At 65.9% G+C, this 461,373-nt stretch carries 407 protein-coding genes, 4 tRNA genes and 2 pseudogenes (2 of these 413 cut by a window edge); 180 read left to right on the top strand and 233 right to left on the bottom strand.

The features are described 5' to 3' along the window. From AC59GX_RS02860 to rplL, 7 genes are all read left to right on the top strand, one after another. Positions 1–416, top strand: partial view of an EAL domain-containing protein gene (locus tag AC59GX_RS02860; protein ID WP_497300772.1) — the end only. Its footprint begins 826 nt before the window's first position; only the last 416 of its 1,242 coding nucleotides appear in the window; its start codon lies beyond the left edge, outside the window; its stop codon occupies positions 414–416. Further along, positions 409–690, top strand: a complete 282-nt coding sequence (locus tag AC59GX_RS02855; protein WP_497300771.1) for a hypothetical protein — start codon at positions 409–411, stop codon at positions 688–690. The genes AC59GX_RS02860 and AC59GX_RS02855 overlap by 8 nt, the downstream gene beginning before the upstream one ends. A gap of 164 nt (positions 691–854) precedes the next feature. Continuing rightward, positions 855–1,286, top strand: coding sequence for a 50S ribosomal protein L11 (gene rplK / locus AC59GX_RS02850; RefSeq protein ID WP_056047586.1), 432 nt, complete (start codon positions 855–857; stop codon positions 1,284–1,286). 4 nt (positions 1,287–1,290) lie between these two features. Next, the gene (gene rplA / locus AC59GX_RS02845) at positions 1,291–1,983 is read left to right on the top strand and encodes a 50S ribosomal protein L1 (RefSeq protein WP_056047582.1); all 693 of its coding nucleotides are present in this window, start codon (positions 1,291–1,293) and stop codon (positions 1,981–1,983) included. A 331-nt stretch (positions 1,984–2,314) separates the two neighbouring features. After that, the gene (locus AC59GX_RS02840) at positions 2,315–2,671 is read left to right on the top strand and encodes a GFA family protein (RefSeq protein WP_426281056.1); all 357 of its coding nucleotides are present in this window, start codon (positions 2,315–2,317) and stop codon (positions 2,669–2,671) included. 278 nt (positions 2,672–2,949) lie between these two features. After that, positions 2,950–3,465, top strand: a complete 516-nt coding sequence (gene rplJ, locus AC59GX_RS02835) for a 50S ribosomal protein L10 (RefSeq protein WP_055879768.1) — start codon at positions 2,950–2,952, stop codon at positions 3,463–3,465. Positions 3,466–3,529: 64 nt separating this feature from the next. Beyond that, positions 3,530–3,904 carry a 50S ribosomal protein L7/L12 gene (rplL, locus tag AC59GX_RS02830; protein WP_056047577.1) on the top strand — a complete coding sequence of 125 codons (375 nt, stop codon included), beginning with the start codon at positions 3,530–3,532 and terminating at the stop codon, positions 3,902–3,904. A gap of 272 nt (positions 3,905–4,176) precedes the next feature. On the opposite strand, the gene AC59GX_RS02825 is transcribed toward rplL, so the two are convergent. The 5 genes from AC59GX_RS02825 to AC59GX_RS02805 all read right to left on the bottom strand — a co-directional run bounded on the left by AC59GX_RS02825 (position 4,177) and on the right by AC59GX_RS02805 (position 8,813). After that, positions 4,177–4,995: a hypothetical protein gene (locus tag AC59GX_RS02825; RefSeq protein ID WP_426281057.1), complete on the bottom strand. Its 819-nt coding sequence runs from the start codon at positions 4,993–4,995 to the stop codon at positions 4,177–4,179. Positions 4,996–5,024: 29 nt separating this feature from the next. After that, on the bottom strand, positions 5,025–5,243 hold the full coding sequence (locus AC59GX_RS02820) for a helix-turn-helix domain-containing protein (RefSeq protein ID WP_426281058.1): 219 nt from the start codon (positions 5,241–5,243) through the stop codon (positions 5,025–5,027). Continuing rightward, positions 5,243–5,758, bottom strand: coding sequence for a DUF2975 domain-containing protein (locus tag AC59GX_RS02815; RefSeq protein ID WP_426281059.1), 516 nt, complete (start codon positions 5,756–5,758; stop codon positions 5,243–5,245). The genes AC59GX_RS02820 and AC59GX_RS02815 overlap by 1 nt, the downstream gene beginning before the upstream one ends. A 95-nt stretch (positions 5,759–5,853) precedes the next feature. Beyond that, the gene (locus tag AC59GX_RS02810) at positions 5,854–7,257 is read right to left on the bottom strand and encodes a hypothetical protein (protein WP_497300769.1); all 1,404 of its coding nucleotides are present in this window, start codon (positions 7,255–7,257) and stop codon (positions 5,854–5,856) included. Between the two features lie 284 nt (positions 7,258–7,541). Next, entirely contained in the window at positions 7,542–8,813 is a 1,272-nt protein-coding gene (locus tag AC59GX_RS02805; protein WP_497300768.1) for a Xaa-Pro dipeptidase, read from the bottom strand. 132 nt (positions 8,814–8,945) lie between these two features. Here AC59GX_RS02805 and AC59GX_RS02800 point away from each other — a divergent pair, with 132 nt between their 5' ends. From AC59GX_RS02800 to AC59GX_RS02790, 3 genes are all read left to right on the top strand, one after another. Next, positions 8,946–11,327 (top strand): hypothetical protein, encoded by a 2,382-nt coding sequence (locus AC59GX_RS02800; RefSeq protein WP_497300767.1) that lies wholly within the window; start codon positions 8,946–8,948, stop codon positions 11,325–11,327. 88 nt (positions 11,328–11,415) lie between these two features. Continuing rightward, positions 11,416–11,646, top strand: a complete 231-nt coding sequence (locus tag AC59GX_RS02795; protein WP_426281063.1) for a hypothetical protein — start codon at positions 11,416–11,418, stop codon at positions 11,644–11,646. Positions 11,647–11,674: 28 nt separating this feature from the next. Next, entirely contained in the window at positions 11,675–11,962 is a 288-nt protein-coding gene (locus tag AC59GX_RS02790) for a hypothetical protein (protein ID WP_056047554.1), read from the top strand. Positions 11,963–12,079: 117 nt separating this feature from the next. Here AC59GX_RS02790 and zwf read toward each other — a convergent pair whose 3' ends face one another. The 4 genes from zwf to AC59GX_RS02770 form a co-directional block, all read right to left on the bottom strand. Next, complete coding sequence (gene zwf, locus AC59GX_RS02785; RefSeq protein ID WP_426281065.1) at positions 12,080–13,579, bottom strand: glucose-6-phosphate dehydrogenase; 1,500 nt, start codon at positions 13,577–13,579, stop codon at positions 12,080–12,082. Between the two features lie 83 nt (positions 13,580–13,662). Beyond that, positions 13,663–15,210 carry a cation:proton antiporter gene (locus AC59GX_RS02780; RefSeq protein ID WP_426281066.1) on the bottom strand — a complete coding sequence of 516 codons (1,548 nt, stop codon included), beginning with the start codon at positions 15,208–15,210 and terminating at the stop codon, positions 13,663–13,665. Positions 15,211–15,454: 244 nt separating this feature from the next. Further along, a complete protein-coding gene (locus tag AC59GX_RS02775; RefSeq protein ID WP_056047545.1) occupies positions 15,455–16,240 on the bottom strand; it encodes a SapC family protein in 786 nt (261 codons plus the stop codon). A 62-nt stretch (positions 16,241–16,302) separates the two neighbouring features. Next, the gene (locus AC59GX_RS02770; RefSeq protein ID WP_426281068.1) at positions 16,303–17,775 is read right to left on the bottom strand and encodes an FAD-binding oxidoreductase; all 1,473 of its coding nucleotides are present in this window, start codon (positions 17,773–17,775) and stop codon (positions 16,303–16,305) included. A gap of 76 nt (positions 17,776–17,851) precedes the next feature. On the opposite strand from AC59GX_RS02770, the gene AC59GX_RS02765 reads away from it, so the two are divergent. The 3 genes from AC59GX_RS02765 to AC59GX_RS02755 all read left to right on the top strand — a co-directional run bounded on the left by AC59GX_RS02765 (position 17,852) and on the right by AC59GX_RS02755 (position 20,865). Continuing rightward, positions 17,852–18,322 (top strand): hypothetical protein, encoded by a 471-nt coding sequence (locus AC59GX_RS02765; RefSeq protein ID WP_426281069.1) that lies wholly within the window; start codon positions 17,852–17,854, stop codon positions 18,320–18,322. Positions 18,323–18,670: 348 nt separating this feature from the next. Further along, entirely contained in the window at positions 18,671–20,341 is a 1,671-nt protein-coding gene (locus AC59GX_RS02760; RefSeq protein ID WP_497300764.1) for a DEAD/DEAH box helicase, read from the top strand. A gap of 5 nt (positions 20,342–20,346) precedes the next feature. Then, positions 20,347–20,865, top strand: coding sequence for a thioredoxin family protein (locus AC59GX_RS02755; RefSeq protein ID WP_426281118.1), 519 nt, complete (start codon positions 20,347–20,349; stop codon positions 20,863–20,865). A 621-nt stretch (positions 20,866–21,486) separates the two neighbouring features. Here the strand turns inward: AC59GX_RS02755 and AC59GX_RS02750 are convergent. The 7 genes from AC59GX_RS02750 to AC59GX_RS02720 all read right to left on the bottom strand — a co-directional run bounded on the left by AC59GX_RS02750 (position 21,487) and on the right by AC59GX_RS02720 (position 28,872). Beyond that, on the bottom strand, positions 21,487–22,101 hold the full coding sequence (locus tag AC59GX_RS02750) for a glutathione S-transferase family protein (RefSeq protein ID WP_426281071.1): 615 nt from the start codon (positions 22,099–22,101) through the stop codon (positions 21,487–21,489). 187 nt (positions 22,102–22,288) lie between these two features. Next, positions 22,289–23,158, bottom strand: coding sequence for a dienelactone hydrolase family protein (locus AC59GX_RS02745; protein WP_426281072.1), 870 nt, complete (start codon positions 23,156–23,158; stop codon positions 22,289–22,291). Between the two features lie 34 nt (positions 23,159–23,192). Beyond that, positions 23,193–24,257, bottom strand: a complete 1,065-nt coding sequence (locus AC59GX_RS02740; protein ID WP_497300762.1) for an MBL fold metallo-hydrolase — start codon at positions 24,255–24,257, stop codon at positions 23,193–23,195. Positions 24,258–24,706: 449 nt separating this feature from the next. After that, complete coding sequence (locus AC59GX_RS02735; protein WP_055873545.1) at positions 24,707–25,384, bottom strand: DUF1013 domain-containing protein; 678 nt, start codon at positions 25,382–25,384, stop codon at positions 24,707–24,709. 99 nt (positions 25,385–25,483) lie between these two features. Then, on the bottom strand, positions 25,484–26,506 hold the full coding sequence (locus AC59GX_RS02730; RefSeq protein WP_426281074.1) for a glycosyltransferase family 4 protein: 1,023 nt from the start codon (positions 26,504–26,506) through the stop codon (positions 25,484–25,486). Between the two features lie 160 nt (positions 26,507–26,666). Then, the gene (locus AC59GX_RS02725; RefSeq protein WP_497300760.1) at positions 26,667–27,551 is read right to left on the bottom strand and encodes a UDP-2,3-diacylglucosamine diphosphatase; all 885 of its coding nucleotides are present in this window, start codon (positions 27,549–27,551) and stop codon (positions 26,667–26,669) included. A gap of 340 nt (positions 27,552–27,891) precedes the next feature. After that, a complete protein-coding gene (locus tag AC59GX_RS02720) occupies positions 27,892–28,872 on the bottom strand; it encodes an NAD(P)H-quinone oxidoreductase (protein WP_136191384.1) in 981 nt (326 codons plus the stop codon). A 123-nt stretch (positions 28,873–28,995) separates the two neighbouring features. Here AC59GX_RS02720 and AC59GX_RS02715 point away from each other — a divergent pair, with 123 nt between their 5' ends. From AC59GX_RS02715 to AC59GX_RS02650, 14 genes are all read left to right on the top strand, one after another. Then, positions 28,996–29,190: a DUF1192 domain-containing protein gene (locus AC59GX_RS02715; RefSeq protein WP_056060574.1), complete on the top strand. Its 195-nt coding sequence runs from the start codon at positions 28,996–28,998 to the stop codon at positions 29,188–29,190. Between the two features lie 143 nt (positions 29,191–29,333). After that, on the top strand, positions 29,334–31,652 hold the full coding sequence (gene clpA, locus AC59GX_RS02710; RefSeq protein ID WP_426281077.1) for an ATP-dependent Clp protease ATP-binding subunit ClpA: 2,319 nt from the start codon (positions 29,334–29,336) through the stop codon (positions 31,650–31,652). A 284-nt stretch (positions 31,653–31,936) separates the two neighbouring features. Next, positions 31,937–33,622: a GGDEF domain-containing protein gene (locus AC59GX_RS02705; RefSeq protein WP_426281078.1), complete on the top strand. Its 1,686-nt coding sequence runs from the start codon at positions 31,937–31,939 to the stop codon at positions 33,620–33,622. 61 nt (positions 33,623–33,683) lie between these two features. Next, a complete protein-coding gene (locus tag AC59GX_RS02700) occupies positions 33,684–33,881 on the top strand; it encodes a hypothetical protein (RefSeq protein WP_253071912.1) in 198 nt (65 codons plus the stop codon). Positions 33,882–33,954: 73 nt separating this feature from the next. Further along, positions 33,955–34,194 (top strand): exodeoxyribonuclease VII small subunit, encoded by a 240-nt coding sequence (locus AC59GX_RS02695; RefSeq protein WP_056060585.1) that lies wholly within the window; start codon positions 33,955–33,957, stop codon positions 34,192–34,194. A gap of 13 nt (positions 34,195–34,207) precedes the next feature. Next, positions 34,208–35,098, top strand: a complete 891-nt coding sequence (locus AC59GX_RS02690) for a polyprenyl synthetase family protein (RefSeq protein ID WP_426281079.1) — start codon at positions 34,208–34,210, stop codon at positions 35,096–35,098. Between the two features lie 22 nt (positions 35,099–35,120). Then, positions 35,121–35,627 carry a pantetheine-phosphate adenylyltransferase gene (coaD, locus tag AC59GX_RS02685; protein WP_056060588.1) on the top strand — a complete coding sequence of 169 codons (507 nt, stop codon included), beginning with the start codon at positions 35,121–35,123 and terminating at the stop codon, positions 35,625–35,627. Positions 35,628–35,839: 212 nt separating this feature from the next. After that, positions 35,840–36,568, top strand: a complete 729-nt coding sequence (locus AC59GX_RS02680; RefSeq protein ID WP_056060592.1) for a peptidylprolyl isomerase — start codon at positions 35,840–35,842, stop codon at positions 36,566–36,568. 7 nt (positions 36,569–36,575) lie between these two features. After that, on the top strand, positions 36,576–37,601 hold the full coding sequence (gene queA / locus AC59GX_RS02675; RefSeq protein WP_426281081.1) for a tRNA preQ1(34) S-adenosylmethionine ribosyltransferase-isomerase QueA: 1,026 nt from the start codon (positions 36,576–36,578) through the stop codon (positions 37,599–37,601). An 8-nt stretch (positions 37,602–37,609) separates the two neighbouring features. After that, entirely contained in the window at positions 37,610–38,065 is a 456-nt protein-coding gene (locus tag AC59GX_RS02670) for an EF-hand domain-containing protein (RefSeq protein WP_426281082.1), read from the top strand. A 1-nt stretch (position 38,066) separates the two neighbouring features. Continuing rightward, positions 38,067–39,215, top strand: coding sequence for a tRNA guanosine(34) transglycosylase Tgt (tgt, locus tag AC59GX_RS02665; RefSeq protein WP_426281083.1), 1,149 nt, complete (start codon positions 38,067–38,069; stop codon positions 39,213–39,215). Then, positions 39,212–39,409 carry a hypothetical protein gene (locus AC59GX_RS02660; RefSeq protein WP_426281084.1) on the top strand — a complete coding sequence of 66 codons (198 nt, stop codon included), beginning with the start codon at positions 39,212–39,214 and terminating at the stop codon, positions 39,407–39,409. Before tgt ends, AC59GX_RS02660 begins: the two co-directional genes overlap by 4 nt. 8 nt (positions 39,410–39,417) lie before the next feature. Then, entirely contained in the window at positions 39,418–42,249 is a 2,832-nt protein-coding gene (locus AC59GX_RS02655) for a M16 family metallopeptidase (protein WP_497300755.1), read from the top strand. Between the two features lie 144 nt (positions 42,250–42,393). Continuing rightward, on the top strand, positions 42,394–43,368 hold the full coding sequence (locus tag AC59GX_RS02650) for a cell wall hydrolase (protein WP_426281087.1): 975 nt from the start codon (positions 42,394–42,396) through the stop codon (positions 43,366–43,368). A gap of 142 nt (positions 43,369–43,510) precedes the next feature. On the opposite strand, the gene AC59GX_RS02645 is transcribed toward AC59GX_RS02650, so the two are convergent. The 7 genes from AC59GX_RS02645 to AC59GX_RS02615 form a co-directional block, all read right to left on the bottom strand. Then, entirely contained in the window at positions 43,511–43,741 is a 231-nt protein-coding gene (locus tag AC59GX_RS02645) for a hypothetical protein (protein WP_056060610.1), read from the bottom strand. Positions 43,742–43,846: 105 nt separating this feature from the next. Next, positions 43,847–44,059, bottom strand: a complete 213-nt coding sequence (locus AC59GX_RS02640) for a cold-shock protein (protein ID WP_031394996.1) — start codon at positions 44,057–44,059, stop codon at positions 43,847–43,849. Positions 44,060–44,337: 278 nt separating this feature from the next. Then, on the bottom strand, positions 44,338–44,751 hold the full coding sequence (locus tag AC59GX_RS02635) for a glycine zipper 2TM domain-containing protein (RefSeq protein WP_156362209.1): 414 nt from the start codon (positions 44,749–44,751) through the stop codon (positions 44,338–44,340). A 95-nt stretch (positions 44,752–44,846) separates the two neighbouring features. After that, on the bottom strand, positions 44,847–45,293 hold the full coding sequence (locus AC59GX_RS02630; RefSeq protein ID WP_136189371.1) for a DUF3597 domain-containing protein: 447 nt from the start codon (positions 45,291–45,293) through the stop codon (positions 44,847–44,849). After that, positions 45,290–46,630 (bottom strand): hypothetical protein, encoded by a 1,341-nt coding sequence (locus AC59GX_RS02625; protein ID WP_426281088.1) that lies wholly within the window; start codon positions 46,628–46,630, stop codon positions 45,290–45,292. The genes AC59GX_RS02630 and AC59GX_RS02625 overlap by 4 nt, the downstream gene beginning before the upstream one ends. Beyond that, positions 46,627–46,869, bottom strand: coding sequence for a hypothetical protein (locus AC59GX_RS02620; RefSeq protein ID WP_426281089.1), 243 nt, complete (start codon positions 46,867–46,869; stop codon positions 46,627–46,629). Before AC59GX_RS02620 ends, AC59GX_RS02625 begins: the two co-directional genes overlap by 4 nt. A 546-nt stretch (positions 46,870–47,415) precedes the next feature. Next, positions 47,416–47,745, bottom strand: coding sequence for a hypothetical protein (locus AC59GX_RS02615; protein WP_107952071.1), 330 nt, complete (start codon positions 47,743–47,745; stop codon positions 47,416–47,418). Positions 47,746–47,998: 253 nt separating this feature from the next. On the opposite strand from AC59GX_RS02615, the gene AC59GX_RS02610 reads away from it, so the two are divergent. Then, positions 47,999–49,885: an NACHT domain-containing protein gene (locus tag AC59GX_RS02610; RefSeq protein WP_497300752.1), complete on the top strand. Its 1,887-nt coding sequence runs from the start codon at positions 47,999–48,001 to the stop codon at positions 49,883–49,885. Positions 49,886–49,894: 9 nt separating this feature from the next. On the opposite strand, the gene uvrA is transcribed toward AC59GX_RS02610, so the two are convergent. After that, complete coding sequence (gene uvrA / locus AC59GX_RS02605; RefSeq protein WP_426281091.1) at positions 49,895–52,789, bottom strand: excinuclease ABC subunit UvrA; 2,895 nt, start codon at positions 52,787–52,789, stop codon at positions 49,895–49,897. 224 nt (positions 52,790–53,013) lie between these two features. On the opposite strand from uvrA, the gene AC59GX_RS02600 reads away from it, so the two are divergent. Further along, entirely contained in the window at positions 53,014–53,823 is an 810-nt protein-coding gene (locus tag AC59GX_RS02600; protein WP_497300751.1) for an energy transducer TonB, read from the top strand. 103 nt (positions 53,824–53,926) lie between these two features. Beyond that, positions 53,927–54,505, top strand: coding sequence for a hypothetical protein (locus AC59GX_RS02595; RefSeq protein ID WP_426281093.1), 579 nt, complete (start codon positions 53,927–53,929; stop codon positions 54,503–54,505). Positions 54,506–54,570: 65 nt separating this feature from the next. Here the strand turns inward: AC59GX_RS02595 and AC59GX_RS02590 are convergent, their stop codons facing one another. From AC59GX_RS02590 to AC59GX_RS02535, 12 genes are all read right to left on the bottom strand, one after another. Further along, positions 54,571–55,722: a GGDEF domain-containing protein gene (locus tag AC59GX_RS02590; RefSeq protein ID WP_426281094.1), complete on the bottom strand. Its 1,152-nt coding sequence runs from the start codon at positions 55,720–55,722 to the stop codon at positions 54,571–54,573. 1,403 nt (positions 55,723–57,125) lie between these two features. Continuing rightward, positions 57,126–58,532: a dihydrolipoyl dehydrogenase gene (gene lpdA / locus AC59GX_RS02585; protein WP_426282458.1), complete on the bottom strand. Its 1,407-nt coding sequence runs from the start codon at positions 58,530–58,532 to the stop codon at positions 57,126–57,128. 21 nt (positions 58,533–58,553) lie between these two features. Next, positions 58,554–59,048, bottom strand: coding sequence for a DUF1877 family protein (locus tag AC59GX_RS02580; RefSeq protein ID WP_426282459.1), 495 nt, complete (start codon positions 59,046–59,048; stop codon positions 58,554–58,556). Between the two features lie 14 nt (positions 59,049–59,062). Next, the gene (gene odhB / locus AC59GX_RS02575) at positions 59,063–60,325 is read right to left on the bottom strand and encodes a 2-oxoglutarate dehydrogenase complex dihydrolipoyllysine-residue succinyltransferase (RefSeq protein WP_056060656.1); all 1,263 of its coding nucleotides are present in this window, start codon (positions 60,323–60,325) and stop codon (positions 59,063–59,065) included. A gap of 126 nt (positions 60,326–60,451) precedes the next feature. Beyond that, on the bottom strand, positions 60,452–63,388 hold the full coding sequence (locus AC59GX_RS02570) for a 2-oxoglutarate dehydrogenase E1 component (RefSeq protein WP_426282460.1): 2,937 nt from the start codon (positions 63,386–63,388) through the stop codon (positions 60,452–60,454). Between the two features lie 160 nt (positions 63,389–63,548). Further along, positions 63,549–64,433, bottom strand: coding sequence for a succinate--CoA ligase subunit alpha (gene sucD, locus AC59GX_RS02565; protein WP_132896083.1), 885 nt, complete (start codon positions 64,431–64,433; stop codon positions 63,549–63,551). A gap of 55 nt (positions 64,434–64,488) precedes the next feature. After that, the gene (locus AC59GX_RS02560) at positions 64,489–64,785 is read right to left on the bottom strand and encodes a GIY-YIG nuclease family protein (RefSeq protein ID WP_426282461.1); all 297 of its coding nucleotides are present in this window, start codon (positions 64,783–64,785) and stop codon (positions 64,489–64,491) included. A 75-nt stretch (positions 64,786–64,860) separates the two neighbouring features. After that, positions 64,861–65,823: a malate dehydrogenase gene (gene mdh, locus AC59GX_RS02555; protein ID WP_056047455.1), complete on the bottom strand. Its 963-nt coding sequence runs from the start codon at positions 65,821–65,823 to the stop codon at positions 64,861–64,863. A gap of 127 nt (positions 65,824–65,950) precedes the next feature. Further along, the gene (zapE, locus tag AC59GX_RS02550; RefSeq protein ID WP_426282462.1) at positions 65,951–67,042 is read right to left on the bottom strand and encodes a cell division protein ZapE; all 1,092 of its coding nucleotides are present in this window, start codon (positions 67,040–67,042) and stop codon (positions 65,951–65,953) included. 122 nt (positions 67,043–67,164) lie between these two features. Then, entirely contained in the window at positions 67,165–67,644 is a 480-nt protein-coding gene (locus AC59GX_RS02545) for a PaaI family thioesterase (RefSeq protein WP_426282463.1), read from the bottom strand. Positions 67,645–67,833: 189 nt separating this feature from the next. Further along, positions 67,834–68,616 carry a succinate dehydrogenase iron-sulfur subunit gene (locus AC59GX_RS02540; RefSeq protein WP_426282464.1) on the bottom strand — a complete coding sequence of 261 codons (783 nt, stop codon included), beginning with the start codon at positions 68,614–68,616 and terminating at the stop codon, positions 67,834–67,836. A 133-nt stretch (positions 68,617–68,749) separates the two neighbouring features. Continuing rightward, positions 68,750–69,331, bottom strand: a complete 582-nt coding sequence (locus tag AC59GX_RS02535; protein WP_426282465.1) for a ClpP family protease — start codon at positions 69,329–69,331, stop codon at positions 68,750–68,752. A gap of 99 nt (positions 69,332–69,430) precedes the next feature. Here AC59GX_RS02535 and AC59GX_RS02530 point away from each other — a divergent pair, with 99 nt between their 5' ends. Together AC59GX_RS02530 and AC59GX_RS02525 are read left to right on the top strand one after the other, a co-directional pair. Continuing rightward, the gene (locus tag AC59GX_RS02530; protein ID WP_156348804.1) at positions 69,431–69,679 is read left to right on the top strand and encodes a type II toxin-antitoxin system Phd/YefM family antitoxin; all 249 of its coding nucleotides are present in this window, start codon (positions 69,431–69,433) and stop codon (positions 69,677–69,679) included. After that, complete coding sequence (locus AC59GX_RS02525; RefSeq protein WP_107964064.1) at positions 69,666–69,956, top strand: type II toxin-antitoxin system RelE family toxin; 291 nt, start codon at positions 69,666–69,668, stop codon at positions 69,954–69,956. The genes AC59GX_RS02530 and AC59GX_RS02525 overlap by 14 nt, the downstream gene beginning before the upstream one ends. 88 nt (positions 69,957–70,044) lie before the next feature. Here AC59GX_RS02525 and AC59GX_RS02520 read toward each other — a convergent pair whose 3' ends face one another. From AC59GX_RS02520 to sdhC, 4 genes are read right to left on the bottom strand one after another with little or no spacing between them, the layout of a single operon-like run. Further along, on the bottom strand, positions 70,045–70,317 hold the full coding sequence (locus AC59GX_RS02520) for a hypothetical protein (protein WP_426282466.1): 273 nt from the start codon (positions 70,315–70,317) through the stop codon (positions 70,045–70,047). Next, entirely contained in the window at positions 70,317–72,119 is a 1,803-nt protein-coding gene (sdhA, locus tag AC59GX_RS02515) for a succinate dehydrogenase flavoprotein subunit (protein ID WP_056047438.1), read from the bottom strand. Before sdhA ends, AC59GX_RS02520 begins: the two co-directional genes overlap by 1 nt. Beyond that, positions 72,119–72,505, bottom strand: a complete 387-nt coding sequence (sdhD, locus tag AC59GX_RS02510; RefSeq protein ID WP_056060687.1) for a succinate dehydrogenase, hydrophobic membrane anchor protein — start codon at positions 72,503–72,505, stop codon at positions 72,119–72,121. Before sdhD ends, sdhA begins: the two co-directional genes overlap by 1 nt. Next, positions 72,505–72,915 (bottom strand): succinate dehydrogenase, cytochrome b556 subunit, encoded by a 411-nt coding sequence (gene sdhC, locus AC59GX_RS02505; protein ID WP_426282467.1) that lies wholly within the window; start codon positions 72,913–72,915, stop codon positions 72,505–72,507. Before sdhC ends, sdhD begins: the two co-directional genes overlap by 1 nt. A gap of 267 nt (positions 72,916–73,182) precedes the next feature. On the opposite strand from sdhC, the gene AC59GX_RS02500 reads away from it, so the two are divergent. The 3 genes from AC59GX_RS02500 (at position 73,183) to AC59GX_RS02490 (ending at position 76,210) form a co-directional block, all read left to right on the top strand. After that, the gene (locus tag AC59GX_RS02500; protein WP_056061736.1) at positions 73,183–74,526 is read left to right on the top strand and encodes a methyl-accepting chemotaxis protein; all 1,344 of its coding nucleotides are present in this window, start codon (positions 73,183–73,185) and stop codon (positions 74,524–74,526) included. A 69-nt stretch (positions 74,527–74,595) separates the two neighbouring features. Beyond that, on the top strand, positions 74,596–75,285 hold the full coding sequence (locus tag AC59GX_RS02495) for an SDR family NAD(P)-dependent oxidoreductase (protein WP_426282468.1): 690 nt from the start codon (positions 74,596–74,598) through the stop codon (positions 75,283–75,285). Next, entirely contained in the window at positions 75,275–76,210 is a 936-nt protein-coding gene (locus AC59GX_RS02490; protein ID WP_426282469.1) for a 50S ribosomal protein L11 methyltransferase, read from the top strand. The genes AC59GX_RS02495 and AC59GX_RS02490 overlap by 11 nt, the downstream gene beginning before the upstream one ends. Before the next feature lie 226 nt (positions 76,211–76,436). On the opposite strand, the gene phhA is transcribed toward AC59GX_RS02490, so the two are convergent. Continuing rightward, on the bottom strand, positions 76,437–77,315 hold the full coding sequence (phhA, locus tag AC59GX_RS02485) for a phenylalanine 4-monooxygenase (protein ID WP_426282470.1): 879 nt from the start codon (positions 77,313–77,315) through the stop codon (positions 76,437–76,439). A 22-nt stretch (positions 77,316–77,337) separates the two neighbouring features. Here phhA and AC59GX_RS02480 point away from each other — a divergent pair, with 22 nt between their 5' ends. After that, complete coding sequence (locus AC59GX_RS02480; RefSeq protein ID WP_426282471.1) at positions 77,338–78,003, top strand: TIGR02117 family protein; 666 nt, start codon at positions 77,338–77,340, stop codon at positions 78,001–78,003. A gap of 218 nt (positions 78,004–78,221) precedes the next feature. On the opposite strand, the gene AC59GX_RS02475 is transcribed toward AC59GX_RS02480, so the two are convergent. Both AC59GX_RS02475 and AC59GX_RS02470 read right to left on the bottom strand, forming a co-directional pair. Beyond that, the gene (locus tag AC59GX_RS02475; protein ID WP_056060708.1) at positions 78,222–78,500 is read right to left on the bottom strand and encodes a hypothetical protein; all 279 of its coding nucleotides are present in this window, start codon (positions 78,498–78,500) and stop codon (positions 78,222–78,224) included. After that, the gene (locus tag AC59GX_RS02470; protein ID WP_426282898.1) at positions 78,501–79,517 is read right to left on the bottom strand and encodes a glycerophosphodiester phosphodiesterase; all 1,017 of its coding nucleotides are present in this window, start codon (positions 79,515–79,517) and stop codon (positions 78,501–78,503) included. A 141-nt stretch (positions 79,518–79,658) separates the two neighbouring features. On the opposite strand from AC59GX_RS02470, the gene AC59GX_RS02465 reads away from it, so the two are divergent. The 6 genes from AC59GX_RS02465 to AC59GX_RS02440 all read left to right on the top strand — a co-directional run bounded on the left by AC59GX_RS02465 (position 79,659) and on the right by AC59GX_RS02440 (position 87,481). Then, positions 79,659–80,222, top strand: coding sequence for a 2Fe-2S iron-sulfur cluster-binding protein (locus tag AC59GX_RS02465; protein WP_082441359.1), 564 nt, complete (start codon positions 79,659–79,661; stop codon positions 80,220–80,222). Continuing rightward, complete coding sequence (locus tag AC59GX_RS02460; RefSeq protein ID WP_426282472.1) at positions 80,219–81,199, top strand: FAD binding domain-containing protein; 981 nt, start codon at positions 80,219–80,221, stop codon at positions 81,197–81,199. Before AC59GX_RS02465 ends, AC59GX_RS02460 begins: the two co-directional genes overlap by 4 nt. Positions 81,200–81,201: 2 nt before the next feature. Continuing rightward, positions 81,202–83,433, top strand: coding sequence for a xanthine dehydrogenase family protein molybdopterin-binding subunit (locus AC59GX_RS02455; RefSeq protein WP_497300742.1), 2,232 nt, complete (start codon positions 81,202–81,204; stop codon positions 83,431–83,433). 217 nt (positions 83,434–83,650) lie between these two features. Beyond that, positions 83,651–85,855, top strand: coding sequence for a molybdopterin cofactor-binding domain-containing protein (locus tag AC59GX_RS02450; protein ID WP_426282474.1), 2,205 nt, complete (start codon positions 83,651–83,653; stop codon positions 85,853–85,855). A 98-nt stretch (positions 85,856–85,953) separates the two neighbouring features. Continuing rightward, a complete protein-coding gene (locus AC59GX_RS02445) occupies positions 85,954–86,877 on the top strand; it encodes an XdhC family protein (RefSeq protein WP_426282475.1) in 924 nt (307 codons plus the stop codon). Next, positions 86,864–87,481: a nucleotidyltransferase family protein gene (locus tag AC59GX_RS02440; protein WP_133031643.1), complete on the top strand. Its 618-nt coding sequence runs from the start codon at positions 86,864–86,866 to the stop codon at positions 87,479–87,481. Before AC59GX_RS02445 ends, AC59GX_RS02440 begins: the two co-directional genes overlap by 14 nt. Here the strand turns inward: AC59GX_RS02440 and AC59GX_RS02435 are convergent. From AC59GX_RS02435 to AC59GX_RS02420, 4 genes are all read right to left on the bottom strand, one after another. Continuing rightward, a complete protein-coding gene (locus tag AC59GX_RS02435; protein WP_056060727.1) occupies positions 87,456–88,664 on the bottom strand; it encodes an ABC transporter permease in 1,209 nt (402 codons plus the stop codon). The genes AC59GX_RS02440 and AC59GX_RS02435 overlap by 26 nt on opposite strands. Positions 88,665–88,827: 163 nt before the next feature. Beyond that, positions 88,828–89,484, bottom strand: coding sequence for an ABC transporter ATP-binding protein (locus tag AC59GX_RS02430; RefSeq protein ID WP_426282899.1), 657 nt, complete (start codon positions 89,482–89,484; stop codon positions 88,828–88,830). A 70-nt stretch (positions 89,485–89,554) separates the two neighbouring features. Next, on the bottom strand, positions 89,555–90,937 hold the full coding sequence (locus AC59GX_RS02425) for an efflux RND transporter periplasmic adaptor subunit (protein ID WP_332754303.1): 1,383 nt from the start codon (positions 90,935–90,937) through the stop codon (positions 89,555–89,557). After that, entirely contained in the window at positions 90,937–92,409 is a 1,473-nt protein-coding gene (locus AC59GX_RS02420) for an efflux transporter outer membrane subunit (protein WP_426282476.1), read from the bottom strand. The genes AC59GX_RS02425 and AC59GX_RS02420 overlap by 1 nt, the downstream gene beginning before the upstream one ends. Before the next feature lie 500 nt (positions 92,410–92,909). Between AC59GX_RS02420 and otsB the strand changes: the two genes are divergently transcribed. From otsB to AC59GX_RS02405, 3 genes are read left to right on the top strand one after another with little or no spacing between them, the layout of a single operon-like run. After that, positions 92,910–93,686, top strand: coding sequence for a trehalose-phosphatase (otsB, locus tag AC59GX_RS02415; protein ID WP_497300740.1), 777 nt, complete (start codon positions 92,910–92,912; stop codon positions 93,684–93,686). Then, positions 93,683–95,479: a glycoside hydrolase family 15 protein gene (locus AC59GX_RS02410; protein WP_056060739.1), complete on the top strand. Its 1,797-nt coding sequence runs from the start codon at positions 93,683–93,685 to the stop codon at positions 95,477–95,479. The genes otsB and AC59GX_RS02410 overlap by 4 nt, the downstream gene beginning before the upstream one ends. Continuing rightward, the gene (locus AC59GX_RS02405) at positions 95,476–96,864 is read left to right on the top strand and encodes an alpha,alpha-trehalose-phosphate synthase (UDP-forming) (RefSeq protein WP_056060743.1); all 1,389 of its coding nucleotides are present in this window, start codon (positions 95,476–95,478) and stop codon (positions 96,862–96,864) included. The genes AC59GX_RS02410 and AC59GX_RS02405 overlap by 4 nt, the downstream gene beginning before the upstream one ends. Before the next feature lie 131 nt (positions 96,865–96,995). Here the strand turns inward: AC59GX_RS02405 and AC59GX_RS02400 are convergent, their stop codons facing one another. Continuing rightward, entirely contained in the window at positions 96,996–98,069 is a 1,074-nt protein-coding gene (locus tag AC59GX_RS02400; protein ID WP_426282478.1) for a mechanosensitive ion channel family protein, read from the bottom strand. A gap of 112 nt (positions 98,070–98,181) precedes the next feature. On the opposite strand from AC59GX_RS02400, the gene AC59GX_RS02395 reads away from it, so the two are divergent. The 3 genes from AC59GX_RS02395 to AC59GX_RS02385 all read left to right on the top strand — a co-directional run bounded on the left by AC59GX_RS02395 (position 98,182) and on the right by AC59GX_RS02385 (position 101,309). After that, positions 98,182–98,922, top strand: a complete 741-nt coding sequence (locus tag AC59GX_RS02395) for a phosphocholine cytidylyltransferase family protein (RefSeq protein ID WP_497300738.1) — start codon at positions 98,182–98,184, stop codon at positions 98,920–98,922. Then, positions 98,919–100,031 (top strand): CDP-glycerol glycerophosphotransferase family protein, encoded by a 1,113-nt coding sequence (locus AC59GX_RS02390; protein ID WP_426282480.1) that lies wholly within the window; start codon positions 98,919–98,921, stop codon positions 100,029–100,031. Before AC59GX_RS02395 ends, AC59GX_RS02390 begins: the two co-directional genes overlap by 4 nt. 153 nt (positions 100,032–100,184) lie before the next feature. Further along, positions 100,185–101,309 carry a CDP-alcohol phosphatidyltransferase family protein gene (locus tag AC59GX_RS02385; RefSeq protein WP_426282481.1) on the top strand — a complete coding sequence of 375 codons (1,125 nt, stop codon included), beginning with the start codon at positions 100,185–100,187 and terminating at the stop codon, positions 101,307–101,309. Between the two features lie 179 nt (positions 101,310–101,488). Here the strand turns inward: AC59GX_RS02385 and asnB are convergent, their stop codons facing one another. Further along, complete coding sequence (asnB, locus tag AC59GX_RS02380; RefSeq protein ID WP_426282482.1) at positions 101,489–103,435, bottom strand: asparagine synthase (glutamine-hydrolyzing); 1,947 nt, start codon at positions 103,433–103,435, stop codon at positions 101,489–101,491. A gap of 114 nt (positions 103,436–103,549) precedes the next feature. Between asnB and AC59GX_RS02375 the strand changes: the two genes are divergently transcribed. The 8 genes from AC59GX_RS02375 (at position 103,550) to AC59GX_RS02340 (ending at position 109,991) form a co-directional block, all read left to right on the top strand. Continuing rightward, positions 103,550–104,902, top strand: coding sequence for a lipopolysaccharide biosynthesis protein (locus tag AC59GX_RS02375; protein WP_426282483.1), 1,353 nt, complete (start codon positions 103,550–103,552; stop codon positions 104,900–104,902). Between the two features lie 86 nt (positions 104,903–104,988). Then, positions 104,989–105,450: a DUF2141 domain-containing protein gene (locus tag AC59GX_RS02370; protein WP_426282484.1), complete on the top strand. Its 462-nt coding sequence runs from the start codon at positions 104,989–104,991 to the stop codon at positions 105,448–105,450. Positions 105,451–105,535: 85 nt separating this feature from the next. Beyond that, positions 105,536–106,627: a diacylglycerol/lipid kinase family protein gene (locus tag AC59GX_RS02365; protein WP_426282485.1), complete on the top strand. Its 1,092-nt coding sequence runs from the start codon at positions 105,536–105,538 to the stop codon at positions 106,625–106,627. Next, on the top strand, positions 106,624–107,532 hold the full coding sequence (locus tag AC59GX_RS02360; RefSeq protein WP_426282486.1) for a hypothetical protein: 909 nt from the start codon (positions 106,624–106,626) through the stop codon (positions 107,530–107,532). Before AC59GX_RS02365 ends, AC59GX_RS02360 begins: the two co-directional genes overlap by 4 nt. Continuing rightward, complete coding sequence (locus tag AC59GX_RS02355) at positions 107,529–108,293, top strand: nucleotidyltransferase family protein (RefSeq protein WP_426282487.1); 765 nt, start codon at positions 107,529–107,531, stop codon at positions 108,291–108,293. Before AC59GX_RS02360 ends, AC59GX_RS02355 begins: the two co-directional genes overlap by 4 nt. A gap of 93 nt (positions 108,294–108,386) precedes the next feature. Next, the gene (dapB, locus tag AC59GX_RS02350) at positions 108,387–109,157 is read left to right on the top strand and encodes a 4-hydroxy-tetrahydrodipicolinate reductase (protein WP_426282488.1); all 771 of its coding nucleotides are present in this window, start codon (positions 108,387–108,389) and stop codon (positions 109,155–109,157) included. A gap of 4 nt (positions 109,158–109,161) precedes the next feature. After that, entirely contained in the window at positions 109,162–109,863 is a 702-nt protein-coding gene (gene nth / locus AC59GX_RS02345; RefSeq protein WP_426282489.1) for an endonuclease III, read from the top strand. Between the two features lie 51 nt (positions 109,864–109,914). Next, positions 109,915–109,991 (top strand) — tRNA-Arg (locus AC59GX_RS02340). 182 nt (positions 109,992–110,173) lie between these two features. Here the strand turns inward: AC59GX_RS02340 and AC59GX_RS02335 are convergent. From AC59GX_RS02335 to rpiA, 13 genes are all read right to left on the bottom strand, one after another. Then, a complete protein-coding gene (locus AC59GX_RS02335) occupies positions 110,174–111,385 on the bottom strand; it encodes an acyltransferase family protein (RefSeq protein ID WP_497300735.1) in 1,212 nt (403 codons plus the stop codon). Positions 111,386–111,733: 348 nt separating this feature from the next. Further along, positions 111,734–112,120 (bottom strand): lysozyme inhibitor LprI family protein, encoded by a 387-nt coding sequence (locus AC59GX_RS02330; RefSeq protein ID WP_497300734.1) that lies wholly within the window; start codon positions 112,118–112,120, stop codon positions 111,734–111,736. A gap of 71 nt (positions 112,121–112,191) precedes the next feature. After that, positions 112,192–112,662, bottom strand: coding sequence for a YaiI/YqxD family protein (locus AC59GX_RS02325; RefSeq protein ID WP_426282492.1), 471 nt, complete (start codon positions 112,660–112,662; stop codon positions 112,192–112,194). 166 nt (positions 112,663–112,828) lie between these two features. After that, positions 112,829–114,598, bottom strand: a complete 1,770-nt coding sequence (locus AC59GX_RS02320; protein WP_056055171.1) for a DEAD/DEAH box helicase — start codon at positions 114,596–114,598, stop codon at positions 112,829–112,831. A gap of 56 nt (positions 114,599–114,654) precedes the next feature. Continuing rightward, entirely contained in the window at positions 114,655–115,779 is a 1,125-nt protein-coding gene (locus AC59GX_RS02315) for a BaiN/RdsA family NAD(P)/FAD-dependent oxidoreductase (protein ID WP_426282900.1), read from the bottom strand. Positions 115,780–116,280: 501 nt separating this feature from the next. Further along, a complete protein-coding gene (locus tag AC59GX_RS02310; RefSeq protein WP_055881387.1) occupies positions 116,281–116,463 on the bottom strand; it encodes a hypothetical protein in 183 nt (60 codons plus the stop codon). Beyond that, complete coding sequence (locus AC59GX_RS02305; RefSeq protein ID WP_093399817.1) at positions 116,463–116,930, bottom strand: GreA/GreB family elongation factor; 468 nt, start codon at positions 116,928–116,930, stop codon at positions 116,463–116,465. The genes AC59GX_RS02310 and AC59GX_RS02305 overlap by 1 nt, the downstream gene beginning before the upstream one ends. 4 nt (positions 116,931–116,934) lie before the next feature. After that, on the bottom strand, positions 116,935–117,678 hold the full coding sequence (locus tag AC59GX_RS02300; RefSeq protein WP_093399819.1) for an HAD-IIB family hydrolase: 744 nt from the start codon (positions 117,676–117,678) through the stop codon (positions 116,935–116,937). Then, the gene (locus AC59GX_RS02295; protein WP_426282493.1) at positions 117,675–118,490 is read right to left on the bottom strand and encodes a Cof-type HAD-IIB family hydrolase; all 816 of its coding nucleotides are present in this window, start codon (positions 118,488–118,490) and stop codon (positions 117,675–117,677) included. The genes AC59GX_RS02300 and AC59GX_RS02295 overlap by 4 nt, the downstream gene beginning before the upstream one ends. 8 nt (positions 118,491–118,498) lie before the next feature. Then, a complete protein-coding gene (gnd, locus tag AC59GX_RS02290; protein WP_497300730.1) occupies positions 118,499–119,482 on the bottom strand; it encodes a phosphogluconate dehydrogenase (NAD(+)-dependent, decarboxylating) in 984 nt (327 codons plus the stop codon). A 127-nt stretch (positions 119,483–119,609) separates the two neighbouring features. Next, entirely contained in the window at positions 119,610–120,734 is a 1,125-nt protein-coding gene (gene tal / locus AC59GX_RS02285; protein WP_426282495.1) for a transaldolase, read from the bottom strand. Next, the gene (gene tkt, locus AC59GX_RS02280; protein ID WP_497300728.1) at positions 120,734–122,824 is read right to left on the bottom strand and encodes a transketolase; all 2,091 of its coding nucleotides are present in this window, start codon (positions 122,822–122,824) and stop codon (positions 120,734–120,736) included. Before tkt ends, tal begins: the two co-directional genes overlap by 1 nt. Before the next feature lie 69 nt (positions 122,825–122,893). Next, on the bottom strand, positions 122,894–123,574 hold the full coding sequence (gene rpiA, locus AC59GX_RS02275; RefSeq protein WP_426282496.1) for a ribose-5-phosphate isomerase RpiA: 681 nt from the start codon (positions 123,572–123,574) through the stop codon (positions 122,894–122,896). 530 nt (positions 123,575–124,104) lie between these two features. On the opposite strand from rpiA, the gene AC59GX_RS02270 reads away from it, so the two are divergent. The 7 genes from AC59GX_RS02270 to AC59GX_RS02240 all read left to right on the top strand — a co-directional run bounded on the left by AC59GX_RS02270 (position 124,105) and on the right by AC59GX_RS02240 (position 138,820). Next, positions 124,105–125,286 carry an efflux RND transporter periplasmic adaptor subunit gene (locus tag AC59GX_RS02270; RefSeq protein ID WP_497300726.1) on the top strand — a complete coding sequence of 394 codons (1,182 nt, stop codon included), beginning with the start codon at positions 124,105–124,107 and terminating at the stop codon, positions 125,284–125,286. Between the two features lie 6 nt (positions 125,287–125,292). Continuing rightward, positions 125,293–128,586 carry a multidrug efflux RND transporter permease subunit gene (locus AC59GX_RS02265; protein WP_497300725.1) on the top strand — a complete coding sequence of 1,098 codons (3,294 nt, stop codon included), beginning with the start codon at positions 125,293–125,295 and terminating at the stop codon, positions 128,584–128,586. Next, positions 128,583–130,178: an efflux transporter outer membrane subunit gene (locus tag AC59GX_RS02260; RefSeq protein WP_426282498.1), complete on the top strand. Its 1,596-nt coding sequence runs from the start codon at positions 128,583–128,585 to the stop codon at positions 130,176–130,178. The genes AC59GX_RS02265 and AC59GX_RS02260 overlap by 4 nt, the downstream gene beginning before the upstream one ends. 133 nt (positions 130,179–130,311) lie before the next feature. Then, the gene (locus AC59GX_RS02255) at positions 130,312–132,966 is read left to right on the top strand and encodes an EAL domain-containing protein (protein ID WP_426282499.1); all 2,655 of its coding nucleotides are present in this window, start codon (positions 130,312–130,314) and stop codon (positions 132,964–132,966) included. A 281-nt stretch (positions 132,967–133,247) separates the two neighbouring features. Beyond that, positions 133,248–133,973, top strand: a complete 726-nt coding sequence (locus tag AC59GX_RS02250; protein WP_426282500.1) for a haloacid dehalogenase type II — start codon at positions 133,248–133,250, stop codon at positions 133,971–133,973. A gap of 105 nt (positions 133,974–134,078) precedes the next feature. Continuing rightward, the gene (locus AC59GX_RS02245) at positions 134,079–136,184 is read left to right on the top strand and encodes a hybrid sensor histidine kinase/response regulator (RefSeq protein WP_426282501.1); all 2,106 of its coding nucleotides are present in this window, start codon (positions 134,079–134,081) and stop codon (positions 136,182–136,184) included. Between the two features lie 749 nt (positions 136,185–136,933). Beyond that, positions 136,934–138,820, top strand: coding sequence for a ribonucleoside-diphosphate reductase subunit alpha (locus AC59GX_RS02240; RefSeq protein WP_425275435.1), 1,887 nt, complete (start codon positions 136,934–136,936; stop codon positions 138,818–138,820). A gap of 139 nt (positions 138,821–138,959) precedes the next feature. Here AC59GX_RS02240 and AC59GX_RS02235 read toward each other — a convergent pair whose 3' ends face one another. Beyond that, positions 138,960–139,220 carry a DUF2171 domain-containing protein gene (locus AC59GX_RS02235; RefSeq protein WP_056055125.1) on the bottom strand — a complete coding sequence of 87 codons (261 nt, stop codon included), beginning with the start codon at positions 139,218–139,220 and terminating at the stop codon, positions 138,960–138,962. A 56-nt stretch (positions 139,221–139,276) separates the two neighbouring features. On the opposite strand from AC59GX_RS02235, the gene AC59GX_RS02230 reads away from it, so the two are divergent. The 6 genes from AC59GX_RS02230 (at position 139,277) to AC59GX_RS02205 (ending at position 141,681) form a co-directional block, all read left to right on the top strand. After that, positions 139,277–139,480 (top strand): hypothetical protein, encoded by a 204-nt coding sequence (locus AC59GX_RS02230; protein WP_056484646.1) that lies wholly within the window; start codon positions 139,277–139,279, stop codon positions 139,478–139,480. Between the two features lie 62 nt (positions 139,481–139,542). Then, positions 139,543–140,595: a ribonucleotide-diphosphate reductase subunit beta gene (locus AC59GX_RS02225; protein WP_056484648.1), complete on the top strand. Its 1,053-nt coding sequence runs from the start codon at positions 139,543–139,545 to the stop codon at positions 140,593–140,595. Further along, positions 140,592–140,912 carry a hypothetical protein gene (locus AC59GX_RS02220; protein WP_426282502.1) on the top strand — a complete coding sequence of 107 codons (321 nt, stop codon included), beginning with the start codon at positions 140,592–140,594 and terminating at the stop codon, positions 140,910–140,912. The genes AC59GX_RS02225 and AC59GX_RS02220 overlap by 4 nt, the downstream gene beginning before the upstream one ends. Continuing rightward, on the top strand, positions 140,834–141,415 hold the full coding sequence (locus AC59GX_RS02215) for a haloacid dehalogenase-like hydrolase (RefSeq protein ID WP_497301321.1): 582 nt from the start codon (positions 140,834–140,836) through the stop codon (positions 141,413–141,415). Before AC59GX_RS02220 ends, AC59GX_RS02215 begins: the two co-directional genes overlap by 79 nt. After that, the gene (locus AC59GX_RS02210) at positions 141,416–141,538 is read left to right on the top strand and encodes a hypothetical protein (RefSeq protein WP_497300722.1); all 123 of its coding nucleotides are present in this window, start codon (positions 141,416–141,418) and stop codon (positions 141,536–141,538) included. 2 nt (positions 141,539–141,540) lie between these two features. Further along, the gene (locus tag AC59GX_RS02205; RefSeq protein WP_426282503.1) at positions 141,541–141,681 is read left to right on the top strand and encodes a hypothetical protein; all 141 of its coding nucleotides are present in this window, start codon (positions 141,541–141,543) and stop codon (positions 141,679–141,681) included. Between the two features lie 34 nt (positions 141,682–141,715). Here the strand turns inward: AC59GX_RS02205 and AC59GX_RS02200 are convergent, their stop codons facing one another. The 6 genes from AC59GX_RS02200 to AC59GX_RS02175 form a co-directional block, all read right to left on the bottom strand. Next, the gene (locus AC59GX_RS02200) at positions 141,716–141,862 is read right to left on the bottom strand and encodes a hypothetical protein (RefSeq protein ID WP_426282504.1); all 147 of its coding nucleotides are present in this window, start codon (positions 141,860–141,862) and stop codon (positions 141,716–141,718) included. Beyond that, positions 141,846–142,136 (bottom strand): type II toxin-antitoxin system RelE/ParE family toxin, encoded by a 291-nt coding sequence (locus AC59GX_RS02195; RefSeq protein WP_497300720.1) that lies wholly within the window; start codon positions 142,134–142,136, stop codon positions 141,846–141,848. Before AC59GX_RS02195 ends, AC59GX_RS02200 begins: the two co-directional genes overlap by 17 nt. After that, a complete protein-coding gene (locus tag AC59GX_RS02190; protein ID WP_497300718.1) occupies positions 142,137–142,313 on the bottom strand; it encodes a hypothetical protein in 177 nt (58 codons plus the stop codon). A 43-nt stretch (positions 142,314–142,356) separates the two neighbouring features. Then, entirely contained in the window at positions 142,357–142,614 is a 258-nt protein-coding gene (locus AC59GX_RS02185; RefSeq protein ID WP_497301319.1) for a thermonuclease family protein, read from the bottom strand. A 231-nt stretch (positions 142,615–142,845) separates the two neighbouring features. Further along, the gene (locus AC59GX_RS02180) at positions 142,846–143,859 is read right to left on the bottom strand and encodes a cupin-like domain-containing protein (protein WP_497300717.1); all 1,014 of its coding nucleotides are present in this window, start codon (positions 143,857–143,859) and stop codon (positions 142,846–142,848) included. Next, positions 143,859–144,542 (bottom strand): SapC family protein, encoded by a 684-nt coding sequence (locus AC59GX_RS02175; protein WP_426282507.1) that lies wholly within the window; start codon positions 144,540–144,542, stop codon positions 143,859–143,861. Before AC59GX_RS02175 ends, AC59GX_RS02180 begins: the two co-directional genes overlap by 1 nt. Positions 144,543–144,865: 323 nt before the next feature. Here AC59GX_RS02175 and AC59GX_RS02170 point away from each other — a divergent pair, with 323 nt between their 5' ends. The 5 genes from AC59GX_RS02170 (at position 144,866) to AC59GX_RS02150 (ending at position 156,047) form a co-directional block, all read left to right on the top strand. Next, positions 144,866–147,835 carry a TonB-dependent receptor gene (locus tag AC59GX_RS02170; protein ID WP_497301317.1) on the top strand — a complete coding sequence of 990 codons (2,970 nt, stop codon included), beginning with the start codon at positions 144,866–144,868 and terminating at the stop codon, positions 147,833–147,835. A gap of 63 nt (positions 147,836–147,898) precedes the next feature. Continuing rightward, positions 147,899–149,440, top strand: coding sequence for a tryptophan halogenase family protein (locus AC59GX_RS02165; RefSeq protein WP_426282508.1), 1,542 nt, complete (start codon positions 147,899–147,901; stop codon positions 149,438–149,440). Positions 149,441–149,456: 16 nt separating this feature from the next. Beyond that, positions 149,457–151,409: a sialate O-acetylesterase gene (locus tag AC59GX_RS02160; protein ID WP_426282509.1), complete on the top strand. Its 1,953-nt coding sequence runs from the start codon at positions 149,457–149,459 to the stop codon at positions 151,407–151,409. A 64-nt stretch (positions 151,410–151,473) separates the two neighbouring features. Continuing rightward, on the top strand, positions 151,474–154,146 hold the full coding sequence (locus tag AC59GX_RS02155) for a glycoside hydrolase family 3 C-terminal domain-containing protein (RefSeq protein WP_497300715.1): 2,673 nt from the start codon (positions 151,474–151,476) through the stop codon (positions 154,144–154,146). Beyond that, on the top strand, positions 154,143–156,047 hold the full coding sequence (locus tag AC59GX_RS02150) for an NPCBM/NEW2 domain-containing protein (protein WP_426282511.1): 1,905 nt from the start codon (positions 154,143–154,145) through the stop codon (positions 156,045–156,047). Before AC59GX_RS02155 ends, AC59GX_RS02150 begins: the two co-directional genes overlap by 4 nt. Positions 156,048–156,209: 162 nt before the next feature. Here the strand turns inward: AC59GX_RS02150 and AC59GX_RS02145 are convergent, their stop codons facing one another. The 8 genes from AC59GX_RS02145 to AC59GX_RS02110 all read right to left on the bottom strand — a co-directional run bounded on the left by AC59GX_RS02145 (position 156,210) and on the right by AC59GX_RS02110 (position 167,748). Then, positions 156,210–157,775, bottom strand: coding sequence for a glycoside hydrolase family 43 protein (locus AC59GX_RS02145; protein ID WP_426282512.1), 1,566 nt, complete (start codon positions 157,773–157,775; stop codon positions 156,210–156,212). After that, entirely contained in the window at positions 157,772–158,794 is a 1,023-nt protein-coding gene (locus AC59GX_RS02140) for an alpha/beta hydrolase (protein ID WP_426282905.1), read from the bottom strand. The genes AC59GX_RS02145 and AC59GX_RS02140 overlap by 4 nt, the downstream gene beginning before the upstream one ends. Before the next feature lie 55 nt (positions 158,795–158,849). Next, entirely contained in the window at positions 158,850–161,204 is a 2,355-nt protein-coding gene (locus AC59GX_RS02135; protein ID WP_497300713.1) for a glycoside hydrolase family 95 protein, read from the bottom strand. A gap of 7 nt (positions 161,205–161,211) precedes the next feature. Next, positions 161,212–162,750 (bottom strand): alpha-N-arabinofuranosidase, encoded by a 1,539-nt coding sequence (locus AC59GX_RS02130; RefSeq protein ID WP_426282907.1) that lies wholly within the window; start codon positions 162,748–162,750, stop codon positions 161,212–161,214. A 174-nt stretch (positions 162,751–162,924) separates the two neighbouring features. Beyond that, positions 162,925–164,376 carry a family 43 glycosylhydrolase gene (locus AC59GX_RS02125; protein WP_497300711.1) on the bottom strand — a complete coding sequence of 484 codons (1,452 nt, stop codon included), beginning with the start codon at positions 164,374–164,376 and terminating at the stop codon, positions 162,925–162,927. 13 nt (positions 164,377–164,389) lie between these two features. Then, positions 164,390–165,115 carry an acetylxylan esterase gene (locus tag AC59GX_RS02120; protein ID WP_426282515.1) on the bottom strand — a complete coding sequence of 242 codons (726 nt, stop codon included), beginning with the start codon at positions 165,113–165,115 and terminating at the stop codon, positions 164,390–164,392. 22 nt (positions 165,116–165,137) lie between these two features. Then, positions 165,138–166,058, bottom strand: a complete 921-nt coding sequence (locus tag AC59GX_RS02115; protein WP_426282516.1) for an alpha/beta hydrolase — start codon at positions 166,056–166,058, stop codon at positions 165,138–165,140. Between the two features lie 34 nt (positions 166,059–166,092). Further along, on the bottom strand, positions 166,093–167,748 hold the full coding sequence (locus tag AC59GX_RS02110) for a carboxylesterase/lipase family protein (protein ID WP_426282517.1): 1,656 nt from the start codon (positions 167,746–167,748) through the stop codon (positions 166,093–166,095). Positions 167,749–167,966: 218 nt separating this feature from the next. Here AC59GX_RS02110 and AC59GX_RS02105 point away from each other — a divergent pair, with 218 nt between their 5' ends. The 7 genes from AC59GX_RS02105 (at position 167,967) to AC59GX_RS02075 (ending at position 179,412) form a co-directional block, all read left to right on the top strand. After that, the gene (locus tag AC59GX_RS02105) at positions 167,967–170,528 is read left to right on the top strand and encodes a glycoside hydrolase family 9 protein (protein WP_426282518.1); all 2,562 of its coding nucleotides are present in this window, start codon (positions 167,967–167,969) and stop codon (positions 170,526–170,528) included. Between the two features lie 8 nt (positions 170,529–170,536). Next, complete coding sequence (locus AC59GX_RS02100) at positions 170,537–172,180, top strand: glycoside hydrolase family 43 protein (RefSeq protein WP_426282519.1); 1,644 nt, start codon at positions 170,537–170,539, stop codon at positions 172,178–172,180. A 150-nt stretch (positions 172,181–172,330) separates the two neighbouring features. Next, a complete protein-coding gene (locus tag AC59GX_RS02095; RefSeq protein WP_426282520.1) occupies positions 172,331–173,464 on the top strand; it encodes a glycoside hydrolase family 43 protein in 1,134 nt (377 codons plus the stop codon). Next, positions 173,464–174,909, top strand: coding sequence for a xylulokinase (gene xylB, locus AC59GX_RS02090; RefSeq protein ID WP_426282521.1), 1,446 nt, complete (start codon positions 173,464–173,466; stop codon positions 174,907–174,909). The genes AC59GX_RS02095 and xylB overlap by 1 nt, the downstream gene beginning before the upstream one ends. Before the next feature lie 6 nt (positions 174,910–174,915). Then, positions 174,916–176,226: a xylose isomerase gene (gene xylA, locus AC59GX_RS02085; protein WP_107951986.1), complete on the top strand. Its 1,311-nt coding sequence runs from the start codon at positions 174,916–174,918 to the stop codon at positions 176,224–176,226. A 113-nt stretch (positions 176,227–176,339) separates the two neighbouring features. Continuing rightward, on the top strand, positions 176,340–178,466 hold the full coding sequence (locus AC59GX_RS02080) for a right-handed parallel beta-helix repeat-containing protein (RefSeq protein ID WP_497300710.1): 2,127 nt from the start codon (positions 176,340–176,342) through the stop codon (positions 178,464–178,466). A gap of 145 nt (positions 178,467–178,611) precedes the next feature. Continuing rightward, complete coding sequence (locus AC59GX_RS02075; RefSeq protein WP_136189290.1) at positions 178,612–179,412, top strand: FadR/GntR family transcriptional regulator; 801 nt, start codon at positions 178,612–178,614, stop codon at positions 179,410–179,412. 33 nt (positions 179,413–179,445) lie between these two features. Here the strand turns inward: AC59GX_RS02075 and uxuA are convergent, their stop codons facing one another. The 5 genes from uxuA to AC59GX_RS02050 all read right to left on the bottom strand — a co-directional run bounded on the left by uxuA (position 179,446) and on the right by AC59GX_RS02050 (position 189,051). Next, a complete protein-coding gene (uxuA, locus tag AC59GX_RS02070; RefSeq protein ID WP_497300708.1) occupies positions 179,446–180,618 on the bottom strand; it encodes a mannonate dehydratase in 1,173 nt (390 codons plus the stop codon). Between the two features lie 108 nt (positions 180,619–180,726). Next, positions 180,727–181,524: a FadR/GntR family transcriptional regulator gene (locus tag AC59GX_RS02065; protein ID WP_426282524.1), complete on the bottom strand. Its 798-nt coding sequence runs from the start codon at positions 181,522–181,524 to the stop codon at positions 180,727–180,729. 105 nt (positions 181,525–181,629) lie between these two features. Further along, a complete protein-coding gene (locus AC59GX_RS02060) occupies positions 181,630–184,248 on the bottom strand; it encodes a glycosyl hydrolase 115 family protein (RefSeq protein ID WP_497300707.1) in 2,619 nt (872 codons plus the stop codon). 260 nt (positions 184,249–184,508) lie between these two features. Next, on the bottom strand, positions 184,509–187,706 hold the full coding sequence (locus AC59GX_RS02055; RefSeq protein WP_426282526.1) for a TonB-dependent receptor: 3,198 nt from the start codon (positions 187,704–187,706) through the stop codon (positions 184,509–184,511). 592 nt (positions 187,707–188,298) lie between these two features. Then, positions 188,299–189,051: a dienelactone hydrolase family protein gene (locus AC59GX_RS02050; protein WP_426282527.1), complete on the bottom strand. Its 753-nt coding sequence runs from the start codon at positions 189,049–189,051 to the stop codon at positions 188,299–188,301. A gap of 487 nt (positions 189,052–189,538) precedes the next feature. Between AC59GX_RS02050 and AC59GX_RS02045 the strand changes: the two genes are divergently transcribed. Further along, entirely contained in the window at positions 189,539–190,060 is a 522-nt protein-coding gene (locus AC59GX_RS02045) for a hypothetical protein (RefSeq protein ID WP_426282528.1), read from the top strand. A gap of 280 nt (positions 190,061–190,340) precedes the next feature. Next, positions 190,341–190,718 (top strand): very short patch repair endonuclease, encoded by a 378-nt coding sequence (locus AC59GX_RS02040; RefSeq protein WP_497301314.1) that lies wholly within the window; start codon positions 190,341–190,343, stop codon positions 190,716–190,718. Here AC59GX_RS02040 and AC59GX_RS02035 read toward each other — a convergent pair. The 9 genes and pseudogenes from AC59GX_RS02035 to AC59GX_RS01995 form a co-directional block, all read right to left on the bottom strand. Then, positions 190,715–191,323: an IS5 family transposase gene (locus AC59GX_RS02035; RefSeq protein ID WP_426282529.1), complete on the bottom strand. Its 609-nt coding sequence runs from the start codon at positions 191,321–191,323 to the stop codon at positions 190,715–190,717. The two genes, AC59GX_RS02040 and AC59GX_RS02035, sit on opposite strands and share 4 nt — an antisense overlap. Beyond that, a pseudogene (locus AC59GX_RS02030) lies at positions 191,275–191,394 on the bottom strand (transposase); the annotation flags it as partial. The gene AC59GX_RS02035 and the pseudogene AC59GX_RS02030, both read right to left, overlap by 49 nt. Positions 191,395–191,564: 170 nt before the next feature. Further along, complete coding sequence (locus AC59GX_RS02025; RefSeq protein WP_426282530.1) at positions 191,565–192,863, bottom strand: patatin-like phospholipase family protein; 1,299 nt, start codon at positions 192,861–192,863, stop codon at positions 191,565–191,567. A gap of 10 nt (positions 192,864–192,873) precedes the next feature. After that, complete coding sequence (locus tag AC59GX_RS02020) at positions 192,874–194,082, bottom strand: trypsin-like serine peptidase (RefSeq protein WP_426282531.1); 1,209 nt, start codon at positions 194,080–194,082, stop codon at positions 192,874–192,876. After that, positions 194,076–196,196 (bottom strand): S8 family serine peptidase, encoded by a 2,121-nt coding sequence (locus AC59GX_RS02015; RefSeq protein ID WP_426282532.1) that lies wholly within the window; start codon positions 196,194–196,196, stop codon positions 194,076–194,078. The genes AC59GX_RS02020 and AC59GX_RS02015 overlap by 7 nt, the downstream gene beginning before the upstream one ends. Beyond that, the gene (locus tag AC59GX_RS02010; RefSeq protein WP_497300703.1) at positions 196,193–196,996 is read right to left on the bottom strand and encodes a zinc metalloprotease; all 804 of its coding nucleotides are present in this window, start codon (positions 196,994–196,996) and stop codon (positions 196,193–196,195) included. The genes AC59GX_RS02015 and AC59GX_RS02010 overlap by 4 nt, the downstream gene beginning before the upstream one ends. After that, positions 196,983–198,917, bottom strand: coding sequence for a di-heme-cytochrome C peroxidase (locus AC59GX_RS02005; RefSeq protein WP_497300701.1), 1,935 nt, complete (start codon positions 198,915–198,917; stop codon positions 196,983–196,985). The genes AC59GX_RS02010 and AC59GX_RS02005 overlap by 14 nt, the downstream gene beginning before the upstream one ends. A gap of 735 nt (positions 198,918–199,652) precedes the next feature. Next, positions 199,653–200,228, bottom strand: coding sequence for a Pycsar system effector family protein (locus tag AC59GX_RS02000; RefSeq protein ID WP_426282536.1), 576 nt, complete (start codon positions 200,226–200,228; stop codon positions 199,653–199,655). 40 nt (positions 200,229–200,268) lie between these two features. Further along, entirely contained in the window at positions 200,269–201,360 is a 1,092-nt protein-coding gene (locus AC59GX_RS01995) for a hypothetical protein (protein WP_497300699.1), read from the bottom strand. A gap of 315 nt (positions 201,361–201,675) precedes the next feature. Between AC59GX_RS01995 and AC59GX_RS01990 the strand changes: the two genes are divergently transcribed. Then, complete coding sequence (locus tag AC59GX_RS01990; RefSeq protein ID WP_426282538.1) at positions 201,676–202,059, top strand: hypothetical protein; 384 nt, start codon at positions 201,676–201,678, stop codon at positions 202,057–202,059. Positions 202,060–202,199: 140 nt separating this feature from the next. Here the strand turns inward: AC59GX_RS01990 and AC59GX_RS01985 are convergent. Then, positions 202,200–202,292: transfer RNA gene (locus tag AC59GX_RS01985), tRNA-Ser, on the bottom strand. Positions 202,293–202,577: 285 nt separating this feature from the next. On the opposite strand from AC59GX_RS01985, the gene AC59GX_RS01980 reads away from it, so the two are divergent. Next, a complete protein-coding gene (locus AC59GX_RS01980) occupies positions 202,578–203,360 on the top strand; it encodes a DUF1134 domain-containing protein (protein ID WP_426282539.1) in 783 nt (260 codons plus the stop codon). Between the two features lie 184 nt (positions 203,361–203,544). Continuing rightward, positions 203,545–203,892, top strand: a complete 348-nt coding sequence (locus AC59GX_RS01975; protein WP_426282540.1) for a hypothetical protein — start codon at positions 203,545–203,547, stop codon at positions 203,890–203,892. A 75-nt stretch (positions 203,893–203,967) separates the two neighbouring features. Here AC59GX_RS01975 and pyrC read toward each other — a convergent pair whose 3' ends face one another. Beyond that, complete coding sequence (gene pyrC, locus AC59GX_RS01970; protein ID WP_426282541.1) at positions 203,968–205,002, bottom strand: dihydroorotase; 1,035 nt, start codon at positions 205,000–205,002, stop codon at positions 203,968–203,970. A 133-nt stretch (positions 205,003–205,135) separates the two neighbouring features. On the opposite strand from pyrC, the gene ygfZ reads away from it, so the two are divergent. Further along, positions 205,136–205,873 carry a CAF17-like 4Fe-4S cluster assembly/insertion protein YgfZ gene (gene ygfZ / locus AC59GX_RS01965; protein ID WP_426282542.1) on the top strand — a complete coding sequence of 246 codons (738 nt, stop codon included), beginning with the start codon at positions 205,136–205,138 and terminating at the stop codon, positions 205,871–205,873. A gap of 5 nt (positions 205,874–205,878) precedes the next feature. Here the strand turns inward: ygfZ and AC59GX_RS01960 are convergent, their stop codons facing one another. The 20 genes from AC59GX_RS01960 to queG all read right to left on the bottom strand — a co-directional run bounded on the left by AC59GX_RS01960 (position 205,879) and on the right by queG (position 224,434). Next, the gene (locus tag AC59GX_RS01960) at positions 205,879–206,697 is read right to left on the bottom strand and encodes a shikimate 5-dehydrogenase (protein ID WP_426282910.1); all 819 of its coding nucleotides are present in this window, start codon (positions 206,695–206,697) and stop codon (positions 205,879–205,881) included. A 594-nt stretch (positions 206,698–207,291) separates the two neighbouring features. Further along, positions 207,292–208,413 (bottom strand): OmpA family protein, encoded by a 1,122-nt coding sequence (locus AC59GX_RS01955; protein WP_056060954.1) that lies wholly within the window; start codon positions 208,411–208,413, stop codon positions 207,292–207,294. A 119-nt stretch (positions 208,414–208,532) separates the two neighbouring features. Then, positions 208,533–209,036, bottom strand: coding sequence for a DUF2793 domain-containing protein (locus tag AC59GX_RS01950; RefSeq protein ID WP_426282544.1), 504 nt, complete (start codon positions 209,034–209,036; stop codon positions 208,533–208,535). Positions 209,037–209,058: 22 nt separating this feature from the next. Next, positions 209,059–211,221: a phage tail protein gene (locus tag AC59GX_RS01945; RefSeq protein ID WP_497300696.1), complete on the bottom strand. Its 2,163-nt coding sequence runs from the start codon at positions 211,219–211,221 to the stop codon at positions 209,059–209,061. 1 nt (position 211,222) lies between these two features. After that, positions 211,223–211,594: an NlpC/P60 family protein gene (locus tag AC59GX_RS01940; protein WP_426282546.1), complete on the bottom strand. Its 372-nt coding sequence runs from the start codon at positions 211,592–211,594 to the stop codon at positions 211,223–211,225. Beyond that, a complete protein-coding gene (locus AC59GX_RS01935) occupies positions 211,591–212,388 on the bottom strand; it encodes a phage/gene transfer agent baseplate hub protein (protein WP_426282547.1) in 798 nt (265 codons plus the stop codon). The genes AC59GX_RS01940 and AC59GX_RS01935 overlap by 4 nt, the downstream gene beginning before the upstream one ends. Before the next feature lie 166 nt (positions 212,389–212,554). Next, positions 212,555–214,831: a DUF2460 domain-containing protein gene (locus tag AC59GX_RS01930; RefSeq protein WP_497300694.1), complete on the bottom strand. Its 2,277-nt coding sequence runs from the start codon at positions 214,829–214,831 to the stop codon at positions 212,555–212,557. Positions 214,832–215,001: 170 nt separating this feature from the next. Beyond that, complete coding sequence (locus tag AC59GX_RS01925) at positions 215,002–215,550, bottom strand: tail tape measure protein (protein ID WP_497301311.1); 549 nt, start codon at positions 215,548–215,550, stop codon at positions 215,002–215,004. Beyond that, positions 215,540–215,731, bottom strand: a complete 192-nt coding sequence (locus AC59GX_RS01920) for a phage tail assembly chaperone (protein WP_497300692.1) — start codon at positions 215,729–215,731, stop codon at positions 215,540–215,542. The genes AC59GX_RS01925 and AC59GX_RS01920 overlap by 11 nt, the downstream gene beginning before the upstream one ends. Continuing rightward, positions 215,728–216,042 (bottom strand): gene transfer agent family protein, encoded by a 315-nt coding sequence (locus AC59GX_RS01915; RefSeq protein WP_497300691.1) that lies wholly within the window; start codon positions 216,040–216,042, stop codon positions 215,728–215,730. The genes AC59GX_RS01920 and AC59GX_RS01915 overlap by 4 nt, the downstream gene beginning before the upstream one ends. 171 nt (positions 216,043–216,213) lie before the next feature. After that, positions 216,214–216,621 (bottom strand): phage major tail protein, TP901-1 family, encoded by a 408-nt coding sequence (locus AC59GX_RS01910; protein WP_121886983.1) that lies wholly within the window; start codon positions 216,619–216,621, stop codon positions 216,214–216,216. 26 nt (positions 216,622–216,647) lie between these two features. Continuing rightward, positions 216,648–217,031 carry a DUF3168 domain-containing protein gene (locus AC59GX_RS01905; RefSeq protein WP_353465119.1) on the bottom strand — a complete coding sequence of 128 codons (384 nt, stop codon included), beginning with the start codon at positions 217,029–217,031 and terminating at the stop codon, positions 216,648–216,650. Next, positions 217,028–217,576, bottom strand: coding sequence for a head-tail connector protein (locus tag AC59GX_RS01900; protein WP_497300689.1), 549 nt, complete (start codon positions 217,574–217,576; stop codon positions 217,028–217,030). Before AC59GX_RS01900 ends, AC59GX_RS01905 begins: the two co-directional genes overlap by 4 nt. Before the next feature lie 174 nt (positions 217,577–217,750). Further along, complete coding sequence (locus tag AC59GX_RS01895; RefSeq protein ID WP_426282548.1) at positions 217,751–218,752, bottom strand: phage major capsid protein; 1,002 nt, start codon at positions 218,750–218,752, stop codon at positions 217,751–217,753. Between the two features lie 237 nt (positions 218,753–218,989). Next, a complete protein-coding gene (locus AC59GX_RS01890; RefSeq protein WP_426282911.1) occupies positions 218,990–219,361 on the bottom strand; it encodes an HK97 family phage prohead protease in 372 nt (123 codons plus the stop codon). Between the two features lie 59 nt (positions 219,362–219,420). Next, positions 219,421–219,726, bottom strand: coding sequence for a DUF6127 family protein (locus tag AC59GX_RS01885; protein WP_183129183.1), 306 nt, complete (start codon positions 219,724–219,726; stop codon positions 219,421–219,423). Beyond that, the gene (locus AC59GX_RS01880; protein WP_497300687.1) at positions 219,726–220,847 is read right to left on the bottom strand and encodes a phage portal protein; all 1,122 of its coding nucleotides are present in this window, start codon (positions 220,845–220,847) and stop codon (positions 219,726–219,728) included. Before AC59GX_RS01880 ends, AC59GX_RS01885 begins: the two co-directional genes overlap by 1 nt. Positions 220,848–221,007: 160 nt before the next feature. Then, positions 221,008–222,261: a DNA-packaging protein gene (locus AC59GX_RS01875; RefSeq protein WP_497301309.1), complete on the bottom strand. Its 1,254-nt coding sequence runs from the start codon at positions 222,259–222,261 to the stop codon at positions 221,008–221,010. A 119-nt stretch (positions 222,262–222,380) separates the two neighbouring features. Continuing rightward, positions 222,381–223,076 (bottom strand): hypothetical protein, encoded by a 696-nt coding sequence (locus AC59GX_RS01870; RefSeq protein ID WP_497300686.1) that lies wholly within the window; start codon positions 223,074–223,076, stop codon positions 222,381–222,383. Between the two features lie 179 nt (positions 223,077–223,255). Next, positions 223,256–224,434, bottom strand: coding sequence for a tRNA epoxyqueuosine(34) reductase QueG (queG, locus tag AC59GX_RS01865; RefSeq protein ID WP_426282549.1), 1,179 nt, complete (start codon positions 224,432–224,434; stop codon positions 223,256–223,258). A 44-nt stretch (positions 224,435–224,478) separates the two neighbouring features. On the opposite strand from queG, the gene AC59GX_RS01860 reads away from it, so the two are divergent. From AC59GX_RS01860 to msrB (AC59GX_RS01845), 4 genes are all read left to right on the top strand, one after another. Continuing rightward, positions 224,479–225,405, top strand: coding sequence for an ABC transporter ATP-binding protein (locus AC59GX_RS01860; protein ID WP_426282550.1), 927 nt, complete (start codon positions 224,479–224,481; stop codon positions 225,403–225,405). Continuing rightward, on the top strand, positions 225,402–226,637 hold the full coding sequence (locus AC59GX_RS01855; RefSeq protein WP_426282551.1) for an ABC transporter permease: 1,236 nt from the start codon (positions 225,402–225,404) through the stop codon (positions 226,635–226,637). The genes AC59GX_RS01860 and AC59GX_RS01855 overlap by 4 nt, the downstream gene beginning before the upstream one ends. A gap of 141 nt (positions 226,638–226,778) precedes the next feature. Then, positions 226,779–228,017 carry a cytochrome P450 gene (locus AC59GX_RS01850; RefSeq protein WP_497300683.1) on the top strand — a complete coding sequence of 413 codons (1,239 nt, stop codon included), beginning with the start codon at positions 226,779–226,781 and terminating at the stop codon, positions 228,015–228,017. A gap of 61 nt (positions 228,018–228,078) precedes the next feature. Then, a complete protein-coding gene (gene msrB, locus AC59GX_RS01845) occupies positions 228,079–228,567 on the top strand; it encodes a peptide-methionine (R)-S-oxide reductase MsrB (protein ID WP_497300682.1) in 489 nt (162 codons plus the stop codon). Positions 228,568–228,937: 370 nt separating this feature from the next. On the opposite strand, the gene AC59GX_RS01840 is transcribed toward msrB (AC59GX_RS01845), so the two are convergent. From AC59GX_RS01840 to AC59GX_RS01825, 4 genes are all read right to left on the bottom strand, one after another. Beyond that, positions 228,938–229,561 carry a CHAP domain-containing protein gene (locus AC59GX_RS01840; RefSeq protein ID WP_426282554.1) on the bottom strand — a complete coding sequence of 208 codons (624 nt, stop codon included), beginning with the start codon at positions 229,559–229,561 and terminating at the stop codon, positions 228,938–228,940. 137 nt (positions 229,562–229,698) lie between these two features. Beyond that, positions 229,699–231,576, bottom strand: a complete 1,878-nt coding sequence (locus AC59GX_RS01835) for a M1 family metallopeptidase (RefSeq protein ID WP_497300680.1) — start codon at positions 231,574–231,576, stop codon at positions 229,699–229,701. 208 nt (positions 231,577–231,784) lie between these two features. Then, complete coding sequence (locus AC59GX_RS01830; protein WP_426282556.1) at positions 231,785–233,233, bottom strand: MFS transporter; 1,449 nt, start codon at positions 233,231–233,233, stop codon at positions 231,785–231,787. Further along, a complete protein-coding gene (locus AC59GX_RS01825; RefSeq protein WP_192975104.1) occupies positions 233,230–234,057 on the bottom strand; it encodes a glucose 1-dehydrogenase in 828 nt (275 codons plus the stop codon). The genes AC59GX_RS01830 and AC59GX_RS01825 overlap by 4 nt, the downstream gene beginning before the upstream one ends. A gap of 130 nt (positions 234,058–234,187) precedes the next feature. Between AC59GX_RS01825 and AC59GX_RS01820 the strand changes: the two genes are divergently transcribed. Then, entirely contained in the window at positions 234,188–234,976 is a 789-nt protein-coding gene (locus AC59GX_RS01820; RefSeq protein ID WP_056484752.1) for an SDR family NAD(P)-dependent oxidoreductase, read from the top strand. 158 nt (positions 234,977–235,134) lie between these two features. Here the strand turns inward: AC59GX_RS01820 and AC59GX_RS01815 are convergent, their stop codons facing one another. Then, a complete protein-coding gene (locus tag AC59GX_RS01815) occupies positions 235,135–237,390 on the bottom strand; it encodes an NADP-dependent malic enzyme (RefSeq protein WP_192975106.1) in 2,256 nt (751 codons plus the stop codon). Positions 237,391–237,823: 433 nt separating this feature from the next. Between AC59GX_RS01815 and mutS the strand changes: the two genes are divergently transcribed. The 3 genes from mutS to AC59GX_RS01800 all read left to right on the top strand — a co-directional run bounded on the left by mutS (position 237,824) and on the right by AC59GX_RS01800 (position 242,269). After that, the gene (gene mutS, locus AC59GX_RS01810) at positions 237,824–240,403 is read left to right on the top strand and encodes a DNA mismatch repair protein MutS (RefSeq protein ID WP_426282912.1); all 2,580 of its coding nucleotides are present in this window, start codon (positions 237,824–237,826) and stop codon (positions 240,401–240,403) included. Positions 240,404–240,779: 376 nt separating this feature from the next. Continuing rightward, on the top strand, positions 240,780–241,745 hold the full coding sequence (locus AC59GX_RS01805; protein ID WP_426282557.1) for a cation diffusion facilitator family transporter: 966 nt from the start codon (positions 240,780–240,782) through the stop codon (positions 241,743–241,745). Positions 241,746–241,822: 77 nt separating this feature from the next. After that, a complete protein-coding gene (locus AC59GX_RS01800; RefSeq protein WP_093398655.1) occupies positions 241,823–242,269 on the top strand; it encodes a hypothetical protein in 447 nt (148 codons plus the stop codon). Between the two features lie 62 nt (positions 242,270–242,331). Here AC59GX_RS01800 and AC59GX_RS01795 read toward each other — a convergent pair whose 3' ends face one another. Next, positions 242,332–243,648 (bottom strand): Nramp family divalent metal transporter, encoded by a 1,317-nt coding sequence (locus AC59GX_RS01795; protein ID WP_426282558.1) that lies wholly within the window; start codon positions 243,646–243,648, stop codon positions 242,332–242,334. 318 nt (positions 243,649–243,966) lie between these two features. Continuing rightward, complete coding sequence (locus AC59GX_RS01790; RefSeq protein WP_497300676.1) at positions 243,967–244,590, bottom strand: DNA-3-methyladenine glycosylase family protein; 624 nt, start codon at positions 244,588–244,590, stop codon at positions 243,967–243,969. A gap of 60 nt (positions 244,591–244,650) precedes the next feature. On the opposite strand from AC59GX_RS01790, the gene AC59GX_RS01785 reads away from it, so the two are divergent. Beyond that, positions 244,651–244,968: a 2Fe-2S iron-sulfur cluster-binding family protein gene (locus AC59GX_RS01785; RefSeq protein ID WP_426282560.1), complete on the top strand. Its 318-nt coding sequence runs from the start codon at positions 244,651–244,653 to the stop codon at positions 244,966–244,968. A 165-nt stretch (positions 244,969–245,133) separates the two neighbouring features. Here AC59GX_RS01785 and rlmB read toward each other — a convergent pair whose 3' ends face one another. Next, the gene (rlmB, locus tag AC59GX_RS01780) at positions 245,134–245,877 is read right to left on the bottom strand and encodes a 23S rRNA (guanosine(2251)-2'-O)-methyltransferase RlmB (protein ID WP_056055070.1); all 744 of its coding nucleotides are present in this window, start codon (positions 245,875–245,877) and stop codon (positions 245,134–245,136) included. Positions 245,878–246,038: 161 nt separating this feature from the next. Between rlmB and AC59GX_RS01775 the strand changes: the two genes are divergently transcribed. The 7 genes from AC59GX_RS01775 to AC59GX_RS01745 all read left to right on the top strand — a co-directional run bounded on the left by AC59GX_RS01775 (position 246,039) and on the right by AC59GX_RS01745 (position 256,279). Further along, positions 246,039–246,125: transfer RNA gene (locus AC59GX_RS01775), tRNA-Tyr, on the top strand. A 184-nt stretch (positions 246,126–246,309) separates the two neighbouring features. Then, positions 246,310–248,706 (top strand): glycogen/starch/alpha-glucan phosphorylase, encoded by a 2,397-nt coding sequence (locus AC59GX_RS01770; RefSeq protein ID WP_497301307.1) that lies wholly within the window; start codon positions 246,310–246,312, stop codon positions 248,704–248,706. Next, the gene (gene glgB, locus AC59GX_RS01765; protein ID WP_497300673.1) at positions 248,703–250,865 is read left to right on the top strand and encodes a 1,4-alpha-glucan branching protein GlgB; all 2,163 of its coding nucleotides are present in this window, start codon (positions 248,703–248,705) and stop codon (positions 250,863–250,865) included. Before AC59GX_RS01770 ends, glgB begins: the two co-directional genes overlap by 4 nt. An 89-nt stretch (positions 250,866–250,954) precedes the next feature. Then, entirely contained in the window at positions 250,955–252,214 is a 1,260-nt protein-coding gene (gene glgC / locus AC59GX_RS01760) for a glucose-1-phosphate adenylyltransferase (protein ID WP_404969316.1), read from the top strand. A 148-nt stretch (positions 252,215–252,362) separates the two neighbouring features. After that, positions 252,363–253,808 (top strand): glycogen synthase GlgA, encoded by a 1,446-nt coding sequence (gene glgA / locus AC59GX_RS01755; RefSeq protein ID WP_497300672.1) that lies wholly within the window; start codon positions 252,363–252,365, stop codon positions 253,806–253,808. Beyond that, complete coding sequence (locus tag AC59GX_RS01750; protein ID WP_426282563.1) at positions 253,805–255,424, top strand: alpha-D-glucose phosphate-specific phosphoglucomutase; 1,620 nt, start codon at positions 253,805–253,807, stop codon at positions 255,422–255,424. Before glgA ends, AC59GX_RS01750 begins: the two co-directional genes overlap by 4 nt. 21 nt (positions 255,425–255,445) lie before the next feature. Next, positions 255,446–256,279 carry an HpcH/HpaI aldolase/citrate lyase family protein gene (locus AC59GX_RS01745; RefSeq protein WP_426282914.1) on the top strand — a complete coding sequence of 278 codons (834 nt, stop codon included), beginning with the start codon at positions 255,446–255,448 and terminating at the stop codon, positions 256,277–256,279. A 141-nt stretch (positions 256,280–256,420) separates the two neighbouring features. On the opposite strand, the gene AC59GX_RS01740 is transcribed toward AC59GX_RS01745, so the two are convergent. The 5 genes from AC59GX_RS01740 to AC59GX_RS01720 form a co-directional block, all read right to left on the bottom strand. Further along, positions 256,421–256,714, bottom strand: coding sequence for a plasmid stabilization protein (locus AC59GX_RS01740; protein WP_426282564.1), 294 nt, complete (start codon positions 256,712–256,714; stop codon positions 256,421–256,423). A 65-nt stretch (positions 256,715–256,779) separates the two neighbouring features. Further along, complete coding sequence (locus tag AC59GX_RS01735) at positions 256,780–257,361, bottom strand: ABC-type transport auxiliary lipoprotein family protein (protein ID WP_056061054.1); 582 nt, start codon at positions 257,359–257,361, stop codon at positions 256,780–256,782. A gap of 8 nt (positions 257,362–257,369) precedes the next feature. Beyond that, complete coding sequence (locus tag AC59GX_RS01730) at positions 257,370–258,335, bottom strand: MlaD family protein (RefSeq protein ID WP_056484780.1); 966 nt, start codon at positions 258,333–258,335, stop codon at positions 257,370–257,372. Next, positions 258,335–259,258, bottom strand: a complete 924-nt coding sequence (locus AC59GX_RS01725; RefSeq protein WP_426282565.1) for an ABC transporter ATP-binding protein — start codon at positions 259,256–259,258, stop codon at positions 258,335–258,337. Before AC59GX_RS01725 ends, AC59GX_RS01730 begins: the two co-directional genes overlap by 1 nt. Next, positions 259,258–260,367: an ABC transporter permease gene (locus AC59GX_RS01720; protein WP_056061063.1), complete on the bottom strand. Its 1,110-nt coding sequence runs from the start codon at positions 260,365–260,367 to the stop codon at positions 259,258–259,260. The genes AC59GX_RS01725 and AC59GX_RS01720 overlap by 1 nt, the downstream gene beginning before the upstream one ends. Before the next feature lie 71 nt (positions 260,368–260,438). On the opposite strand from AC59GX_RS01720, the gene AC59GX_RS01715 reads away from it, so the two are divergent. Continuing rightward, entirely contained in the window at positions 260,439–261,134 is a 696-nt protein-coding gene (locus AC59GX_RS01715; protein WP_497300670.1) for an HAD family hydrolase, read from the top strand. Positions 261,135–261,508: 374 nt separating this feature from the next. Then, positions 261,509–261,928 carry a hypothetical protein gene (locus tag AC59GX_RS01710; protein ID WP_426282567.1) on the top strand — a complete coding sequence of 140 codons (420 nt, stop codon included), beginning with the start codon at positions 261,509–261,511 and terminating at the stop codon, positions 261,926–261,928. A gap of 179 nt (positions 261,929–262,107) precedes the next feature. Here AC59GX_RS01710 and AC59GX_RS01705 read toward each other — a convergent pair whose 3' ends face one another. After that, positions 262,108–262,560 carry a DUF6869 domain-containing protein gene (locus tag AC59GX_RS01705; protein WP_426282568.1) on the bottom strand — a complete coding sequence of 151 codons (453 nt, stop codon included), beginning with the start codon at positions 262,558–262,560 and terminating at the stop codon, positions 262,108–262,110. Between the two features lie 569 nt (positions 262,561–263,129). Between AC59GX_RS01705 and AC59GX_RS01700 the strand changes: the two are divergent. Next, positions 263,130–263,207: pseudogene (locus AC59GX_RS01700) on the top strand. Positions 263,208–263,751: 544 nt separating this feature from the next. Here AC59GX_RS01700 and AC59GX_RS01695 read toward each other — a convergent pair. The 5 genes from AC59GX_RS01695 to AC59GX_RS01675 all read right to left on the bottom strand — a co-directional run bounded on the left by AC59GX_RS01695 (position 263,752) and on the right by AC59GX_RS01675 (position 270,495). After that, positions 263,752–264,060, bottom strand: coding sequence for a hypothetical protein (locus tag AC59GX_RS01695; RefSeq protein ID WP_497300668.1), 309 nt, complete (start codon positions 264,058–264,060; stop codon positions 263,752–263,754). A 248-nt stretch (positions 264,061–264,308) separates the two neighbouring features. Then, positions 264,309–265,577 carry a DUF445 domain-containing protein gene (locus AC59GX_RS01690; protein WP_244655486.1) on the bottom strand — a complete coding sequence of 423 codons (1,269 nt, stop codon included), beginning with the start codon at positions 265,575–265,577 and terminating at the stop codon, positions 264,309–264,311. Between the two features lie 102 nt (positions 265,578–265,679). Beyond that, positions 265,680–265,958, bottom strand: coding sequence for a hypothetical protein (locus tag AC59GX_RS01685; protein WP_426282571.1), 279 nt, complete (start codon positions 265,956–265,958; stop codon positions 265,680–265,682). A gap of 120 nt (positions 265,959–266,078) precedes the next feature. After that, complete coding sequence (locus tag AC59GX_RS01680; protein WP_056484794.1) at positions 266,079–269,300, bottom strand: efflux RND transporter permease subunit; 3,222 nt, start codon at positions 269,298–269,300, stop codon at positions 266,079–266,081. Between the two features lie 4 nt (positions 269,301–269,304). Then, a complete protein-coding gene (locus AC59GX_RS01675; RefSeq protein ID WP_426282915.1) occupies positions 269,305–270,495 on the bottom strand; it encodes an efflux RND transporter periplasmic adaptor subunit in 1,191 nt (396 codons plus the stop codon). A 227-nt stretch (positions 270,496–270,722) separates the two neighbouring features. On the opposite strand from AC59GX_RS01675, the gene AC59GX_RS01670 reads away from it, so the two are divergent. Next, on the top strand, positions 270,723–271,457 hold the full coding sequence (locus AC59GX_RS01670; RefSeq protein WP_426282572.1) for an SIMPL domain-containing protein: 735 nt from the start codon (positions 270,723–270,725) through the stop codon (positions 271,455–271,457). 239 nt (positions 271,458–271,696) lie between these two features. On the opposite strand, the gene AC59GX_RS01665 is transcribed toward AC59GX_RS01670, so the two are convergent. The 3 genes from AC59GX_RS01665 to AC59GX_RS01655 all read right to left on the bottom strand — a co-directional run bounded on the left by AC59GX_RS01665 (position 271,697) and on the right by AC59GX_RS01655 (position 272,678). Beyond that, on the bottom strand, positions 271,697–271,954 hold the full coding sequence (locus tag AC59GX_RS01665) for a GlsB/YeaQ/YmgE family stress response membrane protein (protein WP_056484797.1): 258 nt from the start codon (positions 271,952–271,954) through the stop codon (positions 271,697–271,699). A 93-nt stretch (positions 271,955–272,047) separates the two neighbouring features. Further along, positions 272,048–272,347, bottom strand: a complete 300-nt coding sequence (sciP, locus tag AC59GX_RS01660) for a CtrA inhibitor SciP (RefSeq protein WP_056061087.1) — start codon at positions 272,345–272,347, stop codon at positions 272,048–272,050. A gap of 103 nt (positions 272,348–272,450) precedes the next feature. After that, positions 272,451–272,678, bottom strand: coding sequence for a hypothetical protein (locus AC59GX_RS01655; RefSeq protein WP_056061089.1), 228 nt, complete (start codon positions 272,676–272,678; stop codon positions 272,451–272,453). Between the two features lie 195 nt (positions 272,679–272,873). On the opposite strand from AC59GX_RS01655, the gene mnmA reads away from it, so the two are divergent. Next, entirely contained in the window at positions 272,874–273,995 is a 1,122-nt protein-coding gene (gene mnmA, locus AC59GX_RS01650) for a tRNA 2-thiouridine(34) synthase MnmA (protein WP_497300665.1), read from the top strand. Positions 273,996–274,009: 14 nt separating this feature from the next. Continuing rightward, a complete protein-coding gene (locus tag AC59GX_RS01645; RefSeq protein ID WP_056061094.1) occupies positions 274,010–274,258 on the top strand; it encodes a UvrB/UvrC motif-containing protein in 249 nt (82 codons plus the stop codon). A gap of 140 nt (positions 274,259–274,398) precedes the next feature. On the opposite strand, the gene AC59GX_RS01640 is transcribed toward AC59GX_RS01645, so the two are convergent. The 3 genes from AC59GX_RS01640 to pdxH are packed head-to-tail and all read right to left on the bottom strand — an operon-like array spanning position 274,399 to position 276,751. Next, complete coding sequence (locus AC59GX_RS01640; RefSeq protein ID WP_426282574.1) at positions 274,399–275,190, bottom strand: PhzF family phenazine biosynthesis protein; 792 nt, start codon at positions 275,188–275,190, stop codon at positions 274,399–274,401. 38 nt (positions 275,191–275,228) lie between these two features. Next, positions 275,229–276,176, bottom strand: coding sequence for a cation diffusion facilitator family transporter (locus tag AC59GX_RS01635; protein WP_056484804.1), 948 nt, complete (start codon positions 276,174–276,176; stop codon positions 275,229–275,231). After that, on the bottom strand, positions 276,173–276,751 hold the full coding sequence (gene pdxH, locus AC59GX_RS01630) for a pyridoxamine 5'-phosphate oxidase (protein ID WP_426282575.1): 579 nt from the start codon (positions 276,749–276,751) through the stop codon (positions 276,173–276,175). Before pdxH ends, AC59GX_RS01635 begins: the two co-directional genes overlap by 4 nt. A gap of 110 nt (positions 276,752–276,861) precedes the next feature. Between pdxH and ku the strand changes: the two genes are divergently transcribed. The 4 genes from ku (at position 276,862) to AC59GX_RS01610 (ending at position 284,214) form a co-directional block, all read left to right on the top strand. Then, positions 276,862–277,743 (top strand): non-homologous end joining protein Ku, encoded by an 882-nt coding sequence (gene ku / locus AC59GX_RS01625; RefSeq protein WP_120299473.1) that lies wholly within the window; start codon positions 276,862–276,864, stop codon positions 277,741–277,743. A gap of 111 nt (positions 277,744–277,854) precedes the next feature. Further along, the gene (gene ligD, locus AC59GX_RS01620) at positions 277,855–280,371 is read left to right on the top strand and encodes a DNA ligase D (RefSeq protein WP_426282576.1); all 2,517 of its coding nucleotides are present in this window, start codon (positions 277,855–277,857) and stop codon (positions 280,369–280,371) included. Between the two features lie 362 nt (positions 280,372–280,733). Beyond that, positions 280,734–283,172, top strand: coding sequence for a circularly permuted type 2 ATP-grasp protein (locus AC59GX_RS01615; RefSeq protein WP_426282917.1), 2,439 nt, complete (start codon positions 280,734–280,736; stop codon positions 283,170–283,172). Between the two features lie 148 nt (positions 283,173–283,320). Then, a complete protein-coding gene (locus AC59GX_RS01610) occupies positions 283,321–284,214 on the top strand; it encodes a transglutaminase family protein (RefSeq protein ID WP_426282578.1) in 894 nt (297 codons plus the stop codon). Between the two features lie 120 nt (positions 284,215–284,334). Here the strand turns inward: AC59GX_RS01610 and AC59GX_RS01605 are convergent, their stop codons facing one another. Then, positions 284,335–284,478 (bottom strand): hypothetical protein, encoded by a 144-nt coding sequence (locus tag AC59GX_RS01605; RefSeq protein ID WP_426282579.1) that lies wholly within the window; start codon positions 284,476–284,478, stop codon positions 284,335–284,337. A gap of 94 nt (positions 284,479–284,572) precedes the next feature. Here AC59GX_RS01605 and AC59GX_RS01600 point away from each other — a divergent pair, with 94 nt between their 5' ends. The 6 genes from AC59GX_RS01600 (at position 284,573) to AC59GX_RS01575 (ending at position 289,372) form a co-directional block, all read left to right on the top strand. Beyond that, positions 284,573–285,508 carry a DnaJ C-terminal domain-containing protein gene (locus AC59GX_RS01600; RefSeq protein ID WP_426282580.1) on the top strand — a complete coding sequence of 312 codons (936 nt, stop codon included), beginning with the start codon at positions 284,573–284,575 and terminating at the stop codon, positions 285,506–285,508. A gap of 82 nt (positions 285,509–285,590) precedes the next feature. Further along, positions 285,591–286,466 (top strand): YihY/virulence factor BrkB family protein, encoded by an 876-nt coding sequence (locus AC59GX_RS01595; protein ID WP_244655510.1) that lies wholly within the window; start codon positions 285,591–285,593, stop codon positions 286,464–286,466. Positions 286,467–286,489: 23 nt separating this feature from the next. Beyond that, entirely contained in the window at positions 286,490–287,281 is a 792-nt protein-coding gene (gene fabI, locus AC59GX_RS01590) for an enoyl-ACP reductase FabI (RefSeq protein ID WP_426282919.1), read from the top strand. Between the two features lie 62 nt (positions 287,282–287,343). Further along, entirely contained in the window at positions 287,344–287,757 is a 414-nt protein-coding gene (locus AC59GX_RS01585) for an endonuclease domain-containing protein (protein ID WP_426282581.1), read from the top strand. Continuing rightward, positions 287,754–288,821, top strand: coding sequence for a chorismate synthase (aroC, locus tag AC59GX_RS01580; protein ID WP_426282582.1), 1,068 nt, complete (start codon positions 287,754–287,756; stop codon positions 288,819–288,821). The genes AC59GX_RS01585 and aroC overlap by 4 nt, the downstream gene beginning before the upstream one ends. A gap of 56 nt (positions 288,822–288,877) precedes the next feature. Continuing rightward, entirely contained in the window at positions 288,878–289,372 is a 495-nt protein-coding gene (locus AC59GX_RS01575; protein WP_426282583.1) for a hypothetical protein, read from the top strand. A 62-nt stretch (positions 289,373–289,434) separates the two neighbouring features. Here AC59GX_RS01575 and AC59GX_RS01570 read toward each other — a convergent pair whose 3' ends face one another. From AC59GX_RS01570 to AC59GX_RS01550, 5 genes are all read right to left on the bottom strand, one after another. Continuing rightward, complete coding sequence (locus tag AC59GX_RS01570; protein WP_121885604.1) at positions 289,435–290,724, bottom strand: adenylosuccinate synthase; 1,290 nt, start codon at positions 290,722–290,724, stop codon at positions 289,435–289,437. Between the two features lie 30 nt (positions 290,725–290,754). Continuing rightward, on the bottom strand, positions 290,755–291,855 hold the full coding sequence (locus tag AC59GX_RS01565) for an ATP phosphoribosyltransferase regulatory subunit (protein ID WP_426282585.1): 1,101 nt from the start codon (positions 291,853–291,855) through the stop codon (positions 290,755–290,757). Continuing rightward, positions 291,852–292,214, bottom strand: a complete 363-nt coding sequence (locus AC59GX_RS01560) for an endonuclease domain-containing protein (protein ID WP_426282586.1) — start codon at positions 292,212–292,214, stop codon at positions 291,852–291,854. Before AC59GX_RS01560 ends, AC59GX_RS01565 begins: the two co-directional genes overlap by 4 nt. Positions 292,215–292,324: 110 nt before the next feature. Continuing rightward, the gene (gene serA / locus AC59GX_RS01555) at positions 292,325–293,902 is read right to left on the bottom strand and encodes a phosphoglycerate dehydrogenase (RefSeq protein WP_093398618.1); all 1,578 of its coding nucleotides are present in this window, start codon (positions 293,900–293,902) and stop codon (positions 292,325–292,327) included. A 205-nt stretch (positions 293,903–294,107) separates the two neighbouring features. Beyond that, entirely contained in the window at positions 294,108–295,262 is a 1,155-nt protein-coding gene (locus AC59GX_RS01550) for a phosphoserine transaminase (protein WP_426282587.1), read from the bottom strand. Between the two features lie 258 nt (positions 295,263–295,520). Between AC59GX_RS01550 and AC59GX_RS01545 the strand changes: the two genes are divergently transcribed. Then, positions 295,521–296,174, top strand: a complete 654-nt coding sequence (locus AC59GX_RS01545) for an extensin family protein (protein WP_426282588.1) — start codon at positions 295,521–295,523, stop codon at positions 296,172–296,174. A 46-nt stretch (positions 296,175–296,220) separates the two neighbouring features. Next, the gene (locus tag AC59GX_RS01540) at positions 296,221–297,105 is read left to right on the top strand and encodes an LOG family protein (protein ID WP_056484830.1); all 885 of its coding nucleotides are present in this window, start codon (positions 296,221–296,223) and stop codon (positions 297,103–297,105) included. 137 nt (positions 297,106–297,242) lie between these two features. Here AC59GX_RS01540 and AC59GX_RS01535 read toward each other — a convergent pair whose 3' ends face one another. Then, the gene (locus tag AC59GX_RS01535) at positions 297,243–297,962 is read right to left on the bottom strand and encodes a c-type cytochrome (protein ID WP_426282589.1); all 720 of its coding nucleotides are present in this window, start codon (positions 297,960–297,962) and stop codon (positions 297,243–297,245) included. A gap of 146 nt (positions 297,963–298,108) precedes the next feature. Between AC59GX_RS01535 and AC59GX_RS01530 the strand changes: the two genes are divergently transcribed. Then, positions 298,109–299,011 (top strand): prephenate dehydratase, encoded by a 903-nt coding sequence (locus tag AC59GX_RS01530; RefSeq protein WP_426282590.1) that lies wholly within the window; start codon positions 298,109–298,111, stop codon positions 299,009–299,011. A gap of 119 nt (positions 299,012–299,130) precedes the next feature. On the opposite strand, the gene AC59GX_RS01525 is transcribed toward AC59GX_RS01530, so the two are convergent. The 3 genes from AC59GX_RS01525 to AC59GX_RS01515 all read right to left on the bottom strand — a co-directional run bounded on the left by AC59GX_RS01525 (position 299,131) and on the right by AC59GX_RS01515 (position 301,542). Further along, positions 299,131–300,441 (bottom strand): sensor histidine kinase, encoded by a 1,311-nt coding sequence (locus tag AC59GX_RS01525; protein ID WP_056485281.1) that lies wholly within the window; start codon positions 300,439–300,441, stop codon positions 299,131–299,133. A gap of 97 nt (positions 300,442–300,538) precedes the next feature. After that, entirely contained in the window at positions 300,539–301,204 is a 666-nt protein-coding gene (locus AC59GX_RS01520; RefSeq protein ID WP_056061146.1) for a response regulator transcription factor, read from the bottom strand. 23 nt (positions 301,205–301,227) lie between these two features. Beyond that, positions 301,228–301,542: a hypothetical protein gene (locus AC59GX_RS01515; RefSeq protein ID WP_056061812.1), complete on the bottom strand. Its 315-nt coding sequence runs from the start codon at positions 301,540–301,542 to the stop codon at positions 301,228–301,230. Positions 301,543–301,663: 121 nt separating this feature from the next. On the opposite strand from AC59GX_RS01515, the gene AC59GX_RS01510 reads away from it, so the two are divergent. Both AC59GX_RS01510 and AC59GX_RS01505 read left to right on the top strand, forming a co-directional pair. After that, complete coding sequence (locus tag AC59GX_RS01510) at positions 301,664–303,445, top strand: ABC-F family ATP-binding cassette domain-containing protein (RefSeq protein ID WP_136189230.1); 1,782 nt, start codon at positions 301,664–301,666, stop codon at positions 303,443–303,445. Between the two features lie 98 nt (positions 303,446–303,543). Further along, positions 303,544–303,786: a hypothetical protein gene (locus AC59GX_RS01505; protein WP_082452997.1), complete on the top strand. Its 243-nt coding sequence runs from the start codon at positions 303,544–303,546 to the stop codon at positions 303,784–303,786. 43 nt (positions 303,787–303,829) lie between these two features. On the opposite strand, the gene AC59GX_RS01500 is transcribed toward AC59GX_RS01505, so the two are convergent. The 5 genes from AC59GX_RS01500 to AC59GX_RS01480 all read right to left on the bottom strand — a co-directional run bounded on the left by AC59GX_RS01500 (position 303,830) and on the right by AC59GX_RS01480 (position 311,512). Further along, entirely contained in the window at positions 303,830–304,633 is an 804-nt protein-coding gene (locus AC59GX_RS01500) for a DUF815 domain-containing protein (RefSeq protein WP_426282591.1), read from the bottom strand. 62 nt (positions 304,634–304,695) lie between these two features. After that, a complete protein-coding gene (locus AC59GX_RS01495; RefSeq protein WP_497300660.1) occupies positions 304,696–306,606 on the bottom strand; it encodes a tetratricopeptide repeat protein in 1,911 nt (636 codons plus the stop codon). 103 nt (positions 306,607–306,709) lie between these two features. Beyond that, entirely contained in the window at positions 306,710–308,068 is a 1,359-nt protein-coding gene (gene prsR, locus AC59GX_RS01490; RefSeq protein WP_426282593.1) for a PEP-CTERM-box response regulator transcription factor, read from the bottom strand. Beyond that, a complete protein-coding gene (gene prsK / locus AC59GX_RS01485; RefSeq protein WP_426282594.1) occupies positions 308,065–310,104 on the bottom strand; it encodes an XrtA/PEP-CTERM system histidine kinase PrsK in 2,040 nt (679 codons plus the stop codon). Before prsK ends, prsR begins: the two co-directional genes overlap by 4 nt. Before the next feature lie 19 nt (positions 310,105–310,123). Further along, the gene (locus AC59GX_RS01480; protein WP_056484844.1) at positions 310,124–311,512 is read right to left on the bottom strand and encodes a TIGR03013 family XrtA/PEP-CTERM system glycosyltransferase; all 1,389 of its coding nucleotides are present in this window, start codon (positions 311,510–311,512) and stop codon (positions 310,124–310,126) included. A gap of 161 nt (positions 311,513–311,673) precedes the next feature. Here AC59GX_RS01480 and AC59GX_RS01475 point away from each other — a divergent pair, with 161 nt between their 5' ends. Both AC59GX_RS01475 and AC59GX_RS01470 read left to right on the top strand, forming a co-directional pair. Next, a complete protein-coding gene (locus AC59GX_RS01475) occupies positions 311,674–312,762 on the top strand; it encodes a mannose-1-phosphate guanylyltransferase/mannose-6-phosphate isomerase (RefSeq protein ID WP_426282595.1) in 1,089 nt (362 codons plus the stop codon). A 463-nt stretch (positions 312,763–313,225) separates the two neighbouring features. Beyond that, on the top strand, positions 313,226–315,040 hold the full coding sequence (locus AC59GX_RS01470; RefSeq protein WP_426282596.1) for a DUF885 domain-containing protein: 1,815 nt from the start codon (positions 313,226–313,228) through the stop codon (positions 315,038–315,040). Positions 315,041–315,504: 464 nt separating this feature from the next. Here the strand turns inward: AC59GX_RS01470 and AC59GX_RS01465 are convergent, their stop codons facing one another. The 8 genes from AC59GX_RS01465 to AC59GX_RS01430 all read right to left on the bottom strand — a co-directional run bounded on the left by AC59GX_RS01465 (position 315,505) and on the right by AC59GX_RS01430 (position 329,477). Beyond that, positions 315,505–317,808, bottom strand: a complete 2,304-nt coding sequence (locus AC59GX_RS01465; RefSeq protein WP_426282597.1) for a glycoside hydrolase family 3 C-terminal domain-containing protein — start codon at positions 317,806–317,808, stop codon at positions 315,505–315,507. A 271-nt stretch (positions 317,809–318,079) separates the two neighbouring features. After that, the gene (locus AC59GX_RS01460) at positions 318,080–321,619 is read right to left on the bottom strand and encodes a hydantoinase B/oxoprolinase family protein (protein ID WP_497300657.1); all 3,540 of its coding nucleotides are present in this window, start codon (positions 321,617–321,619) and stop codon (positions 318,080–318,082) included. A 7-nt stretch (positions 321,620–321,626) separates the two neighbouring features. Next, a complete protein-coding gene (locus AC59GX_RS01455; protein ID WP_426282599.1) occupies positions 321,627–322,688 on the bottom strand; it encodes a PLP-dependent cysteine synthase family protein in 1,062 nt (353 codons plus the stop codon). Further along, on the bottom strand, positions 322,685–324,721 hold the full coding sequence (locus AC59GX_RS01450; RefSeq protein ID WP_497300655.1) for a M3 family metallopeptidase: 2,037 nt from the start codon (positions 324,719–324,721) through the stop codon (positions 322,685–322,687). The genes AC59GX_RS01455 and AC59GX_RS01450 overlap by 4 nt, the downstream gene beginning before the upstream one ends. Positions 324,722–324,732: 11 nt before the next feature. After that, positions 324,733–326,139 carry an L-serine ammonia-lyase gene (locus tag AC59GX_RS01445; RefSeq protein WP_426282601.1) on the bottom strand — a complete coding sequence of 469 codons (1,407 nt, stop codon included), beginning with the start codon at positions 326,137–326,139 and terminating at the stop codon, positions 324,733–324,735. Positions 326,140–326,194: 55 nt separating this feature from the next. Continuing rightward, positions 326,195–327,073, bottom strand: a complete 879-nt coding sequence (nudC, locus tag AC59GX_RS01440) for an NAD(+) diphosphatase (protein ID WP_426282920.1) — start codon at positions 327,071–327,073, stop codon at positions 326,195–326,197. A 5-nt stretch (positions 327,074–327,078) separates the two neighbouring features. Next, entirely contained in the window at positions 327,079–328,431 is a 1,353-nt protein-coding gene (locus AC59GX_RS01435) for a serine hydrolase domain-containing protein (RefSeq protein WP_426282602.1), read from the bottom strand. After that, positions 328,428–329,477, bottom strand: a complete 1,050-nt coding sequence (locus AC59GX_RS01430; protein WP_426282603.1) for an A/G-specific adenine glycosylase — start codon at positions 329,475–329,477, stop codon at positions 328,428–328,430. Before AC59GX_RS01430 ends, AC59GX_RS01435 begins: the two co-directional genes overlap by 4 nt. A 26-nt stretch (positions 329,478–329,503) precedes the next feature. Between AC59GX_RS01430 and AC59GX_RS01425 the strand changes: the two genes are divergently transcribed. From AC59GX_RS01425 to AC59GX_RS01395, 7 genes are all read left to right on the top strand, one after another. After that, positions 329,504–330,067, top strand: a complete 564-nt coding sequence (locus tag AC59GX_RS01425) for a DUF721 domain-containing protein (protein ID WP_426282604.1) — start codon at positions 329,504–329,506, stop codon at positions 330,065–330,067. After that, on the top strand, positions 330,067–330,732 hold the full coding sequence (locus AC59GX_RS01420; RefSeq protein ID WP_497300653.1) for a thioredoxin domain-containing protein: 666 nt from the start codon (positions 330,067–330,069) through the stop codon (positions 330,730–330,732). Before AC59GX_RS01425 ends, AC59GX_RS01420 begins: the two co-directional genes overlap by 1 nt. A gap of 26 nt (positions 330,733–330,758) precedes the next feature. Further along, positions 330,759–331,499, top strand: a complete 741-nt coding sequence (locus AC59GX_RS01415) for a thioredoxin domain-containing protein (protein ID WP_056051660.1) — start codon at positions 330,759–330,761, stop codon at positions 331,497–331,499. Between the two features lie 275 nt (positions 331,500–331,774). Further along, a complete protein-coding gene (gene smc / locus AC59GX_RS01410) occupies positions 331,775–335,161 on the top strand; it encodes a chromosome segregation protein SMC (protein ID WP_426282606.1) in 3,387 nt (1,128 codons plus the stop codon). Positions 335,162–335,194: 33 nt separating this feature from the next. Further along, positions 335,195–335,371 carry a hypothetical protein gene (locus AC59GX_RS01405; protein ID WP_426282607.1) on the top strand — a complete coding sequence of 59 codons (177 nt, stop codon included), beginning with the start codon at positions 335,195–335,197 and terminating at the stop codon, positions 335,369–335,371. Between the two features lie 218 nt (positions 335,372–335,589). Then, on the top strand, positions 335,590–336,834 hold the full coding sequence (locus tag AC59GX_RS01400; protein WP_426282608.1) for a putative DNA modification/repair radical SAM protein: 1,245 nt from the start codon (positions 335,590–335,592) through the stop codon (positions 336,832–336,834). Positions 336,835–336,976: 142 nt separating this feature from the next. Next, positions 336,977–338,362: a UdgX family uracil-DNA binding protein gene (locus tag AC59GX_RS01395; RefSeq protein WP_497300650.1), complete on the top strand. Its 1,386-nt coding sequence runs from the start codon at positions 336,977–336,979 to the stop codon at positions 338,360–338,362. A 148-nt stretch (positions 338,363–338,510) separates the two neighbouring features. On the opposite strand, the gene AC59GX_RS01390 is transcribed toward AC59GX_RS01395, so the two are convergent. Further along, positions 338,511–339,308, bottom strand: a complete 798-nt coding sequence (locus tag AC59GX_RS01390) for an aldo/keto reductase (protein ID WP_426282611.1) — start codon at positions 339,306–339,308, stop codon at positions 338,511–338,513. Between the two features lie 79 nt (positions 339,309–339,387). On the opposite strand from AC59GX_RS01390, the gene AC59GX_RS01385 reads away from it, so the two are divergent. Beyond that, positions 339,388–340,020, top strand: a complete 633-nt coding sequence (locus AC59GX_RS01385; protein ID WP_426282613.1) for a DedA family protein — start codon at positions 339,388–339,390, stop codon at positions 340,018–340,020. Here AC59GX_RS01385 and AC59GX_RS01380 read toward each other — a convergent pair. From AC59GX_RS01380 to AC59GX_RS01325, 12 genes are all read right to left on the bottom strand, one after another. Further along, the gene (locus tag AC59GX_RS01380) at positions 340,011–340,703 is read right to left on the bottom strand and encodes a DJ-1/PfpI family protein (protein ID WP_426282615.1); all 693 of its coding nucleotides are present in this window, start codon (positions 340,701–340,703) and stop codon (positions 340,011–340,013) included. The genes AC59GX_RS01385 and AC59GX_RS01380 overlap by 10 nt on opposite strands. 536 nt (positions 340,704–341,239) lie before the next feature. Beyond that, complete coding sequence (locus tag AC59GX_RS01375; protein ID WP_426282617.1) at positions 341,240–341,758, bottom strand: hypothetical protein; 519 nt, start codon at positions 341,756–341,758, stop codon at positions 341,240–341,242. A gap of 62 nt (positions 341,759–341,820) precedes the next feature. Further along, positions 341,821–342,312 carry a demethoxyubiquinone hydroxylase family protein gene (locus AC59GX_RS01370; RefSeq protein WP_497300649.1) on the bottom strand — a complete coding sequence of 164 codons (492 nt, stop codon included), beginning with the start codon at positions 342,310–342,312 and terminating at the stop codon, positions 341,821–341,823. Between the two features lie 41 nt (positions 342,313–342,353). Beyond that, complete coding sequence (locus AC59GX_RS01365; RefSeq protein ID WP_426282619.1) at positions 342,354–342,836, bottom strand: disulfide bond formation protein B; 483 nt, start codon at positions 342,834–342,836, stop codon at positions 342,354–342,356. A gap of 20 nt (positions 342,837–342,856) precedes the next feature. Continuing rightward, positions 342,857–344,242: a S41 family peptidase gene (locus AC59GX_RS01360; protein ID WP_426282621.1), complete on the bottom strand. Its 1,386-nt coding sequence runs from the start codon at positions 344,240–344,242 to the stop codon at positions 342,857–342,859. A gap of 286 nt (positions 344,243–344,528) precedes the next feature. Then, a complete protein-coding gene (locus tag AC59GX_RS01355; RefSeq protein WP_426282623.1) occupies positions 344,529–345,701 on the bottom strand; it encodes a murein hydrolase activator EnvC family protein in 1,173 nt (390 codons plus the stop codon). A 3-nt stretch (positions 345,702–345,704) separates the two neighbouring features. Next, positions 345,705–346,127, bottom strand: a complete 423-nt coding sequence (locus AC59GX_RS01350; RefSeq protein WP_426282625.1) for a 23S rRNA (pseudouridine(1915)-N(3))-methyltransferase RlmH — start codon at positions 346,125–346,127, stop codon at positions 345,705–345,707. Positions 346,128–346,157: 30 nt separating this feature from the next. Then, positions 346,158–346,565, bottom strand: a complete 408-nt coding sequence (rsfS, locus tag AC59GX_RS01345; RefSeq protein WP_497300647.1) for a ribosome silencing factor — start codon at positions 346,563–346,565, stop codon at positions 346,158–346,160. 1 nt (position 346,566) lies between these two features. Then, the gene (locus tag AC59GX_RS01340) at positions 346,567–347,181 is read right to left on the bottom strand and encodes a nicotinate-nucleotide adenylyltransferase (RefSeq protein WP_426282626.1); all 615 of its coding nucleotides are present in this window, start codon (positions 347,179–347,181) and stop codon (positions 346,567–346,569) included. Then, positions 347,178–347,462 (bottom strand): type II toxin-antitoxin system RelE/ParE family toxin, encoded by a 285-nt coding sequence (locus AC59GX_RS01335; RefSeq protein ID WP_426282628.1) that lies wholly within the window; start codon positions 347,460–347,462, stop codon positions 347,178–347,180. The genes AC59GX_RS01340 and AC59GX_RS01335 overlap by 4 nt, the downstream gene beginning before the upstream one ends. Next, positions 347,459–347,713, bottom strand: coding sequence for a hypothetical protein (locus AC59GX_RS01330; protein WP_426282630.1), 255 nt, complete (start codon positions 347,711–347,713; stop codon positions 347,459–347,461). The genes AC59GX_RS01335 and AC59GX_RS01330 overlap by 4 nt, the downstream gene beginning before the upstream one ends. 31 nt (positions 347,714–347,744) lie before the next feature. Continuing rightward, complete coding sequence (locus tag AC59GX_RS01325) at positions 347,745–349,007, bottom strand: glutamate-5-semialdehyde dehydrogenase (RefSeq protein WP_426282632.1); 1,263 nt, start codon at positions 349,005–349,007, stop codon at positions 347,745–347,747. 77 nt (positions 349,008–349,084) lie between these two features. Here AC59GX_RS01325 and AC59GX_RS01320 point away from each other — a divergent pair, with 77 nt between their 5' ends. Beyond that, a complete protein-coding gene (locus AC59GX_RS01320) occupies positions 349,085–350,194 on the top strand; it encodes a DUF3667 domain-containing protein (RefSeq protein ID WP_426282634.1) in 1,110 nt (369 codons plus the stop codon). Positions 350,195–350,327: 133 nt separating this feature from the next. Here AC59GX_RS01320 and AC59GX_RS01315 read toward each other — a convergent pair whose 3' ends face one another. The 7 genes from AC59GX_RS01315 to ruvB all read right to left on the bottom strand — a co-directional run bounded on the left by AC59GX_RS01315 (position 350,328) and on the right by ruvB (position 359,646). Beyond that, positions 350,328–350,705, bottom strand: coding sequence for a hypothetical protein (locus AC59GX_RS01315; protein ID WP_235518258.1), 378 nt, complete (start codon positions 350,703–350,705; stop codon positions 350,328–350,330). Between the two features lie 63 nt (positions 350,706–350,768). Further along, entirely contained in the window at positions 350,769–352,757 is a 1,989-nt protein-coding gene (ftsH, locus tag AC59GX_RS01310; RefSeq protein ID WP_133018508.1) for an ATP-dependent zinc metalloprotease FtsH, read from the bottom strand. Between the two features lie 100 nt (positions 352,758–352,857). After that, the gene (gene tilS, locus AC59GX_RS01305; protein WP_497300644.1) at positions 352,858–353,823 is read right to left on the bottom strand and encodes a tRNA lysidine(34) synthetase TilS; all 966 of its coding nucleotides are present in this window, start codon (positions 353,821–353,823) and stop codon (positions 352,858–352,860) included. 178 nt (positions 353,824–354,001) lie between these two features. After that, positions 354,002–354,925, bottom strand: a complete 924-nt coding sequence (locus AC59GX_RS01300; protein ID WP_426282639.1) for a tetratricopeptide repeat protein — start codon at positions 354,923–354,925, stop codon at positions 354,002–354,004. A gap of 108 nt (positions 354,926–355,033) precedes the next feature. Then, positions 355,034–356,008: a helix-turn-helix domain-containing protein gene (locus tag AC59GX_RS01295; protein WP_426282640.1), complete on the bottom strand. Its 975-nt coding sequence runs from the start codon at positions 356,006–356,008 to the stop codon at positions 355,034–355,036. A gap of 108 nt (positions 356,009–356,116) precedes the next feature. Continuing rightward, complete coding sequence (gene ptsP, locus AC59GX_RS01290; protein ID WP_497300642.1) at positions 356,117–358,390, bottom strand: phosphoenolpyruvate--protein phosphotransferase; 2,274 nt, start codon at positions 358,388–358,390, stop codon at positions 356,117–356,119. 230 nt (positions 358,391–358,620) lie between these two features. Further along, a complete protein-coding gene (gene ruvB, locus AC59GX_RS01285; RefSeq protein WP_056061260.1) occupies positions 358,621–359,646 on the bottom strand; it encodes a Holliday junction branch migration DNA helicase RuvB in 1,026 nt (341 codons plus the stop codon). A gap of 53 nt (positions 359,647–359,699) precedes the next feature. Here ruvB and AC59GX_RS01280 point away from each other — a divergent pair, with 53 nt between their 5' ends. Further along, positions 359,700–360,608, top strand: a complete 909-nt coding sequence (locus AC59GX_RS01280; protein WP_426282644.1) for a 2-hydroxyacid dehydrogenase — start codon at positions 359,700–359,702, stop codon at positions 360,606–360,608. Between the two features lie 172 nt (positions 360,609–360,780). Here AC59GX_RS01280 and ruvA read toward each other — a convergent pair whose 3' ends face one another. The 5 genes from ruvA to AC59GX_RS01255 all read right to left on the bottom strand — a co-directional run bounded on the left by ruvA (position 360,781) and on the right by AC59GX_RS01255 (position 364,750). Further along, complete coding sequence (ruvA, locus tag AC59GX_RS01275) at positions 360,781–361,380, bottom strand: Holliday junction branch migration protein RuvA (protein WP_136189194.1); 600 nt, start codon at positions 361,378–361,380, stop codon at positions 360,781–360,783. An 82-nt stretch (positions 361,381–361,462) separates the two neighbouring features. Further along, complete coding sequence (locus tag AC59GX_RS01270; protein ID WP_497300640.1) at positions 361,463–362,377, bottom strand: hypothetical protein; 915 nt, start codon at positions 362,375–362,377, stop codon at positions 361,463–361,465. Between the two features lie 325 nt (positions 362,378–362,702). Continuing rightward, positions 362,703–363,209: a crossover junction endodeoxyribonuclease RuvC gene (gene ruvC, locus AC59GX_RS01265; RefSeq protein WP_056484899.1), complete on the bottom strand. Its 507-nt coding sequence runs from the start codon at positions 363,207–363,209 to the stop codon at positions 362,703–362,705. 198 nt (positions 363,210–363,407) lie between these two features. Further along, on the bottom strand, positions 363,408–364,151 hold the full coding sequence (locus tag AC59GX_RS01260; RefSeq protein WP_056477859.1) for a YebC/PmpR family DNA-binding transcriptional regulator: 744 nt from the start codon (positions 364,149–364,151) through the stop codon (positions 363,408–363,410). Between the two features lie 29 nt (positions 364,152–364,180). After that, the gene (locus AC59GX_RS01255; protein ID WP_426282650.1) at positions 364,181–364,750 is read right to left on the bottom strand and encodes a DUF1003 domain-containing protein; all 570 of its coding nucleotides are present in this window, start codon (positions 364,748–364,750) and stop codon (positions 364,181–364,183) included. A gap of 110 nt (positions 364,751–364,860) precedes the next feature. Between AC59GX_RS01255 and AC59GX_RS01250 the strand changes: the two genes are divergently transcribed. After that, positions 364,861–366,324, top strand: a complete 1,464-nt coding sequence (locus AC59GX_RS01250; protein ID WP_056061281.1) for a helicase HerA domain-containing protein — start codon at positions 364,861–364,863, stop codon at positions 366,322–366,324. A gap of 4 nt (positions 366,325–366,328) precedes the next feature. On the opposite strand, the gene AC59GX_RS01245 is transcribed toward AC59GX_RS01250, so the two are convergent. The 5 genes from AC59GX_RS01245 to AC59GX_RS01225 all read right to left on the bottom strand — a co-directional run bounded on the left by AC59GX_RS01245 (position 366,329) and on the right by AC59GX_RS01225 (position 368,422). Then, positions 366,329–366,772 (bottom strand): nuclear transport factor 2 family protein, encoded by a 444-nt coding sequence (locus AC59GX_RS01245; protein WP_480955567.1) that lies wholly within the window; start codon positions 366,770–366,772, stop codon positions 366,329–366,331. 79 nt (positions 366,773–366,851) lie between these two features. Continuing rightward, entirely contained in the window at positions 366,852–367,151 is a 300-nt protein-coding gene (locus tag AC59GX_RS01240) for a DUF1294 domain-containing protein (RefSeq protein WP_426282654.1), read from the bottom strand. Then, positions 367,148–367,576 (bottom strand): hypothetical protein, encoded by a 429-nt coding sequence (locus tag AC59GX_RS01235; protein WP_426282656.1) that lies wholly within the window; start codon positions 367,574–367,576, stop codon positions 367,148–367,150. Before AC59GX_RS01235 ends, AC59GX_RS01240 begins: the two co-directional genes overlap by 4 nt. Positions 367,577–367,662: 86 nt before the next feature. After that, positions 367,663–367,905, bottom strand: coding sequence for a DUF2312 domain-containing protein (locus tag AC59GX_RS01230; protein WP_197942503.1), 243 nt, complete (start codon positions 367,903–367,905; stop codon positions 367,663–367,665). 214 nt (positions 367,906–368,119) lie between these two features. Next, positions 368,120–368,422: a DUF1244 domain-containing protein gene (locus tag AC59GX_RS01225; RefSeq protein WP_056061291.1), complete on the bottom strand. Its 303-nt coding sequence runs from the start codon at positions 368,420–368,422 to the stop codon at positions 368,120–368,122. 92 nt (positions 368,423–368,514) lie between these two features. Here AC59GX_RS01225 and pyk point away from each other — a divergent pair, with 92 nt between their 5' ends. From pyk to AC59GX_RS01205, 4 genes are all read left to right on the top strand, one after another. Continuing rightward, positions 368,515–369,978 carry a pyruvate kinase gene (pyk, locus tag AC59GX_RS01220; RefSeq protein ID WP_426282658.1) on the top strand — a complete coding sequence of 488 codons (1,464 nt, stop codon included), beginning with the start codon at positions 368,515–368,517 and terminating at the stop codon, positions 369,976–369,978. A 646-nt stretch (positions 369,979–370,624) separates the two neighbouring features. Further along, positions 370,625–372,679, top strand: a complete 2,055-nt coding sequence (locus AC59GX_RS01215; protein ID WP_497300635.1) for a carbon starvation CstA family protein — start codon at positions 370,625–370,627, stop codon at positions 372,677–372,679. After that, positions 372,676–372,864, top strand: a complete 189-nt coding sequence (locus AC59GX_RS01210) for a YbdD/YjiX family protein (protein ID WP_426282661.1) — start codon at positions 372,676–372,678, stop codon at positions 372,862–372,864. Before AC59GX_RS01215 ends, AC59GX_RS01210 begins: the two co-directional genes overlap by 4 nt. Beyond that, positions 372,861–373,379: a biliverdin-producing heme oxygenase gene (locus tag AC59GX_RS01205; RefSeq protein ID WP_426282663.1), complete on the top strand. Its 519-nt coding sequence runs from the start codon at positions 372,861–372,863 to the stop codon at positions 373,377–373,379. The genes AC59GX_RS01210 and AC59GX_RS01205 overlap by 4 nt, the downstream gene beginning before the upstream one ends. Positions 373,380–373,381: 2 nt before the next feature. Here AC59GX_RS01205 and AC59GX_RS01200 read toward each other — a convergent pair whose 3' ends face one another. Together AC59GX_RS01200 and AC59GX_RS01195 are read right to left on the bottom strand one after the other, a co-directional pair. After that, positions 373,382–373,684, bottom strand: a complete 303-nt coding sequence (locus AC59GX_RS01200) for a polyhydroxyalkanoic acid system family protein (protein WP_136189183.1) — start codon at positions 373,682–373,684, stop codon at positions 373,382–373,384. A 9-nt stretch (positions 373,685–373,693) separates the two neighbouring features. Then, positions 373,694–374,113 (bottom strand): VOC family protein, encoded by a 420-nt coding sequence (locus AC59GX_RS01195; protein WP_426282665.1) that lies wholly within the window; start codon positions 374,111–374,113, stop codon positions 373,694–373,696. A 370-nt stretch (positions 374,114–374,483) separates the two neighbouring features. On the opposite strand from AC59GX_RS01195, the gene lnt reads away from it, so the two are divergent. Next, positions 374,484–376,016: an apolipoprotein N-acyltransferase gene (gene lnt, locus AC59GX_RS01190; protein ID WP_426282667.1), complete on the top strand. Its 1,533-nt coding sequence runs from the start codon at positions 374,484–374,486 to the stop codon at positions 376,014–376,016. 58 nt (positions 376,017–376,074) lie between these two features. Further along, positions 376,075–377,292, top strand: a complete 1,218-nt coding sequence (gene metK / locus AC59GX_RS01185) for a methionine adenosyltransferase (protein WP_136189180.1) — start codon at positions 376,075–376,077, stop codon at positions 377,290–377,292. A 292-nt stretch (positions 377,293–377,584) separates the two neighbouring features. Here metK and AC59GX_RS01180 read toward each other — a convergent pair whose 3' ends face one another. From AC59GX_RS01180 to AC59GX_RS01165, 4 genes are all read right to left on the bottom strand, one after another. Further along, complete coding sequence (locus tag AC59GX_RS01180; protein WP_426282669.1) at positions 377,585–378,661, bottom strand: AI-2E family transporter; 1,077 nt, start codon at positions 378,659–378,661, stop codon at positions 377,585–377,587. 119 nt (positions 378,662–378,780) lie between these two features. Next, positions 378,781–379,065 (bottom strand): lipoprotein, encoded by a 285-nt coding sequence (locus tag AC59GX_RS01175; protein ID WP_426282671.1) that lies wholly within the window; start codon positions 379,063–379,065, stop codon positions 378,781–378,783. A 142-nt stretch (positions 379,066–379,207) separates the two neighbouring features. Next, on the bottom strand, positions 379,208–379,837 hold the full coding sequence (locus tag AC59GX_RS01170) for a phosphatase PAP2 family protein (RefSeq protein WP_426282672.1): 630 nt from the start codon (positions 379,835–379,837) through the stop codon (positions 379,208–379,210). Beyond that, positions 379,837–380,661, bottom strand: coding sequence for a formate/nitrite transporter family protein (locus AC59GX_RS01165; protein ID WP_426282674.1), 825 nt, complete (start codon positions 380,659–380,661; stop codon positions 379,837–379,839). Before AC59GX_RS01165 ends, AC59GX_RS01170 begins: the two co-directional genes overlap by 1 nt. Before the next feature lie 65 nt (positions 380,662–380,726). Between AC59GX_RS01165 and trmB the strand changes: the two genes are divergently transcribed. Next, positions 380,727–381,407: a tRNA (guanosine(46)-N7)-methyltransferase TrmB gene (trmB, locus tag AC59GX_RS01160; RefSeq protein WP_133018484.1), complete on the top strand. Its 681-nt coding sequence runs from the start codon at positions 380,727–380,729 to the stop codon at positions 381,405–381,407. A gap of 22 nt (positions 381,408–381,429) precedes the next feature. Here the strand turns inward: trmB and AC59GX_RS01155 are convergent, their stop codons facing one another. From AC59GX_RS01155 to AC59GX_RS01140, 4 genes are all read right to left on the bottom strand, one after another. Then, positions 381,430–382,842, bottom strand: a complete 1,413-nt coding sequence (locus AC59GX_RS01155; protein WP_426282676.1) for an efflux transporter outer membrane subunit — start codon at positions 382,840–382,842, stop codon at positions 381,430–381,432. Next, positions 382,829–384,016, bottom strand: a complete 1,188-nt coding sequence (locus AC59GX_RS01150) for an efflux RND transporter periplasmic adaptor subunit (RefSeq protein ID WP_426282678.1) — start codon at positions 384,014–384,016, stop codon at positions 382,829–382,831. Before AC59GX_RS01150 ends, AC59GX_RS01155 begins: the two co-directional genes overlap by 14 nt. Then, complete coding sequence (locus AC59GX_RS01145; protein WP_426282680.1) at positions 384,009–387,212, bottom strand: efflux RND transporter permease subunit; 3,204 nt, start codon at positions 387,210–387,212, stop codon at positions 384,009–384,011. Before AC59GX_RS01145 ends, AC59GX_RS01150 begins: the two co-directional genes overlap by 8 nt. A 193-nt stretch (positions 387,213–387,405) precedes the next feature. Further along, positions 387,406–387,479 (bottom strand) — tRNA-Gly (locus AC59GX_RS01140). 232 nt (positions 387,480–387,711) lie between these two features. Between AC59GX_RS01140 and AC59GX_RS01135 the strand changes: the two genes are divergently transcribed. Continuing rightward, positions 387,712–390,996, top strand: coding sequence for a hybrid sensor histidine kinase/response regulator (locus AC59GX_RS01135; protein WP_497300632.1), 3,285 nt, complete (start codon positions 387,712–387,714; stop codon positions 390,994–390,996). 323 nt (positions 390,997–391,319) lie between these two features. Here AC59GX_RS01135 and AC59GX_RS01130 read toward each other — a convergent pair whose 3' ends face one another. Then, positions 391,320–391,943: a response regulator transcription factor gene (locus tag AC59GX_RS01130; protein ID WP_133029685.1), complete on the bottom strand. Its 624-nt coding sequence runs from the start codon at positions 391,941–391,943 to the stop codon at positions 391,320–391,322. Further along, on the bottom strand, positions 391,940–393,895 hold the full coding sequence (gene acs, locus AC59GX_RS01125) for an acetate--CoA ligase (RefSeq protein ID WP_497300630.1): 1,956 nt from the start codon (positions 393,893–393,895) through the stop codon (positions 391,940–391,942). Before acs ends, AC59GX_RS01130 begins: the two co-directional genes overlap by 4 nt. Positions 393,896–394,050: 155 nt before the next feature. Between acs and AC59GX_RS01120 the strand changes: the two genes are divergently transcribed. Both AC59GX_RS01120 and AC59GX_RS01115 read left to right on the top strand, forming a co-directional pair. Then, entirely contained in the window at positions 394,051–395,502 is a 1,452-nt protein-coding gene (locus AC59GX_RS01120; RefSeq protein WP_426282686.1) for a DcaP family trimeric outer membrane transporter, read from the top strand. Positions 395,503–395,730: 228 nt separating this feature from the next. Beyond that, on the top strand, positions 395,731–397,398 hold the full coding sequence (locus AC59GX_RS01115) for an MFS transporter (protein ID WP_136189170.1): 1,668 nt from the start codon (positions 395,731–395,733) through the stop codon (positions 397,396–397,398). A gap of 127 nt (positions 397,399–397,525) precedes the next feature. Here the strand turns inward: AC59GX_RS01115 and AC59GX_RS01110 are convergent, their stop codons facing one another. The 3 genes from AC59GX_RS01110 to AC59GX_RS01100 all read right to left on the bottom strand — a co-directional run bounded on the left by AC59GX_RS01110 (position 397,526) and on the right by AC59GX_RS01100 (position 398,858). Next, positions 397,526–398,167 carry a general stress protein gene (locus tag AC59GX_RS01110; protein ID WP_120299540.1) on the bottom strand — a complete coding sequence of 214 codons (642 nt, stop codon included), beginning with the start codon at positions 398,165–398,167 and terminating at the stop codon, positions 397,526–397,528. Between the two features lie 23 nt (positions 398,168–398,190). Then, on the bottom strand, positions 398,191–398,502 hold the full coding sequence (locus AC59GX_RS01105) for a hypothetical protein (protein WP_426282689.1): 312 nt from the start codon (positions 398,500–398,502) through the stop codon (positions 398,191–398,193). A gap of 86 nt (positions 398,503–398,588) precedes the next feature. Then, on the bottom strand, positions 398,589–398,858 hold the full coding sequence (locus AC59GX_RS01100) for a GlsB/YeaQ/YmgE family stress response membrane protein (protein WP_056061356.1): 270 nt from the start codon (positions 398,856–398,858) through the stop codon (positions 398,589–398,591). A gap of 185 nt (positions 398,859–399,043) precedes the next feature. Here AC59GX_RS01100 and AC59GX_RS01095 point away from each other — a divergent pair, with 185 nt between their 5' ends. After that, positions 399,044–400,519 carry a PAS domain S-box protein gene (locus tag AC59GX_RS01095; RefSeq protein ID WP_426282691.1) on the top strand — a complete coding sequence of 492 codons (1,476 nt, stop codon included), beginning with the start codon at positions 399,044–399,046 and terminating at the stop codon, positions 400,517–400,519. Between the two features lie 6 nt (positions 400,520–400,525). Here AC59GX_RS01095 and AC59GX_RS01090 read toward each other — a convergent pair whose 3' ends face one another. The 4 genes from AC59GX_RS01090 to AC59GX_RS01075 form a co-directional block, all read right to left on the bottom strand. After that, the gene (locus AC59GX_RS01090) at positions 400,526–401,722 is read right to left on the bottom strand and encodes a multidrug effflux MFS transporter (RefSeq protein ID WP_107952523.1); all 1,197 of its coding nucleotides are present in this window, start codon (positions 401,720–401,722) and stop codon (positions 400,526–400,528) included. Between the two features lie 151 nt (positions 401,723–401,873). Continuing rightward, on the bottom strand, positions 401,874–402,617 hold the full coding sequence (locus tag AC59GX_RS01085) for a class I SAM-dependent methyltransferase (RefSeq protein WP_497300629.1): 744 nt from the start codon (positions 402,615–402,617) through the stop codon (positions 401,874–401,876). 65 nt (positions 402,618–402,682) lie between these two features. Then, positions 402,683–402,955 (bottom strand): DUF1488 family protein, encoded by a 273-nt coding sequence (locus AC59GX_RS01080; RefSeq protein WP_056061362.1) that lies wholly within the window; start codon positions 402,953–402,955, stop codon positions 402,683–402,685. Positions 402,956–403,030: 75 nt separating this feature from the next. After that, a complete protein-coding gene (locus AC59GX_RS01075) occupies positions 403,031–406,237 on the bottom strand; it encodes an autotransporter outer membrane beta-barrel domain-containing protein (protein WP_426282696.1) in 3,207 nt (1,068 codons plus the stop codon). A 136-nt stretch (positions 406,238–406,373) separates the two neighbouring features. Here AC59GX_RS01075 and AC59GX_RS01070 point away from each other — a divergent pair, with 136 nt between their 5' ends. Then, the gene (locus AC59GX_RS01070; RefSeq protein WP_426282698.1) at positions 406,374–406,865 is read left to right on the top strand and encodes a hypothetical protein; all 492 of its coding nucleotides are present in this window, start codon (positions 406,374–406,376) and stop codon (positions 406,863–406,865) included. A 131-nt stretch (positions 406,866–406,996) separates the two neighbouring features. Here AC59GX_RS01070 and AC59GX_RS01065 read toward each other — a convergent pair whose 3' ends face one another. From AC59GX_RS01065 to AC59GX_RS01050, 4 genes are all read right to left on the bottom strand, one after another. Further along, complete coding sequence (locus tag AC59GX_RS01065; protein ID WP_426282700.1) at positions 406,997–409,411, bottom strand: TonB-dependent receptor; 2,415 nt, start codon at positions 409,409–409,411, stop codon at positions 406,997–406,999. A 2-nt stretch (positions 409,412–409,413) separates the two neighbouring features. Further along, complete coding sequence (locus AC59GX_RS01060; protein ID WP_497300626.1) at positions 409,414–410,346, bottom strand: FecR family protein; 933 nt, start codon at positions 410,344–410,346, stop codon at positions 409,414–409,416. A gap of 36 nt (positions 410,347–410,382) precedes the next feature. Then, positions 410,383–410,895 (bottom strand): RNA polymerase sigma factor, encoded by a 513-nt coding sequence (locus tag AC59GX_RS01055; protein WP_426282704.1) that lies wholly within the window; start codon positions 410,893–410,895, stop codon positions 410,383–410,385. Positions 410,896–411,002: 107 nt separating this feature from the next. Further along, positions 411,003–412,280: a chymotrypsin family serine protease gene (locus AC59GX_RS01050; RefSeq protein ID WP_426282706.1), complete on the bottom strand. Its 1,278-nt coding sequence runs from the start codon at positions 412,278–412,280 to the stop codon at positions 411,003–411,005. A 125-nt stretch (positions 412,281–412,405) separates the two neighbouring features. Between AC59GX_RS01050 and AC59GX_RS01045 the strand changes: the two genes are divergently transcribed. Beyond that, positions 412,406–414,439, top strand: a complete 2,034-nt coding sequence (locus AC59GX_RS01045; protein WP_497300624.1) for a S9 family peptidase — start codon at positions 412,406–412,408, stop codon at positions 414,437–414,439. Between the two features lie 246 nt (positions 414,440–414,685). Here AC59GX_RS01045 and AC59GX_RS01040 read toward each other — a convergent pair whose 3' ends face one another. Then, entirely contained in the window at positions 414,686–415,621 is a 936-nt protein-coding gene (locus AC59GX_RS01040; RefSeq protein WP_426282710.1) for a DUF808 domain-containing protein, read from the bottom strand. A 133-nt stretch (positions 415,622–415,754) separates the two neighbouring features. On the opposite strand from AC59GX_RS01040, the gene AC59GX_RS01035 reads away from it, so the two are divergent. From AC59GX_RS01035 to AC59GX_RS01025, 3 genes are all read left to right on the top strand, one after another. Further along, the gene (locus AC59GX_RS01035; RefSeq protein WP_426282712.1) at positions 415,755–416,777 is read left to right on the top strand and encodes an adenosine deaminase; all 1,023 of its coding nucleotides are present in this window, start codon (positions 415,755–415,757) and stop codon (positions 416,775–416,777) included. Continuing rightward, complete coding sequence (locus tag AC59GX_RS01030) at positions 416,774–417,754, top strand: bile acid:sodium symporter family protein (RefSeq protein ID WP_107951846.1); 981 nt, start codon at positions 416,774–416,776, stop codon at positions 417,752–417,754. The genes AC59GX_RS01035 and AC59GX_RS01030 overlap by 4 nt, the downstream gene beginning before the upstream one ends. A 79-nt stretch (positions 417,755–417,833) precedes the next feature. Continuing rightward, complete coding sequence (locus AC59GX_RS01025; RefSeq protein ID WP_497300621.1) at positions 417,834–419,990, top strand: histidine kinase dimerization/phosphoacceptor domain -containing protein; 2,157 nt, start codon at positions 417,834–417,836, stop codon at positions 419,988–419,990. On the opposite strand, the gene AC59GX_RS01020 is transcribed toward AC59GX_RS01025, so the two are convergent. After that, the gene (locus tag AC59GX_RS01020) at positions 419,991–422,285 is read right to left on the bottom strand and encodes a TonB-dependent siderophore receptor (RefSeq protein WP_426282715.1); all 2,295 of its coding nucleotides are present in this window, start codon (positions 422,283–422,285) and stop codon (positions 419,991–419,993) included. Between the two features lie 158 nt (positions 422,286–422,443). On the opposite strand from AC59GX_RS01020, the gene AC59GX_RS01015 reads away from it, so the two are divergent. The 6 genes from AC59GX_RS01015 (at position 422,444) to AC59GX_RS00990 (ending at position 427,809) form a co-directional block, all read left to right on the top strand. Next, positions 422,444–422,698 carry a hypothetical protein gene (locus AC59GX_RS01015; protein WP_426282716.1) on the top strand — a complete coding sequence of 85 codons (255 nt, stop codon included), beginning with the start codon at positions 422,444–422,446 and terminating at the stop codon, positions 422,696–422,698. Beyond that, positions 422,695–424,254 (top strand): PepSY-associated TM helix domain-containing protein, encoded by a 1,560-nt coding sequence (locus tag AC59GX_RS01010; RefSeq protein WP_426282717.1) that lies wholly within the window; start codon positions 422,695–422,697, stop codon positions 424,252–424,254. The genes AC59GX_RS01015 and AC59GX_RS01010 overlap by 4 nt, the downstream gene beginning before the upstream one ends. Then, the gene (locus AC59GX_RS01005; RefSeq protein WP_426282718.1) at positions 424,247–424,552 is read left to right on the top strand and encodes a hypothetical protein; all 306 of its coding nucleotides are present in this window, start codon (positions 424,247–424,249) and stop codon (positions 424,550–424,552) included. Before AC59GX_RS01010 ends, AC59GX_RS01005 begins: the two co-directional genes overlap by 8 nt. An 85-nt stretch (positions 424,553–424,637) precedes the next feature. After that, positions 424,638–425,984, top strand: coding sequence for an amidohydrolase family protein (locus tag AC59GX_RS01000; RefSeq protein ID WP_426282719.1), 1,347 nt, complete (start codon positions 424,638–424,640; stop codon positions 425,982–425,984). A 133-nt stretch (positions 425,985–426,117) separates the two neighbouring features. Then, a complete protein-coding gene (locus AC59GX_RS00995) occupies positions 426,118–427,248 on the top strand; it encodes an alpha/beta hydrolase (protein WP_426282720.1) in 1,131 nt (376 codons plus the stop codon). Positions 427,249–427,575: 327 nt separating this feature from the next. Further along, positions 427,576–427,809: a hypothetical protein gene (locus tag AC59GX_RS00990; RefSeq protein WP_136189153.1), complete on the top strand. Its 234-nt coding sequence runs from the start codon at positions 427,576–427,578 to the stop codon at positions 427,807–427,809. Positions 427,810–427,882: 73 nt separating this feature from the next. Here AC59GX_RS00990 and AC59GX_RS00985 read toward each other — a convergent pair whose 3' ends face one another. From AC59GX_RS00985 to rpmI, 7 genes are all read right to left on the bottom strand, one after another. Then, entirely contained in the window at positions 427,883–429,451 is a 1,569-nt protein-coding gene (locus tag AC59GX_RS00985; RefSeq protein WP_426282721.1) for a peptide chain release factor 3, read from the bottom strand. A gap of 365 nt (positions 429,452–429,816) precedes the next feature. After that, positions 429,817–430,698, bottom strand: coding sequence for an aldose 1-epimerase family protein (locus AC59GX_RS00980; protein ID WP_426282722.1), 882 nt, complete (start codon positions 430,696–430,698; stop codon positions 429,817–429,819). A gap of 121 nt (positions 430,699–430,819) precedes the next feature. After that, positions 430,820–433,234 (bottom strand): phenylalanine--tRNA ligase subunit beta, encoded by a 2,415-nt coding sequence (gene pheT / locus AC59GX_RS00975; protein ID WP_426282723.1) that lies wholly within the window; start codon positions 433,232–433,234, stop codon positions 430,820–430,822. After that, the gene (gene pheS, locus AC59GX_RS00970) at positions 433,231–434,355 is read right to left on the bottom strand and encodes a phenylalanine--tRNA ligase subunit alpha (protein ID WP_497301302.1); all 1,125 of its coding nucleotides are present in this window, start codon (positions 434,353–434,355) and stop codon (positions 433,231–433,233) included. Before pheS ends, pheT begins: the two co-directional genes overlap by 4 nt. Positions 434,356–434,377: 22 nt before the next feature. Next, entirely contained in the window at positions 434,378–434,707 is a 330-nt protein-coding gene (locus tag AC59GX_RS00965; protein WP_426282725.1) for a GIY-YIG nuclease family protein, read from the bottom strand. A 279-nt stretch (positions 434,708–434,986) separates the two neighbouring features. Continuing rightward, positions 434,987–435,352, bottom strand: a complete 366-nt coding sequence (gene rplT / locus AC59GX_RS00960; RefSeq protein ID WP_056054375.1) for a 50S ribosomal protein L20 — start codon at positions 435,350–435,352, stop codon at positions 434,987–434,989. Positions 435,353–435,371: 19 nt separating this feature from the next. Further along, positions 435,372–435,575 (bottom strand): 50S ribosomal protein L35, encoded by a 204-nt coding sequence (gene rpmI / locus AC59GX_RS00955; protein ID WP_031395289.1) that lies wholly within the window; start codon positions 435,573–435,575, stop codon positions 435,372–435,374. A gap of 168 nt (positions 435,576–435,743) precedes the next feature. Here rpmI and AC59GX_RS00950 point away from each other — a divergent pair, with 168 nt between their 5' ends. Next, positions 435,744–437,879: an AsmA family protein gene (locus AC59GX_RS00950; RefSeq protein ID WP_426282728.1), complete on the top strand. Its 2,136-nt coding sequence runs from the start codon at positions 435,744–435,746 to the stop codon at positions 437,877–437,879. 602 nt (positions 437,880–438,481) lie between these two features. On the opposite strand, the gene AC59GX_RS00945 is transcribed toward AC59GX_RS00950, so the two are convergent. Further along, a complete protein-coding gene (locus tag AC59GX_RS00945) occupies positions 438,482–439,321 on the bottom strand; it encodes an inositol monophosphatase family protein (RefSeq protein WP_426282729.1) in 840 nt (279 codons plus the stop codon). A 90-nt stretch (positions 439,322–439,411) separates the two neighbouring features. Between AC59GX_RS00945 and AC59GX_RS00940 the strand changes: the two genes are divergently transcribed. Continuing rightward, positions 439,412–439,951 carry a peroxiredoxin gene (locus AC59GX_RS00940; protein WP_056061405.1) on the top strand — a complete coding sequence of 180 codons (540 nt, stop codon included), beginning with the start codon at positions 439,412–439,414 and terminating at the stop codon, positions 439,949–439,951. Between the two features lie 94 nt (positions 439,952–440,045). Further along, the gene (locus tag AC59GX_RS00935; RefSeq protein WP_426282730.1) at positions 440,046–441,101 is read left to right on the top strand and encodes a GGDEF domain-containing protein; all 1,056 of its coding nucleotides are present in this window, start codon (positions 440,046–440,048) and stop codon (positions 441,099–441,101) included. A 413-nt stretch (positions 441,102–441,514) separates the two neighbouring features. Here AC59GX_RS00935 and AC59GX_RS00930 read toward each other — a convergent pair whose 3' ends face one another. Both AC59GX_RS00930 and AC59GX_RS00925 read right to left on the bottom strand, forming a co-directional pair. After that, positions 441,515–442,132, bottom strand: coding sequence for a YbhB/YbcL family Raf kinase inhibitor-like protein (locus tag AC59GX_RS00930; RefSeq protein ID WP_426282731.1), 618 nt, complete (start codon positions 442,130–442,132; stop codon positions 441,515–441,517). Between the two features lie 3 nt (positions 442,133–442,135). After that, positions 442,136–442,648: an Ivy family c-type lysozyme inhibitor gene (locus AC59GX_RS00925; protein WP_136189144.1), complete on the bottom strand. Its 513-nt coding sequence runs from the start codon at positions 442,646–442,648 to the stop codon at positions 442,136–442,138. 100 nt (positions 442,649–442,748) lie between these two features. Here AC59GX_RS00925 and AC59GX_RS00920 point away from each other — a divergent pair, with 100 nt between their 5' ends. Then, positions 442,749–443,177, top strand: coding sequence for a DUF1810 domain-containing protein (locus AC59GX_RS00920; RefSeq protein WP_426282732.1), 429 nt, complete (start codon positions 442,749–442,751; stop codon positions 443,175–443,177). Between the two features lie 66 nt (positions 443,178–443,243). Further along, positions 443,244–443,369: a hypothetical protein gene (locus AC59GX_RS00915; protein WP_259457500.1), complete on the top strand. Its 126-nt coding sequence runs from the start codon at positions 443,244–443,246 to the stop codon at positions 443,367–443,369. Positions 443,370–443,522: 153 nt separating this feature from the next. On the opposite strand, the gene AC59GX_RS00910 is transcribed toward AC59GX_RS00915, so the two are convergent. Next, a complete protein-coding gene (locus tag AC59GX_RS00910) occupies positions 443,523–444,170 on the bottom strand; it encodes a DsbA family oxidoreductase (RefSeq protein WP_426282733.1) in 648 nt (215 codons plus the stop codon). 103 nt (positions 444,171–444,273) lie between these two features. Between AC59GX_RS00910 and AC59GX_RS00905 the strand changes: the two genes are divergently transcribed. The 11 genes from AC59GX_RS00905 (at position 444,274) to AC59GX_RS00855 (ending at position 451,395) form a co-directional block, all read left to right on the top strand. Then, the gene (locus AC59GX_RS00905) at positions 444,274–444,861 is read left to right on the top strand and encodes an alpha-ketoglutarate-dependent dioxygenase AlkB (RefSeq protein ID WP_426282734.1); all 588 of its coding nucleotides are present in this window, start codon (positions 444,274–444,276) and stop codon (positions 444,859–444,861) included. A 127-nt stretch (positions 444,862–444,988) separates the two neighbouring features. Beyond that, positions 444,989–445,516, top strand: a complete 528-nt coding sequence (locus AC59GX_RS00900; RefSeq protein ID WP_497300612.1) for a MarR family winged helix-turn-helix transcriptional regulator — start codon at positions 444,989–444,991, stop codon at positions 445,514–445,516. Between the two features lie 250 nt (positions 445,517–445,766). Beyond that, positions 445,767–446,609: a LysR family transcriptional regulator gene (locus AC59GX_RS00895; protein ID WP_426282736.1), complete on the top strand. Its 843-nt coding sequence runs from the start codon at positions 445,767–445,769 to the stop codon at positions 446,607–446,609. Positions 446,610–446,758: 149 nt separating this feature from the next. Beyond that, a complete protein-coding gene (msrB, locus tag AC59GX_RS00890; RefSeq protein WP_497300609.1) occupies positions 446,759–447,202 on the top strand; it encodes a peptide-methionine (R)-S-oxide reductase MsrB in 444 nt (147 codons plus the stop codon). Position 447,203: 1 nt separating this feature from the next. Continuing rightward, positions 447,204–447,743 (top strand): peptide-methionine (S)-S-oxide reductase MsrA, encoded by a 540-nt coding sequence (msrA, locus tag AC59GX_RS00885; protein WP_426282738.1) that lies wholly within the window; start codon positions 447,204–447,206, stop codon positions 447,741–447,743. A 68-nt stretch (positions 447,744–447,811) separates the two neighbouring features. After that, on the top strand, positions 447,812–448,516 hold the full coding sequence (locus tag AC59GX_RS00880) for a glutathione S-transferase N-terminal domain-containing protein (RefSeq protein WP_426282739.1): 705 nt from the start codon (positions 447,812–447,814) through the stop codon (positions 448,514–448,516). Then, the gene (locus AC59GX_RS00875; protein WP_426282922.1) at positions 448,513–449,481 is read left to right on the top strand and encodes a magnesium and cobalt transport protein CorA; all 969 of its coding nucleotides are present in this window, start codon (positions 448,513–448,515) and stop codon (positions 449,479–449,481) included. The genes AC59GX_RS00880 and AC59GX_RS00875 overlap by 4 nt, the downstream gene beginning before the upstream one ends. Beyond that, the gene (locus tag AC59GX_RS00870; RefSeq protein ID WP_426282740.1) at positions 449,478–450,050 is read left to right on the top strand and encodes a hypothetical protein; all 573 of its coding nucleotides are present in this window, start codon (positions 449,478–449,480) and stop codon (positions 450,048–450,050) included. The genes AC59GX_RS00875 and AC59GX_RS00870 overlap by 4 nt, the downstream gene beginning before the upstream one ends. Positions 450,051–450,110: 60 nt before the next feature. Beyond that, a complete protein-coding gene (locus AC59GX_RS00865) occupies positions 450,111–450,560 on the top strand; it encodes a hypothetical protein (protein WP_426282741.1) in 450 nt (149 codons plus the stop codon). Between the two features lie 61 nt (positions 450,561–450,621). Next, a complete protein-coding gene (locus tag AC59GX_RS00860) occupies positions 450,622–451,023 on the top strand; it encodes a RidA family protein (RefSeq protein ID WP_426282742.1) in 402 nt (133 codons plus the stop codon). Between the two features lie 81 nt (positions 451,024–451,104). Continuing rightward, on the top strand, positions 451,105–451,395 hold the full coding sequence (locus AC59GX_RS00855) for a DUF2218 domain-containing protein (protein ID WP_426282743.1): 291 nt from the start codon (positions 451,105–451,107) through the stop codon (positions 451,393–451,395). Positions 451,396–451,458: 63 nt separating this feature from the next. Here AC59GX_RS00855 and AC59GX_RS00850 read toward each other — a convergent pair whose 3' ends face one another. Beyond that, complete coding sequence (locus AC59GX_RS00850) at positions 451,459–451,929, bottom strand: peroxiredoxin family protein (RefSeq protein ID WP_426282744.1); 471 nt, start codon at positions 451,927–451,929, stop codon at positions 451,459–451,461. Positions 451,930–451,971: 42 nt separating this feature from the next. Continuing rightward, a complete protein-coding gene (locus AC59GX_RS00845) occupies positions 451,972–452,403 on the bottom strand; it encodes a GlcG/HbpS family heme-binding protein (protein ID WP_426282745.1) in 432 nt (143 codons plus the stop codon). Between the two features lie 480 nt (positions 452,404–452,883). On the opposite strand from AC59GX_RS00845, the gene AC59GX_RS00840 reads away from it, so the two are divergent. From AC59GX_RS00840 to AC59GX_RS00825, 4 genes are all read left to right on the top strand, one after another. Beyond that, positions 452,884–453,489, top strand: coding sequence for a sulfite oxidase-like oxidoreductase (locus AC59GX_RS00840; RefSeq protein WP_426282746.1), 606 nt, complete (start codon positions 452,884–452,886; stop codon positions 453,487–453,489). Continuing rightward, a complete protein-coding gene (locus AC59GX_RS00835; protein ID WP_426282747.1) occupies positions 453,482–454,228 on the top strand; it encodes a ferredoxin reductase in 747 nt (248 codons plus the stop codon). The genes AC59GX_RS00840 and AC59GX_RS00835 overlap by 8 nt, the downstream gene beginning before the upstream one ends. 183 nt (positions 454,229–454,411) lie before the next feature. Then, on the top strand, positions 454,412–454,906 hold the full coding sequence (locus tag AC59GX_RS00830) for a Dps family protein (protein ID WP_426282748.1): 495 nt from the start codon (positions 454,412–454,414) through the stop codon (positions 454,904–454,906). A 238-nt stretch (positions 454,907–455,144) separates the two neighbouring features. Further along, on the top strand, positions 455,145–456,389 hold the full coding sequence (locus tag AC59GX_RS00825) for a DUF2254 domain-containing protein (protein WP_497300604.1): 1,245 nt from the start codon (positions 455,145–455,147) through the stop codon (positions 456,387–456,389). Here the strand turns inward: AC59GX_RS00825 and AC59GX_RS00820 are convergent. Next, entirely contained in the window at positions 456,365–456,685 is a 321-nt protein-coding gene (locus AC59GX_RS00820) for a Brp/Blh family beta-carotene 15,15'-dioxygenase (RefSeq protein WP_497301300.1), read from the bottom strand. The two genes, AC59GX_RS00825 and AC59GX_RS00820, sit on opposite strands and share 25 nt — an antisense overlap. A gap of 37 nt (positions 456,686–456,722) precedes the next feature. Then, complete coding sequence (locus tag AC59GX_RS00815) at positions 456,723–456,980, bottom strand: bacteriorhodopsin (RefSeq protein WP_426282750.1); 258 nt, start codon at positions 456,978–456,980, stop codon at positions 456,723–456,725. Positions 456,981–457,191: 211 nt separating this feature from the next. On the opposite strand from AC59GX_RS00815, the gene AC59GX_RS00810 reads away from it, so the two are divergent. Next, positions 457,192–458,073 (top strand): polysaccharide deacetylase family protein, encoded by an 882-nt coding sequence (locus AC59GX_RS00810; protein ID WP_497300602.1) that lies wholly within the window; start codon positions 457,192–457,194, stop codon positions 458,071–458,073. Positions 458,074–458,247: 174 nt separating this feature from the next. Here AC59GX_RS00810 and gyrB read toward each other — a convergent pair whose 3' ends face one another. Then, positions 458,248–460,779 (bottom strand): DNA topoisomerase (ATP-hydrolyzing) subunit B, encoded by a 2,532-nt coding sequence (gyrB, locus tag AC59GX_RS00805; protein WP_426282752.1) that lies wholly within the window; start codon positions 460,777–460,779, stop codon positions 458,248–458,250. Between the two features lie 557 nt (positions 460,780–461,336). Beyond that, positions 461,337–461,373 carry the 3' portion of an OmpA family protein gene (locus tag AC59GX_RS00800; RefSeq protein ID WP_426282753.1) on the bottom strand. It continues 779 nt past the right edge of the window, so only the last 37 of its 816 coding nucleotides appear in the window; its start codon lies off the right edge, out of view; the stop codon is at positions 461,337–461,339.

Here is a 461,373-nt window from a genome sequence, read left to right as displayed (position 1 = left end):
GCCATCATGTCGCCCCCGGCATGCTCGGGATCGAACTCACCGAGATCAGTTATTCAGGACTCGACGGTCGCCTGCTGGAAAACATGCGGGAGCTTGGAACGATGGGAATACCCATCTCGCTCGACGATTTCGGCAAGGGCGCGACCAACTTCGATCGCATTTCCGACCTCCCGGTGTCCGAGGTCAAGATCGACCGGAAGATCTTCCAGAAGTGCCGGAAGGGCGAGTTCCCGCCGTCGCTGCTGAAGGAAATCATCGATTATTGCCGAAGCCGGTCGATCGGAACGGTGATCGAGGGCATCGAGACCGCCGACGATCTCGTCCTGGCGAAATCGCTTGGTGCCGACTGCGGACAAGGCTTTTACTGGGGGAAACCCGTGCCGATTGAATCGATCGTACCCCATCATGGTGCCTGACAACAGGTTCGGCCGCTTTATAGGCCGGACGCTCGACGAGGCTGAGCCCGTCGCCACGAACCCGGTCGAAGGTGAGCGGCCCTCGATGCGGCTCGAACTCCGTGAGGTCGAGGGGCTCGACCTTTCGCCACCCCTCGTGCTTGCAGGTGCCTGGGCCTGGTTGTTGTTTCACGAGGCTGGCGGGCTGATCAGCTATTCCGATGGATACGCCACGCGGTCGGCCTGTTACGCCGCAGCCAAGCAGATCGCCTGGCCGGTCGACGTCTTCGAATAAACCGCGGTCGATCGCGCAGCCTCCGCGCGACGACGCGAACGCGCCGGTTGCCGCGCCCCGCGTTTTCGGCTATGCGCGCCGGCTTCCACCTTCATTGATGGAATTTGCGGGAGGCTGTCGCGAGACGGCCGCCATCACCGCTAGGCTCACATAAAGAGAGTGACATGGCTAAAAAGATTACCGGATACATCAAGCTGCAGGTGCCTGCAGGCGAGGCAAAGCCCGCGCCGCCGATCGGGCCTGCGCTGGGTCAGCGCGGCGTGAACATCATGGAGTTCTGCAAGGCGTTCAACGCCGGCACGAGCGAACTGAAGAAGGGCATGCCGATCCCGACCGTCATCACGGTCTATGCGGATCGCTCGTTCTCGTTCGAGACCAAGACCCCGCCAGCATCGTACCTGATCAAGGAGGCCGCTGGTCTCAAGTCGGGTTCGAAGGAGCCGGGCAAGGTCGTCGCCGGCACGATCAAGCGCAGCCAGCTGAGCGAGATCGCCACGACGAAGATGAAGGACCTCAACGCCAACGATATCGACGCTGCGACGAAGATCATCGAAGGCAGCGCCCGCGCAATGGGCCTCGAAGTGGTGGAGGGCTGAGATCATGGCTAAGCTGAGCAAGAAGCAGAAGGCCGTCACGGTCGACCTCGTCAAGCTGCACGGCATCGACGAGGCCATCGGTCTCGCACGGTCGGGCGCCACGTCGAAGTTCGACGAGACGATCGAAGTCGCGCTGAACCTGGGCGTCGATCCGCGTCACGCAGACCAGATGGTCCGCGGCGTGGTGACGCTGCCCAAGGGCACCGGCAAGACCGTCCGCGTCGGCGTGTTCGCCCGCGGCGCGAAGGCTGAAGAAGCTCTCGCAGCAGGCGCAGACGTGGTCGGCGCCGAAGACCTGATGGAAATCATCCAGGGTGGCACGATCGATTTCGATCGCTGCATCGCGACCCCGGACATGATGGGCATCGTCGGTCGCCTCGGTAAGGTGCTGGGTCCGAAGGGCCTGATGCCGAACCCGAAGCTCGGCACGGTGACGATGAACGTCGCCGCCGCCGTTCAGGCTGCCAAGGGTGGCCAGATCGAATACCGCGTCGAGAAGGCCGGCATCATCCATTCGGGCATCGGCAAGGCGTCGTTCCCGGCGGAAGACCTGCGCGCGAACTTCGACGCACTGGTCGACGCAGTGGTCAAGGCCAAGCCGACCGGCGCCAAGGGCAAGTACGTCCAGAAGGTCGCGATCTCGTCGACCATGGGTGCAGGCATCAAGGTCGACACGACCGAGGTTGCTGGCGCGTAAGCCCGAGCCGCACGGGATTAGCGCGAGCTAATCCCGAGACGGCGACAGGCCGGCCGGCGCGGTTACACCGCGACCGACGAGGACGGGATTTACTCCCGTCCCGCCGCTGATAGTTGAGAAGGGCCGGGAGCGATCCCGGCCCTTTTTGCGTGTTGACGATACCGGTCGTTCGGCGAAGATCATCCTACCCACGACTCCGTCATCCTGACGAAAGTCAGGATCCACGGTTACGGACGTCGCCCCTCTGGCTCTGGATCCTGACTTTCGTCAGGATGACGGAGTCGTGGGAAAATACGTGAACGGCGCGCCATTATGGTCCACGTCATGACGCATGATTGAAGCTTCCTGCTACTGTGGCGCGGTAACGCTGTCCGCCGACCTACCGCCTGAATGGGTAGCCGACTGCAACTGCTCGATCTGTCGGCGTTATGGAGTCCTGTGGGCTTATTACCGGGCCAGCGAAGTATGCGTGGCGGCATCCGTTCCGATCGACATCTACAGTTGGGGTGCCAAGACATTGCGCTTCCATCGGTGCGGCGAATGCGGATGCGTAACGCACTGGACGAAAGTCGACCCTGCGATCGACCGGATCGGCATCAACGCCCGCCTGATGCCGCCCGACATCCTCGCGGCGGCCCGCATACGCCGGCTCGATGGCGCGGATACCGGGCTATACCTCGACGCCTGACCCTCTCCGCGATTGACTCCCCCGCCAATTCCGCTAAGGCGCGGCTTCGTTCGGCGGGCTTGCTCGTCGAACTCCGTCCGAGACAGTGGGTGCAGCGGGTTTGCCGGTGCTTAATCTCCCACCTAGACGGGGAATGAGATTTTGTCGGCCCATCTGCGTGCCGCCCCTCTCCCATGCCCCATCGACGAGACACCCCGGAAGCGCGGGTTTGTCTGCGCCTCCGGTTAGTAACCGGGTCCACTGCGCAAGCGGTGAACTCGTAAAACGTGGAGAATGGCATGGATCGTGATCAAAAGACCGCGGCCGTAGCCGAGCTGAACCGCACCTTTTCCGAGGTCGGCGTCGTCGTTGTCACGCGCAACCTCGGCCTGACCGTCGCACAGTCCACTGTGCTGCGGAACAAGATGCGTGACGCCGGCGCGACCTACAAGGTCTCGAAGAACAAGCTTGCCAAGATCGCAATGGACGGCACCGACTACAGCTCGCTGGGCGATATGCTCACGGGTCCGGTCGGTCTGGCCAGCTCCATCGATCCCGTCGCGGCCGCCAAGGTGGTCGTGGAATTCGCGAAGACGAACGACAAGTTCGAAATCGTGGGTGGGGCGATGGGCGCGACGACCCTCGACGTCGACGGTGTGAAGGCGCTCGCAACGCTGCCCTCGCTGGACGAACTGCGTGCCAAGATCGTTGGCCTCATCGTGGCACCCGCCACGAAGCTGGCAACGATCACGCAGGCTCCGGCAGCGCAGCTCGCGCGCGTGCTTTCCGCCTACGCGGAGAAGGAAGCCGCCTGATCTTGCAGGCCTTTCGTTACCTTTTTGAACTGATGGGGCCGATGCCCCGAGATGGAGATTTATCATGGCAGACCTGAACGCGCTCGTTGAGAGCCTGAGCGAACTGACCGTTCTCGAAGCAGCTGAGCTTTCGAAGCTGCTCGAAGAGAAGTGGGGCGTTTCGGCCGCAGCAGCGGTTGCAGCACCGGCAGCAGGCGGCGGCGCCGCTGCTCCTGCAGCAGAAGAGCAGACCGAATTCGACGTCATCCTGACCGGCGACGGTGGCAAGAAGATCAACGTCATCAAGGAAGTCCGTGCGATCACCGCGCTCGGCCTGACCGAAGCCAAGACGCTGGTCGAGTCGGCTCCCAAGGCCGTCAAGGAAGGCGTGTCGAAGGACGAGGCAGCCAAGATCAAGGCTCAGCTCGAAGCAGCTGGCGCCACGGTTGAGGTTAAGTAAGCCGCAGCTGGAGAGACGATTTAGCGTAGCCTAAATCGCACTCCAGCAAGGCCGGCCGGCGGCATTTATGCCGACCGACGAGGCAGGGGCTTTGCCCCTGCCGGCCGCAGCTAAGAAAAAGGGCGGCCCCAGCAATGGGGTCGCCCTTTTTCGTTGTGCACCGCGAAGGTTCCACGTCCCCGGGAAGGCCGGAGCTACACTGGGAACGGCGCCCCTCACGACGGACGTTTCACTTGGGCCCCGGCCTCCGCCGGGGTGGGGAAAATCGGCGGTCAGGCAGGTTCGATTTTGAAGCGTCGTGCGTCGTCCGCCCGCTCCGCCCGCTCCACCGCCGCATCCAGATCGCGCGGATGCACGGTCCACCCCTTCCACGTCAGCCCGGTCTTCACCCCGACGAATACCGCCGATCCGACCAGCGCTGCGAACAGCCCGACCCACAGCGCATCGAACGCCATCAAAGCCCACACGATTGCCGATGGCTGCCCCATAGCGAGCTTGTGGTTGGCCATGTGCAACGCCTGAGCCGGACCGAACGCTGTCGCCGCCAATACGCTGAGGACAATTCCAGCGGGTAACAGCGACGTCATCGCCCGCCTCGGCGTCACCCCAGGATCCTCGATCAACGCGCCGACGACGTAAATCCAGAACCCGCCTTGGATGACCGTGGAAACGATCTGCAGCGGCACGTTGATCGCCGGCGATAGTCCTTGTTTGCCGAGCCACATGAACGGCCATGCAGCCGCCAATCCCACGATCATGCCCGCCACGACGCGAACAATGGTCATCGGCGGAACCTGCAGCGTCCGGCGGACGGACCCGACCGACCAGAACCGCGCGACCGCGAGAATCGCGATGACGAACCCCGCCACCTTCACATAGCCGAAGCCCCAGCGCAGCGGATCGTTGCCGAGTGCACGAAACTGTTCGATCGATACGAACATGCCGAGGTGAATCTCCGCGATATGCTGCAGGAATTCCGGCACCACCGCGATCGCCAGGACGAGCGGTACCGCCCTCACCGCGCGTCCACCGAGCCGATACGTCTCCACGACGGCGCGCGCCATGCCGGAGACAGCGTCGATGATCCGCATGCCCACTCCGCGTCTTTCCGTACGATCGCTCATGCCGTTTCCCCCTCTGACGTGAAACTCAGGATGTCGCCCGGCTGGCAGTCGAGCGCTGTGCAGATCGCCTCCAGCGTCGAGAAGCGGATCGCCTTGGCCTTGCCGGTCTTGAGGATCGACAGGTTCGCCATCGTGATGTCGACCGCCTGCGAAAGCTCGGTCAGCGTCATGCCGCGTGCCGCAAGCATGCCGTCGAGCGTGACGATGACGGGCATCAGACGGTCATCGCCAGATCGTCGCGCATGCGGGCGCCGACGCGGAACACCCGGGCGAGCACGAACAACATCACGACCCCGATCCAGCCGGTGAAGCCAGGCACCCATGTTGCGTGATCGACACCGAGCCGGTCGAGCGCGAGCACGACCCCGCCAAAAGCGAGATCGAGCAGCTGGATCGCGAACAGCGCCCAGCCGATCCGTTGGAGACGATCGGCGTTGGCGACGACGAACGGGTCGCCGGCCCGCACCGTCGCGAGGATTGCCAGCAAAGGGATGAACAGGTGATACACCGCTACGCACGCGAGGAGGCCGAGGACGCCTGTGAGCCGCAGCAACGCAATGGTCTCGCCGACATAGCGGCCGTGATATTTGGCGGCGATCTGGGCGGTGAGCGCGTCACTGAAGACGAACGAAGCGATGATCGCGATCATGAACCCAAACGCGACAATCCAGTTCAGCCAGTTCGCGAACCGTACCAGTCCGCTCGCGACGACGAGAACACGATCCTGCATGCCGACCTCCGTTTATCGATAAACAATATGTATCGTTTATCGATAAACGTCAATCGTGTCGCGTCAGCCCTTGCTCGGGTCGTGACGGCAACCGGTCAGCGTTCGAAGATCGCCGCGTGCGGCCGGGCCGCGACCGTGCTGTACATGCGGGCGGGGGCGTCGAGCCAGAACGGCGCGAGCTTGGGGGAGTCGACGCGTTCTACGCCTACCACCCACGCGCGAGCGAACTGCGCCTCGTCGTTAGCCGTCACGTACACGATGTTGGTCGCGACGACGGGCACGAACATCGGCCGGTTGGCCGCGGTCATCGTGCGGATCGCCTCTCGCGCGATCGCCGTCACGGTACGGATCGTCCGCGTTTCGCCCGGCGCCAGCGCGAACGGCGGGGCGACGGGCCGCACGACGGGCGCCGCGTTGAACTGCGCAAGGTCCTGATCCTGATCGGCGTTCGCGGTGAGCAACGCGACGCCGGTGCGGATCGCTTCGGCCGATGCGGTGCCCGTATTGGTCACGACGAGTTCGCACTCGACGGTGGCGCTGAGCAGGTTGAGACCGGCGCGCAACGGGCGCAGTTCGCAGGTCAGCCGGGCACGCGCGGCGACTGGCGGCGTAGGCGGCACCTTGCCCTTGGGCTCGAGGAATTTGGGCGCGGCCGTTGGGACGGCAGCCACCGGTGCGACCGCAGATGCCGTGGCAGGGGTGACGGCCGCTGGGCTTTCGGCCGGTTCGGAGACGACCGGCCTGAGGGCGACTGGCTGGGGGGCAATAGGCTGGGCGACAACCGGCTTCGCCGCAACGGGCGGCGGAGTCGGCTCGACATAGGCTTCGGGTTCGGCACTCTCGTGCCGGTGGCTGCGCGGCTTGCGGCGGAGCGCCCACAGCGCTCCGAGAACCACGACAATCGCCGTCAGCGAAAGCCACAGGGGCATCGCGCTGCCCTTTTCCGGCGTCGAGAGCGTGGATTCCGGGGTTGGGGCCGGCGTCGTTGCTGGCACCGACGCGGTGGGCTGCGGCACCACTTCGGTGGTCGGGGTCTGCGGTGGCGACGATTGGAGAGCGGGCTCGGGCGTGGGCGTGGCGACGGGCGCCGGTTCGACCGATGTCGACGGACGCGTCGGCTCGTCGTCCGAGGCGCGTGGTCGGGCCGTGGGCTCCGGCGCAGTCCGGGTGGTTGCGCGTTCGCGCGTGGGTGCATCGGTCGTCGTGCGCTCGACGCCTGCACGTTGCGTGGTCGCACGATCGGTGGCTGGCTTTGCCGCAGCGGTCGAGCGGGTAGTACGACGTGGAGCGGGCGTGGTGTTCGGCAGGACGATCGTCGGTGCGGCGGGCACCGGAATCGCGGTGGCGTCGGGGTTCGCCTGCGTGCCGGGGGTCTGGAGGCGCTCCAAGCCACGCACGGGTGCGGCCGGCTCGGTTTGCGCGGCCGCCGGGGTCGCTGTGGCGGCCAGGACGGTCATGGTGGCGAGCAGGGCGGCCAGCGCCCCGCGGTCGGTCGTCATCGTCGAAATCCCCTGCGCGCGGTCGTCGCGGCGTTGTGGGCGGGGGAGGCTGAACGTGACCCGACGGCAACCCGTGATGCGACGAGTTGCTTCTGGGTAGCGGTGAAACGTTGGTGGCGTATGAGCGGCTGGGCGTCGGTGGACTGCACTCCGCCTTGCCAGTGGAGAGTGTTGCCGCAGGTATCGGAAAGAGCGGACGCGGAGCAGGGCGCTTCCCTTACCTCCCCCTCCGTCTGGCAAGGGCCAGCCACCTCCCCCTTGCGGGGGAGGATCAGGAGGCTGGCTTACTTGGGTGCGACGACCACTGCGCCGCCCTTCATCACGAAGGCGGGGTGTTCCAACTGGCGGACGTCGGCGAGCGGATCGCCGTCGACCGCGACGAGATCGCCGAACCGGCCCGGCTGGATCGCACCGACGTCTGCCGTCCTCGCCAACGCGATCGCGGCGCTGGAGGTGGCGGCCTGGATCGCCTCCATCGGCGTCATGCCCCATTCGACCATCTTGGCGAACTGGAGCGCGTTGTTGCCGTTGGGGTAGACGCCGCCGTCGGTGCCGAACAGCATCTTCACCCCGGCGGCGTGCGCGGCGCGGAAGGTCTGGCGCTGCTTGAGGCCGACCTGGCGTTCCTTCTCCAGGCTCTCGGGGAAGACGCCGTTCTTGGCGCCCTCGGCAAGGATATAGTCGTCGTCGTAGATATCCATGTCGAACCACGCCCCGCTCGCCTTGGCCAACTTGAACGATTCGGCGTCGGCGAGGCTGGCGTGTTCGATCGTGTCGACGCCCGCGCGCAGTGCGTCGTTGATGCCTTCGCTGCCGTGCGCGTGGACCGCGACCTTCATGCCGAGCATATGCGCTTCCTCGACGATCGCCTTTATCTCGGCGAGGCTGATTTGCTGCGCGCCGACGGCGTCGGTCTTCGAGAGGACGCCGCCAGTCATGCAGACCTTGACCACCTCGGCACCGTATTTGCGGATCGTCCGCACCGCGCCGCGAAATTCGTCGGGCGTGTTGGCGATCTGTGGGTGCGGGACCTGGATCGAGGGCGGGAATTCGGTCGCGTCGCAGTGGCCGCCGGTTGCGCCGAGCGCGTAGGTAGCGGGGACGATGCGGGGGCCGGGGACATAGCCGCGCTCGATACCCTGCTTCAGCGCGACGTCGTCGTAATTGGCCGAACCGACGTTGCGGACGGTGGTGAAGCCCGCATCGAGCGTCTTCCGGGCGTTCGCCACGCCGACGACGGTCCAGAAATTGTCGGTGAACTCGAGCTGCCGATAGCCGCTGAGCGTCGGGTCGCTGGTCAGATGGACGTGCATGTCGATCAGGCCGGGGAGCAGCGTCCGCTCGCCCAGATCGACGCGTTCGGCACCGGCGGGCACGGCATCGCCTTTGCGTCCGACCGCGGCGATACGGCCGTCGACGATCGTCACCTGCGGATTGTCGACGCGCTTGCCGGCAAGGACGTCGATCATGTGCGCTGCGGTAACGACGACCGTCTTCGCATCGGCATTGGCGGCGGTCGTCGCGAGTAGCGTCGCGATGAGAATGCGCGCGATCATGTAGGTCCCCTTCCCCGTGTTACGCGCTGTGTGCGGTACCGCGGGCGATCGGGCAAGTGCCGCGTCTTGCCCTATTATCGACACCGGTACAGGCCATCTGTGATGCTTCCGACGACGAGATCGCCTGTGATGATGCTTCGATTTCTTCCGTTCTGCGCGCTGGCTGCTGCGCTGGTGCCCTTGGCTGCGGGCGCCGATCCGGCACCGTTCGACCTGACCGGGCCCAGCCTGCGCGTCGGCGTGACGCATGGGACGACGACGTTGCCGATCGCGCAGGTGCCGAGACTCGCAACCGGCGACCGCGTGTCGATCGCGGCGGACCTGGCCGTCGGCAAGAAGGACGACGGCGCGCGCTATCTGCTGGTTGCGGCATTCCTGCGCGATGCGACCGAGCCGCCACCGAAGTCGTGGTTCTTCAAGGCCGAGACGTGGAAGGCGAAGAAGAACACGCTGGCGTTGACGGTACCGGACGGCGCGCGGCAACTGGTGGTGTTCCTGGTGCCCGAAAGCGGCGGGTTCGATGCTGTCGTGTCGGCGGTGCGCAAGCAGCCCGGGGCGTTCGTGCGCGCGGTGCAGGATCTGGATCAGGCGTCGCTTGATCGGGCGCGGCTCGATGCGTTTCTGGATGGGATACATGCGCTGGAGCGGACGCGGCCGGAGCGGATCGAGGCGGTCTCGCCATTGTTGTCGCGGAGCCTGGCGATCAAGCTGAAGGCGGAATGCCTCGATCTCGCGGCGGACCTGCAAGCCTCCTGCCTGACGCAAAGCCGCGATTCGCTGGTGCTGGCGGATGGGCAGAGTTCGACGCTGGCGGATACTCTGGTGGGGGCGCCGACCGATCTGGCGCTGCAACTGAGCGCGACGCCCGAGGGCGGGCTTGGCTATTACAGCCCGTATATCGGCGTGGTCCGCGATCTGGCGAAGATCTTCGGCGCGTTCCAGACGACGCAGTTCCGGTATATTCCGGCACTGGCGCGGGCACACGACGATCGGCTGGCGCTGTTGCTGAATGCGGCGCCGTCGTTCGCCAGCCCCAAGTCGGTGATGGTCGTGGCGATGCCGGTGATCGAGACCGGTGCGCCGCAGACGCCGACGATGCGGCGCGCGGAGGCCGACCGGCTGGTGTGTGCCGCCAAGCCCGATCTGGTGCTGCCGGTCGAGGGGGCGCCGCTGATCTATGCCACCAAGTTCGCGCACGATATGAGCTTGCGGGTGACGACTCCGCAGGGGGGCGTGGTCGAGCTGCCGGTGCAGGCGGATGCGGAGCGTGGCGGCTATGTGCTCGACCAGGTCGGGATGCAGACCGCGGGGTTGAGCAGCGTGACCGATGCGACGTTGCATGGGCGCTGGGGCTTCACGCCGTTCGATGGACCGCGGTTTCGGTTGCAGGTGCCGCGCGCCGGTGGGTGGCAGATGGTCGATACCGATCCCGAGAGTCTCGTGGTCGGGCGTGACAATGCGGTCTCGCTGGCGGGGCCGACGCCAAGTTGCGTGGAGTCGGTGACATTGGTCGGTGCTGCGGGCGACGTGCCGCTCGCGTGGACGTCGACCGGCGAGCGCATCGGGCTGACCTTGCCGTTGGCCAAGGCCGCGCCGGGGAAATTGTCACTGCTCGTGAAGCAATACGGGATCGAGGCGCCGGACAAGATCGCGTTGACCGCGCTCGCAGAGGCAGGGCGGATCGATGGTCTGACGCTGTATGCCGGTGATGCGTCTGGGACGTTGAGTGGGACGCGGCTCGATCTGGTGGCGTCGATGACGATCGACGGGGTCGCGTTCAAGCCGGGTGACGTCGTGCGGGCGGACAAGGCGGATCGGCTGGCACTGGCGGCGGGTACGGTGCCGACGTTCGCTGCTGGCCAGGCGAAGACGGCGCTCGTGACACTGACCGATGGACGGAAGCGGTCGGTGAAGTTCACCGTCGCGGCAGCGCGGCCGAAGGGGACGCTGATCGCCAAGAGTCTGGTGACGCCCCCCTCCCCTGGCCTGCCGGTCGTGCTGGCCGGTGATACGGCGATCGCGCAGGATGCCCGCCTGACGTTCTCGCTGCGTGCGGAGGGCACACGATTTTCTGCGAGCGACAGTGTCGAGATCGCGACGGCGGATGGCGCGATGACGACCAGTGTCACGTCGGGGCGCGGGCTGACGGTGCAGGACGATCGGATCGCTGTAGTGTCGGTGGAGCCGGGCAAGGCGCTCGGGGTTTCCGCGCATGGGCCGCTCAAATGGCGACTGGTGCAAGGCGGCATTGCGGGGGATTGGGTGCCGCTCACGACGCTGGTGCGGACGCCGGCATTGGCTGAGGTCGCGTGCAAGGAGACCTGTACGCTGACCGGGACCGACCTGTTCCTGATCGAGTCGATCGCGGCGAATGCTGGGTTTGCCAACGCGGTTCGCGTGCCGGACGGGTTCACCGGGGCTTCGCTCGCGGTGCCGAAGCCGGTCGGCGGAACGCTGTTCCTGCGGCTGCGAGACGATCCGGGCGTGACGGCGTCGATCGCGGTCGGTTCGTAGCGTTCGCCGGTTGTCGCGCGCCCAGTCGTGACCATCGCTGGCCGGTTTGCGGTGGCGGCGGGCGGGCGATTGTCGCTATGGGGCGCGGATGACCGCATCGGATCTCCAGAGCCTGTTCGTCACCAACCTCGTCCGGTACAATAGCGGTGACCGGCGGCGGTGGCGGCTGATCGTCGGCGACGTGAAGGTCTACAGCCTCGCGACGCACGCGCATTGCAACTGGGCGGTGACCCCGTCGGGCAGCGCGAGCGAAGTCGACGCGGTCGAGCGGCTGGCGGACCGGCTGCGCGAGGATCACCCTATCATCACTGTCGGCTGACGGCCTTTCATCTACGCAGGAGCATCACATGGCGAAGCAATATTGGGCGCAGATCATCGAACTCGATGAAGAAATGACCGCCGCGACTATCCCCGGCGCAACCGATCACGAGGATGCGGCGGATTCGCTGGTCGCGGATTTCGTCGGCGCGATGGGCGGCGAGATCACGTCGGGCGCGGTGCGTGTCTGGGTGCAGGGCGGAGTCGAGAAGGTCTATGACTGGAAGGCGGACTTCACGATGCCCGACATGGACGAGATGGGCGACGAGGACGAGATGGAGGTCGAGGGCGAGATCGAGCTTACCGAGCGGGTTTGACCCCGCTCCCCTCCCTGAAAGGGAGGGGTTGGGGGTGGGTCGGCCTGTTGGCGGACGTCGTCTTTTCCAAGCAGCCGACCCACCCCCCTGCCCCTCCCTTTCAGGGAGGGGTGAAAGTCAGGGGACGGTTTGGCCTGCCGGCGCGAGTTCGTGCCACGTGTGGTCGTCGTGCGCGAGTAGCGCGTCCGCAGCCGCTGGGCCTAGCGTGCCCGCCTCGTACGGCTCGGGCATGCCGGCGTCATGCGCCCACAGGTCGAGGAACGGTTGCACCGCAGCCCAGCCCGCCTCGATCGCATCCGCCCGTTGGAACAGCGTCTGGTCACCGACGAACAGGTCGTAGATCAGCGACTCATACCCGGTCAGGTGACCGATATCGAATTCATCGGCATACCGGAAATCGAGCGCGATCGGCGCGGTCGCCACTTCAAGGCCGGGGCGTTTGATGTTGATGTCCATGCTCAGGCCCTCGTCGGGCTGGATCTGGATGATCAGGCGGTTGGGCGGCAGCATGTCGGCGGCGGCACCGGGGAACGACGCGAACGGGACCGGCTTAAAGGTGATCGCGATCTCGGTGTCGCGACACGTCATCGCCTTGCCGGTGCGCAGGTAGAACGGCACCCCCGCCCAGCGCCACGTGTCGACCATCAGCTTCAGCGCGACGTAGGTTTCGGTCCGGCTGTCCGGCGCGACGTCGGGCGAGGCGGTGTAGGCGGGGACATCCACCCCCTTCACTTTCCCCGCGGTGTACTGGCCGCGGACGCCGTTGCGCTTCGCCTTGCCGGGCGAATAGACGCGGACGGCTTTGAGCACCTTGCCCTTTTCGTTGCGGATCGCCTCGGCATCGAAGCTCGCGGGCGGCTCCATCGCGACCATCGCGAGCAGCTGGAACAGGTGGTTGGGGACCATATCGCGCAGCGCCCCGGTGCCGTCGTAGAATTTGCCGCGCGTGCCGACGTCGACCGTCTCGGCGGCGGTAATCTGGACGTGCGCAATGCAATCCGAATTCCAGACGCGCTCGATCATCATGTTCGCGAACCGCGCGGTCATGATGTTCTGGACGGTTTCCTTGCCGAGGAAATGGTCGATCCGGTAGATTTGCGCCTCGGACACGCGAGCCAGGATGCGTGCGTTGAGATCGCGGGCCGAGGCGAGGTCGTGGCCGAACGGCTTTTCGATCGCGATCCGGCGGAAGCCATGCGGCGTCTCTGCCATCAGGCCGTGGTCGGCGAGCTTGTCGACGATCGTGCCGAAGAACTTCGCCGGCACCGCGAAGTAGAACGCGACGTTGCCGTTCACCCGGGCCTTGAGTTGCTCGAAGACGTCATCCTTGGTGAAATCGCCCTGGAGATAGCCGACTCGGTCCTTGAGCCGCGCCCAGGCGTCGCCCTTCTCGCCATCGCCCTCGCCGCCCTTCGCATCGAAAGTGCCAAGCGCCTCGCGCAACGACTGGTCGTTTCCTTCGTCGATGCCGACGCCGAGCACATGGAAATCATTCCCGACCAGCCCGAGCCGGGTCATGTTGATCAATGCCGGCATCAGCAAGCGGCGGGTCAGGTCACCAAAGGCGCCGAAGATCACGAGCGTCGTCGGCGGTGCGGGCTTCACGGACTTGCTCACGAATTCGCCTCGGACATGCATCGACCCTTTCTGCGGTGGTTCCTTCAAACCGCATAGCGTGTGCCGATGTTCCCCGCACGCCCTCAGGTAGCGGTGAGGATGTTGTCCCCGAATGCGCGCGCGTCGACCTCCGCCCAATCGAGTTCCTCCTGCAAGCGGCGATACACGTCCTCGGCCACCTCGCCCTTATTACGCATCTCGTGGAGCACGACGCGCTGGCAGGCGATCATCTCGAGATGGAGTTCGTCGAATTCCGAGGTCGCCTGCGGATCATCCGCCTCCGCGGTGACCTTGCCCGCCGCGCCGTAGCGGAACCGCAACGCATCCGCCGCCGCGCCCTCGCGTGCTGGCAGTACCGCGAGGCCTGCGTCGATCAGTCGCTTGCGCGCGGGGGCGATCTCGTCGGCCAACCCGGTATCCTCGCCGAGATCGAGACGGCGGATTAAGGGGCCGAGCGTAAGCCCTTGCAGCACCAGCGTGCCGATCACGACGCCGAACGCGGCGAGAACGATCAGGTCGCGGCCCGGTACCGATCGTGGCAGCGCGAACGCGGTCGCGAGCGTCAGCAGGCCTCGCATACCTGACCAGGACAGGATGATCGACGCATTCCACGGGGGCGGCTTGGGCAGCCAGGACGGTGCGTAGCGATTGGCGATTACGCCCTCGACGAACCGTACGAAGAACACCCACGCGATACGGGTAACGAGCACGGTCGCCAGCACCGCGGCGGCGAACCCGATCGCAGGCCAGCGCTCGGCGGCGGGCAGGCCGACCAGCACGTCGCGCGACTGCAGCCCCATCAGCGCGAACGCGATGATGTTGAGGACGAGGACCGCCGCCGACCATACCGCCGCCCCCTGCAACCGATCGCGCGCGGGCTGGCCGATCGGGCGGCGCTGCGACACGATCATCCCAAATGTGACGACCGCGAGCACGGGCGAAATATGCAGCCGTTCGGCCAACAGCCATATCCCGAAGGTCACGGCGAAATCGGCAAGGCTGGCCCCCAGCGTGCCTGCGAACAAGGGCGCGACGCGGAGGTAAAGCCACGAGGCCATGGCGCCGAACACGATCCCACCGGGCACCCCGGCGGCGAGCGCGAGCGGCGTCACCGGCGTGTCGGAATGCGTCGCGAACGCCACCGCGAGCCCGAACAACAGCAACGCCGTGGCGTCGTTGAGCAGGCTCTCGCCCTGCAGCAACAACAGGCCGCGGCGCGGAATGCCGACTTCGCCCAACACCGCTTCCGAAGCGGCGGCATCGGGCGGTGCGACGATCGCGCCCAGCGCGAACGCGGCGGCAAGCGGCAGTCCGCCGAGCGTCACGCCGACCAATGCAACCGCCGCGGCGGTGACGAGTACGGCGAACACGGCGAGGCTCAGCAGTGGGAACCAGTGTCGCCGCAACGCGCGTGGGCTAGTGTGGTATGCGGCGTGGAGGAGCGCGGGTGCTATGAACAAGGCCAGCGCCAGATGCGGCTCGACCGTGATCTTCGGCGCGAACGGCAACGCGGCAAAGGCGATCCCGGCCACCGCCAGCAAAGTGGGGTACGGCACGTTCAACTTGCGCGCGAGGACCAGCAGGACCAGCGCGGCGAGCAGGATGACGTCGAGACTTTCGAATAATTCCACGGGCACGCAACGGGTGGGAGGAGAGGACGGGCCCGCCGCATCGCGCAGGCCAAAAAAAACCACCCCGTGCATGTCGCACGGAGTGGCCTAGGTTCAGGGAGGAGGGACGCTAGAAGCGTCCCGTACGGCGCCGTGAAAGGGGGGGACACGATGCCGTACAGGATCTAAATGGGTGAGCGCCGTTTTGGTTCAACCCCTGCTGCACCGCACCCCAAATAATTTTCGCGCCCTCCCGGTTTCGCTATCAGACGTTAAACTGCGCCGGGGCGGGCATCTGCTGCTGCGGGGTCATGCCGAGCTGGGCCTGGCGCGCGAAGATGTCGCGCATCAGCGAGAGCGAGAACAGGTGCGCATACAGCAGCGGGAGCATGCCCGACTTGCTCATCTTGCGCAGCGCATCGCCGCGCAGGTCGATCAGCTTTTCCTCGTTGATCATCTGGAAGCCGCGATAGACGAACGGCTGGTCCGCGCCGTCGGGCTGGATCGTGACTTCGCCGTCCATGAGCAGCTCGAGCTCGCGCAGCTCGTTCATGAAGTTCTGCGTGCGCGCGCCGGCCTGTTCGAACGACTCGTTGAAGCCGAGGATGTTCTTGGTCAGCTCGGTCGGCTGGCCGTTCTCGAACAGCGCGTCGCCGTCCTCGAAATCACCGATCGCCTGCGAGGTCGGATCGAAGCAGAGCGACAGCTCCTGCGCATCGGGGTGCAGCCGGGCGAGCATGTACGGGTAGCGGCGGACATACGCGGGCACGTAGAAGGTGTTCTCGGTCAGCTTGCCGTCTTCGCCGACGAACACGTTGACGCCCTCGTTCAGGCCCATCAGCGCGAGCGGGATCGCGTCGTCGCCGACCGAGAAGACGATCGGCATGTGGCGCTGGACCAGCGGAAACTCGTCGACGGTGATCGGGATCGCATGCTGGCCGACCAGGAACGGCGCGCTGTCCTGCGGGCGGACCTTGTAGTTCGCGTGCGTGTCGCTCGAAAGCGGCTCGAGGCCATTATAGAAAAGCGGAAGCTGGGCGGTGCTGGCCATGTTACTCTCCGGATCGGTCGGTCGAAATGCCGGTGGCTGATGCCACCGATTGGGGCGAGGCTCTATGGTGCGCCGGGCGGGCGTGCAAGTGTGACGAGCTTGCCGGGGTTGAGGATGCCGAGCGGATCGAGCGCGGACTTGATCGCGCGCAGAGCGGTCATCCGCGCCGGCGACGACAGGCGTTCGAGTTCGTCGCGCTTCATCTGGCCGATGCCGTGCTCCGCCGAGATCGAGCCACCGGCCGCCGTCACGAGATCGCCGACGAAGCGGGTGACGACCGGCGCGTCCTCGGCATACCAGTGCGCGGGGTCGGTGCCGGGGGCGGCGCGGACGTGGAAATGGACGTTGCCGTCGCCGAGATGGCCGAAGCCGCTCGCGTGCGTGCCGGGGAAACGCGCGTCGCACGCCGCCGCCGCCTCGATCATGAAGCGTGGCATCGTCTCGACCGGGATCGAGATGTCGTGCTGCGTTGCGGGGCCGAGCGCGCGTTCGGCGGCGGAGAGCGAGTCGCGGAGGAGCCAGAACGCGGTGGACTGGGCTTCGCTGGTGGCGATCGTCGCGTCTTCGATCGCGCCGTCCTCGAGCGCTTTGCCGAGCAGGCGTTCGAGCAGCGCGGACGGGGACTCGCCTTCGGTGGTGGCGGAGGTGGCCTCGATCAGGAGGTGCCAGGGGTGGCGGCCGGCGAGCGGAGCACGGGCGTTCGGAAGGTGCGCGATGGCGGCGTCGAGCGACTCGGCGGGGAGGATCTCGAAACTCTCGATCGCGTCGGTCTTCGCCTGCATCGTGCGCAGGAGTTTGAGTGCCGCCTGGGGCGAGCCGACGCCGACCCAGGCGGTGCCGCGCGCTGCGATTGCGGGGGCTAGGCGTAGCGTGGCGGTGGTGACGATCGCCAGCGTGCCTTCCGCGCCGATGAAGAGCTGGTCGAGGTCGTAGCCGCGATTGTCCTTCTTGAGTGCGGACAGGCCGTCGTAGATGCTGCCATCGGCGAGCACCGCCTCGACGCCTGCGACGAGGCCGCGCATGGTGCCGAACTTGAGCACCTGCGTGCCGCCGGCGTTCGTCGAGACGAGCCCGCCGATCGTCGCCGTCCCGCGCGCGCCGAGCGTCAGCGGGAAGCGCCAGCCCTCCCCGTGCGCGGCGCCGTCGAGGTCGGCGAGGATCACGCCCGCCTCGGCGATGGCGAGCCCGGCGTCGGTATCAATGCTGCGGATGCGGTTCAGGCGGCGCAGCGACAGGATCAGCGCGCTGCCGTCGGCGGGCGCGGTGGCGCCGCCGACCATCGAGGTGTTGCCGCCTTGCGCGACCAGCGGCACGCGGTGCTCGGCGGCGGCCGCGACGATCAGCGCGACCTCGGCGGTCGAAGTCGGCGCGAGCATTGCGGGCGCGGCGCCGTGGAAGCGGCCACGCCAATCGTGCAGCCACGGGTCAATGTCGGCGGGGTCGATAACGATCGCCTTCGCGTCGAGCCGCGAGGATAGGGATTCGAGCATTGCCGCCTGCGAAGGCGTCAGGATTGCTGACTGAATTTCGGCCATGTACGAGGCGCTAGACAAAATTCATCGCGCGTTCAACGATAGGCCCTAACGATTACGTCAGCATGATCCAGACACCATGATCCATCCCGCGATACCCGCCACCCTGCTCGCGCTTGCGGGTCCCTTTGCCATGGCGATGCGCGATGTCCCTTCGCCCAGACTCAGGCTCGATGGCCTGCAGATCGCGCAGGTCTCGATCCACGAACGCATCATCATCCGCGTGCCCCGGATGAGCCGGGCCCCCGTCCGCACCTACGCGCCGCCGACCGAGTGGAAGGAGCACAAGGGCCCCAAATGCATCGCGGTCGACGAGATCGCGGGTGCGATGCTCAACAAGGATGGCGCGGTCGACTTGGTGATGGACGACACGACGCGGCTGCGCGCGCGGCTCGACGGCGACTGCAAGCCGCTCGATTATTATTCGGGGTTCTATCTGCGGCCGGGCCCGGACGGGATGATCTGCAAGGACCGCGATGCGATCCGCATGCGATCGGGCGCGCGTTGCGAGATCGAGGGGTTCAAGAGCTTGCGGGCGAAGAAGAAATAGGGCGGGCAGGCCAAGTCGAGACTCCGCGAGCTCCATCTGCACCGCCCGATACACACTACCGATTGGCCGCCGAAACCGATCAAAGCATGTTTCCCCGCGAAGGCGGGGACCCAGACTGGGCTTCCGCCTTCGCGGGAGAACAATAGGGTGGTAGCCGTTTCGCAGCTCAAATCTTTCATGTCCGGGAAACCGTGAGCGGCGGAACGAGCTCGGCATGACTAAGAATCTGCCCCAAGACCCCCTCCCCACCCTCCATTCACCGCGTTTCCTTGACATTTGTCGCTAAATCGGCGAGCGCCGGAACGCTTGAGGGCAGTGCATTTCACCCTCTATTTACCGGACATTTGCATGAGTTTTGCCGATCTCGGCCTCTCCGACGAACTGCTGAAGGCAGTCACCGACTCCGGCTATACCGAGCCGACCCCGATCCAGGCCGGCGCGATCCCGTCCGTGCTGATGATGCGCGACATCATCGGCATCGCCCAGACGGGCACCGGCAAGACCGCGTCGTTCGTGCTGCCGATGATCGACATTCTCGCGCATGGCCGTAGCCGCGCGCGGATGCCGCGTTCCTTGATTCTCGAACCTACGCGCGAGCTTGCAGCGCAAGTGGCGGAGAATTTCGAGAAATACGGCGTCAACTCGAACCTCTCGATGGCGCTGCTGATCGGTGGCGTGTCGATGGGCGACCAGCTCGCCGCGCTCGAAAAGGGCGTCGACGTCCTGATCGCGACGCCGGGCCGGCTGATGGACCTGTTCGGACGCGGCAAGATCATGCTCAACGGCTGTTCGCTGCTGGTGATCGACGAGGCGGACCGGATGCTCGACATGGGCTTCATCCCCGACATCGAGGAAATCTGCACCAAGCTGCCGAAGCAGCGCCAGACGTTGCTGTTCTCGGCAACGATGCCGCCGCCGATCAAGAAGCTGGCGGACAAGTTCCTGACCAATCCCAAGACGATCGAGGTGTCGCGCCCGGCGTCGACCAACCTCAACATCAAGCAGTATCTGGTGCCGGTGCCGAGCCAGACCGCCAAGCGCGATACGCTGCGCCGCATCCTAGCGCAGGAAGAGGTGACCAACGCGATCATCTTCTGCAACCGCAAGACGACGGTGCGCGACCTGAACAAGGTGCTGAAGCAGGCGGGCTACAAGTCGGGCGAGATCCACGGCGACATGGAACAGCCGCAGCGGCTGGCTGAGCTCGAGCTGTTCAAGACTGGCGCGGTGACGATACTCGTGGCGTCGGACGTCGCGGCACGCGGGCTCGACATCAAGGGCGTGTCGACGGTGTTCAACTATGACGCGCCGTGGCATCCGGACGATTATGTTCACCGGATCGGCCGCACCGGGCGCGCCGGGGCGACGGGGACGGCGTACACGTTCGTCGCGCCGGACGATGCCGAGAACATCATCAATATCGAAAAGCTTACCGGGCAGACGATCGAACGGCTGAAGGTTGCCGAGCCCAAGGCGGCACCGGTTGCCGTCGAACCCGACGAGGAAGCTCCGCGTCGCGATCGGTCGCGGAACCGTCGTAGCGGGCGTTCGGAGGATGTCGCGCCGGTTGCTGCGGCGGACGCTGGCCGCGAGCGGTCGCGGACTCGCCGCGTACCGCGCGAGGACACGGTCGCGCCGGCGGTTGTCGCCGAAGTGCTGGCCGCGGTCGAGTCAGTGGTGGCGAAGCGGCCGCGCTGGGAGCGGACGCCGATCGACGAGCCCGTGCCGGCGGTCAAGCCGCGCGTTGCGGAGCCCACCCGGGTCGAACCCGTGTATGTCGAACCGGTTCGCACAGCGCCTGTTCGGTCTGAGCCGGTGCAGACGGAGCCGGCGCGGTCGGAACCGGTTCGCTCGCAAGCTGTTCGTTCGGAAGAGGCAAAGGTCGACCCGCCACGGACGGAGCGCATTCCTGCGGATCCAACTGGCGGTCGCCGTCAACCGGTCGCCGATACGCCGGCGGATGGCTGGAACGGACCATTCCCGAGCTTCCTGAATGCCGTGATCGGAGGATATGAATGATGTCGATGCGCCGTCTCGCCGCGCTTGCCTTGCTCGCGACTGCGGTAGCCGCGCCGGCAGCGCCCCGCGCGAAGGTGGCAGCGCCGCACGTCAACACCGCGAGCTTCGACAAGCTGCCCCAGCCCTTGCCGCTGCCGTATAATGAGTCGGCCAACGCCAATGTTCAGGTTGCGGCGGCACGTGCGCGCGCACTGAAGACGCACAAGCGGCTGCTGATCGACCTCGGTGGCAACTGGTGTCTCGATTGCCGTCTGCTGGCGGGAACGATCGACCTGCCGGAGATGAAGCGCTTCGTCGACAGCAAGTTCGTGGTGGTGACGGTCGACATCGGCCGTTTCGACAAGAACGGGCAGATTGCCGCGCGTTACGGGATCAAGGGCCGCCTGAAGGGCGTGCCGGCGGTACTGGTGGTCGATCCGCGGACCAACAAGCTGTTGAATGCAGGGCATGAGACCGAATTAGCGGATGCGCGATCGATGGGGCCTCAGGCCTTGGCCGACTGGCTGGCGAAGTGGGCGGCCTGATCGGAATTTGAGAGTCGGCGTGCGCTGATTGACGCCTGGCGACTGACGCCGAGATCCTTGGCTGATCTGGGTCGTGGTGGGCGTTGCCTCGCCGAGGCTGGCTCGGTTGGGTTTCGATCGACGATCGACGATCGGTGCCACGTCGTGGGGGAGTGGTTCCTGCCTGCCAGAACCGGGGTCGATAGACGGTATTAGCTGGCCGGTAGCCTTCTGGCCACTGCGGCGGTCACGCGGTCCGCGTTGCAAGCGTGTTTCCCCGCGAATGCGGGAACCCAGTCTGGGCTCCCGCCTTCGCGGGAGAACAAGGGGGCGGTAGCGATGCTTTCGGTCCGCAGGTACGGGGCCTGTCGAATCATGGCCGGCCAATCCCGGGTGGTGGAACGAGTTTGCAACCTTCCAACTCGCAATACGCAATACGCAATACGCAATACGCAATACGCAATACGCAATCGGTTCTGCCAGAAATCCAATTGCAACAGGCCCCACGCCGGCCCAATCCCCGCCGTCATCCTGACGAAAGTCAGGACCCAGGATACCGACAGCTAGCCTCCGTGGCTATGACCCCTGACTTTCATCAGGATGACGAGGTCGGTATGACCGGTCGCACACCGTCGATCGACCTCAGGCTGCAGCAGCGATCAGGGCGTCGTCCAAATCTCCAGCCCGCTTGTACGCCGGACGCTCGATCAAACGGGCGGCATAGTCGGTGAAGGTCGGGCGCTTGGGCAGCCAGCCGAACTGCATGCCCCAGATCACTTGCGATCCGACATAGACGTCGGCGGCGGTGACGCGGTCGCCGGCGATGTACGGGTGCGCGGCAACTGCCTGTTCGAGCACGTCGATGACGCGATCGAGGCTGCCATAGCCGATCATCCGCTGTTGCGCGGCGTCCGGCACTACACCGAGTGCGCGGTTACCGACGGCCGCTTCGACGGGGCCGGCTGCGTAGAACAGCCAGCGGTAATAATCGGCGCGTTCGTCATCGCGTGGCGCGAAGCCTGCTTCGGGGAATGCTTCGGCGAGATAGGCGCAGATCGCAGCGCATTCTGTGATGGTCTTGCCGTTGTGGACCAGCGCGGGGACCTTGGCCATCGGGTTGATCGCGCGATACGCCTCGGCCTTCATCGTCGTGTCGTAGCCGAGCACGACCGTCTCGTACTCGGCGCCGACCTCTTCGAGCATCCAGCGCGCGATGCGACCGCGCGACATCGGGTTGGTGTACAGGGTCAGGGTCACGCGACTCTCCTTGAGAACGGATCGTGAACGATGGTCTCATGGAGCAGGATCAGCGTCAAGCGCTCGCTTGCCGACGAACGCCGTTGCAAACCGGCGTCTTCCTGGGCTCGACCCAGGACCCAGAGCCATAAGCGTCAGCGCTGTTGGCTCTGGGTCCTGACTTTCGTCAGGATGACGGAAGGGGCGCTTACACCAGCGCCTTGTCGAACAACGCCAACATGCGGGCCCAGGCCTTGTCCGCCTGGACCGGATTGTAGACCTTCGAGTCGGGCGGGCACCAGCCGTGCATCGTGCCGGCGTACACCTCGATCTCGGCTGGGAGTTTCGCGGCGGCAAACGCGGTGCGGAGCGTGTCCTTCTCGGTCGGCGACCGCGCGTCATCGTTGGCGGCGATCGCGATGAGGTATTGCGCCTTCATCTGCGGGATCAGGAGGTGCGGGCTGTCGGGCTTGTCGGTGACGAAGCCGCCGCCGTGGAAGGTCGCGCCTGCGCGGATGCGGTTCGGCACGGCTGCAGCGGTGCGCATAACCATCGGGCCGCCCATGCAATAGCCGGTGGTGGCCAGCCCACGCTTGCGGTCGACCTGCGGTTGCGCGTCGAGGAAGGCGGTGAAGGCTTTCGCGTCGCGAACCGTCCCTTCGGACGTGAGGGCTTCCCGGAATGGGGCGATGCGGCTTTTGACTTCGGGTTGGTCGTAGGACTCGCCGGGCTTCAGGAACGGCGCCTTGGTCGAGCGGTAGAACTGGTTGACGACGAGCACCGCATAGCCGGATTGCGCGAGCCGGTCGGCCATCTGGCGGAAGGCGGGGCGCAGGCCCATGATGTCGGGCCAGACCAGCACGCCGGGGTGCTTGCCGGTGGCGGGCGCGACGAAATAGGCATCGGCCTTGCCGTCGGGCGTTGTGATCGACACGTCGCGGCCCTTGATGACCGCGGCGTTCGCGGGCGTCGGAAGCAGCATCGTCAGGCCCATCGCGCCGGTCATCACGCCGAACTGGCGGCGTGACACGCCGGCCAGATAGGCTTCGTTATCGTCTGCGGTATGCTCGTCGCACATGGGCCTATCCTCTTGAATTCGGCCGCATGCTAACTCAGGCGGCGCGCCACCACCATACGCCATCTTGGATGTCGCGGGTCGCTCGGCCTTCGACTTCGAGGCGGCGGAGATGTGCGAGCGCCTCGCCGGTCGCCATGCCGAGGACGTCGGGGCCGATCGCGCGGCGGAACAGGCGGCCGAAACAGTCGACCGCGCGGCGGGGTTCGGCGAGGAAGACCGCGAGTTCGTCGAGTCGCTCGCGGTGTTCGCGGTCCATCGCGTCGAGGCGGGTGTGGAAGCCGGTGAACGGGTCGCCGTGGCCTGGGAGGACGAGCAGGTCGGCGGGCAACGTCTTCAACTTGGCGATCGAGGCGAACCATTCGCCCAGCGGATCGGCGCCCGGTTCGGTGACGCCGAGCGAGACGTTGGGGCTGATGCGGGGAAGGACTTGGTCGCCGGCGATGAGGATGCCGCCCGCTTCGTCGTACAGGCACGCGTGTTCTGGGGAATGGCCGGAACCTGTGACGACGCGCCAGTCGCGCTTGCCGATGGTGAGCGTGTCGCCGTTCTCGATGCGGGTGTAGCTGAGCGGCAGCGGCGTTATGATCTTGCGGAAGCCGGCCCAGCCCTTGGCGGTGGCGTGGTCGATCTGTTCCGGGGCCCAGCCTGCGCCGCGCCAGAAGGCGAGCATTTCGTGCGGGACGGAGTCGCGGGCGTCGGCGGCGAGCATGCGCGCGGTCAGCCATTCGGCTCGGGTCATGATCAGGGGGGCGGCGTGGTGGTCGCACATCCAGCCGGCGAGGCCGATATGGTCTGGGTGGAAGTGGGTGCCGATCATTCGCGTGATGCGAACGTCCGCCTTGGGGCCTTTGAAGATGGCTTTCCAGGCGTCGCGCGCGGCCGCGGTGTTCATGCCGGTGTCGACCAGCGCTTCGCCGTCGGTGTCAGCGAGGAGCCAACAATTTACGTGGCGCAGCGGGCCGGGGATGTGGAGGCGGACCCAGTCTATCCCGGGAGCGACCTGGAACACGTCGCCTGCTTCGGGCTCTGCGCCGCCGAAGGGGTAGGTCAGGCCCTTGTGGCTGGTCGGCGCGAAATCGGTGTCGGGTACGGTTGCCATCCGTTGCGGTTAGCAACTGGATGTGGCGGGAGATAGTGCTGTAGGGCAGCTGACCTTCTCTCGATCCTCCCCCGCCAGGGGGAGGTGGCACCGCAGGTGACGGAGGGGGAGGACACAGAGCCGAGGTGGTCGCTTGCCTCTCCCTCCGTCTGGCCAGCGCCAGCCACCTCCCCCTGGCGGGGGAGGATCGCGTTGGACTACACAAATTCGCACGTGCTCGGTCATCCGACCGTGGACGGCACGTCTCAAATTCAGACGGAGGAAGCCTGTTTCCCCGCGAAGGCGGGGACCCAGACTGGGCTCCCGCCTTCGCGGGAGAACATGGAGGCGCGGACTGTTCGACATCACGGCCGCCGCCTTGTGCGTTGGCTAATCTCGCTAGCCGTATCGTATGAGGAGGGCGCGAGCCCACCCCCTGCCCCCTCCCGCTTGCGGGAGGGGAAGTAAGATCAGCGCTTGAAAGGGTCGTCGAAGAGCGGCTTGACGGGCAACACGCCGCCGTCTGCCACGAACTGCGCGTCCGCGGCCGCCTGGGTGCGCTCGGCGCGGAGCTGCTGGAGCAGCACTTCGCGGTCGCCTTCGAGGCGCGTGTCGGTCGGCGCTTCCATGCCGGCTGCCTTGGCCGCCTTCGCCACCGCGGCGTCAAGCTCGCGCTGCGAGGTCAGGCCGAGCGTGACCGGGTCCTTCGGCGTGATGTTGGCGATGTTCCAGTGGCTGCGATCGCGGATCGCGGCGATCGTCGTACGGGTGGTGCCGATCAGCAGCGAGATCGCGCCGTCGGTGATCTCGGGATGGTTGCGGATGATCCACGAGATGCCGTCGGGCTTGTCCTGGCGCTTCGAGACCGGCGTGTAGCGCGGGCCCTTGGTGCGGCGGACCTGCTCGGGGCCCTTGATCATCTTGAGCTGATAATCGGGATCGGCGGCACCCTTGTCGATCTCGTCCTGCGTCACTTCGTGTGCGCGGACGGGATCGCGGCCGGTGAGCTTGGTCGAGGTCGTGTCGTCGGCGATCGCCTGGATCTCGAGGATGTGCAGGCCGCAGAAGTCCGCGATCTGCTCGAAGCTGAGCGCGGTATTGTCGACCATCCAGGCGGCGGTCGCGTGGGGCATGAGCGGCTGGGCCACGGCGGAAACTCCGTAAAAATAGAAAGGGCCGCCCCTTTCGGAGCGGCCTGACATGAGAGAGACTTAGTGCGCGCGGCGCTATCAAGCAAGCGAACAAGCTCAGGCGGCCATGAGCTTTCCTTCGAGGGGGACGAGCGCGTGGAGGAACTGCCGTGCGCTGGCGGGCCAGCTGTAGCGCGCGGCATAGGCGGCGCAGGTGACGCTGTCCCGGGTCAGCGCGGTGGCGATCGCGGTGTCGAGGTCTTCGTGCATCGCGCCGACGCGGTTGTCGAGGACGTCGATCGGGCCGGTTACGGGGTAGGCTGCGACGGGGGTTCCGCAGGCGAGCGCTTCGATCATGACGAGGCCGAACGTGTCGGTGCGGCTTGGGAAGACGAGGACGTCGGCTGTGCGATAGGCGGCGGCGAGGTCGAGGCCGGAGCGCTGGCCGAGGAAGACGGCGTCGGGGAAGCGGCGGGCGAGCGTGGCGCGGGCGGGGCCGTCGCCGACGACGACCTTGGTCCCGGGATGTGCGGAGGACAGGAACGCCTCGATGTTCTTCTCGACCGCGACGCGCCCGACATAGAGCAGGATCGGGCTGGGCAGCGCTGCCATCTCGGGATCGCGCGCGCCATCGAGGCCGAACTGCGCGAAGTCGACGCCCCTGCCCCATTCTCGGACCTGATGCAGGCCTTGGGCTGCGAGCGTTGCCGCGACCGACGGCGTGGAGACCAGGATCGATTGCGCGGGGCGGTGGAACCAGCGGATGTAGCGCCAGATCCAGTCGGGGTTCGCGCCGGTGCGGGCAGCGATATAGTCGGGGAATTGGGTGTGATACGCGCTGGTGAACGGGAGCGCGCGGGCTAGGCACCAGTTACGGGCGGCGAGGCAGACCGGCCCTTCGGTAGCGAGATGGATCGCGTCGGCGCCGAACGCGGCGAGCATGCGGCCTACGGCGCCCGAGCGGGCGAAGGCGAGGCGGATCTCGGGGTAGGTCGGGCATGGCATCGAGGCGAAGCGTTCGGGGGAGACTACCAGGACCTCGTGGCCGACGGATTCGAGCTCGCGCTGGACCGACTGGAGAGTGCGGACGACGCCGTTGACTTGTGGGCTCCAGGCGTCCGTGACGATCGCGATACGCATCGTGTCTTCTCCGTTTTGCCCCTCTCCCATGGGGAGAGGGAGGGGCCCGACCGGCGCAGCCGGGTGGGAGGGTGAGGGCACGCTTCAACTGGCGTCGTGGACTTGCCCTCACCCGCGCCGCTGACGCGACTTGCCCTCTCCCCGTCGGGGAAAGGGTTAGTTAAGCGGCCAGGCTTATGACCTTGTCGCGTTCGCGGGCGGCGATTTCGTCGCCCCAGTGGAGAAGCTCCATGCGGCCGTCGAAATGCTCGACGAGGGCGGTGCAGCTTTCGACCCAGTCGCCATCGTTGTAATAGGCGATGCCGGCGATCTCGCGCATTTCGGCGGTATGGATGTGGCCGCAGACGACGCCTTCGACACCGCGGACGCCGGCGGCGTGCGCGACGACTTCCTCGAAGTGCGAGATGAAGGCGACGGCGTTCTTGACCTTGGCCTTGGCGTGCTTCGACAGCGACCAATAGGGCATGCCCATCCGCCGGCGCGCGCCGTTGACCCAGCGATTGAGGCCCATCAGCATCGTGTAGGCGGCGTCGCCGATGTGCGCGACCCAGCGGTGTGCGAGCGTGATCGCGTCGAACTCGTCGCCGTGGAGGACGAGCAGGCGGCGACCGTCCGCCGTCTCGTGGATCGCGTTGCGGCGGATCGAGATGCCCCCCAGGTCGAGGCCGGAATATTGGCGGAACACTTCGTCGTGGTTGCCGGGGATGTAGACGACGTGGGTGCCGCGCTTGGCGCGCTTGAGCAGGCGCCAGATCACGTCGTTGTGCGCGGCGGGCCAGTAAAATTTCTTCTTCAGCCGCCAGCCGTCGATCATGTCGCCGACGAGATACATCGTCTCGCTGTCGACGTGATCGAGGAAGTCGTTGAGCATCCCGGCGTTGCATCCGCGCGTGCCGAGATGGACGTCGGAGATCCAGATCGTGCGATACTGGCGGCGTTCGACGACCGGCTCGGGTACGGCGGGCCGGGAGTGAATGAAGTCGGCGATGTCGGTGATATCGGCGCCAACGAAGCTAGATGGCGAAAACGTCGTAATGGCGTTCATGAGCCTGCCCCCGCAAAACTATCCTTGTCGCGAGTATTAGGCGAGTATTGTTACACGGTGGTCGCAGTCCGGTGACTGTTCCAAGTCAGCGTATCTATCGTTTTTCAGCTGAACAAGTCAGCATGTTTCCCCGCGAAGGCGGGGATCCAGACTGGGCTCCCGCCTTCGCGGGAGAACAAGCTTTGGTCGGGTAACGCTTTGAGGCCCCAGCCCGGCGGAGGCCGGGGCCCAGTTGGAGAGGTGGCAATAACGAAGCGCGCCGCTCCCTTGCTTAGCGTCCCCAACTGGGCCCCGGCCTTCGCCGGGGTGGGGTAGTGTGGGTGTTGGCGTTTGCCCCCCCTTACTCCATCGTCAGCACGATCTTCCCGACGTGGTCGCCCGCTTCCATCCGGGTGTGTGCCGCCGGTGCGTCCGCGAAGGCGAAGGTGCGGTCGATCACTGGCTTCAGCTTGCCGGCCTCGACGTGCGGCCACACCGTCCGGGCGAGCTCGTCCGCGACCAGCGACTTGAACGCGGTGTCGCGCGGGCGGAGCGTGGAGCCGGTCAGCGTCAGGCGGCGGCGCATAATCTCGAACAGGGGGACGGTCGCCGTCGCGCCGCCCATGACCGCGATCGACACATGCCGGCCATCTTCCGCGAGGCATTGCAGGTTGCGCGGCACGTAGTCGCCACCAACCATGTCGAGCACTGCCGCGACGCCCTTGCCGCCGGTGATCTGCTTCACCCGCTCGACGAAATCCTCGGACTTGTAGTCGATCGCGTGGGTCGCGCCGAGGCTGAGCGCCGCCTCGCACTTCGCTTTCGAGCCGGCCGTCACGATGATGTCGATGCCGAAAACGTTGCACAGCCCGATCGCCATAGTGCCGATGCCGCTGGTGCCGCCGTGGACGAGAACCGTGTCGCCCTCCATCGCGTAGGCGCGCTCGAAGAGGTTGGTCCAGACGGTGAAGAGCGTCTCGGGCATCGCCGCCGCCTCGACCATCGTCAGTGCCTCGGGGACGGGCAAGCACTGGCCGAACGGTGCGACCGCGTATTCCGCATACGCACCGCCGGAGATCAGCGCGCAGACGAGCTGGCCGACCTGTTCATCGCCGACGCCGTCGCCGACCGCGACGATCGTGCCGGAGATCTCCATGCCGAGGATCGAGGGAGCACCCGGCGGCGGCGGATACTTGCCCTGGCGCTGCATGACCTCCGGGCGGTTGACCCCGGCGGCCGCCACCTTGACCAGCACCTCACCCTGCCCCGGCCGCGGCACGGGACGGTCGACGAGGACCAGCACTTCGGGACCGCCGGGCTGTTCCGGATCGATCGCCTTCATGACGTCAGGTACACCTAAGTTACTGGATTGGTTTTCGGGTATCGCGGTCATCGCTCGTCACGTCCCTTTAGATTTCCGCGCCTTATTGACATCACTCTGGTGCGGGTCAACGTTACAGAAACTATGGAACCGGACGACACCCCTTCCCGTCCCGACGATCTGCTCGACGCGCTCGTGCGACAGGACCTTGATCCGTTGTCGGTCGCGGAGCTCGATGCGCGGATCACCGTGCTGCAGGGCGAGATCGCGCGCTGCCAGCTGAAGAAGGATCGCGCGGTCAGTCACCGCGCCAGCGCCGACGACCTGTTCAGGCGGTGATCGCGCTGCTCGCCTCCACAAGCGTCGCATTTAGGCAGCGCAGGAACGGACGGGGCCGGGTTCAAGTGCTTGATGCGACCAATATCAGTTCCGACATAGTGGCAAAGGGCCTGCGTGTTCGCGGCCCGACAGGAGTATTGTAAATGCCATCATTTGCACCCGCCCTCGAGACCACGCTGCACAAGGCGCTCGAGGCGGCGTCGTCCCGGCGCCACGAATATGCGACGCTGGAGCATCTGCTGCTCGCGCTGATCGACGACGAACATGCGTCGAAGGTCATGACCGCGTGTAACGTCGAGATCGGCGAACTGAAGAATACCGTCGCGCACTACCTCGACAGCGAACTCGATGCGCTGAAGGTCGATGCGGCGACCGATCCCTCTCCCACCAGCGGATTCCAGCGCGTCGTCCAGCGCGCGATCCTTCACGTCCAGTCCTCGGGTCGCGACGAAGTGACGGGTGCCAACGTGCTCGTCGCGTTGTTCAGCGAGCGGGAGAGCTATGCCGTCTATTTCCTGCAACAGCAGGACATGAGCCGCCTCGATGCGGTCAGCTTCATCAGCCACGGTGTCGGCAAGGGCGGGCAGCAGGCGACCGAAGCATCCACGCCAAAGGGTGCGGACGACGAGAAGCCGGCTAAGGGACAGGAGAAGGGCAAGACGGAAAGCGCGCTCAAGCAATTCACGGTCGACCTCAACGAGAAGGCCCGCAACGGCAAGGTCGATCCCCTGATCGGGCGTGGTCCGGAGGTGGATCGGACGATCCAGATCCTGTGCCGCCGGTCGAAGAACAACCCGCTCTATGTCGGTGATCCCGGCGTCGGAAAGACCGCGATCGCGGAAGGCCTGGCGCGCAAGATCGTCGAGGGCGACGTGCCCGACGTGCTGTTGCCTGCCGTCATCTACTCGCTCGACATGGGCGCGTTGCTGGCGGGGACGCGGTATCGTGGTGACTTCGAGGAGCGCTTGAAGGCGGTCGTCAACGAGCTCGAGAAGCTGCCTGATGCCGTGCTGTTCATCGACGAGATCCACACCGTGATCGGTGCGGGTGCGACGAGTGGCGGTGCTATGGATGCCTCGAACCTGCTCAAGCCGGCGCTCAGCGGCGGCACGATCCGGTGCATCGGCTCGACGACGTACAAGGAGTTCCGCAATCACTTCGAGAAGGACCGCGCGCTGCTGCGGCGCTTCCAGAAGATCGACGTGAACGAGCCGACGATCGAGGATACCATCAAGATCCTCGCCGGCCTGCGCTCGGCGTTCGAGGATCACCACAACGTCAAGTACACGCCCGATGCGATCAAGTCGGCGGTCGAGCTGTCGGCGCGGTACATCAACGACCGCAAGCTGCCGGACAAGGCGATCGACGTGATCGACGAGGTCGGCGCGATGCAGATGCTGGTGCCGCCGAACAAGCGCAAGAAGACGATCACGCCGAAGGAGATCGAGCAGGTCATCGCGACGATGGCACGCATCCCGCCGAAGTCGGTCTCGACCGACGACAAGCTTGCGTTGGCCACGCTCGAGACCGACCTGAAGCGTGTGGTGTTCGGGCAGAATGCGGCGATCGAGAAGCTGTCGTCGGCGATCAAGCTGGCGCGGGCGGGTCTGCGCGAGCCGGAGAAGCCGATCGGCAACTATCTGTTCACCGGGCCTACCGGCGTCGGCAAGACCGAAGTCGCCAAGCAGCTGTCGACGATCCTTGGCATTCCACTCCAGCGTTTCGACATGTCGGAATATATGGAGCGGCATTCGGTCAGCCGTCTGATCGGTGCGCCGCCGGGCTATGTCGGGTTCGACCAGGGCGGTCTGCTGACCGATGCGATCGACCAGAACCCGCACTGCGTCCTGTTGCTCGACGAGATCGAGAAGGCTCATCCGGACCTGTTCAACATCCTGTTGCAGGTGATGGATAACGGGCGGCTGACCGACCAGCACGGCAAGTCGGTCGATTTCCGCAACGTCATCCTGATCATGACGACCAATGCGGGTGCCAGCGACATGGCGCGCGAGACGGTCGGCTTCGGCAACCTGTCGCGTGAAGGCGAGGACGAGGTGGCCGTGACGAAGATGTTCACGCCGGAATTCCGCAACCGTCTGGATGCAGTGGTGCCGTTCGGCTATCTGCCGACCGAAGTGGTGGCGCGGGTGGTGGATAAGTTCATCCTCCAGCTCGAACTCCAGTTGGCGGACCGCGGCGTGCACATCGTCCTCGACGACGAGTCGAAGGCGTGGCTCACGACCAAGGGCTATGACAAGCTGTACGGAGCACGACCGATGGGTCGCCTGATCCAGGAGAAGATCAAGCAGCCGCTCGCCGAGGAACTCCTGTTCGGCAAGCTGGTCCATGGCGGCGAGGTGACGGTGAAGATGAAGGACGGCGCGCTGTCGTTCGCGATCGAACCTGCCGCGCCGAAGAAGCCCAAGAAGAAGGGCAAGACGGAGACCGTCGACGCCAGCTGACGATTATCAACCTGGTTCAGCGAGAGCTGGACCAGGTTTGATTTGGAAAAGCTGGATGACAGCACTCCAAATTCTACCAATCCGCTTTCGGCTCGCGCCCGGTTCCGTCGTTGAGACACGATCGGCGGTAAGGACGAAGCGACTTCACGAAGCCGATAGCGTGGTTCGAATTGCGAGCCAAATCGGCATAAATCGATCCAGTATGGTCGATATCCGATTGATTACGCCGTCGTACGGGCGCCTCTTTACCATTAATTGGCGAAGGCGGCTTAGACGGTGTCTGCATGACGTTTGGGTTTCGTATCACTTGGCTCATCGGCATCGTTGCGACGGCGTTGGCGATGCTCGGTGCTGCGCCGGCCGAGGCACGGACCGGGCAACTGCTCGATGTCTGTATTATGCGGGCTACCCCAGGGCTTTCCGTACCTGCCTTGTTTCGAACGCCTTCACGGTTCGACTGCACCACGCCCCAGTCGGCCTATGGGTCCGGCGATTTCTGGGTTCTGTCGCAGGCTTTGCCGACGAACCTGACGCACATTCCTGATCTGCGTGCCCTGACCGCGAGCGTCTGGCAGGATCGCGTCACGCTCTTCGTCCTATACGCAGACGGCGCGATCCGCCGTACCGGGTTCACCAGTCGCACGTCCGGCCGCCATCTCATGATCGGCGCAACCCTGTCTCTGACGCTGCCGCCGCACGTTGCGCCCCCCGTCCGCCTGCTTTGGCACGTCGAGGGTTCGGCGAATTTGCGGGGCGTCGTACTCGGGCCGACACTCGCAACGGCCGCGGAAGCCGCAGAGAGCGAGATCATCCTGTCAGCGCTGTATGCAAGCTTCGGCGGCATGGCGATCGCGTTGATCGTCTACAATCTCGCGTTGTGGGGTGCGCTTCGACAGTCGTTCCAGCCGGTCTATTGCCTGCTGGTGCTATGCTTGCTCGGGTACGCCTTTTCGTCGTCGGCCGCGCTGGGCCAGCTTGTGCCGTCACTCGACAACAACGTCCGCTTGAAACTCAACGTATGTTTGCTGGCCATCTGTGCGGGGATGGTCCTGGTCTTCGCGCGCGCCTTTTTCGAGCGCGCGGTGTTCGATGGTTGGCCGCGCCCCGCCAGCAACGTGGCGCTCGCGACGCTCGCCACGGCCGGAATTGCGTTTGCGATCCTGGCGCCGTGGCAAATCTACTGGCTCGATCGGTTGCTGACGCTCAGTTACATCCCGCTGATCGCGCTAGTGCCGCCGGTGCTGTACCGAGCCTGGCGGGTTCGCAGCAGCTATCTCTGGATGTTCACGCTCGCCTGGGGCGCCCCCATCGTCTTCGCCAGCCTCCGGATCGCGGGTGCGCTGGGGCTGATGTCGTGGAGTTTCTGGATCGATAATTCGACGATGATCTCCATGATGCTGGAGGCGCTGCTGTCCAGCCTGGCGATCGCGTACCGGATTCGCCTGCTCAGCGTCGAACGCGACGACGCGCGTGAACAGGAGATCGCGGCGCGGTTGCTCGCGGATACCGAGCCGCTCACCGGGCTGCTCAATCGCCGTGCATTCCTGGATCGCGCGATCGGACGGTCGGGCGATCAGATGCTGCTGATCGCGGACGTCGATCACTTCAAGCACGTCAACGAAACCATCGGCCACGATGGCGGCGACGAAGTCCTGCGGGTCGTGGCGCGGGTATTGCGCAACGCGGTGCCGACCGACGCTCTGGTCGCGAGGATCGGCGGCGAGGAGTTCGCCATCCTCATCGACGCAACCACGCCGGTCCTGCCCGACACGATCCTTGAGCGATTGCGCAGCCAGCGCATGCCGTTCGACATGGCGATAACTGCCAGCATCGGCTGCTGTACGGGGCCGCTGCAGCGCGAATCAGACTGGAAGGCGCTGTATCGCAGCGCCGATCGCGCGCTGTTCGCGGCCAAGGGCGCCGGGCGCGATCGGTCGCGCGACGCAGGCATACTTCCGATTGCCGCTTAAAGCCGGTTCGCTTGCGAAACGGCAACGCGTGCGCCATGATCGCACGCCTGGGAGATCGACGATGCGGAACCGGAAACTTGTGTTGGCGGTGGCGGGGCTTGGCCTTGTAACGCTCGCCGTGCGCCATCCGACCGCAGACTTCCGGCTGATTACGCACGACAAGAGTGACCCTTCGCCACACCGGATGCAGGCCGTCGTCGATTTCGGACTGGTCGGTGTCTCCGTATTATACACCTGGACCGTCAACCGCCTGCGGTAGGTGCGTGCCGCATATCCGGCGCCCTCTCGCGCGTCCTTGACCCTCGTCGCGTGCCTGCGCCATAGCGACGGACATGGACACGCCGATCGAAGACCTCGCGTTCGAGGATGCACTGAAGGAACTCGAGCTTATCGTCGGGAAGCTGGAAAGTGGCGACACGCCGCTTCAGCAGGCGATCGAGCTGTACGAGCGCGGCAACAAGCTGCGCCAGCGTTGCGCCGACCGGCTCGATGCGGCGCAGGCGCGGATCGAGGCGATCCGGCTCGACGGCGACGGCAAGCCCGCGGGCGTCCGCCCGTTCGCGGCGGGCTGACGCGGTGAGCGGGATGCCCGTCACGCTTGATGCCGCGCTTGCCGAGGTCTCCGCGGAGATCGACCGGCAATTCGACCAGCTGCTGACCATTCCGGACGATCCGCGCGGCGACCTGTACCGCGCGATGCGGCATGCGGCGATCGGTGGGGGCAAGCGGCTGAGGCCGTTGCTGGTATTCGCGACCGCCAATCTATTCGACGTGGCACGCGAATGTTCGGCACGGGCGGCGACGGCGATCGAGGCGATCCACGTCTATTCGCTGATCCACGACGATCTGCCGTCGATGGACGACGACGACATGCGCCGCGGCAAGCCGACCGTGCACAAGGTGTTCGACGAGGCGACCGCGATCCTGGCGGGCGATTGCCTGCACGCGATGGCGTTCGAGATCCTGGCCGATCCGGCAACGCACGCCGATCCGTTCGTCCGCATCGAACTGGTCATGGACCTCGCGCGGGCGTCCGGGCCAAACGGCATGGCCGGTGGCCAGAAGATGGACATCGAGGCTGAGAATACGCGCTTCGACCTCAACACCGTGACCCGGTTGCAGCAGATGAAGACGGGCGCGCTGATCTCGGCGTCGGTTGAGGCCGGCGCGATTCTCGGGCGGCTGCCGCCGGAAGGTCGCGTGGGCCTGCGTGGCTACGCGCATGACCTGGGGCTGGCGTTCCAGATCGCCGACGACCTGCTCGATGCCGAGGGCGACGAGGCGGTCGTCGGCAAGTCGCTGCGCAAGGACGAGGTGGCGGGCAAGGAGACGTTCCTGTCGCTGCTCGGGCCCGAGCGCGCGCGAGAACAGGCGCGGATGCTCGTCGACCAGGCGGTCGCGCATCTGCACAGCTTTGGCAAGGAAGCCGACCTGTTGCGGGATATCGCCCGTTTTGTGCTCGAACGCGACCGCTAGAACTACAACCGGGGAGATCGGCATGACGGCACGGATTGGGGTTTACCCGGGGACCTTCGATCCCGTGACTCTGGGTCATATGGACATCATCCGGCGCGGCGCGAAGCTGGTCGACCGGCTGGTGATCGGCGTCACGACCAATCCGTCGAAGTCGCCGATGTTCACGATCGAGGAGCGAATGGCGACGGTGCGCCGCGAGGTCGCGGACGTCGACGGCGATATCGAGGTGGTGGCGTTCGATTCGCTGCTGATGGACTTTGCCGAGCGGCAGGGGGCGAAAGTGATCGTCCGGGGCCTGCGTGCGGTCGCCGATTTCGAGTACGAGTATCAGATGGCGGGGATGAACCAGCAGATCAATCCGCGCGTCGAGACGGTGTTCCTGATGGCCGACGTCGCGTTGCAGCCGATCGCGAGCCGGCTGGTAAAGGAGATCGCACTGTACGGCGGGAATATCGCCAAGTTCGTGCCGGAGTCGGTGCGCGAAGAAGTCGTAGCGCGAGTCGAGAAGATCGGCCGCAAGGGCAGCTGATCTCCTTCTCCCCTCCTCGGAAGGGAGGGGTTGGGGTGGGTCGGGTTCCGCTTGGTCGAACGTTTGAGGCTCAAGCGAGCCTACCCACCCCCGGCCCCTCCCTTCCAGGGAGGGAAGCAGTGATCCCCATCACGTTCAGATTGGCGCAAGCGGGGATTTGCTCTAAGTGGCGGCAGCCTGGTTGCGCCGGGCCTCTTTCGAGTGGGAATTTGATGCGCTTTTTCGTCGGAATGTTCGCGTTGCTCGGGTGCCTGGTCACGGTACCGGCTGGTGCAGCGCAGAAGAAGGAAGTCGTGGCGCCTGCCGTTCGCGCGACCCCACCCCTGACCACGGATACGCAGAACCTGCTGCTGCTCGATCTGTCGACCGGTGGGCGCGTCACGATTTGGCTTCGGCCCGACGTCGCGCCGCTGATGGTCGAGCGGATCAAGACGCTCACCCGCCAGCATTTCTATGACGGCCTCGCGTTCCACCGCGTGATCGACGGCTTCATGGCGCAGGGTGGCGATCCCAAGGGCGACGGCACCGGCGGCTCGACGCTCCCCGACGTGAAGGCGGAGTTCAACTACCTGCCGCACGTCCGCGGTGCCGTCTCGGCCGCACGCTCGGACAAGGAGGACAGCGCGAACAGCCAGTTCTTCATCGTCTTCCAGCCGCGCCTGAGCCTTGACAAGAAATACACCGTGTTCGGTCGCGTGCTTGACGGGATGCAGTATGTCGACGCGATCGAGCGTGGCGAGCCGCCGGCGAACCCGTCGCGGATCGTCCATGCGTATATCGCGGCGGACAATCCCCCGGCGTATATGGCTGGGCCGCCTGCCCCCGCGCTCGGTGCACCGGTGACGTTGCCGGGCACGGCTTCGGGGCCTGACGCTGCCAAGCCAAAGCTCGCGCCGGCCGCTCGCAAGGCGCCGGTAAAGAAGGCTCCTGCAAAGAAGTGACTTCACGTTGAACGTCGACCTTTTCGACTTCGACCTGCCGACCGACAACATCGCGCTCCGCCCCGCGGTGCCGCGCGATGCCGCGCGGATGCTGGTGCTCGAAGGTGATCGCACCACGGATGCAGGCGTATCCGACCTGCCGTCGCTGCTGCGGCGTGGCGACATGCTCGTGTTCAACGATACGCGCGTGATCCCGGCGCAGCTCGACGGGCGACGCGGCGATGCCAAGATCGGCGCGACCTTGCACAAACGCGAGGGGCCGCGACGGTGGCGCGCGTTCATTCGCAATGCGCGGCGGTTGCGCGACGGCGACGTGATCGAGTTCGGCAACGGCGTCAGCGCGGCGGCGGTCGATCGCGAGGACGATGGGAGCTACGCGCTGGTGTTCGCGGGCGACGAGCCGGTCGAACTGCTGCTCGAACGCGCGGGTCACATGCCCCTGCCCCCGTATATCGCCGGCAAGCGTCCTACCGACGAACGCGATGCGGACGATTACCAGACGATGTTCGCGTCCGAGCCGGGAGCGGTCGCAGCGCCGACGGCGGCGTTGCACTTCACGCCAGGATTGATGGCGGCGCTCGAGGCGGCGGGGATCGGTCATGCGACGCTGACGCTGCATGTCGGCGCGGGGACGTTCCTTCCCGTGAAGGCGACCGACACCACCGAGCACAAGATGCACGCCGAATGGGGCCGGATCGATGCCGCCACGGCCGATCGGCTCAACGCGGTCCGCGCGAACGGTGGTCGCGTGATCGCGGTCGGGACGACGTCGCTGCGGCTGATCGAAAGCGCGACCGGCGAGGACGACGTGATCCGCCCATTCGACGGCGACACCGCGATCTTCATCACGCCGGGCTACCGGTTCCGCGGCATCGACGGCTTGATGACCAATTTCCATCTGCCGCGCTCGACCTTGTTCATGCTCGTGTCGGCGCTGATGGGACGTGAGCGTATGCAGGCGGCGTATGCGCATGCGATCGCCGGGAAGTATCGCTTCTACAGCTATGGCGACGCCTCGCTTCTGCTGCCATGACGGGCGGCATGCTGCTCGTACTCGCTTTGCTCCAGGCCATAGTTGCCGCGCCGCCGCCCGCTGGCACGCCGCAACCGCCCGCGACGATTTTCGCCGAGCCCGCCGCGCTGTTCATCGCCGCGTGCGATGCGAACGGTGATGGCCGCGTGACGCAGGCCGAACTGACTGCGGGCATCGCGCGGAGCTATGCCACCGCTGAGGGGGCTGCCACTGGATCGATCGGGTACATTGCCTTTGCCGACTGGGCGCAGGCGTGGCTCGGCGATCGCAACGCGTTGCCGAGCCCGTTCGAGGTCGATCGCGATGGCGACAACCGGATCACGCTGGCCGAACTCCAGGCGCGGTTCGCGCAGTTCTTCACGCGGTTCGACCGCGACAAGGATGGCGTGCTGACCCGCGCCGAACTCATCACCATCCGCGGCGCGCCGGCCGGCGATCGCTACGGCATCCGCAAGAAACGTTGATATGACTCGTCCCCGCTTCGACTTCACCATCTCCGCCACCGACGGCAAGGCGCGCACCGGCGTCATCGCGATGCAGCGCGGCGACATCCGCACGCCTGCGTTCATGCCGGTCGGCACCGCGGCCACCGTCAAGGGGATGAAGCCCGCCGACGTTGTCGGTGCGGGCGCGGACATCATCCTCGGCAACACGTATCACCTGATGCTGCGGCCGGGGGCCGAGCGGGTTGCGCGGCTGGGTGGTCTGCACGCGTTCTCGGGCTGGTCGAAGCCGATCCTCACCGATTCCGGCGGCTATCAGGTTATGAGCCTCGCGGACCTGACCAAGCGCTCCGAAGAAGGCGTCTCGTTCAAGTCGCACCTCGACGGCACGCGGCACCTGCTCAGTCCCGAGCGGTCGATCGAGATCCAGCGGCTGCTCGGCTCGAACATCGTCATGGCGTTCGACGAACTGGTGCCGACGACGTCGACGCGAGAAGTGCAGGCCGCGGCGATGGAGCGATCGATGCGTTGGGCGAAGCGGTCGCGCGCCGCGTTCGATGCAGGCGAAGAGCATGCCGAGAACAATGCGATCTTCGGGATTCAGCAGGGCGCGTTGAACGAGGGCTTCCGCAAGTCGTCGGCGGATGCGCTGATCGATATCGGCTTCGACGGCTATGCGGTCGGGGGGCTCGCGGTCGGCGAGGGCCAGGAGGCGATGTTCGGCTGCCTCGACTTCGCGCCGGACCAGTTGCCGGTCGACAAGCCGCGCTACCTGATGGGCGTCGGCAAGCCCGACGACATCGTCGGCGCGGTCGAGCGCGGGATCGACATGTTCGATTGCGTGATGCCGACCAGGTCGGGCCGCACCGGCCAGGCCTTCACGCGCACCGGCCCGATCAACATCCGCAACGCGAAGTTCGCCGAGGATATGGGGCCGCTCGATCCCGCCTGTCCCTGCCCGGTCTGCGCGACCTGGGGCCGGGCGTATCTGCATCATCTCGTCCGGTCGGGCGAAATGCTTGGCGCTATGCTCATGACGGAGCATAACATCTGGTTCTACGAAACGCTGATGGCGGATCTGCGGGCGGCGATCGCCTCGGGGACGCTGACGCAGTTCGCGAATGATTTCCGTGGCGTGTATGCCCGGAAGAGTGAAGGAGAGCCCAAGTGACGATCAAGATCGACAGCGACACCCCGAACGAAATCCTTGTCGCCGCCAAGGAGGCGAAGCTGCAGGCCGAAGCCGCCGCGCATAACGCCGCGGAGAAGGCCAAGAGCTGGCCGCTCGCGAAGATCGGCCTGGGCGTCGGCATCGGCTCCGCGGCGATCGCGGGCGCGGTGCTGTTCGCGAACCGCAACAAGTAAGGATCCCGATGCGCCTCCTCCGCTCCGCTTTGCTGCTGACCGCAGCTTCTTTCCCGGCAGCGGTGGGGGCGCAGACCGCACCTGCCCCGACGCAGGTTTCGGTGAAGCCGCTCGCCTATACCGAGCGCACGCTGCCGAACGGCCTGCGGGTGTATGCGATCCGCGACACCGGCACGCCGAACGTGTCGGTGCAGGTCTGGTACGACGTCGGCTCCAAGGACGATCCCAAGGGCAAGTCCGGGTTCGCGCACATGTTCGAGCATCTGATGTTCAAGTCGACGCGCAACCTGGTGTCGGAGCAGATGGACCGGCTGACCGAGGATGTCGGCGGCTACAACAATGCGTCGACCAACGACGACTATACCAACTATTACGAAGTGATCCCGGCGAACCACCTCCAGCGGCTGCTGTTCGCGGAAGCCGACCGGATGGCGAGCCTCGTCGTCGAGCCCAAGAGCTTCGGCTCGGAGCGTGACGTCGTAAAGGAGGAGCTTCGCCAGAGCACGCTCTCGCGGCCGTACGGAAAGCTGTTCTCGCTCTATTATCCGGCGCTTGCCTATACGACGCATCCCTATGCGCGTGGGACGATCGGCAGCCTGGAAAATCTGGAAGCCGCCGGGATCGATGACGTCCGGGCGTTCCATGCGACCTATTATCGGCCGGACAATGCGATCCTAGTCGTGTCGGGCAACTTCGATCCGGCGCAGTTGAACAGCTGGGTCGACCAGTATTTCGCGGGGATAAAGAAGCCGAGCGCAGCAATCCCGCGCGTGACGGTTGCCGAGCCTGCGCGGACCAAGGCCGTGACGCGCACGGTGTACGAGCCGAACACGCCGCTGCCTGCGGTGTTGGTCAGCTATCATGTGCCGGCGGACCGCGATGCGGATATCGCGGCGTTAACGGTGCTGAAGGCGGTGCTGGCGACCGGCGAGAGTTCGCGGCTGTACGAGAGCGTCGTGTACCGCGACCAGCTCGCGCAGTCGGCCGAGGCGTTCCTCGATACCAAGCAGGCGACCGGCAACATGGTCGTCTACGCGATCCTCGCGGGCGGCAAGACGGTCGAGGCGGGTGAGGCTGCGTTGAAGCGGGAGGTCGCTCGGTTCCGCGATGCGCCGGTGACCGCGGCGGAACTCGCGGAGGCGAAGAACGAGATCCTGACCCAGTCGATCCAGTCGCGTGAGACCGCCGAGGGCAAGGCGAGCACGCTGGCGTCTGCGGTGCTGGTCGACGGCGATCCACAGGCGGCTGACAAGCAATTGGCGGCCATCGCGCGGGTAACGGCGGCGGATATCCAGCGGGTTGCGCGGAAATACCTCGGCGACAACCAGTCCGCGACAATCCGGTACATGCCACTCGCGGCCAAGCCTGCGGGCGGTGTCGCGGATGCGATCACGGTTGCACCGACGGTGCAGGTTGCCGACCTGAAGGCGCCGGCGAATATCGAGATCGTGACGCCTGCGCCAGAAGGGCAGCGGGTCCAGCCGCCGGCGCCAAGCGCACCGGTATCGCCGACGATCCCTCAGCCGGTCGAAACGCGTCTAGCGAACGGCATGCGGCTGGTGACGGTGGAGCGGCACGAACTGCCGATCGTCACCGCTTATCTCGTAACCGCGGGTGGCGCGGCGACCGATCCCGCGAACCGCGCTGGCGTCAGCAGCCTGTCGGCGGACCTGCTCACCAAGGGTACGAAGACGCGTTCGGCCACGCAGATCGCGCGTGCGATCGAGGGGCTTGGCGGTGCGATCGGCAGTTCGGCTGGCAGCGATGGCGCAGCGGTCGACGTGACGGTGAAGTCAGACCAGCTCGCGCCGGCGATGGCGATCCTCGCCGACGTCGCGATCAACCCGGCCTTTGCGCCCGAGGAGATCGAACGCGCGCGAACGCAGCAGGTCGACGCGGTGACGCTGGCGTTGAAGGATCCGGCGCAGGTCGCGGGTCTGGTTGCGGATCGTGCGGTGCTCGGGGCGTCGCCCTATGGTGCGCCTAACGGGGGCACGCCGCTGTCGCTGAAGGCAATCACGCGCACCGACATCACGGCAGCGTATGCGCGGAGCTTCCAGCCGGGCCAGGCAACGCTGATCATGGTCGGCGACGTCACCGCGGCGCGTGCCAAGGCTTTGGCGGAAGCGCAGTTCGGCGGTTGGAAATCAGGCGCCGCTCCGTCGGCCACCGCGCCGCAGGTGACGTACCCGAAGCCGCGTGTGATCGTCGTCGACATGCCCGAAGCGGGTCAGGCCGGCGTCGTGGTTGCGCGTCCTGCGATCGCGCGGTCGGATGCACGCTATTATCCGCTCGCGGTCGGCAATACCGTCCTGGGCGGCGGCTTCTCGTCGCGGTTGAACCAGGAAATTCGGATCAAGCGCGGGCTGGCCTATGGCGCGGGCAGCGGGCTCGATGCAGGGAAGACGCAAGGCACGGTCGCCGCGCGGACTCAGACGAAGAACCCGACCGCTGCCGAAGTCGTCACGCTGATAGCGGCCGAGATGACGCGGATGGGGACGTCCCCCGTGCCGGCCGCAGAACTCGACACGCGCAAGGCCGTGCTCGTCGGCAATTTCGGGCGCGGGATCGAGACGACGTCGGGCGTTGCAGGAATCCTGGGCGCCTATGTTCAGAATGGCGTGCCGCTCGGTGAACTCCAGCGCTACACCGGTGCGGTTGGCGCAGTCGATCCGGCGGCGGTACAGGCCGCGGCGGTCGCCTTGCTCGATCCGAAGGCGGCGAGCATTGTCGTGGTCGGTGACGCCAAGCAGTTCATCGAACCGCTGCGCAAAGCCTATCCAAACGTCGAGGTCATCCCCGAAGCCGCGCTGAAGCTGGACACCGCAACCTTACGGTAAGCGATTGCTGCTACGGATCCAGTCCGTCCCGCGGTGGGACGGGCTGAATCCGTGCGCGATCGGTCCGGCCAAATCGGCTATGCCCGGCACGACAGGCAAGTACGAGGAAAGCGATTGCGCGTTAGGTTGCAGACGGTTCGGTTGATGAAACGCATCTGGGCGACGATGGTCGTCACGTTGTTGATCATAGGTGCCGGAATCTCTGCCCACGCCGCGCTCCGGGCAATGTCGGCGCGTGAAGCGGCGAGCGACCGCGCGAGTGCCGCATCTTCGGTAAGGGTTTCAGCCCCTGCCCCTGCGCTGGCCGAGCAGGAAATCGCCGCCCCTGCGGCGGGTGTTACGGGGACCATCGACCTGCCCGATCTGCCGATCCCGGCCGGTGCGACGCTCGACGCGGGTATTGTGCCCGCACGGCCCTTCTCGATGGCACCCGCATCGGCACTGGACCGCGACCGTGCGCTGCAATGCCTCACCGCGGCGATCTATTACGAAGCCGCATCCGAGCCCGATGCCGGCCAGCAGGCGGTCGCGCAGGTCATCCTCAACCGCGCCCGGCATCCTGCCTTCCCGGGAACGGTATGCGGCGTGGTGTACCAGGGCTCGGAACATGCTGGCTGCCAGTTCAGCTTCGCCTGCGACGGCGCGATGACGCGCGTGCCGGCGCGTGGCGCGTGGGTCCGCGCTGCGCGCGCGGCAGGCATGGCGCTGGCCGGCTATGTCTACGCACCGGTCGGGTTGGCGACGCACTATCATACCTACGCCGTGACGCCTGCTTGGAACCGGAGCATGGTGATGACCGATGTCGTCGGTGCGCATTTTTTCCATCGGTGGAAGGGGTATTGGGGTACTTCAGCCGCGTTCAACCAGCGCTATGCTGGCGGCGAACCGGTGCCGGGGCCGCATATGTCCGTGCAACCGATTGCGCCGCCCACACCGCAGATGATTGCAGCCGCCACGGCCGGTGCTGTCTCCGTCCCGGTGCCGGCTACGGTGGTAGCGACTGTTGCGCAGGCCAAGCCCGTTACTCAGGCACCGGCAATACCGGCTGCTTCCGATATGCTACCGCCAGAGTCGCAGATTCTCGACCGGTGGAAGGATTCGGGTAAGCCACTGAAGTAAGTTGCGGCAACCTTCCACGGTGCTGCGTAAGCGGCCTCGGAATTGACGTTCCTCAGAAGTTGTTCACGCAGAGACACAAAGAAAAACCCGGGTGCATCGCTGCATCCGGGTTTCCGTAATCATCGAACCTCGAAGATCCGGCCTATTCGGCGGGGACCATCGACGGGGTGCCGATCATCATGCGTTCGCCACCGGGGGGGGCGGCTTCGCGAGCGGCGCGGAGGATCTGGGTGCGTTCGGCGCGTGAGGCCATGTCGTCCCATGCCTTTTCGGCACGGCGGCAGCGATCGCGCACGTTGTCGAGGAGGGCGGCATCGCCGTTGCGACGCTCTTCATCAGCGCGGGCCCGGTAAAATTCTGGATTATCGGCCATGCTGGTGCGCTCCTGCGGGAAATTTCAAAGGGGTGATGCGGCGACCATGATGGCCGCCGCATCGCAACCGAGATCAGGTTGGCGGACAATAATCCGCCAGCGAGATCAATCGGCTGGCTGGAGGTTCACGGCCGACTGCTTGCCACGCTTGTCGGGCTCGAGCTCGTAGGTGACGCGCTGGTTCTGGTTCAGCGTCGGCATGCCGGCGCGCTCAACCGCGGTGATGTGCACGAATGCATCGTTGCCGCCGCCATCCGGCGCGATGAAGCCATAGCCCTTGTCGGCGTTGAAAAACTTGACGGTTCCGGTGATAGCCATGAAGTGGCTCCTTCTTAGTAGAGAGTAACCCGACGTTCGGGCGACCCGTGCCGCGGAGCAGGGAAAGAAGGAGAAAGGTGCCGCAAAGCGCCAAGAACCGTCGATATGCGACTGTAGCTGAGCGCTATATGGGCCAAGACCGCCCGAATTGCAAATCTTGCCGGTAAACTGGGTCAAGAACTGCGTCGATTTACGCAGATTTTATTTTCGCGTGCGCCGCCATCGACGACGATAATTTAGATCGACCGGCGCCGATATTTCGACGCCGGTCGAGGGATTTAACGGCAGCGGGTGTCGTTGCTGGAGCGATCCACCGCACGCCCGGCAAGTGCGCCGCCGGCCGCACCGAGGACAGTGCCGAGCAGGCCCGAGCCACCGGGGGCAATGACGTTGCCGAGCACGCCGCCGGCGACTCCGCCGACAATCAGGCCAGTGGTGCCGTCGTTGCGGCGGCAATAGTAACGGCCGTCATTGCCGCGATAGACGCGGTCGTTGCGCGACAGGCGGCGCTCGCGATACCGTGCATCGTCGCGGTAATAGCGACCGGCATCGTAGCCGCCGTAGGCGGGATCGACGCGGTTATAGTCATAGGAACGATAGCGCGGGTCGACGCCGTAGCGGCTGCCCCCGTCGCCAACGCAACCGGCGACCATGGTGGAGGCGGCCAATAGGCCCAGCATCGCAACGCGCATTTCGTGTCCTTTCAGAGGGTTGATACTGAAGGCGTAATGATCAGCGCCGGCATTTGGTTGCCGGCGCCTGCGCTCCCTCTATTTCAGATTGGGGATCAATCCTTGAGGTTGGCGGGCACGGTGCCACCGTTCTTCTCCAGCTCGCGCATCACGGCCTTGATCAGCCACATGTTCATCTCGGCGCTGCCGTCCTTGGCACCGGTATAGCCCAGCTCGGTGGCGAGCTCCTTGCGGTTGTCGAGGCTCGAATCGAGATCGAGCAGCTTCATCAGGTCGACGATCGAGGTGCGCCAGTTGAGATCGGAGCCCTTCTTCGAGGCGATGCCCGAGAGGACGGCCTCGACGTCGACCGCCTGAGCGGGCGCGGCGGGCGCGGCCTGCGGAGTCGGGGCGGCGGGCGTCGGTGCAGGCTGGGCGGCCGTAGTCTGCGGCGCGGGCGCGGGCGCCGGTGCGGGCGCAGCCTTGGGCGTGCCGAAATGGCCGCTGCCGAGCGGGCCGTGCTCACCGAAGATGGCGGACTTGATCTTGCTGAAGATGCTCATGGGGGTACTCCGTTGACTATGCGTATGGCGGGAGAACGCCCGGTGGCGGATTTGGGTGCAGCGTCCGCAGGCGTCGGCGTCAGATTGGGTGCGGTGTGCGATTGGCCGGGCGATTGGCCGGGCGACCGGCCGGGCGACTGGCCGGGACCGGCGCCGGACGAAGCGCCGTTACCGGGTTCGGGGTCAGGCTTTCTCGGGCGATCCGGGTCGAAATTGCGGGCCAGCGCAGCGACGCGCGCGATATCGGTCGCGGCGACCGCGTCGACCTCTTCATCCTCGATGAGCCCGCAGCTCACCGCATAGCCGATGAACCAGCTGTCGCGGTCGGCGCCCTCGACGACGACGCGCTCGGCGGTCTCTCGGTCGTACGGCGCATCGAGGATGATCGCCTCCTCCCGGGAACATTCGCGGCTGTAACCGTCGTCGCCGAAAATGCCGCCATTGCCTTCGTCGAAGTCGCTCAGCGGCGGGAAGCGGGTGCGCCAGGCACTGGTGAACTCGTCCCACCAGACCGGGCATTCGCCGTCGGGTCCGCCCGGTTCGACGTCCGGAAGTGCAGAAAGTGCAGACGCTGGCGCAGGTTTGGCGGGCGCAGGTTTCGGGGGCACAGGCTTCTGAGCGGGTTCGGGTGCGAGACTGAGCAGCCCGGCGGCCTCCGCGCGCGCCCATTGCTCGGCGGTCCAGCCGGCGCGGGCGGCGGGATCGAGATCGGCGACGTCGATCTCCGACGCGAGGCCGGCGTTACTGCGAAGCCAGCGGTCGGCGCGGGCGAGCGCGACGATCGGCGCCAGCCCTTCCCCTATTTCGGTCGAGCGGACGCGTTCGCCGAGGAACAGGCCGGCGCGCGCCGGGCCGGCATCGCGCTCGACGAGGTCGAGGAACGCGTCGAACTCGGTCGCGATCAGGCGGGCGGCGGCGTTGGTGGTCTCGCTCTCCTCGGCATGGCGATCGAGCCGGGCGAGCAGCGACATGGCGAGGCGGTTGTCGAAGCGGTGGCGTTCGATCACGTCACCGTCGGGCTTCGTAAGACGCTCGATCTGGCCGACCATCGCGCGGCAGAACAGCGCCTCGGCGACGATCGGCCGCGCGACGAGCTTGGCGGCGTCCCAGCCGAGCGCGAACGCCGCACCCGATGCGCGGCGGCGCAGGCTGTACGCGGCGCGTGGCGACAGGCCGACGCTGGCGGTCGCCTCGTCGACGGTGGCGCCCTCGGCGATGCGTTCGAGAAAGCCGCGCTGGCGCTCGGGGGACCAGCCGTCGATGCGCTGGCGATGTTGCCGCGTGAAGGAGTCGATGGGCGGCGCGTTGACACCCTGGTCCTGGAGAGCGGCGGTCACTTGCGCATGGTCCGGGCGAGCGCGGTCCAGCGGTCTCGGTTGGCGGCGATCTCGGGCGAGACCGGCATGCGGGTGCCGATCCGGCCGGCGTCGACATGCGCTTGCCAAGCCATGACGTGGCGGACTGCGTCTGGGAGGTGGTCGGGGATCGGGGGTTCGTAGCGCGGCCTGGGGGCGGGGATGGCGCGCGTTGCGATGTAGCACGGGGGCGGGTCGGCCGAGGTGGGTGCGTTCGCCATGATTGATCCTCGTTGCGGAGAGGACCGATCAGGTATGCCGGATCGGGGTGTGTAGGACAGCGGTTTTATGGGGTGGCCTCGTCCTAAAGCCCTACCGTCATCCTGACGAAAGTCAGGACCCAGGGTTACGAGGTATGGCGCTTTTGGCTCTGGGTGCTGACTTCGTCAGGATGACGGAAGGGGGTTGAGGGCGTGGCGTGGGTGATGGAACCAGTGCTCATCGATCTCGAACACGCGTTAGCGCGATCCGACGCCCTCCTTGTTCTCCCGCGAAGGCGGGAGCCCAGTCTGGATCCCCGCCTTCGCGGGGAAACAGGCTTTCTTGCCCGAAAGAGTACCCGTCGAAACCAGTCCAGGTGACGGAGCGAAGGGGTGGCGTCGGGATAGACCTAGGCCGTCCGGCTCTCCTCATCCTCCCCCGCCAAGGGGAGGTGGCACCGCAGGTGACGGAGGGGGAGGACACGGAACCTGCGTCTTCGCCCCCTCCCCCTCCGTCTGACAAGCGCCAGCCACCTCCCCCTTGCGGGGGAGGATCAGGAAGGCGCCTCAGCCGAGCGTCGAGCCGCGATCCGCGGCGAACGACGGGGCCGGGCCGGTGGCGGGGCGGAGCGACTCGCGCTCGGCCTTGGTGGGGACGGCCGTAGGATCGGGGCGGAAGGCGTCCGGCGCGCGATCGGTCGCACCCGGGCGGGGCTTGTCGAGTGCGAGATCGGGCGCGGCATGCTCGGCGGGGTTGGCCTTCGAGCGCAGGAACACCGCCAGCAACGCACCCCCGAGACCGATCGCCGCGGCCCCGATCGACAGCGCGTTGATGCCGAACGTCTTGGCATTTGGCTTGGGGCTGGGGGCAGGCTTGTGCGGGTGAGGCTTGGTCATCGTTAGATCCATTATGTGGTTGCGCTCGATTTAACAAACTAGGCTGTCGGCGTGTTCCAGCGAAGGGCTTGACCACAACGCTTACGCCCCCCAACCTCCTGAGACTGGGCAAAATAACGCTATACCAAGGCAGAACATTTAAAATCCGCGCTGCCAAGCAGATTTAAAGAATATAACGCCCTAGCTTTTGTAACAAACTAACTCGACCATCGACATAGCTATAGGGGTCGCACGGCCCGATACTGGAGTTTTTATGGCCTCATCAGCAATAATGGCAGCAGCTGGCGCCCAAGCAATAAAAATGGCTGACTCCGCACTGGATAAGTCATCTGAAAAGATATTAGCGTACCTTACCGATAAAACTAAGGATGCCCGTGACCTTATAATCGCTGAATTTAGAATCGGATTTCAGGTTTTTATCCAGTCTTCGTATGAACGTTGCCGCACGTACAAGACTCTCCTGAACCCATACGTCCCACTTCCAGTTCTTGATAACTACATTCATGTCGATGTACTAATCGGCGACAAAAAATTTACCGACGATACTTTGATTGAGGGCATTAGGCCTAATGCGCGCGTTATCGTCACCGGCCTAGCAGGCGGCGGCAAGAGCATGCTTATGAAATATATGTCCCTCAAAATATCAGACACTAAGTCTGGGCTGTTACCTCTTTTTATCGAACTTCGGCGATTTAACGCTGAACCAGCGACAACATTAGAAGCCCTAATCATAGAGGCAATGCGCGTCGACGCCTCAAAAATCACCGCCGAACAATTCTCAATTGGTCTGAAAGCGGGAGCTTTTGCGGTAATATTGGACGGTTTTGATGAACTGAAAGATGATACAGCAAACTGGGTCGAGAAAGAGATATTAAGGTTTGAGGGCTTTCATCCAAAGACTGCCATCATAGTTTCTTCCCGACCGAGCCATCGATTCGAGTCTTGGGAGCGATTTTATCGTGCTAGCGTTCTGCCATTAACAAAGCCAATGGCAATTGATCTGATCAATTCTTTTAGATACGACAGTGGTGTAAAATCCCGGTTCCTTGATCGGGTAAAGGCCGATTTGTGGTCGACGCACGAGTCGTTCCTGTCGTCACCGCTACTCTGCACAATAATGATGCTCACCTTCGAAGAATTTGCAGAAATCCCGACAAAGATGCATGCATTCTATAGCCAAGCGTTTGACACTCTTTTTCAGCGACACGACGCCCTTAAATCTCAGTTCAACCGAGAAACAAAAACTGGTCTGACAAGGGATATTTTTCGGCGGTGCGTATCTTCGTTTTGTGTGACGTCGTACCTGGACGAAAAATATACGCTAACCGAAGATGTAGCGGTAAAACATTCAGATGCAGCAGTTCGCTTTGTACGCCAATCTACCGGACTGCAACTACGCGGTGTGACCGGAGAAAATTTGGTCAGCGACTTGGTGAATTGTGTAAATGTCCTTCAACCCGACGGGCTGGAATTAACTTTCGTCCATAGGTCATTTCAAGAATACTTTGCAGCACTATTTGCTGTAAACTATCATGATAGTCGCTTTCCAGCGCTTCTAGACAGTTTTTCATATCGATTTGGCGATTCATCGCTCTCTATGGCATTTGATATGGCAAGAGAAAAAGTTGAAACGGAATGGGTTCTCCCGAGGTTGACTTCCAAGCTTCAAGAAATAGCTGACCTCACGGAACTTTCCCACCAAGTAAGGACTGTCTACACCACGCTCTTTTTTGGCAAAGGCCCCCGTGGAAAGATTTACCTCTATTCCGATTTTCATAACAAAGACTTTGGCTTCATCTACGCATTATGCAAATTATATCCAAAACAATTAAGTAGTAGTATCTGGTTCAAACCAATCGATAAAATGATCGACCCGGCATTACTCCAGGGAATGCACATACCCGGCAATTCGACCAACGATGAAACATTCACTGCTTGGTTAGATACCGCGCATGATCGGGACGAGCCATCACGGTTTTTAGCAGACTTGTCTGCCGGCAGCGAATGGTTGGAAAAGCTGGGCCTTTCTGATTCCATAGCAACATTTCTTCGAGAGGGTCCAAAAATCATAAACGCCATACTTCAGCGGGAGAAGCGAAGAACTTCGGTAATGGACGCTTTCCTATCCAACTCAGGATAGCCGTAAGAGCTATCCATTAATTACCCGCTTCTCCAGCAACGGCGCCAGATACTTCCCCGTAAAGCTGCCCTTCGCCTTCGCGACCTTCTCCGGCGTGCCTTCGGCGACGATCTCGCCGCCCTTGACGCCGCCTTCCGGACCCAGGTCGAGGACCCAGTCGGCGGTCTTGATGACGTCGAGATTGTGTTCGATTACCACCACCGTATTGCCTTGCTCGACCAGCGCGTGGAGGACTTCCAGCAACTTCCGCACGTCCTCGAAGTGGAGCCCGGTGGTGGGTTCGTCGAGGATATACAACGTGTTGCCGGTGGCGCGGCGCGAGAGTTCCTTGGCGAGCTTGACGCGTTGCGCTTCGCCGCCCGAGAGCGTCGTCGCCTGCTGGCCGACCTTGACGTAGCCGAGGCCGACCTCGACCAGCATCGCCATCTTGTCGCGGATCGGGGGGACCGCCTTGAAGAACTCGGCGGCGTCCTCGACCGTCATGTCGAGCACGTCGGCGATCGAATGGCCCTTGAACTTCACCTCGAGCGTCTCGCGATTGTAGCGCGCGCCGTGGCAGACGTCGCAGGTGACGTAGACGTCGGGGAGGAAGTGCATCTCGATCTTGAGCACGCCGTCGCCCTGGCACGCCTCGCAGCGGCCGCCCTTGACGTTGAAGCTGAAGCGGCCGGGCTTGTAGCCGCGCGCCTGCGATTCCGGCAGGCCGGCGAACCAGTCGCGGATCTGCGTGAAGCTGCCGGTGTAGGTGGCGGGGTTGCTGCGCGGGGTGCGGCCGATCGGCGACTGATCGATGTCGATGACCTTGTCGAGATACTGGAGGCCGGTGATCTTGTCGTGCTTGCCCTGGACGATGCGCGCGCCGTTCAGCTCGCGCGCGGCGGCGGCGTAGAGCGTGTCGATCGTGAAGCTCGACTTGCCCGAGCCGGAAACGCCGGTGATGCAGGTGAAGGTGCCGAGCGGCAGGCTGGCGGTGACGCCGCGCAGGTTGTTGGCGACCGCGTTGTGGACGGTGAGCTTCTTGCCGTTGCCTTTCCGGCGCGTGGTTGGGACCGGCACCTCGCGCGTGCCGTTGAGATAGTCGGCGGTGATGCTGCCCTTCGACTTGAGGATCTGCTTCAGCGTGCCCTGCGCGACGACCTGGCCGCCGCGGACGCCGGCGCCGGGGCCCATGTCGATGATGTAGTCGGCGGTGCGGATCGCGTCCTCGTCATGCTCGACGACGAGCACGGTGTTGCCGAGATCGCGCAGACGGCGGAGTGTCTTGAGGAGCATGTCGTTGTCGCGCTGGTGCAGGCCGATCGAGGGCTCGTCGAGGACGTAGAGCACGCCGGAAAGGCCGCTACCGATCTGCGACGCGAGGCGGATGCGCTGGCTTTCGCCACCGCTGAGCGTGCCGCTGGTGCGGTCGAGGTTGAGGTAATCGAGGCCGACATTGTTGAGGAAGCCCAACCGCTCGACGATCTCCTTGAGGATGCGTTCAGCGATCGCGTTCTGCTGGTCGCCGAGATGCTGCGGCATGTCGGTGAAGAAGGCGAGAGCATCGACCACCGATAAGTGGGTTGCGTACGAAATGTCCTTCATCGCGATCTTGACCGCGAGCGCTTCGGGCTTCAGGCGCGCGCCGCCGCAGACTTCGCAGGGGGCGGCGGACTGGTACTTGCTCAGCTCCTCGCGCATCCAGGCGGAGTCGGTCTGGAGCATGCGGCGGTTGAGGTTGCCGATGACGCCCTCGAACGGCTTGGAGACGTCGTATTTCTTCTTGCCGTCGATGAAGGTGAGCGTGACGGGCTTGCCCTTCGAGCCGTGCAGGATGGTGCTCTGGACCTCCGGCGGGAGGTCGGACCAGGGCGTCTCGATGTCGAACTTGAATTCGCGCGCGAGGCTGCCGAGGACCTGCATGTAGTAGGGCGACGGCGGGTTGGATTTCGCCCAGGGGACGACCGCGCCCTTCTTGATGCTGAGCATGTGATTGGGGACGACGAGGTCTTCGTCGAACAGCAGCTTCTCGCCGAGACCGTCGCAGGCCGGACATGCGCCCTGGGGGGCGTTGAACGAGAACAGGCGCGGCTCGATCTCGGAGATCGTGAAGCCGCTGACCGGGCAGGCGAACTTCTCGCTGAAGACGATGCGGCCGTCGGGGGCGTTGTTGCCGAGGATTTCGGACTTTGGCGTATGCGGTTCTACCGGGTCGGCGGGGTCGACATAGGCAAGGCCGTCGGCGAGTTTCAGCGCGGTTTCGAAGCTTTCCGCGAGGCGCGTGGCGATCTCGCCGCCGACGACGAGGCGGTCGACGACGACTTCGATGTCGTGCTTGTACTTCTTGTCGAGCGCGGGGGCTTCGTCGATGTCGTGGATCGTGCCGTCGATCCGGACGCGCGCGAAGCCCGCCTTCTGCCACTCGGCGAGTTCCTTGCGGTACTCGCCCTTGCGGCCGCGGACGACGGGGGCGAGCAGATACAGGCGCGTGCCCTCGGGGAGCGCCATGACGCGGTCGACCATCTGGCTGACGGTCTGCGCGGCGATCGGTTCGCCGGTGGCGGGCGAGTACGGGATGCCGACGCGCGCCCAGAGCAGGCGCATGTAGTCGTAGATCTCGGTGACGGTGGCGACGGTCGAGCGCGGGTTGCGCGACGTCGTCTTCTGCTCGATCGAAATCGCGGGCGAGAGGCCCTCGATGTGGTCGACATCGGGCTTCTGCATCAGTTCGAGGAACTGGCGGGCGTAGGCGCTGAGGCTCTCGACGTAGCGTCGCTGGCCCTCGGCGTAGATCGTATCGAACGCGAGGCTCGACTTGCCCGATCCGGAGAGGCCGGTGATCACCGTGAGCGTGTCGCGGGGGATGTCGATGTCGACGTCCTTGAGGTTGTGCTCGCGCGCGCCGCGTACGGAAATCTTGGTCAGCATGAGGCTGGTTCTACTTCTGTTCTGATCGGGAGACTAGTGGGAGAGATAGGAATGCATGAGGCCGGGTGCCAGTTCATCCGGGACGATCGATTGCGCAGCCGATTGCGCGACGGGCGATCAAGGCGTCGACGCGGCTTGCAACCAGGTGGCGTATTTTGGAGAACCGGCGAACGTGACGGGGTGCAAGGGGATGATGCGATGACGAGTATTTCCGGATGCCGCTGATGCTGGCGCTGGCCGCCGCTGCGGCGCTGGCGGAGCCCACGGCCGCGCCGTTGACTCCGGCGAGCAAGTGGAACGTCGATTATGGCGCGACCGCCTGCATGCTCGGCCGCACCTATGGCACCGGCAAGGCGGAGACGATTCTCGCGCTTCGTCGGCTGCCGCTGGCGTCGACGCTCGAGCTGATGGTCTACACCAATGATCGTGGCGTAACGATGCGGCTGGGCCAGGCGAAGATCGGCATCGTCGGCGGGGGATCGGATGACAGCCGGTACGAGAGTTATCCGACCCAGGCTTCGGGCAAGCGGATGACGCGCATGCAGGTCGATGCCACGCTGTTCGAAACGCTGCCCGCCGATGCCGTGCTGCGCATCACCCCGGACAAGATGTCGGGCTGGGCGTTCGCGATGCCAAATGCGAAGGCGGCATTCGAGGCCCTGGCCAAATGCAATGATTCGACGGCCAAGCATTGGGGCATCGACCCGACCGAGCGCGCGAAGATCGCCCAGCCTGCCAAGGCGACGACACGGCCCGAATACTGGATCGGACCCGACGATTACCCGAGGACGATCGTCGGCAAGGGTGCGCAGGGGACGTCGACGGTCCTGTGGACGATCGGCCTCGACGGGCGGGTTGCCGATTGCCGGCCCGTGGTGACGAGCGGCGAGGTCGAACTCGACAAGGCGGCCTGCAGCGCGATCATGCGGCATGCGCGCTACACACCCGCGCTTGGCTTCGACGGCAAGCCGATGGTCAGCCACGCGACACAAAAAGTGACGTGGCGATTGCCTGGCACCTGGTCCGGCAACTGATCGACCGTCGCGGCTGGACGGGGCGAAGGCGCCGGGGTTGCACTCCGGTATCGGTGTATTATCTTGTTCGTACACACCGAAGCGGAATGGCACAGAGGACGACATGGGCAAGAAGAAGGACGAGCGAAAGCGGCGCGAGCGCGAGGCCGAGATGGCCGCGGCTCAGGGGCACTCGAGTGCTGGGCATGAGGGCCATGCGCATGACGGGCACAAGCATGACGCGCACAGGCATGAGGGCCGGAAGCACGAGGGTCGCAAGCATGAAGGCGGCGCGCCGTTCGCGGGGATCGCTGCGACAATCGCGCGACAGATGGGGACACCGGTCGGACGCCAGATGATCGCGGCGGGGCTGATGGCCGCGGCGACGGCGATCTCGAAGCATGACGCGAAGTCGAGCGCTCGGCCGACGCCTCCGACGCCCCCTGCCCCGCCTTCCCCTGCCTCGTCCTCGGCACAGGCTGAGCCGGCAGCGTCGAAGGTCGAGCCGGACGTGGCGACGGAGTCGACCAGGCCTCAGGGCAATGGTCCGTTCGCCGGGGAGACGCGGGAGCCGCCACGGAGCGAGACGAACGCGCTGCCGCCGGAGTTCGCGAAGGTGCTGGACTCGGTTACGGTGGGGTTGGAGCGATTGTTCGTCGGGTTCGGCAAGCCGACCGCGAAGAAGGACCCGCCTGCCGCTTGAGTGTGCAGGGCCGCGACGCCGCGCGTGGCGTTGCGGCCCTTTCGGGGCGATCCAAAACTCGCGGCTCAGGCTGCCTTTATGTAGATGGCCGGTTGGCGGCGGTCGCCCTTTGCGAGGTACATCGCGCGGTCTGCGCCGGCGATGAGGTCGACGATCGGCGTGTTGGGCTCGCCCTCGACGACGCCGATGCTGACCCCGAGCGTGCCATGCGTGGCCATGCGCGGTGCCATGGCCTGTGCGAACCGGGTGGCGATACGGTTGCCGATCATGGTCGCGTGCGCCGTCGGGATGTCCGGCAGCACGCAGACGAACTCGTCACCGCCCCAACGGATCAGGTGGCCTTGTCGGCCGACGGCGTCGTGGGCGATCTCTGCAAAGCTGCGGAGCGCGGCGTCGCCGGCGGCGTGGCCGAGCGTGTCGTTGAGCGTCTTGAAGCGATCGAGATCAAGCATCATCACCGTCAACGTGCGCGGCGCATGGCGGCCGGCGAAGGTCTGCGCGATGCGGTCCAGGCCGGCGCGGTTGAACGCGCCGGTGAGCCAGTCGCGCTCCATCTGATCGAGCAGCAGGTTCTGGCCGCGCTCGGCCTGGAGGATCAGGAGCGAGAAGGCGCGGAAGATGATGAAGGCGATCTGCCCCGCCGCGAGCCAGGCGCCGAGATCGTCGTGACGACCGGTCAACTGCGTGCCGATCCGGTCGCCGTAAGCCAGCCAGGCGCGACCGAGGAACATCGGTATGGTGACCGCGAACAGCGCGGCGACGATCCAGCCGGTCTGTAGCGAGTCACGGCGCGCGAGACGGATGGCGACGATCACCACGACGAGGTCGAACCCGGCGCGGATGACGCTGAGATAGGCGACGCGGAGGTGGAAATGCGCCGGGTCGTGCGTGAACCAGAGGGGCAGGCCAAGGACCGCGGCGGTCGCCAGCATCGACGTCAGGCGCGCGTCGGGGCGGCTGAACTTCACGACCGCGCCGGCGATCAGCGCATAGCCCATCACCACTGCGGGGTTGCCGATGCTGGGCGCCAAGGGGAGACCGATCCGATCGTTGAGCACCGCCATCAGTGCGCCGCACCCGGCGATCAGGTGGCCGGCGCCCCATAGCCCTGCCCAGGACCCGAACCGACCGGTCGCGAGGGGGATGAGGTGGATGAACCCGGCGACCAGCATGCCGAGGCCTGCGACGACGTAGAGAGTGGAGAGATCGAGCGCCACGGAGACCTGCTTGTTCGTTCGTTGCGCGGACTAATAGGTTGGCTTTGCTAAGGATTGGTTCCGGTTGGGGTGGGGAAGGAAATTTGCGTGTTTTGGTTTGGGTGGGTTGGGGGTTGTGCGCGGGTGGCGATGAGGGGCGGGGCGGTGCCCAGGCGATAGGCGATGCCGAGGGCGGATGCGGTGGGTGTGCCAAGAATGTTTCCCCGCGAAGGCGGGGACCCAGACTGGGCTCCCGCCTTCGCGGGAGAACAGGGAGGCGGGCGGTATCGTTTGGGGCGGAGTGGCTCTGGCTTGACCGACGTTGTCGGGCGTTTCGTGCACGCCACTCCAGATTGCGCCCAGTTGTTGCGCCCCCTCCCCCGTCATCCCGGCGAACGCCGGGACCCATGGTCGCGGACCGGGCGATGGTGGGGCGATATCGCTGGGTCCGCCGTAACCGTGGGTCCCGGCGTTCGCCGGGATGACGGAAGGGGGTGTAGGTGGGTGAGTTTGAAAGGATTCCGGAGCTTAGGGCTTGGTGTGGGTGATGCCGTCAAAGACCTCGCAGATCGTGAGCTTGCGGCGGTTCACGCTGCCACTTGATCGCGCCCCCGCCCCCCTAACCTCCTTCCCCTACCCCTCTTACCCCCCCGTCATCCCGGCGGACGCCGGGACCCATGGTCGCGGACCGGGTCATGATGGGGGATATCATTGGGTCCACCGCAACCGTGGATCCCGGCGTTCGCCAGGATGACGGAAGGGGTGTGGGTTGGTGAGTTTGAGAGGGGTGCGGAGCTTGCGGCTTTGGAATGGGTGATGCCGTCAAAGACCTTGCAGATCGTGAACTTGCGACGGTTCGCGCTGCCGGTTGATCGCGCCCTTGCCCCCTAACCTCCTTCCCCTACCCCTCCTACCATCCCGTCATCCCGGCGGACGCCGGGACCCATGGTCGCGGACCGGATAGTGATGGGGGGATATCATTTGGTCCACCGTAACCGTGGGTCCCGGCGTTCGCCGGGATGACGGAAGGGGGTGGGTTGGGCTTTGCGGGTGGACGGGGGTGTGGCGAACTGGTGAACTGGTGAACTGGTGAACTGGTGAACTGGTGAACTGGTGAACTGCGAACTGCGAACTGCGAACTGCGAACTGGCGAACTGGCGAACTGGCGAACTGCGGCAACATCCATCCCCCGATCGAACTCAACCGTCGCCCCCTCCTCCACGTTCACCGCCTCGCCTGCATCTTCAACTCTCGCGCTGCAACGCCGAGAGGGCGCCGGTGGATTGCCACCGACGCCCTCTCAATCTTACTTCACTCGGTGATGCGCAGCCCTGCTTGGCCGGACAGGGGCAAAGCCCCTGTCGTCGGACGGCGCTGGAGCGCCGCCGGCCGGGCACGCCCTTTGGATTCACATTTAGCTTTTGCTAAATGTGAATGGGCTTGCCCTGAACCGCCATCGCCGCTTCCTTGATCGCCTCGGCATGCGTCGGATGCGCATGGCACGTGTAGGCGATGTCTTCGCTGGTCGCGCCGAATTCCATCGCGATGGCGGCTTCGGCGATCAGCGTGCCGGCGAGGCTCGAGACGATCCAGACGCCGAGGACGCGGTCGGTTTTGGCGTCGGCGATGATCTTCACGAAGCCGTCGGTGTCGCGGTTGGTCTTGGCGCGGCTGTTCGCGGCGAACGGGAACTTGCCGACCTTGATGCCACCAGATTCGGCGGTCTTGTCGCGCGCGGCCTCTTCCGTGAGGCCGACGCCGGCGATCTCGGGCATCGTGTAGACGACGCTCGGGATGACGTCCTCGTTGACGATGCCGGTCTGGCCGGCGATGTTTTCCGCGACCGCGACGCCCTCGTCCTCGGCCTTGTGCGCGAGCATCAGGCCGGGGATGCAGTCGCCGATCGCCCAGACGCCGTCGACCTTGGTGCGGAAGCTGTGGTCGGTTTCGATCTGGCCGCGCTTGTTGAGCTCGAGGCCGATGGCTTCGAGGTTGAGGCCGTCAACGTTGGCCTTGCGCCCGATCGAGACGAGCACCGCGTCGGCGGTCAGCGTCTCGGACGCGCCACCCGCGGCGGGCTCGACGGTGACGGTCGCGACGCCGTCAGCGACGGTTACGCCGGTGACCTTGGTCGAGAGCTTCAGCTCCATGCCCTGCTTCTTGAAGAGCTTGGCGGTCTCGCGGCGGACTTCGCCGTCGAAGCCGGGGAGGATCTGGTCGACGAACTCGACGACCGTGACCTTCGCGCCGAGACGACGCCAGACGCTACCGAGTTCGAGGCCGATCACGCCGCCGCCGATGACGACCATGTGCTCGGGGACCTTGGGGATCTCGAGCGCGCCGGTGCTGTCGACGACGGTCTTCTGGTCGACTTCGACGCCGGGGAGCGGCATGACCGAGGAACCGGTGGCGATGACGATGTTCTTCGCGGTGACCTTCTGGCCGGCGATGTCGACGGTGTGCGCGTCCTGGAACGCGGCCTTGCCCTTGAGCCAGGTCACCTTGTTCTTCTTGAACAGGAATTCGACGCCGCCGGTCAGTTCCTTGACGGCCTTGGCCTTCTCGGCGTGCATCTGGTCGAGGTTCAGGGTGACGCCCTGGAAGTCGATGCCGAACTTGGTGAGGTGGCCGCCCTTGGCCTCCTCGTAGATCTCGGAGGCGTGGAGCAGCGCCTTCGACGGGATGCAGCCGACGTTGAGGCAGGTGCCGCCCAGCGTCTCGCGGGATTCGGCACAAGCGGTGCGCAGGCCGAGCTGCGCTGCACGGATCGCCGCGACGTAACCGCCGGGGCCCGCACCGATCACGAGGACGTCATAGTCGTAGTCAGCCATTGTCTCTAATCCCGTTCATCATCATGCGAGGACCCGAATGGCCCCACAGCCGGCATCCGCGCAGGATGCCGCAAATCGGCGCAGGGCAGGAACACCCTGCAAGATATATTCGAGCGCCTCTGGTCCTTCATTTAGGAAGGAATCCGCGAGATACACGTCCTGGGCTGCCATCGCCGCGGGATCGTACCGTTGCGCCAAACTACCGTCGTCCAGCGCTTTGAGCGCCGCATCGAATGTCACCATGCGCTCGGGCGGCACGATCGAATATTCGAGCGAGCCGATACCGTCGCTGCTTTGCATCGGCGTTTCCTCGGCGATGATCCCGAGCGCGTGCCCCATCCCATAGGCTTCGCCCGTCAGCATAAAGTGCAGCGCCTGCCACGCCTTATCGAACTCAACGAGATCCTGGTCCGGTGCGGCGTCATCGAAAACGAAATCCGGAACACCGCGCGGGTCGGCTTGAAGACGCGCAATATCAGCAATGCTGGCCCGACGGAGGTACATTACCATGCCCATCGGGCCAGTCTCCCTTAAAGGTCGATAAGAATCCGCGTCGGATCCTCGATAGCATTTTTCAGCGCCACCAGGAACGTCACGGCTTCGCGGCCGTCGATCAGGCGGTGGTCGTAGCTGAGCGCCAAATACATCATCGGGCGAATGACGATCTGGCCGTTGACGACGACCGGGCGCTCCTCGATGCGGTGGAGGCCCAGCACCGCCGACTGCGGCGGGTTGATGATCGGGGTCGACATCAGCGAGCCGAACACGCCGCCGTTCGAGATCGTGAAGGTGCCGCCCTTCATCTCGTCCATCTTGAGCGCGCCTTCCTTCGCGCGCTTGCCGAAGTCGCCGATCGTCTTCTCGATCGTCGCGACCGACATCTGGTCGGCATCGCGGATCACGGGGACGACGAGGCCGCCCGGCGACGAGACCGCGACCGAGATGTCGGCATAGTCGTGATAGACAATGTCGTCACCGTCGATCGACGCGTTGACCGACGGGATGTCGCGCAACGCCATCGTCGCGGCCTTCACGAAGAAGCCCATGAAGCCGAGGCGAACGCCGTGCTTCTTCTCGAACAGGTCCTTGTACTTGGCGCGTGCCTCGATCACCGCGGTCATGTCGACGTCGTTGAACGTCGTCAGCATCGCGGCGGTGTTCTGCGCTTCCTTGAGGCGCTTGGCGATCGTCTGGCGGAGGCGCGTCATGCGGACACGCTCTTCGCCGCGACCCGATGCGGCGGCGGGCGCTGCTGCCGGAGCGGGCGCTGCGGCGGGCGCAGGTGCTGGCTTGCTCGACGCGGCGGCGGTCACGTCTTCCTTGGTGATGCGACCGTCGCGGCCGGTGCCCTTGACCGTGCCGGGGTCGACGCCGTGCTCGAGGACCGCGCGGCGGACCGAGGGGGACAGAGCTGCGGGGGAGTCGCTGGTGCCGGCACCGGGCTGGTCGCCATAGCCTGCGCCGGACTCGTCCTTGGCGGGCGCGGACGGCGTCGCGGTCGCGGCGGGCTCGGGCGCCTTTGCGGTAGCGGGGGCCGGAGCAGCGGCGGCGCCGTCACCGGAGTCGATCGTGGCGAGCATCGCGCCGACCTGCACGGTGTCGCCGACGGCGACGGCGTGCTGTCCCATGACGCCGGCGACCGGCGACGGAACTTCGACCGAGACCTTGTCGGTCTCGAGGCTGGCGATCGGCTCGTCGACCGCGACGGGATCGCCGGGCTGCTTCAGCCACTCGCCGAGGGTGGCTTCGGTGATCGATTCACCCAGGACGGGGACGGTGACTTCGGTTGCCATTTTCTCGTTTCCTCCACCCCGGCGTAGGCCGGGGTCCAGTTACGAAACGCTGAGTGGCCGGCGTTTCGCTCAATTACATCTACCATCCCAATTGGGCCCCGGCCTACGCCGGGGTGGTAGAAAAACTTAGTTTGCGCGGGTGCGGCGGATTTCGTCGCGGACGGAGTGGCCGAGCGCGTCGGCGACGAGCGCGCCCTGTTCGGCCTGGTGACGCTTCATCAGGCCGGTCGCGGGCGATGCCGAGGCGTTGCGTCCGGCATAGCGCGCGCGCTTCACGCGAGAGTCGACCGTTGCCAGCGCCTCCTCGATCAGCGGCTCGACGAAGAACCAATAGCCGTTGTTCTTCGGCTCTTCCTGCGCCCAGACGATCTCCTCCAGGTTCGGCATCCGTGCGACGCGCTCGGCGATCGGGTTGCCGGGGAAGGGATAGAGCTGTTCCACGCGGACGATCTGCGTGTCGGTGTCGCCCGCCGCGTCGCGTGCCTCGATCAGGTCGTACGCGACCTTGCCGGTGCACAGGACCAGACGCTTCGTATCGACGTCGGCGGCCGGATTGGTATCCGACAACAGGCGGCGGAAGTGGCTGTCGCCCTGGAAATCCTCGGCGTTCGACACCGCCAGCTTGTGCCGCAACAACGACTTCGGCGTCATCACGATCAGCGGCTTGCGGAAGTTGCGGTGCATCTGCCGGCGGAGCAGGTGGAAATAGTTCGCCGGGCTGGTGCAGTTCGCGACCTGGATGTTGTCGTCGGCGCACGACTGGAGGAAGCGCTCGGGACGCGCCGAGCTGTGCTCAGGCCCCTGCCCTTCGTAACCGTGCGGGAGCAGCATCACGAGGCCGTTGGCGCGAAGCCACTTCGATTCGCCGGACGTGATGAACTGATCGATCATGATCTGCGCGCCGTTGACGAAATCGCCGAACTGCGCCTCCCAGAGGACCAGGGTCTTCGGGTCGGCGAGCGCATACCCGTACTCGAAGCCGAGCACGCCGTATTCGCTGAGCGGGCTGTCGAGCACTTCGAAACGACCGTGCTCGATCTCCTGCAACGGCACGTACTTGTGCTCGTCGGTCTGGTCGACCCAGACGGCATGGCGCTGCGAGAAGGTGCCGCGGCCCGAATCCTGGCCGGACAGGCGGACGCCGTATCCTTCCGAGAGCAGGCCGCCGAACGCGAGCGCCTCGCCGGTCGCCCAGTCGAAACCCTTACCCGACTTGAACATCTCGCGCTTGGCATCGATCACGCGGTTGAGCGTCTTGTGGATCTTCACGCTGTCCGGGATCGTGGTCAGCGTGCGACCGAGCGAGTCGAACAGCTTCGTGCTGAGACCCGTCTCGACGTTGCGGCGTGCCGACGCGCCGTCAGTCGGAGCGCTGAGGCCGGTCCAGCGACCGCCGAACCAGTCCGCCTTGTTCGGCTTGTACGACGACCCGGCTTCGAACTCACCCTCGAGGCGGAGCGTGAACTGCTTCACGTTCTCGTCGATCCAGGGCTGGTCGATCACGCCTTCCTTGATCAGGCGATCGCCGTAGACCGAGCTGACGCCGGGGTGCTTGCGGATGATGTCGTACATCAGCGGCTGCGTGAAGGACGGCTCGTCGCCCTCGTTGTGGCCGAAGCGGCGATAGCACCACATGTCGATCACGATGTCGCGGTGGAACTTCTGGCGGAATTCCATCGCCATCTTGGTCGCGAAGGTGACCGCCTCGGGATCGTCGCCATTGACGTGGAAGACCGGCGCCTGGACGCCCTTGGCGACGTCCGACGGGTAAGGCGACGAGCGCGCGAACTGCGGCGAGGTCGTGAAGCCGACCTGGTTGTTGATGATGAAGTGGACGCAGCCGCCGGTGTTGTAGCCGCGGATGCCGGAGAAGCCGAGGCACTCCCAGACGATACCCTGCCCCGCGAACGCCGCGTCGCCGTGGATCAGCACGGGCAGGCTTGCCACGTGATCCTTGAGATCGTTGTTAAGCGTCTGGATCGCGCGCGTCTTGCCAAGCACGACCGGGTCGGCGGCTTCGAGATGCGACGGGTTGGCGACCAGACTCATGTGAACCTTGTGGCCGTCGAACTCGCGATCGGTGCTGGTACCGAGGTGATACTTCACGTCGCCCGAACCGCCGATGTCGTCGGGGTTGGCCGAACCGCCGGCGAATTCGTGGAAGATCACGCGCAACGGCTTGGCCATCACGTTCGCCAGCACGTTGAGGCGACCGCGATGCGCCATGCCGATGACGAGCTCGCGCACGCCCATCTGCCCGCCATACTTGATCACGCTCTCCAGCGCGGGGATCATCGATTCGCCGCCGTCGAGCCCGAAGCGCTTCGTGCCGACATACTTCTTGCCGAGGAATTTCTCCCACTGCTCGGCCTGGATCACCTTGGTGAGGATCGCCTTCTTGCCGTCGGTGGAGAACTCGATCGCCTTGTCCTGGCCCTCCATGCGCTCCTGGAGGAAGCGGCGCTCCTCGACGTCGGAGATGTGCATGTATTCGAGGCCGACATTGCCGCAGTAATTCTTGCGCAACGTGTCGACGAGTTCGCGGATCGAAACCCATTCGAAGCCCATCGTGCCGCCGAGATAGACCTTCCGGTCGATGTCGGCGTCGGAGAAGCCGTGATATTCGGTCTTCAGATCCTCGGGCATCTCGCGCTTCGAAAGGCCGAGCGGATCGAGGTTTGCGGCGAGGTGACCACGGACGCGGTAGGTGCGGACGAGCAGCTGCGCGCGGATCGCGTCGGCCGCGGCCTTGGCGATCTCTTCCTTCGAAACGGGCGCAGGTGCCGCTGCTGCGGGAGCGGGCTTGCCGCCCTTGGCTGGCTTGGGCGCGGGCTCCATCTGCGTGGGATCGAGCGCCGAGGTCAGGTCGTCCGTGGTGGTGAGCGGCCAGCGGGCGCTCTCCCAGCTCGGGCCCTGCGCGGAGCCTTCGAGACCCTCGAAGAACGCGCGCCAACCGGATTCGACCGAGGCCGGGTCCGCGTTGAACTTGGCGTAGAGCGTCTCCACGAACGCCGGGCTGACGCCGGCTGCGATATCGCTGAAATCCTGGCCTTCGTAGCCCATCGTTCTCGTCCTCAGTGTCCTTCTCCCCGCGAGGGAGAAGGAGGGGCCCGCCCGCACTTGCGGGTGGGAGGGTGAGGGCACGGGCAGTCACGTGCCCTCACCCTTCCGCTACCAAGAGGCAGCTCCTTCCCTCTCCCCAAACGGGAGAGGGGTAGTCAGCTCAGCCCTTCAACACGCTCAGCAGCGTCTCGCCGAGCAGGCTGGGGCTTTCCGAAACGCGGATCCCGGCAGCTTCCATCGCCGCGATCTTGCTCTCCGCGTCGCCCTTGCCGCCCGACACGATCGCGCCGGCATGGCCCATGCGACGGCCGGGAGGCGCCGTACGGCCGGCGATGAAGCCTGCCATCGGCTTCGACCGACCGCGCTTGGCTTCGTCGCGGAGGAACTGTGCCGCCTGCTCTTCTGCGTCGCCGCCGATTTCGCCGATCATGATGATCGACTGGGTCTCGTCGTCGGCGAGGAACAGCTCGAGCACGTCGATGAAGTTCGTGCCGTTGACCGGATCGCCACCGATGCCGACCGCGGTCGTCTGACCGAGGCCTGCGTTCGACGTCTGGAACACCGCCTCATAGGTGAGCGTGCCTGAACGGCTGACAACGCCGACCGAACCCTTCTTGAAGATCGAACCGGGCATGATGCCGATCTTGCACTCGCCGGGGGTCAGCACGCCGGGGCAGTTCGGGCCGATGAGACGCGACTTGGAACCCGACAGCGCGCGCTTGACCTTGACCATGTCGAGCACCGGAATGCCCTCGGTGATCGCGACGATCAGCTCGATCTCGGCGTCGATCGCCTCGAGGATCGAATCGGCGGCGAAGGGGGGCGGCACGTAGATGACAGACGCGGTCGCGCCGGTCATCGCCTTGGCTTCGGCGACGGTGTTGTAGACGGGGAGGTCGAGGTGGGTCGTACCGCCCTTGCCGGGCGTGACGCCGCCGACCATCTGCGTGCCGTATTCCAGCGCCATCTTGGTATGAAAGCTGCCGGTTTCGCCGGTCATGCCTTGCGTGATGACCTTGGTGTTCTTGTCGACGAGGATGCTCATTCTATCTCCAGTCCGGTCCGCCCCGGCGAAGGCCGGGGTCCAGTTGGGAAGGCGGTCATGGTAACGCGATACGATCGTACAGGTCGACCCAAGCAGGATTGAACCCTTCGATCTCACGCACTTTCCAGGCCCGCTTCCACTCCTTCATTTGCAGCTCGCGCTGCCGTGCCGCTTCCCATTCACCGCAGGCCTCGTACCAGACGAGGATCTTGCAGCCGTAACGCTTGGTAAAACCGCCAAAACCGTTGCGGTGCTCCCACACACGCTTTGGCAGGTTTACGGTCGAACCGAGGTAGATCGCACCGTTGGGGAAGTTGGCCATGATGTAGACGAACGCTTGTTCTTCCATCATTTCGGCTTTCCCAACTGGACCCCGGCCTTCGCCGGGGTGGTGGTTACTCCTTTTGGTTCGTCACCTCACCTCAAATCAGTTCAGCGAACCGTCGATACCCTTGCAGGCGACGATCAGCTCCTTGACCGCGTCGACCGACACGGTGAGGTTCTGCTTCGCTTCATCATCAAGCTTGATCTCGACGATCTTCTCGACGCCGCCGGCACCGATCACCACCGGCACGCCGACGTACAGATCGGTAAGGCCGTACTCGCCCGACACATACGCCGCCGCCGGCAGCACGCGCTTCTGATCGTACAGATACGCCTCGGCCATCGCGATGCCGCTGGTCGCCGGCGCGTAGTACGCCGAGCCCGTCTTCAGCAGCGCGACGATCTCGCCGCCGCCGCCGCGCGTGCGCTTGACGATCGCGTCGATCTTTTCCTGGCTCGACATGCCCATCGCGATGAGATCGGGAACCGGGATGCCCGACACGGTCGAGTAGCTGATGACCGGAACCATCGTGTCGCCGTGGCCGCCGAGCACGAAGCTGGTGACGTCCTTGACCGAGACCTTGAACTCGTCGGCGAGGAAGTGGCTGAAGCGCGCCGAATCGAGCACGCCGGCCATGCCGACGACCATGTGATGCGGCAGCCCGGAGAACTCGCGGAGTGCCCACACCATCGCGTCGAGCGGGTTGGTGATGCAGATCACGAAAGCGTTCGGGGCGTTGGCCTTGATGCCCTCGCCGACGGCCTTCATGACCTTCAGGTTGATGCCGAGCAGGTCGTCGCGGCTCATGCCGGGCTTCCGTGCGACACCGGCGGTGACGATGATGACGTCCGCGCCGGCGATGTCGGCGTAGTCGTTCGAGCCGGTGATCTGCGAGTCGAAGCCTTCGACCGGGCCGCACTGCGACAGGTCGAGCGCCTTGCCCTGGGGGATGCCCTCGGCGACGTCGAACAGGACGATATCGCCAAGGCCCTTGAGTGCTGCGAGGTGCGCGAGCGTACCGCCGATGTTACCGGCGCCGATCAGCGCGATCTTCTTGCGAGCCATTCCAATCCGTCTCCGTCTGATGTGCGGGGTGATTGGTGACGCCGGTTACGCGCATTATCCCGCTACGGCAACCGCTAAAAGGACAAAAGCGGGTTGTTATTGCAACTAGTTCGCATGTGCAATAAGCTTAGAGGTGGCCCTCGGCGAGATAGTCCTCTGAGCGCATCTCCTCGAGGCGACTGATCGTGCGGTCGAACTCGAAGCGCCCGTCACCGCTTTCGTAGAGGTCGCCGGGTTGCGCATCGGCGGCGGCGAGGAGCTTCACCTTGTGCTCGTACAGCGCGTCGATCAGCGCGACGAAGCGCGCCGCCTCGTTGCGGTTCTCGGGGCCGAGCTTGGGGATGCCGACGAGGATGACGGTGTGGAATTTCCGCGCAATGGCGAGGTAGTCGGCCACTCCCCTCGCCTCGCCGCACAGCTTCTTGAAGCTGAACACCGCGACGCCCTTGAGCGACTTGGGCACCCGGAGCGTGCGGCCCTGGACGATCAGGTCCTCGGCGGGGACGTGCTCGCTGTCGTCGGTCGAGAAGTCGGTGAGGCGGAAGAACGCGGCGGAGAGTTGCGCGGTCGCCTCGGGGCCGTTGGGAACGAGCCAGGTGTCCTGGCTGCCGAGACGGTCGCGGCGATAGTCGACCGGGCCGTTGAGCGGGAGGACGTCGAGGCGCTGTTCGATGGTTGCGATGAAGGGCAGGAAATGCTCGCGGTTGAGGCCGTTCTTGTAGAGATCGGCGGGCGGGCGGTTCGAGGTGGTGACGATCGTCACGCCGGAATCGAGCAGCGAGGTCACCAGCCGCGAGAGTATCATCGCGTCGGGGCTGTTGGTGACCATCATCTCGTCGAACGCGAGCAGCCGCGTCTCGTCGGCGATCGCGGTGGCGACGGGGACGATCGGGTCGCCGACTTCCTTGCGACGCTCGGCGGCGATGCGCGCGTGGACCTCGAGCATGAACTCGCCGAAATGCACGCGGCGTTTTTTGTCGACTGGCGCGTTGGCGAAGAACAGGTCCATCAGCATCGACTTGCCGCGGCCCACGCCGCCCCAGAGATAGACGCCGCGGGGGTCGGGTTTTTTGGAGAAGCGGGCGAAGAAGCCGGTGGATTTTGGGGTGGCGAGTTCGGTAGCGAGGGTGTTGAGGCGGGTGGCGGCGGCGGCTTGTTCGGGGTCGGGACGGAGTTCGCCGGATGCTACGAGCGCTTCGTAGGCTTTGAGTACCGTCATGCCGCCACCCCTTTACCACCCCGGCGAAGGCCGGGGCCCAGGTGGAAAGGTCGCTGTAACGGAGCGCTGCGCTTGATCAATGATCGTGTCCCAACTGGGCCCCGGCCTTCGCCGGGGTGGTGTTACGCGGCGGTGTCAGCCCTTGGAGGCTTGCCGGACGGCTTGCGGATCGTGGCCGAGAAGGCGGCGATCTTCGTGTCGTCGTCCCCTTGCACCACGAGACCCCGGAGGAACAAGAGGCGGCCGGTTTCCTTGAGCACCTCGACCTGCGCCTCGATCGGCTCGCCGACGCGGCCGCCGCCGATGAATTGCGTGTTGAGATCGAGCGTGACCGCGGTGCCGGCGGTGATCAGGCCGAAGCCTCTTGCAGCTGCGAACAGCGCGACGTCGATGAACGCGAGGAGCGCGCCGCCGTGGACGTTGTTCTGGAGGTTCGAGTGACGATGCTCGGGGGTGATGCGGACGCGGACGGTGTGGCCGTCGACGCGGTAGAGCATGGGGCCGAGCAGGGTGTTGAAGCGGGTGGGGTCGGAGAGCGACCAACTGCGCCAGCCTGGGTTGGCCGGGTCTTCGGCTTCGACGAAATGGGGTTTGTCAGTCATAAATTCTGTTCGTCCCCAGTAGGCATCGAGCTTGTCGAGATGGCGTATCGAAGGACATGTACCTCGATACGAGCTCTCGACTACGCTCGATCTCTACTCGGCACGAACGGGGTGGGGGGAAGGCAGGTCTTATCCCCCCCCCCCCCCAAAAAGTCGGGAAAGGTAGGGCCCCTCCCCCAACCGAAGGGATCAGACGATCCGTTCTGCTTCCATCTTCTTGATCTCGGCGATCGCCTTGGCGGGGTTCAGCCCCTTGGGGCACGCGTTCGCGCAGTTCATGATGGTGTGGCAGCGGTACAGGCGGAACGGATCCTCGAGTTCGTCGAGACGCTCGCCGGTCATTTCGTCGCGGCTGTCGGCGAGCCAGCGATAGGCCTGCAACAGGATCGCGGGGCCCAGGAACTTGTCGGCGTTCCACCAATAGCTCGGGCACGAGGTCGAGCAACAGGCGCACAGGATGCACTCGTACAGGCCGTCGAGCTTCGAGCGATCTTCCGGCGACTGGAGGCGCTCCTTGCCCGAGGGCGGCGGGGTGACGGTCTGCAGCCACGGCTTGATCGACGAGTACTGAGCATAGAAATGCGTGAAGTCGGGGACCAGGTCCTTGATCACGTCCATGTGCGGCAACGGGGTGATCTGGACCTCGCCCTTGCAATCCTCGATCGCGGTCGTGCAGGCTAGGCCGTTCTTGCCGTTGATGTTCATCGAGCACGAGCCGCAGATCCCCTCGCGGCACGAGCGGCGGAAGGTGAGCGAGGAATCCTGCTCGCTCTTCATCTTGATCAGCGCGTCGAGCACCATGGGGCCGGTGTCGTCGAGATCCAGCGCGAACGTATCGTAGCGCGGGTTCTCGCCGCTGTCTGGATCGTAGCGATAAACCTTGAACGATTTCAGACGCTTACCCCCGTTTGCGGGCGCATGCTTGACGCCCTTCTTGATGACGCTGTTTTTCGGGAGCGAGAATTCGGCCATTGCGAGCGGTCCGTCCGTGGTGTGATTATAGGTTGTCAGAGCCGATACATGACAGCGGCCCTCCCCGCAAATCCTTAGCTTCGCGGGTGCAACATGGGTCACACCCGCTGTCGCGTCGGCTGCGCTTGCCTGCTCAGATGATGTCGAGGACGAGCCCGAGGTCGCGGGCTTCCTCGGCTTCGATGTACCAGTTGGAGGGGGCCTTCTTCTTCAATTCCTCGAGCGACACCTTCGAGCCCTCGACGATCGCCCGAAAACCTTCCTCCTGGATGTTGATCGAGTCCTCGATCTCGTGGAGCTTGGCCTTGAGCGTGTAGGACAGTGTGTTGAGCGGGCCGTTGAGTTCGATCGTGCTCTGCATCTGGCGCTCGTGGATCATGATGCGGCTGTTGCGCGTCAGGAAACGGCTGTCGACCGGGAAGGCGGACATGAACGTCGCGCCGGCGGAATAGACCGCGACCTTGCCGAGGAAAAGCGTCTCGCGGCCGGTATATTCGCGCAGCAGGCGGATGTTGTCGCCCATCGCGCGCGCGACTTCGGGGTCGCCGCCGAGCGTGGTGATCGAGACGACCAGCGGACCCTCGGTGGGCGCGGCGACGAGTTGCGACTTGAAATTGGCGTACATCGCGTCGTCGACGGGGCCATGGAGGTGGATGTGGGGGGCGGCCAGCAGTGGGTAGTTGCGGGCGTTCGAAGCGGGGGATGTGTCGGTCATGCCGCGGCAAACTTTTGCGGGCGCGGTGGGTTCCTGATGAGTTGCGGCATATCAGCACAGTGATTTGGCGTGACCTGTTCGACGTGCTACAAAGCGGTCATGATTGAAACCATCCATGCCGGCGCGACGGTTAGCATCAGCGACCTGAAGAAGAATCCGTCTGGAGTCATCGAGGCTGCGGGTGGATTTCCAGTTGCCGTCCTCAATCGGAATACGCCTGCTGCGTATCTGGTGCCGGCGGCGGCTTGGGAAGAATTGATGGACCGGTTGGAGGACGTCGAACTGGCAGACCTGGTGCGGGCGCGTGCCGACGAGGTGCCGGTCGCGGTGTCGCTTGGCGACCTATAGTCTCGCGTTCCTGCCGAGTGCGCTGCGGGAATGGGAGAAGCTTGGCGCCAATGTTCGCGAGCAGTTCAAGGCGAAGCTGACCGAGCGGTTGGGCGAGCCGCATATTGCGAGTGCGCGACTGAGTGGGATGGCCGGGTGCTACAAGATCAAGCTGAGGGCTGCGGGGTATCGACTTGTGTACCGGGTGGACGATGGCCTGGTGACGGTGATCGTCGTGGCGGTCGGGCGGCGGGATCGTAATCTGGTGTACAAGATCGCGGCAGGGCGGCTCGATTAGTCGTCGGCGTTGCGCCTGGAGCTTGTTTCCCCGCGAAGGCGGGGATCCAGACTGGGCTCCCGCCTTCGCGGGAGAACAAGGAAGAGGGTCAGGCCTTCCCGGCCGTGCGCTTGTACTGGAGAAGCCAGCCTACCAAGCCGCCCGGGACGCCGCCTACCAGCGAGAACAGCGCGTAGAAGGTTATCGCTATCTTCTGGGGTTCTTCGCCTACACCGCGAGGTTCGATGGCGAAGACGTAGATCGCGGTCAGTAGCGCGACGACCACCGGCCATAGGAAGCCGGCGATCATCGGTTGGAAGCGCGTCAGGAGCCCCACCGCGACGGGCACGAGGAACCCGATCGCGATGATGGCCCAGGTCATTAGTATACCCGCTTCTTGGGCTTGATGTAGTCGATGTCGTCGGTGAGCGTGTAGTCGTGGACCGGGCGGAAATCGATCTTGGTCTCGCCGCCCTTGCCGCCCCAGCCGTTGAAGGTGGTGATGGTGTGCTTCATCCAGTTCGCGTCGTCGCGCTCGGGGAAATCCTCGTGCATGTGGGCGCCGCGCGACTCGGTGCGGTTGGCGGCCGAGTTCATCGTCACGACCGCCTGGCCGATCAGATTGTCGAGCTCCATCGTCTCGACCAGATCGGTGTTCCAGATCATGCTGCGATCCTTCACGGCGACGTCGGTCATCCGGCTGTAGATCCCGGCCATCTTCTCGACGCCCTGGTTGAGCAGTTCGGTGTCGCGGAACACGGCGCAATGCTTCTGCATGGTCTGCTGCATGTCGAGACGGATCTGCGCGGTCGGCGAACCGCCGCTCGCGTTGCGGAAATGGTCGAGACGCGTCAGCGCGAGATCTTCCGACCCCTTGGGCAGCGGCGCGTGCGCGGTGCCCGGCTTCAGCGTGTCCTTGATCCGCAGGCCGGTCGCGCGGCCGAACACCACGAGATCGATCAGGCTGTTCGAGCCGAGCCGATTGGCACCGTGGACCGAGACGCAGGCAGCCTCACCGACCGCGAACAGGCCGGGGACGACCGCATCGGGGTTGCCATCGACGAGGTTGACGACTTCGCCGTGGAAGTTCGTCGGGATGCCGCCCATGTTGTAATGCACGGTCGGCGTGACCGGCAGCGGCTGGCGCGTGAGGTCGACGCCGGCGAAGACTTTCCCAGTCTCGGTGATGCCCGGCAGGCGCTCGGCGAGCACCTTGGGATCGATGTGATCGAGGTGCAGGAAGATGTGGTCGCCGTTCTTGCCGACGCCGCGGCCTTCACGCATTTCGAGCGCCATCGAGCGGCTGACGACGTCGCGCGAGGCGAGGTCCTTCGCCGACGGGGCATAGCGCTCCATGAAGCGCTCGCCCTCGGAGTTGGTCAGGTAACCGCCCTCACCGCGTGCGCCCTCGGTGATGAGCACGCCCGCGCCGTAGATGCCGGTCGGGTGGAACTGGACGAACTCCATGTCCTGCAACGGAAGCCCGGCGCGGAGCACCATCGCGTTGCCGTCGCCGGTGCAGGTGTGCGCCGAGGTCGCCGAGAAATAGACGCGGCCATAGCCACCGGTGGCGAGCACGGTCTGGTGGCTCCGGAAGCGGTGGATCGAGCCGTCTTCCATGCACAGCGCGATGACGCCGCGGCAGACGCCGTTTTCCATGATCAGGTCGAGCGCGAAATACTCGACGAAGAAGTCCGTGTTGTACTTCAGGCTCTGCTGGTACAGCGCGTGGAGCATCGCATGGCCGGTGCGATCGGCGGCGGCGGCGGTGCGCTGGACCGGGGGGCCCTCGCCCATGTTCTGCATGTGGCCGCCGAACGGACGCTGATAGATCGTGCCGTTCTCGTTACGGCTGAACGGCATGCCGGCATGTTCGAGCTCGTACACCGCCTGCGGGGCCTCGCGGCAGAGATACTCGATCGCGTCCTGGTCGCCGAGCCAGTCGGACCCCTTGACGGTGTCGAACATGTGCCAGGTCCAGTGATCCGGCGAGTTGTTGCCGAGCGACGCGGCGATGCCGCCCTGTGCGGCGACGGTGTGGCTGCGGGTCGGGAAGACCTTGGTGATGCACGCGGTCTTCAAGCCGCTCTCGGCGATGCCCATCGTCGCGCGCAGGCCGGAGCCGCCGGCACCGACGACGACCGCATCATAGGTATGATCGATGATCTTGTAGGCAGCTGACATTACGCGGGAGCTCCGGAGAAGGCGACCTTCAGGATCGCGAACAGGGCGATGCCGCCCAGCGTGAAGGTGAACAGGTTGAGGAGGATCATCGTCACGACACGGCTCTCGCCATGCTGGTAATCCTCGATCACGACCTGAAGACCGAGACGGAAGTGATAGAACACCGACAGGATCAGCAGCGCCATCGGCACCGCGACCCAGGCCGACTGCAGCCACAGATGGACCGCGGCGTAATCATAGCCCGGCATCCGCGCGACCGAGATCATCAGCCACACCATGAGGAACAGGTTCGAGCCCGCCGTGAGGCGCTGCTGCCACCAGTGATGCGCACCGTGCTTGGCGCTGCCCAGGCCGCGGACGCGACCGATTGCCGTACCCGAACCCATTACTTGATCCCCATGTAGAGCCAGAACACGATCGTCAGCGCTACGCTGGCGACCATCGTCGCGATCGCGCCCATCTTGTTCCGCTTCAGTTCGTAGCCGGCGCCGATATCGAGCACCATGTGGCGGATCCCGGTCATCATGTGCTGGAACAGCGACAGCGTCAGCCCGACCGCGATGATATAGCCGAGGATGTTGAGCCGCCCGGTGTCGGTGGTGAACACGTCGACGAAGGTCGCATAGGCCTGATCGCCCGCGGCGATCGCGGCGAGCCACCAGACGAGCAGGATGCTGCCGACGGTCGCCATCCCGCTGCCGGTCACGCGGTGCAGGATCGAGACCAGCATGTGCGGGCCCCATTTATAGACCTGCAGATGGGGAGAAAGCGGGCGTGCCGGGTTGCGCGATGCCAAGGGCGGAGTCCTCGAACCAGAAGATGACGAACCAAGAACAGCTTGGCCCAGAATATATAGATTGGGCGACCTATTAGCCACCGCGTGCTGCGATGCAACCCATTGGGGCCGGTCCGATAACCCATGACACCGCGCGCGTGATGCCGTGCGGGACACGTTGGCCATGCACGTGACGTGACGTCGATCCCTAACCAGCCCTTAAGACATGGCGTGTAGCGATGGCGTCGTACATTCGATCCGGAGTTCACCGTCTTGACCACCAACGACCTGCCGGCCCCCGGCTCGATCGCGGCCTCCGTCGACCTGATGGCGCGGCTGCGGGTGTTCGATTTCGACGGATCGCTGACCGGCGCGAGCCGCGAAGTCTGGGCCGCGCTGGCGCCCGAGATCACGCATGTGTCCAGGGCGTTCTGGGAACAATGGCTGCAGTGTTTTTCAGACGAACGGATATGGGCGCCGCACGAAACCGACCAGATGATCGAGATCGGTTGCACGTTCCTGCGCAATCGCTTCCTGGACACGAGTGGACGCGCCTGGATCGAATCGATCGAGCGGTCGGTCGCGACGGCGTATGTCGCCGACGTATCGCCAATGGCGCTGCTGTCGATGATCAGCGCGAGCGACCGCGCCGCGCTGGACGTTCTGATGCGGCGGGTCGATCGGTCGGATCCGAAGCTGCCGGTGTTCATCGACACGCTGATGCGGCTGTCGGCGCTGGAGGGCGAGATCACGGTCGCGATCTATAACCGCTACCAGATGCATACCGCGCAGGTCGCGCGCGACACGCTGGCGGCGGAGTTCCGCGACGGCATCGCGGCGATGGTCGAGACCGCGACCGACGAGGGGCATATGCTGCGCGAACAGGCGTTGCGCAGCTCGGCCTCGACGCGTGCGGTGCTTGGCAAGGCGAGCGAAGTCGCGGCCGCCGCAGAGCAATCCGCGGTGGCGATGCGCGAAGCCGCGCAGACCGCCGCCGGCCTGATCCGCGCGATCGAGGATGCGCGGACCGAGGTGGAGGCTGCCGCGGAGATCGCCAATCGGGCATCGGCGCAGGCTGGCCAGGCGGTCGGCATGTCGGAAACGCTGAGCGATCATGCGAAGTCGATCGAGTCGATCCTGGGGCTGATCCGCGACATTGCCGGGCAGACCAACCTGCTCGCGTTGAACGCGACGATCGAGGCGGCGCGCGCGGGCGATGCCGGCCGCGGGTTCGCGGTGGTGGCGCAGGAGGTAAAGAGCCTCGCCAACCAGACCGCGCGGGCGACCGACGACATCGCCGCGAAGATCGCCGCGATCCAGTCGGCGACGCGCTCGACGGTGGAGACGAATGCGTCGATCAAGTCGACGGTGGCGGAGGTGCAGGAAAGCGCCGACCGCATCCGTTATGCGATGGAGGCGCAGGCGCAGACGGTCACCGCGATCACCGCGGCGGTAGACGAGACCGCGCTGGCGGCGGATTCGATGTCCAACACGATCGCCGCGATCCGCGAGGATACCGAGACGGTGGCCACCGAGATCGACGGGGTGGGTCGCGGGTTCGACGTGCTCGACGGGCGGCTCAGCAATTTGAAGAACAGCGCGGGGGATTTCGTCGCGAAGGTTGCGGCCTAGGCGCGGGCTATCGTCCTTGCGTGCGGGATTGGCGTGACGAGGCGGCGTGGCGCGCGCTAGAGGTGCGGCATGACCATTCTTCTTACAGGCTCCAGCCGCGGTATCGGCGCGGCCATTCATGCGGCGCTGACCGATGCGGGCGCGTCCGTCATCGGGCATGGGACCGCTAGCGGTATCCCGGCCGACTTCAGCGATCCCGCGGGGCCGACTGCGTTGTGGAACGCCGCGCTGGAGCAAGCTGGCGGCGCGATCGATGTGTTGATCAACAATGCTGGCGTGTTCGAGGCGGCACCGCTCGCCGATGACGACTGGACCGCGCAGTGGGAGCGGACGATGCGGATCAACCTGACCGCGTCGGCGGAGCTGTGTCGGTTGGCGGTGTTGCATTGGCAGGCGCGCGGTGTCGGCGGGCGGATCGTCAATATCGCGAGCCGGGCGGCGTATCGCGGGGATTCGCCGGCGCACTGGCATTACGCCGCGTCGAAGGCGGGGATGGTAGCGATGACCAAGACGATCGCTCGGGGCTATGCTCGGGAGGGCATCCTCGCGTTCGCGGTGTGCCCCGGGTTCACGATGACCGGGATGGCGGAAGATTATCTGTCGAGCCGTGGCGGTGATGCGTTGCTGGCGGATATTCCGCTCGGCCGGGTTGCGGCACCTGAAGAGATCGCGGCGGCGGCGAAGTTTCTTGCGTTGGAGGCGCCGGCCTCGATGACGGGGTCGGTGATCGACGTGAATGGGGCGAGCTATGTCCGATAGTTGGAAGCTCACCCTCCCCTGCACGCGCGCGGAGGCGGAGGCGATCGACGCTAGCGACGATCTGACGATCGATGGCGTGTTGATGACGACCGAGGAGATCGAGGACGACGTCGAATCGTGGCGGCTCGATGCGTATTTCGAGCATGAGCCGGCGGCGGATACGGTCGCGGCTGTGCGCGCGCTGGTGCCGAGTGCGACTGGGGCCGAGATCGTGGTCGACCGGCTGGGGGATGCGGACTGGGTGACGATGAGCCAGGCGGGGCTGGAGCCTTTGTCGGTCGGGCGGTTCTTCGTGCATACGGGGGCGCATGCGGGCGCGGTGCCGGCGGACAAGCGGGCGTTCCTGATCGAGGCGAGCCGGGCGTTCGGGACGGGGCATCACGAGACGACCAGCGGGTGTCTGGCGATGCTCGACGGGTTGGCGGACGCGTCGTTTGCGAACGTGATCGATATCGGGACTGGGACTGGGTTGCTCGCGTTTGCGGCGGCGCATCTTTGGCCTGAGGCCAGGGTGATGGGGACGGATATCGACCCGGTCTCGATCGATGTGACGGCGGAGAATGCGGCGCTTAATGGGGTCGAGGGGATCGATCTGGTTGTGGCGGATGGTACGCTGGACGATGCGATCGTGGTTCGGGCGCCGTATGATCTGGTAATCGCGAATATTCTTGCTGGGCCGCTGGTGTCGATGGCGCCGGAGATCGCTTCGATTTCGGATGTGGGGGCGACGATTGTTCTTGCCGGGTTGCTGGACACGCAGCGGGCCGGGGTGGCGGCGGCGTATGAGGCTTGCGGATGTTCGCTCGAGGCGGTCGACCGGCGGGGGGATTGGAGCGTGCTTCGGTTGCGCGCGGGGGCGGTAAGGTTCGTGGCGGAGGGGCCGTTCGATCCGAAGGGGCGCGATGGGTGGGCGTTGGATATTTGAGGTAGCGCAGGCCTTCCCTCAAGAAGGTTGTTCCCCCGCGAAGGCGGGGGTCCAGACTGGACCCCCGCCTTCGCGGGGGAACAAGTTGGGAAGCGTTGTACTCACCCCACTGCCGCCGCCACCCCGGCGGAGGCCGGGGCCCAGTTGGGCGAACCCTTGCGATAGAACCGCACCGCTATCCCAACTGGGCCCCGGCCTTCGCCGGGGTGGTGGCTTCTAGGGATCCTTATGCGGTCTCAGCGGATGCCTTCGACGTCGCGTACTCCTGCGTGCCCTCGGTAATCACCACATCGCCGGGCTCGATCCGCGCGACGGGAATATCCGGAAGCGCCTTCAGCTCTTCGTACAGCGGTGCGAAATCCGTCTCTACCGTCAGTCTCAACAACTCCTCGAAGCTCGGAATGACGAAGTAGTTCTGCTGGAAATCATCGATCCGGTATTCGGTCCGCATGACCCGGGCGAGGTCGAGCGCGATCCGGTTGGGGCTCGGGTCGTCCAAGGCAAACCGGGTTTCCGCGTAGCTGGAGACGATCCCCGAGCCGTAGATGCGCAGGCCTTCGGGTTCCGCGATCAGGCCGAACTCAACCGTGTACCAGTAGAGCCGTCCCAAGTATTTCAGCGCGTCGAGGCCCAGCGCACGCTGGCCGCCGCGGCCGTAGGCGGCGAGGTAATCCGCAAAGACCGGGTCGGCGAGCATCGGCACGTGGCCGAACACGTCGTGGAAGACGTCGGGCTCCTGCAGATAATCGAGCTGATCGGGGCGGCGGATGAAGTTGCCCGCCACGAACCGCCGGTTGGCCATGTGATCAAAGAACACGTCGTCGGGGACGAGGCCGGGGACCGCGACGACCGACCAGCCGGTGAGCTTGGTCAGGCGCTCGGACAGTTCCTCGAAATCGGGGATGCCGGGTTTCGACAGCTTCAAAACATCGAGCCCGCGCAGCCAGGCGTTCGACGCGCGGCCGGGGAGCAGCTTCGACTGGCGCGCGAACAGCGTGTCCCAGGTCGCGTGATCCTCCGCGGTGTAATCCGCCCAGTTCTGCGGGATCGTCCAGTCGGGCGCGCCTTCGGGCGGGGTGCTCAGTACGTGTGTGTCATTGGCCATGCGGCTGGTCTAGCATGACGGAATGAAGACGGAAACGCGTTGGGTTAAGTGGATTTTACGGGCGATCGCGGCCGTGTTCGGGGTGGTCGCGAGCTATGCGGTGGCGGGGCTGGTCGGCGGGTCGATCCCCAGCAATCGCGACTGGCGGGCGCCGGCCGAGGGGGTTCATATCTTCGTCGAGAGCAACGGCGTGCATACCGGGATCATCGTGCCGAAGGTGGCCGCCGGGGTGGACTGGCGCGGGGTGGCTCGGGCGGAGGATCTGCGCGACCCGCGGTATGGGGCGTTCGATCATGTGGCGTTCGGGTGGGGGGAGAAGACGTTCTACCTTGAGACGCCGACCTGGGCTGACGTGAAATTGCGTACCGTGGTCGCTTCGGCGGTCGGGAGTGATCGGACGTTGATGCATGTCGATCATCTGCCGAGGCCGCGTGCGGGGGATGGGACTCGGGAGATCGTGGTGACGCCGGCGCAGTATCGGCGGTTGGCGGCGTATATCCGGGCTAGCTTTCGGGATGGGGGTGCGCGGTATCCGGGGTATGCCGGGTATGATGCGTTTTACGAGGCTGACGGGCGGTATAGCGCGGTGCGGACGTGTAATGCGTGGACGGGGGATGCGCTGCGGTTTGCTGGGGTTCGGGTTGGGTGGTGGACGCCGTTTCCGGTTACTGTGATGGGGTGGTTCTGAAGCCAAGCTTGTTCTGCCGCGAAGGCGGGAGGCCAGACTGGGCTCCCGCCTTCGCGGGAGAACAAGTTGGGGGCGGGATGCGGTATCCCAAATACCGAGGCCACCTCCCCGGCGGAGGCCGGGGTCCAGTTGGGGGACGTTGCTGACTGAGGACAGCGCGAAGTTACTTCGGTTCGCCCAACTGGGCCCCGGCCTTCGCCGGGGTGGTAGAAGGGAGGTCAGTTTCCCGCGCGGTAGCCTTGGTACTGGCCGCATTCCGAGCGTTGCGGATCGCGCTTGCAACGTTTCGCCAGTTCCTTGCGCTGCTTGCCCTCCTCGGCTTCCTGCTTGCGCATCTTCTTGCCGTAGTTGCGGTCCGATTCTTCCTGGCTGGTGGTGGTCCAGTCGACCGCCTTGCCGGCGACCTGGAACGGCGCCTTCACGATCGACGTTGCGGTGCTGATGCAGCCACTTACGAGGAATGGTAGCACCGCGAGTACGGGAAGAACCTTACGCATTTACTTTACTCCTGCACGCGCGGTTCCCTGGGCTCGGTCGCGCGCTTGGGCTCCGTATAGCGGAAAGTCGGTGAAGAAACCGTCGATACCTTGTGCAAGACCTGCGTCGATCTCCGCGGCGATGTCGCCGTGCGCGGCGGGGTCGGTGCCGCGGCGGAAGCGGGTCGGTTCGAAATAGTTTTCGGCGCGGTAGGTCCAGGGGTGGACCCGTAGACCCGCCGCGTGGGCGTCGGCGACCAGCGTCGTTGGCGTCGCGTCGGTCCACAGCATGCTCTTGTTCGGGCCGATGCCGTAGGCGTAGGCGGCGACCGCCTTCAGGCCTTCGGGCGTGATCATCGCCTTGTAGCTCGGCTGCGCGCCATCGGCGGGACCGCCCTCCCCGTCCATGAGCTGGATCAGGCGGACCTTGGTCATCTTGTGAAGGCGCTGGAGATTGGCGACCTCGAACGACTGGATGAACACGGGCGCTTTGGCCGAATCCCAGCCGGCCTCGCGCAGTTCGGCGACGAGTTTCGCGTCGGTCGGATGGCCGATCTTCGCGAAATAGGTCGGGTGCTTGGTCTCGGGATAGATGCCGATCGTCCGGCCCGTCTCGGTCGTGCGGCGCTTGGCGAGCGCGATGATCTCGGCAAGGGTCGGGATCTGGAACTGGCCGTCATAGGCGGTGTTCGCGGGGCGGAGCTTCGGCAGGCGTTCCTTTGCGCGCAGCGTCTTCAGTTCGGCGAGCGTGAAGTCCTCGACGAACCAGCCGGTCATCGTCTGGCCGTCGATCGTCTTGGTGGTTTTTCGCGCGGCGAACTCGCGGTGGTCGGCGACGTTGGTCGTCTCGGCGATGTTGTTCTCGTGGCGCGCAACGAGGACGTCGTCCTTGGTCGGGACGAGATCGGGCTCGATGAAGTCCGCGCCCTGGTCGATCGCGAGCGAGTACGCCGCCAGGGTATGCTCGGGCCGGAGCCCGCTTGCGCCGCGGTGCGCGATGACGATTGGCGGCGACAATCGGGGAGAAGCTGGCGTCATCGCAACAGCTTGCCCGCTCAGCGCTATGAACGCCAGCGTACCAACACGTGAGAGCTTGTCGCAATAGGAAACGATCGGTCGCATCGGCGTTAAGTCCTCGAAATCCGTACATTCCCGGCACATTCAACCAGGGGCACCGCCATGCATTTCACGATCAATGGTCAATCATATGACGCCGAGCCCGATATTCGCACGTCGGTACTCGATCTGTGCCGCGAGCATCTAGGGCTGACGGGCTCGAAGAAGGGCTGCGATCATGGCCAGTGCGGTGCTTGCACGGTGCTGATCAACGGGCGTCGCGTCAATTCCTGCCTGACGCTCGCGGTAATGCATCAGGACGACGAGATCACGACGATCGAGGGCATCGGCCAGCCGGGCAATCTCCACGCGCTGCAGGACGCGTTCGTGCGGCATGACGGCTATCAGTGCGGCTATTGCACGCCGGGGCAGATCTGTTCGGCGGTCGGCATGCTCGACGAGGTCAAGAAGGGCTGGGCCAGCCATGCGTCGGGCGACCTGACCGATCCGAAGTTCGACGACGCCGAGATTTCCGAGCGGATGAGCGGCAATCTGTGCCGCTGCGCCGCGTATCCGAACATCGTCGATGCGATCCGCGAAGTCGGTGGTGCCGAGCCTGCGGGCCGGACCGCGGACGAGAAGGATGCCGCGATGGAAGCCAACGCGCGCGGGGAGCTGGTGGCATGAAGACCTTCACGTACGAGAAGCCCGCTACGCCCGAGGCTGCGGTCAAGGATATCGATACCAGCGGCGCGAAGTTCATCGCGGGCGGTACCAATTTGCTCGACCTGATGAAGTTGCAGGTCGAGACGCCGGACAAGCTGGTCGACATCTCGCGGCTCGATCTCGCGAAGATCGAGGAGCGCGAGGATGGCGGGCTGACGATCGGTGCGCTGGTGCCGAACAGCGATCTCGCCGCCGACCGCCGCGTCGTCGCCAAGTACGAGGTGCTGAGCCGCGCGTTGCTGGCGGGTGCTTCGGGCCAGTTGCGCAACAAGGCGTCGACCGGGGGCAATCTGCTGCAGCGGACGCGGTGCTATTATTTCTACGATACCGCAGCGGCGTGCAACAAGCGCGAGCCGGGGAGCGGCTGTTCGGCGATCGGCGGCTTCAACCGCATCCTCGCCGTGCTGGGGACGAGCGACCACTGCATCGCGACGCACCCGAGCGACATGGCGGTGGCGATGCGCGCGCTCGACGCGACGATCGTGACGCTGAAGGCGGATGGCGATCGTCGGCGGATCTCGATCCACGACTTCTATCGCCTGCCGGGCGATACGCCGCAGATCGAGAACGCGCTCGAAGCGGGTGAACTGATCACGCACGTTGAGCTGCCGGCACCGGTCAAGGGCAAGCAGGAATACCGCAAGGTGCGCGACCGTGCGTCGTATGCGTTCGCGCTCGTCTCGGTGGCGGCGATCGTCGACGTGCAGGACGGCGTGATCGCGTCGGCCTCGCTCGCGTTCGGTGGCCTTGGCCCGATGCCGTGGCGCAACCCGGCGGTCGAGGCGGCTCTGGTCGGCAAGGCGCCGTCCGATGCCGTGTTCGAGGCTGCGGCGACGGCGCTGCTGGCCGATGCCAAGGGCTACGGCTCGAACGACTTCAAGATTCCCCTCGCCCGTCGCACGCTGATCGCGACGCTGCGCAACGTCACGGGAGCATAAGCATGTTTGGTCTTGGCACTACGAATAGCCTGACGATGGACAAGCCGCATCCGGACAGTCTTCTGGATACCGGCGTCCAGGGCGTCATCGGCAAGCCGCTCGACCGGATCGACGGCCCGCTTAAGGTCACGGGCACAGCAACCTATGCCGCGGAATACCAGTTCGCGAACATGGCGTATGGCGTGCTGGTCGGCACGAAGATCTCCGCCGGCAAGGTCGTCTCGATCGACGTCGATGCGGTGAAGAGCATTCCCGGCGTGATCGACGTGGTCACCGATTTCGATCGGTTCATCCGCGTGGCGGCGCAGGGCGGTGCGACCGATGCACCGACGCAGGGCGTGAAGGACATCGCGTTCTTCGGCCAGATCGTCGCGATCGTGCTCGCCGAGAGCTTCGAAGTCGCGCGCGATGCGGCGGCTCGCCTGCCGATCGAGTATGACGAGGCCGAGGGCCAGTATGATTTCGCCGCGCACCGCGACGAAACGCGGACGCCGCCGGACGATGCTACGCCTGCGCATTTCAAGCAGGGCGACGTCGACAAGGCGATGGCCGAGGCTGCGGTGACGATCGATTCGACCTATGTCACGCCGAGCCAGAACTCCGCGGCGATGGAGCCGCATGCCTCGACCGCGGTGTGGGAAGAGGATGGCTCGCTGTCGCTGTACGGCGCGTACCAGATGCCTACGTCGGATGCGCAGCAGCTGGCGAAATCGCTGGGGCTGTCGGAGAAGAAGGTGCGGATCATCGCGCGCTACATCGGCGGCGGGTTCGGGTCGAAGCTCGGCATCGCGCCAGAGAGCGTCGCGGCGGCGATCGCGGCGAAGCAGCTTGGCCGTCCGGTCAAGGCGGTGATGTCGCGGCCGCAGGTGTTCGAGGCGACCGTGCGGCGGTCGAATACCGAGCAGCATGTTCGGCTCGCGGCGGATGCCGACGGCAAGTTGCTGGCGATCGGCCACGAGACACTGACGTCGAACCAGTCGACCGAGGATTATTTCGAGCCTGCGGGTATTGGCACGCATCTGCTGTATGGCGGTGAGAACCGGCTGATCACGCATGAGGTGGTCGATCTGAACTTCGTGCTGTCGGGCTCGATGCGTGCGCCGGGCGAGGCTGTCGGGATGCTGGCGCTGGAAGGCGCGATGGACGAGCTGGCCGAGAAGCTCGAGATGGATCCGATCGAGCTGCGCAAGCGCAACGATCCGAAGATCGACCCCGAGAAGGACGTGCCCTATTCGTCGCGCAACCTGACGCGTGCGCTCGACGAGGGTGCGAAGAAGTTCGGCTGGGACAAGCGCCAGAAGGCCGGCACGCGGCGCGAGGGCGAGTGGCTGATCGGCATGGGCGTCGCCTCGGCGGTGCGCGGCAACATGATGATGGAATCGTCCGCCAAGGTCGAGATCCATCCGGACGGCTCGGCGACGGTGTCGTCGGCGATGACCGATATCGGCACGGGCAGCTACACGATCCTGGCGCAGATCGCGTCGGAAATCCTGGGCATTCCGGTCGAGAACATCACGATGTCGCTGGGCGATACCAACGATCCTCCGGCGGCGGGTTCGGGCGGGTCCTGGGGTGCGGCGTCCTCGGGTACTGCGGTGTATCTCGCGTGCGAGATGCTGCGCGGGAAGCTGGCCAAGGCGGCGGGCGTCGACGAGGACGGCTTGACGCTCAAGGACGGCAACGCGATCGGCGACAATCGCTCGACGCCGATCGGCGAGCTGGTCGGCAAGGGTCTCGAGGCTACCGGACATATCAAGCCGGGCAAGCAGGAAAAGGAGACGACTCAGGCCGGGTTCGGCGCGCACTTCGCCGAGGTCGCGGTCAATGTGGTCACCGGCGAGACGCGGGTACGGCGGATGCTCGGGTCGTTCGCGGCGGGGCGCGTGCTCAACGCGAAGACTGCGCGGTCGCAGTGCCTCGGCGGGATGACCTTCGGGATCGGCGCGGCGCTGACCGAGGACCTGATCCACGACACGCGGACCGGCAAGCTGGTGAACCACGATCTGGCGGAATATCACGTGCCGGCGAATGCGGACATTCCGCAGATGGACGTCCACTTCGTCGACGAGCGCGACATCCATGCGAACCCGATCCACGCGAAGGGGATCGGCGAGCTGGGGATTTCGGGCGCGGGTGCGGCCGTGGCGAATGCGGTGTATAATGCGACGGGGATCCGGGTGCGCGAGTTCCCGATCACGCTCGACAAGCTGCTGGATCAGTTGCCGGCTGTTTGAGGGCTGACGATACCATAAACAGGTACCACCCCGGCGAAGGCCGGGGCCCAGTTGGGGGACGAAGATAACGAAGGATCGTCCTCCGTTATCAAGACCTTTCCAACTGGGCCCCGGCCTTCGCCGGGGTGGCGGCTCGGGTTGAGGTGAGCCAAGCCCCCAACCCTCGTCAAACGCCCCCACCCTACCCATATCCTTCGCTCCACCCGAGGACCGCAGAATGAACGAACACGTGATGGATGCGGCGTTTCGGCCGGGTGGTCTCGACCGCGCGAAGCAGGGCGTTCTCGGGCTTGGGCTCGACCGGATCGAGGGGCCGGCGAAGGTTACCGGCGTTGCGGATTATGCGTATGAGGGCACGCCCGACGGCATCGCCTACGCTGCGATCGTCGGCACGCCGGTCGGCAGCGGGCGCATTCTCGGCATCGACGTAAGCGCCGCGGAGGCGTTGCCCGGCGTGATCGCCATCATTCATAATGATGCGCGCATGCCGGCCGGCGAGTCCAATTCCCGCGCGATGCCGCTGTTCGATACCGACGTCATTCTCCACCTCGGCCAGCCGGTCGCGATCGTCGTTACCGAGGATCAGGCGATCGCACGCGATGCCGCGGCGCTGGTCGTGGTCCGCACCGAGGCGGGCGAGGATCGGTTCGACGTCGAGGCGCAGCCGGTCGATACCGCGCCGAAAATCGGCTTCCTGCCGCCGATCGACAATGGCGATCTCGACGCGGTGATGGCGGACGCGGCGGTGACGTTTGATCGGACCTACACGACCCCCGTGCACTTCCCTGCCGCGCTGGAACCGCACGCGACTACCGCGTGGTGGGAGGGCGACAAGCTCATGGTACGCTCCAGCAACCAGGTGATCGGCGGCGCGCGGAAGACGATCGCCAAGGCGCTGAAGATCGATGCGGACAAGGTGCGTGTCCTCGCTCCGTATGTCGGCGGGGGATTCGGCGGCAAGACCGGTGTCGGGCCCGAGGCGATCCTCGCGGCGATCGCGGCGGAGGTCGTCGGGCGGCCGGTGAAGGTCGCGCTGCCCCGCCGCCAGACCGCGTACATGGTGCATCATCGTTCGCACACGACGCAGCGGATCCGGATCGCCGCCGACGCAAACGGCGTGATCCTCGGCATGGGGCATGAGAGCATTGTCGCGCAGAACGACGATGGCGAGTTTCTCGAGCCGGTGCCGTTCGGGACGCTGCCGCTGTACCGGGGCGACGCGCGGCGGTTCAAGACCGACCTCGTGCGTGTCGACCTGCCCGCGAGCGGTGCGGTGCGGGCGCCGGGCGAGGCGGTCGGGACGTTCGGGGTCGAGTGCGCGATGGACGAACTGGCCGAGCAGCTCGGGATCGATCCGATCGAACTACGGCGGCGCAACGAGCCCGAGACCGATCCGGTGAGCGGCAAGCCGTTCTCCACGCGGCGGATGCTCGATTGCTATACGCAGGGCGCCGAGCGATTCGGCTGGCCGGACAAGGTGCCGGCGCCGGGGTCGGTGCGCGAGGGCGAGTGGCTGGTCGGGATCGGCATGGCGGCGAGCCTGCGCGGCAACTTCACCGTCGAGGCGCAGGCGCGCGTGCGGCTGGAGGCGGATGGCCGCGCGACGGTTGAATGCGACATGACCGATATCGGCACGGGGACGTACACGATCCTCGCGCAGACCGCGGGCGAGATGCTCGGGCTGCCGGTGGCGGAGGTGAACGTGCGGCTCGGCGATACCGACTTTCCGCCGAGCGCGGGGTCGGGCGGGTCGTTCGGCGCTGGCAGCGCGTGTTCGGCGGTGGTGCTCGCGTGCGAGGATATCCTTGGCGAACTGGCGTTGCGGATGAACGCGGCGCCAGAGGATCTGAGCCTGCACGACGGCTGCGTCAGCGCTGGCGGGCGATCGGTGAAGCTGGCCGATCTGGTCCGCGGCGAACCGATCGTGGCGATGGGCAAGACCGGGCCGGGTGCCCAGAGCAAGCGCACCAGCCAGGCGAGCCACGGCGCGCACTTCGTCGAGGTCGCGGTGAACGCGGTGACGGGCGAGACGCGCGTGCGGCGGATGCTGGGCGTGTTCGATGTCGGGCGCGTGCTCAATCGCAAGACCGCGACCAGCCAGATCACCGGCGGGATGGCGTGGGGGATCGCCTATGCGCTGAGCGAAGAAGGCATCGTCGACACGCGGACGGGCGCGTTCGTGAACCCCGATTTCGGCGAATATCATGTCGCGGTGAATGCCGACATTCCACAACTCGAAGTGCATTTCATCGAGGAGATCGACGACTCCGCGAACCCCGTCGGGGCGAAGGGCGTTGGCGAGCTTGGGATTTCCGGGGCGGGGGCTGCGGTGGCGAATGCTATCTACAACGCGACGGGAGTTCGGGTTCGGGATTTTCCGGTGACGCTCGACAAGCTGTTGGCTGGACTACCCTCCTTATAAGCGCTGTTCCCCCGCGCAGGCGGGGGGCCAGGATACCAATCGGAGCGTTCGTGGCTCCTGGGCTCCCGCCTTCGCGGGAGAACGAGAAGAGAGACAACATGGCCGAAAACGATAGCGTGCTCGCTGCTGCGAAGACCTGGAAGGGCGAGAGGATGGCGATCGCCACGGTCGTCTCGACCTGGGGATCCGCGCCGCGGCCCAAGGGGAGCCATATGCTCGTCCATGCCGATGGGCGGTTCGAGGGATCGGTCTCCGGCGGGTGCGTCGAGAGCGACATCCTCGCCACCGCCGCCGACGTGATCGCCGGCGCGCCATTCCAGGTGCGCAACTACGGCGTGGCGGATGCGGCGGCGTGGGAAGTCGGGTTGCCGTGTGGCGGCGAGATCGCGGTGATGGTGCAGCCGGTGTCCGCCGAAGGGTTCGATCCCGAGCTGTTCGACCGGATTGCCGATGCGCGCGACCAGGGCGATGCGCTGACGGTGACGACCGACCTCGCGACCGGGCACAGCGACGCGCGGCCGCTGGAAACGGGAGAGGTGTTCGTCAACCGCTACGATCCGCCACGCCGGCTGCTGATCGTCGGCGCGGTGCAGATCGCGCAGGCCTTGGCGGGGCTCGCGCGCGAACTCGGGATCGAGACGGTGGTGATCGATCCGCGTGCGCGCTTCCTGACCGAGGAGCGGTTTCCGGGCGTGACGCTCGACGATCGCTGGCCGGACGAGGCGATCGCCGCGCTGCGCCCCGGCCCCTCGACCGCGGTCGTGACGCTGAGCCACGACATCAAGATCGACGATCCCGCGCTGATCGCCGCGCTCGCGTCCGATGCCGCCTATGTCGGTGCGCTCGGCAGCCGCAAGAGCCATGCGGCGCGGCGCGAGCGGCTTGCCTCGGAAGGCGTCACGGCCGAGAACATCGACCGGATCGATGCGCCGGTCGGGCTCGACATCGGCGCGATCGGACCATCGGAAATCGCGCTGTCGGTGGCCGCGGCGATGATAGGAGCGTTCAATGATCGCCGCTGAAAACGTCTTCCTCATCCTGCTTGCGGCAGGCCGCTCGGAGCGGTTCGGCATTCCCAACAAGCTCGAGGTGCCGTTTCTCAACAAGCCGCTCGGGATGCATGTCGTCACCGCATTCGAGAACATTCCGTTCAAGCGGCGGCTGGTCGTCACCGACGGCTGCAAGCTCGACTTCATCAGCCATCATTTCGAGGTGGTGCATAACGACGATCCGTCGTCGGGCATGTCGCAATCGGTAAAATTGGGCGTGCAGTGCGCCAAGGACGAGGGTGCGGAGGCGGTGCTGATCGCGCTTGCTGACATGCCGCGCGTGACCGCGGCGCATATCTACCGGATGCTCGATGCCGCCGACAGCGCGGACGCGGTGGTCGCGTCGAGCGATGGCGAGAAGCCCTCGCCCCCTGCCCTGTTCGGGCGCGAGCGGTTCGATTTCCTGCTGACGCTCGACGGCGATGCGGGTGCGCGTGACCTGGTGCAGGCGGGGCGGCACGTCGTGACTGCGCCCGCCGAGCTGATCGATATCGACACGCCCGAGGATCTGGACCGGCTGCAAGCGCTGGTCCGCGATCCCAAGGCGGCGATCACTCGTGCCTTAACGCGTCGATAGGGTTCATCGCCGCCGCGCGGCGGGCCGGGAAATAGCCGAAGACGACACCGATCACCGCGGAGATCGCGAAGGCGAAGATGTTGATCTCGGGCACGAACAGCCATTGAACCTTGATCAGCGGCGCGATGATCGCGATCGCCGCCTGCGCGACGATCAGCCCGATGACGCCGCCAAGGCACGACAAAGCGATCGCCTCGACGAGGAACTGCAACAGCACCTCGCGCGCGACTGCGCCGATCGCGAGACGGATGCCGATCTCGCGCGTGCGCTCGGTCACCGACACCAGCATGATGTTCATGATGCCGATCCCGCCGACCACCAGGCTGATCCCCGCGACCGCGGCGACGATGCCGGTGAGCAGGGTCGTGGTGCCGGTGAGCGTGTCCGAAATCTGCTTGGTGTCGAAGATATTGAAGTCGTCGGGCTTGTCGCCGGTGATGGTGCGGCGTTCGCGGAGCAGGTCGGTGATCCCGGCCTGCACCGTGCTGGTCGAGAAACGCTCGTCGACGCCGACCAGCATCAGGCGGATATCGCGGTTGCCGGTGAAGCGCCGCTGGACCGCCTTGATCGGCATGACCACGGTGTCGTCCTGATCGCCGCCGAACCCGGCCTGGCCGCGCGTGGTCAGCACGCCGATCACGTCGCAGCTGATCGGTCCGATACGGAAACGGTGGCCGACCGGATCGCCGCCGGGGAACAGGTTTTTCGAGACGGTATTGCCGATGATGCAGACCGCAGCACCGGCGCTTTCCTCGACCGGCGTCCAGCGGCGGCCCGAGGCGAGCGGCCAAGGCTGGACCTGGAAGATGGCGTCGGTGGTGCCGTTGATCGTGGTCGACCAGTTGGCGCCTTCGTAGATCGCGGTGGCGGTGGCGCTGGCTTGCGGCGCGACCGCGGTGACGCCGGCGATCTGGTTGGCGATCGCGGCGACGTCCTCGGGCTTGAAGTCGGGCGGACGCGGGCCGCCGCCGCCGCGCCCGAAGCCCTGGCCGGGGCGGACCTGGAGGATGTTGGTGCCGAGCGCGGAGATCGACTGCTGGACCGCGGCGGTGGTCGCCTTGCCGAGCGTGACCATCGTCACGACCGCGCCGACGCCGATGACGATGCCGAGGATGGTGAGGAACGACCGCAGGAGGTGGCGGCGGATCGAGCGGAGCGCGAGGACGAGGGTTGTGCCGAACATTATCGCGTCGCTCCGTTGTCGAGAGCGCAGTCTGGCTGCTCCCCTCCCGCTTGCGGGAGGGGTTGGGGGAGGGGCTGATCAAACAGACCGGACGCCAGTACGTACGTCGCGCCCTCCCCTGACCCCTCCCGCAAGCGGGAGGGGAATGCGTTTTGGGAGGCGCTCACGATTCCACCTTTTCGCCCTGGCGGTGCTGGCTTTCGATGCGTTCGACCAGGCCGTCCTTGAAGTGGACCACCGTCCGCGCGAACGCGGCCATGTCGGGTTCGTGCGTGACCATCAGGACCGTGATGTTCTTTTCCGCGTTCAGCCGTGTGAGGAGCTGCATGATCTCCACCGAACGTTCGCTGTCGAGATTGCCGGTGGGCTCGTCGGCGAGCAGCACGTCGGGGCTGGTCACCAGCGCACGCGCGATCGCGACGCGCTGTTGCTGGCCGCCGGAGAGTTCGGCCGGGGTGTGATCCCACCAGTCCGCGAGCCCGACCGTATCGAGGCTCGCCATCGCCGCATCCCTGCGCGCGCGCTTTTCATCGCCGCGGTAGAGCAAGGGGAGTTCGACATTCTCCAGCGCCGAGGTGCGCGATAGGAGGTTGAAGCCCTGGAACACGAAACCGAGATATTTCCGCCGGAGCAGCGCGCGCTGGTCGCGGTCGAGCGTCTCGACGTGGTGGCCGCGGAACAGGAATGTCCCGTCGCTCGGCACGTCGAGGCAGCCGAGGATGTTCATCGTCGTCGACTTGCCCGACCCCGACGGCCCCATCACCGCGACGAAATCGCCCGCCGCGATGTCGAGGTCGACGCCCTTGAGCGCCTGGAACATCGTCGCGCCCTGCCCGTACGTCTTGGTGACGCCGCGCAGGGAGATGAGCGGTTCGGCGGTGAGCGGCGCGTTACTGGCCACCGCCCCCACCCTTGCTCGCGCCACCTGAGCGACGTGCGCCCCCGCTACGCTTGGCGTCGTCGCCGCCGCTCGCCAACTGGCCGGTGATGACCTGCGCGCCGGGCTGGAGATTGCCCGACAGGACTTCGGTCATCGTGCCGTTGGTGTCGCCGGTGGTGATCTGCACCGGCTGCGGCGTGCCGTCCGCGCCCTTGACGTAGATCGTCTGCTGCGCGCCGCGAGCGACCGTCGCGGTGCGCTCCGCACCGCCGCCACGGCGCGGACGGAAGGTCAGCGAGCCGGCGATGCCGCCGCCTGCATCGCCGGACGCCGCGGTCGGCTTGAAGCGCAACGCGGCGTTGGGGACGAGCAGGACGTTGCGCTTGTCCGATGTGACGATGTCCGCGGTCGCGGTCATGCCGGGGCGCAGCGTCAGCGACTGATTACCCACCGTCAGGTCGGCCGCGTACGAGACGACTTGCCCGGTGGTCGAGGTCGCGGTGGTCGAGGTCGACGAGGTGGCCGAGCTGACCGTCAGGTTCGAGCCGAGATCGACCCGGCTGATCGTCGCGGGGAAGGTCTGGCCGGGGAACGCGTCGACGGTGAAGCTCGCCTTCTGGCCGATCTTGACCTCGCCGACGTCGGCTTCGTCGATCGCGACCTCGAGCTTCATCTTGGTGAGGTCTTCGGCGATCACGAACAGCGTCGGCGTGTTGAACGACGAGGCGACGGTCTGGCCTGGGTCGATCTGGCGCGCGAGCACCACCCCCGTCACCGGCGAGCGGATGATCGCACGCGCCCGCTGCGTCTGGTTCTGCGCGAGAAGCGCGCGGCTGGCGACGACGTTGGCCTCGGCGACCTTCTGTGCTGCGACGGCGCGGGCGTAGTCGGCGCGGCCGGTCTGGAGCTCGGTCTTCGACGGTACGCGACCACCGGACAGCCGCGAGACCTCTTCGAGGCGGTTTAGCTGCGCGCGCGATTCGGCGACGGTGGCCTGTGCCTGCGCGACCTGCGCCTGGTTCGCCGCAAGCTGGGCGCTGGTCTGGCGGATCTGGTCGTCGAGCTGTTCGGGATCGATCAGCGCGAGCGGCTGGCCCGCGGTCACGCGGTCGTTGACGTCGACGACGACCTTGGTGACGAGACCCGATAGCTGCGAACCGACCGTGACCTGCGTGGTCGGCGCGAGCTTGCCGGTTGCCGAGACGCTGACGGTCAGGTTGCCGCGCTGCGCGGCCTGCGTCGAATATTGCGTCTGCTCCTTCGCGCCGAAGCACTTGGCGAGCAGCAGGCACAGCAGGACCACGCCGACCGCGATCACGACCCACTTTACGTAGCGTTTCCAGGGGGCCTGCGGCTTTACGCCGAGGAAGTCGTCGATCGATGCGTCGGCCATCAGCGTGCCTCTGGATTGGATATGGGCGCTTGCGGGATCACGGTGGAGTCCCAGCCGCCGCCGAGTGCGGCATAGAGTGCGATCAACGCGGTGGCGGCGTCGGCGCGTGCCTGCGTCGCGCCGTTGCGTGCGGACAGGAGCGCGGTTTCCTGCTGGTTGAGCGTGGTGAAATCGGTGAGGCCGGTGCGGTATTGGCTACGGCTGAGGATCGCGGAATTGTTCGACGCGTCGAGCGCGATCGCGAACTGTCGCTCGCGTTCCTGCGCGGTCTGGAGCGCGACGACGGCGTTCTCGACATCCTCCAGCGCGGTGAGGATTGTGGATTTGTAGAGCGCGAACGCCCCGTCGGCGGCGGCTTCGCTGGTGCGGACCTGGCTGCGCAGACGGCCGCCGTTGAAGATCGCCTGCGTCAGCCCGGCGAACAGGCTGCCGGTGATCGCGTCGCCGATGTTGCCGATCGAGGTCGCGTTGGTGTTCAGGTTACCGGTGATCGCGAGCGCGGGATAGAGCTGCGCCTTGGCAACGCCGATCCGCGCGGTGGCGGCGGCGAGCGCGCGCTCGGCCGAGCGGATGTCTGGGCGCTGGCGGAGCGTGTCGGCGGGGATGCCGACGCCGACCGCGGCGGGGCCGGTCGGGATTGCCTTGGCCGGTGCCATCATCGCCCGGAGCGCGCCCGGGGCTTGGCCGGTCAGCACGCCGATCCGCGCGACGGCGGCGGCATATTGCTGGTCGAGGCTCGGAATCGTCGCGGCGGTTTGCGCGCGCTGGGCGCGGGCCTGTTCGGCGTCGACGCTGGAGACGAGCCCGGCCTGGACGCGGAAACCGGCGATCTCGAGGTTGTCGTCCTGGATCGCGAGCGAGGCGCGGGCGTTGGCGAGCTGCTGCTGGTACGAGCGCGCGAGGACGTAGTTGCGCGCGACCTCGCTTTCGACGGAAATAAGCACGGTGGCGTAGTCGTAGCCCGACGCGGCGTAGTCGGCGCGGCTGGCCTCGACGGTGCGGCGGATCTCGCCGAAGACGCCGACCTGATAGCTGGCGCTGGCGCCGACCGTGAAGCTGTTCGCGCCGCCGCCGCCGGTATCGATGACGGTGCCGTCGGGCAGCGTGAACGAGCGCCCACCACCCCGGACGTTCTCGTTGCGCTGGTAGCCGGCCGAGCCGTTGACCGTCGGGAGCAGCGAGGCGCGGTTCTGGAGCAGGCTTTCGCGAGCCTGGCGGAGGCGGGCGACGGATTGTGCGATGTCGAGGTTGGCGGCGGCGGCCTGCTCGACGAGCTGGCCGAGGACGGGGTCGTCGAACTTCTGCCACCAGCGGGTGAGGTCTTCGGGCTTGGTCTCGGGGGTGACCGAATACGCGTCGGGAACGCCGAGTTCTGCCGCGGCCTTGGGGTGGTAGTCCGGGCCGACGGTGCAGCCGGCTAGCAGGGCGGCCGTGGATACGGGTGCGATGAGGAGGGCGCGGACGCGGGACATGGGCGGCAGGCATGACCAAGCGGCTGGGGCTAGTCCAGCGGTTTTGTGTCGCGAGGTGTCGCAGGTGGGGTGGATTGGAGGGGGGCTTCATCTAGCGCCGTCGCCGCGGACTTGCTCGGCAGCCATCCAGAAGGGACGTTGATGCGCTGTTTAACGTGGACCACTCCCCGCTACTTGTTCTCCCGCGAAGGCGGGAGTCCAGTCTGGGTCCCCGCCTTCGCGGGGAAACAAGGTTTGCAGGCCTGAAAGAGAGTGAGATGCGCATCCTTTAGCACCTTCCCGGCGGAGGCCGGGGTCCAGTTGGAACGTCCGAGGTGATATCGCGCAACATGCTTCATTGCCGTCCCTCAACTGGGCCCCGGCCTTCGCCGGGGAGGTGGGATGCGGTAACTTTGGTGGCGTTTGCCGCCCCCCCCCTCCCCACCCCGAAAATCGAACCGTACCCGTTCCAATTTTGCAGTGCAGCGGAACGGAGCGGTGGCGCTATGGGTTCAGGGATGATGCTAGCCGAACGCCAGCCCGCGACTGATGTCCTCGCGCCGCCCCTTGCCGTGCCCGACGCCGTGAGCCTGTTCTTCGATTTCGACGGGACGCTCGTCGACCTTGCCGCGACGCCGGATGCGGTCGTGGTGAGCCAGATGCTGCTCGATACGCTCGACACGCTCGCCGAGCGCTTCCCCGGTCGGGTCGCGATCATCAGCGGGCGCTCGATCGCGCAGCTCGACGCGATGCTCGGGCGCCACGCGCACCTGTTCGCGGTCGCGGGCAGCCACGGCGCCGAGACGCGTACGCCCGACGACGGCCATGTCGCCGCCGAACGCCCCGCTTCGCTCGAAGCCGCCGCCGCCTCGTTCCGCGACTTCGCCGACGCCAACGGGCTCGTCTACGAAGCCAAGAGCCTTGGCGCCGGGCTGCATTACCGGATGGCGCCGGACTTCGAACCCGCCGCGGTCCGCCTCGCCGAAGACCTCGCCGCTCGCCACGGCCTCACGCTCCAGCGGGGCAAGATGATGGTCGAACTGCGCACCCCCGGCGACAAGGGCGCCGCCCTCCGCGCCCTGATCGCCGCGCCGGCGATGGCGGGCAGCGTGCCGTATTTCTTCGGCGACGACGTTACCGACGAGGACGGGTTCGAGGCCGCGCTCGACCTTGGCGGGGCGGGCGTGCTGATCGGCGAGCAACGGCCTACCGCCGCAACCTACCGCCTGAACGACGTTGCCGCACTTCGCGACTGGATTGCTGCCATATTGGAAACACCCATGTTGGAAACACGATGACCGCACCTACCCAAAAAGCCGACATGAACCTGTGGCCGATCGGCAATTGCCAGGTCTCCGCGCTGATCGACAAGACCGGCACGTTCGTCTGGGGCTGCGTGCCCCGCGTCGACGGCGACCCGGCGTTCTGCGCGCTGCTCGGCGGCGATGCGCCCAAGACCGGGTTCTGGGCGATCGAACTCGAGGGTGGTGCGAAAACCACGCAGGCCTATATCCGCAACACGCCGATCCTGGTGACGCGGCATGAGGACGAGGCGGGCAACGCGGTCGAGGTCATCGATTTCTGCCCGCGCTTCGTGCGTGAGGGGCGGACCTATCGCCCGACCAGCTTCGTCCGGATCGTCAAGCCGGTGGCCGGCTCGCCGCGCATTCGCGTTCGGATGCGGGTCGCGACGAACTGGGGGAAGCCGACCGAGCACACGCAGGGCTCGAACCACATCCGCTTCCTGATGGACGACCAGACGCTGCGGCTGACCACCGATGCGCCGGTCGGGCATATCGTCGGCGAGAACTGGTTCCGGCTCGAACGCCAGATGCACCTGTTTCTCGGCCCCGACGAGAGTTTCGCGGGCGTGCTGCACGAGGCCGCCGAGGCGATGCTGTCGCGGACCAAGGACGAGTGGCGGCACTGGGTGCGCGGGCTCGCGACGCCGGTCGAGTGGCAGGACGTCGTCATCCGCGCGGCGATCACGCTCAAACTGTGCCAGCACGAGGAGACCGGCGCGATCGTCGCCGCGCTCACCACCTCGATCCCCGAGCATGAGGGGTCGGAGCGCAACTGGGACTATCGCTACTGCTGGATCCGCGACGCCTATTATACGGTGCAGGCGCTCAACCGGCTCGGCGCGCTCGACGTGCTAGAAGGCTATCTCGAATATCTGCGCAACATCGTCGATGCGTCGAAGGGCGGGCATGTCCAGCCGCTCTACGGCGTTGGCGGCGAGGCGACGCTGATCGAGCGGATCGAGAGCGACCTGCCGGGCTATCGCGGGATGGGCCCGGTCCGCGTCGGCAACCAGGCGTACGAACAGATCCAGCACGACGCGTACGGCCAGATCATCCTGTCCGATGTCCAGGCGTTCTTCGACAAGCGGCTGTTCCGGATGTCGAGCGAGGAGGATTTCAAGAGCCTCGAACTGGTCGGCGATCGTGCGTGGGAGACGTACGACAAGCCCGACGCTGGCCTGTGGGAGCTGCGCACCAAAGCGCACGTCCACACCTATTCGGCGGCGATGTGCTGGGCGGCCTGCGACCGGCTCGCCAATGCCGCCGAAGTGCTGGGGCTCGAGGATCGCCGGACGTTCTGGGAAGAGCGTGCGAACACCATTCGCACGACGATCGAGCAGTCGGCGTGGCGTGAGGATACGCAGCGTATCTCGGCGACGTTCGGTGGCGACGATCTCGATGCGAGCCTGATCCAGCTGCTCGACCTGCGCTTCTTCGCGCCCGACGATCCGCGGTTCCAGTCGACTTTGAAGGCGGTCGAGGAGGGTCTGCGGCGTGGAAGCCACATGCTGCGTTATGCGACCGAGGATGATTTCGGCCTGCCGCATACCGCGTTCAACGTCTGCACCTTCTGGCTGATCGAGGCGCTACACGCGACCGGCCGGACTGCCGACGCACGCGCGCTGTTCTGCGAGATGGTCGCGCGGCGGACGCCGGCCGGGCTGCTGTCGGAGGATATCGATCCGAACACCGGCGAGCTGTGGGGCAATTATCCGCAAACCTATTCGCTGGTGGGGCTGATCAACTGCGCGGTCCTGCTCAGCAAGCCGTGGAGTGCCGTCCGATGAGCCGCCTCGTCGTCATCTCGAACCGCGTCCAGTCGGTCGATGCGCCCTCGGGCAACCAGGGCGGCCTCGCGGTCGCGTTGCTCGCCGCCCTGCGTGAAAAGGGCGGCGTGTGGTTCGGCTGGTCGGGATCGACCACCGAGACCTTCACCGGGCACATCAATTTCCAGCAGGGCAAAGGCGTCACCACCGCGACGATCGACCTCGAAGAGCAGGATTTCGACGAATATTACAACGGCTATGCGAACCGGACCTTGTGGCCGCTGTTCCATTACCGGATCGACCTGACCGAGTTCGAACGCGATTTCTCCAGCGGCTATGCTCGCGTGAACAAGCGGTTCGCGGAGACGGTGCTGCCCTTGATCGAGCCCGAGGATCTGGTGTGGGTCCACGATTACCACCACGTCCCGCTCGGCCAGGAACTGCGCAAGCTGGGCGTCGAGAACAAGATCGGGTTCTTCCTCCACATCCCGTGGCCGCCGATGGCGATGCTGCTGTCGCTGCCGAGCCACCGCGCGCTGGTCGAATCGATGTTCGCGTACGACGTGATCGGCTTCCAGACGCAGGACTGGCTCGACAGCTTCCTGCATTACGTCACGAGCCAGCTCGACGGCGTGGTCGGCGAGGATGGCTGGGTGACGGTCGGCGACCGAACGATCAAGGCCATCACCACGCCGATCGGGATCGAGACCGCGGACTTCGAGAAGTCGGCGAACAGCGACGCGGCGCGGCATGCCAAGGAGCGGATGTACATGTCCGCGACCGGGCGGAGCCTGATCGTCGGGGTCGACCGGCTCGATTATTCGAAGGGCCTCGCCGAGCGGTTCGCGGGCTATGAGCGCTTCCTCGGGTCGCATCCGGACCGGCGCGGGCTGGTCTACATGCTCCAGATCGCGCCGCCTTCGCGCGAGAAGGTCGACACGTACCAGGAGATCCGCGCGAACCTCGATTCGATGTCGGGGCGGATCAACGGCGAGTATTCGGACATCGACTGGACTCCGATCCGATACGTCAACCAGGGCTTCCCGCGTGACGTGCTGGCGGGGATCTACCGTGCGGCGCGCGTCGGGCTGGTGACGCCGTTGCGTGACGGGATGAATCTGGTCGCGAAGGAATATGTCGCGGCGCAGGATCCAGAGGATCCGGGCGTGCTGGTGCTGTCGCACTTCGCGGGCGCGGCGACGCAGTTGAAGGACGCGGTGCTGGTCAATCCGTACAGCCCCGAGGAAATGTCCGACGCGATCGATCGGGCGCTCAAGATGCCGCTGGCGGAGCGCAAGGCGCGTTGGGAGAAGCTGATCGACAACGTCCGCAAGGAGGACGTGATGTGGTGGTGCGAGCTGTTTATTACTGCGCTCGAGGCGGTGCCGGAGCATGTCGAGGCGTAGCTAAATCCTCCCCCGCCAGGGGGAGGTGGCTGGCACTTGCCAGACGGAGGGGGAGGACACGGAACGGACGTGGCGCGTGCCTCCCCCTCCGTCGCCTTCGGCGCCACCTCCCCCTGACGGGGGAGGATTCCTTAGGTCCGCGTCACCGGGTCGGGCGCCATCAGCAGGCGGTTGCGCGGGATGGCTTCGGGCATTTCCTCGCGGATATACTTCAGCAAGGCCTCGCGGACGTCGCAGCGGAGATCGAACGCGATCGCCGCATCTTTCGCGGTCATCAACCCGCGCAGTTCGATGCAGTCCGTCTTCACGTCGGTCACCTGGAGGTTGTAGAACCGCTTGTCCCAGCGTGGGTTCGAGGTAACGATCTCGCCCAGTTTCTCGCGCAGCCGCGGCACGTCCGCGGATGGATCGAGATACCAGAACACCGACCCCATCAACTGGCTCGTCTCGCGCGTCCAGTTCTGGAAGCTCTGTTCGAGGAACTTTGACACGGGCACGACGAGGCGACGTTCGTCCCAGATCTTAATGACGACGAACGTCAGGTTGATCTGCTCGACGCGGCCCCATTCGCCGTCGACGATCAGCACATCGTCGATCCGGATCGGCTCGGTAAACGCCATCTGCACGCCGGCGATCAGGTTCTTCAGCGCGGGCTGCGCGGCCGCACCGACGACGAGGCCGGCGATACCCGCCGACGCCATCAGCGTGACGCCGATCGAGCGGATGCCGGGGACGCTGAGCAGCATCAGGCAGACGCTGACGAAGATGATGAAGAACGTGCCTATGCGCCCCAGGATCGCGGCCCGCGTGCGCTTGCGGCGGGCGCGGAGATTGTCCTCGACCGAGATGTCGGCGCGGATCTCGATGACGTCCTGGAACGCGCGCAACGCCGCGACCGCGAGCCAGCCGAGCAACCCGGGGACGAGGAAGCCAAGCAATTGTTTCCACAGATCCTCGATGTCGTTGTCCATCGGCAGGATCCGCGAGACGAACGCGACCGCGACCGAGACGAACACCGCGCGCAACGGGCGGCGGACGCGGGCAAGGACGAGGCCGTCGGTCTTCGCAGTCGAGCGACGCTGGGCGTGGCCGCCGATCCGCATTGTCAGCCAATGCGCGACCAGCGCGACGAGGACGGCCGCCGAGACGACGGCGACGCTCTCCAGCCAGACCCATTCGGGGGGTATGTGGAGCGATCTGAACATGCGCATCTAGGCGCAACGGTGCGCGACGGCGGATGTTCCGCTGCAGTGCAGCATCGACTCGCGATACATGGCAGCTTTTTTCCTGCCACACTTCGTGCGTAAGTCCGCGCCCATGAAGGCCATCATCCTTGCTGCCGGTCACGGATCGCGACTGCTGCCGTTGACGCTGACGACGCCGAAATGCCTCGTGCAGGTCGGCGGCCGTGCGATCCTCGATCACCAGCTCGACGCGGTGGCGGATGCCGGGTTCGAGGGGGCGGTGATCGTCGGCGGGTACCGGATCGAGCAGGTCGCGGCGCATCTGGCGGCGCGCGACGGTGGCGTACCCACCGAACTCGTGTTCAACCCGTTCTGGGCGATCGCCAACAGCATCGGTAGCGTGTGGGCATCGCGCGGATTTCTCGAAGAGCCGTTTGCATTGATGAACGGCGACACGCTGTTCGATGCCGCGATTTTGCGCGCGGCGCTTGCCGATGAAGCATCCGGCGTGAAGCTGGTCATCGAGCCGCTGGCGACGCCGGGGCTCGACGACATGCTGGTCGAGGCGGACGGCGACGCTATCGTCGCGGTCGGCAAGCATCTGGTCGGGCACCAGGCGACCGATCGCTCGCTCGGGCTGATCGTGTCGACCGGCGGCGGCGCGTATGCCGAGGCGTTGCGCGCGGTGATCGGCGAGGAGGATGGCATCCATGCCTATCATCACGCCGTCGTCCGGCGCGTCGCGGAGACCGTCGGCGTCCGCGCGGTGCGGATCGCAGGGAATGTCCGCTGGCAGGAGATCGACCGGCCGGAGGACATCGCGCTGTGGCAGCACGATCATGACGCGCCTGTGGGCGGCGCTTCTGGGTCATGACACGGAAGGTCGCGTTCCTGTTTCTCGGCGAGACGCTGTTGATCCCGCATCTGTATCCGATCGTCGAGGCGCTCGCTGCGAAGTCGGACGTGCCGATCGAGCTTTGGGTGAGCACGTCGGTGCAGGAGACATTGCTGACGCGGTGGACGGCGCCCTTCCCTAATGTGCGGATCCGGCGGGCACCGGGGTTTCGCGTGGTTGCCGACGATGGGACCGGGCGCAATCCGGTGCTGCCGGCGAAGATGCCGATGCTCCTGCGGCTGCTGCCGCATCTGCGCAGCGCGGCGGTCGTCGTGTGTGCCGAGCAGACGAGCCTGTGGCTGCCGCGGCTGTTTCCGATGCGCGCGAAGTTCGTAAAGACGTCGCACGGCGTCGGCTCGATGAGCGCGCGGGACGATCCGCGGCGGCGGGCGGCGGCGTTGACTCTGGTGCCGAGCGAACTGGAGCGGCAGACGTATCTCGACCGCGGGTTTGCGCCCGAGCGGTTCGTCGCGACCGGCTATGTGAAGGCCGACTTCACGCACCGGACGCACGCCGCGCCGCCGTTCGCGGATACGCGGCCGGTCGTTCTGTATACGCCGCATTGGCAGCAGCATCGCTCGTCGTGGTGGCGCTGGGGGGCGGAGGTGGTGCGGCGGATCGTCGCGGACGGGCGCTACAATCTGATCTTCGCGCCGCACCAGCGACTGGTCGAACGGGCGCCCGAGGTGGCGAATTTGATGCGCGAGATCGGGGACTTGGCGCATGTGCACTGCGACATCGATGGGTTCGCGATGGTCGACGGGAGCTATACCGGCGTCGCGGACGTGTATCTGGGCGATACGTCGAGCCAGGTGATCGAGTTTCTCATGCGGCCGCGGCCTTGCGTGTTTCTCAATGCCGGGGGTGTCGCTTGGGGGGGCGATCCGAATTACGCGATGTGGGCTTGTGGGGAGGTTGTTGGCGACGTTGCGGATGTGGTGGCGGCGGTGGATCGGTCGGCGTTGCTGCATGCAGGGTTTGTGACGGTTCAGGCGGAGTTTGCCGGGCGGTCGCTGGGGGCGGTCGAAGGTGGCGCGGCGAGAGCTGCGGGGGAAATCCTTCGGCTACTGGAAGCCCCGTCGGTCTAACAAGCAGCTTTGTTCCCCCGCGGAGGCGGGGGTCCAGGGTACCGACCGCAGCTCTGCTTGATCCTGGGCCCCCGCCTTCGCGGGGGAACTAGATACGATCGGCAACCGTGAGCCCCTCTCGCTTTCACGACCAGATCGGGTAACGGGTGCGGCATGGTAGATTCGACAGCTCCTACGCCAGCGCTCCGGACCGTCCGGGCGAATGACACGCTGCTCTGGGGCATGACCAATGCCGAGCGGATCCGGCGGATCGGCGTCGCGCAGGGTCTGGCCACCGACGGCGATGGCGACACCGGCCCGGTGATCCTCGCCAACCTCGCCTACGCGTTCGACCCGATGTGGATCGCGTATCTGAAGACCCGGCCCGGCACCGTCGCGACGCGTACCGGCGTGCCCGTGCTCGCGCATGTCCGGGATGCCGACGAGCGTGCGCGGATGACGGCGGCGATGCTCGGCGAGGCACCGCTGGTGACCGGGCTGACGGTGATCGCCGCCGAGGCCGAGGAAGGCATCTTCAACGAGGCGCTGCGCAAGCGCGAGCGGCCGTTCGCGGAATTGCTGACCCCCGCGGCGGTGCCTGCCATCGAGCGGGCGAGCTATGTCGGTGCGTACAAGGGCGTCACCGACCTGCTGACCAAATATCTATGGCCGGAATGGGCGCTGGCGATCACGCGGGTCTGCGCGCGCGCCGGGATCACGCCGAACCAGGTAACCGCGCTCGGGTCGGTGTTGTGCATCGTTGCGACCGTGGCGTTCTGGTATGGCTGGTTCTGGACCGGGCTCGCTACGGGCCTGTTCTTCATGGTGCTCGATACCGTCGACGGGAAGCTCGCGCGGTGCACGATCACCTCGTCGAAGCTCGGCAATGCGTGGGATCACGGCGTCGATCTGGTGCATCCGCCATTCTGGTGGTGGGCCTGGGCGGCGGGGTGCGCGCCGTACGGGCGGCCGCTGGATGACGGCGTGTTCTGGGCGGTGATCGGGACGATGCTGTTCGGCTATGTCGCGCAGCGGCTGATCGAGGGGGCGTTCATCGTCCGGTTCGGGATGCATATCCACGTGTGGGAGCGGTTCGACAGCTGGTTCCGGCTGATCACCGCGCGGCGCAATCCGAACATGGTGATCTTGTTTGCGGGGTTGCTGGTGACGCGGCCGGACTGGGGGATCATCGGGGTCGCCGCGTGGACTGCTATCTCGTTGGTGGTGCATCTGGTGCGGCTGGTGCAGGCGATGGTGCGCAAGGCGAAGGGTGAGACGTTGGTGAGCTGGCTGGCTTGAGCGCTTCGCGGGGTCGCATACCCGCTAACGCCGACTTCCCTCCCTTCCGTTCGTCCTGAGTAGCCATCGAGTAGCTGCTCTTGCAGCGTATCGAGACGGCGTATCGAAGGACAGGTTGGCGCGCGGAACCCATGCTTCAATACGCGCCCTCGATACGCTTCTTCGAAGCTACTCGGTCGCTACTCAGCACGAACGGAAAGGGGGATGCGCAAGGCTTTCGGTCGCCCGATCCACCAGAGGCAGTAGATCGCCAGCGCGTACAGGAAGCGGCTGTAGTCCCGCCTCCCCGCGCGGTGATCGGCGAACACCTTGTCGACCGCGCCGGCGCGCCATATGCCTTGCTCGCGGACGCCGCTGTCGCGCCAGAGTTGCTCGGCATACGCCCCGAAATCGCCGGCGAACCACGCGGCAAGCGGCATCTGGAAGCCCTGTTTGCGGCGGTCGAGGATCCCTTCCGGCAGCCACGGCGCGATGGCCTGGCGGATGACGTATTTCCCGATTTTGCCGTGCAGCTTCATGTCGGCGGGCATCGACAGCGCGAGGTCGACCATCCCCTGCCCGAGCATCGGCACGCGCACCTCGAGTGAATGCGCCATGCTTGCGCGGTCGACCTTGGTCAGCATCGCGCCGGGGAGGTTGAGCGCGAGGTCGGCGAGGCCGAACTGTTCGAGCGTGTCGGTCGAGATCGCGTCGGGATCGGGGAAATATTCCGCGACCAGTGCGGCGATCCCGCCTTCTTCCTCGGCGATGAACTCCGTGGAGAATATCTCGCGGCGGAAGGCTTCGTTCGTGATCTGCGTCTTGGCGAAGAACCGTGCGATGCCGTTCGGGAGTGCGGCGCTGCCGGTGGTTTTCCGCCAGCGCTGCAACATTGCGTTCGCATGGCGCGAGGGCAAGGTCGGTACCGCATCGAGCGCGCGCGCGAGCCTGCGCAACGGTGCCGGCAGCGCACCGATCCGGCGTTCGGTCGCGTGGCGCTTGTAGCCGAAGAACAGCTCGTCGCCGCCATCGCCCGACAGCGCGACCTTCACCTCCTGCGCGGCGATCTGGCTGACGTACCAAGTCGGCACCGCGGAAGGGTCGGCGAACGGCTCGTCGTAACAATGCTGAACCTCGGGCAGCATCGCCTGCGCATCCGCCAACTCCAGCGTGCGCGTGACGTGGTGGCAGCCGAGATGCCGCGCGATCGCCTCGGCATGCGGCGATTCGTCGAAGCGCGGGTCGGGGAAGCCGATCGTGAAGGTGCGCACCGGGCGGTCCGATACCTGCGCCATCGCCGCGACCACCGCGGACGAATCGACGCCGCCCGACAGGAATGCGCCGACATCGACGTCCGCGACCATCTGCTTGCCGATCGTGTCGAGCCATTCGTCGCGGAAACGCTCGATCCACTCCGCCTCGGATCTGGGTTCAGAGGGATGATAGGCGGGCGTCCAATAGGCGCGCATCGTCGGCGTCCCGCTCGCCTCGACGGTCATCACATGGCCCGGCGGCAGGGTGCGGACCTGCGCGTAGATCGAGCGCGGGGTGCGGACATGGCCGAAGCTGAAATAATCGTGGAGCGCGCGGCGATCGACGTCGAACGCCATGCCCGGCAGCAGCGTCAGCGTCTTCAGTTCGGAGCCAAACGCGAACCCCGCGGCCTGATCGGTATAATAGAGCGGCTTGATCCCGATCGGGTCGCGCGCGAGCGTCAGGCGGCGGGCGTGCGTATCCCACACCGCGACCGCGAACATCCCGTCGAGCCTTGCCCAGACGTCGTCGCCCCAGCGTTCGTAGCCGGCGAGGATGACCTCGGTATCGCCCGCGCTCTCGAATACGCGGCCGAGCGCCTGCAACTCGCCCCGCAATTCGCGGAAATTGTAAATCTCGCCGTTGAAGACGAGCGCATAGCGGTGGTCGGGTGAATGGAACGGCTGGTGGCCGCCCTCGATGTCGATGATGCTGAGCCGGCGCATCCCGAAGCCGAAATCGCCATCGGTCATCACGCCCTGGTCGTCGGGCCCGCGGTGCAGGATCGTATCGCACTGCGCGGTGATAAGGCGGGGCGAGACGACACCGCCACCTCGTGCGTAAAGGCCGGCAATTCCGCAGATGACGAACGATCCCTCGCATGACGGCAGCACCGCCGCCCGATCGCGCGGTCTAGGAGCCGACCGCCGCTTTGTCACCTCCGGGGCACCCTAGTACCGCCGGGCATCTTGCCGCCCTCGCCATCGCGCTCTAGGGGCCGGTCGCAGATGGTTCAGGACCCCGCGCCCATTCCGGTTACCACCGGCTCGACCGGGATTTTCCGGGCGGCGGCGCGTAACCTCGGCTGGCTGCTCGCCAGTCGCAGCGTGCTGGCGATCCTGTCGCTGTTCTATCTCGGGTTCGCGACACGCACGCTGGGGGTGGTCGATTTCGGCCGGTTCGCGCTGATCTCGGGAGCCGCGCAGGCGCTGGCGACCTTTGTCGGCTTCCAGACGTGGCAGATCATCGTCCAGTACGGCGTCGAGCCGATCCAGCACGGCGACACGCCCAGGCTCGCGCGGCTGCTCCGGTTGTCGGCGATCCTCGACATGTGCAGCGCGCTGGTCGGCGCCGCGCTGACCGTGGCGATCCTGTTCGCGTGGAGCGACGGGTTCGGCATTCCGCCCGACCTGATGCGCGACACGCTGATGTTCGCGGTGGTGCAGCTGATCACGATCCGCTCGACCCCGCTCGGCATCCTGCGGCTGCGCGACAAATTCTCGTTGTCGGCGGTGGCGGACAGCATGACGCCGATCATGCGCTTCGTCGGCGCGGGCGCGGCGATGATCGTCGAACCGACGATCCGCGGCTTCATGCTCGCCTGGGCGGTCGCCGAGATCGTCACCGCCGCGACCTATTGGATCATGGTTGCGAAAAGCGGTGACCTGCGCCTGCTCGCGAGCGGCCGGGGCAGCTGGCAGCAGGTCCGCGATGAAAATCCGGGCATCGTCCGCTTCTCGCTGAGCACCAACGCGAGTGCGACGCTGGGCCTGTCGAGCAAGCAGATCCCGCTGCTGCTGGTCGGCGCGTCGATCGGCCCGGCGGCGGCGGGTGCGTTCCGGCTGGCGACTCAGCTGGCGCAGGCGTTGGCGAAACTGTCGCAGATGCTGTCGCGCGCCGCCTTCCCCGAGATCGTCCGCGCGGTGCGCACTGCCGAGCCGTCGCGCCTGCGCCGCATCCTGATCCGGACGATGCTGGCCAGCACGGCGGCTGCGCTCGTCATCCTCGCCATCGTCGCGCTGGTCGGCGAACCGATCCTGAAGGTCGTCGGCGGCAAGTCGTTCGTCGGCGCGTACCCGGTGCTGTTGTGGCTCGCCGCCGCCGGGTGCTTCGACCTCGCCACCGTCAGCCTCGACACGGTGATGACCGCGCTGCACCGCGCCGGCACGGTGTTCGCGATTCGCGCGGTCGGGGTGCTGTTGCTGTTCGTCACCGCGTTCGCGCTGATGCCGACCTACGATTCGACCGGAGTCGCAGCCGCGGTCGCGGTCGGTTCGGTCGCGGTGGCGATCCTGCTCGGGTTCGCCGCCGCGCGGATGACGCGTACGCCCTCCGGGCCGCAGGCGGTCGACGGAGCGTAGCGCGCGAACGACGAACGCCCCGTTCGCGTCGCAAATGTCATCTGTGCGCCGCGCTCCGGCCATCTTTTCCGCGCTTAAGTCCTGTCATGAAGACTGTGGTTTCCCTTAGCCTGGGCGCGGCGGCGCTGCTGATGCCCGTCTCGGCGCACGCTGCCGAGGCATGCGAAGGTACGCCCGGCGGCGGCAACGCCAAGCTGATCGTCGAGGCGACGGCGATGCACAACGCCGTCGGCGAGGTCGCGTTCACCGTCTATCCCGATGACAAGAAACGGTTTTTGGCGAAGGGCGGCAAGCTGGTGCGGGCGCGCGTGGCGGCAAGCAGCCCGCGCGCGTGCTTCTGGCTGAAGCCCGGCCACTATGCGGTCGCGCAATATCACGACGAGAATAGCGACCATGATTTCAACCGGACGCTGTTCGCGCCGAAAGAGGGATTCGGCTTTTCCAACGATGCGCCGACCTCGATCGGGTTGCCGTCTTTCGATGCGGCGCGCACGGCCTTGGCCCCATCCGGGACCGTCGTGCGTATGAAAATGCGGTATCGCCGGTGATCCAAAATCCGCTGGTTGCAGCGGAACGGAAATCTTCCTGACACAAATTTGTAGCGGTTATGTACCGCGACGGGTATCTTATATCGTGGCCGATGCTGTTTCGAACTTCCATGCCTTTGGCGGGCACCCTCTTTCGCCACCGGCGCCGCCGGCGTGGCTGCCCGAAGGCATGTTCGATCCGTCGGCATCCGAGCGGTACGGCGTGAGTCCGCGCGACGCGGCGGCGAAGATCCGTACGGGCATCATCTGCAACCCGAAAAGCCACCGCAACCGCAGCAGCGTCGAGGCGACCAAGCCGTTCCTGTCGGGGACCGTGCTTGCTGTGACCCCGCGCACGCAGGCCGAACTCGCCGAAGTGCTGACCGATTTCGCGCGCCACGGCATCGAACTGCTGGTGATCGACGGCGGCGACGGCACGATCCGCGACGTGATGACCGCTGCGGCGCGCGTGTGGACTGGTGCAGCCCCCCGCGTCGCGATCGTGCCGTCGGGCAAGACCAACGCGCTCGCGCTCGATCTCGGCATCCCCGATAGCTGGACGCTCGACCAGGCGCTGACCGCCGCGCGCGCGGGCAACGTCAAGATCCGCAGCCCGATCGAGGTCATACGCAAGGATACCGGTGCGCGGCTGCACGGCTTCCTGCTGGGTGCGGGCGCGTTCGTCGACGCGACCGCGCTGGCGCAGCGCACCCACCGCGCCGGCGCTTTCAACGGCGTCGCGGTTGGCCTCGCACTGTGCTGGGCGATCCTGCAGACCCTGTTCGGGGGCGCGAACAGTTCGTGGCGCGCGGGCAACCGGATGCGGATCCGGTTCGAGTCGCGCGGTGACGAAGGCGTTCATGCCGCGGGTCGGAATACGGACAGCGATCGCGCCCGCTATATCCTTCTCGCGTCGACGCTGAAGCGGATGCCGATCGGGATACGACCTTTCGGCGTGCCCCGCGGCGGACTGAAGACCTTGCTGGTCGATGCGCCGCCGCGTTGGCTCGCCGCCGCAACGCCGCTGATCGTCGCCGGTTCGCCGGCCGCGTGGCTTGATCGTGCAGGGTATCACCGGATCGATTCGCCGAGCTTCGACCTGTCGATGGACTCGGGCTTCATCCTCGATGGCGAAGTCTATCCGGGCGGCGACCTGACCATCCGCGAGGCACGCGCGCTGCGTTTCGTCGTTCCGTGATCACGCTCGGCGACGTCGTCCGCCGTCAGTTGCACGTCCCGACCATCGCCGCCGTCCGCGACGTCGCGGCGATACTTGCAGGGGACGCGCCCGAGACCGCGGCGGTTCTGTTCTACGGTTCGAACCTGCGCACCGGCGAGACCGAGGGCGTGCTCGACTTCTACGTGCTGACCGCCGGCCCGCCCGAGCGCGGCCTGTGGCCGACCGTCAGCTACCGCGAGTTCGACCTGCACGGCGAGACGTTGCGCGCGAAGATCGCGACGATGCGGCTGGCGACGTTCGCCAAGGCGGCAGCCGCGCAAACGCTCGACACGACGATCTGGACGCGTTTCGTGCAACCCTCCGCGCTCGTCTGGGTCCGCGATCCGGCAACCGCGAACCGAGTCGCCGTGGCGATCGGCGATGCGGCGAAGTCCGCCGCGCGCTTTGCCGCCGCGCTCGGCCCCCAGACCGGTACCGCCGACGATTATTGGCGGGCGCTGTTCCGCCAGACCTATGCCGCCGAACTCCGAGTCGAGCGCAAGGGCCGCGAGGGCCAGATCCTTGGCTTCGATCCGGGGCGCTACGCCGAACTCCTGCCGCTCGCCTGGACCGCCGACGGGATCGCCTATCGCGACGAAGCTGGCATGCTGAAGCCCGATCTGTCGCCAGCGCGACGAAACGCGTTGCTGCGCGCGTGGGGCCGTCGCCGTCGTGCGGGCAAGCCGCTCAACGTGGCACGATTGGTGCGGGCGGCGTTCACCTTCGAAGGCGCCGCGCGCTACGGCGTGTGGAAGGTCGAGCGGCATACCGGCGTCGCGGTGCCGCTGACCCCGTGGCGCGAAAAGCATCCGATCCTGGCCGCGCCGGGCGTGTTCTGGCGGGTCTGGCGGGCGCGCGCGCAAACCGGACCGAAAACGGTATGAGCGCGGATGGTCGCGGCTTCAACGCGCTGATCCTCGCCGGCTCGCGCGGCGGCGTGGATCCGGTCGCAGCCTATGCGGGCGTCTCGCACAAGGCGCTGATCGTGCTCGACGGCGAGACGTTGCTGGCCCGCGTCGCGCAGGCGTTGCGAGAGGCTGGCGCGCGCACGATCGCGGTATCGGTGTCGGACGACGCGGTCCGTGCCGCGGCAAATGCGCTCGGCCTCATCGTGCTCGACGCGGCATCCGGTCCGAGCCGCAGCGTTCGCGACGGCATCGAAGCGCTCGGCGCGCCCTTGCTGGTCACGACCGCCGACCACGCGCTGTTGCAGCCCGGATGGGTGACGCGTTTCCTCGCCGACGTCCCCGCACAGGCCGATGTCGGTGCCCTGCTCGCACGTCAGGACGTCATCGAAGCCGCTGCCCCGGGCACGCGCCGCACTTATTTGCGCTTTGCCGACGGGGCGTGGTCGGGGTGCAACCTGTTCTACTTCGCAACGCCGCGCTCGGTCGCCGCACTCGATCTCTGGGCGCAGGTCGAGGCGGACCGCAAGCGGCCATGGCGGATCGTTCGGCGGCTCGGGATCGGCACGCTGCTCCGGTATCTGTCGGGTCGCCTGACGCTGGTCGCGGCGATCGCGCATCTCGGTCGTCTCGCCGGCCTCGACGCCGCCGCGATCGCCAGCCCGTTCGGCCTGGCCGCGGTCGACGTCGACAAGCCCGCCGATCTCGACCTGGTCCGGGCGCTCGTCGTAAAGGCTTGAGCCGCCGACCGCCTACTCCAATTCCGCGAAGAAATGCCTCGGCCTGCCGTTCGCCCCTGTTTCCGAAGGCCGGGTTGGTGCAAAGCGCCGCGCATGCAAACGCTCGCGCCCCAACCCGCCTCATCCGCCATCACGACGACCTCGATCGGCATTTATGGTAGCGCAGGACGCATGGGCCGCGCGATCGTCGAGGCGATCGAGGCGGCTGGCGCGTCGCTCGCCGGCGGCGTCGATGCGCGCGAGGACCCGAACCCGCTCGCCCGGACCGCCGATGTGCTGGTCGATTTCTCGACGCCCTCCGCAGTCGAGGCGCATCTCGCCGCCGCGCGCGCCGCTGGTACCGCTATCGTCATCGGTACGACCGGCCTGTCGCCGCAGCACCAGTCGATGATCGACGACGCGGCGAAGGACATCGCGATCCTGCAGACCGGCAACACCTCGCTCGGCGTCACGCTGCTCGGTATTCTCGTCCGCGAAGCCGCCGCGCGTCTCGGGTCCGACTGGGACGTCGAGATCGTCGAGATGCACCACAAGCACAAGGTCGACGCGCCATCGGGCACCGCGCTGCTGCTCGGCGACGCCGCCGCCAAGGGCCGCGGCACGACGCTCGCCGAACTCCGCGTCGACAGCCGCGCCGGGCTCGTCGGCGCGCGCACCGAAGGCACGATCGGCTTTGCATCACTGCGCGGCGGATCGGTGATCGGCGACCATAGCGTGATCTTCGCGGGCGAAGGCGAGCGGATCGAACTCAACCACCGCGGCGACGATCGCTCGATCTTCGCGCGCGGTGCGGTGCGCGCGGCGATCTGGCTTGCTGGGCAGCCCGCCGGGCGCTACCGTATGGGCGACGTGCTCGGGTTGTAAGGGCGTGAAGAAAGCCGACGTCATCGAGTTCTACGCGCGTCTGGCGGAAGCCGACCCGCACCCCGAGACCGAGCTGGAATTCGTCAATCCCTACACGCTGGTCGTCGCGGTCGCCTTGTCGGCGCAGGCGACCGACGTCGGCGTGAACAAGGCGACGCGCGCCCTTTTCCGCGACGTCGACACGCCTGAGAAGATGGTCGCGCTGGGCCTCGAAGACCTGAAGCGCCACATCAAGACGATCGGGCTCTACAACACCAAGGCGAAGAACGTCATCGCGCTCTCGCAGATGCTGATCGACGATTATGGCGGCGAGGTGCCCAACGACCGTGTCGCACTCGAGCGCCTGCCCGGCGTGGGTCGCAAGACCGCCAATGTGGTCCTCAACGTCGCGTTCGGTGCGGAGACGTTCGCGGTCGACACACATATCTTCCGCGTCGGCAACCGTACCGGCCTCGCCCGCGGCAAGACCCCGCTCGCGGTCGAACTGAAGCTCGACAAGGCCACCCCGCAACCGTTCCGCCTGCACGCGCATCACTGGCTGATCCTGCACGGCCGCTACGTCTGCAAGGCGCGGACCCCCGAATGCTGGCGCTGCATCGTCAGCGATCTGTGCGCCTACAAACCCAAGACCCCGCCGCCCAAGAGCCGAGCGCTTGCCAGCTCGGCTCCCCAGACGGACATCGATCCGGCAACCGGCGAGGCCTGATCGCGAAAACGTCTGGCGTGCGCCGTTATGCTTTGCTAGGCGGACCGTCCGGCACCCGTAGCTCAGCTGGATAGAGCGCTGCCCTCCGAAGGCAGAGGCCACTGGTTCGAATCCAGTCGGGTGCACCAAACTTCAATTCGAGATTAGTCAAAAGCCCTGTTGCTGCGATGTCGGCAGGCGTGCGCTGGTCGACTGCCGCGCGCTGTACCGCGCAACCTCGCTTTAGGTCGTATGCGCGGTCCACGCGTTGATCTGTCGGTTCAAACAACCGGTTTGTGTGGATCGTCGTGCAGCGGCTTTTCGAGACCTGCTAGCGGAACTCCGTCTCGACGAAGATCGGGCCGGCCGTGGGGGTCGCGGGGATCGGCTCTGCCAGACCCGGCGCTTGCGCTGGTACAGGCCGTCGGATCATGCGGTGGCCTAGTCGCACCATCGGCTCTTCGACGGCATGATAAACGACTGCCGCGATGAGGATCGTCGCGCTCAGCACGACCGCGACATAGCGTAATGCCGAACCCGGATCGCCCGCGATCAGGATCGTGCCGCACGCCAGGATCACCGGTCCGTGGAACAGGTAGACGGAATACGAGATGGTCCCGAACCACTTTGCCACACGCCGGTAAACCGAACGGCCGTCGATCGCGCGGCTGCTATCCGAGCCAGCGCCGACGACTCCCACGAACAGCAGCAGCGCACCAATATACCCTAAAGTCGGTGCCAGGTTGAAACCTGCGGCGCCGACCGGCGGGACCGTCATGAACTGGACGACGGGCACGATCGCCAGGAAGAGGCCGCAGAGACGCCCCGCCAGACGCACCGCGATCGCATTACGCTCGAGCATCGCCAGTCGCAGCATCGTTCCCAGCAACATTAGCCCCAAGTTCAGCGGCAGGTCGGCGGGCAGCCGCTTGTCGACCAGATGAGACGCCAGTGCGAGCAACAGCGCTGCACCGAACAGCGCGACGATTCCTCCGGCCAAGACGAACGGCGCACGCAGCACCCCCCAGGCAACGAGGCAGGCCGCCAGCACGTAGAACGCCAGTTCCGTTGCCAGCGTCCAATAGGCGACGACGATATCGGGCTGACCGACATAATGCTGGACCATGGCCACATTGGCCACGATCGTCACCGGCGCAGGAGCCGGCGCGCCTGTCATATGCAGCACCAGCAGCGCGACGCCCAACGACAGCCAATAGGCGGGATACAGGCGAAATGCGCGGCTGATCGCGAATCCGCGGACCGGACGATCGGTGCGAAAACTGAACGGGATGACGAACCCGCTGATCAGAAAGAACAGCGCGACGCCAAACCGCCCAAAGTGGAAGATGCCGTCGAACAGCAGCACGCCGGCCTGTTCGATCGGAAGGGGAAGCGCGTGCGTCGCTATGATGGTCTCGGCAAGGTGCTGAAACAGAACGAGCAACGCGGCAAATCCGCGCAGCATATCAAGCGTTTCGATCCGGCCGGAGCGAGGAAGGCGCGAGCCGTCGAAGGGGATGCGCCCCATGCCAGCTGCTGTCATTGCTCCCCCGCTTCCAAGACACTTGTACGCGGCGAAACTTTTTCTAGCAAACTCGGTATCTTACAATGGCCCCAAAACGGGTCAATCAGTTCGGCTTACCACTGGCATCCTTTGCGTTTGAGCATCTTACGCACACCCTAGTCGTCGCTGCTGGCGCGAACGGTTAGCCAGTTTGTCGGAAGCCCACAGGTTTGTGTGGCCGGCCATCATCTTCATTCGGCCTGATGTTACCGCTCCGGTGGGCCAGCCTTTTGGTCGGGTCGCTTGCTGGCGACGACGGCTGATAGCATAGCGGACCGGGCTCGATCCGCCGCGCGCGCTCGCAGCCCTGCCCCCCGCGGAATGCCGTTAGAAGCGGATCTTGCGTTCCAGTTCGCTCGCGCGGGTTGCGGTTTTTGTAACGAGGCAGGCGGTGTCGATCGTTTCTCCATCGATCTTGCACTCATAGTCGCGCGCCTTGAGCCAGGATCGCTGTTCGTCGCGCAACGCGATACGTTGCGCCGGTCGGCTCGCGAGTTGCCGCATGACCTCCTGATAGGCCTTGTTCAGCCGCGCGTCCTGCGACGCCATTTCGGTCTGCGCGCAGATACCGCCCTGCACCGTGTTGCCGCGGGCCCGCGCCTGGCACGCCGTGTACCGGTCGGATATCCCGGCGGGTGCCACCTGTGCGAGGAGAGGCGCCCCGGCTGAAACTACAACCGCCGCCGCCGCGGCCGCCAACATCTTCCACTGCATCGCGCTCTCCCCTGCCGCATGATCGGTGGCGGGAGTGTAGCGACGGGCCAGCCGCTCTGTCTACGCTCCGGCTAGCGGCGCTTCAGCCGGACCAGCGCGGCATCGAGCGCGGAGAGGAAGCTCGACCGGTCGGTCTTGGAGAAGGGTGCGGGGCCGCCGATGATGTCGCCGCCCGCGCGCAGGTCGGCCATGATCGCGCGCGTGGCGATCGCGCCGCCGATCGAGCTGGTGGTGAAGGGCTTGCCGGTGTTGGCGAGTACGGTTGCGCCGGCTTTCACGCAGCGGTCGGCGAGCAGGATGTCGGCGGTGATCACCACCGACTTCGCATCGGCCTGTTCGGCGATCCAGTCGTCGGCCGCGTCGAACCCGTCGCTGACCACGATGCGCGAGATCAGCGGGTGGACGGGGATGCGGAAATGGCTGTTGGCGACGATCGTCACGGGGACTTCGTGGCGCCATGCAACCTTGTAGATCTCGTCTTTGACGGGGCATGCATCGGCGTCGACCAAGATGCGGATCGCGCTGGAAGATACGTTCGTCATCGTACACATCCCAAACCGCCCCACCCGCTCCCGTCATCCTGACGAAAGTCAGGATCCAGGATCAAGCAGGGCGGCGTTCGTTACTCTGGATCCTGACTTTCGTCAGGATGACGGAGTTCTTGAGGGCGACGCGCCCTCCCCCATTGGAAAGGACGCGCCGAGGTCCTCAGCTGCGCTCGCGGTTGCCGCGGTACGGGGGCTTCCGTGCAGGAGCCGGACCGCCACGCGGTGCCGCACGGTGCAGCGTCGAGCGGGGGCCGCTCGCATTGCTGCGACCACCGCCGCCGCCATCGTGCCGAGCACCGCTCTCCGGCGCACCCTGCATCGCCTCGATGGCAACGCCGCTCTCTTCCTCGCCAGCCTGTGCCGTCCGCTGGATTGCCGCCGAGAACCGCGACGCAACCGCGCGGGGAATCTCGAAAGCCGTCTCGTTCGGACCGATCCGGATCGCACCGATCTCCGACTTCGTGATGTGCCCGCGACGGCAGATCAGCGGCAGGATCCAGCGCGGATCGGCGTTCTGGCGACGACCGATGTCCATCCGGAACCAGACCGTGTCCTCGAAGCCCGCGCGCGGACCCTGCGAACGCTCGTCCTGAGTCGGCTGCTTGCTCTGGTCGATCAGGTCCTCGGCCTGCGGCATCGTCGCACGGTGCATGTGCACCAGCGCCGCGGCGATATCCTCCGGCGTCTTCTCGGCCATCAGGCGGACGGCGAGCGCGCGATCCTCCTCCTCGACCTCGACCGGCTGCAACAGCATGCCGATCAGCCGCTCGTGATCGTTCTTGCGGATGTCCTCCGCGGTCGGGGCGTTGACCCACTCCGCGTTGATCTTCGCACCACGAAGCATCATCTCGACGCGACGGCGACGCGGGAACGGCACGATCAGGACGGCGGTGCCCTTCTTGCCCGCACGACCGGTACGACCCGAGCGATGCTGGAGCGTCTCGGCATCGCGCGGCAGTTCGACGTGCACGACCAGCGACAATGTCGGCAGATCGATACCGCGAGCCGCAACGTCCGTGGCGACGCAGACGCGCGCACGACGATCGCGCAACGCCTGAAGCGCAGCGTTACGCTCGTTCTGCGAATGCTCGCCGGACAAGGCGACGGCGGCAAAGCCACGCTCAACGAGGCTCGCGTGCAGGTGACGCACATTGTCACGCGTCGCGCAGAACAGCATCGCCGTCTCCGCCTCGTGGAAGCGCAGCAGGTTGATCACCGCATGCTCGATCTCGGACGGCGAGACCGTGACGGCCTGGTACGAGATATCGCCATGACCACGATCCTCGCCGACGGTCGAAATCCGCAGCGCATCCTTCTGGTAGCGCTTGGCGAGCGCGACGATCGGCCGGGGCATCGTCGCCGAGAACAGCAAAGTGCGACGTGCTTCAGGCGACGCGTCGAGGATCTGCTCGAGGTCTTCGCGGAAGCCCATGTCGAGCATCTCGTCGGCCTCGTCGAGCACGGCGACCTTGAGGGCCGACAGGTCGAGCGCGCCACGCTCGAGGTGATCGCGCAGACGACCCGGCGTGCCGACGACGATATGCGCGCCGTGGGCGAGCGAACGACGCTCCTTCGAGGCGTCCATGCCGCCGACGCAGGTCGAAATGCGCGCACCGGCCTTGGCGTAGAGCCACATCAACTCGCGGCTGACCTGAAGCGCCAACTCGCGAGTCGGTGCGATGCAGAGGACGAGCGGCTTGTGCGGTGCGGGCAGGCGCTGGACGCCGTCCTCGCCGGCTTCACCGAGCAGTTCGCCGGCCATCGCCAGGCCGAACGCCACGGTCTTGCCCGAGCCGGTCTGCGCCGACACGACGAGATCGCGACCGATCGCGTTGTCCTCGATCACATGAGCCTGGACGGGGGTGAGCGCGGTATAGCCGCGCGCTTCGAGCGCCTCGGAAAGAAGCGACGGAATATTTGTAAAAGGCATGTACGTCCTAATTGGTGGCCGGCTTACGCAACGGCAAGGCACTGGCGTGGTGGTCCCTACAGGACTTGACCCGCGGCCCACCCGCTCGCCCATGCCCATTGGAAGTTGTAGCCGCCGAGCCACCCTGTGACATCGACCGCTTCGCCGACTGCATACAGCATTGGTACGCGTTTGGCTTGCATTGTTTGCGATGACAGTTCCGCGGTGCTGATTCCGCCCGCGGTGACCTCGGCCTTGGCATAGCCTTCGGAGCCATTCGGCGTGAATTGCCAATGGCTTAGCGCGCGTTCGGCGTCCTGGAGCTTGCGGTCGGTGAGCGTGGAAATCTCGTTCGTCATGCCCAAACGCTCGCTCAAAGTCTCCGCGAGTCGGTCCGGGAGCGTGCTGCCGAGCAGTTTCCGCAGAGTCGCGCGCGGCGTGGTACGCTTGGCGGCGGGGAGCCAGCCGGACTCGCGATCGGGGAGGAAATCGATCCCGACGGGCTGGCCGTTGCGCCAGTAGGACGAGACTTGGAGGATCGCGGGGCCCGACAGGCCGCGGTGCGTGAACAGCGCCGCCTCGCGGAATGCGGTCTTGCCGGCGGTGGCGACGACTTCGGCCGCGACGCCGGAGAGTTCGCGGAAGAGCGTTTCATCGCCGCCGAGCGTCAGCGGGACGAGTGCGGGGCGTGGCTCGACGACCTTCAACCCGAACTGCCGTGCGAGATCATAGGCGAACCCGGTTGCGCCCATCTTAGGGATTGATGGGCCACCGGTTGCTATGACCAAGGCGGGGGCTGTGACGGTGCGGCCGTCTAGCGATACGCGATAGCGGCCGTCTGCGTGGTCGACTCCGGTGATCGCGCGGCCGAGCGACAGGTCGACGCCGCCCTTGTCGCATTCGTCGAGGAGCATCTCGACGATCTGCTTCGCGGAGCCGTCGCAGAAGAGTTGTCCGAGCGTCTTCTCGTGCCAAGCGATGCCGTAGGATTCGACGAGCGCGAGGAAATCCTGCGCGGTGTAGCGGCCGAGCGCGGACTTGGCGAAATGCGGGTTGGCGGAGATGTAGCGGTCGGCGGCGGTGTGGACGTTGGTGAAATTGCACCGTCCACCGCCGGAGATCAGGATCTTCTTGCCCGCCTGGTCGGCGTGATCGACGAGCAGGATCTTCCGCCCGCGCTGGCCGGCGACGGCGGCACACATGAGGCCGGCTGCGCCTGCCCCGAGGATTATGGCGTCGTATTCGGACAAGTGGAGCTCCGTGCGGCTTCGGTCAGCGGCCGCCTATTAAAATGTTTCCCCGCGAAGGCGGGGACCCAGACTGGGCTCCCGCCTTCGCGGGAGAACAAGGGGTGGCCGTGGTAGCGTGTTCGGGCGGGGCCACATAAGTGGTGATCTGCAGTCAGCGAAATATCCCGATCCGCTGGCTAGCACCACCCCGGCGAAGGCCGGGGCCCAATTGGGGGACGGCAATGACGCAGGTTGCGCGCAGTTACTCCGACCTTTCCAATTGGGCCCCGGCCTCCGCCGGGGTGGTGCCATTCGGGCGGGGGCGCGGCGCCTATCGCGGCAATGTCTCTCGCGGTGATACCGTTCGAAATGGCGCCATGCGGGGGCCCGGAAGCCTCCGACGGCGTGGAGGAGACGATAACGCCCCTTCTACTCCCTCTCCCCTCCGGGGAGAGGGCTAGGTGCCCTCAGCCGCTACCGCAGCTTCGCAATATTCAACGAGTCTTCCTTCGCCCGAACCTTCACCGATTCCTCGCTCCGGGTCAGCGCCTTAGCGATCGCCTTCAACGCCATGCCCTTCTTCGCCAGCGTATGCAGCTTCTGGATCTCGTCCTGCGTCCACGCCTGACGGTGCCGTTCGAATTTCGCTTCAGCCATCAGCCGTCATCCTTGTCGATCGCCAGAACCTCGATCGCGTCCGGCTTGTCCGCAAACGCGACCGTCTCGCCAACCGCCGCGCCCATCAGCGCGCGCGCCAGCGGTGCCGAGAACGCCAGCCGGTCCTCGCCAGGCTCGGCCTCGTCACCACCGACGATCGCAATTACGCGCTCCGCGCCGTTCATCCGAACGCGAACGCGCGAACCGATCCCGACCTCGTCCTCTTCCGGCAAAGGCGCGAGTTCGGCGGTCGTCTGGCGCGTGTGCCAATAGCGCAGGTCGCGCAGCAACAGCTTGCGCGCCTCCTCGTCGGTCTCGGCCGCAACCGCAGCCTCGATTTCCGTCACCCGTTCGCCAAGCAATCGCAACCCCCGCGCCGTGACCAGATTGGGCCCCGGCGCGATCGGCTGTTCGAACTTGGGTTCGAGATGTTCCTCGTCACTCTCGCGACGGAAGGCGACGCTCATGCCCTTACTTCAGGCACGCGACGATTCCGGCGATCGCCGCGAGCGTGCCGTCGACGTTCTTCACCTTCACGACGTCCAGCCCGAGCTGCTCGGCCGGATAATCATTCCCGCCCGGGAAGATCGCGTCGCCGATGAACATCATCTTGTCGAGCGCGATGCCGCTCGCCTCGTTGAGCTTCTTCAGGCCGTAAGCCTTGTCGACACCTTCGCGCGTGATGTCGATCGAGGTCGCGCCGCCCATGTTGATCGACAGCCCCGGCAGGCGCTTCTGCAAGTCGGCCTGGATCACCTTGCGCTTGGCGAAGTCCGGATCCCAGCTGTGCTTGGCATCGATGGGCGCTTCCTGGCCGAGCGCGGAGAACGTGATCTGGCTACCACGATCCTCGATCCGCTCGCCCCAGGTCTTCTCGGGCACGAACCCGGTAGCTTCCAACGACTCGTCGAACGCCTTGAGGATCTTCTGCTTCTCGTCCTCCTCGAACAGCTCGGCATACACCGCGCGCCATTCGCCATCGAACCGGTACAGTTTGGTGCCCGTCGTCGGCATCAGCCACAGCTTGGTGCGATCGGCGCGCTCGGGCAGGCGCGACGCGACCTGCTTTTCGAATTGCGGCCAGTCGCCGCCCGAGATCACCGCGACATGCGCGACGTCGAGCAGATTCGCCAACGCCTCGCCCATCGGCTCCTGCAAGGGCTGCTTGCTCTCGGCCAGCGTTCCATCGAGGTCGAAGGCAACCAACTCTTTCATGCGGAAACTCCAGTAAGGATAAACGTGTCGATCGCGTGCGCGACGCCATCGGCATCGTTCGCGCTGGTAATCTCGTGCGCGACGTCACGGACGGTCTGCGGCGCATTGCCCATCGCGATCGCCAACTTGGCGCGCTTGAGCATCGCGATGTCGTTGGCCTGATCGCCGATCGCCGCGGTCTGCGTCAAGCTGATGCCGAACGCGTCCGCCAGTTCCTCGATCCCGCTGCCCTTGTTGCCGGCCACCGGCGTGATGTCGAGATAATAGGTCTGCGACTGGACGATCGTCGCCTGCGCATCGAACTTGGCGGCGACCTTCGCGTGCAGGTCGCGCAACAAATCCTCATCATCGCTGACGAACGTTACCTTGTCGGCCTTGGCGAGCAGGTCGGTAAAGTCGGAGACGATCACCGGGTCCTGCGCGGAGGCCTTCTTCTCGCTGCCGACATGCCCGCCCTGGTCGGTGCTGGCATACCAGACGTCATCCGCGAAGAACCACGTGTCGACCGGCGCGTCACCGATGATCTCCATCGCGCCGCGAACGACATCGACGTCGATCATGTGGTGCTCGATCACGGTGCCGTCGCGCTTGAATACGATCCCGCCGTTGAACGCGCCCATCGGCTCGTCGATGCCGAGCAAGTCCGCGATCGGCATCATCCCCGAACGCGGGCGTGCGCTGATGATCGTGAAGCCGAGACCCGCCGCCTTCAGTCGCTTGACCGCATCGACGGTCGCGGGCGTCACCTTCTTCTCCTTGTCGACGAGCGTCCCGTCGACATCGGAGACCAGCAGCTTGATTGCCCCGCTCATGCCACCGCTCACTGGGGCATCTCGACATGACCGCCAAAGCCATAGCGCATCGCTGACAACAGCTTGTCGCCGAACGTATGGTCCACGCGGCTGCGATAGCGCGCATACAGCGCCGCGCTCAGCACGTTGGCGGGCACCTTCTCCTCCATCGCCGCGTCGATCGTCCACTGGCCCTCGCCCGAGTCCGCGACGCTGCCGCTGAAGCCTTCGAGCGTACCGTCCTTCGCCAGCGCGATCGCCGACAGGTCGAGCAGCCACGACGAGATCACGCTGCCGCGACGCCAGACTTCGGCGACGTCGGTCAGGTTGATGTCGAAGCGCTCCTCCTCGACGACATGCTCGCCGGACTTGCCCTTGAGGATGTCGAAGCCCTCGGCATAGGCCTGCATCAGGCCGTATTCGATGCCGTTATGGACCATCTTGACGAAGTGCCCGGCGCCCGAGGGGCCCGCGTGGATATAGCCCTTCTCCGCGCGCGGATCGGCCTGGCCTTCGACGCGGCCCGGCGTGCGGACGATCGTTCCCATGCCCGGCGCCAGCGTCTCGAAGATAGGATCGAGCAGGTCGACCGTTTCCTTGTCGCCCCCGATCATCATGCAATAGCCGCGCTCGAGGCCCCACACGCCGCCCGACGTGCCGACGTCGACATAGTGGATGCCCTTCTCGGCCAGTTCCTTCGCGCGGCGGACGTCGTCCTTGTAGAAGCTGTTGCCGCCGTCGATGATGATGTCGCCCGGATTCGACTTCGCGGCGATCGCCTGGACGGTGCTCTCGGTCGGCTCGCCTGCGGGGACCATGACCCACCAGATCGCCGGCGTGTCGAGCTTGGCGTGCATGTCGTCGAGCGAATCCGCCCCGATCGCGCCATCGGCGGCAAGCTTCTTCACGGCTTCGGCATCGCGGTCGAACGCGACGACTTCGTGGCCGTTCTTCATCAACCGGCGCGCAATGTTGCCGCCCATCCGGCCGAGGCCGATCAGTCCGATCTTCATGGGGAATTCCTTGCTTACCCCCTCTCCCCGCCGGGGAGAGGGTTGGGGTGACGGGCAGTTGGGGAGGGCAGCGCTCGCGGCGCCCCTCACCCCGGCCCTCTCCCCAACGGGGAGAGGGAGCAGAAGTTTACGCCGTCGCGGGCTGCTTCTTGGCGATCGAGCCGAGCAGGTCGTCGAACGCCTTCACGAACGACGCGACGCCCTCTTCGACCAGCTTGCCGGTCACGCCGTTGAGGTCGAGACCCAGTCGTTCGGCCTCCGCTAGCGTATGCTTCGCGCCCTCGACGTCCGCCGTGATCGTCTCCGCCGCGGTGCCATGATCGCGAAACGCGTCCATCGTCTTGGGCGGCATCGTGTTGACGGTATCCTTGCCGATCAGCGTGTCGATGTAGAGCGTGTCGGGATAGCTCGGATCCTTAACTCCGGTCGACGCCCACAGAAGGCGCTGCGGTTGCGCACCCTTGGCGGCGAGCGCCTGCCAGCGGTCCGACTTCAGGAAGTCGAGATACCATTGATACGCCATCTTGGCGTTGGCGATCGCGACCTTGCCGCGCACCGCCTTCAGCGCCTCAGCCTCGGCATCGCCCTTCTCCAGGCGCGCATCGATCTCCTTGTCGATCGACGAATCAATCCGGCTGACGAAGAAGCTCGCGACGCTGGCGATCTTGTCGATCGGCTGGCCTTGCTTGACGCGCTCCTCGAGCCCCGCCGCATACGCCTCGGCAACGCGAATGTACGCGTCGAGCGCGAACAGCAGCGTGACGTTGACGTTGATCCCGCTCGCGATCGTCGACGAGATCGCCGGACCGCCCGCAAGCGTCCCCGGGATCTTGATCATCAGGTTCGGCCGGTCGACCATCCCCCACAGCTTCTTCGCCTCCGCGATCGTCGCGTCGGTATCGTCCGAAATATACGGCGACACCTCGAGGCTGACATAGCCATCCTTCGCGGCGAGCTTGTCGTAGACCGGCTTCAACGTCTCCGCCGCCGCCTTGATGTCCTGAATCGCGAGATGCTCGTAACGGTCGATCGTCGCCGCGCCGGCATGCTGCTTATCGTATTCGGCGAGCGTCGAGTCATAGGCGTCGCCATGCCCCATCGCCTTTTCGAAGATCGACGGGTTCGACGTGACGCCGGTCAGGCCGTCCTCGTCGACCAGCTTCTGGAGACCACCGGCCTCCAGGAACTTCCGGTCGACGAAATCGAGCCATACCGCCTGGCCGAAGCCTTCGAGATCGTTGAGCGCACCCATCACTTGGTCTCCATCACTTGGCGGGCGACCTTGACGACATTGTCGACGGTGAACCCGAACTTGTCCTGCAGCTTGGCGAGCGGTGCCGAAGCACCGAAGGTCGACATCGTCACGGTCGCGCCGTCGAGCCCGACATAGCGGTCCCAACCGATCGACCCGGCCATCTCGACCGCAACGCGCGCCCGCACTTCGCGCGGCAACACGCTTTCCTTGTACGCGGCGTCCTGCAGTTCGTAGCGATACCAGCTCGGCATCGACACGACTCGGCTCTTCACGCCGTCCGCGGTCAGCTTCTCGTGCGCCTCGACGACCAGCGACACTTCGCTGCCGGTCGCGATCAGGATCACGTCGGGCGTGCCGTCGCTGTCGGCGAGGACATAGCCGCCCTTCTCGAGCCCGTCTGCGCTTGCATACTTGGTCCGGTCGAGCGTCGGCAGAGCCTGGCGCGACATGATCAGCGCGGCCGGCGTGCTCGCGTCCTTGAGGACCGCCTTCCAGGCCGCGACGACCTCGTTCGCGTCGCTCGGACGGATCGTGTCGAGGCCGGGGATCGCACGCAGCGTCGCGAGATGCTCGATCGGCTGGTGCGTCGGGCCGTCCTCGCCGACACCGATCGAATCGTGCGTGAACACCCAGATCGCGCCGACTTCCATGATCGCCGACAAGCGCACCGGCGCGCGCATGTAGTCGGCGAACACCAGGAAGGTGGAGCCGTAGGAGCGCAGATGCGATAGCGCCATGCCGTTGACGATCGCGCCCATGCCGTGTTCGCGGATGCCGAAGTGGTAGTTCCGACCGGCGTAATTCTCCGCCTCGAACGAGGGCTGACCCTTGATGTCGGTCTTGGTCGACGGCGCGAGATCGGCCGAACCGCCGATCAGCCACGGCACCTTGGCGGCGATCGCGTTGAGCACCTTGCCACCCGAATCACGGCTGGCGACGCCCTTGGCATCCGCCTCGAAGGTCGGGATGTCGGCATCCCAGCCCTCGGGCAGCTCATCCTTGAGCAGCAGGTCGAGCTCGGCGGACAGCTCGGGATAGGCGCCACGATACTTGTCGGTCAGCGCGACCCACTCGTCGCGCAGCTTGGCGCCACGCTCCGCGATCGCACCGTTGAAATGTTCGATCACGCCGTCCGGCACGTAGAACGACTTGTCCTCGGGCCAGCCATACGCCTGCTTGGTAAGGCGGATATTCTCCTCGCCGAGCGGCTCGCCGTGGGCCTTCTCGCTGCCTGCCTTGGGGCTGCCGTAGCCGATCACCGAATGCACGACGATGAAGGTCGGCTTGTCGTTGGTCGCCTTGAACGTCTCGATGGCGCGGCTCAGCGCGGCGGTGTCGTTCGCGTCGTCGATATGGATGACGTTCCAGCCATAGGCATCGAAGCGCAGGCCGACATCCTCGTCGAACGCGAGATCGGTCGCGCCCTCGATCGAGATGTGGTTGCTGTCGTAGATCCAGCACAGATTGCTGAGCTTGAGGTGACCGGCGAGGCTCGCCGCCTCGGCCGAGACGCCCTCCATCATGTCGCCGTCGCCACAGATCGTGTAGACGTCATGGTCGAACAGCGTGAAGCCGTCCTTGTTGTAGCGCGCCGCGAGCCAACGCTCGGCAATCGCCATGCCGACCGAATTGCCGCAACCCTGGCCGAGCGGACCCGTCGTAGTCTCGACACCGGTGGTGTGGCGATATTCGGGGTGACCCGGCGTCTTCGACGACAGCTGGCGGAACTGCTCGATATCCGCGAGGCTGACGGCCTCCTTACCGGTCTTGTTACCGTCCGCATCGATCTCTTCGATCTTGGCGAGGTGAATCAGCGAGTAGAGCAGCATCGACGCATGGCCGACCGACAGCACGAAGCGATCGCGATTCGGCCAGTCGGCGTGCTTGGGATCATAGCGTAGAAACTTCGACCAGAGCGTGTAGCCGACCGGCGCGAGCGCCATGGGGGTGCCGGGATGGCCCGAATTGGCCTTCTGCACCGCGTCCATCGACAGCGTGCGGATGGTATCGATCGCCAGACGCTCGGGGGAGCCGTCCTCGTGCAGCATAGGGTCCGCCTTGGTGGGGGCGGTTGCGGTATCGGTCATGGAAGAAGCCTCGCTCTAGACGGTGACCGAACGCCGCGCATCCGATCTGGTTGCCAACATAGGATGCCTTTAGTCGGATGCACCCATCCGTTCCAGTCGCGTAACGACGCCGTTCGTTGCAATATATGCGGCGTCGACCTCGTCGAGGAACAGGCCGTGGCCGAGAATGCCGGGGATCGCGGCTAGCGTGGCGGCGGTTGCGCGGGGGTCTTCGAGGGTCGCGAAGTGGCAGTCGATGACGAGATTGCCTTGGTCCGTCCGGTAGTTGTCGCGGATGATCGGGGCGGCGGCCATGTCTGTCAGCACACGCATTACATAGGCGATGGCGAAGGGGAGCACTTCGACCGGCAGCTTGGCGGCGCCGATCCGGTCGACGCGTTTGGAGCCGTCGGCGATCACGACCATCCGTGCCGAGGCTGCGGCGACGATCTTTTCCCGCAACATCGCGCCGCCTGCGCCCTTGATGGCGAAGCAGCGCGAGTCGATCTCGTCCGCGCCGTCTATGGTTAGGTCGACATGCGCGATAGTGGCGAAATCGAGGATCTCGATGCCGAGTTCGCGGGCGAGTTTGCCGGAGGCTTCGGAGGTGACGACCGCGCGGATCTGCAGGCGCTCGGCGACTAGTTCGCCGAGCGCCTGGATTGCGAACGCCGCGGTCGAGCCGGTCCCGAGCCCGACTAGCATCCCGTCCCGCACCTCGGCCACAGCCGCAACGGCAGCCGCCTTCTTGTCGTCATCGATCGAAGCCATCGGCCCACCCTTCCGTCATGCCGGGCTTGTTCCGGCATCCACGCTTGAACACATCCCAGAGGATTTAGTTTGGACAAGAGGATTTAGTTTGGGGGACCCGCGCACAAAGCACCACCCCGGCGGAGGCCGGGGCCCAGTTGGAAAGGTCGCCGTAACGACGGACCGCCCTCCGTTAGCACCGTCCCCCAACTGGGCCCCGGCCTCCGCCGGGGTGGTGCGGTGTTCATCCTGGGTGGTGCACGGGATTGCGGGAGTGCGCCCCCTCCTTGTTCTCCCGCGAAGGCGGGAGCCCAGTCTGGATCCCCGCCTTCGCGGGGAAACAATCTTCTTGGTCTGCCGGGGGCGTTTCACCCCCAGACAATCAAACAGGTTACTCTTTCTTCCCTATTTCTCGCCTCCGCTTTTCAACTGACATACTTCTGGTACATCCTCGTGGTTTAGGCCGACCAACAGCTGCCACCACCGATCGCGAGCGGATACCAAACTTGATAGCCACACGATTTTCCACGCGGCGGTGCGCCCTACTGCTAGTGCCCGCCCTGGCGCTCGCCGCCTGTTCGGGCGGCGGCGACAAGGCGCAAGGCAAGGCAGGCCGTGGTGGCCAACCGGGCCAGGGCACGCCGACCGTCGGCTATGTCGTCGTCCAGCCGACCAGCGTCGCGATGACCACCGAGCTCAGCGGCCGCACCACCGCGTTCGAAAGCTCGGACGTCCGCCCCCAGGTCACCGGCATCATCCGCCGCCGCTTCTTCACCGAGGGCACGCTCGTCAAGAAAGGCCAGCCGCTCTACGAGATCGACCCGCGTCTCTACCGCGCCGCCGCCAACGAGGCGCAGGCCAACCTCCAGAGTGCGCGCGCCAACCAGCAGGCGCAGACCATCCTCGCACAGCGCTACAAGCCGCTCGCCGAGATGGAGGCGATCAGCAAGCAGGATTACACCAACGCGGTCGCCACCTCGCGCCAGGCCACCGCCTCGGTCGCGCAGACCCGCGCCGCGCTCGAGACCGCGCAGATCAACCTCAAGTTCACGACCGTCCCCGCACCGATCACCGGGCGCATCGGCCGCTCGCTGTTCACCGTCGGTGCGCTCGTCTCCGCGACGCAGACCGACCCGCTCGCGCAGATTCAGCGGCTCGATCCGATGTTCGTCGACATCCAGCAATCCTCCGGCGATCTGCTCGCGCTGCGCCGCTCGCTCGGCCAGAACGGCATCGTCGCGACTCGCGCCGAAGTCCGCCTGACGCTCGAGGATGGCAGTGAATATGGCGCGACCGGCACCGTCGAGTTCGCCGAAGCGCTGGTCAACACCGAGACCGGCACCGTGACGCTGCGCGCGCGCTTCCCCAATCCGCAGGGGCTGCTGCTGCCCGGCATGTTCGTCCAGGCCAAGTTCGCGCAGGCGATCAACCAGCGCGCGTTCCTCGTGCCGCAGGCGGGCGTGTCGCGCGATGCGAAGGGCAATGCCACGGTCTATGTCGTCGATGCGAACAACAAGGCGGTACAGAAGAAGATCAAGGCGGACCGTACGCAGGGCGCGTTCTGGGTCGTCACCAGCGGGCTCAACCCAGGCGATAAAATCATCACGCAAGGCCTGTCGAAGATCGCACCGAACCAGGGCGTGAAGCCGGTGCTGGAAAACACCGCGCAGAAGATCGAAGCGCCCAAGGATGACTCCTCCGGTGGCGACTCCAGCCAGAAAAAGGCCGGCTAAGCCCTTATGTTGTCCCGTGTCTTCATCGATCGCCCGATCTTCGCCTGGGTGCTCGCGATCATCGTGATGCTCGGCGGCATCGGCGCGATCATGAGCCTGCCGATCGCGCAGTACCCCGACGTCGCGCCGCCGCAAGTGACCGTCCGCGCGTCCTTCCCGGGTGCCAACGCGCAGACGATCCAGAACAGCGTCACGCAGGTCGTCGAGCAGTCGCTGACGGGTATCGACGGGCTGATCTATTTCAGCTCGTCCTCGTCGTCGCGCGGCTCGGTGAACATCACGGTGACGTTCGAGAAGGGCACCGATCCCGATATCGCGCAGGTCCAGGTCCAGAACCAGGTCCAGCAGACGCTGTCCCGCCTGCCGCAACAGGTCCAGCAGCAGGGCCTCGTCGTCCGCAAGTCGAATCCGGACAACCTCCTGATCGTCGGCGTCTATGACGAGACCGACAAGCTCACCAACCAGGACGTCTCGGACTATCTCGTCTCCAACCTGCAAGACCCGCTCGGCCGTATTCCGGGCATCGGCGACAGCAACGTGTTCGGCGCGCAATACGCGATGCGGATCTGGCTGAACCCGAACAAGCTCGCCAGCTACCAGCTGATCCCGAGCGACGTGACGACCGCGATCCAGGCGCAGAACACCGAAGTCGCGGCCGGCGAACTCGGCGGCCAGCCCCAGCCCGACACGCAGATGCTCAACGCGACCGTCACCGCACAGTCGCGCCTCCAGACGCCCGAGCAGTTCGCCAACATCATCCTGAAGACGACCAACGACAGCGCCGTGGTCAAGCTGCGCGACGTCGCCCGGATCGAGCTGGGCGCGGAGAACTACAACGCGCGCAGCCGCGTCAACGCGCATCCCGGCGCCGGTATCGCGGTGCTGCTCGCGCCGGGCGCCGACGCGCTCAAGACCGCCGAGCTGGTCAAGGCGTTCGTCGCCAAGTCTGCCAAGAGCTTCCCGCCCGGTCTGAAATTCGCCTACGCCAACGACACCACAGACTTCATCAAGCTGTCGATCGACGAGGTCGTGAAGACGCTGATCGAAGCCGTCATCCTCGTCGTCATCGTGATGTTCGTGTTCCTGCAAAGCTGGCGCGCGACGCTGATCCCGACGATCGCGGTCCCGGTCGTGCTGCTCGGTACGTTCGGCGTGTTCTATCTGGCCGGCTTCTCGATCAACACGTTGACGCTGTTCGGACTGGTGCTCGCGATCGGCCTGCTGGTCGACGACGCGATCGTCGTGGTCGAGAACGTCGAGCGCCTGATGGAGGAAAATCCCGAGATGACGCCTCGGGAGGCGACGATCGAATCGATGAACGAGATCACCGTCGCACTGGTTGCGATCGCGCTCGTGCTGTCTGCGGTGTTCCTGCCGATGGCGTTCTTCGGCGGATCGACCGGCGTGATCTATCGCCAGTTCTCGCTGACGATGGTGTCGGCGATGGTCCTGTCGGTGCTCGTCGCGCTGATCCTCTCCCCCGCCCTCACCGCGACGCTGCTCAAGCAGAAAAAGAAGGACGCCGACGGCAACACCGAGAAGAGCTGGGGCGAACGTAAATTCCCGAAAGTAGCGCACTTTTTCACGGGCGCTGGCGACAAGTTCAACAGCGGGTTCGAGAAGGGCACGCAGAAATACACCAGTGCGGTGCAGTCGGTGATCGACCGCAAGTGGCTGTTCCTGCTGATCTACGCGGTGATCGTCGCGGTGCTCGCGGTGCTGTTCCTGCGCCTGCCGACGGGCTTCCTGCCGACCGAGGATCAGGGCTCGGGCATCGTCCAGTTCCAGCTGCCCGCCGGCGCCACGCAAGGCCGCACCTTCGCGTTGCAAAAGCAGATCGAGCAATATTACTACACCAACGAGAAGGCCAACGTCCGCACGATGTTCACCGTCAGCGGTGGCGGCGGCGGCGGCGCAAGCGGCCAGAACACGGGCCAGGGCTTCATCGCGTTCGCACCGTGGGATGATCGCAAGGGCAAGGAAAACACCGCGGAGGCGATCACTGGTCGCGCGTCGAAGGCGTTCGCCGGGTTCCGCGACGCGCAGGTCTATTCGCTGGTACCACCGGCCGTGCGCGGTCTTGGTTCGTCGAACGGCTTCACGATGGAGTTGCAGAACGCAGGCGGGCTCAGCCAGGTCGAGTTCAACGCCGCACGCGACAAGCTGCTCGCGCTCGCCCGCGCCGACTCGTCGCTGACCGCGATCCGCCTGACCGAACTGCCCGACGTCGCCACGTTGCGCGTCGATGCCGACCAGCAGAAATTGTCGACGCTCGGTCTCACTCAGGCGAACGTGAACTCGACGCTGTCGATCGCGTGGGGTGGGCAATACGTCAACGACTTCATCGACCGCGGCCGCGTCAAGCGCGTCTATGTCCAGGGCGACGCGCAGTTCCGTGCGCAGCCATCGGACCTCAGCCAGTGGTTCGTGCGCGGATCGAACGGCCAGATGGCGCCGTTCTCGTCGTTCGCGAAGACCAGCTGGGGTCAGGCACCGACGACGCTGTCGCGGTTCAACGGCATCGCCTCGTACGAGATCCAGGGCTCGGGCGCGCCCGGCGTCAGCTCGGGCGACGCGATGGAGAAGATCGCGCAGCTTGCCGGCCAGATCCCCGGCACGTCGGTCGCATGGTCGGGCCTGTCGTATCAGGAACGCCTGTCCTCGGGTCAGGCACCGATCCTCTACGGCCTGTCGCTGCTGGTCGTGTTCCTGTGCCTCGCCGCGCTGTACGAAAGCTGGTCGATCCCGATCGCGGTGCTGCTGGTGATCCCATTGGGCCTCGTCGGCGCGATCCTCGCGGTGACGCTGCGGGGGCTGATCAACGACGTGTATCTCCAGATCGGCCTGCTGACGACGATGGGGCTGGCGGCGAAGAACGCGATCCTGATGATCGAGTTCGCCGAGCAGGAGGAGAAGAAGGGCAAGCGCGTCATCGAGGCGGCGCTGTCCGCGGCGAAGATCCGGTTGCGCCCGATCCTGATGACGTCGTTCGCGTTCATCCTCGGCGTGTTGCCGCTCGCGCTGTCGACCGGTGCTGGTGCGAACAGCCGCATCGCGATCGGCACGGCAGTGGTCGGCGGCATGCTGACCGCGACGATCCTCGCGATCTTCTACATCCCGCTGTTCTTCGTCCTCGTCCGCCGCGGCGCGCGTGATGGCATCGCCAAGCTGCGGGGCAAGCCGACCGGCTTCCAGGGCCATGATGGCCACGACCATGATGGCCACGGATCTGATGGCGATCACAACGAACCGCTCGGACCACCCGAACCACAGGGCCCTCACCGGCCGGAGCCCGCATGATGCGCTCGCTAGTCCTGATCCTCGCCGCATCGACTGCAATCGCCGGCTGCTCGCTCGCCCCGAAATACGCGCGCACCGAACTTCCCGTCCCGCCGTCGCTCCCGGTCGGCGACGCGTATCTGCGCCAGTCGGAGGCAGCGCTGCCCGCGATCACCTACCGCGATGTCTTCAAGGACCCGCGGCTCCAGCAGATCATCGTCCAGGCGCTCGCCAACAACCGCGATCTGCGCGTCGCCGCCGCCAACATCGCGTCGACCCGCGCCCAATACCGCATCCAGCGCGCCGACCTGCTGCCGCAGGTCGATGCCAGCGGCCGCTACAGTTATTCGGGCGGCGGCAGGGGTACGCGGAACACCGTTACGAGCGGCGGAACGGGCGGTAACACCGGCACTGGAACGGGCACCGGAAATACGGGAACGGGTACCGGTACGGGCGGCGTCGGTTCGGGCGGAACAGGTACCGGCGCCGGCACCGGATCGGTCGTCAGTTCTTCCAGCTCGAACAGCGCCTTCTCGGTCGATCTCGGTACGACCGCATTCGAGCTCGACCTGTTCGGCCGCATCCGTTCGCTCACCAGCGCCGCGCTCGATCGCTATTTCGCGACCGAAGCCGCCGCGCGCGCCACCCGCCTGACGCTGGTCGGCGACATCGCCGATGCGTGGCTCACCTACGCGTCGGACCAGAGCCTGCTCAAGATCGCGCAGGACACCGTCACGAGTTCGCAGCGCAGCGTCACGCTGACCAACGCGCGATTGCGCGGCGGCGTCGCCCCACGCACCGATCTCCGCCAGGCACAGCAAATCCTGTTCACCGCGCAGTCCGACCTCGCGCAACAGCGCACCGCGCTCGCGCAGGACGTCAACGCGCTGCAACTGCTCGTCGGCGCGCCGGTCGATGCCAGCCTGTTGCCAGCCTCGATCGAACAGGCGCTACCGACCGTCGCCGCGCTGCCCGCAGGGCTCGACAGCAGCATCCTCTTGCGCCGTCCAGACGTCGTCGAATCGGAATACCAGCTCCGCGCCACCAACGCCGAGATCGGCGCAGCACGCGCGGAACTGTTCCCGAAGATCTCGCTGACCGGTATCCTCGGGTTCGCCAGCACGTCGCTGACCTCGCTGTTCAGCGGCGGCGCGTTCAACTATTCGGTCGCGCCCTCGGTCAGCTACCCGATCTTCCGCGCCGGTGCCGGGATCGCCGGCGTCGCCTATTCGAAGGCGCAACGCGATGCCGCGCTCGCGACCTACGAAAAGACGATCCAGACCGCGTTCCAGGAAACCGCTGACGCACTCGCGCGCCAGGGGACCATCGCCGACCAGCTGAAGGCGAACCAAAACTTCTCCGAGGCAGCCCTCGACACCTACCGCCTGTCCGATGCGCGCTATCGCGGCGGGATCGACACCTTCCTCAACTCGCTCGACGCGCAACGCTCGCTCTACACCGCGCAGCGCAACCTCGTCGCGACGCAGCTCGTCGGCGCGAGCAACCGCGTGACGCTGTACCGCGTGCTAGGCGGTGACTCGACGCTCGAAGCCACCGCCGGCGGTCCCCAACCGGTAACGATGAGCGGCGCACCGCGGCCGGAAACGGACTGAAACGTCGGAGGGAACGGACGAGCCAGACGCAACTCCGTCCTCTCCGCCTTTATAACGCACTGAGCGGACGAAGTTTTTTTCGCGTCCCGCCAATCTTACCGTCTCAGCAAGATATTCCAGTCAGAACGGTTGGATGTACGCCCCCCTCCCCGTCGCGGATCGCCGCGCGCGCGATCGATCGCCAGCCCCCGCCGTGTTTGGGCTTGGCGAGGATGCGCGCGAACAGGTTGCCGAACTCCTCGATCGCAAACTCGCGCAGGTCGCGGAAACCTGGCCGATCGCGATTGCCACGCAGATGGTCGGCTGTGCCCTCCTCGTCGCGCTTGCGCTGATCGCATCGCCTGCCGCCGGTCTTGGCACTATCGTCCCGTCGATCGGCATCCATGCCGCGATCCTGGCGGCGCTGTCCGCAGGCGTGTTCGGCATGTTGCGGCTACCGGGATTGCGCGAATGGCCTGCCTATAAGCGCAACCGCGCGCTTACCGTCGGCGTCGCGGGAGTCGCCGCGCTGTCCCTGTCACTGTTGTGGGCCGTTGCGCGCGCGCCGTCGGGGTCGCTGCAACTCGCCTGCTGCGTCGCGGTGCTGGGGATGATCGCGGTGACCGCGGTCAGCGTCCATGCGGTACGCGCCGCGACGCTCGGGCTCGGCACTGGGATCGTCGTGATGCTCGCGGTCTGCGCGGGGATCGGCGCGCCGCTGGCAGTCGCGATCGTGTTCCTCGGCAGCTTGGGGATCGTCGCGCACCGCCTCGCGCGGATCGACGTCGCGCAGGAGCTGCACCGCGCCGAGAACGCGAACGAAGGCCGCCTCGCGATCCGGATGGTCGCCGAATTCGAGGACCAGGGCACCGGCTGGTTCTGGGAGGCCGACCGGCAGGGCCGCCTGACTTATCTGTCCGCCAAGGTGACCGACGAACTCGGCCTCGCCGACGACGCGGTCGGGCAACCGCTCACCGACCTGTTCCGCATGGACAACGATGCGCCCGGCACCGAACGGACGCTCGCCTTCCACATCGCCTCGCGCACGTCGTTTTCGGACTATTCGGTGTGCGCCGCGACCTCGCCCGATTGCGAACGCTGGTGGTCGATCTCGGGGAGGCCGGTGGTCGACGATCTCGGGCGCTTCCAGGGGTTCATCGGCTCCGGCCGCGACCTGACCGAACAACGCAAGTCCGAGGCTGAGATCACGCGGCTGGCGCTGTTCGACGGGCTCACCGGGCTCGCCAACCGCCAGCGGATGCGCTCGTCGCTCGACAAGACGCTCGCGCAGAAGACCGGTCCGTACCGCGCGACGTCGCTGTTCCTGATGGATCTCGATCGGTTCAAGGCGGTCAACGATACGCTGGGCCACCAGGCGGGCGACACACTGTTGAAACAGGTCGCGCAACGGCTCCAGCGCGGGATCGCGGATGCGGGGCTGGTCGGGCGGCTGGGTGGCGACGAGTTCCAGGTCGTGCTGCCCGGCATCGCCGACCGCGACACGCTCGCCGCGTTGTCGCGTGAAGTGATCGCATCGCTGTCCGAACCCTATTTCATCAGCGGGACGTCGGTCACGATCGGCTGCTCGATCGGCATCGCGATCGCACCCGACGACGGCGACGATGCCGAGACGCTCGTCCGCAACGCCGATCTCGCGCTGTACGCCGCCAAGGCCGACGGCCGCGGTGTCCACCGCTTCTATTCGGACGACATGCTGACCGGCGCGCGCACCCGGAAACTGCTCGAGGACGATTTGCGCGCGGCGATCTCGGATGGCGCGTTCCACCTCTGCTACCAGCCGATCGTCAGCACGAAGTCGGCGCAGATCGTCGGCTACGAAGCACTGATCCGTTGGGACCACCCGACGCGGGGACTCGTCTCGCCCGCCGACTTCATTCCGGTCGCGGAGGAATGCGGACTGATCGAGGCGATCGGCGAATGGGTGCTGCGGACCGCGTGCCTGGAGGCAGCGCGCTGGCCCGGTTCGGTGCGCGTCGCGGTCAACGTCTCGCCGATCCAGTTCGCCAACCCTGCTTTGCCTTCGCTCGTCACCAGCGCGCTCGCGCAGTCGGGCATCGCCGCGGGCCGCCTCGAACTGGAGATCACCGAAGGCGTGTTCCTCGACGAGACGCGCTCGTCGGAACAGATGTTCAAGGCGCTGAAGGGGATCGGCGTGCGACTTGCGCTGGACGATTTCGGCACCGGTTATTCGTCGCTCGGCTACTTACGCAACGCCCCGTTCGACAAGATCAAGATCGACCAGTCGTTCGTGCGCGGTGCCGCCGAGCCGGGCAACCGCAACGCGGCGATCATCAAGGCGATCGTCACGCTCGCCGACACGCTGGGCATGGAAACGACCGCCGAAGGGGTCGAGGTGCAGGACGAGATCGACCTGATCCGCGACCTCGGGTGCAGCCATATCCAGGGCTATGTCTATGGTCGCCCGGTCCGCGCGGACGAGGCTTTGCGGCAATTGGGCGTCGAGAACGGCACCGCCGCCGCGAGCGGCTTCAAGGTGAGTCGCGCGCCGCGCACCAAGATGCTGCGCTCCGCCCGGATCGCGATCGACGGGGTTCGCGGGGACGTCCGCATCCGCGACATATCGACCTCGGGCGCGATGCTCGACGGGCTGCGGATCGACGGCAACCCCGACGGCGTCGAGATGCAGATCGAACTGGTCGAGGACCAGATGTTCGGCGCCCGCATCCGCTGGGCCCGCGCCGGCAAGGCGGGGATCGAGTTCCACGAGGCGTTCAACCTGGAACGGCTGAACCAGGGCCACTCAGCGCGTCTGCGCCGGACTGGGTGAGTTAGGCGGACCGAGCAGCAGTCAGTCCGACTTTGCGGGAGACCGGTAAAAGGCCACCACCCCGGCGGAGGCCGGGGCCCAATTGGAGAGGTCGTCGTAACTGCGAACGACGTTCGCCAATCCACGTTTCCCAATTGGGCCCCGGCCTCCGCCGGGGTGGCGGATGAGCCGCCGGGGTGGTGGATAACGTCCCGAGTCCCCCGCTCAACGACGGCCTGCGCAAAGGTCCGGGAGTCCCCCATTCCCGGGAACCAACCGCCGCCTCCCACCGTCTCACCCTCATGGTACATCGCGCCCCGATCAAAGCCCTCGCGTTCGACGTGTTCGGCACCGTGGTCGACTGGCGCTCGGGCATCGCGCGCGACGCCGCGCCCGTGCTCGCGCGCCTCGGCCGCACCGATATCGATCCGCACCGCTTCGCCGACGGCTGGCGCCAACGCTATCAACCGGCGCTCGAGGAGGTCCGCAGCGGACGGCGACAGTTCGTCATTCTCGACACCATCCACCGCGAGGCACTCGAAGACCTGCTCCGTCACCACGGCGTCGACCCGGCTGCCGTGGACGAAGATACGCTCACCGACCTGACTCACGCCTGGCACCGGCTCGATCCCTGGCCCGACTCGGTCGAGGGCCTCACCCGCCTCAAGACGCGTTACCCGGTCGTCACGCTCAGCAACGGCAACATCGCACTGATGCTGGAGATGGCGCGCCGCGGTGGCCTGCCCTGGGACGCGATCCTCGGGGCGGAAGTCAGCCGCGTCTACAAGCCGCTTCCCGAATCCTACCTCGCCACCGCGCGTTTTCTCGGCATCGATTCCGGCGAACTCTGCCTCGTCGCCGCGCATCACAGCGACCTTGCCGCGGCGCGCGCCGCCGGCCTGCAGACCGCCTATGTCGACCGCCCGCACGAATATGGCGGCCGGCCCGCGCCCGACGCGGATGCCGTGCAGGATTGGGACCATAGCGTCGACAGCCTGACGCGCCTGGCGGACGAACTGTGCCGATGACCCGCCGACCTGCCCGCGAACCGGTGGAAACGCGCGTTGCAGCCCCGTATCGAACGCGCACCGGCGTAAAATTCGGCCCGGCGTGCGACCCGGCAGGACTTTGAGATGACCACACAGACGGCCGAGGCCGATTTCCTGACCGGTGGCGGCGAGATGGCCGCGATGATCCGCGCGCATGACTGGTCGTCGTCGCCGCTGGGGTCGATCGAGCACTGGCCGCAGTCGCTGCGCTCGATCGTCTCGTTGATGCTCGCATCCGAGTTCGCGATGTGCCTCGCCTGGGGGCCCGAGCTCGGCTTCCTCTACAACGACCATTACGCGCGCATCATGCACGACAAGCACCCGCAGGCGCTCGGCCGGCGGTTCGCCGACGTGTGGGCGGATGTCTGGAGCGATATCAGCCCCCTGGTCGACAAGGCGCTGGCGGGCGAAGCGTCGTTCTTTGAAAACCTGCCGCTCGTCACCGACCGCAAGGGCTATGACGAGCATGCCTGGTTCACCTTCTCCTACTCGCCCGTCCGCGATGAAAGCGGCACGATCGCAGGCATGTTCTGCTCGACCTACGAAAGCACCGAGCGCGTCCAGACCGAACGCGCGCTGCGTGACGAGCGCGAGCGGATGAGCCAGATGTTCGCGCAGGCGCCGACCTTCATGGCGATGCTGCGCGGGCCCGAGCACCGGTTCGAACTGACCAACCCCGGCTACGACAAGCTGGTCGGCCACCGAGAGATGCTGGGCCGAACCGTTGCCGAAGCGTTGCCCGACGCGGTCGAACAGGGGTTTCTGGACCTGCTCGACGATGTGTATGCGACAGGCGAAGCGTTCACGGCGGTGGGCATGCTCTATGCCGTTCAGGCTGAACCCGGCGGTTCGGTCAACGACCGCTACGTCGATTTCGTCTACCAACCGATCCGCGACGCGACCGGTGCGGTCGTGGGCATTTTCGTCGAAGGCGCGGACGTCACCGACCGCAAGCGGCTCGAACGCGACCTGCAGTCGCTCAACGCCGACCTCGAACAGCGCGTTCGCGATCGTACGCAGGAGCTGGTCGAGGCGCAGGAGGCACTCCGCCAGGCGCAGAAGATGGAGGCGGTCGGCCAGCTCACCGGTGGCATCGCGCACGATTTCAACAATCTGTTGCAAGGCATCACCGGCAGCCTGGAGATCGTCCAGCGCCGCGTTGCGCAGGGGCGTGTCGGCGAGCTCGATCGCTTCATCACCGGCGCGACCACCGCCGCCAACCGCGCCGCCTCGCTCACCCACCGCCTGCTGGCGTTCTCCCGCCGCCAGCCGCTCGATCCGCGCCCGGTCAAGGTCAACCCGCTGGTCGCCTCGCTCGAAGACCTGCTCCGCCGCACCACGGGTGAGCAGATCGAACTCGAGTTGGTGCTTGGCGCCGGCCTGTGGACGACATTGTGCGATCCCAACCAGCTCGAGAACTCGCTGCTAAACCTCGTCATCAACGCGCGCGACGCGATGCCGCATGGTGGCAAGCTGACGATCGAGACCTGCAACGCGCACCTCGATGACCATTTCACCGCCAGCCAGCGCGACGTCCGGCCCGGCCATTACGTCTGCATCTGCGTATCCGACACCGGCACCGGCATGTCCGCCGCCACCATCGCCAAGGCGTTCGAGCCGTTCTTCACGACCAAGCCGATCGGCCAGGGGACCGGGCTCGGCCTGTCGATGATCTACGGCTTCGCGCGCCAGTCGGAGGGCTATGCGCGGATCTATAGCGAGCTCGGCCAGGGCACGACGATCAAGCTGTATTTGCCTCGTCACTACGGCGAAGCGGGGCAGGACGAGGCGCTGCCCGGCCTGACCCAGGAGCATGTCACCGATGCCGGCGAGATCGTGCTGGTGGTCGAGGACGACTCAGTCGTTCGCGCGCTGATCGTCGAGGTATTGGGCGAGCTCGGTTACCGGGCGGTCGAGGCGCATGATGGCCCGGCGGGACTCGACAAGCTGCGGACGATGGAGCGCGTCGACTTGCTCGTCACCGACATCGGCCTGCCCGGCCTGAACGGTCGCCAGGTCGCCGATGCGGGTCGTGCGCTGCGTCCGGGGCTCCGCGTACTGTTCATGACGGGCTATGCGGAGAATGCCGCGCTGGCGTCGGGCTTCCTGGAGCCGGGGATGTCGATGATCACCAAGCCGTTTGCGATGGAAGCGCTGGCGACGCAGATCCGGACGATGATCGAGGGGTAAGGCGGACAGGACACGCCAACCAACCGCCGCCACCTCGGCGGAAGCCGGGGCCCAAGTGGAAAGGTCGCAGTAACGACGCGACGCGCTCAGTTGGCAACGTCCCCCAACTGGGCCCCGGCCTCCGCCGGGGTGGTGGGGTTTTCGCGGCATGGTGAGGTCCTGGCGGGGCGATGCTCTCGTTTTGGAAGAGGAAGAACGCCCCATTCCGTTCCCCCGCGAAGGCGGGGGTCCAGGAATCAAGTAGGACGACGTTCGTGGCTCCTGGGCCCCCGCCTTCGCGGGGGAACTAGAAGGGGGCACCCCACATCCAGTGCCCCTACTCTCACACCCCTCGAAGCAACATTTGCCATCTTCCGCGCTTAAATAATTTTTCGTTCCCGCTTCGCCCCCTTGCGCATCGTGAACCCCGCAGAAGTCCACGCGTCGCGAATATCCCGCTCGCCCAACCCCGCGACGAACGCGACGAACCGAGCCCTCGACCACCCCCGCACCCCCTTGCGTCTCTTCGCTCTTTGGCACAATCTCTTGGGGTTGCGTTCGGGGGCGGACCCAATCGCTGGTAGAACAACCCTCGCATAGCCATATGCGATATGACCGTAAGCGCGCCTTCCACCGCCGCGATGGTCACTTTTTGTTCTCCCGTTAGGGGCCGTCCGATGGTAGCATGGCGACAGGCGACCGATTCGAACGAATACAGAACACTAGGAGCGGTTTCGATGGATTTCAGAGACAGCAGCCGGGATAGCGACATGACCACAGACACGATCGAACAGACCACCGCCACGCCCGCAGCAGAGGCTCCCAAGGCCCCGCGCCAGGCACAGGACAGCCATTCCGTGCGCGCGCAGATCTACCCGGTCGAGGTCGATCACAGCCGCGACGCGCTGCTGACCGAATTCGGCAAGGACACGCTGAAGGATCGCTACCTGCTTCCGGGCGAGAGCTACCAGGACCTGTTCGTCCGCGTCGCGTCGGCCTATGCCGACGACGCCGGCCATGCGCAGCGGCTGTACGACGCGATCTCGAAGCTCTGGTTCATGCCCGCCACCCCCGTTCTGTCGAACGGCGGCACCGGTCGCGGCCTGCCGATCTCGTGCTATCTCAACTCGGTCCCCGACAGCCTCGGCGGCATCGTCGATACCTGGAACGAGAATGTCTGGCTCGCCTCGCGCGGCGGCGGCATCGGCACCTATTGGGGCAACGTCCGCGGCATCGGCGAGCCGGTCGGCCTCAACGGCAAGACCAGCGGCATCATCCCGTTCGTCCGCGTCATGGATTCGCTCACGCTCGCGATCAGCCAGGGTTCGCTGCGCCGCGGTTCGGCCGCCGTCTATCTCGACGTCTCGCACCCCGAGATCGAGGAATTCCTCGAAATCCGCAAACCCTCGGGCGATTTCAACCGCAAGGCGCTGAACCTGCACCACGGCGTGCTGATCACTGACGACTTCATGGAAGCCGTCCGCAACGGCGAGGAATGGCACCTCCGCTCGCCGAAGGACCAGGCGATCCGCGCCACCGTCGACGCGCGCTCGCTGTTCCAGAAGCTCGTCGAGACACGTCTCCAGACCGGTGAGCCGTACATCGTCTTCGCCGATCACGTGAACAAGGCGATGCCCAAGCATCACCGCGAGTTGGGCCTCAAGGTCTCGACCTCGAACCTGTGCTCGGAGATCACGCTGCCGACCGGCAAGGATCACCTCGGCAACGAGCGTACCGCGGTCTGCTGCCTGTCGTCGCTGAACCTCGAGACCTGGGATCAGTGGAAGGACGAGAAGGGCCTGATCGAGGACGTCATGCGCTTCCTCGACAACGTGCTGCAGGATTACATCGACCGTCACGAACCCGGCATGGAACGCGCCGCCTACTCCGCGGGCCGCGAACGCTCGGTCGGGCTCGGCGTGATGGGCTTCCACAGCTTCCTCCAGGCACGCGGCATCCCGTTCGAGGGCGCGATGGCGAAGTCGTGGAACTTGCGCATGTTCAAGCACATCAGCAGCCAGGCGAACGAAGCCTCGATGCAGCTCGCGATCGAGCGCGGCCCCTGCCCCGATGCCGCCGATGTCGGCGCGATGGAGCGGTTCAGCTGCAAGATGGCGATCGCGCCGACCGCATCGATCTCGATCATCTGCGGCGGCACGTCGGCGTGCATCGAGCCGATCCCGGCGAACATCTACACGCACAAGACGCTGTCGGGCAGCTTCTCGATCAAGAACCCGTATCTCGAAAAGATGCTGAGCGAGAAGTCGAAGAACTCGGACGCCGTTTGGAACTCGATCCTCGAACAGGGCGGCTCGGTCCAGCATCTCGACTTCCTCTCGGTCGAGGAAAAGGACTGCTACAAGACGAGCTTCGAGATCGACCAGCGCTGGCTGCTCGAACTCGCCGCCGATCGCACGCCGTACATCGACCAGGCGCAGTCGCTGAACCTGTTCATCCCCGCGGACGTCGAGAAGTGGGACCTGCTGATGCTCCACTTCCGCGCGTGGGAGCTCGGCATCAAGTCGCTCTATTACCTGCGTTCGAAGTCGGTACAGCGCGCGGGCTTCGCCGGCGGTGTCGAGGCGGACAACACCATCGACCTGCGCCAGATCGACGTCGAGTCGAAGGATTACGATGAGTGCCTTGCCTGCCAGTAATGCCTCTCGGCGTTCAAGCGTGACCCCGGCCCGTGACACGCGGACCGGGGCGCGCCTGACGCAAAAAACCCCGGCCCGCGCGAAGCGGACCGGGGTTCGGACTGGCTATGCGGCGCGCTCGATGCGCACCGCGTTCGCGTCAGGCCTCTTCTTCGAACGTCACCGCCACGTCGGCGTTGGCGGAAAGCCGGACCTTGCCGTCCTCGATATCCGCGACCAGCCCGAGCGAGATGAAGTGATGATGCCCTTCATGGCTGCCCGTGCCCTCGACGACCTGCGCGCCCGAGTCCTTCTTGGTCAGCTTGATGCGGTTGCCTTCGACCTTGTCGACGGTACCGACATGGACGCCGTCCGCGCCGATGACTTCGGCATGTTCCTGGATCTTGGTTGCATCGACCATGGTCGTTCTCCTGTGTTGGGTTCGGGTGCTGAACGCGCGCCGGGCGAGTTGGTCGCATGACGTATGGTTCAGCTATCATGTTCGTGGTCGCGGGCGTGCTCGGAATCGTCGGCACCGCGATGCTGCTGCGTTTGCGCAGCCCGAGCATCACCGAGCAACAGACCTATGCGTTCCGCATGATCGGCATCATGCTCACCTCGGCCGCGATCGTCCTCGCGATGTCCGCCGCCGCGATGTGGCAGTGGAGCACCGAGACATGACGCCGCCCTCCTGATTCCCCCAGTTTCCCGATTTAAAACCCATTCCCCGAAAGGCTTACCCCATGTCCCTCCTTCACGCCTCCAAGCAGTACAAGCCGTTCGAATACCCTTGGGCGTTCGAGTTCTGGAAGCGCCAGCAGCAGCTCCACTGGCTCCCCGAGGAAGTGCCCCTGGGCGAGGATTGCCGCGATTGGGCGCAGAAGCTCAGCGATCACGAGCGCAACCTGCTCACGCAGATCTTCCGCTTCTTCACGCAGGCCGATGTCGAGGTGCAGGATTGCTACCACGAAAAGTATGGCCGCGTGTTCAAGCCGACAGAGATCAAGATGATGCTGACCTCGTTCAGCAACATGGAGACGGTCCACATCGCCGCCTACAGCCATCTGCTCGACACCATCGGCATGCCCGAGAGCGAGTACGGCGCCTTCCTCGAATATGCCGAGATGAAGGAAAAGCATGACTACATGCAGCAGTTCACCGTCGACAACGACGAGGACATCGCGCGCACGCTCGCCATGTTCGGCGGCTTCACCGAGGGCGTCCAGCTGTTCGCCTCGTTCGCGATGCTGATGAACTTCCCGCGCTTCAACAAGATGAAGGGCATGGGCCAGATCGTCACCTGGTCGATCCGCGACGAAAGCCTCCACTGCGAGGGCATCATCAAGATGTTCCACACCTTCTGTCAGGAGCGCCAGTGCCTGACCAAGGCGGTCAAGGACGACATCGCCGACGTCTGCCAGACGACGATCCGCCTCGAGGACAATTTCATCGACCTCGCCTTCGAGATGGGCCCGGTCAACGGCATGACCCCCAAGGAGATCAAGAAGTACATCCGCTTCATCGCCGACTGGCGCATGACGCAGCTCGGCCTGAAGCCGATCTACATGATCGACGAGCACCCACTGCCCTGGCTCGCCCCGATGCTCAACGGCGTCGAGCACGCCAACTTCTTCGAACAGCGCGCCACCGAATATTCGAAGGCCGCGACCAAGGGCCAGTGGAACGACGTCTGGGACTCGTTCGACAAGCGCCAGACCGCGAAGAAGGGTCCGATTGCGAATGTGGACCTGAGTGAGGTCCGGGATATGTTTAGCGATTCGGTTGCTGCTGAGTGACCGGCCTGCTGCATCGAACCGCGATCGTGTACGATTTTGACGGCACATTGTCGCCAGGCTCGATGCAGCAACACAATCTGTTGCCGGAAATGGGATACGCCGACGCAGACATCTTCTGGCAAGAAGTGAAGGCGCTCAATCGAGAGATCGATGGCGACGAGATTTTGACATACATGCACCTTCTTCAACAAAAGGAAGGTGATCATATGTCAAAGGAGCGCCTTGCTTCTCATGGTGCCTGTTTGCCGTATTTTGCGGGCGTAGACGACTGGTTCCCCGGATTAGCGAGTACGGGAAAACAAGAGGCCTTGAATTAGAGCATTACATTATAAGCTCTGGCCTTGAGGAAATTATCGAGGGAACGACGATAAGGAAGTACTTCAAGCATATTTTTGCGTCGAAATATGCTTATCGGGATGGCAAACCCCTTTGGCCGGCAGCTGCCGTAAATTATACCGGGAAGACCCAATATCTTTTCCGTATAAATAAGGGTGTTTTAAACCAATCGGACGATAAAGCCGTCAATCGTTGGATACCAATGAACGAACGCCCGATACCCTTTGAACGAATGATTTTCATCGGTGATGGCGACACCGATATTCCCGCCATGAAGATGCTCCGCTACCAACATGGTGTGCCGATCGCCGTCTTTGATCCAGATCGCTTCAAAGGACCAGATTCCGACAAGGTCTACAATCTGATCGCGGAAGATAGAGCTGACCATGTTTGTCCGGCGGATTACAGAGATAAGTCACAGCTAGATATTACTGTAAAAGGCGTGTTGGGCCGCATGGCGCGCAACGCTGGGTATCGTCCATAGATGATTTACCGGGGATCGCAGGTGCTGAACATCGAAACGACGGGATGGAACGCCACCGACCACCTCGACAGCGACGCCGCGGTCCTCGCCTATCTCGAAGCGGCTTCAAGGACGGCAACCTAGCGTTGATCACCGCTGCGCTGTCCGACGTAGCGAAGGCCCGCGGTAGCGCCGACCCGCCCAAGCCCCGGCTTGATATCGCGCTCGACTCGGTCATCCAAATGCTCAAGGATCTCGACCTCGAACTAACCGCAAAAGCGGAGTAAAAACTGCGTCGCAAATCGCAGCGTTTCGCTATGTTCAAACGGTCAGTTCGCGCAACACCTGTTCGATCGGGATCATCATCGATCGGTTGCGCGCTTGCGTCATCCCGCGCTCGATCTTGGCCCGCTTCCAAGCATCATAGTCGCACTGAACCAGTTGCTCTGACTCATTCGGTTCGATCATCTTCTGCCTCCTCGTCCCGCGCCCCATGCCTGACGCGCAAAATGATCACGCAGTCGTCAACCACGCGGTAGCGGAGAATATACGGCCATACCGTCGTCCGCTCACGCCGCCCGTTTCCAACGTCGCGGCCTCGATCTGGAAAGCTCGCGAGGCTGTCTGCCACCGCGATAAGCCGCGTGCCCAATGCATGGGCAGCAATGGGATTGAACTCGGAGACATAGGTAACGATCGCCTCTAGATTGGCGACGGCATCGTCCGTCCAGACGATGCGCAACTAATCGCCGACGCGGGGTCGGGGTAGAGGTTCTGTCGAACCCCATGACGATAGCCAGCGCTTGACCGCGTCGTGGCTGATCAACCGTCCGCTATGCACAGCTGCATCTGCCCGCGCGTCGGCCTCAGCCTCCGCAGCGGGATCGCTCGTATCGAACAGGGCATCATCGCGAGCCATCCTTGAGGGATACACCTCGATGGCAATCACGACCAGTGGCAACTCACGCCCATCCACACCAAGGCGGGCGCTTGCCGCCGCCATAACGCCGCGCAAGGCCGTGGCGGACCAGAACCGCCCCAAGCGACTCCCCACCCCTCTCGACGATGCGGAGTTTGCGGCCGTAGCGGTCGACGTCGCGCTTGATCGGGGTCGGCGTGAAGGGGCCCGCGTTGAGGAGCGGGTGCATCTTCGGCGTTGCCGCCTGCCCCAGCCGTGCTTCGCGGGCGCAGCGGGGTGGATGGGTTTCCGGCGTGTCGATGTCGGCGATGCAGATCTTAGTGCCGCCATCCAGACCGTGTCACCGTCGACGATGCAGTCGATCCGCTTGGCGTGGCCGCAGATCGTGAAGCGCGCGGAGACCGCCTTGCCGCTTGGCAGTGCGGAGGTGATCGCAACTGTGGACGCCGCACGGGCAACACTTGCCGCGGCTGACAGTTCGTCGCCGATCCCACGTACGAACTCCACACGACCGCTCATCACCCCCCCACTCTCAACCGCCGCGCAGCAGGCGCATCACCAGTGTTCGGATACGCCCGTAAGTCTCCTTCGACGCGCCGAGCACGCCGTGGCGTTCGGGCGGGAGGAATGCGAGCGGGTGGCCGTCGGGGCGGAACACGTAATGATCGAACCACGCGCGCCAAGCTGCGCGCTCGGCCGGCGGGCGTTCGGCGATCGTCAGCAGCGATAGCAGCATCGCGGTGTAGGGCTGGTCCGGTCCTGCGCTGAACCCGTCCCACCAGAAATTGACCAGGACGTTGACGTCGCCGACCGCCTCGACCTGATGCCACCAGAGTTTCGGCACGTAGAGCGCGTCGCCGGGGTCCAGCTCGACGACCAGCGCGCGGTCGCGGGCGTTCTCGAAGCGGGGGAAGCGCGGGTCGCCGGGCTCGCTGCCGACCGCGAGGCTGATCGGCTGGCCGGCAAGCGTGTGGTCGATCGGTCCGACATACAGGTCGCGAATCGCGTCGGGCGGGAACAGCGTGAAACGCCGCCGCCCCGCCGCGACGCACGCGACGTTGTCCATCGTGTCGTAATGACAGGCGACCGTCGAGGCGTGGCCGACCCAGAACCGCGCGCGCACCGCGGACGGTACGAACGGCAGGCGGGTCGTCTCCTCGATACCGGGGAAATACGTCTCCGCGGTCATCGATCCCATGTACATGCTGGCCCGGCCGGGGTCCGCCGCGCTGTCGAGGATTCGCGTCAGCGCCTCGCCGAAGGGCACCGCGCTGCGCTCGAAATTGAACCCGGCGAGCGTCGCGTCGTAAGTGTACCGCGCGCCGATCTCGGGCTTGCCGACGAACACTTCCGCAAGCTTGCCGCTATCGAAGCGGCGAAGCTGCGCCACCACGCCGTCGAGGGCCGCACCCGGCGTCGTCGCCCCCGACAACATCGGCCAATCCCGCGCCGCGCCGCGCAATACCGCGGGCTCGCACCGCGCCATCACCTCGGCCTGGAAAGTGTCCGGATCGCGCAACGCGTCGGCGGGCGGCTCGTGCAGCATCAGCCGATATCCGCCAACCGGTTGTTCCGGATCCGGCCGAGCGTCCGCAAATGGCGGATCGATCCGGCCTGCGCATAGGCGAGTTGCAGGTCGCCGCGGCGAAACAGATCGAGCACTGCGGCATCGGGCAATGCGTGCAGCGCGTCGAGGCTGATCGTGTAGAGCCCTTCGAGCGTCAGATGTTCGCCGTCGTCGAAGCTCATCGTCACGTCGATCGGTTCGAGCAGGCGATGCGCGAGGAAACGCTCGATCAGCGCGTCGGTCTCGGGAATGCCCGACTGGAGGACGTGCAAGGCCTGCTGGATACGCTTGAGTGGTAGCGCTGCCTCACCGTTCATGTCGAACAAAAGCTGGCCGTCCGGCTCCGCAAAGACACCGTGCTCGCGGTCGACGACCAGTTGCTCGTCGGTGATGTAGAAGCCTTGGCGTTCGAGGTCGGCGGGCCGGTAGTCGGGCAACGCCCCCTTGACCGCCATCAGGTTGCGGCCCGGCTCCAGGCCCATCACGACGCCTGCGTAGAAGGCGCCGGTCTCCGGGTGTTTCGTGAACAAAATCGCATAATACGGAGCAGCCTGGAGAAATTCGTCCGCGACGATCTGCGCGAATTGCCGCTCGCCATCGTGCGCGCGCGATACGCGCAACGCCGCGTGCTGCGCATGGCTCAGCATCTCCCAGATCGGCATCCATCTCTCTCCGTACAGTCTTCTTGCCCGAGAGATCGCACATGGCGCCCCGGTTGCAAAGCCTCACCGCGACCACTCATACAAATGCTTGCATTGATTGTTAGCCTGAGTATTGTGAGCGCTACCGTAGATGATCGAGACGGGGCGGAAACGCGCATGATTCGATCGTCGAAGTAACTTTGTCGTGGACGCCTCTCACAAGAAGGGCGGTGCGGCGCCGCATGAGGGGATGTTTGACCGTGACCACCACTACGCGCGCTTTCGGCTTTCGAGGACTGGCCCACCCATCGAGCGCACTCGCCTGCGCGACCAGCGTACTGGCGATGATGTGGTCGATCCCGGCAATGGCGCAGGATCGGGGCAATCTTCAGAACAGCACGACCACGCAGCCGTCCGCGCCGCAGCCAGCCGTGCCGACGTCCGCGAACACCACGACCGCGTCGGAAGCCGGACAGCCGCAGGACGCAGCGACCGCGCCAGACGCGTCGCAGGGTAACACGGTGCAGGGCAGCGCCCCGCAGAGCGACGACATCATCGTCACCGGCCTGCGCGGATCGCTCCAGCGCAACCTCGACCTGAAGCGCACCTCGTCGGGCATCGTCGACGTCATCTCGGCCGAGGACATCGGCAAGTTCCCGGACTCCAACGTCGCGGCCGCCTTGCAGCGCCTGCCTGGCGTGACGATCCAGCGCTCCGGCTCGCGCGGTGAACCCACGGGCATTGCCGTGCGCGGCTTTGGCAACGACTTTAACACGACGCTGTATGATGGTCGTCGTATCTCGACCGCAACCGGCGGTCGCCAGATCGACTTCAGCACCGTCGGCGTCGACTTCATCGGCCAACTCAGTGTTCTCAAGACGCCCGACGTCACTCTGTCATCGAGTTCGATCGGTGCGACCGTGGACATCCAGTTCCCGAAGCCGTTCGATCATCCCGGCTTCCGCCTTGCCGCATCTGGTTCTGGTTCGATCCAGGACCGCTCGGGCAAGATCGCACCGACCGCTGGTCTCCTGATCAGCAGCACGAACAAGGACGAAACGTTCGGCGTCTTGGCGGACGTGATCTACACGCAGCGTAAGACCGATACCAACCGCGTGTACGTGTCCGGTTGGCCGGGCGGGAACTTTGCGCCGTGCCAGCTCGCGGGCAGCACCGGGGCGTGCGCCCCGACCAGCGACACTGCGTCGGCAGGCTATGCCAATCCGAACAACCGGCAGAACCTGCCAGGCTGGTTCCCGCAGCAATATGGCGCCGAACAGCAGCGCGTCAAAGATGAGCGTGTCGATGCGCGCGTCGCATTCCAATATCATCCGACCGACGACCTGATGGTAACGCTCGACAATAATTTCTCGCGTCAGGAAATTACTCAGAACAACTACGCGTTCGGCGTCTGGTTCAACCAGGGCGACTTGCGCAACGTGACGCTCGACAAGAACGGGACCGCGGTAGATTTTACCCAGACCGGCACGCCAACCGACTTCACTGCCGCGCGCAACACGGAAATCCTTCAGACCAACCAGACCGGGCTGAACGTCAAATACGATGTAACCGAAAACCTCACGCTGGAGGCAGACGGTTCCTATGCGAAGAGTTGGCGGAACCCCGGCAACGTAATCGGCAGCCAGAATGGCGACATCGGCTATGGCAACGCCCTCGGTAACGTCCTGCGCTTCACCGTCGATGGCAAAAGCAGCGACGCTTTCCCAACGATCAGCAACTTTGGTCCCGCCGGTGATGGCGCACGCTGGGCGGACCAGTCGCTGATCGGCTCGCACGTCGCGGTCAATCAGACGCAACGCAATACCGACGAACTCGCGCAGTTCCGCGGCAATGCCACCTGGAAGCAGGATGACCTGACGATCAAGGCCGGTGGCCAATATTATCAGGACACGTTCAACTTCCGCAATACGAGCACCTTCACGAACAATTTCTGGCAGGCCTATGCCGGTTACGGCGGGCCCTCCCGCGGAACATCCGGTATCTCGCCACTGCCCGCCAACTTGTATCAGGGATCAATCAGCCTCAACAACTTCATCCCGGGCTTCAACGGCAGTCTGCCGCCATCGGTGTTCGTGTTCAGCCCGATCGCCTATCAAAACTTCCTGTCCAGCTTGGGTAATCCGCAGGCACAGAACGTGCCGGGGTTCAATTATGCCAACGTGACCGGCTTCACGGGTGCGTTCGACGAAGCGGTCGATCCCGGGAGCATCGCGCGGGTTCGAGAGCGGACCTGGTCGCTGTACTTCAGCGTGAACTTCAAGACCGAGATCGGCAGCCTGCCGTTCACGTTCAACGCAGGCGTGCGTAACGAGAACACCAATCTGGCATCGGTCGGACAGGGCCGCTTGCCCACCGCGCTCGTCACCAGCACGGCGGACCGGACGCTGCTCAGCATCCCGACCTACACGAATGTGCAGGACGTCAGGAGCAACAGCTCATATTCGTATCTGCTGCCCAGCATGGATGCGAAGCTGGAACTCGCCAACAACCTGATCCTTCGCTTCGACGCCTCGCGCACGCTGACCCGTCCGTCGTTGAATCTGCTGAACCCGGTGCTCAATGTCGGCAATGGTCAACGCATCGGCGCCTTGTCGGCCAGCGGCGGCAATCCGAACCTGCGTCCGTATCTCGCCGACAATTTCGACGTCGGGGCCGAATGGTATTATCAGCGCAACTCATATCTCTCGGTCGGGTTCTTCCTGAAGAACGTCAGCAATTTCGTGGTTGGCGGCGTGACGCGACAGTCGATCAACGGCTTGATCGATCCGACGACGGGCACCTTGGCGAGCTTCGCCGTCACGCAGCAGGTAAACGGACCGGATGCCACCGTCCGCGGCATCGAGCTTGCCTGGCAGCAGGTGTTCGGCACCTCGGGCTTCGGGTTCCAAGCCAACGCGACCTTCGTCAACACCAACCGGCCGTATGACGACAAGAACATCTCGCAGACCGGCTTCGCGGTTACCGGGTTGGCAAACTCGGCAAACTTCGTCGGCTTCTACGAAAAGAACGGGTTCCAGTTCCGCACCGCACTCAACTGGCGTGACCAGTATCTCCTGGCGTTCGGCCAGAACCAGAATACCGGTTCGTTCGGGTCCGAGCCGACCTTCGTCGACCAGAGCTTCCAGGTTGATCTGTCGACAAGCTACGACATCAACAGGCAGTTCAGCGTCTTCGCCGAAGCGTTGAACGTCAACAACAACCAGCAGAGCACGCACGGGCGCTACGACAACCAGTTGCTCGACGTGTTCGACTACGGCCGCCGCTACACCGCGGGCGTCCGCTTCCACTTCTGATCCCCCTCCCACTGGCGGAGCACGACCTGTTCGTGCTCCGCCTTTTTTCGATTACGCTGCACCATGCACGAAATTCAGAACATCGTTATCGTCGGCGGCGGCACCGCAGGGTGGCTGACCGCGGGCGTGATCGCGGCCAAGCACCAGGCGCGGCGCCAGCATGGCTTCACCGTCACTTTGGTCGAATCGCCCAACGTGCCGACGATCGGCGTCGGCGAAGGGACGTGGCCGACGCTGCGTTCGACGCTCAAGAAGATGGGCTTGTCGGAAACCGAGTTGTTTCGGCAGTGCGACGCGTCGTTCAAGCAGGGCGCCCGGTTCAATCGCTGGACCACCGGTGCGCCGGACGACGGCTATTATCACCCGCTGATGCTCCCGCAGCACTTCGGCCAGGTGAACCTCGCACCGCACTGGCTCGCGGACGAGGGCAGTGCGACGTTCTGCGATACGGTCACGCCGCAGGGCCGGATCTGCGACGAAGGGCTCGGCCCCAAGACGATCGCGACGCCCGAATATGACGGCCATGCGAACTACGCGTATCACCTCGACGCGGGCAAGTTCTCGCATTTCCTTCAGCGGCATTGCTGCGACACGCTCGGCGTCCGCCATGTGAAGGCCGACGTCACCGAGGTGCATCTCGACGAGAGCGGCGACATCGCCAACCTCGATACCGAACAGGGCATATCGATCGCGGGCGACCTGTTCATCGATTGCACCGGCTTTGCCGCGCTGCTGATCGGCGGCGCGATGAAGGTGCCGTTCCGCAGCTGCACCGACATATTGTTTTGCGACACCGCGCTGGCGATGCAGGTGCCCTATGACGTGCCCGACGCGCCGATCGCGAGCCACACGATCTCGACCGCGCAGTCGGCCGGCTGGATCTGGGATATCGGCCTGCCGACGCGACGCGGGGTCGGCCATGTCTTCTCGAGCAGCCACATCAGCGCGGACGCCGCCGAGCAGGAATTGCGCGATTATATCGGCCCCGCCGCGCGCGACCTGACCGCGCGCCGGCTGGCGATCCGTGCCGGCCACCGCGAGCAATTCTGGGTGCGCAACTGCGTCGCGGTCGGGCTCGCCGCGGGGTTTCTCGAACCGCTGGAGGCATCCGCGATCGTCCTGATCGAGCTGTCCGCGAAGATGATCGCCGAGCAGATGCCCGCGTGTCGCGAAGTGATGGACGTCGTCTCGCACCGCTTCAACGACACGGCGCATTATCGCTGGGGCCGGATCATCGACTTCCTCAAGCTGCATTATGCGCTGACTAAGCGGACCGACACCGAGTTCTGGCGTGACAACGTCCGGCCGGAGTCGATCCCCGACCGGCTGGCGGGCCTGATGGAGCTGTGGCGGTTCCAGTCGCCCTGGATCCATGACGAATTCGATCGCGCCGAGGAGGTCTTCCCGTCGGCGAGCTATCAATATGTGTTGTACGGCATGGGCGCGCGAACCGCGGTGATGCCGGGGTCGATCGACGACGATGTCGCGCTGGCTCGGCGCGCGCGGCACGACAACGAGGTGCAGACGCAGCGGCTGGTGAGCAGCCTGCCCGGCCACCGCGATCTCATCGACCGTATCAAGCGCCACGGCCTCCAGCCGATCTAGCCGTCAGGGGAATAGTATGCGGACCGTCACAGCGTGCCTGGCCATCGGCGCGATCCTAACCATCGGTGCGACCGCTGCGTCGGCATCGCCGCGCCTCGATGGCGTCATGGGCGATCATGCGGTGATCCAACGCGGGCAGCCCATCGTCCTGACCGGGCAGGCCGCAGCCGGTGAAACCGTGATGATCACGCTGGCGGGGCGCAGCGTCACCGCCAAGGCCGCGCGCGATGGCAGCTTTTCGGCGAGCCTGCCCGCCCTCCCCGCCGGCGGTCCGTACGACCTGACGATCGCGGCGCCGAGCGGTGCGGCCGTCCTGCGCGATATCCTGGTCGGCGACGTTTTCCTGTGTTCGGGCCAGAGCAACATGGAACTCCGCGTCGAGCAGGGACAGGGCCTGTTCCCCGACGCGCATCCGGAGGTCGATGACAAGCTACGCCTGCTGACGATCGCCAAGGTCTCCGCCGCCGCACCGGTCGCGCGGTTTGCCCAACAGCCGACGTGGACGGTGTCCGGTCCGACCACGGCACCCAGCTTCTCGGCCGCGTGTTTCTACATGGTCCAGGCGCTGCGCCGTACGTCGGGCGTACCGATCGGCGCGGTGCATTCGAGCTGGGGCGGGTCGCGGATCAGCGCGTGGATGAGCGACTCCGCGCTGCGCCAGGCCGGGCTCGGCGCCCCCGCCGATCTGCTCGCGCTCTATGCCCGCGATCCCGCCGCCGCCAACCGGCAGGCGTCGACGATCTGGGAAAGCTGGTGGCGCGACGGCTCGGGCGACGCCGCTGGCCGCGAGCCGTGGCAGCCGGATGCCGCGCTCGACTGGCATCCGGTGCCCGCGATGACCAATTTCGAGACCTGGGGCGTGCCCCCACTCGCCGATTACAACGGCATGATCTGGTATCAGCACGAGGTCCAGCTGAGCGCCGAGCAGGCACGCGGCCCGGCGACGTTGGTGCTGGGCATGGTCGACGACGCGGACCGCACCTGGGTCAACGGCGTGGGCGTCGGTGGCAGTAGCCTCGCGTCGCAATCGCGCGTCTACGCGCTGGCCGCCGGTAGCTTGAAGGCCGGGCGCAACGTCATCACCGTCAACGACGACGACGTCTATGCCTATGGCGGGATGACCGGCCCCGCGGACTCGATGCGACTGTCGTTCGCCGACGGGAGCAGCGTGCCGCTCGGCACCGGCTGGCGCTATGCGATCGCCAAGCGGCTCGCAGGCGCCGCACCGCGCGTGCCGTGGGACGACATCAACGGCGCAGGCACGCTCTACAACGCGATGATCGCGCCGCTCGGTGCTACGAAGTTCGCCGGGATGGCCTGGTACCAGGGCGAGTCCGACACCGGCATCCCCGGTTACGACCGCCGGATGACCGCGTTGATCGCCGACTGGCGTCACCGTTTCGGCACGCCCGAGACCGGGTTCGGCATCGTCCAGCTCGCCAATTACGGCAGCCCGGCGATCGCGCCGGGCGAGAGCGGCTGGGGCGACGTCCGCGATGCGCAGCGACGCGTGGCGGCGGCGGACCCGCATGCCGGCATCGCCGTCGCGCTCGACCTCGGCGATGCGCTCGACATCCATCCCGGCGAGAAGCACGAGGTCGGGCAAAGGCTCGCGCGTGTGATGCGCGTCGCAGTCTACGGCGAGAAGATCGCGCCGTCCGGCCCTGCCGTCGCCGATGCAAAGCGCTCGGCGGATGGCGGCGTCACGGTGCGGTTCAGCGGCGTGACGGGCGCGCTGCATGCCCGCAGTGCCGCGCAGGCGATCGGCTTCGAACTGTGCGGCGCCGCGGTCGGCACTTGTCGCTACGCTCCGGGCAAGGTCGCGGGGTCCGAGGTGACGCTGCCCGGCGATGGCCAACCCGTCACACGCGTCCGCTATGCCTGGGCGGACGCCCCGGCGACCAACCTTGCCGACGACGCACCGCTGCCCGTCGGCACGTTCGAAGTGCCGGTCCTGCCGGCGCGATAAACCCCGAACGGGTGCGAAGAACAAGAACGGCCGCCAACGCGCGCCGCAACGGGAGAGACTGACGATGCGCATGACCATGAAGGCGAAAGCCCTGGCGACGGCCGGGCTCGCGCTCGCATTCTCCCCGGCGATCGCGCGCGAGCCGACCGCCGCGCCGAGCCTGCGGACGACGCCCGACCCCGCCGAGCAGATGGCGCGGACGATGGTGTCGCGGATGACGCTCGACGAGAAACTGCCGCAGTTGCTCAACGTCGCGCCCGCCATCCCGCGGCTCGGCGTGCCCGCGTATAATTGGTGGACCGAGTCGCTGCACGGCGCGCTTGGGCCGCTCGCGACCACCAACTTTCCCGAACCGATCGGCCTCGCCGCAAGCTTCGACGCGCCAATCGTCCACGACGTCGCGAGTGCGATCAGCGAGGAGGTGCGCGGGCTGCACACGCTCGGTCGCGAGACCGGCAGGAACGGGCATATCGGCACCGGGCTCGACACATGGTCGCCCAACATCAACATCTTCCGCGATCCGCGCTGGGGCCGCGGGCAGGAGACGTATGGCGAGGATCCGTTCCTGACCGCGACGATGGGCGTCGCGTTCGTGACCGGAATGCAGGGCCCCAACCCCGATCGCCCGCAGGTGATTGCCACGCCCAAGCACTTCGCGGTCCACAGCGGCCCCGAGGGCACGCGCCACCAGGCCAACGTCTACATCTCCGCGCACGACCTGGAGGACACCTACCTCCCCGCCTTCCGCGCCGCCTTGGTCGACGGGCATGCAGGCTCGGTGATGTGCGCGTACAACCGCATCGACGGCCAGCCGGCCTGCGCCAGCGACCTGTTGCTCAAGGAGCATTTGCGCGGTGCGTGGGGCTTCAAGGGCTATGTCGTGTCCGATTGCGACGCGGTGAAGGACATCGCCGACAACCATAAATACGCGCCCGACAGCGCCGCCGCGGTCGCCGCCGCGATGCGCGCGGGCGTCGACAACGAGTGCAACGGCGAGACGCTGGGCGACACCGCGGGCTTGGAGACCCGGTACCGCGAGGCTCTGAACCGCGACCTGATCACCGAGGCGGACGTCGACCAGAGCCTCGTCCGCCTGTTCACCGCGCGGTATCGCAACGGCGACCTGCTCGGACTTGCCGGCGCCCCCAAGGCGTTGCCGACCAGCGTCGTCGGCGCCCCCGAGCATCGGCGACTGGCGCTGGCTGCGGCCGAACGGTCGATGGTGCTGCTGAAGAACGACGGCATCCTGCCGCTCAAGCCAGGCGTGAAGCTCGCCGTGATCGGCCCGCTCGGCGATGCGACGCGCGTACTCCGCGGCAATTATTCGTCGCCGCTGTCGGGCCAGCCGATATCGGTGCTGGAGGGGCTGAAGACCGCGCTCGGTACAAGCCAGGTCACGCTCGTGCCGTTCGGCGAGTCCGTCACGGACGGCGACCGCGTGCCGACATCCGCGCTGCTCACGCCCGACGGCAAGCCCGGCCTGCTCGCGCGCTACTATAATCCGACGACGCCGATGCCCGCGCAATACGCCCGCGGCGCGCGCGAGAAACTCGTCGCCGCCGCCAAGTACCAGGCGCAGCCGGTAGTAACGCGCATCGAGCCGGACGTCGGCGATCGCAACCTCGATCTCGCACGCGTCACCGACGTCCACCGTACCGAATGGACCGGCTTCCTTGTGCCCCCGGAAAGCGGCACCTACCGCGTCGGCCTGTCGGGATCGGGCGGCACGCTGACGCTCGACAACAAGATGATCTCCGACCGGCGCAAGGCACGCTGGAACGACCTGCCCGGCATGACGACGCTGAAACTCGAAGGCGGCAAGCGCTATGCGATCCGCGCGGAGGGCAGCGGGATCGACCTGGTTTGGAAGCGCGTGTCGGATGCGCCGTCCGCCGAGCTTCGTCGCGCGGCCGCTGGCGCCGACGTGCTGGTCGCGGTGGTCGGCCTCACCTCCGACCTGGAGGCCGAGGAAACCGGCGTGACGGTGCCGGGCTTCTCGGGTGGCGACAAGACCACGCTCGACCTGCCCGCGGACCAGATCGCGATGCTCGAACAGGCCAAGGCCACCGGCAAGCCGATCGTGCTCGTCACGATGAACGGCAGCCCGATCAACCTCGCCTGGGCGAAGGACAATGCCGCCGCGGTGCTGGAGGCCTGGTATCCGGGCGAGACCGGCGGCACCGCCGCGGCCAACATCCTGACCGGCCGCACCAACCCGTCGGGCCGCCTGCCGCTCACCTTCTATCGCAGCGTCGGCGACCTGCCGCCGTTCGGCGATTACGCGATGAAGGGCCGCACCTATCGCTATTTCGCGGGCACGCCGGTCTATCCGTTCGGCCACGGGCTCAGCTACACGAAGTTTGGCTATGCACCGCTGACCGTCACGCCCGTACGCGGCGGCGCCGAGAACGGCCTGCGCGTCACCACGCGACTGACCAACCAGGGCGATCGACCCGGCGAGGAGGTCGCGCAACTCTATCTCGACTTTCCCGATCGGCCTGGCACCCCGCGGATCGCGCTGCGCGGGTTCCAGCGCGTCGCACTCCGCCCCGGTGAAGCACGCAGCCTGACGTTCGACCTGTCGCCGCGCGATCTGAGTTCGGTCGCGCTGGACGGTGCACGTTCGGTCGCTGCCGGCACCTACCGCGTGACGGTGGGCGCGGGGCAGCCCGGCACGGGTGTCGCGGGGCAGACGGCCAGCTTCACGGCGCGCCAGTCGGCGGAGCTGCCGAAGTGAGCCGCGTACGGACACTCGCGACGCTCGGCACCGCGCTGGTCGCGCTCTGCACGCCGATCGCGGCACTGGCGGATCCGCTGACCCCGACCGGAAAATGGAGCGCCAATACCGATGGCTCCGCAGCCGTGCCGCCGATGGGCTGGAGTTCGTGGAACGCCTTCAACAGCGACGTCGACGAGGAAAAGGTGCTCGCCTCGGCGCAGGCGCTGATCGACACCAAGTTGCGCGACATCGGCTATCGCTACGTCAATATCGACGATGGCTGGTGGCTGAAGCGTCGCCAACCCGACGGCCGGCTGCTGATCCGCACCAGCCACTTCCCGTCCGCCGCGACCGGTGCAGACACGAGCTTCCGCCCGTTTACCGACCGGCTCCACGCGATGGGCCTCAAGGTCGGCATCTATTCGGACATCGGCCGCAACAGCTGCGGCCAGATCTACACCCCCGATTTCAAGAACCAGCCCGAGGGCAGCGTCGCCGAGCGCGAGGTCGGGCTGTACGGTCATGTCGACCAGGACATCCGACTGTTCTTCGCGGAATGGAACTTCGATTTCCTGAAGGTCGACGGCTGCGGCGCGCGCGGCCTGCCCGTGGACGCACCGCGCGTGAAGTCCGGCCTGTACCGCGCCCTCACACCACTCGTCGACATGCAGTCGCTTGGTGGAACGGACATCGCCGGTATCCGCGGCCTCTACGAACAGGTCCACACCGCGCTGCACACGCACGCCGGCGACCGCGCGTACGTGTATTCGCTATGCCTGTGGGGCGCGGGCGACGTGCGCGCGTGGGGCAAGGACGTCGGCAACACCTCGCGCACCAGCGACGACATCCAGCCGGTCTGGCCGCGGATGCTCACCAACCTCGACACCGTCACGCACCGCGCGCTCTACGCGCATCCGGGATCGTGGAACGACCCCGACATGCTGTTCGTCGGCACCGGCGATTTCGACGCGGCACACAGCGCGGAGGCGCGCTCGCACTTCGCATTGTGGGCGATGCTCAACGCGCCGCTGATCATCGGCTACGACTTGCGCAAGCTTACGCCGGACCTGCTCGCGATCTTCGGCAACGCGGATATCGTTGCGCTGAACCAGGATTCGGCGGGCAACCAGGCGGTGCTCGCCTATGACTCGTCGGAGGTGCAGACCTTCGTCAAGACGCTCGCGGACGGCAGCAAGGGCGTCGCATTGTTCAACCGTACCGCCTCGCCTGCCAAGGCGGTGCTGACCGCCGAACAACTCAAGATGCTGCCGACCGCCGACGTGCGCCTGAAGGACCTCTGGACCAAGAAGGAGCAGAGCTTCCGCAAGGAGATCGCGGTGACGCTCGCGCCGCACGAGACACTGATTTTCCGCGCGACCGGCACGCGGCGGTTGCCGGGCGGGCTATACCTTTCCGAGCAGACCGGCCGCGTCAATCCGGCAACCGATGGCGTGGTCGTGCCGCAGCCGGATCCGACGATCTACCAGTCGATCACGCCGTGGACGGGCACCCGCGGCGGCGGCGAGCACCCGCAATATGGCGGCTGGGGCGGCGCCGAATCCGACCGCGCGCCATACGGCAAGCTGTTGCGCGTGGCCGGCACCGACTTCGACACGGGGATCGGCGTGCTCGCAAACTCCCGCCTCGAAGTGCGCAACCAGGGCTATGCGCGGTTCGCCGCCAAGGTCGGCATCAACGATTCCGGCCAGCCGCGTTCGGGCACGACGGTGTTCGAGGTCTGGGGCGATGGTCGCCTGCTGGCCAAGTCCCGGCCGATGGGGTTTGGTGAGGCAGCGGTCCCGCTCGAGGCGAAGGTGACGGGTGTACGGATTGTCGAACTGGTGGCGCGGGGGAGCGGTGCGGCGAATGCCGGGGCGCCGCAACCTGCGACATGGGCGGACGCTGCGTTGTTGAAATAGGCGACTGGTTTCGGGTTCGGGTCTTGAACCCGAACCAAACCCCACCCATCATCCTGACGAAAGGCAGGATCCAGAGCCACGAGTTCGCGTCCGTTACTCTGGATCCTGACTTTCGTCAGGATGACGGAGGGTTGGCGTGGTCGCTACGTTGGTCGCTTAGTCCTAACGCACCCGCTCCGGCTTGCCCGGCGGCAACGCCGACAGCGTGAACCGGTCGACGTCCAGCCACCCCAAACTCCCCGTCGGCGCGTAGCAGAACACCGCGAGCTGCTCGCCCTGGAACGTCCCCGTCCGCCACGCGAACGCGAGCGGAAAGTCGCCGCCCAGCCCGGTCCAGCGCCGCCCGTCCACACTATACGCCACGCGCGCCCGGTCGGTCGTGAAGTCCATGTCGGTCCGCAACCACAGCGCCTCGGTCCGCGGCAACGGCGCGGTGGCGCGAACCTCGCTCCGGGCACCGGCGACCGTGTCTTCGGTCACCTCCATCGCCAGCGTGGCCTTGCCCACCGCCGCGCCCTGCACCGTGATATTCCCACTGAACTGCCCGAACGTCCCGAACCCGCAGCGATCGCCCGGTGCCAGATGGCGGATGTCGAGCTTCACCTCGGCCCGGCTCGCCGGCCCCTGCCCCTTCTGCACCAGCGTATTGCGCGCGCTCCAGAACCCGGTCGCGACCGTCGGCTTCAGCCGCAACCAACCCGGCCGCTCGCTCAACGACCAGCGCGAAGGCTCGGGATTGTGGTTCCACTGCCACTGCAACCCGAGCGTCGGTTTACCGAAATCGTCCGACGTCGCCGGCTCCGCGAACGCCCCACCCAGGATCGGTTTGGCGGCACGCCGCGGCACGCGACCGGGCGCCTCGCGCGTCCCCCATACCGGCCAGTCGTCCTGCCAGAACACCGGGCTGAGGTTCGTCATCCGCCCAATCGCGCCGCTATCCTCCATCACGAAGCCGAACCAGCGGCCATCGGGCAGGTCGACCAAAGCGCCTTGATGCCCACCCGTCTTGTCGTCGATCTGGTCGCGCGTTTCCCACGGTCCGAACAGGCTGCGCGACCGCGACACGGTCAGCCCCAGCCGCGGCGGCAGCGCGTTGAAGAGGTAATAATACGTACCGCGCCGGATGATCTTCGATCCCTCCGCGCCCTTGATGTAATGCACTTTCTGCGACGCGGTGACGTGCGCTAGTTGCTTGTCGAGTGTCAGCAGCGCGATCGTGCCGTCCGCGGTGCTCGCGGTCGCAAGATACGCGCGCCCGTCCGGCTCGATGAACAGCCCCGGATCGAACGCCTCGCGCTCCAGTTCGTGATAGCGCCACGGCCCGCGCACGTCCTTCGCGTACCAGATCCGCGTCTTCTGCCCGACCGGCGTATTGGCGAGATAATAGGTGCCGGCGTGGTAGCGTAAGGACGACGCATACAGCCCGTGCCGGTACGCGTTGCCGCCCTTCAGATCGTATTCGGGCGTGCCCTCCAGCCGATCGACGAGGTGCGACGCGAGCGTCCAGTTGATCAGATCGCGGCTGTGCAGGATCGTGATGCCGGGCGTATTCGCGAACGTCGTCGTCGCGAAATAATAGTCGCTGCCGACCCGGATGATGTCGGGATCGGGATAATCCGCGAACAGCACCGGATTGCGGAAGCTCCCGTCGCCCTGGTCCGATCGCCACACCTGCGCCGACGCAGCCGTCGCCAGCAGCCCCAGCGCGACCGCCACCGCGACCCTCATTTGCCGAACGCCAGCGCGCGCGAGAAGAACGGCATCATCGTGTCCTGCACGCGGCCGGCGACGCCGCTGGTATGATCGCCCGGATACACCTCGAAGCTGTTCGGGATCCCGTAGCTGTCGAGCGCGGCGTGGAGCTTGCCGGCATCGTCCTTCAGCCCGTCGCGGTCGCCGACGTCGATCCCGATCGCTGCATAGCGCCGGAGATTGCCGGCATATTGGTCGAGCATCGCCAGCGGCGCATTGGCCGCCCAGCGCGCCAGCACGTCGGGTTGCGGCACGCCGTCCTTGACCGGCAGATCGAGATACAGTGGCGGCGCCTTGGGGTTGGGCGACCAGGCCGCGGCGGTCGCGAGTTGCGCGCGCTGCCCCCATGACAGGGTCGCGCTGTCCGCGGGCGAACGCAGCGCGCGGATCGCCGTCTCGGTCGCCGTATCGGGTGTGCCGAGCGCGCGCGTCGACAGGCAGCACGGGCTCATCATGTAGAGCGCGCCGAACACGTCCGCGTGCTTCATGCCGATCCGCGCGGTGCCGTAGCCGCCCATCGAATGTCCCGCGAGCCCGCGGCTGCGACGGTCCGCGATCGTCCGGTAATGGCCGTCGACATAGCCGACCAAGTCGCGCGCGACGAACGTCTCGAAATCGCCGACCGTGACCGAACTCGAATAGAAGGACCCGTTATGCGCGGTCTTGCTGTCGGGGATCACGACGATCATCTCACGCGCGCCCTTCGCGAACGCGCCCTCGATCGTCTGCGGCACGTGGATCTCGCCGATCCACTGCTCCGCGCCGATCGAATAGCCGTGGAACGCGTACACGACGGGATAGCGCCGCGTCGGGTTGGCGCGATAGCTCGGCGGCAGCACCACCAGCACTGCGCGGTCCGGGCTCTCGCCTTCGAGATTGCCCTCGATCGCGGGCGAGTGGACGGTGATCCGCTCGATCGTCACCGGCTTAGCACCGGCAACCGGCGGCGGTCCGGGCGTCTTGACCTGCGCCGAAGCGGAACCGGTCGACAGCATCAACGCAGTGCCGAGTGCAACGAGAAGCTTGTTCACGGACATCCCCTTTTGTTGTTCACGCGCGTGCGAGGCCGGTGCCGCGAAGTCTCACCGCTTTCCCCGGGCTCAGCACGACCTCGACCCCCCGCGCGCCGAGCCGGATCACGCGACGCCCCGACATCTCGCCACGAACCACCGCCTCGACCAGTTCGCCGCCCTGCCAACGCAGGTCGACCGAACACCGTCCGCGCGCGCGCAGCCCAGTCACTGACCCCGCAGGCCACGCCCCCGGTAGCGCGGGCAGCAACAAGATTTCGTCGCCCCGACTCTGCATCAGCATTTCCGCCATCGCCCGCGTGCCGCCGAAATTGCCGTCGATCTGGAACGGCGGATGCGCGTCGAACAGATTGGGATAGGTCCGCTCGGGGCCCAGCAGGAAGGCGAGGATACGGTGCGCGTGATCGCCATCGCGCAGCCGCGCCCACAGGTTCGCACGCCACGCGGTCGCCCAGCCGGTCGACTCGTCGCCCCGCAGTTCCAGCGACCGCCGCGCCGCCTGTGCCAGCGCAGGCGTGCGGTCGAGATCGATCTGGTCGCTCGGGAACAGCCCGTAAAGATGCGAGACATGGCGGTGATGAGGCTCGGGCGCGGCGGCGTCCCAGTCGCGCTGCCACTCCTGAAGCTGACCCTCCGCGCCGATATGATCGGGTGCGAGCCGCGCGCGCGCCGCCGCCACCTCCGTCGCAAACGGCGCATCGATCTTGAGCAATGCCGCCGCCTGCCCGACCTGGTCGAACAGATCGCGCAGGATCTGCATGTCCATCGCCGGCCCCGCGCAGATCGATGCGCCCGCTGGGTGGATGTTCTCGGGCGACAGCGACGGATTGGTCACCAGCGCGCCGGTCGCCGGATCGGTCTGCAACGTATCGAGGAAGAACAACGCCGCCCCGCGCATCAGCGGATAGACCGAGCGCAGATAGGCAAGGTCGCGCCCGTAATCGTAGCGATCCCACAGATGCGTGCACAGCCAAGCGCCACCGGTCGGCCACAGCCCCCATTGCGCCCCGTCGATCGGCGCCGTCGCGCGCCACAGATCGGTGTTGTGATGACACATCCACCCACGTGCACCATACATCGTCCGCGCCGTGCGCTCACCCGTGATCGCCAGTTCGCGCACCATCTGCACCAGCGGCGCGGTGCACTCGGCCAGCGCGGTCACTTCCGCCGGCCAATAGTTCATCTCGGTGTTGATATTGACGGTGTATTTGGATTCCCACGGCGGCTTGATCGCGTCGTTCCAGATACCCTGCAAGTTCGCCGGCTGCGTCCCCGGTCGCGACGACGCGATCAGCAGATAGCGGCCATAGTCGAAATACAGCGTCGCCAGTGCCGGATCATCGTCGGCACGGTTGGCGCGGACGCGCTCGTCGGTCGGCTTGTCCGCCGCCGCAGTGCGTCCGAGATCGAGTGTCACGCGACGGAACACCGCACGGTGCGCGGCACTCATTTCTGCGCGGATCCGCTCAATACCGCGAAGGCTGGCACGATCGAGCGTGGCGAGCGTCGCCGCTTCCGGGTTGCCGCTCACATCGTCGAACCGGCGATAACTCGTCGCCATCGCCACCAGCACCGTGACCGCGCGTGCTCCCGTGATGCGAACCCGGTTGCCATCTTTCGAGACGACACCGCCCACCGTCGAAACGCGCGCGCGCGCCGCGAACCGCAACCGCCCCGCAATCCCCGCACGTTCGCCATTATGCCCGGCCAGCGTCACCGTCGCGCCGTCGATCGAGACGCTCGCGCCAAGCTGCGGCGACTGGAGGCCCACCAGTAGGTCGAACGGCCGATCGCCAACAAGGTGCACCGCGATCACCTGATCCTCGGGCGACGCGAACACATCGCGCCGAAACCGCGTGCCGCCCATCGTGAAACTGGTGGTCGCGACCGCCGCATCGAGATCGAGCTGCCGGACATAGTCGCCGACAGCCCCCGACCCGCCGGGCATCTCCAGCATCAGGTCGCCGACCGGCTGGTACGCCATCTGAGTCTTGGGCAGGCCCATGACCTGCGCATTGGCGAGCGCCTGCGCCTCGGCGAACTTGCCCGCGTCGATCAACCGCCGCACCTCGGGCAGCGCCGCGTGCGCCGCCGGGTTGACCGGATCATACGGCCCCCCGGTCCACAGCGTATCCTCGTTCAGTTGCAACCGCTCGCTGGCGGTCCCGCCGAACACCATCGCGCCGAGCCGGCCATTGCCGACCGGCAACGCCTCAGTCCAGGCGACCGCCGGCTGCCGGTACCAGAGCCGAGGGCCATCGGCTGGGACCGCCGCCCACGCCTGACCCGGTCCAGCGCCGGGTCCGGCAAGCGCAGCGACGGCGACCGCCGCTGCGCCTTCCAGCATGTCGCGACGCGTGGGTTCGACGGCCATCGCCCGATCAGCGGAGATCGAGGACCAGCACCGACTTCGCCGGCACCGTGAGCGTCAGATTGCCCCCCGTCACCTGCGCACCCGTGAACGGCTGCGGCACGACCGTGTCCGGCGCGTCGAAGCTGTTATGCGCGTCCATCGCGGTACCGGTGATGATCCGCCCGCTTGCCTGCGTCGCCTGTAATCCGGCGAGCGATACCGACACCGGCATCGCGCGGTTCGGATCGAGGTTGACCAGCGCGACATGCACCTGCCCCGCCGCATCGCGCACCGCAGATGCGCTGACCGCGGGCACCGCCACCTCGTCCTTGTGATACCAGGGCGAGGTCACCTGGATCGGCAACGACGTCGCGCCCTGCCACGGCTTGTAGAGGTCGAACACCCAATAGGTCGGCGTCTTCACCATCTTCGCGCCGTCGGTGAGCAGCATTGCCTGCAACACGTTCACCATCTGCGCGATCGCCGCCATCCGGACACGATCGGCATGATGCGCGAAGATGTTGAGGTTGAGCCCGGCAACCACCGCGTCGCGCAACGAATTCTGCTGCTCAAGGAAACCGGGATTGCTGCCCGGCGTCGGATCGTACCACGTGCCCCATTCGTCGACCGCGAGCATCACGCGCTTGGCCGGATCATACTTGTCCATGATCCCCGAATGCTTGGTGATGAACTCCTCCATCTCCAGCGTGTGCGACATGGTGGTCGCCCATTCGCGCTCGGGAAAGCCGATCGCCGCGCCCTTATCCTTCCAGTCCTTGTCGCGCGGCCGCGTGTAGTAATGCAGCCCCAGCCCATCGATGTTCTTGCCGGCGATCCGCATCATCGCCTCGGTCCACTCGTAGTTCGAGTCGCTCGGGCCACTCGCGATCTTGAGCATCGGGCCGTTCGCGGACTTGGCGAACTGCGCATAACGGTTGGTCAGGTCGGCGGCATATTCGGCGCGCATGTTGCCGCCGCAGCCCCAAAGCTCGTTGCCGATGCCGAGATACTGGATCTTCCACGGTGCGGCATGCCCGTTGCGCTCGCGCTCCTTGGCCAGCACGGTCGTGCCTTTCGCGGCGGTCATGTACTCGACCCATTGCGCGGTTTCGGACGGCGGTGCGCTGCCGACGTTGGCGGAGACGTAGGTGCTGGCGCCAAGGCGGTCCATCAGCCCGAAATATTCGTGCGTGCCAAACGCGTTGTCCTCGTTGACGCCGCCCCAGTTGGTGTTGACCTTGGTCGGGCGCGACTTGGTCGCACCGATCCCGTCACGCCAATGATATTCGTCGCCGAAACACCCGCCGGGCCAGCGCACCATCGGCACGTTGATCGCCTTCAGGGCGTCCAGCACGTCGCGACGATAGCCGCCGTCATTGGGGATGCGCGAGCCCTTGCCCACCCAGATCCCGCCATAGATGCCGTGGCCGAGATGCTCGGCGAACTGCCCGAACACGTCGCGGTGGACGACCGCGCCTGGCTTGTCCGCCTGCAACGTCGCCGTCACGGTCGGTGCCGCGGCGTCCTGCGCCACCGACGGCGTCGCGACAAATGCGCCCGCGAGCATCAGCGGCGCGAACGTCAGCGCGGTAAGCGCGCGCGTCAGGCCGGAACCCGACTGTGAAGTGCGGTGCGTGAACAGGTCCATACTCTCCCTTTCGGCCCCCATGAGGCAGCCCATCTTTTCGATACTTGTAGGAGTAGTTCAATCTCGGCCGGCGTCAACGTCGGCCGAAATCGACTACGGCCGCTTGAAGGTCCAGCGCCCGGCTGGGCTGACCGGATCGAACGCGGCGAGCGTCGGGGTGCTCGCGCTGATCGCGACGAGCGCCAGGTTTGCGCGGCCACCCGGTACGGACTTCGGCATGATGCGGTAGGTGCCGTCGCTCAGCTGATCGATCCGCCACATCTGCTCGGTCGCGCCCGTGAACGCTGGCACCGTCTCGACCTCGCCCTGCGCGGTCGCGGCGAGCACGCGCGTCGTCCCGGCGATGGTGATCGTGTAATAGGGTGCACCAAAATACCCGCCGCCCCCCGCCGCCGGTGCGATCGTCCACAATTGGTGCGGGCGGTTCATATAGTCGGCGAGGTCGACGCGGATGCGACCCTGCGGCCAGCCCGCCGAACCCTGCGCCAATGTCTGGTCGGGGATCGGGCTGACCGGGTCGGTCGGCTTGGCCATGAAGGCGCGACGCGGGTCGAACGCGATCCTGACGACATCGGTGGCGAGGCCGAGTGCATAGCCGCTGCGTTCGGAGGCGACTTCATAGGTGCCGGGGACGATGTTCTCGCCCGCGACCGGCCAGCCGTCGGTCCAGCGGAGCGGCTCTATTCCCAGCACGCTGCGGCCGCTGCGATCCATGTCCGCCTCGTAATGCATCGAGAATTTCTCGACGCCGCCCTCGAGTTCGATCAGCCCGAAATGACCGGGGCCGATATTGCGACCGCGTGCGCTGACGACCAGCTTGCCGCCGCCGCGCAGCAGCGGCGTCCCCATGTGATCGACATACGGCCCGAGCGGACTGCGCGATCGGCCGACGCGGATATGGTAGGTCGAATTCGGCCCGTCGCAGCACGTCCCGTGCGTGCCGAGCAAATAATACCAGCCGTCGCGGTGCATCATCGCGGTGGCTTCCATGTCGATCGCGACGTCGACCGGCTGATTGCCTGCGACGCGTAGGCCGGTCTTCGGATCGAGTTCGATGATGCGGATCGGCCCGAAATAGGTGCCGTAGGTCAGCCACAAATGACCATCGACGTACAGGAATGCGGGGTCGATCGCGTCGGCGGTCTCCACCCCGTCGCTCGACGCGACCACGCCGACGTCGTGATATTCGAACCGCGGCGATGTCGGATCGAGCGACAGCGTCCACATGATCTTGACCTGGCTGGCATGCCCGCCGGACATGCCCCCGCCCCCGACCGCATAGGCGACGTAATAGCGATCGCCGATCTTGATCACGTCGGGCGCGACGCCGCCGCCGGGACGCTCGGGACCGCTGCGCCATGTCCAGCCGTCGTCGGAGACCAGCCCACCGCCGCGCGTGCCGAACGTGTAGTATTTGCCGTCGGACTCGGTCACCGTCGACGGATCGTGGATGAACGTCTCCCCCTGCAACTGCGCGGTGGCGGGCGGCGCCCCGGCGGCGAGGATCGCGGACAGCCCGAGAGCGACGGCGGCAAGACGCGTCATGAGGGTCTCCATGCTAGCGGACATCGGTCTTGAGGTCGGTGATCGGCCGGCCGGCCTCGTCGACGAAGCGTACGCAGAAGTCGCTCAGGCCGGGTCCGTTGATCACCGCGCCGCGCAGGACGTTGCGGCCCTTGCGCAGAGTCACGCGGTCCGACAGCACGTCGTCCATCACCATGCGGCGATCGTTGAACAGCCCGGCCGTCTCCTTGCCGTTCAGCCACCAGATCGACGCCGAGTTCGACCCGACCGCCAGCCGCACGTCGCGCATCTCGCGCGGGCTGTCGACGATCGTCACCGCCCAGAAGATCACGCCGTAGGTCGGCTTGCCGAGGCCCTTGGCGAAGCTGAACAGCTTGACGTCGAACGCGCCGGAATCGAGTGCGTGCCAACGTAGCGGTTGAGCCGCTTTCACGACTTGGCCGTCGCGCGGGATCGCCGTGAACTGGCCGGGGAAATACTGCGTGGTCAGCGCCTGCCGGACATAGGTGGCGGTGAAGCCCGTATTGCTGCGGTTGGGCTTGTCGATCGGCTCGAGCAACAGCCAGCGACGCAGGAAACCGTCGCTGTCGGGCGTCGTGGGCCCTTGCGTCACCGGCTGGAAATACGGTGCGAGACCGGTCGCCGGTGCCAGTGCCGCATCCTGCCCGTCCGCACTGGACGGCATCCCCGCCAGCGCACCCAACGCCAGCAGCGGCGCGGCGCGCAGCCCGATCGCCCGAACCCTCGTGAAGCGCATCATACCCGTCTCCCCCTGCATCGTGTCATCGCCGTACGAGCATGCCGTTGGCGTCGAGCCAGTGCATGAAATCCTCGAACCAGCCGGTGCTGGTCGTGCCTTTCTTGCCCAGCCCGAAGCCGTGCCCGCCTGCCTGGTAAAGGTGGAACTCAACCGGCTTCCCCGCCTTCTGCCAGGATTCGATCAGGCCGAATCCCTTGTTGGCGAACAGCGGGTCGTTGGCGGCGAGCACCGCGAACAGCGGCGGGGCGTCAGCCGGCACCTTCACCGACTCCATCGATCCATAGATCGGCGCGATGAAGGCCAGATGCGTGTCGGGCGCGGCCAGCGCGGTCGCCATCGTCGTCATCGCCCCCGCCGAAAAGCCGACCATGCCGACGCGGGCGGGGTCGACCTTCCACTCGGTCGCGCGCGTCCGCACCAGCGCGATTGCAGCGCGTGCATCGGCGATCTGGTCGCTGAGCCCGGCGATCGCCTCGTCCGGGCTCATCCGCCTCTGCGGTTGCACGGCACCGGCGAACATGGCCGTGACCGATTGCTCGAACCCGCCCATGTCCGCCGGAGTCGGCTTCAGCCGGTATTTCAGCACGAACGCCGCGATGCCCCGGTCGGCGAGCGCCTTCGCCACGCGCCAGCCCTCATTCTCCATCGACAGCATCAGGAAACCGCCGCCCGGCGCGACGATCACCGCCGCCCCGGTCGCCTTGGCCGGATCGGGCAGGAACGGCGTCAGCGTCGCGGACGTGACGTTGCGCGTCATCGCGACACCGTACTGGCTGAACCAAGCTTCGGGCGCGGCCTGCCCCTTCACGCCGCCGGTGTTGAGCGGGATCGCGGTCGGCTCGGCCGGAGCCGCCGTCGCGGTCATCCGCGCGTCCTGCGCCAGAACCGGCGTTGCCAATGCCAACGCGCTCGCCAACAACCCAAATCCGATCGACCAACGCATCGCCTTCTCCCCCAGATTGTCCATCACACCACGCTCACGACAGCAGGATACGCCGCGCGGCGCCCTCGGGATCGTCGACCATGCGGCTCGTAGTATCGAACACCATCGTCTGGCAGCGCTGCGGATCGGTCGGCGTCCAGCTCAAGCCCGGCTGGCTCGGATTGCCCGTCCGCGCGAAGTTCGCCCACGCGGTCGACATGGTCCGCGCGACGCGCTGCGCTTCGGGCGTATTGCCGGTGCCCTGGTCGCAGAGCGCGGTGTTGTCGAAGCAGAAGGCGAGATCGGCGGTATGCCATGCGCCCGCTACGCCGCCGAGTTGCGGCGACTGCCACTGGAACAGATATTGGTAGACGGGCGCGCCGCGCTGCGCGTGTTTCAGGCGGACCATGTCCTGCACGCGGTTGCGGTTCTGCAGGCCTTGCACGCCGTACGCCAGCGTCCGCACCGCCTTTTCGGGATGCGCCTGCTTCATCGCCGCGATCAGCCGCCCCGCCTTGTCGCCCCCCATCTGCGCGGTGAGATCGGTCCGCCACTGCGCCTCGCTCGGGTTGTAGCCCCAGCGCATCCCCTCCTCGCTGACGTTGCCGATCATCACCGGCACGTCGCGCGACACCTCGGGCGCGACGTCCGAGTAAGAGCGGACGTCGATCACCTTGCCGTCGAGCGTCGGGTTCCAGCCCACGCGCGGTGTCAGCGACGGCCCCATTGGCCCGCGCGGACCATTGATCTCGGTCGCGACCTTGTTGCCCGCCTCGAACAACGGCTTCCACGCGATCCGCTGGAGCGCGCCCAGATCCTTCGGCCCGATGTTCAGTTCGCGCAGCACGCGCCGCGAGAAATCGCGCGACTGCTCGGCGGTCGGCAGCGACCCGCCGCCGCCCGACTGCGCCGCCGCGCGGTGGATCAGGCCCTTGCCGGTCGCCATGCCGAGCAACGTCGTCACCTTCGATCCGCCGCCCGACTGGCCATAGATCATCACCGTGTCGGGATCGCCGCCGAACCGCGCGATGTTCTCCTGCACCCAGCGCAGCGCAGCGACGCAATCGGTCATGCTGACGTTGACCGACGTGTCGTACGCGCCGCCGCCGACCTCGGTCAGGTCGAGGAACCCGAGTACGTTCAGCCGGTGGTTGATCGACACCTGCACCACGTCGTGATGCCGCGCCATCTGCGCGCCGTCATGCGAGGCGAGTTCGTACGACGATCCGAACGCGAACCCGCCGCCGTGGAAATACACCATCACCGGCCGCTTGCCCGACAGCGACGGCGTCCAGACGTTCAGCTTCAGCATGTCCTCGCCAATAAACCCGTCGGTCCATTGCTGGAGGAACGTGTGCTCGACCGCGCTGAAATCATGCAGCGTCTGCGGGCAGTTCGCACCGTAGGACAGCGTGTCGCGCGTCTCGCTCCAGCGCTGCGGCGGCTTGGCGGGCAGCCAGCGATTCTCGCCGCCGGTATCCGCCCCGTAAGGCACGCCCTTGAAAGTGTAGACTCCGTCCGAGACATAGCCGCGGACCGGACCGTATTGCGTCCGCGCAATTGCCGATTGCGGCGTCGAGCAGGTGCCGGTGCGCGATGCGGAGGGTCCAGGCGCAGCACGCGCGCGACCGATTGCGGGCAGCATCAGCCCCGCGCCGGTAGCGATCGATGCAAGCAACGCACGACGACGATCGACGGTTGGCCCGGTCATCCTCTTCTCCCTATCGGCTGCGTGCAGGCTGTTCTCCGACGTCCCGAAACCGGAACCGTCGCGTGCCCTTTGCAACCTTGTATGAGTATTAGGGTGATACCGCTATCCTGTCCATATGAGAACAACGACAGCGGGTGGTGTACGCGATTGTTAGCGCTATAGTCGCGGGAATAGCAGGCGAATCCAACGCCGCATGACGATATCGGAGAGGAAAAACCATGGCGGCCAAATCCGCATTCTGCCTGATCGCGACCCTGCTCGCGAGCGCGGCGCCCGCAATCGCTCAGACAAGCCCGCGCGTCGCGTCGACCGACCTGACGCTCAACGCCGCCGGCTATTACGAGGCGCCAGCCGCCAACGTGCTCGTCTTCTCCAACTGGTATGACGGCCTATTCGCCGATTCGAAGATCAGCGGCGTCGAGATCATCCAGCAGGGCGAACGGATCGCCACCAACGGTGACGTCCGCCTGTCCTCCACGCCCGGCCAATGGGATGCGATCGGGCGCCTCGTCGACCGGAAGATCGACGCTGCGACTGGCGCGATTACCGTCACGCTCGAATATCCCGACTATAAATGGCGCTACCGCGTGCGCTCGGAAAAGCGCGGCGGCGCGGTCGCCGTGTCGGTGATCCTCGACAAGCCGGTGCCAGCCGCGCTCGCCGGGAAGGCCGGGTTCAACCTCGAATTCCTCCCCGCCGCCTATTTCCACCACAGCTACATGGCAGACGGGGTGAGCGGCGCGTTCCCGGTCTATCCGGCCGACGCGATGATCCAGACGCCGCAGCGCAACGCGGCGAGCGGTCGCGCGGAAGGTCCCGGCGCCGAACCGACTGCGATCGCCAGGGGCAGCCGCTTCGTGCTCGCACCCGAGGACCCGGCCCGCCGCGTGACGATCCGCTCGACCGCCGAGGTGCAGCTGTTCGACGGTCGCAACCAGGCGCAGAACGGCTGGTTCGTACTCCGCTCGCTGCTTCCGGCAGGGCGCGCCGGCACCGTGCTCGAATGGACGATCCAGCCCAACAGCGTACCGGGCTGGCTCCGGCCCCCGGTGATCGCGCATTCGCAACTCGGCTACACGCCCGACGCGCGGAAGGTCGCGACGATCGAACTCGACCGCAACGATCGCCGCCTGCTGCCCGCGCGCCTGTTGCGCGTCGGCGAGGACGGCAGCATGACACCGGTCCCGACCGCGCCCGCCAAGCGCTGGGGCGACTATCTCCGCTACAGCTATCTGCAACTCGATTTCAGCGCGGTCCGCCAGCCCGGCACCTATGTGCTCGACTACGGCACCACGCGCACCGCACCGTTCCGGATCGCCGCCGACGCCTATGCCGGCGCATGGCACCCGACGCTCGACGTCTATTTCCCGGTCGCAATGGACCATATGTTCGTCAACGAAGGCTACCGCGTCTGGCACGGCGACGCGCACCGCGACGACGCGCGGCAGGCGCCGACCGGCCACGAGCATATCGACCTCTACGCGCAGGGGCCGACGACCGACACCAAGTTCAAGTCGGGCGAGCACATCCCCGGCCTCGCGGTCGGCGGATGGTTCGATGCGGGCGACTATGACATCCGCACCCAGTCGCAATATCAGGTGATCCGCTCGCTGGTCGACAGCTGGGAGCGCTGGCACCCGATGCGCGACACCACCGCGATCGACTGGACGCGGCGCAAGACCGAGATCCACGTGCCCGACGGCACGCCCGATCTCGTCCAGCAGATCCGCCACGGCACGCTGCAACTCGTCGCGCAGTTCGATGCGGTCGGCCATACGATCCACGGCATCGTCGAGCCTGACGTCGCACAATACACGCACCTCGGCGACGCCTCGACCAAGACCGACGGGCTGGTCTACGATCCGGCGCTGAAGCTCGGCGAGGAGAAGAGCGGCCGCAGCGGGACACCCGACGATCGCTGGGCGTTCACGACCAAGGCCTCCGCACTCAACTACGGCTCGATCGCCGGGCTCGCGGCGGCATCGCGCGCGCTCGCCAAGGTCGATCCAGCGTTATCGAAGAAGGCGCTCGGTATCGCAACGCGGACCTGGGCGGAGGAACAATCGCACGCGCCCGATCTGTACCAGCACGGCAACACCACCGGGGGGCCGCTCGACGCCGAGCGCTTCTCCGCCGCGGTCGAGCTGCTCCGCACGACCCGCGATCCGCGCTATGTCGCCGCGGTCCAGTCACTGTGGCCGGCGATGGAAAAGACGTTCGCCTTCACCCTGCGCGATGCGGTGGCGGCGATTCCGTTCATGCCGCCGGCCTATCGCGCGGCGATGATCCCGGCGGTGCGCGCCTATGCCGCCGCCGCCGAGACCGCGGCGAAGGCCAACCCGTTCGGCGTGCCGATCACCACCGGCGGCTGGGCGGGCAGCGGCACCGTGCTCGGCTATGCGATGAACGCGTACACGCTGCACAAGGCGTTCCCGGAGATCATGCCTGCCGACGCCGTGTTCCGCGGGCTCGAGTTCCTGGTCGGTAATCATCCCGCGTCCGACGTGTCGTTCGTCTCCGCCGTCGGCACGGTCTCGAAGGAGGTCGCCTACGGCAACAACCGGGCCGACTTCTCGTTCATCGCCGGCGGGGTGGTGCCGGGCGTGCTCATCATCAAGCCGGACTTTCCCGAAAACCATGAGGACTGGCCGTTCTTCTGGGGCGAGAATGAATACGTCATCCCCGAAGGCGCGATGTGGATCGAACTCGCCCAAGCCGCGCAGGAACTGGCCGCGGGGACTGCATCGAAACCAACCCAGACAGCCAGCGCACTCAAGTGAGAACCGCCATGAAAATCCAGACGCTCGCGATGCTCGCCGGTCTCGCGCTCGGAACGCCGGCCTTCGCCAGCGACGCGCCACGGTTCAGCAGCTTCAGCTATGACGGGCACACGCAGGAGAAGGTCAGCGTCGGACCCAATCAATATCGCAACCCGATCCTGTCGGGCTATTATCCCGACCCGTCGGTGACGCGCGTCGGCGACGACTATTACCTCGTCCTCTCCTCGTTCGCGCATTACCCGGGCCTGCCGATCTTCAAGTCGAAGGACCTGGTGAACTGGACCCAGATCGGCAACGCGATCGATCGGCCCGAGCAGCTCGACTTCACCGGCATGCGCACGTCGCAGGCGGTGTTCGCGCCCGACATCTCGTATCACGACGGCGTCTTCTACATCGTCAACACGTGCGTCGAGTGCAAAGGCAATTTCGTCATCACCGCGAAGGACCCGGCGGGACCTTGGTCGAACCCGATCTGGTTGCCGTTCGAGGGTATCGACCCGTCGATCTATTGGGAGGGCGACAAGGCGTATATCGTCAACAACCGCGCGCCCGCTGAGCCGCCGCGCTACGACGGGCACCGCGCGATCTGGATCCAGGAATATGACTGGCGCGCGGGAAAAATGGTCGGCGACAGCACGCAACTGATCAACGGCGGCGTCGACATCTCCAAGAAGCCGGTGTGGATCGAGGGACCGCACATCTTCCGTAAGGAAGGCTATTATTACCTGACCGCAGCCGAGGGCGGCACCAGCGTCAACCACTCGCAGGTCGCGCTGCGCTCGAAGTCCCTCCTGGGCCCCTACGTCCCGTTCGCGGGCAATCCGATCCTGACTCAGCGCGATCTCGATCCTGCGCGACCCAACCCGGTCACGTCGACTGGCCATGCCAAGCTCGTCGAGACGCAGAACGGCGACTGGTACGCGACCTTCCTCGGCGTGCGGCCATACGAGGGCGACTATTACAACATCGGCCGCGAGACGTTCTTGTTACCGGTAACATGGAAGGACGGCTGGCCGATCATCCTGCCCAAGGGCCAGCCGGTCCCGTTCGTCGGCACCAAGCCCAGGCTGCCTGCGAGCCCGCCGAGCCGCATCCCGACCAGCGGCGACTTCGGCTATGTCGACAGTTTCGACGGCAGCAAGCTGGCGATGCAATGGGTCGGCGTACGCACGCCCAAGACGCCCTTCTACCGGCTCGACCACGGCGACCTGATCCTCGACCGCGGCGGACGCATCGGCGATCTTTCCAAGGTGCCCTCGTTCGTCGGACGCCGCCAGCAGCATCACGTTGCGACGATGTCGACGACGGTCCGTTTCACCCCCGACACCGACGGCGACCGCGCCGGTCTCGTCGCGATGCAGAGCGACGCGAACTATGTGTTCTTCGGCATCACCCGGATTGCCGGCACGCCCGTCGTCGCGCTCTACACTGCCGACAAGGGCAAGGAACAACTGGTCGCCTCCGCACCCGTCACCGGCTCGGGCCCGGTCACGCTGACGATCCGCGCGAACGGCGGCACGATGGCGTTCGACTATGACGGTGTCGGCGGCAAGAAGACCCTCGCGCGCGACGTCGATGCGCGCATTCTCAGCACCAGGACCGCGGGCGGCTTCGTCGGCACGCTGGTCGGTCCCTATGCGTGGAGGAAGTGACCCGCGTAGGTCCACAGGCGACTTAGGTTGTGTCGACAGTCGTCCGCCCGGCGTGCTAAGAGTTGACACGTTTCGTACGGTAGCGCTACCCAAACACATCGAAGCTCGACACCACATCAGATGGTGAACATTAGGAAGGACCACGGACCGATGCGTTTCAGCCTCGCGCCTACGCTCGCCATTGCCGCACTTGCCGCAACGGGGACGATCGCCCTCGCCCAGACCAATGGGGGGAATACCCAGCCGAAAACGTCCACTGGCAAGGAACCGCGGAGTCCCGAAGGCAAGCGCTATCTGTCGCAGCCGCTGGTCACTAGCATCTACACCGCCGATCCGTCGGCGCACGTCTTCGGCGGCAAGATCTACGTCTATCCAAGCCACGACATCGACGTGAAGATCGCCGACGACGACCTCGGCAATCAATATGCGATGCGCGATTACCGCGTCCTGAGCATGGACCGCATCGGCGGCCCGGTGAAGGTCAACGGCGTCGCGCTCGACGTGAAGGACGTGCCCTGGGCATCGCAGCAGATGTGGGCCCCCGATGCCGCCTACAAGAACGGCACCTATTACCTGTACTTCCCGGCGCGCGACAAACAACTCGACAAGAACGGGCTCGGCACGTTTCGCATCGGCGTCGCCACCTCGAAGAGCCCGGTCGGTCCGTTCAAGGCCGATCCCAAGCCGATCGCCGGCAGCTTCTCGATGGACCCCGCAGTGTTCACCGACGCGAACGGCGCGAGCTACATGTATTTCGGCGGCATCTGGGGCGGTCAGCTCCAGCGCTGGAAGGATGGCAAGTTCGACGCCAACGGCTCCGACACCGATCTCGGCAAGGACGACCAGCCTGCGCTCTCGGGCAAGATCGCCAAGCTCAATCCCGACATGAAGAGTTTTGCCGAGACCCCGCGCGACGTCCAGATCCTCGACGAATCCGGCAAGCCCGTGCTCGGCGGCGACCATGAACGCCGCTTCTTCGAGGCGTCCTGGGTGTTCACGCGCGGCGGCAAATATTACTACACCTACTCGACCGGCGACACGCACTTCCTGAACTACGCGACCGGCGACAACCCGTACGGCCCGTTCACCTACCGCGGCCATATCCTGAAGCCGGTACAGGGCTGGACCAGCCACCATTCGATCGTCGAATGGAACAAGAAATGGTGGCTGTTCTATGCGGACACGCAGATGAGCAACAAGAACCACCTGCGCAACGTCAAGGTGACCGAACTGAAGTTCGCGCCCGATGGCTCGATCCCGACCATCGATCCGTTCGTCAACTGATGTTCCTCGGAATCGATATCGGCACCTCGGGTGTCAAGGCCGTGGTGCTCGACCAGCATGGCAGCGTGGTGGGTCAGGGCACTGCCGCGCTGACCGTGCAGCGGCCGCATCCGCTCTGGTCCGAGCAGGACCCGGATGCGTGGTGGAAGGCGACGATCGCCGCGGTGCAGGCGATCGACCCGAGCGTGCGCCGTTCGGTGCGCGGCGTCGGGCTTGCCGGCCAGATGCACGGCGCGACGTTGCTCGATGCCGACGACCGGCCGCTCCGCCCCGCGATCCTGTGGAACGATGGCCGTTGTTTCGCCGAATGCGAGGCACTGGAACGCGCGGTCCCCGACCTTCGCACGATATCGGGCAACATCGCGATGCCCGGCTTCACCGCGCCGAAACTACTCTGGGTTCGCAAACATGAGCCGGAGGTCTTCGCGAAGATCGCCACGGTGTTGTTGCCGAAGGACTATGTCCGGCTGCTGATGACCGGCGACAAGGCGTCAGACCTGTCCGACAGCGCAGGCACGTTGTGGCTGGACGTCGGTGGCCGCTGCTGGAGCGACGAGATCCTCGCCGCCTGCGGACTGACGCAGGCGCAGATGCCGGCGCTGTACGAGGGCACGGAGATCACCGGCATGCTTACCGCCGAGGTCGCCGAGCTTTGGGGCATGCCGCAGGTCCCGGTCGCGGCAGGCGGCAGCGACAATGCGGCGGGCGCAGTCGGCGTCGGCGTCGTCAAGGACGGCGATGCGCTGCTGTCGCTCGGCACGTCGGGCGTGATCTTCGTCGCGACCAACGACTTCCGCCCCAATCCGGCGCGTGCGGTCCACGCCTTCTGTCACGCGCTTCCGGGCATGTGGCACCAGATGTCGGTCCATCTGTCAGCGGCGTCGTGCATCGACTGGATCGCGCGGATCACCGGTGCCGCCGGTGCCGCCGACCTGTTCGCGCGCGCCGAGGCCGCTGGCTCCGCCAGTGGCCCCGAGATATTCCTCCCCTACCTCTCGGGCGAGCGCACGCCGCACAACGACCCCGAGGTGCGCGGTGCGTTCCTCCGCCTCGACAACGACACCGATGCCGGTCGCCTGTCGCAGGCGGTGCTGGAAGGCGTGGCGTTCGCGCTCGCGGACGGTCTCGACGTGTTGCGTGAGGCCGGCACGACGGTCGAGCGCCTCGCGGTGATCGGCGGTGGTGCCCGCTCGCGCTATTGGGGCGAGGTGATCGCCGCGGCGATGGAGGTCGAGCTCGTCTACCTCCAGGGCGGCGAGGTGGGCCCCGCGCTGGGCGCCGCACGGCTTGCCCAGCTGGGGGTCGACGGCGGCGACCCCGCCGAGATCTGCGTCGCGCCTCCCGTCTCGCACACCATCGTCCCCGACCCTGCCCTCGTCTCGGCGCTCGCCGAGAAGAAGGCCGCGTTCCGCCAAGCCTATTCCCGCATCACCCCCAAATCGTAGGAAGCTTTGATGTCCGATTTCTTCGCCGATATCCCCCAGATCAAATATGAGGGCCCCGACAGCACCAACGAGCTGGCCTACCGCTTCTACGACAAGGACAAGATGGTCCTCGGCAAGCGCATGGAGGATCACCTCCGCTTCGCCGCATGCTTCTGGCACACCTTCTGCTGGCCCGGCTCCGACGTGTTCGGCGGCGGCACGTTCGATCGCCCGTGGCACCGCGGCGCCAACGACAGCGCCGCAGCCGCGATGAAGCGCGAGGTCGCGTTCGAGTTCTTCAAGACGCTCGACGTGCCCTATTACTGCTTCCACGACGTCGACGTGATGGCCGATGCCGCCAACATCACCGAGCACCGGAAATTCTTCGCTGAAGCGGTCGACCATCTCGAACAGCTCCAGGCCGCATCGGGCCGCAAGCTGCTCTGGGGCACCGCCAACCTGTTCAGCCACCCGCGCTTCGCGGCCGGCGGCGCGACCAACCCCGATCCTGAAGTGTTCGCGTTCGGCGCGATGCAGGTCCGCGATGCGCTCGAGGCGACGCATCGCCTCGGTGGCCAGAACTACGTGCTGTGGGGCGGTCGCGAGGGCTACGAGACGCTGCTCAACACCGACATGAAGCGCGAGCTCGACAATTTCGGCCGCTTCCTGAGCCTGGTGGTCGAGCACAAGCACAAGATCGGCTTCACCGGCACGATCCTGATCGAGCCCAAGCCGTTCGAGCCGACCAAGCACCAGTACGACTTCGACACCGCGACGGTGTACGGCTTCCTCAAGCGCTATGGCCTGGAGAACGAGGTCAAGGTCAACATCGAGGCGAACCACGCGACGCTCGCCAGCCACACCTTCGAGCATGAGATCGCGACCGCCGCTGCGCTCGGCATCTTCGGCTCGATCGACGCCAATCGCGGGGATCCGCAGAATGGCTGGGATACCGATCAATTCCCGAACTCGGTCGAGGAACTGACGCTCGCCAATCTCGAGATCATCCGCGCGGGCGGCTTCACCACCGGCGGCTTCAACTTCGACGCCAAGGTGCGGCGCCAGAGCATGGACCCGGCCGACCTGTTCTACGGTCATGTCGGCGCGATCGACGTCGTCGCGAAGGGTCTGCTCAATGCGGCCAAGCTGATCGAAGACGGCCGGATCGATGCGATCAAGACCAAGCGCTATGCCGGCTGGGACGGCGAGTTCGGTGGCGCGATCGGTGGGCTAGACCTCGCCGGCATAGCCGACCTCGCGATCGAGCGCGGCATCGATCCCAAGCCGGTCTCGGGCCAGCAGGAGCGGATCGAGAACCTCATCAACCGCGTCCTCTGATCGACGACCGCCCGATCCTGCGCTCCGGCGTGGGATCGGGCACGTCCCGACAGCGCTATGATGCGCCTCGGCTTCCCGCGCTCGCGGCATTCTGACCGACCGGGAGAGACGCGATGCCGACCCTGACACGCGCGGTATCGACGATGGCGCTGATGGCGACGGGGTTCGCGTCCCAGCCATCCCCCGCGCTCGCGCAGCTTCCGCTACAACCGACCTTTCCCGTGATCGCGCTGCCCGCAGCGCCTGCGCGCCATCACATCGTTATCCCCAATCGCCCCGCCCCCGTGCCGGTCGTGCTCAACCTGTCGCCGAACGGGTCGGACGCTGGCGACGGATCGTCCGCGCATCCGTTCGCGACGCCTGCGCGCGCGCAAGCCGCGGTGCGCCGGCTCAACCCGGATCACGACGTCACTGTGCGGATCGCGCCGGGCACCTACCGGCTGACCGCACCGCTCCGCTTCACCGCCGACGATGGCGGCCTGAACGGCTTCACCGTCCGCTGGGAAGGCGAGGCCGGCACGCGTCCGATCCTGTCCGGCGGCATACCGATCGACGGGTGGCGGCTCGCCGATCGCGCGAAGGGCATCTGGTCCGCCGCAGTGCCGAAGGGCGCCGATCCGCGGCAACTGACGGTGAACGAGCGGCTCGCCAGCCGCGCCCGCATCGAGATTCCGCGCTCCGCCGTCACCTTCCAGACTTGGGGCCTCGACATCAAGGATCTGGCGTGGCGCGAACTCGCCTCGCTCCCCGACCAGCGCCGTATCGAGATCGAGGGCATGAGCTGGTTCACGCACCGCCACGCCGTCGTCGACCGGATCGAAGGCGGGTCGGCCCAAGGAAGCCGGATCGTCATGCAACAGCCGGGCTGGCGCAATAACCTGATCGGCTACGACACGATCGCTCGGCCGGTCTCGGCCGAGGTCGCGCGCCTGTTTCTGGTCAATGCGCTCGCCTTCCTGCGCGAGCCCGGCCAATGGTATGTCGATCCAAAGGCGGGGCTGCTCTATTACAAGCCGTTGCCGGGGGAGGACATTCGCCGCGCCGAAGTCGTGATGCCGATCCTCGAACGGCTCGTCTCGATCGGCGGCAGCTATGATCGGCCGGTCCGCGACCTGCAGTTTCGCCACCTCGCGTTTCGCCACACCAGCTGGCTGCAGCCCTCAAGCCCGCAAGGCTATGCGAGCCAGCAGAGCGGTGCCTATCTGGCGGGCGACGTGACCGGTTATCCCGCCGATCCGATCCGCGATTGCAGCTGGGGATGCCCCGCGTTCGAGGCGATGCGCAACCGTTGGAACCAGCAGCCCGCCGCAGTGCAAGTGGCCGCCGCGACCCGTATCGTGTTCGACGACGACCAGTTCTCGCAACTTGGGCAGGTCGCGCTCGGCATCGGCAACAATCCCGACGCGAATGACGGCGGCGTCGGGCTCGGCGCGGCGGCGATCGAGGTGACGCGCAACAGCTTTAGCGACCTCGCCGGCGGTGCGATCATGGTCGGCGGCATTCGTCCCGACGCGCACCATCCCTCGCGCCCCGAAATGGGCCTGCGCGACATCCTGATCCGCGACAACCGGATCGCCGGCGTATCGCGCGACTACAAGGAGCAGTCGGCGATCCTCGTCACCTATGCGTCGGGGACGGTGATCGCGAACAACGACGTCTCGGACGCGCCGTATGACGGGATCGACATCGGCTGGGGATGGGGCACGAACGACCCCGGCGGCAGCGCGGAATATTGGCGGCAACAGCGCGGCTATTACGACCAGCCGGGCAATCTGGTCTACGATACGCCGACGACGCTGCACGACACGGTCGTCGTCGGCAACCGCGTGACCCGGGTGAAGCAGTGGTTTCCCGATGGCGGCGCGATCTATCATCTGTCCGCCGATCCGGGCGCGCTGATCGCCGACAACTACATCGCCGATGTCGCGGGTGCGGGCGGGATCGCGATCTATCTCGACGAGGGATCGCGCTACGTCACGGTCCGCAACAACGTGATCGACCGCGTCGGCGGCGTCTGGCTGAACCTCAACTCGCAGGATTTCATCGCGCCGAAACGCACCGCGCTGGACAATCTGGCGGTCGGCAACTGGTATAATTCCGGCCGGCTCCAAGGATCGTGGACCGACTATCTGAACAACCGGGCGGTCGACAATATCAAGGTCGAGGGCGATGCATGGCCAGCCGCCGCACGCAGCGTGATCGACCACAGCGGCGTCCGGCCCGAGGACAAGAAGCCCTGACGATCGCGGCCGCCCACGCGCGTGGCACTATGCCGCGGTACATCGATTTCGGCCCCAATCCGCGCCTTCTGGGCCCCAGGACAGAAAATCTCTTATCGTCTCGCGATTGTCACGCGGCTATCACCCCGGTGATGGGAGCTTACCAATGACGAACTTCAATCCCGATCAGACGAGCCCGTCGTCGGATACGCCAATCGCGTCCGACGCGGCGATACCGTCGGAAAGCGCGACGCCGCCACGCCCGCCCCGCGGTACGGGACGGCGGCTGCACGGCGCGATCGCACACAAGCTGGGCACCGCGATCCTGTCGGGCGAGTATCTGCCGGGCGATACATTGTCGGGCGAAGTCGCGTTTTCGGAGGCGCTGGACGTGTCGCGCAGTGCCTACCGCGAGGCGGTCCAGGTGCTGATGGCAAAGGGATTGGTCGAAAGTCGACCCAAAACCGGTACCCGCGTGTTACCGCGCAGTCGCTGGAACCTGCTCGATCCCGACGTGCTCGCCTGGGCCTTTGCCGGCGAACCCGACATCGACTTCGTCCGCGGCCTGTTCGAGTTGCGCGCGATCGTCGAGCCTGCCGCTGCCGCGCTGGCCGCCGAGCGACGCGATCGTGCCGACCTCGCCGTGATGAAGGAGTCGCTCGCCGCGATGCGCCGCCACACGCTGGCCACCGAAGCCGGCCGTGCCGCGGACCGCGAATTCCACAACGCCGTGTTGCAGGCGACCCGCAACGACGCGCTCGTCGTGCTCAGCGCGAGCATCGGCGCGGCGGTCAGCTGGACGACGCAGTTCAAGCAGCGCACCCGCTCGCTGCCGCGCAACCCGATCCCCGATCACGTCCGCGTGTACGAGGCGATCGCCGCGAGTGACCCAGCGGCCGCCAACGCGGCGATGCGCAAGCTGGTGGACCTGGCGCTCGACGATACGCAACTGGCAATGACGCGGTAGGCTTGGTTCTCAGGCTTGGGTTCTAGGCTGGAGTCAGACGGCGCCCCGGCCATGCACGATACCCGTTTCCAGTCCGCGCAGTTCCGCCAGCCCGCGCAGCCGGCCGATCAACGAATAGCCGGGGTTGGTCCGCTTGTTGAGATCGTCCACCATCTGGTGCCCGTGATCGGGGCGCATCGGCAGCGACCGCCCGGTGCGTGCCTGCAACGCGACCAGCTCGGTCATGATCGCGGGCATGTTCGCATCGCCCTCCAGATGCGCCGCCTCGTGAAACGCGCCACCGGGTTCACGCTGCACCGATCGAAGATGCACGAAGCCGATGCGCTCGCCGAGCCGACGGACCATCCCCGGCAGGTCGTTGTCCGCGCGCACGCCGAACGATCCGCTGCAAAAGCACAGCCCGTTGGCGACCGACGGCACCGCCGCGAACAGCGCGCTGACGTCCGCCTCGGTGCTGACCACGCGCGGCAGGCCGAAGATCGGGAATGGCGGATCGTCGGGGTGCACCACCAGCCGGATGCCCTCGGCCTCGGCGACCGGACACACCGCCTCCAGGAACGCGACATGGTTCGCACGCAGCCGAGCTGCGTCGATGTCGGCATAGGTCTCGATCTGCTCGAGCAACTGCGGCGAACTGAAACTCTCCTCGCTTCCGGGCAGCCCGGCGATGATCGTCCGCTCGAGCGTCGTGCGCGCGGCCTCGTCCATCGCCGCGAACCGCTCGGCGGCGATGGCGACGACATCGGTTGCGTAATCCCGCTCGGCGCCCGGGCGGCGCAGGATGTGGATGTCGTAGGCGGCCAGCGCGTGCAGTTCGAACCGCAACGCGCGCGCGCCGTCCGGCAATGCCCAACTCAGGTCGGTCCGCGTCCAGTCGAGCAACGGCATGAAATTATAGGTCACGACCTCGATGCCCTGCCCCGCCAGATTCCGTAGGCTGGCGACATAGGCCTCGATCAGCCGATCCCAGTCGCCCGAACGTCGCTTCAGATCCTCGACGACGGGCAGGCTCTCGACCACTTTCCAGTCGAGCCCGGCGTCCTCGATCATCACGCGACGCGCGGCGATGGCGTCGACGGTCCACACGTTGCCATTGGCGACCTCATGCAGTGCCGTGACGACCCCGGTCGCGCCGGCCTGCCGGATGGCGTTTAGCGGCACCGGGTCGTTCGGGCCAAACCAGCGCATGGTCTGGGTCATCTTCATCGGCCGCTCATCCCCGTTTTCCCATGGCGGTGCAGCCACATGCTCACACTGTCGATAGCAACGATTGAATTGGTCTGACAACCTATAAGCGCCTGGTCGCCGGGTGGATCAGATCGTCGGGGCGCCGCCGTAACGCTGACGAGTCGTCGCGAGCGCCAGTCGAGCCTGTTCCATCGCCATCTCCTCGGTCTGGAACAGGAGGTGGTCCATCACCGACGTCAGGTGCGCGCGCATCGCGCCCCGCGCTGCCGCCGCATCGCGCGCGCGCAAAGCATCAACGATTGCAGCATGTTCGGCGACGACCGGCCGCACCTTGGCGTTGCGCGCCTTGGCATGGAGAAGCGCGCATTCGGGCGACGTCGAGCGCAAATGCCACAGATCCTCGATCGTCCGGACAACGCCCGAATTCCGCGTCGCCTTGGCGATCGCCATGTGGAAATCGCGATCGGCGATCTCGGTGACTTCGGTCAGCAAATTCTCGGTTGTCATCGCCTCGACCAGGCCGTCGAGCAGGTCGATCTCGGCATCGGTGATCTGCACCGCCGCCAGCGCTGCCGCCTCACCCTCGAACATGATCCGCGCTTCGGTCAGTTCGAACGCGGTGATGGCGAAACCCGGCTCTTCGCCCTGCCCCGGCAGCCGGCAGACATACGCCCCGGAGCCGACACGGACTTCGATAAATCCCTGCACTTCCAGCGCGATGAGGGCTTCACGCACCGCCGGGCGACTGGCGCCGTAGTCGATCGCCAGCTCGCGCTCGGCGGGCAGTCGATCACCTACCGCATAGGTGCCCGCGACCAGTTCCTCGAACAGTCGCCGCGCCAGCCGCTGATACAAGCGGTCGTTCGCGGGAGCGTCGTATTTTCCGACCGCGAACAGCGCGTTCTGGGGGGCGGGCTTTGCCACTGGACTTACCAATCTAATGTCTGCGTATTGATGCTACTACGTCGCCCTTCGCAAGGAAACTGGCATCGTCGAATACCCTGAGGGATAGGCGCGCGGCGCGTTCCGTCAGGCGACGGGAACCGCACCTAGATAGGACATCGGTACCGGGGTGGTCGCAAGTACCAGCTTCTGGAGCACCATATTGTCGTCCAGCTGCCAGATCTTGATCGTGTGACGGCCGCTTGCGACGTCACCAAGGCCTGTCGACAATCGTACGCCATTGTCACGCACCGCATCCGCCCAACGCGCCTTGGCGGCATTGTCCGTATCGCCTCCGGTAGGTTCAAGCATGGCGCGCAGGACCTGAACCGCACCGCCGTCGATCGACACGCCGATGCGCGATCCGTCCTGACCGAACGTGTCGAGCGTCGGCACGAGGTATAGCGTCACGGTCGCCGGTCCCGCCTTCGCCACGGTGACGTCGTATTCCAGACAGACGCCGTCACTCGCCAGCGTTGCCGGTCGACCTTGCGGCATCGCGATCATCGCACCTGCCGTACGACCCAGATGCGGGATCGTCGTCCAGCGCAGCCCCTTGCCGTCGCGTGCGCGACTGAACGCGGGTGCTTCGAGGGCAACGATACCGGCCTGCGTCGCGGGCGTCGGAACGAAGACCGGCTGCTGCCGACGCTTTGCCTCGGGCGTATCGGCACCGACCCGGACGATGCTCGGCATGGTCTGTTTGGTGGGATCGTTCCAGATGACATAGCTCATATGGACCTGCGCCATCATGCCGTCCCACTTGCCGCCGTTGATCGCGTGATACCGCTGCGTCAGTTCGCCGTCGCGCCGGAAAGCGGTTTCTACCTGATCGGCAAAATAATTGGCGCGGGCGTCGTTTTTCGACGCCAGCAGCCGGTTCCACGCGGTGCCGTAATACATCCGGTACAGGTTCGCGACCGCCGCCACGGGAAACTCGATCAGCTGGTAATAGGCATCACGCTGATCCGGCCGCAGCGTGGCGCGAACCGTAAGCATCCGTGCCTCCAGCGCGTCCCACTGCGCAACCATCGCGCCGAACTCGCCACCATCGAGGCCCTCGGGCGTGCCTCCGCCTAGCGGGAAGCTGTCCTGATCGATCAACTCCGGTTTTCGGCGTGCGACATACTGGCTGTACTGCGTGACGATCTCGCCGATCGCGCGCGCCTGTTCGGGGCCGAACGTCGCCGTCGCCCATGCGCGCGGATAGTCGGCAACCGCGGCTGGGGTCATCGCATCCGGGTTCCAGGCCTGCGCCAGGAAGAACCCCAGCGGATATTCCATCGGCTTGATATCGCCGACGTTGACGATCCAGATCTGCGCCGCACCACGCCGGTACGCCAGGTCCATCTGCTGCCAGGTCTTCTCGATCTGGTTGGTGTTGATCCACTTGTAGTTGCGCGGACCGCCGACGTAATCGAAGTGATAATAGATGCCGTACCCACCTTTTCGCGGTGGTGCGGCGGGATCGGGCAGGCGACGGATCTGGCCCCAATTATCGTCCGAGAACAGCAACGTGACGTCGTCCGGCACCTTCATGCCGTGATCGTAATAGTCCTGTACTTCCTTGTAGAGCGCCCAGACCTGCGGCGTGTCGGTCGCCGGTTTGCCGGTCACGTCGGCGATGATCTGACGCTGGTCGGCGACGACGCGTTCGAGCAGCCCGGTCGCGGTGCCCTCGGCCATCGCCTCGTCGCCATCACCGCGCATGCCGACGGTCACGACGGAGTCGTAATTCTGGCGGCCGCCCTTCGCCATCATCCGCTCGATCCCGCCGCGCCAGAATTTCCGCAGGTTGGCACCGTTCTTGTCGTAATCCCATGCGCCACCGGTCACGCCCTTGTCCTCGTGGCGATGCCATTCGGCCTGCGCGCGCAGCATCGGCTCGTGGTGCGAATTGCCCATCACGACGCCCATCGCGTCGGCCAGCACCATGCTCGCGGGGTCGTCGTCCGCGAACGCCTTGCCCCACATGGCGGGCCACAGATAATTGCCCTTCATCCGCAACAGCAGTTCGAAGACGTGCGCGTACATCGCCGAATTGACGCCACCGAACGCCTTCTTCGCCCAGCCGCTGAGGCAAGGATCCTCGTCGTTGATGAAGAACCCGCGATAGCGGACCTTGGGCTGGTCGCGCCTCGAGCCGGCAGGGATCAGCACGTCGCGCTGGCGACGGACGGGCACGTCCGCGAACCAGTGCCACGGCGAGACGCCGATCCGCTCGGACACGTCGTAGGTGCCGAACACCGCGCCCCGCCGGTCCGACCCGACGATCACCAGCGCACGCGACACGCCCGGCATCGGATCGTCGACGACGATCTGCCGAAACGCTTCCCATTCGCCGTGCAGGTCGGCGGCGGCGATCTTGCCGGCCGCCACGAGACGATCGATTAAAGCGCTGTGGCCGAGCACGCCAATGATAACCACCGGCCCCTGCGCAACGCCGCTCGCGCCATCGGTCAGTCGCGCAGCGGTGCCGCTGACCCTCTCCAAATCGGCGGCGAAATTGGTGGCGACATGCCGAACCGCGCTGTCGGCGTCGGCGTCGACCAGGACCGCTGCTGGAATGCCCTTTTCGATCAAGGCAAACGCGGTCCGCGGATCGGGCGCCCCATGCGCCTTGGCACCGAACAAGGGCAGCGTCGCGAGCGCAGCGCCGCAGGCGGCACCACCCATCAGCGTACGGCGTGATACGGCCTGTGACATCGTCGTCTCTCCTGTCGTGAGCAGGCGGACAGCCCCATGTGAAACCCGCTGGCTTCGCTTGGCGGACCTCGCATCGGCTATCCGTAGCGCAACCGCGCGCCCGTCGGGTCTTCGCGCGAAACTTCGCCGACCTGCGCCATTATCGTTGAACCGACCTTACCGATCGTCGATCGGCTTGTGCGATCGTAGACCCGGTCGCGACCACGTCTTGAGGTAAATACCGACGGTGCGGTCGCATCACGACCGCACCGTCCGGTCTACTAGAAGGTGCCGCGCAGGCCGACCAGGAACTGCCGGCCCGGCTTGTACTGCGTGAAGGTCGCATTCTCGAACTGGAAGTACGACCGCAACGTCGCATTCGTGAAGTTCGCGACGTTGACCGTCAACTGCGGCGCCCCGGCAAGACCGAAGATCTTGTCCAGGTCGAACGACGACGAGAAGTCGTAGGTCGTATAGTCCGTACCGAACAATGCCGCTGCCGGAATGCCGTTCTGCGCCGCGCCGCTGTTCTGCGAGCCCTCGCGCGAGGTGGTCGACACGCGCAGCATCACGCCGTGCTTTTCGTAATAGCCCGTGATGTTGTAAGTAAACGGCGCCACGCCGAACGCGGTTGCCGCACCCTTGCTGGTCTGATCGACGACCGTCGCATTGGCGTTGAAGCCGAACCCGGTGATGCCGATAGTCTTGGTCAGGAAGTCGAGTGGCTGGACCCACTGGAATTCGAGCCCGTTGATGGTCAGCTTGTCCGCCACGTTGACCTGCGACGTGACCTGGACCTGCGCGGTGCCGGGGCCACCACGCGAGTTGATCGCGATCTGCTGCGTCGGGTTCAGTGTGTCGTAGGTGATCCCGTATTGCGACAGGTTCGAGAACGGAACCGTGCTGATCGCGGTGTTCGTGAAGCCCTTGATCGACTTGCGGAACGCATTGAAGCTGACCACGCCTTCGCGGCCGGTATAATATTCGAAGCCCAGATCGATGTTCGTCGACATGTACGGCTCGAGCGCCGGGTTGCCGATCGACGCCTGATCCGCCGATGGCGCGCCGAAGTTCACGCCCGGCAACTGCGCCGACGGATCGGGACGCGTCATGGTACGCGATCCGGCGACGCGCACCACCGCGTGCTCGCTGACGTCGTAGGCGAAGGTCGCGGCCGGCAGCCACTTCGAATAAACGTTGCGCGTCGACACGATGCTGACGAGGTTCGGATAGCGGCTACCGTCCGGCAACGCGACGCCGGTCGCGGTCGTATTGCGGGGATCGGGCAACGACACGCGACCCGTGATCGTCTGGATTGTGTTGACGTAGCGCACGCCGACGTTGAACCGCAGCATGTTGCCGCCAAGGTCCTGCTCGCCGTTCACCGTGGCGAACGCGGACTTCACCACTTCGCGAATGCCGCCGCCGCTAGCGCCCGTGGTGGACGCGCCGCTTTCCGGCGAATTGTCGTGATAGAAGTCATAGTTGGTTGCGGCTGCAAACTTCGGCCAGTCGACCGTCACGAAACCGGCCGGCCCTGGCGTCAAGTAGCTTGGGGCCGCCGAGTTGGGAACGAGCGAGCCACCATAGGTCACCGGGCCGGTCATGCCCGCGGTCGATCCGGTGCCGAAGCCCGGATAGGTCGGGTAGCCGGCTGGGATCACGCCCGGCGCATTCAGGCCTTCGCAGGGCGGCTGCGAATTCGGCGAGGCAACGAACACGCTGGGATTATTGCCGCAAACCGCGTTCTGGTACGCCTGGCTGTTGTCGTTGCTGCTGATCCGGCGCGACACGTCGTCGAACGCGCCGCCGACCTTCAGGTTGAGGGCCGGCTTGCCCCAGGTCAGGTCGCCGCGCGCGCCCTTGCTCTTGTTGAGCCGGCGTTCGTCGGAGATGTTGACGCGGCTACCGGGATTCCAGCCGAAATTCGCCGGATCGTTCAGGTCCAGCGCGCTCTGGATCGTCGGGATGCCGCTGCCGTCGTTGGAATAGGTCACGGTGTTGCCGACACCCAGCGGGGTCGTCAGGCCGACCGACGGGTTCTCGCGGTGGAAGGTCGAGCGCGCGTAATTGCCCTGCAGGTTCAGCTTGAGCGTGTCGGAGATTTCCCACTCGCCGCCGGGGTTGATGCTGAAGAGCTTCGTCGTCTCGGTGTACGGGCGGAATTCATTGAAGAACTGCGCGTTGGCGAATGTCCCGCCGGTGACGACGCAGCCGATCGTGCAGTCGGCCTTGTCGAACGTCAGGTTGGTCGGGATGATCGCGCCGTTGCGGACGATCCACGCCATGTTCTCGCGCGTCAGGTCGTTCTTCTTGTAGCCGTACAGACCATCAACGTAGAAGTGCAGCGTATCGGACGGCTGCCATTCGGCGCTGACGATCGCATTGATACGGTCACGCGGACCGCGAATGCTGGTCGAACGCCCGAGCCGCGGCAGCAACGCGTTGTCGATCTGCTGGATCGTCGCACCTGGGTTGTTCGCGAGCAGGAACGCGCTAGTGATCGGCGTACCAGCTACCAGCCCCGCCCCAGCGCCGACAGGCACCACGGCTGGAATCGTCCAGTTGCCGCCACCCGTCGTGTTGCAGCCCGAAGCAGCACCGCACTGCGCCGCCGTCAGCGCCGGATTGGTATAGCCAATCGTCTCGAACCCGCGCGTGTCGGTGAACAGGCGCTGGGCGGACACGCCTGCGAGGATACCGACCTTGTCACCGCGCCAGCTGCCGATCAGCGAGCCGCGAGCACCGATCCGGTCCTCGGGCGACTGCTTCGTACCCTGCACGTTATACGCCAGGAACGAGGTCGCGCGATCGAACGGCCGCGCCGAACGGAGGTCGATGTTACCCGCCGCACCACCTTCGAGCAGGTCCGCGGTATAGCTCTTGTTGACCGTCAGCTTGGTGAACAGGTCGGTCGGGAAGAAGCTAAGATCGACCGAGCGATCGGTGCCCTGCGCATCGGTCGCGCCGGACGACGCCACCGCGATCGTCGCGCCGTTGAGCGTGACGTTCGTGAAGTTCGATCCGAGGCCGCGGATCGCGACGTTCGTGCCTTCGCCGGTCACGTCGCGCGTTATGGTGATGCCCGGGATGCGGTTGAAGGATTCGGCGATGTTGGTGTCGGGGAACTTACCGATGTCTTCGGCGAAGATCGAATCCGTGAAGCCGGTCGCTGCGCGCTTCGCGTTCGTCGACTTAGCCAGGCTCGAACGATAGCCGGTAACAACGATGTCGCCGCTATCGGCCGCATCGATCGTGCCGGGGGTCTGGTCGGAGTCCGGCAAGGCCGCTGCTGGCGACGCGGCAGGCGCGGTCGGCCCGGCGGTGGCGGGCGCGGCACCTTGCGACGCGGCGGGTGCAGGGTCCTGCGTTGGCGGAATGGTTTGCGCCGCTGCAACGGTGGCCGACAGCGCTACCATCGTCGTCGCGCACAGGAGCGCAGCGCGCGTAAGACGAGGGGCCATTTTGAAAGGCGTCATGTTCAGGATCCTCTTGGAACCTCGCTGTCCGACTGGCGGCAGGAAGCGTCTCGTTGTTATGAATGCTTGAAGAAAGTCAGGTGCCGGGCGCTAGCTACTGCGCGACGTACTCCACCGGCTCGACCAACTGGCCGACGGGCATGCGACATCAATAGCGTTAAAAGCCATCCCCATTCCTCGTCACGCCCGTCTATGCGGGTCCGTTGATAGCGCTATCTCACCGCTATTGGTCGACGAGTCAAGATGGTTCGGTTAGGCCAATATGACCTTGTCGGCTCTACCGGTTCGGGATCTAGGATGGTCTCATCGGCTTTTCAGCGGGTTAAGTCGTGGCAGGACCGCCGAACGCGCATCGTCATCCTGTAGGAAATTCATAAACCGCTTCCATCGACGGTCTGCGGACGAAGGGGCGTAGAGATCGGCTCAGTCCAATCAGGGCACACCCGTCAGATAGCTGCCGTTCGATAGCGGGATCATCGGCTTATTCGTTCTTGCCGGGCAAAGTCCGCGCTAACCGCTGCGCCTTTCGCGAGATCCGCAAATCCGGCGCCCCGATGACGCGAGCGTCACCGGTCGACACCGCGTTAGACCCTCAGTCGGAGGCAGACAGAACCCGCTGGAACAGCGCGAACATCCACCCGGTCGCCTGCGCGAATAGTGCCGCGTCGTACCGTGGCCCCTCGTCGCGCAGGAACGCGTGCGCGGCGTTGACCTCATGCCATTCATAGCGCGCACCGACCTCTTCCAGGCGCGCGCGGATGAGTGCCCGGCCGGCAAACGGCACATGCGGATCGGCGCGACCGAAGACGAACAGCGTCTCCGCCTTCAGGTCCGCCATCCGCGCGAGGCTATCGTCATCCTTGCCGAGCCCGAGCGATCCCACATGGATATCGGTCGGATAAAAGCACGCCGCCGCCAGCACGCGCGGATCCAGCGCGGCACGGTACGCCAGATGCCCGCCCAGGCACACGCCCACCGTCGCGAGCCGCCCCGTACAGGCCGCGTGCCCGGCCAGAAAATCCAGCCCGGCGGTCGCATCGGCATCGAACGCCGCAACCGGCTTGGCGATCTTCAACGCGTTGCCGCGATCCGTACCGGCGGTATCGTACGCCAGCACGGTCCCGGGCGCTTCATACTCGTGATACACCTCGGGGACCGCGACACAGTAGCCGTGCCCCGCGATATACGCCGCCAGTCGCCGGATCGGCGCGGTCACCTGATAGATTTCCGAGAACAGCAAAACCCCGGGAAACCGCCCCTCGATCGCCGGGCGAAACACATGAACCCGCATCACGCCGCCATCGGCCGAGGGCAGGTCGACGAATTCGTCGCTGGAGATGATCATGGCGCGGTATCCCGATAGAGCTGCCCAGCCGCGCTACCGCATCGCCGGGGCTCGTTCACGGGAAATTCGGCGTACGCCGCCAATGCACGCGGCCAGTGTCGATGGTTCGATCGGAATTCAGCAAAATGCGTCCCCTCGATACCCATTACCGCACCAGATGAGCCGGATTTAGGCTTCTACGGCAGCCATGCGACGCATCTGGTGCCCAAGCGTCACGCCTGCTCCAACGCCACCTCGCCACAGTGCCGGTTACAGCGGCGCAGGCATCTGCTATTCGGTCGGCGATACGTAGGCTCCTGCCCTTCCTTGCCTGTCTGATGTGGCGGCGACCGGCGCGCGTGTTGTTCGTCCACATCGCATTCCGCTCAACCTGTTTGATACGCGCACGAGCGGCGACGTGGCGGCGCCGTAATTCGATCGGTTCAGGTTCTCCGCCGACGTTCTTGGCAAGATCTACTCTGGGATTGGCACGGTCCAGCGTGACAAGTTGAAGCGCGCCGTAAAGGAGGCTTATGATTCCGCCGCGCCCGGCATTCCGCCGACTTTGCGCGAGGTTCACACTGCCTACCACGACATCGTCGACGGGAAGCCCAACTCCCCAATGTCCATCATTAGAGACATGCTGGACATGGAGATATTCGCGAAAGACCAGTCCAAGACAATGCCGTTCGATAGCTTCCTCGATGGCGTCGTGGTCATCGCACTGGACGCTCTGGGACAGGACGACCACAGCAAGAACATGCTCGTCGCAGTCATGCTGAACATGTTCTCCGAAAACATGCTCCGGACGACCAAGCTTCCTTTCCTTGGTGAGGACCCACAGCTGCGAGCGATCGATTCCTACCTGCTGGTAGACGAGGCCGACAACATTATGCGGTATGAGTTCGACGTCCTGCGCAAGCTCCTGCTGCAGCGCCGCGAGTTCGGCACCGGCGTCATCCTCGCATCCCAGTACCTTCGCCACTTCAAGGCAGGCGGCACGGACTACCGCGAGCCCCTCCTCACTTAGTTCGTTCACAAAGTGCAGAACGTAACCACGACCGAACTGTCGGCTCTTGGCTTGTCGGCAAGCGCGGCGGAGATGGCAGAACGTGTAAAAGCGCTTGGCAACCATCAGTGCCTCTACAAGACCTTCGACAGCCCGGGCGAGTTTATCCGGGATACCCATTCTATGAACTTATGCGGTCACGCGGCGCGAAATAGGAAGGCCCATTGGTCGATTTCCTGAGTCCTGAAGCGGTCCGAGCGGATGTCGCGGATCCGCTCTTCACACGTCGCCTGAACTTGCCCTGCGCTGGGCTCTGCATGCTCTTGGGTTTAGGTTCCGGCTCCATGGCAAGGACCTTCCTGGAAAGCCGGATATTGTGCTCCCGCAATACAAGACGGTTGTGTTCGTCCACGAGTGCTTCTGGCATCGTCATGCGGGCTGCAAGGTTGCCACCACGCTGAAAAGCAATACGGAATTCTGGGTCGAGAAGTTCGATCGAAATATCGCCCGCGATACTCGGTCCATTGGCCTGCTCGAGGCTCAAGGCTGGAAAGTCATTATCGCTTGGGAGTGCGAGCTTTCCTCCGCGCGAAAAGCTGCCGATGCTGCGCTCAGGATTGCTGCAGAAATCCGAACCGGCGTCCCTGGACTTTGTATGACGGCAACGACAAGTAATTAGGCCACGTGGACAAAGGGCAGCCACAGCGTAACTGATGCGAGTGCGACGAAGCCGAGATATAACTCTGCGGTCTTGTCATAACGCGTTGCGACACGGCGCCAGTTCTTGAGCTTGCTGAACAAGCGCTCGACGAGATTGCGCCAACGGTATTTTTCGCGATCATGCGGGATCGGTATGCGGCGGTTGCTCTTGGTTGGAATGACCGCCTCAACATCCGCCTTGGCGAGTTCCTGTCGGATGGCATCGGCATCATAGCCCTTATCGGCATGCAGCGCCTGGATCCGGTCAGCCAGCATCCCGAACAAGGGCGCGAAGCCCTTCACGTCGTGGGCTTGGCCCCGTGTCAGGACAAAACATAGTGGCCGGCCCTGACCATCACATCGGGCGGGCAGCTTGGTTGTGAAGCCGCCTCGCGAACGGCCGAGCCCCTCGAATTCCTGGTCCCTTTTTTTAGCCCGACGGCGCAGCGATGTGCCCGGACTACGGTGCTGTCGATGATGTTGGCGCTGACATCCCGCTCGACGACAGCGGCTAGGGCCTCCAGCATGGCTTCGAACACGCCCGTCACGACCCAGCGACGATACCGCCGGAACACACTGTTCCACTCGCCGTATTCATCCGGCAAATGCCGCCATTGCGCGCCTGTCCGCGCCATCCACACCATGCTTTCGAAATAGGGCCGGTTGTCTCCCGCGGGTCAACAGCCACGTCCTCGCTCCGACGGCAGCAGGGGCCCGATCAGAGCCCACTCATCATCCGAAACCCCGATCCGCTCGACCAACGCAGCCTCCAAAAGACAGCCTTGAATCAACCGATCAGACGCACTTCAATCTTTGTCCACGTGGCCTAGTTCGGGCGCGCATCCCATGACGGAAGTGCTTCCGTTGCCCGACTGCGACCGTAGCTAATCAGGCAGCGCATGTAGCGCGGATAGAACTGCAACGGCCGATCGGCGCGTCGGTCCGCCTCCTTCCACGCAGAACAACGCTGAGCTGGCTCGCCCCCTGGTCCGTCAAGGTCCGTTGTGTGCGCGCCAGCGCTTTCATCTATTTTTGTGAAGAAAAAATCGCGGCGCTCCAACCGTGCGCGAGCGGCAATGCGATCCGCGGAAAACCGGTATACCTGATTCGCGAGGATTTGCTCTGACCGAAAAGCAAGGTCAAGGAAGGTGTATTTCGGATGTGGCCCAGGCGGCGGCGTCTCGTCAGATATGCGCTGGTCGCCATTGATGATCACGTAAGTGCGAGGAGGCGCCTCGGCCAACCCGGCCGCTGCCACCCGTTCTTCGAGAACACGACCGATCTCGTCCGAAAATACCCCGAAGCGTGCACCGCCGTCGATGTACATCCGCTCATCGATAAAAACAGGCGGTGCCGCGATCGGCGCGGAAGACGACGCGACGACTGCTTCGACATAACAGATCTTTAGCTTGTCGCGCTCGCCGGGCGGAGCTGCAAACCAGCGGGCAGCCATGTCGGTCAGGTCGAAGGCAACCGCTTCTCCGCTACCGACGTCGACCGCACCTACGAAGAGCTTGCGCCCGGACTTACCTCCATCCTTGACGGTAGTCAGCACCCGATCAGTAAGGGCCGTCGCCAACCTTCCGCGCAGAGGATTAAGGTCTGCCAGAGCTCCCTTGCGCAAAAGAGTGACCGCCGCGCCCGCGCCGATCGCACCTGACTTGACGTACGGATTGAGTAGCTCGCGCTCTGATGCGATGGTGTATCCGTCAACCATCGCCGCGGTTTCGCCAGTGAATGCAAACGTCGCGAGGATCGCGCCGGTGCTTATCCCGGTCACGACGGCAAACTCCGGGAGACGTCCGCGCTCGAGCCGCCATTGATCGAGGAATCCCGCACCGTAGGCGCCGTTGAGACTCCCGCCTGAAAGGAAGAGCATCGCATTGCGTTCGCCCGCACCAATCCCGCCAGCATGGGCGTCCAGCGCAGCGAGCATGTCGCCCGCCAGGCTTTGCCTTGACGCCTTGCGGCCCCCATACGGCGCGGTAGCCGATGAAGCCTGCGGGTCGATGACAGCAAGGTCGCGCCGAACAAAGCCGCAGGAGGCGAGCCCTTGGGGCTTAATCACGCACCCACCAATCATGGACACGGACGCCAGCATCACAAGCAATCGATGTTTGGTCATGGCCCTCTTTCTACCAACCAAGCCGGTCGGCGAGCGCCCGGTCCTGTTTGCGCACCGCAGCTGCGATAGCTGACATCCTCACCGCTGAGTTGAGCCCGACAGTGCGCTGTGGATCCGAGACAAAGCCGAGATGATGCAGCGCCACCAACCGGCCGTCCGGATCGAACATCCCGGCCCCTGAGGCTCCAGCCTCGCTGGCGCAGTCGTGGCCGATCTCGCTAGCAGAGCCATCCGTTTGGGCGCCTGCGCTGGTCCAGGGGGGGGAGCTCAAGGCGCGGACCGAGCAGTTACGGCTTACGAGCTTGGGTCGACATTGCGCGTGATGGACCATGACGAGCGGATCGCCCTGCTTGACCTCAACTTGAGACAGGCGGACCGGAACGGGCCGCCCGAAGGCGGCGGCTTGATCGTTCGCGGGCGTGACTTGCAACAAGGCGAAGTCCAAACGTTCATCCGAGAGCAGCCGCTTCTTCACCGCCAAAAATCGGCGAGCTGGGCCGTCTTCCCAGGCCAGGTCGACGACGGCGTTACCAATCACCTCCGCATTGAAGCCGCGCTCAGACGGCTTGGCGCCGCCACAGTGCCAATTCGTCAGAAAGACGTCAGGAGCGATCATCACGCCTGAACAGCACCAGGATAGTCGCGTAGGAGTAGCGGCTCCGGGATCTAGCTCGTCGCCAGCCGTAAGCAGGATGCCCGTCCTGGAACCAACGGCGCGCAACATAGCAGAGCTCGTTGGGTACAGCTCTTCCCACGGGCTGCCGCCGGCGACCACGGAGAACGCGGTCGCCGCCGCAAATGACGGCATGGCAAGCGCTCCTCGCAGTTCGACCTCGGTGGTTGCATCTCCGCCCGCGAGATCGAGCGTGACGGTCTCGCCCCGGATCGGTCCCGTCCAGAACGTCGCGGCTCCGTCGAAGGCGCGGCTGTCGAAGGAGCTCACGAGATGCCCGGCACCGTCATGAATGAGAAGCGTCCAAGCGCGACCTGACGGGCTGCCTGATCGGCCGAACTGTAAGCGTACCGAGCCGGCTGGGGCGCCGTCTGCTTGGAAGACTATGTCGAGAGGAAAGTCCTTTGCCTTCAAGATCTGGGAGCGCACCTTCCATTCGCCGAAGCGCGCAGTCACCCCCTGTGCTGTTTGTCCCGGCACAGATGGCGTGGTGGCGAAAATCGTCGGGAAAAGCGCCAATAGCGCAGGAAGCAGGCGGGTCAGCATGCCGGCGCTCCCCGCCGAGGCATCGCCAAGATGATCTCCGTGACCTCCGAAAGTTTATATGTCGCGCCACATGTCGTTACAGTCCCCGCACTCTCGCCGATTAGCACAGGTCCCAACCGACCCACCTCCCCACCAAGCGCCGAACCGCCGGTAGGCTGGCCGAGCGTTAGAACCGCAAATAGAATCGGATCGCCTGGTTTCGACACCCGAACCAGCCGCTGAAGCCGGTCCACGGGTATCGAGGAGATCACCCCGGTGCCCGAGGCGTCCTCGACTAGGATCGAGGCTCCGTCAGACCAACTGCGAATTGTAGAACGTGTCCAACGGCCGGCGACGTTGATCCAGTCGAATGAAGGGTCAAGGAGGGCACGCTGCGGATCCACGACGCCGGTTGCCACCTTGGAGGCCGCACCCACCTCATTGCTAACGCCGTCGACGATCGGCCACGAAGTAGCTTGGAGGCGGATCTTTGCATTTCTAGAACGCTCGAAAGCGCGCGGGTACCGTGCGACCATCGACGCGAGCACGCCCGCAGCGTAGGCCGCGGCTTGGCTCGTGCCGTTAATTGCACCGACGTGGCCCTGATCGATCCAGCCGGGCAGTGCCTCACCGCCGGGCGCCGCCACGTGGACGATCGCGGGCGCGCCGCCCGGGACGTTCACCTTTTCCATCATTGTCACGCCCTCTCGGGTGCAGATACGGCAGGCCGTGACGACCACGACGCCCTCGAGGTCACCTAGGTTCTGCGGCGACATCGGCGAGGCGGAGTCCAAGCGTACGGGCAGCTTGCCTGGTCGCGCTTGGCCAGCGGCCACTACCACAAGCGGGCGCTCGTCGAAGAAGCTGTTCGCAGGAGCGTAGTTCCGGCGTAGACTAGGATCAACGAGGCGTCCGCCCGAAACCGAGGTGCCGTAGGCAGTCTCGAAGTCTGTAGCGATCAGGAATATAGGTCTGGCCGTACGGCCGCTGTCGACGTCGTTCTCTACGAGCGAAATCAGCTTCGCCAGATCTGCCGCACGACGCTGGACCGGCTTGAGAGCGCCGGGATTATTAGGATCGGGCGCGTACCACGGCATCTGCCTGATCCGAGCCATGGGTGCGAGCCCGTTGAACCCCATGCCGTTCCGCGCAGCGATGATGCCAGCCATGTGGGTGCCGTGATGTTTCGCCGAATCGAAGGTCGCCCAGTCGCATTTCCAGGTACTGGCAGCCGGTGGTGGTGCGATCGGTTTGCCGTCTTCGCCATACACTGCACCACCGAGATTTGGCGGCGCTGTCACCGGCGTATCGATGATCCATATGTCGGGCACGCCCGCAGGCGCGGGCTGACTGGCTATCAACGCCTGTAGCTCAGGGTCGTCCGCGGGACGCGTCGCGTATGTGTATGTGGCAGGCGGCGTTTGGTCGGCTCGACAACCTGCCTGATAATCCTCAGCCGAGGCTGCAAACACGCGAGCAGGTTGTAGAGGGTCTCTGAGCGTGGCGCTGATGATGACGTTCCGATTGGGCGGGCCGAGCGCTTCACGGCCGCGGCGAACGGAGTCGTCATTCGGCATCGCGACGTCGACGTCGTAGGCGCGGAACTGGACGCGGCGTAGCCCACCCTTGACCACCGACTTGACGATTGCCTTGTTCCAGCGGCTAACTAGATCCAACCGCTTCAGCCGTTCACCAGGATCTTCTTCATCATAGGTCCGTGACACTAGACCTCTTGTAATCTCAACGTCCGGAAGCATGTAATGCGTTCTGGCCTGAAGGTTGTTCGGGTCGACGTTTTCTGGGTTCAAACGGACTAGGGTTGGTTTGATGTGCTCGCACGAGCTGGCCGGGAACCCCTGCTGTACGAGCAAGACGCACGGCGTCTCTCCCGCCGCCAAGATCACCTGGCGTACCGGAAGGAGATCCGGCTGGTCGCTCAGGAGATTGATCCGTTCCGCGATGTCCTTGCCAACGTCGCCGCCGACGAAGGAGATATGCAGGGTCGGCACCAGCGGCGCCGGGGCGACCTCCGACGTTAGCGGATCGGTCGACGGGATTGCCTTGTGATCAGCGACTGGCGAAGGCGAAGCTACTGCCTGCATCAGCAACGCGGCAACAAGAGTGCCCGCGGTCATGGCCGCCCGTACAATGCTGCATGCTGCTTGATGTCTTCGGAACTCAATGCCAGCAACATCGTGCCCCCGCCGCCGCAATAGTAGTGCATTGCCGATCCGGGATCGTACTTACCGACGGGCCTCCAATCGTCGTCCTCCTGAGCGCAGCCCTTGATGCCCCTGACCTGCTCGTGGCGATAGCCGAGGACGTGGCCGATCTCGTGTCGCATAACGCCAGATCGGTCGTATGATGTCGTCTTGAAGCGCGGGAAGACGTGGAGGTAGCGGGCACCGACCGGGTCGTTGGGAAAGAACCCGACTGCGATGAACGGCGACGCATCCCGGACGTAGCGCACGATGAATGTCGTCCGGCCCTCGATCGGACTGGCATCCTCCGCGGTGGAATGACTGAAGCTCAGCGCGCACTTGACCGGGCAGGCGGCCACCCACGCCGCACCGCCCTGCGCAAGCGCCATAACGGCTGCTGCATAGACGGAAGGGTCGTCGAAACTCGCGCGGTCAACGGTATAGGTCACGGCCCGCCGCGGACGTGGAAGGATTTGGTCAACGCCGTTGAGCGACAAGACTGTCAGTTCCGGCTTGCGTGCAAGGATCTGGCTCGTCGTCCGTTCACCAGATTGAGCATTCATCAGCCGCCGGACCTGTCCGCGGGTCAAGGGAAGATCGCCCTGGTAAACGTAGTATCGGCGCAACGCGCCTCCCTGCGTCACTTCGAAGGTCGGCAGCTTGGCAAGGAAGTTTTCGAAGGCTTCGTCGTCTTCAGGATCGGCCAAAACCCTGTCGTAGTCAGCGACCGTCATCCTGCTGGCGCCGAGTACAGCGGCATCTGGAGCTTGGACGCTGGGAGCGCTCGCAGAGGACGTCACGACAGCACCTGCGACGCTCAGCGCCAAGGTTGCGGGGTGGAAGAATGACATCACAGCGCTTCATATATTCGACCAGCGCGCGGCGATCTTCTGAAGTCAGCGCGGCGTTGCCGTAGTCATGACCATCGTTCGAGTTCCCCGGTATCTCTCTGCCAGCGGGATCTACGACGTTGAACGTCCAGATAGGCTTACCGGGCTCGGGTAGGAACCCGACGTTAACGGTATCAAGCACGCGGCCGCCGACGGGGAAGCTTCTGGCGCGCTTCGCGGGAGGCAAGAGCAGCTCGGTCAACGACTTTACCGAGCCGTTGTGCAGATAGGGCGCGGTGGCCCAAATGCCGTTCAGAGGTCGCGCCTTGTACGCCATGAGCTCTTTTAAAGCCGCCGCCTTGCAAAGTGCGAGACGCTCCTCGGGCGGCTTTTGCGCATTCTCTGGCTCAGCAAGGCCCGCGACCTCGATCACGCGAGGCAGCCCGAAAAAAGCCTTCGCAGATGTCTTCAGGATTTGAGGTTTCTTCCCCGCGAGTGTCCCGATTACGGTGGCGGTTAGGATCTGTCGATGGTCGGCAAGTGGCCCGAAGCGTTCCGTACCGGCCAGCAACGCAGTCTTGCCTCCTTCGAGCACTCCCGTGCGGGCACGATAGGTGAACGCGTTGCAGGCCATCCAAGGGTCCGTACCCACTGGCTTCGAACCGCCCCAGATCGGCGACATCTGCGCTATTATCGGCTTGGAGAGGTCGGTCCGCGCGAGCGGCTTGTGGCAACCAGAGCATTGGTCGCGGAACAGCTTGGCGCCTACACGCACTGCGTCTTGAGCGGGCGTTCCAAATGGTTGGGGCCACGACGGCGAGTACAGCTTGGTCAGCTGCTCCTCCATAGCGTCAAGGTTGGCTACGTTGACGCTCGAGACGTACCCGCCGATACCTGCCGACCTTGTCACCTTGACGTCGGCGAACACACCGATGACCTCGCCCGTATTGCGTCCGATGGCGCCGATGTCGAAGGTTTCGCCGCTGGGAAACCGCACGCCCTTGTTCGGTGCGATCCTGTTCCACTGCACGATGTCGTGCTGAGGAACATTCCAGATGAACGGGTAGCTGACTGGGGCGTTGGCAGGCGCCTCGAAGCCCTCTTGGTTGGCGCCCGTCGCGATCGCGACTTTGTTGAAGATGTGGCCAAACGCGTCCAACCTGCCTAAGCCGTACCGACTTGAGCTTTGGTTCATTGCTTGGACGCGTGCCTGCCAGATAACGAGTTGCTGAAGTGCGTTGCGCAACATGGTCCGATTTGGAATGTTGTCTCGTTCGTTGAGCACTCTCTTCGCAAATCGATCGAAGCGCGCAGGCTCACGAACGGTAGCTTGAAGGGCTGCGTCAAGTTGCTCGATGAAGCTTTGAAAGTCGCCCATGCCGGGTGCCCCGTCGATCCGCAGACGCGCTCCACCGTTCCTGATCTCGCCGGTATGGCAAGCGGCGCAATTCATCCCAATCCACGGTTCAGATCCTGGTTGCTTATCGAACCACCTGAGACGCGACCTTTCGAACTTGTCGTCAGGTCCGCGGTCAACAGCGAACCCGATCGGCAACCCTGAAGCGTCGTTTGCGTCGGGGGCGAGATACCCCAGCGTTTCCATACGTTCGATCGTGAAAAACGGTTGGCCGTCTGCAGGGCTTTCCAGCGCGGCGAGCCACGCTCGCGGCGCAAGCCGCGATCCTTGATTGCCATGATACCAAAGTAACCTTTGCTGAGCAGTCCACCCCTGCTCAAGACGTGCTTCGCGCGCGACGCCCGAACAGGCCGCAATAATGAGAACGGCCGTAGAGCAGATCAAGACGCCTAACGAGTATCGGAACATGAGCCCTCTTTTCACTGATTGTTTGTCAGATCAAGGTACAGGAAACTCCAAAAAGCAACGCGACTCGCCATTACAACACGAATGAATGCCGCCAGTATTTCCATATCTTCGATCCGAGGCAAGCTGTAACTTGTATAAATCTTCCGCTATTCATTATCTGTATCAATTTAGCGAAACTAGCCGCATATAAAAGGTCATCAATTTAATACGACAGGCCCTGCTTGCATTTGAAATATCAAACAGATTTCCTAAGTAGCCGTGTGCGCGACGCGGGCCTCTGCATCCTCGTCGCACATAGTTTTCAGTTGATCGGAGAGTCAGGAAAGTCGCGGCCGTTTATGACGGCAGAGCGCCATGAAGCCGCTTCGAGGATGCTCTGTGCGTCGGCCATCGCAATCGAATATAACCAGTACTCGATCACCGATGATCCCTCGGACATGACCGCCGAAATGCCGGGCGCATTTTGTCATGGCCCTTACAAACGTCGAATACAGCTTGGCTACGGCCTGAGGCTTGTGTGTGATGCTAAGTTCTGTTGAACGCCGAATGTCGATGTACAAAACGCACGTATCGATCAGTTTAAAGGCCTACGTCTTGGTATTTAGATTGGGAAACGTAATGGCACCACCGCTAGAATGGGCAACGTCCTAGTGTTCGTTGCCGTTACGACAAAGATGTTGGCTAAAATCGTCCCGACCTCGTCGGACAACTCTAAACTAAGCTCTAGCAACGTTTTCATATGTCGATCCAACATCCTATCGTATTCATCACAAATCCGACCGTAGGCACGGAGAACAAGCCAATCGCGATAAAGGCGGCGATCGCACCTACATTGAACATGTGATTCTTACGCCGCGTGATTTTACTGTTGATGGAGATTTGCACTTCTTCTAAATCCCTGAAGTATGATTCCGTCGGAACGTCACCGGTTTGTACATAGGCCGCCCAAACATCGTTCTTGAACTTATTCACGGTCAACTCGGCAATGTCCCCGAAGAACGGCAAGTTCTGAAAGTTGCCCTTAGGATCGTCCCTAAAGATTGATGTTTGAAGTTGCGGCAATAACGACGCTATCGCGACGGTAGCCGCAACGATGAACAAAGGCAGCGCCGCAAGGGTGACGTAGTGATAGCCCGAAGGGATAGGCTTACCCGACGAAAGAAGATTCACGATGCCTACGATCCAAGCGGATGCGAAGGCCAAGAGCGCAGCGTTCTTCGCTTCTGCGAACCGCAGCATGTCCAACACCCGCCCCAACAGCGCAACGGGCAGCTTGTCGTAGGCTTCGTCGCGCCCCTTAGCTTCTGGCATGAGTGCCCTCTCCCACCGGACGCTATGAGCCTCGCCAACCCTAAATGTCAGCGGGAATGATACAGCCATCGTCCAGCCGGGCTGGCAAGCGACCTTTCGCTTGCATCGTCGCAACGATGTCCGCGTGCGGATCAGCGTGATATTTTAGGTTGCTGCCGAATATATCTGCACGCAGACATTTTGCGACGACTAATTCAATATCGCGAATGAGGTCAGTTTCGTAATCGAGATAGTATTTTTCGTAATTTTTGGAATCATACACGTCCGGGGCCGCGCCGTGGATCACCGCGCCCCTCACACGCATGAGTAACCGTAGGCGATCTTCCGGTATCGAAGCATCAATCGTATCGCGCACAAACTTCACTGCGGCGGCGGTGTGGCCGTGTGCCGCGCCAACCAAGGAATCAAGCGACATGCATAACAAAGGAAAACGCTCCCTTGGATCGAGGATCCACGCTCGGTAAAAATATTCCAACGCCTTCACCCGCTTGCGTGAATGAAGATCATCCGCGTCCACGAGCACGGCCAACCGGTTAAGCCACGCATGATCAGCTGCAGTCAGTACGATATTGTTCACCATCGGCGGAGTGTGCGGTTCATTGCCCATGGACACGCTACAATTGCCGCCAGTCATTGTGCAGCGACCTCCGAACATTGTGCGTCCAGAATGCATATATCGTTCGCGCGGCAGGGTCAGCGCGACCGCCCCAAGGATCGCCGCTGAGGCTTTCCTAGACACTTGAAGCAAAGGTGACCGCACGCCGAGCCAAGTAGCTGTTGGCCGCTTGATCCCGTCCCAACGTACTATCGGCGGAAACTGGGACAGATCAAGGTCAGCGGTCCGAATGCCAGCGAGCAAAAGGCTGGGAGTGAGATCAGCAGCGGACGCGATAAAAAAACGGGAACACTCAAACTTTGCTTCAACGCGGATGGGGACCAGCGGAAATAGGGTTAATTCATTTACAGGGTTGAACAGCGCGGAATCTGCCAAAGCGTATGCCAGCGCCAGTTTGCTCGGTAATTCAATTTGATCGGCGTATGAGCAATCGTGCCGCCGTCGAAGCTCGCCGTCGCGGATGTGCCAAAAGTTTTCGGTGAGGAACGACGTAACGAGCGACCACAGGTCCGTCAAGGACATAGCGTGCGCCGTTTTGGCGGATGAACAACAGCGCGCGGATATATTCCTTTCGCCTAGCGAAGATTTCAGTGCCCAGGCTGGAAAGACGATCCCACGCCGGTGCATTTGGCTTATGGATGATGAACGAACTAAGAGGCGTGTCACCACTCGCGTAGATCGCCGATAAGACCTGTTCGATAGCTGCGAGGTGGACTGCTTCTGCCATGTGGATTGAGGTAGCACTGACAATGCCGATGACCTAGCCTTCGAACTAGGAGCCGCAACGAACAGGAGCGATAATGCCGGCGCGACGAACGACGTGAGCGTTTGGTGACGCGGCGCAATGATTTTCAGCGCGAAACATTGCTTGCCCTTCAAGACGTCTCACAGAAACTGCTGCGCAATACGGGCGCATCGCTCCATCAGGACGTTGTAGCACACAGGGCCACAGGTAAATGGCAACGGCAGCAGCTTCCCGATGACCTATCAAACGATCATCTTCGACTGAACACGCAAACGATGTTGCTCGCGAGCAGGGTTCGAGATGATGAGGTCAGGAGGTTAGCGGACGGGCTTCGCACTCAAACGGCAGTCGTCGGCTTATCGAGCGATGAACGCGAGGCGGAAGGCCGTATGATGGCTGCTGCCGACACGCAAAGCGCGCTGATCCAGCGTATTGGTGAAATCGTACGCGGGTTGGATGAAGCCGACTAACGTCACTTACCGCCCAACTGATCGGTCACTGCTTGTCACAGACCGTCATTCCCGGTCACTTGATCGGTCAGCAATTTGGTCACTGGTGGATTGCCGCAAACCGAAAAATCGGCAGAAAATCAACCTTTCTCAAGGTTGACTGGCGGAGACGGAGGGATTCGAACCCTCGGTACCAGTAAACCCGGTACGGCGGTTTAGCAAACCGCTGGTTTCAGCCACTCACCCACGTCTCCGGCTGCAGCAGATGCGGGGCTATAGCGAGGGTGGGCGGAAGGGGCAACGCCTGTAATGGCGTCCAGCGCGTTATTCGTCATTCTCTAGACCCGGCCACCTCTTCGTCCCGGCTTAGCCGGCCATTCACTCGAATTAGCTCGAATTCGACAGGCTCGCGCCCATCGTTCATTGCACGGCAAGCCCTGCGCTGGTTAACTCGTTGCTTAGGGGTTAACCCGTGGCGCAGCGGTTGACGGCCCTGCTTCAGGGCGCCTTCTGTGTTTGCGATGGGTTTGGGGATCGACATGCGTAGCTTCTGGCTTGGCCTTGGTGCCATTGCGACCGCCGTTTGCGGGAGTGCCGTGGGTGGCGCGGCGAGCGCGTCCGCGCAGGTCCGCACGATCGATCCCAACCAGGCGATCGACGGCGATCTCGCGCCGCGCGCCTATCAGCCCCCCTCGCGTCCGCAGGCAACGCAGCCGTCGCGCCCGGCCGCACCGGACCCCGCCTATCCGGAGACCCCGGTCCAGGACTCCGCGCCGCCCGTCACGACGACCAACACACGCCCCCCGGAGACGCGCGCCGAGGCGACGATGCAGGCCGCCGATACCTATGAGCGCGACGATCTGCTCGCGGCAGGCGAAGGCGTGTTCGGCAAGGGCGCCGCCGGGCTGGGCGGGCTGCTGGAGAAGATCCTCAAAGACCAGGGCCGGCCCAATGCGTATATCGCCGGGCGCGAGGCCTCGGGCGCCTTCATCCTCGGCGTCCGCTACGGCTCGGGGATCATGAGCCACAAGGTCGAGGGCCAGCAGCCGGTCTACTGGACCGGTCCGTCGGTCGGCTTCGACGTCGGCGGCGACGCGAACAAGGTCTTCGTACTGGTCTACAACCTCTACGACACCGAGGAACTCTACAAGCGCTTCCCGGCAGTCGAGGGCCGCCTGTACCTCGTAGGCGGTTTCGCCGCGACCTATCTCCGCCGCGGCAACGTCGTCCTGATCCCGATCCGCCTTGGCGTCGGCTGGCGCGCGGGCGTGAACGTTGGGTATATGAACATCACGCACAAGAGCAGGTGGTTGCCGTTTTAGGCGCAGTCGGAGTCAGCCGGCCACGCCCGGCTGACTCCGACAAGCCCGGCCGGCGGGGCAAGGCCCCGTCCGACGACGTGGGCTTTGCCCACGACGCGCGCCCAAACAACGACTTCGCTCGTGGCGCGACTCCAAAGCCAAGCCCAAAAGTTGACGCCCGCCCCGCAAACGCTACCCCCGGCAAATGGCAAAACCCGACCGCCTCGCCCGTCTAGACGCCCAGCGCGAAGACCTCGAAACCGACTACCGCGAAACGCTGATCGCAGCGCTCGAGAAGACCGCCGCCGGTTCGCTGGGCCTGTTCGACCGCACCCCGGACCGCCGCGTCCGCGCCGCGATCGCCCCGACGATCGACGCGCTCACGGAGATGGGCAGCGACATCGACTCCATGCGCGACCGCCTGATGCTCGAACCTTTCGCGCTCCACCGCGACTTCTTCGCCGCCCGAGGCCCGGTCAGCGCCAGTGCAGTCGGCGAACAGAAGGAAGCGCGGTTGTGGCTCGACAGGCTGAAGGCGGGCCTGCAGCTGTAAATCTCAGCCGCCCGTCATCCTGGGTCGAGCCCAGGATGACGGAGCGTTTGGGACATACTGCGATCGGAGGTAATTTTACCCCTCGAACCGCCACCCAACATTGGTCCCCGCGAGAAACGGCACCACCGCCGTATCCCCCGCGCCGACCGAAGCCGGCACCTCGACGTCGCCGCGCACCAACGTCACCGTCCCCTCGTTCAGCGGCAATCCGTAGAACCGCGCGCCATGCTCCGACGCAAACCCCTCGAACTTGTCGAGCGCGCCCTCCTCGTCGAACACGCGCAGATACGCTTCCAGCGCGAACGGTGCGTTGAAGATTCCCGCGCACCCACACCCGGATTCCTTTGCCCCGACGACATGCGGCGCGCTGTCCGTGCCCAGGAAGAACCGCGGCGACCCCGACACCGCCGCGCGCCGCACCGCCTGCCGATGCGTCTCGCGCTTCAACACGGGCAGGCAATAGGCGTGCGGACGAAGCCCACCGTCGAACAGCGCGTTGCGGTTGATCAGCAGATGCTGCGGCGTGATCGTCGCCGCGATTGGGTGATCCACCTCGGCCACGAACGCAGCCGCCTCGGCCGTCGTGATATGCTCCAACACGATCTTCAGCCCCGGATAGTCGCGCACCAGCGGCGTCAGCACGCGCTCGACGAACACCGCCTCGCGGTCGAAGATGTCGATCGACTTGTCGGTCACCTCGCCGTGGATCAGCAGCGGCATGCCAATCCGCTGCAACGTCTCCAGCACCCCGGTCAGCGCGCGAATGTCGGTAACACCGTGCGCGGAGTTGGTCGTGGCGTGCGCGGGGTACAGCTTGCACGCGGTGAACACGCCCTCGACGTAGCCACGTTCGAGCTCGGCCGGATCGGTGCCGTCGGTGAGGTAGCACGTCATCAGCGGCGTGAACGCAGCATCGCCAACCGCCGCCATGATCCGACCCCGATACGCCTTAGCGGCCTCAATCGAGGTCACCGGCGGGGTCAGGTTCGGCATGATGATGGCCCGCGCAAACTGCCGTGCGGTATGCTCCGCGACCGCCTCCAGCATCGCGCCATCGCGCAGGTGGACGTGCCAGTCATCGGGGCGGCGGATCGTGAGGCGGTCGGTCATGCCGCCTTCCTATCGGCGGACGTGCCCCGACGCCAGACGGACGGACGCGGGTTTTCGTCGCATGGGCGGATGCGGCCTTCGGTCGGGATCATCCCTTGGTTGGAAATCGCCCCGCACGCACTAGGTGGTATGGATGAACACTGATCCCCCCAGAACGATGCTTGCCGACCGCAGCGTGATCCGCGTCGCCGGCGAAGACGTGCGCGGCTTCCTGCAGGGACTGGTCACCGCCGACACCAGTTTGCTGACGCCGGACGCGCCCGCCTGGGCGGCGTTACTGTCGCCGCAAGGCAAGGTGTTGTTCGACTTCATCCTGTGGGCCGATGGCACCGACGTGCTGATCGACGTCGAGGCCGCGCAAGCCGACGCGTTGACCAAGCGCCTCTCGCTCTACCGCCTGCGCCGCGCGATCACATTCGCGCTCGACGATCTCGCAGTCCATTGGGCACGGGATGGCGACCGCGGCGTTCCCGATCCTCGACTTGCGGACCTGGGTCGTCGCTGGCTTGGGCCACCTGCCGAGCCGGCAACAGACTGGCCCGCGCACCGCCTGTCGCTCGGCGTGACCGAAGGCGTCGGCGAACTCGGCGCGGGCGAGACGCTATGGCTCGAATGCAACGCGCGCGAACTGAACGGCGTCAGTTTCACCAAGGGGTGTTACGTCGGCCAAGAAAACACCGCCCGGATGCACCACCGCTCGAAGGTCAATCGCCGGCTGATCGTCGCGCCGTTCACCGAACCGAGCGGACGGACACGCGTAACCTATCCCGAACTCGGTCTGATGGTGGAGCATCGCCGCGTCGAGGCACTTGGCGACGCGATCGTTCCGCCCTGGCTGGCCACTGCGCTAACGGAAACGTCGACCGGCTGACTCGCTCACGGACGCGCGCGAGCCCAGTCCGCAGCGTCCGTTACCTGAGCCGGTGACGGCGTCACGCCCGTATACAGCACGAACTGCTGCAACGCCTGGAGCGTGGCCACCTCCGCCCCGGTGATGCAACGCTTGCCAGCATCGGCCGCAGCTTTCAGAAACGGCGTCGCGACCGGATATTGCACCACGTCGAACGCCACGGTGCAGGCCGCGATCATCGGCTGCGGAAAGGCCAGTACGTCGGCATCCGGCCCGGTCATCCCGCGCGGTGTGGCATTGACGAGCAACGCTGCCTCACCCTCCGGTTCCGCCGCCCAGGCAAAACCATAGCGATCCGCGATCGCGCGCCCAGTCGCCTCGTTTCGAGCGACGACGGTGCCATCGCGAAAACCACTGTCGCCTAGCGCCGCCGCGACCGCCTTCGCCATTCCGCCGGATCCTTGCACCACGAACGGCATCGCCCGATCGAGAGCCGCAACCAGATCGACGACCGCGCCGTAATCGGTGTTGTGCCCGGTCAGCACGCCGTCGTCGTTGACGATCGTGTTCACGCTGTCGATCGCGCTTGCCGACTGCGCCAACCCGTCGAGCATCGGGATCACCGCTTCCTTGAACGGCATCGAGATCGCGCACCCGCGAATGTCGAGCGCCCTGATCCCGCCGATCGCCGCTTCCAGGTCCGTGGTCGAGAAAGACTTGTAGACGAAATCCAGCCCGGCCAGATCGTAGAGCCGGTTATGGAACCGCGACCCGAAATTCCCCGGCCGCGCCGACAACGACATGCACAGCCGCGTGTCCCGTCCGATCAGCGGTTTCATCTGCATCTCCTCGTTCACTCAGCCCCAGTATAGCGTCGATACGCCAGGGTGAAGGCGCGAGCGTCGCAACGACGCTCCCACACGGTATCCAGCCAGAAGATATGTTCACGCGAAGGCGCAAAGGCGCGAAGCTGTCGGCTCCGGGCGAGACGCTGCGCCCTGACGGCTCAGGCGCGAAAGCACTGAAAAGATTCAAGAGGCAGGGTAACCCCACCCCCCGCAAAACCCTCTTCGCGCCTTTGCGCCTTCGCGTAAACATATCGACGTTCCGCTCAGGCACTGCCGTATCGAACAGAAGGTTTGTTCGCGCGGAGACGCGTAGGCGCGGAGATGGATCGCACCGGGGAAGCGCACCCGCGCAAGCGGCCTAGGATCATCGGCTTCGCCAAAAGCAGGATTGGCTGAAGGTACGACCGCATGCTCCAGCACTTACTCTCCGCGCCTCCGCGCCTCCGCGCGAACAAAATCAACACTCGCCCAATCCAAGAACTTTCGCGATCGACCCCTGCGCGCGAAGCACAAAAGAAAAGGGAGGCCGGCTTGCGCCGACCTCCCCAAACTTCATTCCGTAACCGACCCAAGAGCCAGTTGGCGAAAGTCTTACTGGCCCGAACCCGGACCGTAGGTGACTTCCACGCGACGGTTCTGCACTTCGCGAACGCCATCGGCGGTCTCGACGCGCGGACGGCTCTCGCCGAATGCTTCCGTCGAGATGACGCTGTCCGGGATGGCATGCGAAGACAGGTATGCCTTCACGCCATCTGCGCGGCGCTGCGACAGACCGACGTTGTAAGATGCCGAACCCGACTTATCGGCGTGACCTGCCAGCATGACCTGTGCGTTGCCGCACGACTGGTACTGCGTGACGGCGTTGTCGAGGATCGACGCTGCTTCAGGCGTGATGTCCGACTTGTCCCATTCGAAGAACACGATGAACGGACCAGGCGAGCAGACGACTTCGACCGGCGCAGGCGGCGGAGGAGGAGCGACTGGCTCAGGCGGCGGCGGCGGCGGCGGCGGCGGGGGAGCAGCAGGCTCGCCGAAGTTGTACGTCACACCACCAAGGATGCTGTGCGAACGATAGCGACCGTCGAACACGCGGTTCGAAACGTCGACCAGCTTGACGTTCTCGGCGTTGAAGAAACGATACTTCAGCGTCGCGTCGATGTGGTCGGTCAGCGGTGCGCGGATACCGGCCAGGCCCTGATACGCGAACACGGTGTCCGAGTCGTTCAGGAAGTCGCCGTTGTTGTTGAGAGCGTACTGCGCCTTGACGCGAGCAACACCAACACCACCGCCGACGAAGCCCTGGATGCCATCGTCCGGACCGAAGTCCAGAAGGCCGTTCAGCATGAAGCTGAGCGCCGACGACGAACCACCAGCGTAGTCGTAGCTGTTTGCACCCGCGTTGCCACGAACGCCGGTTGCACCGAACACAGGCGTGGTCGTCGACGACGAGTAGCCGTCCACGGTTGCCTTACGGTAGCCGACTTCGGTTTCCAGACGGAAACCACCAAAGTCGTAACCCATGACCGCATCGACGTCATAACCATAGTCATGATCGACCGAACCGGCCTTATTCAGGTTGCCGATATCATAATCGATATCTTCAACGATCATCGCACCGCCTTCGACGCCAACGTACCACGACTTGTCGCGGGCGAGGGCGGGAGTGGCAAGTGCGGTGGAGGCGAGTGCCAGAACGACGGCAAGCTTCCGCATATAAATCCCCTTTCATGAGTGTCACACGGACATCGCAAACTCCCTATCCTCGGGCTTGTTTCCACGCAAGCTGACAAAAGTTAGAAGTGTTGCTGGAACGACACAGTTTTCAGGGTGTTCTAGACGGAAATCAATCCGTGCCCCCGCAATGCTGCCAATATGGCACCAATCGTCGCTCTCGACTGCACGTCGACGACGGTGCCACCCGCCGGGTCGGGAACCGCCGGACGACGCGGACCCACCACGTCGACTCCGCCGATCGAGACCTTGGTTCCGGCCAGCACCCCCAGCGTCCACGCGCCCGCACCGAACCGGGCCGACTGTCCATCGGCAATGCTCCACACCGCCATGCCCTCGCGCGGCACCAGGAAACGCCACCCGCTTGCCGTCCACCCGGCGATCGCTCGCGCCTGCCCCGCCCAGCCACCGGTGGGCGCGGTCCCGACGATCCACGCGCTGCCGGTGGTCGGTGTGGCGGGCGGCACATTGGTTCCCACCGCCGTCACGCTCGCCTGCACCGCGAGATCCAATAATGTCAGCGCCTCGTTATGCGTCGCTTCCTTTTGCGCCTGGCCAGGCTGCAACAATGGCAATGCCAGACGCGCTGTGCGGTCGTCGCTCATAATTCGTTCCCCCGTTGGTGAATCACGCCGGTACGATCAGTTCCGGTACGATCAGGTTGGCCGCGAGCGACTCCCCGAACACGCCACGCTGCCGGACTGCGATACTCACGGAACCGACACGTTCCGCCGCCGTGATCGAGACAAAGGGTTCCGCCACATCGGCACCGCGCGAGGTTCCGCCGGCCGTCACGGTCACCCGGTACGCCTCGACCTCCTCGGCCAGCGGCGCATCGACCCCGTCGATCCAGCGCCACCCAGCCCGGCTGCGCCGCGTCCAGCGTACCGTGGCACTACCATCGGCTTCGCTCACAAACCGCAGATGCACCGGCGAAGGCGGCACCACCGAAGCCCCGCGCATCACGCACCGCGTCTCGAACGGCGCATCATCGCCGACGCCGGACGCGATCACACGAACCTCACGTCCCAGCACCGACACCGGCAAATCGAACGCCCGAGCCGCCCCCGCCTCGAGCAACACGAACCGATCCCCGACCATCTGCGCGCCAGCCGCCGCCTCAGTCCCCCGCCGCCCCCGCAGCAACCGGCTCAGCCGCCACCGCGCGCCACCCAGCGGTTCCGCCCGCCCGATCTGGACCAGCTCGTCCCCAAGGAGCGCCAGGTTCACGCCGCGATCAAGCGCCGCCGCATCCGCATCCCCGAGTTCCATGCCGGCATGCGCAAGGACCACCTCGAACGCCCCCCGCAAATCGACAAGTGTCGCCGGTGCACTGGATGCCACAACCGCAATCGTCCCAAGCACCCCAGGCGCAGCCGTCGCCCCGGCCGCCACCCAACTCACCCCATCATCAACGCTGTAAAGCAAGGCCGCCTGCCGCCACGCCGCCCCCGTACCGCCCGCAACCACCGTCATCCGCGGCGCGCTCAACGGAGACTCCTCGAGTCCGGAAACCTCGAAGGCCCGCACGATCGTAGCCCCGACGACTGCATCCACAGCTCCCGAAACCCGCCCGCTCGTCGCAGTCGTCGTTAGCGAAGCCGCCACCAGCAGCACCAGCCCCAGCGTCGTCACCATTGCCTCGATGTTCACATCGGCCACCCGCCAGACGCCGCCCTCGCCAGCAATCGTCACGCAAGCCCCCGGCGCAATCGCCATCGCCTCGAACCCGGCCGCAATCGTCCGCCGCACCCGCCCAGCCTCAGCCCGCGCGAGCATCGCCTCCGCCACAGTCTTCGCCGCGCCCGCCTCCAGCACCGCCGGCACCTCGACGCGGTCATCACGCACACCCGCCCCCGGCCGCTGCGCCCGCTGAACACCCGCCTGATAATCCCGCGCCGCATCATAATACCCGACGGTCACGGTCCGCGGCACAGTCTCGATCGCCGCCACAGCCCGAGCCCGCCGCACGCCCTTTCCCTCAACCGCAAACCCCTCGTCCGCCACGACCACGGTAGTCCCTGCGACATCGCGCATCACCAACCCGGCTCCGGAAGGCGCAAACCAGGCCCCGCCAGCCTGCCCCAACATCTCCAACACTGCCCGAACGCTCCCGCCCGATGCCGCGAACCCGCCAACCGCCAGCGCCGCCGTCCCCGAAACCTCCCCCGCCAGCGCCCTCGCGATCGTGGACACCAGCACCTGCCCCTCGTCCGCAATCACCTCGAACGTCAGCGAAGGGATCCGATTCCCGAAATCCGCCAGCTGCAACATCTCGAAAACAGCATAAGCCGCCCCCCGATACGCCGGCGTCGCCGCCCCCTCCGCGGACGCGATCAACGGATCCACAGCCTGATCCTCGCCCCCCAGATGCAACCGAAACCCGGTAGCCGTCTTGAAGTCCCCAGCCGCCCCCCGAAGCAGTTTCCCCTCGGCCCAGATCCGCCCAACGCCAAGTATAGCCCGAGCCGACAACAGCACCGCAAACGACGCCGCATAGGAGTAGGTGGACGTACTCGGCTGCCCCTTGCCCGACCGAGACGAAGCGCGACTCTCGATCAGATCGGTCGCCCAGATCACCGTCCCCGCCACGCGCATCGTCCCGAACAGCTTCGGGATTTGCGCCCCGTAAGACGAAGTCTGCACCGCCAGCTCGACCAGCCGCGGCCCTTCCCGCCGCTTCGGCCCGAACAGCGCATGATCCACGGACTGCCCGATCAACGCACCGATCGCGCCCCCGATCGGCCCGCCCACCGCGCTCCCCACGGCCGTCAATACCAAGGTCGCCATCTCACACCCCCATCCGCCACACACCGATCAAGGGCCAAGGCGGCATCCCCCGCCGCTCCACCACGCGCCGCAACCCCGCGTCCGCATGCACGAAGCCGCCTGCGGTCCTGATCCCCAGATGAATTTGCCCAGGCCCCGCCGCCATCAACAGCACGTCGCCTGCTGCGGCTTCGGCAACCCGCACCAGCATCCGATCGAGCAAACCCCAATCGCCACCCCGCAGCGCATACCCGCTCGGAACTTCGCCGAGATAACCCCCAGCCCGCAACGCCAGCGCGACCAACCCGACACAATCGAGCCCATCCGCCCCCCGCCCATGCAACCGAAAACGCGTTCCCACCGCCGCGACGGCGGCGTCCGCGATCCGGCTCAAGCCCCAGGATACCGCGTCAGCAGATCGATCCCCGGCAAAAACGGCTCCCCCCGAAAGTTCACCGCATTCCCAAACCGCCCCGCACAGGTAGCGAGACTCTTGTCACACCCTTCCACCACCTCGACGAGCGCACCGACTTCGACCACGAAAGCCGGCACCGCCCGCAAAGTCACCGTCACCCCGGCACCCCGAGCGACCGCGCTCTCCAACCCACAATTCGCGCGCCCGAACCAGCGCAACAGCCCACCCCCAAGACCCTCCGCGCTCGAGTCCAGCGTCACCACCGCCCCCTCACACGCAACAACCCGAGCAAACCGCCGCCGCCCCGCCATCGCCACCCGACACCGCCGATCGCCCAGCTCCGCCCGACACTCCGGCGAAGTCTCCTCCACCACCGCCCGATCCAGCGCCGCACTCGCCCCCCGCAACTCGGCGGTGAACCCCGCATCCCCCAGCTCGACCGCCCCAATCACGCCCTCACCCAGTTCCACCCGAGAATCCGGATCGGTCCAGTCCACCGCAAACAGCACCACCCGAGCCCCATCCCAGCGCCCCGCCAACAAATCCCGCTCGCCGATCGCGGCAGACGTCAAAGCCCCCGCCACATCCATTGTATCCGCCTCCAGCCCGTCACTCCGCTGGATCGCCGAAGGCGTCATCCCCGGCGCAGCGCGGTGCACCAGCCCATTCACCACCAGATCCCGGTCATGCGCGGTCAACCCCACCGCCACCCCATCCCGCCGCTCGATCCGCCAGCACAAGGCGATCGTAGCCAGCTCAGCATCCAGAAACATGAGCGTCTCCTCCAAAACCCCTCTCCCCTCCGGGGAGAGGGAGGGGCCCGCGTGCCCTTGCGCGTGGGAGGGAGAGGGGCGTGAGGCTAGGAACACCCGCCCCAACTCCCCTCACCCTTCCGTCGCCAAGAGGCTCCTCCCTCCCTCTCCCCTGAGGGGAGAGGGCCTAAGCCTCCCGCACCTCGACCAGAGGCACACTCGCCGCCACCCCAGCCAGGAACGTAGCCCGCGCCACACTCAACCGATCCTCGGCAAACCGAACCGGCACATCGAACGCGAACCCCGCCGTCACCACCGCCCCGAGAGCAGGCGCCACATCCAGGACCACCCACCCCCCAGCCTCCACGGAAAACGCCAAACTCCCAACGCCCCCCACAGCCACTGAAACACTCCCCGCAACGGGCCGCGTAATCCGCCGCTCCATCGCACCGTACGACTTCACCAAGGCAAACCGCCGAGCCACCCCATCGCCAACCCCAACGACCTCCCCGACAGCGTCGAAGTCGAAAGGATCCCGCAACCGAAACCCCCTCGCCGCCCCCATCCGCGCCCGAAAGAACGCGAGCAGCACCCCGATATCCGCCTCGCTCCGCAACCCAGGCCCCACATCATACGACGTCCGAGCCTCGGCCCACGCCGCATTCCGAGCCTCCCGTCCCCCCGCACTCGTCAAAATCGCCGTCGAGAATCCAGGTGCCACCTCGGCCTCGCGCCCCAGCTCCAACGGAAACAGCACGTCATCGAAAGCCTCCACGACCTCGTCTCCCCCGTCAGTATCAAAATGCACGAACCCATCCCGCATCACCTGCGGCAGCGCCCAGAGGAACGTCTCCGCCACCCCCCGAGCCCGAGCCACCTCGGCGGCCGCCTCGATCAGCCCCCACTCCGCCGCCTGGTCAGGCCGCAACACGAACCCGGATAAGTAGTGCTGCCTCTCCACCGGATACCCCAGCCGCGCGAAAGCCACCGCCACGCCCTCGGCCGACGACGCAGAATCCCCCGCCGTCACCCAGTCGTAATCCTCCAACTGCAACACATCGAACGCAGGGCTAGCCCACCCCACAGGCATGTTCGCCCGCTTGGCCTCCGGCGCCTTCGCCTCCAGCACGGTCGGCAGATACGTCAGCAGATGCGACACGCAGCCCGGCGCGGCCCCTTTAGCAGCGGCTATCAGCGCCGCAGTCGACGCCGCCAGGCAAACCCCCGCCGCATCCAGCGTCGCGATCTGCGCTGGCGTCTTTGACCTACGAATGCTCGCCATCTCGACCGGCGCAAACGCCACCACCGCACTCGCATCATAGAAGCACGGCCGCCCATCCGGCATCACCCACCACCAAGGCTCGCCCACCTGAAACTTCGGCGCCAACCCCGCCGCGACCGCGATTCCCATGAACGCCCGCGCGACCGCCTGCAGATACCCCATCGCCCCGCCATGCGCCGGCGACAACAACGTCGAAGGCGGCTCCCACCCCGTCAGCGCCGGCGCACCGTCGGCCGCCCGCTGCTTCCAGTCGTTCCAGCAATGCGCATCGAACAGCTCGTAGCTCAGCGACCAGATCACGTCATAGCCAAGCGCCTTCGCCCGCGCTGCAAAATCCCGGTGCCAAGCCGCACAGGCAACGTTCAAGACGCCCCCAACCGCCGAAACGTAAAACCCGCCCCCAGCCCCCTCGAGCCGGAAATAATGGCTCATCCCGACATAATGCGTGATGCTTCCCCGGTACCCCAGATGCAGCGCATTCCGCAGCAACCGCGCCGGCGTCAAATTATAGCTGTCGTCATACCCGCCCGCGATCCGAACCTCGTGCTCCGGCACGACGGCATCGCCGATCCCCAGCACCGACCCCGGCCCCTCGCAGACGAGATCGGTCCACTCGACCCACCCCTCGCGCGGCCCGGCCAGCGGAACATCGACCTCGGTATACTCCGGCGGCACCACCGATACGAACATCCGGTCAATATCCCCCGCCCACACCGGATCCGCATCCTCGGGCAGCTCATACCCACCAACCATCGCCCCGAAATCGAGCGAAACGACCGCATCCTCCGGCGTCCCCACCGCGCAATTCCACAACCGCACATACCAGGACCGCGCCACCCCCGCCGCATCCCGCCCCTCGATCGTCAAGGTCGGGCCGTTAATGGCATCCAGCGCCATCACGCCGCTTGAACGCCACCGAAAGTGCAGCCGACAGTCCCGAAAATCGCGCGAAGTCTCGTACTTCAGCAAAGGATGATCGAAGCGATCCACCGCCTCCCAGATCACTCCCGCAAGATCATCCGCCCTGTAAAAGACCGCATCCACCCGCAGCGAAGCGGGACCGACAGTCACCACCGAAGCCATCATCGGCCTCGGAAAATCCACCGTCCAAAACCGAGGATCGAACCGCGAAACAAGCCCCTCGACCTGCACAGTCCGCTCCGAGCAAAGCCAATGCGCCATAAGGATCTCCTCACTATTCCCTCGCCCCTACGGGGAGAGGGAGGGGCCCGCGCGCCCTTGCGCGTGGGAGGGAGAGGGGCGTGAGGCTAGGAACCCCCGCCCCAAAGCCCCTCACCCTCCCGTCGCCTGCGGCTCCTCCTTCCCTCTCCCCGAAAGGGAGAGGGACAAGGTCACTCCACCGCCAAAGCCGCCTTGACCGCCCGAGCCACCTGCCGGCTCGACTGAGCCAGCACCCCAGGCGCACTCCCCCCGGCAGCATTCACGGTGATCGCCACCCGCACCTCGCGCACGCCACCACCCCCAGCCGCCTCAACCCGCCCGCTAGAGGTAGGCACGAAAACCTCCGCCCCCCGCTCCCCCACGACATAAGCCCGCCCCGGAGAAACCGGCCCACCAGTCGCCCGCCCAGGCAACCCACCAACCAGCCCCGCCAGCGCCCCACTCAAACCCCCACCACGCAACACCGACTGCACCCCAGCCTTCAAAGCCGCCGAAGCAATCGCATCCAGCGCCGACAGCGCGACCCCCTTCAACTCCTCGAACCCCAGTTTCCCAGACCGAACCGCCCGCAACAGCCCCGCCTCCAACCGAAGCGCAGCCCGCTCCGCCTCAGCCCCAAGCACCCCCTCCAACTCCCCCCGCATCGCCTCGACATCACGCGAGAACCCGTTCGTATCCGCCCGCACGCTCACCAGCGCCGCATCAAGATCATCCATCAGGAAAAGCCCCCCTCAACCGCGCGATCGTCGAAGCATCCGGCGGCGCCGTAACGTCCCCCCCCAAAGCCCCCACGACCCCCGCCAATTCCGCCGGCGTAGCCCGCCAGAACACTTCCGGCGCCCACCCCAACACCGCCCCCGCAAAGCCAGCCAACCGCCCGGCATTCTCGGAAAACGTCACTTCCCCGCCAGGATCTGCCGCAACAGCCCCCGCAAGACCGGCGTCACCGCCGCCAGCCCAGCCTCGACAACAGCCTCCCCCAACCGCTCCCGAGTAACCCCCTCGGGACACTCGCGCAGGCAATGCCAGAACAGCCCCACCATCTCCCCGATCCCAAGCTTCCCCTCGGCCGCGCGCTCCACCAGCGCAAACAAAGGCCCCAACTCCCCCTCGGCCGCGACCAAAGCCGCAAAGCTAGGCCGCAAGACAAGGGTCTCCCCCCCAACCCGAAGAGACCCCTCCCCCCGAACCGGATTCGCCAAATCACCCATCAGAATGTCTCCAAAACTTCCCTCGCCCCTCCGGGGAGAGGGAGGGGCCCGCGCCCCCTTGCGCGTGGGAGGGAGAGGGGAGTGAGGCACGGAACCCCCGCCCCAAGACCCCTCACCCTCCCGTCGCAAGCGCTCCTCCTTCCCTCTCCCCAGCGGGGCGAGGGAAAGCCGCTACCCCACAACAACAGCCCCGGAACTCTCCAGGCTAAGCGTATAAGACCGCTCCCCGTTGAAATCCCCGGCATAGTCCAGCCGAGACACCAGGAACTTCCCCGTCATCGTATCCCCGCCTTCGAACGCCAGCCGATAATCATCGAGCACGCCGGTCAGCGCGCTACCCTTCACCCGCAACTCCGCCACCGACCCGGTAAAAACCCCGGCCCCCGAAACGGACACACTCCGAACCCCAGCCCCAGACAACAACTGCCGCCACCCCCCAGAATCCTTCGTGGTGACAACGATAGCCTCCCCATTCACCGACATCTGCGTCGTCCGCAGCCCCGCCACCGTCGCGTAGACCACCGGCACCGCCCCGTTCCCCACCTTCAGCAGGAACGCACTCCCCTTCTCCACCGCCATGTCCGTCTCCCCCAAAACCGTGCCACTCAGCTCTCGCGGTACATCCGCACCAGAAACTCCGACGTCCCCCGCCACCGATCCCCGACCCGCAGCACCCGAGACCGCACCAGCGCCAGCCGAACCACCCGCCACCCCTCACCAAGATCGGGCGGCAGCGCCTCCAACCCCTCCTCGGCAGCAGCCAGCAAGGAACGCACCCGAACCGGCCGCTCCCCCCCATCGAACAGCGTCAGCAGAACGCGCCCCTCCCGCCCGACCCAGGTCTTCGTGCTCCAGTCCGACAACACCGGCTCGTCGACCACCGCATACGGCAGCCCCCCACGAACCGGCGGCGCGTCGAACACGCTCACGTCCAGCACCGCGTTCAGCCGAGCGACGATCGCCGCCTGCAAGACCACCCGCCCACTCACGAATGCACCCCAGCGGACAGCCGCATCCGCCGATAAGGCCGCCACAAAGCCGCCACCGCAGCCGGCGGCGCCACATCGCTCTCCCGGTGATCGAACAGATGCGCGACCAGCATCGCCACCCCCTGCGCGATCGGGGCGGGCACCGCATCGAAACTCAGCGCCAGCCCCGCCGAATACGCGACAGCCACCCGCCCGGCCGACCCAGCGGCAAGAACTCGAACCCACCCGACCCCATCCGCATCGATATCGACCGCATACGCCCCGACCGCCAACACGAACGGCGCCCCCTCGCCAGGCAACCCGGTCAGCCCGGAAATCACGGTAACCGGCGCGACCAACAACCGCCGCCACCCCGCCGCACTGGTCACCACATCCTCGAACGGCCGCACGATCACCGCCGCCCCCAGGAAAGCCTCCCCCAGCAACAGCGCCGTCGACGCCAACCGCGCGAGCACGACGTCCTCCCCGCTCTCCACCCGCAACAAAGCCCTAGCCGCGACGACCACCTCAGCGATCACCCCGGCAGAAATCGCCGACCCCGTCATAACGATGTCTCCAAAACTTCCCTCGCCCCTCCGGGGAGAGGGAGGGGCCCGCGCGCCCTTTGCGCGTGGGAGGGAGAGGGGAGTGAGGCTCAGGACGTGAATCCCAACCACCCCTCACCCTCCCGTCGCAAGTGCTCCTCCTTCCCTCTCCCCGCAGGGGAGAGGGGGCACCACTCAAGCCACCGAGAACTTCAGCAACTTGATCGCCTCGGAGTTCGTCACGCACCCACCGACCCGCTTGGTCGCGTAGAAGTTCACGAACGGCTTGTTGGAATACGGATCACGCAGGATCCCCGTCTCGGTCCGCTCGGCAATAATATACCCAGCCCGGAAATTCCCGAACGCGATCGCCAGAGCATTCGCGGCGATATCCGGCATGTCCTCGGCCTCGACCACCGGATACCCGAGCAGCGTAGCCGGCACCCCAGCCGCTAGCGAAGGCGCCCAGACGAACGCCCCATCCGTCGTCTTGAACTTCCGGATCCGCGCCAGAGTCGCCGCATTCATGACAAAGCTAGCGCCCTGCCGATAAGGCCCCCGCAAAGACTGAACCAGATCGATCAACCGCTCCTGCGGGTTCGCCGAGAAGTCCCCCGCGGTCCCGCTAGCCAGATACTGCAAAGTCCCGAAAGCCCGAACCCCGTCCGCAGTCGCAGCAGTAGCCGAAGTCAAAAACCCCTTCGGCCGCGACACGCCCGACCCGGACACGAAAGCCGCCCCCTCGGCCTTAGCAAACTCCATCGCGATCTCACCCGCCAGCCACTCCTCCACATCGAAAGCAGCATCGTCGAGCATCGCCTGGCTAGCCGAAGGATTGGCATACAGCTCCCCCGTAGGCGGCGCGATCTCGACGAACACCGGCGAAGCCGTCTCCGGCCGCGCCGCATTCTCCGCCGCCCAACCAGACGGCGTACCGCCGGTCGTCACCAGCTTGCGATACCCGGCCGACCCAACCTTCACCACATTGGCAATCGACCGGATCGGCGACACCGCCTTCAGCAACGTATCGATCTGAGCATCGATCTCCCGCGGCACCGCAAACCCGCCGGCGTCGCCGGTCACCCCGGTAAACGCCTTCATCTCCAGCGTAGCGCCAGTCCGAACGAACCCCGCAAACGCCGCATTCTGCGCCAAGGGGGAAGCCCCCGCCAAAATCGGCCGGTCAACAACACTCATGTCCATCTCCTCGCGTGAAACGAAAAAAGGCGCCCCGCAGGACGCCCAGTGAAACTCTCTAAAAACCCTCGCCCCTCTGGGGAGAGGGAGGGGCCCGCACGCGCTTGCGTGTGGGAGGGTGAGGGGCGTGAGGCTCGGGACGCCCGCGCCAATCCCCGTTCTCCTGCGAACGCAGGAGCCCAGGGTCACACGCGTCTCACCCCTCGACCCTGGATTCCTGCGTCCGCAGGAAAACGATCACGCCACGATGTCCACCACCTCAACCCGAGCCAAAGCCTGCATAGGCACAGCCACCAGACTAACCTCCACCAGCTCGACCGAAAGCAACTCCCGCCGAACCCCCTGCCGCACCGAAGTCGCCCGATACCCAACCGACAACCCAGCCACCGCCCCAGCCCGCACCAACCGAGCCAGCTTCGGATCCTCCACCACCCCCTCGACGCGCAACCCCCGCGCATCCTCCGCAACCACGGACAAGGACCCAACCACCTCCCCACGATGCTGCCACAACAAAGGCACCACGCCTGCGCTCTGGAACGCCCCCCGCCGCACCACATCCCCAGCCCGATCGACAACATCGAACACCGCCGCATACCCCGCGAACGCCACCGCCCCGCCCCGTTCGTCCCGAGTAGCTGTCGAGCCTGTCGAGACGGCGTATCGAGGGATCACTTCAACCACGCGGCAAACCCCAGCTTAACCGCCAGCCCCGCCAGCATCAGCGCCATCGCCAGCCGAGCGATCCACCCCACCACCGCCTTCCACACCGACCGCTTCGCATCCCGCCAAGCCGCCAGCAGCTCCCGCAACTCCGCCACATCCTCCCGAGCCCGCTCGTCGCTCAAAGCAACCCGCGCCAAGGCACGCGCCGCCCCCAACTCCCCAGCCTCCTCCACGATCGCCCGTAGCGTCACCAAGTCGACACCGCGCTCAGCCCCCTGCCGCATCAACTGCGCCAAAACCGCCCCATCCATCAGACCACCTCCTGAATTTCCAGCAGAGCCCGCTTCTCCACATCACTGAGAAACGAAGCCGCAGAAACCATCCCCCAAAGCCGCTCGCGATCCTCCGCCAGCGCCGGCACCCGGTCGAGATCGACCGAAATCGCCGCCCCCTCGAACCACCCGGCCAACCCCTGCGCGATCCCACCCAGCACCGCGGTCGCCAGCGGCAAGATCGCCAGCCGCCACAGCGCCCGATTGGCCTCGCGGTAATTCGCGTACGAATTGTCCCCCGGCAGCCCGAGCAGCATCGGCGGCACGCCGAACGCCAGCGCGATCTCCCGCGCCGCCGCCGCCTTCGTCCCCACGAAATCCATGTCCGCCGGCGACAGACTCAAGGCCTGCCACCGCAAGCCCCCTTCAAGCAGCATCGGCCGCCCCGCATTCCCCGCCCCCGAGAACGACGCCTCCAGCTCGCCCCGCAACCGCTCGAACTGCTCGGCCGACAGCGTCGCGCCGTCCTTGGGATCATACATCAGCGCCCCCGAAGGCCGCGCAGCATTGTCGAGCAAAGCCTTGTTCCACCGCGCCGCCGCATTGTGGATCGCCACCGCCCCCGAAGCCGCCCCCAGGCACCCCAGCCCATAATGATCATCGACCGGATTGAAGCTCTTCAGATGGATCACCTCCGGCCGCACCGGATCGGCATGCAGCCGAGCCACTCGCTCCCCGACCCGGTACCGGTACGCCGCCGGCCACCCACTAGCATCCGGCTCCACCGTCACCCGCTCCGGCCGCAACGCATAAAGCTCGGCCGCCCCGCCCTCGACATCGCGCAACACCTGCACATACGCATTGCCGTGCAGCATCAGATGCGCCGCCACCGTCTCGATCAGCGTCTGCCCGCCCGACCGCACCGTCGCCAGCGCGAGCAACGCCGGATCCGACGCGACGATGGGCGCGCTCCCCAGCCCCTCCACCACCAGCTTCACCGCCCGCTGCGCGATCGGATTATCCAGATACGCCTCGCGCACCTGAGCCTCGTAACTCCGCGGCCACTCGCCAAACGCAGAGCCCCCGATCGCGCCCGCCGCCGACCGAGACAACACCGGCCGCGACTCATCGCGCCCGGATTTCCACCCGAACAATTTCATGGATGATCTCCTGTAACGAAAACCCCTCTCCCTTCAGGGGAGAGGGAGGGGCCCGCGCGAAGCGTGGGAGGGTGAGGGCACGCTCACCAAAACGCGTGCCCTCACCCTCCCGTCGCCTACGGCTCCTCCTTCCCTCTCCCCTGAAGGGAGAGGGCTCAGCCTACAAAACCCGCACAGAAACCCGAGCCCGAGGCCCCAGCATCACCTCGGTCATAGCCCAAACCAGCGCATCGGCCCGATCCGGAGACCGCCCCGGCCCCTCATACCCGCCGCCCGCGATCAGCCCGCAAAGCTCATCCTCCAGGTCCGGAAACGCCCCCACATGCCAGGCCCGCCCGGCCTCATACAAAGCCGCCACCGGCTCAGCCCGCGCCACCTTCCCCAGCGACGCATGCACCAGCTTCACCGGCATCGCCCGGTCAGCGCCAGAGAGAACGCTCCCCACCATAGTCCCCCCCTGGTTGGCCTCCGCAATCACCCGATCCGCCCCATGCCGCTCGGCACATTCGGCCACGGCCCGAGCCCACCCCTCGGGAGAAGCACCAGAAACGCTGGCATCCTCCAAGACATACCCAAACCCATCGACCCCGAGCGCCACCGCCACGATCCCGCAAGCATCCCCAGGGCCCCCGGACACACTCCCCGCCGGCGGATCCACCCCCACCACGACCCGCGTCACCTCAGGCGCCAAAGCCACTCGCCGGGACTCCACCAGCGCCCGCGTCCACAAGGCCCCAGCGACATCCTCGATCAGCTCGCCATCCAGCTCCTGCCGCCCCAACCGCGTCCCCGCATACGTGGCGGTAATCGCTTCAACGAAGCTCACCGGCAGATGCGGATTGTCGCGCGTCCGCCCGCGCGTTTCGACCAGCCCTGGCAACGCCATCACCCGCCGCATCAGCGCGACCGGTCGCGGCGTCGTCGTCACCAGCACGCGCGGCACCGTACCCAACCGCAAGCCCATCATCAGATTGTCCCAGGTCGCATCGCCATAGCGCCACTTCGCCAGTTCGTCGCACCACGCCCAGCCATGCTCGGGCCCACGCAACGCTTCCGGCGCCTCCGCCGAATACGCATAGGCCTTCGCGCCATTGCCGAAATGCACTTCGCCGACCGCACTGCGCCACGTCAGCGCCTCGTTGTCGTGCGCCACCGCGATCAGGCCGCTCTCGCCCTGCACCATCACGCGCCGCACATCGTCGATCGTCGCGCCGACCAACGCGATCCGCGCGGTCGGATCGTCGCGCGCGATCTGGCTCACCCACTCCGCGCCCGCCCGCGTCTTGCCAAAGCCGCGCCCGGCCCGGATCAGCCAGATCCGCCAGTCGCCCTCGGGTGGATATTGCCCGTCATGCGCCCAATGCCGCCACCGATCGCGCAGCTCGTTGCGTTGACCGACCGACAGCTTCCGCATGATCCCGGCACGGTGCACCACCGGCAGGTCGGCCAGCTCCGCCACCAGGTCGCGTTCGACCGTGGCCACCGGCGAGGCGTCGACCGCCCCCGGATCGCCTTCGCCGCTTCCCGAGCGCGTCAAGAGACAAGCGCCTGGCGCCGCGCCAGCGAGTCCAGCAGCTTCAGCAATGCGGCATCGGTCTCCACCGACGTCGCCCGACAGGTCTGGCTGGATTGGCGGCCCCGCGCCTCGCGCGCGCGATGCTGGTTCAGCATCGCCAGCGCGAACTGGATCGCCGTCACGCTCGACAGCTTGATCAGCCCGGCGCCAGGCACCGCAGCCCCGCCCAAGATCTTTTCGCCGCCCCCTTCTTCGACGGCACCCGCGTCTTCGACGGCGCCAGCGTCCCCGACGGCACCAGCGTCGCCGACCGCCACCGTCTCGTTGCAGGGCGCCTCCACACCCCCATCGCTCTGGTCGTCGTCGCCCTGCCCGCCAAGACGCCCATCATCGCGATCCAGAGAGGCGAGCGACGTCGCCAACAACAGTTCCTCCAATCGGTCATACCCGCGCGACAACGCCGCCTGCCATGCTGCGGCAAACGCAGGATCGTGCGAGCGGCGGTGATAGGCTCCGCCGAGCGACATCCCCACCACGACGACAGACGTCGTCACGTTGCCGGTCATCGCCAATTCCTCGAGAAACGTGGCTTGCCGCTCGAGTGTCCATTCCTTCGCCCGGGGTTTCCGGGCCACAAGAACCCGGTTCTTTCCACCCGTGATGACCATCCCGCCGACCTTCGCGTTCCCGGCCGCCTTGCTCTTGATCCCCATGCCGCGCCCCCGCTTGCCTGCACCGCACCGCCAAACGCAGAAAGCCGGCGACGACAAAGGCTCCCGCCCCGATCGTCCTGGCCTCCAGAGCCAGACCGTCCGGCCCGACTCGCTAGTTTTCGATGTTCCCGTTATGTGCCAGATGAGCGTGACGATGTCAAGGTAATTAACCCGTTTGGTTACTCGCCCACGGGTAGATCGACCAGAGGCACGACACGATCCACTGCAGCCGCCCCCCATTCACCAAGCACGCTCTGATCGCCCTCGTCCGCCAGCCGACGTCCGCGCTCGCCGCCCCAGCGCGCGCTATCCAGTCGTCGCAATGCCCATATCGCCGCACCCCGGACGACCGGCGAGTCGTCGCTCAACAGTCCGACGACGGCCTCGACGAGGCCAGGATCGCTACTGTTCCCCGCCGCCATCAAGGCATTGCGGATCATCTTGGCGCGGCCGATGCGCTTGATCGGCGAGCCCGCGAACACCGTGCGGAAGCTCGCATCGTCCAGCGCCAGGATGTCGGCAAGTTCGGGCGCGACCAGTTCCGCGCGGGGATGGAAGGCGAGGTTCGCGTTGGCGGCGGCGGCGAACTTGTTCCACGGGCAAACGGCGAGGCAATCGTCGCAGCCGTAGATGCGGTTGCCGATCGCGGCGCGGAACTCGTGCGGGATCGGGCCGGCATGCTCGATCGTCAGGTAGGAAATGCAGCGGCGGGCATCGAGCTGGTACGGCCGCGGGAACGCCGCAGTCGGGCATGCGGTCTGGCACGCGTCGCAACTGCCGCAGGTGTCGACACCGCCCTTGTCCGGCTCCAGATCGAGCGTCGTGTAGATCGCGCCGAGGAACAGCCAGCTGCCATGCTCGCGACTGACGAGATTGGTGTGCTTGCCCTGCCAGCCGAGCCCGGCGGCCTCTGCGAGCGGCTTTTCCATTACCGGCGCGGTGTCGACGAAGACTTTCAAATCGAACGGCGGCAAGTCGCGCCCCGCTTCCGCCGCCAGCCACCGCCCGAGCGCCTTCAACTGCCGCTTCACGACGTCGTGATAATCCGGTCCCTGCGCGTAGACCGAGATCCGCCCTACACCGCCCTCGTCCGCCAAGCGCAACGGATCGTCCTTCGGCGCATAGCTCATGCCGAGCGCGATCACGCTGCGGACTTCGGGCCACAGGCCGGCGGGGCTCTCGCGGTGGTGCTTGCGCTCCTCCATCCAGATCATGTCGCCGTGGCGGCCGTCCGCGAGCCACTGGTGCAGCCGTTCGCCCGCGCGCGGCGCCGCCCCCGCATGCGCGATCCCGCACGCGACGAAGCCGAGTTCCGCCGCTTTCGCCTTCAGCCTGTGTTCCAGCTTGTCTTGCGCCACGTCCGCCCGCTACCACGACGCCACCCTCGGTAGGAAGATTGCGCGTGAACGATGAATGGGCGGTCACCGCGAACGGGATCGTGAAGCGGTTCGGCGATCGGCGCGTGGTCGACGGGGTGGACATGATGGTGCCGCGCGGCTCGGTGTACGGCGTGCTCGGCCCCAACGGCGCGGGCAAGACGACGACGCTGCGCATGCTGCTCGGTATCATCGAGCCCGACGAGGGTAGCCGCACGCTGCTCGGCTACGACAATCCGCGCGATGCGAGCGACCGCGTCGGCTATCTGCCCGAGGAGCGCGGGCTGTATCCGGCGATGAAGGCGCGCGAGGCGATCGCGTTTCTGGGGGCTCTGCGCGGGCTCGACTGGAAGACCGGGCGCGAGCGTGCGGTGGTGCTGATGGAAGCCGCCGGGCTCGGCCATGCAGTCGACGAGAAGATCCGCAAACTGTCGAAGGGCATGGCGCAACTCGTGCAGCTGCTCGGCTCGGTGGTCCACCAGCCCGACCTTCTGGTGCTCGACGAGCCGTTTTCGGGGCTCGATCCGGTCAATCAGGAGCGGCTCGAGAAGCTGATCCTCAACGAGCGCGACCGCGGCGCGACGATCCTGTTCTCGACGCATATCATGAGCCATGCCGAGCGGCTGTGCGACCGGCTCGCGATCATCGCGGGCGGGAAGCGACGGTTCGAGGGCACGGTCGCGGACGCGCGAGGCATATTGCCGCAACGCGTCCACTACACGCCGCACCGCCCCGATCCGGCGATCCGCGGCGTGCTGCCGGCGGATGCGGTAGCCGACGGGGACAGCTGGCGGTTCGAGCTGCCGAACGAAGGAATCGAGAGCTTGCTCGTGAGACTGATCGACGCGGGATACGGAATTTCGGGGCTGTCGATCGAGCGGCCCGGCCTGCATGAGGCATTCGTCCGGATCGTCGGCCAGCATGCCAACATGCCTGTGGAGGACGCGGCATGAGCCGTTTCCGCCGCACCCTCCGCCAGACCTTCACGATCGCGCGACGCGACTTCATCGCCACGGTGTTCACGCCGATCTTCCTGCTGTTCCTGTTCGCGCCCCTGATCATGGGTTCGTTCGGCGCGATCGGCGGACTGGGCGCGGCGAGCGTCAGTGGCGGCGCGCAGGACAAGACGCGGATCGTCGCGATCGTCCCTGCCTCCACCGCGCGACCGATCGACGAGTCCGACGAGCGCCTGCGCGGCATGTTCCGCAGCGACGAAGCGCCCCCCGAACTGTCGATCGTCGCGCCGGCCGCGGATCCCGCGGCGCAGGCGCGCGCGGCGTTCGAGACCAAGGACGTCGACGCCTCCGCAGTGCTGTACGGCCCGCTCGACGCGCCGCAGATCCTGTACGGACCGCGCGGGCGGCGCTCGGCGGATTATCTCGGGCTGCTCGCGCAGACGACGCTCGCCGCGCAGAAGCTCGGCGGCACGCTGCCGACGATCGCCGCGACCAAGACGCAGATCAAGCGTTCGACCACCTCGGTCGGCGGCCAGCACCAGTCGGCGTTCTTCGCGGTGTTCGGGATATTCTTCCTGACGCTGTTCCTGTCGGGGCAGGTCGTCGGCACGATGGCCGAGGAGCGCAACAACAAGGTGATCGAGGTGCTCGCCGCCGCGGTGCCCTTGGAGTCCGTGTTCTTCGGCAAGCTGATCGGCATGTTCGGCGTCGCGGTGCTGTTCGTCGCGTTCTGGGGCACCGTCGTCACGCAGATCACGTCGCTGATGCCCGCGGGCGCGGCGGTGGCGCTGGGCGACCTGACGCCCGCGGTCGGGGCGCCGATGTTCGCGCTGCTGTTCGCGGCGTATTTCAGCATGGCGTACCTCCTGCTCGGCTCGGTGTTCCTGGGCGTCGGCGCACAAGCGACGACGATGCGCGAAATCCAGATGCTGTCGCTGCCGATCACGATCCTGCAGGTCGCGATGTTCGGACTGTCCTCCGCGGCGGTCTCCCACCCTGGCAGCTGGCTCGCCACCGCCGCCGAACTGTTCCCGCTCTCCTCGCCATTCGCAATGGCCGGCCGCGCGGCGAATTCACCGGAGCTGTGGCCACACGTCGCCGCGCTTGCTTGGCAGGCCTTGTGGGTGACGATTTTTATAACGGTTGGGGCCCGCCTCTTCCGTCGCGGCGTGCTGCAATCGGGAAGTGCTAGGCCGTTCTGGCGGCGCAAAGCCAAGGCAGTCGCTTAACCGTTCTCCTGCGAACGCAGGAGCCCAGGGTAACGAACGCCATCCCTCGCGGTCCTGGACTCCTGCGTTCGCAGGAGAACGGAGCCTATTGACATAAGTGTCAGCAAAGCCTCTCCTGCGGCAAAACACGGGAGAGAGACGATGGCGACTCTGGTAAGAGACGTAGCGCAACAGACGGTCGATCCGCTCGACGTGAGCCGCGCCGAACTCTACCGCGACGACCTCTGGCAGACACCGTTCGCGCAGCTCCGCGCCGAATCACCCGTCCACTATGTCGAGCATTCCGACTACGGCCCCTATTGGTCGGTCTCCTCCTACAAGGGCATCGTCGAGGTCGAATCCCTCCCCGACCTCTACTCCTCCGAGGCCGGCGGGATCACGATTGCCGATTTCGTCGCAGAGCGCGACGTCCGCATGCCGATGTTCATCGCGCGCGATCGTCCCGTGCATACCGGCCAGCGCCGCACCGTCGCGCCCGCCTTTACGCCCAGCGAGATGACGCGGATGTCGAGCGATATCCGGCGCAGGACCGCGGACATGCTCGACAGCCTGCCGTGGAATACGCCGTTCGACTGGGTCGATACCGTCGCGATCGAACTCACCACGCAGATGCTCGCGATCCTGTTCGACTTTCCCTGGGCGGACCGACGGAAGCTGACCCTATGGTCGGACTGGGCAGGCGATATCGAGATCGTCAAGAACGAGGAGCTACGCGGCCAGCGGCTCGCGTACATGTTCGAATGCGGGTCATATTTCAAAGGCTTGTGGGACGCGAAGATCGACAAGGAACCGACGCCCGACCTGATCTCGATGATGATCCATTCGGACGCGATGAGCCACATGGATCACAACGAGTTCATCGGGAATCTCATCCTGCTGATCGTCGGCGGCAACGACACGACGCGCAATTCGATGTCGGCGCTCGCCTACGGCCTCGACAAGTTCCCCAAGTCGCGCGCCAAGCTGGAGGCGGACCCGACGCTGATTCCCAACGCGGTAAGCGAGATTCTGCGCTGGCAGACCCCGCTCGCGCATATGCGCCGCACCGCGACCGCCGATGCGGAATTGATGGGGCAGCAGATCAAGGCGGGCGACAAGCTCGCGCTCTGGTACATCTCGGCGAACCGCGACGAGAGCATGTTCGGCGGCGATGCGGACGCGATCGTGGTCGACCGCCCGAACGCGCGGCGGCACTTGGCGTTCGGCCACGGCATCCACCGCTGCGTCGGCGCACGGCTGGCCGAGATGCAGATCGCGATCCTGCTGGAGGAAATGGCCGTCCGCCGCATGCGGATCAACGTGCTCGCCGAACCGACGCGGGTCGCCGCGTGCTTCGTCCACGGCTATCGCACGCTGCCGGTGGAGATCAGCAAATACTGAGGGGTGGCGTAACCTTATCGGGTGGTTCGAACGTACCTATATCCGAACCATGGAGACGAACATGACCCAGGACCGCCGCGCTTTCCTCACGCTTGCCGGAGCAGGCGTTGCCGGCTTCGCACTCTGGGGGTGCTCGTCGCAGCCCGCACAGGCCGCCGAGCGGTTCGAAGTGACGCTGACGGACGCGCAGTGGCGCAAGAAGCTGTCGCCCGACGCGTATAACACGCTGCGCAAGGAAGCGACGGAAGTGCCCTATTCCAGTCCGCTCAACGGCGAGCATCGCGCGGGAATCTTCTCCTGCGCCGGGTGTGCATTGCCGAACTATTCGTCGAAGACCAAGTTCGAGAGCGGCACGGGCTGGCCGAGCTTCTGGCAGCCACTGCCGAACGCCGTGCGGACGCGGGTGGATTCGACGATGGGGATGGCGCGGACCGAGGTCCATTGCCGGCGCTGCGGCGGGCATCTCGGGCACGTGTTCGATGACGGGCCGAAGCCGACGGGGAAGCGGTACTGCATGAATGGCGATGCGCTGACGTTCAAGGCCGCTTGAGGGCGTTCATTTGAACGTGTTCGGCGCGTATCGGAACTGAGCAGGTAGCGTGTTCCCCCGCGAAGGCGGGGGTCCAGACTGGGCTCCCGCCTTCGCGGGAAAACAAGAAGCTAGCAGAGCAGTGTTCGCTTTATGGCACCTCCCCGGCGAAGGCCGGGGTCCAGTTGGGGGACGTCGCTTACGAAGGTGGCGAGCTGTTACTGCGACCTTTCCAACTGGGCCCCGGCCTTCGCCGGGGAGGTGCCCTTTGGGAGAGGTGGAGGCGCCTAACTGTCAGGGGGCGGTCAGTAGCGAAATGCTAGACTGACGACGTAAGAAACAAGTGCGGTGGATGCCGGATCGAGCCCCGCACCCCACGCCTAGACAAACCTCAGTTCGCCTCGTTCACCAGCGTAAAGATCCCGCGCGGATCAGTCGGGCCGTGTTGGATCGTCGCAAGCTGCGCAGCATTGGCGCGCTGCGTTGCAGAAACGGTGTGGCTCGCACTCGCCATCTGGAACGAACGCTGCACCGGAGCATCGAGCGTATCCCCAGCAGGCGCGTGGCCCGAATAGATGAAACCCTTGGTCGGATAGGCCGAGGTGCCGAGGTCGCCCTGCGGACCGTACCAGACCTTGACCATGCTCCAGTCGCCCGCCGCCGAGACGTCGACCGCGCGGACGTTGGTCTCGATCGCGCCGGGGCGGGACCAGTTGGCATGCGTAAGGAGGACTTCGCGATCGCTGACGACCTTTGAGACCATCGCGACATGGCCGACGCGCATCCGCGAGGTCGGCGAGAAGGCGAGGACCGAGCCGGCCTTCGGGGTGTGGCCACGCTCGTAGCGACCCTCGGCCTGGCTCCACCAGGTGTTCGCGTTGCCGCGGATTTCGATGCCCGACACCGAGCGAGCGAACGTCACGCACTGCCAGAACTGAGCCGCAGCAGGGGTGGCCGTCATCAGGCCGCACGATACCACCAGCGCAAAACGCGCTGCTAACGCCTTGAAATTCATCGAGACCCCCCGGCCAAAACCCGTTTGTCGCATTCTGGCTACGGGAGGTTCGATTTAATTGGAACCCGTGCGGGAACCATATCCGACGAAGCGTGTTACCGCGCCGACCAACGCCCCGAATGGGCGCTCAGGGCGGCTCAGTTCATGAGTTTCCAACCGGTTATGCGGTCCACGGTGACCTGCGTGACCGCGTGATAGCCCGGCCGCGCCTTGCCGTAGATCTCCATCGCCAGCTTGTGACCCCAGTCGCCCGAGTCCATCATCTGCTGGAACAACGGCGCGACGAATTTACGGCGGCCCTGCGACGTCAGGAACTGCTCGGCCGAGGCGTCGGCGGGCGCATAGTGATTGGCGAGCGCGAGTTGCAGCCAGGCGAAGCGGATCTCGGCGTTGCCCGTCGTGTTCCAGCCGAACGCGGTGTCGAGCGTCTTCAACCGCTCGGCAGGCAGCTTGCGCGGCAATTGCGTGATGAACCGCGTGATCTCCTGCGTGGTCGCCTTGCCGGGAACGGCGGACACGGAACCGCCGGCCGCGTACGCCTTCGCCGCCGCATCCACCGCGGGGAACGCCGCGGACGTCACATGCACCGCGTTCGCGGGGATGCCGGGGCTGTAAACCCATGCGTCGACGCCGATCGTCTTGGCTTCGGCGGGAGTCAGCAGCTTCGACTTGAGGTCGGCGAGAAAGCCGGCGCTGGTCTGCGGCTGGAAGGCGTGGCGGTCAAAATAGCTGCGGAGATACGCGTCCCACCGTGCGCGGCCGACCTGCTTCTCGATCGTGCGGAGGAAGGCCGCGCCCTTGTCGTAGGCGATCTGCGTCATGCCGTCGTCGGGATCGCGCGCGGCGTCGAGATCGAGGTGGAGCTGCGTGTCCTTCGCGGCGGGGCCACCGGCCTCCTTCACCGCCGCCAGCATGTCGGTCCAGGCGAGGTCGGCCTCCATGTCGGCGCGGCGCTTGCCGTAGAGCGCCTCCATGATCCGGTTCTCGAAATAGCTGGTAAAGCCTTCGTTGAGCCAGAAATCGTCCCAGGTCGCGTTGGTCACGAGGTTGCCCGACCAGCTGTGCGCGAGTTCGTGCGCGATCAGCGATACGAGGCTGCGGTCGCCGGCGATCGCGGTCGGCGTGGCGAAGGTGAGCGTCGGGTTCTCCATGCCGCCGAACGGGAACGACGGCGGCAGGACCAGCACGTCGTAGCGGCCCCAGCGATACGGGCCGTACAGCCCTTCCGCGGCGGCGACGAACTTCTCGAGCTCGCCGAACTCGTAGGCGGCTTTGGGCAGGGTCGCGGGCTCGGCCCAGATACCGGTGCGCGGGCCGGTCGACTTGAACGCGATGTCGCCGACCGCGAGCGCGATCAGATACGGCGCGACGGGCTTGTCCATCTTGTACTGGAACGTGCAGCGGTCCGCGACGCAGGCGGGCTTGCCGGTCGAGAGCCCGCTCATAACGGCGGTCAGCTGCTTGGGGACGGCGATCTTCGCTTCCCAGGTCTGGCGGATGCCGGGCGAGTCCTGCGTCGGGATCCAGCTGCGGTTGAGGATCGCCTCGCCCTGGCTGAACAGGAACGGCTGCGTCTTACCCGCAGTCTGCGCAGGGGTGAGCCATTGCAGCGCCTTCGCGTCGGGCGACGAGGCATAGGCGATGCGGATTGTCTTTGCGCCGTTGAGCGTGACGGTCAGCGGTGCGCCGTGGATCTTGTCGACTGTACCGACCGAGTAGGGGAGAGGCTTGCCGGCGGCGCCGGTGATGTTGACGATCTTCAGGCCGTTGTCGTCGAGCACAAGCTTGGCGCCCGGCTTTGCGAGGACGTCGAGCGTGGCGATGCCGCGGATGACGTGCGTGTCGAAGTCGGCGGCGAGATCGAGCGCGACGTGCGTGACGCGCGCCTCGGCGGGGCGGGCGTAGCTGTGCGGATCGTGCGCGTCGGGGGTGGTGAGGATCGGGGCAATCGTCTGCGCGACGGCGGGGGATGCGAGGACGAGACCGAGGGCGGTGGCTAGTGCGGGGATGCGCATGGAAACTCCGATGTCGCCGTTCCTCGATATCGGGAAGGCCATGCGCCCGTCCTACCGCGCGGGTCCCGTCGCTGGAAGAGCGGCGGTCACCGTCCTGCTCCCCTCCCTGGAAGGGAGGGGTTGGGGGTGGGTCGGCCTGTTGGCTGACGGAGCGATCGACAAGCGGCCGACCCACCCCCGGCCCCTCCCTTCCAGGGAGGGGGGAAGGTCAGGGTTCGCGTGGGGCTTCGTCGACGATGGGCGCGCCGGCCAGTCGTGCCAACCGCGCTTCATGCTCCACCCGCCCAAACGGAAACCGCGAGAAGAAGAACGCCGAGACGCACGCCAGCACGATGTAGAGCCCCGCGTAGATCAACGTCAGCCGATCGATCGTCGCCACCGGCACGGTCCCCGGCGTCGCCTTAGCCGGGAACCCCGCCACCGCAAGGATCATCCCGGCAAAGAATATCCCGATCCCGCTGGTGCATTTCTGGACGAAGAACGAGCCGGCGAAGAACACGCCTTCGGACCGCCGCCCCGTCTTCGCCTCCGAATCTTCGACCACATCCGCCATCATCGACGCACCAAGGATGAACCCGGTGACGTTCGACGCGGTGCCGAGGATGAAGAACCCGAACAGCATCGGCAGCAGCGAGGACTCGCCAACCTCCGGAAACACGCCGAGCATCCGCAGCCAGTACGGGGAGGTATTGAGCGCCGCGCCGAGCAGCACCGCGCCCATCGCCGCCTTGGGCTTGCTCCCAGTCCTGCCGAGCCGAGGCGCGGCAAGGAATGCAAGGAACACGCCCGAGAACAGCGCGATCGTCAGATAGACGAACACCGGCCCCTTGAACCCCCACACATAGGTGTAGAGGTAATTCGACATCGCATAGCTGATGCCCTGGATCGTGTACGCGCACACGCCCGCCGCCATCAGGATCGCGAAGGCGCGGTTCTTCACGGTCTGGCGGAGTTCGGCGAAGGACTCGCGCAAGGTCTGCTTGGCGACCGGCGGGTTCGGCAGATGCCTGATCTCGTGATGCGTGCCGAGCGCGGAGACGAGGATCGCGACGCCGATGAAGATCGCCCCCGCCAGCGCGAAGCCGCCGTATCCGGCGCGGTTGAGCAGGCCGTTCGGGAACGCCGCGGTGGGCGCGAGGAAATACTGGTACGCCGACAACAGCATCAGCAGCCCGCCGACCCAGCCGAACAGATAGCGATACGCCATGATCCGCGTGCGCTCGTCATAGCCCGAGGTGAGCTCGGGCGTCAGCGCGACCGAGGGGACTTCGTAGCAACTCACCGCACTGCGCACGATCACCGCCATGACGAACAACCAGACGAGCGTCTGCGGCTCCGACATCACCGAGGGCGGGTTCCAGAGCAGTAGCCAGCCGACCATGATCGGTAGCGCAGACGCGTACATCCACGGGTGCCGCCTTCCCCACCGCGTCCGCGTGCGATCGGAGAAGAAGCCCACCGCCGGATCGACGAACGCATCGATCAGCAACGCCATCATGATGACGAGGCCGACGGTCGCGGACGGCAACCCGACGACCTGGTTGTAGAACAGCAACAGGAACGTGCCGAAGCCGGCGTCCTTCACCCCGTACGCGACCGCGCCGAAGCCGTAGCTTGCCATCGTGCCGTTGGAGAGGCGGCGGGCGGGTGCCGTCACTTTAGTTTGTCGAGCAGCGCGAACAGCGAAGGTTGCGCGGGGTCCCAGCTCGGGCGCGTGCCGATCGTCATGCCGCCATCCACGAGGATGTGCGTGCCGGTGATGAAGCTCGCGTCGTCGCTGGCGAGGAACGCGACCGCGGCGGCGATGTCCTCGCTGGTGCCGGGGCGGCGGATCGGCTGTGCGTCGGCGGCGATGTGCGCGATCATCGCGTCGGCTTGCGACGTCTTGGCGGCGTCGAGTTCGAGCGTGCGCGTGAAGATGTTGGTGACGATGAAGCCGGGGACGACCGCGTTCACGCGGATCTTGTGCTGCGCGAGATCGGCGGCGGCTTGCTTGGTGAGGTGAAGCACGCCGGCCTTGGCGGTGGAATAGGCGGTCGGTGCATAGCCGGTGCCTAGCGCGGACACCGACGAGGTGTTGACGATCGCGCCGCCGCCGCGCTTGGCCATCAGCGGTGCGGCGTAGCGGATACCAAGCGCGACCGAGCGGAGGAGCAGCGCTTGCGTGCGGTCCCAGTCCTCCGGCGAAATCTCGCCGATCGGGTCGCGCGAGCCGCCCGCGCCGGCGTTGTTGAACAGGATGTCGAGCCCGCCCGCATCGTCGGCGGTCTGCATCAGCGCCTCGATATCGCCGGCCTGGAGCACGTCGGTGCGCTGGAACAGGATCCGCCCGCCGGACGCGTCGGCGATCGCGTGGCCGCCAGCCTCGTCGATGTCGCCGATCAGCACGGTCGCCCCTTCGTCGGCGAGTCGCAGCGCGGTCGCTCGGCCGATGCCGGACGCGCCGCCGGTCACGACGGCTCGCTTGCCTGAAAACCTCACACGCTCTCCTGCTCTTTTTTGCGAGCATAGTATGGCTTCTGCACTCGTCAATGATGGCGCGTTCGAAAAACGGGTTTGCGGCGGGCGGCACGTGCGGATACCAAGCGGGCAAACATTCGGAGGATGCGTGATGGATACGACCAACCTATTCCGGCTCGACGGCCGCGTCGCGCTGATCACCGGCGGCAGCCGCGGGATCGGCAAGATGATCGCTGCCGGCTTCATCGCGCAGGGGGCCAAGGTGTATATCTCGTCGCGCAAGGCCGACGTGTGCGAAGCGGCGGCGGCGGAACTCGGGCCGAACTGCATCGCGTTGCCGCAGGACGTGTCGACGGTGGCGGGGTGCAAGGCGCTCGCCGCGCAGTTCGCCGAGCATGAGTCGAAGCTCGATATCCTCGTGAACAACGCGGGCGCGGCGTGGGGCGTGCCGTTCGAGGAGTTTTCCGAGGTCGGCTGGGACAAGGTCATGGACCTGAACGTGAAGTCGCCGTTCTTCCTGACGCAGGCGCTGCATGCAGCGCTGAAGGCGTCGGGCTCGCGCGAGAAGCCAGCGAAGGTGATCAACATCACGTCGATCGACGGGCAGCGGCTGAACCCGTGGGAGACGTACAGCTATCATGCGTCGAAGTCGGCGCTGATCTACCTGACGAAGCGGATGGCGGCGCGGCTGGTGACGGATTCTATCAACGTGACCTCGATCGCGCCGGGGGCGTTTGCGAGCGACATGAACAAGGCGGCGCGCGATCACGGCGATGCGGTGGCGCAGGGGATACCGGCGAAGCGGGTCGGGGTGGACGAAGATATGGCCGGCGCGGCGATCTATCTCGCCAGCCGCGCGGGGGATTATGTGATCGGCGAGACGATCACGGTGGACGGCGGGCTGGTGCATGCGTCGCTAGGCACAAGCATCGACGCCTGAGTTAATTCCCTCGCCCCTTCGGGGAGAGGGAGGGAGCAGCCGCTTGGCTGCGGAAGGGAGAGGGGCGTTGGGATGAACCGTCCCGAGCCTCAAGCCCCTCTCCCTTCCCACGGCAAGTGCCGCGGGCCCCTTCCCTCTCCCCGTAGGGGCGAGGGAAATTAGCGCGCGATGCCGCCAGCCGCGAGCACCGCCAACGTTACGAGTTCGCTAGCCGTCGACGTCATCGGCGCAACCTGAACCGGCTTCTCCATCCCGATCAGCATCGGCCCGATAACCGAGTCCCCACCCAATTCCCGCAACAACTTCGCCGAGATATGCGCCGACTGGAGCCCCGGCATGATGAGCACGTTCGCCGGCCCCGACAACCGCGCAAACGGATAGTTCGCCAACTGCTTCGGGTTCAGCGCAACATCCGGCGCCATCTCGCCCTCATACTCGAACCCGACCTTCCGCCCGTCGAGCACCGTCACCGCATCGCGGATGTTGTCGAGCCACTCCCCCTTCGGATTGCCGAAGTTCGAATAGCTCAGGAACGCCACGCGGGGCTCATGCCCCATCCGCCGGGCAACCGCCGCGGTCTGTTCGGCGAAGTCGGCCAATTGCTCGGCAGTCGGACGCTCGTTGACCGTGGTGTCGGCAATGAACACCGTGTGGCTCTGCCCGACCAGCAGGTGGATGCCGAACGGGGTCTTCCCCGCGGCCGGATCGATCACGCGATAAATCTGGCGCATCGTCTCGCCGTAGGTGCGCGTGATGCCGGTAATCAGCGCGTCGCCTTCGCCGAGTTGGAGCAGCAACGCGCCGAAGATGTTGCGGTCCTGGTTGACCATCCGCTCGCAATCGCGGCGCAGGTAGCCGCGACGCTGGAGCCGCGAATACAGGAAGTCGACCATCCGCGGCACGAGCGGCGAGACGCGGCTGTTGTGGAGTTCGAAGCTCTCGGGGTCGGTGACGCCGAGCGCGCGCAACCGGTCGGGCACGTCGTCGCGGCCGACCAGGACGGGCGTGCCGTAGCCGCCTTCCTTGAACGCGATGGCGGCGCGGAGGACGACTTCCTCCTCGCCCTCCGCGAAGATCACGCGCTTGGGATGCGCGCGGGCGCCTTCGTACGCCATCGACAGGACCGAGGTGGTCGGGTTGAGGCGGGCACGGAGCGAATGCCGATACGCTTCGATGTCGAGGATCGGCTTGGTCGCAACGCCCGAGGCCATCGCCGCCTTGGCGACCGCGACGGGGACGACTTCCATCAGCCGCGGATCGAACGGCGCGGGAATGATGTACGCCGGGCCGAAGCTGTGGCTGACCCCGTATGCGGCCGCGACTTCTTCGGGGACGCGTTCGCGCGCGAGTTCGGCGATCGCGTTGGCGGCGGCGATCTTCATCGCGTCGTTGATGCCGGTCGCGCGGACGTCCAATGCGCCGCGGAAGATGAACGGGAAGCCGAGCACGTTGTTGACCTGGTTCGGATAATCCGACCGGCCGGTCGCGACGATCGCATCGGGGCGCGCGGCCATCGCCAGTTCGGGGCGGATTTCGGGCTCGGGGTTGGCCATCGCGAAGATGATCGGTGCAGGCGCCATGTCCTTGACCATCTCCGGCGTCAGCGAGCCCGCCGCGGAGAGCCCCAGGAACACGTCGGCGCCAACCAAGGCCTCGGTCAGCGTGCGCGTTTCGGTCACCGCGGCATGCGCGGACTTCCACTGGTCGACGCCCTCGCGGCCCTGGTAGATCACGCCCTTGCGATCACAGAGGATGACGTTGTCGCCGCGCACGCCCATCGCCTTCACGAGCTCGGTGCAGGCGATCGCCGCGGCGCCGGCGCCGTTGACGACGATCTTGACCTCGGAGAGTTTCCGCCCGGTCAGCAGGCACGCGTTGATCAGGCCGGCGGCGGTGATGATCGCAGTACCGTGCTGGTCGTCATGGAAGACGGGGATGTTCATCCGCTCGCGCAGGGCCTGCTCGATGATGAAGCATTCGGGCGCCTTGATATCCTCGAGGTTGATCCCGCCGAAGGTCGGCTCCATCAGCTCGACCGCGTCGATGAAGCGGTTCACGTCCTCGGTCTTCAGCTCGATGTCGATCGCGTCGACGTCGGCGAAGCGCTTGAAGAGGACGGCCTTGCCTTCCATCACCGGCTTGCTGGCGAGCGGCCCGAGATTGCCCATGCCGAGGATCGCCGTGCCGTTCGAGATCACCGCGACGAGGTTACCCTTAGCGGTATAGTCGTAGACGGTCGCGGGGTCATCGTAGATCGCCTGCACCGGCACCGCGACGCCGGGCGAATAGGCGAGCGCGAGATCGCGCTGCGTCGCCATCGGCTTCGACGCGATGATCTCGATCTTCCCCGGGCGACCTTCCGAATGGAAGAGCAAGGCTTCGCGTTCGGAGAATTGGAGCGTTTCGTCGGACATGGGCGGGCCTCGCGCGGTCGTTAGGTTTGGAGGACCTTCTAGGCAGGTGGTCGCCGTTCGTCACCCCGGACACTTCGCCCATGCCGGTACCGTCGCGAAAACTGCACCACCCCGGCGGAGGCCGGGGCCCAGTTGGGGGACGGACTAAGCGAAGGGTGGTCCGTCGTTACTCCGACCTTTCCAACTGGGCCCCGGCCTCCGCCGGGGTGGTGATGCCAGTGCGGGGTGGTGCCTTCAACGGCCTTCTCCCCCGCGGGGAGAAGGTGGCGCGAATGCGCCGGATGAGGGGCGGTTGGGGCCAGCGCCAGAGCCTCACGCCCCCTCACCCTCCCACGCTTCGCGCGGGCCCCTCCCTCTCCCCGAGGGGAGAGGGGTTTTATGGGGCGCGGCTTTTCGCTACCCGCCCCTGATGTCGCACCCCGCCCCTACCCCCATGATGACGCAGTATCTCGGCCTGAAGGCGGAGGCGCAGGATTGCCTGTTGTTCTACCGGATGGGCGATTTCTTCGAATTGTTCATGGACGACGCGCGGATCGCGGCGGGGGTGCTCGACATCGCGCTGACCGCGCGTGGGGAACATGAGGGCAAGCCGATCCCGATGTGCGGCGTGCCCGTGCATGCGGCGACGGTGTATCTGCAACGGCTGATCAAGGCCGGCCACCGGGTTGCGATCGCCGAGCAGGTCGAGAGCCCGGCGGAAGCCAAGGCCCGCGGTGGATCGAAGGCGCTCGTCGCCCGCGCGATCGTCCGCGTGGTGACGGCGGGGACGCTGACCGAGGAGGCTTTGCTCGACGCGCGCTCGGACAATTGGTGCGTGGCGATCGGCGAGGCGGGCGGGTTGGTGGCGATCGCCGCCGCAGACGTGTCGACCGGGCGCTTCGAGATCGTCGAGGTTGCGGGTGATGCGGTCGAGGCGGAACTCGCGCGGCTCGGTGCGGCCGAAGTTGTTGCATCGGAGGCGAGCGCGTTCGAGGAGGCAGCGACGACGCTGCGCCCCAAGACCGACTTCGACAGCGGCGCGGGCGAGGCTCGGTTGAAGCGGCTGTACGGCGTGGCGACGCTCGACGGGTTCGGGCAGTTCGGTCGCGCGGGGCTCGCCGCAGCCGGAGGACTGGTCGCATATCTGGAGCATAATGCGAAGGGCACGATGCCCTTCCTCCGCCCCCCGCGGATCGGCCGAGCGGCAGAGACGATGGCGATCGACGCCGCCACCCGCGAGAGCCTGGAGCTGACCTGCACCACCGGCGGCGTGCGTAAGGGCAGTCTGCTCGACGCGGTCGACCGGACCGTGACCGGCGCCGGCGCGCGGTTGCTCGGCGCGGACCTCGGCGCGCCGTTGATGGACAAGGCGGCGATCGACGCGCGGCTCGATCTGGTGCGACTGTTCCACGACGACCAAGCGGCGCGCGAGCGGTTGCGCTCGACGTTGCGGGCCTTGCCGGACATCGGCCGCGCGCTCGGGCGACTGGCGGCAGGGCGCGGCGGCCCGCGCGATCTGGGGCAGTTGCGCGACGGGCTCGACGGCGCCTGGAGCCTAGGCGAGCGGATGGATGCGATTGTCGATCCGCCGGTGCTGCTCCGAGACATCGCGCCAAGATTACGCGGGCACGGCGCGCTGATCGACCTGCTCAAGCGCGCGCTGGTGCCGTCGCCACCGATCGAGGCATCGGACGGCGGCTATATCGCGGCCGGCTATGACGCCGCGCTCGACGACCTGCGCGATGCAGGCGCTGGTGGGCGGCGGGCGATCGCCGCGCTGGAGGCGGAGTTCCGTACCGCGACCGGAGTCACCGCGTTGAAGATCCGCCACAACGGCGTGCTCGGCTACCATGTCGAGGTGCCCGCGCGGGCGGCTGATCCGCTGATGAAGTCAGAGAGCGGCTTCACGCATCGCCAGACGCTCGCGGGCGTGGTGCGATTCAATACGCCTGCGCTGCACGATGTCGCGGCGAAGGTGTCGCAAGCCGGCGCGCATGCACTCGCGGCGGAAGCGGCGCATCTGGAAGAACTCACTGCGCAAGCCCTCGCCGGGCGTGACGCGATCGCGGCAACCGCCGATGCGCTCGCGCGGCTCGACGTCGCCGCCGGGCTGGCGGAGCGCGCGGCGGAAGGCGCCTGGGCGCGGCCGTCGCTCGTGGATCACGCGTGCTTCGAGATCGAGGGCGGCCGGCATCCGGTGGTCGAGGCGGCGGTGGCCAAGTCGGGCGACCGGTTCGTCGCCAACGACTGCAATCTGTCGGAAAATTCGCGATTGTGGCTCGTCACCGGCCCGAACATGGGCGGTAAATCCACCTTCCTCCGCCAGAACGCGCTGATCGCCGTCCTCGCGCAGGCCGGGTCGTACGTGCCCGCGACCAAGGCCACCCTGGGCCTGGTCGACCGCCTGTTCAGCCGCGTCGGTGCGTCGGACAACCTCGCCCGCGGCCGCTCCACCTTCATGGTCGAGATGGTCGAGACCGCGGCGATCCTCGCGCAGGCGACGCCTCGGTCGTTCGTGATCCTCGACGAGGTCGGGCGCGGCACCTCGACCTATGACGGCCTCGCGATCGCCTGGGCGGTGGTCGAGGCGATCCACGAGGACAACCGCTGCCGCTGCCTGTTCGCGACGCACTATCACGAGCTGACGCGGTTGGCGGAGCGCTGCGAGGCGCTGTCGCTGCACCACGTCCGCGCGCGCGAGTGGAAGGGCGAGCTGGTGCTGCTTCACGAACTCGCCGACGGGCCGGCGGATCGGAGCTACGGGCTGGCGGTCGCGCGGCTGGCGGGAATGTCGCCGGTGACGGTGGCGCGCGCGAAAGCGGTGCTGGCGAAGCTCGAGGCCGGGCGCGCGAAGACGGGCGGATTGGCGGCAGGGCTGGACGACCTGCCGTTGTTTGCGGCGGCGGCTCAGGTCGAGGAGGCTGCTTGCGATGTGTTGCGCGAGGATCTGGCGAAACTGGATATCGATGCGATGAGCCCGCGGGATGCGCTGGAGGCGCTGTACCGGTTGAAGGCGTTGGCCAACGAGGGCTGACCGCTTCCACCGTCATGCCGGGCCCTTCGGCTTCGCTCAGGAGAGCCTCGTTCCGGCATCCACTGTTCCGCATGGTCGAGAGAATTGGGTACGTGGGACGGTGGGCCCCGGCCTCCGCCGGGGTGATGGGTGACGGAGTGACGGAGTGACGGAGCGGGTAAGCTGCTCCCCTCCCTGGAAGGGAGGGGTTGGGGGTGGGTCGGGTTCCGCATGTCCCTGCGGTCGCGGCAAAAACGGGCCGACCCACCCCCTGCCCCTCCCTTCCAGGGAGGGGGGACCGTTGCGTGATTGGCGACGTGCGAGAATGTCTCTCGCGTCCTAGTATCTCACGATACGTCGATGCTAGGCGGCGGCCGGATTTAGCGGAGCGCGGGCTTTGGGCGGACATCATCACGGGCATGACCATTCGCATGGTCACTCACACTCCCATGGCGGGGGCCACTCGCACGGGGGCCACAGCCACGCCCCGGCCTCGTTCGACCGCGCCTTCGCGATCGGCATCGGCCTCAACATCGTGTTCGTCGTCGTCGAGGCGATCGTCGGCCTGCGGATCGACTCGGTCGCGCTGCTCGCCGACGCGGGCCACAATCTGTGCGACGTGCTCGGTCTCGTCGTCGCCTGGGGCGGCACGATGCTTGCGCGCACCGCACCGACCAAGCGCTACACCTACGGGCTGAAGGGCTCGACGATCCTCGCCGCGCTGGCCAACGCCTTGCTGCTGCTGGTCGCGCTCGGCGCGATCGTGCTGGAGGCGTCGCAGCGCTTCTCCGATCCCGCCCCGACCGCCGGCCTCACCGTGTCGATGGTCGCGGGCATCGGCATCGCCGTCAACGCGTTCACCGCCTGGATGTTCGCGCGTGGCCGCAAGGGCGACGTCAACATCCGCGGCGCGTACCTCCACATGGCTGCCGACGCGCTCGTCTCCGCGGGCGTGGTGATCGCCGGCTTTGTGATCTGGCGCACCGGCCTCACCTGGATCGACCCGGCGGTCAGCATCGTGATCGCCGTCCTGATCTTCTGGCAGACCTGGGGCCTGCTCCGCGAGACCGTCGAGATGTCGCTGTCCGCCGTCCCCCGCGGAATCGAGTTCGACCATGTCGACGAGGCGCTGTGCGGCCTGCCCGGCGTGAGCGAGATCCACGATCTCCACATCTGGCCGATGAGTACCACCGAACCCGTCCTCACCGCGCACCTCGTGATGCCCGCCGGCCACCCCGGCGACCAATTCCTCAGCGACGCCCGGACGATGCTCCACGACAAATTCGGCATCGGCCACGCCACGTTGCAGGTCGAGACGGGCCACGGCCACGACTGCTCGATGGCGGATAAGGCTACTGTTTGAACTGGCGTCTGAACTTGGCCGTTTGAACTTTTCCGGTGCGGCACGGGTTACCGTGTCACGCATCAGGAGATTATCCCATGAAGAAGCATCTTATCGCAGCGTTGATGTCGGTCGCCGTTGCCGCGCCGGCGATGCTGCCGACCGCCGCGACTGCACAGCGTTACGACGATCGTCGCGACAACAATGACCGTCGCGATCGTGACGATCGTCGGTACGACAACGACCGCCGCGGCAACGACCGCAACTGGCGTGGCGACGACCGTAACTGGGATCCGTCGAACAGCTATCGTGACGGCAAGTATCGCGAGCGCCGCCTCAGCCGCAACGACCGGATTTATCGTGGTCGCGACGGCCGCGCCTATTGCAAGCGCAACGACGGCACGACCGGCCTCGTGATCGGCGCACTCGGCGGCGGCGCGCTGGCCAACCTGATCGGTGGCGGCACGCTCGGTACGCTGGCGGGTGCTGGTGGCGGCGCCTTGCTCGGCCGCTCGGTCGACCGCGGCAACGTGAAGTGCCGCTGAGCTTCAGCCGAAGCTAGCGAAAAAGGAAGCGGCGGCCGAGCGATCGGCCGCCGTTTTCGTATCTATAGCATGCCGTAGAGCAAAGTGCCGTTCAGCCCGATGATCACCGCGGCGATCACCCAGGCGAGGATCTTAAGCCAGGCCGGGCTGACCAGGTCTCCCATGATCGTGCGGTCGCCGGTGAACTTTACCAGCGGCACCACCGCGAACGGGAGCTGGAGGCTCAGCACGACCTGGCTCAGCACCAGCAGCTTGGTCGCCCCCGCATCGCCTGACGCGCCGACCACGAACACCGCGGGCACGATCGCGAGCAGCCGCGTCACCAGCCGCCGCGCCCAGACCGGCATGCGCAGGTTGAGGAACCCCTCCATCACGATCTGACCCGCGAGCGTGCCCGTCACCGTAGAGTTCTGTCCCGACGCCAGCAACGCGACCGCGAACAACACGCTCGCTGCACCCATGCCGAGCATCGGGGCTAGCAGCTGGTATGCCTGGTCGATCTCGGCAACGTCGGTCCGGCCGGCAACGTGGAAGGTCGCCGCCGCAAGGATCAGGATCGCCGCGTTGATGAAGAACGCCAGCCCCAGCGCGACCGTGCCGTCGATCGTCGCCATCGTGATCGCGTCGCGCTTGCCCGCCGTGTCCTTGGCGAAGGCGCGGGTCTGGACGATCGACGAGTGGAGGTACAGGTTATGCGGCATCACGGTCGCGCCGAGGATGCCGATCGCGATGTAGAGCATCGCCGGGTTGGTGACGATCTGCGTTGTCGGGACGAGCCCGCCAAGCACGCCCGCCCATTCGGGTCGCGCCAGGAACAGCTCGAAGATGAAGCAGCCCGCGATGATCACGAGCAAGGCGACGACGAACGCCTCCAGCTTGCGGAAGCCGAAGCGTTGCAGCGCGAGGATCAGGAACACGTCGAGCGCGGTGAGGACGACGCCGTAAACGAGCGGCAGACCGAACAGCAGCTTGAGCGCGATCGCGGTGCCTAGCACTTCGGCGAGGTCGCAGGCGATGATCGCAATTTCGCACAGGAACCAGAGCGCGACCGAGACCGGCTTCGAATAATGCGCGCGGCAGGCCTGGGCGAGATCGAGCCCGGCGACGATGCCGAGGCGCGCGGAGAGCGCTTGCAACACCATCGCCATCAGGTTCGACAGCAGCACGACCGACAGCAACGTGTAGCCGAATGCCGAGCCGCCGGCGATGTCGGTCGCCCAGTTGCCGGGGTCCATATAGCCGACCGCGACGAGATAGCCCGGCCCCACGAATGCGAACAACCGCCGCCAGAACGACGCGCCTTCGGGGACGACGACGGTGCGGTGGCTCTCGGCGAGCGAGTTGGCGAAGCCGGACGCGGGGAGATTGGGGGCTGACATCGGGGGGTGCTTTGCCGGAACGAGGGAGAGGGGACAAGGCGTGGCTGGCGAGTCGGGCGACAATGCGTTCACCTCCGTCCCGTCACTCCAGGGATAACTGGGGTATTCCGGTTGGCGGGTGTAGCCATTCGAATGGAGAGATCTCAGCTGTCGCCGAGCCGACGTGTGCGGGTGTACGTGAGCAATATATGGGAAGCGTCTCCCCTCCCTGAAAGGGAGGGGCTGGGGGTGGGTAGGCCCGCTCGAGCCACCACCGTCCAAACATGCGGAAACCGACCCACCCCCGCCCCCTCCCTTCCAGGGAGGGGAGCAAGGAGGTCAGATGACCTTCATGTCCGCCTGATAATGATGCCAAGCGAAGATCGCCGCAGCTCCACGGTGCGGGCGCCAAGCCTTCGCCACCTCTCGCGTCAGTTTCTCGCTTGGCCGCGTTTCATGGCCCAGGATACGCCCCACCTCGATCTGGATCGCGAGGTCGCCTGCCGGCCAGATGTCCGTCCGCCCTTCCGCGAACAGCAGGTAGATTTCCGCCGACCAGCGACCGATCCCCTTCACGCGGACCAGCGCGGCGATCGCCTCCTCGTCGTCCTCGGGCAGGTTGGTCAGATCGAGCCGGCCGCTTGTCACCTCGTCGGCGAGGCTGCGTGCATAGCCGAGCTTCTGGCGCGATAGTCCGGCGCTCTTCAGCAACTCGTCGCTGGCGGCGGCGATCTTCGCCGGGTCGCCCGCGCCACCGACCACCGCGTCGAGCTTGTTCCAGACCGCTGCGGCCGAGGCGACGCTCACCTGTTGCCCGACGATCGTCCGCAGCAACGTCGCGAAGCCGCGCTCGCTGATCCGGGGTGCGGGGTGGCCGGCATTGCCGACCGCGACCGCGAACGCCGGCTCGATTTCGCACAATGCCGCCATCGCGGTTTCGAGTTGCTCTGCGCTCAGGCCCATGATGCTTGATCCCTGGCTCGCGCAACGGCATGAACGCACGAAGATTTTTCGGAGAATGACATGCCCAAGCTTATCGTCGTGACACGCGAAGGGGAAGAACGCGAGATCATCGGCGAGGCGGGCCTATCGGTAATGGAAGTCATCCGCGACGCTGGGATCGACGAGATCCTGGCGCTGTGCGGCGGCTGCTGCTCGTGCGCCACCTGCCACATCCATGTCGACCCGGACTTTGCGGCCAAACTGAAACCGATGACCGAGGATGAGAACGACCTGCTCGATTCGACGAGTGACCGTGACGAGTTCTCACGCCTGTCGTGCCAGATCGAACTGACCGACGGCTTGGATGGCCTGAAGGTAAAGATCGCAGCGGAGGACTGATTCCCCCTGTCCCTCGCCCCTCCGGGGAGAGGGAGGGAGGAGCCGTAGGCGACGGAAAGGAGAGGGGCGTTGGGATGAACCGTCCCGAGCCTCACGCCCCTCTCCCTTCCCACCGCAAGGGCGCCGGGCCCCTTCCCTCTCCCCGTAGGGGCGAGGGAGTTCAGGTCACCGTGTCGTTATCGCATACAGCGCGATCGCCGCGGCGTTCGAGACGTTCAGGCTCTCCACCTTCTCCGAGATCGGCAATTTCGCCAGCTCGTCGCAATGCTGCTCGGTATTTTGCCGCATACCCTCGCCTTCGGCGCCGAGCACGATCGCGATCCGCTGCGTGCCCATCGCTTCCGACAGCGTCTGCGTCGCGTGGCCCGTAAGCCCGATCCGCCAGAACCCCGCCGCCGCAATCTCTTCCAGAGCGCGCGCCAGGTTCACCACCCGGATCCAAGGCACCGACTCAAGTGCACCCGACGCAGCGCGCGCGATCGTGCCCGACTCCGGCGGCGCATTCCGATCAGGCGTAATGATCCCCAGCGCATCGAACGCCGCCGCCGAGCGCAGGATCGCGCCGACATTGTGCGGATCGGTCACCCCGTCGAGGATCACCAGCGGACGATTGTCGTCCTTGCCATGCTCGAGCAGGTCGGCGAGCCACATGTCCTCGAGCGGCTCGACCTCGATCACCACGCCCTGGTGCGGCGCATCGCCCGGCACCAGCCGCGCCAGATCCATCGCCTCGGCATAGGTCACCGGCACGTCGGCGGGCAGGTCGAACCCGGCCAGCGCCTCGCGCGTGCCGAGGATTTTGCGCACCGTGCGCTCCGGATTGGCGAGCGCCGCGCCCACCGCGTGCTTGCCCCAGAAGCGGGGGCGGCCTGCCGGTGCCTTGCTCGGCCTGTGTCCCTTGCGTGCCATATTCGCTCTCTATCGTGTCTGTGTATGCCGCGTCCTTGTCGGCATTCCGCTCCCGCGGCAACTATGAACCACGAAACTTCGCAAAACCCGCGTTGACAGGCGGGGCGCGCTTCGCCATTGAGCCGCCTCGCTTGAAAGAGCGGCGCTTGCAAAAGCGGCCTGGACAGGTGGCCGAGTGGTTAAAGGCAGCAGACTGTAAATCTGCCGGAGTTTCTCCTACGTAGGTTCGAACCCTACCCTGTCCACCACCGCCCCGCGCGGTGATGGATCATCCAAAATTCAAAGCATTGATCGACAAGCTTCTTTTCCGTCACGGGAAGGAAGTCCGCGTGACATCGGCTCGCGGGAGGCTAGGATCGCCGCGACCGTAACGATTTCGGAAACCGCGTGACCTCAGATCCTGCCGTACAGCCGCCCGTTCAAGCACCCGTCATCCAGGATCTGGCCGACTCGATCCTCGACACGCTGGTCCACCGCATCGGCAAGGATGCGCAGGCCGCCCGCCCCCACGACTGGCTCGCCGCGACGATCCTCACCGTCCGCAACGACATCGTCGAACGCTGGATGGCCTCGACCAAGGCGGCACACGCGGCCGGCGCCAAGCGCGTCTATTATCTCAGCCTCGAATTCCTCATCGGCCGGCTGCTACGCGACGCGGTGACCAACCTCCAGCGCAACGACGAGGTCACGCAGGCGCTGAAGCTCCACGGCGTCGACCTCGCCGAACTAGAGGAGATCGAGCCCGACGCGGCGCTCGGCAACGGTGGACTGGGCCGGCTCGCCGCCTGTTTCATGGAAAGCATGGCGAGCCTCGCGCTGCCCGCCTATGGCTACGGCATCCGCTATGTGAACGGCATGTTCCGCCAGCGGATCGACGATGGCTGGCAGGTCGAGATGCCGGAGAACTGGCTCGCACACGGCAACCCCTGGGAGTTCGAGCGCCGCGAGAGCGCGTACTTTGTCGGCTTCGGCGGCGAAGTCACGGCATCTGACAGCGGCCAGATCCACTGGAGCCCGTCCGAGGCGGTCGAGGCCACCGCAGTCGACACTCCCGTCGTCGGCTGGCGCGGCAAGCACGTCAACACGCTCCGCCTCTGGACCGCCAGCGCGTTCGATCCGATCAAGCTCGACCGGTTCAACGCTGGCGATTTCTCGGGTGCGCTTGCCGATCAGACGCGCGCCGAGACACTCATTCGCGTCCTCTACCCCAACGACTCCACCGCCGCCGGCCAGGAACTCCGGTTGCGGCAGGAGTATTTCTTCTCGTCCGCATCGATCCAGGACATCGTCCGCCGCCACATCCAGTATTTCGGCGACATCCGTACGCTCCCCGACAAGGCCGCGATCCAGCTCAACGACACGCACCCCGCAGTGTCCGTCGCAGAGCTCATGCGGCTGCTGATCGACCACCACGAATTCGCGTTCGACGAGGCGTGGAAGATCACGCGCGCGACCTTCGGCTATACCAACCACACTTTGTTGCCCGAGGCGCTGGAAAGCTGGCCGCTGCCGCTGTTCGAACGCTTGCTGCCGCGGCACATGCAGATCGTCTACGCGATCAACGCCAAGCTGCTGCGCGAGGCGCGCGGCACCGAGGGGATCGACGACCGCGCGATCTCGGCGATCAGCCTGATCGACGAAGGCGGCGAGCGGCGCGTGCGGATGGCGAACCTTGCCTTTGCCGGGTCGCACAGCGTCAACGGCGTCGCCGCGCTGCACACGCAACTGATGAAGAAGACGGTCTTCGCCGATCTCCACAAGCTCTACCCGACACGGATCAACAACAAGACGAACGGCATCACGCCGCGCCGCTGGCTCCAGCAGTGCAATCCCGGCCTGACCGCGCTGATCCGCGACGCGATCGGCGACGGCTTCCTCGACGATGCCGAAAAGCTCGTCGATCTGGATGTTTTCGCGGACGACTCCGGTTTCAGGGAGCGCTTTTCGAGCGTGAAGCGTTCGAACAAGGTGGCACTGGCAAATCACATCAAGGAGACGATGGGGCTCCGCGTCGACCCGGACGCGATGTTCGACGTCCAGATCAAGCGCATCCACGAGTATAAGCGCCAGCTGCTCAACATCATCGAGACGGTCGCGCTCTACGACCAGATCCGCAGCCATCCCGAACGTGACTGGACCCCGAGGGTCAAGCTGTTCGCGGGCAAGGCGGCGTCGAGCTATCACAACGCAAAACTCGTCATCAAACTCGCGAACGACGTCGCGCGCCGGATCAACGCGGACCCTTCCGTCGGTGGCCTGCTAAAGGTCGCGTTCCTGCCCAATTACAACGTGTCGCTGGCGGAGAAGATCATCCCCGCCGCCGACCTCAGCGAACAGATCTCGACCGCCGGCCTTGAGGCATCGGGCACCGGCAACATGAAGTTCGCGATGAACGGCGCGCTGACGATCGGCACGCTCGACGGTGCCAATATCGAGATCAAGGACCGCGTCGGCGACGACAACATCTTCATCTTCGGCATGACCGCGGACGAGGTCGAGGCGAAGCGCGCGAACGGCTATGATCCGCGCAGCGTCATCGACGGCTCGAACGAACTCCGCCAGGCGGTATCCGCGATCGCGTCCGGCGTGTTCTCGCCCGACGACAAGACGCGCTACGCCGGCTTGATGGGCGGGCTGTACGAGGGCGACTGGTTCATGCTCGCCGCCGATTTCGACAGCTACGCCACCGCCCAGCGTGCGGTCGACACGCGCTGGAACGACCGCGATGCGTGGGTCGCCTCGACCGTCCGCAACGTCGCGCGCGTCGGCTGGTTCTCGTCCGACCGCACTATCCGCGAATATGCGCGCGAGATCTGGACGGTGATGTGAAGCCACCCGAAGGCGCCATCGTTGCCCTGCTGGAAGGGCGTCACGACGATCCGTTCTCGCTGCTCGGCGTTCACAGCGGCCCGACCGGCGTGTTCGCACGCGTCTGGCTGCCGGGCGCGGATACGGCGGAGGCGCACGCACTCGACGGCACCGCGCTCGGCACCCTTCCCCGCATCGACGATCGCGGCCTGTTCGAGGGTCCGATCGACGGCACGCAACAGCCGGTGAAATACCACGCCGAGGCGGGCGACACCTCGTGGTGGGTCACCGACCCCTACAGCTTCGGCCCCGTGCTCGGCCCGATCGACGACCTGCTCATGGCGGAGGGCACGCACCGCCGCCTCCACGACAAGATGGGCGCGCACCTGATCGAGCACGAAGGCGCACACGGCGTCCACTTCGCGCTCTGGGCTCCCAATGCGCAGCGCGTGTCGGTGGTCGGCGACTTCAACGACTGGGACGGCCGCCGCCACGCGATGCGCAAGCGCGGCGACGTCGGCGTGTGGGAGATCTTCATCCCCGACATCGCCGAATACCGCGCGTACAAGTTCGAGATCGTCGGCCCCGACGGCCAGTTGCAGCCGCTCAAGGCCGACCCGTTCGCGTTCGCGTCCGAACTCCGCCCCGCAAACGCCTCGATCACGCGAAAACTCGCGCACGATTGGGCCGACACCGATCACCGGAAACACTGGTCGGCGGTCGATCCGCGCCGCGTGCCGATCAGCATCTATGAAGTGCATGCCGGATCGTGGGACCGCGACGCCGATGGCTGGTTCCTCACCTGGGACGCGCTCGCCGACCGTTTGATCCCGTACGTGGTCGAGATGGGCTTCACGCACATCGAATTCCTGCCGATCAGCGAACACCCCTACGACCCGAGCTGGGGCTACCAGACCACCGGTCTCTACGCGCCGTCCGCGCGCTTCGGCGACGTCGATGGCTTCGCGCGGTTCGTCGATGGCGCACATCTGGCGGGGATCGGCGTGCTGCTCGACTGGGTCCCCGCGCATTTCCCGACCGACGCGTTCGGCCTTGCCAAGTTCGACGGCACCGCGCTGTACGAACACGAGGATCCGCGGCTCGGCTTCCATCCCGACTGGAACACCGCGATCTACAATTTCGGCCGGCGCGAAGTGACGTCATTCCTCGTCAACAACGCGCTGTTCTGGGCCGAGCGCTATCATATCGACGGCCTGCGCGTGGATGCGGTAGCATCGATGCTGTACCGCGATTATTCGCGCAAGGCCGGCGAATGGATCCCCAACGAAGACGGTGGCCGCGAGAACTGGGAAGCCGTCGCGTTCCTCCGCGACATGAACCGCGAGATCTACGGCCAGCACTCCGGCGTCTTCACGATCGCAGAGGAATCGACATCGTGGCCTGGCGTCTCCGCACCCGTCAGCGACGATGGCAAGAGCGGTGGACTCGGGTTCGGGTTCAAGTGGAACATGGGCTTCATGCACGACACGCTCCAGTACATGGCGCGCGATCCCCTGCACCGGAAGCACCATCACGGCGAGATCAATTTCGGGCTGGTGTACGCTTTCAGCGAGAATTTCGTCCTGCCCTTGAGCCATGACGAGGTCGTCCACGGCAAGGGCTCGCTGCTGACCAAGATGCCCGGCGACGACTGGCAGCAATTCGCCAATCTGCGCGCCTATTACGCGTTCATGTGGGGCTATCCGGGCAAGAAACTGCTCTTCATGGGCCAGGAGTTCGCGCAGCGTCGCGAATGGTCGGAAGCGCGCGCGCTCGACTGGGACCTGCGCAACGCGCGCAGCCACGAAGGCATCCGCAACCTGGTCCGCGACCTCAACACTGTCTACCGCGAGAAGCCGGCGTTGCACGCCCGCGACTGCGAGGCGGAAGGCTTCGAATGGCTGGTCGCCGACGACGCCGCCAATTCGGTGTTCGCGTGGTTGCGCAAGGCCCCCGGCGCGAAGCCGGTCGCGATCGTCGCCAACATGACGCCGATCGCCCGCGCGCCCTACCGCGTGCCGCTGCCGCACGACGGCCGCTGGTGCGAGATCATCAACAGCGACGCGCACGATTATTGGGGCAGCGGCCTCGGCAATCTCGGTGGCGTTGTCGCGAAGGACGGCGCGGCTTGGGTCACGCTGCCCCCGCTCGCGACGATCATGCTCGAATACGAAGGCTGATCGAGTTCGAAGACCGATCCGGCGCAACGACGGAACAAGCCCGGGGTAACAGGGCGTTATACAACCGAATTTAGGGAGAGACTGACATGGTGGAACGGCGGGGACAGCCATTGGCGCGCGACGCGATGGCGTATGTGCTGGCCGGCGGCCGCGGCAGTCGCCTGATGGAGCTGACCGATACGCGCGCGAAACCCGCGGTGTATTTCGGCGGCAAGGCGCGGATCATCGATTTCGCACTGTCCAACGCGATCAACTCGGGCATCCGCCGGATCGGCGTCGCGACGCAGTACAAGGCGCATTCGCTGATCCGCCATCTCCAGAGCGGCTGGAATTTCCTGCGCTCGGAACGCAACGAAAGCTTCGATATCCTGCCCGCGTCGCAGCGGATCAGCGAGTTCCAATGGTACGAGGGCACCGCCGATGCCGTGTACCAGAACATCGACATCATCGAGAGCCACGCGCCCGAATACATGGTCATCCTGGCCGGCGACCACATCTACAAGATGGATTACGAGCTGATCCTGCAACAGCATTGCGAGACCGGCGCGGACGTCACCATCGCCTGCCTCGAAGTGCCGCGGATGGAGGCGGTCGGCTTCGGCGTGATGGCCGTTGACGAGCACGACAACGTCACCGCGTTCGTTGAGAAACCCGCCGATCCGCCCGCAATCCCCGGCAACCCGGACATCGCGCTGGCATCGATGGGGATCTACGTCTTCCACACCAAATTGCTGTTCGACGAACTGCGTCGCGATGCAGAGACGCCCGGTTCTTCGCGCGATTTCGGCAAGGATATCATCCCGTACCTCGTCAAGCACGGCAAGGCAGTCGCGCACCGCTTCTCCGACAGCTGCGTCCGCTCGGGCAGCGAAGTCGATGCCTATTGGCGCGACGTCGGCACGGTCGACGCCTATTGGGAGGCGAACATCGACCTCACCGACGTGGTTCCCAAGCTCGACCTCTACGACCGCAGTTGGCCGCTCTGGACCTATTCGGAGGTCACGCCACCCGCGAAGTTCGTCCACGCCGACGACGGCCGCCGCGGCGAGGCGGTGTCGAGCCTCGTCTCGGGCGATTGCATCATCTCGGGCTCCTCGATCCACCGGAGCCTGATCTTCACCGGCACGCGAGCGCACAGCTACTCGATGCTCGACCAGGCCGTGATCCTCCCGCACTGCGTGATCGGCCGCGGCGCGCGCTTGTCGAAGGTGGTGGTCGATCGCGGCGTCGAAATCCCCGACGGCCTGATCGTAGGCGAGGACGCAGAATCCGACGCCCAACGCTTCCGCCGCACCGACAACGGCGTGGTGCTGGTAACCAAATCCATGATCGACCGGCTCACCGCGTGATGGCAAACGCAAATCCTCCCCGGCACGGGGAGGGGGACCATGCATCGCATGGTGGAGGGGGGCTTCCACAAGCGGTACGATGGCGGCGAGCCCCCTCCACCATTCGTCAGTGGCGAACGGTCCCCCTCCCCGTGCCGGGGAGGATTTGATGCGCGTCCTCTCCGTTGCCTCGGAAGCCTACCGCCTCATAAAAACCGGCGGTCTCGCAGACGTCGTCGGCGCGCTTCCGGCCGCGCTCGCGCCGCATGACGTCGCGCTCACGACCTTCCTCCCCGGCTACCCAGCCCTCGCCGCCGTCACCAAGCGCGCGAAAGTCGTCCACCGCTACACCGACCTGCTCGGCACCGAAGCCCGCATCCTCAAGACGAACATCGGCGACCACCCGCTGCTGGTCCTCGACGCCCCCGCGCTGTTCGCCCGAGGTGGCGGCCCGTACGGCGACGCGACCGGCGCGGACTGGTCCGACAACTGGCGTCGCTTCGCCGCGTTCAGTCGCGCCGCCGCCGACCTCGCCTCAGGCATGGTCCCCGGCTACGCGTTCGACATCCTCCACGCGCACGACTGGCAGGCGGCGATGGCCCCCGCCTACCTCCGCTACGCACCCGGCCCCGGCGCCCCCGCCAAGACGGTCGTCACGATCCACAACATCGCGTTCCAGGGGCGCTACGGCCACGACATCTTCGCCGACCTCGCACTCCCCGACGCAGCCTTCGCGCTCGACGGCATCGAATATTACGGCGGCGTCGGCTTCCTCAAGGCTGGTCTCGAAGCCGCCGATGCGATCACCACCGTCAGCCCGACCTACGCCGCCGAAATCCGCCGCGGCGAGTTCGGCATGGGCCTCGAAGGCCTGATCAACGACCGCGCCGGCCGCGTCACCGGGATCGTCAACGGCATCGATCCCGCCGTCTGGAACCCGGAGACCGACGCGTCGCTCCCCGCTCGCTACACGGCGCGCACGCTCGCCCGCCGCCGCACCAACAAGCGCGCGATCGAAACCCTGTTCGACCTGGACACCGGCGACGGCCCGATCTTCACCGTCATCAGCCGCCTCACCTGGCAGAAGGGCATGGACGTCCTCGCCGGCGCGCTCGACGAACTCGTCGCACTCGGCGGCCGTCTCGCGCTGCTCGGCTCGGGCGACACAGCCCTGGAACTCGCCTTTCTAGCCGCCGCCGAGCGTCACCCCGGCCGCATCGGCGTCCGCATCGGCTATGACGAGCCCGTCTCGCACCTGCTCCAAGGCGGTGCCGACGCGATCCTGATCCCGTCGCGGTTCGAACCCTGCGGCCTGACGCAACTCTACGGCCTCGCCTACGGCTGCATCCCCGTCGTCGCGCGCACCGGGGGCCTCGCCGACACCGTGATCGACGCCAACGAAGCCGCGATCGCCGCTGGCGTCGCCACCGGCTTCCAGCACGACGGCGTCACGCCGGAAGCGCTCAGTCACGCGCTACGTCGAACGATGGCCCTCTATGCACGCCCCGATCGCTGGTCCATGTTGCAGCGCAACGCAATGCGCGCGGACTTCTCGTGGGACGAGAGCGGCCGCCGCTACGCAGACCTTTACGCAAGCCTGACGGGGACCGCATGATCCGCACCGTATCGACCACGCCTTATACCGATCAGAAGCCCGGCACGTCGGGCCTGCGCAAGAAGGTAAAGGTCTTCCAGCAGCCGAACTACGCCGAGAATTTCGTCCAGAGCGTGTTCGACGTGGTGGCGGACAAGGCCGGCGCGACGCTGGTGATCGGCGGCGATGGCCGCTTCCTCAACCGCGAAGTCATCCAGGTCGCGATCCGCATGGCGGCGGCGAACGGCTTCGGGCGCGTGATCGTCGGCCGTGGCGGCATCCTGTCGACCCCCGCCGCGAGCCACATGATCCGCAAGCGTGGCGCGATCGGTGGCCTCGTCCTCTCGGCAAGCCACAACCCCGGCGGCCCCGACGAGGACTTCGGGATCAAGTACAACATTGCCAATGGCGGCCCCGCGCCCGAAGGCGTGACCGACGCGATCAATGCGCGGACGCTCGAGATCGACCGCTGGCTGACCGTCGACGCCGACGACATCGACCTCGACACCGACGGCGAGATCATGGTCGGCGATATGCCCGTCGAGGTCGTCGACCCGGTCGAGGATTACGCCGCGCTCATGGAAACGCTGTTCGACTTCGACGCGATCCGCGCCGCAAAGCTGACGATGGCGTTTGACGCGATGAGCGCGGTCACCGGGCCGTACGCCACCGAGATCCTCGAACGCCGCCTAGGCTTCGCGCCCGGCACCGTCCGCAACGGCGAGCCCCTGCCCGACTTCGGCGGCCACCACCCCGACCCCAACCTCGTCCACGCGCATGAATTATACGAGACGATGATGGCGCCCGACGCGCCCGATTTCGGCGCAGCGTCGGACGGCGACGGCGACCGCAACCTGATCATCGGCAAGCACCGCTTCGTCACCCCTTCGGACAGCCTCGCGATGCTGGCGGCCAACGCGCACCTCGCGCCCGGTTATGCAGGCGGTCTCAAGGGCATCGCCCGCTCGATGCCGACCAGCGCCGCCGCCGACCGCGTGGCGGAAGCGCTCGGCATCCCCGCCTACGAGACCCCGACCGGCTGGAAATTCTTCGGCAATCTGCTCGACGCGGGCATGGCGACGATCTGCGGCGAGGAAAGCGCCGGCACTGGCTCCGATCACGTCCGCGAGAAGGACGGCCTGTGGGCGGTCCTGTTGTGGCTCAACATTCTCGCGTTGCGCGGTGAAAGCGTCGACACGATCGCCCGCGATCACTGGGCGAAGTTCGGCCGCAACTATTACGCTCGCCACGATTACGAAGGCGTCGAGACCCCGCGCGCCGACGCGTTGATGGCCGCCCTGCGCGCGAGCCTCGCCACCCTCCCCGGCCAGCAGTTCGGCGACCTCACCGTCGAGACCGCGGACGAGTTCGCCTATACCGACCCGACCGACGGCTCGATCAGCCGCAACCAGGGCGTCCGCATCCTGTTCGAAGGCGGCAGCCGCGTCGTGTTCCGCCTGTCGGGTACGGGCACCACCGGCGCGACCTTGCGCGTGTACCTCGAACGCTACGAGCCCGTCGGCGGTAATCTCGACCGCGATACCGGCGAGATGCTCGCGAGCATCGTTGCCGCGGCGGAGTCGATCGCAGGAATCGCCCAGCACACCGGCCGCACCGCGCCCGACGTCGTCACCTGATCCGGAACGGCCGATAGCATGATGACCAGACGCCGCCGCAGCGCGCTCTACATGCCCGCCTCGAACGCCCGCGCCATCGCCAAGGCACGGACGCTCGATTGCGACGTCGTCATCCTCGACCTGGAAGACGCCGTCGCGCCTGACGAGAAGGCCGCAGCCCGTGACCGAGTGGTCGAGGCGGTCCGCGAAGGCGGCTTCGGCGAGCGCGAACTGGTAGTCAGGGTCAACGGCCTCGACACCCCCTGGCATGCCGACGACATCGCCGCGATCCGCGCGATAGGCTTAGCAGCGGTGCTCGTCCCAAAGGTCTCGTCGGTCGCCGACCTGCTCACGGTCCGCGCATCGCTCGGCGAGGGCGGCCCACCAATCTGGGCAATGATCGAGACCTGCGCCGCGATCCTCGCACTCCCAGCCCTCTCCGCAGCAGCAGCCGAAACGGCCCTCACCGCGCTGATCGTCGGCACCAACGACCTCGCCAAGGAGATGCGCTGCCGACTCGGCGCCGATCGCATGCCGCTGATCCCTGCGCTCACCGCAACGATCATGGCCGCCCGTGCAGCCGGGATCGTGGCGCTAGACGGCGTCTGCAACGCCCTCGACGACCCGCCCCGCTTCGCCGCGGAGTGCGCGCAAGGCGCGACGCTTGGGTTCGACGGCAAGACACTGATCCACCCGTCCCAGATCGATGCGGCCAACGCCGGTTTCGGCCCCAGCGAGGAGGAATTGGCATGGGCCCGCAAAGTCGTGGCGGCGTTCCAGGATCCCGAACATGCTCACAAAGGCGCGATTCGCCTGAATGGCCAGATGGTCGAGCGCCTCCACTTGGCCGAAGCCGAAGCGATGCTAGCGCGTTGAGGCAGACTTCATTCCTCCCCTGCAAGGGGAGGTGGCAGTCCGAAGGACTGACGGAGGGGTAGCCGCGCTATCGAGAGGACGTCACCCCTCCGTCTGGCAAGTGCCAGCCACCTCCCCTTGCAGGGGAGGATCAAAGTCCTGTCAGCCGTTCGCCTTCTTCCGCCGTGTCTCCCAACCCTTCTTCGCAGCCGCAGACTTCGCCGCCGCGCTTCGCCCAGCAGCCTGCTTCCCGCCGTCATGCGAAGACACATGCGTATCGGGCTTGCCGCGACCCGAGCCGGACAGGTTGCCCCCGCCCGAATCCTTGTTCACCGCAGCCCAGGCCCGCGCCTCGGCTTCCTTCTCGGGAACGCCGCGCTCTTCATAGCCGTCCGCGATATGCGCGGCCTTGCGCTTCTGCTTGTCGGTATACGCGCTCTTGTCGCCCTGTGGCATCGTCGCTCTCCTCGTCAGAGAGCGTCAACGCTCAGGTCGACGCCGCGTTCAGAACGAAGGGGCGTTCACCGACCGATCCAGTCCGCCACCTGCGTCGCGACCTGGTTCGCTGCCTGGTTGATCCCGGCCGCTGCCGAAGGTGCGTCGATCGCCGACACCGGCACGCGCGCTTCGAAGCGATGCTTCTCGACCGTCGTCTTGCCGACGCGGGTCAGCGACGCATCGAACGTCACGACCGCCTCGCGCGTCGTCGCGTCGAGCCCGAACGACCGCAGCTCGCCACCGAGCAAGCCGCCCGGATCGCCGACCGACTGCGCCGTCGACAGCACCACCAGCCCGGTGCGCGCCGCAACCGTATCCGACACCAACCGCGAGAACAGCCGCGCCGGGGGCTCGGCCCACTGCGCGTCGGTGACGTATGCGATCGAGGTCGGCGTCGCCTGCACCGGTACGCGCGCGGTCGCCAGCGACTGCGGTACGACCGGGACCTGGATCGTGATCGACTTCGCGGTCGCCGAATCCTGGTTCTGGCCGACCGGCACGGACGATGCACTCGTCAGCGTCAGTAGCGTGGGAGGCGGTTTCGCGCCGAAGCTGATGCACCCGGCAAGTGGCAGCATCGCGATCAGGATGAGCGGTGTCTTCATGGCGTGCCTCACTTACCCTTGTAATCCGGGAGCTTCTGCTGCCCGATCAGCGAACTCGCACCCTGCTGGTCGACCTTCTCGGCGACCGACGACAGCGCTGCGGCGGTCGTGCGGAGGTCGCGGACCAGTCGATTGGCCTCGGGAATCGTCGTCTTCGAGAAGGCCTGCAAGCCTGGTCGTGCATCGCCGATCGCGGCGTTGAGCGTCTCCGCGCTCTGCTGTGCGGAGGTGATCGCCTTGTTCAGGTTCGCCATCGCCGGCTTCACGTCCTCGGACAGCACGCCGTTGGTGGTCTTGGCGAGCACACCGAACTGCTGCGCGGCATCGCCCGCCTGCTGGATCGCAACCCGCGTCTGCGCGAGCGTCGCGGCAATCTCGGGCCCACGATCCGCGAGCGCATCCGTCAGGCGATTGGTGTTCTCCAGGATACCCGCGATCGACGCCTGGTTACGGTCGGTCAGCAAGCCCGTCAGGCGCTCGGTCAGCGTCGACAGACGCTCGAGCAACTGCGGTGCCGAGTTCAGGATCGCGCCCAGGCCACCGAGCTTGGTCGGGATCACCGGCACGCCGTACGGACATTCGGTCGGCGTCTTCGTGTCGGGGCAACCGATCGCCGGCGCACCCTTGCGCGCGCCATCGAGCGAGATCTGGCTGACGCCCGTGAAGCCGACGCCGGAGATCGACGCGGTCGTGCCCTGCAGCACCGGCGTCTCGTCGTTCACGCTGATCCGGACGCGGACGAACTGCGGATCGTTCTTCCACAGCGAGATCGTCTTCACCTGCCCCGACGGCACGCCCGAGAACACCACGGCCGAACCGCGCGCGAGCCCGTCGACCGACTGGCGGAAGAAGATGTCGTATTCCTTCTCTTCCTTGCCGCCGATCCGCGCGATCCACACGGTGAACAGCGCCAGCAGGGCCAGCAGGATCAGCACGACGGCGCCGACTAGGACGTGGTTCGAACGGGTTTCCATCAGCGCGTCCTTGCTTCTTTCTCGGCGTATGTCGCGTCGGCGTCGTCCGGCGCGGACTGCTTGGACTGGACTTCGCCCCTCTTCTCAGGGGTAGGATGTCGGGCTGCTTCTTGGTCGGCGCGCTCGTGCGCCTCCTGCGTCGCGACCGCGGCACGGCCGCGTGGCCCCTTGAAATACTCTTCGATCCACGGATGATCGAGCGCGATCAGCTCGTCGATCGTCCCGACCGCGATGACCTTCTTGTCGGCCAGCACCGCAACCCGGTCGCAGATCGCATACAGCGTATCGAGATCGTGCGTGATCAGGAACACCGTCAGCCCAAGCGTCTTCTGCAACGACTGCGTAAGCCCGTCGAACGCCGCCGCACCGATCGGATCGAGCCCTGCGGTCGGCTCGTCAAGGAACAGCAATTCGGGATCGAGCGCCAGCGCACGGGCAAGACCGGCACGCTTCTTCATGCCACCCGACAGCTCGGCGGGAAACTTGTTCGCGGCATCGGCAGGCAGGCCCGTCATCACGACCTTGTACGACGCGATCTCCGCGAGCAGCGCCGGCGACAGATCCGGATAGAATTCGCGCAACGGCACTTCGACGTTCTCGGCCACGGTCAGCGTCGAGAACAGCGCACCACCCTGGAACAGCACGCCCCATCGCTTGCGGATCTCGGTCGCCTCGGTTTCCTCGCGGCCGATATTGGGCTCGCCGAACACCGTTATCTCACCCGCGACCGGCGTCTGCAGGCCGATGATCGAGCGCATCAGCACCGACTTGCCGGTACCCGATCCGCCGACCACGCCGAGGATCTCGCCGCGCCGCACGTCGAGGTCGAGCCCCTCGTGCACCACCGAATCGCCGAACGCGTTCTTCAGCCCCTTCACGGAGATGATGAAATCGTCTGTCTTGCTGTCCGTCTTGCGGGGCATCAGTCCCAACCCAACCAGGTGAAGAACACCGCGAAGAACGCGTCGAGCACGATCACCAGGAATATCCCCTGGACGACCGCGGAGGTGGTGCGCAGACCGACCTGCTCGGCGTCCGACTCGACCTGCATCCCCTGGAAGCAGCCCGCGATCGCGATGATCGCGCCGAACACCGGTGCCTTGATCAGCGAGATATACAGATCGGTGATCGGCACGACTTCGCGGATACGCGCGATGAACGTCACCGGCGGAATGCCGAGCTGGACCCAGCACAACAGCCCGCCGCCGATGATCGCGATGATCGACGCATAGAAACCGAGCAGCGGCATCATCACGATCGCGGCGAGCACGCGGGGCAGCACCAGCGCCTCCATCGGCGACACGCCGATCGTCCGCATCGCGTCGATCTCTTCGGTGAGCTTCATCGTGCCCAACTGCGCCGCGAACGCCGAACCCGAGCGCCCCGCGACCATGATCGCGGTCATCAGCAGGCCGAGTTCGCGGATCGTCAGGCGGCCGACGAGGTTGATCGTGAACACCTCCGCGCCGAACTGCCGCAGCTGGACCGCGCCCTGTTGCGCGATGACCATGCCGATCAGGAAGCTCATCAGCCCGACGATGCCGAGCGCGGCGACGCCGACGACCTCGAAACGCTGGACCACGGCGTTGAACCGGAAGCGACGCGGGTGGCGGATGACGCTGCCGAACGCGATCGTCGTCGCGCCGAGAAACCCGAGCAGGCCGAGCATCGTCTTGCCCGACAGCACGACCGCGTCGCCGATCTCGCCGACCACGCGGGAGAGCGCACCGACCTTCGCAGGCCGCGCCGCGATCGGCTGGTCGGAGGCGACGACCTGGTCGAACAGCGCCTGGTCGTTCTCGTCGAGCCCGTCGATCGTCGCATCGTTGCGCGCCGCGAACCGGTGGACGACCCACGCGCCGATCGTGTCGATCCGGTCGACGCCGCTCAGGTCGACATGCTTCACCGAAGCCGCGTCGATCGCCTCGAGCCGATCGGGCAGATTGCCGATCTTTGCGAGCGACAGATCGCCGGTAAAGCGAAGCGTGCCGGTATCGGCACCGTCCTGCTGGAAATCGGCCATCGCGCTCATCGGGGGCACCTTTGCGGCAAAGTGACTGGATCGGCAAGATGAATGCGGCGTAAGCGACGACGATGATCGAAATGCCTTCCGCCCCCCCGTCCGTCCGTCTCGCGATCTACGACATGGACAAGACGATCACGCACGCGCCGACCTGGACGCCGTTCCTGCTCCACACCGCGAAGAAAGGCGGCGCACCGTGGCGGCTGGCGCTCATCCCGTTCGCCGGAGTCGCCGCGCTCGGCTATGTCGGCAAGCTGATCAGCCGCGGCCGGCTCAAATACCTGATGCAGCGGATGATGCTCGGCAAGCGCATGACGCCCGCCGAAGAACGCCGGGCGGCCGAAGCCTTTGCCGACCGCGTCATGCGCGACGGCGTCTTCGCCAGCGCCCGCGCGCAGATCGAGGCCGACCGCGCCGCCGGCTACCGGCTGGTCATGGCGACCGCGTCATACCGATTCTACGTCGAGGCAATCGCGCGGCGACTGGACTTCGACGCGGTGATCGGCACCGAGAGCCTGCGCGACCGCGACGGCGTGCTGCTCGCCGGCATCGAAGGCGAGAATTGCTACGGCCCGGCAAAACTGCGGATGATCCAGTCCTGGATGGACCGCGAAGGCATCGCCCGAGACCACGCCCACATCCGCTTCTTTTCCGACCATGTCTCGGACGCCCCGACCTTCGAATGGGCCGACGAACCCTTCGCAGTGAACGCGCACGGGCCTTTGCGGTTGTTGGCGAAGGCTAAAGGCTGGCCGATGCCGGATTGGGAGCGGTAGCTCCATTGGCGACACGAATTCGCGATTAGCAAACTCGGACGGTAACTATCGCCCAATTGCAGACCTTCGCTTACCGCTCTAGGCTGTGCCTATGCGCTGGATAATTGCTTTCGTCCTCGGGGCATTGCTCGCCTTCGCCGTTCAAGCTGCTACCGGGTTTCCCGAGAGTGTGCTGGTCCCTGTTGCCCTTAGTTTTGGATACGGTTTCGCCAGCTTACTTAGTTCCGAACGGCTCCGCCTGTGGTGGAATGGAAATGCCTAACAGCGAACGGCGGCTATCCTTCCCATTTCGGCCATTCCGCTATCGCGCATAAGTGGACGATCCAACGATGTTCGCGCTTGCCCGATAGTTGCCGTTCGTTCAGCCTCTCCTCATGAACAATATAGGCTCACGCGGACGGGTCGCGAAGCGGGTGCTTGCGGCGCACGCTTTTGGTCTTTGCATTACCGGGATCGCCGGCACGATTGGAACAAGCGAAGGCTTCGGCATCGACGGGGCGGGGGTGGGGATGTACCTTGGTGGCCTACTTTCACTTCCGTGGTTGGTGGCCCTAGGCGCTGTGATCTGGTGGCGAGGTCGTCAGCTTGACCGCCATCCCGTCGCCTTCACGATGATCGGCCCTGTGGTGGTCTGCGCATCATGGGGACTTGTGACAGGAGCATTCTTTGAAAAGGCGGTTGTTATCTCGACCGTGGCATCGAGCGTCTTCTATCTCTGCTCAATCGGCGCTGCGTTCGCACTTTCCGGGCTGCGCCGGGTATGGGGCAAAACGAAAGTGCCCCAAAGCCGCTAACGCCCGGTATTATAGAGGCCGCGCTCGAAAGCAGCCGGTCCGCTTTCCTTCCCAACCCAGACATTCCCAAAATCCGGTCGGTTCCGAGAAGCGCATTCCTTTTTGGGAATGGCGGATCGACATAAAACGCCCAGTTGCGGACGCTGAGAGGTGGCATTCGACTGCCTATTAGCCGACATTCAGCCATGTCGAGGTGGTATCCCGGCAGACGGCTCTTCGTGTGGGCCGGTCGATCGGAACTTCTCGATGGCGTCCCAAGCTGTCGCCGCTATTGCGACCTTAAACGGATGGCTAAGCAGCCATCGGAAGCGGGCAGATTTGCGAGCCTCTGCTACGATACGGTGAAGCAACTCGTCAGTGGGATTCTCAAGAATGTCCTCTAACGGACCGCAGCCGAGCCCTGCAAGAAATTTTGGGTTATCTGACCGCGAGGCACCGAGGATCACGTAGGCAAACGCCTTCTCCGGGTCATCATGGTAGCAAAAATTTATCTCTTCGAATGCTTCGGACGGCCATTCGCCGGTGCCGCTCTCGTCATATTGGGCAAGGGCATCAAGATGCCTGCACATCTGGTCAGCCTCCGGTCGGGCGAGCGCTCTGGCCAATTCGTCAAAGTAGGCTTTTTTCCCCATGTTTGATCTTAGCCTGAGGTCGCGCAAAACAAAGGCTGCTTTGCCGCGATCAACACCGAAAGCCGCCCGTCCGCTTTCCTGCCCAAAACAGCCCTAATTCGCCCTGAGGTCTTTGCCGCATTTCGAGCAGCACCGGCGCGGCCACGGATGGCTAATTCCGACGAAGCCAAGCCGCGTTGTGAACGGAGATGTGCCGCACTCAGGACAGCGAAAAAGCCATAGGAAGGCCGCGCCGTGAGCTAGCCACAACGCCATTCCCGGCAGGGCTCCAATGAGACCCAAGCGGGTGAACGGCCAGAATAACCAAAGCGGCGAAGTAACGAACACGAGCATCGTCCACCCCGTGAACAGCCATGCTTTGCGGTAGAGCGTCATAAGCGCACCGTAGGTGATAGGAGGTTGCCCACCAATGGCTACTTTCCCTCAATTCTCGCCAAAAGCAGCCCGTCCGCTTTCCTTCCCATTCCGGCCATTCCGCTTACGCCCAAACATTGCCATTCCACCCGCGAGCGCCGCCACCCGAAACCGGACATTGCGTAACGACGGGATTTGCCCGAACATTGTGCGTGCCAGCGTGACGGAATTGGTAGACGTATCGCTACAGCGATCCCGGCGACGGGTGCGGGTTCGATCCCCTGCCGTTGGAAACTTCGCTCAGTTCCGGTCAGTTGAGCTGCTTGCTTGTCCCGATACGTCGCATGAGCATGCAGATTTAGGCGTCGCCGATCAGTAGTAGTAGAACTTAGTTTTTACTTTGCCGCCCGCGTCTAGCAAAAGCGTAAAAGAAGTCCATTCCCCGCCCGTATGACATTTCATCAACCCCCGAAGCTTCGTGCAAAGCTCGGCATTGTCGGTCGCATATCCAGCCGCAGTATCTGGATATTTCTGCGTCCCATGTTGTATGACTGAAAGCGAACTGCTGACGGTGCTTTAACGTTCTACATATTCGTATTCACACGTGATAGATTCGTAAGGGCCATCGACCTGATCAAGCATCAGCTGAGCCAGTTCCGTCATTATCTCGGCCTGCTTCTCTATTGGGTTCATTTCCAAGCTCCGCTTTTGCATCATCCGCTACCAAACCGCGTGAACCTTGGTATCCTAGCGATGCAAACCTAACGCATCCCGACCGAATAAGGGTGTGTTTTTGACGATTTCGAGCCGAGAGCCGCCCGTCCGCTTTCCTGCCCATCAGCGACCGAAGAGCCTTCTGATCCCGGCAATGACGCCCCAAGGCCTACCGATCAGAATTGTATCCCTCCCTACGGCCTCGGGGTCATCACCGGTCACCTGACAAAGCGCACGGCAGAACCGTCGCCATGTGGTCGGCTGAGCTTTCACGTAGTCCGGTAGCACGAGAAGCAGGGCGTTAAACACGTCGCCAACGGTGCGCCATTCGATAGCGGTAGTGGTGTCAATCTTGACGTGAAAGTCCCGCTCGACGTCCTCGATCGCTTCGATCTCGTCGCCATCTCCGCCGAGTCCAAGTTGATCGAGCATTCGCTTTTTCCCTGCCATGCGGTTGATCGTGCCAGTGAGGACCAAGATCGGCAATGTCCGATTACCGCCGTGGCTGTCCCAAAGCCGCCTGACCGCTTTCCTCCGAAACCAGACATTCGATATAATGAAACGATGCCGCGTCTTGATACTTCGTAGGCAAGCTAATCACCTCCACCTCAAGACTAACAACACAAACTACCGGACGATATTTGGAAACTGCCTCCCGGGAGCGATCTAAACGATCCCCATCACAACAGCACATCAACGCTGTGGATCACCAGCCCGACCAGCCCGCCGACGATCGTGCCGTTCACGCGGATATATTGCAGGTCGCGGCCGACGGCGTTCTCCAGGCGACGGGTGATCGTGTCGGCGTCCCAACTGCGGACCGTTTCCGAGACCAGCTTGACGATGCCGTCGCCGTAATCCGCCGCCGCGCCGACCGCCGCACGCCGCACAAACCGGTTGATCGTCCGCGACATGCGCGGATCGTGCTGCAACGTCTCGCCGAGCTGGCGCAGGATGTCGCCGAGCTTGCCGGCCATCGCCCGCTCAGGGTCGCGCGCGATCGCCAGCAGCGCGCCGCGTGCCTGCTCCCACAGCCCGTCGAGCCAGCGCTGCATCGCCGGATTGTCGAGCAGGTCGTTCTTCATCGTCTCGACGCGTTCGCGCATCCGGCGGTCATATTGGAGGTCCCAGGCGAGCCGATCGAGCCCCTCCTCCGCCTTCAGGCGCAGCGGATGCTCGGGGTCCTCCGCCATCTCCGCGAGCAGCTTGTCGAAGCCGCTGATGAGCTTGTCCGCGACGGTCGTGTCGAGCCCGGTCCAGCGCAGGATCGAGCCGGCCTTGTCGTGGACCATCGCGCGGACGAGGTGGTCGTTCGCGGCCAGCGTCTTCGCCGCCCAGCGGATCGCGCTTTCGAGCAGCGGCGCGTGGCGGCGCTCGGCGATCGCGGCCTTGAGCAACTGGCCGAGGATCGGCGAGACCTCCGTCGCGCGCAGGCGGGCGCCGATCCCGGCCTTGACCATCCCGCCGAGCCGAGCCGGGTCGAGACCCTCCAGCACCTGCGCGACCAGCTTCGACGCACCCTGGCGAAAGCGCCCCCCTGCCCCCTCGGGCGGATCGGTCAGCCAGCGGGCGATTGCACCCGCAACGTCGAGGCGACGGGTTCGCCTGGCGATGACGACGGGGATCAGGAAGTTCGCGCGGAGGAACTGCGCGAGCGTGTCGCCGATGCGGTCCTTGTTGCGCGGCACGATGGCTGTGTGCGGGATCGGCAGCCCGAGCGGATGGCGGAACAGCGCGGTCACCGCGAACCAGTCCGCGAGGCCGCCGACCATCGCCGCCTCGGCGAACGCGCGTACGAACGCGAAGGCGGGGTGGACGGGGACGAGCGCGCGGCTGACGAAGAAGGTCGCGGCCATGAACACGAGCAGCCCGGTCGCGACGATCCGCATGCGGACGAGGGCGGGCGGCGTTGCTTCGCTCGCCGGGCGCGTGCGGGTTGAAACTGTCATGCCCGAAACAATCCCCCAGCGCAGGGATAGTTCACGAGCGGGGCGGACGATCCGGCTTTCGCCCAACTTGCGCTCGATTCAGGTGCACTCGACTGGTGGAATTTAGCCACCCCCGCGCGTGATCGGCTGAGTTCCGAGCGGTCCGCGCTCGACTGCCATCCGGCCTCCGACCGATGCCGGCATGACCGGCCCACGCTCGACCGCCGCGTGTTTGACTTGCCCGTGCTCGGCCAGACGGCTCGCGCGGGTGACGTTCGTGCCGTATTCCTCGACGCCAGGCCGACGCGCGATGCTTCTGGCCCGCCCGCGCTCGACTGGCCCATGCTCGACCGCCCGGCTTTCGACTGGCTCCAGCATGACCGGCCCACGCTCGACCGGCACACGCTCGACCTACCCATGCTCGACCAGACGCCCGGTGCAGACGCCGTTCGTGCCGTATTCCGCGACGCCCCGCCATCGCGCGGAACTCCGGCGTCGCTCAACACGAGGGGCGCGATGGCGTCACTCGGCTGGCTGTGTGCCATCGCCGAGCTTGGGGGTTGCCGGTCCGAGCCGTGGCCCCGACGGTCCGGCGAGCCCGATGACTTCGCTGCCGTCGTCGCCGGGGCGATAGGTCAGCAGGCTGCGGCCGAGGCGTGGGCCGATATACCGCTCGATCCCGACCGCGAGGCTGAACGCCGCGGGGACGATCAGCAGCGTCAGGATGGTCGACAGGACGAGCCCGCCGATCACGACGATGCCCATCGGCGCGCGCCACGATCCGTCGCCGCCGAGCGACAGCGCGGTCGGGATCATGCCCGCGACCATCGCGACCGTGGTCATCACGATCGGCTGCGCGCGCTTGTGGCCGGCATCGACCACCGCGGTCCACACGTCGACGCCCTTGCCCATCTCCTCCAGCGCGAAGTCGATCAGCAGGATCGAGTTCTTCGCGACGATGCCGAGCAGCATCAGGATACCGATGAACACCGGCATCGATACCGGGTTGCCCGTCGCCCACAACGCGATCAGCCCGCCGAGCGGCGCCAGCAAAAGCGAGCCCATGTTGACGAACGGCGGCAGCGCGCGGCGATACAGCAGCACCAGCACCGCGAACACCAGGAACGTCCCCGCGATCACCGCCAGGATGAAGTTGTTGATCATCTCCGCCTGGAACTTCGACTGCCCCAACACGAGTTTGTTCACGCCGGTCGGCAGGTTCGCCATCGTCGGCAGCGCATCGATCTGCTTCTGCGCGACGCCCGACACAATACCGGGGGCGAGATCGGCGCCGATCGTCAGCTGACGCTGTTGATTGACGCGGTCGATCTTGGTCGGGCCGGAGCCGAGCGTGATCTCCGCCACCAGGTTGAGCGGCACCGAACCACCCGACGCGGTCGAGACCGGCAGGTTCTGGATCGTCGAGAGTTCGCTGCGCGCGCCCTGATCGAGCGCGACGCGGATCGGGATCTGGCGATCGGACAGCGAGAAGCGTGCGGAGTTCTGGTCGATATCGCCCAAGGTCGCGATCCGGATCGCCGACGACAGTGCCTGCGTCGTCACGCCGAGATTGGCGGCAAGATCGAAGCGCGGCTTGATGACGATTTCCGGGCGCTGCATGTTGCCGGCGACGCGCGGCGCGACCAGCGTCGGCAGGCGCGACATCTCGGTCACGATCTTCTGCGCGGTCGCATCGAGCAGTTTGGGATCGTCGCCACCCAGCGTCACGCTCATGTCGCGCGTGCTGCCGCCCCAGCCATTCTGCGAGCGGAACGAGACGCGCGCATCGGGGATCGCCGCAAGCTGGGGTGCGAGGCTGCGCTCGAACTCCGTGCTCTTCATTTTCCGATCGTCCTTAAGCGTCGCGGTGACGCGACCGGCATTGACCGAGCCATTGGCACCGCTGCGCGCATAGACGGACTGCACATCGGGCTGCGATCCGATCAGCGCCGCGACCTTCGTCACCACCGCTTCGGTCTGCGCGAGCGTCGTGCCCGGCACCATGTCGATGACCGCCATCGAGGTGTCATTGTCCTGCGCAGGCTGGAACGTCATCGGCAGGACCGCGAACATCACGATCGTCATCAGGAACGCGAACACGCCGAGCCCGAGCACCCAAAACCGGTGATCGCGGAAGCGGCTGGTCAGGCGGTGGAACCCGCCGCGCGCGGCCGATGCCTTCGCCTTGCCGGTCTCCAGCGTCCATTTCAGCGTCGCCATATAGCCGTCCATCAGGACGCCCTCGCCGTGCACGGCGGGGCCGGCGGACTTGAGGAAATACGCCGCGAGCATTGGCGTGACGAGACGCGCGACCGCGAGGCTCATCAGCACCGAGGCAACCACCGTCAGGCCGAAATTCTTGAAGAACTGCCCCGAGATACCCGGCATCAGGCCGACCGGCAGGAACACCGCGACGATCGCCATCGTCGTCGCCAGCACAGCGAGACCGATCTCGTCGGCGGCGTCGATCGACGCCTGATAGGCGGACTTGCCCATCCGCATGTGCCGGACGATGTTCTCGATCTCGACGATCGCGTCGTCGACCAGCACGCCCGCGACGAGGCTGAGCGCGAGCAGCGTCATCTGGTTCAGGTTGAAGCCGAGCAGGTCCATGAACCAGAAGGCCGGGATCGCCGACAGCGGGATCGCGAGCGACGAGATCACCGTGGCGCGCCAGTCGCGCAGGAACAGGAACACCACGATCACCGCGAGCACCGCGCCCTCGATCATCGCGTGGATCGCGCTCTCATACTGCATCTCGGTGTATTTGACGCTGTTCGAGCGCAGCACGAAATGCACGTTCGGATTGCGCTTTTCCATCGCCGCGAGCTTCTTCACCGCCTCGTTGAAGACGGTGACGTCGGACGATCCCTTGGAACGCTGGAAATCGAAGCTGATCGTCTGGCGGCCGTCGATCGCGGCACGGCTACGCTGTTCGGCGTAGAGATCGCGAACCTGTGCGATGTCAGCCAGCCGTACCGTACGGCCGTTGCCGACGCTGATCTGGGTCTGCGCGAGTGCGACCGCGTCCTTCGCGTTGCCGAGCACGCGGACCGACTGTTCGGACCCCGCAATCTCGGCACGACCACCCGCTGCGTTAAGATTGACCTGACGCAACTGAGCGTTGACCTGGCTCGCGGTCAGCCCCTGGCTCTGCAGCTTGAGCGGGTCGAGGATGATGCGGATCTCGCGACTGACGCCGCCGTTGCGGTTCACCGCGGCCATGCCGGGGACCGACAGCAATTCCTTCGCGACGTTGTTGTCGATGTACCAGCTGAGCTGTTCGACCGTCATGTCCTTGGCGATCACGGAATAGCTAGCGAGATCGTTGTCGGTGGTGTTCGCACGGAACACCTGCGGCTCGAGGATACCCTCGGGCAAATCGCTGCGGATCTGTGCGATCGCGTCGCGGACGTCGGTGACGGCGCGGTCGATCGGCGTGCCGATGCTGAGCTGGACGACAGTCTGCGACTGGCCCTCGGTCACGGTCGAGGTGATCTCGTCGATGCCCTGGAGCGACCGGACTGCCGCCTCGACGCGCTGCGTGACCTGCGTCTCGAGTTCGGTCGGCGCGGCACCCGGCTGGTTGATGACGACGATCGCGATCGGGAAATCGATGTCCGGATCGTTGTTCACATCCATCCGCATGAAGCTGACGATGCCCGCCAGGGTCAGCGCGATGAACAGAACGATCGGCGGCACCGGGTTGCGGATCGCCCAGGCCGAGATGTTGCGAAAGTTCATGAGCTCAGCTCGCTTTCTTCGTGACCGGCTTCACCTTCTGCCCGGGCGCCAGGAACCCGCCTGCAGACAACACTACGCGTTCGGTTCCATCGAGTCCGCTGAGAATCGTCACGCCCGCATCGGAGACCTGACCGATCTTGATATCGCGGCGCACGGCCTTGTTATCGGCGCCGATGATATAGACGAAGCTGCCCTTCTCGTCGCTCTGCAGCGCTGAGTCGGGGAGCAATGGTGCCTGGGTCGCGCCACCGACGATCGTCGCCGCGGCGAATCCGCCCGGCCGCAGCGCGGGGTCATAGGCGACCGCGATTCGCGCAATGCCCTGGCGGCTCTGCGGGTCGATCACCGGCGAAACCTGCCACACCTGGCCTGGGAAGCCCTGAGTCGTGCCGACCGGAACGACGGTCGCGCGGGCGCCCGCATGGAGCCCGGCGAGATCAGCTTCGCTCAACTGCGCGCGCATTTCCATCTGGCCGTCTGCCGCCATGCGGAACAGTACACCGGTACCCGCGCCGACGACCTGACCCGATTCGACACCGCGCGTCAGCACGAGGCCGGCGGCGGGCGCACGGATATCGAGACGACCGTTGCGCGCGCGCGCCTCGCCGAGCGTCGCCTGCGCCACCTTCACGCGTGCGGCGGCGGCGTCGCGCGTCGCGGCCTTGCGCTGAAGATCGGCCTTCGAGATGAAGCCGCGATCGACGAGCTGCTTGGCACGATCGAGTTCGGCCTGCGCGATCGTCTCGTCGGAGCGCGCGACGCTGACCGAGGCGGCGAGCGAGGCGGCGGTCTCGGTCTGGACCGAGCGATCGACCGTCGCCAGCACTTGGCCCGCCGCGACCCACTGGCCCGGCTCGACCAGCACGCGCGTGATCATCCCACCCTCACCCGCGACGCCCACGGGCATTTCGCGCCGCGCCGCGATCGTGCCGGTCGCGGAAATCGTGCGATCGACGGTCTTGCGCCCCGGTACCATGACCGAGACGGTCGGCACCTGTTCGACGACCGGACCGGCGGCGGCGTCCTTCTTGCCGCCCTTGAACGCGAAGACGGCGCCGATGATCGCCAGCACGACGACGACCGCGATGATGATGTTGCGGCGGCGGTGCGACGGTGCGGTGTAATCGGGGAGCACGAGCTGGTCCTCGTTCTCGCCACCGTCAATCTGGCCGACGGTCTTCGTCTCGTAGTTCATGCGCGTCACAATCCCAATTTCGACCGGTCTTGTCTCGACCCGCTTCGCCATTCACCGGCTGTGTTATATGAATAAGTCACCGTGCTCAAGCCCCTCGACGAGCGCAGGACGCAGACATGCTTCGATTTCGATCTATTCGCAATAAGCTTCGAAGAGTTGGAAGACGTTCAGCTTGTGTTGAGCCGATCCGGGCGACACGCACGGACAGTTCAACGGGAGACACCATCATGAAGACCGCATCGTTCCTGACCATCTTGGCGAGCGCCACCGCGATTCTTCCTACCGCTGCCAATGCCCAGGCCGCCCCGACCACGGTCGAGCCGATGGTACCCGCCGCCGGGACCGTGCTGGACGTGACCGCCGAGGGTCGCACGACGCGCGTGCCCGATCTCGCGACGATTCGCGCGGGGGTCGTGTCTCAGTCGCCGACTGCCGCCGCGGCGCTCACCGACAATGCGCAGCGGATGGCCAAGGTGCTCGACGCGCTCAAGCGGGCGGGCGTCGCACCGCGCGACGTCGCTACCTCGAACGTCCAACTGTCGCCACAATATCGCTACGCCGACAACCAGCCGCCGGTGATCACCGGGTATCAGGCGACCAACACCGTCTCGATCCGCTTCCGCGACGTCGCCAAGTCGGGGACGATCCTCGACGCGCTGGTGGCGCAGGGTGCGAACCAGATCGACGGGCCGAACCTGTCGATCGACAAGCCCGACGCGGCGCTCGACGAGGCACGGACCGACGCGATCGCGCAGGCCAAGCGCCGCGCGGATCTGTATGCCAAGGCGGCGGGGCTGCGCGTGTCGCGGATCGTCTCGATCGCGGAGTCGGGCCAGGATACGGGTGGTCCTGCACAACCGATGTTCATGGCGCGTGCGGCGATGGCCAAGGACAGCACGCAGATCGCACCCGGCGAGAAGGACGTGACGGTCACGCTGTCGGTACGCTTCCTGCTGAACTGACCCTCTTACGATCCTCCCCCGCAAGGGGGAGGTGGCTGGCACTTGCCAGACGGAGGGGGAGGTAAGCGATAACGGGTGTTGCGCGCTCCTCCCCCTCCGTCACCTTCGGCGACACCTCCCCCTGGCGGGGGAGGATGCAAAGGCCGGCTGCGGAACCGGCAAATAATCGCACGCACGAAAAAAGGGCCGCCCGGTTGCCCGGACGGCCCTTCTTTAACTTCGCGTGACGAAGCGAACTCTTAGCGGACGCTACCGCGACGCACGAGGTTCACGATCGCGAGCAGGACGATGGCGCCCAGCAGCGACACGATGAACGAGGTCAGCGTGAGCGGTGCGTTGTTGATCGAGCCACCCGACAAGATGAGGCCACCGATGAACGCGCCGACGATGCCGACGATGATGTTCAGGAAGATGCCCTGCTGCGCGTCGGTGCGCATGATCATGCTAGCGATCCAGCCGATGACGCCGCCGATGATCAGCCAAAGAATGAGACCCATGATATTTTCCCTCCGTTGAACCCGTATCCGGGCGATGGCGGAAAGACGTGCGAACGGCGTTTTTTGTTCCGCTCGCGTTTTGAGTTTTGCCGCTCAATACTTTTGTTGGCGCTCGTACAACGATTTATAGTGCTGAATTCGTGTGACCCGCAGTCCGGGCATTCCCGACCGATCGATCGCCCGCTGCCATCCGGCGAACTCCTCGACCGTCAGGCCGTAGCGCGCGCAGACATCGTCGACGCTCAACAGCCCGCCATTCACCGCAGCGACGACTTCGGCCTTGCGCCGCACGACCCAGCGCGTGGTGCTGGGCGGTGGCAGGCTGTCCAGCGTCAGCTGCTCGCCCAAAGGCCCGATGACCTTGCCGGGACGGATTTTCTGGTTCTCGATCATTTGAAACCTCTGATCGGGGCGGGGGGCCCCCTCTCGATACGCACACTCGACCTGTAATCGCAGGTCTTGAAGATCGGCTGAAACGCCGCGGTAAACAGCATCTTCATTCCTCCTTCCAACGGGTCAACGCCGCGGCCATCGGCCCGTTGAACGCACCGTGGAGCGGCGCAAACAACTTCGGATCGATCGTGGCGCGAGCAAATCCCGCCTGCACCGCCGCTGTCGGGCTCGCTGCCTGTCGGGCGGCGATACCGACGATCAGGACGGCCAGGTCACCCGGGAGAACGGTGACCTCTGCGTCGCGATCGAAACGGGGAAAACTCAGGTCCAACGGGATACTCGCTTCATTCTCGGAAGCCCCTGTCTAAGCCAAGGGGATGAAGACTGCGTAAAACACCCGCCACGCAGTGGCCGATTTGTTGCATTGCGACGTTCGCCGGTCGCATTTTTCACTCGCTTCGGCCTGATCGAGGTTAATCGACGCATCTTTTTGCAACGCGGTGCCTCCGCGCTTATGTAGCGCCGCATGGATCAGACCGATTTTCAGCTCGGGGCCAGTGCCGATACGGGCATGGCCGTAAAGCGCATCGTCGTGGCGATGTCGGGCGGCGTCGACAGCTCGGTCGTCGCCGCGCTCGCGCACGCCACCGGCGCCGAGACGATCGGCGTGACGCTCCAGCTCTACGATCACGGCGAGGCGGTGGGCCGCGCCGGCTCGTGCTGCGCCGGCCGCGACATCCGCGACGCCCGCGCGGTCTGCGACCGACTCGGCATCGCGCATTACGTGTTCGATCACGAAACCAGCTTCCGTGAGCAGGTCGTCGACAAATTCGCCGACGAGTATCTCGCCGGTCGCACGCCGATCCCGTGCGTCCAGTGCAACATGGGGCCAAAGTTCACCGACCTGCTGAAGCTTGCGCGCGATCTCGGCGCAGACTGCTTGGCGACCGGCCATTATGTCCGCCGGTTCGAAGGCGCGCACGGTGCCGAACTCCACCGCGGCGCCGATCCCGCCCGCGACCAGAGCTATTTCCTGTTCGCGACCACGCAGACACAGCTCGATTATCTCCGATTTCCGCTCGGCGGCTTACCCAAGGCACGAGTGCGGGAGATCGCGGCGGAACTCGGGCTCGGCGTCGCGGCCAAGCCCGATAGCCAGGACATCTGCTTCGTTCCCGACGGCGACTACGCCGGTCTCGTCAAAAAACTGCGCCCCGAGGCGGAAGAGACCGCGGGCGACATCGTCGATCTCGGCGGCGCGAAGCTCGGCGAACATCGTGGGCTGATCCACTTCACCGTCGGCCAACGCCGCGGGCTGGAGATCGGCGGCAGTCCCGAGCCGCTCTACGTCGTGCGAGTCGAGCCTGAGACGAAGCGCGTCGTCGTCGGCCCCCGTCGCGCGCTCGCGGTGCAGGCGGCGCGGATGACCGACATCAACTGGTTGGGCGGGGACTTCACCGGGCCGCTGACCGCCAAGGTGCGATCAATGGCGAAACCCGTCCCTGCCCGTCTAATCGGCAACCGCGTGGTGTTCGATGCGCCCGAATACGGCGTCGCGCCCGGTCAGGCGGCAGTACTCTATGCGGACGAGCGCGTGCTCGGCGGCGGCTGGATCGCGGAAACCGAAGCGGCACTCGTCGCCGCCTGACGCGTTCAGGGCGGATGGATATCGAAGATCTACGCCGCCAGATGGAAGCCGCCGCCGCGGCGATGGACTTCGAAACCGCGGGCAAGTTGCGCGATCAGATCAGTGTGTTGCGCGGCGGTGGTGAGGTGGCGGACACCGCCGGGCTGACGCGCCAACAGCCGGGGGCAATGGGGCTCGGCACCAGCCAGCAACGCATGACGCCGCCGCCGGGGTGGGTAAAGCCAAAAAAGCCTGATCCGATGACCAAGGGGCGGAAGCGGTAGCTCTTATTCGCCCCCCTCCCTGAAAGGGAGGGGTTGGGGGTGGGTAGGCCGGCTTGAGTCACGCGCGTTCGGAGAATGCGGAAGCCGACCCACCCCCGGCCCCTCCCTTCCAGGGAGGGGGGCAGATCACGGCACCCGAATCACGGCAGCAGGAACGTACCCTCGATCGTCGTCACGCATGATCCGCCTAGCACCACGCGGTCGCCCTCAAGCCGACAAGTCAGCTTTCCGCCCCGCGCGCTCGCCTGGTACGCCGTAAAGCTGTTCCCCAAGGTCGGCGCCCAATACGGCACCATTACCGCATGCGCCGAGCCCGTCACCGGATCTTCGTCGATCGCGTAGTACGGCGTGAACACGCGGCTGACGATGTCGGTCGCGTCCCCCCGCGCCGCGACGATCGCGACGATCGGGAACTTCGCCAGCGCCGCAAAGTCCGGCTTCAGGTCGCGCACCACGGTCTCGTTCTCAACGATCACGAGCGCATAGCCCTTCTCGTGCCACAGGGTCTCGACGGGCGCCTCGATGTTCAGCGCCGCGACGATTTCCGGGATCGCTTTCGGGCTAGGTCCCCAAGCCGGCAGCTCCAGCGTGTACCCGCTATCAGCCCGCGCAACCTCGAGCATCCCCGCCTGCCGCGTCCGGAACCGCACCCGATCGAGCGCGGTATCCGACGACAGCACGAAATGCCCACTCGCCAGCGTCGCGTGGCCGCACAGCGCCACCTCCGCCCCCGGCGTGAACCAGCGAAGATCGAAATCGACACCCTCGTCGTCCGAAGCGACGATGAACGCGGTCTCGCTCAGGTTGTTCTCCTGCGCGATGTTGAGGAGCACGTCGTCGTCGAGCCATGCGGACAGCGGCATCACCGCCGCCTGGTTGCCGCCGAACGGCGTGTCGGAAAACGCATCGATCTGCGCGAACGGTATTCTCATGCCTGAATCCTCAAACGCGTTGCCGAATCTCGAACGGACTATACCCGCTTGCCGAACCAATGCGGCGTCACGTCCGCCTCGACCAGCGGATTGTCGGTGTCGACATGCCCCTCGGGATCGAGATGGATCAGCACCTCGACCTTCGGGAAAGCGGTGCGCAGGTTGCGCTCGACCGCCTCGACGATGTCGTGCGCATGTTCCACGGTCAGGTCACGCGCGACCTCCATGTGGAACTGCGCGAAATCGTGGCTGCCAGAGCGCCGTGTGCGGAAATCGTGAATGCCGCGGATGCCGGGCTGGCGCGCGGCGACGTCAAGAAATTGCGCCCGGAAATCCTCCGGCCACTCCTTGTCCATCAGCTGGTCGATCGCATTCGACGATGCCTGGAACGCGCCCCAGGCGAGCCACAGCGCGATGACGATGCCGAAGATCGGATCCGCGCCGCTCCACCCGACATATTGATCGAGCACGAGCGCGACGATCACCGAGCCGTTGAGCAGCACGTCGGACTGGTAATGGACGTTGTCCGCCAGGATCGCGACCGAGCCGGTCTGGCGGATGATCTTGCGCTGATAGGCCAGCAGGAACACCGTCGCGGCGATCGCGATCACCGACACGCCGATGCCGAACTCGGCCCCGGTGGTCGGCTGCGGATCGCCGAATGCGAGGATAGCGCGCCACGCGATGCCGACCGCCGACGCGGTGATCAGCATGACCTGGAACAGCGCTGCGAGCGCCTCCGCCTTGCCGTGGCCGAAGCGGTGATCGTGGTCCGCCGGCGTCGCCGCCAGCCGCACGCCGTACAGCGTGACCAGCGACGCGAGCAGGTCGAGCGCGGTATCGGCGAGCGAGCCGAGCATCGCCACCGAGCCCGTCGACCACGCCGCAAATCCCTTCAGCAGCAGCAGGAAACACGCCATCGCGACGCTGGCGAGCGCCGCGCGTGTTGCGAGGGGTATGACCTTGCGCCGTTCGTCCTGCGTCATGGGAACAACAGCCCCTCGCTCCAATTGCCGTCTTCGCGAACGAACAGTCGCCGTTCGTGGAGCCGGTGCGCACGGTCCTGCCAGAACTCGATCCGCGTCGGCGTAACACGGTAGCCACCCCAATGCGGCGGCCTCGGCACGTCCTGGCCTTCGAACTTCGCGGTCATCTCGGCATAGCGCTGCTCGAACGTCTCGCGGCTGTCGAGCGGCCGGGACTGCTCCGACGCCCAGGCGCCAAGCTGCGAATCACGGCCACGCGAGGCGAAATAGGCGTCGGACTCTTCATCGCTGGCCCATGACACCGGCCCCTCGATCCGGATCTGGCGACGCAACGACTTCCAGTGGAACAGCAGCGCCCCCTGCGGATTGGCGGCGAGGTCGCCCGCCTTGCGGCTTTCGCGGTTGGTGTAGATCACGAAGCCATCGGGGCCGTGCCCCTTCAGCAGCACCATGCGGACCGACGGACGGCCCTCGGCATCGGCCGTCGCGAGCGCCACCGCGTTGGGGTCGTTCGGCTCGGACTGCTTGGCCTCGGCGTACCAGCTATCGAACAGCGTGAAGGGATCGTCTGACATGCCGCGCGCCATAGCGGGATTTGGCGCGGAACGAAACTTTGGAACGACTCTACCGTGCCGATGATTGACCCAGGTAATCGAATCGTTTCCGCAACGAAGGAACACGCAAGATGGCAGCGCGCGCGTATTGGCAGGGGCAGATCCGGCTGGCCCTCGTCTCGATTCCGGTCGAGATCTATTCCGCGACGAAATCCGGCGCGGCGGTGTCGTTCAAGCAGATCCACGAGCCGTCGGGCCAGCCGATCCATTACGACAAGGTCGTCACCGGCGTCGGCCCGGTCGACGCCGACGAGATCATGAAGGGGTACGAGGTCTCGAAGGGCGAATACGTCCTGTTGGAGCAGGACGAGATCGATGCGGTGAAGCTCGAGTCGAAGAAGACGCTGGAACTCACGCAGTTCGTCGACGCGAGCGAGATCGACGTGCTCTATTACGAGAAGCCGTATTTCGTGGTGCCCGCGGATGATCTCGCGGAGGAGGCGTTCATCGTTCTGCGCGAAGCGTTGAAGCGGACGAAGAAGGTCGGGCTCGGCCAGCTTGCGATGCGCGGGCGCGAATACGTCGTGAGCCTCAAGCCATGCGGGCGCGGCATGGTGCTGGAGACGCTGCGCTACGCCGACGAGGTGCACAAGGCGCAGGGGTATTTCCGCGAGATCCCCGATGACAAGCCGTCCGAGGAACTGCTCGAACTCGCCGAAGCGCTGATCGAAAAGCGCAGCGCCGACTTCCATCCGCAGGAATTCCACGATCGCTATGTCGACGCGCTGAAGGACCTGATCGAACGCAAGCGCAAGTCGAACGGGAAGAAGATCATCGAGGACAAGGACACCGGCGGAAAGACCGGCTCGAACGTGGTCGATCTGATGGCGGCGTTGAAGAAGTCGATGGAGAAAAGTGGGGGCGCGGCAGAGAAGGCGCCTGCGAAGAAGGCCCCCGCCAAGCGCGCGCCGGCTAAGACGGCGGCCAAAGCGCCAGCCAAAAAACGTGCGTAAGCTCCCATCCCTGAAAGGGAGGGGTTGGGGGTGGGTCCCTTACCGTAATAGCGCCCCGCCCGCCAAGCGGCCGACCCACCCCCGGCCCCTCCCTTCCAGGGAGGCGTGAAGATGGTCGACGATCCCCTAGCGCTCTATAATTCCAAGCGGAACTTCACGAAAACCGCCGAACCCGCGGGCACGCTGGCCCCCGGCAACGGCAACAGCTTCATGGTCCAGAAGCACGACGCCACCCGCCTCCACTGGGACTTCCGCCTCGAAGTCGACGGCGTCCTGAAAAGCTGGGCGGTCACCCGTGGCCCCAGCCTCGACCCCGCTGAAAAGCGCCTCGCCGTCCGCACCGAGGATCACCCGCTCAGCTACGCCACCTTCGAAGGCACGATCCCCGCTGGCGAATATGGCGGCGGCACGGTGATGCTGTGGGACCGCGGCACATGGTCGCCGATCAAGGGCAAGTCGGCCAAGGACCTCGACGAGGGCCATCTCCACTTCGTCCTCGATGGCGAACGGATGAAGGGCGAATGGCTGCTCATCCGCCTGAAGCCCCGCGCGAAGGAGAAACGCGAGAACTGGCTGCTGCGGAAGATCGACGACGCCGCGGCGGGCGGCACGGACACGCTGGTCGAGGAAGCGCTGACCAGCGTCTCGACCGGCCGGACGATGGTCGAGATCGAAGAGGACAAAAAGCCGGCACGCTCCCCCCGCCCGTCATCCCAACGAAAGCTGGGATCTCAAGCAGCAAAAACGGAACAGGAGCCGCGGGAGACCCCAGCCTCCGCTGGGGCGACGAAGGGGTCGGGGCGCAGCGCGGTCAAACTGCCCGAGTTCCGCGACCTCCAACTTTGCACCCTCGTCGACGCCGTCCCCACCGGATCCACCTGGCTGCACGAGGTGAAATACGACGGCTACCGCGCGCTGATCTCCGTCGCCAACGGCAAGGCCAAGGTCTTCACCCGCACCGGCCTCGACTGGACCGACAAGTTCGCCGCGATCGCCGACGCCGCCGCGAAACTCCCGATAAAATCCGCGCTGATCGACGGCGAGATCGTCGCGTTCAAGGACGGCCATCCCGACTTCTCGACGCTGAAGGACGCAATTTCCGCCGGCGGCGACATGACATTGTTCGCGTTCGACCTGCTCGCGCTCGACGGCGAAGACCTGACCGGTCTATCCAATCTCGACCGCAAGGCGCGCCTGCAACCACTGATCCCCGAGGACGAGGACCGCCTCCGCTACTCCGACCACGTCATCGGCGCGGGCGAGCAATTGTTCGAGACAATGTGCCGCGAAGGCCTCGAAGGCATCGTCTCGAAACGCGCCGACGCGCCCTATGCCGGCAAGCGAACCAAGGCCTGGCTCAAGGTCAAATGCACGCACCGCCAGGAATTCGTGATCGTCGGCTGGCTGCCCTCCGACAAGAAACGCGGGTTCAAGTCGCTGTTGCTCGGTGTCCGCGAAGGCAAGGGCTTCAGGTATGCGGGGAAGGTCGGCACCGGGTTCGACCAGGCGTTGATGGACGAGATCCGCGACAAGCTCGACGCACTCGACCGCAAGACGCCCACGGTCGAGGCGCCAAAGGCAGCGGTCCGCGGCGCGAAGTGGGTGACGCCGAAACTGGTCGCGGAAGTCGCGTTTGCCGAAGTCACTCCGGACGGCGTGCTCCGCCATTCGAGCTTCATCGGCCTGCGCGAGGACAAGGCGGCTAAGGACGTCGTCGCCGAGACGCCCGCCCCGCCGCCCGATGTGGAGGAAGCCGCGGCACCCGCGACCAGCATAAAGGTCAGCAGCCGCGACCGCGTGATCTTCGACAAGTCGGACGTCACCAAGGGCGATCTGGCCGACTATTACGTCGCGGTCTCGGGCATCATGCTGCCGGTCGCGGGCAATCGCCCGATCAGCCTCGTCCGTTGCCCCCAAGGTCGATCGCGCGCGTGCTTCTTCCAGAAACACGATGCCGGAAGCTTCGGCGACGCGGTCCACCAGGTGCCGATCCGCGAGAAGGACGGCTCGACCGAGGACTATCTGTACGTCGATGACGCCGACGGATTGGTCGCGTGCGTGCAGATGGGCACGATCGAGTTCCACGGCTGGGGCTCGTCGAACGCGGCCCTGGAGAAACCGGACCGACTGATATTCGATCTCGACCCGGACGAGGGGCTCGACTTCGGCGACACCAAAAAGGCGGCCGAGCATCTTAAGAACCAGCTCGCGGAACTGGGGTTGGTCAGCTTCCCGATGCTGTCGGGGGGCAAGGGCGTGCATGTCGTCGTGCCGCTGACCCCCGAGGCGGAATGGCCGGCGGTGAAGGACTTCGCGGACCGCTTCGCGCGGGCGATGGCGGGGGCGGATCCCGAGCGCTTCGTCGCGACAATGGCGAAGGCCAAGCGGAAGGGGCGGATCTTCATCGACTGGCTGCGGAACCAGCGCGGGGCGACCGCAGTGATGCCGTATTCGGCGCGGGCTCGGGCGGGTGCGCCAGTGGCGGCACCGGTGTCTTGGACCGAGCTGCGGGATATCGAGACGGCGGCAAGATGGGGTGTAAAGGATGGGGCCGAGTTGATCGCGAGGGCTGGCTCGCGTGCTTTGGCGGGTTGGGGTATGGCGGATCAGGTGTTGCCGGATCTTTGAGCGGCCCCTCCCCTAGCACCACCCCGGCGAAGGCCGGAGCCCAGTTGGGGAACGTTGCTAACGAAGGGCAACGCTTCGTTACGACCACCTTGCCAACTGGGCCCCGGCCTTCGCCGGGGTGGTGGTTTGTAAAAGCGACAGCTCGCCCCCTTACTGTCCCCCGCGAACGCGGGGGTCCAGGGTAACTGCACGCAGCGCCTGGGATTCCTGGCCCTTCGCGTTCGCGAGAGAACAGGAGTAACGCGCGGCCTTCGCGACAATTTATGTTGCACCGCCGCGTCGAAAGGTGAAACACCGCCGCCTGTATTCGGGGGCTTGAGGCATTGGACACGGCGACGCACACCGCGCCCCTTTTCGACGCGATGATCCATGCCGAGCGGTGGATCGCCGACTATTGCACGCGCAGCACTGGCGCCGACGTGCTCTGCGAAGATGCAGACCCCGCCTGGGCGGCGATGTTCGCCGAGCTGGCCACGGTCGCCTCGGACGACCTCGGCCACATCCGTGAGCGCGTCCAGCGGCATGCGGTCGACATCGGCACCGGCTTCCGCATCGCCGACGAACCCGACGAGCGCCCCTGGCCCGTCTCGCCCGTACCCTTGCTGATCGAGGCCGGCGAATGGGCGGGGATCGAGCGCGGCGTGATCCAGCGCGCGACGTTGATGGAGACGGTGATCGCCGACCTCTACGGCGAGGGAAAGCTGGTCGCAGACGGCCACATCCCCGCCGCGCTCGTCACCGGCAGCCCGTTCTTCCTCCGACCGATGGTCGGGCTGGACCCGCCGGGCGGCCGCCATCTCGACTTCATCGCGATCGACCTCGGCCGCGGACCGACCGGCGAATGGCGCGTGCTCGCCGATCACCTCCGCGCGCCGGCCGGTGCTGGTTACGCGCTGGAGAACCGCATCGCCGTCAGCCGGACGCTCGGCGGGTTGCAGGATCGGCTCAACGTCCAGCGGCATGCGCCGTTCTTTGCAGCCTTCCGCGCCGGGATCGCGGCGATGTGCAAGCGGACCGACCCGCGGATCGGGTTGCTCACGCCCGGTCGGTTCAACCCGAGCTATCCCGAGCAGGCGCACCTCGCGCGGTATCTCGGGCTGCTGCTGGTCGAAGGTGCCGATCTCGCCGCGCTCGAGGACAAGGTGTATGTCCGCACCATCGGCGGGCTCAAGCGGATCGATGCGCTGTGGCGGCGGCTCGACCCACGGCTGCTCGATCCGCTGGCATTCGACACGCATTCGCAGATCGGCGTGCCCGGGCTGATCGACGCCTATGCCGCCGGCAACGTCGTGCTGTCGAATGCGCCGGGCTCGGCCGTGCTCGAGGCACCGTCGTTCTCGGCGTTCCTGCCGCAGCTTGCGAAATCGATGCTCGGCGAAGACCTGCTGCTGCCCAACATCGCGACGTGGTGGTGCGGGCAGGACGGCGCGCGGGCGCAGGTCGAGGCGAATTTCGATCGCCTGCTGATCGGTCCCGCCTTCCACGCACGCCCGCTCGGCATGACCGGCGGCCCAACCGCTGGCGCCGACATGACCGGCGAAGACAGGACGCGCCTGCTCGCGGACATGGCGAACCGGCCGCAGGATTATGTCGGGCAGGAACTGGTCCAGCTCTCGACGATGCCGGTCGTGGTCGGCGATGCGCTGGTCCCCCGCCCCTTCACCCTACGTGTCTTCGCGGCGCGTAACGGCGACGGCGAATGGACCGTCCTCCCCGGCGGGTTCGCGCGGATCGGCGAGCATCCCGACGCGCGGGCGGCGGTCATGGGCGAAGGCATCTGGTCCGCCGACGTCTGCATCTATGGTGCCGAGCCGGTCGCGCCGGTATCGCTGCTGACCGCCGCGGACTCGCTCCAAGTGCGGCGCAATCCGGGGACGTTGCCGAGCCGGGTGGCGGACAATTTCTATTGGCTTGGGCGCTATCTGGAGCGGGGCGAGGCTTTGCTTGGCGCGATCCGCGTGATGCTCGGCAATTCGATCGACGTCGACGGCGGCGCAGTCTTGTCGCCGACTACGGTCGGCAAGCTGGTCGGGCTGATCGTCGGCGCTGGCAGCGCGCCGCACCCGCCGTCGCTGCGCCGCGCCGACCTGACCGCGCTCGCCCGCACCGCGATGGAGGACGAACGCTGGCAGTCGATCCTGACGCTCAACCGCCACGCCCGCGAGATCGGCGAAGGCTCGCGCGACCGGCTGTCGGCGGACATGGTACGGTTGCTTGAGGCCCCCTTCCCGACGCATCGCGGAATGCTGGAGCGAGCCGGGTCGCTGCAGCGGCGCTATGCGGCGATTGCCGGGCTGTCGGCGGAACATATGGGGCGGACGGCGGCATGGCGCTTCCACGATCTCGGGCGGCGGATCGAGCGGGCGATGGCGATGGCGCGTGCGATCCGGTTGTTCGGGATGCCGGGCGCGTCGCCGGACGATCTGTCGGTGCTGCTCGACCTTGCCGACAGCCAGATCAGTTATCGGCAGCGCTATCCGACCGGGATCGCGCGCGTGCCGGTGATGGATCTGGTGGCGCTCGATCCGGGCAATCCTCGGTCGTTGGCGTTTTCGGCGGAGCGGATCGCGGCGCGGTTGGCGGAGTTACCGGTGCTGAGCGACGACGAGATGGCGGAGCCGCAACAGGCGCAAGCGACCGGGTTGCAGGCGATCGTGATGACCGCGACGGCCGCGGAGCTGGATGCGGAGACGCTGGGGGATATCGAGCGGCGTCTCGGCGCGGTATCGGATGCGCTGGCGCGGCGGTATTTCCTGCAGGGGGCTGAGCCTTTGCGGACTAGCGGGCTGACGTTGGCGTGAGAGTGGACGTGCAAATCCTCCCCGGTACGGGGAGGGGGACCATGCAGCGCATGGTGGAGGGGGCTCTCCACCAGCGCACCGTTCGTGGCGCCCCCCCTCCACCACCAGCAGGCTGGCGGTCCCCCTTCCCGTGCCGGGGAGGATTTTCATGATCTACGACATTCGCCACGTCACGACGTTCGATTACGGCGCGAGCGTCAAGTTTGCGCGGTGCAATCTGCGGTTGAAGCCGATCGACTGGCCGGGGCAGCGGCTGGATAGCTACGCGCTGTCAGTGCACCCGGCTGGGCGGACCAGCGCGGCGCGCGCTGAGGCAGGACTCGCCAATGTCACGCGGCTAGTGGTCGACAGTCCGGTTCGCCACCTGACGATCGAGAGCCGGTCGCGGATGACGGTGGACCGCCTCGTGCCCGTGCCCGATGCGAGCGATCCGACGCTGGGCGAGATCGCGGCGATGGCGCGGGCGAGCACCGATCTTTCCGCGGCGAGTCCGGCGAATTACATCTATCCTTCGCCGCTGATCCCGCTCGACCAGGCGATCGCGGACTATTGTGCGGTCGATCTCGATCCTTCGCGGGGGGCACTGGAGGCCGGGATCGCGCTCGCGCGGCGGATCCAGGTGGAGTTCGAATTCGATGCCGACGCGACGCTGGTCGATACGCCGCCGCATGAGGCGTTCCTCCAGCGCAAGGGCGTTTGCCAGGATTTCGCACAGATCATGATCACCGGCCTGCGCGCGGCCGGTCTCCCCGCGGCGTACGCGTCCGGATATATCCGCACGATCCCGCCCGAGGGGCAGCCCCGGCTGGTCGGCGCGGATGCGACCCATGCGTGGGTACTGCTGTGGTGCGGGCCGGTGCGTGGTTGGATTGGGGTCGATCCGACCAACGGGATCTGGATGGCGAGCGATCACATCGTGATGGCGGTCGGGCGGGATTACGCGGAGATCGCGCCGGTCGACGGCGTGGTGCTCGGGTCGGGCGCGCAGAACATGGACGTCAGCGTCGATGTTGCGCCGTTGGATGAGACACAACCCGCCTAACCCACTCCGTCACCCCGGACCTGTTCCGGGGTCCAACCGTTCCGCGTTTCACGTCTCTCGATTGTGCGGAACCGTGGATGCCGGACCGAGCCCGGCATGACGGAAGTTTGGGAGAAAGCGTTACTTCTCGTCGTGCGGGTTCGGATACGAGCCGCCGCCGCTCTCTCCGCCCTTGTCCTTGGCCGGCGCGTTGTTGACGCCGTCCTTTTCCTTCGCGCCATCGTCATCCTTCGGCACGCCCTGCATCGGTTGCTTGTCGGTCATGATCGTTCCTCTCGTGCAACCAAACACCCCGCACGCAATTGCGTTGCGCGGGCGATCCCCCCACATAGACGCGCAAGGTATAATGGGGACGTAAGTGGCCGATCCGTACAAGACTCTGGGTGTAGCGCGCGACGCGACCGAAGCCGACATCAAGAAGGCGTACCGCAAGCTCGCAAAGGAGCTTCATCCCGATCGCAACAAGGACAATCCGAAGGCGTCGGAGCGGTTTAGCACCGTTACCAACGCGTACGACCTGCTGAACGACAAGGACAAGCGCGCGCGGTTCGATCGCGGCGAAATCGACGGCGACGGCAACCCGGCGTCGCCGTTCGGCTTTGGCGGTGGCGGCGGGCGGCCGCAGCCCGGCGGCGGCTTCCGCAGCGAAGGCTATGAGAGCGGCGCCGGCGGGGCCGACATGAGCGACATCTTCGAAGGCTTGTTCGGCGGCGCGCAGCGTGGCGGTGGCGGCGGATTCTCCGGCGGCTTCGGTCGGCGCGCGCAGCCCAAGGGCGAGAATGCCGCGTATCGCCTGCAAGTCCCGTTCGTCGAGGCGGCGACGCTGGAGCCGCAGCGCGTGACGCTCGCAGACGGCAAGACGCTCGACCTCAAGCTCCCTGCCGGGGTCGAGACCGGCACGCAGATGAAGCTGGCCGGCAAGGGCGAGCAGGGTCCGGGCGGCGCAGGCGATGCGATCCTGACGATCGAGGTCCAGCCGCACAAGTTCTTCACGCGCGACGGTGACGACGTCCGCCTCGACCTGCCGATCACGCTGGCCGAAGCCGTGCTGGGCGGCTCGATCAAGGCACCGACGGTCGACAAGCCAGTGATGCTGACCATCCCCAAGGGCACGACCTCGGGCAAGACGCTGCGCCTCAAGGGCAAGGGTTTTCACAAGAAGGGCGGCACGCGGGGCGACCAGTTGGTCACGCTGATGATCGACATTCCCGCGAGCGATGCGGCGCTGACGGCGTTCGTCGAAAGCTGGGATGGTCGCGAAGCGGGGAACCCGCGGGGGGCCATGGGCGTCTGAACGCCTTGTGAATGATAATACCCTAACGCCCGAAGCGCGCGCGCACGATCATGGTGCGACGCGCGCCCGTCTCGCCCGCGGCATGGCGAAGGTCAGGCCAGGCAGTTACGCGTTCGAGGTTTTCAAACGCGCGGCCGTCGGCGTCTTCAACGATGGCTTCATCCACGCGGGGAACCTCGCCTATCTCGCGCTGATGACGGTGTTTCCGTTCTTCATCGTTGCGGCGGCGATCCTGTCGATCTTCGGCCAGAGCGTCGAGACGGTGCGCGCGGTCGAGTCGTTCCTCAACGTCCTGCCGCCCAACGTCGGCGACCTGTTGCGCAAGCCGATCGCCGACGTGCTTGCCGCGCGGACCGGGTCGCTGTTGTGGCTCGGCGCGCTGGTCGGACTGTGGACGGTCGGCAGCTTCGTCGAGACGATCCGCGACATCTTTCACCGCGCCTACGGGATCAAGGCAACCGCGCCGTTCTGGAAATCACGGCTCGGATCGTCCGCGGTGATCATCCTGTCGGTGGTGATCGCGCTGCTGTCGTTCCTCGTCCAGGGTATCCTGACCGCGGCCGAGCAGTTCATCTATCGCCTCCTCCCCTTCGCGCAGGACGCCGCCGGCTGGGTCGGGCTGTCGCGACTCATCCCCGGCCTGTTGATGTTCGGCGCGCTGTACCTGCTGTTCTACTCGGTCACCCCGTCGCGCTATCGCTATTCGAAGTGCCGCAAATGGCCGGGCGCCCTGTTCACCACCGCCTGGTGGGTCAGCGCGACCGCGCTGCTGCCGGTGATCCTGTCGCGTCTCGGTGGTTACGACCTCACCTATGGCAGTCTGGCGGGCGTCGTCATCATGCTGTTATTTTTCTATGTCATCGGGCTCGGTCTCGTATTCGGCGCGCATCTCAACGCAGCACTGGCGGAACCACCCGAAACAACGCTAGAGCAGCCTGCTACGGATATGCAGGTATAGGCGGGGACGGCGTGAACGGTTTGATGGCGGGCAAGCGTGGGCTGATCATGGGCTTGGCGAACGACAAGTCGCTGGCCTGGGGGATTGCCAAGAAGCTGTCCGAGGCGGGCGCGGACCTCGCGTTCAGCTACCAGGGCGAGACGATGGAGAAGCGCGTCCGCCCGCTCGCCGAGCAGTTGGGCGTGGCGCGGCTGTTCGATTGCGACGTGTCGGACATGAGTGCGCTCGATGCGACCTTCGACAAGCTGGCCGAGGAATGGCCGACGATCGACTTCGTCGTTCACGCGATCGGCTTTTCGGACAAGAACGAGCTGCGCGGGCGGTTCGTCGACACCAGCCTCGACAATTTCCTGATGACGATGAACATCTCGGTCTATTCGTTCGTCGCAGTGGCGCAGCGCGCGGCCAAGATGATGACCGAGGGCGGCGCGATGCTGACGCTCAGCTATTACGGCGCGGAGAAGGTCATCCCGCATTACAACGTGATGGGGGTCGCGAAGGCGGCGCTGGAGACCAGCGTGCAGTATCTCGCGGTCGATCTGGGTCGCGACAACATCCGCGTCAACGCGATCTCGGCGGGGCCGATCAAGACGCTGGCGGCAAGCGGGATCGGCGATTTCCGCCTGATTCTGAAGTGGAACGAATTGAACTCGCCACTGAAGCGCAACGTGACGATCGACGACGTCGGCGGTGCGGGGCTGTACCTGCTGAGCGACTTGGCGTCGGGCGTGACCGGCGAAACACACCATGTCGACGCGGGCTACAACGTGATCGGCATGAAGGCTGAAGACGCCCCCGATATCGCACTGGTCTAAGCCCCTCTCCCCCTCCGGGGAGAGGGAGGGGCCCATGCAAAGCATGGGAGGGTGAGGGCAAGGTGAGGCAACGCGACGGCACCGAAGCACTGAACCGAGCCCGAGAGCTACGTCGCGATGCGACCGAAGCGGAGGACCGGCTTTGGTACCGCCTCCGCAGTCGTCGTCTCGGCGACTTCAAGTTCCGCCGCCAAGTATGGATCGGGCCCTTCATCGCCGACTTCCTCTGCATGGACGCCATGCTGGTCGTCGAGGTAGATGGCAGCCAACATATCGATGATGTCGCCTATGACGACGATAGAACCGCCTTTCTCGCGACCAAGGGATATCGTGTGATCCGTGTCTGGAACAACGACGTGATGCAGCGGATGGACGGCGTGCTTGCCGTGATCCTCGATGGGCTGACGCGCGTGCCCTCACCCTCCCATGCTTCGCACGGGCCCCTCCCTCTCCCCGTTGGGGAGAGGGGCAAGTGAGCTTCAACACGTTTGGACGGCTGTTCCGCTTCACCACTTGGGGCGAATCCCACGGCCCTGCGCTAGGCGCGATCGTCGACGGTTGCCCTCCTGGCATTCCGCTGACCGAAGCGGACATCCAGCCGTGGCTCGACAAGCGTCGCCCGGGCACCTCGCGCTTCACCACGCAGCGACGCGAGCCGGACACGGTGCGCATTCTCTCGGGGGTGTTCGAGGGGCGCACCACGGGAACGCCGATCAGCCTGATGATCGAGAATGTCGACCAGCGCTCCAAGGACTATTCGGACGTCGCCAAGGCCTATCGCCCCGGCCACGCCGACTATGCCTATGACGCGAAATACGGGTTCCGCGATTTCCGTGGCGGGGGGCGCTCCTCCGCGCGCGAGACCGCCGCGCGCGTTGCAGCCGGCGCGGTCGCGCGGCTCGTCGTGCCGCAGGTCCGTGTCCGCGCATGGGTCGAGGCGATCGGGGGCGATGCGATCGATCCGGCCAACTTCGACGATGCGCAGATCGACCAGAACCCGTTCTTCTGCCCCGATGCCGAGGCCGCGCTCCGTTGGGAAACGCTCGTCGACGCCGCGCGGAAATCCGGCTCCTCGCTCGGCGCGGTGATCGCGTGCGAGGCGACCGGCGTACCCGCAGGCTGGGGCGCGCCGCTCTATGCCAAGCTCGATTCCGAACTCGCCTCCGCCTGCATGAGCATCAACGCGGTCAAGGGCATCGAGATCGGCGACGGGTTTGCCGCTGCCGCGCTGTCAGGCGAAGCGAATTCCGACCCGATGCGTCCCGGTGTCGACGGCCCGGAGTTCCTTGCCAACCATGCCGGCGGGATCGCCGGCGGGATCGCGACCGGCCAGCCGATCACCTTGCGCGTCGCGTTCAAGCCGACCAGCTCGATCCTCACCCCGGTCGAGACGATCAGCCCGACCGGCGAGGCCGCGACGATCGCCACCAAGGGCCGTCACGATCCCTGCGTTGGGATCCGCGGAGTCCCCGTGGTCGAGGCGATGGTCGCCCTCGTCCTGGCCGATCAGGCACTGCTGCATCGAGGCCAGTGCGGCTGACGCTGGAACATAAGCCGGACTTAAGCGCTTGCCCTTCAATAACATAGGAGAGCGAAATGCGTATTCTGACTTCGATCGCAGCGGCAGCGCTGATCATTCCGGGCGTGGCACTGGCACAGACGGGCACCGGCGGCTCGATGGGCGGCACCACGGGTGGCACGATGAGCGGAAGCACCATGGGCGGTTCGACCGCAGGCAGCACGACCGGCGGCATGTCGACCGGTACGATGGATCAGGCCAACCCCTCGACCAGCACCCGTTCGACCACAACGCGCACGCAGCGTGGCACCAAGGCTCGCAGCCGTACGCGCGGTACGACGTCGGGCACCATGAGCGGCACCGGCACGACGGGCAGCACGATGTCGGGCACGACCGGTAGCACGATGGGCGCCGACACGATGGGCGGCACGACTGGTACGATGGGCACCACCGGCACGATGGGTGGAACGATGGGCGGCTCGACCGGAACCACGGGCACGATGGGTGGCACGACCACCGGCACGATGGGTTCGACCACGGGCGGGACAACCGGCACGACCACCCCGCGCTGATCCGACCTCGCTACAGTAGATGAAAAGCCGGGCGAGCGATCGCCCGGCTTTTTCGCGTCCGCTCAGTCCGAGAACGGATCGCGGACGAGAATCGTGTCGGCACGCTGCGGACTGGTCGAGACCAACGTCACCGGGCAGCGGATCAACTCCTCGATCCGGCGGATATACTTGATCGCCTGCGCGGGAAGGTCGGCCCAGCTGCGTGCACCCGCAGTCGTCTCCTGCCAGCCTTCCATCGTCTCGTAGATCGGCTCGACCAGCGCCTGGTCCGCCGCATGCGCCGGGAAGTAATCGAGCGTCTCGCCGCGCAAGCTGTACCCGGTGCAGATCGATACGGTCTCGAACCCGTCGAGCACGTCGATCTTCGTCAGCGCGATCCCGGTGATGCCACCGACCGCCGCCGCCTGCCGCACCAGCACCGCGTCGAACCAGCCGCAGCGGCGCTTCCGCCCCGTGACCGTCCCGAACTCATGGCCGCGTACGCCGAGACGCTCGCCGGTCTCGTTCTCGAGCTCGGTCGGAAACGGCCCCGAACCAACGCGCGTCGTGTATGCCTTGGCGATACCGAGCACGAAGCCGACCGCGGATGGCCCGAGGCCAGACCCGCCGGCTGCGGCGCCTGCGATGGTGTTCGAGGAGGTAACGAACGGATAGGTGCCGTGGTCGACGTCGAGCAGCACGCCCTGTGCGCCCTCGAACAGGATCCGCTTGCCAGCCGAACGCGCGGCGTTGAGGTCGCGCCACACGGGCTTGGCGAAGGGCAGCACGAAGCCAGCGATCTCGCGCAGTTCCGCGATCAAGCGTGCGCGATCGATGGGCGGCTCGCCAAAGCCGGCGCGCAGCGCGTCATGATGCGCGGTGAGGCGATCGAGCTGCGGCCCGAGATCGTCGAGATGCGCGAGGTCGCAGACGCGGATGGCACGGCGGCCGACCTTGTCCTCATACGCAGGCCCGATGCCGCGACGCGTGGTGCCAATCTTGCCAGCGCCGCTCGCATCCTCGCGCAGACCATCGAGATCGCGGTGGAACGGCAGGATCAGCGCGCAGGTATCGGCGATCCGCAGCGTCTCCGGGGTCGCGACGACGCCCTGCGCGCCCAACCGGGCGATCTCGTCCTTCAACGCCCACGGATCGAGCACCACGCCGTTGCCGATAAACGACGGCGTCCCGCGGACGATACCCGACGGCAGCAGCGACAACTTGTACACGTTGTCGCCGACGACCAGCGTGTGGCCGGCATTGTGGCCGCCCTGGAACCGCACGACCATGTCGGCGCGCTCGGCGAGCCAGTCGACGATCTTGCCCTTGCCTTCGTCGCCCCATTGCGCGCCGATGACTGCTACGTTGGCCAAACTCTATCTCCTGAGGATTACGCGCAGCGCCTACAGCGCGCGGGGCTCGCCCGCCACCCATAGATGCGTGCAGACTTGTGCTTCGGGGGTATCGCCGGCGTCTAGCGCCGCGACGGTGACCCAGCCCTGCGCGCGCATTGCTGCGCCTTCGCTGGCGGGCGTGCCGAACGGGAGGAAGAGACGGCGGCGGTCGACGGTGGCGACGCGCTCGACGAGCGCATCGGCGAACAGCGAGAAGCCCGTCGCAGCTTCCTCAGCGCCGTTTTCGTGGACGACGGTGTACGTGCCCCCGCGACCAACTTCACGCGCACTACCGTCGGCGAAGAGCGAGAAGCCGAGCCAGGTCTGGTATTCGAAGCCATGCCGCTCGGTCGGGTCGAGCGTCAACGCGACGCGGCCGTCGAGCGCTTCGGCGATGCGCGCGAGGCCGTCGAGGCGGGAGGCGAGTGCACCGGTGGTGTCGAAGGCGCGGAGGCGGTCCATCGCCTGGTCGAACGGGCCGGCGGCTTCGATCAGCGGAAGGTAGGCCGGAGCAAGAGCAGCAACGGCGCCGGCGTCCTTCGCGTCGAGGCGATCGCGCAGGGTTGCGATCTGCTCGGGCGCGACGGGAAGAGGTCCGGCGGCAAGCGTCGGCACGAGATCGGGGAGCGTAAAGTCGATCGACGCGCCGGTAACATCGGCGGCAGCAATCATGTCGACTGCAACCGCGACGAGTTCCTGCGCGGCGGCAACCGAATCAAGCCCGATGAGTTCGCATCCGATCTGCCGAGTCTCACGCGCGGGCGCGAGCTGTGACGCCCGCAGCTTAAGCACGGAGCCAGCATAGCTCAGCCGAACCGGCCGAGGGTGATGCCCCATCCGAGTGGCGGCGATCCGCGCGACCTGTGCGGTGATGTCCGGCCGGATCGCGAGCGTGCGTTGCGACACCGGATCGACGAAGCGTACTGCGTCGTGCAGCCCACCAGCCTTCAGTCGCATCTCAAGCCCGTCGGCGAATTCGGCGAGCGGCGGATCGACGCGCTCGTAGCCGTGGAGACGCGCAGCTTCGAGCACGCAGGCCTCCAGCGCCGCTGCCGAATCGGCGAACGGGGGGAGGCGATCTCGGAAGCCTTCGGGGAGGAGTGCGGTCATCGTGTCAGGTCCACGCGTATGACAAGTGCATCGCCCAACACTTGCAGAACGCCTTCGAGATTGGTCATCACATCGGTATTGGCGAAACGGATCACCCGATATCCCTGCTCTTCCAGCCACGCCGTCCTGCGGGCGTCGCGTGCTTGGTCGGTGTGCGTATCGCCGTCAAGCTCGACGACCAGCATGTGCGAACGCGCGACGAAATCAGCGATGAACGCGCCGATCACGACCTGGCGGGTGAACTTCACGCCTTGGAAGCGCTTGGCGCGGACTTCGTACCAGAACCGCATTTCCGGCCCAGTCTGCCCGGACCGCATCGCCTTCGCCTGGCTCAGCATGCTGTCATCGGTCTTGGTCACTGCTCCCTCTCCCCTTTGGGGAGAGGGCCGGGGAGAGGGGCCGCCCCAAACGCCATCTCTCGGTACTGCCCCCCTCCCCTACCCTCTCCCCAAGGGGAGAGGGAGTCTTGTCAGAAGTTGAGGCCCATCGCGGTCTTTACGCCGGGAAGCGCGCGGACCTTGGTCAGCAGGTCCGGCGTCACCGCTTCGTCAACCGACAGCAGCAGCACAGCCTCGCCACCCGCAGACCGGCGCCCAAGATGGAACGTCCCGATATTCACCCCAGCCTCGCCAAGCGCAGTCCCGAGACGACCGATGAACCCCGGCGCATCCTCGTTAACGACATACAGCATCGGCCCCGCCAGATCGGCCTCGATCTTGATCCCGAGCAGCTCGACCAGACGCGGCGCCGAATCGCCAAACAACGTACCCGCCACCGAACGCTCGCCATCCTCGGTCTTCACCGAGACGCGCAGCAGCGTATGGTAATCCGCCTCACGTTCGGTACGCACTTCGCGCACCTCAAGACCACGCTCCCGCGCCAGCACCGGCGCGTTGACCATGTTGACCGTCGCGGTCTGCGTCTGGAGATAGCCCGCCAGCACCGCACTCACGATCGGCTTCGCGTTCAGATCCGCCGCCGCGCCCTCGGTATGCACCGAGATCCGCGACACCGCACCCGTCGTCAACTGACCGACCAGCGACCCGAGCTTCTCCGCCAGCGCCATGTACGGCTTCAGCTTCGGCGCTTCCTCCGCCGACAGCGACGGCATGTTGAGCGCATTCGTGACGCCGCCCGACATCAGGAAATCGGCCATCTGCTCGGCGACCTGGATCGCGACGTTGACCTGCGCCTCGGTGGTCGACGCGCCAAGATGCGGCGTGCTGACGAAGTTCGGCGTGTTGAACAGCGGCGACGCCTTGGCGGGCTCCTCGACGAACACGTCGAGCGCTGCGCCGCCGACCTGGCCCGAATCGAGCGCCGCCTTCAGCGCGACCTCGTCGATCAAGCCGCCGCGTGCGCAGTTGATGATGCGCACCCCCTTCTTGGTCTTGGCGAGCGCCTCGGCCGAGAGAATGTTGCGCGTCTGATCGGTCAGCGGGGTGTGCAGCGTGATGAAGTCGGCACGCGCGAGCAGTTCGTCGAGCGTGACCTTCTCGACGCCGATCTCGATCGCGCGCTCGGGCGTCAGGAACGGATCGAACGCGACGACCTTCATCTTGAGGCCGCGCGCGCGATCGGCGACGATCGAGCCGATATTGCCCGCACCGATCAGGCCGAGCGTCTTCGACGTCAGCTCGACACCCATGAAGCGGTTCTTCTCCCACTTGCCGGCCTGCGTGGAAGCGTCCGCTTCCGGGAGTTGCCGGGCGAGCGCGAACATCAGCGCGATCGCGTGCTCGGCGGTGGTGATCGAGTTGCCGAACGGCGTGTTCATCACGACTACGCCCTTCGCCGACGCGGCGGGGATGTCGACGTTGTCGACGCCGATGCCGGCGCGGCCGACGACCTTCAGGTTGGTGGCGTGCTCAAGGATTTCCTTGGTAACCTTGGTCGAACTGCGGATAGCAAGGCCGTCATACTCGCCGATGATCGCGATCAGTTCGGCAGGCGTCTTGCCGGTGATCTCGTCGACCTCGACACCGCGCTCGCGGAAGATCTGGGCGGCGCGGGGATCCATTTTGTCGGAAATAAGGACTTTTGGCATGGGATTGCTCCTGGAAATTCGGTGAATTGGGGTGCCGCCTTCCGTTCTGATCCTCACCCCTCCCCGTCATCCCGGCGGACGCCGGGACCCACGGTTGCGGTTCGCTTCATGAGCGGACGCTCCGTGTCCATGGGTCCCGGCGTGCGCCGGGATGACGGAATGGGGGTGGTTGTTGGAAGGAAGACGTAAAAGACGCGGTAGCTAGTTAGGCGGCCTTGGCGGTCGCGTAGGCCCAGTCGAGCCACGGGCCGAGCGCCTCGATATCGGCGGTGTCGACGGTCGCACCGCACCAGATCCGCAAGCCCGGAGGCGCGTCGCGGTAGCCCGCCACGTCGTACGCAGCGCCAGCCTTTTCAAGCGCAGAGGCCATCGCCTTGATCAACGCCTCGTCCGCACCCTCGACAGTGAGGCACACGCTGGTCTTCGACCGCGTTGCCGGATCGACCGCCAGATGACCAAGCCAATCGCGCTCCGCCACGATCTTGTCCAACGCCGCTGCATTCGCGTCCGAGCGCTTGATCAAGCCGTCCTCGCCAAGCGACTTCGCCCATTCGAGACTGAAGATCGCATCCTCGACCGCCAGCATCGACGGCGTGTTGATCGTCTCGCCCTTGAACACGCCTTCGGTAAGCTTGCCCTTCGAGACCAAGCGGAACACCTTCGGCAGCGGCCAGGCCGGCGTATAGCTCTCCAGCCGCTCGACCGCACGCGGCCCAAGGATCAGCACGCCGTGCGCGCCCTCCCCGCCGAGCACCTTCTGCCACGAGAAGGTCGCCACATCGATCTTGGTCCAGTCGATATCGTACGCAAACACGCCGCTGGTCGCATCGGCGAACGACAGACCCTCGCGATCGTCCGGGATCCAGTCCGCGTTCGGCACGCGCACGCCGCTGGTGGTGCCGTTCCAGGTGAACAGCACGTCGTTCGACCAATCGACCGCGTCCAGATCGGGCAGCTGGCCGTAATCGGCGCGCACCACCGTAGGGTCGATCTTGAGCTGCTTCACTGCATCGGTGACCCAGCCCTCGCCGAAGCTTTCCCACGCCAGCGCGGTGACGGGCTTGGCGCCGAGCATTGTCCACATCGCCATCTCGTACGCGCCGGTGTCGGAACCGGGGACGATGCCGATGCGGTGCGTGTCGGGGAGCTTCAACAGCTCGCGCATCAGGTCGATGCTGTACTGGAGGCGGGTCTTGCCGATCTTCGAGCGATGCGAGCGACCGAGCGAATCGGTGGCGAGCTTGTCCGCGGACCAACCCGGAGGTTTCGCGCAGGGACCGGAGCTGAAAAAGGGACGTGCCGGCTTCGTAGCGGGCAGCGCAGGCGCATCTGTAGCGGGTGCGTAGGTCGTATCAGTCATGTATCTCTCCTCACAGAGAGCACGCGCGGCGTTGGGACCGCGTGGCCCGTCGCCGGCCCTAACGGCGTTCGGCGGGGTGTCAACCGCGTTCGATTGCAAGCGCGCGGCGGCGGGACTCGCCCCACCGTGCGCCAAACTCGCTCCGTCACCCCGGGCTTGTTCCGGGGCCCACCGTGCCGCACGGCCGTCGGCATGGGGGACAAGATTGCAAGTGAATGCCGGAACGAGGCTCTCCTGAGCGTGGCCGAAGGGCCCGGCATGACAAAGTGGTTGGGGCTCGTGTGCCTGGCCCTCACACTTGCCGCCTGCGGACGTGCCGATCGCCCCACGGCGCCAACCAAGACCCGCCCCAACCTCTCCGTTCCAAGCAACCGCGAGACCGCGCAGTGCCTCGCCGACCTGCGCGAGCTCCACGTCTCGTTCCAAGTCCTGCCCGACCGCGAGACCGGCCCCGGATGCGGCCTGAACGGCACGGTGAAGCTCGTCGATATCGGCGTGCCCGTCGCCAATCTCACCGCGGTCCGCTGCGGCGCGGCACGTGCGTTCATCGGCTGGACGCGCAACGCGGTGGCGCCCGCCGCGTACCAGATGCTCGGCAGCGAACTCGCGCGGGTCGACAGCATGGGGAGTTACGCCTGCCGCAACGTGGTCGGCTCGGCGCGCAACGTCAGCCGCCGCTCGGGCCACGCGATCGCGAACGCGATCGACGTCGGCGGGTTCGTACTGAAGGACGGGCGGCGAATCACCGTGCTCAACGACTGGAACTCGTCCGACCCGCAGGTCCGCCAATTCCTCCAGACGATCCGCGCCTCGGCGTGCAAGCGGTTCGGCACGGTGCTCAGCCCCGACTACAACGCCGCGCACCGCAACCACCTCCATCTCGAAGACGATCACGCCAATTTCTGCCGCTAGCGCACCGCTCTAGCCCTCCCCTCGCGTTTCCTCTAATCGCGCCTGAATGACCGATACACGAGTACCATCGCGCGTTTTTCCGAACGCCAGCCAGGATGCCGAGTCCGCCCGCGACTCCGTTTCTACCCCCCAGACGCAGCACCCGCATTACCGGCTCGCCTTCCAGGACATGGACTTCCTGTTGCGCGAAGACCTGCGGCCGGTGCGGTTCCAGCTCGAACTGCTGAAGACCGAACTCGTCCTCGACGAGGCGAAGATCGGCTCGACCTTCGTATTCTACGGCTCCGCACGCATTCCCGAGCCGTCCAAGGCGCAGGCGTTGCTGAAGCTCGCGACGGACGAGAAGTCGAAGAAAATCGCCGAGCGGCTGGTCGAGAAGTCGAAATATTACGACGTCGCGCGTGAGCTGGCCGCCAAGGTCAGCGTGCTGCCCCGCGACGAGCGTGGCTGGCGGCAGTTCGTAGTGTGCTCAGGGGGCGGTCCGTCGATCATGGAAGCCGCCAACCGCGGCGCGGACGACGTCGGCGCCGAGTCGATCGGTCTGAACATCGTCCTGCCGCACGAGCAGGCGCCAAACCCGTACGTCACGCCGTCGCTGTCGGTGCAGTTCCACTATTTCGCGCTGCGCAAGATGCACTTCCTGCTGCACGCGCGCGCGCTTGCCGCGTTTCCGGGTGGGTTCGGGACGTTCGACGAACTGTTCGAGCTGCTGACGCTGATCCAGACGGGCAAGATCCAGCCGATTCCTGTGCTGCTGTTCGGGCGTCAGTTCTGGGAGCGGGTCGTGAACTTCGACGCGCTGGTCGAGGAAGGCGTCGTCAGCGAGAAGGACCTGGGGATCTTCCGCTATGTCGAGACAGCCGACGAGGCCTGGGACGCGGTGCAGTCGTTCTATCGCGAGCGTGCCGAGAAGGAAGCGGCCGAGGGCTGAGCCTTCCGGAGAGGGGAACCTTCTGCTCCCTCTCCCCCTTCCGGGGAGAGGGCTGGGGTGAGGGGCTGTTCCAGGCGCCGCACTGCTTGGCAGCCCCTCACCCCGACCCTCTCCCCGCAGGGGAGAGGGAGAAGCGGCTACTTCTCCGAGCGGGCGCCCTTGCGAGCGGCTTCGGGATCGACCGACGGCGCGCCGGAGGCGGGTGTGCCGGTGTTGGCGATGTCCGCGGTGGGTGCACCCTTCGTTGCCGCTGCCTCCGCCGCATTCGCGGTCGCGGGCTGATCCTTCGCCGCGGCATCCTTGCCGGCCGCCGGAGCAGCGCCAGCCGCAGGAGCCGCCGGCAACGGCAGGTTCGAGCCCTGCTGGTTCAGATACAGGATCACGTTTGCGCGATCCTGCGCATTCCCGAGCCCCGCAAACGTCATCTTCGTCCCCGGCGCGAACTTGCGCGGCGAGGTCAGCCACGCGTTCAGCTTGTCGAAGTCCCACTTGCCGCCGACCCCTGCCAGCGCCGACGAGAAGGCGTACCCGGCCTTGCCCTTGGCGATTTCCTCGCCGACCGTGCCGTACAGGTTCGGGCCGACGCCGTTCGCGCCGCCCTGGTTGATGGTGTGGCAGGCGGCGCACTTCTTGAACACTTCGGCGCCCTTGGCGGCGTCGGCGGTCGGCAGCAGCGAGGCGATCGGCACTTCGGCGGCCGCACCCTCGCCGCCCTCGGCGACGACGCCCTCGATCGCATAGCCCATCTTCTCGGGGCGCTCGCCGTGGAACATCATCCCGCCGACGATCGACAGCCCGAGCGCCGCACCACAGCCTGCGAGCACCCAGCCGGCGATCGTATTGGTCCGATTGTCCATCTTGTGCATCCGCCCTGTTCTGTTTGGGATAGCCATAGAAAACGCGAGCGCGCACCGCAAGCCGCGCTTGAAGGGCGGGTATATGGCGGGCGGCGGCGCTTTACGCGGCTTGAACAGGCAGGCAGCGCGCTTTAGGCGCTCGGCGCATGGAAAACTTCGCCGCACCCGCCCGCCCGATCGTCGCGCGGATGACCGACGCCGCCGCCGCCGAGCCCGCGCGCGCCGTCGCGTTCCAGGGTGCACCGGGCGCGAACAGCCATGTCGCCGCGGTCGAGGCGTTCCCGGACGGCCTGCCCCTGCCCAGTTTCGATTTCTCCGACGCGATCGACGCCGTGAAGGACGGCCGCGCCGATTGCGCGATCATCCCGATCGAGAATTCGCTGCATGGCCGCGTCGCCGACATCCACTTCCTGCTCCCCGAATCGGGCCTCGTGATCACCGGCGAGCATTTCCTGCCGATCCGCCACGCACTAATGGCCTGCGGCCCGCGCGACGGCATCCGCAAGGCGATGAGCCATCCGCAGGCACTGGGGCAGTGTCGGCACTGGCTGAAGGCGCACGGGATCGAGCCGGTGAGCTATCCCGACACCGCAGGCGCCGCGGCAGTGGTGGCGGAGTTGGCCGACCCCGCGATCGCCGCACTCGCACCGCCCGCTGCTGCGGCGCTGTATGGTCTCGAACTGCTCGCGACCGACATCGCCGATGCGGACCACAATACGACGCGGTTCGTCGTGCTGGCGCGCGGCGGCAAGCCTCCCGCGGCACAGGAACCGGTTGGCGGCGAATGGATGACGACGCTGATCTTCGAGGTCAGGAACGTCCCCGCCGCGCTCTACAAGGCGGTCGGTGGGTTCGCGACCAACGGGGTGAACATCACCAAGCTCGAAAGCTACCAGCGCAACGGCAGCTTCTCCGCGACGGAATTCTATGCGGATGTCGTGGGGAAGCCGGGCGACGCGAACCTCGACCATGCGCTGGAGGAACTGGGGTTCCACTCGAAATGGCTGCGCGTGCTGGGGACGTATCGGCAGGCGCGCTCGCGGGGGTGACCATACGGGGGGAGTTCTAAACCCCCGTTCGTCCTGAACGAAGTCGAAGGACATGCCCAAAACGACGGTGCTTCGACTTCGCTCAGCACGAACGGAAATTAGGCGTTTGACGGGCCGATTTAATTAGCTGCTGGCAACCTCAGCCGCACCAGCAACCCACCAAGATCCTCGCTCTCCTCAAGCGCGACCGTCCCCTCGTAGATCTCCGCCACGTCCCGCACGATCGCCAGCCCCAGCCCGGTCCCCGGTTTCCCCGTATCCAGCCGCACACCCCGATCGAAGATACGCACCCGCTCCTCTTCCGGAATGCCGACGCCGTCGTCCTCGACCAGGAACTCGACGAAGCCCGACTGCGCGCCGACCGTCACGAACACGCTGCCGCCTCCGTACTTCGCCGCGTTCTCGATCAGGTTGCCGAGCATCTCGTCAAGATCCTGCCGCTCGACATGGACCTGAAGCCCACGCGGCCCGGTCACGTCGATCCGGACATGCCGGTACAGCCGACCGACAGCCCGCTCGACCGACTCCAGGCTCGGCCAAACATCCGCACGGCTATGCGCAGACCCACGACGCCCTACAGCCCGCGCCCGCGCGAGGTGATGGTCGACCTGCCGCCGCATCGTCCGCGCCTCGCGGATGACCGTGTCGGCCAGATCGTCCGACTGCGCCGTCGCCGCGTTCATGATCACCGTCAGCGGCGTCTTCAGCGCGTGCGCGAGGTTGCCGGCATGGCGTCGCGCCTCCTCCGCCTGCCGCTCGTTATGCTCGATCAGCGCGTTGAGTTCCTCGACCATCGGCGCGACCTCGACCGGCATCGCGCTCGACACGCGGTTCGACTGGCCCGCCCGCATCCGCGCGATCTCCTCGCGCACCCGCCGCAGCGGCCACAGCCCGTAGAACGTCTGCAGCGCCGCCATCACGATCAGCCCGAGCGCGAGCAGCGCGAAGCTCCGCACCAGCGTCCGCCGCAACGTCGTGATCTGCGCATCGAGCCCGTCGCGGCTCTGCGCCACCTGGAAGCGCCAATGCACCTTCGACCCGGGGATCACCGCGTCCCGCTCGACGACGCGAAGCTTCTCGTCCGGAAACTGTGTGCTGTCGTAGAAATGCGCGTTGCGGTCGTCATGCGTCCCGCCGAACGCGAGCCGCCGATCCCACAGCGAACGCGACGGGAAATCCTCGCGACCCTTGCCCGACACCTGCCAGTACAGCCCTGAATACGGCTCGACGAAGCGCTGGTCGGCCGCCGCCTCGCGCGAGAAGATCACCTCGCCGTCGGGGCCGATCTCGGACGAATTAAGCAGCGACCGCAGCACATATTCCAGTTGGTCGTCGAAATTGCGCGTCACCGCCGCGGACAGCACCCGGTCGAGCGCGAACCCACCGCCGCTGAGCAGCACGCCGATCCACACCGCCGCGATCAGGATCATCCGCCGCGACAGCGATCCCTTGACCGCGGCAGGCACGCGGATCGGCCCGTCCGCTATCGGCGTGTCTGTGACCGGCGCGCTGTCCATCGTCAGCCGATCAGGCGTCCGGATCTTCGAGGCTGTAGCCAAGCCCACGGATCGTCGTGATCACGTCCTGGCCAAGCTTCTTGCGGATGCGCGTCACGAACACCTCGATCGTGTTCGAATCACGATCGAAATCCTGGTCGTAGATATGCTCGATCAGCTCGGTGCGGCTGACGACCTTGCCCTTGTGGTGCAGCAGATAGCTCAGCAGCTTGTATTCCTGCGCCGTCAGCTTCACCGGCTCGCCGGCGCGCGTCACCTTGCCGCTGCGCGTGTCGAGGCGAATGTCACCCGCAGTCAGCTCGGACGAAGCATTGCCCGAAGCACGACGGATCAGCGCACGAAGACGCGCGATCAGCTCCTCGCTCTGGAACGGCTTGGCGACGTAATCGTCCGCGCCCGCATCGAGGCCCGCGACCTTGTCCGACCAGCTGTCGCGCGCGGTCAGCACCAGCACGGGCATCGTCTTGCCCTCCTTGCGCCAGCGATCGAGCACCGTCAGCCCGTCGATTTCCGGCAGGCCGAGGTCGAGCACGACCGCGTCGTAATTCTCGGTCGAGCCGAGGAAATGCCCTTCCTCGCCATCGACCGCGAGATCGATCGCATAGCCGGCCCCTTCCAGGGTATTCTTCAATTGCTGGCCGAGATTCGGCTCGTCCTCGACGATCAGAACGCGCATGACAATCCTCTCGATTACAGTGTTCAGCGACCCGTGCGGCCGACGATCTGGCCGTTACGGCCATCGACGTCGACCCAGATGACGGTTCCATCGCGCAGGAATTTCAGCGTGTAAATGGCGCTGCCCGAATCATAGTCCGAGCCGAGATACTGCGCGCCCCGCATCGTCGGGATCACACGCGACTCGATCTCGCGCAAAGACGGCGCTCCGGTCTTGCGCGCCTGCAACGCCGACATCTGGTCGCTGCGGCGCTGCGGGGGCTCGCCCGCCAGCATGGGTGCGGCACCCATCAGAAACGGCGCAGCGGCCAGGGTTGCAAGGAAAAGCAGCATCTTCATGGCGGTGGCATAGGCCTCCCGCATTGAACAGCCTGTGAATGATCGCGACAGGCCGCCGACAGCACGATGCCCGCGCGGTGTAACTTGCCTGCATCACTTCGCCCCCCTACGTGGCGCGAACATGGCAGCACCAATCTTAGCATTCGAAGGCCTCGGACTCGTCCAGGGCTCGGGATGGCTCTTTCGCAATCTCGACATCCATATCGGACCGCGCGACCGGCTCGCGCTGATCGGCCGCAACGGCGCCGGCAAGACGACCTTGCTAAAATTGCTCGGCGGCAGCGTCCAGGCGGATGAGGGCCGCAGGACGATCGTCCCCGGCACTCGCGTCGTCATCCTCGAGCAGGAGCCCGATCTGCGCGGTTTCGCCACGCTGCGCGATTACGTGATGGCGGGCGACGATGCGCCGGTGAACTACGAGGCGGATTCGATCGCCGACCAGCTCGGCATCGACCTGTCGCGCGAGGCGGCTTCCGCGTCAGGTGGCGAGCGGCGCCGCGCGGCGATCGTCCGGGCGCTGTCGCAGGACCCCGACGTGCTGCTGCTCGACGAGCCGACCAACCATCTCGACATCGGTGCGATCGAATGGATCGAGGACTGGCTCAAGCGCTTCCGCGGCGCGTTCGTCGTGATCAGCCATGACCGCACCTTCCTGACCCGCCTCACCAAGCAGACCTTGTGGCTCGATCGCGGTGCGATCCGTCGTGCGGAGATCGGCTTCGGCGGGTTCGAGGCCTGGACCGAGCAGGTCTATGCCGAGGAACAGCGCCAGGCCGAGAAGCTCGACGCGCGGCTCAAGCTCGAGGAGCATTGGCTGCTCCGCGGCGTCACCGGCCGGCGCAAGCGCAACCAGGGCCGCCTCACCAAGCTGCACGAAATGCGCGCCGAACGCGCCTCGATGATCGGGCCGCAGGGCTCGGCAAACCTGACGACCGCCAGCGACGACACCAAGTCGAAGGTCGTGATCGACGCGAAGAACGTCACCAAGGTATACGGCGACCGCACGATCATCGGCGACCTGACGCTACGTGTGACCAGAGGAGACCGCATAGGAATCGTCGGCCGCAACGGTGCGGGCAAGTCGACCTTGCTCAAGCTGCTGACGGGCGAGATCCAGCCCGACAGCGGATCGATCAAGCTCGCGCAGACCCTGGACGCGGTGGTGATCGACCAGCAGCGCAGCCTGATGGCACCCGAGAAGACGGTCCGCGAAGTCGTCGTCGATGGCGGCGAATGGATCGACGTGCTCGGCGTTCGGAAGCACATCCACGGCTATCTGAAAGACTTCCTGTTCGACCCTAACATGGTCGACGCGAAGATCGGCTCGCTGTCGGGTGGTGAGCGCTCGCGGCTTTTGCTGGCGCGTGAGTTCGCCAAGCCGTCCAACCTGCTGGTGCTCGACGAGCCGACCAACGACCTCGATCTCGAGACGCTCGATTTGTTGCAGGAGGTGATCGGCGATTACGACGGCACCGTGCTGATCGTCAGCCATGACCGCGACTTCCTTGACCGCACCGTGACGATCACGCTCGGTCTCGACGGTTCGGGCACGGTCGACGTGGTCGCGGGCGGCTACGAGGATTGGGAAAAGCGTCGCGTGTCGACGACGACCGGCAAGCGTGCTTCGAAGAAGGTCGCGGCGACCGCCCCCGTCGCTGCGGCGCCCCGCGCGAAACTGACCTACAAGGACCAGCGCGACTACGAGATGCTGCCCAAGCGAATCGAGGAACTCGACGCGCAGATGGCAGCCGATGCGGTCAAGCTGGCGAAGCCCGACCTCTACATGCGCGACAATGCGACGTTCGCGAAGCTGACCAAGGCCATGGATGCTGCGCGCGCCGAAAAGGAGGCCGCGGAGCTGCGTTGGCTCGAGCTTGCAGAAATGGTTGAGGGAACTTCTTGAACTAGATTTAGCTGGACGTTTCCCTCTTCGGTCAATACGGGAACCACGGTGCGATTGCTGCGTTGCGGCAGTTCTGTTTGTTTAATGCGGAGATGTATATGAAGCTCAAGGCCCTTACCGGCGGCGCACTTGCCGTTGCAATGATGACCACCTCGGTTGCAGCGTCGGCTGCTCCTGCCAGCCTGTCGGTTGCGAACGCACGCGTTGGCTCGGCAACGTCCGGCAAGAACGAGCTCGCAGGCGGCGGCGGCATCTTCGCCCTCCTGATCGTAGCTGGCGTTGCAGCGATCGGCGTTATCGCCATCGTCAACGACAACAACGACGATTCGGACAGCAACTGATGTTGCCGGGCCGGTGCTTCGGCACCGGCCCACCGTTTTGAGATTACAACGCCTTGCCGGCGCGACCGGCTAGATCGACGATATATTGCCACGCGACGCGGCCCGAGCGGCTGCCCCGACGTGTAGCCCAACCGATGGCCTCGCCCGGTTCGAACTCCAGATCATGTGTCGCCGCATAGGCCGCAACGATCGCAAGATACCCTTCCTGATCAAGTGCATGAAAGCCAAGGCTGAGGCCAAAGCGATCCGATAGCGCCAGATGATCGTCCGCCGAATCGCGCGGATTGATCGCACGTTCCTGTTCGGCGAGGTCCCGCGGCGCCAGATGCCGTCGATTGGCGGTCACCAGCAATCGGACATTGGCAGGCCGGGGTTCCGCCCCACCCTCCAGCATTGACCGAACCGCCCGCGCCTCGGCCGGCACGTCGAACCCTAGATCGTCGACGAATACGACGAACGCGCGCCTCACCTGCGTCAAGGCTGCGAACAGCGTCGGCAGTCCGGCAAGCTCGGTGACCTCGACCAGCGCAATGTCGCCGCCCGAACCCTGCACGTCAGCCACCGCACTTTTAACGAGCGCCGACTTGCCGGTTCCTCGCGCGCCCCACAGCAGAACGTCCTGCGCGGCATGCCCCGCCGCGAGATGGCGCAGATTGGCCAGCAGCGACGCCTTCTGGCGATCGACACCGATAAGCATATCGAGCGGCAGCGGCGCAAACCCGCGCGCCGGCTGGAGCACCCCGCCACGCCAGACATACGCAGGATGCGCGCGCGGATCGGCAGCCGGCGGCGGGGGCGGCGACAAGCGCTCAAGCGCGGCGGCGATGCGGTCCAGCGGATCGGTCATGCGCGGCTTCTGACGATACGCCTTCCCAGAGGCAAGGGTTCCGAAGGCAGGACCGGTAGCGTTCAGCCGAGTTGTCGGCGATGGCCCGCGATCGCAGCGTCCCCCGGCGCGAGTCGGACGGCCTTGTCTAGCAGTTGGCGCGCACCATCACTATTCCCGCTCGCGGCAAGGGCGACGCCGTAAGCATCCGCCGCGGCCGCGTTCATCGGCGCGAGGCTGTACGCAGCCTTGCCGTAGCGCACCGCGATGGCGCCATCGTCACTGCCCGCATAGGCAAGCGCCAAATCGATTAAGACGCCGCCATCGCGATTGCCGACCCGTCGCCGCACGCCTTCCAGCGTCTCGATCGCCTTGTCCCAATCCCCCGACGCAACCTGCCAATGCCCGAGCAGACGCAGCCCGGTCAGGCTTTGCGGGTTCTGCGACAGATACAGCGCCAACGAGGCCGCTGCGTCCTGCGCGCGCTCGGCTCGACCAAGCGCATCGACCAGACGCAGCATCGTCGGTTCGTCGAACGACAGATCCGCGGCACGCGCATAGACGCCGGCCGCCTCGGGATAGCGCCCGGCAACGACCAGTGCGTCCCCAAGTGCCAGCTGCGCGGCCGGCGCACCGGGGCCCGCCGCGACGAGCGCACGCGCCCGAGCGATCGCGCCGGCAGTATCCCCACGCGCGATCTGGCCGCGGATCACCCCCAGCACATAGGTCGGGTCATTCGACGCAGCATCGGCCACGGCCAACAATGCGCCGACCGAATCGTCCGTACCGAAGATCGCAGAAGGCGCCGTCCGCCCCCCCGTTGCACGATCAAGGAATTGCGCCGCGGTCGAGGTATCCCCGGTCGCCTCGAACGCCCGCGCGATCACCGTCAGCGCGTAACTGTCCGCATCGGAGCGCAGCCCGATCGGCCGCAGCACGCCCAATGCCCCTTGCGCATCCCCCGACCGGAGCAGCGCCGCGCCCAGCAGTCGGCGCGCGGTCACGTTGAGCGGCTGGATCGCGACCAACTGTCGCCACGTGACCGCCGCCTGTTCGAACTTCCCCTCCGCATAGTCGAGACTGCCCGACAGCAGCATAGCACCCGGCAAGCCGGCAACCGCGCCGCCAGTTCGTTGCAGTAGCCCGCGCGCCAGATCGACGCGTCCCGCGCGTGCTGCCAATACCGCCTGGAGGTACAACGCCTGCGGGCTGCCCGGCCGCGCCAGCAGCGCGCGACGCGTCGCCGCCAGCATGTCGGCATTCCGCCCTGCCTCGCCCAGCGTCGCGGCATATTCGATCAGCGCGGGGTGATAATAGGCGTTGCGCTGCAACGCCGCCTCGAACCACGGCAGCGCGGCAACCAGGCCGTAGCGGCTGCGGATCACCTCCCCCTGCAACGTCAGCGCCGCCGGTTCGCCCCGCGCCAGCGTCACCGCGCGCGCCGCAGCGACCGACGCACCGCCGACATCGCCCGCCGTCAACCGGATACGGCCAAGATCCGTCCACGCCGCGCCATCGTTCGGCACCCGATCGAGCAGCGCCCAAAGCACCGCCTGCGCCTCTACCGGCTTGCCTTGCGACGCGAGCGCCCGCGCCTGGATCCGCGCGGCGTACCCGGCATACCGCGGTTGCGCCTGCGCCGCCTCGTCGATCGCGCCATCGGGGTCGCCCTGCAGCAATCGCGCATGTGCCTGAAGTTGATGCAGGCGATCCGCGGGCAACCCCGCGTCGGTCGCCCGCGCCAGTTCCGCCTCCGCCGCAAGCCCGTCGCCCAGTTCGAGATACGCGCGCGCCAGCACCGCATGCGCGATCCCCAACGTCGGGGCAGCCTTGATCGCGGCCTGCGCGTTGGTCCGCGCGGCACTGTAGTTCCCTGCTGCCAGCGTCGTCAGGCTGTCGACCAGCGACCGGCGCGCATCTGGCCGTGGCGGACGGGTCGCGAGGGCGATCGCGATACCGACGATCAGCAGACACAGGACGCCGATCGCAACCAAGCGTGTATATCTCGCGGTAACGACGCCGCGCATTTTCAGGCGCCGACGCCGGCCCCGGCTCAGCAACGGATAACGATGCGTGTGCGTCGCCGCGGATCCGGTCTCAGGCATGGAGATCATAGCTTTTCAGGAGGTCGTACAAGGTCGGACGGCTGATCCCAAGCAACCGCGATGCGCCCGAGATATTGCCGTCGGCGCGCGCCAGCGCATGGCGGATCGCCTTCCGGTCGGCAAGTTCGCGAGCCGCACGCAGGTTGAGCGCGGCGGCCTCCTCGCCCTTGCCGTCGAGGTCGAGATCGGCCGCCGTGACGAGCTTGCCGTCGGCCATGATGACCGCGCGCTTGATCCGGTTCTCCAGCTCGCGGACGTTGCCCGGCCAGCCCCAGCCGTCGATCGCGGCGCGCGCATCGGGGGCAAGGCCGGTGACGACGGGGTTCATCGTCCGAGCATAGCGCGTGACGAAGTGCCGCGCGAGCAGCACCGCGTCGCCGGTCCGCTCGGCCAATGTCGGTATCCGCACGACGATCTCCGCGAGCCGGTAATACAGATCCTCGCGGAACCGTCCGTCCGCGACCATCGCGTCGACATTCTGGTGAGTCGCGCAGACGATGCGCGTATCGACAGGGATCGCTTTGCGCCCGCCGACCCGCTCGATCACGCGCTCCTGGAGGAACCGCAACAGCTTCACCTGCAGCGCGAGCGGCACGTCGCCGATCTCGTCGAGGAACAGCGTCCCGCCCCCAGCCTGCTCGATCTTGCCCTCGGTCGTCTTCACCGCGCCGGTGAACGCGCCCTTCTCATGACCGAACAGCTCGCTTTCGAGCAAAGTCTCGGGGATCGCCGCGCAGTTGATCGCGACGAAATTCCCCCGCGACCGCGGCGACGCATCGTGCAGTCCACGCGCCAGCAGTTCCTTGCCGGTGCCGCTCGCCCCGAGCAGCATCACCGAGACATTGGCGGGGGCGACCCGCTCCAGCGTGCGCGTGACCACCACCATTTCGGGCGAAGCGCTGATCAACCCGCCGAACCCGCCCGCGTCGATCCGCGCGGCAAGCCTGCGGTTCTCGGTCTCAAGCGCATGGACATGAAACGCACGGCTGACGATCATGCCAAGCGCGTCGATGTCGATCGGCTTAGCATAGAAATCCCAGGCGCCGTCGGCGATCGCCTGCAACGCACTGTCGCGCGCGCCGTGCCCCGAGGCGACGATCACCTTGGTATCCGGCTTCATCGCGAGGATGTCGTGCAGCGTGGCAAACCCTTCGGTGACTCCGTCCGGATCGGGCGGCAGGCCGAGATCGAGCGTGACGACCGCAGGCTCATGCGCGCGCACCGCATCGAGCGCCTGCGCCCGATCGCTCGCGACGACGATCTCATAGCCCTCATACGCCCAGCGCAATTGCCGCTGCAACCCGAGGTCGTCCTCGACGATCAGCAGGACGGGGCGCTCGTTTCCGCTCACGCCGCCACCTCCAGCGCCGCAACTGCGGGCAACAGAATACGGAAGCGCGTGCCCTCACCCTCCCGGCTCGCGACGTCGAGCGCGCCACCCATCGCGTGCACCAGTTGCCGCGCCTCGAACGCGCCGATCCCGAAGCCGGCGGGCTTGGACGACACGAACGGCTTGAACAGCTGGTCACGGACGAAGCCCGGCGTCATGCCATAGCCCTGGTCGATCACGTCGATCGCGACCTGTTCGCCGATCTTCTCGACCGTCAACAGGATGGGCGCATCCGCAGCGCTAGCCTCGACCGCGTTTTGGACGAGCTGCCCTAGCACCTGTTCGAGTCGGGCCGCGTGCCCCAGCGCGCAGGCGGGACCGCCGCGCGCGACGATCGGGTGCTGCGCCTTTCGGCCGGTCGCGACCCGCTCGACGATCGCGGTGACGTCGAGCGGCTGGAGCGGTTCGCCCCGGACGGGTCCGTGCTGCGAAAGGCGGGCGAGCAGCGCGTTCATGCGATCGGACGAGTCCTTGAGGGTGGCGACCATGTCGACGCGGAAATCGGGGTTGTCAGCGTGCCGCTCTGCGTTGCGCGCAACCAGCGTCAACTGGCTGACGAGGTTCTTGATGTCGTGCAGGATGAACGCAAACCGTCGATTGAACTCATCGAACCGCGCCGCATCCGCCAGTGCCGCATGCGCGCGATCCTCGGCAAGGTAACTCGCAGCCTGCCGACCCGCGACTCGGAGCAGGTCGAAATCCTCCCAGTCGAGCGCCCGGTCGACCGGTGGGCGCGCCAGCACGATCGCGCCAACCAGCGTGCCGCCGTGCACCAGAGGCACGATCGCCCACGCCTCGGGACAGTCGCGGAGCCAGCCCGGAACGCTCGTCACGTCGCCGCCTGGCGCGGTACCGGCGCGGACGCGGTCCAGTTCGACGATCCGCGCGTGCTGCGCGAGATACCGCGCCAACGTCTCGTCACGCGGACCATCGGCGATGCCAATCCAGTTCCACGTCGCGCCCGGCCCCAGCGACGCTCCATCGGGCACCAGCAACAGCCCCCCGGGCGAGTCGGTCAGGTCGGCGATCGACTTCACCACGCGACAATCGAGCGACTCCGCGCCGGAATCGGGTCGGCCCAGCGTATCGGTGAAGCGCTGCCACTCGGCACGGTAGTCATAGCGGTGGCGAAACAAATGCTTGGCCACCTTCACCTTGGCCCATGCCCGCAACCAGGGCGTCGAAAGCAGCGCCACCACCATCGCCGTCGCGCCGAACACGATCGCCGTCTGCGCCACCCGCGCATAGGGCCCGGCAAGGCTGGCGACGACGGCAGTCGCTAGCGCAGTGATGCCCGCGTAGAGGACCAGCGCGATCGCCGACAAGGCTCGCACCGCGATCGGTCGCGACAAGGCGAGCGTCCACTCGCCGCTGCGGTGCACGCCGACGACGAGCAGAGCCGCGACACCGATCATCACGACGCCCCGCGCGACGAACGCGATCGGCGCCGCCACCGTCGAGGCATAGGCCAAGGCCGCCACCAACAGGTCGACGCCCCACATCGCGGCAAGCGCCAGCATCACCAGCCGCACGCCGCCCCGCGATGCCGGCGCGGCCTGATACAGGTGATGCGTGAGGACCAGCGCGCTCACCGCCCCCATCATGCCAAGCATCGCGCGCGCGGATGCCACCGCGGCGAACGCCTCGTCATGTACCACGGCCATTTCCACGAACGCGAGCAGTGCCGCCGCACCGGCGAGCGTCATCACCACCAGATACACCGCGTCCAGCGCCCGGTTGCCCGTACGGTCGCGCCGCACCATTGCCAGCATGAACCCGAGCCAGGCGACATCGCGAACGCTCGCCGCGACGCGAGTCGCGATGTCCTGCGCCCCGATCCCCGCGACTGCGAGCGCCCACAGGCTCGTCGCGACCAGTGCCGCCAGCAATGCGCGATGCGGCCAATGCCCGCTCGGCCGCCGCATCTGCCCAAGCGCCACCGCGCCGAACAGCAACGCGGCAAGCGCATGGCTCCACAGGACCAGGGTCGCGATCACGCGCGGTCAGCTACGAAAATCACCGCGCCCCCGCCGGCCACAACACCACGCGGAGAGTCTGCAACAGGATCAGCATGTCGAGGAACGGCGAATAATTCTTCGCGTAATACAAATCGTATTCAAGCTTGTGCCGCGCATCCTCGATCGACGCGCCATAAGGATAATTGATCTGCGCCCAGCCGGTGATCCCGGGCTTCACCATATGCCGCTCGGCGTAGAACGGCAGCTGCTCCTCGAGCTGCTGGACGAACTGCGGGCGTTCGGGGCGCGGGCCGACGAAGCTCATCTCGCCCTTCAGCACGGTCCAGGTCTGCGGCAGTTCGTCGATCCGCACTTTTCGGATGAAGCGACCGATCCGCGTGATCCGCGGATCGTCCTCCGCCGCCCAGACCGCCTTGCCCGCGACCTCGGCGTCCTGCCGCATCGACCGCAGCTTCAGGATATCGAAGCCCTCGTTGTAGAGCCCGACACGGCGCTGGCGATAAAAGGCTGGCCCCTTCGACTCGAGCTTGATCGCGATCGCGGTGAGCAGGATGATCGGCAGCGTGACCACCAGCAGCAGCCCGCTGGCGACGATGTCGAACGCGCGCTTGAACACGCTCGACAGCATCCGGCTGGAGGCGAACCCGTCGGAGAAGATCAGCCAGGACGGGTTGACGCTTTTCAGGTCGATGCGTCCCGTCTCGCGTTCGAGGAAGCTCGATATCTCGCTGACCTGCACGCCGGTGGTGCGGACGCGGAGCAGATCCTTCATCGGCAGGGCGTTGCGGCGTTCGTCGAGCGCCAGCACGACCTCGCTCGCATTCTGGTCGACGATATGCGCAGCGAGATTGGGGATGTCGGCGCGCGGCATCGCGCCTTGGACGACCGGGTCCGCCTCGCCCATCAGGACGAAGCCTGCGACGACGAAGTTCACGCCCGGTTGCGCAGCCAGCGTCTCGATCCGAGCGGCGCGCGTCCCGGCGCCGAGCACGACGATCCGCCGCTTGAACGTCTCGCCGCCGAGCGTCTTGCCGAGCACCGCGCGAACCGTGACGAGCAGGACGGTCGCAATCACCGTCGCGTACAGCAGGTTCGATCGCCACAGCGCGAGCGGGGGGACGAGGAAGAAGATCAGCGACAGGAACATCACGCCAAGCGACAACGCCACCGCCAGCCGCGCGGCGGCAAAGCGCAGCGACAGGAACGACGCGACGCCGTACGCCCCGACCGCGACCAGCGAGACCTGCAATGCGAGCGCGAACGTCAGCAACTGCGCGATCCGGGTGTGGATCGGCCCGACCTCCATGCCGATCTGGTGTGCGCGGACGATCCAGCCGATCTCCGCCGACGCGATCAACAACACCGCATCGACAAGGCCGAGCAGGAGGACCGCATAGGGTACGTAATGCTTGAAGAGCCGTATCATCGTCCGCTATCCCGACGCACCAGTGTAAACGCTTCCGACACCTGAACGCCACGTTTCGCAGTAAAACACCAAAAAAGCCTGAAGACTGCATGCCAATCCGATCATTCGGCGATTGGCGCGCGAAATTGCCACGTTATAGCTCGGCGCCAGCAGGAGGCTTCATGACCGCACGTAAGATCGTTCCCGTTATTCTTTCAGGCGGTTCGGGCACGCGCCTCTGGCCGATGTCGCGCCCCGAAATGCCCAAGCAGATGCTGGCGCTGACCGCAGACGAGACGATGCTGCAGCTGACCGCGGGCCGCGCGTTCGGCGATCGCTTCGCCGCGCCGATCGTGGTCGCCAATGCGCGTCACGCGGACCTCGTCGAGCAGCAGCTGGCCGAGGCCGGCGCAACCCCGCAGGCGTTGATCCTGGAGCCGATCGGCCGCAACACCGCGCCCGCCATCGCGCTCGCCGCGATTGCCGCGGGTGGCGGCGGCGACGCGTTGCTGGTGATGCCATCGGACCACGTCATCGGCGACATTCCGGCCTTCCATGCCGCGATCGAGGCGGCGATGCCGCTCGTCACGCAAGGCTGGCTCGTCACGTTCGGGATCGCACCCGATGCGCCCGAAATCGGCTATGGCTGGATCCAGATCGGCGATGAGCTTCAGCCCGGCGTCAACCGCGTCGCGCGGTTCGTCGAGAAGCCCCCGCTCGACAAGGCGCAGTCGATGCTCGCCAGTGGCGATCACGCCTGGAACGGCGGTATCTTCCTGTTCCTCGCCGACGCCTATCTCGAGGCGCTCGCGCAGTTCGATCCGGGCATCCTGACCGCCACACAGGAGGCGATGGACAAGGCGCGTACCGAAGGGACTCGCATCTACCCCGACGCGGTCGCGTTCGCCGCCTCACCCGACGATTCGATCGATTACGCGGTGATGGAAAAGGCCGACCGGGTCGCGGTCGTGCCGGTCGCGATGGGCTGGAACGACGTCGGCAGCTGGGACGCGCTCCACGCGATCAGTGACACCGACGGCAACGGCAACGCGCACCGCAGCCACGGCGACGGCGATGTGCTGGCGATCGACACGAAGAACTGCTTCGTCCGCAGCGACGGCGTCCGCGTCTCGCTGGTCGGCGTCGAGGACCTGATCGTGGTCGCGAGCGGCAACGACGTCCTGATCATGCCACGCGGCCGCAGCCAGGAAGTGAAGAAGCTCATCGAGGCCATGAAAACCGCTGCGAAGAACGCCGCGCCGACAACCTGAGGTCAGGACATAGAATCGGTCCGGCTCCACGCCGGGCCGATCGAACTACGGTTTCCTGCGGGTCTTCGGCACCTGTGACAGGCGCGTGAGCAGCGTCGGGATGTCCTCGGTGATCATCGTGTCCGTGGGAGTCTGCCAGGACGAGCGCAATCTTTCGCCGACATCGTGCAATCGTGCGCCGGCTTCACGCCTGCCGGCTTCACGCCTGGATGTCTCGTCTCGCACGTCTACCTCACCTACGCATACACCCGACGGCATCCTTCGGGGGGGTAAGGACACCGCCGGGCTCTCGGGTCAAACCGACGATATCCGCGCTTGTTCCGGCAGTTTCCCGCGGTTTCGCCATATGCGCGTGTTTCGCGCCGGTTCCGGCCGCAGACGCGTCGAGATTCCGATCCCGGAAGCGCTGGCGATCCGCGCGCCGATACGCTTAAATGCGCCAAAGTTCACGGGAGAATTCGTCATGGATCGTCGCCAGTTCCTCGCATCGGGGGGCGTCGCCGCGCTCGCCACAACGCTGCTGCCGTCGTCGGCCTTCGCGCAGTCGAGCGGCGATACCGCGCTCAACGCCGATTTCGAGCGGATCTTCCAAGCGAGCGTCGCGCGGTCGCCCGAGCTCGCGACGTCGCTTGGCCTCGACAAGGGACCGATCGCACGCCTGAAGGGGCAATTGTCGCCACGCACACCCGACAAGCGTGCACGCGACGTCGCCGAGACCAAGGCCGCGCTCGCCAGTCTCGCTCGCTACGATGGCGCGGGCCTGTCGCCCGCCGCCAAGCTCAACCTCGAAGTCGTGCGCTACTCGCTCGCCACGCAGATCGCCGCGCCCGAGAAATTCGGCATGGACAGCCCGATCCGCCCCTACCGGATCTTCCAGCAGGGCGGCGCCTATTTCCAGGTGCCCGACTTCCTCAACACCGCGCATACCATCAACGCCACCCCGGATGCCGAAGCGTATCTGTCGCGGCTCGACCAGTTCGGCACGGTGCTCGACCAAGAGAGCGCAATGCAGCAGGCCGAGGCGGCACGCGGCCTGCTCGCACCCGGCTGGTCGCTAGACCTGACGCTCGGCCAGATGCGGAAACTGCGCAGCCAGCCGGCGGCCACGTCAAGCATTGTCCAGTCGCTGGTAAAGCGTGCAGCGGCGAAGGGCCTCACCGGCGACTGGCAGACCCGCGCCGCCAAGATCGTCGACGCGAAGGTTTATCCCGCGCTCGATCGCCAGATCACGCTGATGGAACGGCTGAAGCCGACCACCAAGCCCGGCGACGGCATCTGGCGCGTGCCCAATGGCGACGCGATCTACGCGATGGCACTGAACCAGGCGACCACCACGACGATGAGCCCCGACGAGGTCCACCGCATCGGCCTAGCGCAGGTGGCGGAGATCACCGCGCAGCTCGACACGATCCTGAAGTCGCAAGGGTTCACTACCGGCACGGTAGGCGAGCGCTTGGCGAAGCTGAACGTGACGCCGGACCAACTCTACGCGAACACCGCGGAGGGCCGCACCGAGCTGATCGCCGGCCTGAACGACGGCATCAAGGCGATGTACGCCAAGCTGCCCCAGGCCTTCTCCGAAGTGCCGACGCAGCCGCTCGAAATCCGCGCGGTCCCGGTCGAGATCCAGGACGGCGCATCGAACGGCTATTACAACCGCGCCTCGCTCGATGGCAGCCGCCCGGCGATCTACTTCGTCAATCTGAAGGACGTCGGCGACTGGCCGAAATACACGCTGCCGTCGCTCACCTATCACGAGGGCGTGCCGGGACATCACCTCCAGATCAGCGTCGCGCAGGAATCGAAGGACATCCCGACGCTGCGCAAGATCGGCTTCTTCTCGGCCTATTCGGAAGGCTGGGCGCTGTACGCGGAGCAGCTCGCAGATGAACTCGGTGCGTATGCGTCGCCGCTGGAACGCGCCGGGTATCTCCAGTCGTTCCTGTTCCGCGCAACGCGTCTGGTGGTCGACACCGGCATCCATGCGAAGCGCTGGAGCCGCGAGAAGGCGACCGATTACATGGTCGCGACGACCGGCTTCGCCCGGCCCCGTACGCAGCGCGAGGTGGAACGTTACTGCACGCAGGCCGGGCAGGCGTGCAGCTACAAGGTCGGACACATGGCGTGGACGCGCGCACGGATGAAGGCGAAGGCGGCGCTAGGCGACAAGTTCGACCTGAAGCAGTTCCACGACATTCTGAAGGAAGGCGCAATGCCGCTCACGATCCTGGAACGCCGCGTCGACGAGCGGATCGCGGCAATGAAGGCGCGGGGATAACCGAGCGCCCTTATCCTCCCCCGCAAGGGGGAGGTGGCGCCGAAGGTGACGGAGGGGGAGGACACGCAACCCCGGTGATTCTTTACCTCCCCCTCCGTCTGGCAAGCGCCAGCCACCTGCCCCTGGCGGGGGAGGATCAGGTAAATCGATCGGGATCGCTTCCACCCTTCCCTCTCCCAACGAGAGAGGGGGACGAATACGGTACGACGTAAGGGGGGTATTCGCCTGGCGACGGCCTTCACCCTATGCCGCTTTCCGGCAGCGTCGCCTCACCCGATCTGCGTCGAGTCAGGCACACCGCTCCACACCCGTTCGTGCCGAGTAGAGACCGAGTAGCCCTCTTGGGCGTATCGAGGGCTCGTATCGAGGTATAGGTTCCGCGCGACACCCCGTCCCTCAATACGCCGTCTCGATACGCTCCTACGAAGCTACTCGTCGCCTACTCGGCACGAACGGGCGAGCCCTCACTTCCCCCCACGATCCAGCGTCTGCGCCGCAACCCGCACCGTCACCGTCTGCACGACATCCGCCGCCGACGTCGCCAGCATCACCTTGTAGTCGCCGCCAGCGATCTTCCACCCACCGCTCGCGACATCGAACGTCGCCAGCAATCGCGGATCGATCGTCACCGAAACAGCCTGCTCGGAACCCGGCGCGAGATCGACCTTGCGGAAAGCCCCGAGCCGCTTGGGCGCCTCCCAGCCCGCACCCGACACATAGACCTGCGCGACAGCCTTGCCCTGCACTGCACCCGTGTTCTTCACCGAGAACCCCGCCTTGATCCCCTTGCCCTGAGGCGCGGCGGTCAAACCACCCATCGCGAAATTCGTATAGGAAAGCCCATAGCCGAACGGGAACAGCGGCCTCGCGCCGGTCTTATCGAACCACTTATAACCGACCGCGGCGCCCTCGATGTCGTAATTGCCCATCGGATGCGAATCGCGGTCGAGCTTCGGATCGCCCTCGAGCTTGGGCCGCGGCAGCTGTGCGAGCGAAGCGGGGAAGGTCGCGGGCAGATGCCCCGACGGATTGACCTCGCCGGTCAGCACGCGCGCAATCGCCTCGCCGCCCGCCGTGCCCGGGTACCACGCCTCCAGCACTGCGCCGACCTTACCGAGCCACGGCATCACCACCGGCCCGCCGGTTTCGAGCACGACCACCGTCTTCGCGTTCGCCCGCGCGACCGCATCGATCAGCGCGTTCTGGCCAGCCGGCAGGTTCAGGTCGGGCACGTCGAACGACTCGCCGGTCCACTGCTCGCCGAACACGACGACGACGTCCGCTTTCCGCGCCGCCGCGGCAGCCGCCTTGACGTCCTTACCGTCGAGATACGTCACGGTCGCACCGGTCAGCGCCTGCAACGCCTTCATCGGCGGCGACGCGTGATACGTCTTGGGACCCGGGAAGCCACTCGGGAACTCGTCCGCCACGATCAAGCCGTTGGTCGGCGCATTGTGCGAATAGACCTGGCTCGAACCACCGCCCGACAGAACGCCGACATCGGCATGCGCGCCGATCAGCAGGATCGACCTGGCCGTCTTGGCGATCGGCAACAGCCCCGCGGTGTTCTTAAGCAGGACGATGCCCTCCTCCGCATCCGCGCGCGTCACTGCAGCATGGGCGGCGTAATCGATCGTCGTCGCACGATCGCCCGCCACGACCTTGTCGAACGCTCCTACGGAAAACATTCCCCACAGTACGCGCCGCGCCATATCGGTCGCGCGCGCCTCAGTCACATGCCCGTTGTTGACCGCCTCGCGCAGCGCATCGGCAAAATACGCCGAGCGATCGAACGCCCAGCCCGATTGCTGGTCGAGCCCGGCATTGGCCGCCTCGCTGGTCGAATGCGTCGCGCCCCAGTCGGACATGACATAGCCCTTGAAGCCCCAGTCGCGCTTCAGCACCGTGTTGAGCAGCCAGTCGTTCTCGCACGCATAATGGCCGTTCACGCGGTTGTACGAGCACATTACCGAGCCGGGCTGGCCGACCTCGTTGGCGATCTCGAACGCGAGCAGGTCGGACTGGCGCGCAGCCTGTTCGCCGATCTTGTGATCGATATTGTTGCGGTTCGTCTCCTGCCCGTTGAAGGCGTAATGCTTCATCGTCGATACGACGTGCTGCGACTGGATTCCCTTGATCTCGTGCCCGGTGATGACGCCCGCCAGCAACGGATCCTCACCGCCATATTCGAAATTGCGGCCATTCCGCGGTTCGCGCGTCAGGTTCATCCCGCCCGCAAGCTGCACGTTAAAGCCCGACAGGAACGCCTCGTTGCCGATCATCGCGCCTCCGGCCTGCGCCAGTTCGGGGTTCCAGGTCGACGCGGTAGCGATCCCGGAGGGCAGCGAGGTGCGCAGGCGCGGCGTCGGCCCCCGCTGGCTGGCGACACCGACGCCGGCATCGGTCTGCCACTGGCTGGGGATGCCGAGCCGCGGGATACCCGGCACGATCCCGGCGGAAGCGGCCAGCCCGTCCTTCGGATAGACCCAGTTCTTGACCGGCGTCTTCAGCCAGTCGGCATTGGTTGCAAAGTACCCGAAGGTGAGCTGCAGCTTCTCGTCGAGCGTCATCTCTTTGAGGAGCAGATCGACGCGCGCATCGGCGCCCAGCGCAGTGTTCATCCACGGCTGCGCCTTGGGAGCCTCGGTCCGCGCCGCCGCCGCACCGGGTGCGTTGTTGGTCGTCTGCGCCACGGCGGGCGCTGCGATCGCCAGCACCGATCCCGCGAGCAAGCGGGCGAACAGGGCGCGGGAACGGGATGCGGTCATGGGCTTCACTTTCAGGCTGATCGAATGCCGTGTGTGCCGCGTTCGTCGCGTTACCGCAACCAGCCGTCGCAAGGTCTCCCCTCCCTGAAAGGGAGGGGTTGGGGGTGGGTCGGTTTCCGGATCGTGGAACGTCCACGACCCAAGCCGGCCTACCCACCCCCGCCCCTCCCTTTCAGCGAAGGGGGGCAGAAGGAGGCGCAATGCTCTACCGAACGTCGGCAACCGCCTCCGCCATCAGCCGAAAGTCCTTCCCCGCGTGGCGCGAGTGCGATCAGGCCTGACGGAAGCCACCCCCGCCGGGCGTCTCGATCACGAACACGTCGCCGGCGTGCATGTCGACCTTGGCAGTCGAGCCAAGCCGTTCGACGCCGCCATCCGCGCGCTCGACCGATGCCGAGCCGAGTCCGCCACTGTCACCGCCGGCCATCCCGAACGGCGGGATGCGGCGGCGGTTGGCGAGGATGCAGGCAGTCATGTCCTTGAGGAACCGGACTCGTCGCGTCGCGCCGTCGCCGCCGTGGTGCGCGCCTGCCCCGCCCGAGCCGCGGCGGATCGAGAATTCCTCCAGCAACACCGGGAAGCGCGTCTCAAAGATTTCCGGGTCGGTGAGGCGGCTGTTGGTCATGTGCGTCTGGATCACCGACGCGCCGTCGAAGCCGGGGCCAGCACCTGCTCCTCCCGCAATAGTCTCGTAATATTGGTGCGTGTCGTTGCCGAAGGTGAAGTTGTTCATCGTCCCCTGGCTCGCCGCCATCGCACCGAGCGCACCGAACAGCGCGTCGGTGACGACCTGGCTGGTCTCGACGTTGCCGGCGACGACCGCAGCCGGATATCGAGGGTTGAGCATCGAGCCCTCGGGCACGCGGATCGTCACGCCGCGCAGGCAGCCGTCGTTGAGCGGCACGGCCTCGTCGATCAGTGCGCGGACGACGTAGAGCACGGCCGCGCGGACGATCGAGACGGGGGCGTTGAAGTTGGTCGGACGCTGCTCGCTGGTGCCGGCGAAGTCGATGACCATTGTCCCGGCCTCGCGGTCGACTCGGACTGCCACGCGGACGACTGCGCCGTCGTCCATCTCATAGGCGAACGCGCCATCGTCTAGCGTTGCGATCAGGCGGCGGACTGCGGCGTCGGCGTTGGCCTGCACGTGCTCCATGTACGCTGCGACGACGTCGGCACCGTACTCGTTCGCGAGCCGTGTGAGACCGGTCGCGCCGCGCGTACAGGCGGCCAACTGCGCGGCGAGATCGGCTATGTTCTGGTCGATATTGCGCGCGGGATAAGGGCCGGACGCGAACACCGCGCGCAGTTCCGCTTCGAGGAAACCGCCTTCGTCGACCACCAGCACGTCGTCGAGCAGCACGCCCTCTTCCTCGACCGACCGGCTTTCGGGGGGCATTGATCCTGGGGTGATGCCGCCGACGTCCGCATGATGACCGCGGGCTGCGACGAAGAAGGCTGGGGCGTCGTTATCGTCTGTGAAGACCGGCATGATAACGGTGATGTCGGGCAGATGCGTGCCGCCGCGATAGGGGGCGTTGAGCGCGTAGGCGTCGCCGCGGCGGATACCGCGGCCGTCCGCGCCGCCGCCTCGCGCGTCGATGATCGTGCGGATGCTTTCGCCCATCGAGCCCAGATGGACCGGGATGTGCGGCGCGTTGGCGACGAGTTTGCCGTGCGCGTCGAACAGCGCGCAGCTGAAGTCGAGGCGTTCGCGGATGTTGACCGATGCGGCGGAGCGCTGGAGCGCGGCGCCCATTTCCTCGGCAATGCTCATGAACAGACCGGCGAAGATTGCGAGGCGCACCGGATCGGATTCAGTACCGATACTCGCGCCGACACGGGGCGCGATGCGGTCGAGGATCAGATTGCCGATCGGATCGACGCGCGCGCGCCAGCCGGGCTCGACGATGGTGGTCGAGACGCTGTCGAGAATCAGTGCCGGGCCATCGATGGCGTGGCCGGCGGGGAGGCCTGCGCGAGCCAGGACGGGCGTGTCGTGCCATGCGCCCGCCATGTAGACGGGGGCGACGGACAGGGGCGCGGCTAGCTCTTCGGGGAACGCGACCAGCGCGGCATCGATCGGCGGGCTCTCGGCGATCGCCTCGGCGACGATCCGGTCGGCACCCAGCGGTGCCTCGCTGGCGAAACCGAACTGCGCGATGTGCGCGGCATCGAATGCGGCGATCATCGCTGCCGGTTCGTCGAGATCGAGTTCGATGGTGTGGTCGGTCTGGCCTCGACGCAGATGCACGCGGCGTTCGATCCGAACGTCGTCCGCCGTGACACCCTGCGCCATTAGCGCGTCGCGCGCTGCTTCCGCCAGACTGTCCAGCGCCTGCGTGATCCCGGCATAGTCCGCGAACGCCGCCCCCGACGTCGCTTCGCGGAGGACCCGGCGATCGGCGAGCCCCATGCCGTACGCCGACAGCACGCCGGCCAGCGGGTGGATCATCACTCGGTCCATCGCCAGCGCATCGGCGACGAGGCACGCATGCTGCCCTCCGGCTCCACCGAAGCATGCTAGCGTATAACGCGTTACGTCATGCCCGCGCGCGACGGAGATCGTGCGGATCGCATTCGCCATGTTCGCCACCGCGACCGCGACGAACCCCTCCGCTGCGACCTGCGGATCGAGCGGCAGCTCCGCAAACCGAGCGGCCACCGCCTCCGCATCAAGCGGCTGGTCGCCCGCCGGTCCGAACAGCGCCGGGAAGAACTCTGGCCGCACTTTCCCCAGCATCACATTGCAGTCGGTCACCGTCAGCGGCCCACCGCGGCGGTAACACGCCGGCCCCGGCACCGCGCCTGCGCTCTCGGGGCCGACGATCAACCGCTCGCCATCGAACCAACAGATCGAGCCGCCGCCTGCCGCCACCGTGTGGATCCGCAGCATCGGCGCGCGGATGCGGGCGCCGGCGATCAGCGTCTCGGTGTCGCGCTCGTACGTCCCGGCATAGTGCGACACGTCAGTCGAGGTGCCGCCCATGTCGAAGCCGATGACATGCTCGAACCCGGCCTCGCGCGCGGTCGCGGCCATGCCGACGATGCCGCCAGCGGGACCCGACAGGATCGCGTCCTTGCCGCGAAAGCCTGCGCCGTAGACCAGTCCGCCCGACGACTGCATGAACAGCGCGCCCTGCCCCAGCGCGTTGCTCAGGCCCGCGACATAGCGATCGACGACCGGCGACAGATACGCATCGACGACGGTCGTATCACCCCGCCCGATCAGCTTGATCAGCGGCGCGACGCGGTGGCTTACCGAGATTTGCGTGAAGCCGATCTCGGCCGCGATTGCCGCCAGGGCCTCCTCGTGCGCGGTGAAGCGGTAACCGTGCACAAGAACAATCGCGACGGCGCGCAGTCCGCTATCAAAAGCAGCCTGTAAGCCCGCGCGCGCCGCATCGCCGTCGAGCGGCCGGAGCACATCGCCCTTCGCCCCGACCCGCTCGTCGATCTCCACCACCTGCGCGAACAAAGGCGGCGGACGGTTCACGTCGCGCGCGAAAATATCGGACCGCTCCTGGTGGCCGATCAGCAGCGCGTCGCCAAACCCGCGCGTGATCGCGAGGCAGGTCGGCTCGCCCTTGCGCTCGAGCAGAGCGTTGGTCGCGACCGTCGTGCCGATCCGCAGTTCGAGCGGCACATCCGCCCCGTCGGTCAACCGCCGGATCGCCTCGACCGCCGCATCACCGTAGCGCTCGGGATCTTCGGACAGCAGCTTGGCCGTGACGATCCGCCCGTCCGGTTGCCGCGCGACGACGTCGGTGAACGTACCGCCACGATCGATCCAGAACTGCCATGTAGTCATTGGTTACTCAGCCCAGAAATTGCGTCATCCGCGCCGCCGCTCCGGTCCACGCGACCCCGCGATCGTCGAGCCATGCGTCGTCGTAATAGGTGCAGCCATAGCGATCGCCGCCATCGCACAACAGCGTGACGATGCTGCCCGTCTCGCCCGCCGCCGCCATCTCCTCGACGATCTGCGCGCAGGCCCAGAGGTTGGTCCCGGTCGAGCCGCCGACGCGCCGGCCGAGCCGGTCGGACAGCGCGCGCATCGCACCGATGCTGTCGGCGTCCTCGACCGCGATCATCCGGTCGATCACGCTCGGCACGAAGCTCGGCTCGACCCGCGGCCGTCCGATCCCCTCGATCCGCGACGCGCACCCCTCGGGCAACGCGACCACCGAGCGATCCTCGAAATAGCGGTGAAACACCGAGTGCACCGGGTCCGCGACGCACAATTTGGTGTCGTGGCGGCAGTATCGGATGAAGCGCCCGATCGTCGCCGACGTGCCGCCGGTCCCCGCGCCGCAGACGATCCAGGACGGGCACGGATGCTCCTCCTCGGCCATCTGCGCGAAGATGCTTTCGGCGATGTTGTTGTTGCCGCGCCAGTCGGTCGCGCGCTCGGCATAGGTGAACTGGTCGAGGTAATGCCCGCCGGTTTCGGCCGCGAGCCGGTGCGAGACCGCGTAGACGGTGCGCGGATCGTCGACCATGTGGATCTCGCCACCGTGAAAGCGGATCGCGTCGAGCTTGGGCTTGGCGGTGGTCGCGGGCACCACCGCGATGAAGCGCAGCCCCAGCATCCTGGCGAAATACGCCTCCGACACCGCGGTCGATCCCGACGAGGATTCGATCACCGTCGTCTCGGGCCCGATCCATTCGTTGCACAGCGCGTACAGGAACAGCGACCGCGCGAGCCGGTGCTTGAGGCTGCCCGTCGGATGCGAACTTTCGTCCTTCAGGTAGAGGACGATGCCGGGATACCGCGGCAAATCCACCCGGATCAGATGCGTGTCGGCGGATCGGTTATAGTCCGCCTCGATCCGCCGCACCGCCTCCGACAACCAGCGCCGGTCGACGCGCTTCGTCACCCTTGCAGCCCGTGACGGACCAGCATCGCGGTCGGCTCGGGATCACGCCCACGGAACGCGCGGAAGCTGTCCGCCGCGGGCCGCGTCGCCCCGCGCGCGAGCACTTCCTCGCGGAACCGGTCGCCGGTCTTGCGATCCACCAGGCCCGCCTCCGCGAACGCCTCGAAGCCATCCGCCGCGAGCAGTTCCGCGTAGAGATAGCTGTAATAGCCCGATGCATAGCCGCCCGCGAAAATGTGGCTGAACGCGTGCGGGAAGCGGTGCCATGCAGGCGGGCGGATCACCGCCACCTCGTCGCGCACCGCCTCGATCACCTCGATCGGATCGCTGCCCATCGTGCCGAGATGCAGCAGCATGTCGAACAGCGCGAACTCGACCTGGCGCAGGATGAACATCCCCGCCTGGAAATGCCGCGCCTTCACCATCCGCTCGAACAGGTCGGCGGGGAGCGTCTCGCCGGTCTTGTAGTGGCCGGACATGCCGGTCAGCACGTCCTTGTCCCAGGCGAAATCCTCCATCAGCTGGCTCGGCAGTTCGATCGCATCCCACTCGAAGCCATTGGTGCCGGCGATGCTCGGCCGGTTCACCTTGGTGAAGAGCAGGTGGATGCAGTGGCCGGTCTCGTGCAGCAGCGTCGTCACGTCGTTGTGGCTCAGCAGCGACGGCGTCTCGCCGCCATCGGGTGCGAAGTTGCAGACGAGATACGCGACGGGCACCGTCACGGTATTGCCGTCGTGCAACCGCGGCCGCGCTTGCGCCATCCACGCACCGCCACGCTTGCCGGTACGCGCGTGGAGATCGAGATACAGGCCGGCGAACACCGTTCCGCTCTCGTCCACCACATCGAAGAACCGCGCATCGTCATGATACAGCGACACGTCGTCGCGCTCGACGAGCTTGATGCCGAACAGCCGCTGCATCAGCGTCTGCCAGCCCTCCATCACGCGCTCGACCGGGAAATACGCCTTCACCACCTGCGCATCGACCGCATAGCGATCCTGCCGCAACCAGTTCGACACGAAGCCCGCATCCCAAGGCTCGAAATCGGCGATCCCGAGTTGCTCGGCGGCAAACGTCTTCAGCTCGGCCAGGTCGCGCTCCGCCGCCGGCTTCGCGCGCCGTGCCAGATCGCGCAGGAACGCGATCACTTCGGCACCGTTGGGGGCCATCTTGGTCTCCAGCGACCACGCGACCGGATCGGTGAAGCCGAGCAGCTTGGCGCCCTCGTGCCGCAGTTCGAGGATACGCGCGATCCGCGCACTGTTGTCGAACTCGCCCGCGTTCGGTCCCTGGTCCGACGCGCGCGTCGCGAACGCGCGGTACATGCGGGCGCGCAACTCGCGGTTCTCCGCGAAGGTCAGCACCGCGTTGACGCTCGGCTGTTGCAGCGTGACCAGCCAGCCCGCCTGCCCCTTCGCCTTGGCGGCATCCGCGAACATCGCCTTGTCCGCATCCGAAATGCCAGCGAGATCGGCCTCGTCCGTCACCAGTTCCGACCACGCATCGGTCGCGTCGAGCACCGCGCTGCCGAACTCGTTTGACAACCCCGACAGCTCGACCGAAATCTCGCTGAACCGGTCGCGCGCCTCGGGCTCCAGTGCCACGCCCGACAGCGTGAAGTCACGGATCGCCTGCTCGACTGCTACCCGGTCTTCATCCGACAGCGACGCAAACTCGGGCGACACGCTCAGCGCCACGAACACCTCGTACAAATCGCGGTTCTGCCCGACCTTCATGTCGTTCTCGACGAGCCGCTTCTGCCCCTCCGAATACGCCGCGCGCAGTTCGGGCGTATCCGCGACGCCGTGGAGATGCGACACCGCCGACCAGATCGCACCGATCTCGGTATTCGCGCGCTCATACGGCAGCCACGCGCCGGCGAAATCGGTCGGCCGCGCGGTCGTCAGCGCCTCGACCATCGCCTCATGCCGCGCGATCGCCTCGTCGAGCGCAGGCGCGATCTGATCGGGCGAGAGCTCCGCGAAACGGGGCAGCGACAGCGTATCGAGAAGCGGGTTCGTCGGGGCAGTCATGGGAAAATCCTTCAGCATTCGACGACGTTGACGGCCAGGCCACCAAGCGACGTCTCCTTATATTGCGAGCGCATGTCCTCACCGGTCTGGCGCATCGTCTCGATCACCGCATCGAGGCTGACGATATGGCGACCGTCCCCCCGCAGCGCCAGATACGCGGCGTTGATCGCCTTGATCGCGCCCATCGTATTGCGCTCGATGCAGGGGATCTGGACCAGCCCGCCGATCGGATCGCATGTCAGCCCGAGGTTGTGCTCCATGCCGATCTCGGCAGCATTCTCGATCTGTTCGTTGGTCCCGCCGAGCGCCGCGACCAGCGCGCCAGCGGCCATCGAGCACGCGACGCCGACCTCACCCTGGCACCCCATCTCCGCCGCCGAGATCGACGCGCGCTTCTTGTAGAGAAACCCAATTGCCGCCGCGGTCAGCAGGAAATCGTGCGCGCCCTTCGGCGTCGGATCCTTGGTGAAGGTCTCGTAGAAGCGCAGCACCGCGGGCAGCACGCCCGCCGCGCCGTTGGTCGGCGCGGTCACGACGCGGCCCCCCGCAGCATTCTCCTCGTTCACTGCGAGCGCATACAGGCTGACCCACTCGAACACCGCGGAGGGATCGGCCGCGGTATCGCGCGCCTGCAAGCCCTCGAACAGCGCCTTCGCCCGACGCGGCACCTTCAGCCCACCCGGCAGGATACCCCCCTGCCGACAGCCGCGATCGATCGACGCGAACATGGCACCACGGACGGCATCGAGGAACGCATCGGTCTCGCTCTCCGGCCGCCACGCGATCTCGTTCTCGCGGACGATGTCGGCGATCGTCATCCCCGTCGCATCGCCGGTCGCGAGCAGCTCCGCCCCCGACGAGAATGGCCGCGGCAACAGGATGTTCGCCTTCACCGGCCCCGAGCCCGCCTCGACGATCGCCCCGCCGCCGATCGAGAAATAGGTCCGCTCGACGCTGCGCCCGTCACCGAACGAGGCGGTGAAGGTCACCGCATTGGGATGCCCCGGCAGGAAGGTCTTCGAATGAAACAGAAGGTGCTGGCTTTCCTCGAACCCGATCTCCACCCGTTCGGCGAGCATCAGCCGCCCGCTCGACCGGATCGCCGCCAGCCGCACCGGGATCAGGTCGGGATCGATCGTCTCCGGCTGCGCACCGCTCAGGCCCAGCATCACCGCGCTGTCGGTCGCATGCCCCCGCCCGGTCAGCGCCAGCGAGCCGTAAAGATCGACGCGCACCGCCACAGGCTTCTCGTCCGCGACCAGATCCGCGAACAGCCACGCCGCGCGCATTGGCCCGACGGTATGCGAACTCGACGGCCCGATCCCGATCGTGAACAGGTCGAGGATGCTGATCGCCTGGTGGCAATCGGGGCGAGCGCGAGTCTGCTCGTCCGGGCGATCAAAGGTCAGCGGAGTCATGCATCGCCGTTACGAGACTATACCCCGCGCCGTCCATCCGAAGCTGACGCAGCGCCTATTCCCCCGCCCATTCCTTGAGCAGCGTGTACGCGATCGCATAGGGCGGCGGCGCGACGAACGGCCCCTCCTCTCCGCGCAGCACCGCCCGCACCATCTCGCGCGGCACCCACATCGCATCCTCGAGCTCGTTCACATCGAGCGTGATCGCATCGTCCTCGGCCTCCGCAACGCATGCCATCATCAGCGACGACGGAAACGGCCAGGGCTGGCTCGCAACATACCGCACCTTGCCGACCCGCACGCCCGACTCCTCGAGGATCTCGCGCGCGACCGCTTCCTCGATCGACTCGGCCGGCTCGACGAAACCGGCCAGCGCGGAATACCGCCCCGGCGGCCACCCCTTGCCACGCCCGAGCAGCGCCCGCCCGTCATGCTCGGCGATCATGATCACCACCGGATCGACGCGCGGGAAGTGCTCGGTCCCGCAGTTCGGACACTTCCGCGCCCACCCCGCCCGGAACATTTCGGTCGGCGAACCGCACTTCGCGCAAAAACCATGCCGGACATGCCAGTCGATCACACTCCGCGCACCAGCGTACGTCGCCGCCTCACCGGGCGCGAGCGCTGCCAGTACCGCCATCAGCGCGGGCGAACGCATCGCCGGCGCGTTGTCGACGCGCATGCCCGCCAGCAGCGCCGCGAAATGCGGCCGTCCGCTGTCGTCGAGTCCAAGCAGGATCGGCTCGGCATCGTCGGGCATGTCCGCCATCGACGTCCAGGCGAGATGCCCGTCATCGGTCGTGCCCGGCAATAGCCCGTCGAGCACCAGCAGCCGCGCACGCCAATCGCGCTGCGCCGCCGCCAGCCCTTCCGGATCGTGACGCAATGCATCCGACCGGTCGAGCGTCCCACCGGTAAACCCAGGTGCCTCCATCACGCTCATCGGCGCAACCTCGCCGCATCTTGGAGCAGCGCCGCGACCACCTGCTGGCGGAGCGGTATCCGGTCCGCCGGGAAGTAATTGACCATCACGTTGCCGCGCGAATGCCTCGACGGATCGACCCACGCGATCGTCCCCGCCGCACCGCCCCAGGCATAGGTGCCCTTGCCCGGTCCGTTCGGCGTATCCGCGAGCACGACGGAACCGCCCGCGCCGAAGCCCATGTTGCTCCCCTGCGTACCCCCGGTGCCGCCACCGACTCCGCCGAATACCACGCCCGCCGGCAACAGGTTCGACGTCGCCAGCGCGATCGTCTCGGGCTTCATCACGCGCACGCCGTCGAGCGTGCCGCCGTCCTGGATCATGTGCAGGAACCGATCGTAATCGCGCGCCGACATCACGAGACCAGCACCGCCATACGGAAAGCTCGGCTTTTGCAGGAACACCGACGTCGCCGCCGGATCGAGCGGCGTCCGCGTGTCGCCGACGAACGCATAGTTGGTCGCGAGCCGCCCGACCTCGCTCTGCGGCACCTGCCAGAAGCTCGACCGCATCTTGAGCGGATCGAACAGCCGCGTCTGCACGAACCGCTCGAAGCTCATGCCGCTCGCCACCTCGATCACGCGGCCCATCACATCGAGCCCGATCGAATAGCTCCACTTGGTGCCAGGATCCGCAATCAGCGGCAGCGTCGCGACGCGGTTCGCGAACTCCTCGAGCGATTTCGGCCGGACGGGCCGCATCTTCTCTTCCATCGCCGCGCTGACCGACAGCGGCAGGATACCGAGCCGCTCATATTCCTTGAGCAGCGGCCCCTTGGTGACGATCGTGTAGCCGAGCCCGGCGGTGTGCGTCAGCAAATTGCGGATCGTGATCGGCCGCACGGCGGGCCGCGTCGCGAGCGACGTGTCGGGGCTGGTCGCCACCTTCATGTCCTTGAACGCCGGGATATATTTGCTGACCGGATCGTCGAGGTTGAGCTTGCCGTCCTCGACCAGCATCATCGCCGACATCCCGGTGATCGGCTTGGACATCGAATAGACGCGCCACAGCGAATCGGGGCCTGCCGCCGGAGCATTGGGGGCGTCGCTGATCTTCCCCGCGGACGGGAACAACGTCGGACCATCACCAGCCCCGAACGCACCGACGATCCCCGGCATCTTGTTCTGTGCGACATAGTTGTCGAACAGCGCGGACGTGGCAGGCAGGAGCGCGTTGACCGGGATCGTCATCCGCGGCGTAGGACGAGCCTGCGGGCTCACCTGCGGACGCGGCTGCGCCTGCTGGGCATAGGCCGTGGCAGCGGCCAGCGCGGCAAGTCCGCCCGTCGAAATCCAGTGCACCAGTTTCATGCAGCTCTCCGTATGGTCTTGCCGGCCTTGGCGAAAACGGTCGGGAGCCCGGCGGTATCCAGCTCGTCGATCGGCCACCATTTGCTTGCCGTTGGAACGCGCGGTTGATGCGCCTCGACCGCCGCCACCGCAAGCGTCAGTTGCAGATCGAAATGCGTAAATCCGTGTGCGACGGTTGCGTCCAGCATCCGCCAATCCGCCTGCGCCGGCGCGTCATCGAAACCGGGGGGAACATCACCCCAAGGCCCGGTCGGAAACGCGCGCATCCCGCCGAGCAGCCCCTTGTCCGGCCGCCGCACCAGCAACACCTGCCCGTCGCGCTCCAGCCAGAAGATCGTCCCGTACCGCCGAGGCTTGGCCGCCTTCTTCGCCTTCACCGGCAACCGCTCGGGCGCGCCCTGAGCAAAGCCCTCGCAATGCGCGCGGATCGGACACAACAAGCACTTCGGCGCGCGCGTCGTGCAGATCCCCGACCCCAGATCCATCATCGCCTGCGCGAAATCACCCGCCCGAGCATCCGGCGTGATCAAATCCGCCGCCACCCGAATCGCCGGTCGCGCAGCCGGCAAAGGCGTCTGAATCGCAAACACTCGCGCGACCACCCGCTCGACATTCGCATCGACCACCACCGCGCGCTCGCCAAACGCGATCGCCGCCACCGCCGCCGCTGTATAAGCGCCGAGCCCAGGCAAAGCGCGCAACTCCACCTCCGTCCGCGGAAATTCCCCGCCGTGATCTGAAACCACGGCCTTTGCCGCCTTCACGAGATTGCGCGCTCTCGCGTAATACCCAAGCCCAGCCCAAGCTGCCATCACATCGGCATCGTCCGCCGCAGCCAGACTCGCGAAATCCGGCCACCGCGCGGTCCACGCGAGGAACCGCGGCGTCACCGCGGCCACCGTCGTCTGCTGCAACATCACCTCGGACAGCCACACCCGGTACGGATCGACCGCCTCGCCCGGCTTCGCGCGCCACGGCAGGTCGCGACGATGCGCGTCATACCAGTCGAGCAGGGCCCGAGAGACCGAAGAGCGCTTGGCGTTCACGCGTCGCCTATGGCATGGGTTCGCAGATGAGCAAGCCGCCCGTTTCTGTGCCCAAACCTGCGACGCCCAAGCCGGCGACGAAGCGCATTAAAGGCAGGACCGACCCAGACGCCCCGCGCGAGAACCGCTCACGCGCGGTCGCCGAGCTGCTGCCCGCGATCGGCGGCGCGGCGTTCCGGCGATTCGGCTTCGTCCAGTCGTCGATCGTCAGCCGCTGGCCCGAGATCGTCGGCGCCAAACTGGCCGGTGCGAGCATCCCCGAATCGATCCGCTTCCCAGTCGGCAAGAAGCAGGACGGCGTCCTGACCCTTACCGTGCGCGGCGCACACGCACCGATGATGCAGCACATCGCGCCCGAGATCATCGAGCGCGTGAACCGCTTCTTCGGCTACGCCGCGATCGTGAAGGTAGCGATCCGCCAGGGCGAGGTCGCCGCGCCCGTCCCACGCAAGGCGCCCCCTTCGTTGCGCCCAGTCCCCGTCGATCTCGGTATGAGCCTGAAGGGCATCGCCGATCCGGAACTGCGCGCCGTCCTCGAATCCCTCGCCGCCGGCGTCGCCTCGACGCACGGCCTTCCCAGGATCAACTGATGCGCGTCTTGCTTGCCGTCTTCGCCCTCTTCCTGCTGACCGGCGCCGCGCCCAAGCGCGACTGGTCGCAGTCCGCGCGCATCCTCCCCTCGGGCGCCTACCTGATCGGCAACCCCGCCGCGCGCGTGAAGCTCGTCGAGTATGCGAGCTACACGTGTTCGCACTGCGCCGACTTCTCGGTGAAATCCGAACCCGTGCTGAAGCGCCAGATGATCGCATCGGGCTCGACCAGCCTCGAAGTCCGCCACTTCATCCGCGACCGGCTCGACCTGTCGGCGGCGATCCTCGCCCGCTGCACCGGCCCGAAAGGCTTCTCCGCCACCTCGTCCGCGATCTTCGCCGCACAGCCGCAATGGCTCGAGCGCGGGATCGAATACCAGCAAGGCAACGCCGCGCGCCTGAACATGTACCCGGCCGCCGCCCAGATCCGCGCCAACGCCGACGGCTCCGGCCTGACCGCGTTCGTCAAGGCGCGCGGGCTGTCGGACGCGGCCATCAACGCGTGCTTCGCCAACCAGCCCGAGATCGACCGCATCGTCAAACTGACCGCCGACGCGCCGAAGGAGATCGACTCGACGCCGACCTTCTACCTCAACGGCAGGCTCGTCCCGCACGTCGGCTGGGAACAGCTCGAACCCGCGCTCCGCAAGGCCGGCGCCCGTTAATTCACGTGATCCACTGGAGTAACCCGATGAAGTTCCTGACCACGCTCGCCGTCCTGCCGCTCGCGCTCGCCGCCTGCTCGAAGAACGATTCGACCGGTAACGTCGACCAGCCCGCTGCCGCGCCGGTAGCAGCCGCCGCAGCCCCCGCCGGCCAGAACTGGACCGAGACGGTCGTGAAGACCCCCGAGGGGTACCTGATGGGCAACCCGAACGCGCCGATCAAGCTCGTCGAATACGGCGCGCGTTCGTGCCCGACCTGCGGCGCATTCGGCCGCGAGGCGTACAAGCCGCTGACCGAGAAGTACGTCTCGACCGGGAAGGTCAGCTTCGAATTCCGCGACTTCCTCGTCCACGGCGCACCCGACGTGGCGCTGACGCTGCTTGGCCAGTGCGGCGGCGTCGCGCCGTTCTTCCCGATCCTCGAGCAGATGTACGGCAACCAGATCGCCTTCCTCGACAAGCTCCAGGCGATGACCCCCGACCAGCAGAAGGCGCTCGCCAACCAGCCGCCGACGGTCGTCGCGACCAAGCTCGCCGAACAGATGGGCGCGATCGATTTCGTCAAGCAGCGCGGGATCCCGGAAGCCAAGGCGCGCGCGTGCCTCGCGGATCAGAAGCAGCTCGAAGTAATGGCCAAGCCGACCGAGAACGCGATGCAGGCGGGCACCGTCACGGGCACGCCGACGTTCCTGATCAACGACAAGAAGCTCGATCAGGTCGTGAGCTGGGATCAGATGGAGAAGGCTCTGAAGGCCGCTGGGGCGTAAGCTAATCGCTCCACAAGTAACTACCCCGGCGAAGGCCGGGGCCCAATTGGAAAGGTGGAATTAACGAAGCGCAACCTTCGTTAGCGCCGTCTCCCAATTGGGCCCCGGCCTTCGCCAGGGAGGTGCAATGTTGGCGCACTCAGTCGAATGGCAGCACCGCCTTCCTTGTTCTCCCGCGAAGGCGGGAGCCCAGTCTGGGTCCCCGCCTTCGCGGGGAACCAACAGCGCAACGGTCCGGGGTAAGATCCAACTTTAGTCGTCGGGGGGCGCCAAGAATGCAGATCAAGCGCCTCCGCATCACCGGCTTCAAGAGCTTCGTCGACCCCGCCGATCTCCGCATAGAACCCGGCCTGACCGGCGTCGTCGGCCCCAACGGCTGCGGCAAGTCCAACCTCCTCGAAGCCCTCCGCTGGACGATGGGCGAGGCCAGCGCGAAATCGCTGCGCGGCGCCGGCATGGAAGACGTCATCTTCGCCGGCACCGCCACCCGCCCGCCACGCGACTTCGCCGAAGTCTCGATCCTCGCCGAAATAAGTGGTGACGAACGCGAGATCGTCCGCCGGATCGAGCGCGGCGCCGGCTCCGCCTACCGGATCGACGGCCGCGACGTTCGCGCAAAGGACGTCGGCCTGCTCTTTGCCGACGCCGCCACCGGCGCGCACTCGCCCGCGCTCGTCAGTCAGGGCAAGATCGGCGCCGTCATCGCCGCCAAACCCGCCGACCGCCGCGCCATGCTGGAGGAAGCCGCCGGCATTGCCGGCCTCCACGTCCGGCGGAAAGACGCTGAAGGCAAACTCCGCGCCACCGAAGCCAATCTCGCCAAGCTCGACGAGATCATCTCCGACCAGGACGCGCGCGCCGCCACGCTGAAACGCCAGGCCCGCGCCGCCGAACGCTATCGCCTCATCTCCGCGCAGATCCGAGTCGCCGAAGCGCGCACGCTCTTCGCCCGATGGCGCGAAGCCGCCACCGCAGCCGATGCCGCCAAGGCCGAAGCCGCCGCTGCCGAAACCCGCGTCCACGCCACGACCGAAGCCGAACGCGCAGCCGCCGCAAACCAGCACCGCGCGATCGAAGCCGTCGCCACCGCCCGCACCGCAGCGCTCGCCGCGCGCGACCTAGTCGGCGATCTCGCCCACCGCCTCGCCGCGCTCAAGACCGAAAAGGCCAGCGTCGAGCGCAGGATCGCCGACCTCGCCGACGCCCGCGCCCGAATCGCCGACGACCGCGCCCGCGAAGGATCGCTCGCCAGCGACGCCGCCGCCGCGCTCGCCCGCCTCGCCGAAGAGGCCAAGACGCTGGACACCGCGATCGCCGACGCCACCGCCGCGATCCCCGACCTCGACGCCGCACTCGCCGAAACCGAACGTCGCGCCCGCGACGCCGAAGTCGCGCTCGCCCAGGCCCTCGCCACGCAAGCCCGCGACGCCGCCGAAGTCCGCGTCGCCAGCGCAGCCCTCGCCGCCGCCCGCACCCGCGCCGACCGCGCCGATCGCGACGCCGCGCAGATCGCCGCCGCTCTCCGCGCCCTCGGCGACCCCGCGCCGCTGGCCGCAGAGCGCGAGACCGCCGCCGAAGCCCGACGCACCGCGACCGCCGCCGCAGAGTCCGCCCGCCAGGCCATCACCCAGGCAGACACCGACGAAGCCGCCGCGATCAGCGCGCGAGACGCCGCCGAAACCACTCGCGCGACCGCCCGCGCAGACCTCGCCGCGATCGACAGCGAAGTGACGGCGCTCACCAAGGCAACACAGCGCAGCGGTCGCGACCGGCTGCTCGACCATGTCTCGGCCAGCACCGGTTACGAACGCGCACTCGCCGCCGCACTCGGCGACGATCTCGAGACCGGCCTAGACGCATGGGCAGGCGCCGCGCCCCGCGAAGACGATCCCGCCGCGCCCGCCGACGCCGAACCGCTGGCAAAGCATGTCGACGCGCCCCCCGCCCTCGCCCGCAGGCTGGCGCAGGTCTTCGTCGCCGACACCGACGGCCAGCAACACCTCGCCGTCGGCCAGCGCATCGTCACCCGAGACGGCCGACTCCGCCGCTGGGACGGCTTCACCGCAACCGGCACCGGCGCGGCCGCCGCCGAGCGCCTCGTCCGCCGCAACCGCCTCGCCGCGCTCCAGGCTGCCCGCCCCGCCGCAGCCAAGGCGCTGGACGACGCCGAACGAACCCGCGCCGCGATCGACGAGCGGATCGCCCAGGCTAGAGGCCAGTCGCAAACCGCCCGCGCCGCCCTGCAACGCGCCGAAACCGCCGCGCGCGACGCCCTCCGCCAGGAAGACCGCGCCGCCGCCGCGCTCGAACGCCTCGCCACCCAGCGCACAGACCTCGACATCCGCGCGCACCGCATCGCCGACGACGTCGCCGACGCGCATGCCGACCGCACCCGCGCCGAAGCCGCGATGGCCGCCGTCCCTGACGGCACCGCCAACGCGCGCAAGGTCGCCGCGCTTCAATACGACGCCGAAAATGCCCGCGCCGCCGTCGCGCAGGCCCGCGCCGACCGCACCACGCTCGACCGCAGCATCGCCACCCACCGCGAACGCCTGTCCGCCGCCCAAGCAGACACCCGAAGCTGGCGCGCGCGCGCCGGTGAAGCCGCCAAACGCATCGCCGCCATGGACGCGCGCGAAACGACGCTGGGCGCCGACCTCGCCGCCATCGCCGCACGCCCCGCCGCCCTCGACGCTGAAATCGAGACGCTCGACGCCGAACACCATGACGCGCGCACAACCGCCGACGCGCTCCTCGCCACCGAACGCGCCGCGGAAACCGCCGCCCGCACCGCCGACGACGCCCACCGCGCCGCCACCGAAGCGCTCGCCGTCGCCCGCGAAGCCCGCGCCGGCGCGATCGCCCGCGTCGAAAATCACGAAGCGCGTCGCCTCGATCTCGGCCGCCTCTCAGGCGAGCGCTTCCAGTGCCCCGCCCCCGTCCTCCCCGAACGCCTCGGCTTCGCGGTCGCCGACGTCCGCGCGCCAGCCGAGGAGTCTGCCACGCACGACCGCCTCAACACAGATCGCGAACGCATCGGCCCGGTCAACCTCGTCGCCGAAACCGAACTCGCCGAACTCGAAGAGTCCGCGCGGGGCAACGCGGTCGAGCGCGACGAACTCGGCCAAGCCGTCAACCGCCTGCGCGGCTCGATCGGCACGCTCAACCGCGAAGGCCGCCAGCGCCTGCTCGCCGCGTTCGAAGCGGTGAACGGTCATTTCCAGCGCCTCTTCACCACGCTGTTCGACGGCGGCGCCGCGCATCTGGAACTGATCGATTCCGACGACCCGCTCGAAGCCGGCCTCGAGATCATGGCGCAACCACCCGGCAAACGCCTCCAGTCGCTAACGCTGCTGTCGGGCGGCGAACAGGCACTCACCGCGGTCGCGCTGATCTTCGGCCTGTTCCTCACTAACCCCGCGCCGATCTGCGTCCTCGACGAGGTCGACGCGCCGCTCGACGACGCCAATATCGAGCGCTTCTGCGACCTGCTTGACCGCATGTCGCGCGACACCGAAACGCGCTACCTCGTCGTCACGCACAACGCCGTCACGATGAGCCGCATGCACCGCCTGTTCGGCGTGACGATGATCGAACGCGGTGTCAGCCGCCTCGTCTCGGTCGATCTGCAGGCCGCGACCGGACTCATTGCAACCGCGTAGGGAGACAATCCCCGTTCGCGACGTTGATCCTCGATGTTCCTCGACGAATCCAGCATCTGGCCGCGCAAGGAGGACCTGCCTCCCCGCAAGCCCGTGTATCGGCACGAGAAGGCGCTGACCCGCCTGATCTTCGTCTATCTCGTCCTGTTGCTGCTCCTGCCCGTAAGCCTCGGCGGCATGGTCGACCTGATCCGCTATCTGTTCGGCTGATTTTCGGGTGTCCTACACAACCCGGTCCTGCCACCGTCGTGAATCCGCAATCGTCCACGTCTGGGCCTAAGTGCAGACATCGGAAAAATGCTCCCAGCGTCTGCACTTTGTGCACTTCCAGCATCGGGGCCGACCCGAAAGGTGGCCAGTACAACGACATAGCAACAAGTTGATCTCCATCACTCGACACCCCTTTTCGCGGAACGTAAGACGAACGAATGGCCCAACTCGACACCCGTGAAAAGCTCGAGATCCTCGCCGACGCGGCCAAATACGACGCGTCGTGCGCGTCGTCGGGCACGACCAAGCGCAATTCGAAGGACGGCAAAGGGCTCGGCTCGACCGAAGGCATGGGCATCTGCCACGCCTATGCGCCCGACGGCCGCTGCATCTCGCTGCTGAAGATCCTGCTGACCAACAGCTGCATCTTCGACTGCCATTACTGCATCAACCGCAAGAGCTCGAACGTCCGCCGCGCACGGTTCACGGCGAAGGAAGTCGTCGACCTCACCATCGCCTTCTACAAGCGCAATTATATCGAGGGGCTGTTCCTCTCGTCGGGCATCATCGCCTCGTCGAACTACACGATGGAGCAGATGGTCGAGGTCGCGCGGTCGCTTCGGGAAGACCATCATTTCCGTGGCTATATCCACCTCAAGACAATCCCCGACGCCGATCCCGAACTCGTCCACCAGGCCGGGCTGTACGCTGACCGTGTCTCGATCAATGTCGAACTCCCGACCGCAAACGGCCTGAAGCGCCTCGCCCCCGAGAAGGACGGCGTCCGCATCGAGACCGCGATGGCCGAGGTGAAGGCCTCAATCATCGACGGCAAGGACGCCAAGGCCAAGTACAAGTCCGCGCCCCGCTACGCCCCCGCCGGCCAGTCGACGCAGATGATCGTCGGCGCAGACGCGGCGACGGACGGCGATATCGTCCGGAAGGCGTCGACCTTGTACGACCGCTTCGGCCTGCGCCGCGTCTATTATTCCGCGTTCAGCCCGATCCCCGATGCGAGCGCCGTCCTTCCGTTGCAACGCCCGCCCTTGATGCGCGAGCACCGGCTGTACCAGTCCGACTGGCTGATGCGCTTCTACGAGTTCCAGCCGCACGAGGTGGTCGCCGCCGCCGACGACGCGACCGGGATGCTGCCGCTCGACATCGACCCCAAGCTCGCCTGGGCACTCAAATTTCGCGGATCTTTCCCAGTAGACGTCAACCGCGCCCCCCGCGAAATGCTCCTCCGCGTCCCCGGACTTGGCGTAAAGGCAGTCAACGGCATCCTCACCAGCCGCCGCTGGCGCCGCCTGCATTTGGCGGACATCGCCCGCTTGACCGTGTCAGTCGCCAAGCTTCGCCCCTTCATCATCGCCGAGGACTGGCGCCCCGTAGCACTAGCGGACAAAGCCGAACTCCGCCCGATCGTCGCCCCAAAACCCAAGCAAATGGAAATGTTCGCGTGAGCCCCGCACATTCCTCCCCGGCACGGGGAGGGGGACCAGCACAGCTGGTGGAGGGGGGCTTCTACGAGCGTATCATTGGTGGTGAACCCCCTCCACCACGCCGCTACGCGTCGCGGTCCCCCTCCCCGTGCCGGGGAGGATTATGCGCGTCGTAACCCTGTCCGAACCGGACGACTTCGACGGCTGGCGCGACGCTGCGCGCGGCCTGATCGCCGAAGACGTCCCTCCCGACGACGTCGTCTGGCAAGTCGGCGACGAGCCAGTCGACCTGTTCGCAACCGTCGCCGAACCCGCCCCTGCCCCGCCCCCCGGCGCGTTCTCAGTCCCCCGCGCCTTCATCGACCTGGCCCGCAGCGCCATCCTCGGCAGCGACCCAGAACGGTTCGCCCTGCTCTACACGCTGCTTTTCCGCCTCCGCCGCGAACCCAAACTGATCGAGGATCGCGCCGATCCGCTCGTCCGCCGCCTCGACCGAATCGCCAAGGACGTCCGTCGCGACATCCACAAGATGCGCGCCTTCCTCCGCTTCCGCGAAGTCGAGGAAGACGGCGGAATCCGCTTCGTCGCGTGGTTCGAGCCCGATCATCACATCGTCCGCGCGAACGCTGCGTTCTTCGTCAACCGCTTCGCCAGCATGCGCTGGTCGATCCTGACGCCCGGGGTCTCGATCCACTGGGACGGCAAGGCGCTCAGCGAAGGCCCCGGCGCGAGCAAGGCCGACGCCCCCGATGGCGACCCAACCGAGGAAGTCTGGAAGACTTATTACGCCAGCATCTTCAACCCAGCGCGCGTGAAGATCGGCGCGATGCTGAAGGAGATGCCGAAGAAATACTGGAAGAACATGCCTGAAACCGCGCTGGTGCCCGGCCTGCTGGCGGCGGCACAGGCACGGGAGAGCGGGATGATCGCGAAGGCGCGCGACACGGTCGGCGGCAACAGCCTGATCGCATGGGAAGCGCTGCGTGACGAAGCTGCCGGCTGCACCCGCTGCCCTCTGTACAAGCCCGCGACGCAAACCGTGTTCGGCGAAGGCCCGGTCGACGCGCCACTAATGTTCGTCGGCGAGCAGCCGGGCGACCAAGAGGATATCGCCGGCCGCCCGTTCGTCGGCCCCGCCGGCCAGATGTTCGACAAGGCGATGACCGAAGCCGGCGTCGACCGCTCCCGCGCCTACGTCACCAACGCGGTGAAACACTTCAAATTCGAACAGCGCGGCAAACGACGCATCCACGCCAAGCCCGGCGCTGGCGAGATCGACGCATGCCGCTGGTGGATCGAGCAGGAGCAGATGCTGATCAAGCCAAAGGTGACGGTGGCGCTGGGCGCGACGGCGGCGCGGTCGCTGTTCGGCAAGGTAATGACGATCGGGCGCGAGCGTGGGCGGGCGTTGCAGTTGCCGGATGGCGGCGAGGCTTGGATCACGGTGCATCCGAGCTATCTGCTGCGGCTACCGGACCCGGCGCAGGCGGCGGAGGAATATGCGCGGTTTGTCGAGGATTTGCGGGTCGTAGGCGGGCGGATCAGCTGATTTTCTGCGACATCGTTGCCAGTTGAACTTGCCCCGCCCGTCCTCCTGACGAAAGTCAGGACCCAGAGCCGTAACCGCTCTCCCTCGTAACCCTAGGTCCTGACTTTCGTCAGGAGGACGGGCGAGGCTGGATAGCCATATTCACCGATCACATCGAGTTTGGTTCTGGTCCCAACCGGCCAGCAGGGTCGTCGAGCGCTTCGATCGCAGCCATGTCCTCGTCGTCCAGCGTCAGATCCAACGCCGCGAAATTGTCAGCGAGATGCTCCGCATCCGACGCCTTCGGGATGACCGAAAAACCATTCGCCAGATGCCACGCCAGGATAACCTGCGCTGTACTCCAACCATGCTTGTCGGCGATCCGAACGATCGCGCTGTCCTGCAACAGCGTCTTGCCCTGCCCCAACGGGCTCCAGCTCTGCGTTATGACGCCATGCGCTTCATGATACGCACGCTGCTCGCGCTGCTGGAAATTCGGGTGGAGTTCGATCTGGTTGACCGCCGGGGTCACGCCGGTTGCGGCGACGATCGCATCGATATGCTCGGGCAGGAAGTTCGACACGCCGATCGACTTGGCCTTCCCGGCATCGCGCAGCGCGATCATCGCCTGCCAGGCTTCGATATACTTGTCCTGCTTCGGCACCGGCCAGTGCATCAGGTACAGGTCGACCGACTCGACACCGAGCAGCGCAAGGCTCTCGTCCATTGCTGCCTCGGCGTCACCCTGCCGATCATTCCACAGCTTGGTGGTCAGGAACGCATCCGAGCCCTTGTAGCCATCGCCGACACCGCGTTCGTTGTCGTAGATTGCGGCGGTGTCGACCAAGCGGAAGCCGATATCGAGCCCGGCGCGGACGATCGCCGCGGCTTGACTGTCGGGGATCTGCCATGTGCCCATGCCGAGCTGGGGCATCGTGCGGCCGTCGTTGAGTGTGAGATCTGTCATGCCGCACCAGCGAACGAACCGCGTGCCGGTTCCGATTGGCTCTTCCCTTCGTCGCCCGGTTCGCGCAATCGACCGAGCCATGTTCGAAAAGATTCTGGCCGTGCTGGCCACCTTCACGATCGGCGTCATCTCGTCGGGTGGCTATGTCGGCATCGCCTTGCTCATGGCGATCGAGAGCGCATGCATCCCGCTGCCGTCCGAGATCATCATGCCCTTCGCCGGCTATCTAGTCTCGACCGGGCGCTTCGACCTATATCTCGCCGCGACCGCGGGCGCGATCGGGTGCAACCTTGGCTCGATAGTAGCCTACGAAGTCGGCAAGCGCGGCGGCCGACCGATGGCCGAGCGCTGGGGTCGCTTCGTCCTGATCGGACCGGGCGAGCTTGACGCAGCCGACCGGTTCTTCGCACGCTGGGGCTCGATGGCGGTGCTGATCGGCCGCCTGCTCCCGGTGATCCGCTCGTTCATCGCCTTCCCCGCCGGAGTCGCGCGGATGAAGCTGGTGCCGTTCCACGTCTACACGTTCATCGGGTCTTGGCCGTGGTGCTTCGGGCTGGCGTGGGTCGGCATGAAGCTCGGCGACAAGTGGGACAGCGATCCGCGCGTCAAGGCCGCGTTCCACAGCGCCGACCTGCTGATCGGCGTCGCCCTGATCGCGCTGGTCGGCTTCTATGTCTGGCACCGGGTACGCGGTCTGAAGCGTCACTCGTAACCACGGAGCTTTGCTAACGCGCGCAGATCGTCGTCGCGGGTGGGAACGATCGACTGCATGCGGCGCTGATACGCCGCGACGATCTTGGGACCGGCCTTGGCGGGTGAACCGCTGTCGAATGGCGGCGCGGGGTCATATTCCAGACCGAGTTGCACCGCTCGAGCATGTGCCTCGCCACGGATCATCGCGGTCAGCGTCAGTGCGAAGTCGATCCCTGCGGTGACACCGCCGCCGGTCACGCGGTTGCGATCGACCACGGTCCGCGCGTCGACCGGGATGGCGTTGAACAGAGTCAGCATGTCGCGTTGCGCCCAGTGGCAACTGGCGCGGTAACCATGGAGCAACCCCGCCGCGCCGAGAATCAGCGAGCCGGTGCACACGCTCGTAACCCACGTCGCTTCGGCGCCGACCGTCTGGACCCACGCCATCGCCTCGTCGTCGGCGATCACGCCGTTTATGCCGAAACCGCCGGGCACGCAGAGAATGTCGGCATACGGCACGTCCGCAAAGGTCGCGGTCGGCAGGATCGAGAAACCGGCGTCGGTCGGGACCGGCTCCAGCGTCTTCCAGACAAGATCGAGCCGAGCGTTGCCGAGCCGCGACAGAACCTGCGCAGGGCCGGTCAGGTCAAGCTGCGTCACGTTCGGGAACAGCAGGAAGGCGATGCCCAGCGGCTCGGTCATGTGATTGCTCCTTGCGATAGGTTCTTACGATCAAGCATCGCGAAATCGCTCCGAATCGGCCTAACTCGCTGAAAAACAGCGCGAGTCCGGCAACGTGCAATGATCGCGCTCGCCCGAAGTGCAGAAAGTGCAGACGCTGGTGCAGTATTTTCGGTTGCGCCCGACGCACCGTAGGGGGCGGTTTTAGCGAATGCACTCCGGATGGCTGCCGACGTCATTCGCGCATCATGCCACTCCATCCGCCTGTAGGACAGTTACGTCTAAAACAGCGCGCGCGGGTGTCAGGCGAACAGCCACGTCCCGAGCATCAGCGCGGTCATGACGGCGGCAAGAAAAATTGCAGAGTAGGCGAGAAGTCTTTTTCGTAACCATCGGCGCGGATCGGGCGGGGACGGTTTTCGATTTCCGGATGTTAGCCCATCCGTTTGCCCCCTTTTGTGCGCCAGGGGGACGGTAAGCGGTGCGAAAAGCCGACCCACCCCTGCCTCTCCCTTTCAGGGAGGGGGGAAGTAATGGCGTTGTCGTTTACGACGGGTTTACGGGAGGACGGGGACTTCTGCCGCGCGCGTCTTGTTCTCAAGCCGCGATTCTCGCACCCGCTGACCGAAGCAGCCGGTGGCGCCGCCTGCGCCGACCGCCGAGCAGCTTCCGATCGTGCTGACGCCCGACCCGGCGTCCATCGTGCCCTGTGCCTTGGTTGCCCAGCTTGCATTTTCGGGCGTGACGACGAACTCGCGGAGTTCCTTGGGGACGCGGTATTGCTCCTGCGCGCTGCGACGGACGCAGACGACGATCTCTTCACCGTTCTGGTTGGTCGGGCAGCGCTCGTTGCCGAATAGCGTCAGGACGCCGTTGACAGGCGCACTGCGCGAGACTTCGCCGGGGGCGGAAATCGGTTTGGCCTTGCCGGTAGCACCGGGCAGAGCCGGTGCCAGCGTCGGTCCCTTGGCGGGTATCTGCGCCAGCGTTGGCGGCGCTACAGGGCGAGCAGATTGCGCCGTCTGCGCCGCAACGGGTCCGGCGACGAGCAACGCCGTCGCAAAAAGCATTTTCATACGCATCACTCCCACAATCCGTACTTCAGTCACTGGCCGTATCTCATTGTATCGGCCGCATCTCAGATCCGCTTGGCAGTCGCGATCGCAACCTTGCAGCCGAGCCGGATCGCGGCACTCAATACCGGATAACCCGGCGTCTCCTCCGCCCCTGCGGCGATCGCGGTGGCCTTGTGCTCGAGTTCCTCGGCCTGAAAATCGAGAATGGCTGCCGATAGCTCGGGGTCGCTGGCGCCAAGCTGAACGAGTTGCTCTTCGTAATGCTTGTCAATTTCAGTCTCGACCGCCGCCGTGCACGCCATCGCCGCTCGTGGGCTGATCGCCGCGGTCACCGCGCCAAGCGCGAAGCCAGCGACTTTCCAAATCGGCTGCAGAACGGTCGGCCGCACGCGGCGATCGACGATCATCTTGTCGAAGAAAGCGCGGTGGCGTTCCTCTTGCTGCGCCATGTGATGGATCGAGCGCGACGCCGGGTGGCGGTCGCCAAGCACAGCCAACTGACCCGCATAAATGCGGATCGCGCCGTACTCTCCGGCCTGGTCGACCCGGATCATTGAGTCCGTCGCCCGCTTGGCGTCTCCTGGCTTCCAGCCGCTCATCTCGTCTTCCTCATGAGTGCGAATATGGTGAACGCACCGACGAGGGAAAAGATGGCGTTGAAGCCGGCGAGCGAGATTCCGAGCAGTTTCCACTGTGGCGAATCGCAGCGCACCATCGGCGCATTCATGATCGCGGCGAGTCGCTCGGCGGCGGTCGTGCCGGCCATCGAGACGGTCGTGGTGCAGGCGGTGAAGCCGTTCCACCAGTAATATTCGACGCCGGCATGCGCGACGCCGATCAGACCGCTGAGGCCGATCAACAGCCCGGCGATGATCACCAGCGACGCCCGCAGCGAACGGCCGGGGACGAAGAACGTCGCGCCCGCGATCAGCACCGCGGAATAATGCGGCCAGCGCTGCCAGTGGCACATCTCGCACGGATACAGCCCGCCGAGATATTGCGAGCCGAGCGCACCGAGCAGCAGGAACGCCGGCAGCAGGAGCGCGATGGCACGCGCGATCTCTTCGTTCTTGGTCATGCCCAACCCGCGACGCACGCTCACTTGGTGGCTGCCTTGGCGGCGTCGGCATCGGGCTTGATCGGCCGCGGCTTCGTCGCGGCGGCGACCTGCACCGGGCCACCGAGGCGCGCGACGGTCTTCAGCGCGTAATAGAGCTGGAAATCGTCGATGCCCTGCTTCTTCAACTGGTCGGGCGTCTGCGAGAAGCGCGGATCGGTCTTGGTATCCTCCTCGAGCACCGCGTTGTCGGCCTTCACCTCGTTGATCAGGTGTTTCCGGAGATCGGCCTCGCGGAACACCGGGCGCGACTTGTAGTCGGGGTCGGTGAGCTGCGGCACCTTGATGTCGGGCTCGATCCCGCCCTCCTGCACCGATCGGCCGGACGGCGTGAAGTAGCGCGCGGTGGTCAGCCGCAGTGCGGTCTCGGGGCCGAGCTGGAGCACGGTCTGGACCGAGCCCTTGCCGAAGCTGCGCTCGCCCATGATCAGCGCGCGGTGGTGATCCTGGAGCGCGCCGGCGACGATCTCGGACGCGGACGCGGTGCCGGGATCGGTGAGGACGACGACCGGCAGGCCGTGCGCGTCGTCGCCGGGCTTGGCGTAATAGCGCTCGATATCGGTCTTCTCGCGGCCGCGCTGCGAGACGATCTCGCCATGATCGAGGAACGCGTCGCTCACCTCGATCGCCTGGGTCAGGAGCCCGCCGCCATTCTCGCGGAGGTCGACGACATAGCCGAGCGGGCGGTGGCCAAGCGACTTGTCGATCGCCATGATCGCCGCGCGGGTGTCGGCGCCGGTGTTTTCGCTGAACGTGTTGATGTTGATATAGCCGACGTCGCCGCGGACTTCCCACTTCACCGGCTTCTGGACGATGATCTCGCGCATCATCGTCACGTCGAGCGGCTTGTCGCGGCCTGGGCGGACGAGGCCCAGCGTGATCTTGCTACCGGGCTTGCCGCGCATCTTGCCGACCGCCTCGTCGAGCGAATCGCCGTAGATCAGCTTGCCGTCGATATGCGTGATGTAGTCGCCGGATTTGACGCCGGCGCGGGCAGCGGGGGAATCCTCCTGCGGGGCGACGACCTTGATCGCACCGTCCTCCATCTGCACCGTCAGCCCGAGACCGCCGTAATTGCCCTCGGTCATAATCCGGAGGTTTTCGTAGTCGAGCGCATCGACATAGCTGGAGTGCGGATCGAGGCTGGCGAGCATGCCCTGGATCGCGCCCTTGATCAGCGTCTTGTCATCGACCTTGTCGACATATTCCGCCTTCACGCGGTTGAAGACGTCGAGGAACTGGTCGAACTCGCGGTACGTGTCGGTGTCGACTGCCGCCATCGCGGAGGTGGCCAATGGGATCAGCGTCAGCGCGCCGACGATCGCAGTCGCGGCAAGGAACGGGGTACGCAGTATAGGACGAGGCATCGATGGTCCTGCAACCTGAGAAAAGACGTGTCGTACGGTCGTGACGGCGTAGCGTAGCGGAACGCTGGCGGCAACGCGCGCGCGGAGTGAAGGCGCGTGGGGGTTAATGAGGGCTGACTGGGGGGGCTTTCGATCCTCCCCCGCCAGGGGGAGGTGGCTGGCACTTGCCAGACGGAGGGGGCGGTAAGAGATTACCGCTGCTCCGTGTCCTCCCCTTCCGTCACCTTCGGCGACACCTCCCCCTTGCGGGGGGGGATCGAAAGCTGCGCCCATCGGATTTGGCTGATCAGCTGGGTCCTATCAACGAAGCGACATCGACCGGGCGACCCCGGCGGCGGAGTTCGACGGTGATGCGCGGGTCTTGGCGGGGGGCGGTGCCGAGCGGGGCGCCCATCGTGACACGGTCGCCGGGCTTTGCGGAGGTTGCCGCGAGGCCGGTGACGAGGCTGGTCCAACCATCGGCGTGGTCGACGATGACGATAACCCCGTAGTCGCGAAAGCGGCGGGCGTAGCGGATCGTCCCTGCAGCAGGCGCGACGACGCACGCACTGGGAGCGGTGGCGAAGGTCAGGCCGCGCGATCGGACTCCGGCGTCCGAGACTTCGTCGAAACCGGTGACGAGCCTGCCCGCTACCGGCGTGCGGTACACCCCGCTCGGTGGCGCCGGGGGCGTCGTACCGGGCGCGATCGGGCGGGGGAGCGGACCGGGGAGCGCGATCAGGCTGGCTGCGGTCGCCTTGGCGTTGGTGGTGGCGGCCATCCCGTCGACCAGATCGCGCGCGCGTTCGCCGAGCGCCAGCGCGCGATCGGACTCGCTTAGCGCGCCGCGGCCGAGCGACTGGCTGCGCTGGCGATGACGCGCCTCCAAGGTGGCCAGCGCGATGCGATCGTTCTCCAGACGCGCACGGCCGTCGGCGAGCGCCTTGGCGGCGAGCGTCGCGCTGGCCTGCAACCGCCGCGTCTCGGCGAGTTCGGTGCGAACGGCCTCGGTACGCTGGCGCACCACGGGAAGCGCGCTGCCGAGCACTGCGCGGACATGGACGAGGTCGTCGACCGATCCCGGCTGCGCGACCGCGACGATCGTCGGGCGGCGGGCCAGCGATTCCAGCGCCGCGAGTAGGCGGGCGACGGGGGCTTGCGCGCGGCCGAGCTTGGCGCGCTGATCGGACAGGAGGCGGTCGACTAGCGCCACGCGGGCGCTGGCGGTTGCGAGGTTCGCTTCGGCGGCGGTCACGCGTGCAGCGAGCGCCAGTTCCTCACGGCGCGCCTTGTCGGCCGCGTTGCGTTCCCGCGTGGCCGCGGCGACGAGTTTGGCGGCATGGGCAGTGGCGATTACCGCATCGCGTTTGGCAGCGACCAGGCGTTGCTGTTCGCTCGCCAACTCGGGCGCGTCAGTCTGTGCAGTTACGCCCGCCGCCGCGAACAGCGCCGCGATCGCGAGAACGCCCCCCATCCTCATGCATCACCCTTCGCGGTGATAGGGGTGGTTGGCAAGGATGCTGGTGGCGCGGAAGAGTTGTTCGGCGAGCATCGCGCGCGCCAGCAGATGGGGCCAGGTCGCGCGGCCGAACGAGAACAGCAGGTCCGCCTCCTCGCGCGCCGCGTCGTCGAAGCCGTCAGCCGCCCCGATCATGAACCGCGCCTCGCGCACGCCGTCGTCGCGCCAACGCTCGAGCTTTTGCGCGAACTGCGTCGAGGACAGCGTCTCGCCCTTCTCGTCGAGCAGGATGCGCCTAGTCTGCTCGCCGACGAGCGGAATCTTGCCGCCGGTGTCGGGGAGCTCGCTGACCTTGGTCGGCCAGACGATCCTCTTCAGATAGCGGTCGACGAGGTCGGCCTCGGGCGAGCGCCCGATCCGACCGCGGGCGACGATGTGGAGCAGCATGATCCGACCTGGGGCCGCCTCGAAGTCAGTTTAGTCTTCGTCGGTGAAGGTCGGCACGGGTGGCGGCGCCGGTGCGTCGCCGAATGCCCACATCCGCTCCAGATTGTAGAAGCTGCGGACTTCGGGGCGGAACAGGTGGACGATTACGTCGGTCGCGTCGATCAGCACCCAGTCCGCGGTCGGCAGGCCTTCGATCTTAACCGGGCGCTTAAACTCGGCCTTGATCCGCTCGGCCAGCTTCTGCGCCATCGAGGCGACCTGGCGGGTCGAACGACCGCTGGCGATCACCATGTAATCGGCGATGCCGGTCTTGCCCGCGAGCGGGATCGAGATGGTCTCGACCGCCTGGTCGTCGTCGAGCGACGCGAGGATCAGGCGATGCAGCGCCTCAACCTCTTCGGGGTCGGTCGCGCGAGGGGCAGTAGGGGAAGTGGCCAAGTCAGCTCCTGGGTAAGACTACCGAGCCAGCAACGTGCTGGGCCCAGTCGGGATTTTCGGCGCGCAGGCCGGTTGCGGAGGTCGGGTCGGGTCGGAAGCGCAACAGCACGAGGGCCGGCAATCTCCACGTCGTCCAGCTCTTCGCATGGTCTGTGCGCCGTTGGAAGCGCCGCAGCCAACCCATCGCGGGGGCCGCGAGTGCGCGCCCGTCATATCCCGGACGCGCGATTACCGCAATCGGAACCTCGCGGGCGATCTGCCGCCAGTTCTTCCACCGATGGAAGTCGGCGAGATTGTCCGCCCCCATCAACCAGATGAACCGGATCTTGGGGTAGCGCCGCTTGAGCTTGCGGATTGTGTCGAGCGTGTAGCGGGTGTGGAGCCGCGCCTCGATATCGGTCGCGCGGATCGGCGCGCGGCGAGCCATCCGTCGCGCCGAGGCGAGACGCGCGGCGAGCGGCGCCATGTCGTTCGCCGCGTCCTTGAGCGGGTTGCCGGGCGACACCAGCCACCACGCCTCGTCGAGCGCGAGCGCGTCGAGTGCTGCCAACGTGATGCCGCGGTGGCCACGGTGTGCGGGATTGAACGACCCGCCGAGAATGCCGACGTCGGTCAAAGCTGGAAAGGCCGGTCTTGCTTGGCGTGCATTAGGCGAACCACGTCGACGCCGGTCGCCATCGGACGGTAAAGAATCAGATACTCCGTTCCACGGATCGACCATTTCCTGAGATCGCCGTTAGCGACTGGCCCCAGATACGGGTTGTCAGCCAACAGACGTACCGCAGCGACTGCCATGCCGCCGACGCGGCGCGCATGATCCGCCGAATACTCTCGAAGATACCGATCGACTTCACCGAGATCCGCGAGCGCCGACGCGGACCAGATCGCACGCCTCACTCGGCCGCTATGTCGCGGTGACGCGCCTCGAACCACGATTCGACTTGTTCCTGGGTGTAGGAACGACCGGCATCGATATCGTCGATACCTTCCTGCACAAAGGCTGCGAGCTGGATATCCATTTGCGTGGCGGTCTCGACGACCGACTTCACATACGCATCGACCGTCATGTCGCGCCAAGCAGCCGCGGCCTTTAGCGAAGCCAGCGAAGCCGTGTCGAGTTCCAGGGTCAGCGAAGCACCTTCCGTCATGCGGCGAGGATATGCCTCTGACCGGGCTTTATCAACCGCGCACCTGGCCGGTGCCGCGGCCGATCCATTTGTAGGTGGTGAGGCCCTCGAGCGCGACCGGACCGCGGGCGTGGAGGCGGCCGGTGGCGATGCCGATCTCAGCGCCGAGGCCGAACTCGCCACCGTCGGCGAACTGGGTGGAGGCGTTCCAGAGGACGATTGCGCTGTCGATCGCGGCGAGGAAGCGCTCGGCGACGGTCGCATCCTCCGCGACGATCGCATCGGTGTGATGCGAGCCGTGGCGAGCGATATGCGCAACCGCCGCGTCAATGCCGTCGACGATCGCGACCGAAGCGATCGCGTCGAGATATTCGGTGTCCCAGTCGGCGGCATTGGCGGCTGCGATCTCGGGAACGAGGGCGCGCGCGCTTGCGTCGCCGCGGACCTCGCAGCCCGTTGCTGCAAGACGTCGAATCAAGGCGGGTGCGTTGGCATAACCCCGGTCGATCAGGAGCGTCTCCATCGAACCGCAGACGCCGGTGCGGCGCATCTTCGCGTCGACGACGACGGCCTCGGCCATCGCCGGGTCCGCCGACGCATGCACGAAGACATGGTTGATGCCGTCGAGATGCGCGAGGACGGGGACGCGTGCTTCGGCCTGGACACGCGCGACGAGACTCTTGCCGCCGCGGGGGATGATCAGGTCGATCACCCCGTCCGCCTTCAGCATCGCGCCGACTGCCGCGCGATCGGTGGTCGGCACGAGTTGCACCGCGTCGACGGGCACCCCGCCCGCCTTCAGCCCCGCGACCAGTGCCGCGTGGATCGCGCGATTGCTCTTCACCGCTTCCGACCCGCCGCGCAGGATCGCCGCGTTACCGGCCATCACGCAGAGCGCGGCAGCGTCGGCGGTGACGTTGGGGCGGCTCTCGTAAATGATGCCGATGACGCCGATCGGCACACGGACGCGCGAGAGCTTCAGGCCATTTGGGCGCGCGCTCGAGCCAATAACCTGCCCAACCGGATCCACCAGCGCTGCCACGGCCGCGACGCCGTCAGCCATCGCCGCGACCCGCGCTTCGTCAAGCCGCAAACGATCGAGCAGCGCACCCGACAGACCTGCCTCGCGCGCGCGCGTCATGTCCTCGGCGTTCGCCGCAACGATCTCAGCAGATGCCGCCCGGATCGACTTTGCCGCCAATGCGAGCGCCGCGGCTTTAAGCGCCGACGATATCGCTGCCAGAACCAGCGCGGCAGAGCGCGCGCGTGCGCCCATTTCGGCGATCATTTCGGTCGGATTTTCTGCGTCGGCCATGCCGCACGCGGTACCATGCGAAGCCTCTCGCGCCAACGTCGCGAACTCGTTACGCTGCCGATATTGCAGGGGGACGCATGACTGGGGATATCGGGGCAGCGGCGGATGTCGCCACGGGTACAATCGTCGGGCGCGCGTTCGAACCGAGCGCGGGGGAAGCCCATGGCACGCATACGGGCCATGGGCCGGCCGATGCGCTGTGCCTGAATTGCGGGACGCGGTTGTTGGGCGAGCACTGCCACGCGTGTGGTCAATCGGCGCATGTCCATCGCTCGCTCGGCGGGATCGGGCATGAGATCGCGCACGGGGTTTTCCATTTCGAAGGCAAGATATGGCGGACCTTGCCGTTGCTGGTGCTGCATCCGGGTGCGCTCACGCGGCGGTACGTCAATGGCGAGCGGGCGCGGTTCGTTTCGCCGCTGGCGCTGTTCCTGTTCACCGTCTTCCTGATGTTCGCGACGATCGGCGCGGTCGGCGGGGAAATGACGAAGGACTTCATCCGGGACGAGCGAACCGGCAAGACGTCCGACTATGCACACGAGGCCGCCAGGGCTCGTCTCGCGCTGAACAAAGTCGAGGCGCAGCAGCAGGTTGCGAAGCGTGCACCCGCCAAATATTCGGGGGAACAGCTTGCGACGCTCGATCGTCAGGCGAGCGCGCTGCGTACCACTGTCCGAGCGCTCGGGGTCGCCGCGGATATGCAGAATGGCGGCGCCAACGGTACGCTGGTCGACCTGGGCGACTTCAAGACCGGCTGGGAACGGCTCGACCACGGGATCGCCAAGGCGAACGGCAATCCGGGCCTGATGTTCTACAAGCTGCAGACCAGCGCGTATAAATACAGCTGGGGCCTGATTCCGTTATCCGTGCCATTCATGGCGCTTCTTTTCCTCTGGCGACGCCAACATCACCTTTACGACCACGCTATCTTCGTGACCTATTCGCTAGCGTTCATGATGCTGCTGACGATCGTGCTGATCATCGCGGGCGTAATCGGCGTCGCTGAGGGCTGGATAGTGATGGCGGCGATGTGCGTGCCGCCAGTCCATATGTTTGCGCAGCTTCGTGGGGCGTATTCGCTGCGGAAGCGGTCGGCGGCGTGGCGGACGGTCGCGCTGCTGACGTTCGCGTTTACGGTGTTGCTCGCGTTTATCGTGCTGTTGTTACTGCATGGGTTGACGGACTGAACGTTATCAGGCGAGCTCTACCAACTCCCGTTCGTGCTGAGCGAAGTTGAAGCGCCTGCGTGCGGGGCATGCCCTTCGACTTCGCTCAGGGCGAACGGATGAAAGAAGACCTCTTCAACCTCCCCCACCCACCTCAGCGGCAGGGGTAGAGGTTCGCCAGGACGCGGGCGTAGCCGTCCTTAAGCGGGCGCTTCTGGTAGCTGGCGGGGAGTTCGTTGAGGCCGTCGAGCATGTCCATGATGCCGACGGACTCGCCTTCCGGAACGCAGGCGATCGGTGGCTTGCCGGCGGCGGCGCGGGCGGCGCGTTCTGCCTTCAACTGATTGGTTGCGGCCTTGGCTTCGGCCTTCAGTGCGGGAAGGTCGGGTGACATGAGCGCCATCGGGCCCTGGTCACGCAACGCGTTGGCGCGGGCCAGGAAAGTGCCGACGGTCATCGCCGCGCTTGCCGGCATTGCCGCGCCGACCATGAGCAATGCTGCGACGACAGCCTTGGAACGCGAATACGACATGGGCGGCCTTTCCGAGAAAAGACCGCCCATAGAGCTACTTAGGTGACTGCCCGGTGAACCGGATCACGCCCCTAACGGTGTTGGCGTACCGAACGGACCCGAGGGGCGCCGGGTCTTGGGGATCGACGTACCCGCACGCGGGACGGTCGACGCCTTCGCACCCGGATCCGGACGATCGAGATCCTCGCCGGCGATCAGCTTCTTGATCTCGTCACCGGTCAGCGTCTCGAATTCGAGCAGGGCGCCGGCCACGGTGTGAAGCTGGTCGACATGATCGCTCAGCACCTGCTTGGCGCGGTCGAGACCGCCTTCGACGATCCGCTTGATCTCGTCGTCGATCAACTGCGCAGTCTGGTTCGACATGCGCGACGGACGGCTCGACGAGTAACCCAGGAACGACTCGCCCTCGGGCTCGCCGTATTCCAGCGGGCCGACCTTGTCCGACATGCCCCAGCGCGTGACCATGTCGCGTGCCAGACCTGTGGCGTACTGGATGTCGCCCGAGGCGCCGCTCGAGACCTTGTCGTAGCCGAAGATGACTTCCTCGGCGACCCGGCCACCCATCGATACCGCGAGGTTCGCGTACATCTTGTCGCGGTGGTAGCTGTACGAGTCGCGCTCCGGCAGACGCATGACCATACCCAGCGCACGACCGCGCGGAATGATCGTCGCCTTGTGAATTGGATCCGAAGCAGCCTCGTGCATCGCGACGACCGCATGACCGGCCTCGTGATACGCGGTCATCCGCTTCTCGTCGTCGGTCATGACCATGCTGCGACGTTCTGCGCCCATCATGACCTTGTCCTTGGCCTCCTCGAACTCCGCCATCGCCACCAGACGCTTGCCCTTGCGCGCGGCGTGCAGCGCCGCTTCGTTGACGAGGTTGGCGAGATCGGCACCCGAGAAGCCGGGCGTACCACGAGCGATGACTCGCGCGTCGACGTCGGGCGCGAGCGGCACCTTCTTCATGTGGACTTCGAGGATCTTGATGCGACCCTCGATGTCCGGCCGCGGCACGGTGACCTGGCGATCGAAACGGCCCGGACGTAGCAGCGCGGGGTCGAGCACGTCGGGACGGTTGGTCGCGGCGATGATGATGATGCCTTCGTTCGCCTCGAAGCCGTCCATTTCGACGAGCAGCTGGTTCAGCGTCTGCTCGCGCTCGTCGTTACCGTTGCCGAGACCGGCACCGCGATGACGACCTACAGCATCGATTTCGTCGATGAAGACGATGCACGGCGCGGACTTCTTGGCCTGCTCGAACATGTCGCGGACACGGCTCGCACCGACGCCGACGAACATCTCGACGAAATCGGAACCCGAGATTGTGAAGAACGGCACGCCAGCTTCACCCGCGATCGCGCGGGCGAGCAACGTCTTGCCGGTACCGGGCGAACCGACCAGCAGCGCGCCCTTGGGGATCTTGCCGCCGAGGCGTGCGAACTTGGTCGGATCCTTCAGGAACTCGACGATCTCCTCAAGCTCTTCGCGAGCCTCGTCGATGCCAGCGACGTCCTGGAAGGTGACCTTGCCTTCCTTCTGCGTCAGCATCTTCGCGCGGCTTTTGCCAAAGCCCATCGCGCCCGAGCCAGAGTTCTTCTGCATCTGCTTCAGGACGAAAAATGCGATGCCGAGGAACAGCAGGAACGGCAGCGACTGATAGAGGAGCAGCGCCAGCATCGACGGGCCCTCTTCTGGCTTCGCGCTGATCGATACGCCCTTCTCGCGCAGCTTTGGCACGAGCGTCGAGTCCGGAATCGGATACGACTTGAACTTCTCGCCCGAGGACAATGTCCCCGAGATGATATCGCGCGAGATGTTGACGTCCTTGACGGTGCCCTCATCGACCTTGTCGAGGAACGCCGAATACGCGATCGTATTGCCACCCGACGCCGCGGTGCGGCCGTCGAACATGGTCACGAACAGCGCCAGCGCGAGCAGGATGCCGACCCAGATCAACAGGCTCTTCATCCAAGGATTGCCGCCGCCGTTCTCGGGGCCGCCGTTTCCGGGGCCCTGGGGCTTCTGACCGCGGTTGTCGTTGTCGCTCATGGGTGCACGATACCTTTCACCGCACAAGATAAGCGTGCGCAGGTTAATGGCAATGGAACAACGCGCGACTTGCGTTGATCAGTGTGAACGGACGGGCGCGCTAAGCGGTTCTGCGCGGTGGTGCCTCGCGGAAGCGCCAGACGTCGCCGCGAACGCTGGCGATGATACCGGCTTGAGTGGTCCGTTTGCCGGCCATCAACGAGTCGAGGAGGCTTTCGATGTTGGCGGCCTCGGTCCATTCGGGCGCCACGATGCCGGCGTCGGTGCGGACCGTGCCGATCGCGCGACGGGCGAGGCGGCGGAGGATTTCGCGGGGCAGCTTCTCGACCGCGAGCTTCACTTCGCTGCCGCCGACCTTCGCGCGTTCGGTCCAGATCCAGTCGACCATCGCGCGGACGTCGGTGTCGGTCTCGGCGAGCGCGGCGGCGGCGCGCGCGAGGTTGGGCGTGCCGAGCCATTCGTTCTGGTCGAGCAACCGGCGGAAGCGGGTGCGATCGTGGCGGTCGTCGTGGTTCGAGGGATCGTCGAAGAACGGTACTTCCGCACGGCGGACGATCGCGCGGAGTTCGGCGCGGCGCCAGTCGAGCAAGGGGCGGATCACGGTGACGCCGTGGACTTCCGTGCGCGCTCGGACCCCAGCCAAGCCGGCTAACCCTGACCCGCGGGCGGCGCGCATGAGGAAGGTTTCGGCCTGGTCGTCGGCGTGATGGCCGGTGACGAGCGCCCCTGCCCCGATCGCGCGGGCGTGGTCGGTGAGGAGGGCGTAGCGGGTGGTGCGGGCCTGCGCCTGGATGCTGGCACCGGTGATCGGTTCGCTGGGGGCGAGCGTGGCGTGGGGGATGCCGAGCGTTGCGCAATGCGCGGCGACCATCGCGGACTCCTCCGCCGCTTCGGGGCGGACGCGGTGATCGATGCTCGCGACCGTGAAGCCGGGAGGGAGTGCTTCGTGCGCAAGCGTGAGCATCGCCATGCTGTCGGGGCCGCCGGAGACGGCGAACAGCGGGTTGGTGATGTCGCTTGCGAGGCGCGCGAAGTCGGCGGCGAAGCGGCGGCCTTCTTCTGTCATGCGGTGGGGGCCGTGACGAGGATGCTGATCCTCCCCTGCAAGGGGAGGTGTCTGGCGCTTGCCAGACGGAGGGGTGATCCGCTCTCGATGGCGCGATACCCCTCCGTCAGCCCGATGGGCTGCCACCTCCCCTTGCAGGGGAGGATTTCAGAGGGACTGCTATTCATCGAGGACCTGCTTACTTGCACTTCGCCGCGCTGCGCCCGGCGGCAACCTGCCCCTTCATCGCCGACGCCATCTTGGCGCCGTAGACGTCGTTCAGTTCGTCATACACCTTGCACGCATCCGCCGGCTTGTTGAGCTTGGTCAGCGCCTGGCCGAGATACAGCAGGCTGTCCGGCGCGCGCTCGCCTTCGGGCATCTTCTTGTAATTGTCGTAGAACGCCATCGACGCGAGGCTCGGCTTGCCTTCGTCGAGATACGACCGGCCGAGCAGGTTCTGCGCATAGCTGGCGCGCTTGCTCTTCGGGTATTCGGCGACGACCTTCTTCAGTTGCGCCTCGGCCTGCGGATATTGCTTGGCCGCCCAGAGGCGGTAGCCGTACATATACTCGTCCTCCGCCGGATCGCCGGTCGATGGCTTTTCGACCGAGACCTTGGTCGGTGTGGCAGCGCCGGGCTTGCTAGCGGCTTCGGGGCGTGTGGTCGGGCGTGATGGACCACCTGACTGGTCATCGGATTCGATCGGACCACCAGCCCCCGCCCCCGTCGCGATCGGTGCAGGGCCGGTCTCAAGCGTCTTCAGCCGCGCATCGTTCGAACGGCGGTAATTGTCGAACGCGTCCTGCAGCTGGCGGGTGCGGTTCTGGTTCTGCTCGATCTGCTCGGTGAGCGAGGTCATCTGCTGTTCGAGCGACGTGACGCGCTGGTTCACGTCGGCGAGCGCGCTGGTCGCGGGCGAGCCAGGTCCGGGGCCCTGCTCGCTCTGTGGTGCGCGGACTTCGGGCTGGAGCATCTGGCCCGCGCCACCGGGGAAGACCTTCCGCTGGACCGCGCGCATTTCGCTTTCGAGCTTGCCGACGCGGCCCTCGACATTTTGTGCCTGTACGGCAGCGGGCAACAGCGCCGCGAGGCAGACGCCGACAAGAATTGACTTACGCATGGGCCACACCCCCCGGTGGATTGGTTAATCGTCCGGGTATAGCTGCACTACCCATCCTGTCGCCAGCCTTAAGACCCTGGCGCCTTAGACCTTGGCGGTCCGCCGCCATCACGGATTGGGCGTTGCCGTAGCGGCGGGTGGTGGATTGGCGGCTGCGTCCAGATTGGCGCGCTGCGTTTCGCTCAACGGACGACGCGGCGTGCGGGGACGGTTGGCGGTGCGCGACCGCTCCGGCGACCGCGTCGGCGTCGGCGTCGCTTCGGTCGCGGTCGGCGTGGCCTGAGGCTCGGGCGTGCCGGCGATCCGCGCGGCGATAGCCGGCGCACCCACGGACACGTCCTTGATCGCGCGTTCGCCGGTGCCGAGCGCAGGAGCCGCGGCGCCGTTGAGCGTAACCGCAAGCTTGTCTGCACGACCGATGTTGATCTTCGGATCCTTGGCATCCTTCGGCACGTCGAACTTCTCGCCGGGCTTCATCGTGCCCAGGTACAGCGTCTTGTTGTCGGCATCGTAGACTCGCATCCACACCTCGTCCGAGGCAGTCAGCGTGACCTGCCCATTGGCGGGCGTGGCCGGCGCAGGGACCGGTTGCGCGGTCTGGGCGGCGGGGTTCGGCGCGGTCTCGGCGATCGGCGTCGTGATCGAGGCGTTGTTCGAACCGCGGAACATGTCGGTGCCGTACCACAGCCCGACCAGCACCAACACCGCGATCGCGATGCCCAGCGCGACGATCGCGAGGCCACGCGAGGGCACGCGCGACGGATCGGTCATCTCGTACGGTTCGTATTCGGGCTTCTTGCTGCCCAGCTTCGCAACATCGCTACGGACGATGTTGGCGATCTGCACCTCGTCGATGCCCATTGCGCGCGCATAGGCGCGGCTGAAACCGACTGCGTAGGTCGAGGACGGCAGCGTGGAATAATCGGACGCCTCGATCGCTTCGAGATGACGCAACGGCACACGGGTACGCGTCGCGATATCCGCGACGGTCAGGCCCTGCGCCTCGCGCGCCTTGCGGAGAATGTCGCCAGCACGCTCTGGTTGAGCGGGTGCTGCGTTCTGGCCGGTTTCGACCTCGTCCATTCTTATCTCCGAGCGCGGGCGCGTAGCGTTGCCCGCCATGGCACCCGTCTTTCAGAGGCCCTTAGCCGTGTCAACGCACCGAACGTCTTAACCGCAGCTTTCCGCCGATCAGACGATTTCGACGCCGTTCTCGGTTGCCCAAGTGGTCAGCGCACCGCGCATATCGCGCGGCGGGTTGGCCAGCAGTCCTGCCATGTATGCGGTGAGCGCGGCGCGATCTAGCGAGCGCGTCATCGCCTTGATCGGGCCGACGGCGGCGGGGGTGATCGACAACCTCTCAATGCCGAGCCCGATCAGCGCCATCGCCTCCAGCGGACGCCCCCCCATCTCGCCGCAGACCGCCAGATCGACCGACGCCGCGCGAACCGGTGCGACCAGCCGCGCGATGAAGCGCAGGATCGACGGGCTGAGCCAGTCGTAGCGCTCGGCGAGCTTGGGGTTGGCGCGATCGGCGGCGAACAGGAACTGCGTGAGGTCATTGGTGCCGATCGACAGGAACTCGATCTTCGGCAGCAATATGTCGAGCATCTCGGCGAGCGCCGGCACCTCGAGCATCGCGCCGTAGCGGATCGCCAGCGGCATCTTCCGACCGCGCCCTTCGAGCCAGGTCCGCTGCGCCTCGAACAGCGCACGCGCCTCGTCGAACTCCCACGGCTCGCTGACCATCGGGAACATCACGTTGAGCGTGCGGCCGGCGGCGGCTTCGAGAAGCGCGCGTGCCTGCACCTTCATCAACCCGTCGCGCTCCAGGCCGAGGCGCAGTGCGCGCCAGCCCATCGCCGGATTCTCCTCGTCGGAATCCTCCTTGTTGAGATACGGCAGCGCCTTGTCGCCGCCAATATCGACGGTGCGGAAGATCACCGGGCGATCGCCGGCCGCGTCGAGCACTTCGCGGTAGAGGCGCTGCTGGCGCTCGCGCTGCGGCAAGGTCGCGGAGACGAGGAACTGGAATTCGGTGCGGAACAGGCCGATGCCGTCCGCGCCGGTCACGTCGAGTGCGGCCACGTCGTCGCGGAGGCCTGCGTTGACCATCAACGTCAAGCGGTGGCCGTCCTTGGTGATCGGCGGGACGTCGCGCAGCGCCGCGAACGCCGCCTTGCGCTTCTGGCGCATTGCCAGCCGCGCCTCGAACGCCTCCTCCATCGCCGCGGAGGGCCGCGCGAAGACGTTGCTCTCGGCGCTGTCGAGCAACAGCATGTCGCCCTCTGCGACCAACCGGCGGATGTCGCGAACGCGGCCGAGCACGGGCACGCCCATCGCGCGCGCGACGATCGTGACGTGTGCGGTGAGCGAGCCCTCTTCGAGGATCACGCCCTTCAGCCGGCGCTTGTCGTATTCGAGCAGTTCGGCAGGGCCTAGATTGCGCGCGATGAGGATCGTGTCCTGGCGAAGGCCCATCTGCGCGGCGGTGCCCATCTGGCCCGAGACGATGCGGAGCAGCCGGTTCGACAGATCCTCGAGATCGTGCATCCGGTCGGCGAGCAGCGGATCGTCGATCTGGCGCATGCGCTGGCGGGTACGTTGCTGGACGCGCTCGATCGCTGCCTCTGCGGTGAGGCCGGAGTCGATCGCCTCGTTGATGCGCCGCGCCCAACCCTCGTCGTACGCGAACATCTTGTAGGTCTGGAGCACCTCGACATGCTCGCCGCCGACACCGAATTCGGCCTCGCGGGTCATCCGGTCGATGCCTTCGCGCATCTTGTCGAACGCCGCATAGACGCGGTGGCGCTCGGCATCGGTGTCCTCGGCGACGGTGTGCTCGATATGGATACGCGGCTGGTGGTAGACCGCGAACCCCGCGCCCATGCCGTCGACCAGCTTTTGGCCGGGGATGCGCATTGCCGCGGTCGACTGCGGCCGATCCGCGCCGCCGCCGGTCGTGTCGATCAGCCCGGCATTGGCGATCAGTTCGGAAAGCACCATCGCCACCGTCTGCAACGCCTCGATCTCGACGTCAGCATATCTGCGACGGTCGGTGTGCTGGACGGCCAGGACGCCCACGGAGCGTTCGCGGCGGATGATCGGGACGCCGGCGAAACTGTGGAAGCGGTCCTCGCCGGTCTCGGGCTTGTAGGCGAAATCGGGGTGGCTGGCGGCTTCGTCGAGGTTGAGCACCTCGACGTCCTCGGCGATCGTGCCGACGAGACCTTCGCCGAGCGCGAGCTTGGTGACGTGGACGGCGGCCTGATCGAGCCCGCGGGTTGCGAACAGTTCGAGCACGCCTTCGCGCAACAGGTAGATCGAGCAGACTTCGCTGTCGATCGCGGTGGCGATGATGCCGACGACGGCGTTGAGCTTGGCTTGCGCGGACGTGCGCGACGCCATCACGTCGTGAAGGCTGGTGAGGATTTCGCGGGCGGAGGCGGCGGCCGAAAGGGGCATTCGCGTTGGCTATCAGATGAAACGCTTGGGTGCCACGCAACAAAAGCAGTGTTGGGGTGAAGTTCGATCGATCTGAAGGTGTGGATTCTTACAAAAGGGATTGGTGCGGATCGCGGCGCGTAAATCTCATCGGCTACGGTTGCCCTCTCCTTCTTGTTCTCCCGCGAAGGCGGGAGCCCAGTCTGGGTCCCCGCCTTCGCGGGGAAACACGGTAGCGCGTACGCAACCCGTTACGCGTCGAACAAGCCGTCCTGGCTGCCGGCTGGTGGGTTCAGACCCAGGTGTTTCCAGCCGCCGGCATTCAGGAACCGGCCGCGTGCCGTTCGCGCGATCAGGCCGAGCTGGATCAGATACGGCTCGATCACTTCCTCGATCGTGTCGCGCGGTTCGCTGAGGCCCGCCGCCAACGTCTCCACGCCGACCGGGCCGCCGCGGTAGATGTCGGCGATCATCATCAGGTAGCGGCGGTCCATCGCGTCGAGCCCAAGCGAATCGACCTCCAGCCGGTTGAGCGCCGCATCCGCCGCGCGTGCATCGACCGTTTCGTGCCCTGCGACGTTGGCGAAATCGCGCACTCTTCGCAGCAACCGCCCGGCGATGCGCGGCGTACCGCGGGCCCGGCGCGCGATCTCCATCGCGCCGTCCTTGGCGATGCCTAGCCCGAGCAACCCCGCTGCGCGCGTAACCACGCGCTCCAGTTCCTCGACCGTGTAGAATTGCAGCCGCACCGGAATTCCGAAGCGATCGCGCAGCGGCGTCGTCAGCAAGCCCTGTCGCGTGGTCGCGCCGATCAGCGTGAACCGCGGCAGGTCGATCCGCACCGACCGAGCGGATGGTCCCTCGCCGATCATCAGGTCGAGCGCACGGTCCTCCATCGCCGGGTAGAGCACCTCCTCGACCGCGGGCTGCAACCGGTGGATCTCGTCGATGAACAGCACGTCGCCATCCTCGAGATTGGTCAGCAGCGCGGCGAGATCGCCCGACTTGGCGATCACCGGGCCGGAGGTGGCGCGGAACCCCACCCCCATCTCGCGCGCGACGATCTGCGCGAGCGTCGTTTTACCGAGCCCCGGCGGCCCGAAGAACAGCACGTGGTCGAGCGCATCGCCACGCGACTTCGCCGCCTGGATGAAGATGCGCAGGTTCTCGCGCGCGGCCTTCTGCCCGACGAATTCATCGAGCGTCTTCGGGCGCAGCGCGGCGTCGACGTCTTCGGGACGCTTGGCGGCAGTCAGGATGCGGTCTGTATCGGTCACACCCTGCGATAGCGCGCTCGCGGTGAAGGGGGCAAGGCGGCTATGGGTGTGGGATGACCAACGACACCTCGCACCCCGATTTGTATCTGCTGGGCGGAGTCTCGCCCGCGTTGGAGGCGACGCTTGCCGAGCGCTTCACGTTGTACCGCGAGGATCCGCCGGCGACGACGCGCGCGATCGTGGGTGGCGGGAGCAGCGTGGTCGATGCGGCGTTGCTCGACCGTTTTCCGGCACTGGAGATCATCGCGATCCACGGGGTCGGCTATGACGGAATCGACCTCGCCGCTACCAAGGCGCGCGGCATCGCGGTGACGACGACGCCCGACGTGCTGACCGACGACGTCGCGGACCTGGCGATCGGGCTGATGCTGGCGGTGCAGCGGCGGATCGTTGCGAACGATCGTGCGGTGCGGGACGGCGGGTGGCAGGTCGATCTCGCGCGCCGGGCTAGCGGGCGGCGGATCGGGATCTTCGGGCTGGGACGGATCGGCAAGGCGATCGCCGAGCGCGCTGCGCCGTTTGCGAGCGCACTTCATTATACCGCACGCTCCGCCAAGCCGGATTTCGCCGGCGTATTCCAGGCCGACATCGCCTCGCTGGCGGCGGCGTGCGACGTGCTGATCATTGCCGCGCCTGGTGGCGAGGCGACGTCGCATATCGTGGATGCGGGGGTTCTCGCGGCGCTTGGCAAGGACGGTATCCTCGTCAACATCGCTCGGGGTAGTCTGGTAGACGAACCGGCTTTGGTGGCGGCGCTTCAGAACGGGACGATCGCTGGGGCGGGGCTCGATGTGTTCGCCGACGAACCTGCGGTTCCCGACGCGCTCAAGGCGATGAACCAAGTAGTCCTGTCACCGCATCAGGGAAGCGCGACGGTCGATGGGCGGGCGGCGATGGCGGCGTTGGTGATTGCGAACCTTGATGCGCATTTCGGCGGGAAAGCGCTGCTCACCCCGCTTTGAACCGAGCTGGATAGCAATCCTCCCCCGCCAGGGGGAGGTGGCACCGCAGGTGACGGAGGGGGAGGCACGCAACAAACGTGTCGCGTGCCTCCCCCTCCGTCTGGCAAGCGCCAGCCACCTCCCCCTTGCGGGGGAGGATCGTTAGATACGCGACCTGCAATTTGCGCCGACTCTAAGTCTTAGACGCCTTGCGCAACGCCAGCCGCACCAGCGCATCGAGCGAAGCCCCCGGCCCCAGCTCCTCGTCCGCCGCCGCCACCGCGACGCTTGCCTCGTTCGGGCGGAACCCAAGGTTGAGCAACGCCGACACCGCATCCGCCGATGCGCCCGGCGCGGCGTTGACCACCGCCGGCCCGAGCCCGAGCGCGATGCCGCCGACCTTGTCCTTCAATTCCATCACGATACGCTGGGCGAGCTTCGGCCCGACGCCGTTGGCGCGCGCGACCATCGCCTTGTCGCCGCTGGCGATCGCGCGTGACAGGTCGACCGGCTCCAGCGCCGACAGGATCGCGAGCGCAACGCGGGCGCCGACCCCCTGCACGCCCGTCAGCAACCGGAACCAATCGCGCTCGTCTGCGCTGGAAAACCCGACAAGCCGCTGGAAATCCTCGCCTACCAGCAGTTCGGTGAACACCGTGCAGGCCTCGCCGATCGGGCCGAGCGCCGACAGCGTGCGCGCCGAGGCGCCGACCAGATAGCCGACGCCGCCGACGTCGATCACGGCATGGTCGATGCCGGTCGAGTCCAGCCGTCCTTTGAGATGCACGATCATTGGGCCACGCGGTAGAACATCGACGGCGCGGCGTCATCCCGTCAAAATACGGGCTTTCCGGCTCGATCGACGCGCAGGCCGGTCAGGCGTTTGGTTGCGGACGACCCTGCTCGCCCGTCGGACGGTTCTGGACGGGCGCAGCGGCCTTCGCGGTTTCGTGCAGCGCTTGGGTCGGCGCGCCGATCACCATCGCGCGGGCACGCAGGCTGGCGCGCAGGAATACGGTGTCGGACGCGATGAAGCGGCGCGGGGTCGTACTGAGGAACGTGCCGGCATCGCGGAGGAAATGCGAGGCGTCGAAATAGCTGCTGTCGATCTTCGAATAGTCCGCCATGCCGTCCGTCCGGATCAGGCTGATGAACGAGCGCAGGAACCGTGCGCGCCTCAGCAACAGCTTTGGCGGCATGCCGAAATGGCGCGTCGCCATGCGGCGCAGTTCATGCGTCGGGATGTCGAGGCGGTCCGCGACGTCCTTCATCTCGATCACACCGTCGGTGACCGTCAACGCGGTGAACGCGCGGATCAGGTCTTCGCGCGGATGCGGGCGAGTGAAAAACGCAGCGAACACCGCATCGAGCAGCGGCTTGATCATCGTGTCGTCGTCGAGCGCGTCGAGCCCTTCGACCAGCCGCGCGGAAAGGTCCGATCCCAGCGCCGAACCGAGCGGCACGACGCGGTTGTGGAATTCGCCCGCCGACCGCGCGGTGAGCCGCGACCAGCCGAGCGCGCTGAGGCCGATGCCGACGGCGATCCCGCCACGCGTCTCGGTCCGGAAGGCACGGCTGGTCGGACCGTAGAAGCTTGCACGATCGAGCGGGCCGAAGCGGTGGTTGCCGACCGACACGGTCAGCGGCCCGGCGTCGACCAGCACGGAGATCATCGCCGGTGCCGGCAGATACCAGTTGAGCATCGGCGCGCGGTCGTTCGAGGCGTAGATCGCGTACCCCGTCAAATACTCGGACAGCGCCGGATCGGGCAGGTCGTACCGCATCGTCATGCCCGCGGGCATCGCGAACGCCGAGGCCGGAACATTGTTGCTGTTCGTTCCACCTCGTACGTGTTCGACAAGCATCGCGCCGCCTTTAATCTAAATTAAAAAATCACGGGCGGCGCTGCCACAGCAATGCAGGCTTGGCTATCAAAACTTGATTGAGGTGTAATTATAGCGCTCAGGCGCCGATCTCATTCAAAATGAACCAAGTTTTGTCCGAGCGGATATTGGCTAGGGTTGAGATTTGTGACGCGGCTAGCCGTGGTGCGCGTCTTCGGATGCTACGCCGGAGAAACGGCGTTACCTCGCGTTAGTCGGATCGCCGGAGAGGTCAGGCGCCTACGCCGCTGCGTCGTGCCAGGGCGGCGGCGCTGGCAACGTGATGCGCATGCGTGATCGCGACGGCCAGCGCGTCGGCGGCGTCGGGGCCGGCGAGCTTGGCGCCTGGCAACAACACGGCCATCATCGCCTGAATCTGCTTCTTGTCCGCGCCGCCGGTGCCGACCACGCCTTTTTTGACGGTCGAGGGGTGGTATTCGCCGATATGCAGCCCTGCGCCCGCCGCGGCGAGCAGCACGACGCCGCGCGCTTGCCCGAGCTTCAACGTCGACTGCGCGTTGGTGTTGCCGAGCACTTCCTCGACCGCGGCGCCGTCTGGGCGTTCGGTACGGATGACGTCGATCAGCGCGTTATACAGTGCGGTGAGGCGGCGGGGGAGCGCCATCGACGGGTCGGTCTTGATCTGGCCGTTGGCGATATGGCTCAGGCGATTGCCGTCGGCGCGGATGACGCCCCAGCCTGTGGTGCCGAGGCCGGGGTCTAGGCCGAGGATGATCATGAGTAGGTAGAAGAAGGTTGGTTCGCGCGGAGACGCGGAGACGCGGAGGGGGCGCGTTCCTGGCGATCGTCTCGCGCTAGCGGGACTTTCAGTTCTCCGGGCTGGCCGACAGAAATGAGGCCGCTGACGCGGAGTACGTAGGCACTAAGCACAGCTCTCCGCATCTCCGCGTCTCCGCGTGAACCAACCTTCTTCATCTCAACCGAGCGACTCCATGATCTCGTCGGAGATCTCGTAATTGCCCCACACCGTCTGCACGTCGTCGTCGTCGTCGAGCGCATCGATCAGCTTGAACAGTGTCGCCGCATCGTCCGCACCGACCGCGACCATCACCTGCGGGCGCCAGGCGAGCTTGGCGCCTTCGGCCTCGCCGAGCTTCGCTTCCAGAGCCTTCGCCACCTCGTGCAGGTCGCCTTGCGCGGTCCAGACTTCATGCCCGTCCTCGCTCGACGTGACGTCCTCGGCACCAGCCTCGAGTGCCGCTTCGAACACCGTGTCGGCATCGCCCGCGCTCGCCGGATACGAGATCAGCCCGACGCGATCGAACGCGTGGCTGACCGAACCGCCCGCGCCCAGATTGCCGCCGTTCTTGCCGACCGCGACGCGCACGTTGGTCGCGGTACGGTTGCGGTTGTCGGTCAGCGCCTCGATGATCAGCGACACGCCGCCGGGGCCGAAGCCCTCGTAGCGGATCTCTTCGTAATTCTCGGCATCGCCGCGGCTAGCCTTGTCGATCGAGCGCTGGATGTTTTCCTTCGGCAGCGACGCCGCCTTGGCCGCGTTCACCGCCGCGCGCAGGCGCGGGTTCATGTCGACGTCGGGCAGGCCCATCTTGGCCGCGACCGTGATTTCCCGGCTGAGCTTGCTGAACGCCGACGAGCGCTTCTTGTCCTGCGCGCCCTTGCGGTACATGATATTCTTGTATTTGGAATGGCCTGCCATCGGTGCCTCTTTAGCTGATGGCCCCGCTCTTAGGCGTCAGGCGCGGATTTCGCCAGACCGTCGGTTTCCAAGCCCGCAAGGGCGTCGATCTTCGCTTCGATCGCGTCGAGCCGGGCCAGCACCAGATGATCGATCTTGTGATGCACGCGCAGGATGTCGAGCTCGGCGCGCAGGTTGGTCTCGTAGTCGAGGCTCGCGGCCAAGCGATCCTTTGCGGATTGCCGGTTCTGGCTCATCATGATCACCGGCGCCTGGATCGCGGCCACGGTCGAGAGCAACAGGTTGAGGAAGATGTAGGGATACGGATCGAACGCGCGCCCGAAATGCGCGAGGATGTCCGAATTCAGCAGCATCCAGCCGATCAGCACCGCGCTGAACGCGATGATGAACCCCCACGACCCGCCGATCGCCGCGACACGGTCCGACAGCCGCTCGCCGAACGTCGATCGCTCGTCCGAGACGTCGGCAGCGTCGCGGCTGACCGTGGTGCCAGCCTGGATGCCGGCGAGGACGCGGCGCTCCTCGTCATCGAGATCGCTCGGCGCCTTGCCGAGCAGTCGCTGCGAAAGGTCGGCGAGCAGGGATTGTTTCGTGGCCATGAGTCGCGCCCTAGCCCGGATTGCGGATTATTCCAGCGCAAAGCCCCGCTTGCGACGCAAGCCGCAAAGACTCCTTGCTCCCACACGCCCGCACCTGCCAAACGCGCGGCATGACGGTTAGCGTGAATATGGGCACCGACGGCAATGGTACTGCCGTCGGCGTCGACCTGGAGGAACTACTCGCCACCCGCCTGTTGGTGCAGGGCAATTCGGGATCGGGAAAATCGCATCTGCTGCGCCGACTGCTCGAGCGATCGGCGGGGCATGTCCAGCAGATCGTGATCGATCCGGAGGGCGACTTCGTAACGCTCGCGGGGCCGCATGGTCATGTCGTGATCGAAGCCGGCGACTATAGCGAACGTGAGATTGCGCGGATCGCGACGCGGTTGCGCGAACATCGGACGTCGGCTGTGCTGAGCCTCGAAGGGCTCGAGGTCGAGGGGCAAATGCGCTGTGCCGCGTCGTTCCTCTCAGCGCTGTTCGATGCGCCGCGCGAGCATTGGTATCCGGTGCTGGTTGTGGTCGACGAGGCGCAGATGTTCGCGCCGGTGACCGGCGGCGAAGTGTCGGAGGAAGTCCGCCGCGCATCGCTGGCGGCAATGACCAACCTGATGTGCCGCGGGCGTAAGCGCGGCCTCGCCGGGGTGATCGCGACGCAGCGTCTGGCGAAGCTTGCGAAGAACGTCGCGGCGGAAGCGTCGAACTTCCTGATGGGCCGCACCTTCCTCGACATCGACATGGCCCGCGCGGCCGATCTGCTCGGGATGGAGCGGCGCCAAGCCGAAGCGATTCGCGATCTCCAGCGCGGCACGTTCATGGCGCTCGGACCGGCAGTGTCGCGCCGACCGATCACGGTGAAGATTGGCGACGTCGCGACCTCCGCACGCAGTGGCAGCCCCAAGCTCACCCCCCTCCCCAGCGCCGCGCCGATGGACCTGCAGGACCTGTTGTCCGAGCCCGTGGTCGACGCGCCCGAACTCGGCCTGATGTTCGATTCGCGCCCGCGTCGCGTGCCGGCTGAGGAACTGCTCGACGGCATCGCCCGCCCGCCCGAGCCGCGCACCGCCGCACCGCCTCCGCCCGAGAAGACCGACGACGAGGTCGAGGCGGTCTACGCGGACGTGTTCCGCGCGATCGTCGAGGATCCTGAGTCGACGCTGCGGCCGCCGTCGGTGCTGTTCCAGGATTTCCAGGTGCGCTGCCGGATGGGCGGCCTCGCCAAGCCGCCGCTCGATTTACCCGGTTTCGTGCGGCGGCTGAGCTGCGCCCGCGCCGGTATTTTCGACATGACGGACGAGGCGTGGACGGCGGCACTCGACGTGGCGAGCGGCCTCCCCGACGACATGCTCGGCGCGTTCCTTTTGGTGGCCCGCGCGGCACGTGAAGGCGAGCCCTGCCCGTCTGACGCGCGCATCGCAGCGACGTATGGTACGAGTTCGCTTGGCCGTGTGAAGCGTCTGATCGGCTATATAGAGAGCCGCGAACTGATCGTGTGCCGCACCGATCTCGCCGGCAAGCGCTCGATCACGATCCCAGGGCTGGGCTGGACGACGCTGCCGGCGGAGGCGGCGTAGATCGTCATCCGCGGATCGGGGTGAACTGCAACGACACGAACTGCCAGTCGCCCTTGATCCGTCGCGCGACGAAGCCGGCCCGCAGCGCGCGCGTCTGCATCTGGCCGTCTTTGCCGGGCATGGTGTAGGCGATCCGCATCGTGACGACACCGATCGTGCCAGCGGGCCGCGCGACGGTTTCGGTGATCGTCATCGGCGGTGCCGCCGATTTCTTGTCGGCTGCGTAGAACCCGATCACGCGTTCGCGGGAATCGACCTCGCCGACCGGAGACACCTCCTGGTATTCGGGTGCCATCATCGCGATCATCGCCGCCTGATCGAACTGGTTGCGGACCCGGACGAACGCCTCGGCCCGCTGACCGAGTTTTTGGGTATCGACCTCAACCGATTGCGCCGCGACGGGAGCACTAACCAACGCCGCCGCCGCTATCCCCAAAAATACCCGCATGCTTGCCCCCGATGCAATGTTGCATAACGGCAATACACCTAAGCTTCGGGTGCAGCAATGACGCTGCCGGTTGCCGAACCTAGAATGCGAACGCGATGGCGAGACCTGCGACGACGCCAACTTGTACCATCGCGATGAGCTGGAGCCGACCGACGAATGGTTGCTTCCGTGTCTTGTGCCGGTAGCGATTGCGCGCCCAGAACGCGCCCGGGCCGCCGCCAAGTGCGGCGAGCCAGAGCAAGCGGGATTCAGGAATGCGCCAGGCGCCAGTCGATGATCGCCGCTTGTCGAGCGCGAACGCGGCGACCGTGATGACGTTGACCAGCACCAGCAAGAGGACGCCCATGACGACAGCAAGCGCACTATTCGGCGCGGTCAACGGTCCTCGCAACGGATCCGCATTTTAACCATGCGGACCTCTGCACGCTCGCCCGGATTCGCGCGCATCTTGACCATGTGGTCTTTCACACCAATCTGGAATTCCGCCGGCCCGGTAACAGTGCATACCATCCCGTTGGCGATGCTGGCACACGCATCGACATATTGGCGTGCGTTAGTGATGACCGAGTCTTCAGCCGGACCGAGTCCCATCGAAACATAGCTCGATCCACCGAACAGCGCGGTACCAAGGCCGCCGAGCGTCTTCAGCTCCCATGCGGCGTGGCCGTCAGACGGTTTCGCCGTCTTCATACCGAGCTCGGTCGCGATCCGCTGGCAGAAGCTGGCGTTGGCCGCCCCCTCATCCGACTGGGCGGGGGCGGCCATAGTGGCCAGCACGAGGGCGGCGAGAAAACGGATGTTCATAGTCGGATACTAATCCGCAACCGATGACAGTTCTGTTAAACGCGTCAAAACCGACGCGTTTGGCCGTCTCACCGCCCTGGCGAAACTCAGATCATCCCCAGCGCCTGGAGATACACCTCGAGGATCGCCTCCTCCTCCTGATACTCTTCCTTCTTCTTCTTCCGGATCGACAGGATCTTACGGATCGCCTTCGGATCGTAACCGCGGCCCTTGGCTTCGGCCATCACGTCCTTGATGTCGTCCGAGATACCCTTCTTCTCTTCTTCGAGACGCTCGGCGCGCTCGATCAGCAGGCGCAGTTCGTCCGCTGCGACCGCGCCGCCGCCCATGCCGTGTTGCCGTTCGTCAGACATCGAAAATTCCCCACTCGCCAGCGCCCACGCGCCGGTCAAAAGCCAATCAAGATACAAGCCCGCACCGGTGATCGCCGTCCGGAGACGTCCTGAATCATGCCGAATTGGGTGCGGGCCAGCGTCTAGGCGTTTACCGTGTTCGGCTCAAGCGACCCTGCGGGGGATCGTCGCGAATCAATTGCAGCCGTTCTCAGACCACCGCGTTCTTCGCGACGCTCGCCTTCATCCGTTCGAGCTGCTCGGGCGTCGCGTCGCCTTGGTGATGCGCCTTCCACTCTGCGTACGGCATCCCGTAGACCGTCTCGCGTGCGGCATCCTTTGACAGACCGCCCGCTTCCTCGACCCAGTCGGACAGGCAGTTGCGGCAAAAACCGGCGAGCCCCATCAGGTCGACGTTCTGCGCGTCCTCGCGGTGGCGGAGATGACGGATCAGGCGGCGAAAGGCCTGTGCCGCTACGGCATCGTCCAAAGTATCGAGGCGATCGGGGTTCATTACTATGCTCCGTGGTTGATCCCGCGGAGATAGGGTTTAAGGCCCGTCGCGGCAAAGACCTCCCCCAGGAAACGCCGAGGAAGACGCACCGCATGACCAAGGCCATCGCACCCCGTTCGCGCAAAGTCCGCATTCTAGCGACGCTCGGCCCTGCCAGCAGCACCCCCGAGATGATCGCTACCCTCTTCCGTACCGGCGCGGACGCATTCCGCATTAACATGAGTCACGGCGACCAGCAGTCGAAGATCGCCGTGATCCAGGCGATTCGCGCGCTGGAGCAGGAATATGGTCGTCCGTCGACCATCCTTGCCGATCTCCAGGGTCCGAAGCTGCGTGTCGGCAAGTTCGACGGCGGCCGTACGGTGCTCGAGACCGGTTCGACTTTCGTGCTCGACCGCGATCCGACGCCAGGCAATGCGACCCGCGTCGAACTGCCGCACGACGAGATCTTCGCAGCGATCGAGCCGGGCGCCCGCCTGTTGCTCGACGACGGCAAGCTCGTGCTGCGCGTCGTGTCGCACAGCCCGCGCGAGATCACGACGCGGGTCGAGGTCGGCGGCGCGTTGTCGAACAGCAAGGGTCTGAACGTCCCCGACGTCGTGCTGCCGATGGCGGCACTGACCGAGAAGGATCGCAGCGATCTCGACTTCGCGGTCGACCAGGGCGTCGACTGGATCGCGCTGTCGTTCGTCCAGCGCCCGGAAGATCTTTGGGAAGCGCGCAAACTGATCGGCGGCAAAGCGGCGCTGATGGCGAAGATCGAGAAGCCGGCGGCGATCGAGCGGCTCGAGGAGATCGTCGAGGCGTGCGACGGCGTGATGGTCGCGCGCGGCGATCTTGGCGTCGAGCTACCGCCGCAGCAGGTACCGCCCTTGCAGAAGCGCATCGTTGAGGTTTCGCGCCGGATGGGCCGCCCGGTGGTGGTCGCAACGCAGATGCTCGAATCGATGATCACGTCGCCTTCGCCGACGCGCGCGGAAGTGTCCGACGTCGCGACCGCGGTGTATGACGGCGCGGATGCGATCATGCTGTCGGCGGAGAGCGCGGCGGGCGCGTGGCCGGTCGAATCGGTCGCGATGATGGATGCGATCGGCGTGTCGGTCGAGGCCGATCCCGAGCACGGCGACCGGATGCACTTCACCGTGATGAAGCCCGATCCGACGACCGCGGACGCGCTCGCCGAGGCAGCAAAGACCATCGCCGCGACGGTGTCGGCGGTGGCGATCATCTGCTTCACGACGTCGGGCTCGACCGCGCGCCGCATCGCGCGCGAGCGGCCGTCGGTGCCGCTGCTGGTGCTGACGCCGAGCCAGGAGACCGCGCGGCGGCTCGGGCTGCTGTGGGGGACGCATGCGGTGCATACGCGCGACGTCGAGTCGTTCGAGGACATGGTCGCGAAGTCGAAGCGGATGGCGTTGCGGCATGGGATGGCCAAGGCGGGGGATCGCGTGATCGTGCTGGCGGGCGTGCCGTTCCGGACGCCTGGGTCGACGAACGTGCTGCATGTGGTTCGGATCGTGGGCGATGAGCTGAAGGGGCATCATTCGCAGGTTTGAGTTTTTGGCGACCTGAACTGGCGGTGCGCGCGGATTGTCGATCACTGCCACGCAGATGCAGTCCTGTGATGGGTAAAGTGGGCCCCGCCCCAACCGTTCCCCCGCGAACGCGGGGGTCCAGGGTACCAAAGCGCTACGGTATTTAGCTGTGCACCCGCGTCCGCGGGGGAACTGCCTTGGTTTAGGTCGCGTCCGCCTCGTGTCGGCACTGCATTCAGGCCGGAGCACCAACGAACGCCACCCCTGCCCCGTCATGCCGGGCCCGCTCCGCATGCTCGCCGCCCCGTGAAGTATGCGGAACGGTGGGCCCCGGCGTCCGCCGGGGTGACGGAAGAGAGGTGTATGTCGGGCTTTAAGTAAGGTGCCTCATGGTCTCGCGGCACTTTAATCAGCTCGCTATTCCGACGAGTTTGCCAGAACCGTATTACTTATCACCAACCATCGGCTCCACCCCGGCGAAGGCCGGGGCCCAGTTGGGGGACAGTGATGACGACGCTCTCCGCTCCGTTACTCCGACCTTTCCAACTGGGCCCCGGCCTTCGCCGGGGTGAAGCATCACCGGCGGTGCGCAGCTCGATCTAGGCTAGCGCTCGCCCCCCGAATACGCGATGCCGCGCAGAACGGACCGCACGGGAGGGCGAACGCTATGACTTTACGCGAGAAGATCGGTTGGGGCGCACTGGCCCTGCTCGCGGCCTGCGCGCTCGCGGTCGTCGCGTTCGGGCGTGGCGAGCATGTCAACGCGCTGTGGATCGTCACTGCCGCCGTGTCCGTCCAGCTGATCGCGTACCGCTTCTACGCGCGCTACATCGCGCGGCATGTAATGCAGCTCGATCCGTCGCGGCCTACCCCGGCGCTTCGCCGCGCCGACGGCCTCGATTACGTCGCGACCGACCGCAACGTCCTGTTCGGCCACCACTTCGCCGCGATCGCCGGTGCCGGACCGCTGGTCGGGCCGGTGCTCGCTGCGCAGATGGGCTATCTTCCCGGCACGCTATGGATCCTCGCCGGCGTCGTCCTCGCGGGTGCGGTGCAGGACTTCATGATCCTGTTCATCTCGATGCGGCGTGACGGGCGGTCGCTCGGCGAGCTTATCCGCATGGAGATGGGTGCGGTTCCCGGCGTGATCGCGCTGATCGGTGCGTTCGCGATCATGGTCATCATCCTCGCCGTGCTCGCGCTGATCGTGGTGCGTGCGCTCGCCGGGAGCCCGTGGGGGCTGTTCACCGTCGCCGCGACGATCCCGCTGGCGTTCCTGATGGGCATCTATACGCGCTGGATCCGCCCCGGGAAGGTTGGCGAAGTCTCCGTGCTGGGCGTCATCGGGCTGCTTGCCGCGATCGTCTATGGCGGCACCGTCGCCGCCTCGCCGACGCTCGCGCCGCTGTTCACGCTGACGCCGGTGCAGCTCTGCGTGCTGATGGTGGGATACGGCGCGGTCGCGTCGGTCCTGCCGGTGTGGCTGCTGCTCGCGCCGCGCGATTACCTGTCGACCTTCCTCAAGATCGGCGCGATCGTCGCGCTGGCGATCGGCATCGCCGTCGTCGCCCCGCCGCTGCGGATGCCGGCGCTAACCCCGTTCATCGACGGTAGCGGCCCGGTCTGGTCGGGCGGGCTGTTCCCGTTCCTGTTCATCACGATCGCATGCGGCGCGGTGTCGGGCTTCCACGCGCTGATCGCCAGCGGCACCACGCCGAAGCTGATCGCCAGCGAAGGCGACGCGCAGTTCATCGGCTATGGCGCGATGCTGATGGAGAGTTTCGTTGCGATCATGGCGTTGGTCGGCGCGTCGATCCTCGATCCGGGCGTGTATTTCGCGATGAACAGCCCGGCGGCGGTGGTCGGTACCGACTTCGCCTCCGCGGCGACCGCGGTGACGGCGATGGGCTTCCCGATCACGCCCGAGCTGCTCGCGCAGACCGCGAAGGACGTCGGCGAGACCACGATCGTCTCACGCACCGGCGGCGCACCGACGCTGGCGGTGGCGATGTCGGAGATCTTCAGCCACCTCGTCGGCGGGCAGGCGATGAAGGCGTTCTGGTATCACTTCGCGATCCTGTTCGAGGCGCTGTTCATCCTGACGGCGGTCGATGCGGGGACGCGTGCCGGGCGGTTCATGCTGCAGGACCTGATCGGGCTCGCGGTGCCGTCGTTCCGTAATGCCTCGGCGATCGTGCCCGGGCTGATCGCGACCGCGCTCTGCGTGATCGCGTGGGGCTTCTTCCTGTACCAGGGCGTTACCGACCCGTTGGGCGGCGTGAACACGCTGTGGCCGCTGTTCGGTATCTCGAACCAGATGCTCGCGGCGGTCGCGCTGGTGCTGGCGACGGTCGTGCTGTTCCGGATGAAGCGCCAACGGTACGCGTGGGTGACGATCCTGCCCGCCGCATGGCTGTGCCTGTGCACGATCACCGCCGGGCTGATGAAGCTGTTCGCGAGCGATCCGAAGGTCGGCTTCCTCGCGCATGCCTCCAAGTTTTCGGACGCGGCGGCGCGGGGCGAACTGCTTGCGCCCGCCAAGACGATGGCGGAGATGCAGCGGATCGTGTTCAACGACCGGATCGACGCCGGGCTGTGCGCGCTGTTCCTAGCGGTGGTGCTGTCGATCGTGTTCTTCGGCATCCGCACGTGTCTGACGGCGCTGAAGATCGACCGGCCGACGGTGACCGAAGTCCCGCCGCAGTTGGTGGCCGCAGAATGATCCGGACACTCTACGCCAAGGTTCGTGAGACCGCGCTGCTGATGGTTGGCGTGCCGTCCTACGCGGCCTATTGCCAGCACATGGCCGAGCGGCATCCGGACCACGCACCGATGGACGAACGCGCGTTCTTCCGCGATCGGCAAGAGGCGCGCTATGGCAGCAAGGGTGGGGGACGCTGCTGTTGACCAAGGCGAATACCACGGTCGCCCGCCTGCGCGCGGCAACCGCGAGCGATCACGATGCGGTCGATGCAGGGTTCGGGCGCTATGACCTGACCGACGCGGCCGACTATCGTGCGTTCCTGATCGCGCATGCCAAGGCGTTGCCGGCGGTCGAGGCTTGGCTGGCCGCGATTCCGGGGCTGGCGGCGGTTCGGTCGCGGAGGGCAGCGCTGGCCGAGGATCTTGCCGCGCTGGGTGAGGATATGCCCGCGCCGATGACGTTCGACGTCCCTGCGAGCACGGCCGCCGCTTGGGGCGCGATGTATGTTGTCGAGGGGTCGCGGCTCGGCGGCATCATGTTGTCGCGGTCGGTGCCCGAAGGGATGCCCTCGGCCTATCTCGGGGCGAAGCATCTGTCCGGCGAATGGCGCGCCTTGCTCGCCGCGATTGATGACGAGCCTGCCGACGAAGCCTGGATCGAGCAGGCCATCGTCGGCGCAAAGGCGGCGTTCGACCTGTATCGACGCGCGCCTGCCTGAGGTCAGCGCAGGAGCTTTGGGGCTTCCTTGCGGATCATGTCCTGCACCTTGCCTGCGAACAGGCCGAGGATGCCGGGCAGGTCGACGACCGCGTGGACGTTGGTCTCGAACACGGTGACCGCGCTCGCGATCGTCTGGCCCATCGCCTGGACGGTGAAGTGCAGCGTATCGCCCTCCCAGCGCTGCTCGGTCACCGACCCGCCGGGGATCTTGTCGCTGATCTTGCCGATCCCGCCGTCGAGCCGCGCGCGGACCGCGGTCTTGCCGAGCTGATGGGGGACGTCGACGGTGATGGGGGTGCCCATGTCTATTCCTTAAGTCGCGAAAATCATGTCGTCGTTGGCGAACGCCTTGAACTCGAGTGCGTTGCCGCTGGGATCGAGAAAGAACATCGTCGCCTGCTCGCCAGGCTCGCCCTTGAAGCGGATGTACGGCGCGATGCCGAACTGGACACCGGCTGCGGTGACGCGTTCGGACAGCGCGGTCCAGTCGTCCATCGTCAGCACTACACCAAAATGCGGGACCGGGACGGCGTGGCCATCGACTGCGTTCTCGACCGCGACGGGTTTCGCTGAGGGGTCGAGGTGCGCGACGATCTGGTGGCCGAACAGGTCGAAGTCGATCCAGTGGTCGCTGGAGCGGCCTTCACGACAGCCGAGGGTGGCGCCGTAGAAGGTGCGTGCGGCGGCGAGGTCGTGGACCGGGAAGGCTAGGTGAAAGGGGCGTAGGGTCATTTGGGGAAGATAGATCGGGCGATCCGGTTCGTCACCCTTGGGTTTATGAGCTTTGCCTGCGGTACGTGGGACAGCCCTTCCTTGTTCTCCCGCGAAGGCGGGAGCCCAGACTGGGCTCCCGCCTTCGCGGGAGAACAAGGTTTGTCGTGGGCGCCGTTCATACACTGCACCACCCCGGCGAAGGCCGGGGCCCAGTTGAGGGACGTCGCTGACGAAGGTTCGCGCTCCGTTATTATCACCTTTCCACCTGGGCCCCGGCCTTCGCCGGGGTGGGGCATATCGGGAGGCCGCGTGCTCCCTTCTCGACGGGTGAAGGCCCGACCAAGGCTAAGACATTGCCCGGCCCCTTCCGCCACGCCATAGCGCGAGCGTGAACCGTTACCCCGCCCTCGCCTGCCTCGTTCTCGGTGCGCTTGCCGCGACCGGGTTCGCTCCGCTCGATCTCTGGCCGCTAACGCTGATCGCGTTCGCGGTGTGGATGAAGATTGTCCACGACGCAGAGACCCTGCGCAGCGCACTGTGGCGCGGGTGGGTGTTCGGGGTCGGGCATTTCACCGTGAACAACAACTGGTTCCAGCACGCGTTCGACTTTCAGGATGCGATGCCGCCGGTGCTCGGGTACTTCGCGGCAGTCGGTCTCGCGCTGTATCTGGCAGTGTTCCCGATGCTTGCAGGAGGCTTGGCATGGCGGATCGCACGACGGCCCGGCACCCCCGACGCGACGTTCGTGTTCGTCTTCGCCGCGGTTTGGATCGCGACCGAGTGGCTCCGCGCGACGCTGTTCACCGGCTATGCCTGGGATCCGCTGAGTGTCGTCTGGCTCCCCGCGATCGGCGTCGCGCGGCTGTCCGCATGGATCGGGACCTACGCCCTGTCGGGAGTGACGATCCTTGCCGCGGGCGCGTTGCTGATGCTCGCGGTACGGCGCTGGACACTGCCAGCCGTCGCCCTTCCAGCGCTCGGCCTCGCCGCACTGTCCGCGCTCTGGACGAATGCGCCGCCCCCCGCCCCCGGCACGCCTCTGGTCCGCGTGGTCCAGCCCGATATCGGCCAGGAAGACCGCAGCGAGACCGACGGCGAGCGCGTGCTCTCCGCACTCGAAAAGCTTAGTGGCCAAGGTGGCACCACCCCGCGCCTCGTCGTCTGGCCCGAGGGCGTAGTCCGGGACTACGTCGAGGATGGCTACCCGTTCTACGCCTATGGTTGGTCGAGCCCGCTCTACCTCCGCCGCCGCATGGCGCGGTTGCTGGGCCCAGAGGACATCCTGCTGATCGGCGGCACTGCGCTCGAGTTCAACGCCAAGGATCAGATCTCGGGCGCGGCGAACTCGGTATTCGCGCTCGACGCACAAGCGCGGTTGCGCGGCCGCTACGACAAGGCGCACCTCGTGCCGTATGGCGAATATCTGCCGATGCCGTGGCTGCTGAAGCCGCTCGGGCTTGCGCGGCTCGTCCCCGGCGACATCGACTTCACCTCGGGCAAGGGCCCTGCGAACCTGACGCTGCCGGGCTTCGGTTCGATCGGGATGCAGATCTGCTACGAGATCATCTTCTCGGGCGAGGTCGTGGATCGCGCGCATCGTCCGCGCATCCTTTTCAATCCCTCGAACGACGCGTGGTTCGGCAAATGGGGTCCGCCGCAGCATCTCGCCCAGGCCCGGATGCGCGCGATCGAGGAAGGGCTGCCGATCCTTCGCGCCACGCCGACCGGTATTTCCGCGATCATCGCTGCCGATGGTCGCCTCGTCGCGACCGTCCCGCACGAGACCGCCGGTGCGATCGAGCAGCCAATGCCGTCCGCGCTGCCTCCCACGCTGTTCTCGCGCGTCGGCAACGCGATGGCGGCGATCGTCGCCATACTCATGCTCGTCACTGCGGTTGCCCTGCGCCGTCGCCAGCGCTAGGGTCATATAAAGCTTTCCTTATATGACGCTCGCTCCAGAGCATGGCAAAGAGGCCCGCATGCGCAAGTCTTTCCTCTTCACTTCCGAATCGGTCTCCGAAGGCCATCCCGACAAGGTCGCCGACCAGATCAGTGACACGATCGTCGACTTGTTCCTCGCCAAGGACCCGCAGGCACGCATTGCCTGCGAGACGCTGACGACCACGCAGCTCGTCGTCCTCGCCGGTGAAATCCGCGGCAAGGGCATCTACGAGAACGACCAGTGGGCCGACGGCGTGCTCGAAGAGATCGAGGCGGCTGTCCGCAACACGGTCAAGGAAATCGGCTACGCGCAGTCGGGCTTCCACTGGGAGACCTTCCGCTTCGAGAACAACCTCCACGGCCAGTCCGCGCACATCGCGATGGGCGTCGACGAGAGCGGCAACAAGGACGAGGGCGCCGGCGATCAGGGCATCATGTTCGGCTATGCGACCGACGAGACCCCCGGCCTGATGCCCGCGACGCTGTATTACAGCCACAAGATCCTCGCCAAGATGGCCGAAGATCGCCACTCGGGTGCCGCGCCGTTCCTCGAGCCCGACGCGAAGAGCCAGGTCACGCTGTCGTACGAGAACGAAGTGCCGGTCGGCGCGACTGCGTTGGTCGTCTCGACGCAGCACGCGCCGGGCTATTGCGAGAAGGGCGACAACGCCGATCCCGCCAAGTACGCCGTGCTGCGCGACTATGTCATGGGCGTGTTCAAGGATGTGCTGCCCGACGGTTTCATCACCGACGAGACCGCGATCTACATCAACCCGACCGGCCAGTTCGAGATCGGTGGCCCCGATGGCGACGCTGGTGTGACGGGTCGCAAGATTATCGTCGATACGTACGGCGGCGCGGCGCCTCATGGTGGCGGCGCGTTCTCGGGTAAGGATCCGACGAAGGTCGATCGTTCGGCGGCTTATGTGGCACGCTATCTGGCGAAGAACGTCGTCGCTGCCGGCCTCGCGCGTCGTTGCACGATCCAGCTGAGCTATGCGATCGGAATTGCGGAGCCGCTGTCGGTGTATGTCGACACGCATGGCACCGGTACCGTCGAGGAAGCCAAGCTCGAGGCGGTCCTGCCGAAGCTCGTTCGCCTGACGCCGAAGGGCATTCGCGAGCACCTGAAGCTGAACGCGCCGATCTACAAGAAGACGGCGGCGTATGGGCATTTCGGTCGCGAGCCAGAGGGTGATACGTTCACCTGGGAGAAGACCGATCTGGTCGATGCGCTGAAGGCTGCCGTCGCCTGATAGCGACGCCTTTGGGGTTACGAAAAAGCCTCCCGCGGACCAGTCCTCGGGAGGCTTTTTTAGCTGATCTTCCAGTCCCTCGCCCCGTCGGGGAGAGGGAGGGAGGAGCCGCTTGGCGACGGAAGGGTGAGGGGTTTGGGGGAGAGGGTCCGAGCCTCACTCCCCCTCACCCTCCCACCCGGCTTCGCCGTGCGGGCCCCTCCCTCTCCCCGGGGGGAGAGGGTTATCAAGGACGTGTCGCGTTCCGCTTGCCAAGCTGTCCTTCGATACGCTGCTTCGACAGGCTCGGCAGCTACTCGGGACGAACGGGGGAAATCTGGGCATGCCGCTGCTCGGTCAGGATCTGCCACGCGGTCAGGAACAGCGCCGCGACCAGCGGGCCAACGACGATACCGCTTAGCCCGACTACCTCGATCCCGCCCAGCGTCGTCACCAGCACGATATAATCAGGAATGCCGGTGTCACGCCCGACCAGGATCGGCCGAAGGATGTTGTCGGCAAGACCGATCACCACCACGCCCGAGACGATCACGACCACGCCCTGCCAGATCGCGCCCGTCGCCAGCAGGTACACTGCAACCGGCACCCACACGATCGCAGGCCCGAGCGCAGGCAGCAGCGACGTCAGCGCCATCAGCAGGCCCCAGAGCAGGGCCGCCGGCACGCCGACGATCCAGAAGGTCAGGCCCCCAAGCGCACCCTGGACGAGCCCGACGATCACCGATCCCTTGATCGTCGCGCGCACCACCGCGACGAACTTGTCGACCAGCTTCGCCGCCACCGAATGCTCGAACGGCAGTGCGCGGCGGATCGCGGGACCAACCTTGTCGCCGTCGCGGAGCAGGAAGAACGTCACGTACAGACCGACGCCGAACGACAGCAGGAACGCGGCCGCGTTGCGGCCGATCGACAGTGCCTGCCCCGCGATCGAGCGGACGCTGTTGCCGAGGATGTTGGACACCCGCGACTGCGCCTGTTCGAAGCTGTTGAGCCCGGCCTTGTCCAGCGCACCCTGGATCCGGTTCGGCATCGCATCGTGGATCTGCTGGAAATACGCGCCAAAGTTGATCTGGCCGCTTTGCAGCTTCGCATAGACCGAGGCGGACTGGTCGATCATCAGGCTGCCGATGAACAGCGTCGGGATGATCACCGCGACGAAGATGATTAGCAACGTCAGCGCGGCGGCGAGATTGCGGCGGTCGGGCCAGCGCTTGAGCAGCCACTGGTACAGCGACTGGAACAGGATCGCTGCCAGCGCGCTCCACAGCAACGCCGCCGCGAACGACGACACGACTACGCACAACGCGATCGTGATCGCCACCAGGAAGGTGATGAAGCCCCCCGTTTCCAGTCGACGCCTGTCGATCATTGCCGTGTCCCCCGTCATAATAGCGGCCGGTCGAGCCGGTCCTTTCAAAACGTCAAAGCCGCCCCCCGGTGTGTACCGGAAGGCGGCCAAGACGCCGGCGCTGGTGTGCGCCTAGAAGATCAGCGGAGCTTTTCGCTGCCGTTGACCAGTGCGTCCTTCTGCGCCTGCGGCATCGCCAGCGCGTTCACGTCGGCGTCGTCGATCGCGTCCGACTGGCGATCGCCGTCCTTGCGGACTGCCTTGGCCTGCTCTTCGAGATTGTCGGCGGTCGCTTCGAGTGCATCGGCGCGGTTGTCCGCGGCCTTCTCGACCTGGCTGCCGAGCTTGTCATCGCCCTTGCCGCCGCATGCTGCGAGCGAGACGGCCATGGCGGCGAGCGTGACGGCGATGGAAAGCTTCTTCATGGGGATAGTCCGTTCTGGTTACGATGCGGTGGCAACCGTCACGCGGGCGTAACGGTTCCGCTATCCCCTTGCCGATCCTTACAAATATCGATTTCGCCGCAATCTGTGGTCAACGGGTAACACTCGGGTTGCGTCAAACCGCTCAGGCCTTGGCATGCTCGATCAGCAGGGGCGCCTTGCTGGCCACCGCAGTCTCGACCACGGGCGCGACCCGGTCGAAGACCGCGCTGACGAGCGCTTCGGCGATCCAGCCGACCGCGGCGCCGACGACGAGATCGGAGAGGTAATGCTTCCCGTTCACGGGTTGCGCCGCCGCGACGGCGCCGGAGATCAACGCTGCCGGACCACCGGCGCCCGTGATGTCGCGCGACGCAGCACGCGCAACCGCGACCGCGCCGGCAGTGTGACCCGACGGGAACGAGGTCTGGTCGTGATCGTCGCTCTTGCCGGGCTCGAACCGCGCCTTGCCGTCCTCGATCGCCTTTTCCGGGCGGGTACGGTCCACCGACGCCTTGATCGCCGACTTGACGAAGGTCGCCGCCGCATGCGCCGCCAGCATCCGCACGCCGCCACGGATCACGTCCGGCCTGCGCGCGATCAGGCCGATCACGACCGTGCCGATCGACGTCGCCACGAGCTGCGGCTGGTCGCCAATCTCGGCGAGGAACCCGGTCGCCTTGACCAGCGGCTGGTCGCGGTGCTCGGCGGCCTTGTGCGTCGCCTTGCGGTCCGCCTTCTCGACGGCCTTCGCGGCGTCCTTGGTCTTGCCCATCAATTTTCGCCCTGTCCGTCCATTTCACCGCGCACCTGTGCATGCGCGAGCAAGGCGAACAACCCCGCACCGCCCAGCAAGTTGCCGAGGATCGCCGGCACCATCAGGCCGCCGAGCGCCTCGGCGACGCCAACCTTACCCGAAAACAGCAGCAGCCAGGCCTCCACCGATCCGACGATCGAATGGCTGAACGCGGCGATCGCGACGACATAGGTGATCGCGACGATCACGAGGAACGACTGTTCGCGCGCATTCGGCAGCGACCAGGCGAGGATCGCGATCATGAACCCGGCCGGGACCGCGTTGACGAACGTCGCACCGGGCGAGAGTTCGGTGATCGCCATCGACACCTCGATCATCGCGGTACGAAGCTCGCTGCCGCCGAGCAGGCCCGCCGCGATCATCCCGCCGGCGAGCGCCGTCCCGATGAGGTTGGCGACCAGCACCACGCTCCAGAGCCGCAAGGTGCGCCGCAATGCCCAGCCCGACGGCTTGGTCACCAGCGGCAACATCGCGGTGATCGTGCTCTCGGTGAACAACTGCATCCGCCCGAGGATCACGACCAGGAACCCGATCGGATAGCCGAGCGAGACGATGATCGTCCGCCACGGCGTATCGGGCAGCGCGTGGTGCAGCGCGCCTTCCGCGATCAGCGAACTGGCGATCGCCATGCCCGCGGCGAGCCCGGAAAAGAACAGCGACGATACCGGACGATCGAGTTCTTCCTCGCCCTCCTCGCGAACCGCCTTGTGCAGGTCCTGCGCATCGGCGGCCTTGAGATCCTCGACGTCTTCGCCGGGCGGATTGGAAGCGTTATCGACCATTACGAGAGTGCAACGGTCCGCGTCGCGCTTTGCTCCGGCGCAATCGCCCGCTAGAGCGCGCGGCGATGAACGATCCTTCTGTTATCCGCCGCCTCTATGGCCGTCGCCAGGGCCACAAGCTGCGCCTCGGCCAAGCCGCGCTCGTCGAGGAAACGCTCGCCGACCTGTCGGTGCCCGAAGAAGGGCCGATCGATGCGATGACGTTGTTCGGCGACAACCGCCCGCTGCACGTCGAGATCGGCTTCGGCGCAGGCGAGCATCTGGCGGGACAGGCCGCGATGAACCCCGACGTCGGCTTCATCGGCTGCGAACCGTTCCTCAACGGTGTCGTCGGTGCGCTGGCGCACATCCGCGACGGCGAACTGACCAACGTCCGGCTGCACATGGGCGATGCGTTGGAGGTGATCGAACGCCTGCCCGACGCGAGCCTCGACCGGCTGTACCTGCTGCATCCCGATCCTTGGCGGAAGGCGCGCCATGCCAAGCGCCGCATGGTCAACCACGGCCCGCTCGACACGATCGCCGCCAAGCTGAAGCCCGGCGCGGAATTTCGGCTTGGTACCGACGACCCGACCTATTGCCGGTGGTCGATGATGATCATGAGCGCACGTAGAGACTTCGAATGGCAGGCGAAAACGCCGCATGACTTCCTGACCCGTCCCGACGACTGGCCCGAGACGCGGTACGAGCGCAAGGCGCGGCGGCAGGGTCACGAGGTCTGGTATTATCGCTACCTGCGGGTCTGACCCCGCGGCGGCGGTTCGATAGTCAGGTCGCGATACCGCCGCCGATCGCGCGGACGGTGTCGACCGCGATCTGTAGCCGCGTGCTCTGCACCTCCAGCAACAGGCGTTGCGCGTCGAGCGCCGCGGTCTGTGCGGTCACGACGTCGAGATAGTCGGAAGCGCCGTCCCGGTAGCGGATGAGCGCGAGATCACGCGTGCGTTCGGCGGCTCGGGTCGCGGCCAGCTGGTCGCGTTCTTGATCCACCAGCGCGCGCGAACGAGCGAGGTCGTCCTCGACTTCGCGGAAGGCGGTGAGGACGGTCGAGCGGTAGGATGCGGCCGCCTCGTCATATTGCGCGCGGCTGATGCGGACGCGGGCGCGCCGTGCCCCGCCGTCGAAGATCGCGAGCGCGGCGGATAGCGGCCCGAGTGCCCAGAAGCTGTTCGAGGCGCGGAGGATGTTGCCGTTGCCCGCCTCGAACCCGCCCGAGCCGCCTAGCGTGAGCGACGGGTATTGGGCCGCGCGGGCGACGCCGATCTGGGCGTTGGCGGCGGCGATCCGGCGCTCGGCCGCGACGATGTCGGGGCGGCGTTGCAACAGTGTCGAGGGTACGCCGACGGGTATCGCGGGCGGACGCTGCAACGTGTCCGCGACGGGGATCGCGAAGGTCGAGGGGGTCTCGCCGACCAGCGCCGCGATCGCGTGCTCGAACGCCGCGCGTGCGCCGGCGACCGCCGACAGTTCCGCGCGTGCGCTCGACAGCAACGCGGCCGAGCGGCTGACGTCGATTCCCGAGGCTATGCCGCCGGTGTGGCGCGTATCGGTGAGGTCGTAGGCGCGCTGGAACGCCGCGACGGTCTGGCGCAGCAACACCGTACGCGCATCGAGACCGCGCATCTGGAAATAGGAATCCGCCAGTGACGCCTGGAGCGCGAGACGAACCGCGACGACGTCCTGTGCGCTGGCCTGCGCCGAGGCGGCATCGGCGCGGACCGAATTGCGGACGCGGCCGAACAGGTCGATCTCGTACGCCAGCGACGCGCCGACCGAGAGATTGTTGTAGGTCGCGGCGTTACCCGGAGAGAGCGGCCGGCCGGCGGATACGCGCGAACGGCCGCCGTCGGCCCCTACCGATATCGACGGCAGTAGCGCGGCACGGGACTCGCCGAGCAGACCGCGCGCCTGATCGTAGCGGGCGACGGCGGAAGCGAGGTCGGGATTGCCCGCCTCGATCCGCGCTTCGAGCGCGGTCAGCGTCGGATCGTCGAACGCGGTCCACCACGCAGCGGGGAGCGACGTGTCGGTGGCGGCTGGCTGCCAGGGCCCCTGCCCTTGCGGTCCGAGTTCCTTGTACGCCGCCGCGGCCGGGCTCGGCGGGATGCTGTACGGCGGCGCGAGCGAGCACCCGGCCAGGCTTGCCGCCGCCGCCGCCATACCCAGCCTAGCGCTTCGCACGGGCCGGTCCTGTCGAAGGCGCGATCCGGACCGGGTCGCCGGTCTGGAGCGAGTCCGGCGGGCTGTCGATCACGCGATCGCTGGCGCTGAGCCCTGCGCTGATCGCGACGCTGTCGCCATCGTCGCGGCCGATCGTGATCGTCTTGAGATGCGCCTTGCCGTCGCTGCCGACGACCGCGACCTGCGTGCCCTTCGCGCCGATCACCAGCGCGCTCGACGGCAGCCGTACGCCGGTGCCGCCCGCACCGACCGGGAACTTGACCTGCGCATAGGCGCCCGGCTTCAGCGCACGATCGGTGTTCGCCGCCTGCAACTCGACCAGAACGGTGCCTGACTGCGGATCGACCGCGTCGGCGCTGCGGGTCAGCGTCACGTCGAAGGCGCGTCCCGGATATTCGGGCACGGTCAGCGTCGCGTGCATCCCCTGCCGGGTCTGTCCCGAATAGGCCTGCGGCACGCGGACGTAGATCCGCATCCGGTTGACGTCGGCGATCGTGAACAGCGGGGTGGACGCGGCCGTCCCTGCGGTCACCAGTGCGCCGACCTGCGTCGAGCGGCTCGTGACGACGCCCGAGAACGGCGCGGTCAGGCGGGTGAAGCCCTGCAACGCGCCGAGCCGGCGGACGTTGGCGGACGCCGCGTTGGCGATCGCGGACTTGGCGGCGAGGTCGCCGATCTTCTCGTCGGTCTCCTGCTTCGACACCGCATCCTTGGCGAGCAGATCGCGCCAGCGGGTCGCGGTCGACGCGGCGAGCGACCGGTTGGCGCGCGCGGTCTGGAGATCAGCCTGCGCGGCGGCAACCTGCTGGTCGACTTCGGGGGCATCGAGGATGGCGAGCGTCTGGCCGGCGCGGACCGGATCGCCGATGTCGACGAACCATTTGCGGATATAGCCCGTGGTCCGCGCATAGATCGCGGCGCTGTTATACGCCTGGACGTTGCCCGGCAGCGTTAGCGCGTCGCTCGCGCCCTCGGCGGTCGGGCGGATCACGGTGACGATCGGCGTCGACTGTGCGGTCGTCCAGGTCGCGAGTTGCGAGTCCGAGCGGTGCCGCGTGAAGATGCCGAACGCCACCAGCGCCAGCGCGATCACCGCCGCGACGATGCCGACTTTCTTGAGCGACCCGCGCTTCGGCTCGGTGGCGACGGGATCCGGATGAACGATCTCAGACATGCGCTTCCTCTAAAATCTCGTCGCGGCGGGCTTTGGCGGCGGCGCGCTCTGCGTCCTTGCGGTGCACGAGGCTGAAGATGACGGGCACGAACATCAGCGTCGCGAACGTCGCGACGATCAGCCCGCCGATCACCGCGCGGCCGAGCGGCGCGTTCTGCTCGCCGCCCTCGCCGAAGCCCATCGCCATCGGCAACATGCCGATGATCATCGCGAGCGCGGTCATCAGCACCGGGCGGAAGCGAGTCATCCCCGCCTCCATCGCCGCCTTGTGAGAATCCCCGAGTTCGGCGAGTCGCTCGCGCGCGAAACTCACCACCAGGATCGCGTTGGCCGTCGCGACGCCCATGCACATGATCGCGCCGGTCAGGGCTGGCACGGACAGCGGCGTTCCGGTCAGGAACAGGATCCAGACGATCCCCGCGATCGCGCCGGGCAGCGCGGTGATGATGACGAACGGATCGAGCCAGCTTTGAAAGTTCACGACGATCAGCAGGTAAATCAGCACGATCGCGCCGATCAGCCCGAAGAACAGGCCTGAGAACGCGCTGTTCATCGTCGCATACTGGCCGCGCAACGCGACCGTCGTGCCCTTCGGTGCGGAGGCCTTCGCATCGGCCAGGACACGCTTGATGTCGCCCGCCACCGCGCCGAGATCGCGGCCGTTGGGGGTCGCATAGATGTCGATCGCCTGCGCGATGTTGTAGTGCGAGACGACGGCGGGCGAGGTGCCGCGGACGACCGTTGAAAGCCCGCCGAGCACCTGCGACGTACCGCCCGCATTGGTGCCGGTGACGGGGATGTTCGACAGGTCGCTCATCGAGCCGACGCGGTATTCGGGGGTCTGCGCGACGACGCTGTACGACACGCCGTTCTCTGGGTTGAGGTAATAGACCGGCGCGGTCTGGATCGTGCCGGCGAGTGACGATCCGACACTGGCGGTGACGTCGCGCTCGGTGAGGCCCAACTGCCCGATCCGGCTGCGGTCGATGTTGACGCGCAGTTCCGGGTAGCGCGCGGATTGCTGGATGCGTGCATCGGCGACGCCGGGGATCGCCGCGATTTTGCGCAACAGCGTCCGTGCGTAGGCGTAGTTGCCCGCCGCATCCTTGCCGGTGATCTGCACGTCGATTGGCGCGGGCGCACCGAAGTTCAGGATCTGGCTGGTGATGTCGGCGGGCAGGAACGAGAAGGTCGCGCCGGGGAACGCACCGGGCAGCGTCTCGCGCAGTTTGCGCACGTAATCGGCGGTCGGTGCGTGCTCATGCGCGAGCTGGATCAGGATGTCGCCGTCCTGCGGACCGATCGTGCCGGAGTTGTTGTAGGTCGCGTTGATCGAGCTGACCGGCAGCCCGATGTTGTCGACCACCGACACGAGTTCGTTCGCGGGGATGATCTGGCGGACGCGACGCGCGATCCGGTCGAACTGTGCCGACGTGCTCTCGATCCGGCTGCCGATCGGCGCGCGGACGTGCATCGTGATCTGGCCCGCATCGACCGCGGGGAAAAAGTTTTGGCCGAGGAACGGGATCAGCAGCATCGACAGCGCGACCACCGCGAGGAAGCCGAGCAGGAACGGCTTGCCGGTCGCTAGCGCGCGTTCCAGCAACCGGCCATAACCGCCACGAAACCGTTCGAACCGCGCCTCGAAACCGCGCTGGAACCGGACGAGCGGGTTGCGCGAGGTCGGCGTTCCTGCAGCATGGACGTCGCCCGCGTGCGGCTTGAGCAGGTACATCGCCATCGTCGGCACCAGTGTCCTGGAGAGCACGAACGACGCGATCATCGCGAACACCACCGACAGCGCGAGCGGCACGAACAGGAAGCCCGCGACGCCCGGCAGGAAGAACATCGGCACGAACACGATGCAGATGCACAGCAGCGACACGAACGCCGGCGTCACGATCTGCGCGGCGCCGTCGAGGATCGCCTGGCGGACGCTCTTGCCCTGCTCCAGATGCCAGTTGATGTTCTCGATCGTCACCGTCGCGTCGTCGACCAGGATGCCGACCGCGAGGCTGAGGCCACCGAGCGTCATCACGTTCAGCGTCTGGCCGGTCGCCGACAGCGCGATGATCGCGGCGAGGATCGCCAGCGGGATCGAGATCGCGATGATCACGGTCGAGCGCCACGATCCGAGGAACAGCAGGATCATGAGGCTGGTCAGCGCGGCGGCGATCGCGCCTTCCTTGACGACGCCCTCGACCGCCGCCTTCACGAACAGCGACTGGTCGCCGATCGGCACGATCTTGAGGCTGTCGGGCAAGGTCGCCTGGATCGCGGGCAGCGCATCCTTGATCCCCTGGACGATCGCCAGTGTCGAGGTCGATCCGTTCTTGAGGATCGTCATCACCACCGACCGCGACCCGTCGACATGGACGACGTTGGTCTGTGGCGCGCTGCCGTCGCGGACATGCGCCACGTCGCGCATGTAGATCGTCGCGCCGTTGACGACCTTCACCGGCAGGTTGTTCAGCTCGTCGATCGAGCCCGGCGCGTTGTTGAGGCGGACATTATACTGGAAGCCGCCGATCTTCGCGAAACCGGCCGGGTTGATCTGGTTCTGCGCGGCGATCGCGAGGCCGACGTCCTGCGCGGACAGGCCCTTCGACTGCAGCGCCTGCGGGTCGAGATCGATCTGGACCTGACGCTGGCGGCCGCCCGACGGATACGGGATCGCCGCCCCCGGCACGGTGACCAGGCCCGGACGGATCTGGTTGACGGCGGTGTCGAACAGCTTGCCCTCGGACAGTCCGACGCCCGACAGCGCGAGCTGCAGGATCGGCACGGTCGAGGCGCTGTAGTTGAGGATCAGCGGCGGGGTGACGCCCGGCGGCAACTGGCGCAGCACGGTCTGCGACACCGACGTGACCTGCGCGGTGGCGGTGCGGATGTCGGCGCCTGGCTGGAAATAGATCTTCACGACGCCGATGCCCGGCATCGACTGGCTCTCGATATGGTCGATGTCGTTGACGGTGGTCGACAGCACCCGCTCGTACGGGGTGATGATGCGCCCCGCCATGTCGTCGGGCGACAGGCCCTGGTACGTCCAGGCCGCGGCGATCACGGGCACCTTGATGTCGGGGAAGATGTCGACCGGCGTCCGCACGGCCGCGAGCACGCCGACGACCGCGATCAGGATGGCCATGACGATGAAGGTGAGCGGGCGCGATAAGGCGACCCTGACGATACCGATCACGGAGAAACTCCAATCCGAACGCGGCACGACTGGTGGCGACTCCCGGAGCCGCCAGACCTGCCCGACGATTCCCCTTTGCGGCAGCGCAGCAGGGAAATGCAAGGGTCAATGTTGCTTACGTTTCTACCGTGATGTCCGCGAACGCACGCGTGATACTCACAGCTGGTGCGGTTCGACGATTTCGGTCGGGGGTTGGAGCGGGTAACGGGAATCGAACCCGTGTATTCAGCTTGGAAGGCTGCTGTACTACCATTGTACTATACCCGCATGCTATTGAAACCGTTGGGTTTCCAAGCAGGCTCCCGGTAGTGTTCCAACCCGGGAGCGGTGCGGCGATAGCGCGGGCGGGTGATCGGTGCAAGCCGCTAGCCGTCGCGGCGCGCCACATACCGGTCGACGACGGGCGCGCGTCCTGTGCTAGATCGTCCGCTCAATCCTGAACCGGAGCGCTGCCATCGTCGGGCCAAGTGTCATCGTCGCGATCCTGACCTATGGCGCGTTGCTGTTCGGGATCGCCTGGATCGTCGACCGGCGCGGGCTGTCGGCGCGGCTCCAGCGGATCGCCTATCCGCTGTCGCTGGCGGTGTATTGTAGCAGCTGGACGTTCTTCGGCGGGGTCGGCACGGCGGCGACGCGGGGATGGGATTACCTAGCCATCTATCTCGGTCCGGCGCTGGTGTTCCTGCTCGCGCCGAAGTTTCTCGCGCGACTGGTAAGGTTGGCGCGCGAGGAAGGGTCGAGTTCGATCTCCGACTTCATTTCCGCGCGCTATGGGCGGAGCCGGGGAACCGCGGCGATCGTCGCTGGCACGGCGTTGCTCGCGTCGGTGCCGTATATCGCGCTGCAGTTGCGGTCGGTGACGCTGAGTTTCGGCGCAATCGCGGGCGTGGGGAGTTCGGCGGAGGTCGGCACGCTCGTCGCGTTGCTGCTCGCGGTGTTCGCGATCGTGTTCGGCGCGCGGCGGTATGAGGTCGCCGGGCGCAACCCCGGCGTTGTTGCGGCGATCGCGGCAGAGTCGCTGATCAAGCTGTTGTGTTTCGTGGTGCTCGGGGTGGTGACGGTGGCGCTGCTCGCCGACGTGCCGGCGGAGATGCTGGCGCCGCCGATGGCGCGGCTTCGGTCCGGCTTCACCTGGGACGCGCTGACGTCCGATTTCTGGGTTCGGACGCTGCTGTCGGCGCTCGCGATCCTGTGCCTGCCGCGGCAATTCTATGTCGGGGTGATCGAAGCGCAGGGTCCGGAGCCGGTCGCCAAAGCGCGCGGGCCGTTCATCGCGTACATGATAGTGATCTCGCTGCTCGTGCTGCCGCTGGCGCTCGCCGGGATGACGCTGTTGCCGGGCGATGCCGAGCCCGATCTGTACGTGCTGGCGGTGCCCTTGCAGCAGGGACATCACCTCGTCGCGCTGCTCGCGTTTCTCGGCGGGTTTTCGGCGGCGACGGCGATGGTGGTGGTCGAGACGATCGCGCTGTCGACGATGGCGACCAACGACCTGCTCGCGCCGCTGTTGCTTCGGCGGCACGGCGAGGCGGGCGAAGGCGAGCTTGGTCGACGGATGCTGCGCGTGCGGCGGGTGATCATCGCGGCGATCGTCGCGGTCGCGCTGGTGTATGGACGGAGCCTCGGCGCGGACCTGCCGCTTGCGTCGATCGGGCTGATCGCGTTCGCCGGGGTCGCTCAGTTCGCGCCTGCATTGATCGCAAGCGTGGGGTGGAACTTCGCCAACCATACGGCGGCACGCGCCGGGCTGATCGGAGGCGTGATCGTCTGGATCTACTGCCTGTTGCTGCCGTCGATCGGCGAGGGTGTTGGGCCGGCGCTGGCGCAGTTCACGCGGGGGTGGCTCGATCCCGACGCATTGCTTGGCTGGCGGATCGGCTCGCCGTTGGTCAACGGGACGGTGTGGAGCCTTGGCGTCAATGTCGCGCTGATGGCCGGGCTTCACATGCGCGAGCGGCATCGGGGGAACGCTGCGCTCGACCACGTCACCACGTTGGCCGAATTGCGAATGCTGGTCGCGCGGTTCGTTGGCGACGGCGAGGCGGAGGCGATCGGGGTGGCGTCGGTGGATCTCCGCGCGCCGATCGATGGCCCCGCCGCGCGCACCGCCGAGCGGCTGATCGCAGGCGTGATCGGCGCACCGTCGGCGCGGAAGATCGTCGCGTCGAGTATCGCCGGGTCGGCGATCGACGTCAGCGACGTGGTGCGCCTGCTCGATCAGCGCGGGCGATCGCTGCGGTTCTCGCGCACGCTGCTGTCGGCGACGCTGGAGACGATCGACCCGGGGGTCAGCGTGATCGATGCGGACTTGCGGCTGGTCGCGTGGAATCCGCGCTATGTCGAGATGTTCGATTATCCCGAAGGCTATGTCGTGGTCGGGCGCTCGATCGCCGACCTGATCCGCTACAATGCCGAGCGCGAAGGCATCGCAGGCGATATCGCGGCGCATGTCGGGCGGCGGGTGGCGCACCTCGCGCGCGGCACGCCGCATAGTTTCGAGCGGCAACGGCCATCGGGGCGCTGGATCAAGATGGTCGGGCGGCCGATGCCGGGCGGCGGGTACGTCCAGAGTTTCACCGACATCACGGCGGAGAAGGAGGCGCAGGCCGATCTCGAGGCGCGGGTGGCGGCGCGGACGCAGGACCTGGCGCGGTCGAACCACATGCTCGGCGAGGCGCGCGCGATCGCCGAGACCGCGACGCGCGACAAGACGCGGTTCCTGGCGGCGGCGAGCCATGACCTGTTGCAGCCATTGCACGCGGCGCGGCTGTTCTGCGCGGCGCTTGCGGAAGACAGGGCGCCGCATCAGGCGGAACTGGTGCGCGCGATCGATGGTGCGATCGGGTCGGCGGACACGTTGCTGCGCGCGCTGCTCGACGTGTCGCGACTCGATGCGGGGGGCGTCGTTCCGAAGGTCGAGCGGTTTGCGCTGGGGGCGTTGATCGACGAGCTGGCGGTGCAGTTCCGGCCGTTGGCGAGTGAGCGCGGGCTAGTGCTGGCGGCGCATCCGGGGGCGTTCAGCGTGGCGACGGATCGGTCGCTGTTGCGCTCGATATTGCAGAATTTCCTGTCAAACGCGGTGCGCTATTCGGCGGATGGGCGGATCTGGATCGGCGCGCGGCGCAGGGGCGACGATGTGCTGATCGAGGTGCGCGATAACGGGCCGGGGATCGCGGCTGGGGACCGCGAGCGGATCTTCGAGGAGTTCGAGCGGCTGGAAAGCAAGGGAAGCGCGGGCGGTGGCGTCGGGTTGGGGCTGGCAATCGTGCGGCGGATTGCGCGGTTGCTCGGGGCGGCGGTGGAGTTGCGGTCGGAATTGGGGCGGGGGACGACGTTTGCAGTGCGGGTGCCGCTGGCGCCGGCCGGGCTGGACGTTTTGTTGCCGACGCCCCTGGCGAGCCGTGCGTTGGTGCCGGGCTTGCGGGTGCTGTGTCTCGACAATGATGCGACGATCCTCGCGGCGCTCGATGCGGCGTTGCGGGCGCGGCGGTGCGTTGCGTTGCTGGCGGCGACGATCGCCGAGGCGATGGAACTGGCGGCGGACGAGGAGCCGGATGTGGCGCTGGTCGACTTCCACTTGGACGAAGCGGAGGATGGGCTGGATGTGGTTGCGCGGTTGCGGGCGATGGTGCCGGCGCCGGCGATCGCGCTGGTGACGGCGGATCGTGCGGTTGCGGAGGATCCGCGCTGTGTTGGGTTGGTGGTGTTGACTAAGCCGGTGGTGCCGGCGGATTTGTGGCGGTTTATCGAGGATGCGTCTGCTGCCGCGGCGCTGGGAAGTTGAGGCTTCTCGATCCTCCCCCGCAAGGGGGAGGTGGCTGGCTCTTGCCAGACGGAGGGGGAGGATAGGGAAACGGGCGTTGTGGGGGCCGCCCCCTCCGTCGCCTTCGGCGCCACCTCCCCCTGGCGGGGGAGGATTGAAATGGGGGCAGCATTCAGCCGGAGTGGCTGCCTGTCGGAACCAGTCAGTATTCGACCTTTCGAGCAAGGCATGTTTCCCCGCGAAGGCGGGGATCCAGACTGGGCTCCCGCCTTCGCGGGAGAACAAGGAATTATGTGCTGCCGTTGGATTGCGGACTGGGTCTTGTCCGAGTGGCATGATCTGCCTTAGTCCGCGAAGTGGATGTCCATTGCCCGCGCCGCGAGGACGGCTTGCGTGCGGTTCTGGACGCCGAGTTTTCGGAGGATGGCGGTCATGTGGCCTTTGACCGTGCCTTCGGAGATGCCGAGGTCGAACGCGACTTGCTTGTTGAGGCGGCCGGCCAGGACGCCGAGGAGGACTTTAAGTTCGGTTGGGGTGAGGCTCGCAACACGCGTCGCCATGTCATCGACGGAGGCACCTTCGATCGGCGCGTCGCGTTCGCCGGCGAGAGCTCGGGCTACGGCATTTTCCAGCGTGGCGAGGTCGGCGGTTTTCGAGACGAAGCCGATTGCGCCATAGGCCCTCGCACGGGGTGCAGCTTCGGCTTCGTCGGCCGATGAGATCACCATGATCGGCGTATCGGGGCGTTCGGCGTGGAGCAGCGCGACACCCGCGAACCCTTCCGAGCCCGGCATGCGCAGGTCGAGGAGGATCAGGTCGAGCCGTTCCGCCCCCCGCACCGCATCGACCGCTTCGCAGAGCTGCCCCGCCTCGATCACCACCGCGTCGGGCGCAGCGCGGCTGACCGCCAGTTTTAGCGCCTGGCGGAACAGCGGGTGATCGTCGGCGATGAGGATCGTGCGCGTCATGCCGGTACGGGAATAGCCTCCTCGCGGCCGGCGATCAGCGCGTCGACCACCGCGGGATCGGCGAGCGTCGAGGTGTCTCCGAGCTGGTCGAGCTGGTTCTCCGCGATCTTGCGCAGGATGCGGCGCATGATCTTCCCAGAGCGCGTCTTGGGCAGCGCGGGTGCGAACTGCAGGATGTCGGGGGTCGCGATCGGCCCGATCTCGCGGCGGACCCATTGGACGAGTTCCTTGCGCAATTCCTCGCTCGGCTCGGCGTTCGCGTTCAGGGTGACGTAGGCGTAGATGCCCTGGCCCTTCACGTCGTGCGGCATGCCGACGACCGCGGCTTCGGCGACCTTCGAATGCGCGACGAGCGCGCTCTCGACTTCGGCGGTGCCCATGCGGTGGCCGCTGACGTTGATGACGTCGTCGACCCGACCGGTGATCCAGTAATAGCCGTCCTCGTCGCGGCGGCAGCCGTCGCCGGTGAAATACTTGCCCGGATAGGTCGAGAAATACGTCTGGAAGAAGCGCTCGTGATCGTTCCACACGGTCCGCATCTGGCCGGGCCAGCTGTCGGCGATGACGAGGTTACCCTCGACCGCGCCGTCCAGCACCTTGCCGTCGGCGTCGACCAGTTCCGGCATCACGCCGAACAGCGGCTTGGTCGCGCTGCCGGGCTTGAGTGCGGTTGCGCCCGGCAGTGGCGAGATCATGTGGCCACCCGTCTCGGTCTGCCACCAGGTGTCGACGATCGGGCAGCGGCCGTCGCCGACGACATTGTGATACCAGTTCCACGCTTCCGGGTTGATCGGTTCGCCGACCGAGCCGAGCAAGCGCAGCGACTTGCGGCTGGTGCGCGTCACCCAGTCGTCGCCCTCGCGCATCAGCGAGCGCAGCGCCGTCGGTGCGGTGTAGAGGACGTTGACCTGGTATTTGTCGACGATCTGCCAGAAGCGGCTGTGATCGGGATAGTTGGGCACGCCCTCGAACATCACGGTGGTCGCGCCGTTCGCGAGTGCGCCGTACAGCGAATAGGTGTGGCCGGTGACCCAGCCGACGTCCGCCGCGCACCAGAAGATCTCGCCGGGGCGGTAGTTGAAGACGTATTCGTGCGTCATCGACGCCCACACCAGATAGCCGCCGGTCGAGTGGAGCACGCCCTTGGGCTGGCCGGTCGAGCCGCTGGTGTAGAGGATGAACAGCGGGTCCTCTGCGTTCATCGGCTCGGGTGCGCAGTCGGTCGACTGGCCTTCGACGCACTCCGCATACCAGCAGTCGCGGCCTTCGGTCATGGTGACCTTGCCGCCGGTGCGGCGGACTACGATGACAGTCTCGACCGCGAGATCGCCGTGGTCGAGTGCTGCATCGACGTTTGCCTTCAACGGCACGGTCTTGCCGCCACGCAGGCCTTCGTCGGCGGTGATGACGATGCGGCTGTCGCAGTCGTGGATGCGGTTGCACAGGCTCTCGGGCGAGAAGCCGCCAAACACGACCGAATGGATCGCGCCGATCCGCGCGCAGGCGAGCATCGCGAACGCCGCCTCGGGAATCATCGGCAGGTAGATCGTGACGCGGTCGCCTTTCTTGACGCCCTTCGCCTTCAGCGCGTTGCCGAGCTTCGACACTTCGTCGCGGAGTTCGGCATAGCTGATCTTGCGGTCGTCGGCGGGGTCGTCGCCTTCCCACAGGATCGCGACCGCGTCGGGGTGCGCGTCGGCGTGGCGATCGACGCAGTTCGCGGCGACGTTGAGCTGGCCGTCCTCGAACCAGCGGATGTGGAAGTCGCTCTCGTCGAACGACGTATCCTTGATCTTGGTCGGCGGCACGATCCAGTCGAGGCGCTTGGCCTCCTTCGCCCAGAACGCGTCGGGATCGGTCGCGGCCTCGGCATACATCCGGTCATAGGCGGCGGCGTCGATCAGGGCGTCCTTCGCCCATTCCGCGGGGACGGGATAGCTTGCCTCGGTCATCTGGCTCTCCTTTTGCCGCGCTGTACGCGGTCGTGTTCGGGCGATCATCCCTAACCAAAGTAAGGGATGGACGCAGGTTCGCAATGCGCCATGATGACGGCGCTGCTATCCACGCGTCAGATCAGTGGAAGAGAGCAGAGACGGGGATGACACGTATGGCGTTTACGAAACGGCTGGCCTTGACGGCCTTGTTGGCTGGTACCGCGCTGGTGCCGGGCATGGCGCAGGCGCAGACCGCGCGTGAGGTCGAACTCGAGACGCGGTTGAAGGCGCTGGAGGCGGCGGTGCAGGATTTGCGCGGCGAGCTGAACGCGGCGCGGGCAACGGCGGCGACCGCGCCCCAGCCTGCTGCTCCGGCGACATCGACCTCCGCACCGACCGCGGTCGCGTCCGCGCCGAACGATCTGCATCCGACCGCGCCGATGGGCCCGACCGCGCCGACCGCGCTTGCCGAAGCGAAGGCACCGGGCGCGGCGCCATCGACCGACGGGTTCAAGGTCGCCGGGACGACGGTCAAGCTCAACGGCTTCATCAAGACCTGGGCATCGGTCAGTCGGTACAGCGGTGGCAACATTGCCCCCGAGTCGGTCGGTCGCGATTTCTATTTCCCGAGCATGACCCCGGTCGGTGGCCGCAACGAAGGCAACAGCGTCGAGGCACACGCCAAGCAGACCCGCATCGTACTGGGCACCGAAACGCCGATCGCCGGGCATACGCTGAAGGGTCTGCTCGAAGTCGATTTCCAGGTCGTGCCGGGGACTCAAGGCAACCAGCGCGTCGTCAACGGTTACAACCCGGGCCTGCGCCGTGCGTTCTTCACGTTCGATAACTGGCTGTTCGGGCAGGAGTGGACCAACTTCCAGTATATCGGTGCGCTGCCCGAGACGACCGACTTCATCGGACCGTCGGAGGGCACCGTGTTCGTCCGCCAGGCGCAGATCCGCTACACGCGTAAGCTCAACGACACGCTGTCGCTGTCGGTCGCGGCGGAGAATCCGGAGACGGCATCGACCAGTCTGGCTTCGGCGACGATCGTCGAGAATGCCGACGATCGCCTGCCCGACGTCACCGCACGGCTGAACTACAAGACCGAGTTCGGCGAGTTCTCGCTGGCTGGCCTCGCGCGCCAGCTGACGATCGATACGGGTGCGCTCAAGGACAGCGCCACCGGCTGGGGCGTGTCGTTCGCGGGCAAGGTGCCGCTTGATACTAAGGGCCGCTCGGATATCCGCTTCATGGTGACGCACGGCGACGGCATCGGGCGCTATGTCGGTCTGGATCTCGCCCCCGACGCGGTGTTCGTGCCGGTGGTCGGCGCGCGGCTGTATACGCCGAGCCTGACCGCAGGGTTCGCGGCGTTGAAGCTAGGCTGGACCGACAAGCTGCGCTCGACCTTCATCGGCAGCGTCCAGTCGATCGATTACCCGACCGGCGGCGAGCCCGTCGGCGCGAGCGACTCGGCGTGGAGCGCATCCGCCAACCTGTTCTACTCGCCGATCAAGAACATCGATCTCGGCGTCGAATTCCGTCACGCCGAGCGCGAACTGGTCGACGGGCAGGTCGGCAAGATGGACCGCGGCGAGCTTGCGGCGCGGTACTCGTTCTAGCGCATGATTTCACGATCCTCTCCCGCAAGGGGGAGGTGTCGCCGAAGGTGACGGAGGGGGAGGATGCGGAACAATGGTCATCGCGTTCCTCCCCCTCCGTCAGGCTAGTGCCTGCCACCTCCCCCTGGCGGGGGAGGATCAGCGGGCCGCCAATCGGCATTTTTTCGCGTTCATAAGTCGGCGGAGACCGGCTGTTCCACCCAATTTTCCTTCTGAGAGGATACTGCCATGGCGACTACAACAGGGGATGCTTCGCCCCTCGGGCACGTGAAGCAGAGCCAGCCGCTCATCATCATCGCGTCGTCGCTCGGCGCAGTGTTCGAATGGTATGACTTCTATCTCTACGGCCTGCTCGCGACGATCATCACCGCGCAGTTCTTCTCGGGCGTCAACGAGACCACCGGGTTCATCTTCGCGCTCGCGGCGTTCGCGGCGGGGTTCGCGGTGCGGCCATTCGGGGCGCTCGTGTTCGGGCGGATCGGCGATGTCGTCGGGCGCAAGAACACGTTCCTCGTGACGATGGCGATCATGGGCCTGTCGACCTTCCTGGTCGGCCTGCTTCCCAGCTACGCCTCGGTCGGCGTCGCCGCGCCGATCGCGCTGGTCGTGTTGCGCCTGTTGCAGGGCCTGGCGCTCGGCGGCGAATATGGCGGCGCTGCGACCTATGTCGCGGAGCACGCGCCCGACAAGAAGCGTGGGCTGTTCACCAGCTTCATCCAGACCACCGCATCGCTCGGGCTGTTCGCGGCGCTGTTGATCGTGATCGGCGTGCGGACCCTGGTCGGCGAAGAGGCGTTCGCGGCCTGGGGCTGGCGTATCCCGTTCATCGTCTCGATCGCGCTGCTCGCCGTGTCGCTCTGGATCCGCATGCAGCTCGAAGAGAGCCCGGTGTTCCAGAAGATGAAGGACGAGGGCAAGACCTCGAAGGCGCCGCTGACCGAAGCGTTCGGGCAGTGGAGCAACCTCAAGGTTGTGCTGATCGCACTGTTCGGTGCGGTCGTCGGCCAGGGCGTCATCTTCTATACCAGCCAGTTCTACGCTTTGTTTTTCCTCGAGAAGAACCTGCGCGTCGACGGGCCAACCACCAACATCCTGATCGCGATCGCACTCTTGATCGCGACGCCGGCGTTCATCTTCTTCGGCTGGCTGTCGGACAAGATCGGGCGCAAATACATCATCCTGACCGGCTGCGCGCTCGCTGCGCTGACCTACATGCCGCTGTTCCATGCGCTGTCGAAGGCCGCCAACCCGGCGCTTTATGCGGCACAGGCCAATTCGCCGGTGAGCGTCGTCGCCAATCCCGACGAATGCTCGGTGCAGTTCGATCCGGTCGGCAAGAACAAGTTCGACAGCAGCTCGTGCGACATCGCCAAGGCGTATCTGGCGAAGGCCGGCATCTCCTACGCGAACGTGATCGCACCCGCGGGCACCGTCGCGCAGATCCACATCGGTGGCACGACCATCCCGGTCGTCAACCCCGCGGTCGTGTCGGGCCCTGACAAGGCAGCGGCGATCAAGGCGTTCGGTGCCGAGGTGAAGACCGCACTGACCGCGGTAGGCTACCCCGAAAAGGCGGACCCGGCGCAGATCAACAAGCCGATGGTGATCGCGATCCTCGTCCTGCTCGTGCTGTACGTGACGATGGTCTACGGCCCGATCGCCGCGCTGCTGGTCGAGTTGTTCCCGACGCGGATTCGCTACACTTCCATGTCGTTGCCTTATCATATCGGCAATGGCTGGTTCGGCGGGTTCCTGCCGACCGCGGCGTTCGCGATGGTCGCGGCGACGGGGGATATTTACTACGGCCTTTGGTATCCGATCGTCGCCTGTGCGGTGACGGTGCTCGTCGGGCTGGTGTTCCTGCCCGAGACGTTCCGTCGGTCGCTGCACGGCTGAGGTCTTCGGCCTGTAGTTGAACGACGAAGGGGTCGGTTTGGGTGAACCCAAACCGACCCCTTCGCTATTCCGACACTGTCACACCCGCCGCCCGATACGCTGACGGCAAGGATCATGACGGCGTCGTTCAGTAGGTCGTCGAGTTGGTCGACGACACCGAACCATAGCGGCCACGCTCGGCAACGACTTCGTCGCGCGTGTACGCGGGCGCTGCCTCGTCGAAGCGCGTCCAGCCGTCCTGGCGATACGCTGCACCGCGAGTCGTCGCGTCGACCGAACGATGACGATCGAGAACCGCTTCGGCCTCGGTCGCGAGGCTGTCGTCGACGCGTGCGCTGAGCAACGTGCCGCCGCGACGGACGCCTTCCGAATAGACATGCGCCTCGTCATCGGTGTGACCGGCGTCCTTCAATGCGCCGACGATCGTGCCGGTGGCGGCACCGCCTGCTGCACCGATACCGGCACCGACGACGGTCGACGCGAGCCAGCCGGCCGCGACGATCGGCCCCAGGCCTGGGATCGCTAGCAGGCCAAGACCGGCGAGCAGGCCGCCGACGCCGCCAACTGCCGCACCGGTCGAGACACCGCGGCTGACATCGCCACGATCGTTGACGTCGTCCAGCGACGTGTCGTGATCGCCATGCGCGCCATCGGCATTGTTCGCGACGATGCTGATCGAGTCATGTGGCACGCCGAGACGCTCGAGATCGTTCAACGCCGACTTCGCATCCGAATAGTCGTCGAACAGGCGGGTAAGGGTCTTGGTCATCGTTTCTCTCCTGGAAAAATGGATCAGCGTGCGGTCACGTTGCCCTTGTAGTCGAGCCCGGCATTGACCTTCTTGCCGGCCTTGGTCGCGCTGCCACGCCAGACGCCGTCCTTGTCCTTCGCCAGGCGCGAAACCGACTGGTAGCCGGCCTTGGTCAGGCGACCACGAGCCTGGTCCTCGGAGAAGGAATTGGCGCCCTTGGCCGGTGCCGCGACATGGGCTGCATCGTTGTTCTTGACGGCGGGGTTGTGCGCGCCGGCATGCGTTGCGGTCTGCGCGACGGCGCTGGAGGCCAACAGCATTGCGCCGCATGCCATGAATGCTCGAACGGTCATGATACTCTCCTGAGTTTCTGGTTTTGGAAACGGGGACGTTCGCGGGGTGGGAGGCGGCATGTGAGCCACGCCGCCTCCCGGTCGGATCAGCGAACCGTACCGCGACGAAACATGTTGACGATCGCGAGCAGGATCACCGCGCCGACCAGCGAGATCAGGATCGACTGGATGTTGAGCGCGCCGTCCATGATCGATGCGCCACCGATCAGCGGCGTGATCAGGAAGCCGGCCAGCAATGCGCCGACGATGCCGACGACGATGTTGAGGAAGATGCCCTGCTGCGCATCGGTGCGCATGATCATGCTGGCGACCCAACCGATGAGCCCGCCGACGACGAGAAGAATGATGAGGTTCATGATGAGGCTCCTGGACGATGATGATACTGGGTGATGGTACAGGGGGCTCAACAGTCGGGATCGCCGATCCGTTCAGTTTCGGCGCCGCGCCCGGATTTTCCGATTGGTGCTCACATACCGGTCGTATTGGTACAAATGTAGCGCCAGGCACGGAACCCGAGCCCCCTTTTGGTCGCTGGACAGGCATGACCAAGACCAACGGCAAGCCGCTCCACGCCCCGACGCTGCATCACCTGGAACAGCTCATGACGGGGTTGCTCGAAGGGGTGATCCTGATGGATCCGACCGGCATGATCCTCAGCGCGAACCCGGCGGCGTTGAAGATGCACGGCGTCAAGGCGTTGGCCGACCTGGGCGAGACCGCGGACGATTACGCGGCGCGCTTTCGGCTGCGGTACCGTGACGGTCGCAAGCTGCCGCGCCGCGAATATCCGTTGATGCGCCTTCTTGCCGGCGAAAGCTTCCCCGACCTGATCGTCGAGGTCTCGTCACCGGATGCGGACGAGCCGCGCTGGGTTCATCAGGTCCGCGACATCGTCATGGACGAGGATGGCGGCGATCCCGATTGCCTGGGTATGGTCATCAACGACGTCTCCGAACGGTTCGACGCGGAGGACCGGTTCCAGGCCATGTTCCACGCGAACCCCGCCCCTGCCCTCATCATGCGGGTCGCCGACCAGCGCTATGTCCTGGTCAACCAGGGGTTTCTCGACCTGTCCGGCTACGACCGCGACCAGATCGTCGGCAAGACGCTGTTCGATCTCGACTTCCTCGCCGAGGTCGAGCGCAAGCCGTTCGTCAAGGAACGCGTCGCCGCCGGCAAGACCGTGCCACAACTGGAGGCGGAACTGCCGCTTGCGGGGGGCGACAAGACGCTCGTCATCCTCGCGGGCCAGCCGATCGAGCTCGCCAACGAAGACTGCCTGCTGTTCACCTTCGCCGACTTGGAACCCCGACGGCGCGCGCAACTGGCGTTGCAGGCCAGTGAACGTCACTTCGCCTCGGTGTTCGAGATGGCCCCCGTCGCGATGGTCATCACCAAGGGCGACGAGAACCGCATCGTGCAGGTCAACGCCGCGTTCAAGAGCCTTACCGGCTACACCGATCACGCGGTCGTCGACCGGATCGCCGACGATCTCCAGCTGTGGAACGACGCCGCGCAGCGGGTGGAGCTGGAAACCGAGATCCGCGAGCGGAACGGCATTCGCGGCCACGATGTCCGCCTGCTCCACAAGAATGGCGAAACGCTGGACTGCCTGGTGTCCGCCGAACGGATCAGCGTCGACGGCACGCCCTGCGTCCTGTGGCTGTACCAGGACATCACGGCGCGCCGCCGCGGCGAACTCGAACTCGTCGAAGCGATCGACGCGGTGATGAAGGACGCCAACTGGCTCAGCCGGTCGATCATGGACAAGCTGGCGACCTTGCGCAATCCACGCGCCAGCTCGGGTGCCACGCCGCCCAGTACCGAACTCAGCAAGCGCGAGCGCGAGGTGCTCGAACTGATCTGCCAGGACCTCGACGATGCGGCGATCGCCACCCGGCTCGACCTGTCGCGCAACACGGTGCGCAACCATGTCGCGCGGCTTTACGCGAAGATCGGCGTCAACCGGCGCAGTGCCGCGATCGTGTGGGCGCACGAACGCGGCGTGGGGGCGTAACGCGTATCAGGCCTTGTGATGCGCGTGGAACAGCTTGCCGCCTTCGACCACATACACCACCGCCAGCACGCCCAGCCCGATCGCGAGATAACCGATCGCCAGCGGATAGGTCGTGCCGTTGTACGACTGGCCGATCAATGAGCCGACGATCACCGCGCCGACGCTGGTGATGAACCCCTGGATCGACGATGCGGTGCCGGCGATATGCCCGACGGGCTCCATCGCCATCGCGCCGAAATTGGAGCCGCACAGGCCGATGCACGTCATGCTCAGCGCCTGGAACAGCATGTAGGTCCAGAGCGATTCCGACCCTGCGGCGATCACGCCGATATGGACTACCGACAGCGCGATCAGCCCCAGCACCGCGGCCTGCGATATGAGGCGCGTGCCGAGGCGCTCGACCAGCCGGCTGTTGGCGAACGACGCGCACCCCATCGAAAACGCGCAGACCGCGAACAGGATCGTGAACCGCTCGCCCGCATGGAACTCGTCGACGAAGATCTGCTGCGCGGACGAAACGAAGGCGATGATCCCGCCGAACGTCATCGACGCCGCGACCGCATAGCCTGCCGAGTACCGGTTGGTCAGCGTCAGCGTGTACGCCTGGCGGAGCGACGCGAACGACAGTGGCGACCGGCGCTCGACCGGCAGCGATTCCCGCAACCGCGTCACTGACCAGGCAAGGACGAACGCCGCAAAGCCGGCCAGCGCGTAGAAGATGAAACGCCACGGACCGAACTGGAGCAGCACCTGCCCCAGGCTCGGCGCCATGATCGGCACCAGGAAGAAGATCATCTGCGCGACCGACAGCGTGCGCGCCATCTGGCGACCCGAATACCGATCTCGCACAATCGCGACCGCGAGCACGCGGGTCGACGCGGACATCAGCCCCTGCAGAACACGGGCACCGAGCAACGCCGCGAACGTCTGCGATCCGGCGGCGAAGATGCTCGCCGCGACGAAGCCCGTGAGCGTGACGAGCAGGATGATCCGGCGGCCGTAGCGATCGGCGAGCGGCCCGTACACGAGCTGCCCTGCGCCGAAGCCGAGCATGTACGCGGTGATGATCCACTGGCGATGGTTCGCGGTGGCAATGCCGAGCTGGTGGCCAATATCGGCGAGTGCGGGCAGCATCAGGTCGACGCCGAGCGCGTTGACCGCCATCAGTGCGGCGATGAAGGCAACGAATTCGCCTGGACGCATCGATGGGGCAGCAATTTTGTCGTTCATCGACGTCGCTTAGGACTGTCCCGGCTCGAACGCCATGCCCGAGCGCTGGACTCGATCGCGATGACGGAAAGGTGATGGCGACTGATCGAACGACGAGGATGCCGCCGACCAGTCGCCGATGCGCTTAGGGCTTCTTGAACTTGTAGACGAACTGGTCGGTCGTGCCGCGGATCGCGGGGTCGAATACCGGCTTGGTGTGATCGTCGGCCGGATTGCGCAGTGCGGTGGACTCGCCAACGAACTTGAACCCTGCCGCCTGGACCTGCGCCTTTACCGCCGCCGGGTCGATCCGGTGCCGTGTCTCGGTCCCGCTCAGGCCGCTGCCGGGGGCATCCGCATGATCGATCACGACGTAGATGCCGCCGCGCTTCAGCATGTTGAATACCGCCTTGTCGAACGCCTTCAATGCGCCCTCGCCGCCGCCGTTATTGGCGATGTCGTGGTAGTTCTGCACGGTCCAGAACAGGTCGACCGGCTTGGGCGAGGTCGGCAGGTTGGTGGTCTGGACGACGGCGGTGACGTTGGCGAGGTTGCGCGCCTGAAGTGCCGGCAAAGTCTTCTCGGCGTATTTCGCGCCGGCCGCTGGCCAGACCGCGTAGACATGGCCCTTGGGTCCGACCACGCCAGTGAAAATGCGGGTCCAATACCCCGCACCCGGCAGGTAATCGACGACGACGTTGCCCGGGCGCACGCCGGAGAAGGAAAGGACGTCGGCGGCCTTGCGGCGGGCATCATCGCCTTGCTGGTCGGCGCGCGCCGGATCGGCAAGCGCGCTGGTGACCGCGGGGCTGACCTTCTGTGCCTGCGCGGCCGTTGTGCTCGCCGCGATCGTCATCGCCACTGCAACGCTCGTCCAGATCGTTTTCATCATCCGTCTCCCACCGTCCGGACGACAATGCCGGCTCGGTGGGGAGGATCGACCCGAAGCGGCCGCTAGTCCAGATCGTTTTCGCTGATGACGACGATCTCCTGGTCGGGATCGCGCGCCAGTGCGACGACGCCGAGCTCTGCGATCTCTTCGGCATGCTGCTTGAAGATCGCCACGGCGTCGCCTTCGGGCGATACCGTGCTCAGTGCTTCGAGCACGTCGTACTGGACCGCGAACTGATAGCGCTCCTCGCTCACTTCGGCCTCGAACTCGACCTGACGCAGGTCGCTATTGTCCTCGAGGGTCTTGGTATCGATGTTCAAACGGTCTTCGGCCATGTCTTCGCTCCTGCTATGCGCCGACAACAGTCCGGGGGCGGAATCGAGCCATTCCACCCCGAAAAGTGCGGTTGCTTAAAGCCCGATCTGAAGGTTGGCGCGCAACGACAGCGCGACGCGGCCCTGTTGCTGCTCGGCGTTGAACTCGCCGCCCATCCGGAAGATGCCGTTGCCGCCGACGCCGCGCAGCTTGCCGACCCAGCCGCTGGTACGCTTGTCGGGGGTCAGCGTGAACGACTGGCCACCTTCGAACGACGCGGTGGTCGCGCCCAGACCACCACCGACGATCTGGCGGCGCCCGCCTTCGGCTTCGACGCGGAACCAGCCATTCTCGAACTTGGGTCCGCCGAAGTTCAGCCCGAGTGCGCCGCTGCCGGTGACCGCCAGCTCGTCGCTGGTCCGCGACCGCACGACGAGGTCGATCGCCTTGCCGCCGCCGGTCTCGCTATAGCCGTCCTCCTTGAGCTTGTAATAATCGATCGCAAGGACCGGGCGGAAGGTGAGCATGCCGGTGCCGGCCTCGTACGACAGGCCACCGGACGCCGCGTACAGCGTGCCGTCCCAGTTGCCTTTGGCGGTCCGGGCAACGGCCTCGGCACCGATCGCGCCGGCGAACTGACGGACACCGTCGAACTTAACCTTCGCCCCCGACGCACGCGCGTTGGCCTGGAGGCCGCCCCAATGCCCGCGCCAGTATCCGGCCAGCTCATACTGGTCCGAATTCACCTCGTTGTCCGTGCCGTCGTCGGCATCCTGGCCGTGCAGATAGGCGAGCGAGGTCCCGAAATTGCCCACGCTCGTCTTGTATTCCGCGCCCGCCGAGACGCCCCAGCCGCTGATGTCGTAGCCCGCCGTATCGGCGACGCTTTTCGACGTGCCCCACGCGACCTGCGTCACCCAATACCCCCATTTGCCTTCATCCTTGAACGGGCCGTGCGGGTCGGCGAGCAGGCGGGCGGTGGCGCGCGAGCCCATCGTCACGGTCTCGAACGTGCCGCCGGCATGGTCGGGCAGCATCTGGCGGACCGAGCCGCGGAACGCGTCGGCTTCGGTGATGTTGAGGAACGCGCCACCGACCTTCGAGTCGTTGCCGAGCGCCTTGTAGATCGCGTCATACGCCGACGCCTGCGAGCGGTTGAGCCCGAGTTCGGTCGACGATTTGCGCGCGATGTCGACGGCCAGGTCGTTGCCCGTACCGGTCGCGATGCTGCCCTTGTAGAGGAACGGAAGCGTCGTCGTGGTCGCGGTCAGGTTCGCGGCACCGGTCAACGTGCCCGCGCGCAGGACCGTGTAGCGGCCCTCCGCATCGACGACGCTGGTGAGCTTCAGGGCAAGCTTCGAGTCCTTGTCGAACGATGCCGTGCCCGCGACCTGGATCGCCGTGCTGGTGCCGCCGGTCTTGTCGAGTGTCACGGCGAGGATACCGCCGCCGCCGACCGACAGCGACGCGATCGACGCAGCCTTGGTGATGTCGAGCGTGCCGCCGTTGACCGCGACCGCGAGGCCGCCCGAATTGGCGAGCGTGCCGGAGAAGCGCGACGTGCCGCCGAGCGTCAGCGTGTCGGTACCGCCGCCGAAGTCCGCCGCGCCGCTGAACACCGAAGTTCCCGCGAGCGTGAGCGCGTCGTTGCCAGCGCCGAACACTGCGCCGCCGGAGAAATTGGCATCGCCCGACAGCGCGAGACGGTTGTTGCCGCTGCCGAAGCGCGCGGTGCCGGTGACGGTACCGTCCGCGACGTCGAATACGTCGTTGCCGCTGCCGAAGCGGATGTCGCCGACGATCGCGGGCGACGCGATGCCGGTCGCGACTGAGGTCTGGCGAACGATCGTGCCGGTGGTGTTCGCCGAAAGGTCGATCGCGACGTTGCGCTCGGACGTTGCCAGTGCACCCGATGCGCCGATCCCGCCGCTGTTCTCGACCAGCGTAACGGTGCCCGAGCGATCGAGGATGGCGATCGCGGTACCATCGGCGGCCTGCGCGGTCGCCTTGATCGTGCCGCTGTTGCGGATCGTGGCGACGGATGCGCCGGTGTCGACCAGGACCGCCGTCGAACGCGATGCGGTCGTGCCGCCGCCTGCCGCGGCGATCGTGCCGGCGTTGCGGATTTCAGGCGTCGACGCACCTGTACCGAGCTTCAACGCGGTCGCACTCGCGCCGTTCGCGGCTGCCGCTACGGTGCCGTTGATGCCGATCCCGCCTGCGATCGTCACTGTGCCGCCAAGGCCACCGATCGCCAGGCCATTGCCCTCGACGCCGCCATAGACGCCGCTGCCCGCGATGCCGCCATCTACGATCAGGCCGAAGCCGGTGCCTGTCCCCGCAACCGCGCCGATGGCGACGGCGCGCGTGGCCGATCCGATCTGCACCGCCGGGGCCGCGCCGAACGTGGTGATCGCGGCCGAGCCTTCGGTGGCGTCGGGAAGACCGTCCTTGTCCTCGTCAGTGTCGGTCGTGCTCGCGTCCTTCGGCGGGACCGCGAAGATGATTCCGCCCGATACGTTGCCCGCGACGATCAATGCCGAGCCACCCTGCAACAGGTCGTCGGCGTCGAGCTTCGAGACGTCGGCGGGTGCCGTCGCATAGCGATAGCCGGTCGAGCCGAGCGCGCCCTGCACCACCAGCGCACCCGCGATGTCGCCATCGACGCGTGCGGCGACCGCGCCCTGCCCGATCGCCGCGATCGTGCCCGCGAGCCGGACGTTGCCGGTGACGTCGGCGATCCGCACGCCGGTCGATCCGTTGCCGGTGACCGAGGTCTGGCCGTCATGCGTGAAGGCGCCGGTCAACGGTCCGCCGAGCCAGATACCGGCGGAGTTGTTGCCCTTCACCGTGATCGCGCCGCTGTTGACGATCGCGCCCGTGTACGCGCCCACGGTGCGGATGCCGGTGCGTCCGGTGCCCGCCGCAAACGGGCCGTCGAGGTCGCCGTCCTTGTCCGTGTCGGTCGCGACATAGCTTTCGTCGATGATGATCTTGCCGGTCGTCGTGTTGGTGATCCCGCCGCTGGTGCCGACATTGGCGAGGATGCCAGTCGAGCCGTCGGCGTTGGTGACCTGGATCGTGCCTTCGTTGGTGACCGAGTTGACGCTGTCGACGGTGACCGCAGTGCCGGTAGTCGGCGTCACCGAGCCGGCGGCGGCGATGCGGATATTGTCGGGGGCGCCGGCCTTGATCGTCGAGGTCCGCACCGTGTCGGTCCGCTTGGTGTCGATCACGGTCTGCGCCTGGGCGCCCGTCGTTACCGCGAACAGGCAGGTGGTGGTCAGCAGGAGACGACGCATACGGAACCCTTTTCGATGTGTTTTCGAGAAGAGGACGGAGACGCGGCCTGCGAACCTTGAAGCGCGCTATATTATCGTGCGGCACAATGACCGAGGCGGCGCGTTGTGCGGCGGATATCTTCAGGGAAATGCCAGCATGATCACCACCATCGCCGAACTCGACCGCATCCGCGACGACAGCAAGCGCCTCGTCACGACGCGCTCGATGATGTCGGCGGGCGCGGCGGTCGTGCCGATCCCCGGCGCGGACATCGTCGCGGACATCGGCCTGCTCACCAAACTGCTGCCCGAGATCAGCAAGCGCTTCGGGCTCGATCACGAGCAGGTGAAGAAGCTCGAGCCGCAGCTTGCGCAGCAGGCGCTGGTGATGGCGTCGAGTCTCGGCAACACGATGATCGGCCGGATGGTGACGAAGCGTATCGTCGTAGCGCTCCTCCGCCGCGTTGGTGCTCGCATCGCGGTGGGGTCGATGGCGAAGTTCGTGCCTTTTGCGGGCTCGGCGGTGGCGGCGACGATCAGCTTCGGCGCGATGAAGCTGGTCGGTAATTCGCACGTGGAGGATTGCTACAAGACGGCGCTGGCGTTGTTGCCGGCCGATCAGCGGGCACTGGTGAACGCGAAGGGGTGAGCGTCGGGACCTTCTAGCTCCCCTCCCTGGAAGGGAGGGGCTGGGGGTGGGTCGGCCCGCCTGAGCCACCATTGTTCGAACACGCGGAAGCCGACCCACCCCCGACCCCTCCCTTCCAGGGAGGGGAGAAGTTAGAAGGCGGCGTCCAGGCCGATGCGGATGGTCCGCGGACGCTGTGGCGTGATCTGCCCGCTCTCGACTTGGAACGGCGTTCCGAGCGCGAACCGGTTGCCGACGCTATCCGTCAGGTTCGTAACCCCGAGCGTCACGCCCAACGATGGCCGCCCGATCCGTGCAGTAAGCGCCGTATCGAGATAATCGCCCTGCTCCTCGCCCAGCACCGGCCCGACACCCAATCGCGACCGCCCGACATAACGCGCCCAGCCATACACCCGCAGCTCCAGATCCCGCCCGATATCACGCCGGTAATCCGCCCCCAGCCGCCCGGCATAGCGCGCGATGTTCGGCACCTGGCTCATCCGCGCGAGCGCCACGAACAGCGCAGCACTCGGTTCGGTCACGCGGCTGTCGTTATAGGTAAAGCCCGCGTCGAGCGTCAGCCCGGCGATCGGTTTCCACCCGCCCGCCGCGCTGAACGTCCAGATCCGCCCGTCGCCGATGTTGGCGGTGCTCGGCAGGCCGGTCGCGTCGATGAAGTCCGCCTGGATATCCTGCCAGATCGTGTGCGACACGCTCGCCGTCAGATAGGCGCGATCGACCCCGGCGAGCCCGACGCGCACGCCGGTCTCCAGCGTCCGCACGCGATCATTCTCGAACCGCCGCACGAAATCGCTCTCGATCGCAAGCCCGCCGGGCCGAAATCCCTGCTGGTAGCGGCCGTATAGCGACACCTTCGGCAACACTGCGGCGATCAGCGAGGCGGACGGCAGCACGCTCGTCTCGATCCGGTCCGCCGTCACGCGCGCACGGGCCAGCGCGACCGCTTCCAGCCGTGCCGGTGCGATATCCTCGCCGGTCCCCGCGAGCGACGCCCGCGTGACCCGCGCGCCGGCGGTGGCGGTCAATCCGCGCACCAACTGCACGCTCCCCTCACCGTACAGCGTCGCCTCGTCGATGCTGTTGGTCACGCCCGTCACCGGCGCGGGCGCATCGACCGGGCCGAGCGAGCGCGATAACCGCGTGCGATTATGCGTGTAACTGCCGCCGACCACCCAGCCGAACCCGTTTCGCATCGGCCGCCATACCCGCGTCTCGTTCGCGATCATGTCGGTCGCGTTGCGCTGGGCGAACACGCGCGGACTGCCCGCGGCCGCCGTCAGGGGGCTGCCGAATGCAGGCCAGTTGGTAATCGGTAGCGTCGGATCGACGGCCGGCAGGGTCGCGTCGTACCGTTCGGTCAGCGTCTGGCTGACGATCCCGGTCGAGGACTTGACCTTCAGCCCGCCGATCGTGCCCGAGACGACGACCTGCCCCATCGTGTAATCCGCGGAGAACCCCTGCACGATGGCGCTCGACCGCGTCAGCGGCGGCGCGTCGCGGTCGGCATATTGGCTGTCGTCGCCCTTTGTCCATTGCCCGATCCCGCCGAGATCGACCGTCCAGCCATTCCCCGCATCGAGCCGTAGCGCCGCTCGCCCGCCACCGATCCGCGTCCGGTTCACGTCACGGCGGTCGAGCACCGGGTTGTCGATATACCCGCCCTCGCTCACGCCGTAGCCGACGACGCGCAGCGCGACCCGCTCGCCGAGCGGCATGTTCAGCGTCGCGCCGAGATCAGCCCCCGGATCGCCGTGCCACGTCGCGGAGAGACCGCCCGCGATCGACGCCGACACCGCGCCCAGTTCCGGCGCGTTCGGCACGGTGCGGATGATGCCGCCGAGCGACCCCGCGCCGTACAACGTCCCCTGCGGCCCTTCGAGCACTTCGACCGAGGCGACATCGTAGAGCCGCAGATCGGGATCGGGCGCATTGTAGCTCAGCCGCAGGTCGCCGAAATACTGGCCGACGGTGGTCTGGGTCGGTCCGGTAAAGCTGGAGTCGGCGATGCCGCGGATGAACAGCTTGTTGCGGCCGGCGCCGAGATGCGTCGACGATACGCTGGCCAGCCGCGCGAGGATCGCCTCGGTCCCGCCCGCGCCGCCGAGCGCGAGGTCGACGCCATCGAGCAACGCGACCTGGCCTGCGAAATCACGGAGTCGCACGTCGCGCTTGCTGCCGGTGACGACGATGTCCGCACCCTGTACCGCCGGCGGTGCGGCGATCGGCACGACCTTCGGCCGCTTCACCCGAACGACGCGGGGCGTGCGGGCAGTCAGGCGCCACCCGAATGCGCCCGCCGCGACGACATCGGCATTCGCCGCAGTCGCCAGCCGGTCGAGTGCCTCGCGCGCGCTCATTCGTCCGCGTACCGCGGGCACGCGCCGCGCCCACAAGGCCGGATCGCCGACGACGATGCTCGTCCCCGACTGCCGCCCGAGCGCCAGCACCGCATCCCCAAGACGCCCCGGCGGCAAGTCGACCGCCCCCTGCCCCGCCTGCGCAGGAGCGGCGACGGCGAGCGCCGCGACGACCAGACATCCGCGCATCCTCACGAGCGCGAGGACATCACCCAGTGACCGCCACGCTTGCGGATCGCGACACCCAGCAACGGCGCGGCACGCCGGGGATCACCCGACAGCTTGGCCGTCGCGATGCTGCCGCTGAACGCGCGCTTTGCGACGCCCGGATCGGCGCGCAGGTCGACGCCGAGTGCGCGCGACAGGTCGTCCGCGACCTCCGCCAACGTCACGCCTTCGTACGCCAGCACGCTGTCGCGCCACGATCCGACGCTGGCGACATCGACCGCGGTCACGGTCGCCTTGCCGTCGCGCACCACCAGCCCCTGCCCCTTCACGAGCCGGATGCCGTCGCGGCCCGGATTATAGTCGACCGCGCCTTCCGACACCGCGACGCGCGTTTCGCCGCGCGCACGCTTCACGTCGAACGCGGTGCCGACATCGACCAGCCGCGCGCCGCCGACGCTCACCTCGAACGGATCGCTGTCGTCGTGCCGGACGACGAACATCGCCTCGCCGCGCTCGAGCGTCGCGACCCGCGGGTCGTCGCGATCGAGCAGCAGCCGCGTCGCGCCGCCCATCGCGATCGTGCTGCCATCGGCGAGCCGAACCGTCCGCATCGCGCCCGCCGCCGTCTCGACCGCATAAGGATGCGCGCGCGTTTCGATCGACTCATACCCTACGAACAGCGCGAGCGACGCGGCGATCGCTCCACCGGCCCAGACCGGCCAGCGCCTCCGCGGAGGCTGCATAACGATCGGCGCGGCCTGCACGGGCGGCACCGTCGCCGCCATCTCCTCGATATCCATCGCCATCGCATGATACGCAGCCGCGTGACGCGGGTCCGCCTCCAGCCAGGCGTGGAACGCCGGCCAGTCGTCGAACGCATCGCCGCCGGTCCGGACCACCCAGTCCAGCGCGGTCTCGTTCAGCGTGCGTGCTTCGATGTCGTCATGCTCCGCCATCATGGCCTCCTATAGCCGAAGACGGAGACGTTGCGATCAAGCCTCATCGTAACGTCGCTTTGCATCGATCATCGCACGATAGGCTTTGCGCAGGTCGCCCTCGACCGTGCTGAGGCTTACGCCGAACTCCGCCGCGACCACACGCTGCTCGACGCCGTCGATCCGGTGCCGTCGGAAGATACGCGCCGCCCGGTCGCCAACCGACTGCAACGCCGACTCCGCCAAGGCCGCCTGCTCGCGGGCGATCACGACGCGTTCGGCGGAGGGCTCCTCGGAGCGGTCGAGCGACGGTCCCCCCGTCGCCTCGGTCCATTCGCGATCACGCTTCTCCGCCTGCCGTACCGCGCGGTGGCGATCGAGCATCAGGTTGTTCGCCATCCGGTAGAGATATGACAGCGGCGACGCGATTGGTCCGGTCGGGGCGGTCTGGATCCGCACCCACAGTTCTTGCAGCAGATCCTCCGCATCGCCCGCGCCGAGCGAACGGATGAACCGCAGCAGCGTATCGCGATTTGCTAGGAAAACGGCCTCAAGGCCCGAGGAGTCCATGTCATGCCCGTGTCGATAGGCCGCCGATCGGCGCTCGGCGGCACCGTGTTCCCGGCGGGACGTACAGCGCTTGGCGGGGAGACACAATCAGCGCGCCCCGTACCGGGTTACTGGTGCAACAGCGTCCAGCCCTGCGGCAGGTAGTCGGTCGACATATAGTAGTAGAAGAGGCACGTCCCGTCGCGGCGGTAGGTGCCGCCCTTGACGAGGCCCAGCGCGGTGCTGCCCTCGAACACCGGCGCGCCGCTGTCGCCGGCCTTGCACGTCGGCCCCTCGACCGCGACCCAGGTCGGCAGGCACGCGCCACCGCACAGATCGCCCGCCGGTGCGAAATCGACCATCGCGATCACCGCACAGCTATAGCCGGTACGCTCGCCGCGATGACACACGAAGTCGCCCGCGCGCGTGCTCGTGCGGTAGCGCCACGTGGCGACGGGCCGCGCGAGCGTCTTGGCGGTATCCGCGTAGAACAGCGGTGCGTAGCCGACGTCAGGCGCGGTCGCGACGTTGACTTGTACGTCCTGATACCCCCAGCCCCATTGCCCGACGAACGCCAGCGGCCATTCCTCGCGGCTGCCGTCCGAAGGGCGCTTGCCGACGTAAGAGAGCGTGTCTGGGCAATGCGCCGCGGTGACCACGCCGTTCCGCACCCCGTCGGACACGACGAAGCCGGTCGTGCAGGCATAGCGCTTGCCATCGACCGTCCCGACCACGCGTCCGCCACCCTCGATCGCGCCACTGCCAACCGGGGCGGGTATGAGCGTGGGGACTGGAACGACCTGATCCTGCGCCATGTTGACTGGCGGCTTATCAACGGCTTCGATCCGCACCGGAACGCCGGTCATCGTCGCAATTCGGGTGCGTAGCGCGCCATCGCGGTCGAGATCGGCATCGCCCGACGCGATCATCACGACCAGTTCGCCGGTCCGCTGGTCGACACCAAGCCCGGGCGGGTGCGGGAGGGACTCGCGGATCTTGGCCTGATACGCCGTGATCGCGGCGAGCACCGCCTCGCGCGTCGCAGGTGCGCCAGTGCGGAAGACGATCGGCACGACCATCCCGCCCGCCATCACGGATTGGTCCGCGACCGGATCGGTGCCGGTCAGCAGCACGACGATGCGGTAATTCGGCTGATGCTCGATCGCGACGCCGGCCCAGCGATCCTTGTAGGTCTCGCGGAGCGCGTCGGTCGTCGGCACGGTGGCGCCCTGCGCGCGCATCCGCCGCAGCGCCTCGTCGAACGAAACGCCGAACCGGGTCGCATACTCTCCCGCGTCCTGCATCAGCGCATCGACCGGCAGTTGCACCTGCGCCGCCGATGCCGGCCCCGCCCCGAGTAAGAGCAACGCCGCCGCCAGAAGCCATCGAACCGAAATAGTGAACATGAACGACGAAATCCTGGGCGCGCGGGTATTCTGGGGCGTCATACCGTCATGATCTGAACCAGTGCTTTCACGCAAGCGATCGAGGTGATTGCGCGCGATCTCGCAAGCGTCCTATCAAGCACGCCATGAAGATCATGCTCTCCGCCAGCCTCGCCGTGCTCGCCTTTGCGAGTGCCCCTGCCGCCGCCCGGCAACTCACCATCGACGACGTGACGATGCTCAGCCGCGTCGGTGCGCCGACCGCGTCGCAGGACGGGCATTGGCTCGTCTGGGCGCAGCGCGAGACCGATCTCGCGGCGGACAAGGGACGCTACGATCTCTGGCGGCTCGACTTGAGCAAGCCGGGCGCGACGCCGGTGAAGCTGCTCGCCGATCCGCAGGTCAACGAGAACGACCCGCAGATTGTCGGCAACACCGTGTATTTCACGTCCGACAAGAGCGGCGAGGATGCGGTCTGGTCGGTGCCCGTTACCGGCGGCACACCGCGCAAGCTGACGAGCTTCAAGGGCGGGTTCAGTGGCTTCAAGGTCGCGCCGACGGGCGACAGGCTGCTCGTTTGGGCGGACCGCAAGCCCGGCGCGCCGAGCCTCGAGCCGGCGATGGTGAAGAAAGATCCGAACGCGGGCGCCGGGCGGACGTACGACCAGCTGTTCGTGCGGCATTGGGATACGTGGGCGGACGGCACGCGCTCGCAGCTGTTCGTGTTGCCGCTGACCGCCGCGGGTGCAACCGGGAACGGCGTTCCGCTGGTTGGCGCGCTGGTCGGCGATGCGCCATCCAAGCCGTTCGGCGGTGCCGAGGAAGTTTCTTGGAGCCCAGACGGCCGCACCGTCTACTTCGCGCTGCGCGAAGCCGGCCGGATCGAGTCGCTGTCGACCAACCTCGACATTTTCTCGGTCCCTGCGGACGGCTCGGCGGCACCGGTCAACCTGACCGCGACGAACAAGGCGACCGACAACCTTCCGACGGTATCGCCCGATGGCCGCACGCTCGCCTATTTCGCGATGCGCCGGCCGGGGTTCGAGGCGGATCGCCAGGTGCTGACGCTGCGCGATATCGCCACCGGCAAGACGGTGTCGCTGACCGAGCGCTGGGACCGGTCGGTCGGCTCGATCGCGTGGGCGCCGGACTCGAAGTCGCTCTACGTGACGGCGGACGACACGCAGGAGACGCCGCTGTTCCGTGTCGATGCGACCACCGGCGCGGTCACGCGGCTGACGCAGGAGGGGCATGTCGCCGCGGTTGCGATTACCCCGCGTGGTGCAGTGGTGGCGATCGACAGCCTGACCGCGCCGGACGATTTCTACCGTGTCGCCGGGTCCGGTGCGCCGCAGCAGCTGACGCAGGTCAACGCCGCCAAGCTCGCCGGGATCGACATGCCGACGGTCACGCGGTTCAACTTCAAGGGCGCGAACGCGGACACCGTCTGGGGCTATGCGGTGAAGCCGTACGGTTCCACGGGGAAGGTGCCGATCGCGTACATGGTCCACGGGGGCCCGCAGGGATCGAGCAACAACAGCTGGTCGTATCGCTGGAACCCTGCCGTGTTCGCCGGTGCGGGCTACGGTCTGGTCGCGGTCGATTTCCATGGGTCGACCGGGTACGGACAGGGCTTCACCGACGCGATCAGCAACAACTGGGGCGGCTGGCCGCTGGAGGATCTGAAGAAGGGGCTGGCGGCCGCGACCGACAAGTTCGCGTGGCTCGATGCCGACAACGCGTGTGCGCTCGGTGCGTCGTACGGCGGCTATATGATGAACTGGATCGAGGGGCAGTGGCCCGATCGCTTCAAGTGCATCGTCCAGCATGACGGCGTGTTCGACGCGCGCGCGATGGCGTACGAGACCGAGGAGCTCTGGTTCGACGAATGGGAGCATGGCGGGAAGGCCTATTACGAGGACCCGCAGGCGTTCGAGAAATGGAACCCGGTAAATTATGTGGCGAAGTGGAAGACGCCGATGCTGGTGATCACCGGCGAGAAGGACTTCCGCATTCCGTACACGCAGGGGTTGGCGACGTTCACCGCGTTGCAGCGACGCGGGATCCCGTCGCGGTTGCTGGTCAACCCGGGCGAGAACCACTGGGTGCTGAAGCCGAAGAACTCGCGGCAATGGTATGGGGAAGTGTTGGGCTGGATGGGGAAGTGGACGGCTAAGTAGGGGCTGCCTCTTTCAGCCTCAAAAGCACCACCCCGGCGAAGGCCGGGGCCCAGTTGGAAAGGTCGGAGTAACGGGGGACTATCCGCCGTTACCTCTGTTCCCCAATTGGGCCCCGGCCTTCGCCGGGGTGGTTGCGCGAGGTGACGGTTTCCTCTGGCTTACCTTGTTTCCCCGCGAAGGCGGGGACCCAGACTGGGCTCCCGCCTTCGCGGGAGAACAAGGTTAGAGCGGGCAACGCTCTCCCGGTCAGTGCGCCTTCGGCTTCTTCACCGCATGCAAGCCCAGCGCGATCGCGCCGCCCAGGATCAACCCGACGGTCCCCGAGAAGAACGCATTCATCACCCAATTCACCGCGCCCTTGGCGAACGGCACCGCATGCGAAGCTGCCTCCGCCGTATCGTGGATCCAGTGCGGCAAGGCGGTGAACCCGAACTCCTCAATCCCGTGAACGATGATCTGCCCCCCAACCCAGACCATCGCCGCCGTCCCGATCACCGACAGCGCCGACATCACGATCGGCATGCCCTTCACCAGCCCACGCCCGATCGCCTGCACGACCGCGCTGCTGCGCTGCGCCAGATGCAGCCCGATATCGTCCATCTTCACGATCAGCGCGACCACGCCGTAGACGCCGATCGTGATGACGATCCCGACCAGCGCCAGCACGATCGCCTGCTCCCAGATCGGCTTGGTCGCGACATCGGACAGCGCGATCACCATGATCTCCGCCGACAGGATGAAGTCGGTGCGGATCGCGCCCGAGACCTTCTGTGCCTCAAGCGTCGCTGCGTCGACCGGCTCGGCGACGACCTCCTCGGCATGACCGCCGCCGAACGCCTCGAGGATCTTCTCCGCGCCCTCGAAGCACAGATACGTGCCGCCGATCATCAGCAACGGCGTCAGCAACCACGGCGCGAACGCGCTCAACGCCAGCGCCGCGGGCAGGATGAAGACCAGCTTGTTGCGGAACGATCCTAGCGCGATCTTGCCGATCATCGGCAGTTCGCGCTTGGGCTCGAACCCGACCATGTAGCGCGGTGTAACGGCGGCATCGTCGACCACCACGCCGATCGCCTTGCTGCCCGCCTTGCCGGTGGTCGCGGCGATATCGTCGAGGCTGGCGGCGGCGAGCTTGGTGATCCCGGCAATGTCGTCGAGCAGTGCGACCAATCCTGTCGGCATCGATGGTGTCCTTCGCGTAAGTATCGGCGCTCGGTAACGTGACAGGATTGTCATGCAACGGCTTTCGCACTTGCGGTAGTGCGTGGCGGGCGGAATGGTTGCAGCCGACGCAGCCCAAGCGACAGGACGGATCATGACCCCCTCCCCGAACGACGACTTCATCACGAACCTGCCAAAGGCCGAACTCCACCTCCATATCGAGGGCAGCCTGGAGCCGGAGCTTATGTTCGCGCTCGCCGACCGCAACAAGGTCGCGATCCCGTTCAAGAGCGTCGAGGACGTCCGCGCGGCGTACAGTTTCACCAATCTTCAGACCTTCCTCGACATCTATTACGCGGGCGCCGCCGTGCTCCAGACCGAGGAAGATTTTCGCGATCTCGCAGTCGCCTATTTCGACCGCGTCGCGCAGGACGGCGTGGTGCATGCCGAGATCTTCTTCGACCCCCAGACGCACACGCACCGCGGCATCCCGTTCGACGTCGTCGCGCGCGGTCTGTTCGCGGGGATCGACGAGGCGCAGGCGAAGCACGGCATGTCGGTCGGGCTGATCATGAGCTTCCTGCGCCATCTTGACGAGGAAGACGCGTTCAAGACGTTCGCGCAGGCCGAGCCGTGGCTCGACCAGTTCATCGGCGTCGGGCTCGATTCGTCCGAGGTCGGCCATCCTCCGTCGAAGTTCGCACGCGTGTTCGCGGCGTCGGCGGATGCCGGACTGATGCTGTGCGCGCATGCCGGCGAGGAGGGCCCGCCCGCCTATATCCACGAGGCGCTCGACATCCTCCAGGTGGACAGGATCGACCACGGCAACCGCGCGCTGGAGGACCCGGCACTCGTCGCGCGGCTCGCGCGTGACGCGATGACGCTGACCGTGTGCCCCTTGTCGAACGTGGCGCTCCGCAACGTCGACCGACTGGAGAATCATCCGATCGACCGGATGCTCGACCTCGGCCTGCGCGCGACGATCCATTCGGACGATCCGGCCTATTTCGGCGGCTATATCGGCGAGAATTTCCGCCAGACCGCACGCGCGAAAAACTTGTCGCGCGAGCAGGTCGTGACGCTGGCACGCAACAGCTTCCTCGGGAGCTTTCTCGACGACGACGCGCTGAGCGGCCATCTCGCGACGCTCGACGCCTATGTGAAGGCGCATCCATGATCGGGCGGTTCCTGGCGGTCTTCGAGCCGTTCATCCTGATGCTGCTCGGCACCGTCGTGCTGGCGAGCCTGCTGCCGGCACGCGGCGAGATGGCGACGATCGTCGGTTACGCCGCCGATATCGGCATCGTCCTGCTGTTCTTCCTGCACGGCGCGAAGCTGTCGCGCGATGCGATCTGGGCGGGGCTGCGCAACTGGAAGCTGCATCTGGCGGTGCTGGCCATCACCTTCGTCGCGTTCCCACTCTTCGGGCTCGGGCTGACCGCGTTGCCGTTCGTCACCGGGCCGCTCGCCGCCGGGTTGTTGTTCCTGACGCTGCTCCCCTCGACCGTGCAGTCGTCGATCGCCTTCACCGCGATTGCGCGCGGCAATGTCGCGGCGGCGGTGTGCAGCGCGTCGTTCTCGAACCTGCTCGGCATCCTCGTCACGCCCGCGCTGGTCGCGCTGCTGATGAACACTTCGGGCAGCGGCGGGATCTCGATCGAGAGTATCGAGGCGATCGTGCTACAACTGCTGGTGCCGTTCGTCGCCGGGCATCTGTTGCGGCCTTGGATCGGCGCGTGGGTGACGCGCAACAAGAGCCTGCTGACCGTGGTCGATCGCGGTTCGATTCTGCTGGTCGTCTACAGCGCGTTCGGCGCCGCGGTGGTCGAGGGGCTTTGGACCAAATTGTCGCTCGGCGACCTGATCCTGATCGGGCTGTTGTGCGCCGCGCTGCTCGCCTTCGTGCTTGGGCTGACGTTTGCCGTTGCCCGGCTGATGAAGCTGCCGCGCGAGGATGCGATCGTGCTGCAGTTCTGCGGTTCGAAGAAGAGCCTCGCGTCGGGCGTGCCGATGGCGGGCGTGCTGTTCCCGCCCGCGCAGGTCGGCGTGATCCTGCTGCCCGTCATGCTGTTCCACCAGTTGCAGCTGATCGCCTGCGCGGTGATCGCGCGCCGCTATGCCGAGTCCGCACCGCGCGATATTGCTTCAGATTAATATCGTAACCCGCTGCGGGTATTTGCTTTGTTCCGCCGGGGGCTGCATGATCGAGGCTCGATAGGAGAGTTTCGGGTAGATGAACGCGTCGAGCGATATTGCCGGTTCCACCGATGGCGTGGGGCTGGACCTCAATGCGTGCGACCGCGAGCCGATCCACATTCCCGGTGCGATCCAGCCGCATGGCCTGCTGCTCGTCGCCGATGCGACCAGTCTAGCGGTGGTCGCGGGTGCGGGCGATCTCGAGACTCGCCTGACTCCCGACTGGCTTGGCAGCGACCTGTCGACGCTGTTGGCGCAGGACATCGATGCGACACTCACGGCCAATGACACGGTCGCCGGCGTGGCGCTTGCCGGACTGCCGGTAGCGGGCCTGACCGAGCGGTTCGACGTCACCCTCCACCGCAGCGCGGAGCATGTGCTGGTCGAACTCGAGCCCGTCGAAGCGGAGCCCGTCACCGCGGCCGGCATGCTCGGTCGGCTCAACGCGATGGCGATGACGTTCGAGCGCGCGAGCAATCTCCAGACGTTGTGCGAGCGCGCCGCGACCGCATTCCGGCAGTTGACCGGATGCGACCGCGTCATGGTCTATCGCTTCCTCGACGACGAGGCGGGTCGCGTGATGGCGGAGGACAAGGCGACGGGGCTCGGCACCTTCCTCAATCACCATTTCCCCGCGTCGGACATCCCCAAACAGGCGCGGGCGCTGTACGTGCGCAACCGGACGCGGACGATCCCGACGATCGCCTACGCGCCCGCGGTGCTCCGCCCGGCCGGGTTCGAGACGCTCGACCTGAGCGACGTGGCGCTGCGCAGCGTGTCGCCGATCCATCTGCGCTATCTCGCCAACATGGGCGTGGCGGCGTCGGCGTCAATCTCGATCGTCAAGGACGGGCTGCTCTGGGGCCTGATCGCCTGCCATCACGGCTCGCCGAAGGGCCTCACCCCCGACATCCGTGCGGCGTCGGCGACTCTGGCGGGCGGGCTCGCGCGCCAGATCCGCGCAAAGGAAGAGGCGGAGACGTACCGCGAACGGCTGCGGCTGCGCGCGGCGGAGGATGCGGTCATCCCCAAGCTCGCGACCGAGCCGGCCCCGCGCAGCATCGTCGCTGCGTTGCGCGACGATCTCCGGCGGATGCTCGACGGCGACGGCTTCGCCTATGTCGAGGGCACGATCGTCGATACCGACGGGCCTTGTCCCGGCAAGGACGACATTCTCGATCTCGCCGCATGGGCTCGCACGAGGGGCGTGATCGAGCCGTTCACGACGCATGAACTGTCGGCACTGTTGCCCCGCGCCGAAGCTTACCGTGCGCAGGCGAGCGGCCTGCTCGCGCTGCCGCTGGTCGACGAGGGGGCGGTGCTGTTGTGGTTTCGTGCCGAGCAGATCGAAGAGGTCGAATGGGCCGGCAATCCGCACAAGGCGGTGTCGGTCGATCCCAATGCGGTGCTGACGCCGCGCACGTCGTTCGAATCCTGGACGCAGGCGGTCAGCGGTCGATCGCGGCGCTGGACCCGGGAAGAGATCGAGGCCGCGCACCGACTGCGCCGCGCGTTCCATGACGCGCATATCAACCAGCGCCTGCGCCTGCTCAACGCCGACCTGCAACGGACGCTCGCCGACAAGGACGCACTGATCGCGCAGAAGGACGTCCTGATGAAGGAGGTCAATCACCGCGTGCAGAACAGCCTGCAACTGGTCGCGGCGTTCCTGTCCTTGCAGGCGAAGTCGTCCGACGACGCGAAGGTGAAGGAGCATCTTGCCGAGGCGCAGGCAAGGCTCGCCGCGGTCGCGCTGGTGCATCGCCGCCTGTACCGCGACGATCAGGTCGAGTCGGTCGACCTGTCGCGCTATATCGAGGAACTCGCGGGCGACATGCAGACCTCGCTCGGCGAGGAGTGGGCGGCACAGATGACGCTCGATCTCGCCCCCGTGCTCGTCGCCACCGATCGCGCGGTGAACATCGGGCTGGTGCTGACCGAACTCGTCATCAACGCGAGCAAATACGCCTATCGCGGCGATGCCGGCCCGATCCACATCATCCTCGAACAGCATCGCAACCGACTGCGGCTGATCGTCGCGGACCAGGGCGTCGGCAAGTCGGGGACGCGGATCGGCTTCGGCAGCCGGATGATGAACGCCATCGTCGCCGGGCTGTCGGGCACGATCGAGCAGGACGACAACATGCCCGGCTTGCGCGTGATCCTGACAGCGCCGGTAGACGACGTCCGCTGATCACCAGTTGAAGCGGAGCGATCCGACGACGGTGCGCGAGGCGCCGAAGTAACAGCTGTTGACGAAGAAGCAGCTCGCGATGTGCCGCTTGTCGAACAGGTTGGCGACGTTCGCAGTCAGGCTCAGGCCCTTGAGCGACTCGTCGAACTTGCCGAGATCGTAGCCGAGCACCGCATCGACCAGCACATAGCCCGGCGACTGGAACCGCGTGGTGAGCGTCTGGTTCGCCTCCACGCGGGTCGCGGTGCCGTCGGACTTGCCGACATACCGCACGCCGCCGCCGATATTGAACCCGGACAGCGCGCCGCCGCCGGTACGTGACAGGTCGTAGTTGACGAAGCTCGACGCGCTCCACTTGGATATGCCGAGCGGCTTGGTGCCCGTGACGCCGCTCAGCTGGTCGCCGGTGCCGACGACCGGCGTACCTCGCGTGACTTCGGGGACGGTATAAGTGCCGGCGACCGTGACGGTCAGGCCCGGCGTGATCTCCCCTCGCCCATCGAGTTCGATGCCCCGCACCGCGACCTCGCCGATCTGAATCGAGAAATTCGCGTTGGCGGGATCGGTCGTCGGCACGTTCTGGCGGCGCAGGTCGAACGCGGACAGCGTGAACAGCGCGTTGGTGCCGCGTGGCTGATATTTCAGCCCTGCCTCGTACTGGCGGCCGGTGACCGGCACGAACGATGCGCCGTCGAAGCCGGTGCCGGTCTGCGGCTCGAAGCTTTCCGAATAGCTGACGAACGGCGCGAGGCCGAACTTGGTCTCGTACAGCGCGCCGAGGCGTCCGGTGAACGCGGTCTGGTGGAGCCGCGTCACCCCGCTCGCCGCCCCTGCCGCGGCGTTGCGGTTCACCGTCGTCTGGTCGTACCAGTCGTAGCGGCCGCTCGCGATCAGTTGCAGCCCGCCGATCGCGATCTGGTCCTGCACATAGGCGCCGACCTGGTCGATCTTGCGGAAACTGCGCGTCTGGGTGAGCGGGAAGTTCGGCTGCACGCCGCCATAGACGGGCGCGAACAGGGTCAGGTTCGGGATGCTGGTCGCCGGATTACCCGTGACGCCGGTGTTGAACTGCTGGTCGTTGTTACCCTCGTTGTTCTGCCAGTCGACGCCCGCGAGCAGCGTGTGCTGCAACGGTCCGGTCGCGAACTTGGCGGTCGCGTGGTTGTCGATCGTGATCGTCCGGAACGACTCGTCCGACCCACCGCCGCCGCGCACGATCGTCGAGAAATCGGTGTTGCGATTGGCGCCCGTACCGGTGGTCGCGAACGCGGAGAGGTATATCTGGCGATAATGGAGATCGACGTCGAGGTAGCGCGCGCTGGTCGCCCAGCTCAGCCGGTCGTTGAAGTCGTGGCGGAACAGCAGCGTGGCCGATTTCTGCTTGCGATCGAACGCCTCGTACGCCGGCTCGCTCACGTTGAAGTCGGTCGCGAACTGGCCAAGCGGATTGGCGAGCGCCGAGCCGTAGACCGGCACGCCGCTGTACGACGCAGATTCCGGATCGCGCTGGTAATTGAGGATCAGCGTCACGCTCGTCGCCTCATCGGGCGCAAAGGTCAGCATCGGCCGCGCGTAATAGCGCCGATTGCCGGTCATCGCGACGAACCCGTCCGATCGCTCCGCGCCGGCGATGACGCGGAACAGCCACTTGTGATCCTTGTCGAGCGGCTGGTTCACGTCGATCGCCGACCGCAACAGGTCGAAATTACCGCCCGCCAGCTCGATGCGCCCACCGGACTCCGCATAGGGGACCTTGCTGGTGAGATTGACCAGTCCGCCCGGCGTCGAGTTGCCATAGAGGACCGAGGCCGGGCCCTTGATCACGTCGACGCGCTCGACGAGGTGGAAGTCGATCTGCGGCGTGGAATAGACGCCGCCGAGCAGTCGCATCCCGTCCATATACTGGCCGGGCGCGAAGCCGCGGACGTAGAGCTGGTCGTAGCGCGTGGCGACGTTGCCGCGCTGGTTGGGCGAGACGCCCGCGACATAGCCGAGCGCCTGGTTGATCGACAGCGCGTTGCGGAGCGTCAGTTCCTTCTCGTCGATACTGGTGATAACCTGCGGCGTGCGGATCAGCGGCGTCTCGGTCTTGGTACCCGTGCTGCCGGTCTTGCGGATCCGCTCGCCGTTGACGACGATCTCGTCCTTGCGCGTCTGGATATCATCCTCCGCCATCGCGGGTTCGACCGTGGCAACGACGGTGGGAGCCGGCACATGCTCGGCCGCGAATGCCGGCATCGCGATGCTGCCCAACGCTGTCCCCAACAGCATCCCGACCATGAAACGTCCCCGCATAAGCGATACCCACTTTGATATTGATAATGACTCGCAAAGCCCGCTAAAGGCGGTTTGGAAGCGCGGCAAGGAAAAATGACAAAATGTTCATGCACGGCCGGATCCTGAAAGCCGGCCCTTTTCCCTCGGGCCGAAGAGTGCGCCCGTTCGTCTGGAGCATGGCGTTCCGAAGCCTTACGGCACTGGTCGGCGGCTATGCCGCGGCGGCCGTGCTGGCGACGTTGATTGCGCGCCTGCTGCCCATCGCGCGCGTCGAAGCGACGAGCTGGGGTATGATCCTGTCGTTCCCGATCTATGCCGGCATCGCCTTGTGGTGCTTCCACGAACATCGGCTTTCGCGAGTAGCGGCCGCAGTGTGGGGCGTCGCGATCTCCGGCGGCGGCCTGCTCTGGTTGCTCGGCGTTCGTCCATGACCTCGGCGGTCGGAACTACGCTGCGCCAGAGCATGGCGTGGATCCACGGCTGGCTAGGGTTGCTGGCGGGATGGATCCTGTTCGCGATGTTCCTGACCGGCACCGCGAGCTATTTCCGGCCCGAGATCACGCAGTGGATGCAGCCGGAATTCCACGCGACGCCTGTGTCGACCGCACACGCCGCGCAGACTGCGGTAACGCACCTGCAACGCGTCGGCGCAGACGACCTGCAATGGTATATCTACCTTCCCGATGCGCGGACTGCGGTCACGCGGATCTTCGAACAGCGCAAGCCGGACCCGAAGGCTGCCAAGCGCCGTGCACCCGAGATCGTGCTCGATCCCGCGACTGGCGACGACGTGCACGCCCGCGAGACACGCGGCGGGGAGCATTTCTATCGCTTCCATTTCCAGCTGCAATTGCCGCATCCCTGGGGACGCTGGCTGGCCGGGCTGTGCGCGATGTTCATGCTCGGCGCGATCGTGTCGGGCGTGATCACGCACAAGCGCATCTTCGCGGACTTCTTCACGCTGCGCTGGAACAAGGGGCAGCGTAGCTGGCTCGACGCGCACAACGTCTCGGCGGTCCTCGCGCTGCCGTACCACGCGATGATCACCTATACCGGGCTGATCACGCTGGTGGCGATGTACATGCCGTGGCCGGTCGTCGCGAACTACGCAATGCCTGCCGATTTCGCGCAAGCCGCGTTCGGCACGCCGACCGAGCGCGAGGCAACGGGTACGCCGGCTCCGCTGGTCGCGATCGGCCCGCTGGTCGCCGATGCGGAGCGGCGCTTCGGTGCGCCCGTGGCGACGGTCGTGGTGCGCAACCCTAACGATGCCGCGAGCACCGTCACGCTGTACCGTCATTCGAGCGCGTCGCTCAACGGACGCGGGCCGTCGGTCACCTATGCGGGCAGCGACGGACGGTTCCTGGAGGGCGCCGCCGATGTTGGGCCCGCGCTCGCCACTGCGGGCGTGATGCTCGGGCTGCACGTCGCGCAGTTCGCGGGCCCGGCGTTGCGCTGGGCGTATTTCGTGCTGGGGCTGACCGGCGCGGCGATGGTCGGAACCGGGCTGCTGCTGTGGACCGCCAAGCGTCGCAAGCCGGGTGCGACGCCGTTCTTCGGACTGAAGCTGGTCGAGCGGCTGAACATCGGCGTCATCGCCGGCCTGCCGATCGGGATGGCCGCCTATCTGCTCGCCAACCGCCTGATCCCGGCCGACGCCGCGAACCGCGCCGACGCCGAAGTCGCGACGATGTTCTGGCTATGGGGCGGCGTTGCGGTCCTCCAGTTGCTACGGCCGGCGCGCCGCGCGTGGACCGAGGGGTTCGCGATCGGCGCGCTCGCGTTCGCGGCGATCCCGGTGGCCGATACGCTCACCACATCGCGTGGGCTGCCCGGATCGATGCTGTCCGGCGACACGCTGTTCGCAGCATTCGACGTCGCCATGCTCGCGGTCGCCGCGCTGCTGGCGCTCGGTGCATGGCGCTCGGCCCGGAGCAAGCCCGTCGCAAAAATCCGCAAGACACTCTCGGAGACCGTACATGCTTGAAGCCACGATATTGTGCTTCTTCGGCTGGTTGCTGCTCGCGGCGACCGCGTTCAAGTATCGCCGCGACCTCGGTATCGTTGCCCCCTCCGCGATCCGCTCACTGCGAATTGTCGCGGCGCTCGTGCTCGCGGTGGCGCTGTTCCACTGTGGCGCGCCGCTGACCGGCGAGCGGTTCGTGCGGTTCCTGGGTGCGGCGTCGATCGCTGGAGTCGCGCTGGTGATGCTGCTGTCGTTCAAGCCGGTCGAGACGATGCAGCCGGTCCGTATCGCGCTGAAGGTCGCGCGCGTTCGGCGTTGACATCACAGATCGGAACGGGCGCGATCCGCTGACGTTTCAGGGAGATAGCGTCCCGTCGGCGCATCCTCCCGAGAAGGACATCACCGTGCGCCGAACCAAAATCTTCGCTCGCCTCTGCACGATCGCCCTTGCGGCATCGGCCCTCACCGCCGGATCCGCTACCGCGCAGACGATCGCGCTGACCGGCGTCCGATTGATCGACGGGCGCGGCGGCGCACCGGTGGACGATGCGACGATTGTGATCGCGAATGGACGGATCGTTGCGGCGGGCAAGGTCGCGGTGCCGGCAGGCGCGGAACGGCACGACTATCGAGGGCGGACCGTGATCCCCGGCCTCGTCTCGGACCATAGCCATGTCGGCCAGGTGAGCGGCACCGAGACGGGCGCAAAGAACTATACCCGCGCCAACATCGTCGCGCAGCTCGCCCAGTATCGCCGCTACGGCGTGACGACGGTGACGGCGCTCGGCAATAACGGTCCGGCGTTCGTCGGGATACGCGCAGACGCGCATGCCGGGCGGATCGACGGCGCGGACCTGTTCGGCGTGATGCAGGGGATCGGCGTTCCCAACGGCGCGCCACCGCAGGCGATGCTGAAGGTCGGGCCCGACCAGCTGTTCCGTCCCTCGACGCCCGAGGAAGCGCGCAGGGCGGTCGCGATGATGGCAGCCGAGAAGACCGATCTCGTGAAGCTGTGGCTCGACGATTTCGGCGGCAGCGTACCGGTCAAGATGAGCCCTGCCATCTACCGCGCGGTGATCGCCGAGGCGCACGCGCGCGGGCTGCGGGTGGCGGCGCATATCCACGATCTCGCCGATGCGGAGGCGATCGTCGCGGCGGGTGCGGACATCATCGCGCACGGTATCCGTGATACGCCGGTGCCCCCTGCGTTCGTCGCGACGCTGAAGGCGAAGGGCATCTGGTACATCGCCACGCTGCAACTCGACGAGGCGACGTTCGCCTGGGCCGATCGCGCACCGTGGACGCAGACGCCGTTCGCCCGCGCCGCGCTGTCGCCTGCCCTCGCGCAACAGGTCGACGATCCGGCGTGGCGTGCCAAGATACTGGCCGACCCGAAGACGGCCGATGCGCGGAAATCGCTGGCGATGAACCTGCGTAACCTGAAGACGCTGTACGACGCCGGCGTGAAGATCGGGTTCGGCACGGACAGCGGAGCAAGTGCAGTGCGCGTGCCCGGCATCGCCGAACACCGCGAACTCGCGCTGATGGTCAAGGCGGGACTGACGCCCGCGCAGGCCTTGCGGGTTGCCACGGCTGCGGGTGCGGACCTGCTCGGATTGCGCGATCGCGGCGTGATCGTGGCCGGAACGCGTGCCGATTTGCTGGTCGTCGATGGCGATCCATCCCGCTCGATCGCCGACGTCGACAAGGTCGTGGAAACTTGGGTCGCAGGACGCGCTGCACCGTTCTAATACGATAGAGAGCGACTTCGGCGGTCAAAAACACGTGCGAAAAGCGTTGGTTACGTGAACCTGCGGGAACGGAAACCCGATCACGCGGTTCTAAGCGGCGAGTGGGGGCACTCGAAACAGGATACCATACCGCATGACCAACCGTTCATCGCGCACGCTGATGGCGCTCGCCACCGCGACCTTGATCACGACATCGGGTATCGCCCTGACGAGCGGCGCGATTGCGCAGTCCGCACGGTCGGTCGATGCGCCACCACCGCCGCCGCCCGCACCGACTGCGACCCAGCCGGCAAAGGCTGCGCCCGACATGCAGGCCGTGCTTGACCAGCTCGCCGCGCTCGGTGGCAAGCCGATCGAGACGCTCACGCCAGCCGTCGCGCGGATGCAGCCGTCGGCAGCCGATGGCGCCAAGCAGGTCATGATCAAGCATGGCCTGTCGGCGACGCCCGACGCGACCGTGACGACGCGCGACGTGCCCTATGGCAGCGACGCGAACCAGTTCGCGCGAATCTACAAGCCGGCATCGCTTGCCAACGCCAAGAACCTGCCGGTCGTCGTCTATTATCACGGCGGCGGCTGGGTGATCGCAACGGTCGACACCTACGACGCGGCACCACGTTTGCTCGCCAAACAGCTCGGCGCGATCGTCGTGTCGGTCGAGTATCGCCATGCACCGGAGTTCAAGTTCCCGGCACAGCATGACGATGCCGCGGCGGCGTATCGCTGGACGCTGCAGAATGCGGCGAGCTGGGGTGGCGATCCACGCAAGATCGCGATCGCAGGCGAGAGCGCCGGCGGCAACCTGGCGGTCGCGACGGCAATCTACGCGCGCGACAATCGCCTGACCACACCGCTGCACATCGTGTCGGTCTATCCGATCGCGAACAGCAGCATGACGCTGCCGTCGCGGATGGATTCGGCGAACGCGAAGCCGCTGAACGGCGCGATGCTCAAGTGGTTCGGCTATTATTACCAGACCACTCCTGCCGATGCTCAGGACCCGCGGTTGAACCTCGTGAAGGCAAACCTGCGCGGCCTGCCGCCGACGACGATCATCAACGCGCAGATCGATCCGCTGCGCTCCGATGGCGAGACGTTGGCAGCGGCTATGCGCGCGGCTGGCGACAAGGTCGAGCAGCGCACCTTCCCGGGTGTGACGCACGAATTCTTCGGAATGGGCATGGTCGTCCGCGGTGCGCAGGATGCGAACATGCTGGCGATCGTGCGGCTGAAGGCAGCATTCGCTGCCAAGCCTAAGCGTTGATCGAGATGGGCCGGGGTGAAGCGGATCACCTCGGCCCTTTTGTTGCTGCTCCGCTCAAGCCGGTTGGCCAATTGCGAACATCCGCAAGTTACCCGCACGACTATTGATAAGTACCCGTTATCAACGACTTTCGACTCATCAAGCTCGTTGATGTAGGATAGTTTTATCTACATAACCCGGTTAGTTGATATTTCTCTAATATCGGTATTCCGCCAATATTAGGACAGCTTACTCAGAGAGTTACGTCTTAACTTGAGCATGAAGCACAATTTAATTACAAATCGGCCTGATATTTGATACTCAGTCTATTGGAAGCGGGGCCGATAGATGAACGTTCAAGTCATGGTTGCGGGCGTTATACTCGTTGCCGCCATTGCAGGCGTGGTGCGGTGGCAACAAAAGCTTGCGCGTACCAGACGTTACGGCGCGCGGCGCCATCGGCATCGCAAGCCGATCAAACGCGACAACTGGGCAACGAAACTGCTGCGGGAAAATCCCGCAAGACGCCTGATGGAGCGACGCCATTACCGGTCGCCGGGCAAGACCGACCAGACATTGTAATCTTGCAACCGCGGCCGACAAGGGTCGAAGACTTCTAGCAGCCGTAGAAGACCTTGCCGGCCGATCCGGTATCCTACCGCTCGCGTGTCGCGGCGAAGCGGATCTTAGCGTAGCGCTCGGCAATATAGTTCACTTCCCAGGCGCTCTTGGCGAGGAAGACGGGGTTGCCGTCGCGGTCCTTGGCCATCGCGCCGCGGTTGATCTCGGCGAAGGTCTTGAGTTCGAGCGGATCTTCCGCCGATATCCAGCGGGCGGTCTCGTAAGGGGCAGGTTCGAGGCCGGCAGCCACCTTGTATTCCGCGTCGAGGCGCGAAAGCAGCACTTCGAGCTGCAGCTGGCCCACCACGCCGATAATCCAGTTCGAGCCGATGTCGGGATAGAACACCTGCGTGACCCCCTCCTCGGCCATGTCGTCCAAGGCCTTGCGCAACTGCTTTGTCTTGGTGAAGTCCTTGAGCACGACGCGACGCAGGATTTCGGGCGCGAAGTTCGGCAGGCCGGTGAAGCGGATCGTGGCCTTCTCGCTGAGCGTGTCGCCGACCCGGAGCGTGCCGTGGTTGGGGATGCCGATGATGTCGCCGGGGAACGCCTCGTCCGCCAGCTCACGATTCTGCGCGAAGAACAGGATGGGGGAATGGACCGCGATCGGCTTGCCGTGGCCGGTCGGGGTGAGCTTCATGCCGCGCTTGAACACGCCAGAGCATAGCCGCATGAACGCGATGCGGTCGCGGTGGTTGGGGTCCATGTTCGCCTGCACCTTGAACACGAAGCCGGTGACTTCGGGCTCGTCCGGCGAGACGGGCGCAGGCTCGGCCGGCTGCGCGCGCGGGGGCGGGGCGTAGTCGGCGAGCGCGGCGATCAGTTCGGCGACACCGAAGTCCTTCAGCGCGGACCCGAAATAGACCGGCGTCAAATTGCCCGCACGATAGGCCTCGGGGTCGAAGCTCGAATAGCCGCCCTGGGCGAGTTCGGCCTCGTCGTTCAGGCGGATCATGGCTTCGGGGCTGAGGATCTTGGCGAGGTCGGGATCAACGATGCCGGTGAACGGGATCGCCTTGCCCATGAATTCGCGGCTGTCGCCTTCGGGGCGGCTCAGCGTGTTGGCGTAGAGATCGTAGACGCCCTCGAACTCGCCGCCCATGCCGACCGGCCAGCTCATCGGGCACACGTCGAGCTGGAGCATCTCGGCCACCTCGTCGAGCAACGAGAACGGATCGCGGCCCTCGCGGTCGACCTTGTTGACGAAGGTGATGATCGGCACGTTGCGCAGGCGGCAGACCTCGAACAGTTTCCGCGTCTGCGGCTCGATGCCCTTGGCGGCGTCGATCACCATGACCGCCGAGTCGACTGCGGTCAGCGTGCGATACGTGTCCTCGGAAAAGTCTTCGTGGCCCGGCGTGTCGAGCAGGTTGAAGGTGATGCCCTGGCGCTCGAACGTCATCACCGACGACGTGACCGAGATCCCGCGCTGCTGCTCGATCTTCATCCAGTCCGAGCGCGCGCGACGGGTCTGGCCGCGCGCCTTCACCTCGCCGGCGAGATGGATCGCGCCGCCGAAATAGAGGAGCTTCTCGGTCAGCGTGGTCTTGCCGGCATCGGGATGCGAGATGATCGCGAAGGTGCGGCGGGGGAATTGGGTCATGGCGTGGGTCCGGTGAGCCGAGTCGTCGGACTTGGCTGGGAAAAGAAGGTTAGGCCGGGTTAGGCCAAGATGCAGTCCGCGCGAGGTACGGCGGGATGCAGTGGGAAAACGCGGCGGGCTTGGCGCCGCTCTTGGCAGATGTGAGGCGTGGAGGACAGAGGGGCGTGCGAGCGAGGCTGTGTTGCCGTGCGGCGCGAGCACCTCTTGGTGTCCTATAGGGAACGCTAGGTTTGCCCGAACCGGAACGCTCTCCCCTCCCTGAAAGGGAGGGGTTGGGGGGTGGGTCGGTCAGCTTTGACCGCGACCGTGCCGTGATACGGAAACCGACCCACCCCCCGCCCCTCCCTTTCAGGGAGGGGAGTTCGTCAGTGCTCCTGGACCAGCGTCACGCTCATTTCGATGCGCTTCGTGCCGCCGGCGGGGATCTCGAACACGCCGGGTTTGTCGCGATAATCGCCGGTATAGCCTTCGGGGTCGGCGATACCGTGCCAGGGTTCGACGCAGACATAGGCCGCGCCGGGCTTGGTCCAGATGCCGAGCTTGGGCGTGTCGGGGAAGGCGATCCTCAGCTGCAGGCCGGACTCGGTGCCATAGGAGACGGCGTCGGAGTGGACCGGGTCCCACACCAGCGCATCCTTGGCGAACAGTTCGTCGCGCAAGGCGATGACGCGGTCCTCGACCGGTGAGGGGCGTTCGTCGACCGCGATCTGGCCGTCGGGGCTGATCGCCTTCAGCTTGCCCGGTTCGTCGGCGTCGAACGTGATGCGGTGGTCTGCGCGCGGCTCGCCGTAGGGGAGCGGCCAGGCGAAGGCGGGGTGGAAGCCGAAGCTTGCCGGCATCGCAGCGTCGGTGCGATTGAGGATATGCGCCTCGAGCGTCAGCGTCGCGCCGTCTAACGTGAAGACGATGTCGAGGGCGAACGCGAACGGGTAGGCCTTCCGGGTTTCCTCGCTGTCGGTGAGGCGGAAGGTGGCGGAGGTTTCCGACTGCGCGATCACGTCGAACGTCGAATGACGCGCGAAACCGTGCTTCTGCATCGGGTAGGCCTGGCCGTCGAGGCGGATGACGCCTTCGTTGACGACACCGACGACGGGGAAGAGGATCGGGGCGTGACCGGTCCAGAACGCCGGGTCGGCGTTGGTCATCAGCTCGCGGCCATCGGCGTCGTGGAGATGGGTGAGCTCGGCCCCGTGCGGGTTGATCTGCGCGGTGAGGTGGTCGTTGGCGATCGTGATCAGGTCGGTCATGGGGTTCCTTCCTTCGAGTGTCGTGCCCTCACCCTCGCCGCCTTCGGCGTCTCTCCCTCTCCCCTCGGGGGAGAGGGAAGGGGCCCGCGGCTGCTTAGCCGTGGGAAGGGTGAGGGCACGCTTATGCGCGCAGGCTCGCGCCTTGCTTGGCTGCCGCGGCGACGACCTTGTCGGCAATCGCCTTGATTTCTTCGTCGGTGAAGCTCTTGGCGGTCGGCTGCAGGACGATCTCGACCGCGACCGACTTGTGGCCGTCCTCGACTCCTGCCCCGGTGAACACGTCGAACACGCGGGCCGAGACGATCGCGACCTTGTCGGCGCCCTTGACCGCTCGGACCAGCGTGTCGGTGGCGAGCGCCGCCGGCACGAGGAAGGCGAAGTCGCGGCGGACGGCTTGCAGCGCCGGCGGCGTGTAGGCCGGACGCGCGAAACCGGTGGCGCGCTTTGGCGGGATCGCGTCGAGGTAGACTTCTACCGCGGCAACCGCGCCGTCGAGGTCGAATGCTTTCAGCACCGACGGATGGAGCATGCCGAAGCTTGCCAGAACCGTCTTCGGCCCGAGGCGTAGCGTGCCGGACTGGCCGGGGTGCCATGCATCGCCGGCCTCCCCCATCACTTGCAGGTTATCGACCGGCGCGCCCGAGGCCGCGAGAAGCGCTAAAGCTTCGGCCTTGGCGTCATACGCATCGAAGCTCGCCGCCTTGCCCTCGCGCCAACCGCGCGGGCGGCGGTCGCCGGCGAGGACTACGCCTAGCGTCGCGCGCTCGGCGTCGGCCAGGTAGCGGCGGCCGATCTCGAACAGGCGGACGCTCTGCTGGCCACGCTTGAGGTTGCGGCCGGTTGCTGCGAGCAAACCAGGGAGCAGCGATGGGCGCATGACTTTCAGGTCTTCGCTGATCGGGTTGGCGAGCGTCCACGCGCCGCCGCCGAACGGTGCGGCTTCGGCTTCGGAAAGGAAGCTCCACGTTACCGCCTCGTCGAGCCCTCGGGCGGCCGCCGCGCGCCGCGCCCTACGTTCGAGCTTCTGCTCGGGCGTGGCGGTCGGCTTGGCGACGCCGGGCATGCGGGGGAGCGGCGTCGAGGGGATATTGTCGATGCCCTCGATGCGGACGACTTCCTCGACGAGGTCGGCGGGGCCGTCGACGTCGCGGCGCCACGTCGGGACCGTGACCGGCCATTTGCCCTCGATCGTCGAGAACAACGCGTCGCTGAACGCGTCGGCGGACTGGATCGCGCCGATCGTAAAGCCGAGCGACAACAATGTGTGCGCCTGGCGTTCGGGGGCGACGTGGAGGCCGCCGAGGTCGGCGCTGAGGCGGGGGTCGTAGTGGATTACGCGCGGTTCGAGCGGGGGTTCACCCGAGCGGGTGACGTCGCTGGCCGTGCCGCCGCAGATGTGGAGGACCAGCGCGGTAGCGATCGCGAGGCCGTCTTCGAGGAAAGCCGGATCGACGCCGCGTTCGAAGCGGCTGCGCGCGTCGGAGGTGAGCGTCAGCTTCTGGCCGGTGCGGGCGATGTGGTCGGGATCGAAATACGCGCATTCGATCAGGACGTCGGTGGTGTCCGCCGAGACGCCAGAATGCTCGCCGCCCATGATGCCGCCGATGTCATGCACGGCCGCGGCGTCGGCGATGACGGTCATGGTCGCGTCGAGCGTGTAGGTCTTGCCGTTGAGCGCGACGACCTGCTCGCCGTCCTTTGCCTTGCGCGCGACGAGGCCGCCGGAGAGCTTCGCGCGGTCGTAGACGTGCAGCGGGCGGCCGAGGTCGATCATCAGATAGTTGGTGATGTCGACGAGCGCGGAGATGGGCTTCTGGCCGATCGCGAGCAGGCTGCGGCGCATCCACTCGGGGGAGTCGCCGTTGGTCACGCCGGTGACGGTTTGCGCGAAGAACGCGGGGCAGCCGGCGGTGTCTTTGGTGCGAACGTCCGGAGCTGCGCCCTCACTCGTGAACGCGTCGAACGTCAGCGGCGTAAGCGTGCCGAGGCCGGCGGCGGCGAGGTCGCGCGCGATGCCACGGACGCCCATGCAGTCCTGCCGGTTCGGCGTGATCGCGACGTCGATGACCGGGTCGGTGAGGCCGGCATAATCGGGGTAGGCGGTGCCGATCGGCGCGTCGGCGGGCAGTTCGATGATGCCGTCGTGATCCTCGCCGAGTTCCAGTTCGCGCGTCGAGCACATCATGCCGTTCGATTCGACGCCGCGGATGCTGGCCAGCTTCAACGTCACGTCGAGACCGGGGACGTACGCACCGGGCGCGCCGAACACGCCGACCAGGCCGGCGCGGGCGTTGGGCGCGCCGCAGACGACTTGCAGCGGACCGTTACCGGCATCGACCGACAGGATCTGGAGCTTGTCGGCTTGCGGATGGCGTTCGGCGCTGAGCACCTTGGCGATCTTGAACGCGGCGAGCTTCTCGCCGGGGTTCTCGACGCCTTCGACCTCGAGGCCGATGCGGGTCAGCGCTTCGACGATCTGGTCGAGCGTGGCGGTGGTTTCGAGGTGCTGCTTGAGCCAGCTGAGGGTGAACTTCATGCGCCGACTCCGCCGGACAAGGTGGGGACGTCGAGGCTCGAAAAGCCGTAATGCTTGAGCCAGCGGATATCGCCGTCGAAGAACGGGCGGAGGTCGTCCATGCCGTATTTGAGCATCGCCAGCCGGTCGATGCCGCAGCCGAACGCGAACCCCTGCCATTCGTCGGGGTCGAGCCCGCAGGCTTCGATGACCTTGCGGTGGACCATGCCCGAGCCGAGGATCTCAAGCCAGCCATCGGGCTCGGCGCCGCCGACGACGCGCTTGCCCTTCACCAGTGTGTAGCCGACGTCGATCTCGACCGACGGCTCGGTGAACGGGAAGTAGCTGGGGCGCAGGCGGAGCACGATGTCGTCGCGCTCGAAGAACGCCTTCACGAAGGTTTCGAGCGTCCACTTCAGATGGCCGAGCGTGATGCCCTTGTCGATGACGAGGCCCTCGACCTGGTGGAACATCGGCGTGTGCGTCGCGTCGGAGTCCGACCGGTAGGTGCGGCCGGGGGCGATGATGCGGATCGGCGGTTTCTGGCTCAACATCGTGCGGATCTGGACCGGCGAGGTGTGCGTGCGGAGCAGAGTCCGCTTCGTGCGGGCCGCGTCGTCGGCAAAGCCGTCGCCGTCGGACGACGGGCTTTGCCCGTCGCCGGCCGTTCTCGGTTCCTCGAAATAGAAAGTGTCGTGCATCGCCCGCGCGGGATGCGTCTCGGGGATGTTGAGCGCAGTGAAATTATGCCAGTCGGTCTCGATCTCGGGCCCCGTTGCGACCGCGAAGCCGAGGTCGGCGAAGATTTCGGCGAGTTCGTCCATAACCTGGCTGACCGGGTGGATCGTGCCGGCGGGCGTGGCGTCGGCGGGGAGTGTCATGTCGAGCGTTTCGCTGGCGAGGCGCGCGTCTAGGGCGGCGCGTTCGAGCGTGGCCTTGCGCTCGGCGATGCCGTTGGCCACTGCCTCACGCAGCCCCTGGATCTGCGGGCCCTGCACGAGGCGTTCTTCCGGCGTCATCTTGCCGAGCGTCTTGAGCAGCGCGGTGATCGCGCCCTGCTTGCCGAGCGCCTCGACCCGGCACGCATCGAGCGCATCGAGCTCGGATGCGGCGGCGATCGCCGTCAGCATGTGGTCGCGCATCTGGTTCAGGTCTTGCGTCACGTCATACTCCCAGGGCGGGTTCGGTTAGGCGGGGCAGCCCGAGGCCGATACCCAGATCGTCCCAATTTTCGTTGCGCGTTTCGATCAGCTCGATCTTCCACGCTCTTCGCCAGTCCTTCAGCCGCTTCTCGCGAACGATCGCGGCCTCCATCGTGTCGAACATCTCGTAATAGGCGAGACGCTTGATGCCGTACCGGCGAGTGAAGCCGGGGATCAACCCCTCTCGGTGCTGAACGAGGCGTGCGAGGAGATTCGATGTCACGCCGATGTAGAGCGTGCCGTGGCGGCGGGAGTGGAGGATGTAGACGCACGGCTGGAAGGTTTCGCGCATTTTCGTGCTCCCCTGTGCCCGTGTGCCGGATCGTTTGATCCATCATCAACACCCCCGTCATCCCGGCGGACGCCGGGACCCACGGTAGCGGGCCGGGTGATGGTAGCACGTTATTGCCGGGTCCGCCGTAACCGTGGGTCCCGGCGTTCGCCGGGATGACGGATAGGGGGTTGGGGACCACGGAAGTTCGGGAACTCAGGTATTTACCCACCCCAAACGCAGAAAGGGCGCCGGTGGTCTCCCACCGACGCCCTCCCGAAACTCAACCTCAGTCGCGAATTACGCGGCTTGTGGCAGAGCCGCCTTCACCTGGGCGACGATCGCGCTGAATGCAGCGCCCTCGTGCATGGCGATGTCGGCCAGGACCTTACGGTCGAGTTCGATCCCTGCAAGCTTCACGCCGTGCATGAACTGCGAATACGTCAGACCCTCGGCGCGGACGCCGGCGTTGATGCGCTGGATCCAGAGGCCACGGAACGTGCGCTTCTTAACCTTGCGGTCGCGGTAAGCGTACTGTCCGGCCTTCTCGACGGCCTGACGGGCGATGCGGATGGTGTTCTTGCGACGGCCATAATAGCCCTTCGCCTGAACCAAAATACGCTTGTGCTTGGCGCGGGTGGTAACACCCCGTTTTACGCGTGCCATTGTCTAATTCCTTCTCAGCTCAACGCAGGCCGTAAGGCGCCCAGGCCTTCACTGCTGCGGTATCGGCCTTCGACAGCAGCTTGGTGCCGCGGTTCTGACGGATGTACTTGCCGTTATGATGCGCCAGACGGTGACGCTTGCCGGCGACGCCGTGCTTGAGCAGGCCGGTGGCGGTGAGCTTGAAGCGTTTCTTGACGCCGCTCTTGGTCTTCAGCTTGGGCATTTTTATCCTTTCGGTTACGAAGGAGGACGCTGAAATCGCCGCGGCAGCCCACACTGGCCGGGCGATTCGTCGAACGCGTTCCCTTCGAGGAAGCGGGGCCGATAGCTGCATTGATCGGGAATATCAACCGCTGTGGAACTGCCGCCGCAGCCATGCGATAGGGCTTGCATGGACGACAGCCCGACGCAGCCGATCGACGCCCCCTCCCCGGCACCCGAACCCGTCGACTCGCAAAAACGTCGCAAGCGGCGGATACTGCGCAACATCCTGCTCGGGATCGTCGCGGTCATCGTCGCGATCTGGCTCGTGCTGTACATCACCAAGGGGCGCTTCCTGAAGCATCCGTTCGAGCGCGTCGTCGGCTCGCTCACGCACCGGACGCTCACCGTGCGCGGCGATTTCCAGCTGTACTTCGCGCCGTTCCGTATCAAGCTGTACGCGGAGAACTTCACGCTCTCGAACCCCGACTGGGCGAGCAGGCCGAACCTGTTCCAGGCGGACAAGCTGGACACGCGGATCGCGCCGCTGTCGCTGATTTTCGGGAAGCGGCGGCTGTACTGGCTCGACCTCGTCAACGGCGCGGTCGATCTCGAGTGGAACGCGGCACATTCGGCCAACACCTGGACGTTCTCGAACAAGAAGGGCGGCAAGCCGCTGGAGTTTCCGCGGATCGACGTGGCGACCGTGACGGGCACGACGGTGCGCTATCTCGATCCGCGGATGCGCGTGCTGGCGGACCTCAAGGTTGCAGACATCCGCTCGGTCGATGCGACGATCGGCCGTGCGGTCGGGTTGACGGGCAAGGGGCGGTTGCGCGAGACGCCGTTCACCGTGACCGCGCAGTTGCTGTCGCCGGACGCGACCGCCAATCGCGGGCAGAACAAGCTGGTTGCGCGGGCGCGGGCGGCGGGGAACATCATCGACGTCGCGGGCACGCTGCCGAGCATTGCCGATGTCGAGAACGTGCCGCTCGCCGTCACCGCGCGCGGCGCGAACCTGTCGACGCTGCTGGGGGTGATCGACGTCGCGATCCCGAATACGCGGACCTACAAACTGCGCGCGCAGCTCATCAAGCAGGGCGACGAATACGCCTTCACGCACCTGCGCGGCTTTGCGGGCCGGACCGATCTCGCGGGCAAGCTGACGATTACCAACGGCGCGCGCATCCATCTCGATTCGGTGCTCACGACCAAGAGCCTCGACATCATCGATGCGGCACCGTTCATCGGTTTCAATCCCGACATCGTCGAAACGAAGGGCGCGGTGGCCGCCGCCGCCGCGACGGGCGCCGCACCGCAACGCCTGTTGCCCGACGGTAACCTGCCGGTCGCGACGATGCAGATCTTCGATGCCGACCTGAAATGGACGATCGGCACGGTGAAGTCGCGCAACCTGCCGATCTCGAACATCGACCTAACGCTCGACCTAGAGCGGGGGCGGTTGGCGCTGTCGCCGCTGACCTTCTCGATGGCGCGCGGCAACGTGGCCTCGGACGTCATCTTCGATACGCGCGCACGGCCGAGCGCGGTGTCGTACGACATCCGGCTTGCGCCGACACCACTGGGGCGGCTTCTCAAGGGCTATGGCCTGACCGAGGCCGGGACGACCGGGACCGTAAAGGGTCGCATCAAGCTCGACGGACGCGGCGACTCGATCCATGATTCGCTGGCGTCGTCGCGCGGACGGATCGCGTTCGTGCTGCCGTCTGGCGCGCTTTCGGTGCGCAACGTGCAGCTTGCAGAACTCGACATCGGCACGTTCGCCCAGCGGATGTTCCAGGGGAAGCTGGACGAGCCCGTACAGATCAATTGCGGGCTGATCGGCTTTACCGTGCGCGGCGGCGTTGCGGCGGCGGACCCGATCCTGATCGATACGCGCAAGAACGTGATCGTCGGCCGCGGCGGTTTCAGCTTCCGCAACGAAGCGGTCGACTTGGCCTTCCGTGCGGATTCGAAGAAGTTCAGTCTGTTTGCGGGGCAGTCGCCGGTCGGGGTCGGCGGTTTGTTCGCGGCGCCGAAGCTCAACGTGATCTCGAAGGACCTGCTTGCGCGGGTCGGCAGCGGGCTCGGGCTGGCGCTGGTGGCGACGCCGGTCGCGGGAATTCTCGCGTTCGTCGATGTCGGCGATGCGAAGTCTACCGCGTGCGGGCCTGTCCTCTCCGGGGCTACGGCGGCGGCGCAGCGGACGACCAAGGGCCAGCCGCGTGATGACGTAGGGCATGGGACGACCGCCAAGGCTGAGGACGGGAAGACGAATGCTGCGGAGAAGAAGGGACAGCGGAAGAAGTTTTTGGGGATCTTCTGAGGGCGCGGGGAGATGGTACGCCCCCCTTCCCTAGCTCGCTTTTTCTAGCGTCACGCGAGCGCCGGCTCGATGGCTGGGCGCTTTTAAAGGGCTAGCGTTGTGTGTCCGTGGGTCCCGGCGTCCGCCGGGATGACGGATGGGGGTGTGAGCGGAGCTCGGTGGTGGACATGCGGGTCGGATGTTGCCCGTGGTAGGTTGTTGCCTGTGGCCGGTTGCAGCCTGTGGCCGGTTGCAGCCTGTGGCCGGTTGCAGCCTGTGGCCGGTGTCGCACGTAGGTGTGAAATACATACGCTGCTGGAGCTGGATAGCGGCTTGGCTACGACGCAGCCGTCGCTCAGCACTTACTCCTCACCACACCAACCCCGTCACCCCGGCGGACGCCGGGGCCCATGGTTGGGTCCGCTCAGAGGGCTAGCGCTCCGTGTCCGTGGGTCCCGGCGTCCGCCGGGATGACGGATGGGGGTGTTGATGTGGGGGCGTTGCGGTTTGCGATGACGCCTTTTTGATCCCTTCCCACTTGCGAGAAGGACTGATCGCGTGCCGGACGCCGGTACGTACGTCGTGCCCTCCCCTAGCCCCTCCCGCAGGTGGGAGGGGAATCCTTATCCGTGGTCGTGGCCGTCATGCGCATCGTGATCGTGTGCATCCTGCAACCGGTGCATTGCCTCGAGCACGTCGTCCATTCTCGCAGGGTCGCCGATCGCGAGCACGTGACCTTCGCTGTCTGCGGTCAGCGGGTCGCCGTTCCAGTCGCACATCCGGCCGCCAGCGCCTTCAACTACCGGCACCAAGGCCGCAAAGTCGTAAAGCTTCAGGCCTGACTCACAGATCACGTCGAGATGCCCGCTAGCGAGCAGACCATAATTGTAGCAGTCGCCGCCATAGACGGGTCCCTGCCGCGGGTTGCCGCCCGAGATCGCGGCCACGAGTGCCAAGTAATGCGGCACGTCGATTTCGTCGAACAGATGCGGGCTAGTGGTGGCGATCGTCGAGCCTGCCAGTTCGCGGCAGGTGCGGGTACGGACCGGTACGCCGTTCAAAGTCGTCGGACGCCCCGCGACACCGACCCAGCGTTCGCGCTGGATCGGCTGGTCGATGATCCCGAGTACGGGCCAGCCATCCTCGACAAGCGCGATCAACGTCCCGAAGATCGCGCGCCCCACGGTGAAGCTGCGCGTGCCGTCGATCGGGTCGAGCACCCATTTACGGTTGGTGACGCCCGTCTTCTCGCCATACTCCTCGCCGACGATGCCATCGCCCGAGCGCTCGGCGTCGAGCAGCCGGCGCATCGCCGATTCGGCCTCGCGGTCGGCGCGGGTGACGGGGGACTGGTCGTCCTTGATCTCGACGCCGTGCTCATGGCGGAAATAGGGTCGGATGACGTGGCCCGCAGCATCCGCGAGGCGGTGCGCGAGATCGATATCGGCTTGGGTTACTGGCATATTTCCAGCCTATCGAGCGCGGACGTCACGGGCAATGGACGGATCGTTCGTGCCAGCGTAGGTCATTGCAATCCAACCGGAGTATCATCCATGCGCCTCGTCTCGACACTTGCCACTGCCGCTGCCCTCCTCGTCGCGGCGCCTGCGCTGGCGGCCCTCGCGCCCGGCGCCAAGGCTCCGGACTTCACCACGCGCGGCGCGATCGCTGGCAAGGTGTTCACCGTCCACCTCGCCGAACAACTGAAGAAGGGCCCGGTCGTGCTCTACTTTTTCCCGGCGGCATACACCGGCGGCTGCAACGCCGAGGCACATGCTTTTGCGGAAGCAATCCCGGCGTTCACCAAGGCGGGCGCGACTGTGATCGGCATGTCGGCCGACAATGTCGAGACACTCAGCAAGTTCTCCGCCGAGAAGTGCGCGGGCAAGTTCGCGGTCGCCAGCGCCGGGCCGAACGTGGTCAAGGGCTACGACGTCGCGCTCGGCAAGCAGATGGCAGGGCGCGACATCACCAAGCGCACCAGCTACGTCATCGCCAAGGACGGCCGCATCGCGTTCGTGCATGACGAGATGAACCCCGAGGCGCATGTCTCGACGACGCTTGCTGCGGTCCAGAAGCTGACGGGCAAGTAATCGATCGAAACCGGACCGGCAAATACCTGCCGGTCCGGTGACATTATGATAACGCTTTCGGGTCTATCGCTTTGGCGGGGACGCGGGGGATGACATGCGCGACGTACGAGTGGCCGGATCGATACGGGGCGCAAGACCTGACACGACGCTGTTTGAGCGGATCGGCGCGTTCCTCGACGAACAGAAGCTGAGCCCCGATCCCGCGCATTACGCGTTTGCCTATGCCGTGATGTCGGCACCTGGGAGCGATTTGGCCGCGCAGGTTGCTGCGCTGACGCAGGACGGCGTTCGTCTCACCCGATCGGATATCGAGCGACTCGGGGGAACGGTCGTCGACGAGCCCCCGTCGGGCCGATCGCGGCGGACCAACGGCGCTGCAGACACCAACCCCGATCAGACACCCGATACCGCGATTGCCCTCGTGATCGAGACGCAGCAGCAGGTCGATGGCTTCGTGCAGATCGTGCGGACGATGCAGGCCGAGACGCATGGCTTTGGCCGCGAATTGGCCAGGAGCGCGGCATCGATCACGCAATTGGCGGAGATCGACGAGATCGCCGAAATCACCAGTGCGATGATCGCTCGGATCCACGACAGCGAGGTGCGGCTGGCGGCGGCGACCGCAGAGACGGATTCGCTGCGGTCGAAGCTGATCGAAGCGCGCGATACGGCGCGCCGCGACGTGCTGACCGGCCTGCCCAACCGCCGCGCGTTCGAGGAAGCATTCGCGACGCGCGACCGGAACGCGGGGCCCTATTGCCTGGCCTTGTGCGACATCGACAGGTTCAAGCGGATCAACGACCTGCACGGCCACGGGGTCGGCGACCGGGTGCTCACCGCGATCGGCCAGGCGATGACGGCCGAATGCGCCCCGCACCTCGTCGTCCGCCACGGAGGCGAGGAGTTCGCGGTGTTGATCGGCGGGATCGCCTTGGCCGAAGCTGCCGACATGCTCGATGCCGTACGCTCGACGGTCGCTGGCAAGCGCTTCCGCAACCGTGAGACAGACACTGCGCTTGGCGTCATCACCGTCTCGGCGGGCGTGACCGCGATCCATGCCGACGAAGCCGCCGAAACCGCGTTCCAGCGCGCCGACCAGTTGCTCTACACCGCGAAGAAGGACGGTCGCGATCGGGTCTGCGCGGGTTAATCCCTAGAGTTGGCGCAATTTCCGACGAAGACATGGTGCGTTCCGCCAATTCAAGCTTCGCCCAAACAAGAAATCGCGAAAAATCAACAATTTAAGAAACTGGCACGCGCCATGCAATTCATTCGATATCGGCAGCCGGATGGTCCGGCGCCCGACCATCGAAGGACTATTTCATGTCGATCCGTTTCGAAACCGCTCAGCGCATCGCCTTCTCGCTCGTCGGCGCATTGTTCTTCGCAGCCATCGCAGTCGGCACTGCCGTCCCGATCATCCCCATCGCCTGATCAGGACGCTCATCATGAACCGCGGCATTCTCATCGGCCTTATCGCCTTTTCCACCACCATCCTGCTGATTGCGACACAGGCCGGCGGCGCGCTCGCCTGACCGACGAGACGCCTGCCGAACGTCACGGTCAGGCGGTCGAAGTCAGTCCCACCGGCCCTACGGGGGCCTCTTCTTCACGCGAATAGGTCCCGATCAACAGCCCTGCCGCCAGCACATGCCCGGTAATGGCCTCGATCACCGCAGAGCGCCCAGGTGTCGCGCCGACATCCCCTGCGCCTGCGCCGATCGCGAAGACCTGGAACGCATAGCGATGCTCGCCGTGTCCGCTGGGCGGATCGGGCGGCAACCAGCCTTCGCGTAGATAGGAATTACGACCGACATCGCGACCTTTCGCGTCACCTTCACCGTCCGCAACGATCGCGCCTTCAGCTAGCTGGCCCGCATCCGCTTCGAGTCCCCAGATGATTGCGTGCACCAGGGGTTGCGGCGCCGGAGCATCGGCATCCTCGACGATCAATACCATGCGCTCGGTCCCGACCGGCGGCTCGCTCCACACGAGCGGTGGCGACACACCCTCCCCGTCCGCAGTGAAGCGAGGCGGCATCCGTGCTTCGTGCGCGAACGCCGGACTGGTCAGGGTCAACGTCTCGAAGTTCTCGCCGAGCTGGACGATCGCAAGCTTGTCGATCCCGGCACGCAAGCCGCTCATCGCGTGGCCAAGCCAGGCGGGGATGTGTTCGAGCATGGCTTATCCTTCCGACGGGCAGGTTTCGGCACGACGGGCGGGGGCTGCGCCGTCATACCAGTCGCTCTGCGGACCCATCTTGGCTGCGTCATGGTAGCAGACCTGTGTCTTGCCGCGCTTTGGGTCGACGATCACCGTCCAGTTGTGGTCGCCGCAATTATGCTCCTCGCAGCCCCAGGAGGCGACGCGGTCGCCCATCTTGAAAACGGGCGTTGCAGGCCCCGATCGGCCGCGGATCATCTCGCGCAGCTTTGCATCGCCGACCGCGTTGACGAGGCCGGTCGCGACATCAGTGCGATCGAAGAAATCCACGCCGTCGACCGCATCGTGCGGGTATTTACCGACATAGGCGGTGATCGGCGTTGTCTGCGCCTGGCCTGCTATCGGGGCGGGCGCGCGCGTTTCGGGCGGGGTGAAGCCGCTGGGCGCGGCGGTCTTGGTGGGATCGTCGTTGCGACCGCATCCGCCGACGAGAAGCGGCGCCGCGAGCAACGCGACCGCGATTGCCGTCCTCATGATCGCACCGTCGTCATCACCTGATCTCCTCAACCCCCTTTGCAACGCATCGACCGGCATCGTGGTTGCGGAGGGGGGGCGATGCGACCATCTCGGGTCCATGGAGCATGATCTCGATCGTTTCGTCGCGGCGCAGGACGGCGTCTATCCGCAGGCGCTGGCGGAGTTGCAGCGCGGGGCCAAGCGCACCCACTGGATGTGGTTCATCTTCCCGCAAATCGCCGGACTGGGCCAAAGCGCCATGGCGCGAACCTACGCGATTGCCGGGGCGGACGAGGCTCGGGCGTATCTCGCGCATCCGGTACTCGGGCCGCGACTGATCGAGGTCACGCAGACGGTGACGGCAGCGCCCGGATCTGCCGAAGCGATCCTGGGCGGGATCGACGCGGTGAAGTTGCGGTCGTCGATGACGCTGTTCGCCGCGGTTGCCGACGAACCGGCACCGTTCCGCGCGGCGCTCGACCGGTTCTTCGGCGGCGAAGACGATCGTGTGACCCTGGAACTGCTGCGCCGGACGCCGAACCGATAAGATAGGAGTATTGGCGGCAACGCGTGTAGTGTGACCGCGGGGCCTTCCGCCCCATGAGGTGCCGTGATGGCGAAGAGCCAGAAGAAATCCAGCAAGGAAGTCCGCAAGCCCAAGGCCGAAAAAGCGCCTAAGGCGAACGCGTCCAACCCAACCACCAAGGGCAAGCCCGTCGAGATGACGACGCTGAACTGAGGCGCGCCGGGGCGGGTATCGCGCCGGCAAGATCTTCGACCGGGCGATAACGGGGCGCCCTCCGTTGTTCCGGTCGATCGGGCGCAATGCCGTCTGGCCGAGACAAGCATGCGTCCGGCAGCACAAACCTGCTGCCCGACCACCGGATCCGGGTCAGCCGGCCGCGGCGATCTGGCGTAGCGCCTGTTCGAAGACCTCGACGGGCTGGCCGCCCGAAATAAGATGCCGGTCGTTGATCACGATCGCCGGCACTGCATTGATCCCGCGAGCACGCCACAGTTCCTCCGCCGCACGAACGTCGTCCGCGTAGCGTCCCGACCGCAGCACTTCTTCGGCTGCGACCGGATCAAGGCCGGCCTTTGTCGCGGCATCGACCAGCACGCGGTGATCGCCGGGATCGACATTATCAGTGAAATTGGCGGTGAAGAGCGCGTGCTTCAGCGCCGCCTGTCCCCCTTCGATCTGCGCCCAGTGCAACAGCCGGTGCGCGTCGAACGTGTTGTAGATCCGGCTCGTCTCGGTCATCGCCATCGTGAAACCGAAGTCGCGCGCGCGATCGACGATCATCGCGCGGTTCGCCGCCGACTGCTCGCGGGTCGATCCGTATTTCTCCGCGATATGCTCGCCGATATTCTGGCCGCCAGCGGGCATCGCCGGATTGAGTTCGAACGGCTGGAAGACGATCTCCGCGTCGAGCGCATCCGCCGCGCGGGCCAGTGCCTCTTCCAGCGCGCGCAGGCCGATGATGCACCAAGGACAGGCGATGTCCGATACGAAATCGATCTTGAGATGGGCGGTCATGTCAGTCTCCGGCTAGTGCGCTCCGCGGTAGATGGCGGCGGTCGGATGAGCAACCGCGGGGCTTTCGGCTGGTCATGGCCGCCCGCCTCGTTACATCCGCTCGATGGCCAATCCGACCGCAGACCTTTTCGGCACCCCCGTCCTGCCAGGGCTCGAATATCGCGACGCGCTGCTCAGCCAGGACGAGGAGGAGGCGCTGATCGCCCGGATCGACGAACAGGACCTGGCGCCGTTCCAGTTCCAGGGTTGGCTGGGCAAGCGGCTGACCCGGTCGTTCGGCTGGCATTATGATTTCGACACGAGCCGGTTCGGCGAGACCGATCCGTTGCCCGACTGGCTGCTGCCGATACGTCAGCGCGCCGCCGCGTTTGCGAGACTGCCCGAGGAGGCGCTCGTCCAGGCGTTGCTGATCCGGTACGATCCGGGTGCCGGTATAGGCTGGCACCGCGACCGGCCGGTGTTCGAGCATGTCGTCGGAATTTCGCTCGGTGTGCCGGCGGCGATGCGGTTCCGGCGGCGCAAAGCAGGCGGCTTCGACCGCGCCGCCGTCCCGCTGGCGCCGCGGTCGGTGTACCATCTCAGCGGGGAGGCGCGGCATGATTGGGAGCACAGCATCGCGGAGATGGAAGTGACGCGCTGGTCGATCACCTTCCGCAGCTTTACCGACCGCGCACAGCAGGATCGGCGCTGACGTTTCTGCGGTTCGGCGCGGTGAAGTTCACGGCGTACGAGGCTGGCGGCATCGCTCCGTTTTATCGAACACCGTCCGATCGGGGTATCACTTGCCCTATATGCTTCGCGCACATATGAATCTCGCGATGGATAGTCCTCGAGATCGCAATGTCTTCGGCGCATTCGCGCTCATGATCAGCGACGACATCGTGCGTGCGACGTCTTCGCAAGCGCCGGAAGCTGGCCCTGCGGCGTCGGCGCTCGCGTTGCTCGCGCACCAGCCCGGGCTCTCGATCCGCATGCTGGCAATCGGAGTCGGCCTTTCACATGCAGGGGCCGTTCGCCTGGTCGATCGGCTGGCGAACGAGGCGTTGATCGAGCGTCGGGAGCATTCGACGGACGGCCGTACGCGTTCGCTCTACCTTACGCCCGCTGGCAAGATCTCCAGCGACAAGGTCTTGGCCTCCCGCGATCAGGTCATTGCCGAAGGGCTGACGATCCTCACGCCGGACGATCTGAAGATCCTGTCCGACATCGCCGAACGCGTCCTGCGCGACCGCCTCGAAAACCTCGATCACTCCTACCGCATCTGTCGCCTGTGTTGCCACGAAGGGTGCACGAACTGCCCTATCGATGCCGAATTGCTCGAGCGAGGCGTAGACCGCGAGGCGTAGGACGAAGCGCAGGAAGTTCGCGATCATGCCCGCTTGATGCCAGCTATCGAAAAATAGCGAGGAACCCGCGCATGTCACTACGCCAATAATATATATGCGCCGTGCATATAGCGATGGCCTCGAACCACAACTATATGCCTCAAGCATACTTATACCGGCTTCTTACCGACGGCGCACTCCGAGGACGAAGAAGCAGTCAGGCTGAGGGGTCGACGCTATGGAACTCAATCAGGTCCGCTACTTTATCAACTTGGCCGAGACGCTCAATTTCACGGCGGCAGCACGGTTGAGCAGTGTGTCACAGCCCAGTCTGACCCGTGCGATCCATCGTCTTGAGGAGGAGCTCGGCGGGAAACTGATCCACCGCGACGGGAAGAACAGCCGCCTTACCGGCCTCGGTCAGGACGTCGAAGCGGAATTCAGGCGCATGGCGGCGGCGGTCAGGAGCGTCCGCGATCATTCCGAGAACTGGGCGATGGGACGGCACCGCGTATTGGACGTCGGCGTCGCGCCAACCGTCGGACCAAAGGAGTTCTCGGCGTTTTTCGAGAGCGCGCTGGCGGAAGTTCCGTCGGTCGAGATCAAGCTGCATTCGCTGCAGTCGAACGAGGACGCATCGGAGGTGCTGTCGGGAAAATACCATGCCTGCATCCTGCCGCGTGAAACGCGGCCCGACCTCAAGTTGAGCGTGCACCCGTTATTTCGCGAACGCTTCGTCCTCGGCTGTTCCGCGACCCATCCCCTGGCAGCCGGCGATATCGTGCGCAGCGAAGACCTGGTCAGGTTCCCGTTCGTCGACCGCCTGAAATGCGAGTTTCGCGACGAGATCCGCGATCACTTCGCGCGACGGGACGTGCTCGTGCAGCCCCGCTTTCGATCCGACCGCGAAGACTGGGTGCAGCGGGTCGTCGCCGACAGCGACGCGATATGCATCCTTCCGGAACGATCGGCCACGGCGCACGGCCTCGTCACGCGCCCGATCGACGGGTTCGTCCTGGAGCGTGAAGTCGTGATCGCGACGGTCTCCGGCTCCACCGCGCCAGTCGAAATACGCAAGATCGCGCAAATGGCGGCCCGGTACGCGTGGAATTGAGTCACGGCATGAACAGTATCGGTGGTATGGAAACTATACGTTCGGCGTATTGGATAATTCCAGGGGGTACTGCGATACACTGCATGATGACGAATACTATTTTCTGAACGTAGATCCTTCGTTCCTCTTGAAAAGTATTGAGTGATATCATGAAGTTTGAAAGATCGCAGGACGCAGTCGATCGGCTGACCCCCGAGCAACGCCGGGTCACGCAGCACTCGGGTACCGAACGGCCCTTCACCGGGGAGTATGACGGCAACAAGGAGCCCGGCATCTATGTCGACGTCGTATCGGGCGAGCCGTTGTTCGGTTCGACCGACAAATACGAGTCGGGCTCCGGCTGGCCGAGCTTCACCAAGCCGATCGTGCCCGCAAACGTGAACGAGGTCCGCGACACCACGCACGGGACGGTCCGGACCGAGGTCAGGTCGGTGCACGCCGACAGCCATCTGGGCCACGTGTTCCCGGACGGTCCCGCCGACCGCGGCGGCCTGCGCTATTGCATCAACTCGGCGTCGCTTCGCTTCATCCCGCGCGATGAGATGGAGAACGAAGGCTACGGCGAATATCTCGATCAGGCAGAGGAGGCTTAATATGCACGAGCGCGCCATTCTCGCGGGCGGATGCTTCTGGGGCATGCAGGATCTGATCCGCAAGCGGCCCGGTATCGTCTCGACCCGCGTCGGCTACACCGGCGGCGACATTCCGAACGCCACCTATCGCAACCACGGCACGCATGCCGAGGGGATCGAGATCGTCTTCGACCCGGCGGTGACGAGCTACCGGGCCATCCTCGAATTCTTCTTCCAGATCCACGATCCCACCACCAAAAACCGCCAGGGCAACGACATGGGGCTTTCCTACCGGTCGGGCATCTATTTCGTCGACGACGCGCAGAAGCGCGTTGCCGAGGACACGATCGCCGACGTCGATGCCTCCGGGCTGTGGAATGGCAAGGTGGTCACCGAGGTCGTGCCGGTCGGCGCATTCTGGGAAGCCGAGCCGGATCATCAGGATTATCTGGAGACGCGGCCGAACGGCTACACCTGCCACTTCGTGCGTCCCGGCTGGGTGCTTCCGAAGCGCCAGACGGCTGGCGATGCGCAGCCCGCGACCGGGATCGCCGCGGAATAGACGCCACCACCGTTCAGCGCGGGTCTGGTCCGCAATCCTCCATGACCGCAGCACCAGGATCGCAGATCATGACATACCTCTCGTCCTTCCCGATCACGCAGCGCTGGCCGGCATCACATCCCGATCGCATCCAGCTTTACGCCACGCCCACCCCCAACGGCGTCAAGGTCTCGATCATGCTGGAGGAAACCGGCCTGGCGTACGAGCCGCATTTCATCGACATCTCGAACAACGAGTCGAAGGACCCGGCGTTCGTGGCGCTCAATCCGAACGGCCGCATCCCGGCGATCATCGATCCGGCGGGGCCCGACGGGAAGCCCTTGGCGCTATGGGAATCCGGGGCGATCCTTCTCTACCTCGCCGAAAAGACGGGCCAGTTCATGCCCGCCGACCCTGCCCGACGGTACGAGACGCTTGCCTGGGTCTTCTTCCAGATGTCGGCGATCGGCCCGATGTTCGGTCAGCTCGGTTTCTTCCTGCGATTTGGCGGCAAGGATTTCGAGGACAAGCGGCCGCGACAGCGCTTCGTCGACGAGACCAAGCGCCTCCTCGGGGTCCTGGATCGCCAGTTGGAAGGCCGCGACTGGATCGTCGACGACTATTCGATCGCGGACATCGCGACGATCGGCTGGGTGAATGCGCTCGGCGCGTTCTACGCTGCCGGCGATATTCTTGGTCTCGAGGACTATGCGAACGTCCAGGCGTGGCTCGCACGCGCGCTGGCGCGACCCGCGGTGCAGCGCGGACTGCACATCCCCGCGAAGCCGGCATGAGCGTAATCGCCGCCTATTATTACCACGAAGGCAAGCGAGTGCGGGCGATAGCGCTCGATGAAAGCATCGAACTGGGCGAGGATCGCACGGGCTTCTGCTGGATCGCGCTCGGCGAGCCTACCGACGACGAACTCAGCAAGCTCCAGGCGACGTACAACCTCCATCCGTTGGCGATCGACAACGCGATGCACCCGCTGTGCCCGCCCAAGCTCGAAGTCTACAATGATGAACTCTACATCGTCGCGCAGACCGCGGCGCTGGTGGGCGACCGGATCATCTACGGCAAGATGGCGATCTTCACCGGTCACAATCATCTCATCACCGTGCGGCACGGCACCGCGGGCGCGCTCGGCAACCTTCGCGCGCAACTCGAGGGATCGACCACCTTGTCCCGAAAGGGTGTCGACTATGTCCTGCACGCCATCCTGCACCGCATCGTCGACCAGTATCTGCCGATCTTCGAGATGATCGAGGATGACGTCCTGGCAATGGAGAGACGGTCGCTCGACGACTTCCTCGAGCGGGAAGACGTCGTCCGCATCTTCGAACTGAGATCCGAACTCACGCGGTTCCAGCGCACGCTCGGCGCCATGGGGGAGCTGGTGGGAAAGCTCGTCCGCGGCCATTTCCCCTGCATCAGCGCCGACGTGACGCCCTATTTCAGCGACGTCGCGGACCATCTGCACCGTGTCCAGTCGATGGTCGACGGCCTCCTCCACGTCCTGTCCACGGTCTTCGAGGCGAGCAGCCTCCTGGAGGCGCAACGGATGGGCGTAATCACCCGCCAACTCGCGGCATGGGCGGCGATACTGGCGGTCCCGACCGCGATCGCCGGAATCTACGGCATGAATTTCAAGAATATGCCGGAGCTAGACGCGACCTACGGATACTTCATCGTGCTCGGCGTGATCGCGGTATTCTCCCTGCTGCTGTTCATGCGCTTCAAGAAGGCCAAGTGGCTATGACGACCCAACTAACCGACATCCTCGAAGCGGTGCTGGCGTTCGTCGCCAAGGGCTACGATCACGAGTACCGCGTCAAGGACAGCAACCTCGTCGATCTCGAACTCGGATCGACCGTCGAAGCCTGCACCATTCGCGTCGACGCGGCGCTGCGGCTCGAAAGCGGCGATGATGGCGAAGACGCCTCCAATATCTACGCGATCACCGACCCGGCGACCGGGCACCGCGGCCTGTTAATCGACGCGTTCGACGTGTTCCACGAAATCTGTCCCCGCGACCTGTCCGAGCGGCTCGTCGCGGATCGGGAAACGGTGGCGGCACGCGACCGGGACGCGCCGACCAAGCACGGACTGCGCAAGGTCTTCAAGGACGAGTTCCACCGCAATCCCGAACGCTACGTTCTGCGGGAGGGCTTTCCGGACTTCCCTTCATGCCCGTTCGGCGGCGGTTTCAGCATCCTCGGCTTCGACACCGCCGAGCAGGACTATGTCTGGCTCGTCACGAGCATCATCCGGGATCCCCGGCTGATCCGCGTCCCCTACCAGGGCGAAGACGTCAACAGCGACGAGTAGCGGCGTCGCCGAGCACAAGTCCGCCGAACCATCGAAGCACTGTAACGCAAGGACGTCATCATGGACTGGAACAAGGCCCATATCCGAGAGACGATGCTCTCGCTGGAGACCGCAGCGCTGCAGAGTGCCCGGGAAAACTACCTCGACTATGTCTTCACCGCCAAGGTCGATCAAAGCGAACCGGTCGAGAACGACGAACTGGCGCAGGCCGAAATCGCCAGCGACTTGGCCGAAGCGCTCGACGACACGCTGCACGATTACGCCGACAAGATCGACAAGCTCCGGATGATCGATTTCGGCCCCAAGACGACCGTCGAGGAAGGTGCCGTCGTCAAGCTGTCCGGCCGCTACTTCGCGATCGCCGTATCGACCAGCAGGTTCACTTGTCAGGGACGTGAAGTCATGGGGATTTCGACGATGGCACCGATCTTCGAAGCGATCGAAGGCGCCCGGGCCGGGGAGACCGTGCAGTTCAACGGCCGCGGCCTCGTCGTGGAAGACGTGGAATAGGGTCTGGCCACCGACCAACGCGCCAGTCCCGAACGCCGTTTATTTCATCAAAGGCAAGCTCATGACGACACCGTCGTTCTTCATCACCCCCGGCTACGGGACCCGCCTGCACGAGGCGCTGCATTACTCCCAGGCAATGCGCATCGGCGACCGCGTGGATATTTCCGGACAAGGCGGCTGGAACGACGATCTCGTCATTCCGGAGTCGATCGAGGAGGAGATCGCGCAGGCGTTCGAGAACGTCGAACGGACGCTTGCGACAGCCGGGGCAACCTGGCGGCACGTCGTCCACGTCAATTCCTATCACGTCGGCGGCTTCCCTCCCGTCATCAACGAGACGATGGCCAGGCTATACCGCCACTACATGCCCGACCGCGCGCCGATCTGGACGCAATTGGGGGTAGAGGCGCTGGGGCTTCCCACCATGCGCATCGAAATTCGCGTGACGGCGATCATAGCGTGATCCGCCTTTGATCTGTGGCGCGACGCGTATCTCAAAAATTTCACAATTTTTATCGAAGCACACAGTCTACGGGAGCACTTCATGTTCGAAGCCGAAGCACGCATCGCCACCATCGATAGCAGCCGTTATTTGACCGAGATCGCCAAGGCGTGGGTGCACACCTATCCGGTTCGCTACGATGCGCTGACCGCGGAGATCGAGCTTCCCGGTGGCCAGCTTATCATGACAGCCGATGGTGATAGCTTGTCGCTCCGGCTTGTGGGCACGGATCAAGGTCCTTTCGATGCCGCAAAGGAGGCCGTGGCCAAGCACGTAGATCGTGTGGCTGAACACGATACCGGCGTGCGCTGCGTCTGGCATGAGATTTCCTGATCGCAAACGGGACGGTCGAATCGCCCAAAGCTAGCAGTCAGGATTGAGCCCTCGCTGCATAAGCTATGCATGACCCAAGTCTGCGATGAGCGTGTCCGCGTCGAGATGGAAATCCGAGAAGACGATACGGCCGCCTTCATCGATTACCGTAAACCAGGGTGTTCCTCGCGTGCGGTAGTCTTCCATGAAGGTCGGCAGCACCTGCCCGGTCGGTGGCTCATCGTGACCGAAAGCGAGGGGAAGGTCATATTTGAGCTGGTTCATGCGCAACGTCTCGAATGTGTTCTCGTCAGCGCCTTCGAAGACGGTCTGGATCACCGCAAACCCCACGCCCTTGGGGCTCAACGCGCGATGTAATTTTTGTAGCGTCGGAAACCCGTGGAGATGGCAACCGGGGCACCAATGCTGGAACGCGAACAGGATCTTTGGGCCGGTCCCGAGGTCCGACAGCGTAAGCGGCGCGATCGCTCCTCCGTCGTGGTCGATCCATTTCTGCACCCGCAGCTCGGGGGCTTGGCGTTGGTCGATGCTCATTTGCTGCTCCAATTACGATGCGGATCGTCGGCTTGGCGGTCGTCAGGCCGGTAGCTCGAATCCGATTTTCTCGAGTGCCGCGACGCAGGCATCCTGATCCTGCTGATAATTACCCCCGGAGATGCCGATCCCACCGATCAACTTCCCGTCCTCCAGGATCGGATATCCGCCGCCGACCGCCACCATCCGCGGGCGATAGGCCAGCGGCGCCACCTTCGGATCGTTGGTCACATACTCGTTCCAGACATGCGTCGGGAACCCGAACGAGGCGGAACTCCAGGCCTTGTCGATGGCAACGTCGACCGTGAGAAACGGCGCGTCGTCGGTGCGCTCGAATGCGCGCAGATACCCGGTGGCGTCGACGACGGCGACGGCAGCCGGGATGCCGATTGCACGGGCCGCGGCGATCGCCGCGTCGATGAGGGCGACCGCGGTTTCGAGGTTGATCGACGCGGTGGCGATGGATTTGCTCATGGGATTTCCTTCGCCGAGGCGCGATCCGTCAGCATTTGTGAGGTTGGAAATGAGTTTCTCGGCAACGATCGTTAGTCTACGACTATGGCTGCGTGGCTAGCGCAATTCAAATAGCTTCTGCGTATAGTTTCCATAGAGAACGACTTGGCATTTACCAGATCAACTTCGATGCGTATCGGCCGAATAATTCAGAACCGACCGATCGATCGTAAGACCCGCCCCTAGCCGTGCACATGACAAAACTACCGAAACGTATGAAAACTATAGTGACAGGGTATTGGATAGTCAGGCTGGGTGGGCGCTAAACCCCATTTGCAATCATCGGGCGTCATAGCAGGTCAAGATCATGGCCATTCCATCAGGCCGTCCTGCTTATTCTCGAGTCAAACAACTCGTTCGACAGTTGCAGCCACAAGGATGTAGCATCAGCTTCTGAACTCAAGCCCGATCCGTTCCATCAGCCAACCCAAGGGATTCATCATGGTCACCAGAGGATTCTCCGGCCGCGGTTCAAGCGGCGATGACTCCGGTCGAGTTCCGCCAGGTCAGCATCTCGTGGAAGATTTTCCCGTCCTGTCCGCTGGCCCTACGCCGCACGTGGAGCCTTCCGATTGGAAATTCACGGTCAAGATCGGTCCGAAGCCCGTCAAGGTCTGGAACTGGACTGAGTTCAACGCCCTGCCGAAGACGAAGGTGACCAAGGACATTCACTGTGTCACCTCCTGGTCCAAGTTGGATACCGCCTGGGAGGGTGTACTCGTCGAAGACATCCTTGCCGATGCTGGGCTCGATCCGCCCACCGATTTCGTCCTGGCGCACTGCTACGATAAATATTCGACGAACGTGCCCTTGGCGGACCTTCTGTCGGGCAAGGCGATGGTCGCCCTCACCTATGCGGGCAAGCCGCTTCCGCGCGATCACGGCGGGCCCGCGCGCCTCCTGGTCCCGCACCTCTACTTCTGGAAGTCCGCCAAATGGGTGAACGCACTGCAGTTCACGACGCGCGACGAACCCGGATTCTGGGAAGGTCACGGCTACCATATCTACGGCGATCCATGGCGCGAACAGCGATACACCAATGACTGAGGGTGGCGCGAAAGCCGTGCCGTGGCAGTCATGCGTGATCGAGGACATCGTCCAGCAGACACCGAGCATCAAGAGCTTCTTCCTGCGATTGAGCAAACCGTTCGCGCACATTGCAGGGCAGCATGTCGATGTCCGGCTGACCGCGCCCGATGGCTACAGCGCGATGCGCAGCTACTCGATCGCGTCCGCGACGACGTCGTCCCCGATTCTCGAACTTGCGATCGAGCGACTGCCGGACGGTGAAGTCTCGTCGTTCTTTCACGACGTCGCGGCGATCGGCGACGATATCGAGCTTCGTGGTCCGCTTGGGGGTCATTTCCTGTGGCCGGATCCCGCCGTGGACGCGGTATTGTTGATCGGAGCTGGCTCCGGCCTCGTGCCGCTGATGGCGATGATCCGGCATCGCCGCACACTGTCCCAGACCGTCCCGACGGCGCTCCTGTTGTCCGCACGCACCGAGGCGGACGTTCTCTTCTCGGAAGAGCTGCATGCCACCGAAACTGGCGATGCAGCTTTCGTCCTGGCGCTGGCGATCACTCGAGAAGCCCCGGTCCGCCCATCGGACTTCGGAAGACGGATCGACGGCGCGATGGTTCAGGATGTCGTGGCCCGGCTTAACCGAAAGCCCAGCCACGTCTTCGTTTGCGGGTCCAACGGCTTCGTCAACATCGCGACCGAGGGCGCACTACTGGCCGGCCTGCCCCCCTCCATTATCAAGACCGAGCGCTACGGTGGCTAGTGATTGCGGACGTGCAGCCCAGACTTGGTTTAGTCGGCCGCCGGATCCGCTTTGTTGGTAGTTATCGAAACTATAGCCTGTGGTCATTGGACATCGTCCGGTGATCAACTCATCCTCCTTCAGCGCTACTTGCGGAAAACCGGTGCCGGCTGCCGCGCGAGTCACGATTGAGGAAACCGACCGATGACGAACGCCCATGTTGCCGCCAATCCGACACCGTCCGACCTCGACGAATGTGCGACCATGACTGTCGCCGACGCCCTGAAGATTATATTGGCTGACAGCTATGCAATTTACCTGAAGACGAAGAACTTCCACTGGCACGTCTCCGGACCTTATTTCAGAGACTATCACCTGCTTCTCGATGAGCAGGCCGCACAGATTCTCGCTGTCACCGACGCGATTGCCGAGCGCGCCCGAAAGACCGGCAACACGACCATCCGGTCGATCGGCGATATCGCGCGGCATCAGACCATAAGGGACAATGATGCCGAGTTCGTGACGCCGCAGGACATGCTGAGCGAACTCCGTGCCGACAATCTTCTTCTGGTCGAGTCGCTTCGCCGTGCCAAGGACGTCGCGGACGTCGCCAGAGACAATGCGACGTCCGGCCTGATCGATACTTGGACCGACGAGGCGGAACGCCGTGCATGGTTCCTCTTCGAGGTCAGTCGCTAGGTCCGCGCTCCATGCTCCGCCCCATGCTCGCGACCGGCATCCTCACCGGCGTCGAATCGTCTCCATGGTCGTGGATGATGAGGCTCGAGCTGGGTCTGGGGTATCGCCGGAGCACTGATCGCGGTGCCGCTGGCCACGGCAATCGTGATGATCTGCGGCCAGTTCGATCGTAGCCGCTGGATTGCCAAGCCGTTGTCGTCATAATGATCGTGGATAACGACCGTTTGAGGGACGCAGCATGAGGCAATGGTCGTGGATCCTGAAGCGGATCATCCGGCAAATCTGGTTCCGCGCGGCCATCATCAGCCTGCTCAGCGTTGCGCTGGCGATCGTCGCCGGGCTCGTCACGCCGTATCTACCCTACTCGTTCGATGCGGATATCGGGCAGCGATCGGTCGGTACGATCCTTCAGATCATGGCCTCCAGCATGCTGGCGGTCACGACCTTTTCCCTGACCGCGATGGTCAGCGCCTATTCCTCGGCGACGCAACTCGCGACACCGCGCGCGACTCAGCTGATGGTGAGCGATCCGACTTCGCAGAACGCGCTATCGACGTTCCTCGGCGCCTTCGTCTTTTCGATGGTGGGTATCGTCGGGCTGAACACCAGCGCCTACGGCCATGACGGCCGGATCATCCTGTTCGCGGCGACGGTGCTGATCATCCTGCTGGTGGTCGGCACGTTGTTGCGCTGGATCGGGCATATCACGGCCTTCGGACGGATGGCCGACGTGATCGACCGCGTCGAGGAGGCTGCGACCGAGGCCATGCTGGATTTCGCCGCGCATCCGTATCTCGGTGGGCGGGCTCCTGTCGCCATCCCCGTCGACGCCGTGGCACTGAGTGCGCCGCAGACCGGCTACATCACGCATATCGACGTCGCCGCGCTCGGCACCATCGCCGACCGCCACGATCTGACAGTGTATGTCGACGTCCTGCCCGGCACGATGATGCACCCTGCGCGTACGCTGCTGCAGATCAAGGGGGAGGCGAACGATGCGGTCCGGTCCGCCCTGGTCAAGACCTTCACGATCGAGCGACATCGCTCGTTCGATCAGGACCCGCGGTTGGGCTTGATCGCGTTGTCCGAGATCGCGAGCCGCGCGCTGGCCCCGGCGACCAACGATCCGGGTACGGGTATCGAGGTCCTCAACGCCTTGCTTCGTGTGTTCCTGACGCTCCGGCCGGGCTCAGCAAGCGTCGATGACGAGGTCGAAACCTATCCCGTTCACATCGGCAGACCGACGATGGACGACATGCTGACCGATGCGTTCGGGCCGATCCTGCGCGAAGGCGTTCAGGAGATCGAGGTATCGCTGCGGCTGACAGCAACGCTGGCGGCGCTGCACGCGAGCCTGCCTGGTTCACATGCCGCGATCGAAAGCTGGGCGCACCGCCACGCAAAGCGGGTGGCGACGACGATGGCGGATCCGGATGACCTGACGACATTCGACACGGCCTATAGAAAGCTCTGGCGTGCTTGAGGCTTGGGCATAATCCCCGATTGTCGCGCAACCTGCTCGAAATACGGCGTCACAAGCAGATGCGGCATCGCCAGTGCCGCGATGCCGGCAAATTGCGCGCGAACGCCCAAGGGGTCCCACCGCAGCAGCAGCCCGCTCACGATCCCCACCATCATCATGGCCGCGATGAGGACTGGCGCGGTGGCACGGAGGTACGCGGTGGTAGTGACGCACTGCAGGCGATCACGACGCTCTTTCGTCTTTGGCACCGCGTGCAGCATCGGGAACCCGACCGAAAACCCAACGAGCGGGGGCAGAATAAGAAGTGCTGTCGTACCGATCAGGAGACGTCGATCATGACGCGCCGCGCCGATGGAACGCCCAGACCGATGCCGGATCGGTGATCAACTTCAGACCTTCCGGCCCGACCAGGAAAATAAGGTTCTTGCCATAAACCGTGCCGAACGCCGCACCGCGGCTGAGAGCCTGTGACCGCAATGGACTCCAGAGCAGATACAGGACGCCCAGAAACGCGACGCAGGACCATCCGTACCAGATCCACTTCGCCATCGGCTGGGCGGCAAGCGACAATATCAGGCTGGTGACGATCATCAGGACATCGAGGACGATGACCGATGTCAGATACCCGCCAACTTCACCCGTCTCCCGTGCTCATGAAAAGCCAGCAGCACCAACCCCGCCAACAATATCGGCGTCGTCACCGACTAATCGACATAGCGTGCCAGCGGCAGAGCATTTCCCAGAAATCGACGCAGCGTGAGATAGTAGCGATGCCATTCGCTAGTTTGTGCGTTGCATCGCCATGAGTAACTCGAACCATGACCGCTATGACTACCGCCCCATCACCGACCGGCCGGACTACGACTGGCCGGTCGGACGTCGCCTCGCAATCTATCTCGGCGTAAATTATGAGGTCTTCGACTTCGGTGGCGGTTTGGGGCCAAAGTTAGCGCCGTCCCAGACCGAACCCGACGTGATGAACTATGCATGGCGCGACTATGGCAATCGCGTTGGGGCATGGCGGCTTTTTGATCTCTTTGATCGATTGCAGCTGCGTACCACCGCACTCCTGAACGCTGACGTGCTCGAGCGTTGCCCCGGCCTGGCAGAAGCATGCCGTGATCGTGGCGACGAGATTGCGGCTCACGGCAGCAGCAATGCGAAGGCGCAGGGGAACATGGTCGGCCTGCGCGAGGATAGCTTGATCGCAGACGTTACCGAGAGACTGGCGACACTCGGCATACGGCCGTCCGGCTGGTTGGGGCCTTGGATTTCGGAAAGCCAAAACACGCCGGATCTGCTGGCCAAGAACGGCTATCGCTACGTTCTCGATTGGGCGCACGATGACCAGCCCACCCGACTGTCGACCAAACATGGCGGGCTTCTCTCCGTTCCTTACTCCCAGGAGATCAACGACCTCCCCGCGATCATCGAGCGCCACCAGGAGGCAGAGACGTTCGCGGCCATGATACGCGCAGGCGTGGAACAGCTGTTGTCCGAATGTGATCGACGGCCGCTCGTCCTCGGTATCGCGCTTCACCCCTTCATCATGGGGCAGGCACACCGCGTTCCGGCACTCGCCCGCGTCCTGACGGAGCTTCGGGAAGCAGACGACCCACGTATCTGGTGGACGACCGCCGGCGATATCGCCGCCCATGTCGAAGCGAATGGCATGGCAGTCTGACCCGCCCGTATCGAACTAGCTGACGACACGCGCGTCGAGTGCTCGGACCTCGTCAGCCACATCTGGCGGTGGACTAGGCCCCGCTGCGAACACACGATTCGAACTGAAAAACGATGGACCTTTATTGCAACGCATCCTGCAAAAACTGCAGGATACGTTGCAATGAGGTGCGGCTCAGACGTCGAGGTTGGCGACGTTGAGCGCGTTGTCCTGGATGAACTCGCGGCGGGGTTCGACGACTTCGCCCATCAGCTGGGTGAAGATCTCGTTCGCGCTCTCGGCGTTGACCGCGGTGACGCGGAGCATCGAGCGGACCGACGGATCGAGCGTCGTTTCCCACAGCTGTTCCGCGTTCATCTCACCGAGACCCTTGTAGCGCTGGATCGCGAGGCCCTTCCGCCCCGCGGTCAGGATGGCGTCCAGTAGGTGGCTCGGGCGCGAGACCTGCGTCGAGCCGCGTGCGGCGACGGCGGTAACCGAGCCGATCACACCGGCGCCAGGTTCCGCACCCTCTTCAGCCTCGGGCTCTTCGGCCGCCGATGCCTTGCTGGCGGGGACGAGATTCGAGGTGTGGGCGTAGCTTTCGGCATGCTCGCCCGACAGCGCATGGAGCTTGCGCGCCTCGGCCGAGACCAGGAAGCTGGCCTCGATGATGTGGTGGTCGGTGACGCCGCGCCACGCGCGCTGGAAGTGGATGCCGCCGTCTTCGGTCAGCACCGCGGTCCAGCGGGCATCGCCGTCGTCGAGTTCGAGACGCCGCGTGACGATCTCCAGACGCGAGGTGCGATCCTCGACCGACGCTTCCGGATCGAACACGCCGCCGAGTGCCAGCGCCTCGATCATACCGGCGTCATAGCGCTTGGGGACGTAGCGCATCAGCGTCCGCATCCGGCGCGCGTGATCGACCAGATCCTTCAGATCGCGGCCCGAACGACCGCCGCCGGGGCCGTCGAGCACCATCGTATTGACGCCCGCATCGACGAGATATTCGTCGAGCGCCGCGTCGTCCTTGAGGTACACCTCGGACCGGCCCTTGGTCGCTTTGTAGAGCGGCGGCTGAGCGATGTAGAGATAGCCGCCCTCGATGATCTTCGGCATGTGACGATAGAACAGAGTCAGCAACAGCGTGCGGATGTGCGCGCCGTCGACGTCTGCGTCGGTCATGATGACGATCTTGTGGTAGCGCAGCTTGTCCGCGTTGAAGTCGTCGCGGATGCCGGTGCCCATCGCGGTGATGAGCGTGCCGATCTCGCGGCTCGACAACATGCGATCCTCGCGCGCGCGCTCGGTGTTGAGGATCTTGCCGCGCAACGGGAGGATCGCCTGGAAATGGCGGTCGCGGCCCTGCTTCGCCGAGCCGCCTGCCGAGTCACCCTCGACCAGGAACAGTTCGGACTTGGCGGGATCGCGCTCCTGGCAGTCGGCGAGCTTGCCGGGCAGCGAGGCGATGTCCATCACGCCTTTCCGACGCGTCAGTTCGCGGGCGCGCTTGGCAGCCTCGCGCGCGGCGGCAGCGTCGATGATCTTCGCGACGATCGCTTTCCCGTGTGCGGGGTTTTCTTCCAGCCATTCCGCCATCTTGTCGGCCATCAGGCTTTCCAAGGGCTGGCGGACTTCGGACGAGACGAGCTTGTCCTTGGTCTGGCTGCTGAACTTCGGATCGGGCAGCTTGACCGAGACGATCGCGGTCAGGCCTTCGCGCATGTCCTCGCCGGTGAGCTGGACCTTTTCCTTCTTCAACATGCCGGATTTCTCGGCGTAGTTGTTGAGGGTACGCGTCAGCGCGGCGCGGAACGCGGCCATGTGCGTGCCGCCATCGCGCTGCGGGATGTTGTTGGTGAAGGCGAGGACGTTCTCGTAATACGAGTCGTTCCACTGCAGCGCGACGTCCATCGTGACGTCGTCGCGGGTGCCGCTGATCGCGACCGGCTCCGGCATCAACGGCACCTTGGCGCGATCGAGGTACTTCACGAACGCAGCGATCCCGCCTTCGTAATAAAGTTCGACGGTTTTCATTTCCTCGTGCCGCGCGTCGGAGAGGAATAGGCGGACGCCCGAGTTGAGGAAGGCCAACTCACGGTAACGATGTTCGAGCTTGTCGAAGTCGAAATCGGTGATCTTGAAGGTGGCGGGCGATGGGAAGAAGGTGACGCGCGTCCCCTTCTGGCCTTCCGTCGCGGGGCCGACGACCTTGAGCGGCGCGACCGCGTCACCGAACGCAAAGCGCATGTAATGCTCCTCGCCGTTGCGCCAGATCGTCAGGTCGAGCCATTCGCTGAGCGCGTTGACGACCGAGACGCCGACGCCGTGGAGTCCGCCCGAGACCTTGTACGCGTTCTCGTCGTTGGTGTTCTCGAACTTACCACCGGCGTGGAGCTGGGTCATGATGACCTCGGCTGCGGACACGCCTTCCTCGGTGTGAATGCCGGTCGGGATGCCGCGACCGTTGTCGGTGACGGAGACCGATCCGTCGGCGTTGAGGACGATGTCGATCCGGTCGCAATGCCCCGCCAGCGCCTCGTCGATCGCGTTGTCGCTGACCTCGAACACCATGTGGTGGAGGCCGGAACCGTCGTCGGTGTCGCCGATATACATGCCGGGGCGTTTGCGGACCGCGTCGAGGCCCTTCAGGACCTTGATCGAGTCCGCGCCATAGTCGCCCATGTTCGGGAGGTTGGGATTGTTGGTTTCGGGGTTGGATGCCATGCCGAGTATATAGGCATTCGGGGGCCGAAACGGAAGCGAAATGGCCTTTGGGGCCGGAGCGTGCCGCGCCGGAAGTGCACGAAGTGCAGACGCTGGGAGCGTTTTGCGGCGTGTGTGCACTTCGTGGGTTGGGCGGGCTGGTTTCGAAGGGGTTGGGATCGCTATGCGGGGATGGTGACAGGGGTGGGCTGTGTAGGACAGCGCGCGCACCCTAGCACCGCGCCGGCGAAGGTAGCACCGCCCCGGCGAAGGTAGCACTTCCCCGGCGAAGGTAGCACCGCCCCGGCGAAGGCCGGGGTCCAATTGGAAAGGTCGCAGTAACAACGAACTGCGCTCAGTCAGCAATGTCCCCCGATTGGGCCCCGGCCTTCGCCGGGGTGGTACAGGTTGAGTCGGGCCGGTCCCTCTCCCCTTGGGGAGAGGGAGGGAGGAGCCGTAGGCGACGGAAGGGTGAGGGGTAGTTGGGATCAGCGTCGCGAGCCTCACTCCCCTCTCCCTTCCCACCGCAAGCGCGGCGGGCCCCTTCCCTCTCCCCGGAGGGGCGAGGGAGACCGGCTTCAGAAGCGGTCGGCGCGCTGGCCTAGCAGGGTCACT

It is taken from the genome of Sphingomonas sp. 320_CC (assembly GCF_059691795.1).
Note: the sequence above shows the minus strand (reverse complement) of the source record. Positions and strands in the feature narration are given on the sequence as shown.

Bases quoted from the DNA above. Each gene is read 5' to 3' on its own strand.
- rplK (WP_056047586.1), top strand. From the start codon at position 855: ATGGCTAAAAAGATTACCGGATACATCAAGCTGCAGGTGCCTGCAGGC.
- rplA (WP_056047582.1), top strand. From the start codon at position 1,291: ATGGCTAAGCTGAGCAAGAAGCAGAAGGCCGTCACGGTCGACCTCGTC.
- AC59GX_RS02840 (WP_426281056.1), top strand. From the start codon at position 2,315: ATGATTGAAGCTTCCTGCTACTGTGGCGCGGTAACGCTGTCCGCCGAC.
- rplJ (WP_055879768.1), top strand. From the start codon at position 2,950: ATGGATCGTGATCAAAAGACCGCGGCCGTAGCCGAGCTGAACCGCACC.
- rplL (WP_056047577.1), top strand. From the start codon at position 3,530: ATGGCAGACCTGAACGCGCTCGTTGAGAGCCTGAGCGAACTGACCGTT.
- AC59GX_RS02825 (WP_426281057.1), bottom strand. From the start codon at position 4,995: ATGCGGATCATCGACGCTGTCTCCGGCATGGCGCGCGCCGTCGTGGAG.
- AC59GX_RS02820 (WP_426281058.1), bottom strand. From the start codon at position 5,243: ATGCCCGTCATCGTCACGCTCGACGGCATGCTTGCGGCACGCGGCATG.
- AC59GX_RS02815 (WP_426281059.1), bottom strand. From the start codon at position 5,758: ATGCAGGATCGTGTTCTCGTCGTCGCGAGCGGACTGGTACGGTTCGCG.
- AC59GX_RS02810 (WP_497300769.1), bottom strand. From the start codon at position 7,257: ATGACGACCGACCGCGGGGCGCTGGCCGCCCTGCTCGCCACCATGACC.
- AC59GX_RS02805 (WP_497300768.1), bottom strand. From the start codon at position 8,813: ATGATCGCGCGCATTCTCATCGCGACGCTACTCGCGACGACCGCCGCC.
- AC59GX_RS02800 (WP_497300767.1), top strand. From the start codon at position 8,946: ATGCTTCGATTTCTTCCGTTCTGCGCGCTGGCTGCTGCGCTGGTGCCC.
- AC59GX_RS02795 (WP_426281063.1), top strand. From the start codon at position 11,416: ATGACCGCATCGGATCTCCAGAGCCTGTTCGTCACCAACCTCGTCCGG.
- AC59GX_RS02790 (WP_056047554.1), top strand. From the start codon at position 11,675: ATGGCGAAGCAATATTGGGCGCAGATCATCGAACTCGATGAAGAAATG.
- AC59GX_RS02775 (WP_056047545.1), bottom strand. From the start codon at position 16,240: ATGGCCAGCACCGCCCAGCTTCCGCTTTTCTATAATGGCCTCGAGCCG.
- AC59GX_RS02770 (WP_426281068.1), bottom strand. From the start codon at position 17,775: ATGGCCGAAATTCAGTCAGCAATCCTGACGCCTTCGCAGGCGGCAATG.
- AC59GX_RS02765 (WP_426281069.1), top strand. From the start codon at position 17,852: ATGATCCATCCCGCGATACCCGCCACCCTGCTCGCGCTTGCGGGTCCC.
- AC59GX_RS02760 (WP_497300764.1), top strand. From the start codon at position 18,671: ATGAGTTTTGCCGATCTCGGCCTCTCCGACGAACTGCTGAAGGCAGTC.
- AC59GX_RS02755 (WP_426281118.1), top strand. From the start codon at position 20,347: ATGCGCCGTCTCGCCGCGCTTGCCTTGCTCGCGACTGCGGTAGCCGCG.
- AC59GX_RS02745 (WP_426281072.1), bottom strand. From the start codon at position 23,158: ATGTGCGACGAGCATACCGCAGACGATAACGAAGCCTATCTGGCCGGC.
- AC59GX_RS02740 (WP_497300762.1), bottom strand. From the start codon at position 24,257: ATGGCAACCGTACCCGACACCGATTTCGCGCCGACCAGCCACAAGGGC.
- AC59GX_RS02730 (WP_426281074.1), bottom strand. From the start codon at position 26,506: ATGCGTATCGCGATCGTCACGGACGCCTGGAGCCCACAAGTCAACGGC.
- AC59GX_RS02725 (WP_497300760.1), bottom strand. From the start codon at position 27,551: ATGAACGCCATTACGACGTTTTCGCCATCTAGCTTCGTTGGCGCCGAT.
- AC59GX_RS02720 (WP_136191384.1), bottom strand. From the start codon at position 28,872: ATGAAGGCGATCGATCCGGAACAGCCCGGCGGTCCCGAAGTGCTGGTC.
- AC59GX_RS02715 (WP_056060574.1), top strand. From the start codon at position 28,996: ATGGAACCGGACGACACCCCTTCCCGTCCCGACGATCTGCTCGACGCG.
- clpA (WP_426281077.1), top strand. From the start codon at position 29,334: ATGCCATCATTTGCACCCGCCCTCGAGACCACGCTGCACAAGGCGCTC.
- AC59GX_RS02705 (WP_426281078.1), top strand. From the start codon at position 31,937: ATGACGTTTGGGTTTCGTATCACTTGGCTCATCGGCATCGTTGCGACG.
- AC59GX_RS02700 (WP_253071912.1), top strand. From the start codon at position 33,684: ATGCGGAACCGGAAACTTGTGTTGGCGGTGGCGGGGCTTGGCCTTGTA.
- AC59GX_RS02695 (WP_056060585.1), top strand. From the start codon at position 33,955: ATGGACACGCCGATCGAAGACCTCGCGTTCGAGGATGCACTGAAGGAA.
- AC59GX_RS02690 (WP_426281079.1), top strand. From the start codon at position 34,208: ATGCCCGTCACGCTTGATGCCGCGCTTGCCGAGGTCTCCGCGGAGATC.
- coaD (WP_056060588.1), top strand. From the start codon at position 35,121: ATGACGGCACGGATTGGGGTTTACCCGGGGACCTTCGATCCCGTGACT.
- AC59GX_RS02680 (WP_056060592.1), top strand. From the start codon at position 35,840: ATGCGCTTTTTCGTCGGAATGTTCGCGTTGCTCGGGTGCCTGGTCACG.
- AC59GX_RS02670 (WP_426281082.1), top strand. From the start codon at position 37,610: ATGCTGCTCGTACTCGCTTTGCTCCAGGCCATAGTTGCCGCGCCGCCG.
- tgt (WP_426281083.1), top strand. From the start codon at position 38,067: ATGACTCGTCCCCGCTTCGACTTCACCATCTCCGCCACCGACGGCAAG.
- AC59GX_RS02655 (WP_497300755.1), top strand. From the start codon at position 39,418: ATGCGCCTCCTCCGCTCCGCTTTGCTGCTGACCGCAGCTTCTTTCCCG.
- AC59GX_RS02650 (WP_426281087.1), top strand. From the start codon at position 42,394: ATGAAACGCATCTGGGCGACGATGGTCGTCACGTTGTTGATCATAGGT.
- AC59GX_RS02645 (WP_056060610.1), bottom strand. From the start codon at position 43,741: ATGGCCGATAATCCAGAATTTTACCGGGCCCGCGCTGATGAAGAGCGT.
- AC59GX_RS02640 (WP_031394996.1), bottom strand. From the start codon at position 44,059: ATGGCTATCACCGGAACCGTCAAGTTTTTCAACGCCGACAAGGGCTAT.
- AC59GX_RS02635 (WP_156362209.1), bottom strand. From the start codon at position 44,751: ATGCGCGTTGCGATGCTGGGCCTATTGGCCGCCTCCACCATGGTCGCC.
- AC59GX_RS02630 (WP_136189371.1), bottom strand. From the start codon at position 45,293: ATGAGCATCTTCAGCAAGATCAAGTCCGCCATCTTCGGTGAGCACGGC.
- AC59GX_RS02620 (WP_426281089.1), bottom strand. From the start codon at position 46,869: ATGGCGAACGCACCCACCTCGGCCGACCCGCCCCCGTGCTACATCGCA.
- AC59GX_RS02615 (WP_107952071.1), bottom strand. From the start codon at position 47,745: ATGACCAAGCCTCACCCGCACAAGCCTGCCCCCAGCCCCAAGCCAAAT.
- AC59GX_RS02610 (WP_497300752.1), top strand. From the start codon at position 47,999: ATGGCCTCATCAGCAATAATGGCAGCAGCTGGCGCCCAAGCAATAAAA.
- uvrA (WP_426281091.1), bottom strand. From the start codon at position 52,789: ATGCTGACCAAGATTTCCGTACGCGGCGCGCGCGAGCACAACCTCAAG.
- AC59GX_RS02600 (WP_497300751.1), top strand. From the start codon at position 53,014: ATGCTGGCGCTGGCCGCCGCTGCGGCGCTGGCGGAGCCCACGGCCGCG.
- AC59GX_RS02595 (WP_426281093.1), top strand. From the start codon at position 53,927: ATGGGCAAGAAGAAGGACGAGCGAAAGCGGCGCGAGCGCGAGGCCGAG.
- lpdA (WP_426282458.1), bottom strand. From the start codon at position 58,532: ATGGCTGACTACGACTATGACGTCCTCGTGATCGGTGCGGGCCCCGGC.
- AC59GX_RS02580 (WP_426282459.1), bottom strand. From the start codon at position 59,048: ATGGGCATGGTAATGTACCTCCGTCGGGCCAGCATTGCTGATATTGCG.
- odhB (WP_056060656.1), bottom strand. From the start codon at position 60,325: ATGGCAACCGAAGTCACCGTCCCCGTCCTGGGTGAATCGATCACCGAA.
- AC59GX_RS02570 (WP_426282460.1), bottom strand. From the start codon at position 63,388: ATGGGCTACGAAGGCCAGGATTTCAGCGATATCGCAGCCGGCGTCAGC.
- sucD (WP_132896083.1), bottom strand. From the start codon at position 64,433: ATGAGCATCCTCGTCGACAAGAACACCAAGGTCATCACGCAAGGCATG.
- AC59GX_RS02560 (WP_426282461.1), bottom strand. From the start codon at position 64,785: ATGATGGAAGAACAAGCGTTCGTCTACATCATGGCCAACTTCCCCAAC.
- mdh (WP_056047455.1), bottom strand. From the start codon at position 65,823: ATGGCTCGCAAGAAGATCGCGCTGATCGGCGCCGGTAACATCGGCGGT.
- zapE (WP_426282462.1), bottom strand. From the start codon at position 67,042: ATGACGGTACTCAAAGCCTACGAAGCGCTCGTAGCATCCGGCGAACTC.
- AC59GX_RS02545 (WP_426282463.1), bottom strand. From the start codon at position 67,644: ATGACTGACAAACCCCATTTCGTCGAAGCCGAAGACCCGGCCAACCCA.
- AC59GX_RS02540 (WP_426282464.1), bottom strand. From the start codon at position 68,616: ATGGCCGAATTCTCGCTCCCGAAAAACAGCGTCATCAAGAAGGGCGTC.
- AC59GX_RS02535 (WP_426282465.1), bottom strand. From the start codon at position 69,331: ATGACCGACACATCCCCCGCTTCGAACGCCCGCAACTACCCACTGCTG.
- AC59GX_RS02530 (WP_156348804.1), top strand. From the start codon at position 69,431: ATGATTGAAACCATCCATGCCGGCGCGACGGTTAGCATCAGCGACCTG.
- AC59GX_RS02520 (WP_426282466.1), bottom strand. From the start codon at position 70,317: ATGACCTGGGCCATCATCGCGATCGGGTTCCTCGTGCCCGTCGCGGTG.
- sdhA (WP_056047438.1), bottom strand. From the start codon at position 72,119: ATGTCAGCTGCCTACAAGATCATCGATCATACCTATGATGCGGTCGTC.
- sdhD (WP_056060687.1), bottom strand. From the start codon at position 72,505: ATGGGTTCGGGTACGGCAATCGGTCGCGTCCGCGGCCTGGGCAGCGCC.
- AC59GX_RS02495 (WP_426282468.1), top strand. From the start codon at position 74,596: ATGACCATTCTTCTTACAGGCTCCAGCCGCGGTATCGGCGCGGCCATT.
- AC59GX_RS02490 (WP_426282469.1), top strand. From the start codon at position 75,275: ATGTCCGATAGTTGGAAGCTCACCCTCCCCTGCACGCGCGCGGAGGCG.
- phhA (WP_426282470.1), bottom strand. From the start codon at position 77,315: ATGGCCAATGACACACACGTACTGAGCACCCCGCCCGAAGGCGCGCCC.
- AC59GX_RS02480 (WP_426282471.1), top strand. From the start codon at position 77,338: ATGAAGACGGAAACGCGTTGGGTTAAGTGGATTTTACGGGCGATCGCG.
- AC59GX_RS02475 (WP_056060708.1), bottom strand. From the start codon at position 78,500: ATGCGTAAGGTTCTTCCCGTACTCGCGGTGCTACCATTCCTCGTAAGT.
- AC59GX_RS02470 (WP_426282898.1), bottom strand. From the start codon at position 79,517: ATGACGCCAGCTTCTCCCCGATTGTCGCCGCCAATCGTCATCGCGCAC.
- AC59GX_RS02465 (WP_082441359.1), top strand. From the start codon at position 79,659: ATGCATTTCACGATCAATGGTCAATCATATGACGCCGAGCCCGATATT.
- AC59GX_RS02460 (WP_426282472.1), top strand. From the start codon at position 80,219: ATGAAGACCTTCACGTACGAGAAGCCCGCTACGCCCGAGGCTGCGGTC.
- AC59GX_RS02455 (WP_497300742.1), top strand. From the start codon at position 81,202: ATGTTTGGTCTTGGCACTACGAATAGCCTGACGATGGACAAGCCGCAT.
- AC59GX_RS02450 (WP_426282474.1), top strand. From the start codon at position 83,651: ATGAACGAACACGTGATGGATGCGGCGTTTCGGCCGGGTGGTCTCGAC.
- AC59GX_RS02445 (WP_426282475.1), top strand. From the start codon at position 85,954: ATGGCCGAAAACGATAGCGTGCTCGCTGCTGCGAAGACCTGGAAGGGC.
- AC59GX_RS02440 (WP_133031643.1), top strand. From the start codon at position 86,864: ATGATCGCCGCTGAAAACGTCTTCCTCATCCTGCTTGCGGCAGGCCGC.
- AC59GX_RS02435 (WP_056060727.1), bottom strand. From the start codon at position 88,664: ATGTTCGGCACAACCCTCGTCCTCGCGCTCCGCTCGATCCGCCGCCAC.
- AC59GX_RS02430 (WP_426282899.1), bottom strand. From the start codon at position 89,484: ATGTTCCAGGCGCTCAAGGGCGTCGACCTCGACATCGCGGCGGGCGAT.
- AC59GX_RS02425 (WP_332754303.1), bottom strand. From the start codon at position 90,937: ATGGCCGACGCATCGATCGACGACTTCCTCGGCGTAAAGCCGCAGGCC.
- AC59GX_RS02420 (WP_426282476.1), bottom strand. From the start codon at position 92,409: ATGTCCCGCGTCCGCGCCCTCCTCATCGCACCCGTATCCACGGCCGCC.
- otsB (WP_497300740.1), top strand. From the start codon at position 92,910: ATGCTAGCCGAACGCCAGCCCGCGACTGATGTCCTCGCGCCGCCCCTT.
- AC59GX_RS02410 (WP_056060739.1), top strand. From the start codon at position 93,683: ATGACCGCACCTACCCAAAAAGCCGACATGAACCTGTGGCCGATCGGC.
- AC59GX_RS02405 (WP_056060743.1), top strand. From the start codon at position 95,476: ATGAGCCGCCTCGTCGTCATCTCGAACCGCGTCCAGTCGGTCGATGCG.
- AC59GX_RS02400 (WP_426282478.1), bottom strand. From the start codon at position 98,069: ATGTTCAGATCGCTCCACATACCCCCCGAATGGGTCTGGCTGGAGAGC.
- AC59GX_RS02395 (WP_497300738.1), top strand. From the start codon at position 98,182: ATGAAGGCCATCATCCTTGCTGCCGGTCACGGATCGCGACTGCTGCCG.
- AC59GX_RS02390 (WP_426282480.1), top strand. From the start codon at position 98,919: ATGACACGGAAGGTCGCGTTCCTGTTTCTCGGCGAGACGCTGTTGATC.
- AC59GX_RS02385 (WP_426282481.1), top strand. From the start codon at position 100,185: ATGGTAGATTCGACAGCTCCTACGCCAGCGCTCCGGACCGTCCGGGCG.
- AC59GX_RS02375 (WP_426282483.1), top strand. From the start codon at position 103,550: ATGGTTCAGGACCCCGCGCCCATTCCGGTTACCACCGGCTCGACCGGG.
- AC59GX_RS02370 (WP_426282484.1), top strand. From the start codon at position 104,989: ATGAAGACTGTGGTTTCCCTTAGCCTGGGCGCGGCGGCGCTGCTGATG.
- AC59GX_RS02355 (WP_426282487.1), top strand. From the start codon at position 107,529: ATGAGCGCGGATGGTCGCGGCTTCAACGCGCTGATCCTCGCCGGCTCG.
- dapB (WP_426282488.1), top strand. From the start codon at position 108,387: ATGCAAACGCTCGCGCCCCAACCCGCCTCATCCGCCATCACGACGACC.
- AC59GX_RS02335 (WP_497300735.1), bottom strand. From the start codon at position 111,385: ATGACAGCAGCTGGCATGGGGCGCATCCCCTTCGACGGCTCGCGCCTT.
- AC59GX_RS02330 (WP_497300734.1), bottom strand. From the start codon at position 112,120: ATGCAGTGGAAGATGTTGGCGGCCGCGGCGGCGGCGGTTGTAGTTTCA.
- AC59GX_RS02325 (WP_426282492.1), bottom strand. From the start codon at position 112,662: ATGACGAACGTATCTTCCAGCGCGATCCGCATCTTGGTCGACGCCGAT.
- AC59GX_RS02320 (WP_056055171.1), bottom strand. From the start codon at position 114,598: ATGCCTTTTACAAATATTCCGTCGCTTCTTTCCGAGGCGCTCGAAGCG.
- AC59GX_RS02315 (WP_426282900.1), bottom strand. From the start codon at position 115,779: ATGTGTGCCGCCGTCGCCGGCCAGCGCGGGCGGAAGATCCTGCTCGTC.
- AC59GX_RS02310 (WP_055881387.1), bottom strand. From the start codon at position 116,463: ATGGCTGAAGCGAAATTCGAACGGCACCGTCAGGCGTGGACGCAGGAC.
- AC59GX_RS02305 (WP_093399817.1), bottom strand. From the start codon at position 116,930: ATGAGCGTCGCCTTCCGTCGCGAGAGTGACGAGGAACATCTCGAACCC.
- AC59GX_RS02300 (WP_093399819.1), bottom strand. From the start codon at position 117,678: ATGAAAGAGTTGGTTGCCTTCGACCTCGATGGAACGCTGGCCGAGAGC.
- AC59GX_RS02295 (WP_426282493.1), bottom strand. From the start codon at position 118,490: ATGAGCGGGGCAATCAAGCTGCTGGTCTCCGATGTCGACGGGACGCTC.
- gnd (WP_497300730.1), bottom strand. From the start codon at position 119,482: ATGAAGATCGGACTGATCGGCCTCGGCCGGATGGGCGGCAACATTGCG.
- tal (WP_426282495.1), bottom strand. From the start codon at position 120,734: ATGGGTGCGCTCAACGATCTCGAAGGCTTCGGCCAGGCGGTATGGCTC.
- tkt (WP_497300728.1), bottom strand. From the start codon at position 122,824: ATGACCGATACCGCAACCGCCCCCACCAAGGCGGACCCTATGCTGCAC.
- rpiA (WP_426282496.1), bottom strand. From the start codon at position 123,574: ATGGCTTCGATCGATGACGACAAGAAGGCGGCTGCCGTTGCGGCTGTG.
- AC59GX_RS02265 (WP_497300725.1), top strand. From the start codon at position 125,293: ATGTTGTCCCGTGTCTTCATCGATCGCCCGATCTTCGCCTGGGTGCTC.
- AC59GX_RS02260 (WP_426282498.1), top strand. From the start codon at position 128,583: ATGATGCGCTCGCTAGTCCTGATCCTCGCCGCATCGACTGCAATCGCC.
- AC59GX_RS02255 (WP_426282499.1), top strand. From the start codon at position 130,312: ATGTACGCCCCCCTCCCCGTCGCGGATCGCCGCGCGCGCGATCGATCG.
- AC59GX_RS02250 (WP_426282500.1), top strand. From the start codon at position 133,248: ATGGTACATCGCGCCCCGATCAAAGCCCTCGCGTTCGACGTGTTCGGC.
- AC59GX_RS02245 (WP_426282501.1), top strand. From the start codon at position 134,079: ATGACCACACAGACGGCCGAGGCCGATTTCCTGACCGGTGGCGGCGAG.
- AC59GX_RS02240 (WP_425275435.1), top strand. From the start codon at position 136,934: ATGACCACAGACACGATCGAACAGACCACCGCCACGCCCGCAGCAGAG.
- AC59GX_RS02235 (WP_056055125.1), bottom strand. From the start codon at position 139,220: ATGGTCGATGCAACCAAGATCCAGGAACATGCCGAAGTCATCGGCGCG.
- AC59GX_RS02230 (WP_056484646.1), top strand. From the start codon at position 139,277: ATGACGTATGGTTCAGCTATCATGTTCGTGGTCGCGGGCGTGCTCGGA.
- AC59GX_RS02225 (WP_056484648.1), top strand. From the start codon at position 139,543: ATGTCCCTCCTTCACGCCTCCAAGCAGTACAAGCCGTTCGAATACCCT.
- AC59GX_RS02210 (WP_497300722.1), top strand. From the start codon at position 141,416: ATGATTTACCGGGGATCGCAGGTGCTGAACATCGAAACGACGGGATGG.
- AC59GX_RS02200 (WP_426282504.1), bottom strand. From the start codon at position 141,862: ATGATCGAACCGAATGAGTCAGAGCAACTGGTTCAGTGCGACTATGAT.
- AC59GX_RS02190 (WP_497300718.1), bottom strand. From the start codon at position 142,313: ATGGCTCGCGATGATGCCCTGTTCGATACGAGCGATCCCGCTGCGGAG.
- AC59GX_RS02180 (WP_497300717.1), bottom strand. From the start codon at position 143,859: ATGCTGCACGAGCCGCCCGCCGACGCGTTGCGCGATCCGGACACTTTC.
- AC59GX_RS02175 (WP_426282507.1), bottom strand. From the start codon at position 144,542: ATGCCGATCTGGGAGATGCTGAGCCATGCGCAGCACGCGGCGTTGCGC.
- AC59GX_RS02170 (WP_497301317.1), top strand. From the start codon at position 144,866: ATGATGTGGTCGATCCCGGCAATGGCGCAGGATCGGGGCAATCTTCAG.
- AC59GX_RS02165 (WP_426282508.1), top strand. From the start codon at position 147,899: ATGCACGAAATTCAGAACATCGTTATCGTCGGCGGCGGCACCGCAGGG.
- AC59GX_RS02160 (WP_426282509.1), top strand. From the start codon at position 149,457: ATGCGGACCGTCACAGCGTGCCTGGCCATCGGCGCGATCCTAACCATC.
- AC59GX_RS02155 (WP_497300715.1), top strand. From the start codon at position 151,474: ATGCGCATGACCATGAAGGCGAAAGCCCTGGCGACGGCCGGGCTCGCG.
- AC59GX_RS02145 (WP_426282512.1), bottom strand. From the start codon at position 157,775: ATGAGGGTCGCGGTGGCGGTCGCGCTGGGGCTGCTGGCGACGGCTGCG.
- AC59GX_RS02140 (WP_426282905.1), bottom strand. From the start codon at position 158,794: ATGCTGTCGACCGGTTCCGCTTCGGCGCAGGTCAAGACGCCCGGACCG.
- AC59GX_RS02135 (WP_497300713.1), bottom strand. From the start codon at position 161,204: ATGGCCGTCGAACCCACGCGTCGCGACATGCTGGAAGGCGCAGCGGCG.
- AC59GX_RS02130 (WP_426282907.1), bottom strand. From the start codon at position 162,750: ATGCTCGCGGGCGCATTTGTCGCGACGCCGTCGGTGGCGCAGGACGCC.
- AC59GX_RS02125 (WP_497300711.1), bottom strand. From the start codon at position 164,376: ATGACGCGTCTTGCCGCCGTCGCTCTCGGGCTGTCCGCGATCCTCGCC.
- AC59GX_RS02120 (WP_426282515.1), bottom strand. From the start codon at position 165,115: ATGATGCGCTTCACGAGGGTTCGGGCGATCGGGCTGCGCGCCGCGCCG.
- AC59GX_RS02115 (WP_426282516.1), bottom strand. From the start codon at position 166,058: ATGCGTTGGTCGATCGGATTTGGGTTGTTGGCGAGCGCGTTGGCATTG.
- AC59GX_RS02110 (WP_426282517.1), bottom strand. From the start codon at position 167,748: ATGACCGGGCCAACCGTCGATCGTCGTCGTGCGTTGCTTGCATCGATC.
- AC59GX_RS02105 (WP_426282518.1), top strand. From the start codon at position 167,967: ATGGCGGCCAAATCCGCATTCTGCCTGATCGCGACCCTGCTCGCGAGC.
- AC59GX_RS02100 (WP_426282519.1), top strand. From the start codon at position 170,537: ATGAAAATCCAGACGCTCGCGATGCTCGCCGGTCTCGCGCTCGGAACG.
- AC59GX_RS02095 (WP_426282520.1), top strand. From the start codon at position 172,331: ATGCGTTTCAGCCTCGCGCCTACGCTCGCCATTGCCGCACTTGCCGCA.
- xylB (WP_426282521.1), top strand. From the start codon at position 173,464: ATGTTCCTCGGAATCGATATCGGCACCTCGGGTGTCAAGGCCGTGGTG.
- AC59GX_RS02080 (WP_497300710.1), top strand. From the start codon at position 176,340: ATGCCGACCCTGACACGCGCGGTATCGACGATGGCGCTGATGGCGACG.
- AC59GX_RS02075 (WP_136189290.1), top strand. From the start codon at position 178,612: ATGACGAACTTCAATCCCGATCAGACGAGCCCGTCGTCGGATACGCCA.
- uxuA (WP_497300708.1), bottom strand. From the start codon at position 180,618: ATGAAGATGACCCAGACCATGCGCTGGTTTGGCCCGAACGACCCGGTG.
- AC59GX_RS02060 (WP_497300707.1), bottom strand. From the start codon at position 184,248: ATGTCACAGGCCGTATCACGCCGTACGCTGATGGGTGGTGCCGCCTGC.
- AC59GX_RS02055 (WP_426282526.1), bottom strand. From the start codon at position 187,706: ATGACGCCTTTCAAAATGGCCCCTCGTCTTACGCGCGCTGCGCTCCTG.
- AC59GX_RS02050 (WP_426282527.1), bottom strand. From the start codon at position 189,051: ATGATCATCTCCAGCGACGAATTCGTCGACCTGCCCTCGGCCGATGGC.
- AC59GX_RS02025 (WP_426282530.1), bottom strand. From the start codon at position 192,863: ATGACCAAACATCGATTGCTTGTGATGCTGGCGTCCGTGTCCATGATT.
- AC59GX_RS02020 (WP_426282531.1), bottom strand. From the start codon at position 194,082: ATGCTGACCCGCCTGCTTCCTGCGCTATTGGCGCTTTTCCCGACGATT.
- AC59GX_RS02015 (WP_426282532.1), bottom strand. From the start codon at position 196,196: ATGACCGCGGGCACTCTTGTTGCCGCGTTGCTGATGCAGGCAGTAGCT.
- AC59GX_RS02010 (WP_497300703.1), bottom strand. From the start codon at position 196,996: ATGACGGTCGCTGACTACGACAGGGTTTTGGCCGATCCTGAAGACGAC.
- AC59GX_RS02005 (WP_497300701.1), bottom strand. From the start codon at position 198,917: ATGTTCCGATACTCGTTAGGCGTCTTGATCTGCTCTACGGCCGTTCTC.
- AC59GX_RS02000 (WP_426282536.1), bottom strand. From the start codon at position 200,228: ATGCCAGAAGCTAAGGGGCGCGACGAAGCCTACGACAAGCTGCCCGTT.
- AC59GX_RS01980 (WP_426282539.1), top strand. From the start codon at position 202,578: ATGCGTAGCTTCTGGCTTGGCCTTGGTGCCATTGCGACCGCCGTTTGC.
- AC59GX_RS01975 (WP_426282540.1), top strand. From the start codon at position 203,545: ATGGCAAAACCCGACCGCCTCGCCCGTCTAGACGCCCAGCGCGAAGAC.
- pyrC (WP_426282541.1), bottom strand. From the start codon at position 205,002: ATGACCGACCGCCTCACGATCCGCCGCCCCGATGACTGGCACGTCCAC.
- ygfZ (WP_426282542.1), top strand. From the start codon at position 205,136: ATGAACACTGATCCCCCCAGAACGATGCTTGCCGACCGCAGCGTGATC.
- AC59GX_RS01960 (WP_426282910.1), bottom strand. From the start codon at position 206,697: ATGCAGATGAAACCGCTGATCGGACGGGACACGCGGCTGTGCATGTCG.
- AC59GX_RS01955 (WP_056060954.1), bottom strand. From the start codon at position 208,413: ATGCGGAAGCTTGCCGTCGTTCTGGCACTCGCCTCCACCGCACTTGCC.
- AC59GX_RS01950 (WP_426282544.1), bottom strand. From the start codon at position 209,036: ATGAGCGACGACCGCACAGCGCGTCTGGCATTGCCATTGTTGCAGCCT.
- AC59GX_RS01945 (WP_497300696.1), bottom strand. From the start codon at position 211,221: ATGGCGACCTTGGTATTGACGGCCGTGGGGAGCGCGGTGGGCGGGCCG.
- AC59GX_RS01935 (WP_426282547.1), bottom strand. From the start codon at position 212,388: ATGTTTCTGGATGCTGAGCTGGCTACGATCGCCTTGTGCTGGCGGATC.
- AC59GX_RS01930 (WP_497300694.1), bottom strand. From the start codon at position 214,831: ATGGCGCATTGGCTTTGCTCGGAGCGGACTGTGCAGGTCGAGGGGCTT.
- AC59GX_RS01915 (WP_497300691.1), bottom strand. From the start codon at position 216,042: ATGGGTGATTTGGCGAATCCGGTTCGGGGGGAGGGGTCTCTTCGGGTT.
- AC59GX_RS01910 (WP_121886983.1), bottom strand. From the start codon at position 216,621: ATGGCGGTGGAGAAGGGGAGTGCGTTCCTGCTGAAGGTGGGGAACGGG.
- AC59GX_RS01900 (WP_497300689.1), bottom strand. From the start codon at position 217,576: ATGACGGGGTCGGCGATTTCTGCCGGGGTGATCGCTGAGGTGGTCGTC.
- AC59GX_RS01895 (WP_426282548.1), bottom strand. From the start codon at position 218,752: ATGAGTGTTGTTGACCGGCCGATTTTGGCGGGGGCTTCCCCCTTGGCG.
- AC59GX_RS01885 (WP_183129183.1), bottom strand. From the start codon at position 219,726: ATGGATGGGGCGGTTTTGGCGCAGTTGATGCGGCAGGGGGCTGAGCGC.
- AC59GX_RS01880 (WP_497300687.1), bottom strand. From the start codon at position 220,847: ATGAAATTGTTCGGGTGGAAATCCGGGCGCGATGAGTCGCGGCCGGTG.
- AC59GX_RS01875 (WP_497301309.1), bottom strand. From the start codon at position 222,261: ATGCGGAAGCTGTCGGTCGGTCAACGCAACGAGCTGCGCGATCGGTGG.
- AC59GX_RS01870 (WP_497300686.1), bottom strand. From the start codon at position 223,076: ATGGGGATCAAGAGCAAGGCGGCCGGGAACGCGAAGGTCGGCGGGATG.
- AC59GX_RS01855 (WP_426282551.1), top strand. From the start codon at position 225,402: ATGAGCCGTTTCCGCCGCACCCTCCGCCAGACCTTCACGATCGCGCGA.
- AC59GX_RS01850 (WP_497300683.1), top strand. From the start codon at position 226,779: ATGGCGACTCTGGTAAGAGACGTAGCGCAACAGACGGTCGATCCGCTC.
- msrB (WP_497300682.1), top strand. From the start codon at position 228,079: ATGACCCAGGACCGCCGCGCTTTCCTCACGCTTGCCGGAGCAGGCGTT.
- AC59GX_RS01840 (WP_426282554.1), bottom strand. From the start codon at position 229,561: ATGAATTTCAAGGCGTTAGCAGCGCGTTTTGCGCTGGTGGTATCGTGC.
- AC59GX_RS01835 (WP_497300680.1), bottom strand. From the start codon at position 231,576: ATGCGCATCCCCGCACTAGCCACCGCCCTCGGTCTCGTCCTCGCATCC.
- AC59GX_RS01820 (WP_056484752.1), top strand. From the start codon at position 234,188: ATGGATACGACCAACCTATTCCGGCTCGACGGCCGCGTCGCGCTGATC.
- AC59GX_RS01815 (WP_192975106.1), bottom strand. From the start codon at position 237,390: ATGTCCGACGAAACGCTCCAATTCTCCGAACGCGAAGCCTTGCTCTTC.
- mutS (WP_426282912.1), top strand. From the start codon at position 237,824: ATGATGACGCAGTATCTCGGCCTGAAGGCGGAGGCGCAGGATTGCCTG.
- AC59GX_RS01800 (WP_093398655.1), top strand. From the start codon at position 241,823: ATGAAGAAGCATCTTATCGCAGCGTTGATGTCGGTCGCCGTTGCCGCG.
- AC59GX_RS01795 (WP_426282558.1), bottom strand. From the start codon at position 243,648: ATGTCAGCCCCCAATCTCCCCGCGTCCGGCTTCGCCAACTCGCTCGCC.
- AC59GX_RS01790 (WP_497300676.1), bottom strand. From the start codon at position 244,590: ATGGGCCTGAGCGCAGAGCAACTCGAAACCGCGATGGCGGCATTGTGC.
- AC59GX_RS01785 (WP_426282560.1), top strand. From the start codon at position 244,651: ATGCCCAAGCTTATCGTCGTGACACGCGAAGGGGAAGAACGCGAGATC.
- rlmB (WP_056055070.1), bottom strand. From the start codon at position 245,877: ATGGCACGCAAGGGACACAGGCCGAGCAAGGCACCGGCAGGCCGCCCC.
- glgA (WP_497300672.1), top strand. From the start codon at position 252,363: ATGCGCGTCCTCTCCGTTGCCTCGGAAGCCTACCGCCTCATAAAAACC.
- AC59GX_RS01750 (WP_426282563.1), top strand. From the start codon at position 253,805: ATGATCCGCACCGTATCGACCACGCCTTATACCGATCAGAAGCCCGGC.
- AC59GX_RS01745 (WP_426282914.1), top strand. From the start codon at position 255,446: ATGACCAGACGCCGCCGCAGCGCGCTCTACATGCCCGCCTCGAACGCC.
- AC59GX_RS01740 (WP_426282564.1), bottom strand. From the start codon at position 256,714: ATGCCACAGGGCGACAAGAGCGCGTATACCGACAAGCAGAAGCGCAAG.
- AC59GX_RS01735 (WP_056061054.1), bottom strand. From the start codon at position 257,361: ATGAAGACACCGCTCATCCTGATCGCGATGCTGCCACTTGCCGGGTGC.
- AC59GX_RS01730 (WP_056484780.1), bottom strand. From the start codon at position 258,335: ATGGAAACCCGTTCGAACCACGTCCTAGTCGGCGCCGTCGTGCTGATC.
- AC59GX_RS01725 (WP_426282565.1), bottom strand. From the start codon at position 259,258: ATGCCCCGCAAGACGGACAGCAAGACAGACGATTTCATCATCTCCGTG.
- AC59GX_RS01720 (WP_056061063.1), bottom strand. From the start codon at position 260,367: ATGAGCGCGATGGCCGATTTCCAGCAGGACGGTGCCGATACCGGCACG.
- AC59GX_RS01715 (WP_497300670.1), top strand. From the start codon at position 260,439: ATGCCTTCCGCCCCCCCGTCCGTCCGTCTCGCGATCTACGACATGGAC.
- AC59GX_RS01710 (WP_426282567.1), top strand. From the start codon at position 261,509: ATGAACAATATAGGCTCACGCGGACGGGTCGCGAAGCGGGTGCTTGCG.
- AC59GX_RS01705 (WP_426282568.1), bottom strand. From the start codon at position 262,560: ATGGGGAAAAAAGCCTACTTTGACGAATTGGCCAGAGCGCTCGCCCGA.
- AC59GX_RS01695 (WP_497300668.1), bottom strand. From the start codon at position 264,060: ATGCTCGATCAACTTGGACTCGGCGGAGATGGCGACGAGATCGAAGCG.
- AC59GX_RS01690 (WP_244655486.1), bottom strand. From the start codon at position 265,577: ATGACAGTTTCAACCCGCACGCGCCCGGCGAGCGAAGCAACGCCGCCC.
- AC59GX_RS01680 (WP_056484794.1), bottom strand. From the start codon at position 269,300: ATGAACTTTCGCAACATCTCGGCCTGGGCGATCCGCAACCCGGTGCCG.
- AC59GX_RS01675 (WP_426282915.1), bottom strand. From the start codon at position 270,495: ATGAACTACGAGACGAAGACCGTCGGCCAGATTGACGGTGGCGAGAAC.
- AC59GX_RS01670 (WP_426282572.1), top strand. From the start codon at position 270,723: ATGAAGACCGCATCGTTCCTGACCATCTTGGCGAGCGCCACCGCGATT.
- AC59GX_RS01665 (WP_056484797.1), bottom strand. From the start codon at position 271,954: ATGGGTCTCATTCTTTGGCTGATCATCGGCGGCGTCATCGGCTGGATC.
- sciP (WP_056061087.1), bottom strand. From the start codon at position 272,347: ATGATCGAGAACCAGAAAATCCGTCCCGGCAAGGTCATCGGGCCTTTG.
- mnmA (WP_497300665.1), top strand. From the start codon at position 272,874: ATGGATCAGACCGATTTTCAGCTCGGGGCCAGTGCCGATACGGGCATG.
- AC59GX_RS01645 (WP_056061094.1), top strand. From the start codon at position 274,010: ATGGATATCGAAGATCTACGCCGCCAGATGGAAGCCGCCGCCGCGGCG.
- AC59GX_RS01640 (WP_426282574.1), bottom strand. From the start codon at position 275,190: ATGAGAATACCGTTCGCGCAGATCGATGCGTTTTCCGACACGCCGTTC.
- AC59GX_RS01635 (WP_056484804.1), bottom strand. From the start codon at position 276,176: ATGACGCAGGACGAACGGCGCAAGGTCATACCCCTCGCAACACGCGCG.
- pdxH (WP_426282575.1), bottom strand. From the start codon at position 276,751: ATGTCAGACGATCCCTTCACGCTGTTCGATAGCTGGTACGCCGAGGCC.
- ku (WP_120299473.1), top strand. From the start codon at position 276,862: ATGGCAGCGCGCGCGTATTGGCAGGGGCAGATCCGGCTGGCCCTCGTC.
- ligD (WP_426282576.1), top strand. From the start codon at position 277,855: ATGGTCGACGATCCCCTAGCGCTCTATAATTCCAAGCGGAACTTCACG.
- AC59GX_RS01615 (WP_426282917.1), top strand. From the start codon at position 280,734: ATGATCCATGCCGAGCGGTGGATCGCCGACTATTGCACGCGCAGCACT.
- AC59GX_RS01610 (WP_426282578.1), top strand. From the start codon at position 283,321: ATGATCTACGACATTCGCCACGTCACGACGTTCGATTACGGCGCGAGC.
- AC59GX_RS01605 (WP_426282579.1), bottom strand. From the start codon at position 284,478: ATGACCGACAAGCAACCGATGCAGGGCGTGCCGAAGGATGACGATGGC.
- AC59GX_RS01595 (WP_244655510.1), top strand. From the start codon at position 285,591: ATGGCGAAGGTCAGGCCAGGCAGTTACGCGTTCGAGGTTTTCAAACGC.
- fabI (WP_426282919.1), top strand. From the start codon at position 286,490: ATGGCGGGCAAGCGTGGGCTGATCATGGGCTTGGCGAACGACAAGTCG.
- AC59GX_RS01575 (WP_426282583.1), top strand. From the start codon at position 288,878: ATGCGTATTCTGACTTCGATCGCAGCGGCAGCGCTGATCATTCCGGGC.
- AC59GX_RS01565 (WP_426282585.1), bottom strand. From the start codon at position 291,855: ATGACCGCACTCCTCCCCGAAGGCTTCCGAGATCGCCTCCCCCCGTTC.
- serA (WP_093398618.1), bottom strand. From the start codon at position 293,902: ATGCCAAAAGTCCTTATTTCCGACAAAATGGATCCCCGCGCCGCCCAG.
- AC59GX_RS01550 (WP_426282587.1), bottom strand. From the start codon at position 295,262: ATGACTGATACGACCTACGCACCCGCTACAGATGCGCCTGCGCTGCCC.
- AC59GX_RS01545 (WP_426282588.1), top strand. From the start codon at position 295,521: ATGACAAAGTGGTTGGGGCTCGTGTGCCTGGCCCTCACACTTGCCGCC.
- AC59GX_RS01540 (WP_056484830.1), top strand. From the start codon at position 296,221: ATGACCGATACACGAGTACCATCGCGCGTTTTTCCGAACGCCAGCCAG.
- AC59GX_RS01535 (WP_426282589.1), bottom strand. From the start codon at position 297,962: ATGGACAATCGGACCAATACGATCGCCGGCTGGGTGCTCGCAGGCTGT.
- AC59GX_RS01530 (WP_426282590.1), top strand. From the start codon at position 298,109: ATGGAAAACTTCGCCGCACCCGCCCGCCCGATCGTCGCGCGGATGACC.
- AC59GX_RS01525 (WP_056485281.1), bottom strand. From the start codon at position 300,441: ATGATCCTGATCGCGGCGGTGTGGATCGGCGTGCTGCTCAGCGGCGGT.
- AC59GX_RS01520 (WP_056061146.1), bottom strand. From the start codon at position 301,204: ATGCGCGTTCTGATCGTCGAGGACGAGCCGAATCTCGGCCAGCAATTG.
- AC59GX_RS01515 (WP_056061812.1), bottom strand. From the start codon at position 301,542: ATGAAGATGCTGCTTTTCCTTGCAACCCTGGCCGCTGCGCCGTTTCTG.
- AC59GX_RS01510 (WP_136189230.1), top strand. From the start codon at position 301,664: ATGGCAGCACCAATCTTAGCATTCGAAGGCCTCGGACTCGTCCAGGGC.
- AC59GX_RS01505 (WP_082452997.1), top strand. From the start codon at position 303,544: ATGAAGCTCAAGGCCCTTACCGGCGGCGCACTTGCCGTTGCAATGATG.
- AC59GX_RS01500 (WP_426282591.1), bottom strand. From the start codon at position 304,633: ATGACCGATCCGCTGGACCGCATCGCCGCCGCGCTTGAGCGCTTGTCG.
- AC59GX_RS01480 (WP_056484844.1), bottom strand. From the start codon at position 311,512: ATGATACGGCTCTTCAAGCATTACGTACCCTATGCGGTCCTCCTGCTC.
- AC59GX_RS01475 (WP_426282595.1), top strand. From the start codon at position 311,674: ATGACCGCACGTAAGATCGTTCCCGTTATTCTTTCAGGCGGTTCGGGC.
- AC59GX_RS01470 (WP_426282596.1), top strand. From the start codon at position 313,226: ATGGATCGTCGCCAGTTCCTCGCATCGGGGGGCGTCGCCGCGCTCGCC.
- AC59GX_RS01465 (WP_426282597.1), bottom strand. From the start codon at position 317,808: ATGACCGCATCCCGTTCCCGCGCCCTGTTCGCCCGCTTGCTCGCGGGA.
- AC59GX_RS01460 (WP_497300657.1), bottom strand. From the start codon at position 321,619: ATGACTACATGGCAGTTCTGGATCGATCGTGGCGGTACGTTCACCGAC.
- AC59GX_RS01450 (WP_497300655.1), bottom strand. From the start codon at position 324,721: ATGACTGCCCCGACGAACCCGCTTCTCGATACGCTGTCGCTGCCCCGT.
- AC59GX_RS01445 (WP_426282601.1), bottom strand. From the start codon at position 326,139: ATGACTCCGCTGACCTTTGATCGCCCGGACGAGCAGACTCGCGCTCGC.
- nudC (WP_426282920.1), bottom strand. From the start codon at position 327,073: ATGGAGGCACCTGGGTTTACCGGTGGGACGCTCGACCGGTCGGATGCA.
- AC59GX_RS01435 (WP_426282602.1), bottom strand. From the start codon at position 328,431: ATGAAACTGGTGCACTGGATTTCGACGGGCGGACTTGCCGCGCTGGCC.
- AC59GX_RS01425 (WP_426282604.1), top strand. From the start codon at position 329,504: ATGAGCAAGCCGCCCGTTTCTGTGCCCAAACCTGCGACGCCCAAGCCG.
- AC59GX_RS01420 (WP_497300653.1), top strand. From the start codon at position 330,067: ATGCGCGTCTTGCTTGCCGTCTTCGCCCTCTTCCTGCTGACCGGCGCC.
- AC59GX_RS01415 (WP_056051660.1), top strand. From the start codon at position 330,759: ATGAAGTTCCTGACCACGCTCGCCGTCCTGCCGCTCGCGCTCGCCGCC.
- smc (WP_426282606.1), top strand. From the start codon at position 331,775: ATGCAGATCAAGCGCCTCCGCATCACCGGCTTCAAGAGCTTCGTCGAC.
- AC59GX_RS01405 (WP_426282607.1), top strand. From the start codon at position 335,195: ATGTTCCTCGACGAATCCAGCATCTGGCCGCGCAAGGAGGACCTGCCT.
- AC59GX_RS01400 (WP_426282608.1), top strand. From the start codon at position 335,590: ATGGCCCAACTCGACACCCGTGAAAAGCTCGAGATCCTCGCCGACGCG.
- AC59GX_RS01395 (WP_497300650.1), top strand. From the start codon at position 336,977: ATGCGCGTCGTAACCCTGTCCGAACCGGACGACTTCGACGGCTGGCGC.
- AC59GX_RS01390 (WP_426282611.1), bottom strand. From the start codon at position 339,308: ATGACAGATCTCACACTCAACGACGGCCGCACGATGCCCCAGCTCGGC.
- AC59GX_RS01385 (WP_426282613.1), top strand. From the start codon at position 339,388: ATGTTCGAAAAGATTCTGGCCGTGCTGGCCACCTTCACGATCGGCGTC.
- AC59GX_RS01380 (WP_426282615.1), bottom strand. From the start codon at position 340,703: ATGACCGAGCCGCTGGGCATCGCCTTCCTGCTGTTCCCGAACGTGACG.
- AC59GX_RS01375 (WP_426282617.1), bottom strand. From the start codon at position 341,758: ATGAAAATGCTTTTTGCGACGGCGTTGCTCGTCGCCGGACCCGTTGCG.
- AC59GX_RS01370 (WP_497300649.1), bottom strand. From the start codon at position 342,312: ATGATCCGGGTCGACCAGGCCGGAGAGTACGGCGCGATCCGCATTTAT.
- AC59GX_RS01365 (WP_426282619.1), bottom strand. From the start codon at position 342,836: ATGACCAAGAACGAAGAGATCGCGCGTGCCATCGCGCTCCTGCTGCCG.
- AC59GX_RS01360 (WP_426282621.1), bottom strand. From the start codon at position 344,242: ATGCCTCGTCCTATACTGCGTACCCCGTTCCTTGCCGCGACTGCGATC.
- AC59GX_RS01355 (WP_426282623.1), bottom strand. From the start codon at position 345,701: ATGAGGATGGGGGGCGTTCTCGCGATCGCGGCGCTGTTCGCGGCGGCG.
- AC59GX_RS01350 (WP_426282625.1), bottom strand. From the start codon at position 346,127: ATGCTGCTCCACATCGTCGCCCGCGGTCGGATCGGGCGCTCGCCCGAG.
- AC59GX_RS01330 (WP_426282630.1), bottom strand. From the start codon at position 347,713: ATGACGGAAGGTGCTTCGCTGACCCTGGAACTCGACACGGCTTCGCTG.
- AC59GX_RS01325 (WP_426282632.1), bottom strand. From the start codon at position 349,007: ATGGCCGACGCAGAAAATCCGACCGAAATGATCGCCGAAATGGGCGCA.
- AC59GX_RS01320 (WP_426282634.1), top strand. From the start codon at position 349,085: ATGACTGGGGATATCGGGGCAGCGGCGGATGTCGCCACGGGTACAATC.
- AC59GX_RS01315 (WP_235518258.1), bottom strand. From the start codon at position 350,705: ATGTCGTATTCGCGTTCCAAGGCTGTCGTCGCAGCATTGCTCATGGTC.
- ftsH (WP_133018508.1), bottom strand. From the start codon at position 352,757: ATGAGCGACAACGACAACCGCGGTCAGAAGCCCCAGGGCCCCGGAAAC.
- tilS (WP_497300644.1), bottom strand. From the start codon at position 353,823: ATGACAGAAGAAGGCCGCCGCTTCGCCGCCGACTTCGCGCGCCTCGCA.
- AC59GX_RS01300 (WP_426282639.1), bottom strand. From the start codon at position 354,925: ATGCGTAAGTCAATTCTTGTCGGCGTCTGCCTCGCGGCGCTGTTGCCC.
- AC59GX_RS01295 (WP_426282640.1), bottom strand. From the start codon at position 356,008: ATGGACGAGGTCGAAACCGGCCAGAACGCAGCACCCGCTCAACCAGAG.
- ptsP (WP_497300642.1), bottom strand. From the start codon at position 358,390: ATGCCCCTTTCGGCCGCCGCCTCCGCCCGCGAAATCCTCACCAGCCTT.
- AC59GX_RS01280 (WP_426282644.1), top strand. From the start codon at position 359,700: ATGACCAACGACACCTCGCACCCCGATTTGTATCTGCTGGGCGGAGTC.
- ruvA (WP_136189194.1), bottom strand. From the start codon at position 361,380: ATGATCGTGCATCTCAAAGGACGGCTGGACTCGACCGGCATCGACCAT.
- AC59GX_RS01270 (WP_497300640.1), bottom strand. From the start codon at position 362,377: ATGACGATGCGGTACGACCTGCCCGATCCGGCGCTGTCCGAGTATTTG.
- ruvC (WP_056484899.1), bottom strand. From the start codon at position 363,209: ATGATCATCCTCGGCCTAGACCCCGGCCTCGGCACCACAGGCTGGGGC.
- AC59GX_RS01260 (WP_056477859.1), bottom strand. From the start codon at position 364,151: ATGGCAGGCCATTCCAAATACAAGAATATCATGTACCGCAAGGGCGCG.
- AC59GX_RS01255 (WP_426282650.1), bottom strand. From the start codon at position 364,750: ATGGCCACGAAACAATCCCTGCTCGCCGACCTTTCGCAGCGACTGCTC.
- AC59GX_RS01250 (WP_056061281.1), top strand. From the start codon at position 364,861: ATGACGGTTAGCGTGAATATGGGCACCGACGGCAATGGTACTGCCGTC.
- AC59GX_RS01245 (WP_480955567.1), bottom strand. From the start codon at position 366,772: ATGCGGGTATTTTTGGGGATAGCGGCGGCGGCGTTGGTTAGTGCTCCC.
- AC59GX_RS01235 (WP_426282656.1), bottom strand. From the start codon at position 367,576: ATGAACATCCGTTTTCTCGCCGCCCTCGTGCTGGCCACTATGGCCGCC.
- AC59GX_RS01230 (WP_197942503.1), bottom strand. From the start codon at position 367,905: ATGGGCGGCGGCGCGGTCGCAGCGGACGAACTGCGCCTGCTGATCGAG.
- AC59GX_RS01225 (WP_056061291.1), bottom strand. From the start codon at position 368,422: ATGAACCCCGATCGCCTCGATACTTTGGACGATGCCGTAGCGGCACAG.
- pyk (WP_426282658.1), top strand. From the start codon at position 368,515: ATGACCAAGGCCATCGCACCCCGTTCGCGCAAAGTCCGCATTCTAGCG.
- AC59GX_RS01215 (WP_497300635.1), top strand. From the start codon at position 370,625: ATGACTTTACGCGAGAAGATCGGTTGGGGCGCACTGGCCCTGCTCGCG.
- AC59GX_RS01210 (WP_426282661.1), top strand. From the start codon at position 372,676: ATGATCCGGACACTCTACGCCAAGGTTCGTGAGACCGCGCTGCTGATG.
- AC59GX_RS01200 (WP_136189183.1), bottom strand. From the start codon at position 373,684: ATGGGCACCCCCATCACCGTCGACGTCCCCCATCAGCTCGGCAAGACC.
- AC59GX_RS01195 (WP_426282665.1), bottom strand. From the start codon at position 374,113: ATGACCCTACGCCCCTTTCACCTAGCCTTCCCGGTCCACGACCTCGCC.
- metK (WP_136189180.1), top strand. From the start codon at position 376,075: ATGCGCAAGTCTTTCCTCTTCACTTCCGAATCGGTCTCCGAAGGCCAT.
- AC59GX_RS01180 (WP_426282669.1), bottom strand. From the start codon at position 378,661: ATGATCGACAGGCGTCGACTGGAAACGGGGGGCTTCATCACCTTCCTG.
- AC59GX_RS01175 (WP_426282671.1), bottom strand. From the start codon at position 379,065: ATGAAGAAGCTTTCCATCGCCGTCACGCTCGCCGCCATGGCCGTCTCG.
- AC59GX_RS01170 (WP_426282672.1), bottom strand. From the start codon at position 379,837: ATGGGCAAGACCAAGGACGCCGCGAAGGCCGTCGAGAAGGCGGACCGC.
- AC59GX_RS01165 (WP_426282674.1), bottom strand. From the start codon at position 380,661: ATGGTCGATAACGCTTCCAATCCGCCCGGCGAAGACGTCGAGGATCTC.
- trmB (WP_133018484.1), top strand. From the start codon at position 380,727: ATGAACGATCCTTCTGTTATCCGCCGCCTCTATGGCCGTCGCCAGGGC.
- AC59GX_RS01150 (WP_426282678.1), bottom strand. From the start codon at position 384,016: ATGTCTGAGATCGTTCATCCGGATCCCGTCGCCACCGAGCCGAAGCGC.
- AC59GX_RS01130 (WP_133029685.1), bottom strand. From the start codon at position 391,943: ATGACGCGCACGATCCTCATCGCCGACGATCACCCGCTGTTCCGCCAG.
- acs (WP_497300630.1), bottom strand. From the start codon at position 393,895: ATGACCGAGGCAAGCTATCCCGTCCCCGCGGAATGGGCGAAGGACGCC.
- AC59GX_RS01120 (WP_426282686.1), top strand. From the start codon at position 394,051: ATGGCGTTTACGAAACGGCTGGCCTTGACGGCCTTGTTGGCTGGTACC.
- AC59GX_RS01115 (WP_136189170.1), top strand. From the start codon at position 395,731: ATGGCGACTACAACAGGGGATGCTTCGCCCCTCGGGCACGTGAAGCAG.
- AC59GX_RS01110 (WP_120299540.1), bottom strand. From the start codon at position 398,167: ATGACCAAGACCCTTACCCGCCTGTTCGACGACTATTCGGATGCGAAG.
- AC59GX_RS01105 (WP_426282689.1), bottom strand. From the start codon at position 398,502: ATGACCGTTCGAGCATTCATGGCATGCGGCGCAATGCTGTTGGCCTCC.
- AC59GX_RS01100 (WP_056061356.1), bottom strand. From the start codon at position 398,858: ATGAACCTCATCATTCTTCTCGTCGTCGGCGGGCTCATCGGTTGGGTC.
- AC59GX_RS01095 (WP_426282691.1), top strand. From the start codon at position 399,044: ATGACCAAGACCAACGGCAAGCCGCTCCACGCCCCGACGCTGCATCAC.
- AC59GX_RS01090 (WP_107952523.1), bottom strand. From the start codon at position 401,722: ATGCGTCCAGGCGAATTCGTTGCCTTCATCGCCGCACTGATGGCGGTC.
- AC59GX_RS01085 (WP_497300629.1), bottom strand. From the start codon at position 402,617: ATGAAAACGATCTGGACGAGCGTTGCAGTGGCGATGACGATCGCGGCG.
- AC59GX_RS01080 (WP_056061362.1), bottom strand. From the start codon at position 402,955: ATGGCCGAAGACCGTTTGAACATCGATACCAAGACCCTCGAGGACAAT.
- AC59GX_RS01075 (WP_426282696.1), bottom strand. From the start codon at position 406,237: ATGCGTCGTCTCCTGCTGACCACCACCTGCCTGTTCGCGGTAACGACG.
- AC59GX_RS01070 (WP_426282698.1), top strand. From the start codon at position 406,374: ATGATCACCACCATCGCCGAACTCGACCGCATCCGCGACGACAGCAAG.
- AC59GX_RS01065 (WP_426282700.1), bottom strand. From the start codon at position 409,411: ATGCGCGGATGTCTGGTCGTCGCGGCGCTCGCCGTCGCCGCTCCTGCG.
- AC59GX_RS01060 (WP_497300626.1), bottom strand. From the start codon at position 410,346: ATGGCGGAGCATGACGACATCGAAGCACGCACGCTGAACGAGACCGCG.
- AC59GX_RS01055 (WP_426282704.1), bottom strand. From the start codon at position 410,895: ATGGACTCCTCGGGCCTTGAGGCCGTTTTCCTAGCAAATCGCGATACG.
- AC59GX_RS01050 (WP_426282706.1), bottom strand. From the start codon at position 412,280: ATGTTCACTATTTCGGTTCGATGGCTTCTGGCGGCGGCGTTGCTCTTA.
- AC59GX_RS01045 (WP_497300624.1), top strand. From the start codon at position 412,406: ATGAAGATCATGCTCTCCGCCAGCCTCGCCGTGCTCGCCTTTGCGAGT.
- AC59GX_RS01040 (WP_426282710.1), bottom strand. From the start codon at position 415,621: ATGCCGACAGGATTGGTCGCACTGCTCGACGACATTGCCGGGATCACC.
- AC59GX_RS01035 (WP_426282712.1), top strand. From the start codon at position 415,755: ATGACCCCCTCCCCGAACGACGACTTCATCACGAACCTGCCAAAGGCC.
- AC59GX_RS01030 (WP_107951846.1), top strand. From the start codon at position 416,774: ATGATCGGGCGGTTCCTGGCGGTCTTCGAGCCGTTCATCCTGATGCTG.
- AC59GX_RS01025 (WP_497300621.1), top strand. From the start codon at position 417,834: ATGAACGCGTCGAGCGATATTGCCGGTTCCACCGATGGCGTGGGGCTG.
- AC59GX_RS01020 (WP_426282715.1), bottom strand. From the start codon at position 422,285: ATGCGGGGACGTTTCATGGTCGGGATGCTGTTGGGGACAGCGTTGGGC.
- AC59GX_RS01015 (WP_426282716.1), top strand. From the start codon at position 422,444: ATGGCGTTCCGAAGCCTTACGGCACTGGTCGGCGGCTATGCCGCGGCG.
- AC59GX_RS01010 (WP_426282717.1), top strand. From the start codon at position 422,695: ATGACCTCGGCGGTCGGAACTACGCTGCGCCAGAGCATGGCGTGGATC.
- AC59GX_RS01005 (WP_426282718.1), top strand. From the start codon at position 424,247: ATGCTTGAAGCCACGATATTGTGCTTCTTCGGCTGGTTGCTGCTCGCG.
- AC59GX_RS00995 (WP_426282720.1), top strand. From the start codon at position 426,118: ATGACCAACCGTTCATCGCGCACGCTGATGGCGCTCGCCACCGCGACC.
- AC59GX_RS00990 (WP_136189153.1), top strand. From the start codon at position 427,576: ATGAACGTTCAAGTCATGGTTGCGGGCGTTATACTCGTTGCCGCCATT.
- AC59GX_RS00985 (WP_426282721.1), bottom strand. From the start codon at position 429,451: ATGACCCAATTCCCCCGCCGCACCTTCGCGATCATCTCGCATCCCGAT.
- AC59GX_RS00980 (WP_426282722.1), bottom strand. From the start codon at position 430,698: ATGACCGACCTGATCACGATCGCCAACGACCACCTCACCGCGCAGATC.
- pheT (WP_426282723.1), bottom strand. From the start codon at position 433,234: ATGAAGTTCACCCTCAGCTGGCTCAAGCAGCACCTCGAAACCACCGCC.
- pheS (WP_497301302.1), bottom strand. From the start codon at position 434,355: ATGCGCGACCACATGCTGACGGCGATCGCCGCCGCATCCGAGCTCGAT.
- AC59GX_RS00965 (WP_426282725.1), bottom strand. From the start codon at position 434,707: ATGCGCGAAACCTTCCAGCCGTGCGTCTACATCCTCCACTCCCGCCGC.
- rplT (WP_056054375.1), bottom strand. From the start codon at position 435,352: ATGGCACGCGTAAAACGGGGTGTTACCACCCGCGCCAAGCACAAGCGT.
- rpmI (WP_031395289.1), bottom strand. From the start codon at position 435,575: ATGCCCAAGCTGAAGACCAAGAGCGGCGTCAAGAAACGCTTCAAGCTC.
- AC59GX_RS00950 (WP_426282728.1), top strand. From the start codon at position 435,744: ATGGACGACAGCCCGACGCAGCCGATCGACGCCCCCTCCCCGGCACCC.
- AC59GX_RS00945 (WP_426282729.1), bottom strand. From the start codon at position 439,321: ATGCCAGTAACCCAAGCCGATATCGATCTCGCGCACCGCCTCGCGGAT.
- AC59GX_RS00940 (WP_056061405.1), top strand. From the start codon at position 439,412: ATGCGCCTCGTCTCGACACTTGCCACTGCCGCTGCCCTCCTCGTCGCG.
- AC59GX_RS00935 (WP_426282730.1), top strand. From the start codon at position 440,046: ATGCGCGACGTACGAGTGGCCGGATCGATACGGGGCGCAAGACCTGAC.
- AC59GX_RS00930 (WP_426282731.1), bottom strand. From the start codon at position 442,132: ATGCTCGAACACATCCCCGCCTGGCTTGGCCACGCGATGAGCGGCTTG.
- AC59GX_RS00925 (WP_136189144.1), bottom strand. From the start codon at position 442,648: ATGAGGACGGCAATCGCGGTCGCGTTGCTCGCGGCGCCGCTTCTCGTC.
- AC59GX_RS00920 (WP_426282732.1), top strand. From the start codon at position 442,749: ATGGAGCATGATCTCGATCGTTTCGTCGCGGCGCAGGACGGCGTCTAT.
- AC59GX_RS00915 (WP_259457500.1), top strand. From the start codon at position 443,244: ATGGCGAAGAGCCAGAAGAAATCCAGCAAGGAAGTCCGCAAGCCCAAG.
- AC59GX_RS00910 (WP_426282733.1), bottom strand. From the start codon at position 444,170: ATGACCGCCCATCTCAAGATCGATTTCGTATCGGACATCGCCTGTCCT.
- AC59GX_RS00905 (WP_426282734.1), top strand. From the start codon at position 444,274: ATGGCCAATCCGACCGCAGACCTTTTCGGCACCCCCGTCCTGCCAGGG.
- AC59GX_RS00900 (WP_497300612.1), top strand. From the start codon at position 444,989: ATGGATAGTCCTCGAGATCGCAATGTCTTCGGCGCATTCGCGCTCATG.
- msrB (WP_497300609.1), top strand. From the start codon at position 446,759: ATGAAGTTTGAAAGATCGCAGGACGCAGTCGATCGGCTGACCCCCGAG.
- msrA (WP_426282738.1), top strand. From the start codon at position 447,204: ATGCACGAGCGCGCCATTCTCGCGGGCGGATGCTTCTGGGGCATGCAG.
- AC59GX_RS00880 (WP_426282739.1), top strand. From the start codon at position 447,812: ATGACATACCTCTCGTCCTTCCCGATCACGCAGCGCTGGCCGGCATCA.
- AC59GX_RS00875 (WP_426282922.1), top strand. From the start codon at position 448,513: ATGAGCGTAATCGCCGCCTATTATTACCACGAAGGCAAGCGAGTGCGG.
- AC59GX_RS00870 (WP_426282740.1), top strand. From the start codon at position 449,478: ATGACGACCCAACTAACCGACATCCTCGAAGCGGTGCTGGCGTTCGTC.
- AC59GX_RS00865 (WP_426282741.1), top strand. From the start codon at position 450,111: ATGGACTGGAACAAGGCCCATATCCGAGAGACGATGCTCTCGCTGGAG.
- AC59GX_RS00860 (WP_426282742.1), top strand. From the start codon at position 450,622: ATGACGACACCGTCGTTCTTCATCACCCCCGGCTACGGGACCCGCCTG.
- AC59GX_RS00855 (WP_426282743.1), top strand. From the start codon at position 451,105: ATGTTCGAAGCCGAAGCACGCATCGCCACCATCGATAGCAGCCGTTAT.
- AC59GX_RS00850 (WP_426282744.1), bottom strand. From the start codon at position 451,929: ATGAGCATCGACCAACGCCAAGCCCCCGAGCTGCGGGTGCAGAAATGG.
- AC59GX_RS00845 (WP_426282745.1), bottom strand. From the start codon at position 452,403: ATGAGCAAATCCATCGCCACCGCGTCGATCAACCTCGAAACCGCGGTC.
- AC59GX_RS00840 (WP_426282746.1), top strand. From the start codon at position 452,884: ATGGTCACCAGAGGATTCTCCGGCCGCGGTTCAAGCGGCGATGACTCC.
- AC59GX_RS00835 (WP_426282747.1), top strand. From the start codon at position 453,482: ATGACTGAGGGTGGCGCGAAAGCCGTGCCGTGGCAGTCATGCGTGATC.
- AC59GX_RS00830 (WP_426282748.1), top strand. From the start codon at position 454,412: ATGACGAACGCCCATGTTGCCGCCAATCCGACACCGTCCGACCTCGAC.
- AC59GX_RS00825 (WP_497300604.1), top strand. From the start codon at position 455,145: ATGAGGCAATGGTCGTGGATCCTGAAGCGGATCATCCGGCAAATCTGG.
- AC59GX_RS00815 (WP_426282750.1), bottom strand. From the start codon at position 456,980: ATGATCGTCACCAGCCTGATATTGTCGCTTGCCGCCCAGCCGATGGCG.
- AC59GX_RS00810 (WP_497300602.1), top strand. From the start codon at position 457,192: ATGAGTAACTCGAACCATGACCGCTATGACTACCGCCCCATCACCGAC.
- gyrB (WP_426282752.1), bottom strand. From the start codon at position 460,779: ATGGCATCCAACCCCGAAACCAACAATCCCAACCTCCCGAACATGGGC.